Annotated in this window: 352 protein-coding genes, 1 tRNA gene, 6 pseudogenes, 1 riboswitch and 2 other annotated features; of the genes and pseudogenes, 231 read left to right on the forward strand and 128 right to left on the reverse strand. The window is 50.7% G+C overall.

Going from position 1 to position 384,343, the window contains the following annotated elements; translation table 11 throughout:
* Positions 1-656: 656 nt before the first annotated feature.
* The 5 genes from C812_RS06570 (at position 657) to C812_RS06590 (ending at position 6,639) form a co-directional block, all read left to right on the forward strand.
* On the forward strand, positions 657-2,123 hold the full coding sequence (locus tag C812_RS06570; RefSeq protein ID WP_016311879.1) for an N-acetylmuramoyl-L-alanine amidase family protein: 1,467 nt from the start codon (positions 657-659) through the stop codon (positions 2,121-2,123).
* A 25-nt stretch (positions 2,124-2,148) separates the two neighbouring features.
* Positions 2,149-2,745, forward strand: coding sequence for a GerMN domain-containing protein (locus tag C812_RS06575; protein ID WP_036624398.1), 597 nt, complete (start codon positions 2,149-2,151; stop codon positions 2,743-2,745).
* Between the two features lie 74 nt (positions 2,746-2,819).
* A complete protein-coding gene (locus tag C812_RS06580) occupies positions 2,820-5,540 on the forward strand; it encodes an S-layer homology domain-containing protein (protein ID WP_016311881.1) in 2,721 nt (906 codons plus the stop codon).
* Between the two features lie 112 nt (positions 5,541-5,652).
* Complete coding sequence (nth, locus tag C812_RS06585) at positions 5,653-6,330, forward strand: endonuclease III (RefSeq protein ID WP_016311882.1); 678 nt, start codon at positions 5,653-5,655, stop codon at positions 6,328-6,330.
* A gap of 30 nt (positions 6,331-6,360) precedes the next feature.
* A complete protein-coding gene (locus C812_RS06590) occupies positions 6,361-6,639 on the forward strand; it encodes a hypothetical protein (protein WP_028537669.1) in 279 nt (92 codons plus the stop codon).
* Positions 6,640-6,746: 107 nt separating this feature from the next.
* On the opposite strand, the gene modB is transcribed toward C812_RS06590, so the two are convergent.
* Positions 6,747-7,424 carry a molybdate ABC transporter permease subunit gene (gene modB / locus C812_RS06595; protein WP_016311884.1) on the reverse strand — a complete coding sequence of 226 codons (678 nt, stop codon included), beginning with the start codon at positions 7,422-7,424 and terminating at the stop codon, positions 6,747-6,749.
* Positions 7,425-7,430: 6 nt separating this feature from the next.
* Positions 7,431-8,246, reverse strand: a complete 816-nt coding sequence (modA, locus tag C812_RS06600) for a molybdate ABC transporter substrate-binding protein (RefSeq protein WP_016311885.1) — start codon at positions 8,244-8,246, stop codon at positions 7,431-7,433.
* Between the two features lie 157 nt (positions 8,247-8,403).
* Here modA and C812_RS06605 point away from each other — a divergent pair, with 157 nt between their 5' ends.
* The 10 genes from C812_RS06605 (at position 8,404) to C812_RS06650 (ending at position 23,061) form a co-directional block, all read left to right on the forward strand.
* On the forward strand, positions 8,404-9,396 hold the full coding sequence (locus C812_RS06605; protein ID WP_016311886.1) for a helix-turn-helix transcriptional regulator: 993 nt from the start codon (positions 8,404-8,406) through the stop codon (positions 9,394-9,396).
* A 157-nt stretch (positions 9,397-9,553) separates the two neighbouring features.
* Positions 9,554-13,267, forward strand: coding sequence for a dynamin family protein (locus C812_RS06610; RefSeq protein ID WP_016311887.1), 3,714 nt, complete (start codon positions 9,554-9,556; stop codon positions 13,265-13,267).
* A gap of 253 nt (positions 13,268-13,520) precedes the next feature.
* Positions 13,521-15,290, forward strand: a complete 1,770-nt coding sequence (locus C812_RS06615) for an ABC transporter ATP-binding protein (RefSeq protein ID WP_016311888.1) — start codon at positions 13,521-13,523, stop codon at positions 15,288-15,290.
* A gap of 59 nt (positions 15,291-15,349) precedes the next feature.
* Positions 15,350-17,143, forward strand: coding sequence for an ABC transporter ATP-binding protein (locus tag C812_RS06620; protein ID WP_051134930.1), 1,794 nt, complete (start codon positions 15,350-15,352; stop codon positions 17,141-17,143).
* A gap of 116 nt (positions 17,144-17,259) precedes the next feature.
* Positions 17,260-17,715 carry a GNAT family N-acetyltransferase gene (locus C812_RS06625; RefSeq protein WP_016311890.1) on the forward strand — a complete coding sequence of 152 codons (456 nt, stop codon included), beginning with the start codon at positions 17,260-17,262 and terminating at the stop codon, positions 17,713-17,715.
* Positions 17,716-18,010: 295 nt separating this feature from the next.
* The gene (locus C812_RS06630; protein WP_016311891.1) at positions 18,011-19,225 is read left to right on the forward strand and encodes a branched-chain amino acid ABC transporter substrate-binding protein; all 1,215 of its coding nucleotides are present in this window, start codon (positions 18,011-18,013) and stop codon (positions 19,223-19,225) included.
* Between the two features lie 39 nt (positions 19,226-19,264).
* Entirely contained in the window at positions 19,265-20,248 is a 984-nt protein-coding gene (locus C812_RS06635; RefSeq protein WP_016311892.1) for a branched-chain amino acid ABC transporter permease, read from the forward strand.
* A gap of 10 nt (positions 20,249-20,258) precedes the next feature.
* A complete protein-coding gene (locus tag C812_RS06640; RefSeq protein ID WP_016311893.1) occupies positions 20,259-21,554 on the forward strand; it encodes a branched-chain amino acid ABC transporter permease in 1,296 nt (431 codons plus the stop codon).
* Positions 21,551-22,360, forward strand: a complete 810-nt coding sequence (locus C812_RS06645) for an ABC transporter ATP-binding protein (RefSeq protein WP_016311894.1) — start codon at positions 21,551-21,553, stop codon at positions 22,358-22,360. Before C812_RS06640 ends, C812_RS06645 begins: the two co-directional genes overlap by 4 nt.
* Complete coding sequence (locus C812_RS06650; RefSeq protein ID WP_016311895.1) at positions 22,357-23,061, forward strand: ABC transporter ATP-binding protein; 705 nt, start codon at positions 22,357-22,359, stop codon at positions 23,059-23,061. The genes C812_RS06645 and C812_RS06650 overlap by 4 nt, the downstream gene beginning before the upstream one ends.
* Positions 23,062-23,214: 153 nt before the next feature.
* On the opposite strand, the gene C812_RS06655 is transcribed toward C812_RS06650, so the two are convergent.
* Positions 23,215-23,805, reverse strand: coding sequence for a C40 family peptidase (locus C812_RS06655; protein WP_016311896.1), 591 nt, complete (start codon positions 23,803-23,805; stop codon positions 23,215-23,217).
* Positions 23,806-24,014: 209 nt separating this feature from the next.
* Here C812_RS06655 and C812_RS06660 point away from each other — a divergent pair, with 209 nt between their 5' ends.
* From C812_RS06660 to C812_RS06700, 10 genes are all read left to right on the forward strand, one after another.
* Positions 24,015-25,676, forward strand: a complete 1,662-nt coding sequence (locus tag C812_RS06660; RefSeq protein WP_016311897.1) for a response regulator — start codon at positions 24,015-24,017, stop codon at positions 25,674-25,676.
* The gene (locus C812_RS06665) at positions 25,673-27,463 is read left to right on the forward strand and encodes a sensor histidine kinase (protein WP_016311898.1); all 1,791 of its coding nucleotides are present in this window, start codon (positions 25,673-25,675) and stop codon (positions 27,461-27,463) included. The genes C812_RS06660 and C812_RS06665 overlap by 4 nt, the downstream gene beginning before the upstream one ends.
* On the forward strand, positions 27,460-28,449 hold the full coding sequence (locus C812_RS06670) for a substrate-binding domain-containing protein (RefSeq protein ID WP_016311899.1): 990 nt from the start codon (positions 27,460-27,462) through the stop codon (positions 28,447-28,449). The genes C812_RS06665 and C812_RS06670 overlap by 4 nt, the downstream gene beginning before the upstream one ends.
* Positions 28,450-28,489: 40 nt before the next feature.
* Complete coding sequence (locus tag C812_RS22215) at positions 28,490-28,627, forward strand: hypothetical protein (RefSeq protein ID WP_157274700.1); 138 nt, start codon at positions 28,490-28,492, stop codon at positions 28,625-28,627.
* 95 nt (positions 28,628-28,722) lie between these two features.
* Positions 28,723-29,760, forward strand: coding sequence for a galactose ABC transporter substrate-binding protein (locus C812_RS06675; protein ID WP_016311900.1), 1,038 nt, complete (start codon positions 28,723-28,725; stop codon positions 29,758-29,760).
* Between the two features lie 168 nt (positions 29,761-29,928).
* Positions 29,929-31,434 (forward strand): sugar ABC transporter ATP-binding protein, encoded by a 1,506-nt coding sequence (locus C812_RS06680; protein WP_016311901.1) that lies wholly within the window; start codon positions 29,929-29,931, stop codon positions 31,432-31,434.
* Positions 31,435-31,456: 22 nt separating this feature from the next.
* The gene (gene mglC / locus C812_RS06685) at positions 31,457-32,467 is read left to right on the forward strand and encodes a galactose/methyl galactoside ABC transporter permease MglC (protein WP_016311902.1); all 1,011 of its coding nucleotides are present in this window, start codon (positions 31,457-31,459) and stop codon (positions 32,465-32,467) included.
* 146 nt (positions 32,468-32,613) lie between these two features.
* A complete protein-coding gene (locus C812_RS06690) occupies positions 32,614-33,159 on the forward strand; it encodes a CAP domain-containing protein (protein WP_016311903.1) in 546 nt (181 codons plus the stop codon).
* Between the two features lie 569 nt (positions 33,160-33,728).
* Entirely contained in the window at positions 33,729-34,400 is a 672-nt protein-coding gene (locus tag C812_RS06695; RefSeq protein ID WP_016311904.1) for a PspA/IM30 family protein, read from the forward strand.
* 33 nt (positions 34,401-34,433) lie between these two features.
* Positions 34,434-34,940 carry a DUF4178 domain-containing protein gene (locus C812_RS06700; protein ID WP_016311905.1) on the forward strand — a complete coding sequence of 169 codons (507 nt, stop codon included), beginning with the start codon at positions 34,434-34,436 and terminating at the stop codon, positions 34,938-34,940.
* Positions 34,941-35,098: 158 nt separating this feature from the next.
* Here the strand turns inward: C812_RS06700 and C812_RS06705 are convergent.
* Positions 35,099-35,171 (reverse strand) — tRNA-Lys (locus C812_RS06705).
* Positions 35,172-35,346: 175 nt separating this feature from the next.
* Between C812_RS06705 and C812_RS06710 the strand changes: the two genes are divergently transcribed.
* The 6 genes and pseudogenes from C812_RS06710 to C812_RS06735 form a co-directional block, all read left to right on the forward strand.
* A complete protein-coding gene (locus tag C812_RS06710) occupies positions 35,347-36,150 on the forward strand; it encodes a GDSL-type esterase/lipase family protein (RefSeq protein ID WP_016311906.1) in 804 nt (267 codons plus the stop codon).
* A 42-nt stretch (positions 36,151-36,192) separates the two neighbouring features.
* A complete protein-coding gene (locus C812_RS06715) occupies positions 36,193-37,179 on the forward strand; it encodes an ABC transporter ATP-binding protein (RefSeq protein WP_016311907.1) in 987 nt (328 codons plus the stop codon).
* Complete coding sequence (locus tag C812_RS06720) at positions 37,172-38,161, forward strand: ABC transporter permease (RefSeq protein ID WP_036624752.1); 990 nt, start codon at positions 37,172-37,174, stop codon at positions 38,159-38,161. Before C812_RS06715 ends, C812_RS06720 begins: the two co-directional genes overlap by 8 nt.
* A 76-nt stretch (positions 38,162-38,237) precedes the next feature.
* The gene (parE, locus tag C812_RS06725; RefSeq protein ID WP_016311909.1) at positions 38,238-40,223 is read left to right on the forward strand and encodes a DNA topoisomerase IV subunit B; all 1,986 of its coding nucleotides are present in this window, start codon (positions 38,238-38,240) and stop codon (positions 40,221-40,223) included.
* 13 nt (positions 40,224-40,236) lie between these two features.
* Entirely contained in the window at positions 40,237-42,675 is a 2,439-nt protein-coding gene (gene parC, locus C812_RS06730) for a DNA topoisomerase IV subunit A (protein WP_016311910.1), read from the forward strand.
* Between the two features lie 89 nt (positions 42,676-42,764).
* Positions 42,765-42,947: pseudogene (locus tag C812_RS06735) on the forward strand (helix-hairpin-helix domain-containing protein); the annotation flags it as partial.
* Here the strand turns inward: C812_RS06735 and C812_RS06740 are convergent.
* Positions 42,930-43,850 carry a LysR family transcriptional regulator gene (locus C812_RS06740; RefSeq protein WP_016311912.1) on the reverse strand — a complete coding sequence of 307 codons (921 nt, stop codon included), beginning with the start codon at positions 43,848-43,850 and terminating at the stop codon, positions 42,930-42,932. The pseudogene C812_RS06735 and the gene C812_RS06740 overlap by 18 nt on opposite strands.
* A 152-nt stretch (positions 43,851-44,002) precedes the next feature.
* On the opposite strand from C812_RS06740, the gene C812_RS06745 reads away from it, so the two are divergent.
* Positions 44,003-45,070, forward strand: coding sequence for a branched-chain amino acid aminotransferase (locus C812_RS06745; RefSeq protein WP_016311913.1), 1,068 nt, complete (start codon positions 44,003-44,005; stop codon positions 45,068-45,070).
* Between the two features lie 119 nt (positions 45,071-45,189).
* Complete coding sequence (locus tag C812_RS06750; protein WP_016311914.1) at positions 45,190-45,600, forward strand: MarR family winged helix-turn-helix transcriptional regulator; 411 nt, start codon at positions 45,190-45,192, stop codon at positions 45,598-45,600.
* 81 nt (positions 45,601-45,681) lie between these two features.
* Here C812_RS06750 and C812_RS06755 read toward each other — a convergent pair whose 3' ends face one another.
* Together C812_RS06755 and C812_RS06760 are read right to left on the reverse strand one after the other, a co-directional pair.
* Positions 45,682-46,452, reverse strand: a complete 771-nt coding sequence (locus C812_RS06755) for an RluA family pseudouridine synthase (RefSeq protein WP_016311915.1) — start codon at positions 46,450-46,452, stop codon at positions 45,682-45,684.
* A gap of 3 nt (positions 46,453-46,455) precedes the next feature.
* Positions 46,456-47,319 (reverse strand): class I SAM-dependent methyltransferase, encoded by an 864-nt coding sequence (locus C812_RS06760; protein ID WP_016311916.1) that lies wholly within the window; start codon positions 47,317-47,319, stop codon positions 46,456-46,458.
* Between the two features lie 203 nt (positions 47,320-47,522).
* On the opposite strand from C812_RS06760, the gene C812_RS06765 reads away from it, so the two are divergent.
* A complete protein-coding gene (locus tag C812_RS06765) occupies positions 47,523-49,247 on the forward strand; it encodes an ABC transporter ATP-binding protein (protein WP_016311917.1) in 1,725 nt (574 codons plus the stop codon).
* A 57-nt stretch (positions 49,248-49,304) separates the two neighbouring features.
* Here C812_RS06765 and C812_RS06770 read toward each other — a convergent pair whose 3' ends face one another.
* A complete protein-coding gene (locus C812_RS06770; protein ID WP_016311918.1) occupies positions 49,305-50,144 on the reverse strand; it encodes a GNAT family N-acetyltransferase in 840 nt (279 codons plus the stop codon).
* Between the two features lie 146 nt (positions 50,145-50,290).
* Here C812_RS06770 and C812_RS06775 point away from each other — a divergent pair, with 146 nt between their 5' ends.
* Positions 50,291-51,067 (forward strand): ABC transporter ATP-binding protein, encoded by a 777-nt coding sequence (locus C812_RS06775; RefSeq protein WP_016311919.1) that lies wholly within the window; start codon positions 50,291-50,293, stop codon positions 51,065-51,067.
* A gap of 3 nt (positions 51,068-51,070) precedes the next feature.
* On the opposite strand, the gene C812_RS06780 is transcribed toward C812_RS06775, so the two are convergent.
* The 4 genes from C812_RS06780 to C812_RS06795 are packed head-to-tail and all read right to left on the reverse strand — an operon-like array spanning position 51,071 to position 55,243.
* Positions 51,071-52,198: a GerAB/ArcD/ProY family transporter gene (locus tag C812_RS06780; protein WP_016311920.1), complete on the reverse strand. Its 1,128-nt coding sequence runs from the start codon at positions 52,196-52,198 to the stop codon at positions 51,071-51,073.
* A gap of 28 nt (positions 52,199-52,226) precedes the next feature.
* On the reverse strand, positions 52,227-52,442 hold the full coding sequence (locus C812_RS06785; protein ID WP_009225966.1) for a hypothetical protein: 216 nt from the start codon (positions 52,440-52,442) through the stop codon (positions 52,227-52,229).
* A gap of 12 nt (positions 52,443-52,454) precedes the next feature.
* Entirely contained in the window at positions 52,455-53,648 is a 1,194-nt protein-coding gene (locus tag C812_RS06790) for a Ger(x)C family spore germination protein (RefSeq protein ID WP_016311921.1), read from the reverse strand.
* Positions 53,645-55,243, reverse strand: coding sequence for a spore germination protein (locus C812_RS06795; protein ID WP_016311922.1), 1,599 nt, complete (start codon positions 55,241-55,243; stop codon positions 53,645-53,647). Before C812_RS06795 ends, C812_RS06790 begins: the two co-directional genes overlap by 4 nt.
* Positions 55,244-55,431: 188 nt before the next feature.
* On the opposite strand from C812_RS06795, the gene C812_RS06800 reads away from it, so the two are divergent.
* From C812_RS06800 to C812_RS06840, 10 genes are all read left to right on the forward strand, one after another.
* Positions 55,432-57,012 carry a spore germination protein gene (locus C812_RS06800; protein ID WP_016311923.1) on the forward strand — a complete coding sequence of 527 codons (1,581 nt, stop codon included), beginning with the start codon at positions 55,432-55,434 and terminating at the stop codon, positions 57,010-57,012.
* On the forward strand, positions 57,009-58,115 hold the full coding sequence (locus C812_RS06805; protein WP_016311924.1) for a GerAB/ArcD/ProY family transporter: 1,107 nt from the start codon (positions 57,009-57,011) through the stop codon (positions 58,113-58,115). Before C812_RS06800 ends, C812_RS06805 begins: the two co-directional genes overlap by 4 nt.
* A complete protein-coding gene (locus C812_RS06810) occupies positions 58,108-59,280 on the forward strand; it encodes a Ger(x)C family spore germination protein (RefSeq protein ID WP_016311925.1) in 1,173 nt (390 codons plus the stop codon). Before C812_RS06805 ends, C812_RS06810 begins: the two co-directional genes overlap by 8 nt.
* Before the next feature lie 19 nt (positions 59,281-59,299).
* Positions 59,300-59,440, forward strand: coding sequence for a hypothetical protein (locus C812_RS22510; protein ID WP_016311926.1), 141 nt, complete (start codon positions 59,300-59,302; stop codon positions 59,438-59,440).
* 165 nt (positions 59,441-59,605) lie between these two features.
* Entirely contained in the window at positions 59,606-60,652 is a 1,047-nt protein-coding gene (locus C812_RS06815) for an HD-GYP domain-containing protein (protein WP_016311927.1), read from the forward strand.
* Positions 60,653-60,800: 148 nt separating this feature from the next.
* The gene (locus C812_RS06820; RefSeq protein WP_016311928.1) at positions 60,801-61,499 is read left to right on the forward strand and encodes a response regulator transcription factor; all 699 of its coding nucleotides are present in this window, start codon (positions 60,801-60,803) and stop codon (positions 61,497-61,499) included.
* A gap of 3 nt (positions 61,500-61,502) precedes the next feature.
* Entirely contained in the window at positions 61,503-62,972 is a 1,470-nt protein-coding gene (locus C812_RS06825) for a sensor histidine kinase (protein WP_016311929.1), read from the forward strand.
* Positions 62,969-64,123 carry a hypothetical protein gene (locus C812_RS06830; protein ID WP_016311930.1) on the forward strand — a complete coding sequence of 385 codons (1,155 nt, stop codon included), beginning with the start codon at positions 62,969-62,971 and terminating at the stop codon, positions 64,121-64,123. Before C812_RS06825 ends, C812_RS06830 begins: the two co-directional genes overlap by 4 nt.
* 177 nt (positions 64,124-64,300) lie before the next feature.
* Positions 64,301-65,677, forward strand: a complete 1,377-nt coding sequence (locus C812_RS06835; protein WP_016311931.1) for an ABC transporter substrate-binding protein — start codon at positions 64,301-64,303, stop codon at positions 65,675-65,677.
* A gap of 88 nt (positions 65,678-65,765) precedes the next feature.
* The gene (locus tag C812_RS06840) at positions 65,766-66,488 is read left to right on the forward strand and encodes an N-acetylmuramoyl-L-alanine amidase family protein (protein WP_016311932.1); all 723 of its coding nucleotides are present in this window, start codon (positions 65,766-65,768) and stop codon (positions 66,486-66,488) included.
* A gap of 20 nt (positions 66,489-66,508) precedes the next feature.
* On the opposite strand, the gene C812_RS06845 is transcribed toward C812_RS06840, so the two are convergent.
* Positions 66,509-66,940, reverse strand: a complete 432-nt coding sequence (locus C812_RS06845; protein ID WP_016311933.1) for a VOC family protein — start codon at positions 66,938-66,940, stop codon at positions 66,509-66,511.
* A gap of 375 nt (positions 66,941-67,315) precedes the next feature.
* On the opposite strand from C812_RS06845, the gene C812_RS06850 reads away from it, so the two are divergent.
* The 8 genes from C812_RS06850 to C812_RS06885 all read left to right on the forward strand — a co-directional run bounded on the left by C812_RS06850 (position 67,316) and on the right by C812_RS06885 (position 76,037).
* A complete protein-coding gene (locus C812_RS06850) occupies positions 67,316-68,179 on the forward strand; it encodes a MurR/RpiR family transcriptional regulator (protein ID WP_016311934.1) in 864 nt (287 codons plus the stop codon).
* Positions 68,180-68,381: 202 nt separating this feature from the next.
* Positions 68,382-69,296: an N-acetylmuramic acid 6-phosphate etherase gene (murQ, locus tag C812_RS06855; RefSeq protein WP_016311935.1), complete on the forward strand. Its 915-nt coding sequence runs from the start codon at positions 68,382-68,384 to the stop codon at positions 69,294-69,296.
* A gap of 30 nt (positions 69,297-69,326) precedes the next feature.
* Positions 69,327-70,781: an ABC transporter substrate-binding protein gene (locus tag C812_RS06860; protein WP_016311936.1), complete on the forward strand. Its 1,455-nt coding sequence runs from the start codon at positions 69,327-69,329 to the stop codon at positions 70,779-70,781.
* Between the two features lie 84 nt (positions 70,782-70,865).
* Positions 70,866-71,789 (forward strand): carbohydrate ABC transporter permease, encoded by a 924-nt coding sequence (locus C812_RS06865; RefSeq protein ID WP_016311937.1) that lies wholly within the window; start codon positions 70,866-70,868, stop codon positions 71,787-71,789.
* Positions 71,790-71,810: 21 nt separating this feature from the next.
* Positions 71,811-72,671 carry a carbohydrate ABC transporter permease gene (locus tag C812_RS06870; RefSeq protein ID WP_016311938.1) on the forward strand — a complete coding sequence of 287 codons (861 nt, stop codon included), beginning with the start codon at positions 71,811-71,813 and terminating at the stop codon, positions 72,669-72,671.
* Between the two features lie 16 nt (positions 72,672-72,687).
* A complete protein-coding gene (locus C812_RS06875; RefSeq protein WP_016311939.1) occupies positions 72,688-73,905 on the forward strand; it encodes an anhydro-N-acetylmuramic acid kinase in 1,218 nt (405 codons plus the stop codon).
* 48 nt (positions 73,906-73,953) lie between these two features.
* Positions 73,954-75,096, forward strand: coding sequence for an exo-beta-N-acetylmuramidase NamZ family protein (locus C812_RS06880; protein WP_016311940.1), 1,143 nt, complete (start codon positions 73,954-73,956; stop codon positions 75,094-75,096).
* Between the two features lie 17 nt (positions 75,097-75,113).
* Positions 75,114-76,037 carry a BadF/BadG/BcrA/BcrD ATPase family protein gene (locus C812_RS06885; RefSeq protein WP_016311941.1) on the forward strand — a complete coding sequence of 308 codons (924 nt, stop codon included), beginning with the start codon at positions 75,114-75,116 and terminating at the stop codon, positions 76,035-76,037.
* Positions 76,038-76,125: 88 nt separating this feature from the next.
* Here C812_RS06885 and C812_RS06890 read toward each other — a convergent pair whose 3' ends face one another.
* Positions 76,126-77,490 (reverse strand): (Fe-S)-binding protein, encoded by a 1,365-nt coding sequence (locus C812_RS06890; RefSeq protein ID WP_016311942.1) that lies wholly within the window; start codon positions 77,488-77,490, stop codon positions 76,126-76,128.
* Entirely contained in the window at positions 77,487-78,899 is a 1,413-nt protein-coding gene (locus C812_RS06895; protein ID WP_016311943.1) for an FAD-binding oxidoreductase, read from the reverse strand. The genes C812_RS06890 and C812_RS06895 overlap by 4 nt, the downstream gene beginning before the upstream one ends.
* Positions 78,900-79,067: 168 nt before the next feature.
* Between C812_RS06895 and C812_RS06900 the strand changes: the two genes are divergently transcribed.
* Positions 79,068-79,778, forward strand: coding sequence for a FadR/GntR family transcriptional regulator (locus C812_RS06900; protein ID WP_016311944.1), 711 nt, complete (start codon positions 79,068-79,070; stop codon positions 79,776-79,778).
* 103 nt (positions 79,779-79,881) lie between these two features.
* On the opposite strand, the gene C812_RS06905 is transcribed toward C812_RS06900, so the two are convergent.
* Complete coding sequence (locus C812_RS06905; RefSeq protein ID WP_016311945.1) at positions 79,882-80,994, reverse strand: DNA alkylation repair protein; 1,113 nt, start codon at positions 80,992-80,994, stop codon at positions 79,882-79,884.
* A gap of 150 nt (positions 80,995-81,144) precedes the next feature.
* On the opposite strand from C812_RS06905, the gene C812_RS06910 reads away from it, so the two are divergent.
* Together C812_RS06910 and ybaK are read left to right on the forward strand one after the other, a co-directional pair.
* Positions 81,145-82,425: an MFS transporter gene (locus C812_RS06910; protein WP_016311946.1), complete on the forward strand. Its 1,281-nt coding sequence runs from the start codon at positions 81,145-81,147 to the stop codon at positions 82,423-82,425.
* A 123-nt stretch (positions 82,426-82,548) separates the two neighbouring features.
* A complete protein-coding gene (ybaK, locus tag C812_RS06915; RefSeq protein WP_016311947.1) occupies positions 82,549-83,025 on the forward strand; it encodes a Cys-tRNA(Pro) deacylase in 477 nt (158 codons plus the stop codon).
* 5 nt (positions 83,026-83,030) lie between these two features.
* Here ybaK and C812_RS06920 read toward each other — a convergent pair whose 3' ends face one another.
* Entirely contained in the window at positions 83,031-83,909 is an 879-nt protein-coding gene (locus tag C812_RS06920) for a helix-turn-helix transcriptional regulator (RefSeq protein WP_016311948.1), read from the reverse strand.
* Between the two features lie 167 nt (positions 83,910-84,076).
* On the opposite strand from C812_RS06920, the gene C812_RS06925 reads away from it, so the two are divergent.
* The 4 genes from C812_RS06925 to C812_RS06940 are packed head-to-tail and all read left to right on the forward strand — an operon-like array spanning position 84,077 to position 88,215.
* Entirely contained in the window at positions 84,077-85,216 is a 1,140-nt protein-coding gene (locus tag C812_RS06925) for an LLM class flavin-dependent oxidoreductase (RefSeq protein WP_016311949.1), read from the forward strand.
* Positions 85,217-85,227: 11 nt separating this feature from the next.
* The gene (locus C812_RS06930) at positions 85,228-86,514 is read left to right on the forward strand and encodes an ABC transporter substrate-binding protein (protein ID WP_016311950.1); all 1,287 of its coding nucleotides are present in this window, start codon (positions 85,228-85,230) and stop codon (positions 86,512-86,514) included.
* A gap of 1 nt (position 86,515) precedes the next feature.
* Positions 86,516-87,388, forward strand: coding sequence for a carbohydrate ABC transporter permease (locus C812_RS06935; RefSeq protein WP_016311951.1), 873 nt, complete (start codon positions 86,516-86,518; stop codon positions 87,386-87,388).
* A gap of 11 nt (positions 87,389-87,399) precedes the next feature.
* Complete coding sequence (locus C812_RS06940; RefSeq protein ID WP_016311952.1) at positions 87,400-88,215, forward strand: carbohydrate ABC transporter permease; 816 nt, start codon at positions 87,400-87,402, stop codon at positions 88,213-88,215.
* A gap of 85 nt (positions 88,216-88,300) precedes the next feature.
* On the opposite strand, the gene C812_RS22220 is transcribed toward C812_RS06940, so the two are convergent.
* From C812_RS22220 to C812_RS06950, 3 genes are read right to left on the reverse strand one after another with little or no spacing between them, the layout of a single operon-like run.
* Positions 88,301-88,459, reverse strand: a complete 159-nt coding sequence (locus C812_RS22220) for a LysR substrate-binding domain-containing protein (RefSeq protein WP_127575501.1) — start codon at positions 88,457-88,459, stop codon at positions 88,301-88,303.
* Positions 88,460-88,486: 27 nt separating this feature from the next.
* Positions 88,487-89,413: a serine hydrolase domain-containing protein gene (locus tag C812_RS06945; protein ID WP_016311953.1), complete on the reverse strand. Its 927-nt coding sequence runs from the start codon at positions 89,411-89,413 to the stop codon at positions 88,487-88,489.
* Positions 89,414-89,426: 13 nt separating this feature from the next.
* Positions 89,427-89,753, reverse strand: coding sequence for a YnfA family protein (locus C812_RS06950; RefSeq protein WP_016311954.1), 327 nt, complete (start codon positions 89,751-89,753; stop codon positions 89,427-89,429).
* 169 nt (positions 89,754-89,922) lie between these two features.
* On the opposite strand from C812_RS06950, the gene C812_RS06955 reads away from it, so the two are divergent.
* The 3 genes from C812_RS06955 to C812_RS06965 all read left to right on the forward strand — a co-directional run bounded on the left by C812_RS06955 (position 89,923) and on the right by C812_RS06965 (position 91,891).
* On the forward strand, positions 89,923-90,240 hold the full coding sequence (locus C812_RS06955; protein WP_016311955.1) for a thioredoxin family protein: 318 nt from the start codon (positions 89,923-89,925) through the stop codon (positions 90,238-90,240).
* A 57-nt stretch (positions 90,241-90,297) separates the two neighbouring features.
* Positions 90,298-90,987 carry a VOC family protein gene (locus tag C812_RS06960; protein WP_016311956.1) on the forward strand — a complete coding sequence of 230 codons (690 nt, stop codon included), beginning with the start codon at positions 90,298-90,300 and terminating at the stop codon, positions 90,985-90,987.
* A gap of 100 nt (positions 90,988-91,087) precedes the next feature.
* Entirely contained in the window at positions 91,088-91,891 is an 804-nt protein-coding gene (locus tag C812_RS06965; RefSeq protein WP_016311957.1) for a TetR/AcrR family transcriptional regulator, read from the forward strand.
* A gap of 58 nt (positions 91,892-91,949) precedes the next feature.
* Here the strand turns inward: C812_RS06965 and C812_RS06970 are convergent, their stop codons facing one another.
* Together C812_RS06970 and C812_RS06975 are read right to left on the reverse strand one after the other, a co-directional pair.
* A complete protein-coding gene (locus C812_RS06970; RefSeq protein ID WP_016311958.1) occupies positions 91,950-92,738 on the reverse strand; it encodes an ABC transporter permease in 789 nt (262 codons plus the stop codon).
* Complete coding sequence (locus C812_RS06975) at positions 92,735-93,613, reverse strand: ATP-binding cassette domain-containing protein (RefSeq protein WP_016311959.1); 879 nt, start codon at positions 93,611-93,613, stop codon at positions 92,735-92,737. The genes C812_RS06970 and C812_RS06975 overlap by 4 nt, the downstream gene beginning before the upstream one ends.
* A gap of 369 nt (positions 93,614-93,982) precedes the next feature.
* Here C812_RS06975 and C812_RS06980 point away from each other — a divergent pair, with 369 nt between their 5' ends.
* The 3 genes from C812_RS06980 to C812_RS06990 all read left to right on the forward strand — a co-directional run bounded on the left by C812_RS06980 (position 93,983) and on the right by C812_RS06990 (position 100,698).
* Complete coding sequence (locus tag C812_RS06980; protein ID WP_016311960.1) at positions 93,983-99,085, forward strand: discoidin domain-containing protein; 5,103 nt, start codon at positions 93,983-93,985, stop codon at positions 99,083-99,085.
* Positions 99,086-99,264: 179 nt separating this feature from the next.
* Entirely contained in the window at positions 99,265-99,942 is a 678-nt protein-coding gene (locus C812_RS06985; protein ID WP_016311961.1) for an SDR family NAD(P)-dependent oxidoreductase, read from the forward strand.
* Between the two features lie 222 nt (positions 99,943-100,164).
* Positions 100,165-100,698 carry a polymer-forming cytoskeletal protein gene (locus C812_RS06990; protein ID WP_016311962.1) on the forward strand — a complete coding sequence of 178 codons (534 nt, stop codon included), beginning with the start codon at positions 100,165-100,167 and terminating at the stop codon, positions 100,696-100,698.
* Positions 100,699-100,741: 43 nt separating this feature from the next.
* On the opposite strand, the gene C812_RS23130 is transcribed toward C812_RS06990, so the two are convergent.
* Complete coding sequence (locus C812_RS23130) at positions 100,742-100,861, reverse strand: DUF6199 family natural product biosynthesis protein (RefSeq protein WP_016311963.1); 120 nt, start codon at positions 100,859-100,861, stop codon at positions 100,742-100,744.
* Between the two features lie 142 nt (positions 100,862-101,003).
* Between C812_RS23130 and C812_RS06995 the strand changes: the two genes are divergently transcribed.
* The 3 genes from C812_RS06995 to C812_RS07005 all read left to right on the forward strand — a co-directional run bounded on the left by C812_RS06995 (position 101,004) and on the right by C812_RS07005 (position 103,788).
* Complete coding sequence (locus C812_RS06995) at positions 101,004-101,834, forward strand: AraC family transcriptional regulator (RefSeq protein ID WP_016311964.1); 831 nt, start codon at positions 101,004-101,006, stop codon at positions 101,832-101,834.
* A 115-nt stretch (positions 101,835-101,949) separates the two neighbouring features.
* Positions 101,950-103,158, forward strand: a complete 1,209-nt coding sequence (locus tag C812_RS07000) for a multidrug efflux MFS transporter (RefSeq protein ID WP_016311965.1) — start codon at positions 101,950-101,952, stop codon at positions 103,156-103,158.
* 33 nt (positions 103,159-103,191) lie between these two features.
* Complete coding sequence (locus C812_RS07005) at positions 103,192-103,788, forward strand: hydrolase (protein ID WP_036624775.1); 597 nt, start codon at positions 103,192-103,194, stop codon at positions 103,786-103,788.
* Positions 103,789-103,850: 62 nt separating this feature from the next.
* Here C812_RS07005 and C812_RS07010 read toward each other — a convergent pair whose 3' ends face one another.
* Positions 103,851-105,809, reverse strand: a complete 1,959-nt coding sequence (locus tag C812_RS07010; protein ID WP_016311967.1) for an alpha-amylase family protein — start codon at positions 105,807-105,809, stop codon at positions 103,851-103,853.
* Between the two features lie 135 nt (positions 105,810-105,944).
* On the opposite strand from C812_RS07010, the gene C812_RS07015 reads away from it, so the two are divergent.
* From C812_RS07015 to C812_RS07025, 3 genes are all read left to right on the forward strand, one after another.
* Positions 105,945-106,829: a helix-turn-helix domain-containing protein gene (locus C812_RS07015; protein WP_244268291.1), complete on the forward strand. Its 885-nt coding sequence runs from the start codon at positions 105,945-105,947 to the stop codon at positions 106,827-106,829.
* 72 nt (positions 106,830-106,901) lie between these two features.
* Positions 106,902-107,167: a binding site (T-box leader), on the forward strand.
* A gap of 78 nt (positions 107,168-107,245) precedes the next feature.
* The gene (gene asd, locus C812_RS07020) at positions 107,246-108,331 is read left to right on the forward strand and encodes an aspartate-semialdehyde dehydrogenase (protein WP_084770661.1); all 1,086 of its coding nucleotides are present in this window, start codon (positions 107,246-107,248) and stop codon (positions 108,329-108,331) included.
* A 33-nt stretch (positions 108,332-108,364) separates the two neighbouring features.
* Positions 108,365-108,820: a GNAT family N-acetyltransferase gene (locus C812_RS07025; protein ID WP_036624779.1), complete on the forward strand. Its 456-nt coding sequence runs from the start codon at positions 108,365-108,367 to the stop codon at positions 108,818-108,820.
* Positions 108,821-108,898: 78 nt separating this feature from the next.
* Here C812_RS07025 and C812_RS07030 read toward each other — a convergent pair whose 3' ends face one another.
* The gene (locus C812_RS07030; protein WP_016311971.1) at positions 108,899-109,210 is read right to left on the reverse strand and encodes a YbjQ family protein; all 312 of its coding nucleotides are present in this window, start codon (positions 109,208-109,210) and stop codon (positions 108,899-108,901) included.
* 98 nt (positions 109,211-109,308) lie between these two features.
* Between C812_RS07030 and C812_RS07035 the strand changes: the two genes are divergently transcribed.
* Both C812_RS07035 and sstT read left to right on the forward strand, forming a co-directional pair.
* Entirely contained in the window at positions 109,309-110,448 is a 1,140-nt protein-coding gene (locus C812_RS07035) for an NAD(P)/FAD-dependent oxidoreductase (RefSeq protein ID WP_016311972.1), read from the forward strand.
* 103 nt (positions 110,449-110,551) lie between these two features.
* A complete protein-coding gene (gene sstT, locus C812_RS07040) occupies positions 110,552-111,793 on the forward strand; it encodes a serine/threonine transporter SstT (RefSeq protein WP_016311973.1) in 1,242 nt (413 codons plus the stop codon).
* A 60-nt stretch (positions 111,794-111,853) separates the two neighbouring features.
* Here sstT and C812_RS07045 read toward each other — a convergent pair whose 3' ends face one another.
* On the reverse strand, positions 111,854-112,414 hold the full coding sequence (locus C812_RS07045) for an NADPH-dependent FMN reductase (RefSeq protein WP_016311974.1): 561 nt from the start codon (positions 112,412-112,414) through the stop codon (positions 111,854-111,856).
* A gap of 2 nt (positions 112,415-112,416) precedes the next feature.
* Positions 112,417-113,487 (reverse strand): LLM class flavin-dependent oxidoreductase, encoded by a 1,071-nt coding sequence (locus C812_RS07050; protein ID WP_016311975.1) that lies wholly within the window; start codon positions 113,485-113,487, stop codon positions 112,417-112,419.
* Between the two features lie 145 nt (positions 113,488-113,632).
* On the opposite strand from C812_RS07050, the gene C812_RS07055 reads away from it, so the two are divergent.
* On the forward strand, positions 113,633-113,977 hold the full coding sequence (locus C812_RS07055; protein WP_016311976.1) for a winged helix-turn-helix transcriptional regulator: 345 nt from the start codon (positions 113,633-113,635) through the stop codon (positions 113,975-113,977).
* Between the two features lie 116 nt (positions 113,978-114,093).
* On the opposite strand, the gene C812_RS07060 is transcribed toward C812_RS07055, so the two are convergent.
* Positions 114,094-116,253: an alpha-amylase family glycosyl hydrolase gene (locus C812_RS07060; RefSeq protein ID WP_016311977.1), complete on the reverse strand. Its 2,160-nt coding sequence runs from the start codon at positions 116,251-116,253 to the stop codon at positions 114,094-114,096.
* Positions 116,254-116,727: 474 nt separating this feature from the next.
* On the opposite strand from C812_RS07060, the gene C812_RS07065 reads away from it, so the two are divergent.
* The gene (locus C812_RS07065) at positions 116,728-118,293 is read left to right on the forward strand and encodes a carbohydrate-binding protein (protein ID WP_016311978.1); all 1,566 of its coding nucleotides are present in this window, start codon (positions 116,728-116,730) and stop codon (positions 118,291-118,293) included.
* A 28-nt stretch (positions 118,294-118,321) separates the two neighbouring features.
* Here the strand turns inward: C812_RS07065 and C812_RS07070 are convergent, their stop codons facing one another.
* Both C812_RS07070 and C812_RS21790 read right to left on the reverse strand, forming a co-directional pair.
* Positions 118,322-118,825: a GNAT family N-acetyltransferase gene (locus C812_RS07070; protein ID WP_016311979.1), complete on the reverse strand. Its 504-nt coding sequence runs from the start codon at positions 118,823-118,825 to the stop codon at positions 118,322-118,324.
* A gap of 90 nt (positions 118,826-118,915) precedes the next feature.
* Positions 118,916-119,134 (reverse strand): helix-turn-helix domain-containing protein, encoded by a 219-nt coding sequence (locus tag C812_RS21790; RefSeq protein WP_084770606.1) that lies wholly within the window; start codon positions 119,132-119,134, stop codon positions 118,916-118,918.
* A gap of 142 nt (positions 119,135-119,276) precedes the next feature.
* Here C812_RS21790 and C812_RS07075 point away from each other — a divergent pair, with 142 nt between their 5' ends.
* The 12 genes from C812_RS07075 (at position 119,277) to C812_RS07125 (ending at position 129,444) form a co-directional block, all read left to right on the forward strand.
* On the forward strand, positions 119,277-119,552 hold the full coding sequence (locus C812_RS07075) for a DUF6809 family protein (protein ID WP_016311980.1): 276 nt from the start codon (positions 119,277-119,279) through the stop codon (positions 119,550-119,552).
* 236 nt (positions 119,553-119,788) lie between these two features.
* The gene (locus C812_RS07080) at positions 119,789-120,586 is read left to right on the forward strand and encodes a DUF6414 family protein (RefSeq protein WP_016311981.1); all 798 of its coding nucleotides are present in this window, start codon (positions 119,789-119,791) and stop codon (positions 120,584-120,586) included.
* On the forward strand, positions 120,579-121,727 hold the full coding sequence (locus C812_RS07085) for an AAA family ATPase (protein ID WP_016311982.1): 1,149 nt from the start codon (positions 120,579-120,581) through the stop codon (positions 121,725-121,727). Before C812_RS07080 ends, C812_RS07085 begins: the two co-directional genes overlap by 8 nt.
* Positions 121,728-122,016: 289 nt before the next feature.
* Complete coding sequence (locus C812_RS23065) at positions 122,017-122,202, forward strand: TetR/AcrR family transcriptional regulator (protein WP_425270075.1); 186 nt, start codon at positions 122,017-122,019, stop codon at positions 122,200-122,202.
* The gene (locus C812_RS07090; protein WP_051134901.1) at positions 122,175-122,516 is read left to right on the forward strand and encodes a TetR family transcriptional regulator C-terminal domain-containing protein; all 342 of its coding nucleotides are present in this window, start codon (positions 122,175-122,177) and stop codon (positions 122,514-122,516) included. The genes C812_RS23065 and C812_RS07090 overlap by 28 nt, the downstream gene beginning before the upstream one ends.
* A gap of 255 nt (positions 122,517-122,771) precedes the next feature.
* Positions 122,772-123,476, forward strand: a complete 705-nt coding sequence (locus C812_RS07095) for an SDR family oxidoreductase (RefSeq protein ID WP_016311984.1) — start codon at positions 122,772-122,774, stop codon at positions 123,474-123,476.
* Between the two features lie 162 nt (positions 123,477-123,638).
* Positions 123,639-124,391 carry a sugar phosphate isomerase/epimerase family protein gene (locus C812_RS07100; RefSeq protein ID WP_016311985.1) on the forward strand — a complete coding sequence of 251 codons (753 nt, stop codon included), beginning with the start codon at positions 123,639-123,641 and terminating at the stop codon, positions 124,389-124,391.
* Positions 124,392-124,568: 177 nt separating this feature from the next.
* A complete protein-coding gene (locus C812_RS07105) occupies positions 124,569-125,435 on the forward strand; it encodes a helix-turn-helix transcriptional regulator (RefSeq protein WP_016311986.1) in 867 nt (288 codons plus the stop codon).
* Positions 125,436-125,597: 162 nt separating this feature from the next.
* Positions 125,598-126,671 carry a Gfo/Idh/MocA family protein gene (locus C812_RS07110; protein WP_016311987.1) on the forward strand — a complete coding sequence of 358 codons (1,074 nt, stop codon included), beginning with the start codon at positions 125,598-125,600 and terminating at the stop codon, positions 126,669-126,671.
* An 18-nt stretch (positions 126,672-126,689) separates the two neighbouring features.
* Entirely contained in the window at positions 126,690-127,400 is a 711-nt protein-coding gene (locus C812_RS07115; protein ID WP_016311988.1) for a ThuA domain-containing protein, read from the forward strand.
* Between the two features lie 24 nt (positions 127,401-127,424).
* Positions 127,425-128,393, forward strand: coding sequence for a sugar phosphate isomerase/epimerase family protein (locus C812_RS07120; protein WP_016311989.1), 969 nt, complete (start codon positions 127,425-127,427; stop codon positions 128,391-128,393).
* Positions 128,394-128,406: 13 nt separating this feature from the next.
* Positions 128,407-129,444, forward strand: coding sequence for a Gfo/Idh/MocA family protein (locus C812_RS07125; RefSeq protein ID WP_016311990.1), 1,038 nt, complete (start codon positions 128,407-128,409; stop codon positions 129,442-129,444).
* 31 nt (positions 129,445-129,475) lie between these two features.
* On the opposite strand, the gene C812_RS07130 is transcribed toward C812_RS07125, so the two are convergent.
* Positions 129,476-130,642, reverse strand: coding sequence for an epoxide hydrolase family protein (locus C812_RS07130; protein ID WP_016311991.1), 1,167 nt, complete (start codon positions 130,640-130,642; stop codon positions 129,476-129,478).
* Positions 130,643-130,749: 107 nt separating this feature from the next.
* Between C812_RS07130 and C812_RS07135 the strand changes: the two genes are divergently transcribed.
* Together C812_RS07135 and C812_RS07140 are read left to right on the forward strand one after the other, a co-directional pair.
* Positions 130,750-131,604 (forward strand): helix-turn-helix domain-containing protein, encoded by an 855-nt coding sequence (locus tag C812_RS07135; protein WP_016311992.1) that lies wholly within the window; start codon positions 130,750-130,752, stop codon positions 131,602-131,604.
* A gap of 32 nt (positions 131,605-131,636) precedes the next feature.
* Positions 131,637-132,053 (forward strand): hypothetical protein, encoded by a 417-nt coding sequence (locus C812_RS07140; protein ID WP_016311993.1) that lies wholly within the window; start codon positions 131,637-131,639, stop codon positions 132,051-132,053.
* Positions 132,054-132,073: 20 nt separating this feature from the next.
* Here C812_RS07140 and C812_RS07145 read toward each other — a convergent pair.
* A pseudogene (locus tag C812_RS07145) lies at positions 132,074-132,331 on the reverse strand (YdeI/OmpD-associated family protein); the annotation flags it as partial.
* A gap of 119 nt (positions 132,332-132,450) precedes the next feature.
* Here C812_RS07145 and C812_RS07150 point away from each other — a divergent pair.
* From C812_RS07150 to C812_RS07235, 17 genes and pseudogenes are all read left to right on the forward strand, one after another.
* Entirely contained in the window at positions 132,451-132,660 is a 210-nt protein-coding gene (locus C812_RS07150) for a hypothetical protein (protein ID WP_016311995.1), read from the forward strand.
* A gap of 146 nt (positions 132,661-132,806) precedes the next feature.
* Complete coding sequence (locus tag C812_RS07155) at positions 132,807-134,462, forward strand: extracellular solute-binding protein (RefSeq protein ID WP_016311996.1); 1,656 nt, start codon at positions 132,807-132,809, stop codon at positions 134,460-134,462.
* Positions 134,463-134,523: 61 nt separating this feature from the next.
* Positions 134,524-135,447 carry an ABC transporter permease gene (locus C812_RS07160; RefSeq protein ID WP_016311997.1) on the forward strand — a complete coding sequence of 308 codons (924 nt, stop codon included), beginning with the start codon at positions 134,524-134,526 and terminating at the stop codon, positions 135,445-135,447.
* Positions 135,428-136,339: a carbohydrate ABC transporter permease gene (locus C812_RS07165; protein ID WP_425270067.1), complete on the forward strand. Its 912-nt coding sequence runs from the start codon at positions 135,428-135,430 to the stop codon at positions 136,337-136,339. The genes C812_RS07160 and C812_RS07165 overlap by 20 nt, the downstream gene beginning before the upstream one ends.
* 44 nt (positions 136,340-136,383) lie before the next feature.
* Positions 136,384-137,514: a glycoside hydrolase family 88 protein gene (locus C812_RS07170; RefSeq protein WP_016311999.1), complete on the forward strand. Its 1,131-nt coding sequence runs from the start codon at positions 136,384-136,386 to the stop codon at positions 137,512-137,514.
* A 259-nt stretch (positions 137,515-137,773) separates the two neighbouring features.
* Positions 137,774-140,146: a helix-turn-helix domain-containing protein gene (locus tag C812_RS07175; protein WP_016312000.1), complete on the forward strand. Its 2,373-nt coding sequence runs from the start codon at positions 137,774-137,776 to the stop codon at positions 140,144-140,146.
* Positions 140,143-141,813: an extracellular solute-binding protein gene (locus C812_RS07180; protein ID WP_016312001.1), complete on the forward strand. Its 1,671-nt coding sequence runs from the start codon at positions 140,143-140,145 to the stop codon at positions 141,811-141,813. The genes C812_RS07175 and C812_RS07180 overlap by 4 nt, the downstream gene beginning before the upstream one ends.
* 114 nt (positions 141,814-141,927) lie before the next feature.
* Positions 141,928-144,585 (forward strand): glycosyl hydrolase family 28-related protein, encoded by a 2,658-nt coding sequence (locus C812_RS07185; protein ID WP_016312002.1) that lies wholly within the window; start codon positions 141,928-141,930, stop codon positions 144,583-144,585.
* A 168-nt stretch (positions 144,586-144,753) separates the two neighbouring features.
* Positions 144,754-145,674: a TraB/GumN family protein gene (locus tag C812_RS07190; RefSeq protein WP_016312003.1), complete on the forward strand. Its 921-nt coding sequence runs from the start codon at positions 144,754-144,756 to the stop codon at positions 145,672-145,674.
* Between the two features lie 248 nt (positions 145,675-145,922).
* Positions 145,923-146,390, forward strand: a complete 468-nt coding sequence (locus C812_RS07200; RefSeq protein ID WP_016312005.1) for a hypothetical protein — start codon at positions 145,923-145,925, stop codon at positions 146,388-146,390.
* Complete coding sequence (locus C812_RS07205; protein ID WP_016312006.1) at positions 146,390-147,412, forward strand: CehA/McbA family metallohydrolase; 1,023 nt, start codon at positions 146,390-146,392, stop codon at positions 147,410-147,412. The genes C812_RS07200 and C812_RS07205 overlap by 1 nt, the downstream gene beginning before the upstream one ends.
* 16 nt (positions 147,413-147,428) lie before the next feature.
* A complete protein-coding gene (locus C812_RS07210) occupies positions 147,429-148,172 on the forward strand; it encodes a glycerophosphodiester phosphodiesterase (RefSeq protein ID WP_016312007.1) in 744 nt (247 codons plus the stop codon).
* Positions 148,169-148,465 carry a LacI family DNA-binding transcriptional regulator gene (locus C812_RS07215; protein WP_016312008.1) on the forward strand — a complete coding sequence of 99 codons (297 nt, stop codon included), beginning with the start codon at positions 148,169-148,171 and terminating at the stop codon, positions 148,463-148,465. Before C812_RS07210 ends, C812_RS07215 begins: the two co-directional genes overlap by 4 nt.
* A gap of 123 nt (positions 148,466-148,588) precedes the next feature.
* Entirely contained in the window at positions 148,589-149,851 is a 1,263-nt protein-coding gene (locus C812_RS07220; RefSeq protein ID WP_036624785.1) for an MFS transporter, read from the forward strand.
* A gap of 270 nt (positions 149,852-150,121) precedes the next feature.
* A pseudogene (locus tag C812_RS07225) lies at positions 150,122-150,751 on the forward strand (ATP-binding cassette domain-containing protein); the annotation flags it as partial.
* Positions 150,752-150,888: 137 nt separating this feature from the next.
* Complete coding sequence (locus C812_RS07230) at positions 150,889-151,917, forward strand: ATP-binding cassette domain-containing protein (protein WP_016312011.1); 1,029 nt, start codon at positions 150,889-150,891, stop codon at positions 151,915-151,917.
* Positions 151,914-152,729, forward strand: a complete 816-nt coding sequence (locus tag C812_RS07235; RefSeq protein ID WP_016312012.1) for an ABC transporter permease — start codon at positions 151,914-151,916, stop codon at positions 152,727-152,729. The genes C812_RS07230 and C812_RS07235 overlap by 4 nt, the downstream gene beginning before the upstream one ends.
* Positions 152,730-152,796: 67 nt before the next feature.
* On the opposite strand, the gene C812_RS07240 is transcribed toward C812_RS07235, so the two are convergent.
* Genes C812_RS07240 through C812_RS07250 form a run of 3 tightly spaced genes read right to left on the reverse strand, consistent with a single transcriptional unit; the run spans position 152,797 to position 154,968 of the window.
* Complete coding sequence (locus tag C812_RS07240) at positions 152,797-153,999, reverse strand: MalY/PatB family protein (RefSeq protein WP_244268275.1); 1,203 nt, start codon at positions 153,997-153,999, stop codon at positions 152,797-152,799.
* 31 nt (positions 154,000-154,030) lie between these two features.
* Positions 154,031-154,603 carry a beta-class carbonic anhydrase gene (locus C812_RS07245; RefSeq protein WP_016312014.1) on the reverse strand — a complete coding sequence of 191 codons (573 nt, stop codon included), beginning with the start codon at positions 154,601-154,603 and terminating at the stop codon, positions 154,031-154,033.
* 41 nt (positions 154,604-154,644) lie between these two features.
* Positions 154,645-154,968: an iron-sulfur cluster biosynthesis family protein gene (locus tag C812_RS07250; RefSeq protein ID WP_016312015.1), complete on the reverse strand. Its 324-nt coding sequence runs from the start codon at positions 154,966-154,968 to the stop codon at positions 154,645-154,647.
* A gap of 139 nt (positions 154,969-155,107) precedes the next feature.
* Between C812_RS07250 and C812_RS07255 the strand changes: the two genes are divergently transcribed.
* From C812_RS07255 to C812_RS22515, 22 genes are all read left to right on the forward strand, one after another.
* Entirely contained in the window at positions 155,108-156,625 is a 1,518-nt protein-coding gene (locus C812_RS07255) for a carboxypeptidase M32 (RefSeq protein ID WP_016312016.1), read from the forward strand.
* Between the two features lie 195 nt (positions 156,626-156,820).
* Positions 156,821-157,822, forward strand: a complete 1,002-nt coding sequence (locus C812_RS07260) for an ABC transporter substrate-binding protein (protein ID WP_016312017.1) — start codon at positions 156,821-156,823, stop codon at positions 157,820-157,822.
* A 34-nt stretch (positions 157,823-157,856) separates the two neighbouring features.
* Positions 157,857-158,636, forward strand: coding sequence for an ABC transporter ATP-binding protein (locus C812_RS07265; protein ID WP_016312018.1), 780 nt, complete (start codon positions 157,857-157,859; stop codon positions 158,634-158,636).
* An 87-nt stretch (positions 158,637-158,723) separates the two neighbouring features.
* Positions 158,724-159,470: an ABC transporter permease gene (locus tag C812_RS07270; protein ID WP_244268292.1), complete on the forward strand. Its 747-nt coding sequence runs from the start codon at positions 158,724-158,726 to the stop codon at positions 159,468-159,470.
* A gap of 272 nt (positions 159,471-159,742) precedes the next feature.
* Positions 159,743-160,234: a hypothetical protein gene (locus tag C812_RS07275; RefSeq protein WP_016312020.1), complete on the forward strand. Its 492-nt coding sequence runs from the start codon at positions 159,743-159,745 to the stop codon at positions 160,232-160,234.
* 305 nt (positions 160,235-160,539) lie between these two features.
* On the forward strand, positions 160,540-161,535 hold the full coding sequence (locus C812_RS07280; RefSeq protein WP_016312021.1) for an aromatic acid exporter family protein: 996 nt from the start codon (positions 160,540-160,542) through the stop codon (positions 161,533-161,535).
* A 64-nt stretch (positions 161,536-161,599) separates the two neighbouring features.
* The gene (gene cotE, locus C812_RS07285) at positions 161,600-162,145 is read left to right on the forward strand and encodes an outer spore coat protein CotE (protein ID WP_016312022.1); all 546 of its coding nucleotides are present in this window, start codon (positions 161,600-161,602) and stop codon (positions 162,143-162,145) included.
* Positions 162,146-162,291: 146 nt separating this feature from the next.
* Positions 162,292-163,812 (forward strand): putative amidoligase domain-containing protein, encoded by a 1,521-nt coding sequence (locus C812_RS07290; RefSeq protein WP_244268276.1) that lies wholly within the window; start codon positions 162,292-162,294, stop codon positions 163,810-163,812.
* Between the two features lie 74 nt (positions 163,813-163,886).
* Positions 163,887-166,745, forward strand: a complete 2,859-nt coding sequence (mutS, locus tag C812_RS07295; protein WP_016312024.1) for a DNA mismatch repair protein MutS — start codon at positions 163,887-163,889, stop codon at positions 166,743-166,745.
* Between the two features lie 857 nt (positions 166,746-167,602).
* Positions 167,603-169,687, forward strand: a complete 2,085-nt coding sequence (gene mutL / locus C812_RS07300) for a DNA mismatch repair endonuclease MutL (protein ID WP_016312025.1) — start codon at positions 167,603-167,605, stop codon at positions 169,685-169,687.
* A 24-nt stretch (positions 169,688-169,711) separates the two neighbouring features.
* Positions 169,712-170,497, forward strand: a complete 786-nt coding sequence (locus C812_RS07305) for a class I SAM-dependent methyltransferase (RefSeq protein ID WP_016312026.1) — start codon at positions 169,712-169,714, stop codon at positions 170,495-170,497.
* Complete coding sequence (gene miaA, locus C812_RS07310; RefSeq protein ID WP_016312027.1) at positions 170,481-171,455, forward strand: tRNA (adenosine(37)-N6)-dimethylallyltransferase MiaA; 975 nt, start codon at positions 170,481-170,483, stop codon at positions 171,453-171,455. Before C812_RS07305 ends, miaA begins: the two co-directional genes overlap by 17 nt.
* 24 nt (positions 171,456-171,479) lie before the next feature.
* Positions 171,480-171,719, forward strand: a complete 240-nt coding sequence (hfq, locus tag C812_RS07315) for an RNA chaperone Hfq (protein ID WP_016312028.1) — start codon at positions 171,480-171,482, stop codon at positions 171,717-171,719.
* A 362-nt stretch (positions 171,720-172,081) separates the two neighbouring features.
* On the forward strand, positions 172,082-174,700 hold the full coding sequence (locus tag C812_RS07320) for a transglycosylase domain-containing protein (protein ID WP_016312029.1): 2,619 nt from the start codon (positions 172,082-172,084) through the stop codon (positions 174,698-174,700).
* 226 nt (positions 174,701-174,926) lie between these two features.
* Complete coding sequence (locus tag C812_RS07325; RefSeq protein WP_016312030.1) at positions 174,927-175,487, forward strand: ribonuclease FAU-1 family protein; 561 nt, start codon at positions 174,927-174,929, stop codon at positions 175,485-175,487.
* A gap of 3 nt (positions 175,488-175,490) precedes the next feature.
* Positions 175,491-176,177 carry a YdcF family protein gene (locus C812_RS07330; protein WP_016312031.1) on the forward strand — a complete coding sequence of 229 codons (687 nt, stop codon included), beginning with the start codon at positions 175,491-175,493 and terminating at the stop codon, positions 176,175-176,177.
* A 108-nt stretch (positions 176,178-176,285) separates the two neighbouring features.
* Positions 176,286-177,269, forward strand: a complete 984-nt coding sequence (spoVK, locus tag C812_RS07335) for a stage V sporulation protein K (protein ID WP_016312032.1) — start codon at positions 176,286-176,288, stop codon at positions 177,267-177,269.
* 49 nt (positions 177,270-177,318) lie between these two features.
* Positions 177,319-178,644 (forward strand): GTPase HflX, encoded by a 1,326-nt coding sequence (hflX, locus tag C812_RS07340; RefSeq protein WP_416285458.1) that lies wholly within the window; start codon positions 177,319-177,321, stop codon positions 178,642-178,644.
* A gap of 18 nt (positions 178,645-178,662) precedes the next feature.
* Positions 178,663-179,916, forward strand: a complete 1,254-nt coding sequence (locus C812_RS07345; protein ID WP_016312034.1) for a methionine gamma-lyase family protein — start codon at positions 178,663-178,665, stop codon at positions 179,914-179,916.
* Positions 179,917-179,998: 82 nt separating this feature from the next.
* Positions 179,999-180,409: a MerR family transcriptional regulator gene (locus C812_RS07350; protein ID WP_009226599.1), complete on the forward strand. Its 411-nt coding sequence runs from the start codon at positions 179,999-180,001 to the stop codon at positions 180,407-180,409.
* Between the two features lie 23 nt (positions 180,410-180,432).
* Positions 180,433-181,770, forward strand: a complete 1,338-nt coding sequence (gene glnA, locus C812_RS07355) for a type I glutamate--ammonia ligase (protein ID WP_016312035.1) — start codon at positions 180,433-180,435, stop codon at positions 181,768-181,770.
* Between the two features lie 154 nt (positions 181,771-181,924).
* The gene (locus C812_RS22515) at positions 181,925-182,080 is read left to right on the forward strand and encodes a hypothetical protein (RefSeq protein ID WP_016312036.1); all 156 of its coding nucleotides are present in this window, start codon (positions 181,925-181,927) and stop codon (positions 182,078-182,080) included.
* A 116-nt stretch (positions 182,081-182,196) separates the two neighbouring features.
* Here C812_RS22515 and lexA read toward each other — a convergent pair whose 3' ends face one another.
* Positions 182,197-182,823: a transcriptional repressor LexA gene (gene lexA / locus C812_RS07360; RefSeq protein ID WP_016312037.1), complete on the reverse strand. Its 627-nt coding sequence runs from the start codon at positions 182,821-182,823 to the stop codon at positions 182,197-182,199.
* Positions 182,824-183,179: 356 nt separating this feature from the next.
* On the opposite strand from lexA, the gene C812_RS22775 reads away from it, so the two are divergent.
* From C812_RS22775 to C812_RS07470, 23 genes are all read left to right on the forward strand, one after another.
* Positions 183,180-183,398: a LysM peptidoglycan-binding domain-containing protein gene (locus tag C812_RS22775; RefSeq protein WP_244268277.1), complete on the forward strand. Its 219-nt coding sequence runs from the start codon at positions 183,180-183,182 to the stop codon at positions 183,396-183,398.
* 177 nt (positions 183,399-183,575) lie between these two features.
* The gene (locus C812_RS21800; RefSeq protein WP_016312039.1) at positions 183,576-183,749 is read left to right on the forward strand and encodes a DUF896 domain-containing protein; all 174 of its coding nucleotides are present in this window, start codon (positions 183,576-183,578) and stop codon (positions 183,747-183,749) included.
* Between the two features lie 12 nt (positions 183,750-183,761).
* Entirely contained in the window at positions 183,762-184,292 is a 531-nt protein-coding gene (locus tag C812_RS07370; protein WP_016312040.1) for a hypothetical protein, read from the forward strand.
* Positions 184,293-184,337: 45 nt separating this feature from the next.
* The gene (locus C812_RS07375) at positions 184,338-185,135 is read left to right on the forward strand and encodes an HAD family hydrolase (protein ID WP_016312041.1); all 798 of its coding nucleotides are present in this window, start codon (positions 184,338-184,340) and stop codon (positions 185,133-185,135) included.
* A gap of 64 nt (positions 185,136-185,199) precedes the next feature.
* Complete coding sequence (locus C812_RS07380) at positions 185,200-185,616, forward strand: FixH family protein (protein WP_016312042.1); 417 nt, start codon at positions 185,200-185,202, stop codon at positions 185,614-185,616.
* A 273-nt stretch (positions 185,617-185,889) separates the two neighbouring features.
* Positions 185,890-189,333, forward strand: a complete 3,444-nt coding sequence (gene metH / locus C812_RS07385; protein WP_016312043.1) for a methionine synthase — start codon at positions 185,890-185,892, stop codon at positions 189,331-189,333.
* A gap of 99 nt (positions 189,334-189,432) precedes the next feature.
* Positions 189,433-190,371, forward strand: coding sequence for a ribonuclease Z (gene rnz / locus C812_RS07390; RefSeq protein ID WP_016312044.1), 939 nt, complete (start codon positions 189,433-189,435; stop codon positions 190,369-190,371).
* Between the two features lie 208 nt (positions 190,372-190,579).
* Positions 190,580-191,389, forward strand: a complete 810-nt coding sequence (locus tag C812_RS07395; protein WP_036624416.1) for a TIGR01457 family HAD-type hydrolase — start codon at positions 190,580-190,582, stop codon at positions 191,387-191,389.
* A gap of 72 nt (positions 191,390-191,461) precedes the next feature.
* Complete coding sequence (locus C812_RS07400) at positions 191,462-192,280, forward strand: Fpg/Nei family DNA glycosylase (protein ID WP_016312046.1); 819 nt, start codon at positions 191,462-191,464, stop codon at positions 192,278-192,280.
* On the forward strand, positions 192,270-193,124 hold the full coding sequence (locus C812_RS07405) for a deoxyribonuclease IV (RefSeq protein WP_016312047.1): 855 nt from the start codon (positions 192,270-192,272) through the stop codon (positions 193,122-193,124). The genes C812_RS07400 and C812_RS07405 overlap by 11 nt, the downstream gene beginning before the upstream one ends.
* A 54-nt stretch (positions 193,125-193,178) precedes the next feature.
* On the forward strand, positions 193,179-194,558 hold the full coding sequence (locus C812_RS07410; RefSeq protein WP_016312048.1) for a cyclic-phosphate processing receiver domain-containing protein: 1,380 nt from the start codon (positions 193,179-193,181) through the stop codon (positions 194,556-194,558).
* 181 nt (positions 194,559-194,739) lie between these two features.
* A complete protein-coding gene (locus C812_RS07415; protein WP_016312049.1) occupies positions 194,740-196,263 on the forward strand; it encodes a serine/threonine protein kinase in 1,524 nt (507 codons plus the stop codon).
* 20 nt (positions 196,264-196,283) lie between these two features.
* Positions 196,284-197,237 (forward strand): SAF domain-containing protein, encoded by a 954-nt coding sequence (locus tag C812_RS07420; RefSeq protein ID WP_016312050.1) that lies wholly within the window; start codon positions 196,284-196,286, stop codon positions 197,235-197,237.
* A 19-nt stretch (positions 197,238-197,256) separates the two neighbouring features.
* On the forward strand, positions 197,257-197,970 hold the full coding sequence (locus tag C812_RS07425; RefSeq protein WP_016312051.1) for a P-loop NTPase family protein: 714 nt from the start codon (positions 197,257-197,259) through the stop codon (positions 197,968-197,970).
* A complete protein-coding gene (locus C812_RS07430; protein ID WP_016312052.1) occupies positions 197,967-198,809 on the forward strand; it encodes a hypothetical protein in 843 nt (280 codons plus the stop codon). The genes C812_RS07425 and C812_RS07430 overlap by 4 nt, the downstream gene beginning before the upstream one ends.
* Positions 198,810-198,824: 15 nt before the next feature.
* Entirely contained in the window at positions 198,825-200,696 is a 1,872-nt protein-coding gene (locus C812_RS07435; RefSeq protein WP_036624797.1) for a P-loop NTPase family protein, read from the forward strand.
* Positions 200,686-202,776 carry a hypothetical protein gene (locus tag C812_RS07440; RefSeq protein WP_036624419.1) on the forward strand — a complete coding sequence of 697 codons (2,091 nt, stop codon included), beginning with the start codon at positions 200,686-200,688 and terminating at the stop codon, positions 202,774-202,776. Before C812_RS07435 ends, C812_RS07440 begins: the two co-directional genes overlap by 11 nt.
* Positions 202,777-202,799: 23 nt before the next feature.
* The gene (locus C812_RS07445; protein WP_016312055.1) at positions 202,800-203,291 is read left to right on the forward strand and encodes a hypothetical protein; all 492 of its coding nucleotides are present in this window, start codon (positions 202,800-202,802) and stop codon (positions 203,289-203,291) included.
* A gap of 39 nt (positions 203,292-203,330) precedes the next feature.
* Positions 203,331-203,783 (forward strand): hypothetical protein, encoded by a 453-nt coding sequence (locus C812_RS07450; RefSeq protein ID WP_016312056.1) that lies wholly within the window; start codon positions 203,331-203,333, stop codon positions 203,781-203,783.
* Between the two features lie 13 nt (positions 203,784-203,796).
* Positions 203,797-204,336 (forward strand): hypothetical protein, encoded by a 540-nt coding sequence (locus C812_RS07455; protein ID WP_244268293.1) that lies wholly within the window; start codon positions 203,797-203,799, stop codon positions 204,334-204,336.
* On the forward strand, positions 204,323-205,315 hold the full coding sequence (locus tag C812_RS07460) for a hypothetical protein (RefSeq protein ID WP_016312058.1): 993 nt from the start codon (positions 204,323-204,325) through the stop codon (positions 205,313-205,315). The genes C812_RS07455 and C812_RS07460 overlap by 14 nt, the downstream gene beginning before the upstream one ends.
* 166 nt (positions 205,316-205,481) lie before the next feature.
* Positions 205,482-206,504: a thiazole biosynthesis adenylyltransferase ThiF gene (locus C812_RS07465; RefSeq protein ID WP_051134935.1), complete on the forward strand. Its 1,023-nt coding sequence runs from the start codon at positions 205,482-205,484 to the stop codon at positions 206,502-206,504.
* A 96-nt stretch (positions 206,505-206,600) separates the two neighbouring features.
* A complete protein-coding gene (locus C812_RS07470) occupies positions 206,601-207,278 on the forward strand; it encodes a winged helix-turn-helix domain-containing protein (protein ID WP_016312061.1) in 678 nt (225 codons plus the stop codon).
* Positions 207,279-207,380: 102 nt separating this feature from the next.
* On the opposite strand, the gene C812_RS07475 is transcribed toward C812_RS07470, so the two are convergent.
* A complete protein-coding gene (locus tag C812_RS07475) occupies positions 207,381-207,890 on the reverse strand; it encodes a C40 family peptidase (RefSeq protein ID WP_009226190.1) in 510 nt (169 codons plus the stop codon).
* Positions 207,891-208,193: 303 nt separating this feature from the next.
* Positions 208,194-208,835: a thiamine diphosphokinase gene (locus C812_RS07480; RefSeq protein ID WP_016312062.1), complete on the reverse strand. Its 642-nt coding sequence runs from the start codon at positions 208,833-208,835 to the stop codon at positions 208,194-208,196.
* Between the two features lie 146 nt (positions 208,836-208,981).
* Here C812_RS07480 and C812_RS07485 point away from each other — a divergent pair, with 146 nt between their 5' ends.
* Positions 208,982-209,668 carry a trimeric intracellular cation channel family protein gene (locus tag C812_RS07485; RefSeq protein WP_016312063.1) on the forward strand — a complete coding sequence of 229 codons (687 nt, stop codon included), beginning with the start codon at positions 208,982-208,984 and terminating at the stop codon, positions 209,666-209,668.
* A 101-nt stretch (positions 209,669-209,769) separates the two neighbouring features.
* On the opposite strand, the gene C812_RS07490 is transcribed toward C812_RS07485, so the two are convergent.
* Complete coding sequence (locus C812_RS07490) at positions 209,770-210,498, reverse strand: alpha/beta hydrolase (RefSeq protein WP_009226187.1); 729 nt, start codon at positions 210,496-210,498, stop codon at positions 209,770-209,772.
* Between the two features lie 254 nt (positions 210,499-210,752).
* Here C812_RS07490 and pdhA point away from each other — a divergent pair, with 254 nt between their 5' ends.
* Genes pdhA through lpdA form a run of 4 tightly spaced genes read left to right on the forward strand, consistent with a single transcriptional unit; the run spans position 210,753 to position 215,915 of the window.
* Complete coding sequence (gene pdhA, locus C812_RS07495) at positions 210,753-211,820, forward strand: pyruvate dehydrogenase (acetyl-transferring) E1 component subunit alpha (protein WP_016312064.1); 1,068 nt, start codon at positions 210,753-210,755, stop codon at positions 211,818-211,820.
* A gap of 50 nt (positions 211,821-211,870) precedes the next feature.
* Positions 211,871-212,851, forward strand: coding sequence for an alpha-ketoacid dehydrogenase subunit beta (locus tag C812_RS07500; RefSeq protein ID WP_016312065.1), 981 nt, complete (start codon positions 211,871-211,873; stop codon positions 212,849-212,851).
* A 28-nt stretch (positions 212,852-212,879) separates the two neighbouring features.
* Entirely contained in the window at positions 212,880-214,493 is a 1,614-nt protein-coding gene (locus C812_RS07505) for a 2-oxo acid dehydrogenase subunit E2 (protein WP_016312066.1), read from the forward strand.
* Positions 214,494-214,499: 6 nt separating this feature from the next.
* Complete coding sequence (lpdA, locus tag C812_RS07510) at positions 214,500-215,915, forward strand: dihydrolipoyl dehydrogenase (RefSeq protein WP_016312067.1); 1,416 nt, start codon at positions 214,500-214,502, stop codon at positions 215,913-215,915.
* Positions 215,916-216,012: 97 nt separating this feature from the next.
* On the opposite strand, the gene C812_RS07515 is transcribed toward lpdA, so the two are convergent.
* The 4 genes from C812_RS07515 to C812_RS07530 all read right to left on the reverse strand — a co-directional run bounded on the left by C812_RS07515 (position 216,013) and on the right by C812_RS07530 (position 220,903).
* Positions 216,013-216,831 carry a methyltransferase domain-containing protein gene (locus C812_RS07515; protein ID WP_016312068.1) on the reverse strand — a complete coding sequence of 273 codons (819 nt, stop codon included), beginning with the start codon at positions 216,829-216,831 and terminating at the stop codon, positions 216,013-216,015.
* Positions 216,832-216,927: 96 nt separating this feature from the next.
* Positions 216,928-219,450, reverse strand: coding sequence for an FAD-dependent oxidoreductase (locus C812_RS07520; RefSeq protein ID WP_016312069.1), 2,523 nt, complete (start codon positions 219,448-219,450; stop codon positions 216,928-216,930).
* 4 nt (positions 219,451-219,454) lie between these two features.
* Entirely contained in the window at positions 219,455-219,742 is a 288-nt protein-coding gene (locus tag C812_RS07525; protein WP_016312070.1) for an ArsR/SmtB family transcription factor, read from the reverse strand.
* A gap of 387 nt (positions 219,743-220,129) precedes the next feature.
* Positions 220,130-220,903, reverse strand: coding sequence for a hypothetical protein (locus tag C812_RS07530; RefSeq protein ID WP_016312071.1), 774 nt, complete (start codon positions 220,901-220,903; stop codon positions 220,130-220,132).
* Positions 220,904-221,347: 444 nt separating this feature from the next.
* On the opposite strand from C812_RS07530, the gene C812_RS07535 reads away from it, so the two are divergent.
* The 5 genes from C812_RS07535 to C812_RS07555 all read left to right on the forward strand — a co-directional run bounded on the left by C812_RS07535 (position 221,348) and on the right by C812_RS07555 (position 228,237).
* Entirely contained in the window at positions 221,348-222,802 is a 1,455-nt protein-coding gene (locus tag C812_RS07535; protein ID WP_244268278.1) for an alkaline phosphatase family protein, read from the forward strand.
* A 52-nt stretch (positions 222,803-222,854) separates the two neighbouring features.
* Positions 222,855-223,649, forward strand: a complete 795-nt coding sequence (thyA, locus tag C812_RS07540; protein ID WP_016312073.1) for a thymidylate synthase — start codon at positions 222,855-222,857, stop codon at positions 223,647-223,649.
* A 30-nt stretch (positions 223,650-223,679) separates the two neighbouring features.
* Positions 223,680-224,165 carry a dihydrofolate reductase gene (locus C812_RS07545; RefSeq protein ID WP_016312074.1) on the forward strand — a complete coding sequence of 162 codons (486 nt, stop codon included), beginning with the start codon at positions 223,680-223,682 and terminating at the stop codon, positions 224,163-224,165.
* Positions 224,166-224,335: 170 nt separating this feature from the next.
* On the forward strand, positions 224,336-225,823 hold the full coding sequence (locus C812_RS07550; protein WP_016312075.1) for a glutamate synthase subunit beta: 1,488 nt from the start codon (positions 224,336-224,338) through the stop codon (positions 225,821-225,823).
* 137 nt (positions 225,824-225,960) lie between these two features.
* Positions 225,961-228,237, forward strand: a complete 2,277-nt coding sequence (locus C812_RS07555) for a type IA DNA topoisomerase (RefSeq protein ID WP_016312076.1) — start codon at positions 225,961-225,963, stop codon at positions 228,235-228,237.
* Between the two features lie 75 nt (positions 228,238-228,312).
* Here the strand turns inward: C812_RS07555 and C812_RS07560 are convergent.
* The 3 genes from C812_RS07560 to C812_RS07575 form a co-directional block, all read right to left on the reverse strand.
* A protein-coding gene (locus C812_RS07560; RefSeq protein WP_157274712.1) for an IS3 family transposase occupies positions 228,313-229,457 on the reverse strand; the annotation gives its coding sequence in 2 pieces (ribosomal slippage) (positions 228,313-229,184 and positions 229,184-229,457; 1,146 coding nt in all).
* A gap of 81 nt (positions 229,458-229,538) precedes the next feature.
* Complete coding sequence (locus C812_RS07570) at positions 229,539-230,318, reverse strand: HAD family hydrolase (RefSeq protein ID WP_016312079.1); 780 nt, start codon at positions 230,316-230,318, stop codon at positions 229,539-229,541.
* Positions 230,319-230,426: 108 nt separating this feature from the next.
* Complete coding sequence (locus C812_RS07575; protein WP_016312080.1) at positions 230,427-231,344, reverse strand: helix-turn-helix domain-containing protein; 918 nt, start codon at positions 231,342-231,344, stop codon at positions 230,427-230,429.
* Between the two features lie 163 nt (positions 231,345-231,507).
* Between C812_RS07575 and C812_RS07580 the strand changes: the two genes are divergently transcribed.
* The 6 genes from C812_RS07580 to C812_RS07605 all read left to right on the forward strand — a co-directional run bounded on the left by C812_RS07580 (position 231,508) and on the right by C812_RS07605 (position 237,596).
* Positions 231,508-232,707: an MFS transporter gene (locus C812_RS07580; protein WP_016312081.1), complete on the forward strand. Its 1,200-nt coding sequence runs from the start codon at positions 231,508-231,510 to the stop codon at positions 232,705-232,707.
* A gap of 122 nt (positions 232,708-232,829) precedes the next feature.
* Positions 232,830-233,564 (forward strand): phosphonate ABC transporter ATP-binding protein, encoded by a 735-nt coding sequence (locus tag C812_RS07585; RefSeq protein ID WP_016312082.1) that lies wholly within the window; start codon positions 232,830-232,832, stop codon positions 233,562-233,564.
* Positions 233,561-234,835 carry a hypothetical protein gene (locus tag C812_RS07590; protein WP_016312083.1) on the forward strand — a complete coding sequence of 425 codons (1,275 nt, stop codon included), beginning with the start codon at positions 233,561-233,563 and terminating at the stop codon, positions 234,833-234,835. Before C812_RS07585 ends, C812_RS07590 begins: the two co-directional genes overlap by 4 nt.
* 29 nt (positions 234,836-234,864) lie before the next feature.
* Positions 234,865-235,563 carry a response regulator transcription factor gene (locus tag C812_RS07595; RefSeq protein ID WP_016312084.1) on the forward strand — a complete coding sequence of 233 codons (699 nt, stop codon included), beginning with the start codon at positions 234,865-234,867 and terminating at the stop codon, positions 235,561-235,563.
* A complete protein-coding gene (locus C812_RS07600) occupies positions 235,560-237,005 on the forward strand; it encodes a sensor histidine kinase (protein ID WP_016312085.1) in 1,446 nt (481 codons plus the stop codon). The genes C812_RS07595 and C812_RS07600 overlap by 4 nt, the downstream gene beginning before the upstream one ends.
* A 48-nt stretch (positions 237,006-237,053) precedes the next feature.
* Complete coding sequence (locus C812_RS07605; RefSeq protein ID WP_016312086.1) at positions 237,054-237,596, forward strand: GNAT family N-acetyltransferase; 543 nt, start codon at positions 237,054-237,056, stop codon at positions 237,594-237,596.
* Between the two features lie 83 nt (positions 237,597-237,679).
* Here the strand turns inward: C812_RS07605 and C812_RS07610 are convergent, their stop codons facing one another.
* The gene (locus C812_RS07610) at positions 237,680-238,900 is read right to left on the reverse strand and encodes a glucose-1-phosphate adenylyltransferase (RefSeq protein WP_016312087.1); all 1,221 of its coding nucleotides are present in this window, start codon (positions 238,898-238,900) and stop codon (positions 237,680-237,682) included.
* Between the two features lie 180 nt (positions 238,901-239,080).
* Between C812_RS07610 and glgB the strand changes: the two genes are divergently transcribed.
* Positions 239,081-241,012, forward strand: coding sequence for a 1,4-alpha-glucan branching protein GlgB (gene glgB / locus C812_RS07615; RefSeq protein WP_016312088.1), 1,932 nt, complete (start codon positions 239,081-239,083; stop codon positions 241,010-241,012).
* A complete protein-coding gene (gene glgA, locus C812_RS07620) occupies positions 241,009-242,439 on the forward strand; it encodes a glycogen synthase GlgA (RefSeq protein WP_016312089.1) in 1,431 nt (476 codons plus the stop codon). Before glgB ends, glgA begins: the two co-directional genes overlap by 4 nt.
* Before the next feature lie 29 nt (positions 242,440-242,468).
* Here glgA and C812_RS07625 read toward each other — a convergent pair whose 3' ends face one another.
* Positions 242,469-244,217 (reverse strand): alpha-glycosidase, encoded by a 1,749-nt coding sequence (locus C812_RS07625; protein WP_016312090.1) that lies wholly within the window; start codon positions 244,215-244,217, stop codon positions 242,469-242,471.
* Between the two features lie 271 nt (positions 244,218-244,488).
* Here C812_RS07625 and C812_RS07630 point away from each other — a divergent pair, with 271 nt between their 5' ends.
* The 4 genes from C812_RS07630 to C812_RS07645 all read left to right on the forward strand — a co-directional run bounded on the left by C812_RS07630 (position 244,489) and on the right by C812_RS07645 (position 247,855).
* A complete protein-coding gene (locus tag C812_RS07630; RefSeq protein WP_016312091.1) occupies positions 244,489-245,340 on the forward strand; it encodes a transporter substrate-binding domain-containing protein in 852 nt (283 codons plus the stop codon).
* 102 nt (positions 245,341-245,442) lie between these two features.
* Positions 245,443-246,105: an amino acid ABC transporter permease gene (locus C812_RS07635; protein ID WP_016312092.1), complete on the forward strand. Its 663-nt coding sequence runs from the start codon at positions 245,443-245,445 to the stop codon at positions 246,103-246,105.
* Positions 246,092-246,814 carry an amino acid ABC transporter ATP-binding protein gene (locus C812_RS07640; RefSeq protein WP_016312093.1) on the forward strand — a complete coding sequence of 241 codons (723 nt, stop codon included), beginning with the start codon at positions 246,092-246,094 and terminating at the stop codon, positions 246,812-246,814. The genes C812_RS07635 and C812_RS07640 overlap by 14 nt, the downstream gene beginning before the upstream one ends.
* 171 nt (positions 246,815-246,985) lie before the next feature.
* A riboswitch (cyclic di-AMP (ydaO/yuaA leader) is annotated at positions 246,986-247,154 on the forward strand.
* Between the two features lie 8 nt (positions 247,155-247,162).
* Complete coding sequence (locus C812_RS07645; protein WP_016312094.1) at positions 247,163-247,855, forward strand: 3D domain-containing protein; 693 nt, start codon at positions 247,163-247,165, stop codon at positions 247,853-247,855.
* Between the two features lie 84 nt (positions 247,856-247,939).
* Here the strand turns inward: C812_RS07645 and C812_RS07650 are convergent, their stop codons facing one another.
* Complete coding sequence (locus tag C812_RS07650; protein WP_036624805.1) at positions 247,940-248,770, reverse strand: polysaccharide deacetylase family protein; 831 nt, start codon at positions 248,768-248,770, stop codon at positions 247,940-247,942.
* Positions 248,771-248,965: 195 nt separating this feature from the next.
* Here C812_RS07650 and C812_RS07655 point away from each other — a divergent pair, with 195 nt between their 5' ends.
* From C812_RS07655 to mobB, 5 genes are read left to right on the forward strand one after another with little or no spacing between them, the layout of a single operon-like run.
* Entirely contained in the window at positions 248,966-249,661 is a 696-nt protein-coding gene (locus C812_RS07655; protein ID WP_016312096.1) for a dihydroorotate dehydrogenase electron transfer subunit, read from the forward strand.
* On the forward strand, positions 249,658-250,590 hold the full coding sequence (locus C812_RS07660) for a dihydroorotate dehydrogenase (protein WP_016312097.1): 933 nt from the start codon (positions 249,658-249,660) through the stop codon (positions 250,588-250,590). The genes C812_RS07655 and C812_RS07660 overlap by 4 nt, the downstream gene beginning before the upstream one ends.
* A 38-nt stretch (positions 250,591-250,628) precedes the next feature.
* The gene (lpdD, locus tag C812_RS07665; RefSeq protein ID WP_016312098.1) at positions 250,629-250,973 is read left to right on the forward strand and encodes a prenylated flavin chaperone LpdD; all 345 of its coding nucleotides are present in this window, start codon (positions 250,629-250,631) and stop codon (positions 250,971-250,973) included.
* Positions 250,970-252,238 carry a molybdopterin molybdotransferase MoeA gene (locus C812_RS07670; RefSeq protein WP_016312099.1) on the forward strand — a complete coding sequence of 423 codons (1,269 nt, stop codon included), beginning with the start codon at positions 250,970-250,972 and terminating at the stop codon, positions 252,236-252,238. The genes lpdD and C812_RS07670 overlap by 4 nt, the downstream gene beginning before the upstream one ends.
* Positions 252,239-252,277: 39 nt before the next feature.
* Complete coding sequence (mobB, locus tag C812_RS07675; protein ID WP_016312100.1) at positions 252,278-252,766, forward strand: molybdopterin-guanine dinucleotide biosynthesis protein B; 489 nt, start codon at positions 252,278-252,280, stop codon at positions 252,764-252,766.
* A gap of 62 nt (positions 252,767-252,828) precedes the next feature.
* On the opposite strand, the gene xerS (C812_RS07680) is transcribed toward mobB, so the two are convergent.
* Genes xerS (C812_RS07680) through C812_RS07690 form a run of 3 tightly spaced genes read right to left on the reverse strand, consistent with a single transcriptional unit; the run spans position 252,829 to position 255,097 of the window.
* Positions 252,829-253,911 carry a tyrosine recombinase XerS gene (xerS, locus tag C812_RS07680; protein WP_016312101.1) on the reverse strand — a complete coding sequence of 361 codons (1,083 nt, stop codon included), beginning with the start codon at positions 253,909-253,911 and terminating at the stop codon, positions 252,829-252,831.
* Between the two features lie 24 nt (positions 253,912-253,935).
* On the reverse strand, positions 253,936-254,604 hold the full coding sequence (locus C812_RS07685; RefSeq protein WP_016312102.1) for a spermine/spermidine synthase domain-containing protein: 669 nt from the start codon (positions 254,602-254,604) through the stop codon (positions 253,936-253,938).
* Between the two features lie 55 nt (positions 254,605-254,659).
* Positions 254,660-255,097 (reverse strand): MarR family winged helix-turn-helix transcriptional regulator, encoded by a 438-nt coding sequence (locus C812_RS07690; RefSeq protein WP_016312103.1) that lies wholly within the window; start codon positions 255,095-255,097, stop codon positions 254,660-254,662.
* Between the two features lie 164 nt (positions 255,098-255,261).
* Here C812_RS07690 and C812_RS07695 point away from each other — a divergent pair, with 164 nt between their 5' ends.
* Both C812_RS07695 and C812_RS07700 read left to right on the forward strand, forming a co-directional pair.
* Positions 255,262-255,717, forward strand: a complete 456-nt coding sequence (locus C812_RS07695) for a CBS domain-containing protein (protein WP_016312104.1) — start codon at positions 255,262-255,264, stop codon at positions 255,715-255,717.
* A gap of 18 nt (positions 255,718-255,735) precedes the next feature.
* Complete coding sequence (locus C812_RS07700; RefSeq protein WP_016312105.1) at positions 255,736-256,977, forward strand: MFS transporter; 1,242 nt, start codon at positions 255,736-255,738, stop codon at positions 256,975-256,977.
* A gap of 162 nt (positions 256,978-257,139) precedes the next feature.
* Here C812_RS07700 and C812_RS07705 read toward each other — a convergent pair whose 3' ends face one another.
* Positions 257,140-258,066 carry an L-lactate dehydrogenase gene (locus C812_RS07705; RefSeq protein ID WP_016312106.1) on the reverse strand — a complete coding sequence of 309 codons (927 nt, stop codon included), beginning with the start codon at positions 258,064-258,066 and terminating at the stop codon, positions 257,140-257,142.
* 768 nt (positions 258,067-258,834) lie between these two features.
* Here C812_RS07705 and C812_RS07710 point away from each other — a divergent pair.
* From C812_RS07710 to C812_RS07725, 4 genes are all read left to right on the forward strand, one after another.
* On the forward strand, positions 258,835-259,863 hold the full coding sequence (locus C812_RS07710; RefSeq protein ID WP_244268279.1) for a polysaccharide deacetylase family protein: 1,029 nt from the start codon (positions 258,835-258,837) through the stop codon (positions 259,861-259,863).
* Positions 259,864-259,927: 64 nt separating this feature from the next.
* The gene (locus C812_RS07715; RefSeq protein WP_016312108.1) at positions 259,928-261,223 is read left to right on the forward strand and encodes a WD40/YVTN/BNR-like repeat-containing protein; all 1,296 of its coding nucleotides are present in this window, start codon (positions 259,928-259,930) and stop codon (positions 261,221-261,223) included.
* 204 nt (positions 261,224-261,427) lie between these two features.
* On the forward strand, positions 261,428-261,622 hold the full coding sequence (locus C812_RS07720) for a hypothetical protein (RefSeq protein WP_016312109.1): 195 nt from the start codon (positions 261,428-261,430) through the stop codon (positions 261,620-261,622).
* Positions 261,623-261,824: 202 nt separating this feature from the next.
* Positions 261,825-262,244 (forward strand): DUF2500 domain-containing protein, encoded by a 420-nt coding sequence (locus C812_RS07725; protein WP_016312110.1) that lies wholly within the window; start codon positions 261,825-261,827, stop codon positions 262,242-262,244.
* A gap of 141 nt (positions 262,245-262,385) precedes the next feature.
* Here the strand turns inward: C812_RS07725 and C812_RS07730 are convergent, their stop codons facing one another.
* Positions 262,386-263,708, reverse strand: a complete 1,323-nt coding sequence (locus C812_RS07730) for a phytoene desaturase family protein (RefSeq protein WP_016312111.1) — start codon at positions 263,706-263,708, stop codon at positions 262,386-262,388.
* A gap of 265 nt (positions 263,709-263,973) precedes the next feature.
* Here C812_RS07730 and C812_RS07735 point away from each other — a divergent pair, with 265 nt between their 5' ends.
* The 3 genes from C812_RS07735 to C812_RS07745 all read left to right on the forward strand — a co-directional run bounded on the left by C812_RS07735 (position 263,974) and on the right by C812_RS07745 (position 266,486).
* Entirely contained in the window at positions 263,974-264,396 is a 423-nt protein-coding gene (locus C812_RS07735; protein WP_016312112.1) for a cell wall hydrolase, read from the forward strand.
* A 43-nt stretch (positions 264,397-264,439) separates the two neighbouring features.
* Positions 264,440-264,883, forward strand: a complete 444-nt coding sequence (gene gerQ, locus C812_RS07740; RefSeq protein ID WP_016312113.1) for a spore coat protein GerQ — start codon at positions 264,440-264,442, stop codon at positions 264,881-264,883.
* 322 nt (positions 264,884-265,205) lie between these two features.
* A complete protein-coding gene (locus C812_RS07745; protein WP_174844448.1) occupies positions 265,206-266,486 on the forward strand; it encodes a hemolysin family protein in 1,281 nt (426 codons plus the stop codon).
* Between the two features lie 59 nt (positions 266,487-266,545).
* Here the strand turns inward: C812_RS07745 and C812_RS07750 are convergent, their stop codons facing one another.
* Positions 266,546-267,778: an aminopeptidase gene (locus C812_RS07750; RefSeq protein ID WP_016312115.1), complete on the reverse strand. Its 1,233-nt coding sequence runs from the start codon at positions 267,776-267,778 to the stop codon at positions 266,546-266,548.
* Between the two features lie 169 nt (positions 267,779-267,947).
* Between C812_RS07750 and C812_RS07755 the strand changes: the two genes are divergently transcribed.
* The 3 genes from C812_RS07755 (at position 267,948) to C812_RS07765 (ending at position 270,013) form a co-directional block, all read left to right on the forward strand.
* A complete protein-coding gene (locus C812_RS07755) occupies positions 267,948-268,223 on the forward strand; it encodes a hypothetical protein (RefSeq protein WP_016312116.1) in 276 nt (91 codons plus the stop codon).
* A 50-nt stretch (positions 268,224-268,273) separates the two neighbouring features.
* Positions 268,274-269,368: an AI-2E family transporter gene (locus C812_RS07760; RefSeq protein WP_016312117.1), complete on the forward strand. Its 1,095-nt coding sequence runs from the start codon at positions 268,274-268,276 to the stop codon at positions 269,366-269,368.
* A 177-nt stretch (positions 269,369-269,545) separates the two neighbouring features.
* A complete protein-coding gene (locus C812_RS07765) occupies positions 269,546-270,013 on the forward strand; it encodes a hypothetical protein (protein WP_016312118.1) in 468 nt (155 codons plus the stop codon).
* A gap of 66 nt (positions 270,014-270,079) precedes the next feature.
* Here C812_RS07765 and C812_RS07770 read toward each other — a convergent pair whose 3' ends face one another.
* Positions 270,080-270,358 (reverse strand): thioredoxin family protein, encoded by a 279-nt coding sequence (locus tag C812_RS07770; protein ID WP_016312119.1) that lies wholly within the window; start codon positions 270,356-270,358, stop codon positions 270,080-270,082.
* 84 nt (positions 270,359-270,442) lie between these two features.
* On the opposite strand from C812_RS07770, the gene C812_RS07775 reads away from it, so the two are divergent.
* From C812_RS07775 to C812_RS22800, 7 genes and pseudogenes are all read left to right on the forward strand, one after another.
* Positions 270,443-270,931: a cysteine hydrolase family protein gene (locus C812_RS07775; protein WP_016312120.1), complete on the forward strand. Its 489-nt coding sequence runs from the start codon at positions 270,443-270,445 to the stop codon at positions 270,929-270,931.
* Between the two features lie 77 nt (positions 270,932-271,008).
* Complete coding sequence (locus C812_RS07780; RefSeq protein ID WP_016312121.1) at positions 271,009-271,794, forward strand: TIGR00266 family protein; 786 nt, start codon at positions 271,009-271,011, stop codon at positions 271,792-271,794.
* A 109-nt stretch (positions 271,795-271,903) separates the two neighbouring features.
* Complete coding sequence (locus C812_RS07785) at positions 271,904-272,341, forward strand: Rrf2 family transcriptional regulator (RefSeq protein WP_009226129.1); 438 nt, start codon at positions 271,904-271,906, stop codon at positions 272,339-272,341.
* A 195-nt stretch (positions 272,342-272,536) separates the two neighbouring features.
* The gene (locus C812_RS07790) at positions 272,537-273,406 is read left to right on the forward strand and encodes a VOC family protein (RefSeq protein ID WP_036624432.1); all 870 of its coding nucleotides are present in this window, start codon (positions 272,537-272,539) and stop codon (positions 273,404-273,406) included.
* Between the two features lie 109 nt (positions 273,407-273,515).
* Positions 273,516-274,085 carry a GNAT family N-acetyltransferase gene (locus C812_RS07795; RefSeq protein ID WP_016312123.1) on the forward strand — a complete coding sequence of 190 codons (570 nt, stop codon included), beginning with the start codon at positions 273,516-273,518 and terminating at the stop codon, positions 274,083-274,085.
* 96 nt (positions 274,086-274,181) lie between these two features.
* Positions 274,182-274,376 (forward strand): annotated as a pseudogene (locus C812_RS22795) (BCCT family transporter); the annotation flags it as partial.
* A gap of 39 nt (positions 274,377-274,415) precedes the next feature.
* Positions 274,416-274,658 (forward strand): annotated as a pseudogene (locus C812_RS22800) (BCCT family transporter); the annotation flags it as partial.
* Between the two features lie 30 nt (positions 274,659-274,688).
* On the opposite strand, the gene C812_RS07805 reads toward C812_RS22800, so the two are convergent.
* Complete coding sequence (locus tag C812_RS07805) at positions 274,689-275,543, reverse strand: SDR family NAD(P)-dependent oxidoreductase (RefSeq protein WP_016312125.1); 855 nt, start codon at positions 275,541-275,543, stop codon at positions 274,689-274,691.
* 171 nt (positions 275,544-275,714) lie between these two features.
* Here C812_RS07805 and C812_RS07810 point away from each other — a divergent pair, with 171 nt between their 5' ends.
* From C812_RS07810 to C812_RS07835, 6 genes are all read left to right on the forward strand, one after another.
* The gene (locus C812_RS07810; protein ID WP_016312126.1) at positions 275,715-276,224 is read left to right on the forward strand and encodes a MerR family transcriptional regulator; all 510 of its coding nucleotides are present in this window, start codon (positions 275,715-275,717) and stop codon (positions 276,222-276,224) included.
* Between the two features lie 85 nt (positions 276,225-276,309).
* Positions 276,310-276,579 (forward strand): ACT domain-containing protein, encoded by a 270-nt coding sequence (locus tag C812_RS07815; protein ID WP_009226124.1) that lies wholly within the window; start codon positions 276,310-276,312, stop codon positions 276,577-276,579.
* Positions 276,580-276,596: 17 nt separating this feature from the next.
* Positions 276,597-277,955, forward strand: coding sequence for a PFL family protein (locus C812_RS07820; protein WP_009226123.1), 1,359 nt, complete (start codon positions 276,597-276,599; stop codon positions 277,953-277,955).
* Between the two features lie 22 nt (positions 277,956-277,977).
* Positions 277,978-279,936: an elongation factor G gene (locus C812_RS07825; protein WP_016312127.1), complete on the forward strand. Its 1,959-nt coding sequence runs from the start codon at positions 277,978-277,980 to the stop codon at positions 279,934-279,936.
* A 108-nt stretch (positions 279,937-280,044) separates the two neighbouring features.
* The gene (locus C812_RS07830; protein ID WP_167669300.1) at positions 280,045-280,515 is read left to right on the forward strand and encodes a hypothetical protein; all 471 of its coding nucleotides are present in this window, start codon (positions 280,045-280,047) and stop codon (positions 280,513-280,515) included.
* A gap of 67 nt (positions 280,516-280,582) precedes the next feature.
* Positions 280,583-280,814 (forward strand) — a binding site (T-box leader).
* 94 nt (positions 280,815-280,908) lie between these two features.
* Positions 280,909-282,474, forward strand: coding sequence for a 2-isopropylmalate synthase (locus C812_RS07835; protein ID WP_016312129.1), 1,566 nt, complete (start codon positions 280,909-280,911; stop codon positions 282,472-282,474).
* Positions 282,475-282,545: 71 nt separating this feature from the next.
* Here the strand turns inward: C812_RS07835 and C812_RS07840 are convergent, their stop codons facing one another.
* Complete coding sequence (locus tag C812_RS07840; RefSeq protein WP_016312130.1) at positions 282,546-282,725, reverse strand: small acid-soluble spore protein H; 180 nt, start codon at positions 282,723-282,725, stop codon at positions 282,546-282,548.
* Positions 282,726-282,933: 208 nt separating this feature from the next.
* Between C812_RS07840 and C812_RS07845 the strand changes: the two genes are divergently transcribed.
* Positions 282,934-285,102, forward strand: coding sequence for a 5'-nucleotidase C-terminal domain-containing protein (locus tag C812_RS07845; RefSeq protein WP_016312131.1), 2,169 nt, complete (start codon positions 282,934-282,936; stop codon positions 285,100-285,102).
* Between the two features lie 76 nt (positions 285,103-285,178).
* Here C812_RS07845 and C812_RS22805 read toward each other — a convergent pair whose 3' ends face one another.
* A complete protein-coding gene (locus tag C812_RS22805) occupies positions 285,179-285,310 on the reverse strand; it encodes a DUF6254 family protein (RefSeq protein WP_244268280.1) in 132 nt (43 codons plus the stop codon).
* Positions 285,311-285,493: 183 nt separating this feature from the next.
* On the opposite strand from C812_RS22805, the gene C812_RS07850 reads away from it, so the two are divergent.
* Positions 285,494-286,276 (forward strand): class I SAM-dependent methyltransferase, encoded by a 783-nt coding sequence (locus C812_RS07850; protein ID WP_016312132.1) that lies wholly within the window; start codon positions 285,494-285,496, stop codon positions 286,274-286,276.
* Between the two features lie 140 nt (positions 286,277-286,416).
* On the opposite strand, the gene C812_RS07855 is transcribed toward C812_RS07850, so the two are convergent.
* Entirely contained in the window at positions 286,417-287,067 is a 651-nt protein-coding gene (locus tag C812_RS07855) for an FMN-dependent NADH-azoreductase (RefSeq protein WP_016312133.1), read from the reverse strand.
* 241 nt (positions 287,068-287,308) lie between these two features.
* Positions 287,309-287,725 carry a winged helix-turn-helix transcriptional regulator gene (locus tag C812_RS07860; RefSeq protein WP_016312134.1) on the reverse strand — a complete coding sequence of 139 codons (417 nt, stop codon included), beginning with the start codon at positions 287,723-287,725 and terminating at the stop codon, positions 287,309-287,311.
* Positions 287,726-288,034: 309 nt separating this feature from the next.
* Between C812_RS07860 and C812_RS07865 the strand changes: the two genes are divergently transcribed.
* The 3 genes from C812_RS07865 to C812_RS07875 all read left to right on the forward strand — a co-directional run bounded on the left by C812_RS07865 (position 288,035) and on the right by C812_RS07875 (position 290,428).
* Positions 288,035-288,919 carry an NmrA family NAD(P)-binding protein gene (locus tag C812_RS07865; protein ID WP_016312135.1) on the forward strand — a complete coding sequence of 295 codons (885 nt, stop codon included), beginning with the start codon at positions 288,035-288,037 and terminating at the stop codon, positions 288,917-288,919.
* Positions 288,920-288,959: 40 nt separating this feature from the next.
* Positions 288,960-289,715, forward strand: coding sequence for an MBL fold metallo-hydrolase (locus C812_RS21810; RefSeq protein ID WP_016312136.1), 756 nt, complete (start codon positions 288,960-288,962; stop codon positions 289,713-289,715).
* Between the two features lie 365 nt (positions 289,716-290,080).
* Complete coding sequence (locus tag C812_RS07875; protein WP_016312137.1) at positions 290,081-290,428, forward strand: winged helix-turn-helix transcriptional regulator; 348 nt, start codon at positions 290,081-290,083, stop codon at positions 290,426-290,428.
* An 82-nt stretch (positions 290,429-290,510) separates the two neighbouring features.
* Here C812_RS07875 and C812_RS07880 read toward each other — a convergent pair whose 3' ends face one another.
* Positions 290,511-290,852 (reverse strand): putative quinol monooxygenase, encoded by a 342-nt coding sequence (locus tag C812_RS07880; RefSeq protein ID WP_028537631.1) that lies wholly within the window; start codon positions 290,850-290,852, stop codon positions 290,511-290,513.
* 404 nt (positions 290,853-291,256) lie between these two features.
* Between C812_RS07880 and C812_RS21815 the strand changes: the two genes are divergently transcribed.
* From C812_RS21815 to C812_RS07890, 3 genes are all read left to right on the forward strand, one after another.
* On the forward strand, positions 291,257-291,988 hold the full coding sequence (locus C812_RS21815) for a hypothetical protein (protein WP_016312139.1): 732 nt from the start codon (positions 291,257-291,259) through the stop codon (positions 291,986-291,988).
* A gap of 147 nt (positions 291,989-292,135) precedes the next feature.
* Positions 292,136-292,549 (forward strand): C40 family peptidase, encoded by a 414-nt coding sequence (locus tag C812_RS07885; protein WP_016312140.1) that lies wholly within the window; start codon positions 292,136-292,138, stop codon positions 292,547-292,549.
* Positions 292,550-292,858: 309 nt separating this feature from the next.
* Entirely contained in the window at positions 292,859-293,803 is a 945-nt protein-coding gene (locus tag C812_RS07890) for a tyrosine-type recombinase/integrase (RefSeq protein WP_016312141.1), read from the forward strand.
* A 25-nt stretch (positions 293,804-293,828) separates the two neighbouring features.
* Here the strand turns inward: C812_RS07890 and C812_RS22945 are convergent, their stop codons facing one another.
* From C812_RS22945 to C812_RS07900, 3 genes are all read right to left on the reverse strand, one after another.
* Positions 293,829-293,957, reverse strand: a complete 129-nt coding sequence (locus C812_RS22945; protein ID WP_279626213.1) for a hypothetical protein — start codon at positions 293,955-293,957, stop codon at positions 293,829-293,831.
* Between the two features lie 37 nt (positions 293,958-293,994).
* Positions 293,995-294,135, reverse strand: a complete 141-nt coding sequence (locus C812_RS22950; RefSeq protein WP_279626216.1) for a hypothetical protein — start codon at positions 294,133-294,135, stop codon at positions 293,995-293,997.
* 83 nt (positions 294,136-294,218) lie between these two features.
* Positions 294,219-294,716, reverse strand: a complete 498-nt coding sequence (locus tag C812_RS07900) for an isochorismatase family protein (RefSeq protein ID WP_341860318.1) — start codon at positions 294,714-294,716, stop codon at positions 294,219-294,221.
* 149 nt (positions 294,717-294,865) lie between these two features.
* Between C812_RS07900 and C812_RS07905 the strand changes: the two genes are divergently transcribed.
* Both C812_RS07905 and xerS (C812_RS07910) read left to right on the forward strand, forming a co-directional pair.
* Positions 294,866-296,260 (forward strand): carotenoid oxygenase family protein, encoded by a 1,395-nt coding sequence (locus C812_RS07905; protein WP_016312143.1) that lies wholly within the window; start codon positions 294,866-294,868, stop codon positions 296,258-296,260.
* 468 nt (positions 296,261-296,728) lie between these two features.
* Entirely contained in the window at positions 296,729-297,799 is a 1,071-nt protein-coding gene (gene xerS / locus C812_RS07910) for a tyrosine recombinase XerS (RefSeq protein WP_016312144.1), read from the forward strand.
* Positions 297,800-297,978: 179 nt separating this feature from the next.
* On the opposite strand, the gene C812_RS07915 is transcribed toward xerS (C812_RS07910), so the two are convergent.
* The 3 genes from C812_RS07915 to C812_RS07925 all read right to left on the reverse strand — a co-directional run bounded on the left by C812_RS07915 (position 297,979) and on the right by C812_RS07925 (position 301,663).
* A complete protein-coding gene (locus C812_RS07915; protein ID WP_016312145.1) occupies positions 297,979-298,506 on the reverse strand; it encodes a GrpB family protein in 528 nt (175 codons plus the stop codon).
* A 477-nt stretch (positions 298,507-298,983) separates the two neighbouring features.
* Complete coding sequence (locus tag C812_RS07920) at positions 298,984-299,418, reverse strand: hypothetical protein (RefSeq protein WP_157274702.1); 435 nt, start codon at positions 299,416-299,418, stop codon at positions 298,984-298,986.
* The gene (locus tag C812_RS07925) at positions 299,393-301,663 is read right to left on the reverse strand and encodes a glycoside hydrolase family 3 N-terminal domain-containing protein (RefSeq protein WP_016312147.1); all 2,271 of its coding nucleotides are present in this window, start codon (positions 301,661-301,663) and stop codon (positions 299,393-299,395) included. The genes C812_RS07920 and C812_RS07925 overlap by 26 nt, the downstream gene beginning before the upstream one ends.
* A gap of 174 nt (positions 301,664-301,837) precedes the next feature.
* On the opposite strand from C812_RS07925, the gene C812_RS07930 reads away from it, so the two are divergent.
* The 3 genes from C812_RS07930 (at position 301,838) to C812_RS07940 (ending at position 303,246) form a co-directional block, all read left to right on the forward strand.
* Entirely contained in the window at positions 301,838-302,032 is a 195-nt protein-coding gene (locus C812_RS07930; RefSeq protein WP_016312148.1) for a hypothetical protein, read from the forward strand.
* A complete protein-coding gene (gene ymzB / locus C812_RS07935) occupies positions 302,025-302,366 on the forward strand; it encodes a protein YmzB (protein WP_051134907.1) in 342 nt (113 codons plus the stop codon). The genes C812_RS07930 and ymzB overlap by 8 nt, the downstream gene beginning before the upstream one ends.
* Before the next feature lie 142 nt (positions 302,367-302,508).
* A complete protein-coding gene (locus C812_RS07940; protein WP_016312150.1) occupies positions 302,509-303,246 on the forward strand; it encodes an EcsC family protein in 738 nt (245 codons plus the stop codon).
* Between the two features lie 3 nt (positions 303,247-303,249).
* Here the strand turns inward: C812_RS07940 and C812_RS07945 are convergent, their stop codons facing one another.
* From C812_RS07945 to C812_RS07955, 3 genes are all read right to left on the reverse strand, one after another.
* On the reverse strand, positions 303,250-304,230 hold the full coding sequence (locus tag C812_RS07945; protein ID WP_016312151.1) for an aldo/keto reductase: 981 nt from the start codon (positions 304,228-304,230) through the stop codon (positions 303,250-303,252).
* 102 nt (positions 304,231-304,332) lie between these two features.
* Positions 304,333-306,027, reverse strand: a complete 1,695-nt coding sequence (locus C812_RS07950) for a M3 family oligoendopeptidase (protein WP_016312152.1) — start codon at positions 306,025-306,027, stop codon at positions 304,333-304,335.
* Between the two features lie 259 nt (positions 306,028-306,286).
* Complete coding sequence (locus tag C812_RS07955) at positions 306,287-307,012, reverse strand: gamma-glutamyl-gamma-aminobutyrate hydrolase family protein (protein ID WP_016312153.1); 726 nt, start codon at positions 307,010-307,012, stop codon at positions 306,287-306,289.
* Between the two features lie 201 nt (positions 307,013-307,213).
* On the opposite strand from C812_RS07955, the gene C812_RS07960 reads away from it, so the two are divergent.
* Positions 307,214-307,726 carry a DUF2798 domain-containing protein gene (locus C812_RS07960; RefSeq protein WP_016312154.1) on the forward strand — a complete coding sequence of 171 codons (513 nt, stop codon included), beginning with the start codon at positions 307,214-307,216 and terminating at the stop codon, positions 307,724-307,726.
* Between the two features lie 66 nt (positions 307,727-307,792).
* Here the strand turns inward: C812_RS07960 and C812_RS07965 are convergent, their stop codons facing one another.
* The 5 genes from C812_RS07965 to C812_RS07985 form a co-directional block, all read right to left on the reverse strand.
* Positions 307,793-308,887 (reverse strand): ABC transporter substrate-binding protein, encoded by a 1,095-nt coding sequence (locus tag C812_RS07965; protein WP_016312155.1) that lies wholly within the window; start codon positions 308,885-308,887, stop codon positions 307,793-307,795.
* Between the two features lie 15 nt (positions 308,888-308,902).
* Positions 308,903-309,664: an ABC transporter ATP-binding protein gene (locus C812_RS07970; RefSeq protein WP_016312156.1), complete on the reverse strand. Its 762-nt coding sequence runs from the start codon at positions 309,662-309,664 to the stop codon at positions 308,903-308,905.
* A gap of 3 nt (positions 309,665-309,667) precedes the next feature.
* Complete coding sequence (locus C812_RS07975; RefSeq protein WP_016312157.1) at positions 309,668-310,759, reverse strand: FecCD family ABC transporter permease; 1,092 nt, start codon at positions 310,757-310,759, stop codon at positions 309,668-309,670.
* A 132-nt stretch (positions 310,760-310,891) separates the two neighbouring features.
* Entirely contained in the window at positions 310,892-312,370 is a 1,479-nt protein-coding gene (locus C812_RS07980; protein ID WP_016312158.1) for an Lsa family ABC-F type ribosomal protection protein, read from the reverse strand.
* A 311-nt stretch (positions 312,371-312,681) separates the two neighbouring features.
* Positions 312,682-315,087 (reverse strand): polyprenyl synthetase family protein, encoded by a 2,406-nt coding sequence (locus C812_RS07985; RefSeq protein ID WP_016312159.1) that lies wholly within the window; start codon positions 315,085-315,087, stop codon positions 312,682-312,684.
* A gap of 328 nt (positions 315,088-315,415) precedes the next feature.
* Between C812_RS07985 and sleB the strand changes: the two genes are divergently transcribed.
* From sleB to C812_RS22990, 3 genes are all read left to right on the forward strand, one after another.
* On the forward strand, positions 315,416-316,072 hold the full coding sequence (gene sleB / locus C812_RS07990; protein WP_016312160.1) for a spore cortex-lytic enzyme: 657 nt from the start codon (positions 315,416-315,418) through the stop codon (positions 316,070-316,072).
* A 126-nt stretch (positions 316,073-316,198) separates the two neighbouring features.
* Positions 316,199-317,656, forward strand: a complete 1,458-nt coding sequence (locus C812_RS07995) for a 4-hydroxyphenylacetate 3-hydroxylase family protein (protein WP_016312161.1) — start codon at positions 316,199-316,201, stop codon at positions 317,654-317,656.
* 289 nt (positions 317,657-317,945) lie between these two features.
* Positions 317,946-318,155 carry a hypothetical protein gene (locus tag C812_RS22990; RefSeq protein ID WP_009223305.1) on the forward strand — a complete coding sequence of 70 codons (210 nt, stop codon included), beginning with the start codon at positions 317,946-317,948 and terminating at the stop codon, positions 318,153-318,155.
* A 134-nt stretch (positions 318,156-318,289) separates the two neighbouring features.
* Here the strand turns inward: C812_RS22990 and C812_RS08005 are convergent, their stop codons facing one another.
* Positions 318,290-319,591, reverse strand: coding sequence for an Nramp family divalent metal transporter (locus C812_RS08005; RefSeq protein ID WP_016312163.1), 1,302 nt, complete (start codon positions 319,589-319,591; stop codon positions 318,290-318,292).
* A gap of 241 nt (positions 319,592-319,832) precedes the next feature.
* On the opposite strand from C812_RS08005, the gene C812_RS08010 reads away from it, so the two are divergent.
* Positions 319,833-320,426 (forward strand): YjgB family protein, encoded by a 594-nt coding sequence (locus C812_RS08010; RefSeq protein ID WP_016312164.1) that lies wholly within the window; start codon positions 319,833-319,835, stop codon positions 320,424-320,426.
* Between the two features lie 70 nt (positions 320,427-320,496).
* Here the strand turns inward: C812_RS08010 and C812_RS08015 are convergent, their stop codons facing one another.
* From C812_RS08015 to C812_RS22230, 6 genes are all read right to left on the reverse strand, one after another.
* A complete protein-coding gene (locus tag C812_RS08015) occupies positions 320,497-322,101 on the reverse strand; it encodes a DUF3502 domain-containing protein (protein ID WP_016312165.1) in 1,605 nt (534 codons plus the stop codon).
* 38 nt (positions 322,102-322,139) lie between these two features.
* Entirely contained in the window at positions 322,140-323,051 is a 912-nt protein-coding gene (locus tag C812_RS08020; protein WP_016312166.1) for a carbohydrate ABC transporter permease, read from the reverse strand.
* 12 nt (positions 323,052-323,063) lie between these two features.
* Entirely contained in the window at positions 323,064-323,987 is a 924-nt protein-coding gene (locus C812_RS08025) for an ABC transporter permease (protein ID WP_036624835.1), read from the reverse strand.
* 66 nt (positions 323,988-324,053) lie between these two features.
* Complete coding sequence (locus C812_RS08030; protein ID WP_016312168.1) at positions 324,054-326,858, reverse strand: beta-galactosidase; 2,805 nt, start codon at positions 326,856-326,858, stop codon at positions 324,054-324,056.
* A 327-nt stretch (positions 326,859-327,185) separates the two neighbouring features.
* The gene (locus tag C812_RS08035; protein ID WP_016312169.1) at positions 327,186-328,232 is read right to left on the reverse strand and encodes a LacI family DNA-binding transcriptional regulator; all 1,047 of its coding nucleotides are present in this window, start codon (positions 328,230-328,232) and stop codon (positions 327,186-327,188) included.
* Positions 328,233-328,383: 151 nt separating this feature from the next.
* Positions 328,384-328,548 carry a hypothetical protein gene (locus tag C812_RS22230; RefSeq protein ID WP_016312171.1) on the reverse strand — a complete coding sequence of 55 codons (165 nt, stop codon included), beginning with the start codon at positions 328,546-328,548 and terminating at the stop codon, positions 328,384-328,386.
* 387 nt (positions 328,549-328,935) lie between these two features.
* On the opposite strand from C812_RS22230, the gene C812_RS08040 reads away from it, so the two are divergent.
* A complete protein-coding gene (locus C812_RS08040) occupies positions 328,936-330,987 on the forward strand; it encodes a GxGYxYP domain-containing protein (RefSeq protein WP_016312172.1) in 2,052 nt (683 codons plus the stop codon).
* A gap of 70 nt (positions 330,988-331,057) precedes the next feature.
* Here the strand turns inward: C812_RS08040 and C812_RS08045 are convergent, their stop codons facing one another.
* The 5 genes from C812_RS08045 to bioB form a co-directional block, all read right to left on the reverse strand.
* Positions 331,058-332,995, reverse strand: coding sequence for an ABC transporter permease (locus C812_RS08045; RefSeq protein ID WP_016312173.1), 1,938 nt, complete (start codon positions 332,993-332,995; stop codon positions 331,058-331,060).
* Entirely contained in the window at positions 332,992-333,747 is a 756-nt protein-coding gene (locus C812_RS08050; RefSeq protein ID WP_016312174.1) for an ABC transporter ATP-binding protein, read from the reverse strand. Before C812_RS08050 ends, C812_RS08045 begins: the two co-directional genes overlap by 4 nt.
* A 99-nt stretch (positions 333,748-333,846) precedes the next feature.
* Positions 333,847-334,854, reverse strand: a complete 1,008-nt coding sequence (locus C812_RS08055; protein WP_016312175.1) for a sensor histidine kinase — start codon at positions 334,852-334,854, stop codon at positions 333,847-333,849.
* Entirely contained in the window at positions 334,851-335,543 is a 693-nt protein-coding gene (locus C812_RS08060) for a response regulator transcription factor (RefSeq protein WP_036624840.1), read from the reverse strand. The genes C812_RS08055 and C812_RS08060 overlap by 4 nt, the downstream gene beginning before the upstream one ends.
* 76 nt (positions 335,544-335,619) lie before the next feature.
* Complete coding sequence (gene bioB, locus C812_RS08065) at positions 335,620-336,624, reverse strand: biotin synthase BioB (protein ID WP_016312177.1); 1,005 nt, start codon at positions 336,622-336,624, stop codon at positions 335,620-335,622.
* A 193-nt stretch (positions 336,625-336,817) separates the two neighbouring features.
* Here bioB and C812_RS08070 point away from each other — a divergent pair, with 193 nt between their 5' ends.
* Positions 336,818-338,008, forward strand: a complete 1,191-nt coding sequence (locus tag C812_RS08070; RefSeq protein WP_016312178.1) for a M14 family metallopeptidase — start codon at positions 336,818-336,820, stop codon at positions 338,006-338,008.
* 129 nt (positions 338,009-338,137) lie between these two features.
* Entirely contained in the window at positions 338,138-339,313 is a 1,176-nt protein-coding gene (locus C812_RS08075; protein WP_009223290.1) for a hypothetical protein, read from the forward strand.
* Between the two features lie 231 nt (positions 339,314-339,544).
* On the opposite strand, the gene C812_RS08080 is transcribed toward C812_RS08075, so the two are convergent.
* Complete coding sequence (locus C812_RS08080; protein WP_016312179.1) at positions 339,545-340,789, reverse strand: IS110 family RNA-guided transposase; 1,245 nt, start codon at positions 340,787-340,789, stop codon at positions 339,545-339,547.
* A 405-nt stretch (positions 340,790-341,194) separates the two neighbouring features.
* On the opposite strand from C812_RS08080, the gene C812_RS08085 reads away from it, so the two are divergent.
* Positions 341,195-342,097, forward strand: a complete 903-nt coding sequence (locus C812_RS08085) for an aldo/keto reductase (protein ID WP_016312180.1) — start codon at positions 341,195-341,197, stop codon at positions 342,095-342,097.
* 216 nt (positions 342,098-342,313) lie between these two features.
* Positions 342,314-342,820 (forward strand): DUF3231 family protein, encoded by a 507-nt coding sequence (locus tag C812_RS08090; RefSeq protein WP_009223288.1) that lies wholly within the window; start codon positions 342,314-342,316, stop codon positions 342,818-342,820.
* Between the two features lie 69 nt (positions 342,821-342,889).
* Here C812_RS08090 and C812_RS08095 read toward each other — a convergent pair whose 3' ends face one another.
* The 14 genes from C812_RS08095 to C812_RS08160 all read right to left on the reverse strand — a co-directional run bounded on the left by C812_RS08095 (position 342,890) and on the right by C812_RS08160 (position 356,670).
* The gene (locus C812_RS08095) at positions 342,890-343,303 is read right to left on the reverse strand and encodes a hemerythrin domain-containing protein (RefSeq protein ID WP_016312181.1); all 414 of its coding nucleotides are present in this window, start codon (positions 343,301-343,303) and stop codon (positions 342,890-342,892) included.
* 38 nt (positions 343,304-343,341) lie between these two features.
* Complete coding sequence (locus C812_RS08100) at positions 343,342-344,844, reverse strand: nitrate/nitrite transporter (protein WP_036624843.1); 1,503 nt, start codon at positions 344,842-344,844, stop codon at positions 343,342-343,344.
* 340 nt (positions 344,845-345,184) lie between these two features.
* A complete protein-coding gene (locus C812_RS08105; protein ID WP_016312184.1) occupies positions 345,185-345,832 on the reverse strand; it encodes a response regulator in 648 nt (215 codons plus the stop codon).
* 47 nt (positions 345,833-345,879) lie between these two features.
* On the reverse strand, positions 345,880-346,941 hold the full coding sequence (locus tag C812_RS08110; protein ID WP_016312185.1) for a sensor histidine kinase: 1,062 nt from the start codon (positions 346,939-346,941) through the stop codon (positions 345,880-345,882).
* The gene (locus C812_RS08115; RefSeq protein ID WP_016312186.1) at positions 346,938-347,396 is read right to left on the reverse strand and encodes a GAF domain-containing protein; all 459 of its coding nucleotides are present in this window, start codon (positions 347,394-347,396) and stop codon (positions 346,938-346,940) included. Before C812_RS08115 ends, C812_RS08110 begins: the two co-directional genes overlap by 4 nt.
* Before the next feature lie 26 nt (positions 347,397-347,422).
* A complete protein-coding gene (gene narI / locus C812_RS08120) occupies positions 347,423-348,121 on the reverse strand; it encodes a respiratory nitrate reductase subunit gamma (RefSeq protein WP_016312187.1) in 699 nt (232 codons plus the stop codon).
* A complete protein-coding gene (narJ, locus tag C812_RS08125) occupies positions 348,108-348,683 on the reverse strand; it encodes a nitrate reductase molybdenum cofactor assembly chaperone (protein ID WP_009223280.1) in 576 nt (191 codons plus the stop codon). Before narJ ends, narI begins: the two co-directional genes overlap by 14 nt.
* The gene (narH, locus tag C812_RS08130) at positions 348,676-350,223 is read right to left on the reverse strand and encodes a nitrate reductase subunit beta (RefSeq protein ID WP_016312188.1); all 1,548 of its coding nucleotides are present in this window, start codon (positions 350,221-350,223) and stop codon (positions 348,676-348,678) included. Before narH ends, narJ begins: the two co-directional genes overlap by 8 nt.
* Complete coding sequence (locus tag C812_RS08135; RefSeq protein WP_016312189.1) at positions 350,213-353,890, reverse strand: nitrate reductase subunit alpha; 3,678 nt, start codon at positions 353,888-353,890, stop codon at positions 350,213-350,215. The genes narH and C812_RS08135 overlap by 11 nt, the downstream gene beginning before the upstream one ends.
* Positions 353,891-354,086: 196 nt before the next feature.
* Positions 354,087-354,563 (reverse strand): GNAT family N-acetyltransferase, encoded by a 477-nt coding sequence (locus C812_RS08140; RefSeq protein WP_016312190.1) that lies wholly within the window; start codon positions 354,561-354,563, stop codon positions 354,087-354,089.
* A gap of 17 nt (positions 354,564-354,580) precedes the next feature.
* Positions 354,581-354,979 carry an NUDIX hydrolase gene (locus C812_RS08145; RefSeq protein ID WP_016312191.1) on the reverse strand — a complete coding sequence of 133 codons (399 nt, stop codon included), beginning with the start codon at positions 354,977-354,979 and terminating at the stop codon, positions 354,581-354,583.
* A gap of 23 nt (positions 354,980-355,002) precedes the next feature.
* The gene (locus C812_RS08150) at positions 355,003-355,491 is read right to left on the reverse strand and encodes a DMT family transporter (protein ID WP_016312192.1); all 489 of its coding nucleotides are present in this window, start codon (positions 355,489-355,491) and stop codon (positions 355,003-355,005) included.
* Positions 355,492-355,505: 14 nt separating this feature from the next.
* Positions 355,506-356,204 carry a Crp/Fnr family transcriptional regulator gene (locus C812_RS08155; RefSeq protein ID WP_016312193.1) on the reverse strand — a complete coding sequence of 233 codons (699 nt, stop codon included), beginning with the start codon at positions 356,202-356,204 and terminating at the stop codon, positions 355,506-355,508.
* A gap of 34 nt (positions 356,205-356,238) precedes the next feature.
* Entirely contained in the window at positions 356,239-356,670 is a 432-nt protein-coding gene (locus tag C812_RS08160; protein WP_016312194.1) for a DMT family transporter, read from the reverse strand.
* A 150-nt stretch (positions 356,671-356,820) separates the two neighbouring features.
* On the opposite strand from C812_RS08160, the gene C812_RS08165 reads away from it, so the two are divergent.
* The gene (locus tag C812_RS08165; protein WP_016312195.1) at positions 356,821-357,381 is read left to right on the forward strand and encodes a GNAT family N-acetyltransferase; all 561 of its coding nucleotides are present in this window, start codon (positions 356,821-356,823) and stop codon (positions 357,379-357,381) included.
* A gap of 269 nt (positions 357,382-357,650) precedes the next feature.
* Here the strand turns inward: C812_RS08165 and C812_RS08170 are convergent, their stop codons facing one another.
* On the reverse strand, positions 357,651-358,166 hold the full coding sequence (locus C812_RS08170) for a GNAT family N-acetyltransferase (RefSeq protein ID WP_016312196.1): 516 nt from the start codon (positions 358,164-358,166) through the stop codon (positions 357,651-357,653).
* A 4-nt stretch (positions 358,167-358,170) separates the two neighbouring features.
* A complete protein-coding gene (locus C812_RS08175; protein WP_016312197.1) occupies positions 358,171-358,620 on the reverse strand; it encodes a MarR family winged helix-turn-helix transcriptional regulator in 450 nt (149 codons plus the stop codon).
* Between the two features lie 146 nt (positions 358,621-358,766).
* Between C812_RS08175 and C812_RS08180 the strand changes: the two genes are divergently transcribed.
* Positions 358,767-360,257, forward strand: coding sequence for an MFS transporter (locus C812_RS08180; protein WP_016312198.1), 1,491 nt, complete (start codon positions 358,767-358,769; stop codon positions 360,255-360,257).
* Between the two features lie 79 nt (positions 360,258-360,336).
* Here C812_RS08180 and C812_RS08185 read toward each other — a convergent pair whose 3' ends face one another.
* The 17 genes and pseudogenes from C812_RS08185 to pxpB all read right to left on the reverse strand — a co-directional run bounded on the left by C812_RS08185 (position 360,337) and on the right by pxpB (position 376,300).
* Complete coding sequence (locus C812_RS08185) at positions 360,337-360,627, reverse strand: hypothetical protein (protein WP_016312199.1); 291 nt, start codon at positions 360,625-360,627, stop codon at positions 360,337-360,339.
* A 60-nt stretch (positions 360,628-360,687) separates the two neighbouring features.
* Entirely contained in the window at positions 360,688-361,314 is a 627-nt protein-coding gene (locus C812_RS21485; protein WP_016312200.1) for a nucleotidyltransferase family protein, read from the reverse strand.
* Positions 361,307-362,041 carry an XdhC family protein gene (locus C812_RS22810; protein WP_244268282.1) on the reverse strand — a complete coding sequence of 245 codons (735 nt, stop codon included), beginning with the start codon at positions 362,039-362,041 and terminating at the stop codon, positions 361,307-361,309. Before C812_RS22810 ends, C812_RS21485 begins: the two co-directional genes overlap by 8 nt.
* A gap of 216 nt (positions 362,042-362,257) precedes the next feature.
* Positions 362,258-362,566, reverse strand: a pseudogene (locus tag C812_RS23070) (XdhC family protein); the annotation flags it as partial.
* A complete protein-coding gene (locus C812_RS08200; protein WP_016312202.1) occupies positions 362,478-364,799 on the reverse strand; it encodes a xanthine dehydrogenase family protein molybdopterin-binding subunit in 2,322 nt (773 codons plus the stop codon). The gene C812_RS08200 and the pseudogene C812_RS23070, both read right to left, overlap by 89 nt.
* Positions 364,796-365,293: a (2Fe-2S)-binding protein gene (locus tag C812_RS08205; protein ID WP_016312203.1), complete on the reverse strand. Its 498-nt coding sequence runs from the start codon at positions 365,291-365,293 to the stop codon at positions 364,796-364,798. Before C812_RS08205 ends, C812_RS08200 begins: the two co-directional genes overlap by 4 nt.
* A gap of 30 nt (positions 365,294-365,323) precedes the next feature.
* Positions 365,324-366,283, reverse strand: a complete 960-nt coding sequence (locus C812_RS08210) for a type 2 periplasmic-binding domain-containing protein (protein ID WP_016312204.1) — start codon at positions 366,281-366,283, stop codon at positions 365,324-365,326.
* Between the two features lie 21 nt (positions 366,284-366,304).
* Entirely contained in the window at positions 366,305-367,153 is an 849-nt protein-coding gene (locus tag C812_RS08215) for an FAD binding domain-containing protein (RefSeq protein ID WP_016312205.1), read from the reverse strand.
* Positions 367,154-367,186: 33 nt separating this feature from the next.
* On the reverse strand, positions 367,187-367,498 hold the full coding sequence (locus tag C812_RS08220; protein WP_016312206.1) for a 2Fe-2S iron-sulfur cluster-binding protein: 312 nt from the start codon (positions 367,496-367,498) through the stop codon (positions 367,187-367,189).
* A 63-nt stretch (positions 367,499-367,561) separates the two neighbouring features.
* Entirely contained in the window at positions 367,562-369,262 is a 1,701-nt protein-coding gene (locus C812_RS08225) for an FAD-binding protein (RefSeq protein ID WP_016312207.1), read from the reverse strand.
* 23 nt (positions 369,263-369,285) lie between these two features.
* Entirely contained in the window at positions 369,286-370,068 is a 783-nt protein-coding gene (locus tag C812_RS08230; RefSeq protein WP_016312208.1) for a LamB/YcsF family protein, read from the reverse strand.
* Positions 370,069-370,199: 131 nt separating this feature from the next.
* Positions 370,200-371,627: a UbiD family decarboxylase gene (locus C812_RS08235; protein ID WP_016312209.1), complete on the reverse strand. Its 1,428-nt coding sequence runs from the start codon at positions 371,625-371,627 to the stop codon at positions 370,200-370,202.
* A gap of 99 nt (positions 371,628-371,726) precedes the next feature.
* Positions 371,727-372,767: an ABC transporter substrate-binding protein gene (locus tag C812_RS08240; protein WP_016312210.1), complete on the reverse strand. Its 1,041-nt coding sequence runs from the start codon at positions 372,765-372,767 to the stop codon at positions 371,727-371,729.
* Positions 372,768-372,858: 91 nt separating this feature from the next.
* Positions 372,859-373,665 (reverse strand): ABC transporter permease, encoded by an 807-nt coding sequence (locus tag C812_RS08245; RefSeq protein WP_016312211.1) that lies wholly within the window; start codon positions 373,663-373,665, stop codon positions 372,859-372,861.
* Positions 373,666-373,683: 18 nt separating this feature from the next.
* A complete protein-coding gene (locus C812_RS08250) occupies positions 373,684-374,460 on the reverse strand; it encodes an ABC transporter ATP-binding protein (protein ID WP_016312212.1) in 777 nt (258 codons plus the stop codon).
* Positions 374,461-374,528: 68 nt separating this feature from the next.
* Positions 374,529-375,548, reverse strand: a complete 1,020-nt coding sequence (locus C812_RS08255) for a 5-oxoprolinase subunit C family protein (RefSeq protein ID WP_016312213.1) — start codon at positions 375,546-375,548, stop codon at positions 374,529-374,531.
* Positions 375,545-376,300 carry a 5-oxoprolinase subunit PxpB gene (pxpB, locus tag C812_RS08260; RefSeq protein WP_016312214.1) on the reverse strand — a complete coding sequence of 252 codons (756 nt, stop codon included), beginning with the start codon at positions 376,298-376,300 and terminating at the stop codon, positions 375,545-375,547. The genes C812_RS08255 and pxpB overlap by 4 nt, the downstream gene beginning before the upstream one ends.
* A gap of 300 nt (positions 376,301-376,600) precedes the next feature.
* Here pxpB and C812_RS08265 point away from each other — a divergent pair, with 300 nt between their 5' ends.
* Positions 376,601-377,392 carry an IclR family transcriptional regulator gene (locus C812_RS08265; RefSeq protein WP_016312215.1) on the forward strand — a complete coding sequence of 264 codons (792 nt, stop codon included), beginning with the start codon at positions 376,601-376,603 and terminating at the stop codon, positions 377,390-377,392.
* Positions 377,393-377,459: 67 nt separating this feature from the next.
* On the opposite strand, the gene C812_RS08270 is transcribed toward C812_RS08265, so the two are convergent.
* The 6 genes from C812_RS08270 to C812_RS08295 form a co-directional block, all read right to left on the reverse strand.
* Positions 377,460-378,512, reverse strand: coding sequence for a UDP-N-acetylmuramate dehydrogenase (locus C812_RS08270; protein WP_016312216.1), 1,053 nt, complete (start codon positions 378,510-378,512; stop codon positions 377,460-377,462).
* A gap of 161 nt (positions 378,513-378,673) precedes the next feature.
* On the reverse strand, positions 378,674-379,396 hold the full coding sequence (locus C812_RS08275; protein ID WP_009223249.1) for a YebC/PmpR family DNA-binding transcriptional regulator: 723 nt from the start codon (positions 379,394-379,396) through the stop codon (positions 378,674-378,676).
* Between the two features lie 154 nt (positions 379,397-379,550).
* Complete coding sequence (locus C812_RS08280; protein ID WP_016312217.1) at positions 379,551-379,967, reverse strand: VOC family protein; 417 nt, start codon at positions 379,965-379,967, stop codon at positions 379,551-379,553.
* 71 nt (positions 379,968-380,038) lie between these two features.
* The gene (locus tag C812_RS08285) at positions 380,039-381,595 is read right to left on the reverse strand and encodes an ABC-F family ATP-binding cassette domain-containing protein (protein WP_016312218.1); all 1,557 of its coding nucleotides are present in this window, start codon (positions 381,593-381,595) and stop codon (positions 380,039-380,041) included.
* A 175-nt stretch (positions 381,596-381,770) separates the two neighbouring features.
* Positions 381,771-382,760 carry an L-glyceraldehyde 3-phosphate reductase gene (mgrA, locus tag C812_RS08290; RefSeq protein ID WP_016312219.1) on the reverse strand — a complete coding sequence of 330 codons (990 nt, stop codon included), beginning with the start codon at positions 382,758-382,760 and terminating at the stop codon, positions 381,771-381,773.
* 81 nt (positions 382,761-382,841) lie between these two features.
* The gene (locus tag C812_RS08295; protein ID WP_016312220.1) at positions 382,842-383,693 is read right to left on the reverse strand and encodes an AraC family transcriptional regulator; all 852 of its coding nucleotides are present in this window, start codon (positions 383,691-383,693) and stop codon (positions 382,842-382,844) included.
* 468 nt (positions 383,694-384,161) lie between these two features.
* Here C812_RS08295 and C812_RS21830 point away from each other — a divergent pair.
* Positions 384,162-384,343 (forward strand): helix-turn-helix domain-containing protein (locus tag C812_RS21830; protein WP_016312222.1); only part of this gene is annotated, 182 nt, incomplete at its 3' end.

Raw genomic sequence — 384,343 nt, forward strand, 5'->3', positions numbered from 1 at the left:
CTCATAAGCGTTAGAATCGCAACGCCCTCGATTTGGGCCAAATAGCGTTGTTGGCAAGCGTTAGAGCGCAGGTTGATCATTGCACCTAACTGCGCTTACCTGCTACTAATCGGACGGTGACGTGTGCATCTCCGGCTAACGCTTGCCACAGCGCTTATTCGGGGCAAATGAAGGAGATTTCAATTCTAACGCTTGCCAGCGAGCTTATTTGCGTCAAATGGCCCCATTTGGAGGGGGAAACGGGCAAATAAGCTTTCTCATAAGCGTTAGAATCGCAACGATCTCGATTTGGGCCAAATAGCGTTGCTGGCAAGCGTTAGAGCGCAGGTTGGCCTCAACGTTGTCCGCCGGAGACCATCTATGCACACGTGTTCCCCCACAGCGTCCGCGACCCTCTCGCCGAGAGTTTGACACTCACATGGCAACGGCTCGCTCAGTGTTGCCACAGTGAAGCTGTCCAGCTTCGTTCGTCTCTCTGCCGCATTCAGGAAACACAGGATTTTCATAGGAAACACTGGCAAATGTTAAGCAGAAAAATGCCAGATTTTCGCAACTTTCCAAGCCGATTGGCGTCTAATATGTCGTCTGGTGATGTCGAAATGGAAATGAACGCCTACGGCAACACAAGGCAAAAATTCTAAAGGTAGGGGTGACGGATGAAGAAAAAAAGTTTGGTCACGCTCATGTTCGGCTGGTTGCTGCTCTTCGTAATGGCGCAAACCGGTCATGCAGCGTCCGGTAGTACGAGTATTTATCTGGATGGGCAAGCACTCGCTTTGCCCCAAAATGGACAAGTCCAAAATGTGAATGGAAATGTGATGATTCCAATTCGTGTCGTCGCGGAGGAGCTAGGTTTTGACGTCAACTATGAGAAGAAGACGCGCACGGTAACCATAAAGCAACCCGGTACAACGCTTATTCTTGTCGTGAATCAAACCACCGCTTCCGTCAATGGAAGCGAGATCAAACTGCCCGTCGCGCCGAAGCTTGCCCAAGATACTACGCTCGTACCTATGCGGTTTATCAGTGAGCAAATGGGGCTGCAAGTTGCATGGGATAACACAGCGAAGGCTGCCTATTTGACGACGCCAAGCTCTGGCAGCGGAAGCGGGAATACCGGCAATGCCGGGTCTGGCAACGACTCCGGGAACGGCAACGGAACTGATGTAGAGCAGCCGGGAACGGTTGTGCCTCCAGTAGATACTAGCCATTTGGCGAATGTGACCGGGATCGCGTTTGACAACAACAGCTTAATGATTGCGGTCGATAGGGATGTAACACCTAATGTCTTCACGATGAGTGGTCCCGAGCGGCTTGTGATCGATTTGCCGCAAGCTCAATTTGCCGAAACGTTGGCTAATGGCACTCCGCTGGACGCAAGTAAGAGCGGAAGCCTTGAAATCACGGATTACCCGGATGTTTCCAAGGTTAGATACGCGTTGTTCAGCAACAATCCATCGACGGTTCGAATTGTATTGGATTTGAACCATAAGGTGAATTACCAGCTGGTCAATGAGAATGACGGCTTGATTTTCGTTAATTTGAACACGGATCCAAGTCAGGGCGGAGGAACCTCCGGCGGCAGCGGGAAGAAGACGGTCGTACTGGATGCCGGTCACGGTGGAAGCGATCCGGGCGCCATTAGTGTTACGAAGAAGAAGGAAAAAGATTTTAACCTGGCGGTTGTGCTGAAGGTGAAGGAACTGCTGCAAAACGATCCGAACATCAATCTGGTGCTAACGCGCGAGAGCGATACGTATCCAACGTTGTCTGACCGGGTGAAGATTGCTGAGAACGTTAAAGCGGACATTTTTATCTCCGTACATGCGAACTCCGGCTCTGCTTCGGCCAGCGGAGTGGAGACCTATTATACGCGGGCAGCCAGCCTGGATCTGGCGAAGGTCATGCATAAGCATCTGGTTCAAGCCTCCGGCTTGGCCGATCGCAAAGTCCGTACGCAAAGCTTGCACGTGACCAGGGAAACGACGATGCCGGCCGTGCTGCTGGAATGCGGGTACTTAAGCAACAAGAACGATGATGCGCTGTTGGCAACCGATGCATACCGGAGTAAAGTTGCCCAGGGTATCGTTGACGGTATTAAAGAATATCTCGGCCTTCAGTGATCGCCGGGCGAAGGAGGAAGTCACCGTGAACAGAAGAAGAAGCATCATCCTCGGAATCCTGGTACTTCTGCTCGCCTTGAGCAGCGGCTGCGGGCAGAAGCCGCAGGCTGCTCCGGATGCTGGAGCAGGGAATGCCGAGGCGAACCAAGGAAGTGTACAAGCACCAAACGAGGCAACCCCGCAAAATTCCGATGCAACGCAAGGAGCGGGCGGAGTCGATCAACCGCAGCTGAAGACGGAGAGCATTGAGGTTTATTTTACCGATGACCAGATGCTAGAGCTCAGCAAAGAGAGCCGTGAGATCTCTTATCCGGCGGAGCAAGACAAATATTTAGCCGCCCTCAAAGCGCTGCAAACCCCTAATTCCGCAAGCCAATTCTCTCTATGGGGCAAAGCGGAGTTTCATTCGGCTGATTTCAAGGACGGAACGGTTACCGTTGATTTAACGCTTCCGGATGAAGCGCGCCTTGGAGCAGGCGGGGAGGCGTTAGCGATAGATGCGCTGAAGAACACGTTGTTCCAATTCGACGAAGTCGAGGCGATCGATGTGCTGGTTGACGGCGCTGCCGTGGATACTTTGATGGGGCATGTCGAACTGACGCATCCATTGGTAAGAAATTAAGAGATCGGGGAGGAACTCTCCCGTTCGCCGTCGAATGGTTTAAGGAGATCTTTTTTGTAGAAAGGAAGAATTTGATGGCATCCTATAAACGCACGTTTCAACGCAGTACCCGGAAAGCAGTCTCCGCGATGCTAGTCACGGCCATGTGCTTGGGCGGGACAACGGCGGCATTCGCCGAGGAAACGCCGGCCGTAACCACGCAAAACGTCGCAGCCGTATCCTTGTTCAGCGACGTACAGAGCGGATTCTGGGCGGAGAAACACATATACAAATTAGCAGCTGAAGGCATTCTGCTAGGCGATGCCGGCAAGTTCCGTCCAGGCGATAACGTTACGCAACAAGAAGCTATTACGATCGCCATCCGGTTCATGAACCTGGATTCTCAACTCGGCAATGGTGCCGGAGCTCCAGAAGATCTGAAAGTGGGCAATTATTTTAAACCTTATTTGGAGCTGGCCCTGTCGAAAAATTTGATTAATAAAAACGAAGAGATCGCCGCCACGAAGGATGGCGAAGCTTGGGGCGAGAAGAAGGCTTCCCGGGAATGGGTAGCCAAGCTGCTCGTTCGCGCGTTGGGGAAAGACGCGGAAGCGAAAGCTTCTGCAACGCTGCCCACCGGCTTTGCCGACCAAACCAGCATCTCCGCTAATACGCGTGGATACGTGAATGTTGCGGTTCAATTGAACTTAACCAACGGGGTTGAAGGGAACCGGTTCGATCCGCTGGGCAAAGTGACGCGGGCTCAAATCGCGACCTTCTTTAGCCGCGGCAGTGAATACGTCAACCCGGGCTATGCCAACGTCTACGAGGGGATAGTAACAGAGCTTACAGACAACAAGATGACGTTGTATACGAACGGTCAGCTGAAGAGCTTCACATTGGATAACCGTTCGGTCTATTTCACGAAGGATTCTGAAACAAGAACCACCCGAAGCGCCTTGAAGCTGTATACGAAAGTGCTGGCTGTGGACAAGGTAGGTTCTGCCGCTTATGTGGAGGTTACCGATCCGAACCAACAGCTGGAGCGCTCGGAAGGTACGCTCCTGCGTGTTCTCGGGAACAACCAATTGCTCTTATTGGTAAATAACAATCCGTTGACTTTGACCTATGACAGCAATACAACTTTTGTTGATCAGTACGGGAACTCCATCAAAGTCAGCGATTTAACCCCGGAGAGTACGGTCGTTGTTCAACGTGAGACGTTTACGCCTGACAAGAAGCCAGTGATTATTCAGCTGCAATCTGTGGCGAATATTTCCGGCAACGGTACGGTTTCGAAGATTGATCTTACCGGGAAGAACGTTACGATCAAGCTTGCCAACGGCAATGAAGAAACGTTCAAATACAACGATAAGACGATTTTGCTCTACCAAAACCAAGTTCTAAGTCAGATGGGCGAAGTGAAAGAAGGGGCATCGGTTACGTTTGAAGTGAAGGACGGCGTGCTGGCCTCCTTAGTTGTGACCCAAGCGACAGAACGAACCGTGACCGGGACCTTGCTGGATCTCGTTGGCGATACGTTGCTGAGCTACACCAATGCCGGCGGACGTGATGAAATCAAGCGGCTGGCGAAGAACGTGACCGTGGAAATCAACGGGATCGCAGACGCGAGCCTGGACGATCTGATCACGGATGAAAAGGGCGGGGACAAGGTTGAATTGACCCTGAATCCCGACGACGAAGTGACGAAGATCGTAGTTACGGGGCGTCAATCCGAGAAATTGGAGAGCGCAACGGTGATCAACTATGACGCGAAAACTAAGGCGCTTACCGTCCTGGATGCGGCGGAGAAACCGTATGTGTTCGTCATCGATGAGAAGACGAAATACAGCTACAACACAACGAACCCAACGTTATCCGGTCTGGAGTCGTTGCTGTCCAAAGGCCGCAAAGTGGATCTGACCGTTGTAGGTTCACGCGCAGTTAATGTGGATGTGACCTACAAGTACGAAGGCACTTATGTATCGGCCAATACCTCCGCGAAGAAAATTACGATTTTGCAGAACAATGGCAAAACCGTAGAAGTTCCTTATCAAGGTTCGACGCCAACGATCAGCATTTATGGGAAAGCGAATGCCTCGCTGGCTGATCTCAAAGCCGGGGATCCAGTTACCGCGATGCTGACAGCGAACCAAGACGCGCTGCAAACGCTGGCGGTGAAGAGCACCATTCAGTTTGAGGTCGTTTCGGTGAATACCTCGAACAGCCGCATTCGGGCAACAGCGAACGGCGTAACCTCTGAATTCTATGTAGATCAAGCTGTACTGCTTGGCGAAAATGGCGGAGCCATTAAAGTCAGCGACCTGAAAGCGGGACAAACGATCAATGTTACGTTTAACGGACAATCAGCGATCTCGCTGCAAGTCGTGAAGCTGACGTTAGGAAAGATCCAAAGTGTGGATGGTTCGAGCTTGCTGGTGAAATCTTTTGCTGGCAATGTGGAAACTTATTCTTTAGTTAACGGCGTGAAGGTTCAACGTGGGACAGAAGTCAGCACAAGCGTGACATCGCTAACGACCAATGATCATGTTGAAGTTCGCAAAGATACAAACGGTGCAGTTGTCGTGAAGGTGCTGACGGCGCAAGAACGCAAATTCTCCCGGTACGACGGGGTAAGCAAGGAAATTATTGTCTTGCGGTCCTCCACGTCTGACAACAATTATCGCTTTGCGGTAACAGCGGATACGTATTTTCACCAAGGTGACACGACAATATCCGTGCAATCCCTCCAGATTAATGATAAAATTGTTTTGTATTTCAACGGAGACAAGCTGGTTGAAGTCGAAAAGCAATAATCATTTTTCGTGAGATCAACCGTCTTGATGCGGGATGTTTCCCGAGTCAAGACGGTTTTTTCGCGGGATTAACAAGAGCGGCCAGCAGGGCCTCCAGGAAAGGAGTGGAGACATGAAAGCGGCTGATGTCCGCCATATTTTAGACACCATCGGTGCCATGTTTCCGGATGCGCGCTGTGAGTTGAACCACGAGAATGCCTTTGAGCTTACGATTGCCGTCCTCCTGTCCGCGCAGTGCACCGACGCTACGGTAAATAAAGTTACGGCTGATTTATTTAAGAAGTATAAAACGCCGGAGGATTACGTCTCGGTTCCGTTGGAGGAGCTGGAACAAGATATCCGTAAAATTGGCTTGTACCGCAGCAAAGCCAAGCATATTCAAAGTTTGTGTCGAATTTTGCTGGAACGGTACGGCGGCGAGGTGCCCAGGGAACATGAGAAGTTGGTTGAACTGCCCGGGGTGGGGCGTAAGACGGCCAACGTTGTCGTATCCAACGCCTTTGGGGTTCCGGCAATTGCCGTTGACACGCATGTGGAGCGCGTCAGCAAACGGTTAGGATTAGCCGGATGGAACGATTCCGTTCTCGAAGTGGAAAAGAAGCTGATGAAACGGGTACCTAAAGAGGAGTGGACGTTAACGCATCATCGCTTAATCTTTTTCGGAAGGTATCACTGCAAGGCGCAAGCCCCTAAATGTGATGTTTGCCCGCTGCTTGACGTTTGCCGGGAGGGCAAAAAACGTATGAAAACGCCGCAAAACAGGAAACCTAAGAAAAATGCGGCAAAATAAGATAACCCATAGGTGAGGATGAGAGACCACATGAGATGCATTTCTGTGTATACCGACAACTTTGAACAGTTCTCGGACGTATTTGAACAAGTTCTTGATTTGAATTTAGGTGAAAATGACGAACGTGAAGTGGACGGGCTAATGGTCAGCGATTCCGGTGAAGTGCCTGAGCATTACTTGGAGCGGATGTCAGCCAAACCGGAGGTTGTCGTGATGAAGGATAAAACACGAGGCATTACCATTTTACAGCACGGCAAGGTGTTTGAAGTCCTGCTTCCAACTGAAACCGCAGAAGTTGCGGTGAAGTAGAGCTTATATCCCTCTTTTTTTCAAAAAAGAGAAAATGAAATCCCCTCGAATGCGCTTGTGAAACTCACGCACATTCGAGGGGATTTTTGTTGTTAGAGCTTGTTCGTTCATCTATCGTTTCTTAGGCGCGAAGAGATCAGCAGCAGTCCGAAGGAGAATAGAATCGTGCATCCGGTTAACGCCCAGGCCAGCTGTTGGTTACCGGCATCAACGGCAAAATAAATAGCCGTCGGTATCGTTTGGGTTCGGCCAGGAATGTTGCCGGCGATCATCATCGTCGCCCCGAATTCCCCCAGCGCACGGGCGAATCCGAGAATAAAGGCCGCTTGGAGCGAACGCGCGGCGAGCGGAAGCACGATATAGATCAGCACCTGCCATTCCCCGGCGCCCTGCGAACGAGCGGCGTCTTTCAGATGCTTATCCACTTCAAGGAAGCCGGACTTCAACGTTTGATAGATCAGCGGGAAGCTGACAACAGCCGCCGCGACCACGGCACCAAGCGGCTGAAACACAAAACTGATGTGGAACAGGCGTTCCGCGGCCTGGCCGATCCAACTGTTTTTCCCCAACACCACCAATAAAATAAAACCGACCACGCTTGGTGGAAGGACCAGTGGAAGGAGAAAGACGGTTTCTACCAACGTCTTCCCATAAAAAGTGGCGGCGGACATGCGCCACGCCACCAACAATCCTGCCGCAAAGGCAATGATCGTAGCGGCAATGGACACTTGCAGAGATAAGGTGACTGGCTCCCAGAAGGAGTCCGAGAATTCAAATGTATGCATATATAATTACACCATCGGGGTGAACCCGTATTTGATGAATACTTGCCGGGCTTGGTCGCTTAATATAAATTCGTAGAAAGCTTTCGCTTCGTCGGGATGGGCGCTGCCCTTAAGCACGCCGATCGGATATTCAATCGGGTCATGGCTTTCAGGTTCTGCGGTCAAGGCCACCTTCACTTTGTCGGAAAAGGCTGCATCGGTTTTGTACACGAACCCGGCGTCAACATTGCCGGTTTCCACATAAGACAGCACCTGTTTGACGTCCTTCGTCAGCACCAAATGGGATTGCAACGTGTCCCAAAGCTGATGGTAGGCTAGAGCTTGCTGTGCGTATTTTCCGGCTGGAACCGATTCAGGGGTGCCCATCGCGATATCGCCGAGTTTGCTCAAATCGTCCATGCGTTGGACCACCACAGCATCTCCCTTAGGGACGATCAGGACCAAGTTATTCGTCAGCAGGTTAGTGGTGAGACTCTCGTTGATGAGTCCTTTGTCAAGCAAGGCGTTCATTTGTTTCGTTCCGGCGGACAGGAACAGGTCAACCGGTGCGCCTTGTTCAATCTGCTGCTGAAGCGTGCCGGAAGCCGCATAGTTAAAAGTCAGCTTCACTTGGGGATGTTCGGCTTCATACAAGCTCTGTAGTTCATTTAGGCTCTCAGTTAAGCTGGCAGCGGCGGAGATGAGCAACTGGACTTCTTCCGTAGAATCAGACGGGTCCTTGACCGGTGCAGACGAGGCAGCTGGATGGCCGCAACCGGAAGATAGAATGATCAGAATAGCTGAGAGTGCAGCTAGGATAGGCTCTTTCATAAATTTTTGCATAGGTAAACCACCTTAGTTATATCTAATTATAACTAGATTATACAAAGCATAACGAATTGTATAGACCCTTAGGGAATCTTCATTGAAAAAAAGAGGAATCCCCGGTAAGATGAGTCTAGTTGCATGAACTGATGTGGAACGGATGAAGGAGTGCGCTATGACCGAACCGATCTCATATACCGCCGAGGAAATCGCCAAACTGTTGAAGGTGTCTAAGCTAACGGTCTATGATCTAATCAAAAAAGGAGAACTTCCCGCTTACCGGGTGGGCAAACAGATGCGAGTGGATTCCACTGATCTGGAAGCTTATAAGCAGAGAGCCAAAGGCGGGACAGCGCCTCATGCTGCCGCCGGTATACCGGATTTCCAAGCGGCGCCCTATACTATGCCGCCTCGGTCGGATGTAGATAGGGGAGAAATGCCGAGCGGTGCGAAGACGCTGGTGATTACCGGGCAGGACACGGGATTGGATCTGCTGGCGAAAGCGCTGGAATCCAGACTTCGGGGGTGCCGGCCGCTGCGTTCTTTTGCCAGCAGTATGGACAGCTTGGTGGCCATGTATAACGCTGCGGCAGATATCGTGAGTACCCATCTGTATGACGGAGATACGGGTGAGTATAATTTGCCGTATATTCGCAAGTTGTTTATTTCCCTTCCTTATCTGGTGTTGAACTTTGCGACGCGGAGGGCTGGATTTTACGTCAAGCAGGGCAATCCGCTGGGGATTCGCTCCTGGGAGGATCTGGCGCGGCCGGGAATTCGGTTGATCAACCGGGAAAAAGGCTCCGGCGCACGCGTGCTGCTGGATGAACAACTGCGCAAGCAGGGGATATCCCCCGACTCCATCATCGGATATCACCAGGAGGAAACTTCACATATGGGGCTTGGCGGACGAATTGCTCTCGGTCAGGCGGACGTTGGAGTCGGCAGTGAAAGACCGGCGAAGATTGCCGGACTTGAGTTTATTCCGCTCACTCAGGAGCGGGTGGATCTCGTCGTCATGAACAAGCCGGAAAATCGCGAGTGGATTGCCAAGCTGCGCGAAACGTTGGAATCCGACGCGTTGCGCGGGGTGCTCTCCTCGCTAGGCGACTACGATCTGTCTCTCACCGGAAAGGTGTTGGCGGATCGAGAGGCCGGGTTATATTAATACATCTTGAACCGTCTCCGTTTGGGGGCGGTTTTGTTGTACAGAAAGCCCGTAGGGAGCTGCAATAGGGAGCGTTTCCAACCGCCCGGGGAAATGTTAAAATATGAATAATTAAAATGAAACTTGATTTCGCAGCGTGGAAAACGGAGGGGCATGGATGGATCAGACGATGACGAAAACGGACTACGAATTGCAGGAGCGGCTGCATCAGCTGCAACACTTGCTGGAGCAGGAAGGAGATGCTACTTCGGCGGCGGAGCTTCGAGAAGTGGGCGATAAGCTGGAACGGCGGGAGCTGGTCGCGGCGTTTTGCGGCCATTTCTCTGCAGGGAAGTCGAGTCTGATTAATACGTTAAGCGGAAAGACGGTGATGCCGGCCAGCCCGCTGCCTACCAGCGCCAATGTGGTCCTGATCCGGGAAGGGGAGCCACGCGCGCTGCTGACGCCAGCCGATCCGGGGAAACCGAAGGTCGAGGTGCCGGTGGACGAGGTGGCTGCGTATTGCCGCAATGGGGAGGAATATACCCGCGTTGAACTGTGGGATCGGGTGGAGCTGCCGCCGCGCGGCGGCGTTCTGCTGGATACGCCAGGGGTCGACTCCAATGACGCCGGCCACGCGATGGCCACGCATTCGGCGTTGCACCTGGCGGACGTCGTTTTTTACGTGATGGACTATAACCATGTATCTTCGGAGACGAACTTAAGCTTTGCCAAATCGTTAAGTGATTACGGCAAACCTGTTTATATGATCGTAAACCAAATTGATAAGCATCGGGAAGAGGAACTGTCCTTTACCGCGTATCAGGCTTCCGTCAGCCAGGCGTTCCGGAACTGGAATATTCAGGCGCAGGGGATCTTTTATATCTCGCTGAAACAAGAGAACGCCCCTGGCAATATGCTTCCGCAGCTGCGGGAAGTGATCGGCCATTTGTTTGCACGGGGAGAAGGTTTGCTGGAGTACAGTGCTTATGCTTCAGCTGCCCAGTCGGTTGAAGGATATCTGGCTCGTGCGGCTGCGGCGGAGCAGTCCCAGCGTGAGCAACTGGAGGCAGAAGCCGGCGGAGAGACGGACGTTTCCGCGATGGAGGAGGAGCTGCGGCAACTGGAACTGGCGGGTCCGTCAGGCGAGCAGCTATGGGAGACGAGAAAGCAGGAATGGCTGCACCGCATTAGCAGCCTGCTGGAGACAGCCCAACTGATGACGCCGCCGCTCCGGGAGCAGGCCGGACGTTATTTAGAGAGCCAGGCGCCGGGCTTTAAAGTGAAAGGCTGGTTCGCTGCCGGGAAGACGGAAGCGGAGAAGCAGAAGCGGCAAAGCGAATTTTTACAGGCGCTGGCCGAACAAGTTGAAGCGCAGCTGGATTGGCATGTGCGCCAGGAGTTGCGAGCGATCGGCCAGGAACTGGAGCTCTGGGGCGAGACTTGGGAGCAGCAACTCGACGAACGGATGCCGAAGCCGGCGGAGGCGTGGATCACGGAGCCGCTTCCCGGCGGGGCAATGCTGTCCGGCGAATCGACGCTGCATTACGCGGCAGCGGTAGGCGCTGGCATCGCCGCGCGTTATCGCCGCGCGGCTGTGGACGTGATCGACGCGCTGCTCGCCGCGCCGTCGCCGCGCCGCGCCGCCTTCGCTGCGGCGGCGCTCGCCCGGCGCGCCGAGCTGGCGGCGCGCCTGCCCGCGGCCCGCGCCCTGGCGCAGCTGGACGCGGCCGCCGAGGCGCGCGCAGCGCGCTGTGCCGCGCTGCTGGGCGCGCCCGTGCCCCTCACCCCCGGCCTGCTGCCGGAGGTGAGGGCAATGGCTGCCGCGCCACTCGCAGCAAGCGGCGCGGGAGCGCCTGCGGCGACGGGGACAGCGGGCAGCACCGCTGCCGCTGCTGGATCGCCGCCGCAGGCGAGGGCCGCCGGGGGCGATCCAGCAGCGGCAACGGCGCCCGCGCCCGCATCGGCGGCGCAAGAGCCGCCGGCTGCGCCTGCGCGCGGGCGCGCGCTGGCCGCCGCCGCACGCCTGGCGGGTGCGGCGGAGCGGCTGACTCCCCACCCGGCCTTTGGCACCGGGGTGCGGGAGCTGACCCGTCGCGCTGCCGAGCTGCGCGACGGCGTGTTCACCGTGGCGCTGTTTGGGGCGTTCAGCGCGGGCAAATCGTCCTTCGCCAGCGCCTTGCTTGGCGAAGCGGTGTTGCCCGTCTCGCCGCATCCGACCACCGCGGCGATCATCCGCGTGATGGCGCCGGTAGACGATCAGCGCCATAACACAGCCGCCGTCAAATTCAAGAGCCCCGAGGCGATCCGCGAAGACTTGGCCTACTCCTTCCAAGCCCTAGGCTTAGGGGAATGGAAGGAGACGGCTTGGATGGAGGCGGTCCGGCGCTTGAAGCCCGAAGATATTCCGGCGGCCGGCCGGGCGCATTACAGCTTCCTGCAGGCCGCCGCTGCCGGTTGGGCAGAATCCGCCGATCGGCTCGGACAGGTGGAGGTTGTGGAAGCCGAGCAATTCCGCAGCTATGCGGCAGACGAGACGAAAGCCTGCTTCGTGGCGGAAATCGATTTTTATTACCGTTGTCCGTTAACGGAACAAGGTATCGTGCTGGTGGATACCCCGGGGGCCGATTCAATCCACGCTCGCCATACAGGGGTTACGTTCCAATATATGAAGGATTCCGATGCGATCATCTTCGTGACGTATTACAACCACGCGTTCTCGCGCTCCGATAAGCAGCTCTTGAGCCAGTTGGGACGAATGAAGGGCAGCTTCGCTCTCGACAAAATGTTCTTTGTCGTCAATGCCGCCGATCTGGCGTCTTCGGAGGAAGAGTTGACGGCTGTTGTGGAGCATGTAAGGGACGGCCTTCGCAGCGCCGGAATCCAGCAGCCCAACGTATATGCGGTCTCCAGTATGCGAGCGATGGCAGCAAGACGGGAGAATACGGCGGAGGACCCAGGCTTCTCCCTGTTCCGGCAACGCTTCTCGACGTTCCTGGAGCAGGATCTTGGGAATCTGGCGGTGTCGTCCGCGGTGGAAATGATGAAGCAGATGCAAGAACGGTTGTCCAAATGGACGGAAGCTGCTGGGCAAAGCGCGGAAAATGCGGAGCAACAGCTTGCCGCCTTGCGTGGTCGCCGGGATCTGTTTGAGCAGGCGGTTGCCGAGTTTCTTCAGGTCGATATCGGTCGGGAATGGAGCCAGGAGAACGCCGAGCTGCTGTTCCATGTCGTGCAGCGGGTACGCCTGCAGGCGCTGGAGTTGTTTGCGGAATTTTTCCACCCCTCCTTGTTACAGGAGCATAACGGTTCGTTGAAACAGAACTTTACCGTTGCACTGCGCGGGTGGCTGGATCAGGTTTCAGGGGAATTGGAGCGGGAGCTGCTTGCGACCTCGCTTCGCTTGGAGCGCAAAGCGGAGGCGCTGCTTCGCCGGGAAGCTGAAGGCTGGTGCCGTCGGTATGAGGCGGCCCTGGATATGCCGCTCAGCTATTCCAGCGCAGAAACGAGCTGGAATACGCCAGCGATTCCGGAAGGCTTGCTGGACAGCGGATCGTTGGCGCCGGAAGTCTATTGGCCGTATTTCAAAAATCCCAAAGCGTTCTTTGAAGGCGGCGGTCGTTTGCAGCTGCGGGCGAAGCTGGAGGAGCCCCTGCTCGCCAAGCTGAAGGCGATCGTTAACGAGATGGAAACCTTCTTCCAGGAGCATTATGAGCGTGAAATCGCGTTGCGGAAGGAGCATACCGCTGAAATGTTCCGCGGTTTATGGACGGAATGGGAGCAGAGTATTCAAGGTTCCAAAGTCTCTCCGGAGGAGCTGACGCATTGGAAAAGCATCCTTGATCAAATCGGGCGGGATGTGGAGGAAATGAAAGCTTTTTATGATAAATAGGCGGGTTTCACCCGTGATAGAAGCCTAATATTCGAATTTACCGGATATTAGGCTTTTCTACGCTTTGCCGCGGAAAAATCATGATGTTAAACTGCAAGGGACTAAAGCCATGAAAGCGCATGCTTTCAGGCTGTGACAGGTTTCGCGGCGTTCAGACGACTCTCCCTGATCCTGCTGCTAAGACGTCCGGAACCGTTTGGTTGTGAAGAGGTATCTGAAGTACAGTTCCACAAACGGGTGTAGGAGGAGAGACATGGAGGTTCTTAGGCAACTTCGGGTGTATTACCAGGCTAAGTTGAATTACTTGGTGTTGTCGATTTTATGCTTGGCAGCTGCGACTGGGCTGGGGTTAGTTTACCCGATGCTGTTGCGCAAGCTGATCGATGATGTCATTTGGCCGGGGAATTATGGAGAGGTCGTATGGCTTGCCGCGACGGCAGTTTCGGTTGTGGCCGTGAAGGCGTTTCTGCAGTTCTTGCACGGTTTTTTTGGCGGAAGACTGGGGAATTACTTGGCGTATCGGTTGCGTAACGCATGTTACGAGAAACTGCAATTTTTATCGTTCCGCTACTATGACACGGCGAAGACCGGGGATCTAATGTCGCGGTTGACGGGGGATTTGGAAGCCATCCGCAACTTTGTGGGGTTTGGCTTTGCCCAGCTGCTGAATCTGATCTTGATGGTCACATTTGGATCAGCGGTCATGCTGTCCATTCATTGGCAGCTTACGTTAATCACGATGATTACCATCCCTTTCCTGGCTGGCGTAGCCCTCAAATTTGAGTCTAAAATTCATCCAGCCTTTCAGGAAATGCGTCTGGCGCTCAGTTCCTTAACAACCGCGGTTCAAGAGAACGTGACAGGCGTACGTACCGTCAAATCGTTCGCCCGGGAGCCGCATGAAGTGGAGAAATTCTCGCTTCGCAATGAGCGCTATAAAGATAATCAGATCTTCGCAGCCACGTTGTGGAGCCGATTCTTTCCAGTCATGGAGCTGCTGGCTTCCATCAGCGTTGCGGTGCTGCTCTCGGTCGGCGGGACCTTGGTGATTAAGGGCTCAATGTCGCTCGGCGATCTGGTCGCGTTCTTTAGTTTAATCTGGTTTATTATTGGTCCGATGTGGGGCTTAGGCTTTCATATCAACAACTATACGCAATCTAAAGCGTCCGGGGAACGGGTGCTGGAAATTCTTAATCAACCGATCGATGTGAAGGACAAAGAGCAAGCGGTAGAGCTGGACCCGGATCAGGTTCGCGGCGATGTCCGGTTCGACCGAGTGACGTTTGCTTACGGGAACAAAATGCCGGCGGTCGTAGATATCGACTTCCATGCCCCGCCCGGCTCCGTCATTGGCTTCCTTGGCGGCACCGGCTCCGGCAAATCGACGATCATTCAGTTGCTGATGCGTGCTTACGACGTGAATAAAGGCTGCATTTTACTGGATGGCCAAGACATTCGGGAGCTGAGCGTACGCAGTCTGCGCAGCCAAATTGCGACGGTGTTTCAGGAGACATTCCTGTTCTCGTCATCGATTAAGAACAATATTGCTTACGGCATGACCGACGTCACGATGGAAGAAATCATTCGTGCTGCTCAACTGGCGAAAGCACATGATTTTATTATGGAGCTGCCGGACGGTTACGATACCGTTGTAGGGGAACGGGGACTGGGATTGTCCGGGGGTCAGAAGCAGCGGATCGCCATCGCCCGCGCCTTGCTCAAGAATCCTAAAATCCTGATTTTGGACGATGCCACCAGTGCGGTGGACATGGAGACTGAGCAGGAGATCCAATCCGGGTTCAAAGAAGTGATGCGGGGACGGACCACGTTTATTATCGCCCATCGGATCTCTTCGTTGCGACATGCCGATGAAATCCTGGTCTTAAACGAAGGACGGGTAATCCAACGCGGGAAACATGAGGAACTAATTAAAATCCCAGGTCCATACCAGGATGTATACCGTATCCAATATGCAGACCATTTGGCTGGAGCCCTCGGGCATGAAGGGGAGGGAGAGGCGTGAATACCTATACCGCGACCAGGTCGAAATCGAAGTCCGGCAAGGATGCCGGCCTAGGTAAAATCGAAGAACGGTTTGTGTATCAGGACGATGAGCTGATTGATAAAGCGTTTGACTGGCAGCAATTCCGTCGGCTCTTTGCTTATATGAAGCCATATGCCAAGCAAATGTTGCCTTTGATCATCGCGATGACAGTGCTTGGTACCGTGACAAAGTTGGCTGTACCTTATTTGACCAGTTTGGCCATCGACCGCGCGATCGCCCCGGCGAACGGACAGACCAGCCTATCGTTGCTGTACGGCATCACCGCCTCTGTCCTTGTTCTGTACCTCATTCAATGGGCTTCCGGTGTCTACCGGATTAAGTATACGAATATCATTGGGCAGAGAGTCATCTATGATTTGCGCGCCGACTTGTTTAAACATATTCAGAAGCTCTCATTTAACTTCTTTGACAAACGCCCGGCCGGCTCGGTGCTGGTGCGGGTCACCAATGACGTCAATTCCCTGCAGGATCTGTTTACCAACGGGGTCGTTAACCTGATGATCGATTGTGTGCAGCTGGCCGGGATCGTCGTGATTTTGCTGCTGATCAACTGGAAGCTTGGGCTGGCGGTGATGGTTACCGTCCCGATCATGTTCCTCATTTCCACCAAACTGCGGCAAAGAATCCGGATGGCCTGGCAGGAAGTCCGGATGAAGAACTCGCGGATCAACTCCCATTTGAACGAGTCGATTCAGGGGATTCGCGTCACTCAGGCTTATACGCAAGAACGGGAGAATATGCGCTATTTCGATTCGATGAACCTGAGCAACAAGAAGTCATGGGATAAAGCGTCAGCGATGAACCAGGCGTTTGGCCCCTTGATCGAAATAACCGGGGGCATCGGCACATTTGTCTTGTTTGTACTGGGCGTCTACCTGATTCAGTCGGGAGAACTGACGATTGGTCTGTTGGTGGCGTTCAGCAACTATGTGGGTAACTTCTGGGACCCGATCAACCGCTTGGGGCAAATGTACAACCAGCTGCTGGTGGCGATGGCCTCCTCGGAACGGATCTTCGAGTTTATCGATGAGGAGCCAAATATCGCGGATAAGCCAGGAGCCAAACCGATGCCTGCGATCACGGGCGAGATCCGCTTTAACCACGTCGTCTTTGAATATGAAAAAGGGCGTCCTGCCCTAAAAGGCATCGATCTGGAGGTGAAACCCGGCCAGTCGATTGCCCTTGTTGGCCACACCGGCTCGGGAAAAAGCACGATCATCAACCTGCTCAGCCGGTTCTATGATCCTAGCGGCGGGTCAGTTGTCATCGATGGTGATGACATCCGCGACGTGACGGTTCAAAGCCTCCGCAGTCAAATCGGCGTGGTGCTTCAGGATACGTTTATTTTCTCTGGAACGATTCGGGAGAATATCCGTTTTGGTCGATTGGAGGCTTCGGATGAGGAAGTAGAAGCCGCAGCGAAGGCGGTAAATGCCCACGATTTTATTGTGAAACTGCCAAACGGATACGATACGGAAGTAGAGGAACGGGGGAACGTGCTGTCCATGGGGCAACGCCAGCTGCTGTCGTTTGCCCGGGCGTTGCTGGCCAATCCGCGGATCCTGATCCTCGACGAGGCAACGGCCAGCATCGATACGGAAACGGAGCTGAAGATCCAAGAGGCTTTGAAGGTGCTGCTCAAAGGCAGAACGTCGTTTATCGTAGCTCACCGGCTCTCCACCATCCGAAGTGCTGATAACATCATCGTGCTGGATCATGGTGAGATCAAAGAAATGGGTACCCACAGGGAATTGATGGAACGAAAGGGAATCTATTACGGCTTAGTCCAAGCACAGTTCCGTTATTTGTAACTTTTTATCGAAAAATATTTAGATTTTTAATTAGAACTATTGCAATCTTGCCCGTAAAGCCGGAAAATAGAGTAGGATACTAAAACGGCAAATTTATTAAAGGTGGTTTGGTCCAATTGAGTAGTGAGGCGTTAGCTCCGGCTTTGGTCATTCGCAAGGCTTGTTGCGACGATGTTCCACACATGCTTCCTTTAATGCGTCAACTGCGTTATCCAATGACGGCCAGTGTATTGAAGGAACGTTTAGAGATGTTGGAAGGCCAGCTGTTGCTAGGCAACCTGGTTGCGGAACTTGACGGCGTGGTCGTTGGGACAGCTTTTCTCAAGCAGCTTCAGACACACGACATGAGTAGACCGGTAACCCGGATTACAGCATTGGTTGTTGATGAGAAACACCGCGGCACAGGGATCGGAAGACGGTTGATCGAAGCGGCGGAGATGTGGGCCCGTGAACGGGGCAGCACAGATCTGGTATTATCTACAGCCCGCGAGAACCATCTTGCCGCCAAAGCGTTCTATGAACATTGCGGCTTCAGATGCACCGGCTACCGAATGAATAAGCCGTTGAACTAAGCTTAGAAAATTAAATTAAACAGCGTTGTAAGCGATAGCGCTCCGCCTTTGAAGAAGGGCGGGGCTTTTTTGTGTTCTACGGAGAAGACATCTGTGTAAAATTATTTTACTTTATTGACTGATAATCAAGTTGGAAATTGTAGTTTTACGTAGTCAAGGGAGTAAGGTGATTTCAGATGTCATGATTACTAACATAAATCGCGAACTAGCAAGTGATTTATGTTAGATAATATGACTGATACATAACACGAACGGGGCGAAGCCCTAGAACAAGATTGATCTGAGGAGGATGTGTATGAAGGGGAAAAAAAGAATTGCCTGGCTGGTTAGTGCATGTTTCATCATCGGGTTGCTCTCGGGGTGTAATTCGACCGGCAACGCGGCAAAACCGGCGGCTGGAAATACCAGCGCTTCTGGAGGGGGAGGTACGGTCATCAAGATCGCCTCGCAATCTCCGCTGTCCGGGGGCTCGGCCATTCAAGGGGAATCGATTAAGCTGGGCGGACAGATGGCGCTGGAGGAGCGTCAGGCTGAATTTAAGGACCTGGGATTTGATCTGCAATTCGTTCCTTACGATGACCAAGGCGATTCGAAGAAAGGTGTCGCCAACGCTGAATTGATCGGCGCGGATCAAGCGGTATTGGCGGTGCTTGGACATTTGAACTCCGGAGTATCGATTCCGAGCTCGGTTGTTTATGAGAAATACAATATTCCGATGGTTTCGCCGGCTAGTACGGCAACGGACTTTACAGACCGGAAGCTGAAGATTGCGAACCGGATTGTCGCTCGCGACGACTTCCAGGGACCGGCGGGTGCCGAATATGCCGTGAAGACGGTCGGGGCGAAAAATATTTTCGTTATCCAAGATAAAACTGCTTACGGCCAAGGGTTGGCCGATGCTTTCCGCAGCTCCGCTGAAGAGCTGGGAGCGACGATCGCCGGGTACGAAGGGATCACGGTAGGTGAAAAAGACTTTAACGGTGTTCTGAACCAAGTGCTGAGCAAGAAACCGGACTTTATCTTCTTCGGGGGGATGTATGCCGAGGCTGGATTGATTGTTAAACAGGCTCGTGAGAAGGGCATCACGGTGCCGATCATGGGTGGGGATGCGCTGGATTCCTCGGGGATGGTGGACATCGCTGGCGATAAGTTGACGGAAGTCGCTTACAGCTCGGTATCTACGGACGTTACGAAATCCAACAAGGACTGGGCGGAGAAATACGAAGCGAAGTTTGGCAAATCCGTGGAGAACTACTCCGCTTATGCCTATGATTCGATGAACATTATTTTGAACGCGGTAAAAAAAGCGATTGAGGACAATGGCGGCAAGCTGCCGACCCGTGAGCAAGTCCGCGATGCGGTCCGGGCGACCACTGATTTCGACGGGATTGCCACGAAGGTCAGCTTTGACGATAAAGGCGATAACGAATATGCCAAGGTCTTCATTTATAAATTCGATTCACCCACTTATCCTGGCACGATGGTATCCGAAATCGAACAGCCGAAGTAATTGGACGAACGGCAATAACGCAGAAGGGGTAAGGGCAAAATGGATATGATCCTGCAAACACTCCCCCAGGTTTTGGTGGACGGATTAACGTTAGGTGCGGTCTACGCGGTAGTGGCCATCGGCTATACGATGGTATACGGCATTCTCGAATTTATTAATTTCGCGCATGGGGAAATCTTTATGACCGGTGCATTTGTCGGCACCGCCGCCTTGTTGACGATGAACTCGGCCGGTTGGCTCGGCGGGTTGCCCGCAGCCTTTACTTATTTTTTGATCCTAGCGATGGCGATGTTGTCAACCGGGTTGCTGGGGATCGGGATCGAGCGGGTGGCTTATCGCCCGCTCCGCCGGGCTCCCAAGCTCATCTCATTGATTTCAGCGATCGGCGTGTCCTTTCTATTACAGGATATCGTCCGCTTTATCGCGGATCTCCGTACCGGGAATTTTATCGTAACCGGCATTTCTCTTTACGGAGAAAACTTGAAGCTGGGCGCATCCTCCTTATGGAGCGGGTTTGACGACGCTTTTCTGAAGACCAATACGATCATCGTTGTGGCGGTGGCTGTCCTCTTGATGGCAGGGCTAGATTTCTTCGTGAATCGCACCAAATGGGGAACCGCGATGCGTGCGGTAGCCCAGGACCGAGAGACGGCGTCCTTGATGTCCATTAACGTCAACAAGGTCATTGCGCTGACTTTCTTTATCGGATCGGCACTCGGCGGCGGAACCGGCGTTCTGTTCGCCCAACAGTACGGCACCATCGATCCGTATATCGGGTTTATCCTGGGGATGAAGGCCTTTACGGCAGCGGTGCTTGGCGGCATCGGCAATATCCGCGGCGCGATGTTTGGCGGATTGTTCATTGGTGTGTTGGAAATGTTCTCGTCCGCGAACCTGTCTGTCATCACAGGCGGTGCGCTGGGCGGGGAGTATAAAGACGTCGTCGCGTTTCTGATCCTGATCGCGGTGCTCATTTTCAAGCCGGAAGGGTTGTTCGGCAAAGCCGTGAAAGAGAAAGTGTAGGTGACCTGCCATGAATCAACTGAAGCTCTGGCTGGGCCAAAATCAACTTGCCCAAGCCTTGTTATTGACACTGTTTGTCTTTGTTACAGCGGCAAGCGTATATTTTTCGAATAAATCGGTCATCGCCTTCCTGCTCCTGCTCGGCTCCTTGCTGCTGCTATACTTAACGACCTTCCGAACATCGATTAAATGGACAGTTGGAGCGATTCTGCTGCTGGTGGTCATTCCGTTTGCTACCTCCGGCGGCCCGGCTCATCAGTCGTACATGGAGGTGGCCACGCAGTGCGGCATTTACATTGCGATGGCGTTAGGGCTGAACATCGTGGTCGGATTCGCCGGCCTGCTTGACCTTGGATTTGTTGCATTCTTCGCGGTAGGTGCTTATACGTACGCCATTTTTGCCACGCCGCAGGCCAACGAATTCATCTCCGGCCAGTTGTTTCCGCTGCCTGGAGGCGCGTTTTGGATTTTTATCGTGCTTGGCGGCTTTATGGCAGCCTTGTTTGGACTGCTGCTTGGTTTGCCGGTACTTCGGGTCAAGGGCGACTACCTGGCGATCGTTACGCTGGGGTTCGGGGAAATTATCCGGATTATCTTTAACAACCTGGATAAACCGGTGAATATTACGAACGGAGCGATGGGGTTGTCCTCGATTCAGCCGCCAAGCTTGTTTGGGTTATCCTTTACGTTTCCGAACCAGTTTTACTTTATCGTGCTGTTTATCTTGGCGATCGTGATTTTTGGCGTGAAACGGCTGGAGCATTCCCGGCTGGGGCGGGCTTGGAAGGCGATTCGCGAGAACGAGATCGCCGCACAATCGATGGGCATTCCGCTCATTCGCACCAAATTGACCGCTTTTGCGATTGGCGCTTCTTTTTCAGGCATGATGGGCGTGGTGTTTGCGGCAAAGCAAACGTTTATCGATCCGACAAGCTTTACGCTGCTTGAATCGATCACGATTCTGGTCATGGTGCTGCTGGGCGGCATGGGCAGCGTGCCCGGCGTTATTCTCGGCGCGGCGCTGGTTACGATTCTGAATTTGCAGGTGCTGACGGAGCTCACCAACTGGCTAAACCAGTTGACGCTGCAGGGAGTAATCCAGCTTCCCAGCTCGATCTCGCCTTCCAAGATGCAACGCCTGATCTTTGGTGTGATCCTGTTGCTCGTTGCCATCTTCAGGCCGAACGGCTTGATCGCCGCCAAGAACAAGAAAGTAGATGCCGCGAAGCTTAAGGCTCATCGTTCCGGCAATTCGTTAGCCACATTACCGCCCGCCAATCAACAAAGCGGAGGTGTAAGCCAATGACGACGATTCTGAAGGTAAGCAAGCTGGTGAAGCGCTTTGGTGGACTGACGGCGGTTGGAGGCGTTGACTTCGCGTTTCCTCGCGGCAAAATATCCGCTGTTATCGGTCCAAACGGCGCCGGGAAAACGACTTTTTTTAACATGATCACAGGCATTTATACCCCGGACGAGGGCACGATCGAGTTGGACGGTGCATCGATCGTTGGCGTTAAGCCCCATCAAATCGTCAGTTTAGGTATCGCCCGGACGTTTCAAAATATCCGGTTGTTTGGCAGTATGACCGTGCTGGAAAACGTGATGGTGGGGATGCATACCCATCTGAAGACAGGCATTTTCGGGACACTGCTCTCACTGCCTCGAGCCAGACACGAGGAGGAACAGGTGCATCAAGAGGCGTACCGCTTGCTGGAGTTCGTCGGGCTGCAAGAGCTTTTGAACGAACAGGCGGCGAGTCTGCCATACGGTGCACAGCGGCGGCTTGAAATTGCCCGGGCGTTAGCGGCGAGGCCGAAGGTGCTGCTCCTGGACGAACCGGCTGCCGGGATGAATCCGCGCGAGACAACAGAGCTGATCAGCTTGATCCGACGCATCCAGGAGGAAACGGGGATGACGATTATTCTGATCGAGCATGACATGAAGCTGGTGATGGAGTTGTCCGAGCATATCCTGGTGCTTGATTACGGAACGAAAATTGCGGAAGGTGGGCCGGATCATATTCGCTCCCACCCTAAAGTGATTGAAGCCTATTTGGGCAAAAGTGCGGTTCAAGGCAGCGGCAATGCCGTACAGGTCGAGGTGATATCATGAGCTTGCTGGAGTTGAAAGATGTCCACGCCTATTATGGAGCAATTGAAGCGTTAAAAGGTATATCCATAACCGTAGAAGAAGGGGAAATCGTTTCGTTGATCGGCTCCAACGGAGCCGGTAAGTCCACAACGCTAAAGGCGATTTGCGGTCAGGTCAACACAACCGGCACCATTTGCTTTAGCGGCACGGAGATGTCCAACTTGCCTCCGCATCAAGCGGCGTTGGCGGGAATCGCACATGTGCCGGAAGGACGGCGGATCTTCCCGCGTTTGACGGTGAAGGAGAACCTGGAGATGGGCGCTTTTTCCGTGCGGGACAAGAAGGTGATCAAGCAGCGGATGGAGCGAGTGTTCGACCACTTCCCGCGTCTCAGAGAACGGATGACGCAAACGGGCGGGACGATGAGCGGCGGCGAGCAGCAAATGCTGGCCATCGGCCGGGCCATGATGATGCAACCGAAAATATTGCTGTTGGACGAACCATCGATGGGGCTGGCTCCGATTATCGTCGAGCAAATTTTTGAGATGATCCAGCAGTTGAACCGCGAGGGGATGACGGTGCTGCTTGTTGAGCAAAACGCTTTTCAAGCGCTGCAAATTGCGCACCGCGGTTATGTGATGCAAACCGGAGAAATCATGATGGAGGACGAAGCGGGGGTGTTACTCGCCAACGAGCAGGTGAAGGAAGCTTATTTGGCTTAAGCCTGCGGCAGGCTGATCCTATCGTTGTCCGGACACTTTTGCACGATTATCCCATTGAATCCTATTAACAAACGAGAAATGAACTTCCGTATTCAAATTAACCACGTAGCAGAGACTACGTGGTTTTTGTTTGCTTATAAAATTAGTGCAGAATTAATTTGCCGCATAATACCGGCTTTGCTCGTATGCGGCTGCCGTGCGGCGGGAATAACAGTATTGCTCTCGGTAGGATTCGAGGCGTCCGCGGAACTCGAGTTGGAGATGCGGACAGCGGCATAGATCGGATGGGGTTGTTAATCCCGCAGATTTCTCCAGAAGGTTAACGCCGGCTTCTTGGAAGACCCGGCTGACGAACTGAGAACAGAAGTAAGAGTTTTCTCCGCCAAGCTCCATATTTAAAATGATCCCTAAGAGTCCAAGAAAGTTATAGGTGTAAAGCTCGTCGTTATCCTCGAAGGTTTTCACGAAGTTGCGCATGCGCATGTAATTCTCCGCGCTAACCTTGCAGCTGTATACAGCGCAGGTTGCTTTCTCGAATACCCCGGAATGAATGTCCTCTCTGACGAAACCGCCAAAGATCGGAATGAGGGGGTGTTTCCGCCCGAAGCTATAGACCTCGCGCAGTTCGGGATCAAATGCGATCGAGGCATGATTGTAGGGTGCTCTCGTATAGAGGCCGATCATTTTGGCCACCAGGGTTGTTGGATTGCTTAGCAGAACATAGATTTTCTTCTCATTGTTCATCATTTCGACCACCATTTACTGTTGATGATAGTTCCATTGGATATTAACATGGTACTAGGATTATGGGAATCCCAAAACGGACCGAAGGCGGAAAACAAACTAGACTAAGGTCTTGGTTCCTTCTCGCCGATCCGCATGATAATTTACTTTTGCGGACCGATACGTTAAAATCGGGGGGAAATCAGGGCATGGAAGAGGATGGTCCATCGATGTATAAATTGATCTTAGCCGATGACGAAGAAGATGTGCGCGAAGGCCTATTGGGCCTAATCGATTGGGAAGGTCTCGGTTATGTCGTCCTAGAGACGGCGGAGAACGGCAAAGAAGCAGTTGAGCTCGTGGAGAAGCATGCGCCGGACGTTGTGGTGACGGATATTCAAATGCCGTTTATGAACGGCTTGCAGCTTTCCGAGTGGATCCGTGAACGGTATCCGGCAACGAAGATCATCATTTTAACCGGGTACGAGGAATTTGAATATGCACAGAAGGCCATCCGACTGGGAATCGATGAATATATTTTGAAACCGTTTTCAGCTAGAGAATTGGCCGAAATTTTACGTAAGGTGAAGCTGCAGCTCGACGAGGAAATGGCTGCGAAGGAAAATGTGCAGCTGCTGACCGAGCACTACCGCAAAAATCTGCCGATCCTGCAAAGTCTATTTTTGTCTTCGCTCGTATCCCGGCGGCTGCAAGAAGCGGAAATTCATGAAAAATGTGAGCATTACGATCTGGACCTCAGCGGGGATCGATATATGGTGTCTGCTATTCGCATCGATTCCGTGCCAGCTCGGCGGGGATTAGACGAAAGTGAAGCATCGGGTAAAAGTACGACGTTGTCTCTGAAAGATACGAATGACACCCAGCTGCAACTTTTTGCTGTCTTTAACATTGCGGAGGAAATTGCTAGTCTCCATCCGAAATGCAGAGCATTCATCCATCATGACGAGGTCGTGGTGCTCAGCGTAGGGGAACCTGGATCGGACAAGCCGCTTGCGGACCAAACGCTGCGACTGTTAGATGAAATCCGGTTTAGCGTGGAACGCTTCCTCAAGTTGTCGGTGACGATTGGCGCCGGTTCTGAGGTAGGACAATTAAGCGAGCTTGCCGGGTCCTATGAAGAGGCGGTAAAAGCGCTCGATTACCGCGTTATCCTCGGGGGAAACAAAGTGATTTGGATTGAGGACGTGGAATCGCGGCAAACGGACCCGTTGTCATTAGATGAAATGAAGGAGAAAGAACTGGTGCGTTGCTTGAAGGTTGGCAGTGATCAGGAGTTGGTTCACCTTCTGGAGGAACTGTTTAAGGCATTAACGGACACCAAAGCATCGTATCAAGACTTCCAAGTATATTTGCTGGAGCTGCTGACCGCAGTCATCAAGGTTGCCAAAGACATCCGCGTTGACTTCGAAAAATTGTTTGGAGATGGGGCAGGGTTTCTTGGACAGTTCATTAAATTTTCGCATGCCGACGAAGCCAAAGCCTGGTTCCTGGATATTTGCATGAAGCTGAAGCAATCCATCGCCACAGATCGGCAATCCAGTTATAACAAGCTGGTGGATGAGGCGAAGGAATATATCAAGGCGCATTATGGTGACCACGATATCTCCATCGCTAAGGTATGTCAGCATCTTCATATCAGTACCGGGTATTTCAGTAACATTTTCAAAAAAGAAACGAAGACGACCTTTGTTAATTACTTGATGAGCGTTCGGATGGATGCCGCGCAAGATCTGCTGGCCACAACGGATTTGAAAGCTTTTGAGATCGCCGAGCGCGTAGGGTTTGCCGATCCGAACTATTTCAGCTTCTGCTTCCGCAAGAAATTTGGCATTTCCCCGAAAGAATATCGTATCGGAGCGAGAAGCTCATGAAGTTGTGGCGTTGGTTCAAACGTCTGTTTCAAGGATTTCATGTTCGTAATATTCAGGTGCTCATTTCTCTATCTTCGATTACGGTTACCGTATTGGCGGTTGTATTAGTCACAATGTTGCTGTACAACCGCTTCTCTAAGGCTGCGGAAGAGAACGCTTACTTAAGCCTGGAGCAAATTATTGAACAGGTTCATTCCAATCTGGAGCTATATGTCAGCGGGATGCAGGATATTTTTGACCTTGTGGAGCTGAAAATCTCCGTTGCTCCCAACTTGCCCACCAACGATCAGCTAGGGGAGCAGCTTCAGACCGTGCTCAGTACTCGGGAGGATCTGGTCTCCATGGCGTTGTTTACCGAGGATGGGAAGCTGGTGCGCAATGTGCCAAGGTTGCCCATGCGGCAAAACACAAGACTCCAGGAGCAATTATGGTTCGAATCGGCGGTTCAGAATCCCGGGAAGCTGCAATTTACTCCGCCGCACATTCAGAACCTGTTCAAATGGCAGTACCGCTGGGTCGTATCCATGAGCAAAACCGTGAACTACCGGGATCAAGGCGAATTGAAGCAAGGCGTATTGGTGATTGATATCAACTTCCGTACCATCGACGAGCTGAGCGGTCGGATCAGCTTGGGCAAGAAAGGGTACGTGTACATCATCGACGCCGTGGGAAATATCGTCTACCATCCGCAGCAACAGCTCATTTATGCCGGGTTGAAATATGAAAATCTGGAGCCGGTGCTGAATTATTCGTATGGCCGTTTTTCCGATGAGTTGGAGGGGGAGCCGCGGATTATCACGATTCAGACGGTAAAGCCGGCTGGCTGGAAAATCGTTGGGGTGGCTTATGCAGATGAATTTTTGACGACGAAACGGGAGGTTGGCGACTTTCTGTCCTGGTTTTTGCCTCTGGCTATCGCCATCATTCTGTTCGTTAGCATTTATGTTTCGGCCCGGATTTCGCAGCCGATTCGCAAGCTCGAACGTTCGGTTCAAATGGTGGAACGCGGAGATTTCGGGACGAATGTCTATGTTAGCGGCGCTTATGAGGTCGAGCAGTTGTCTAAACGGTTTAACTTGATGCTGCGCCGAATCCGTGAGCTGATGGATCAGATTATTCAGGAGCAGGAAGCCAAACGCAAGAGTGAGCTGGATGTATTGCAATCGCAAATCAATCCGCATTTTCTCTATAATACGTTAAATTCGGTCACCCGGCTGGCCGAGCTGGGACGGAACGAGGAGGTCGTAACGACGATTACGTCCTTGTCGCGGTTTTTCCGGATCAGCTTGAGTAAGGGGAAACATATCATCAGCGTGCAGGACGAATTGGAACACGTCCGACATTATTTAATCATTCAAACGATCCGGTTCAAGAACAGGTTCCGTTATGAGATTCGGGCGGATGAAGCTGTGTTGAAATGCTCAACCCTAAAGCTGATCTTGCAGCCGCTTGTCGAAAATGCCATTCATCACGGGATCGAAAAATCGGCCGAGGAAGGATTTATTGATATCGAGGCTCGTTTGGATGGGGATAACCTGATCTTCCAGATCCGAGACAACGGTATTGGAATGACCTCGGATACGGTGGAAAAGCTCCTCAGCGGAAACATCCGCAGTGAAAGGGGCTCAGGGGTGGGGGTGCGGAACGTGCAGGAACGCATCACGCTCTATTACGGCCCTGGCTATGGGCTTCATTTCGAAAGTGAACCGGAGGAAGGGACGACGGTCACGATTACGATCCCGGCTGTACAGCCGGATAGTCTGGAACAAGGCGGGATGCAGCCATGAAGCGTAAGCCGAAGTGTATCTATCGGGCAGGGGTCCTGTTAATGGCAGGGGCACTGGTTACGATGTTGACCTCCTGCGGTGGTCCCGGGAGCGGCGCGGATCATCAGCAATTTTATGACGTGGATATGATCGTCAAGATGGATCGCGGTGATTATTGGAAGACGACCAAGCTGGGAGCGGAGGTTGCGGCCAAGGAGTTTAATGTCCGGTTGAATTTTGTCGCCCCGGAGAACGAAAACGATGTCGACGGTCAAATTCGACTGATGGAAGAGGCGATTGAGCGGCGTCCGGACGCCATTATCCTGGCGGCCTCTGACTATGAAGCGTTGGGTCAGGTGACCGACCGAACCTCCTATTACGACATTCCGGTTATTTCAATGGATTCGGAGGTCGCTTCCACCAAGGTCAAAACTTTCGTAGGGGCCAACAACTATGAGGCTGGCCAGAAGGCAGCCGAACGGTTGGTTGAGCTCACCGGGCCCGTGAGTGAAATCGGGATTATTAATTTTGCGAAAGGCGCTCGTAACGCAAACCAGCGCGAGGAAGGATTCCTGGATTACGTCGCCCGCTTTCCCGATGTCCACGTCGTCGATATTCAATACTGTGGCTCGGACGAGTACCTCGCCTATAAGTTGACGGCGGATATGCTGAAGCGATTCCCGGATCTGGACGGCATCGTTTCGTTAAGCGCCGAATCTTCGATTGGAGCCGGCCGGGCGGTTAACGAGCTTGGATACGGAGGCAAGGTGAAGATGATCGCCTTCGACAATCCGCCGGAGATGCTTGAACTCTTGCAGGAGGAGAAGGTACAGGCGATGGTCGTGCAGAACCCGTTTAACAATGGATACATGGCGGTTGTTGCCGCTGTCCAGTCGGCCCGCGGCGAGAAGCTGGAGGATCGCATTCCAACGGATACGAAGTTGATTGATCTGAATAATATGCTGTGGCCTGAAAACCAGAAGCTACTGTTTCCGTTTGTGAAATGATAGCGAAGTTTAGACGGCAATCATGGTCAAGTGTTCTGGAATGAAAGATAGAACGAGCAAACAGCAAGTGATCACCGGGAGTCCGGGGCGCTTGCTGTTTGATGTTTTTTGCGGCGATCGCTATAAAGATTTAGATATTCAATTCGACATCATCAGAATTTTGATAGAAAAACCTTAGAATTTTGGATTCGCAATACTCCCGAAACCATGCATAATGAAAACGTATCCAAGAGGATATCACTTAAGAAATACACATTCAGGAGGTCAAAAAATATGAAGAAGCTTACAACGGTCATGCTGGCTGCAGCCATGCTGGGAGCGACGATGGTCGGCTGCTCCAACGGCGGCGATAAAGAGAGCAGCGGAGCCAACGGGGGTTCTACTCCTAACGTGGGCGTGGCGATTTACAAATTTGACGATACGTTCATGACAGGTGTTCGTAACTCGATCGAGAAAAATGCCGACGGGATCGCGAAAGTGGACATCGTTGACAGCCAAAACTCCCAACCTACGCAAAACGATAAAATCGACTTGTTCTTAACGAAGAAGACGAATGCCTTGATCGTGAACCCGGTTGACCGGACGGCGGCAGGGGTCATTATCGACAAAGCGAAAGCGAAAGACACGCCGGTAGTATTCTTGAACCGCGAACCGTTGCCGGAAGATATGAAGAAATGGGATAAAGTTTATTACGTTGGTGCAAAAGCGGAAGAGTCCGGTACACTGTCCGGACAAATTATCGTGGACTATTGGAAAGCTCATCCGGAAGCAGATAAGAACGGCGACGGCGTACTGCAATACGTTATGCTGAAAGGCGAACCGGGCCACCAAGACGCGGAGCTGCGTACGCAATATTCAGTCCAAGCCATTGAAGATGCCGGTATCAAGGTAGAGAAAGTTGCTGAAGACACCGCGATGTGGGATCGCGTAAAAGGCCAAGAGAAAATGGCTGCGTTTCTGGCAGCAAATGGCGACAAAATCGAAGCCGTACTTGCGAACAACGATGACATGGCTCTCGGTGCTATCGAAGCATTGAAAGCAGCGGGTTACTTCACAGGCGATAAATACATGCCGGTTGTTGGCGTTGACGCAACGGCACCAGCCCTGCAAGCGCTTGAACAAGGTACCTTGCTGGGAACGGTTCTGAACGATGCAGAGAACCAAGGGAAAGCAGCGGTGACTCTGGCTTCCTTGCTGGCCAATGGCGAAACGATCAGCAAAGACAACGTTGGCTTTGATATCACCGACAATCAATATGTGTGGATTCCTTACCAAAAAGTAACGAAGGAAAACGCTGCTGACTTCAAATAAGAGTACGGCGAGCAGGTTAATCAGCAGGACTTCTCATATTCGCTAGAACAACATGGGAGGTTCGATGCCGAAAGGTACGGACCTCCTGTTTTTTCACAGGGGATAGGAACACAGGAGGAAACGATGCTGTGCCTCTAATGCGGAAGAAATGATCAGGGGGCGAAAACGATGTCTGAATATATGCTCGAAATGAAGGGCATTACCAAGGAATTTCCCGGCGTTAAAGCGCTGGATGGCGTAACACTGCAGGTTCGACCGGGGACCGTTCATGCGTTGATGGGCGAGAATGGGGCCGGTAAATCCACGTTGATGAAATGTCTGTTCGGGATTTATAAGCCGGACAGCGGCGAAATTTATTTGAATGGTCAAAAGGCGGAAATCAACAATTCCAGCGATGCGCTGAAGCTTGGGGTTTCGATGATTCACCAAGAGCTGCATCCGGTACCTTTCCGCAATGTGATGGAAAATATCTGGCTCGGACGTTTCCCGATGAAAGGATGGGGACCCTTCCAATTCGTCGACCATAAGAAGATGTATCAGGATACGGAAGAGCTGTTTAAACAATTAGATATCGATTTGGAACCGGATACGATTGTCGGCAAGCTGTCCGTTTCCAAAATCCAGTCGATTGAGATCGCGAAGGCGGTTTCGTTCAACTCGCGAATCATCGTGATGGACGAACCTACTTCTTCCTTGACGAGCGTCGAGGTGGAGCACCTGTTCCGGATCATCAACGACTTGAAGAAGCGCGGGGTGTCGATCATCTACATCTCGCACAAAATGGAGGAGATTTTGCGGATCTCCGACGATGTAACGATCATGCGTGACGGTAAGAAAATCGGGACGTGGCCGGCATCGGAGATGACGACAGACCTCATTATCTCCAAGATGGTCGGGCGCGATCTCACGCAGCGGTTCCCGGATCGCCACAACAAGCCTAACGGCGTCATTATGAAAGTGGAGCATTTGACGTCTATTGATCCGAAATCGTTTAAGGATGTATCGTTTGAACTGCGCAAAGGGGAGATCCTTGGCGTGGGCGGTCTGGTTGGGGCGCAGCGCACCGAGTTAATCGAAGCGTTGTTTGGCCTTCGTGAAATTCAATCCGGCACGATTTCGATTCACGGCAAAGAGGTGAAGATCCGCAGCGCCAGCGAAGCGAAGAAGTACGGCTTGGCGCTGTTGACGGAAGAGCGCCGGACGACTGGTATTTTCCCGGTATTGTCTGTTCATGAGAATGCGGCTATTGCCAACATCGATCGTTATGTAACGCCTTTTGGCCTGCTGAATGAACGGAAGAAGAAGGCGGAAGCCAACCAAATGGTAGAGAAGCTGCGGACGAAAACGCCGTCGCCGAAAACGCTGATCATGAACCTTTCCGGTGGGAATCAGCAGAAGGTGCTGCTGGCACGCTGGCTGCTTACCGACCCGGAAATTTTACTGCTGGACGAACCGACGCGCGGGATCGACGTCGGGGCAAAATACGAAATTTATTCCATTATTACGGATTTGGCACAGCAAGGCAAAAGCATCATCATGATTTCATCCGAGATGCCTGAACTGCTTGGGATGTCCGACCGTGTCATGGTAATGTCCGAAGGCCGTCTGACGGGAATATTGGATGGAGATAAGGCTACGGAAGAAGAAATTATGCGTCTGGCAGCCCAGCACTAAGGATTTGAAGGAGGAGAAAATCATGAATACAAAGAAACTTCAGAGCTTTGTAACCGAAAATGCCATTTATATTGTCTTAGCCGTGTTGCTTATTGGCATCGCCGCTTATGATCCAAGCTTTATCGGACTCAATACATTACGTGATATTTTGATTCAATCGTCCACACGGGTAATCATCGCCCTTGGGGTAGCATTTATCCTTATTACCGGCGGTACGGACTTGTCCGCGGGCCGGATGGTTGGCTTGACGGCGGTCGTCTCTGCCTCTATGCTGCAAGAGGTTGATTATGCCCGGCGCTTTTTCCCGAACTTGCCGGAACTTCCTTTGTTTGTGCCGATTTTGATCGCGATTGTTGTCGGCCTGATCTTTGGTCTGATCAACGGGGTCATCGTATCCAAGTTTAAAGTTCCACCGTTTATCGCGACGCTCGGTACCATGGTTGCCATCTACGGGATCAACTCCCTGTATTTCGATACGGAGCCGAACCAATCCCAGCCGATTGGCGGTTTGCGCAACGACTTTACTACGTTGGGTTCTGGTTCCTTGTTCAGTAACTGGAGCTTCTCGATTCCTTATATCGTCATTATCGCGATTGTGGTTTGTGCGATTGTTTGGGTGATGTTCAATAAAACCCGGCTTGGCAAAAATATGTACGCCATCGGCGGTAACCAACAAGCTGCAAAAGTATCAGGGATTAACGTCTCCAAAAACTTGATTATGATTTACTCGATTGCCGGGGCGCTTTATGGCTTGGCTGGTGTGCTGGAAGCAGCCAGAACCGGCGGTGCTACGAACAACTATGGGAACATGTACGAGCTAGATGCGATCGCAGCCTGCGTCGTTGGCGGCGTATCCACCACCGGCGGGATTGGTACGGTTCCAGGCATTATGGCAGGCGTGCTGATCTTTACGGTCATCAACTATGGCTTGACTTTCGTAGGTGTAGGACCTTACTGGCAACAAATCATTAAAGGTGCCATTATCGTGGCTGCGGTAGCGTTCGATATGCGGAAATACGCAAGTAAGAAATAAGGTCTTTTTAGGATATGGATAGGGCGGCTCTGGAGCCGTCCTTTTTCCATTTTTTTAGCAAGCGGATGGCGTCGAAATATGTTAAAATTTGAGAAGAAACGAAAACTAGAATCGGCGATAGGAAATTCGGCTGGGAGGAGCACGCCATGATGAAGAAGTGGAGCAAAATCGGTTTGTCCGGGCTGTTGGTGGCAACTTTGGTTTTGGTGATGACGACGGGGCAAGGAGGAACCGGTTTCGGAACGGAAACGGCGCATGCTGCAGCAGCCGCCAGCAACTCCTCGCAGTCGAAGTTACTTGCAGCGGTCTACTTGAAGATCCAGACGGAGAACGCGTCCAAGGTAGTTGAGCTCGTCAACAAGGAGCGGAAGAAAGCCGGTCTGAAGCCGCTGATTGTACATACCAATCTGAGCAAAATGGCCAAAATCAAAGCCATCGACATGTTCAAAACCGATTATTTCAGCCATACGTCGCCGAAATACGGCTCACCCTTCGACATGATGGATGCGTTCAACATTACCTACATCTACGCAGGAGAGAACATCGGCAAAGGGCAACGTTCCGCCGAGGAAGTGGTTAAGGATTGGATGGAAAGTCCTGGCCATAAAGCGAATATCCTGAACCCGAAATACAAGCTGATTGGCGTTGGATATTATAATGGATATTGGGTACAGGAGTTTATTGGGAAGTAGAGGGATTCCTTCGCCCTATTGCTGACCGTGAAAAAGAATAACGACCACGGGCCGCTCTTGTCCGCCACTTGTCCATTGATGCGAATGGAAGGAAGACAAGCGGCTCCCAAATGCGGACGTAGACTCCCTTAGGTTCGTTATTCTTTTTCATCAAGCAATAGGACGTAGGAAATGTGGGCAGATGCAGGATAGAGCCCGGCTTGGGAGCTGGGCTCTTTGTTGTATTTTAGCGGAGTCTGGGGAGAGGGAAGTGTGTTTGTGAGTAGTCGGGTGTTGGTCTATTTTGACGGAGGGATTCAACGGGATAATGGGGTGCTAACGGAACGGAGAGACGCTATTTGGCGGTTCAGGCGGGATCGGGAACTCTAACGGAACGAGGTGACCTTATTTGGGGGATTGGGGCTGGAGAAGGGCCATCTTGAAGTGAATAACGTCTTCTGGTTCCGTTAGAGCGGGAAATAGTCGGGAAATGGGTAAATAAGGTCTCTACGATATTTTATTGAAACCTCCCGAACTTTGCAGCGTAAACATAAGCATAATCTGATATTTCAATCGGGAGGAAAGAGCAAATGTCCATTTTCAAAAGATTACGCGATTTGACCATGTCTAATATCAACGCTTTGATTGACAAAGCGGAGGATCCGATCAAATTGACCGACCAATATATCCGCGATATGCAAGAAGATCTCGAAGATGCGGAGAAGGCCGTTGCTGCCCAAATCGCGATCGAGAAGAAGTTTAAAGGCTTGTATGAAGAACAGCAAGCGTTGGTTGAGCGGCGCACTCAGCAGGCGCATCAGGCAGCTCAAGCGCAAAACGTTGATCTGGCTCGCCGTGCGCTCGAAGAGAAGAAAGCCGCTGAGGCGAAGATGGCAGAATACAAGGCAAGCTACGAGCAAAACAAGGCCGCAGCTGACAATCTCCGTTCGAAGCTTGAGGAAATGCGCAAACAGCTGACGGAAATGAAGAACAAACGCGAAACGCTGGTTGCCCGTTACAATGCAGCTAAAGCACAAAATGAAATCAACAAGACGATGTCCGGGTTTAACTCCGATTCGGCAGCAAGCGGCCTGAAGCGGATGGAAGAGAAGATGCTGCAAATGGAAGCTCAAGCCGAAGCAAGCAATGAGCTGAACGCGAAGGCGAAATCCTTGGATGAGGAGTTCGAAAGCCTGAACAAGGATGCAGCCGTGGAAGCAGAATTGGCCGAGTTGATGAAGCTCTATGAGGATAAAAAATAAGCGACTTGATTCTAAAGTGAGGCTAGACCAAACATGAGCGTATGGAAAAGACTCGGCAATCTGTTTGCCAAACCGGCGCCGCCCGTCGTGGAGAAGAGCATGCTCACGCTGGCCCCGGGCGACATCTGTGAGGTATCGCTCGTTTCCTACGAAGTGACCGGCCGGGTAGGTAATCGCGGGCGTAACGCGGTGATGCTGACGCTGCAGGACGGCAGTCAGATCCGCTATCTGCTGGTCGAGGATCGTGAGTCGCTGCAGTATCACCTCTATGAGCCGATTGACGGGCGGCTCAACGATCCGACCGAGGTACCGGGCCAGATGGACCTTGACGGAACCCTGTACTATTTGGAAGAAGAATACGGAGGTTATGTGTCGGTGGTTGGCAAGACGCCGTTCCTGCAAGGCGGGGAGCAGCATGTCTGGCAGTACCAGTCAGACGACGGCAAGCTGCTGCGGATCGAGTGGCAGAACGGGCGGTTTATGTTATACGAAGGCGCTAAAGTGATTCCGGCCGACATTAAAGTCATTCGAGCCAATTGAGGCCATAAGTCGTTGAAGCAACTAGGGTTCAAAGCGCGATGAAGCCTGATGAAGCGCGAGAACGAGGTGATCCCCTCGATTCCCGCGCTTTTTTTCGCCAAAAATACACAAAAAAATAACATCCCCCAGGCTGCCCATGCAGTGGAGGATGCTATAAATGGGTTATGCAGGGATCGAACCTGCGACCTGCCGATTAAGAGTCGGCTGCTCTACCAGCTAAGCTAATAACCCTCAAAGTAAGGTTTCTTAAGGACAAGAATTATTATAACTCTGTCGTTTTAAAAATGCTAGCCCTTTTTCGAGAAAATTTGCATCTCTTTGCAAGAAGTTTTATGTTATTTACATAAGTTGGAGAGTGACTCATCGTGAGCGAAATGTAGGACTGCGTGGAAACAGGAGGGATTAGATGAGCAGAACGTCCCGGATTTGGCTATGGGCGGGATTGGCGTCACTGATATCGACTTTAATTCTGCTCGCTGGATTCGTATATGCGGTGTCGGATATTGCCGATCCGTCGGCAGCTGCGGGTCATTCGCCGGCTCCACCGTCCCCAATGGAACCCGCTGTGAAAGCAGGAGCCTGGGATGTGACGGCCCTTGGGGATTCCTTGGCCAAAGGGACTGGAGACGATACAGGCAGCGGATTTGCCCGCCGGGCGGTAGAACTTTTTAATAAAGAAGGCACCACGTCTAAACTGATCAACAACTTGGGAATTAACGGTCTAACCACGAAAGAACTGCTGCCAATGCTGGACGATCCCGGCGTGAAATATGCCCTGCAGCAGTCGGGGATTATCCTGTTGTCGATTGGGGGAAATGATCTGTTTGACGGCACGGAGGCATTAACCTCAGGGCAGCAAGTCCCATCTCAGGCGGAAATCGAAGCGGCGATTGAGAAGAGCTCGGAGGATTTTGAAAAAATTGTAGCACAAATTAAGAAAATCAACGTGCAAGCGCTCCTCGTCTACGTTGGGTTATATAACCCGTTCAGCGATCTTGAGGGGATGCGCGAAATCGGAAACGATACGGTCGCGCGCTGGAACGCAATGGCGATGAAGACGCTCGGGGAATATGAAGGGACGTTGGTCATACCGACGTATGACTTGTTTACGAATAACGCGGCCCGGTATTTGTCGAGCGACCATTTTCATCCGAACGGGGATGGCTACCAGGCGATTGCCGAACGGATGGTCCAAAGCATCGCGCGCTAATGACGGTATAATGCTGGAGTTTACAATGAAGGAGTGAACGGCATGGGAGCACGGCAGCCGATCATTGCTGAGCAGCCTCAACCTGTCCTCAGGGTGCAGGGGCTTAAGAAGAAAATCGGACGGAAGTGGATCGTCCACGATGTGAACTTTGAGGTGTATGCCGGGGAGATTTTTGGGTTCCTTGGCCCGAATGGAGCTGGCAAAACAACCACGATCCGCATGCTCGTCGATTTAATTCGGCCAACCGAAGGCCAAGTACATATTTGCGGATATCATGTACAGCGGGAACCGGAGCTGGCGCTGCGCTGCGTCGGCTCCATCGTGGAAAATCCCGAGGTTTACAACTATTTAACTGGACGGGAGAATCTCGAGCATTTCGCCCGCATGATGCCGGGCATCGATGGAAAGCGGATTGAGGAAGTTGTGCAAATGGTTGGGTTGACTGGCCGGATCGATGATAAAGTGAAAACCTATTCGCTTGGTATGCGTCAGCGACTGGGCATTGCCCAAGCGTTGTTAGGCCGGCCAAAGCTTCTGATTCTGGACGAACCGACAAACGGTCTGGATCCGAAGGGGATCAAAGAAATGCGCAGATTCATCCGCCGACTCGCGGAAGAAGGAATGGCTGTATTTGTCTCGAGCCACTTGCTTAGCGAAATACAATTGCTGTGCGACCGGGTGGCCATTATCGGGCGCGGGCGCGTCCTCGCCGTCGGCAAAGTGGATGAGCTGATCCAGGCGAATCGAAGTTATGTCGTCTGGGAGCTGGAGCCTCGGGAACCCGGCGAGGTGCTGCTGCGGTCGACGAGCGGGGTCAACGTGGTCACCGAAGTCGGAAATGTACTGGACGATACGATCATCGCAGGGATTCAAGGCCGGGCGATCGTCACTCAAATGCAGCCGGAATTGATCCCAGGCCTCGTCCAGCGTTTGGTGCAGGAAGGGATCCGAGTGGAGGCGGTGCAGAGAGTGAATCCAACGCTCGAGCAGTTGTTCCTGGAGATGACGGAAGGTGAAAGCATTGAATAACATTCTTCCTTTAGTAAAAAATGAAACGATCAAGATGATCAAAAAGAAACGCTTTTACGTCATCTTGCTCGTGTTGATCGTGCTGGTTCCGATGTTTGCTTATGCCCAGCTGCGACAAGCGGAGGATAAACGGGAGAAGTTCGGGGCGGACTGGCGCAGGGAAGTACAGCAAGCGATCACGGACAACCAGAATTCGCTGGGCAGTGACCGGGTGCCGGAGGAATGGAAGAAATACCGTAAAATTTATATTCAGCAGTTGAAGTATTATTTGGAGCATGATGTGAATCCGCGAGAACCGGGCGGCGTCTCCTTTACCCGGGAGTTCTTGGATAACGCAGCCACACTGTTCATTCCGTTGTTAATTATGGGCGTGGGATCGGATATCGTCTCTTCGGAACGGACGAGCGGAACGGTCAAAATGCTGCTCACCCGGCCGGTAAGGCGATGGAAGGTTCTCTTGAGCAAGCTGATCACGCTGATGATGTTTGTGTCCTTGATCATTGTATCAACCTGTGTGATTTGCTATTTCATCTCAGGGTTATTTTTTGGTTACCGCGGATGGACGATGCCGGTATTTACAGGATTCCAACTGCGGGGGGCCGAAGTAGACATCTCGGGTGTACATGCCGTGCCGCAATGGTTGTATATATTCATGCAGGCCGGCCTGATCTGGTTTGTCAGCGTGGTGGTGGCTGCCCTGGCGTTTATGGTGTCAGTGCTTGTGCGCAGCACATCGGCAAGTATTGTCATTATGATGGCGACGCTGATCGCTGGAAATATTTTGACGAACATGGCTTCTTCCTGGACCAGCGCCAAATATTTATTTATGGTGAATCTTGGTTTAACGAATTATCTGGCGGGGACACCGGCTCCGATCGAGGGAATGACGCTGGGATTTTCGCTGGCTGTGCTGGCGATTTGGGGCCTTTGCGCCCTCGTCGTTTCATTCCTTGTCTTTACGAAACAAGATATTTTGAATTAAAATGGACAAAGGCACCAAAACATCTGTTCGACTACTACATACAAAGGTAGACTAAAGAATTAAAGGGGGAGCATGAATGGCCGAACAAATCGATTTGTTCGAGGACGTACCCGGCACGAATGCCGATGGCCCGTCTTCGGGATACGACGCGGACGACATTCAAGTGCTCGAAGGGCTTGTCGCGGTACGCAAACGGCCAGGGATGTATATTGGCAGTACGAGCTCGTCGGGACTACATCATCTGGTATGGGAGATCGTTGACAACGCGGTCGACGAGCATCTGGCGAAGTACTGCACGAAAATTGACATTACGCTGAACAAGGACGGATCGGTCACTGTACTCGATAACGGCCGGGGGATTCCAACCGGCATGCATAAAACCGGGATACCGACGCCGCAAGTCGTCTATACGATCCTGCATGCAGGCGGCAAGTTTGGCGGATCGGGTTACAAGAAATCCGGCGGGTTGCACGGCGTTGGGGCCTCGGTAACGAACGCGTTGTCCGAGTGGCTCGAAGTGGAAATTTATCGGGACGGAAAAATCCACCGGATGCGCTTCGAGTATTGGGTTGATGATAAAGGCATTGAACACGTGGGTGAGCCGGTTACTGGACTTGAAGTGATCGGCAACACGAACAAGACCGGCACGAAGGTAACGTTTAAACCGGATATTCGCGTCTTCACCGGCGGGATCGGATTAAACTACGATACGCTCGCGGAACGATTGCAGGAGATCGCGTTTCTGAATTCGGGCCTGAAGGTGACCTTGAAGGATGAGCGGGTCGGCCGTTCCGACGAGTTTTTTTACGAGGGCGGAGCCAGTCAGTTCGTGGAGTTCCTTAATGACGGGAAGGACGTGCTGCATGATGTCATCCATTTCTATGCGGAGCGGGAGGATATCGAAGTCGAAGTGGCGCTGCAATACAATGCAGGGTACACCGAAACGCTGGTATCGTTCGTCAACTCCATCCCAACTCGGGGCGGGGGAACGCATGAAACCGGATTCAAGACAGCTTACACCCGCGTGATGAACGAATATGCTCGGAAGAACGGCTTGCTCAAGGAAAAGGATAAAAACCTCGAAGGTAACGATTTGCGCGAAGGCATGATGGCCGTTATCAGCGTCAAGATGTCCGAGGTGGAGTTTGTCGGTCAAACGAAAGACCAGCTCGGAAGTGCATCGGCTCGAAGTGCGGTGGAATCGGTCGTGAGCGAGAAAATGGCGGTGTTCCTGGAAGAGAACCCGCAGGTTGCTCAGACGCTGATCAAGAAGGCGGTCCAAGCCTCCAAAGCACGGGAGGCCGCTCGCAAAGCCCGCGACGAAATGCGTTCGGGCAAGAAGCGGAGCGAAAGCTCCAACCTTGGCGGCAAGCTGACGCCGGCGCAGTCGAAGGATTATACGCGCACAGAGCTGTTTATTGTGGAAGGGGATTCCGCTGGCGGTTCGGCCAAGCAGGGGCGTGATTCGAAGCTACAGGCTATTTTGCCGTTGAAAGGGAAGCCGATGAATCCGGAGAAGGCCAAGCTGGCGGATATTCTCAAGAACGACGAGTACCGGGCGATTATTTCGGCGATTGGCGCAGGCATTGGGCCGGATTTCACCCTGGAGGACAGTAACTTCTCCAAGATCATCATCATGACCGACGCCGATACAGACGGTGCGCACATTCAAGTGTTGCTCTTGACGTTCTTTTACCGTTATATGAAGCCGCTGATCGATGCGGGACGGGTCTATATCGCGCAACCGCCGTTGTACAAGATTACTCGTCGTTCCGGCAAGCTGGAGACGGTGAGATATGCGTGGACCGACGAGCAGCTGCAGAACTACCTGAAAGAATTCGGCAAAAATTTCGAGCTGCAACGCTACAAAGGTTTGGGAGAAATGAATCCCGAACAGCTGTGGGAAACGACGATGAATCCGGAAACGCGGACCATGCTGCAGGTGCAGATCGAAGACGCCGCCAAAGCGGAGCGCCGCGTGTCTACGCTGATGGGGGACAAGGTCGATCCGCGCAAGCGATGGATCGTGGAAAACGTGGATTTCACGGAGTTTGAGGAATAGAAGGTGAATTGATGTGAGCATGCTGGAAAACTTTTTGCCGGCGTTCTTGGAAGAGGTTGTAGGCGACCGCTTTGGCCGGTATTCCAAATATATTATTCAGGATCGGGCGATCCCTGACATTCGCGACGGGTTGAAGCCGGTCCAACGCCGGATATTGTATGCGATGTACGATTCCGGTAATACCCCGGACAAACCGTACCGGAAATCGGCGAAGACGGTTGGGGACGTTATGGGGAACTACCATCCGCACGGGGACTCTTCGATCTACGAAGGGATGGTACGGATGGCGCAGCCGTGGAAGATGGGCCATGCGCTTATCGACGGTCACGGCAACTGGGGTTCGCAGGACGATGACCCGGCTGCAGCGATGCGGTATACCGAAGCGCGCTTGTCGGCGATCGCGATGGAGCTCTTGCGAGATATTGAGAAACGGACCGTGCCGTTTAAGGACAACTTCGACAATACGGCGAAGGAACCCGTCGTCCTGCCGGCCCGTTTTCCGAACCTGCTGGTCAACGGGGCCAGCGGGATCTCCGCAGGGTTTGCGACGGAAATTCCGCCGCATAACCTGCGCGAGGTGATTGATGCCTGCATCGCCTTGATGGAGAAGCCGGAAATGACGCTAGAGGAAATTCGGCTGTTCGTGAAAGGACCGGATTTTCCGACGGGCGGCATTATTATGGGCGAGGAAGGCATTCGGGAAGCTTATGAGACCGGGAAAGGCCGGATTTATTTGCGCTCCAAGACAGAAATCGAGACGCTACGCGGCGGCAAGCAGCAGATTGTTATCACCGAGATTCCTTATCAGGTGGTGAAGTCGCGCTTGGTAACGGCAATGGAAAACATCCGTCTGGAGAAAAAGGTGGACGGCATTGCCGAAGTGCGGGATGAAAGCGGCCGGAACGGACTGCGTATCGTTGTCGAGTTGAAGAAGGATGCGGATGCTCAGGGGATTTTGGCCTATTTGCTGAAAAAAACCGACCTGCAAGTCACCTACAACTTTAACATGGTGGCGATCGTTAACAAGGCGCCGCGTCAGCTGGGGCTCAAAGCGATGCTCGAAGCTTACATTGCTCACCAGCGCGAGGTTGTGACCTACCGGACGCAATATGAGCTGGAGAAGCTGGAGGACCGTGCTCACGTTTTGGAGGGCTTGGTCAAGGCGCTTAACATTTTGGATGAGGTCATCGCAGCGATCAAAGCCTCCAAGAACCGTCAAGATGCGCAAAACAACCTGCAATGGATGTTCGGCTTCACCGAACGGCAGGCCGATGCGATCTTGACTCTGCAGCTGTATCGTTTAACCAATCTGGAGATTACGACGCTGCAGAAAGAGCTGGAGGACATCCAGAAGAAAATCACCGTGTTGCGCGGCATCTTGGAAAGCGATAAGAAGCTGATCGCACTGATCAAGAAAGAGCTGCTCGAGATCCGCGACAAATACGGAATTGATCGCCGTTCGCACATTCAGGACGAGGTTGAGGAGCTGAAGGTCAACCTTGAAGTGCTGGTGGCCCAAGAGGATGTACTGGTTACGATTTCCCATGAGGGGTACATCAAACGTACCAGCATGTTGTCGTTTACGCGATCCGGCGGGGAGCGCGATGGCTCCGGGGTCAAAGAAGGCGACTACATGAAGTATCTGCTGGAGGTAGATACTTTGCAGAACCTGCTGATCTTTACGCAGCGGGGTCAATACTTCCTCTTGCCGGTGCACCAGATACCAGAGTTCAAATGGAAGGATAACGGAACGGCGATCGTCAACGTTATCCCGCTGGCCAAGGAAGATCGCATTGTCAGCGTGATTCCGGTGAAGAGCTTCGACGAGAATCCAGAGCTCAGTCTGGTCTTCGTGACGAAGAACGGTCAAGTGAAGCGAACCGAGCTGAAAGAATACGAAACGAAGCGTTCCGGTGCGGTGGCCGCCTGCAAGGTTGGCGACGGCGATGAAGTGCTGAGCGTCACGGTCAGCCGGAACAACCAGGAAATTCTGCTATTAACGAAGCAGGGAATGGCGATCCGGTTCGCCGAAGATGAAGTGAACCCGATGGGACGGGTATCCGCAGGGGTACGCGGGATCAACCTGAAGGATGACGATGAGGTTGTTGCCGCGCTCTGGGTCGAAGGCGAGGAAGGCGAAGTCCTTGTCGTATCCGACTTGGCTTACGCGAAGCGCAGCCTGCTGCTGGACTATCCGGTACAAAGCCGGGGCGGCAAAGGTGTCCAGACGTTTGAATTTAAGGAAGGAAAACGCGTCAAACCAAACGGCAGCCGCTTAGTTGGCGGTATTCATTGCAAGGAGCCGGTGTTGTTACAGGCCGTCACGAAGGAAGGGCAAATGCACACCTTCAGCTCGGAAGATGCTCCAATCGCGGACCGGAAGTCCATAGGGAAAGCGATGATGTCCGTAGACAAAAACGACGAGATCGTGGATCTCTTCGTCAAAGAATAAGCGATCAACTCCGGGGAAGGGCTTGAAACTTTCCCGGAGTTTTTTTAAGCAATCCGTAGTGAAGGGGGGGATGGAGAATGGCGGAAGCGCATTTCCTGTCGCGGTTATCCGCGCCGGCTAGACGAGCCTTGGAAGCAAATGGCGTAACGACTTTGGAGAAGTTGGCCGAGCTGAGTGAGCAAGAGGTGCTGCGATTTCATGGCATGGGCCCCGCTTCCTTGCCTAAGCTGAGAGAGGCTTTGCGTGCGCAAGGATTAACGTTTCGGAGCTAAAATCGAGCCTTGAACTGCTCCCTCGTGATCCTCGGTAAGATGATCGATGAATGCTTGGAGCGTAGGATCCATAAACGTACTTCTGCGATAGACTAACCCGACGTTTTTGTGCGGAACGGGCTGTGCCAACGGGACAACGGTGATTCCGCCGCGGCGGTTCGTGCTAGTTAACGTCCGGGCATAAGAGCCGGGGAGAACCGTACCTCCGACGTGGTGGATGACCATCTGGACCTGGGATTCCATCGTCGACAGCTCCATGACTGGCCGGATCTCAATGCCCTGATCAGCGCATGCCGTATCCAGCAGTTGCCGCACGTAAAACTTCGGCGGAAAGAGCACCAGCGGCAGCTGTGCAACCTGCTCCAGCGTCACTTCCGGCAGCTCCGCATAAGCATGCTGGCTGGAGACAACCAGCACCAGCGCCTCGTCGAACAGCGGTCGGCTGACGATTTGCTCATCCTGGAGCGGCAGAAACACGACGCCGAGATCCAGCTGGTTGGCGAGCAGTCCGGCTCTGGTCTCTTCGGTGGCGAGCTCAAGCACCGTCAGCTCAATTCCGGGGTACTGACGGTGGAAAGAGATCAGCTTGTCTTCCAGCAGGTGGTTGCCGGAGCATCCGATGCGGAGCTGCCCGCGCTGTACGCCGGTAATCTGGCCGATTTCCAATTTTGCCTGCTCTACCTCATAAACCACCCGGCGGGCGTGCTCCAACAGGATTGCTCCTGCTTGGGTCAGGTAGTTTTTTTTACCAATCCGTTGAATGAGGGCCGTCCCCAGCTCTTGCTCCAGCAAGCGAATTTGGTGGCTGAGCGTGGGCTGCGTAATCCCCAGTCTTTCCGCAGCTTTGGTGAAGTGCAAATCCTCCCCGACCGCGATGAAATATTCCAATAAACGATGCTCCATAGCGGATCATTCTCCTTAATACATAGATGTTGTCAATGATTATAATTGAAACGATGTTATTGATCAATGAAGAAAGAATCGGTATAGTGAAAGACAGAGTAATTATTGCTTCGTTAGTTCGTGAATCCGATAAAGGGAAAGAGGAAATGAATATGGGAAATTGGTCCATCACATTAACGACGGCTAAAAAAGCGAAGCCGGCTGCCGATCAGCTGGGCTTTGGCAAATATTTTACCGATCATATGCTGCTTATGGATTATACGGCAGATCAAGGCTGGCACGATCCGCGAATCGTGCCGTATGGACCGATTTCGCTGGATCCATCGGCGATGGTGTTCCACTACGGGCAAGAAGTGTTTGAGGGTATGAAGGCTTACCGGACACCGCAGGGAGAGCTCGTATTGTTCCGACCAGATATGAACTTACGCCGGTTGAATCATTCATGCGAACGTCTTGGGATTCCTCAGGTGGATCCGGAGGAAGTGCTGGAAGGTATTTGCCGCCTGCTCGCTTTAGAGGAAGAGTGGATGCCGGAAGGCGAAGGCAATTCTTTATATATCCGACCGTTTATTATTGCCACTGAAGCAGGTCTTGGGGTGCGGGCCGCAGAGGAGTATCGGTTGATCGTCATTTTATCGCCGGTTGGGGCTTATTATCGCGAAGGCATCCATCCGGTGCGCATTTATGTGGAGGATCGGTACGTTCGGGCGGTTCGCGGCGGTACCGGTGAAGCGAAAACCTCGGGGAACTATGCCGCAGGCATCAAAGCCCAGGAAGATGTCAAATCGCTGGGCTTCTCCCAGGTGTTATGGCTTGACGGAATCGAGAAGAAGTATATCGAAGAAGTGGGCAGCATGAACGTGTTCTTCAAGATTGCCGGGGAAGTGGTCACTCCCGAACTGAACGGCAGTATTCTGGCTGGTGTCACGCGGGACTCGGTCATTCATCTTCTTCGGGAGTGGGGAGTTCCCGTTAAGGAACGCCGGATCTCGATTGAAGAGCTGTTCGAGGCCCATAAGGAAGGGAAACTTGAAGAAGCGTTTGGCACCGGAACGGCGGCGGTCATCTCTCCGATCGGCAGCATGACGTGGGAAGGTCATGACATGGAGATTGCTGGAGGCCAAACCGGAGCATTGTCGGCAAAACTGTACGAGACATTGACCGGAATCCAACGCGGAGAGCGGGAGGATTCCTTCGGATGGCGGTATTCCGTCCGTTAAAAACAACGGGATGGTGCCCCTTTGCCGTAAACCCTTGGATAATTGCTTCAAGGCAGCAGGAATTTGCGAAGGAAGCAGCGAATTATCCAAATGGTGATGTAAGGCAAGGAGGGATAAGATTGCATACCGCTGAATTTGCCAGATTGCTTGATCTCATCGTGAAGGATTATCAGACCCACATGGAGGAGGAGCTGGCTCCCACACTAACGACGTCGCAGTTGACCGTTCTGGAGCTGCTGGAGCAGCAGGGCAATCTGAAGCCGTCCGATTTGATTCCGTTTCTTTCCACGACGCCGGCTGCAGTAACGATGCTTCTGGACCGTATGGAGCGGGGCGAACTGATTCGCCGCGACCGGGATGAGAACGATCGCCGCAACGTGTGGGTATCAATTACGGATAAAGGACAATCCGAAGTTCGCCGGGGGATCGAAGTTCGCAACGCCTACTTAAGCGGCGTGTTGAATCGCATCTCAAGCCATAATCAACAACTGCTCGTATTTCTGTTGGGCAAAATTTCGGGAACGAAATAAGGAACTTGCCTACGAGGGAGTCTAATGAATAGGCGGGACGTCAAGGAGCTGATTTGTCAGCTTTAGACGTCCCGCCTTTTTTCACATCTCGATTCCGTTCCCCCCAGCCTGCAGCAACGCTGCAAGGCGGGTATACGTTTCTTCCTTCCACAGGTCCCACGGATACGCACGCGGCGGGAGGGAGATCAGATCGATCGGCTCCTTCGTCACCGGGTGCGGAAACCCAACGTACAACGACCAAAGGGCGATTTGTTGGCCTGGTTTATTCCGCCCTGCGCCATATTTCTGATCGCCATACAGAGGGCAACCGATGTGGCTCAGTTGCACTCGGATCTGGTGCGGCCGGCCGGTATGCAGCTCCACCTGCACAAGGCTCAGCTGCTCCGATGCAGAAGTGCCAAGCACCCGGTAATCGAGCCGCGCCTCTTTGCCGCCGGGCGTCCCCGCTGGAACGACAGACACTGTATTGGTGCGTTCGTCTTTAAGCAGCGTATCCGCCAAACGCCCTTGCCGCTGCGGCGGCGTTCCGTGTACGACAGCGACATATGTTTTGCTGAATCGGCGGCTTCGCACCATCTCCGCTAACCGTGAAGCGGCTTTGGAAGTCTTGGCGAAGATCATGGCACCTCCGACCGGACGATCCAGCCGATGCACAAGTCCGAGATACACGTTACCGGGCTTGCTATACCGCTCCTTGATGTCCGCCTTCAGCAAATTCAGCAGATCGGGGTCTCCGCTGGCATCCTCCTGGGTAGGGATGTTCACCGGCTTCTCAATGCCGAGCAGATGGTTGTCTTCATATAGGATCGCCATCGCCGGCTGTCCCGAGGTCCGCTTGACTTCAGAAGTCATCGCTTATTCCTCCCAGCGTCCGAGAATGCCGCAAGGAAGATGAAGCCCTGAGCGGGTGATCGGCAGGCCCAGTTCACCGGCCGAGATCCGTCCCCCGTAACGCTTCTTGACGGTCATCGTCAGAATGTTGTTCAGAACGGTAGGCGAAATGCCGGTCGTATACGAGTTAATAAGGAAGAAGAGCGGCTTGTCCGACAGGATCGACAAGCAAGACTCTACAAACGGGTAGAGGCTCGTCTCCAGCTTCCACATCTCACCGCCCGGACCACGCCCGTAGGACGGGGGGTCCATGATAATCGCGTCATAACGGTTGCCGCGCCGTTGCTCCCGCTGTACGAACTTGAACACGTCATCTGTAATGAAGCGTACATGGCGGTCAGCCAAACCCGACAGCGCCAGGTTCTCCTTGGCCCATTGGACCATCCCTTTCGCTGCGTCGACGTGAACAACCGAAGCGCCAGCCGAAGCTGCGGCCACGGTGGCCCCGCCAGTATAAGCAAACAGGTTCAGCACCTGAATCGGCCGACCCGCGCCGGCGATCTTGTCCATCATCCACCTCCAGTTGGCGGCTTGCTCCGGAAACAATCCGGTATGTTTGAAATTGGTGGGGCGGATATAAAATTTCAACCGGTCATAGGAAATCGTCCAACGGTCGGGGATCTGCTTCTTCATCTCCCATTGTCCGCCGCCGGAGGAGCTGCGATGGTAATGCCCGTGCACATCGCGCCAACTGCGATCTTCATTGGCGATCGGCCAGATGATCTGCGGATCGGGGCGCCGCAAAATGACGTCCCCCCAGCGCTCCAGCTTTTCTCCGTTTCCGGTGTCCATGACTTCATAATCCTGCCAATCATTTGCTACATACATGTGTTGATCCTTCCTTCCGCCGCCTTATGCGGCTCGCCCGTTCGGGCATGTCCTTAAGTTCTGTAGATTCGGTAGTTATTGTACCTTATTTTTCTATCGACATGCTACCTTCCTGGTGAAAACGATCTTCAATTCATTCCGCGGATGTGGTAGTCTTTTAATAAAATGCTAAGTTTTAGAGGATCAAGGAGAGAGCATTGGAAATGTTACGTCGTTTTTTTTCATATTACCGGCCTTATAAACATTTGTTTATTCTGGATTTCACTTGTGCGGTGGTGGCGGGTCTGCTGGAGATCGGGTTCCCGGTCGCCGTTAACCAGTTCGTGGACAAGCTGCTGCCGGGTCGCGACTGGGCGCTGATCATTTGGGCTTCGGCTGCGCTGCTGGGCGTATATCTCTTGAATACGGCGTTGAACTACATCGTCACGTACTGGGGCCATATGCTGGGGGTTAACATCGAAACGACCATGCGCAGAAAGATGTTTGATCATCTGCAAAAGCTGTCCTTCCGCTTCTATGATAACCATCAGACCGGACAACTGATGTCGCGGATCTCCAACGATCTTGACGATATCGGAGAGCTGGCGCACCACGGACCGGAGGACGTCTTTATCGCCGGTATGACCCTGATCGGCTCGTTCCTGCTGATGCTGTCGATTAACTGGAAGCTGGCGGTACTGACCTTCCTTGTTGTGCCGGTGCTGGTTTGGGCGGCGCTATATTTCAATGGCAAAATGTCTAATACCTATCGTGGCTTGTTTACCGCACTCGCGGATTTCAATTCCCGTGTAGAGGAGAATATCGGCGGGATTCGCGTCGTTCAGGCGTTTGCTAACGAAAAGCACGAACAAAAGCTGTTTGAGGAAAATAACAAGGCCTATCGCGCTATGAAGCTGTTGGCTTACAAAATCATGGCCGGCAGCTTGTCCATCAACTACATGCTAATGCGGCTTGTTTCGTTGTTCGTCATGGTTTGCGGGACTTGGTTTGTCATTCAAGGGGAGTTGACTTACGGGGAGTTCGTTGGTTTCTTGTTACTGGCGAACGTGTTTATACGGCCGATTGAGAAAATCAATGCGATCATCGAAATCTATCCGAAGGGGATTGCCGGATTCAAGCGTTATCTGGAAATTATGGATACCGAGCCGGACATAGCCGATGCCCCGGATGCGATCGAGGTTGGAACGCTGAAGGGAGACATTCATTTCGATCGGGTTTCTTTCGGTTATGAAGGGGCGTCTCCCGTGTTGGAGGACGTCAGCTTGAAGATTCGAGCCGGGGAAACCGTCGCCTTCGTAGGGCCGTCAGGTGCCGGCAAAACTACGCTATGCAGCTTGCTGCCGCGCTTCTATGATGTGGATGGCGGACGGATCACCATCGACGGGATGGATATTCGCGATCTAACTCTGTCCTCATTGCGGCGCAATATAGGGATTGTACAGCAGGACGTTTATCTCTTCTCGGGGACGATTCGTGAGAACATCGCTTACGGCAAGTTGGAGGCAACGGAAGAGGAGATTTGGGAGGCAGCGCGGCGGGCGCAGCTCGAGGATTTCATTCGCTCGCAACCGGAAGGATTGGAGACGGTGATTGGTGAACGCGGTGTCAAGCTGTCCGGCGGGCAAAAGCAACGGCTGGCGATCGCAAGAATGTTCCTGAAAAATCCGCCGATCCTGATTTTGGACGAAGCGACATCCGCCCTGGATACCGAAACGGAGCAGGCGATCCAGCAATCGCTGGCCGAGCTGTCCGTGGGAAGAACCACACTCGTGATCGCTCACCGGCTGGCCACGATCAAGAACGCTGACCGTATCGTTGTAGTAACGGAAGAGGGGATTACCGAGCAGGGACGCCATCAGGAGCTGATGGCCGCCGGAGGCCATTACAGCCGGCTGCATCAGGCCCAGTTTGGACATTTGAATGCTTAAATGAACGAAGACCGCAGGAGCTCTTCCGTAGAGCCTGCGGTCTGATTCGTTTTAGAATCAACGCAAATAAGCATAGTAGTCCTGGGATCGACAAACCCGAAACCCCGTCTGTTCATAAAGTTTCTTGGCTTGGGGGTTGTTGAGTGCGACTTCCAGCCAGATTTCAAAGCCTTTGGCACGTTCGCGTTCAACTACCTGACGCAAAGCAGTACTACCGATGCCTTGCCCCCTCCGGGATGAAGTAACAACAAAGCCGTAGATCCAAGCCTCCTGATCACGACGGGACACCCGAATTTTCCCAACGGCTTCGCCTTCATGCACGATGAGCTCGTTCTGACGAACTTCTTCCTCCGTTAACTTCTCGTAGTACAACCGGGTTTCCTCCGGATGGAGATCAAATCCCTCCTGATCGAGGCGAGCGAGCAGCGGCCGTTCCGCGTCCTCCGCGGATCGAAGCGTGATCTGAGTCGTTCTGGACGGAGCATTCGCGCAAGCCACTTTAGGGGAGTGTTTCATTTGAAATTCGCTGAATTCATAGCGGCAAGGATAGGTGGCAAGGAAATGCTTGGCCGAGTCGGAGTTCCCAGGTGCATTCAAAAGGATCTTCGGATACGAACCCACTGTAGCTAGGTTTAAACCACGCCGCAGCAGGGAGGTGAAAATACCCTGTCTGCGGTAATTCGGGTGAACCATGCCGCAGACCTCCAGCGTGCTTCCGAACGGATACAAGCCTAAAAAAGCGACCAGTTGCCCGTCGCGGAACTCGATCAAATCTGCGGCACTCTCTTCCTTGCGGGAGTGTAAGGTGTCCCAATTTAACTTCAAAGCAATTCCATCATGCTGCTCTACGTGTTGTTGGAGGGCTTCCACGTCAGCCCATGTCCATGTTAGATTCATGCCAGCTCACTTCCCTTCATTCGTATTCTAGCGGATCGGAAGGAAATTGGCACGTGAAATCGTGGGCATCCGCGCTTGACATATCTCAAGTACGGGGGTAGCTTGAAAGTACTGCAAATCTACTTATTTTTTCGGAGGTACTAGGAATGAATATCATCGAAATGGAACAAGTGACTTGGTTCCGGGATGGGAAAGCCGTATTAAACGGCATCGATTGGACGGTCCGCGAGGGAGAACATTGGGCGATGCTAGGCTTAAACGGTTCAGGCAAAACGACGTTGCTCAACATGATCAGCGGCTATCTCTGGCCGACATCTGGCCATATCAGCGTACTGGGGAACCGGTTTGGCGAAGTAGATTTGCGGGAGCTGCGCAAAACGATTGGTTGGGTTAGTTCTTCGATGCAGGCCAGACTGCACGGGGGGCAAAAAGCCGAAGATCTCGTGGTAAGCGGCAAGTTTGCCTCCATCGGACTTTACGAGAAGCCAACGTCAGAGGATTACGACCGGGCTGCAGCCTTAATGAACCGGCTCCACTGCAGCCATTTACATGGACGGACTTACCAGACCTGTTCCCAAGGTGAACAGCAAAAGCTGTTGATTGCTCGGGCGTTGATGGCTTCTCCCCAGCTGCTCATCCTGGACGAGGCAACGAACGGTCTGGATTTCATTTCCCGGGAAGGATTGCTGGACAGCATCGCACAGCTGGCCGCCGAACCGAACACGCCGCATATGCTGTATGTAACGCACCATACCGAGGAAATTTTGCCGATTTTCACGCATACGTTGCTGCTCCGGCGGGGAGAAGTCTACGCGCAAGGGAAAACGTCGGATGTCCTGAACGAAACCGGGTTATCCGATTTCTTTGAAACGCCGGTGGCTTTGCGATGGAATCAGGAACGAGCTTGGCTGTCGACGAAATAAGCCTTAACCCGTCGGGGTACTCCCGGCGGGTTTTGCTGTTTTGGAGCCGGAGGCTTTTTTGCGTATTGCAGCCACTAACCAATAGAAGCTGGGGATGAGAAATTCGGCGAAAAAGAACATCGGCGCCCCTTCCCAGGACAGGAAAGAAATAATTTCCGGGGGGGTTCTGGCAATCGACATGGCGTAAATGGATACAAAGGCGACAACCGGCAGCGTGAACGGTTTATGATCTTTCACGCCGGTCAATTGGGCAATGCATAAGACCGCGGTGAATACCACAAACGCAATTTTGACAAAGATGCTGGTCAGCCACAAAATAATTAAGATCGGATCCATCGTTTCGATAAATGAGCCAACGCGAATGAAACGAACCAGTTCCATGTCAGGGTAAACCAGATTGGCTCCCAGGTTCGGTCCAAACGTCAGCAGGATCGGAATGAGATGCAACACGATCAGCAGCAGCGAAGTGATTGTAGCCCAGAAGAGGGTACGAAACACCTTTTTTGGCTTCTCTAGATAAGGGAAAAGTAAAAACAAGAATGCCATCTCACCAAATATTGCCATAGTATCCAGGATTGAGGAAGCCATATCCTTTATCGAGAGATGGTTTACCAAGGCAGAGAACATATCTAATTCCATCTCCTGAAATCCGATAAACGGAATGAGGAAGAAGGCGACCGAAAAAATGAGAAAAAAACCTTCGGCCGTTCGGAAGATGCCCAGAACCCCGCAGCGAACAGCATAGGTAACACATACTCCATAGATAGCGATCACCGCCCACCCTGGCGTACCAATCAAATATTCCGATAACAAGAAATCAGCAAGCTCCCTTAAATTGAGAGCAGCTAGAAAAAGATGGAGTATCACGATGTAAATTACGAAAATGATATGGAGGGGGCGGCCCACCACTTTGCCCCCGAACTCTACAAAAAACTCGTTGGGGCGAGAGGAAGCGAGCTTATAGGCTGGGTAGCAAAACAGCAGCCCCAGCAAAGCGCCCACCACAACGGCAATCGGCGTAGAATACTTGCTGCCTCCTAGTAACATTCCTGCATAAAAAGCAACGACGGTGGTGAAGGTTTGTAAGCTGAAAAGCATAAAGATTTGATTGGTTGTTATGTTCTTGAGCATTCATTCCGCCTCCTAAAGTCCGATCGTGTCAAAACGATCCGCCCAGCATCGACTTGCGTAAATATTCCATCATCATGATGAAATTCCATTGATCCTTCAGTTTAAATGTGACTTCTGAGATGACAAAAAAACAGATGGAGACGAGTAGAACCGTCATCCGTTTTTTTAGCTGAACGCCCTCTTTTTTCTGTATCATCCAGTCTGCCAGCATGATGAGCACATACAGGATGCCGATATAGACCACATTGATCCCTCGCTATCTATTGGTTTCTTGGACTACAGAACGAAACACACCGCCCGTACGGTTTAATTTAATCTTTACGTCAACCTCAATCGGGAGTTCCTTGGCGTAGTAATTCTTCCATTGATCTCGCATGGTGTGCCAAATTTTTGGATGACTCCAATCCAGATACTGGCTCATGAGGAAGGCATCAGAACGGGCTTTTCGAGTCTTGTTCAGCACGTGGATAAACTGCTCTTCCACGTCCTTACTCAGGAGTTTCTCCAATTCACGGAGAACTTGCGGGTCCTTCAAATCGATGCGAGACAGTGAGGCTTCGATATAAGCTTTTGCACTGCTATCGACTTTGAACGAGACCTGATCTCCCTGTACTCTCGGCTTAATGCTCGTCTTAATTCTCTCGATGTGAAAGCTAATCTCCTTCCCATCGGCGGGAGATGGGAGGGTGAGCGTAGTATTTTTCAGCTGGGAGCTGATCCACAGTGCGGTTCGCTGCTCGAGAGGGGTGAGTTCGATCTTTGCCATTTTACCGCCGCTGAAGATCGCTGCTCCTCCGGAGCCCATCCAACGGTTCGTTTTTGGATTCTCCTTTGCAATTTCTGGAAGCTCTCCGAAGGACAGCAGCGGAATCAGAATATCCCCTCCTTGGTATAGCGCCAGCTTGTAATCCTTGACAGTAGTGTCCAACACATAGTGATTGTTGACGTATTTCCGCAGGATGTCGCTGAGAATCCGTTCGAATACCATCGGTGCCTTCGTGATTTCTTTAACGTCACCCGGGGTTACGAACAAGCTGGCACTCAGCCGGAAGGAGGGCTGACGGAAGACAAATTCAACAACTTCGTCCAAGCCATGCTCCGCCTCTCTTCGGCCTACCACAACGATGCGGGTTTGACCAAAAGTGATGTTCCGAGGCACGTCAATTTGAAGTAGATTTAAAGCCTGACTTAGGTTTTCTGCTCGTCTAGTTATAAAGCTAAACGGATCCCCTTGGTGTTGCCCCGTCCCGCCGGCTTCCCCGGGAATCATCCGGTTCGGGAGCGGAATGCCTACGGTCAATTCCACCTGCCCGTCCTCCGTCCGATCGATGAGTACCGTGTTCACAAACGCACGGTTGTTAAGCTCCTGAGCGGACCAGCATCCGCCAACGCCAATGAAGAGCAAGATAATCAATGTTGCTGTTGCGATAGCGCGGTGGATTCTCGTCACTCGAAATCACCTTTCTTCTCTTTTACCCAACTGCGAGGATTTGAGTTTTGTCGGTTTTCGTTGTTCGAGAGTTGCATCGGTCGTTTGTGCATCTTCCACCAAGGAACCCGAATGAACGTATCTCCCAAATCCTTGCCCATGAGCGGAGCAATCGGGGATAAATAGGGAAGTCCAAAAGATTCCAAATTGACCAAATGGATGTAAATCAGGATTAACCCGCAGGTGACGCCGTACAACCCAAACATGGAGGCTAGGATCATAATCGGAAAACGGAGCAATCGAAACGCCAAGCCTAAATCGAAATGGGGGATGATAAACGAAGCGATCCCCGTTATGGAGACGATGATCACCATGGCCGCTGAGACGATCCCAGCTTGAACTGCAGCTGTGCCGATGATCAAGGCGCCGATAATGGATACGGCTTGCCCGACCGATTTTGGAATTCGAATGGAAGCTTCACGAAGCGCTTCAAACGCAAGTTCCATCGCAAAGGCTTCCCATAGTGCCGGAAAGGGGACGATCTCCCGTGAAGCAGCGATCGTAATCAGCAGCTGGGAAGGGATCATTTCCGGATGAAACGTGGTGACTGCGATATAAATGGACGGCAGAGTTAAAGAAGCAACTACGAAAAAATAACGAATCCAGCGAATCCAGTTCGCTGCGACATAACGCTGATAGTAATCCTCCGCCGATTGCAGCAGCATCGGCAAGGTCACCGGAGCGAGCAATGCGATCGGTGAACCATCTACAATGATGGCGATTCTTCCTTCCAAAATCGCTGCGACGACGACGTCAGGTCGTTCTGTGTACTGAAGTTGCGGAAAAGGCGTGTAAGGGTTGTCCTCGATGATTTCTTCCACGTAGGCGGAACCCAGAATTCCGTCCATATCGATATTGGACATGCGACGCTGCACTTCTTTCAGCAATTCCGGCTTACATATGTTCTCCATATAAGCCAGCACAATACTGGTTCGAGTTTCCCGACCTTTATTGACCGTCGGGGTTTTCAGATGTGGACTTTTAATCCGGCGGCGAATCATGGTCAAATTCTTCTCCAAGTCCTCGATGAAGGCTTCTCTAGACCCGCGGATGACAGATTCGTTGGGAGCTTCATCAATACTGCGCGTCGGGTAAGCGGAAATGGAGAACGTCAACATCCGCTTATCCCCGTCGATCATCAGCAAAGCTTCGGCGTTCAGGATGGCTTGAATCGCTTGATTTAAGTCATCGATCACGGTAGCTTGAGATACACTTAACGCTTTATCCTCGAATAGGAACTGATAAATATCTTTCTCCTGCAGTAACGAGGCTTCTCGTTGTAAGCTGCGTACGATAAATTGCTGGACCGTTTCCTGTGCAATCATCCCGCGAACATAGACGAGAGCACAGGGTTGGCCCGAACTGATCGTAAATTCACGATAGATGATATCTGAACTATCCTTAAGCTCTTGCTTCATCCAATCTAACCGAACTTGTAAGCTTTGACCGTCAGCGAGGGATGAAGCATCCGTACGGCTTGGGGGGAGTGTCGGTGTTTTGCCTGACTTTCCCCCGAGGGAGTGTTTTCGACGCTGCAGCTTTCTTATGATGGGCATGGAGCTACCTCCTTCCTTAGCCGACTATTCCCAGTTAAGATGCGCCGTTGACAGGAGAAATATACTAATTTTTTGGCAAATCCGGAGTGAAGACCAACATCAATCGAAACGAGATTATTTTTGAAGCAAGTTGGTAATAAAGGGTAACGATATCATCAACAAGAATAGTCCAGTGGGGAAGGGTTCTCATGCCAAGAATAATGTTCCGAAATACGCACAAAAAGCGCAGTCCAATCCGAAACAGCGGGGAATCGCAAAGTAACACTTCGGCTGACGACTGCATCACACGGAGCGTTCATGCGTCGGTTGCGAGCATCGTTCGTCTCTTGAATGCTCCTGATGATTTAGTGACCCGGTTTATCTGCGGTGCTGAAGGGACTCCTCCATGCGCCATCGTGTGTATTGCCGGTCTAGCGGATTTGAAAATGATTAACGATCATATCGTTACATCCATACAGCAGGCGTATTCCGCCATTAACTGTTCTGAGCCCATCACCGGACAAGAATTGTACCGGCGGTTGGACAAGCAATTTCTATCGGTTCAAAAATATAAAACAACGCGATCCCTTGACGAGATTCTCGTATCTTTGTTGTCTGGGGATACCGCGTTACTTATTGATGATCTGGATCAGGTTCTCCTGATTGGCAGTAAGAAATGGACAGGACGGAGCGTGGAGGAGCCCGAAACGGAAGCTCTAGTCCGCGGGCCGCGTGAAGGTTTTAACGAGAGCATTGAGACGAATGTTATCCTGCTTCGGCGGACGATCCGGGATCCGAAACTTCGATTCGATCCCTACCGCATTGGGGAACGTGGGAAGAAAGAGCTCATTATCGCTTATATCGATAGCATTGTGCATCCTGCGCTTGTCCAAGAGGTAAAACGAAGAGTCGAGTCGATCGATATTGACGATGCGCCGGAAAGCGGGATGATCGAGCAGCTCATCCAAGACAGCTTCTTGACACCGTTCCCTCTGATCCTGCATACGGAACGTCCGGATAAGGCTGCTTCAGCGATTCTACAAGGTAAAGTTGTGATATTACTGGAAGGTACGCCATTTGCGTTAATTATGCCAACGACATTCGAAACTCTAATGCAGTCACCGGAAGATTATTATGAGCGCTGGCTGATTGGATCTTTAATTCGGATCTTGAGATATACGGCGGTATTTGTATCGTTGACATTTCCATCGTTATACATCGCTCTAGTGTCCTTTCACCAAGGGTTGATTCCCTCCAAGCTGGCCTTTTCGATTGCGGCAGCTAGGGAAGGCGTGCCATTCCCAGCCGTCATCGAAGCTTTTCTCATGGAATTGACGTTGGAGCTGCTCCGGGAAGCCGGGATCCGCCTGCCCAAGCCGGTCGGGCAAACGATCGGGATCGTAGGCGGCTTAGTGATCGGCGAGGCGGCGGTGCAGGCGGGGATTGTAAGTCCAATCATGGTCATTGTCGTATCGGTGACGGCCATCTCCTCCTTTGCGATCCCTGCCTACAGCGCAGGAATTGCTTTCCGGATCTTGCGGTTTATTATCATGATAGCTGCATCCATGTTTGGACTTTACGGGATTATCCTAATTCACATCATGATCTGCATTCACCTATCGAGACTGAACAGCTTTGGGATTCCTTATTTAACACCATTAGCTCCCAGCTACTATCGCGACTGGCGGGATATGTTCATTCGAGCCCCATTAATGATGCTGTCGAAGCGACCTCAATATATGGCAACCAAAGACGATTCCAAGATGGGAAGTAGGGAGGGCGGTACATGAAGTCCTTCAAGTACGGGGATCAAGAAATAGACAGTTATGAAGTGTTCGCCTCCGTTGCGAATATGGTGCTTGGTTTCGGCGTGCTTAGCTTGCCACGCTCCATCATACAGAAGACAAATTCGGTCGACGGTTGGATATCGATCCTCATTGGCGGTGTAGGCGCCATTTTCTTTACGTGGATTGTCGCCAAGCTCATCTCTCAATTTCCAAAGCGGAATTTGTATGATATCGGCAGATCCGTCATTGGTAGGCCGCTGGCCTTCCTGATCACGCTCATGTTTGCCGTATATATGTTAGCCGTTGTTGCTTTTGAAACCCGGGGGGTAGCAAGCATTTCCCGCTTATACTTGTTCGATCGGACTCCGATCGAGATCGTCTGCCTGGTCTTTCTCCTAGTGCTTATCTATGGCGTATCCGGCCCCAGTGTGGCCTTGTTCCGGTTAAATACGTTGTTATTACCGATCGTGATCATGCTGATCTTCGTCCTATTATTGATGAATATCAGCCATTTTGATATCCATAACCTGATGCCGTTTTTTGTGACCGACTGGCGGGAGTTGCTGATAACTTCCAAGGAGTCAGCCTTCTCATTTCTTGGGTTTGAGATTTTATTGTTCTACAATATGATTCTCACAAAGCCGAAGCAAGCCGTTAAAGCTTCAACGCTGGGAGTGCTGGTTTCGCTTGTGCTCTATTTGCTTGTGTTTTTTTTCAGCGTGGGCGTCTTTGGTCCCGAGGTGACCGCCAGCACGCTGTATCCCACGGAGGAGTTGGCCAAGCAGGTTGAGGCTCCCGGTGGTTTTTTTGAACGGTTTGAGTCGATCTTTTTCTCGGTTTGGGTGCTTACCCTGTATAATTCGGCGGTGATGGCCTTGGATGTGTCTCTGTCTGCGATTGAAGCTGTTTTTTCAAAAGTCAAGCGCACGGCGTTGGCGATAGGGGTAGGACCCATTCTTTATCTCGCGATGATGCAGCCGCAAAATATCAATGAAATTCAGCTGTTTGGCGATTGGATTAGTTACGCCGGCATCGGGATGGGAATGATTGTTCCGACCCTTCTGTTATTGTTGTCGATGCTGCGGGGGGTGAAGGGGCGTGCGTAGGGTCCGCTGGATTTGGTTTATCGCGCTGATCCTAGCCATAGGGATGACCGGGTGCTGGGATCGGGTCGAAATTGAAGATCGCGGGTTTGTCGTAGGGGCTGGAATCGACCTTGCTGACGAGGAAGAAGCAGAGGAGGGTCAATATATTCTAACCTACCAATTTGTAATTCCAGGAGGGTTGCAGGCAAGAGAAGGCGATAGTAACAATGGGAGTTCATCCAAAAAAGCATACTTTAACCTATCCTCTGCAGCGAATACGATGTTTGGGGCAACCCGGAAGCTGTCCTATCAAACGAGCCGCAGTCCCTATTTGCAACATTTACGCATGATCCTGATTTCCCGGAAGCTGTCCGAAAGCGGCGAGCTTGCCTCTGTATTGGATGTATTCCTTCGAGACCATGAAATGCGTCGAGCGACTAAAATTATGGTGACGGAGGGAGAAGCGCGTGAAGTGCTGGAGACAAATCCGAAAAACGAGAAGCTGCCGGTGATGTTTTTTGAATCCACGTCGCTAAATCCAACGAAGAGCTCCAGTATATTTCCGCCAACGAACATCGGAGATGTCCAAGCTTATATCTTGTCAAAAAGCAGCTTTGCCCTGCCGATCATTCGTAAACATGGGAATGAGGTCTCTGTTTCCGGGGCAGCTCTCTTCGATAATGCACAGAGGTTGAAGGGGTTTCTAAATGAAGAGGAGACTTCAGGATTAAACATCCTGCGCGGAACCGCTAAGGACGGGGTTATAGAGGTGCGTGTGAATGATGAGTACATCGCTTATGAGATCAAAGGCTTACGGCAGACTATCCAAGCGGATGTGTCCGATCCCGAGCATATCCGGTTTACCATCCATCTGGAGTTGGAGGGAAACGTTGGTGAGACCCAGGAGCGATTGGATCTGCTTTCCCCTCATCAGCTTGCGGAACTCGAGGAGAAAACCGAGCAAGAAGTAATCCGCATCACCAATGGAACATTAACGAAGCTGCAGCAGGAATTTAGAGTGGATGTTCTTGATTTAGGAGACGAGCTGAATCGCAGGCATCATGCGCTTTGGCAGAGCATCAAGGACGATTGGGAGCAGGGCGAACGTTATTTTTCCCGATGCGATATCGAAGTAAAAGTCCGCGCCAAGATTCGCATCGTAGGTTCAACGTTGGAAACCAAATAAGGAAGGAGGAGAATAGCTCATGTGGAATATCGTGCGAGATCGGCTTCCTACCACGATGACCTGGGTCTGTGCAGTATTGTCGGCGGTGATTCCTTGGATTGTCTATTCCATCAATCAGGCGCTGCATCATTACGGGGATCCACCATGGAAGAGGAAGTGAATATCCGGGGCTTTTGACCTGCATCCCAATGAATAAAGCAGCAATAACCACCCTTCCAAAACACGCCTTTAGGACTATTTAGGGCGGAGTAGGTTTACGCGATATTTATATGTAAAGGTAGATTTTAGGCGGTGTACGCGCAGAGTAAGAAGGGGGGGGGGTTATATGAGAACTCATGTCATGGAGCTTCAGGAAGGGGATCGTCTGAGAACCGATGTGTTTAACCGAGCCGGGTTGCACATTCTTCCGAAGGGGACAAGCATTCATGCGGAGGAAATCGCCCTGCTGATTCGGCAGAGTATCGATTATGTCGATATCGAATTACGCGAAGGGGAAGTTACCCTGAACTCTAGCAAGAATTCAAGCTTTATCCAGCATTTGCGCGATAACTTTTATTTTACAGTGAAGGGGTATCAAACGTTATTTTTAGAGGCGCTGACGACCGGGAAGTTTAATCAATCCATGGTTGAGCAGCATTTGGTGCCTATGCTTGAGGTCCTGGATCGAAATAAGGATGTTGTGTCACTCCTGATCGCCTTCACGGAAGAGGATGTTAATATTTATAACCACTCATTGCAGGTGGGTCTGTTATCCTATTATATTGCCACTTGGTTGGGACACCCGCCAAATGAATGTTATGAAATTAGCAAGGCGGGGTATCTGCACGATATCGGGAAGAGTCAGGTGCGGCAATCCCTTCGCAACCGCGAGCATGAATTAACGGGGGAAGAACGGGAGGAAATGAATCGTCATACCTCCTACGGTTATGACATTATCCGCCGATCGACAGGGGAAGAAGTGACGGCTCTCGTCGCACTTCAGCATCATGAACGGGAAGACGGCTCCGGTTATCCGGCTGGCTTGCGCAAAGAGAAAATTCATCCTTATGCCGAAATCGTTGCGGTAGCGAATGAATACATAGCGATGACGTCTCCAGACGCATCAGGTTCGCGGCAGGATATCTTGACGGTGCTGCGAAACATTTATAATCTCGGCTTCGGCAAGCTGAATGAGAAGGCGGTTCAAGCGTTGACGGCCAATCTTCTGCCGAATTTCATCGGGAAGAAAGTGAAACTAAGCAACGGTGAAACGGCGACGATTGTTTGGAACAACCCTACTGATATTTTCAAACCGTTGGTGCAAATCGACGAGTGGCAGTTCCGGGATTTGTCGAGAGAACGAAATATCGATTTAGTGCATGTGTTTATGTAAAATTACATAAATCCAGTGGAAGCAACCCGCACTCCATCGAAGGAGCAAGGGTTGTTTTTTATTTAGTTGAGACCCCTTGTACGCCAAACTTTTCTGAGCGTCGTCAGACGGGTACAATAGGTGTCGAGGAAGTAAAATGGAGGCGCTTATGGAGAAGACGAGAATCCTAATCATCGACGACGAAGCGGCTATTGCCGATTTGTTGGCTTACGGGTTGTCTAAGGAAGGGTTTGACACCCGCACCGCCGGAAGCGGAGCCGAAGGGCTGGAGCTGATGAAGACGTTCCAGCCGGATCTTTTGTTGCTGGACTGGATGCTGCCGGACCAAAGTGGTCTGGACATTTGCAAGAAAGTAACGGCTGTTTACAACCTTCCAATTCTGATGATTACGGCAAAATCCGATATTACTGATAAAATTCTGGGTCTGGAATTTGGGGCGGACGACTACATTACGAAGCCGTTTGATTTGCGAGAGGTGGTCGCCCGAATCCGTACGATCCTTCGGCGGGTTCAGCCTGCCGCCGGCGGGCTTGAAACTTCTCCGCAGGAAGAGCGGATTCGCTTCAAGAACATTGAGGTCATCGAAAGCGAAAGGCTCGTACGCAAGGACGGAGAGCCTGTAGATTTAACCCCAAAGGAATTTGATCTGCTGCTGCGTCTGTATCATCACCGGGGCAAAATCTATACGCGTTCGGAGCTGCTGGATCTCGTGTGGGGGTATGACTTTCCTGGCGATACGCGCACCGTTGACACGCATATCCAGCGATTGCGCAAAAAGCTCGACGCGAGCGACCTGATCACAACCGTGTTTGGTGTCGGGTATAAATTCGAGAAACAGGTGGACTAGGCGATGGTTCGCACGATTCGAGGGAAGTTTCTTGTCGGCTTTTTTCTCATCTTTGCCCTGTCCTTTCTATTGCTGAATCAAACGGTAGACCACCTCATTCAGAGGAACAACCAGAGCATCATCACGGACGACTTGATTGGTCTGAAGAAAAACAGCAACATCTATGTTCGGCAGGCGTTCTTAATCAATCACTTCACGAACGACGATCTCTATTTCGGGCAAATGGCTGAAGAGATCGTCAGTGACCTGAAACGGGCGACCTCCAGCGAGGTCAGCGCCTATACGGTGGACGGGGTGCTGCTTCATGCCTCATCCAATGAGGCGTTTGCCGGTGCAACTGATGAGGATTTAAAGCAAGCGCTCGAGGGCAAAACCGCCTACACGATCACCTATAAACAAGGGACGGCCGCCGTGCATTACTCCTACCCGGTGATCATTGATGGAAGTCATGTGGGAATCTTGCGGTTTGCCAAGGACTTCTCTTTGCTGTACGAGCAGAGCGATACCATTCTGAAGACCATCACGTATTTGGCTTTTGGCATATTGGCTGTAGCTTTCTTATTTTCTTATTTGTTGTCCCGTAATCTGACGATTCCCCTGGTCAAGCTCAGCAATGCCTCGAGCGAAGTGATGAAGGGGAATCTGGACGTGCGCATTGACGTCAAACCGACGCGGCGGGATGAAATTGGTCGACTGGCCGCGAACTTTAACGAGATGATCGGACAGATCAAGCAGCAAATTGCTCGCATCGAACGAGACCGCGACCGCCTGGAGCGTTTAAATCGGCAGCGGAAAACCTTCTTCGACAATGTGACCCATGAGCTGAAGACGCCGCTGACTTCCATTCTTGGATATGCAGAAATCATCCGCCAGCAAGGGGAGTCGGATCGGGCTTTTTTTGAGAAAGGCATGAACCATGTCGTTCAAGAAAGTGAGCGATTGCATGGGATGGTACTGAGATTGTTGGAATTATCGCGGGAAACGGCAGGCAGCGAAGAGTTCAAACAGGTGGACACGGGACAACTGTTGCGCGATACGTGCGAGGCATTGGCCTTTAAAGCCAAGCGCTACCATAAATCGATACACAGCGAGATCGAGGAAGGGCTTCACGTCTACGGACAGGAAGACCGCATCCGGCAGATCTTCATCAATTTGCTGGACAACGCGATTAAATACAGCAAACCGTATTCGGAGATTGAAGTTCAAGCCAAGCGGGCAGGGGAGCAGGTTCGTTATCGATTTGCCAACCTGGGGGAGACAATTCCACCGGAACAATTAAACGAAATCTTCGAGCCGTATTATGTCCCTGAGCGGCATGGTGCGAAGGAGACGGGGAGCGTTGGTTTGGGACTGGGCATCGTGAAATCGATCGTGGATGATCATGGAGGGACTGTTCGGATGACGAGCGAAAACGAATTGACCACGGTTGTGGTGGAGCTGCCATTCATGAAGTCGGAAGGAGAGTTGGCATGAAACTGCGAATATGGATGATCGCTGTATCGTTGTTGATCGCGGTCACTCTACTGCCCGGCTGTGCTGGCAGCCCCCAGACCCAGATGATCATTATCCCGGATGCGGAGGAAAGTCAACATGCAGACGAGCCTACGGGGCCCTTCAAGGTAGAGAAAATCTATCGAATTCCTCTCGCTGCCAAAGGCGGACTATTGGGGTGGTTTGGTACCGATTCTTTGCTGGGGGTTTATAACGGAACCAACGGATCGCAAATTCTCGAGGAAATCAAGCCCCCATATGCGGATTTGCAGAAGGTTCGCGCATTGGGGGCCAAGCAGTACGTTTTCGATCTATCTCCGGACGGCAAGCGAATTACCGCCATTGAGGAGAAGGGAAGCCATTATGAGCTTCAGCTGCTGTCTTTGACCGGAGAAGCAGATCTCAAGCTAAAAACCATAGACACTTCTGAGCTCACGACGAAACAGTTTACTTGGTCGGACAACAGTCGGTATCTCGCCTTCACTAATTATGTATCGGAACCTGAAGTGACAGGTCAATCTGAGATCGTGGTCTATGACATGCAAAATAGGACTTCGGAAATTTACAAGATTCCGTTTCTGAAGGAAGGGCAGACGGAACTGTACAACTCAGTCCATGTCTCCGATGACGGGAACAACGCATTTCTTCTTGTCCAACGGATCGATGAAACGAGGCTGGTAGCCGGAAAGTTGAAGGACGGGGAATTCGTCGCTCAATATGAACATGCGTTAAGCCGGTATGGCCAAGCCGCATGGCTCAATGACAATCAAGTAGCCTTCCTGAGTCAGGACGGGACGTTGTATGCATACGATTTGCGGAATGAGGCAGTGGCTGTGCTACTGGATTATGCCCTTACCTTCGAGCTGTCCAGAGACCGTCATACCATCGCCTATAGTAAGGAAGATGGTACCTTGCTTGCTGGTAGAGTACAGGGCAACAATATAATCAATGCGAGTCCAATATATCAGGGGGTGCTGCCCTACCAGATGTCCTGGAGCGAGGATAATCGAAGATTGTTGATCTTTGGCGGGAGAAGTCTGATTCGCAGTTCACAGGGGCCTGCCGTCGTGCCAAGCGCGGAATACTCCGTTCAGGAATCTGACTGGCTGCCCTTCATTATCGAATTGAAATAACGTCTTAGCTTAAACAGGAGCGTGAGTTTGAAACGCTCCTGTTTTTTTGTGTTTACAGTTTGGAGACATTTTGTTGACAACTCGGTCAAACGATGGTGACATCTCCCCTTTACGATGAAGGTGGCCTAAAAAACAGGAATTGCCTTATCGTCATGCGGCCGAAAGGAGTATAGGACGTTGAAAACTTCAATCAAAACAAGAGCAATAACGACGGCAGCGGTGAGTTTCATCCTATTGTTTTCACTAGCTGCCTGTCATGGTGGGGGAGGAGCGTCTCCAAATCCCCAAATCGGTGAATCGGGCAACCTCGTGGGCGAACCGCCAAGCCAGGATCCCGATGACGTTGGAAAAACAACGTTGGTTCTGTCGAGCTTTTTTCCAGATGCTCGTCTGGAGAAGCTGGTCAACCAATATGAAAAGATCCACCCGGAGGTGGACATCCAACTTCAGTTCGTGCAATCCGATGATGCTCATATGGAGGCGGAGATGGAGAAGTATCTGACCCAAACGAATACGGCCATGCTGGCAGGAAAGGGGCCGGATTTGCTCATCCTGGATGATTTGCCGGCCGCCAATTATGTAAAGAACGGACTGCTTGTTAACTTCGATGAGTTGATCGCACAAGATCCTACTTTTAAGAAAACGGACTATTTCTCAAATATATTGGACAATGCCAAGCTTGGCGGCGGCTTGTACGCGATGCCGACTTCATTCTTCCTGCTCGGACTGGCCGGCGACGAAGAAGCGCTCGCGAAGGCTGGAGTGGAGATCGACGACCAATCTTGGTCTTGGAACGATTTCGCCGTTCTTTCCGAGCAATTGGTGAACAAAACGTATCCGCATGTCATCCAAACAGAACCTCAATACATGCTGAATTGGATGGTGTCCGACAATTTATCGCTATTTGTGGACGAGCCCAAGGGAATGGCCAAATTCAACACGAGCAGCTTTACCGGCTTAATGAAGCAGGTGCAGAACATGGCCGAAGACGGAGTGATTGGCATGGAGGGAGCCCCTTATTTCTTCCCTGTGCAGATCAATTCGCCTGCCGATTACTTCGAATCACTAAAAAGCTATCGGAGTCCAAACATGAAGCTTTACGTCAAGCCGCATGCCCAAGACGTGGGGGCCGGCGGGTACTTTCAACCGTATCAAAGCATCGGATTGAATCGCAGCTCCAAAGCCAAGGAACAAGCCTGGGACTTCGTGAAATTTATGATCTCGAATCAAGTGCCGGTCGATCCGAACCATGCCGGCTTCCCGCTCAATAAGCAGCTTTACAAACAGGAAGTCGAACAGTTGAAAAAAGAAGGGGCCGTACAAACCGCCAAGGAGGGCCCATTGAAGGGGGTACCCGTCCAAGTCGAGCTGGACAAGCTGGTTGCGTTTGAGCAGTTTCTGACCGGTGCGACCCATATGGTATCTAAATTTCAGCCGGATCAACTGTCGGAAATCATTACTGAAGAGTCCAAAGCTTTCTTCAGCGGGCAAAAATCCGCTGAGGACGTCGCAGGCCTGATCCAAAACAAGGTCACGACGTATCTCAATGAATAGCAGCAGTGATCATGAACAGCACGGATCCGATTCTGGGAGAGGGTCGGTTCCGATTTGAGGGAGATAGAGAACACTCGGAGGAGAAGTTATGGGGAAAAGTGGGAAGATCGCGTATTTCGTGGCTGTCTTGGGGATCATTATGGTTTTGCTGTCCTTAGGGGGTGTGATTACCCTTGGTGGTGAGAAGCACGGAGGTTCCGTTCATCGGTTCTTGTCGTCCGGACCGGCGGTTGGTGAGGAAAGGGCCGTTCCCGGCGGAACCGCCGGGAAGTACCGGATCGTCATTGATCCCGGACATGGCGGGAAGGATCCGGGAGCGACCAGCATGAGCGGCAGAGAAGAGAAGGATTTTACGTTGGCCCTAGCGGAGAAGGTCTATGAACGACTTGAGCAGGATCCGATGTTCGAACCCGTATTAACTCGTACAAGTGATGAGTTTATCGAGCTGGAGGATCGGTCCAAGGTCGCCAACGAGCTGCATGCAAATGCATTCATCTCTTTGCATGGCAACACGTATGAAGGGTCGGAGCCAGTGTCCGGCACGGAGACGTATTACTACAACAGAGGAGACGGCAGTTATGAACTGGCGGAGATGATCCACCAGCATTTAATCGAAGCCTTGGGTTTTCGGGACAGGGGCGTTCGTCAAGAAGGCTGGAAAGTGCTGCGAACGAGCGAAGTTCCAGCGGTTCTGGCCGAAATCGGGTTTCTGACCAACGCGGAGAATGAGTCGGTCTTATTTAGTGAAGCGGGGCAGGACAAAGCGGCGCAAGCAATAGTGGATGCGCTTAAACAATATTTCGGAAAATAAACCCGGGAGAAACCGCAGGATTACCTGCTGTTTCTCCCGTCGTCATAACTGAGCTGCCATTCAATGCCGTACTTGTCCGTTACATTGCCGTAACAAGGGCTCCAGAATGTTTCCTGCAGCTCCATCTTCACCGTTCCGCCCTCCTTGAGACGCTCAAACGCGGCGGTGATTTCCTCTCGATTGGTGCTGACCAGCGCCAAACTGATATTCGTTCCAACGGTATAAGGGGAGCCTGGGAACACGTCGGAGAACATCAGATGACTGCCGCTTACCTGCAGATTGGCGTGCATGACCCGATCCTTTGCTGCTTCGGGAAGCGCATAATCCGGTTCAGCCGCATGCGCTTCGCCGTAGGTCATGATTTGCGGCCGCTCCACACCAAACGCTTGGGCGTAAAACTCCACCGCTTCACGGCAGTTGCCGTCGAAATACAAATATGCGTCAATCGGCATATCCTTCTCCTCCTCTTAAATAACTCTCGTTGTGCATAGACTCCCTTAAAGCTTACCCAGAATCCACCAACTTGAATCAGACACAATCTATAAATGGGATATATTAACTCAAGATTTATTTCACTATTTCCAAAAGACATTCGATGGGAGATAGGAGGAAAATACAGTAAACTAGAGATTTTTTGTTTACATTACGATAATATAATTCGTAAATTAATATCATAAAGATGTTTTAACTTTAAAATATAATTTCAAACGAATGAAATGAATTTCCAAAAAAAATTCACATGGTTTGCTTGTTTTTTGTCAGCTTTGCGCTTAAGATATGATTGCAAGTCTAGTAAATATATCCAAATAGTGAAGTAGGTAATGAAGATGGCTATTCATGATAATATACTGATCAAGATTCGCGATATGAAGGAAAATCTGACGCCGGTCGAGCGCATGGTCGCGGAATATATTCTCGCCAATACAGAAGACATTCCCCATCTTTCGATCAAAAGCTTGGCCAAGCTGAGCAAAACAAGCGATGCTTCGGTGCTTCGGTTCTGCAAAACGATGGGATACAGCGGTTACCGCAGCTTTATCGTCAGTATTTCCGCAGCGCTTGGCTCGATGGACGACGAGCGGAAGGATCAGTACACCGATATCCAACCGGGCGATGACCTGGATACGATCATTGCCAACATTTCGCGCAACAATATGAAGTCGATTGAGGATACGTTAAGTGTGCTGGATCGCGGCGAGGTTGCTCGTGCCGTTAAAGCGCTTCGAGCCTCTAACCGCATCGTGTTCTTTGGGATCGGCGCCTCCGGATTGGTGTGCCAGGACGGGGAACAGAAATTTTCACGAATTAATAAAATGTGCCATGCGTACACCGATGGTCATAGTCAGTTGACTGCGGCGACATTGCTTGGCAAAGGTGACGTTGCCATCTTCGTCTCAAACTCCGGTAGTACCCTTGAAATTATAGAGACACTGGAGATTGCCAAGAAGAACAACGCGACAACGGTCGCCATTACCAAATACAACAAAAGCGAGCTTGCCGATAAGGCGGATATCCTGCTCGGCATCTCCACACCGGAGATCACCATGCGCAGCGGGGCGATGGGCTCTCGGATTGCGATGCTGACGATCATAGACATGCTGTTTGCCGGAGTGGCCAGTGCAGAATATCAACATGTGAAGAAGTATTTGACCAAGACGCATAGTATTTTAGCCGCGAAGCACAAAAGATAAAGGAAACAAGCTTACATCAGACATTGGATCCTGACGATCCGATGTCTTTTTTTGTTGAAAAAAGGAGTAAAAAATCAAAAATATATTACACAGTAAAATTTTATTTCAAAATCTATTGACGTGGTAAAGTTTACCACCGTAAACTAAGACTCAAGTAAAGGGTGGATCAAACCAGATCATCAGTGAGGAGAATGAAGACGCCATGGAAGAATACTATGCTGGGCTGACGACGGAGGCTATCAACCAAAATACGCTAAGGATTGATGAATGCTCAACCGAAGAAATGCTGCGTCTTATGAATCGGGAGGATGCCACGGTACCCGCCTCTGTGGCTGCGGAAATTCCGCAGATTACCAAGGCGGTGGATACGCTGCACCAACTGCTGAAGCAGGGGGGGAGAATGTTTTATATCGGGGCAGGGACTTCGGGCAGATTGGGGGTGCTGGATGCTTCGGAATGTCCACCAACCTTCGGCGTTGATCCTGAGCTGGTGCAAGGGCATATCGCCGGTGGAGACATCGCTTTAAGAGCAGCGGTCGAAGGTTATGAGGATAACGAGGAGGAGGGGATGGCATTAATTGAACGGCTTGGGGTGACGAACAAGGATGCAGTGATCGGTATTTCGGCCAGCGGCAGCGCCGGCTTCGTCATTGCGAGCTTGAAGAAAGCTGCTGAGCTGGGGGCAACGACCATTGGCATCGTCAACAACAAGGTATCCAAGCTGGAGGCAGTCTGCGATATTTGTATCTCACCTGTGGTAGGACCGGAAGCAATTATGGGCTCTACCCGTCTGAAGGCAGGAACGGCACAGAAGCTGGTGCTGAACATGCTCACGACCTGCACGATGGTGAAGCTGGGGAAGACGTACAATAACCTGATGGTGGACTTGAAGGCGAGCAACAAGAAGCTGTATGACCGTTCTATCCGCATCCTCAAAATCGCCACCGGTGTCGACAGTGCCACCGCAGCGAAAGTGCTGGAGGAGGCATCACTGAACTGCAAGCTTGCGATCCTGATGATCAAGACGGGGATGGAGGCCAAGGAGGCTGAGCGTCGATTAACCGAGTGTGACGGAAATCTCAAGCTGGCGATTCGCAAACAAAACAAAGTGGTTTAACACGATTATCCAGGGGGAGGATTTTTGGCGATGAGAAAAATGCATGTATGGGCATCTGTATTGGCATTAACCATGTCGATCAGCTTATTGACGGCATGCGGGTCGGGGAACAAAGCCGCAAACGGCGGCGATTCTGCGACTCCCAACAACACCAATAGCTCCGCTGAAGCGCCTGCCGAGGCCAAAGACACGATCACTGCGTTACTTCCGCCGGTTTCAGGCAACTTCCAAAGTCGTTTTGAGGAAATCGAGAAAGATTTTAACGCCCTGTATCCCAATTTGACTTTAAAAATTGAACCGGCAAGCTGGGAGGACATGACGCAAAAGCTGGATACGCAGGTGAATGCCGGCAGTCCCCCGGATATTGCCTTTATTGGCTCGGACGGAATTTCCAAATACGTGCAGCAGGGGATGTTAATGGACATCACCGATACCGTAACCCCGGAAATGGTCGCGGATTTTGACCCGACACCGCTTGAGTACATGAAGAAAGCGGATGGACTGTACGGGTTCCCGGCCTATATGGAAGTTCACGCCCTTGGCGGCAACAAGCAATTCCTTGAAGAAGCAGGGATTGATTGGAAAAGCGTACAGCAAAACGGTTGGACATACGAAGAGTTCCGTGAAGCGATCAAAAAAGGCGTCGTGAAGGAAGGCGATACGATCAAACGGTACGGCTTCGTGTTCGCAACTGCCGGGGTGACGGCTAAGGATTATCTGAACATCCTCATCAAAAATGCCGGGATGCCTGCTGCATTCACCAAAGACTTAAAATTTGCTTACACCAGCAAAAATTATTTGGAAGTGTTGAAGGCGGTACGGCAAATGATTGATGACGGCTCGATGCCGAAGGAACTGAGTTCCGTCGATGCCGGCAAACGCTGGAACATGTTCCTGACCGGACAAACGATGATTACCGGGAAAGGGCTGGCCACCTTCGAGAACTCGGCAAATCAAAACAATGAGAAGCTGAAGGCTAATGACGGCAGTGCGGTCGCTGGCAGCATTCCGGTTGAGTACATTGTCCTTCCTGTCCCCACGTTCCTGGGCCAAGAGCCGGTCTCCAGCACAGTCGTGGACGGTTATGTCACCTTCCGCGGCAAGAAGGAGCCCACCGCCGAGCATAAAGCTAATGTCGTGAAGGCGGCCTACTATCTGGCCAGCGGCAAAGTAGCGGCATTGACGAACAATGACCTGTTTGCGGCGCACATTACCAAGAGCGGAAGAGAAGCGGCGAAGGACCTGACGGTGAACCGGAATCCGGATAACGTTGCCGCAGTCGAAACTTTGTTATCCCACGCCAATCCGGCACGTCCGGATATCCCGGTGGAGCTTGGCGCCCAGGCGATCAAGCTGGAGGATGAAGTGATCATTCCGAAGCTGCAAGCTTTGTTGGCTGATGAGATTACGCCGGAGGAAATGTACGAAGCAGTCAAAAAAGAAGCGATCAAGATGTTTGGGGAAGACGGCGTAGTGATCGACTAACCAATGGAGGATAGGATAGCCGTGGGGAAGGTCTGCGGCTATCCGAACCGTTTTTTTACACTAGCGAAAAGGAGTTTGGACACGATGGCCCAGTTGGCAAAAATGCGGACGACAGGCCCAACCAAGAAGAAAATGCTGCGGATCAAAGGTGACACGAGCTGGGCATACGCTTTTATCGCCGTGGCGCTGGTCGTCTACGCCGTATTTACCGCCTATCCTGTTGTCAGCGCTTTGATTATCAGTTTTCAGGAATACAAACCGCTGGGTTCCCAGTTTGTCGGATGGGAGAATTATGCAAATACCTTCACTGACAGCTTATTTTGGAAATCGATCAAGAACACGATTGTTTATACTGTTTTAACTGTTCCGGTCTCTTTGTTCCTGTCTTTTGTGATCGCCATCATGATCCATCCGCTGCGTAAAGGAATGCAAACGACCTTTAAAGCGATCTATTATTTGCCGGCGGTGGCATCCGGTGTAGCCCTGTCGGTTGTCTGGCTCTGGATCTTTGATCCAATGACGAGCGGGATCTTAAACCAGCTGCTGGGCTTGTTTGGCATCACGAACCAGAACTGGCTGGGCTCCAGCTCAACGGCGATGTTCTCGCTGGTGTTGATGGCCTGGCTGTCCAGTCACGGCACGAGCATTATCATCTATTTGGCGGCGCTGCTTGGCATTGATCACAGTTACTATGAAGCGGCGGAGCTGGATGGGGCATCGTTCCTCCAGAAGATCTGGTACATTGTAATTCCCTGCCTTAAGCCAACAACGTTGTTCCTGCTGGTGACCGGCGTAATCGGTTCTTTCCAGGTGTTCCAGAACGCCTATCTGATGACTGGAGGCGGTCCGGATAACGCGACCACGATGGTGGGGTTGCTGATTTTTAACAATGCCTTCAAGTATTTTGAATTCGGAGAGGCGGCGGCACAATCCTTGATTCTAACGGTGATTATTGCAAGCATTTCCCTGCTCCAGTTCAAATTTATGGGCAACGACATCGAATATTAGCGTGGGAGGGAGGATGAACCCATGGCACTATACAGTAATCATACCGGCCATCCATACGTGAGGCGAATCCGCAACGCAGGGCTCATGATCGTTCTTCTGCTTTTTGCGCTGGCGACGCTGTTTCCGATCTACTTCATGATCATTTCCTCCTTCGGTGATCCTGTGGAAGCGGGGGCCTTAAGCTATTCGTTGTGGCCGGGCAAAATATCGCTGGATTCCTACAAGTTTTTCTTCGACTATAGCGAGTATTCCTATCGCTGGTTGTTGAATTCGCTAATTGTGGCGACCAGCGTGATGGTGTCGAATGTCCTCTTTGCGACCTTGGCGGGTTACGCCTTCTCCAAAATCCGTTTTCGCGGCAGATCGCTGTTGTTTTCGATCATGCTCTGCGCGATGATGATTCCGTATCAAGTGACTCAGGTGCCGCTTTACATTTTGATCGTGAACGTATTTCAGATTGAAAATACGTACGGTGCGTTGATTATGCCTGGTCTTGTCACCGTATTTAACATCTTTCTTGCCAAGCAGTTCATGACTTCCATTCCGTCCGAAATTTTAGAATGCGCGAAGGTGGAAGGCTGCAACCAGCTTCAGATGTTCACGAAGATCGTTCTCCCTCTCTCCAAAACCGTGATGGCGGTCATGGCCATTCTCACCTTTATGGATAGCTGGAACACGTTCTTCTGGCCGTTTCTGGTTACGAACACGATGGACATGCAAACGATTCAGGTAGGGCTCAAAAACTTCCGTTTCGCGAACACCACGTATTTCGCTCCGATGATGGCGGGGGCGACGATCTCGGCCTTGCCGATGTTCATCTTGTTCTTCAGCTTGCAAAAATATTTCCTGGAAGGCGTCACGGTTGGCGCGGTGAAGGGATGAACCTGGAGGTGAGGGGATGGGACGTCCTCGCGGAACTTCTGCGGCTTACCGCTATGCGGTAGGTTTGATGTCAGGAACCTCGGTCGATGGCATCGATGCTGCTGTGATCGCCATTCGCGGTGACCTAGATGGAAGTGAAAAACCGGAAGTCCGATTGGTAGCGTACGAAAACACGCCATATTCAGATCAGGTTCGGGCAGAGATCTTTGCCATGTTTGATCCCCGGCAAGCGACGATCGACCGGGTAGGTCGTCTGAACGTGTGGCTGGGTGAGTTGTTCGCCCAAGCGGCGCTGGCGGTGATTCGGAAAGCCGGGTTAACTCCCGGTGAAATCGCCTGGATTGGCTCCCATGGCCAAACCATTTATCATGCGCCGAACGCGAGCCTCGTGGAGGGCCTCGATTTACGGTATACCGTTCAAATCGGGGAAGGGGCGGTGATTGCAGCCCGGACAGGAATCCCTTGCGTCTCTGATTTTCGCGTCGCAGATATGGCCGTGGGAGGCCAAGGAGCTCCGCTGGTACCGTATACGGAATATTTGCTGTATCGGGAGGAGAAGCGGACGCTGCTGTTGCAAAATATCGGAGGGATCGGAAATATGACCGTTCTTCCCCAGAACTGTCGATCAGATGAGGTGTATGCATTTGATACGGGGCCCGGGAACGTATTGATCGATGGTGTGGTGACGCGTCTGACTGGAGGCGCAGCCACGATGGATGTTGGCGGAAGTCTGGCCCTGCGCGGCCAAGTGCATGCCAGGCTGCTTGAAGAATTAATGCAGGAGCCTTACTACGAGCAGCCGATTCCGAAGTCAACCGGACGAGAGCTGTTTAATGCGGCCTACATTGACCGTCTGTTAGAGTACCAGGCACGGTATGGTCTTTCAGCAGAGGATCTGGTGGCTACGGTCACCCGGCTTACGGCTTGGACGATTGGTGAAGGATATCGCCGGTTTGTTCGGGCCCAGCATGCAGCCGATGTGTTGATTGTTGGGGGAGGCGGGAGCTATAACCCAGTGTTGATGAGCATGCTGGCGGACGAGATGAACGCGATGGGGGTTGCTGTGATGACGCAGGAAGAGCTGGGCTTTCACAGCGACGCCAAAGAGGCGGTAGCGTTTGCGTTATTAGCGGGCTGCACGCTGGATGGGGTGCCGAACAATCTCCCGCGGGTCACCGGCGCCGCTCATCCCGTGGTGATGGGGAAGATCAGCTATTCAGTTCCCAAGCGGTAATTCGACGGTCGGTCAACGTGCAATTTGTAGAGAGGGGATGTTAATAGGATGGTGGAAAACGGGATTGATCGGCTTTCGGAATATGCCAATCTGCTGCAAGGCCATCGGCTGGGGTTAATTACAGCGCCGACCGGCCTTACCTCGGATTTTAGGTCTACAATTCAGGTGCTGCATGACCAGTTTCATCTGACGGCCTTATTCTCGCCCGAGCACGGGGTTCGCGGAGATCAGGCCGCTGGTGCGCTGGTCGACAGCTACATCGATCCGATCACGGGGGTGCCGGTACATAGCCTTTACCGACAAGATTCCAAGCGGCTGACACCGGAGATGCTCGATGAGGTTGATGCCGTCGTCTATGATATTCAGGATGTAGGTATTCGATACTATACTTACATCTATACCATGCTTTACGCGCTGGAGGATTGTGCGGCAGCGGGCAAGCCTTTTGTCGTGCTGGATCGAGTGAATCCGCTGGATGGTGTTACGGTGGAAGGCAATGTGCTTAAGCCGGGATTTGAGTCGTTTGTCGGCAACTATCCACTTTGTGTACGGTACGGTTTAACTGCCGGGGAAGTGGCCCGCATGGTCAACGAGCAAATGGGCTGGAATGCCGAATTGCATGTGATCCCGTGCCGAGGCTGGGACCGGAGCATGCTCTATCCGGAAACCGGGCGGATCTGGGTACATCCGTCGCTCAATATGCCTAGGTTTGAGACCGCCTTGCTATATGGGGGAACCTGCTTGTTTGAAGGGACAAATCTATCGGAGGGGCGCGGCACGACGTTCCCGTTTGAAATGATCGGTGCGCCTTATATTCAGCCGGAGCAGCTGGCCGCGGAAATGAATGCGAAGCGATTGCCGGGCGTGCTGTTCCGGCCGGTGTATTTTAAGCCGACGACCTCCAAACACGAGAGGGAGCTCTGCGGGGGCGTCCAGTTGTATGTGACCGATCCTCGGGCGCTGCATGCGGTGGAGACCGGATATATCCTGCTGGATACCATTCGTCGAAACTACGAGGAATTTGCTTTCCTGCCGCCGATGCAGGAGAACCGCTTGTCCTTCATCGATATGCTGAGCGGCGACAAGCTGCTTCGCGAAGGGGCTTTGCCGCTTCCGGAGCTATTGGAGCAGTTCCGGGAAGAGAGCCGGGCGTTCGCTGCGATGAAGCAGCAATATCACCTCTATGCCTGAGGGGAGGCTGGATTCAAATGAGATATGTCGTTGGCATCGACGGCGGCGGTACGAAAACGAAAGCAACGGTTGCCGATGAGACAGGGAACATCGTTCGCTCCTTCGCCGTCGGTCCGCTGAATCTCAACGGTCAGGATGCCGGATCGGTGGAACAAACGCTAGGTCATCTCCTGCAGATTACGACCGAGGTGTGCGGCGGGCTTGATCATTGTGTGCAGATGTGTCTCGGCGCGGCGGGGATTAGCAACCCGGTTGTTGCGGAGCGACTGACAACGCTGATCCGCTCCGGCGGTTACCACGGCGGGCTCGACTTGGTAGGCGATCACGAAACCGCGTTGTGCGGGGCGTTAGATCGCTCGATCGGCATGATCCTGATCGCCGGGACCGGGTCCATCTGCTTCGGGCGGAACGCGCGCGGGGAAACCCATCGAACAGGGGGCTTCGGTCACCTGATCGATGACGAAGGCAGCGGCTATTTCATTGGCCGCGAGCTGCTGAGCGCGGTCGTCCGGGCGGCGGACGGACGGAGCGGTCCCACTGCGATCACGGAGCTGGTCTATGCGCAGCTGGAGATCGATTCGGTGCGGCAGCTGATCGGGTTCGTGTACAGCAAGGACACGAACAAGAAGGACATTGCCGCACTAGCCCCGCTGCTGTCGCAAGCCTGCGAGCTTGGCGACAGCACGGCGCTGGCAATCGCGCGGCGCAGCGCGATCGCTCTGGCGGAGCTGGCCGCTCCCGTGGCCAGCCGGCTCGCCCTGGAGGAGGGCGAGCTGGCGCTGGCCGGGAGCGTGCTGCTCCGCAGCGCGCACGTGCAGGCGGGCGTCAGGGAAGCGCTCAGCGAGCGCTTCCCCAGGCTCACCTGCACGCTGCCCAAGCATGACGCGGCCTACGGCGCGGTCATGCTGGCGCTGCGCGCGCTGGCGCCCGGGCGGGGCTAAGCCGCCCGGCGCACAAAAGGCGTTTCCCTTCAGGTTGCATCCATGAAGGGAAACGCCTTTCCTTGTGCTCTGATCAGCCAAGCAGAGCTTACAGAGCCCGGTCTAACAGATCCATAATATGCACGGCTTCCATTTGCTTATCCAAGCCGGCTCGCAAAATGCCTTGTTTCATCTGTAGCAGACAGCCCGGGTTCGAGGTAACGATGAGATGAGCTTTCGTCTCACGGACCTCTTCCATCTTGTCGTCCAAAATTTGCATCGACATCTCAAATTGGGTCAGGTTGTACGTCCCGGCTGAGCCGCAGCAGCTGTCAGGATGGCGCATTTCTACAAGCTCCAATCCCGGGATGCGGCGCAGCAGCTCACGGGGTTGGTTACGCACACCTTGACCGTGGGCCAGATGGCAGGAATCTTGATACGTGACTTTGTAATTCAGCGGCTTGCTGAATTGGAGAGGGGGGAGCTCGGCTAGCAGCTCATTCGCGTCGCGGTTGCGGGCAGCAAACCGCTTGGCTCGTTCCTCCCACACCGGATCACCTTTGAACCAGTGCCCGTATTCCTTTAACGCCGCCCCGCAGCCTCCGGCATTGTTCACGATGAAGTCAACTCCGGCTCGTTCAAACGCTTCGATATTCCGCTTGGCTAGTTCTTTGGCGCCAGCCATTTCGCCGGAATGGGCATGCATCGCTCCGCAGCAGTTCTGTGCTTCGACAAACACGACGTCGCAGCCGGCTTTGGTTAACAGCCGCGCCGTCGCCTGATTCGTCTCGAAGAACATCACATCCATGACGCATCCGGTGAACAAGCCGACCGTGAGTTTGGTTTCGCCTTCGGCTTTCATGTGTTGCTCCCGCTTGCGGCGTTCGCGCGGGGAAGCAACTGTTTCGACCGCCTTCTGCATTTCGCGCATCGACTTCGGCAACACCCGGATCAGACCGGTTTGATTGGCGAAGGCTTGCAGACCCAGCGCTTGAGCTCCCCACAGAACATTGCCCAGACGACGGACACGTTTCGGATACGGGAAAATTCGTTCGAAAATCAAGTTGCGCAGTACCGAGGGCTTCGCCGTCTCTTGCTTCGTTTCCTGCACAACATGACGTGCGGTTTCCAGCAAGCTCCCGTAAGGCACACCCGCAGGACAAGCCGTTTCACAAGCCCGACAACCCAGGCAAGCGTTCATATGTTGCTCGAATTCCTCATTTACCGGGAGCTGCCCGGTTGCCACGCCCTTCATTAAAGCAATCCGTCCGCGGGGACTGTACGTTTCCAGCCCGGTTTGCTGATAGGTTGGACAGGTAGGCAGACAAAACCCGCAGTGCATACAGTTCATGATTTCATCCAGATCAAAGGGTTGCAGGCGGTTGCTGTCTGTATGGGTCATAGGGAGGACCGTTGTTCCGCCGCAGGCAGGGGAGGCGAACTCCTTAGATAATGAATGTTTTTCTCCGCTCATCGTTGCACCACCAATCTCCGCCGATTTGTAAAGTTAACGATTTTACCGGGATTGAGAATACCGTTTGGATCAAAAGCGGCTTTGAGGCGCTGCATCAGTTCCAGGCCGGCTTCACCCGTTTTCAGGTGCAGGAAGTCCTTCTTGGCCAACCCAACCCCGTGTTCCCCGGTAATCGTGCCTCCTAATCGAATCGCCGCGTGAAAAATCTCCTCAAACGCTTTCTCCACGCGTTCGATTTCCTCCGGGTTCCGTTCATCAGTCATACAGGTCGGATGAAGGTTGCCGTCACCGGCATGACCAAACGTACAGATCTGTACCCCATATTTCTCGGCAACCCGTTCCACTTCTTCGACCATTTCCGCCAGACGGGACCGTGGCACGGTGGCGTCCTCCAAAATCGTGGTCGGCTTCAGTCGGGAGAGGGCCGATAACGCCGCACGCCGCGCAGCCAGCAGCTTCGCGCCTTCCTCGGGTGTGCTGGCCACCTCAACTCCGGCAGCGCGGTGTTCTTGGGCGATGGTCGCGATCTGCTCGATATCGCGGTTAACGACTTCGGCCGGCCCGTCTTGTTCAATCAGGAGCATCGACTTCATTTCCAAAGGGAGACCGAGCTTCGCGAAGTCGTCCACGACCTTCATCGTTCCTTGATCCATGAACTCTACGGTGGCCGGGATGATTTTCGAGGCGATGATGGCTTCGACCGTTTTAGCGGCATCCACCAAATTCCGGTAATAAGCGACCAGGGTTCGCTTCGTTTCCGGCAATGGGAGCAGCTTGAGCGTAACCTCCGTGATGACGGCAAGCGTTCCTTCGGAACCAACGAGCAGCCGCGTCATATCATATCCGGCCACGTCCTTGACGTTCTTCCCGCCGCAGCGCAGAATCTCGCCCGACGGCAGCACATATTCTAGGCCCATCACGTAATCCTTCGTTACGCCGTACTTGAGTCCGCGCATCCCGCCGGCCCCTTGGGCGATATTTCCGCCAATCGTGGAAATCCGCATACTCCCTGGGTCTGGCGGATAGAACAGGCCTAACGCTTCGACGGCATGATGCAAGTTGGCGGTGACAACTCCAGGACCAACGGTCGCTGTCAGATTTGCCGTATCGATTTCGTGGATTTGATTCATTCGGTTCATGTTAAGGACGATCCCGCTCTGAATCGGAATGGTGCTGCCAGCGAGGTTGGTACCGGACCCCCGAGTGATAATCGGAATCTGGTGGGTATTCGCTAGCTGCAAAATGCCGGAAACCTCTTGAGCCGAGGCAGGGAATACGACCGCGTCAGGCATAGCTTGGTACATCGGCGTAGCGTCATAGGAATAGGCGTATAGATCGGCCGGGCGGTCCAACACCCATTTGTCCCCGACGAGGGCTTGAAGCTGCGCTTTCAATTCGGGACTGATCAATTCACATTCCTCCCGTTTTCTGGTATAAACGAATTATTAGATTAATCAGGTCATCAGATGAATTTTAAATTTGAAATAAATCTACCATATCGCTGGTAAATTGTATAGACTGTAATTTAAGAATGATGATTGTTTTTAGGAAGGCCGCGGCCGGAAGAGGGAGAAGTCATGGATTTAGGCAAAAAAAATTACGAAATCATCACCGAGGAACTGGAGCGGATCATTGCAACCGGGAAGGTGAAGCCGGGAGAGAAGCTGGAGACAATCGAAAATATGGCCAAACGCTATCGCGTTGGCCGTTCCACCGTCCGCGAAGCGATCAGCCATTTGAAAGCCCGGGGCCTGCTGGAGACGCGGCAGGGAGGCGGAACCTACGTCCGGGCGCAGGCACTAGAATCAATGGCAGCCCAGCAAATCAAGAACCGCGAGGACCTGCAGCAACTGCTGGAGGTGCGCAGCATTCTGGAGGTTGGAAGCATTGAGCTGGCAGCCCTCCACCGGAGTGAAGCCGATGTGGCTGAACTTTCGGAGATCGTTGCTCTAATGGAGGAAGCGATCGGGAACGAGGAAATCAGCCAGGTGCATGACGTCAATTTTCACTTGGCCATCGCCAAGGCAACGCAAAATCCGTTGCTCCGTCAAATGATGGAAAGCATCTCCACCATGATGATGCGAACGATCCGCGACAGCCGGAGTCTGTGGCTGTTCAGCGAGCAGGAATCGGCCCACCGTCTGTTCCAGGAGCACCGCCAAATGCTGGAGGCAATCCGCAAGCAGAACCCGCAGGCAGCGGCAGACCTGATGCGGACCCATCTAACCAAAGTTGGACAAGCGCTGATGGGAGCTTCGGAGCAACCCAGTCCTTCGGAAATCAACTGAATGGATACGAACATCGAAAAGACCTGACTCCTTACGATCAGGTCTTTCTTTAGCATTCAAGACGTATAAGTATTACATGCTGCCCCGGTTGTCTGCTAGCTTCTTATGCTTCGCCCGCTTGCAGCGTGAGTTGGGCTGCCGCCGTTTCCACGCCGTTGACCAGCAGCACGATGCGGTGCTCACCAGGGTAATGACGGCGGGTGGACAAGTCAGCCCAGCTATGCCGCCGGGTGCCGCTGAGACGTGAACCGCCGGGTACCGTTTTGTCCGACAATAAAAATAGCTTCCGCGACGTGCGGCCTCCGGCTTTGACGAAATCGATGCCGTATTCAATGCGCACCTTGGCCGGGGCGCCTGAGCGGATGGTCAGCTCGTAACGGAGCTCGCTGGCCTCACCGATCCGCAGTACGTTTGGTTCAATTACGAGCGAGGCAGCTGTTGTCAGAGGCTCACTGTCCTCGCCGGTGGCGTAGCCGAACAGCTCCAGAACCTCAGGGCTGCCGCGTCGGATCAGCGTCCGGCAGCCGTGTCGAATGATCCAATCGGTGTGCGGATGGTAGCCTTTCCAGCGCCGGGCGATCTCCAGCACTAGGTCTGGATGGTCCTTAGCGATGTCGTTCAGGTTGTTGGCCACACTTTTGCGAACATACAAGCTCGGATCGGCCTTCAGTTGCTCCAGGATCGGCAAAATTGGCGCGGGATCACGCTTGAACATCGGCAGTGCTTGTCCCCATGGCAGGCGCGGCCTGCAGCCTTCACTGGCCAAGCGGCGTACATGCTCGTTGTTATGCTGCGCCCAGGCCAACATTTGCCGCATCATCCGCTCGGGGTCCCGTTCAATAAATGAACGGACGGCAAACTCCGCGGACGATTTAGACGTGAAGCGCTCCAGCGCTTGCATCGCCTGCTCCCAGTCCGCTTCGGCGTGACCAAACACCTCTACGAAATCGGGAAAGAAGAGGTAGGGGAACCCCACGCAGGTATCATCAATGGCATATAAGATGTCCAGCGCTTCCCCAAAGCTGGCAGGCAACAAAGCGCCCAGCTTTAACGAGATCTGCCGCATCCGCGCCTTGAGCTCCAACTTGTCCCAAGTTTCGTCCATCACGTCAGTCACGAATCGTTCCGTATCAAAGGGAGCGTAAGCTTCCTTCACTTTGCTGCCGAAATCCCGCAGAAATTCCTCACTATAAATTGATTTTAATGTATCTGCCATGTCTATTCTCCGTTCTATCCAAACTGAGGTTGAAAGTTTCAGGGGTCTATTTTACGATAACGATTTAATTGAGCGCAAACCATGATGATACACGCTGTTAACGTATTTGATTATAATCTAACCATTTGGTAGTGAAAGGGGAAGCCCCAAATGAAAAAATCGGCAATCCGTGCTTGGATTCTGTATGATTGGGCCAATTCCGCGTATTCGACAACGGTGTTGGCTGCCGTGCTGCCCATCTTTTATGCCGGGGTGGCTGCGCAAGGGTTAAGTGAAACGACTGCAGCTTCCTATTTGGCCTATACGCATTCCATCGGCATGGCGTTGGTGGCGGTGATCTCTCCATTGCTGGGATATATTGCGGATATATCTGGCCGCAAAACAACGTTTCTGACTTGGTTTGCGCTGCTTGGTATCGTAGGTACGTTGGGGTTCGCGCTCGTTGGCCCAGGGGACTGGCTGCTCGCTTCGGCTTTGCTTGTCGTGACGACCGTTGGATTCTCGGGGAGCCTCACCTTTTATGATGCGTTACTGCCGGACTTGGTACCATCGCCAAAACGCGATGATGTCTCAGCCAAAGGATATGCAGCCGGGTACATCGGCGGCGGGATCCTGCTGGCGGTCAACCTGCTGATGATCCAACAGCCGCACTGGTTTGGGATGAGGGATGAGCTTGCGGGCACCCAGCTTTCTTTCTTGACCGTGGGGCTTTGGTGGCTCGTCTTCTCACTGCCGTTAATGCGGAACGTCTCTAACCTTCCGAAGCAAGCAACCGGTCTTACGGCTGGAGGATACGTACGAGCTGCCTCCAAGCGGCTTCGCGGTACATTCAAGGACATTCGACGTTATCCGCAGCTGTTTCGGATGATCGCGGCCTTCTGGTTTTACAATGATGGGATTAATACGATCATTCTGATGGCCACGATCTACGGCACGATCTTGGGGATCGGTACCAGCGATTTGATTTTGGCTCTATTAATTACGCAGTTCGTTGGATTCCCTAGTACGATCCTGCTCGGCAAAGCGGCAACACGTCTCGGCTCCAAACGTGTGTTGATCGGCACGCTGTGGACCTATGTGGTGATTGTTCTCTTGGGCTTTGGCATGAGCAGCGCGCTGCATTTTTACATACTCGCTGTTATGGTGGGGCTTGTGCAAGGGGGAAGCCAATCGATTTCCCGCACGATTCTTAGCGAGCTGATGCCGCCGAACCGGACGGGCGAATTTTTTGGCTTCGTTAACATTACGAGCAAGTTTTCCTCGATCTTTGGGCCGTTTGCTTTTGGGCTCATTAATCACTGGCAATTCGCGCCTGGGGATCTTGTCGTTGCTGCTGTTTTTTGGCTTAGGGATCGCTGTCGTGATGAGATTGAACCTAAACCGAGGAAAGGCGGATGCCTTGCGGGATATAAACGATCCTTTTTCTTCTGAACCGAAGCCGCCCGTAACGGCATAGGAAAAAACAACTTCATCCGTTTCCGGCCTGTCCTGCTTCCTGCAAAAATGCTACGATAATTGAATACAGGACCCAGGAAGATTAGAGGAGTGGAAACCATGGCCGAAGTCAAAACCAATGCCATGCGTATGCTGGACAAATCGAAAACCCCATATCACATCTTTGCATACGATGCCGAGGACGGACAAATTCATGGAACCGCGGTGGCGGAGAAGATCGGCAAGCCCGTCGAACAAGCTTACAAAACGTTGGTGGCCCGCCAAGGCTCATCGTTATTTGTATTTATTGTTCCGGTTGCGGAGGAGCTGGACCTGAAGAAGGCAGCCAAGGCCGCCGGGGTCAAAAAGATCGAGATGCTGCCGCTAAAGGATTTGCAGCAATACACGGGCTATGTCCGCGGCGGCTGCTCTCCGATCGGTATGAAGAAGCAGTTCCCCACCTTTATCGACAGAACGGCCGAACAACTGGAAACGATGCTTGTATCGGCAGGTCGGATTGGTTTGCAGATGGAGCTGACGCCTTATCAGCTGGCGGCCCAGGTCAAGGGGAAGTTCGCGCCGCTGATTCGTGAGTAAGAGAATTAGCTCGTTTGCTCCTTTTTCCCATTCATACGATATTCGATTGGAGATATCCCTAATCGCTTCTTAAACGCTTTTGAGAAGGAAGAAATGTCTTGGTAACCTACAGCTCTAGCGATTTCGGCAATAGTGTAATTGGTATGCTGCAAGAGCAGCTGAGCCTCCTGCATTCTGAGTTGGAGCAGGTAATTAACGGGAGAAGTGCCATAGGTCTTGCGAAACATTTTGGAAAAATGCGTTCGCTCGATGCCAACCGAAGTGGCGATCTCCTCAATGGTAATTAGTTCCGAAAAATGGTGCTCGATGAGCTGCTTTCCTTTATCAAGCCAGTCCAGAGTTAGATCTTGCTGCAGAACCAGCGGGGTTGGTAGTTCCAACGATTGAAAGATGGCATACATCCCGTGCAGGCGCGCGAGCGCCTGCTGGTGTTGATGAATTAAGTTGAGAAAAGCCGAAATGGTTCGATCCACCACGCGATTGGGCATATGCGGATGCTCCGGTGTCAGCCCTAGCCGCGCCAATGTCGCCAGCGCTTGTTTACCGTCAAAGGCCAAGATCAGCTTCTTGATGGGTTGCTGAGGATCGCAATAATATTCATGTATCACTTGAGGAAACAGGCAGAAGATATCATTAGGCTGAAGGTGATACTGCTTCTTCTGTTGGATAAAAGTGCCCGTTCCTTCCAATACGCACAACAAATAATAATTATGGGTAACACGTGGTCCGATGTGATAGTGAGGCTTGGCGAGATTCGCCCCGATGCGAAGTGGCCAAATCCCATGCTGCTTCTCGAAATCGGTGGGCTGAAGCGGATAAATCGCCAGCCACTCATGCTCATGTTCGTTCCAATGTTCAAGTTGAATCCCCTTTACCAATTCCACTGCACTCACTCCCCTTAAGCCTGGTACTCCCCCACAAAGAGACAAATCAATCTGCAACAAAAGGACATAGACACTTGTGACAACTTTGTGTACTCTAACTTATATCATATTAAACCTAGTAAAAACATAGGAAAATAATTATTTATTTTTCACATGGAGGCGAAGTCATGTCAGAACAGCAGCATGTGGAATTCGGATGGTTCCTGCCTACCACCGGAGATGGCGAATATGTAGGGATTCCTCCGCAACGGCCGGCTTCTCCGGAGTATCTGACAGAGATTGCCAAGGCAGCGGAACATGCGGGCTATGAGTTTGTCCTGATCCCAACCGGGGGCGATTGCTGGGATGGTTTTGTCGTTGGGAGCTGGATCGCTGCTCATACTTCGAAGCTTAAGAGTTTAGTTGCCTTGCGTCCAGGCCTAATCACACCAGTTCTTGCAGCCCGCAATGCAGCCACATTGGACCAAATGACCGGCGGTAGAACGATGTTCAACGTTGTGACCGGTCATTATCCACAGGACTTGAAGGCTTGCGGCGATCCGTTGTATGACCAGCATGATGCACGGTACGAACGGACACTGGAATTTGTGAAGGTAGTCAAGGGGGTATGGGAAGCAGGGGATGCGAAGGATGGAGGGTTTAACTTTGAGGGCAAGCATTATCTTATTGAAGGCGGCTCCTGTCAGCCCCCTGTCTTGCAGCAGCCTCATCCTCCCATCTATTTTGGAGGAAGCTCGGTTGCCGGCAAGAAGACGGCAGCTTTGACCGCGGATGTCTATTTAATGTGGGCTGAGCCCCTTCAATGGATTCGATCGCAAATCGAAGAAATGAAAGACTATCTGCAAGAACTTGAGAGAGAGCAGGGGATCAAACGCACATTAAGGTATGGCATGCGTGCTCAAGTAGTTGTCCGAGAAACAGAGGAAGAAGCCTGGGCTGCGGCCTGGAAGCTATTAAGCAAAGCCGATCCAGAGCTCATTCAGTCCAGAGAAAAGCTGCATGCGAAAACCGATGCCGTAGGTCAAAACCGGCAAATGGATCTGTATCATCAATCGATTCAGGACGATTATGTGATTGCGCCAAATATGTGGGCGGGATTGTCAGCGATCCGCGGAGGCGGTGCCGTCGCTTTTGTTGGTACAGCGGAGCAGATTGCAGACCGGATATTTGAGTTCGTGGATCTTGGTGTGACTTCGTTTATTTTGTCCGGTTATCCTCATTTGGAGGAAGCGGAGATTTCAGGGCGCTTACTGATGCCGGTATTAAAGCAAAAAATGGCTGAGCGCGGCTTGGTTAAGCAGGATTAGGAGGATCGGATATGAGAAAATGGAGCGGATACATCATCATTCTTACGCTGGTGCTGCTCGTATCGGCATGCGGCAGCGACAGTAGCCAGAGCAGTCAAAACACGACTCAGTCAAGTCATGCCAACAGCGGCGGAGATCAACAAGAGAAGGTGAAACTGAGCTTTATTCATTGGCGCGGCGAAGATGTGGAAGTGCTGGACCGCATCATAGACAAGTTTAAACAAGAAAATCCGAACATCCAGGTTGAGACTCAGGTGTTCCCGTCGGATCAATATCAATCGACCGCTCAAGCTAAAATCGCCGACGGCTCCGTCGGGGATGTATTCACCGTATTTCCAGGAGCGCAGTTTCAAGCGATCGCCAAGGCAGGGCTCTTTACGGATCTGTCTACTGAAAGCTGGCTGGACCATTTCGAGCCGAACTTAATCGCTGCTGGACAATTGGATGGGAAACAATATGCGTTACCGTATCAGTTGGTCTATAATATTCCGGTTTACAATATTTCGCTGTTTGAGAAGTATCACGTGGATATTCCCCGGGATTGGAACAGCTTCTTGGAAGCTATGGAGGTGTTTAAGCAGGCTGGCCTAACGCCGATTGCTTTTCCAGGAGCGGACATTGGGCCTGGGCAACTCATGAACTCCATGGTGATGAATAATGCGCCGGATGAGGAGATTTTTGTGAAGTTGGAGGCCGGGGAAGCGAAGCTCACTGATGGATGGTGGGTGACCACTTTGTCGCAATTTAAGGAACTGAATGATCGAGGGTATTTTCAGAAGGACGCCGTCGGCGCGAAACAGGATTCTTCCATCGCTTTGTTCGTGCAGGAGCAGGCCGCGATTCTGGCAACCGGCTCTTACCATCTTGCCTCGAATAAAGCGAGCAACCCTAATCTAAAGCAAGGTCTGTTAGCCCCGATTACCGTATCTGCGGATCAGGCGGTTTATGAAGGGATTCATACCACCACATTTATGCTGGCGGTCAATAGTAAATCGAAGCACCCTGAAGAAGCGAAGCTGTTTATTGAATTTTTGAGTCGTCCAGATATCGCCGGGGAATATGCGAATGGTACAGGTCAGAACGTCACCGTCAAAGATGTGGAATACACTTCGGAAGAACTCCAAATCGTGAGCGAATGGACGAAGAAGCGGACCCGCTTCCAGCCGCGGTTTACGATCTCCAACGCCGAAGTTCAAAAGGCAGTTACCAATTCCATCCAGGCGGTACTAAGCGGGGAATCAGCGGAAAAAGCCGCGGCGGATGCGCAAGCGATCGTGGAACAGCAGATCGGGGAGTAGCATGAGAAAACATCTGCGATTGCTTCCGTTTGTTTTACCTGGGTTGTCTTTATATGCGGTGTTGTTTTTATACCCGACGATCTCCGCACTCTACTATTCTTTAACGAATTGGGACGGCTTATCACCGTCCTATCAGTTTGTCGGCTTGCAAAACTACCAGAAGGTCGGTGAAGATATCATCTTTCGCAAAGCTATGGGCAATAATGTGAAGTTTATGTTGACCGTGGTTCTTGTGCAAACCGTTGTCTCCTTGCTCTTAGCGTTGCAGATTTACAAAACAACTAAGTGGAATGTTTTCTTGCGCGCGTTATTTTTCTTGCCGACGATATTGTCATCGGTATCCGTAGGGTTTATTTGGACATTTATTTATGATTCCAATTTGGGTGCTGTCAATTTAATGTTGCAAAATATCGGGTTAGGAGGCGTGGCTCAAAACTGGCTTGGCGATCCGAAAATCGCGATCTTTTCGATCGCTGCGGTGCAAGCGTGGGCTCATATTGGGCAGATGGCGGTATTATTTATCGCCGGGCTTTTATCGATCCCTAAGGAATTGAAGGAAGCTGCCATTTTGGATGGAGCGTCTCAGATTCGATTGTTTTTTCGCATCATTTGGCCGTTGCTTGCCCCGGCGGCAGCTTTGGTGGTGTCCTATACGACAATCCAATCCTTTAAGGCGTTTGATCTCGTGTTTACGATGACCGGTGGAGGGCCTAACTACTCCACGGAGATTTTATCTACGTATATTTATAGCTCTGCCTTTCTTAACTACACGTTTGGTAAAGCGGCTACGGCTTCGGTCTACTTTATGATCCTGGTCGCAGTGATTACTTTTGTCCAATTTAAGCTGCTGCGCACAGATCGCGTTAGTTATTAAGGGGGGATAGAATGCTCCGTATCGTTGGAAAAGTGATGCTTGTTGGTTTTGCTGGAGTCATTCTGGCTCCTCTATTGATCGTGGTGATCACGACCTTAAAAACGAATCCCGAGTTTTATGCCAACCCGCTTTCGTGGCCGGACCAATTCTCCTTGGATAATGTGCGCAGCTTGTTTGCCAAGCAAATGATGTGGCGTTATTTTTGGAATAGCACGTTGATTACTTTCGTTACGGTAGCGGCAGAATTGCTGCTGGCAAGCAGTATGGCGTATGCGATCATGAGGTATGGAAAGAGCAAAGTCGGGAAGCTATTATTTGCGCTGTTCGCCATCGGTTTGATGATTCCGTCGCAGGTGAATATGATCCCGATCTATGCGTTGCTTCGGGAGTGGTCGCTGACGAATAGCCACTTCGGGCTGATTATGGTCAGCTTGACGATCTTGCTGCCGCTAAGCGTCTTTATCCTGTCGGGTTTTGTGAATACATTGCCCAAAGAATTAATGGAAGCGGGGGAGATTGACGGTGCAAGTGAACTCAGGCTGTTTACGCAAATCGTTGTGCCGTTATGTGCTCCTTACTTAGCAACCACTGCAGCCTTTTTATTTGTGATCGTTTGGAATGATCTGTTATTCCCGATGCTGCTGCTTGTGGAAAAAGATAAGCTGACCTTGCCGTTAGCTTTGCTTCAATTTAAAGGCGAGTATGTCACCCATTATCCGTTGTTAATGACTGGAGTTGTTGTTGCGGCGCTTCCGATGATCGTGATTTTTGTGTTCTTGCAGCGATACTTTATTGCTGGTGCATTGGCAGGATCGTTGAAAGGATAATAAGTTAGCGTGCAGATGGCATCTTGACCCGCGTCTAATCGAAAAACAAGCCCATTCCAATGGTGGAATGGGCTTGTTCATGTCACTAGTTTTGCTTCTCCTCGCTCAGACTTTTGACGTATTCGATAAACCGTCTAGCCGCCGGTGAGACGTAACGGTCTTTTCGCCATTTCAGGCCGAGCTCCCATTGCCAGCCTTCTTCTTGAATCGGAATCCATGCAAGCCCATCGAGTTCCAAGCCCATCGTCTTCGTGCAATACCGGTTCTTTTTTTACACTAAATAAGGTGCAATACATAAGCGGAACATTTCTGTTGGCGGCCGTTTCTGCTTCCGTTGATCTTGGGTCAGCACAACCACCGTCTCCAAGCTGGGAATGACATATATGAACTGCCCACCGTATCCACGAGCATAGAAAAAATCAAATTTCGGATGCCCGTCCTCTCCATAAACGTCCACCCACCAATGCCAAGCATAACAGCCGCGCCAAGGGGATTCGACATCGATCGCAGGCTTTACGGATTCCGCTACTCGTTCTGCCTGGATCACCTGCCGGCCTTCCCATCTGCCGCCCTGCAAGTAAAGTAAACCGAATTTCAACATGTCCGTCGGACGGAGCCACATCCCAAATCCACCGGTATGAATGCCCTGCGGGTCTTGCTGCCAACGATACGTCTCAATGCCCAGCGGGCCAAACAGATGCTCCTCGGCAAATTGCGCCACCGGGATGCCGGTGACTTGGACAAGGATCGCCGATAACAGCTGAGACGCTCCGGAGTTGTATTCCATCCGGTCCCCGGGGCGGTCCGCCATCGGCTGCTCCAGCGCAAACTGAACCCAATTGGGCGACCGGGTCATGCGTGGGAACGAGTTATGTCCGCCAAACTCCGTCCAATTCCACCCAGCCGTCATCGTGAGCAGATGACGCAATGTAATCTCACGTTTTCGCTCATCCGGATCTTCCTCCAACTGCGGAAAGAAGCGGAGAATCGGTGTGTCGGGAGATGGCAGGAGACCCTGATCCCAGGCAATGCAGAGCAGGGCGGAGAGAAAGCTTTTCGTGCAAGAATTAATTTTGGCGAGCTCGTCCGCAATTTGATCGTTGCGATAATATTCAAGCACCATCTGGCCTTGCGTGTGAATTAAGCAGCTTCTTAAATCAAGCGGCGCGATGGCTGCCGAAATGGAAGATACGTTCATAACGATGTCCTTTCTAATGTCGTGGTGCCCAGAGGATAATGGAGACGCCGATCAGGCAAACTGCAGCGCCAAGCCAATCGTAGAGGTCGGGGGTTTTCTTGTCCACCCACCAGCCCCATAACACTGCGAGCGCAATAAATACGCCGCCATAGGCTGCATACACACGGCCAAAGTTCGGAAATTTCTGCAGTGTCGGAATCAGGCCGTATACGATCAAAATTAGGCTGCCGACGATTCCGTACCATAGCGGTTTGGATTCGCGCAACCACAGCCAAACTAAATAACCTCCGCCGATTTCAGCGAGTCCGGCGACAATGAACAAGAGGATGGCGAGGAGCATGATGCAGCTTAAGTCCTTTCGCGTTATTTTTACCAAAGATTGTACCATGAATCCGCGAAGATGAAACCTTGATGAAGATACTGGCTTCTTTATATGGATGCGCTATAATCAATGTAAACAAATCTTCAAAATTAAACTATCAAAACTACAATTAAAGGAGTGGATCCGGATGGAACGTGTCCAATCGGAATCGCAATTCGAGCAACTAATTCAAAGAGACCAATATACGGTGATCAAATTTGATACGACCTGGTGCCCGGATTGCAAGAACCTTGATCGGTTTATCGGGGATATCATTCAGGAGCATCCGGACAAAGAGTTCTACGCGATGGATGCAGAGGAATTCCAGCCGCTGGCTGAGGCTAACGAGGTGCGGGGGATTCCAAGCTTGCTCGTGTATAAAAATGGGGAGAAGATCGCCCATCTGCACAGCAAATTTGCCAAGACGCCGGGACAAGTCCGCGAATACCTGGAGAACTTGGCTTAATGCGGTAAGCGGCAGAAGCGATGTTCATCGCCCAACCGAAATAAGGGGATGAGGGACATGAAATTTACGCACATGACGTTATGGTCTGGGCAGCTTCAGGAGACGGAAGTCTTCTATACCGAAACGCTGGGGTTCGCCTTAGTTGAGCACGGTCTGGAGCATTTCACGATTCAGGCGGGCGCGACGCTGGTTACGTTCCGTTCCGCTGAGGTGAATGAATCTCCATATTATCATTTTGCACTGAATATACCGGAAAATAAGTTCGCGGAAGCGAAGCAGTGGTTGGCTGCGCGGGTCCCGCTGATCGAAGAACAGGGGAAGGACGAAGTGTTTTTCACTGCTTGGAATGCCCATGCGGTGTACTTTAAAGATCCGTCCGGCAATATCTTGGAATTAATCGCCCGGCACAATTTGCCCAGTGAGCTTAGCCATGACTTCTCGATTGAAGATATTATGGGCGTCAGTGAAATCGGCATCGTGACCTCCGAGGTCCTCCCGCTCGTTCATCGGCTGAATGCGGCGGGGCTTACGAACTTTCAGGAGGACGATCCTGCGTTTACTCCGATTGGCGACGAACACGGGCTGTTGATCGTGGTGAGGGAGCAGCGGGAGTGGTTTTTCTCCAATGGTATCCCGGCACGTTTCTACCCCGTTGAACTTACTGTGGCTGGCGTCGGACAATTAAGTTTCCAAACGCAGGATGAGTTCTCGTTAACCGCGCCCGGACGAATGGAAGCCGAGGTTTAACGTACGTGTTCATGGCTGATGCTCTGGAGTTTATGGTATATTGCTTATAGGATAAGCGGTTTAGGCCATGAACTTCTCGCAGATATAGGAGACGTTAGACATGAACAGAAAAGAAAATAAAGCGGACGAGCGAACCTATACCAAAGGTCTTCCACACGGGGTAGCCTTAACGTGGGGATTAATTCCGGAACCCACACGCGGGCCGAAACGGGAGCTTAGCATTCCGGAGATTGTTAATACAGCGGTGGCGCTTGCGGATAAAGACGGACTCGCTGCCGTGTCCATGAGTCGGGTTGCCGGGGCATTAGGGTATACGGCTATGTCGTTGTATCGGTATATCCCAAGCAAAGACGATTTGCTGTTGTTAATGCAGGAGGCGGTTTGTGACATTTCTCTTCCAGAGTCCCCGGATCCGGACGACTGGCGGGGGATGATGCGCACATTCGTTTGGAGTACGGTACAGGTCTATAAGGACCATCCTTGGTTTGCTGACCTTCCGATTTACGGTGCTCCGATTACCCCTAACAGCTTGCGGATTGTGGATTGGGCTTTGCAAGGAATGCAGAAGTTTCCGATCAGCGGTTACGCGAAAATGTCGATCATCTTGCTGCTAAGCAGCTATGCGCGGGCATGTGGAATTTTGCAACGGGACATGGACCGGGCCTTAAGTTCAGGCACCAGTCTGGACGAGTTCAGCGGATTCAGCTACAGTGCGGCGTTGAAGGAACTCGTGACCCCGGAGCGTTTTCCGTATCTGCATCCGCTTGTGATGTCGGGGGAATACACCAGCGAAAATGAAGCCGAGAGCGACATTGGCAACGACATCGAATTTGGGCTGGAACGGATTCTAGATGGAGTGGAGCATTATTTGAACCTCGCTCCAAAACCAAAGGGACAGGTGTAACACGCAAAAACAGGGTAATCGAAGCGATTCGATTCCCTGTTTTTTTATGACTTAGTTGTTAGCGTTGTACTGAACGGTGATGAAACACGACTCGACACCAGATGAAGGCTCCGGCGATGAGAAACAGGCACCATGTAACTGCCCACAGAGCATGGTTTTCGATTGGCCCGCCGGTCAGCAATGCGCGGATTGTTTCATTGGCCGGCGTGATGGGTTGATGGGTGGCGAAGCCTTGAAGCCACTTCGGCATGGATTGAGTTGGGACGAAGGCGCTGGACAAGTAAGGCAGGAACAGCAAAATGAATCCATACCCGCTGGCAGCAGAAGCGCTGCCGGCAACCAGCCCAATCGCAGCAAACAACCAGGTGATCGCCAGAATAAATAAAATAATCACGCCGGCCGCTCCGAGCCACGCTCCAAAGCTAGCGGATGGGCGGAAGCCGACCAGTAAGGCTACACCGATGACGATTGCCGTGGCGACGAGGTTCCGAATGAGGCTGGCGGCGACATGGCCGGTAATTACGCCCAGGCTTTGAATCGGCATCGTCCGGAAGCGGTCGATCACCCCGTTGGTAACGTCCTCTGCAACTTTCACTGCGGTCCCTGAGGCACCAAACCCGGCGCAAAGGAGGATAATTCCGGGGACCACATAATCGACATAATTGCCGGTAGGGTCCAGGGCCCCGCCAAAAACATAGGTGAACAGCAGCATCAACATTACTGGCAGCAGGATCGCCATGACCATGGTGTCCACATCTCTTAGACTGTGGCGAATACCGCGGCCGACAAATACCGCATTGGTGGTCCATACCGAGGGCTGCCGTGCGGAAAGTTGGGCTTTGATCATGCCGATACCTCCTTCTCACCGGAAGTCAGGGCAATATACACATCATCCATCGTTGGGCGTTGAATCGTAACTCTCGCATTCGACGGCACCTGTGCGTGCAATGTGCTTAATATTCTAAGCAGATCCTCAACAGTCCCATCGGTCGGCACCCGGGAGACCAGTTGGTCTTCGGCATCTCTAATTTCAACCCGATCACTGTGAACTTGCCCCTTCAGCTCTTCCGCGGTGCCGGTCGCCACAATGTGTCCGTCCTTGAGAACGGCCACCGTATCAGCTAACTGATCGGCTTCTTCTAAATATTGCGTTGTCAAAAATATGGTATGGCCTTGCTGGGCCAATTCCGTGATACCATCCCATAACACGCGGCGGCTTTGCGTATCCAGTCCTGTCGTAGGTTCGTCGAGGAACAGGACCGGGCGGCTTACGATGAGGCTGATGGCCAGATCCAGGCGGCGACGTATACCGCCGGAGTAGGTTTTTACCCGTTTACGGGCCGCAGCCGTCAAGTCGAACTGTTCCAAGAGCTCCATCGCCCGCAAACGGGCTGCTCTCGCGGAAAGCCCGGAGAGACGGCCCATCATCACCAAATTTTCCTCTCCGGTCAGCACCTCATCGACGGCAGTGAATTGTCCGGTGAGACTGATCGAGCGCTTGACCTCGTTTTTCTCGGCGACCACATCGTATCCAGCGACCCGTACGGTTCCTGCATCCGGCGCAGTCAGTGTGGAGAGGATGCGAATGAGGGTTGTTTTACCTGCGCCATTGGGGCCAAGCAACGCAAATACCGTGCCTGCAGGGACAACCAAATCTACGCCATTGAGTATCGTCTGATTGCCAAAGCTTTTGTACAAACGGTCCACTTCGATTGCATTCATCAAGTTGGCTCCTTTCCCATCTTAATTATTGTATATTATATAAACAGTATATGACGTATACAATAATTAAGTCAATCCAAATGTGAATAGGACAATTGTTATGTGATTCTGAGACTTACGGAATACGATCTCGAATATATGGTACTATATTCCTGTTTTTTAGAATTCAGGATGTCTGCTCTACAAATTGGTGAATCATCGGACGATAATCCAATGTGGAGTGGTACTTTTTTCCACGATAGGACCATTTCCGAGAACATTTTTGCAGAGTGAGGGGACGTGCCGATGGAGAGGTAGTAAACGTGAAGAAATAGGGTAGGAGTCGGTGGTAGAGCGCTTTATAGTTAATCAAAACAAAGGAGAGAAATCATGAAAAGAGCGTTCGTGAGCAAGCGCCATGCCCGGACTGTCTGGGCGAATTTATTGACCGCGATCATTTTATTGATCAGCAGTGTGCAAGTCTTGCCGGCACCGGCAGCTCATGCCGCTGAGGGCGATTATTTATTATCACTATATAGACCGGTCTACAGTTCCTCTTCGCTGGGCGGTAACACGCCGGACATGGCGGTTGACGGGAATGAGAACACCCGGTGGGAAAGTGTGTGGAAGAAAGATCCGCAATGGATCTACGTCGATTTGGGCGCCAGCGCGACCATTTCGAAGATTTCCGTCAAATGGGAGAACGCTTATGCCAGCGCTTTTCAGTTTGAGGTATCTGATGATGAAGTTCATTGGGAGCCCGTGTATTCCACTACGGAAGGCAAAGGCGGATGGACCGAGGTGGACGTTGCTGCCCAAGGCCGCTATGTCCGCGTGTACAGCACCAAGCGGGCTCAAGAAGCTTACGGGGTGTCCATTTATGAATTTAACGTTTATGGCACCGGCGGCGTAAGTCTTCCTCCGAAGCCAGCTGCCGTCAACCTGGCGCTGGGCAAGCCGGTAACGGCGTCTTCGCTGGAGATTAATGAGCCAAGCAAATCGGCTGAGGATAAAGCCAAAATGGAAGAGAAGAACTATTTGGCGAGCAACGTCACCGACGGCAGCAACGATACTCGCTGGTCTTCCATTTATCAGGATAACGAATGGATTTACGTAGACCTTGGTGAAGTCAGCGAAATCGGCAGCGTATCCTTCAATTGGGAAGCGGCTTACGGACGTGCCTACGATATCCAAGTGTCCGATGATGCGCAGAACTGGACCACCGTTTACCGTGAACTCAACGGATCGGGAGGACGGGAGAACATTCCGGTGTACGCGAAAGCACGTTACGTGAAAATGGCGGGTCTAGGCCGCGGCACAACGAACGGGTATTCGCTGTACGAGTTTGGAGTTTATGCCTACCGGGAAGGGGATCCGAAATCCACTTATGACATTCCGGAAGTACCAACCACTTCCGCCGTTCAGCTTGGTGCGGGCAGTTATGAAATCAACGATGTAACGATGCTGGAGCCTAAAAATCCGAAGTACCGCACATCCAATATTCAAAGCCCCATCCCGTCCAATGACTGGTGGCAAAACATTCTGATTTCAAATCTGGGCGACGGGAACAGCTTGATCACGCTTCCCCTGAAAAATTGGTATACCAAGCAGGGGCTGAACATTTTGAATCCGGGAGCCGGTTACGTATCGGGCGGTGGAGGTTCGATTGATGCCGACGGCGAATCGGATCTGATTCTGTCGACGAATACGATCAACCCTGCTAACGTTGTCACGAAGATTTCCGGATATGGCGATTATTCAGCCACGGTTGTCATGAGCGACGATGATACAGCGAAAATGAGCACGACGTTCGTCAAAGGCTCGCCGTTCCTTTATAACACATTTGAAAACCCGGATGCGGCGATTCTCCAGTCACAGTTCATCACCCGGCTGTATGATGATAACAACCAGCCGATTCTGCTGAATGACGGCGACACTCTGACCACGGACCACATCGGCATCGAAGTGACGAATCAGGACAAAGCGCCGCAGCCGCAGACGTTCGTTCGCCATTACGGGGTGTATGCTCCAGAAGGCACGGTGTTTATGAAGCTCGGTAATACGATTAAGATCAAATTCGGCCAAGGCGGAAATTACTTGTCTGTGGCTACACTGCCGTCGGCAAGAGACCTTAGCAAATATTATCAGCACGCTTATGCCTTCGTCACGGATACGAGAGTGGACTACCGTTACGATCAAGCGACTTCGCTCGTGACAACGGATTTTGAATCGATCACAGAGCTGAAGCGACCTGGCTTCTCTTCGGAGACGCTCATGGCACTGCTTCCGCATCAATGGAAGATTTCGAGCACACCGTTAACGGATTTAAGCTACCCTTCGATCCGTGGTTTGTTGAAGATTCGGGAAGGGAACTCTTTTACGACACAAGACCGTTTCTATGGAATCATTCCTCAGTTCGTAGAACCTAACGATCCAACCTACTCCCGCGCACAGTTAATCGCATACTTGGATCAATTAGATGCGGATGTGTCGGGGGACATCATGAGTGATGACCCTTATTGGCAAGGCAAGAAGCTTCATCCTTTGGCCTTAGGTGTCTTAATTAGTGATCAAATTGGTGATACGGAACGGAGAGATTTCTATCTCTCGAAGCTGAAGGAAATTTTGACAGACTGGTATACCTATTCGCCGGAAGAACGATTGCACTCCTACTATTTCCATTACTCGGATGAGTGGGGCGCGATCTTCCCGTATGGCAGCGGCTTTGGCGTGAATACCGGCTTAACGGATCATCACTTCACGTACGGCTATTACATCTTTGCTTCCGCAGTTCTTGCGACGTATGACCAGCAGTTCCTTCAAGATTATCGCGATATGATCGAATTGCTGATTCGCGACTATGCGAACCCGTCGAGAACAGACAGCCAGTTCCCATGGCTCCGCAACTTTGACCCGTACGAAGGCCATTCCTGGGCAGGCGGCTATGCGGACAACCGCAGCGGCAATAACCAGGAAGCTGCCGGCGAAGCTCTGTTCAGCTGGGTCGGCGAATATATGTGGGGGCTTGTGACGGGCAATGACGAATACCGGGATACCGGGATTTGGGGCTTCACCACTGAGGAAAAAGCTGCTGAGCAATATTGGTTCAACTACGATCATGACAACTGGGTGGAAGGCTTCAATCATGCAGCCGTAGGCCAAGTTTACGGCAGCGCCTATTCGTTTGGTACGTATTTCTCCGGAGATCCGGAGCAGATTTACGGCATTCACTGGCTTCCGCCGGCAGAATGGATGACTTACTATGGTCGGGACCCGCAAAAAACGAACGAGCTGTACGCCGGTTTGATTAAGGATCTCGGCGGTCAGCAAGAACGTTCCTGGCAGCACATTATTTGGCCGTTCCAATCGATCGGTGATCCGGAAGGGGCGCTGGCGAAATGGGATACCAGCCAAATGCAGCAAAACGAAGTGTTTAACGCCTACTGGTTTATTCATAGCATGGTATCGACAGGTACCCGAACTATGGATATTTGGGCAGATGATCCAGCAGTGACCGTCTATGAAAAAGATGGTGTCTACACGGCGCAAATCTGGAACCCGTCGGACAGCGCCAAAACGGTGCATTTCTATAATGCCAATGGGCCGCTTGGATCGGCAACGGTCTATGCTAAAGCCCAAGCGAAAGTGAATCCGTTTGAAGAGACGGTGCTGGAAGGCCCGGATCCGTCGCAAGGCGTAAAATACGTCGATCGAGACGGATGGACGATCACGGCTTCTTCCAGCTCTGAGGATGTTGGGCGCCTTGTGGACGGCGATTTGTCTACCCGTTGGTCTTCGGGACAACTGCAAGCTCCTGGCGACTGGCTGCAAATCGACCTGGGCACGGAGCAAGCGTTTGATACGTTGTTTATGAACTCCGGCACCAACTGGGGAGACTATGCGCATGGTTATGAAGTTTACGTATCGGCGGATGGCGAGAACTGGAATGAACCGGTAGCAACAGGTACTGGGGTTTCGCCAAGTTTGGTTGTATCCTTCGATAAGCAACTGGCTCGTTATATCAAGATTGTGCTGACAGAGCCTGCTGACAGTTGGTGGTCGATTACGGAGCTGAAGCTGGCTGAATTCAGCAATATGGAACCTGTAACGCCGCCAGTGACAGAACCGCAGCCAGATCCGGAACCACAACCGGAGCCCGAACCACAACCTGAGCCCGAACCACAGCCAGATCCGCAACCGGAAGAACCTGAACCGCAGCCAGATCCGGAGCCGCAGCATCCATTGCCATCGGACGGTTCTCTAGCAGACCATTCTGGATGGGTTGTGACTGCCTCCTCCTCGCAAGGCCGGGATGTACCGGCTAACATGCTGGATGGCAATCGCGACACGCTTTGGACGAATGGACGCGATCAGGCGAAGGGACAATGGGTGAAAGTGGATTTAGGCGAAGTGTATCAATTTGATTCTCTCGTGCTTGATCCTGGTCATGCCAGTGATGATTATCCGCGTTCCTATCTTCTCTATGTCTCCTACGACGGGGAGAACTGGGGCAAGCCGGTGATCGGCGGTCAAGGGCAATCGGGCCGCATGTCGATTACATTCCCGACACAAACGGCTCGTTATCTCAAGCTGGTTCAAACTGGCGAAGCGAACCGTTGGTGGTCGATTGCCGAGCTTAACGTCTATGATTACGGTATCGGCAAGCAACAGGAACTGATTCCTGACGGCTGGTCCGTTACAGCTTCTTCTGGTGAAGAAGCAGAAGCGATGCTGGATGGCAACGAAGCAACTCGCTGGACGAGCGGCCGCGAGCAAAGCGGCGGCGAATGGTTCGAACTGGATTTGGGTACGGCCCTGCCAGTTGACCAAATCGTCATGGACAGTGCGCATAGCCACGAGGATTATGCGCGCGGATATGAGGTGTACGTCTCGCTGGACGGTCAATCCTGGGGCGAACCTGTCGCTACGGGGCAAGGAGATGGCCCAGTCGTAACGGCAGCCTTCCCGCTGCAGACGGCCCGTTACCTTAAAGTCGTACAAACGGGGACCGATTCGCACTGGTGGTCGATTCATGATGTGAAGGTATTTACCGCTGATTCGACGCCATGGATTGCAGAACCGTTAGCCGGAGAGGACGATTTCCTTAATGTGCTGGACCGTTCTGGGTGGACGGTTACCGCTTCTACCGCTGCGGATATCTTGGAGATGTTGGATGACAATTTGCGCAGCCGCTGGACGTCCGGTGAGGCGCAGACACCAGGCCAATGGATTCAGATTGATCTGGGCGGCCTGCGGACGATCAGTAAGCTGAGCATGGACTCGGGCGAGAGCGACAACGACTATGCTCACAGCTATCAAGTCCTTGCCTCAGAGAATGGGGTGGACTGGACGTTGGTTGCTGAGGATGTCGGAACGAGCAAACAGATCGTAACGACCTTCCCTCGGCAAACGGCGCGTTATGTGAAAATCATTCAAACCTCCACGACGCCATCGTGGTGGTGGTCGATCGCCGAGTTAAATCTCTATCGGTAAAAGTTAAATAGAAGTAAGTAGGAATGACGCAGCTCCCGGACGGATATTTCCGTTACCGGGAGCTGTTTTTTTGAGTTTATAATTTGAGAACGATAAATCTAAAATAATACTTTACCGAACGTTCTCATTATGATAAACTCAGGATGAAAGGAGAAACCGCCCATTAGCAGCCTTCGTCAATGAACACAGGCCGGGATCAGGAGAAATTGAATAAAGCTGTTGCAGCGTTGGGTATTGCCAACACGATTGGCGTAGTGTCAGACGCCTCGGATCCAGAGGGGGCAGAGAAAGCCGTCACGGCAGCGGTTGACGGCTTTGGCCGGTTAGACATCGTGTTCGCGAACGCCGGTATCAGCGGCAACACGCCGCTTGGCAGTGCAGATCCATCTTTGTTCAAGAAGATCCTTGATGTGAACATCGCCGGAGTGTTCTTTACAATTCAAGCAGCTTCCGCATATTTGAAAGAAGGCGGATCGGTGATTTTAAACGGCTCCGTGTTGGCAAAGGCCGGCAGTCCAGGATATGCAGCTTATGCTGCAAGTAAAGGAGCGGTTACCAGCATGGCACGGGTATTGGTGGCAGAATTCGCGCCGCGGGGAATCCGCGTTAACACCGTTGTTCCTGGCGCAACGAAGACACCGATTTGGGGGGATACATCGGTTCCGGAATTTAGCCCGCTCGAAGAATATTTGAAACAAAGCATCCCGCTCAACCGGATGGGGAAACCGGAAGAATTGGCGAATGCGGTGTTATTCCTAGCTTCGGATGATTCATCTTACGTCACTGGTGCAGAAATCAGCGTAGACGGGGGCGCAGGCTCTTCGCCAATGGGGACGCCAGCACATCAGCTCGACTGAACGAAGCATGAAAAACACTCCCGTGAGGGAGTTCATATAGATACAAGCCGGCCAGGGAGTTGGTCGGCTTCCATTACGAAAATATAGAGGAGGGAATGTCAAAGATGAACAAGATGTGACTAGCAATGTGAAATTTTGCACATATAAGTGAAAAAAATCACATTAACAAAAACCACTTTTTTTTATAATTCAAACTGAAGAGAAAAACAGGAGGGAAACAATATGAAAATGGTTAAAGGATTGGTGGTTGCCGGGCTTGCTGCGGCTCTGCTGGCAGGATGCGGTTCAAACGACGGGAACTCGGCGGCTAACGCTAATAAACCAGCGGATGCTACGACATCGGCTTCAATCGTCAATCAATCGGATGCATTCGTGAATGCAGTGAGTGAGAAAGGGACTTGGATTATCGCGATTCTCAACGACTTGACGGTGGACCAAGATGTTGTTGTTGCTGGCGAATTCCACGATAAAAACGATGCTTCGAAAGACATCTACCGGAAGATCGCATTGTATGCGCAAGATGAAGACCACAACGTGACCGCTTCTTACACCTTAACCGTTCCGAAATTGACGGTTCAAAGTGAAAACCTGAGAATTCAAGGCGGCACTGTGAAAGGTGATGTCTACGTAGAAGCTAACGGCTTCAACCTGTACGAAAACGCTACGATCGACGGCAACCTTTACTTCGCCAATGCCGACGTGCAAGCCAGCGCGAAAATCGACGGTAAAGTAACAGGGGCAACGGAAGTGAAATAACAGCAAACCCAAAGGCCAACCTCATGAGGTTGGCCTTATTTTTTTAGATGAAGAACGATTGAATGAACACATAGATCCCCATACCAATAATCGCGATACCGCTGATTTTGCACGAGAGATAATAGAAATCACTTGGCTCCGCCTCACGCACCCATAACCCCACATGATTTCCTCCCCTAATCAGATACTATATCTACGTCTTCGCACGGGGGAGGTTGCGGTTTACCCATACGTATGGTCTAATCGCAGTAGCTGTAAACTGCATAGAAACTTCACAGGAAGTCTCATTGAGGGGGCGAGCGGTGATGAACCTGAACCATCTACATTTTCATATCCATTATTGCAACAGTAAACAGCCGAATGACGGTAAACAGCTAAGAAGCAGCATCCGTAGAACACTTACGCATCACGAATTGCTGCTCGTCACCGGGGGGAAGGGCAGCATTACGTTGGACCGCAAGGAACTTCTCGTTCAAGAAGGCATGTTAATCTACATCCACGCGGGTCTCCCTCATCACATACAGATGGACGAAACCGATCCGATCTGTTTCTATTCCGTCCATTTTAGTTATGCGGGCATCCGCTTTGATGACGGGACTTGGACCATTGGGCAGAAAACTGAGCATTTGCCGCTTCCGTCCATGCAGGTGCTGCAAAACGGATATTTGGTCGAGGATGCCTTTCGCCGATTGACGGCTGCCTGGTTCGCTAAATTGCCAGGATATGAGCTGCTGACGAGAGCGGGGCTGGAGCAACTGCTGTATGAAGTCTTGGCCCATGTGCAAAGACAAACTCAGAACCACGCGGTTGCCCTCAAAGTGGAGAAAGTGATTCAGTACATGCGTGAGCATCTGGGCGAGCGGCTTACGTTGGCAGAGTTATCGGAACAGGTGCATTTGTCCACATATTACCTGTCACGAGCTTTTAAACAGACGACCGGATTCACCGTCATTGAGTACTTTAACAAACTAAAAATTGATAAAGCCAAAGAGCTGATCATGGAAACTGATAAAAAAATCAAAGATATCGCGTTGGAGCTCGGTTTCACCGATGAGTTCTATTTCAGCCGCATTTTTAAACGGACCGAAGGGATGAGCCCATCGGAATTTTACAGCAAAATCGTCCATGGAGTTTAAGATAATACATGGAGTAAAGCTACTCTTCGCGTTAATATTGTCCTGCAAGAATGTTCATCATATGTTCATCTGCGCGCGCAGAGGACAGGGGTCACAGAAGGAAGGCTTAAAGATAATGCCAATTTGGAAAAGAAATTTGATCGTATGCTGGTTCGGCATGTTTGTGACCGGCGTAGGCATGAGCCAGCTTGCACCGATCTTGCCGCTTTACATCAAAGAGCTGGTGGTGGATCAGGCTGATGCGGTGTCCCGGTATTCCGGACTAGCCTTCGGCATCACTTTTATCGTCTCGGCGATTTTCTCGCCGATTTGGGGCCTTGCGGCGGATAAATTTGGCCGGAAACCAATGCTGTTGCGGGCCAGCCTCGGGATGGCGATTATCATTGGATGTATGGGGTTTGTCACCAATGTCCACATGCTGATCTTCCTTCGGTTCCTGCAAGGCATTATCACTGGCTATAGCACCGCTTGTACGACGTTGATTGCTACTCAGACGGACAAGGCCCATGCCGGTTGGGCACTAGGGCTCTTGTCTACGTCCAATACCGCCGGCTCGCTGCTAGGTCCAACGATCGGCGGATTTATCGCTGAACATGCCGGGATTCAAGAGACCTTTTTCTTGACTGGCGGACTGATGCTGATCGCCTTCATAACGACGCTATTTTTCGTTATAGAGACGTTTGTACGGTCGGAAGTGAAGGTGGCGGGCATGAAGGAAGTATGGAGTGCGTTGCCGGAAAAAGGCTTAACGGTGACGCTGTTTGCTACGTTTTTTATGCTGAGTGTTGCAATGTATTCGGTGGAGCCGGTCCTTACCGTGTATGTGAATGAAATCTCCCGTAACAGCAGCCATGTGGCGTTGCTGGCCGGTATCATTTTCTCGGCATCCGGGTTGGCCAATATCTTGGCAGCACCTAAGCTAGGCAAGCTGTCCGACCGAATTGGCGCCCACAAAGTGATGTTGGCGGCGCTATTGGTCTCGGGGATCTTGTTTATCCCGCAGGCGATCGCCCGCAATCCATGGGAGTTGATGGGGCTGCGGTTCCTGCTGGGGGCGGCATCAGGAGGACTTAATCCCTCCGTGAATACCTTGATTAAGAAAATCACCCCAGAGCATCTAACCGGCCGGGTATTCGGATTTAGTATGGCCGCTGGCTACTTGGGAGTATTCGCCGGTTCGGTGCTGGGCGGGCAAGTTGCGGCTTGGTTTGGCATCCCCTATGTTTTCCTGCTTACTAGTCTGCTGCTCCTGATTAACGCGGCTTGGGTATATGCAAAAGTGTATAAAAAACTGCGGGAGCCCAGCCATTCGACCGTTCAGTAAAGTATACAAGAGAAGGGAAGTTAAGCAGATATGATGGAAATGATCCAACCTGAAACGAGCACGATGATCATTGCGGAAAAAACCGCACTTGTGCTGATCGATTTACAGCAAGGGATTGCCCATCCCTCTCGGGAAAGCGCGCCGTATGGCAGTGCGGAAGTCGTGAGCAATGCTAGTCGGTTGGCTCAAGCGTTTGCTGCAGAAGGCGGATTTGTGGTGCTTGTCCGCGTATCTACGCTGGATGGCAAGGATATGCTCAAACCGGATACGGACGCTCATTTCAGTCCAGGCGCTTACCCTGAAGGTTGGGATGAACTTGTGCCCGAAATAGCCAACATTCAAGGAGCCCATGTCGTGACGAAACGGCAATGGGGCGCTTTTTACGGGACAGATCTGGATTTGCAGTTGCGGCGGAGGGGCATCGATACGATCGTGCTCTGCGGCATCTCCACTTCGATCGGGGTGGACACCACCGCCCGTGAAGCGTTCCAGCACGGGTATCATCAAATCTTCGTTGAGGACGCGATGACGGCCTCAACAAAAGAGGAGCATGACTACGTCTGCCGCTATATCTTCCCTCGCATCGGCAAGATTCGGTCGACGGAAGAGGTATTGGCGGCGCTGCGGTAAGCTTATGGAAAAAAGATAGCCTTGAACCAAGGGGTTCAAGGCTTTTGTGCGTTGGTTGCTTGCTAAAACTGCAGCACAACCATTTGGTGGCAGGACCACGGCGGCAGGGTGTAATGGACGCGGCCATTTTCCTGACGGAAGGGGAGTTTCAGGCCCTGTGGTGCAAGATAGACTTCCCGAACTGGTGCGGGCACGGAGATCGTGGCCTCGATGTCGCTCAGAACCGGCAGGTCTTCGATGACCTCGATGTTGAGTCCTCGGCGCACTGGAGAGGCATAAAGCAGGTGGTGCACCCAGCGATTTTCGGACGGTTGAGCCTGCAATGTCGTCACGCCTTGTGCTGGAAGATTGGTGTTTACTGTTTTACGTATCAATAAACGGTCAAGGGCATAATGCAGAATCTCCTTGACGGGTAAGCTGCCCTTTAGTGCGTAATCCTCAAACAGGTTCCAAGCCGCATAGATGCCGGCAGGGCCTTCAACCATGCCGGGACCGGCGTCCTGCAGGTTGGATGGCGTGTGCTGGTGCGAGCAGAAGGTGAACAGGTCACGGTTGAAATAGGAATTTTCCCGGCTGCCCAGCTTCATTCCATAGGGCTGAAGTTCGATGTCCTGACCGTCGGTATACATCACGAAGGAAGCATTACGTAATGAAGACAGCTCGAAGTCCGGGCGAAAATAAGACGGCTTAAACGCCGAATCCCCAAGAGGTTTGGCGCCGAAATCCAACTCGAAATGGGAACCGTCCGGCGCAAGACCGGAGCGTCCCGTTGCCAAAATTTTGCCGCCATTTGCGATAAAAGTTGTAAGTTTCGTCTTCAACGCTTCGTCGACCGTGATCACGTCCGGCAGGATGACGACGGAGTAGGAGCTGAGATCATTTTCCGTATCCACGACATCAAAAAGGTAATGACCCTCCAGCAAAATCCGGACAGCTCCTGCATCGGCGTGCTGTGCTGTGTTTCCGGGCTCCCCTGCGGCCTCGGCGGACAACAAGGCCACGTCAGCGACCGAGTTCACGTCCCGGCACCATTTCTCCTTAGCCTCCACTTCCCGATATGCTTCCCCAATTAACGCATACGTTGCCGGATCCATCCATCCGGTCGGATGCAGCTGATCGCCAATCGAGATGCGGGCCCCATTTGCTAAGCTAAGTGCTGTCTCGTATTTCAGTGCGTTCGGATGCTTATAGCCGCCAAATTCGCCCCATGAAGTGTGGAATTTTCCCGTCATCCCCAGAAACTCCATTCCCAAGCTTTGCGCATAGCGAGCTGAGAGCGGGAAATGGTCATAACCCCAGCCGCCCGTCGGCAGCGATTCCAACTCCAGATGGGTGTTCAGCTTCGCAAGATCTCGCCGCCCGCGCTTGACATGACCGCTGTTGTGAAACACCGGAAGTCCGGGCTTGATGCGATGTACTGCTTCGTCCATCGTTTGGGCGTACCGAAGAAACGTTTCTTCCCAAAGGAGTTTCATCGCATCCAGGTCACGGGAATCTTCGCCTCGTCTGCGGATCTCTGCGACGCAGGATTGGCAATAGCACTCGCGTACCCCAACGATATCAAGGAAAATTCCATCGACGTCATAATTGGAGACCACTTCACGAACTTGGTTAGCCAGAATGTCCAGGTAAGGGGTGTTCATGCAAAATTGATGATATCCCGGCGTCATAAAATCGGGCGCCCAGTTCAGCTTCTCCTGCGGATCACGAATCAGCCATTCTGGATGGCGGCGGGTCAGTTTCTCATCGAGTCCGGCGGAGAGATACACCGGTGTTTTGACGCCGATTTCGTGGGCGGCTTCGATTTGGGCGCCCAGTAAGTCGAAGGACAGATGCGGATGCATTTCGTTGGCTGTTGAAGGGTGATAGGCCCAGCCGTGATGGCATTTGGCGAAGACGGTAATCGAATCCACATGGCCTAACTGGAGCATTTCTTGGAACTGCTGCTTGGAGAAGCGGCTGCCAATCCCTTCAATGGCTTCGGAGGTATGGAAATCAAGATGAACCTGACGGAATCTCATGGACGTTCCTCCCGATCTAGAAATGAGTATCGTACGTTACCTACCATTCTAGGCGGAATCATCGCTTGCTACAGCTGATAAATACGACGAAAAGTAGTACAATTTCTACATCGCATAGGGGGTGAGGATTTGCTTGTGCTGGAGTTCACGGCACCGCCGTATCCACTGATTGCCGCAGTGGGCTGTGCGGTATGGCGGCCGGGGGTGATCCATGCCGAACGGGTCTTTGAGGCGTATGACTTGATTGTTTGCGCACAAGGCGCTCTATATATGGAGGAGGAAGGGCGCTCCTACGAGATGGATGCCGGCAAAATGTTGGTGCTGGAAGCGGGGAAAAGACACCGCGGAACCCGTCCGACCGAGGAGGAAACCGAGGTCTATTGGATTCATTTTTGCCACTCACCGCATCTTCCGCCGAAGCTGGTGGACAAGCAGAGCTGGCAGCAACCGCTGCTTGCCCGAACGGATCAGGACACTGAACCGCGTCCGGCGATCATTGACATTCCCAAGTTCGCTGACATTGATCTCCGAACGATTCGCCCGATGCTGGACGAGATGGTTGCACTGCATCGCACGCTAACGCCATATCGTTCCTTCGAGCTGCAGCTTCGCTTCGGACAGTTGCTCCTCCAGTTACAACAGGGAATGCGGCAGGGCAGTCCGCAATCCCGATCTGCGGATCTCAGCGAGCAGGTGGCAGCTTACTTGGAAGAACGATTGCACCTCCCGTTTGACGCAGAGGAACTGGAGCGAGACCTGCATTATCATTTTGATTATTTAGCAAGATGTTTGAAGCAGCATACGGGAATGAGTCCGCTGCAATACCGTCATCATCAGCAGATTGAACGGGCTAAGCGATTGCTTGCCCATACCGACGAGCCGCTCAAACGGATTGGCGAGCAATGCGGGATCTCGGACCCCAATTATTTCTCCCGATTGTTCAAACGTGAGACATCCTTGACCCCGGGAGCCTACCGAAACCGATTCCGCGTCATTCAAATGGATGAAAAGGACAAGTAGGTAAAGCTGAAAATTTCTTGAAACCAGTTTACGTTCCGCCAGGAATCTGGTAATATTATCGCAACATGTAATGTAAATGCGATGACGAGAAGAGTAAGTAAAGCGAACCTTTCCAGAGAGCTCCGGTACGCTGAGAAGGAGCAAAGCGTGACTTTACTGAAGAAAGCCTCTGAGCAGCACATCGGAACGTGTAAATCGGCGGGATGGTGTGACAGGAGCTCCTGTTATAGAGCTAGAGTATACGCTTGGCAGCGCCAGGCTGTACTTGAAGAGGTTAATATGGCGACATATTAGCGAACCTGGGGTGGTACCGCGAGCATACCAATCTCGCCCCCAAGACGAAAGTCTCGTCTTGGAGGCGGGATTTTTTTATGACATAATTCCAATACTCACAGGGAAAGGACTGGATGTTAGAAATGGGTCAAAAGTTGAAAGTAGGCATCGTTGGTGGAACAGGAATGGTAGGGCAACGTTTCGTGCAGCTGCTGGATCAGCATCCTTGGTTTGAGGTGACTGCGATTGCAGCCAGCGCCAATTCTGCAGGTAAAACCTATGAAGAATCCGTCCAAGGACGTTGGAAAATGGCGACACCGATGCCAGAGGCCGTGAAATCCATTGTTGTACAGGATGCGTCTAAGGTTGAGGAAGTGACGTCGGACGTGGACTTCGTCTTCTGCGCCGTAGATATGAAGAAGGCAGAAATCCAAGCGCTGGAGGAAGCCTATGCGAAAACCGGCACTCCGGTGATTTCCAACAATTCAGCACACCGCTGGACGCCGGACGTACCGATGGTCATTCCAGAAGTAAACCCGCAACATATTGAAGTGATTGAAGCCCAACGCAAGCGTCTTGGTACGAGCACCGGGTTTATTGCCGTGAAACCGAACTGCTCGATTCAAAGCTACGTACCGGCGTTAAACGCTTTGCTTGATTTTGAACCAACGACGGTTGTGGCATCGACGTACCAAGCAATTTCCGGGGCTGGCAAGAACTTTGCGGATTGGCCGGAAATGCTGGATAACGTCATTCCTTATATCGGCGGCGAAGAAGAGAAGAGCGAGCAGGAGCCGCTGCGCATTTGGGGTCATGTGGAGGGCGGACAGATCGTCAAAGCAAGTTCTCCAATTATCACAACCCAATGTATCCGCGTTCCGGTGACGGACGGTCACTTGGCTACCGTGTTCGTATCGTTTAAGAAGAAACCGTCGAAGGAAGAAATTCTGCAGCGCTGGGCTGAGTTCAAAGGCCGGCCGCAAGAGCTGGGACTGCCAAGCGCTCCGAAGCAATTCATCACCTATTTTGAGGAAGACAATCGTCCGCAAACCAAGCTTGATCGCGATATTGAACAAGGGATGGGCGTTTCCGTCGGCCGTCTGCGCGAAGATTCGTTGTACGATTATAAGTTCGTTGGCCTGTCGCACAATACGCTGCGCGGAGCTGCAGGCGGTGCGGTATTGATTGCTGAGCTGCTGAAAGCAGAAGGATATATTCAAGCGAAATAATCTAGGTTTGTCCGGGGGAGGGGGAGCCTGTTGATCACCATCACAGTGGATGATTTAAGCGGACCTGAAATTATAGCATTTATTGGCGAGCATTTGGCGAACATGACGGAATCCTCTCCACCTGAAAGCATCCACGCCTTAAATGTAGACGGCTTGAAGCAGCCGGATGTTACGTTTTGGAGTGCCTGGATCGATGGCGAGCTCGCGGGATGCGGTGCGCTTAAGGAGCTGAATCGCGAACACGGTGAGGTTAAATCGATGCGAACTGCGATCCCGCACCGTGGGAAAGGCGTTGCCAAGCAAATGCTGGCGCATATCCTTGAAGAGGCAGTACGACGCGGTTATCAGCGGATCAGCCTTGAGACGGGGTCGATGGAGGCTTTTGCTCCGGCCCGTAAATTGTACGAGAGCTTTGGGTTTACGTATTGCGGTCCCTTTGAAGATTATGTCGAGGATCCGAACAGCGTATTTATGACGAAGTTATTATAACCAAGTAAAGATGGACGATTCTAATCAGGAACACACAAAAACCCGCAAATTTGCGGGTTTTTGATTTTTTTCCAGAGACTATACAACGACGGCGGTTCCGCTGACAGATACCATCAGCATGCCTTCTCGAATGACTTCATAATCGATATCGACACCGATAATCGCATTTGCGCCAAGGCGCGATGCTTGGTCAGACATTTCTGCAAAGGCGGTGTCCCGAGCTTCCTGAAGCTTGTTCTCATAAGCACCGGAACGTCCTCCGACGATATCGGTGATCGAAGCAAGAAAATCGCGGACCACGTTCGCGCCCATGATCACTTCTCCGGTCACGATCCCAAGATAACGTTTGACCGGAGATCCTTCAATGGTTGGGGTGGTAGTCATAATCATAGGGAGTCCTCCTTTTTATAGAGCCATATTGGTTGTTACGAAGGTATGCCGCGATGGTTTCAATTTAAACTATAATGGAGGCAAGGGAGGCTTTTAACGTGAAAAAGATGATAGTTATCGGCTCCGGGATTCTCGGGGCTTCAACCGCATATCAGTTGGCTAAGCTGGGAGCCGAGGTTACGGTCGTCGACCGTGGGGGGCCTGGACAAGCCACTGACGCTGCCGCCGGGATAATATGCCCCTGGATCTCACAACGGCGTAATAAAGCTTGGTATAGCTTGGCCAAATCGGGCGCGTATTATTACGAGTCCTTAATCAATGAACTCGAGGCGGAAGGAGAGTACGATACAGGATATGCTCGTGTTGGGGCACTGCGTCTTCATCGGGAACGCGAAAAGCTGGTTGCCTTGGAGAAGCTGGCCGTCGACCGTAGACAAGAAGCCCCGGAGATGAGAGAGATTCGATTGCTTGAACCGGACGAAGTAAAGCGGTTGTTTCCTCCATTGGATGAGGGGTTCTACGCCCTGTATGTGAGCGGTGCCGCCCGCGTTGACGGGCGTGCGCTCCGCGAATCGCTTCTGAGGGCAGCGGTACGGAATGGGGCGACGATCATCCGCGGCGAAGCTTCGCTTCTGTATGACGGCAACACCGTCACCGGGGTGCGCGTCGGCACGGAAGAGATCAACGCTGATGCGGTTGCTGTTTGTGCCGGGGCATGGGCGCGTCAACTGCTCACTCCGCTGGGTTTGGACTTCCAGGTCACTTACCAGAAAGCCCAAATTGTTCATTTATCACTGCCGGACGTTGCAACCGAGCATTGGCCTGTCGTAATGCCGCCGGGAGATCAGTACATTCTGGCGTTCGATGACAGCCGGATTGTGATTGGCGCAACCCATGAAAACGATCCGCAGGGTTATGATACCCGTGTGACAGCGGGCGGCTTGCAAGAAGTGATCAACAAGGCGCTGACGGTGGCACCGGGGTTGGCGGACGGCTGTTTTTTGGAAGCGAGAGTGGGGTTTCGTCCGTTCACACCAGGATTTCTTCCGGTCGTCGGGGCGGTACCTGAATGGAAGGGGATCTATGCGGCCAACGGCCTAGGAGCTTCAGGATTAACGATGGGGCCGTATATCGGCGCACAGCTTGCCCAACTCATGTTAGGGCGGAAGACGGAGATCCAATTGGAGAATTATCGTCTTGATCTGGCTTTTTCGTCTGAATTTTCTGACAATCTGTGAAAAGTATTGCACAAATGTTTCCGCCCGGAGGACAAATGTCCATAATGCGTGGTATACTATCGCTATGCATTGATGTGACATCATAAACATACGGGGGAGAAACATGAAGGCAATCTTACAGAAATGGAATGAAATCAGTCTTGTGAAGCGAATTCTTGTTGGCTTGGTGGTGGGGATCCTCTTGGCGTTAATCGTACCTCAAGCCAGCGGCATAGCGCTCCTAGGGACGCTATTCGTGTCTGCTCTAAAGGCCGTAGCGCCGGTACTGGTGCTGCTATTGGTTATGGCTGCGATCGCGAACCATCAAAAAGGGCGGCAAACCAACATGAAGTCGATTCTCGTGTTGTACTTAGTCAGTACGTTTTTGGCTGGGGCCAGCGCCGTGACAGCCTGTTTCCTGTTCCCGGTCAGCTTATCCTTGGCAGGGACGACCGAAGGTTTAACCCCGCCTGGAGGCATCATCGAAGTTCTAAAGGGATTACTGCTGAATGTAGTGGATAATCCGGTGAGTGCGTTAATGAATGCCAACTATATCGGTATATTGGCTTGGGCGATCCTGCTTGGTTTAGCGCTGAAAGGCGCAGGCGATCAGACCAAAAGCTTGCTTACACACGCCTCCGACGCTGTTTCGCAAATCGTTAAGTGGGTTATTCAATTCGCACCGTTTGGAATTTTGGGACTTGTGTATGAATCCATTACGGTAAGTGGATTGGAATCGTTGCTGGATTACGGGAAGCTGTTAATGGTTTTGGTGGGTTGCATGCTGTTCATCGCGTTGATCGTCAACCCGCTGATCGTTTACATCAACATTCGTCGGAACCCGTATCCCCTCGTATTCACCTGTTTGAAAGAAAGTGGGATCACGGCGTTCTTCACCCGCAGCTCGGCGGCAAATATCCCTGTGAATATGCGTCTCAGTGAAAAATTGGGACTGAATAAGGATACGTATTCGGTATCTATCCCATTGGGAGCGACGATCAATATGGCGGGCGCAGCGGTCACGATTTCGGTCTTGACGCTGGCAGCTGTCCATACGTTAGGCATTGAGGTGGACTTCGGTACAGCAGTGATCCTAAGCGTCTTGTCGGCGATTTCCGCAGCTGGCGCTTCCGGCGTGGCCGGCGGTTCGCTGTTGCTGATCCCTCTGGCTTGCAGCTTGTTTGGGATCTCGAACGACATCGCGATGCAGGTTGTAGGGGTAGGTTTTATTATCGGGGTCGTGCAGGACTCGTGTGAGACGGCGCTGAATTCTTCCTCCGACGTGCTGTTTACGGCTACGGCGGAGTATGCGAAGCAACGCAAGGAAGGGGCACTTCCGCTTGCAAATACGGCAAGCTTGGATTAAATGTCAAAAGGCTGGCGATGACTCGTCAGCCTTTTTTCATGCGCAGTCTTTGGTTTGCTATCATAACTCGTTATAGGCAGCCTCTCGGATATTGGCATAGGTTTCAGCCAACATCATGGTATCCTCGGCTAGACGCTCAATCCGGAATTTGACATCGTCGTTCACAATCTCTTTACGGTAGAAGTCTTGTTCTTCAATAAACACATAGTTCTGTACTAATTGTGCTTTCAAGTAAGTCAGGATTGGCTTCAATTGCTGTTCAGGTACGAGGAAGTGGCGGGATGAGCCTGCGGTAGCCACGATACTAACCACCTTGTCCTTAAGAGCATATTGTGGAAGCAGATCGAAAATGTTCTTGAGCGTTCCTGGAATTGATGCCTGGAAGATCGGCGTACCGATGATCAGAACGTCAGCGTCCATGATCGCTCGGGTAATCATTCCCGTATCGCCTTCATAATCCAAATAGTTACGCCCGTCACTAAATTGAACTTGATATTCAGCCAGATCAATCAGCGTCGTTTCCGTGCCGGGGTACTTTTCCGCTATCGTTTTTAGAGTGTAATCCACGGCAGTTTTGGTTTTCGAACCTACGATGGTGCCGGACAATCCAACGACTTTCATCATTATTTACCTCCTTCAGATTTTTTCGTGTATTTCTTGATGGCTGGCAAGATTTCTGTGCCGATCAGTTCGATATTCCGTTTCACCTGATCAAACGGCATACCGCCAAGATCGATTTGGGCGATATATCGCTGATGACCAAACAATTCATGTTGATACAGGATCTTCTCGATAATTTGTTGAGGGCTGCCGGCATTAATGATGTGATGCGGGTCGCTGCCTTGCATGAACAGTTGTCGATGGAAGCCTTGGCCATTCGATTTCATCATGCTTTCGTTGACGTAAGGATAGAACTCCTGCAGGGCCTGTTGTGACGTTTCGGCTGCGTAGAAGAAGCCTGCAGTTGCGACAGGCAGTTCGTCCGGGTTGTGGCCAGCCTTTCTGGCGGCTTCCCGATAGACGTCAACCGTCCGTTTGAAGACGGAAGCGGGACCGCCTAAATGTGCCATTACCATTGGAACGCCGGCGAAACCAGCTTTAACCGCACTGGCTGGACTTCCTCCAACCGCCCGCCAAATCGGCAAGGAGCCGTTCAGCGGACGTGGGATGATCTTGGCATTTCGCAACGGTGCCCGGAACTCTCCACTCCAGTTGACAACCTCTTGTTCATTAATCAACCGCAGAAGATCGAATTTCTCTTCGAATAATTCCTCGTAATCGTGAACATTGTAACCTAACAAGTCAAACAGTCCAACTCTTGAGGCGCGCCCGGCCACGATCTCTGCCCGGCCGTTCGAGATGAGGTCAATCGTGGAAAAATCCTCATACACGCGAACAGGATCCGAAGTACTGATGATCGTGGCGGTACTGCCGATCTTGATTTTGCTCGTGGCTTGAGCTATAGCGGCAAGCACCACCGTGTGTGCTTGGGTCGCGAAATAATTTTGGTGGCTTTCACCGACACTGAAGAAGTCCAAACCTGCTTGTTCAGCAAGCTTAGCGTACTCGATAATTTGTTGAATTCGTTCTTGTGGGGAAGTGCTTTTTCCCGTTTTGGGATCAGGCACATGATCGCCCAAAGTATATATGCCAAACTCCAGTCCTTTGCTGGGATCAATACGATATTGGTTCATGAGAAATTCACCCCTTGTTTATTTTTTGGTGATGTGATGTTGCTTATGCGCTTATTATAATCAGCTTACGAAAATATAGTAAGTACGCACTTTTTAGTGGTATAGTTACTTATAAGAAACTAATAAGAAACTAGGAGGTTGTGCTATGGAGAAGATACCTGAGCTTTGTCACGTCGGTGACGCATTGGAGATTATTGTGGGAAAGTGGAAACCGATGATTCTGTTGGTGTTGTTGCAAGAAGGCACGAAAAGATTCAGTGACCTTAAGCGCAAGCTGCCGGACATTTCCCAAAAAATGCTGACCCAGAACCTGCGTGAATTAGAGGAAGAGGGGATTATCGAACGGATCGTCTATCCCGAGGTTCCGCCTCGTGTAGAATATTCGATATCGGAGTATGGCAGAAGTTTGGAGCCGCTGCTGGATGCGATGCACAGTTGGGGTGTCAGTCATGTACTACGGAAGGAAGAGAAGTTACTGCATGTGAAATAAAAGATAAAACCCGTGCAATTGGCACGGGGGTTGGGATCTCCTACGTGAGGATAAGAAACGAGCAGCTAAGGAAATTTGATCCATAGCTGCTCATTTGGATGTTATATGAACCCTGCTTAGGGTTGCCAGTTGACCTCAACTGTGCCTACACCGTTGGTTGGCGTTGTAAAGCTGTGGTTGGAGCCGCCTTCCCAGGTCACGGATGTCCCGTTCTTCTTGATAAACTTGAATTCCAGGTTTGTTCCCGCCGGCACGCTGACATCAAAGTACCAAGTTGGATAGGTTCTAATGATCTGGTTAAAGAATGGACCAATTGCTTTGTCCGGGTCCCAGTTGCCAAGCTCGGCGATGTTGCCTGTCAGATAGACATTTTCACCTAACGTGGTGTTGGCATTGTTAATGATAAACCGAACCGAGACTTGATCTCCTGTAAGCAGGTTAAAGCTGCTATAGCTGTTGCTGTCCACGGAGGATGCGTTGCGGACTTTGATGTCATACTGACCTGGTGTGATTGCCGGTACTTTCACTTGGATTTGTGAATCCTCCCACTGCACGATCTGGTTACCGGTTACTGCCGTTGTACCGAAGAAGACCGTTCCTTTTGTATTCCCAAAGCCTCGGCCATCGATCGTCAGCGTTGTGCCCGCTTTACCCATGTCCGTTCCGATATTACCGATGATCGGTGCGGATTCACTAGCTGCAAATTGCCATACTGCAACAGCCCCTGCCGGCAGGTTAAAGGCGGGGACTGATCCCGTAGAACTTACCGTAATACTGCCGCCATCCAGCAGTCCGTTTAACTCGTCGGTATAAGTACCGGCTGGTAGTGAGGTCTGCAAGCCAGTGATCGAGGCGGCGGTGGTCGTATTGCGGTTAATGGCGACCAGCGCTACGCTATTGCCGAATTTTCGCTCATAGATAAATACATCATGATTGATCCAGCGTTCCTGCGTGCTTCCATAGGCGAGTGCCGGGTTCGATTTGCGAAGCGGCGCCAGCTTGCCGATGACTTGATATGCGGTGGTAGAAGTCGAGAATCCACTCATAAAACCTCGGTTCGCCGGATCACCATTGCCCGTCATATATTGCTCTGTCCCGTAATAGATTGCCGGAACGCCGCGTGATGTTAATGTGAAGGCCAGCGCTTGCTCCAATCGCCGGTCGTTGTTGCCCAGCTTAAAACGATCCATGTCATGGTTATCAATAAACGTGACTTGGTCATGGATATGTTTGTAGTTGGCTGCTGTTGTAGTCAGCATGTTATTTAAGCCGTACATCGTATCTGTATTGTCGCGGAAGACCTGCCGGACTTTTTGACCAAATTGGAAGTCAAGCAGACTCATCCCGGATTCATTGGCGAAGCGGATATTGTTCGGATCATTTTCGCCAACGCCAAGGAACCATTCCCCGAAGGTAAACACCGGTTGATATCCTGCAATCGAAGCAACCCAGTTCTTCTGCCAGCCCTCCGGCATATGCTTCACCGCGTCCACCCGAATGCCATCGATCCCCATATCCAACCAGAGCTTGATTGCATCTTTGAAATACGTATCCGTTACGTTGTTGTGGTGATTGATGTCGGCCAGATCATACAGATTCCGATAGATGCCATCCTCCAGCGAGGAGAAATTCGTGCCTTGATTATGATGGAAAATTCCGTTGGTGTCCCCCGTGTAGCCGGCAATCAGGTTGCCATTATCGTACAACCGACCGTTCTCGGCAAAGGAAGGTTGTGTCTCCGAAGCAGGGGAGGTGTGGTTCGGTGCGAAATCAATGATGATCTTGATGTTGTTGGCATGTGCTGTGTTAATGAGCTCTTGAAAATCGCTCATGCTGCCAAACGCCGGATTCGTTCGTTTAAAGTCGCGGGCCCAATACCCGTGATAGGACGTGCTATTGACACCGGAGTAGTCAATGACGCTGTAAATATTTTCGACCGGCTGAGATATCCATAAAGCGCTTACACCCATTCCGGCAAAGTACCCCTCGTTAATCTTGTTAATGATACCCCGCCAGTCTCCTCCACAATAAAGCTTCAGATTTGTACAACCGGGTGAATAGGCCGCGCCCGATGGATTGTTGCTAGGATCCCCATCCGCGAAGCGGTCGGTCACAATTTGATAGATGACATCGGTAGAGAAGCTTTGCTTGTTAAGAACCGACGTATCGGGAGCGGCGCTCGCCGTCGGTACGGCGATGGAAGGGATGAGCCATGCTGTAAAGAGACAGGTGGAAGCAAGGAGTGTGATAATGGATTTTTTTAAAAACGGTTTCATAGATCAAACCACCTTTCCAGCTTTTTCTACTGTTCTGAACATAGACTTCATTTGAAATTTAAGCCAACCGCTGTAGGATCGTTCGGTTCCTCCTTTCCCGCCGCTACAAAACAAAAAACCCCGCAATCTTCAACGGAAGATTACGGGGTTGTTCCTGATAGGGAGGATCAGGAAAGCAGCGCCCTCAAATTGTGGGATCAACTTTCATCCTTAAGTCAGTAAGATATGGCAAATTAAGGATGTGACTTCATTTTATATCAGGGGTGCCAAGCTGTCAAACGCTAGATTATCTCTCTTGAATTCCTCGATTTCGCAGCAATCCTCAAAACTTCAAGTCTCTAATTTCTCATAATCTATAAAAATTATCTAAAATCTAGCAGGTAAAATGGATGATTATGTAAAATAAGATATCTATTGCAATCTCACACTTCATGGGACTTGAGAGATTGACGATTCAAGCGAAGGAGGAAAATTATGGTTCAGGTCAGTTTATTAAGGAGGACAAAGATTTGGTTGCTCGCCTTGATACTTGTGGTGCCGCTGTTTTCAACCTTAGCGTATGCTGCAGCCAAGCCAGTTGGAGCAGCAGGAGAACGAATACTTGTTGGATATTGGCATAACTTCGATAACGGATCTGTGAATATCCGGCTGCGGGATGTTTCACCGGATTTTGATGTCATTCAGGTTGCGTTCGCAGAGCCCGTCGGGGGACCTGCTAGCGGGAATATGGCATTTACGCCGTATAACGCTTCCATCAACGACTTCAAGGCGGATATCCGTGAGTTGCAAGGCAAAGGCAAGAAGGTTCTCATTTCCGTGGGCGGCGCTAATGGGACCGTGGATCTGTCCAGTGAGCAAGCCCGGCAGACTTTTGTTCAGACGATGAAGAGCATTATCGATACTTACGGTTTTGACGGGTTGGACATTGATCTCGAAGGCAGCTCTTTGTCCTTAAACGGGGGAGATACGGATTTTCGAAATCCGACGACTCCGAGAATCGTAAATTTGATTTCCGGCGTACGTGAAATTTTGAACAGCTACGGTTCGGACTTCATGTTGACGATGGCGCCGGAAACGGCTTACGTTCAAGGCGGTTATGTAGCCTACGGCGGGCCATGGGGTGCATATCTGCCGGTGATTTACGCTTTTCGGGATCAACTGGATTATCTCCACGTGCAGCATTATAACTCCGGTCCGATGACCGCGTTAGACGGCCGATCCTACGTTCAAGGTACCGCTGACTTCCAAGTGGCGATGGCTGAAATGCTATTGCAAGGGTTTAATGTCGGCGGTAATGCGAACTACAAGTTCCCAGCCCTACGTCCGGAGCAACTGCTCATCGGCCTTCCGGCGACGCAAGCGGCAGCGGGAGGAGGATACACGACACCAGCCAACGTACACAAAGCATTGGATTATCTGATTAAAGGTCAATCGTTTGGCGGAAGCTATACATTACGTCAGCCGCAAGGTTATCCCAGCTTCAAAGGCCTGATGACCTGGTCCATCAACTGGGACAAGGCGGCGAATTTTGAATTTTCTCGGTCTCATCGTGCATATTTAGACAATTTAGGGACGAACCCAGGTCCTGGCCCAGATCCGAATCCAACTCCTGACACAACGCCGCCAACTGCCCCGAGTCAGCTTCGGGTAACTGCAGTTACGTCAAACAGTATCACGCTGGAATGGTCCGCTTCCAATGATAATGTGGGGGTTGTTGGTTATACCATCTCCTACGGCTCTGGAAGTGTAAATGCGACGAATACCACGGCAACCATTAGCGGTTTGTCACCGAACACGACGTATACATTTACCGTCACAGCCAAAGATGCTGCCGGCAATGTCTCCTCAGGAGCTACAGTTCAAGGGACAACGGCGTCGTCAGGTTCTCCAGGTGATGCCCAACCTTGGCAACCTTATGTATCCTTCAATATTAACGACGAGGTATCTTACAACGGAAACATCTATATTTGCCTACAAGCCCATACCTCTCTTCCGGGCTGGGAGCCTGAGAATGTACCTGCCTTGTGGAAGTTGAAATAAGGGAGCAAACGAAAACCCACGTCTTGGATTAAGGCGTGGGTTTCGTTTTTGGAGCAAGATCCAGTTTCATTGTCCAGGAGGTTCCGGAGATCCCGAAGTAGGTAAAACCTAATTTCTGATAGAGTTCCACGGCTGGAGTATTGGTGGGATCTACACTTAGGGACAGTGAATGGTATCCATCAAGCGCTGCTTGCTTGATGATTTCATTCATTAAAAGCCGCCCGATTCCCATTCCCCGAAAATCCGGATGTATAGCAATTCCCAGCTCCGGCGTTTCGTTATCGACGTAACCAAACCCTGGATTCGTTTCCTCGAACAGTCTATACCATACCGCCCCGGCATGTTGATCGTCCTTCACGGCGACAAAAGCCCGGTCTCCTGATCGTCCCCAACCTTCGTGATATTTCTTCAGATGCGGCGCATTTAATAGCTCAGCCTTTGGCGGTTTCCCTTGTGGGATATGAATTGATTCATAATGCATATCCGTGAAGAAATCAAACTCATGGGGTTGCAGCGGTCTAATTGTGATCATGGGCTCACCTCGAGGACATTTGTTAATAACCTATAAATTTACTATGCCAGTAAGTAAGTGAACTTTGTTTTAGTGCTAATTAGTACTAAGTTACTTGTCATAAGAACGCTTAGTAATGTTGGTTTGACCCAAAATGTAATCGACACTAACGTTGTAGAAGTTGGCTAATTTAATCAAAACGGAGCTTGGAACATCCAAGTTTCCGTTTTCGTAACGAGAATAGGTTGCCTGTGAAATGTTTAAAAGTTGAGCTATTTGTTGTTGTGTTAAATCTCTATCTATTCTTAAATCCCTGATTCGCTTATACATTCATATATCACCCATGCTAAGTTTACTCTATGCGAAAAATGCATATTGAGATTTATGCATTTTTCGCATAAAATCAATTCATATCCCAAATATTTCAAGGGATTTTGAATATAGTAACGGAGCACTTGAAAGGGAGAGAGGTATGAAGAGTATTGTAGAAGATATATTCTACGGCAACCTGAGACCTGAAGAACGATTGGTTCCTACAGATCCCGACTATCGTCCACTTAATAAAAAGATTTCAAATTTAATGCAGGAAGCTAAAGAAAGTTTTTCGGATAGAGACTTTGCCAAATTAGAGCAAATCTTAGATTTAAGTGGTGAATCTAATTCAATGGTAATAAGGGAGGCTTTTGTCCAGGGCTTTAGGATGGGGGCGTTGGTTATGGTAGAGGTGTTTTGTGGGGGGAAGGAGTAAATAAGTGAAAATTTAGAGAGAAGGTTAGGTTAGAATTAGTACAGAGCATGTTGTATGCATGTTTATTCAGTTAGGTCACTTGACTTCCACAGTATTGTCAACAGAGAGATTTACTTTATTTTCGAGCAATATATATTTTATTCTACATAATATTCCATTTTATAGTAGTATATGAATATAGGTAAATTATACTATTTAATTTGTAAGAGGACTCATGGGTATGGAGGTTAGAGTTAATGATAAAAAATAAAGGTATTAACAAGATAATATATTTTGACAAAGAAACGATAAGAAATATTCTTCAAGAGCAATATAAAGGTTCAAAAACAACTAAGCTAGATTCTGTATCCTCAACGGGAATCGAAACTAGTGCTGAGGTAGAGGCGAAAGTTAAATTGAGTGTACCTTTTTGGGATAGATTATCTTTTTTATTTTCAGGAAGAATTAACGCATCATTTATGTTTAAAAGAGATTCTTCTACAACAATTACATCGACTGAGATTTCTGAATTTGAACAACTAAAATTGCACTTTACAGAAATTAAGGACACGCTAATTTTCGACATTGAAAACTCATCAACTTTTTTTAGGGTTGCTGGAGGATATTTACGAATTATTAAAGGAGGTGTGGAAGGTGTAGATATAAATGAGTTTAAGTCTGTAATGGACGATTATGATGGGTATGATACATATAAAGTTGATGATCAGCGGTATGTTCGATTTAATAATTCTGCCTTCGTTAGTAACTATAAACGGAATGATTTGTTGGCCACAAGAATGACATTATATTGTATTGATGTTGGAAAATTTGATAAAGAGAAATTTGACTTCTTAAAACAAATAAGTAAAATGGAAAATTTTATTACTGGGGTCAGTCATCATAAATCTCTTGCTGATGCATACCCACCAACTATATCAACCGACGATGATATTAAAAATGGTGATTCTATAAGTAAAGGGAACAGTGCCAATAAAGTTCAATTATTCGATGTAGTATATGCATGTATTACAACGGGAGGTATCCAAGGTGGATAAAAGAACATACAAAATAATAATCGGTTCACAGTCTTTTTTCGATGATCAAATTAAAGAGTTCAAAGAAGGGGCGGAATACTTTCTGGAATTAGTTAGGATTTTTGATGAAATAAAGAAAAGAGATTATCAACTAGACCAATTTAAAGCTTCATCCATGATATTAAAAAATAATAATTATCATGGAATTGTGGAATCTGCCCACGATAGATTAGGCTCATTAATTGAAGAACTGACAACAGATGATGCAACTATATATATTCATAATCCTCCAAGAGTGTTAGAAACATATCTTGAAGATTTATGCAACCGTGAAATAGTTGATTTGACCCGGATTAGTGAGAAATATGCTATAACCAGACAACCAGAGCATTTTTCAGAAAATATGGGTTCTATCGCGCAGAGCATTATTGGACAGAATAATGCAATTTACGAAATAAGTAAAAGTATGTGGTATTTAACAACTGTAAATAGAAAAAAGCCTTATGTAATCATGTTATATGGTAAAAGTAGTTTAGGGAAGACGGAACTAGTTAGGGAAATATCAAAAAAATTCTTTGATGGAAAATATATGGAAAAGCACTTGTCGATGTTTAAAAATGAGGCTTATTCTTATTATTTTTTTGGTGACCGACCGAATCGAAGAAGTTTAGGATTCGACCTTATGGAAAGAGAATCAAATCTTATATTTCTTGACGAACTTGATAAATGCCCAGAGTACTTCTATTCAGCCTTTTACACTTTGTTTGATAATACTGTTTTTAGTGACGCGACGTATGATGTTGATATTTCAGGCTTATTGATAATACTGACATCTAATTTTTCTAGTATAAATGAGATCAAAGAGAGTTTAGGTCTACCGATTTTTTATAGAATTGATAAATTTATCGAATTTAGTGACTTTTCTGAAGAAACAATATACGAGTTAACGATGAAGGAGATAGATTCAATTGCTAACGAGTGTGAAGGGCTTATCGATAAACTCGAAGTATATAGTAGGGTTAGTAAAATCATCCAAACAACTGGTGAAAATGCTCGAACTATCAAGAGTAAAGTATTAAGCGTTATCGAGGAACTACTTTTTCAGGAAATTACAGATATAAGATTACCGGTACAAGAAAATACAAAGACGCTAGTTAAGTAAAACAAATATTGAAATACAATTAATATCCAGGGACAAGTCTCTTAGATGCAGAGCTGGATTGTATGGATGTGGTGTTGCAATAACTTCCTCAGGAGGTATGTGAACACGAAAGTGATGCTGAATTACTGTGTATCTAAAAAAATGTTTTTTAGGTCAGTGTTTTATACCTTCGCCACAAAAGAAGTGAATATTGAAACAGTTCTATCATCATTGCTATGGGTTATGAATACTAGGTATAGAAAGATTTGGTTTTAGGCAATGCCATAAGCATAATTCTTTACTAACCTCCATTCAGGATTTGGTCGATCGGACAGGGGTCCACAGAGGAAGCTTGTACGATACATTTGGCGATAAAAATCAATTGTTCCTCAACTGTTTGGATCGATTCCAGGCAGTGACCAAAAATCGAGCCTTTGGATCCTTGAAGAGGATGGAAAAGCTAAGGAATTGTTACAACGTTATCTCGATAGTTTGATAGATACGGCTTTAAACAATGAAACAGGACGTCGTGGATGTTTTATTGCTAACACCGCCATGGAACTAGGGGCTGTGGATTTGGAGATTTCCCGACGGTTCGAAGTTTTTACGTCAGACATGGAAATAGCTTTTTATAGATTTTTGATGCGAGCTCAAGAGTTAGGCAAATTAAAGGCTGGACGGGATATCCGTGAGACCGCAAGGTTCCTGGTGGCTACGCGGCACGGGTTGTATGTGCTTGCTAAAACCGCTACGAATCGTAAAATTTTGGAGGACACCGCGAAAGTTGCAGTATCCGCTGTTTTTGATTGATACATTCAGGGAGTTTGGCTGCTGAAGAAGGGGAGCAAAAAAATTCTTGACTGATCGTTCTCAAATCATGTATGATGACTTTGCAGGCGGAACTTCCTACACATTAACGAGAACGATCGTTCTAGATATAAGAGTTGACTTTGCAGGGGGGAGGGCAACTTTGAAAGAAGTTATTTTTTTGATAATAAAAGAATGTTCGTTCTAAATAAGATTCCAGAAAAAACACATTCAAAACTATAAAAGGAGCTGCTAACAATGGAAATTTCAAAACAAGTTGCGTTGGTTACTGGTGCGAATCGCGGGCTGGGTTACCACCTTGCAAGCGAACTTCTCGCAAGAGGGGCTAAGGTTTATGCCGGAGCGAGAGATCCCAAAGCGATTCAATTGCCGGGGGCCATTCCCGTACAAGTGGATATTACAGATCCTCAATCGGTTGCGAAGGCGGCAGAATCCATTCCCGATCTGACTTTGTTGGTAAACAATGCGGGAACACTTACAGGAGCTTCTTTGCTGGACGGCGATATGGAACAGATTCGCTTGGATATGGAAACTCACTACTTCGGGACGCTGTCGATGATCCGTGCGTTTGCCCCGATTCTTGAGAAAAATGGAGGCGGGACGATTCTGAATATCCTCTCTGTCCTATCCTGGGTAACTGTAGGCAACACGGGATATCCTGCAGCGAAATCGGCGGAATGGAATATGACCAATACGCTTCGCACGGTCTTGGCACCTAAGAATATTCGGCTTTCCGGACTTCATGTGGCGTTTATGGACACAGATATGACCGCCAATGTAAAAGCTCCTAAAGCAAGTCCCGCGGATATTGCGAAGATTGCCATCGATGGGATTGAGGCAGACAAATACGAAATTGTCGCCGATGACTTTAGCCGTAAAGTGCAACAGGACTTTGCTGGCGGCATTCAAGCATTGTATCCTCAGTTGTTCCAAACAAATTAATAGAAAGAAGTTCATGATCTACCGGCTGCAACAAGATATTCTTGTTGTGGCTTTTTATTATATCGCTAATGAAAGCGCATTATTCAGGAGCTTTTCGGAAGAAAGCGGGAAGAATGTGGGAGGTGATTTCGCTATAATGGACTCGTGAAAGGAGGAGGTTCGATGAAACCCCAAATTGCCTTGCAATTATGGAGTATTCAGGATGCATGCAAAGACGACTTTTATGAGGCGCTCAAAAAAGTAAAAGAAAGTGGTTATGACGGCGTTGAATTTGCCGGTTATCATGGGAAAAGTGCCGCTGAAGTCAAAGGGTACTTAGAGGAACTGGGATTAAAGGTCGCGGCTTCGCATCTTTCTTTTGAGGCTTTGGAACGGGATTTCGAGGGGACGTTGGCCTTCGAGAAGGAGATTGGCAATTCTCGGCTTGTGATTCCTTATGCCAGCTTCCAGACCTTGGAAGATTGGCACGCTTTCATTGGCAAGATGGAGGAGGTTGCAACAAAGGCTGCGGCTGAAGGCTTCGAGTTCTATTACCATAATCATGCCAATGAACTCACGGAGATCCCCGGCGTAGACATTCTGGCTGAAATGGTGCAACGTACGAAGCACATTGATCTGGAAGTAGATCTATACTGGCTGGCAGATGCTGGTGTGGACGCATTTTCTTGGCTAGAGACGCATAAGGATCGGATTGGTCTTTTTCATATGAAAGATATGCAGGATTCTCCTCGGGAAAGCACGGAAATTGGCTCCGGCGTCCTGCCGATGAAGGAATACGTCCAGATCGCCAAGCAGATCAATATTCCATGGTTAATTGTGGAGCAAGAGGAGTTTCAGAACTATCCGCCATTAGAGGCTATAGCGATTGATTGCCAGCGTCTTCGGGCGATGGTGGATGAGGTTCATTCAGCATAGAAGGAATTATAGCAACCCACCCAAAGCTTATTGCAGAGGGTGGTTTTTTCATGGACTTTTCTAATCATAAGTGTAAAAACTAAAGGTAAATCCCCTCTCGGGTTGTCCGGACAAGTGATGCCCCTTATAATCAAACTGAACACGACAAAATCCAACGTACAGGGAGTCATCAGGTTTATGAGCGAGTACTTGGAAATCCCGGAGTTTCAGGATTCCCTCTTGTTTCGAACGTTCCAAAATGACGGAATGACGATTGTCTATCCGCATTGGCATAAAGAAATTGAAATCATCTATTCCCGAAAAGGCAAGGTGAACATCGGCGTTCGGGAAGAGATCGTTCAACTGGAGGAAGGGGAAATCTTCATTTTTCCTAGCGGGGAGGCCCATTATTTCTTGGCTTCACCTGAGAGTGAACGGTATGTCTATCAGTTTAATTTGAAGCTGTTTGATGAGCGAATCCTGCGGATATCGGAGGACTCCTTATTAAATCTCTTCGAGACTGGCGAGCCGCATAGCCGCAACTGGCCGCAGGAGCTAACCCAGCGAGCGACGGAATTATTGATTCATTTATATGAAGTCGACCAGACGAAACCGATGGGCATGAATTATTTGACCTTAGGGTATCTGTATCAATTAATCGGCGAGTTCTATTTGCACTTGCCAAGACGCCAAACCTCAAACTTGCCCAGCAAGCGATCCACTATTCAACATAAAGAAACGTTGGATTTGCTGAATCAAGTCTTTGAGTATGTAGAAAATCGCTATCGGGAAGTGATTACCTTAGAAGATGTGGCGAAATTCGTAGGCTTTAGCCCGTACTATTTCACTAGATTTTTTAAGGCGAATACAGGGCAGACGTTTATGCAGTTCCTGACGGAGTATCGGATCAATCAAGCGAAGTTTATTTTGGCCAATGAAAATATCCCAATGGCGGAAGTCGCCGACAAAGCCGGCTTTGCCAGTGTCAAAACGTTCCATCATGTGTTTAAAGATGAGGTGGGACAATCGCCGCTGCAATATCGCAAAAATCTAATAGAGTCTTAAAAGATCAAAGGCTTTTACGAGTTTATTCTCGCTAGAAGCCTTTGTTGTTTTTTGAAATGAAGAGCAATATTCGGGAGTATCATGCGAGGAAATTGGGAAGAAAGCGATTATCAAATTGGCTATAATGAATTCGACAATAGAAACGCTTTCAGGAGGGATAAGATGAAACTTAAAGTTGGTATTATCGGATGCGGCGGGATTGCAAACGGCAAGCATATGCCAGCACTTTCCGAGGTCAAAGAAGTAGAAATGGTAGCCTTCTGCGATATTGTCGTAGAACGTGCGGAGGAAGCGAAGAAGAAATTTGGTACTGCGGATGCGCAGGTTTTTGATAACTATGAAACGATGTTAGCGAACACGGATTTGGATGTCGTTCACGTATGTACGCCGAACTCCTCGCATGCGGTAATTTCGATTGCAGCGATGGAAGCCGGTTGCCATGTAATGTGTGAGAAACCGATGGCGAAGACAGCGGAAGAAGCTAGAAGCATGATCGAAGCGTCGAAACGTACCGGCAAAAAATTAACGATCGGTTATCAGAACCGGTTCCGGACGGATTCAAGATATCTGCATCAAGTATGTGAAGAGGGCGGATTGGGTGAAATTTACTTTGCCAAAGCTCATGCGATTCGTCGTCGCGCGGTACCTACTTGGGGCGTATTCCTGGATGAGGAAGCGCAAGGCGGAGGTCCGTTGATCGACATCGGCACCCATGCGCTGGACTTAACTCTCTGGATGATGAACAACTACAAACCGAAGTACGTGGTGGGGAAAACGTATCATAAATTGTCCCAAACGAAAAATGCTGCGAATGCATGGGGACCTTGGGATCCGGAAAAATTCACTGTAGAAGACTCTGCATTTGGTTTTGTTGTGATGGAGAACGGCGCGACGATCTTCCTGGAATCCAGCTGGGCGCTGAATAGCCTGGACGTAAAGGAAGCCAAAACGACGCTGTGCGGAACGAAAGCGGGCGCCGATATGAACAACGGCCTGACCATCAACGGGGAAGACCACAGCTTGTTGTATGAGAAGAAGATCGAGCTGCAAACCGGCGGCGTAGCCTTCTACGACGGAGCAGGGGAAAGACCGGAAGTGCTTGAAGCCCAATCCTGGATTCAGGCAATCCTTAATGATACCGAGCCAGTCGTGAAACCGGAAGAAGCTTTGGTCGTTACGGAAATCCTTGAGGCGATCTACAAATCCTCGAAGACCGGCGAGCCGGTTTACCTCTAAAATCAAGGAGCGATATCCATGATTCAAGTCACCGTATGGAACGAGTTTCGGCATGAGAAGACTAATCAAGTCGTTCAAGAAGTATATCCGGAAGGGATTCACGGGCAAATTGCCAAGTTTCTCCGTGAGGATCAATTTAAAGTGAAGACGGCAACGTTGGACGAACCAGAGCACGGCCTGACGGAAGAAGTGCTAGAAGATACGGACGTCCTGATCTGGTGGGGGCATATGGCCCATGATGAAGTCCAGGATGAAATCGTGGAACGCGTGCATAAACGGGTGCTGGAAGGCATGGGGCTGGTTGTACTGCATTCGGGGCATTTTTCAAAAATCTTCAAAAGACTGATGGGAACCTCTTGTGACCTGAAATGGCGTGAAGACGGGAAACATAGCCGCATTTGGAACGTGAACCCGAGCCACCCGATTGCTGAAGGCATCGGCGATTTTATCGAATTGGAGAAGGAAGAGATGTACGGGGAGCATTTTGATATTCCGGCACCGGATGAGTTGATTTTTGTCAGCTGGTTCCCGGGAGGCGAAGTGTTCCGCAGCGGCTGTACGTTCCGGCGGGGGAACGGGAAGATCTTCTATTTCCAACCGGGCCATGAAACGTATCCAAGCTACTATAACGAAAAAGTGCAGAAGGTCATTAAGAACGGGATCCGCTGGTGCGCCCCAACCCAGAACCTGTACCCTGTCTACGGACACTATGAAGCACGCGAAAAATAAGGTAAACCAGTAGGAGTGAGAGCAATGAAACTCGGTGTATTTACACCTTTGTTTAATCATTTAAGCTTTGAAGAAATGATTGAAGAAGTAGCCAAAAAAGGATTGCAGACGGTTGAAATCGGAACCGGCGGCTATCCTGGCAACGCTCATTTAGATATCGACAAATTGCTGGCAAGCAGCGATGAGCGTAAAGAATATCTTGCCAAATTAGCGGACAAAGGCCTCGAAATCTCTGCGCTCAGCTGTCACAACAATCCGATCTCCCCGATCCCGGAAGTGGCTGCCGAAGCAGACACTTTGCTGCGCAAAACGATTAAGCTGGCCAGCCTATTGAACGTTCCGGTCGTCAACGGCTTCTCCGGCGTATCGGGCGGTAAACCTGGGGATACCCAAGTGAACTGGCCGGTCTTGCCTTGGCCAACCGAATACGACGATAACTACAATTACCAATGGGAACAGAAGCTGATTCCTTATTGGAAGGAGATCAACGCAGAAGCGGAAGCGGCTGGCGTGAAAATCGGGATCGAGCTCCATGGCGGCTTCCTGGCTCATACGCCATACACCATGCTGAAATTGCGTGAAGCGACCGGTAAAGCGATCGGTTGTAATCTGGATCCAAGCCATTTGTGGTGGCAAGGGATTGATCCCGTTGCTGCGGTGAAGATCCTTGGCGAAGCTGGCGCCATCCACCACTTCCATGCGAAGGATACGTATCTGGATCAAGATAACATCAACATGTACGGGTTAACGGACATGCAGCCTTATGGCAATGTGAAGACACGGGCTTGGACGTTCCGTTCGGTGGGCTGCGGTCATGACTTGAAGGTATGGTCGGATATCATCTCCGCTTTGCGCGTATATGGTTACGATTATGTGCTCAGCATCGAGCATGAAGACCCAATTATGTCAGTGGATGAAGGCCTCACACGTGCCATTACCAACTTGAAATCCATCATGATCCATGAGCAGCCTTCTGCCATGTGGTGGGCGTAAAGGAGCAAGCAAGATGTCGAAGATCAATTTTGCCGTCATCGGCTATGGCGGGATGGGCTCTTATCATGCCCACAGCCTCATTCCGGCAGAAAGCTCTCGCTTTCATGTCGTGGGAACCTACGATATTTCCGGAGAAAGACAGCAAATCTCCAAGGGCAAAGGCCTGCATATTTATGGCAGCCTGGAGGAAGTATTAACTGATAACAACATCGAAGCGGTCTTAATCGCGACTCCCAATGATTCGCACAAGGAAATCGCGATCCGCTCGATGCGGGCTGGCAAGCATGTCGTTTGCGAAAAGCCGGTAGCAATGAATACCGAAGAGCTGGATGAGATTTTGGCGGTGGCGGAAGAGACGGGCCAGGTCTTTATGGTTCACCAAAATCGGCGGTGGGACCCGGACTTCCTCATCATTCGCCAGTTGTATCAGAACCGAACGATTGGGGAGATTTTTCAAATCGAATCCCGCGTTCAAGGGGCGAACGGCATTCCAGGCGACTGGCGTCATTTGAAGAAGCATGGCGGCGGGATGCTCCTGGACTGGGGCGTTCATCTGTTGGACCAACTGCTGTGGCTGGTCGACAGCCCGGTTCAAAGCGTATTTTCGGATTTAAGCTACATCTTAGGGGATGAAGTTGATGACGGATTCATCTGCTACATTACCTTTGAGAATGGTGTCAAGGCGTTGGTTGAAGTCGGCACCACCAACTATACCAAGCTTCCGCGTTGGTATGTGAAGGGCCTTGAAGGGACAGCGAAGATTAACGATTGGGATCTGTCCGGCGAGATCATCGCAGCTACCGGCCGTGAGGATGTGGCAGCTCCAACCCCAATCCAAGCGGGCGTAGGACTCACGAAGACGATGGCGCCTCCTTCGGAGGAAGCTACGGAGAAATTGGATTTCCCTGAGCCTAAAGCGGATTTCGTGCCGTTCTATCAGAACTTCTATGAAGTTGTACGCGAAGGCGCTGAGCCCATCGTGAAGAACGCTGAGGTTCGCAAGGTGATGAAGCTGATGGATGATATTTTACAATCCAATCATAAAAAATAATGCTACAGCAAAAGGCTAACCGCAGAGGCGGTTAGCCTTTTGCTGTTTGATGGGACGCTCGAAATGATCGGAAGAACTCCCAAAGGTCTTTGGCCATCAGCTCCGGCTCCTCCATGGCGGTAAAATGACCGCCGCGGGGGAGGGTTGTCCAACGCGTGATATTTAGGTTTTGTTTAGCCCATGCCTTAGGCGGAGGCAAAATGTCCTTTTTAAACAACGCGAGAGCAGTTGGAACCTCGATGTATCCGAGAGGCGGAAGGGTATGCGCATTTTCATAATACATATGGGCTGAGGAGCCGGCCGTGTTCGTTACCCAATAAATCATAATATGGGTGAGCAACTCGTCTTTGGTGTATTTTTGATCAAGATCCCCGTTGCAATCACTCCAGGCGCGCAGCTTCTCCAAAATCCAACTGGCCAATCCAACAGGTGAATCGGAAAGCCCATAAGCTAAGGTTTGGGGGCGAGTAGATTGAATGGACATATAGCCCCCTTCTTGAGCGACCCAAGCCAAAGCAGCTTGTTGATATTCCCGTTCTTCAGCTGAGAGGTCCTCTCCTGAGGCGTTCATGAGCGCCCGAATGATCCCGATGTCCGTGAGATGGATACCGTATAACAGCTCTGGATGATTTGCGGCCAGATACCGCGTTACCCCAGAGCCGATGTCCCCACCGGCGGCAGCGAATTTCTTATAACCCAGCTCTTCCGTCATCAGCTTGGCCCAAAGTTCTGCAACCTGGGCGTTGTTCATGCCCGGATGCGAAGGACGGCTAGAGAACCCAAACCCGGGAATGGATGGGACAATCACATCAAAAGCATCCTCCGCACGGCCCCCGTAACTTGCCGGATCGGTTAGGAGCGGGATGATTTTTTCATAACGAAGGAAGCTGTCGGGCCATCCATGAGTCAGAATCAATGGCAGGGGATTAGGGCCTTTCCCGCGTTCATACACAAAGTGGATATCGATCCCGTCGATACGGCTGCGGAAATGATAGAAGCGGTTTAATCTAGCTTCTTGGGCTCGCCAATCAAATTGATCTCTCCAATAAGTAGCTAGCGATTGCAAATACTTTAGTTCGGTTCCTCGTTCCCAATCGGTATGTTCGGGCTGATCGGGCCAGCGGATATGCTGAAGTCTATGGTTCAGATCGTCCAAAACTTCTTCGGGAACATGAATACGATACGGCATAGGTGCCATTTCGTTTCCCTCCTTCTCTTGCTATATCGCTCATTATATCCCTCGGGTAGATATGATACACTGACATAAATGAAGGATCTGACTATACGATTTGATAGGTGAAGCCCATGCCGCTGCTAGACCGCTATAAGAACCGCATTGTCAACATTGAGTTTGTTCCGATGGAGGAGGTCACTCGGCTGCCTTATCCTGAGCGCCGTTCCCTGGTCTTGATTACCTCTGGAAGCCTTCAAGCCACCCTGAACGATCACCCGATTGCCATCACGGCTCCAGCAATTCTCTGTTTGGTTGAAAGCGATGATTGGAAGATTACCAAGATGCAAGGGATAGCTGCCCAATCGTTTCATTTTCACCCTGAATTTTTGAAGAGCGTTAGGGTGGCTGAAACGGAGGACCTATTTCCGTCAGCACCAAGTATCCAAACCGGGCGATCGTTTTTTCAACGCGTGGAACCGTATCCGATCATTCCCCGAATGACGAGTCAAGCTTATCCGCATATCTTTGAATGGTTTTTTGTCCTGGGGATGGAAGTGATGGCACAGAGCGATGAACGCTGGGCTTGTCGGATTAAGAAGTATCTGATTCAAATTCTGGGCTTGTTAGAGGAGTTGAATCAAATTCGGGAGCCTTCCCCGGTGGATCAAGTGCTAGAGTTCATTCATGCCAACTATTCCCGCAAAATCACCTTAGGGGATCTCACTCAAGCTGCGCACTTGAACCGGGTCAGCTTAAACAAGTTGTTCCAAGCAAGATGTGGTTCAACCGCGATGGGTTACTTGCTCTCGTATCGTTTGAAAGTCGCCTGCGAACTTCTAACCCATACCGATATGAATCTGAACGACATTGCACGTGCGACGGGGTTTGAATACGATACCTATTTCATTAGACAGTTTACGTCCAAGAAGGGGATATCCCCGACAACGTACCGGAACACTTCTCGTCATTTTTCGAATGCGCAATAATAGTATAAGTCGTTTTAGTAGGGGAGGTTAAGATGAGGAAATTACATCTTGTTGGCTTCTTTTTATTCATGTCCTTGATATTATCGGCATGCAGCTATTCCGCTGAACCCCAAGAACCTCAAGCCCAGGATAAACGAGCTCAAATTGTTGAAGTTACCGTGGATTTGCCGCATAACGAAGGCTGGTGGGTTGTTCGCGACGGTATGAAGTCGATGACCCTTCAGGTGAAAGCCTTAAATACCGAAACCGTATTGTTTTGGGTTGTTCCTACAGGGACGGAAACGTGGGGAGAACGGCAACTCCTCGGTTATGACCTCGATGGAAGCGATGGATGGTCATTCACGTGGAACTTTGGCAGCCGTAGCATGCACGACCGTATCGTAGTTCAAGCCTTAGGCAGTGATCACACATCCCAAGCTCAAGAGATGGTTCTGGTTACCACAGAGTGATTACTGCGCGATTGAAGTATCTAAACCTCCAGCAATCGTCCGCCATCATGCCATTGGCCGTACATTTGATTTGCTTTCGTGCAGGCGATAAATTTATCCAGCCTGCGCTGAAAAAGTTCCGGCTGTTGGAGGACGCTCTGGATCGTATCGATCCGAACTCGTTGATAGAGCGCCGGGAAGTTCTTGAAATTCTCGTAGACTTGCGGATCTTCTCGCAGCCGTTGTTCGATCTGTTTATCAATTTGAAAAGCCTCGGGAGCCATATTGGGAAGAACCTGCTGATAATCCGCCATTCCCATAAGTTTCGGGTAGTACCTATCAAAATAGTGCGTACGACTGCATATTTTGTGCACAGTTTATCCTATCCTTACTTTGATGTAAAGGAGAGAAAACAAAGGTGGAGATTAATTTGACTCGACCGCTGGAGGATATTGAAACGGTGATTGGATTGTTGAAAGCGGATGTGGGGGAAACCCTGCTAGGTGTTACTTACTTGGTATCTCCCGAACAGCTGATCGAAATCAGCGCTGTCGCTCATCTGAATTCAAACGGAGCAAGCAAGCGAATGAGCTCACTGAACTACTGTTCGGCGGGCTTTTTTACATAGATCATCAACCTCATTGCATAAATCATCAATCCGCCTCAAATGAAATCAACATGCCATTGGAGGTTTTGCCCATAGGCTGCTCTTCGAATCGTTCGTATGCTGAGGATGGGTTCACTCCCATCACAAATCATGGAGGGGAAAGGTATATGAAGACAAAATCCTTAGCCCGCTGGGTCTCCACTGGCCTAGCTATCGGCTTGCTTGGCACCATGCTGCTGGCATGCTCAAACGGGGGGCAGACGAACAGCGCGAAATCGAATGAAGGGGGAGCAGATAACGGCGGCAACAATTCAGTCACCGAAACTGCGACAACGTATCCGATCCAAACCGATAAGAAGCTAACGTATTGGGGGGATTTGACCGGGAACCTGATCGGGATCGTGAATTCCCATAACGATGTCCCGTTCTTCCAGAAGTGGCAAGAGAAAACGGGGGTTTCGCTCGAATTTACCGCACCGCCGGCAGGTCAAGCCCGCGAGGCGTTGAACGTCATGCTGGCCTCGGGCGATTTGCCGGATATGATCGAATACAACTTTATGAGTTTTCCAGGTGGACCGGAGAAAGCAATCAGTGACGGGTATATTTTGCGCCTGAATGATCTGATCGACAAGTACGCGCCTAATCTGAAGAAGTATTTAGCGGAGCATCCCGAGATCGATAAGATGGTGAAAACCGACAGCGGCAGCTACTACGTCTTCCCGTTTATTCGGGGCGATGAGTACCTGCAGGTCTTCCAAGGCCCGATGATCCGCAAGGATTGGCTGGATGAACTGGGCCTGCCGGTGCCGGAAACGATCGACGAATGGACGACCACGCTTCGTGCGTTTAAAGAGAAGAAGGGGGCTGCCGCTCCGCTCTCGCTGGTCAGCAAGCCGCGCTTCTTTAATGAATCCTACAACGGGGCGTTTCTAGGTGCCTACGGGGTAACGCAAGGCTTTTACCAGGAGGACGGCAAAGTCAAATTTGGCCCTGCAGAGCCCGGATTTAAAGAGTATTTAAGATTGTTCCAGTCTTGGTATAAAGAAGGATTACTCGATAAAAATATCGCGACGGTGGATGGGAAAGCGCTCGACAGCAACCTGGCCTCCGGCGCCACGGGGGCAACGATTGGCAACGCCGGCGGCGGGATGGGGAAATGGCAGCCGCTGATTGAAGCCAACGATCCGAAAGCTGTGCTTGTGGCAGCCCCATATCCGGTGCTGAACAAAGGCGAGAAGCCTAAATTCGGACAGCGCAACCAACCGTACTCCTCTGAAGGCACCGTCGCCATCACGACAACGGCCAAGGATCCGGAGTTGGCGGTGCGGATGCTGGATTACGGCTACAGCGAGGAAGGCCATATGTTCTTTAACTTTGGCGAAGAAGGCGTCAGCTATGAAATGGTGGATGGATATCCGAAATACACCGACTTGCTCATGAATAATCCAGAGAAGCTCGCACCTGCGCAAGCGATCTCGTTACATGCCCGCGGCAGCTACAACGGACCGTTTGTCCAAGACAAACGGTATGCGGAGCAATTCTTCGCCTTGCAAACCCAGCGGGATGCGATTGAAATCTGGAAGAACACCGATGTCGCGAAATACCAATTGCCGCCGATTACGCCAACGCCGGAGGAAAGCTCGGAATACGCTACGATTATGAACGACATCAACACGCTGGTGGATGAGATGACGATCAAGATCATTTTAGGGGAAGAATCCGTAGACCAATTTGAAAGTTATGTAGAAAAAATGAAGTCGCTTCGCCTGGACCGTGCAATCGAGATCCAAACTGCAGCGCTGGAGCGTTACAACAACCGATAAGAAGCATGCGGGAGGGCGGATCTGCCCTCCCGACTTGAAATGAGGTGAACCCCTAAAGCCCATGAATAAACCCGTGTCCTTCAAACGCCGGTTCATCCGGGATTTTCGGTTAAACAAATACTTGTATCTCATGATGATTCCCGTCATCGCCTACTACGTGATTTTTCATTATGGTCCGATGTATGGCGCGATTATCGCCTTTAAGGATTTTACCCCGGTGAAGGGGATCTTGGGGAGCGACTGGGTAGGTCTAAAGCATTTTGAAGAGTTCTTCGGAAGCTACTATTTCTTGCGAGTGCTTAAAAATACCATTCTCATCAGTTTATATACGTTAATCTTCGAGTTTCCCGCACCGATTATCCTAGCCTTATTGATCAATGAAGTGCGCCGCCGCTACTTCAAACGGGTCGTGCAGACCATTACGTACATGCCGTATTTTATCTCTTTAGTTGTCATCTGCGGGATAATTACGGACTTTACGAATGCGGACGGACTGATCAACCGGCTGTTCATGCTGTTTGGGTACGATGGTCATGCGATGCTGCAGAAGCCAGAGCTGTTCCGGCCGATCTACGTACTGTCGGAAATCTGGCAACGGATCGGTTGGGAATCGATTATCTATATTGCCGCGTTGATGAGCATCGATCTTGAGCAGTACGAAGCCGCGCGAATTGACGGGGCGAGCCGGCTGAAGCAAATGTTCTACATCACCTTGCCCGGTTTGGTGCCTGTCATCACTATCATGTTTATTTTGCGGATTGGGAACTTGTTGAATGTAGGTTTTGAAAAAATCATTTTGCTCTACAATCCGATTACCTACGAAACGGCGGATGTTATTTCCACATTTGTGTACCGCAAAGGGCTATTGGAATTTGGCTGGAGCTACAGCTCGGCCGTGGGATTATTTAACTCGGTGATCAATCTCGCGCTGCTCATCTCCGCGAACTACATCAGCCGCAAAGTGAATGAAAACAGCTTATGGTGAGGTGGAAGCGATGAAGACGGAAAGCGGTTGGATGGATCGATTATTTAATGTAGTGAATTATACGCTGCTCATTTTGCTCGTAATCGCGACTTTGTATCCGTTGGTCTATGTTCTGTTAGCTTCCCTGAGTGATCCAGCACGCCTGTTGGCCTATAAAGGGTTCCTCTGGAAACCGATCGGTTTTAGTCTGGAAGCTTATCGGGCTGTGCTCGCCAACCCAGGTATCGGGATCGGGTTTCGCAATACGTTGTTTATCGTCGTGTTTGGGGTGACCGTGAATATTTTTATGACCGCCCTGGGCGCTTACGTCTTGTCCCGCAAAAACGTGATGTGGAACAAAGTCTTTATGTTCATCATCGTGTTCACTATGTTCTTCGGCGGCGGCTTAATTCCGATGTACCTGATCGTCAAGGGCGTAGGTCTGTTAGACTCGTTATGGTCCACGATCATCCCGTTTGCTGTCAGCACGTTTAATTTGATTATTATGCGGACGTCATTTATGGGCATCCCGGACAGTTTAGAGGAGTCGGCCAAGATCGATGGAGCGAACCATTTTACGATTTTGTTCCGAATCATCATCCCCCTCTCAATGCCCGTGATTGCTGTAATGATCTTGTATTATGCTGTAGATAAATGGAACGGTTGGTTCTACGCCTCGGTATTCATTCGAAGCCGGGAGCTGTTCCCTTTGCAGCTCGTACTCCGTGAAATCCTGATCTCGAACTCGACGGACAGTATGTCGATTGGTGCCTCCGCTGGAGATCGGTTCCAGATCGGGGAGACGATTAAATATGCCACGATCATTGTGGCTACGTTTCCGATCATGTGCGTGTATCCTTTTTTACAACGATATTTCGTGAAAGGTGTTATGGTCGGATCCTTGAAGGGGTAATGGATGAAGGGGATATCCACGAGTACAGGTAGAGGAGGAGAAGCATGACAACGACCTTAAATACGATCGGTCAGGAGATCTGGCCGCGGTTGGAGTCCAAGGTGTCGCAGATGAGGGATTCCTTGGGGACCAAGGCTCCGCATGTTGCAGGACAAAACGGGATTTATGATGATACGAAGCTGGACTGGTGGACCTCCGGATTCTGGCCGGGAATGCTTTGGCTGATGTACGACATGACAGGAGATGAAGGTTGGCGGGAGGCAGCCTGGTCTTGGGATGAGCGGTTGTTTGCGCTGTTCCAGCAGGAGAATGCTTTTGATCATGATGTTGGGTTTCATTTTTTGCCGACGGCGGTTTTTAAGTATAAACTGACCGGCGACAAAGACGCCTTGCGGCGAGGCTTGTTCGCGGCAAACTTCCTGGCTGGCCGTTTCAACCCAAAGGGCGGCTATCTTAGGGCCTGGAACGGCATCGAAAAGACCGGCTGGTCAATCATCGATACGATGATGAACATCTCACTGCTCTTCTGGGCTTCTGAGGAAAGCGGTGACCCGCGGTTTGCGCATATCGCCAAAGCTCATGCAGATATGGTTGTGAAGCAATTCGTACGGGCGGACGGGTCGACCCATCACATCGTGGTGTTTGATCCTGAAACAGGTCAACGTGTGGGGGCATTAGGCGGGCAAGGTGCGGCTCCTGACTCGGCTTGGAGCCGGGGGAACGCCTGGGCGCTTTACGGCTTGACGAATACGTACCGTCATACGAATGATGCCGTGTACTTAAGTGCAGCCCAGCGGGTGGCGAATTTCTTTATCGCCAGCTTGCCTGAGGACAATGTTCCTCCGTGGGACTTCCGGGCCGTGCGGGAAGACGGAGAGGAAGAAATTCCTCGGGACACCTCGGCCGGAGCGATCGCTGCCTCCGGATTGCTGGAGCTTGCCGACCAGCTGGATGAACCCACTGGCCGACCGTACCGCTCTGCGGCTGAGCGGATCTTAAGCTCCCTCGCGGCGAATTATGCTACTTGGGACGAGCCGAAGCATGAGGCGATCTTGCTTCAAGGCACAGGTCATAAGCCAGCGAATCAGAACGTGAACGTGTCGCTGATCTATGGGGATTATTACTTCGTTGAAGCTTTGGCGAAGCTCCAAGGTTGGAAACGGCGAATTTTCTAAGAACTTGAACTCGATTATAATCAGCCCGAAGGACGACTAAGTCCCTCGGGCTATTGGCATTGGATAGGTTGCAGGACGGCCTGTAAGCAGAATTATCAATCGAATTGAACTTTTTATCTATAGGCTTGGGCCGGGGAAACACGTTATAATTAGGTCTTGATCTGACATACTGACAAACGTATAAAGCCAACGTACCAACGAACCGATTAACCCAGTTACCTGCTTATTTACAAACCAGAAGGATACGGGGGAGGAACGGATGTTGAACATTCAATCTTTGTGGCGGAAACGGGAAAGCGTGATCGTAACCTGGCTCGTTTCGTACAGTGCAGTGTTGTTTGTGCCGATTCTGTTCAGCCTCATCATTTACGCTCAGGCCAATACGGCGTTAAAGAGCGAAATTCATCGGGCGAACGATTCATTGCTGAAGCAAATGCGCTACACGATCGATACGCAAATCGATTTGATGAAGCGGCTCAACATGGAGATGACCTGGAGTCCGAACTTGCAAACTTTGATGTACTCAAGCCAATCTGACGCCGAAGCGCCTTACACCGCATATCAGCTTGTCAAGGAGCTCCGCCTGTTCAAGACGTCGTACGCCACGATCGATGAATTTTACGTAGTCTGGAAAAAAGGGGAGGCGGTTCTCCGGGCGGGGAATATTCGGGATATCCCAACCGCCTTTTATACGATTCACGAAACCGGAAACCTTAGTTTGGAGACATGGAAACGCTCAGTTTTGGAAGCGGATACAAAACACTTTATGCTGCTCCCTCACCTCAATGCGGGGCCTGCGGAATCCTCGATCGCTTATGTCACGCAGCTGCCTGCTGATCTAAATGGGCAAGAGACCGGGACCGTTGTGGTGATGACGGATACGAGCCGATTCCAACAGGCACTAGAGGGGATCTCCGGCTTCAGTGATGGTCTGCTAATGATCCTCAATCAGAATGACGAGGTGCTGATGACCAATCGGGACCCTGCCGAGGAGTTGCTTCCCTTTATGGAGGGCAACCGCGTAAGGCTGGATCAGGCCAAGGTCGGAGAATCGGAGCTCTTCTATATGGATTCGGCGGTATCGGATCTTAAATATGCGTTGATCATCCCAAGCGGGTTGTATTGGGAAAAAGCCGTGAACGTCCGTAATTTCACATATATCAGCATCCTGGTCAGCTTGGTCGGTGCCAGCGTGTTGACGTGGTTTTTTATGCGCCGTAATTATTCTCCTATCCAACAGCTGGTGGAATCGTTGAAGGACAAAACGTCGCAGTCTGTACCTGGAGAACCCAATGAGCTCCGCTTTATCCAGAACATGATCCAGCGGGCCCGGAGCGAGAAGAATGAGATTGCCCAGCAACTCCAGAAGCATCAGCAGGTGCTTCGTTCGAATTTGATCTATCGATTGCTGAAGGGGAAGACTGACCCGCTTGTTCCTTATGAGGAATCGTTCCGCTCCTTTCAGATGCCGCTGTATTCGCGGGATTTTGCCGTTATTTTATTTGTGATCGAAAATGAAGATCGGCTCTATGACAAGTTGCCCGGCGTGGGATTAAGCGAACGGAGCAAACTGATTCAGCTGATCATCTCCAATGTGGTCGAGGAATTGGTTGCCACGCGAGGACATGTGGGCTATGTTGCGGAGGTCGACGAGATGATCGTATGCCTGGTAAATTTGCAGGCGGATTCCGTGACATGGAGCGAGGATTTGAGAGCGATTGCGGCGGAAGCTCAGCGATTCTTGGAGCGTTACGAGATGGAGCTGACGATTTCGTTCAGCGGTCGCCATCCATCCTGGATTGGCATTCATGAGGCGTATCAAGAAGCAGTGGATGCGATGGAATACAAGATGGTTTTGGGGAAGAAAGGGATCATTGCTTACGGGGAAATCCAGCAAGAGACGGCAGGTGGCATGTATGGGTATGACTATCCGCTGCAGACCGAGCAGCAGCTGATTAACTTCATCAAAGCCGGGGATGCCGAACAGGCCGGTCATTACATGAATGAGATCATGAAGCGGAATTTGGAGAAGCCGGTGATGTCGCTGAACGTGGCTAAATGCCTCATGTTTAATTTGGTAAGTACGATGATCAAGGTCATCCATGAACTTGGCGGACATGAGGATGATTGCCGTCTGGCCGATTATCCGCTATGGATCGATGAGGTGCTGGCTTGTGATACCGTACAGGAAATGCAAAGCGCTCTGCAAAGCTTGCTGCATGAGGTCTGCACCTTTGCCGCCGACAAACGTGCAAGCCATCTGTTAAGAGAACGGGAGGACTCGCTCCGCAGCCTGATCGAGAAAGTGACGGCGTATATCGCGGAACGATATAACGACGCCAACTTAAATGTCAATGCGATTGGCGATCATTTTGGGATGAAAGGCAGTTACCTCTCCAAGCTTTACAAGAATCAGACGGGAGAAGGCCTGCTGGACAGCATCCACCGCTGCCGGATTGAGAAGGCGAAGGAGCTCATGCGAGCGCAATCGGAATCGATCAGCGAGCTGTCCAAAGTAGTGGGGTATAACGATGCCGCTACGTTTATTCGGGTGTTTAAGAAGTATGAAGGCATCACGCCAGGCAGATATAAAGAGATCAGCGGCATGAATGGGAAGGAGGTTACGGTATGAGCCGGAATCGAGATCAGGTTCAGCCTTATGCAAACCGAGGACTCGCGATAGTGGTGATCCTGGCGTTGTTTGTCTTGTTGAGCTCTTGTGATTCCAGGGTGAGACCTTTCCACGGGGCATCCGCTGCTTCGGTGGAGAGTCCACAGGAGATACAACAATCGGTCGGGAAAGAAGCGAAGGAACAGGTGACGCTGACCTATTGGGCTGAGCTCAACGGAAATGCAGCCAGTATCAAATCTAAGTTCAGCGAAGTTCCCTTCTTTCAAGAATGGCAACGGAGAACCGGAGTCCAGCTTAATTTCATTCAGCCTCCAGCCAATCAAGGGAAGGAGGCAATCAGCGTCCTGCTTGCTTCCGGAGAACTGCCGGATTTGATCGAATATGAATGGATCAATTATCCGGGCGGCCCGGAGAAGGCAATGAACGATGGTTATATTCTGAGGCTTAACGATATCCTGGACCAATATGCCCCGAATTTGAAAAAGTATCTCCAAGCCCATCCCGAAATTGATCTCCAAGTTCGTACTGCAAACGGCAGTTACTACGCTTTCCCGTTTATTCAGGGTGAACCGCGGCTTCGCACTTACCAAGGCCCGATCATCCGCAAGGATTGGCTGGATGACCTTGGGCTTGAGATTCCGGAGACAATCGAGGAATGGCATGATGTGCTGAAGGCGTTCAAAGAACGGAAGGGAGCAGAGGCTCCGCTCACCTTCCTTGGCGTACCCAATCCGTTGTTTGGTATCGAAGGCGGGGGATTCGTTGGCGCTTTTGGGATTAAGAAAAACTTCTACCAGGAGCAGGGGAAGGTCAAATTTGGCGCCATCGAGCCGGAGTACAAGGCGTTTCTTGCACTGTTCCGCGACTGGTATCAGGAAGGGCTTATCGATCCCAACCTTGCTGCAGTGGACTCGGAAACCCAGGATACAAGCATGATTCTCGGGCGCAGCGGCGCCAGCATCTGGAACGCCGGGGCGGGAATCGGGACTTGGTTGCCGGTGATGCGAGCCCGGGACCCGAAGGTCGAACTGGCGCCGACGCCTTATCCGGTACTGAAAAAGGGGGATCGTCCGAAATTTGGTCAACTTGCTCCGGTCGTGGGAGTCAGCGGCAGTGTTGCGATCTCAACAAGCAATCAGCATGTGGAGGAATCGGCCCGGATGCTGGATTATGGTTACAGCCCTGAGGGGCATATGCTGTTCAACTTTGGGATCGAAGGGGTTAGCTATGAAATGAAGGACGGTTATCCAGCTTATACCGACCTCATTTTAAACAACCCGAACCAGTGGGCTCCATCACAAGCGCTGGCGATGTATACACGGGCTAGTTATTTTGGTCCGTTCGTGCAGGATGTACGGTATATGGAGCAGTATTATGCGTTGCCAGAGCAGCAGGAGGCTACCCGGCTGTGGTCCGACACGGACGCTGCGCTGCACATCTTGCCGGTACTGCCGAAGACCGAGGAGGAGAGTACGGAGTTTTCGGTCATTATGCAGGACGTGAACCGCCTCGTGGATGAGATGTCGCTTAAGATCATCTATGGGATGGAGCCGCTGGATGCGTTTGAAGGTTACGTGGAGCAAATCCACGCCATGGGGATCGACCGGGCGATTCAAATCCAACAACAGTCCCTTGATCGGTATAACGCGGCATTATCTGCGAGATGATGGTTGGATTTGGATAAAATGGCAACGCGAGTGGCGTTATTGAGCATCGATAAACAAGCTTTCTCGCTCTACAATCGGGGGTGAATCCCATATACAAAGGAGGAAGATGATGTGATGCGCAAAAGATGGCCCGCTCTGCTGCTCGCCCTCGCCGTTGTCGCCGGATTCGCTGTTCCGGGAGGAGGTGCTGTCTCGGTGTCAGCTGAAGAAGCGAATCCTACAGCTAATCAAGGTCCGTCCCTTGGTCGTGATGGGAGAAGCCTGCTTTATCCCAAGGGGTGGTATCCGGGATACCGGACGGAAGAGGGGGAATTCTTGCATGACTTCTCCTATGCAGGCTATCGGAGAGGTGAGATGCCGATTCCTTCCGTTAACAAGCACCGGGGCATTAATGTAACGAAATCTCCGTACCGCGCGGACCCTACGGGGCGTACAGACTCCACACGCGCCATCCAACAAGCAATTGATGATGCGGCGGCGCGCGGAGGAGGCGTGGTCTACCTTCCCAAAGGGACGTACCTTGTGACACCGCAGGAAGGGAAGGATTATGCTCTGAATATCCACTCCAGCGGGGTGGTGCTTAAGGGGGACGGGCAGCAACAGACGCATATTTACAATGCGCAGGAGTTTATGAAACAAAAGGACATCATCCGGGTTGGCAATGGAGATTGGAAACGGACCAGCACGGTGACCAAGCTGCGCAAAACGGTGTCCGAACCTACGGTGCTGTTGCCCGTAGAAAGTACGGATGGCTTTCAAGTAGATGACTTTGTCGTGATCACCTTTGAGACGACGGAAGGCTTCCTGAAGGAGCATGGGATGCAGAATAAATGGGCTTCCCGTCTAGGTAAGGTGGAGCCGATATTTTATCGGCAGATCGTGGCGGTTGATCCCAAGGCCAGAACCCTGACCCTGGATATCCCTACCCGATACCCTCTGAAGCTTCGCGATGACATTACGATTACCAAAACGGAAGCCCCCATTACGGAAGTTGGTCTGGAGGACTTCTCGATCGCGAACATTGAGAACTCGAAGCCGGGGCTTGGGGAAGATGATTTCAAAGTGGAAGGAACCGCCGGGTACGAATCTGATAATGCCAAAGCGATCAACATGATTGCAGTGACTAACAGTTGGATCCGCAATGTTAGCACGTACAAGCCGCCGGGGAATGCCACCTACCATATTTTATCGAAGGGCATTATTTTAGACCGGACAAAAAATATTACCGTCGACAACGTCACGATGCAGTATCCACAATACCGGGGAGCCAACGGGAACGGCTACCTGTACCAATTCATCGGAAACGATAACCTGATTAAGAACAGCCGTGCCGTTGGGGCGAGACACAGCTTCACCTATGCCAATTTCTCTGCAAATGGCAATGTGTTGCTCGATTCGTATTCTGAGAACTCTTTTTACCTCACGGACTTCCACATGTATTTGAGCATGGCCAATTTGATTGATAATTTCACGGTGAACGGGGACGCGATATCCGCGATTACAAGGGATTACGGCTCGTCCGCGACGAACCGGCACGGCGTAGTGACAACCGAAAGCGTATTTTGGAATACGAAAGGCATCGCTGCCCATTCAAGTAAACCTGGGGTCATTATCGAATCGGAGCAGTTTGGCAACGGGTATATCATCGGTACCCGAGGGAAAGTGAACGGGGTGAAGGTCGATATCGTTGGCTCGATCCCGGATGCCGATACCTCGCCGTTTGATTGGGTTGAAGGCGTTGGGCAAGGGGAGCGGCTATTCCCGCAAAGCTTGTACAAGGATCAAACGAAGCAACGGTTGGATCTCCAGGCATTAGGTCTCCAGTCGATCCTCGTCAACGGGGAAGCCGTAGCGGGCGTGCAATTTTTGCGAACGCAATATGATTACGTACTGCCCTTTGGCACGACAGAAACCCCAATCCTATCTGCACAGGCGGCTTCTAAGGATGCCCGTCTCAAGATCGATCAACCCAAAGGGACCGACGGAACTGGCGTAATTACGATTACACGGCGTGGAAAGACACAAACGGTTCGGGTGAAGTTCAGCGTGGCGAAGACGCCGGTGCTGCCGGAGAATATTACGATTGCTCCGGACAAAAGCGTACCGGGCTGGCGTTCCGCCGGTTATGCGATCAGTGCAGGCAAGAGCGGACGTCTGCAATCTTTCCTGACGCTCGATAATGGAGAAGTCGTGAACACTTCCGAGTTGAATATCCCGGTAACGTACCGGGTTAGTGAAGAACAGGTGGGCTATATCGAAGGGAATACATTTTACGCCGAACGGCCCGGAGTCGTTGATATCATTGCCAGCTGCCAGCTCCAAGGCGTGATTGTTGAAGCTCGCCAGACCTTTGAGGTGCTGGAACCTATCCCTGAGCCGGAGGGACCATTAGCCGCAATTGCCAAAGTATCGGCCAGCGCAGATGACGGCAATGTGCCGAGCAACACGCTGGATCGTGATCCGGACACCCGTTGGTCGGCGGATGGGAAAGGCCAATATTTACAGATAGAGCTGGATGAGGTCACGACGGTAGATGGGGTGAGCCTGTGGTTTTATAACGGTCACACCCGTTCGAACTATTTTGATCTTGAGGTCTCCGTGGATGGCGTGCATTTCGAACCTGTTCTAACGGGGATGGCCAGCAAGAAACAAACGGAGCTGGAGACGTTTGAGTTTACGCCGACGCCGGCAAAATTTATCCGATATGTGGGGCAAGGTAACGAGATCAATACGTGGAACAGCTTGCTTGAAGTTTGGGTTCACGCTGAATAATGTCGAATAATCAGGGCTGAACTCCCTCTACAATAGGCTAAACAGATCATTTGCGCTCCTCCGTTTTATGTTAATCTCATTCTGAATCAAATCGCCCTGGAAGAAGTACGGACATTTGAGGATCGCATCACAGGGAAATCAGAGAAGGAATGGAGTGTAGAGGAACGAGTGAAGAACAAGGCAATCTTGCTGTTGTTGGCAATCTGTTTGGCGGGAAATATGGTAGTCACCACTCCGGCCCAAGCAGAGGCAAGATCAACGAAAGCCATTTGGGCATGGGATTTCTATGATGCGGCTTCCAACTCACAAAAAATTACGTCTTTGCTGGAGTTTTTGAAGGACCAGAACATCAACCTGTTGTTTATTGGAACAAGCAGAACGCTGCCGGATCAACCGGCAACCTACACGGAGCTGATCAATCGTGCACATGCGGAGGGGATACGCGTCTTTGCGCTGGTCGGAAGAGCCGAGTGGGCCTTGGAAGGCAGGCATCGCGATGCGCTCGCAGAACTTCGGCAGGTGCTGTCGTTTAATGCTTCCCACCCGGACAGCACCTTTGACGGCATTCAATTTGATATTGAGCCGCACATCTTGCCGGAATACCAGACGAAGCGAGGTTCGGTGAATTATCAATACCTGCAGGTGTTGAAGAAAATCGCGGCAGAAATTCTCACCAGCGGCGATCCGCTCGAGTTTAACGCGGCGATACCTTGCTGGTATGCGACAGGGGAAAATCCGGTGATGGTGGAGACAGACGGACAACGGAAGCCGTTAAGTTACTTCGTATTGGATATCGTGGATACCGTATCCCTGATGGCCTACCGCGACACGGCTGATCGGCAGATTCGCGCTTCGTTGGCGGAAGCTGATTATGCCGCAAGCTTGGGGAAGAAGGTTTATATCGGTGCAGAGACCAGTCCGCCTAATGGCTCTACGATTCCCAGTGAGATTACGTACTATAATAAAGGCTTAGTTTACATGAACCAACAGATTCAGGCCATCAACGCTTATTTTGCGCAGCATGCCGGGTTTGGCGGCATCGCCATCCATCAATACCCTGCTTACCGAATTATGCTGCAAGACCGGTAAAGGAGTCGGTCGGGTGAAGGTTCATCTGCAGACAACGGAATATGGACAACTGAACATGAATAAGGATGAAAAGAGAAGGATGCGAACCTGTTCGCTTCCTTCTTTTGCTTTTACACAAGATTATCACGGGGATGATACCGCCTTGATGTTCGAGCAGTACCATGAGGACATGTGGGACCGTTCCCACTTCAAGATAGGACATTAGGCTTTGTGATGATTCGATAAAACAAGAAAGGCGATGAGCCGTATTGCTGGTACTCGATGTGATAGGGCGTGTGACGCCGGTCGATAACAAGACGCATATCCGGATTCCGTTTCAGTTGGATGAGGATTGCAGCCGGCTGCGACTGAAATTTGAATATTCCCCAAAGGTGCTGGAAGACCGCGGACGATCTTTGGAACTGCTAAATCAAAGCTTCGATGCTTATCTGTTGCCGGAACAGAAGGCACTGGCATTAGCCCAGGCAGACAACTATATCCCCCTAAAAAACCTGATCACGCTCTCGCTTGACGATCCGCTGGGTTATCGGGGCGCCTGTCATCGTCATGACCCGGTACAGGAGCTGGCGCTTGCGGCAAGAGAAGCTTCCCCTGGGTTACTTCCAGGCCCTCTACCTGCCGGAGATTGGGAAGTCACGCTAAGCGTTCACTCGATCGTCACGGATACCTGTAATTATTTGCTCCAAGTTTGGGCCGAAAAGGAGAATGAGGCGTAATGAAGTGGTTGGCTTGTGAGCTGCATACTCATACGCTGCATAGCGACGGCGCCCAGACGCTGGAAGAATTAGCAGAGGGCGCGGCAAAACTTGGGTTCGATGCAATTGCGCTTACCGATCACAATACGATGACCGGGCTCGCAGGGAAGGAGGCTATCTCCAAAAAGTTTGGACTGCTCATCGTTCCTGGGATGGAGTGGACGACATTCTATGGCCATATGGTGACGATCGGATTAAGCGAATATGCGGATTGGCGGAAAGCCGACCGCAGCAAAATCGATGAGGGGATTCAAGCGGTGCATCGACTCGGCGGGATTGCCGGTTTGGCTCATCCGTTCCGGATCGGCAGTCCGGCTTGCACCGGATGCTTCTGGGAGTATGAGATTCAGGACTGGTCCGTTGTTGACTATATTGAGGTTTGGTCTGAGACGTTTGCTTCCATTCGCACCAACAACCGACGAGCGTATGCCCTCTGGACCGACAAGCTGAGTGAAGGCTTGCGGATCTCAGCGACGTCTGGCCGGGATTGGCATGTGCAGAAGGAGACGGATGAGCCGCTGTCGGTGACCTATCTCGGCATCCCGGAAGACGAATTGCCGAAGGAGGAACATCTGGTCAACGCACTTCGAGAAGGGAAAGCTTCGGTGACGATCGGCCCGTTGCTGCTGCTCTCGGTGAGCTGCGGCGGCGAAAGCTACGCTCTGGGTTCCGTCATTCCGTCACCTCTGCAACTGGAAGAGGACAGGGATATGCAAGCGGAGATCACGATTGATTTCTCCGTTCGGCCGGGGTTATGGTCGTTGCCCGATCAAAATTACAAGCTGATCCTCTGCTCGGACCGGGGCCAGGAGCTGGATACCGAGGTGATGTGGAACGGCGGCAAACCGGGCGACGATGTCATCCGTCTATCCGGTTTGCCGCTCTCGTCTGAGCCGAGAAAATGGCTGCGAGCCGAGCTTTGGGGGATGGTGCGCGAAATTTATACGTTAATTGCTTTTACCAATCCGGTTTATTTCGATTAAGGAGGTAGTTCATGACATGAAGCAATTCCCTTTGATCACAGCTCATACCGGGTGCATGGGGCACCCCGATCATTCCTTAGCCTCATTTAATGCTGCATTGGCCCTTGGAGTGGACGTTTATGAAGACGACATTCGGATTACGCGAGACGCAAAGTTGGTGTTGGCTCATGACGACGAGGTGGTGCTTGCAGATGGACGGCAGACCCGATTATCAGACATTACACTGGAGGAGCTGGAGGAATTTTCGAAGGAGGAGCGTCTCCCTCTGGAATCCGTTCTGCGTTGGATCAAAGAAACTGGAAAAACGATGAACCTTGATATCAAATCAGCGGCCTGCCTGGAACCAGCGGCTGCGACGCTGCTCCAAATGGGAATGACGAATCAAGCCTTCTTCAGCGGATGTGGATACGCGGTTGCCATGGAAGCTGAACGTCTCACCCCGTCCATTCGTAAGCTGCTGAACGTCAATATCGACAGCTTTCGATTGAGCTCATATGCAGAGGCTGTTGCCCAGGCCTGTGATGAAGCCCGTTCGGCGCGATGCTTCGGGTTAAACGTTCCGTACCAGTTGGTTCGACCGGAGCTCATAACTGCGGCGAGACAAGTAGGGCTGGCGGTATATGTATGGACTGTCGCAGAGCCAGACGTTATGCGGCGAATGGCTGGCTTAGGCGTGGATTCGATCACTTCCCGGAATGTTGCCGAGCTGATCGCTGTGAAAAACGAAATGATCGCAAGTGAAGGAGAGACTCTACGTTGACAAGGAAGCCGAACCATGGCTTGCGGGAGATTGCCCGGGTGGCGGGAGTATCCAAGTCCACCGCCTCCCGGGTGATCTCCGGCAACGGATATGCCGGTGCGGAGGTGAAGGAACGGGTGCTGCAAGCGGCGGAAGCTCTCCATTACAAGCCGAATGCTGTCGCCCGGGCGATGGTGACCAAACGCACCTACAATCTTGGGGTCATCGTATTTCGTGAGAAGCCGCCGATCGTCTCTCATCCGCTGTACGGCAAAATCATTGACGAAATTCTGTTCGCTTCCGAAATTTCATGAAGCTCGATGTGCCCTCGGGATATGGGGGTCTTTTTTTATAACCATTTTTACCATTGATTTGGTGATTTGGATTCGATTACAGTATAATTATGCTGAAATTTTCCAACTGGAGAGGGGATGTCCGTGAATAACGTAGACAGGTCAAACCAAGCGACATCTAAAGAACAATGGAAAAGGAACATCAGCCTGTTCCTCAGCAGTCAAACGATTTCGCTGTTTGGCTCTTCACTGGTGCAGTATGCGATCATGTGGTACATCACGCTCAATACGAAATCAGGGATCATGATGACGTTATACATCATCTGCGGGTTTATCCCGACGTTCCTGTTATCCCCGGTGGCGGGCGTGTGGGCGGACCGTTACAACCGAAAATGGCTGATTATGCTGTCAGACGGCATGATTGCCTTCGCTACGCTGATCCTCGCGCTTCTGTTCCTGATGGGCTACGAGGAAGCTTGGCTGCTCTTTGTTATGGCCGCGATCCGGGCGCTTGGTTCAGGAGTGCAGACGCCGGCAGTTGGAGCAATCCTGCCGCAGATCGTACCCACCGATCAATTAACGAAGGTGAATGGGATTAACGGAAGCATTCAAGCCGTCATTATGTTCGTATCCCCCATCGTCAGCGCTGCGCTGCTCACCGTGGCGACGATCGAAACGATCTTCTTCATCGATGTGGTCACGGCGGCGATCGCGATTTTGACGCTGCTGCTATATTTTCGGATCCCAACCCATCAACGAGACTCAAGCCAGAAGGCAACCGGTTATTTTAGCGATTTGAAAGAAGGGCTGGCCTATATTGGTCGTCAAGCATATCTCAAATCCTTCTTCGCCTTCATGGCGGTTTTCTTTGTTCTGATGGCTCCGGCCGCATTCTTAACGCCGCTGCAGGTTACGCGAACTTACGGTGAGGAGGTCTGGCGGCTGACGGCGATCGAAATCGCCTTTTCCGTCGGCATGATGGCGGGCGGGGGATTGATTGCTGCATGGGGCGGGTTTAAGAATAAAGTCCATACGATGACGCTGGCTACCGTTCTGATGGGGGCTTGCACATTTTTGCTCGGCATCGTTCCCGTCTTTTGGATCTATCTGGCGTTTATGACCTTGTTTGGGGTAGCTATGCCAGCTTTTAATACGCCAACGATGACGATGATTCAGGAAAAAGTCGATGAGAGCTATTTGGGAAGGATTTTCGGGGTATTCAGCATGATTTCCACGTCGATGATGCCGATTGGGATGTTGATCTTCGGGCCGATTGCCGATGCGATCGCAATCGAATGGCTGCTGATTGCGACCGGCCTTCTCATCCTAATCCTCTCGATCTTTCTTAGACGGAATCAAGCATTGCTGGAAGCTGGCAAGCCGACAATTCAGGAAAATGCAACTTAACTTATATAGGCAGGTGCAATCCATGCTGTATCTTCAAAATGGCAAGCTGACAAGGGAACTTCGCTCCGTACAAATGTTCAGGATGAAGCATTGTGCGGAGCTTAATCGGAAGCGGTGCTTCCTGCATTCATCCGGTGAATAGCGCAGCATAGAAAAGCATAGGACCCCCAGGCTTATTTAAGTGCGCTTGAAACCGGAGTATGAATGGATGGGCCAAGGACAATGTTTTGTCCTTGGTCCTTTGTGTTTTTTGGGTTTCCCGAGGCAGAGGAGGCAAGGGATTTTTACAGCATCGACAGCCGGAACGATCAGACGGCTGCAGGTCTTGGTATTCAGGAGACGGGCATGGAACGGCCAATGTCCGAGTTAAGCGGCGGGCAACGCGCTCGGGTCATTCTGGCGAAGCTGCTGCTCGAGGAGCCCGACGTGCTGCTGCTCGATGAACCCACCAATTTCCTTGACCGGGAGCATGTCGAGTGGTTGTCCAGTACACTAGCGGCTTTTCGCGGCGCATTTATTATGGTATCCCATGATGCGGCGTTTCTTCAGAAGGTTACAACTTGCATTTGCGATATAGAATTTGGTTCGATCCGGAAATATCCGGGCAGTTATTACGATTTCCTGCGGCAGAAGGAGCATTTAAGGAAGGAATATGAACGGCGCTACGAAGCGCAGCAGAAGAAGATTGAAGCGGCGGAGAACTATATTCGCAAAAACATTGCCGGCGTGAACAGCAAAATCGCGCAAGGACGCCGCAAACAGCTGGAGCGGATGGAACGGTTAGAGCCGCCGGTTCAGACGTATCCGCCGACGTTCCGGTTTCAGGAGCTGGCGCTGCCTGCACGGGTTGTATTGGAGACGCGACGGCTCGCAGTTGGGTATGGTCGGCCGCTGCTGCCGCCGTGCGGATTGGAAAGTGATAAGACGAGATGAACACACCCAAACGGGTGTGTTTTTTTCGTTTAAATTCAGTTTAACTACATACGTTAATCTCCTAACTGTAAGTTAGTTTGGATGAAGGTTAGGAGGATATTAACATGACTACGAAAACTTCCGCGTTGATAAGCGGTACAAGTAAACCGGCGATTGAGGCTGAGGGACTCGTGAAAATATTTGGAACGAACCGTGCGGTTGATGGAGTGAATTTGCAGGTGGGGAGCGGGATGATATATGGCGTTCTGGGACCCAATGGGGCAGGGAAAACAACGACGATCCGCATGCTGGCGACATTGCTGCGTCCTGACGCGGGTTCCGCCCGCATTTTTGGACACGATGTCGTCAAGGAGCAGCATATCGTCCGCCAATTGATCGGTGTCACCGGACAATACGCCTCGGTAGATGAAACGTTAAGTGCGACGGAAAATCTCGTAATCTTCTCCAGGCTGTTAGGCTTGGGGCACAGCGAGGCTCGCCGGAAAGCGGCAGAGCTGCTGGAGGAGTTCGGCTTGTCGGAAGCGGCCAAGCGTCCGCTGAAGCACTTCTCTGGCGGGATGCGCCGGCGGCTGGACTTGGCCGCGAGCCTGATTGCCCAGCCGCCGCTGATCTTCCTCGATGAACCAACGACGGGGCTGGATCCGCGGACGCGGTCGCAGATGTGGGATACGATTCGCCGTCTCGTTGCAACCGGTTCGACGGTGCTCTTAACCACCCAGTACCTGGATGAAGCCGATCAGCTGGCTGACCGGATCGCCGTGATCGATCGCGGGCATGTCATCGCAGAAGGCACGGTTGACGAGCTAAAGACCTCAGTTGGCGCTTCGTCGCTGCACCTAAGAATCAACAATCCGCTGCATTTGACGGAAACCCGACGCCTTGTGGAGCAGGTGCTGAAAGTGCCTTCCACCCTCACCGCAGAGGCAGGAAAAATCACAGCCCCGATGGCGGAGGCAGATCTGGTGACGGATTTGCTGATCGCATTGCGCGAAGCAGGCATAGACTTGGCGGAAATAAGCGTGCAGAAGCCAACGCTGGACGAGGTTTTCCTGACGCTGACCGGGCGGGGAGTCGAAGAGAACACCGAAGATCCACAAGCGTATGTTCTTGAACAGAAGGGGGTAATCGCATGAGCAACGTGGTAGCTAATGCTAAGGCCGCACGGCCTCTAAAGAATCAAACGAGCTTCCGTCAATCGCTTCGTAACTCGTTGACCATGGCGTATCGAGGTTTGCTAAAGATCAAGCGGACACCGGAGCAATTATTTGACGTGACGTTTCAGCCGATTATTTTTACGCTGATGTTTACGTATATTTTTGGCGGAGCGATCTCGGGGGATGTGATGAGCTACTTACCGGTCATTATTCCTGGGATTCTGGTGCAAACCGTCATTTCTACCTCTGTCGTTACCGGCGTGCAGCTTCGCGAGGATATGGAGAAGGGGGTCTTTGACCGCTTTAAGTCGCTGCCGATTGCGCGGATAGCGCCATTAGCCGGAGCTCTGCTGGCTGACACGGTCCGTTATACGATTGCGACTGTTCTGACCTTTGCCATGGGGTACATCATGGGATTTCGTCCAGATGGGGGATTGGGCTATGTCGCGCTTGCGGCGGTGCTGGTGATCGTCTGTTCCTGGGCAGTGAGCTGGATCTTTGCGTTCTTTGGCGTGATTGCACGTACCGCATCCAGCGTACAAGGCATATCAATGATCGTGTTGTTTCCATTAACCTTCCTGTCCAATGCGTTTGTTCCTGTTGAAACGATGCCGAAATGGCTCCAATGGTTTGCGAATATCAATCCGATTTCGCATTTGGTGACAGCGGTTCGAGAGCTGGTGAACCATGGAACCATCGGTGGGGATATGCTGAGCTCGCTCATTGGAGCGACCGTGATCGTAGCCGTTTTTGCACCGATTACGGTCCGCGCTTATATGCGGCGCACCTAAAAAATAGGCCGGAAGACACATCGTCTTCCGGCTTGATTGTTTTTCGCGGGCTTGACTTACCGAGCAATTAGGCTTGATGAGCGGCAACGGCTGTGCAAAAACGCTCCAACGCTTCCTCCAGCAACGAGCGTGGACAAGCTAGATTAATCCGCAGGAACCCTTCGCCGTTCTGGCCGTAGATGGAACCTTCGGTAAAGGCGATTTTCGCTTCCTTATACATTACTTGCTTCATCTCGGCTTTCTTCCATCCGAGTGCACGGCAATCCACCCATAATAAGTAGGTTCCTTCGGATAGAACAGGGTCCACCGCTGGCAGATGTTCGGCGAGATAAGCGACGGCGAAGTCACGGTTGGCACGAATATAGATCAGGACAGCATCAAGCCATTCTTCGCTTTGCGTATACGCTGCGATCGTCGCGGTAGGACCAAAAAAATTCAGCGAACCAATGGCTTGGGCTTTGATCCGTTCGCTAAATTGCTTACGGATAGCCACGTTGGGAATAATCGTATAAGCTGTTGCGAGGCCAGGGATATTAAACGTCTTGGAAGGAGCCGCGCAGGTAATGGTGATTCCGGCGTGGGCTTCGGACAACGAAGCAAATGGCAGGTGACGGTATTCGGCGAAAACCAAATCGCAGTGAATTTCATCCGAGACAACCTTCACACCGTATTTCAGGCACAGCTCGCCAACCCGTTCCAATTCCTCCCGAGTCCAAACTCGTCCGCCGGGATTATGGGGGCTGCACAACAGCATCAGCTTCGCCCCGTCCTGCATCAATGACTCCAGATGCTCGTAGTCCATCCGGTAACGTCCATCCTCGAGAATCAAGGGGTTTTCGGCCACTTCGCGCCCATTGTTCCGGATGACATCATAGAACGGATTATAGACAGGGGATTGCAAGATGACCGGATCTCCCGGTTCGGTTAACACCTGGACAGCAGTGCTGAGCGCAGGTACGACGCCTGGAGTGTCGGTCAACCAGGAAGAATGAACGTTCCAGTTATGCCGGCGCTCCAGCCAACCGGTGATCGCCTCCAGATATTCTTTAGGCCGGGAAGTATAGCCGTAAATCCCCAGCTTGGCCCGTTCCGTGACGGCTTGGACAATGGCTGGTGCACAACGGAAATCCATGTCCGCTACCCACAAAGGCAATACGTCCGGATCCCCAAACAGCTCCTGTCCAGTATCCCATTTCTCGGAGCAGGTTCCTCTCCGCTGCAAACGTTCATCGAAATTATACGTCATCTCTTCGTTCCTTTCCTTTCCCATAGATGCAAGTGATCTCTCGTCGAGTTGGGTTTTATTTCGGAAGAGGTTGGTACCCGTCGATGACAAGCTCCAACTCGCCTGTCGTGGAATCAATCAGCAACCCGTGAACCGGAACATCTGTGGGAAGGAGCGGGTGCTTCTTAACGATGTTGACGGTCCGAATAATCCCTTCCTTCTCGTTATCGAATCCGCGCAGCCATTTGTTTAGCTTGATGCCGGAATTCTCAATCGTGTTGAGGGTATCCTCGCTGATGCCCCGCTCCCGCATGGAGCCAATCATTCGGTCCGAATTAAGAGCAGCCATCCCGCAGCCGGTATGACCGACGATGAATACTTCCTGGGCATGTAATTCGTAGATCGCAACGAGAAGACTACGCATAACACTCCCAAAAGGCTGGGAAATGATTGCGCCGGCGTTCTTGATCAGCTTCACATCGCCGTTGCGCAGGTTCATTGCTTTTGGGAGCAATTCAACGAGCCGCGTATCCATACAGGTCACGATCGCCATTTTCTTCTCTGGAAATTTGTCCGTTACATATTTCTCATATTCCTTCTCCTCAACAAATTTACGGTTGAACTCCAGTATCGATTGCAATTGATTCATGTTACTACCTCCTTGTGTGCGGTTGGCACGAATACCGTGATTTACCGGCGGTCAACCAATGGAATATTGGATTTGTAAAACTGAGACAGCCCATCCAATCGGAATGTTCCGGTTGGTTCTTCCCCTTTTAAGGACAACTCCTCTTCAAAAAAAACAGCCTGCATTTTGTCAATCCAAAATGGGTAGGCTTCATTGTCCATGGGAATATCGTATGGACCCGGCTCGGATACGATGTTCAGTACGGGAACGCCGCTCATGCCGCAGCCGCAGTTTTCCGTATCATAGACGAGGCGGAGCAAGCCTGCCTGGCTAGCCAACTTGTGGTCAATCAGTTTCTTGGCCGTTGCATCAAGCGTGATTTTCATAGGAAGGGGCAACTCCTTTACATCAAAATAAATTTTTAAAAAATGAACGTTTTCGTCTACTTAAAATTTGATTATACGTTTAGTTAAAAGTATCATCAAGAGTAGCAACGATATTTCACCAGTAAAGGCGGGAGTTGTCATGAAACAGGAAACGGTTGAGAAATGGGAGCTCTTTCGGGAGCTTCTGCAGAAAATTCATGCTTACGGGGAAGCGGTATCTCTGATGAACTGGGATTTACGCACCGGTGCACCCCGCAAAGGGGCGGAGACTCGGGCAGCGACCATTGGTTTGTTGTCCACGGAAGCCTTTAAGCTGCAAACGTCAGCCGAGATGGGCGAGTATTTAGCTTATTTAAACCAGCCTGCCGTCTTGGAGGAATTGGATGACGTGAAGCGCCGGATGGTGCTCGATGTGCAGGAGGAATACGACCGAAGCGTCAAGATTCCGCCGCAGAAATTCCGCGAATATACAGAGCTGACGGCCCATGCTGAAACAGTGTGGGAAGACTTTAAGGAGAACAGCGATTTTGCCGGATTCGAGCCTTATTTAACGAAAATCGTGGCAAAGATTCAGGAGTTTATCGACTACTGGGGTCCGAAAGCTACGCGTTATGATACGTTACTACATATGTATGAACCGGACCTGACTACGGAGAAACTCGATCAGGTTTTCGGCCAGCTGCGCGATCGACTCGTTCCCTTGGTTGAGGCGGTAGCTGGGGCGAAGCATAAGCCGGAGGCTCCATTCCTGAACCAGCTGTATGATAACCAGCAGCAAGCGAAGTTTAGCCGGTTCCTGCTCGAACAAATCGGCTACGATTTTGAAGCCGGACGGATTGACGAAACGGTTCACCCGTTCCAGACCACGATCAACCATGGCGACGTGCGGATCACTACGAACTACAAGCAGGATGATGTCGCCAGTGCCATCTTCAGTTCCTTGCATGAAGGCGGGCATGCGCTTTACGAGCAGAACGTATCGAAAGAGCTGGCTGGAACGCCGTTGGGCCAAGGAACGTCGATGGGGATCCATGAGTCCCAGTCCCGTTTCTGGGAGAACTTCGTTGGGCGTAGTCTGCAATTCTGGCAACGGTATTTCGGCGAGTTGCAGCAGCATTTTCCAGAACAGCTTCAAGGGGTTACGCCGGAGCAATTCTTCCGCGGCATCAATCGTGTAGAGAACTCCTTAATCCGGATTGAAGCGGATGAGCTGACTTATAACTTGCATATTATTATCCGATATGAGATTGAGAAGATGCTCTTTAATGAAGGGTTGCCGGTCAGCGAGCTGCCGAAAGTCTGGAATGAGAAATACCGCGACTATCTCGGCTTGACTCCGCCTAACGACGGGCTTGGCGTTCTGCAGGACGTACACTGGTCGGCCGGTCTGTTTGGGTACTTCCCATCCTATGCGCTTGGCAACATGTATGCTGCCCAAATCGCCAATACGCTGCGGAAAGAGCTGCCACAATTTGAAGAGCTCGTCGCCGAAGGCAACTTCCAGCCAATCAAGGAATGGCTGACTGACAAAATCTACAAATACGGCAAGAGCCGCAAACCGTCCGAGCTGATCCTTGCGGTCACCGGCGAGGAGCTAAACCCGGACTATCTTGCAGATTATTTGGAGCAAAAATTCAAAAGCATTTACGGCATCTAAAGCGATATCGATCGACAGCTGTCCCTAAGGCGGATTCATCCGTGCTTAGGGGCGGCTTTTTTTGTGCATCAAACTTGGAGTGCCCCGGCACGGCTTAACCTTTTGTTAGGCTATCGCATAGTATTTAGTATCTTCTGGCCAACCGATAGACAACGATTGGCTATGAAACCCCATTTAGAAGGAGAGGTGAATGGCATGAACAACGTGAGAAAGGGGTTATGGATTACGCTCATCGTCCTCCTAACCGCAGCGCTTAGCGCTTGCGGAGGAAGCGGCAAAGCACAAAAGGTCAGAATCGGGGAAGTTACCCGTTCTGTATTTTATGCCCCTCAGTACGTCGCATTGGAAAAAGGCTTCTTTAAGGAAGAAGGATTGGACGTGGAGCTGCAAACAACAGCAGGTGGTGACAAAACGATGACGGCGCTGCTGTCGGGAGCCATCGACGTGGCGCTGGTCGGAGCAGAAACGTCGATTTACGTGTACCAGCAAGGGGCCACCGATCCGGTGATCAATTTCGCCCAATTGACGCAAACCGACGGAACGTTCCTGGTTGCTCGGGAATCCGCCGAATTTGATTGGGAGATGTTGAAGGGGAGCGTCTTTCTGGGTCAAAGAAAAGGAGGTATGCCGCAAATGGCGGGCGAGTTCACCCTGCGCAAGCATGGAATCGATCCGCATCAGGATTTGGAGTTAATCCAGAATGTGGACTTCGCCAACATCACGGCTGCATTCATATCGGGAACGGGACAATTCGTTCAACTGTTTGAACCTCAAGCCTCCATTGTGGAGAAGGAAGGGAAAGGATATGTCGTCGCTTCCTTTGGTACGGAGAGCGGAAGGCTGCCTTATACGGTATTTATGACCAAGCAGAGCTATATCAACGAACACTCGGAAATCGTTCAGAAATTTACGAATGCGATTCATAAAGCCCAGCGCTGGGTTCAATCGCATACGCCGGAAGAAATCGCTGAGACGGTTGCGCCATATTTCAAAGATACGGATATGGAGATCTTGGTCAGCTCGATCAAGCGGTACCAGGAGCAGGGAAGCTATGCAGAAACGCCAGCTTTGGCAGAGGATGCCTGGAACAACCTGCTTGATGTGATGGAAAGCGCCGGAGAACTCAATGAACGGGTAGAAGCGAATAAGCTGGTGGATAACAGCTTTGCCGAGAAAGCCGTCAACTCCGTCAAATAACATGAACGTGAACGGAAAAGGAGCGTGAGCGCTTTTGCCATCTGTCGTGGAACTAAAAAACCTAGATCTGGTCTACGTGACGGACCGGGAGGCCGTCCTCGCCTTGCAAGGGATGAACTTAGCGGTAGAGCCTGGCGAATTCATCAGTTTGGTTGGTCCCAGCGGTTGCGGAAAGACCACGCTTCTTTCCGTCATGGCTGGTCTGTTGGCCCCATCTCGAGGAGAGGTGCTCCTGCACGGCAAACCGGTAACGGGCCCCACTCCGCAAGTGGGTTATATGTTGCAGCAGGACTATTTGTTCCCGTGGCGGACGATTCTGAGCAATACCGTGCTGGGGTTGGAGCTGACCGGAAGGTTAACGCCGGAAGGAGTGGAGCACGCGCGGGCATTGCTGGCCGAAATGGGGCTTGGCGATACCGCGGACTTGTATCCCCATCAGCTGTCGGGAGGAATGCGCCAACGGGTGGCCCTTGTGCGAACGCTGGCGACCGATCCGGAGCTGTTGCTGCTGGATGAGCCCTTCTCGGCGCTGGACTACCAGACGAAGCTGCAGCTTGAGGATTTGGTGTGGGGGACGCTAAAGCAGCGGAAGAAAACGGGGGTACTGGTGACCCACGATCTATCGGAGGCGATTGCGGTCAGCGATCGGGTGATCGTGCTGGCGCCCCGACCAGGCCGAATTCGCAGCATGTACGAGATTCCGGAAAATATCCGGAAAGCTCAGCCGTTTTATGCCCGGGAGGCCGAAGGCTTCAATGAACTATTCCATGAAATCTGGCGCGATCTGGAGACGTCGGAAAGGGAGGAGGGATAGCCATTGGCACCGCCTGTGACAAAACCGACCGCTTCAGAAGCCTGGCTGCAGGAGAAATGGCAGCAATACCGCAAACGCAAACGTCAGATGAGCCGTTACGTGCTGAGTGTACAGATCTTAATCCTCGTGTTGTTTGTGGGATTATGGGAGCTTGCAGGCCAATTGAAATGGATTGATGTACTGATCTTCAGCTACCCGTCCAAGGTAGGACGGCAGATCGTGAAGGATGCGCTAAGCGGAGAATTGTGGCCGCATCTGGCGATGACGGTTGGTGAAACGGCAGTAGGTTTCCTGCTGGGGACCCTGATCGGCACATTGCTTGCCGTGCTGATTTGGTGGTCACCGTTTCTATCGCGTGTGCTGGATCCTTACATGGTCGTGTTTAACAGTATGCCGAAGGTGGCGCTGGGCCCGATCTTTATCGTCCTGTTTGGCGCCGGCTTCACGGCAATTGTGGTCACGACGTTATCGATTACGGTGATTGTAACCACCCTCGTCGTCTTTAACAGCTTCAACGAAGTTGACGCGAACTTTGTCAAGGTGATTCGCACGTTTGGGGGGAGCCGGCGCGACGTGTTTTTGAAGGTAATCCTGCCGGCTTCGTTTCCAACCATCGTGTCTACGTTGAAGGTGAATGTGGGGATGGCTTGGGTCGGGGTCATCGTTGGAGAATTCCTTGTTGCCCGAATCGGCCTCGGTTACCTCATCGTTTACGGATTTCAGGTGTTTAACTTTACGCTGGTGCTGTCAAGTCTCGTAATCATTGCCATCGTGGCGACAGCGATGTACCAGCTGGTCGTTTATATCGAACGGAAGCTGGTAAGGGAGCGGTAACGCTCCCTACAAGATTTCCCCATTATCAGGAAACAAAAGTCAAAATAAGCGCACCGGGGGCTGGCATATGTTGAATTATCGCGTTAGGAACAAGTTCACTGGTCAATAAACAACTCAAAACTAAGAAAAAAGAGGGAAATATAGAAAAATATAAACTTCGGTTTCTTAAAAATGAAAAAAATGTAACCATCATAATTGGCTAATATTGTATGTTATGTACACAAACTGTTTATTTACATAAATTTAAATTTTTTTTGGAGGTTTACAAGTCTATGAAGAAAACAAAGGCATCAGCTGTTTTGATCGCATCGGCTATGTTATCTCTTGCCCCGGTTGCATCTGCGTCTGAAAATGTTGCTTCGGTATCCGCTCAATCTGTGGTGTCATTGTCAGCTACGGAAGAAGTATCAAACATTAAAGCTACAATTATTGATGACAACATGTTCTATCCAATGGATGCGCATCTCATTAATAATGTCACTCATACAGGTTCTTCGGCATATACTGGTGAATTTACTACGGCGCCCGAAAATGGTATCTATTTGAACGTTTGGGTTAAAAATAATGCTTCTTCATCTGTCTTTATTGATATCAGCCGTAATGGTCTGAAAATTACAGATGGTTATGAATTAAAGGGAGGAAGTCAAAAAACAATAAGCTTTGAAGATATGTTAGGTAAAGGATTATCCGGAGATTGGGAAGTTTATATCTATAATAAGACTGGGGATAAATACAATCTTAATATCAATGCAAGACAGTTCTGATCTGATTATTTAAGAAGACAGGAAGATCGCCCTATCCGGCCAGCTTGGTCAGGTAGTTGGCGATCTTCTTCTTTGCTGTCCTGTGCCAGGCATGTAGGGTCAGGCCCTTTTGCTTGTTCAGGTGCACTCCTCAAGCAAGGAACAGTCTTTGCAGCTCTTGGAGTCCGACTTGTATTGACGTTACCCTGCCGGTCCGTGGTCGGTGATCTACAGTAAAGGATGAGGGTGAAAGTGGGATTGTTTGGATTCCGAAAATCAAGTAGGATATTTTCATAGATCGGTTTCGACAAAAAGGATGGGATTCCATGGGGTTTCGGGTCATCAAAACGGCAATCGCCACGCTAATGGCCATTTTTATCGCGGATTTTGCCGGAGTGGCGGGCGCCAATTCCGCGGGGCTGCTCGCGATTCTCGGGGTGGACGTCACCCGCAAACGCACCTTGGCTTCGATCTCGGCGCGGTTTTTCGCTTCCGTACTGGGGTTATTGCTGGCTTTCGGCGTTTTTTACCTATTGGGATTTCATATTTGGGTGCTGGCCATTTACATCCTCGTCGCTTTCCCATTGATCGCTCGCGCGGGCTTCAAGGAAGGGATCGTGACCAGTTCTGTTGTCGTGTTCCGCGTATTTAGCGGCGGAGAAATTTCCTTACACGTGCTGGTAACCCAGATCGAACTGCTGATCATAGGGCTTGGTTCGGCCATGGTTGTCAATTTTCTGTACATGCCCAAAACGGAAGACAAGCTGCTGGAAACTCGGCGTGAGGTGGATGCTTTGTTTTCCGGCATATTTCAGGAGATTGCCGCTTCGTTGCGTGATCCCTACCGCTTATGGGATGGCAAGGAAATCACCGATGCGGCCCGAAAGATCAACGAGGGTTATGCGCTCGCGAAGCGGGCAGCCGAGAACCAGATGATCTCGCCCAACGAGGCCTGGACGGCGTATTTTATCATGCGCAAAGAACAGTTAAGCCGGATCGAAGGGATGCTGGAGCTGATTTCGCAGGTGTACCATCGTATCCCGCAAGGCGAATTTGTGGCTGTATTGTTTGATCGGCTTAGCGTAGATGTGAATCAAGAGGAATATACGGGGATTACCGAGCAGATGCTCGCGGAGCTGGAGGAGGAGTTCAAGAAGATGGAAATGCCTTCAACCCGTGAGGAATTTGAAATGCGTTCAGCCATTTTGCAGCTATGCCGAGAACTTTCCCTATATCTAGCTGTCTCCAAAAAAAATAAGGCTCCCATTCCACGAATCGCGGAAAAACGGGGAGCAAAACGAAAACAGGCGTCAATAAAATAGTTGTCACCCTAGACGAATGTCCTGCATACACTTGTATTGAATGATGTATGGAGGAGGTTCTAACATGTCATTGAAATATCAAAGTAGAGAGATCATTACGAAAGCGATCTGCGGCAAAGGTCGTAAGTTCTCTACCGTAACACATACCGTGACTCCCCCTCATAAACCGTCGAGCATCCTGGGGGCCTGGATCATCAACCACCAGTACGAAGCGGTCGCAGCGGGAGACGGAATTGAAGTTATTGGTACTTACGATATTAACATCTGGTATTCGTACGACAAGAACTCGCAGACTGAGGTCGCTAAAGAAACGGTATCGTATGTTGAGAATGTACCGCTGAACTACTTGGATTCCAGACACCGTTCGTCGACGGTGGAAGTGTCCGCAGAAGCCACGCAGGAACCGAGCACCGTCGAAGCCACCGTATCGGGAGACGGCCGTGTATCCATTCGGGTGGAACGCGAATTCGCGGTGGAACTGGTTGCCGAAACGAAGTTGAACGTGCTGGTCGTGCCGAACAGCGGCATTGATGACAAGGACTACGATTTCGGCTCCGAGCTCGGCGATTATGAAGATTTGGATCCGGATCTCCTCGACGACGAACTGTAATTCGAGTAGGAAGCAAGTAGGCAAAGGGGTAAGTACCAACTGTTTCAGTGTACACTGTAGCATATGCGGCAGGGGCGTCGTCGAAGAGGGCGGCTGCCCTCTTTTTGTTTTTATTTTTTGAAGAATACCTCTATCGAAGACGGGGGATGAACTCAGTGGTGAAGGATGAGCACCTCGTACTAAAAATGCGTCTAGGCTCCAGCACATTTAAAGCTCGGCTGCTGCAGGCGTTGGAACGTTTAGGCGGACCCTACCGGGTGTTGAAAGGACCGGAATCATCCAGCAGAGCGTTATCGCGTACATCTTCGAGTTTCGGCAGGAAGTCAGCGGGGTCAGGTGCCGCTTCGGGAAGGCGGCTCGTACGAACCGCTGCAGACGATTCCCAATGGATTTACTATGGCCGCGAGGAGGCGTATTGGGGCGGCCGGGTACAAGAGATCGTGCTGGGCCGGCCGATGCACTCGCTGGAAGACTGGCGCCGCCGGCTCGAAGCGGCTGGGCTGAAGCCAACATCGCAGGTACGAAACGCTCATGCGGCCAGGGGCACTACTGCGTCTTATATCCGCCGCTTTGCCGTTACGGTATTCCATTTGCGGGCCTGGGACATTCGGCCGCTTGGCAAAGCCGGGCAAGCGCTCCCGCTCCTGGGGGAAGCAATGTCTCCAGATTCGCCACTCTATAAACGCCTGGCAAATACGGCCGTTCGGGCGTTATACGCCGTTGGACTCGACTTTGGCGAAGTGGTGATCTCGGCCGGGGAAGAAGGGCGGTTTACGGTGGATTCGATCACCCCTGTCTCGGAGATCGGGAGCGCGGCAACCAAGGCCATCGCCCAGGCGATGCGAGATACCCTGGAGGAACAGGAGAAGCTGCAGGACTCACCGACAGAGCGGTTGATTGGGATGGACCCCGAGTTTTTGCTGTTTGATCGTGCCCATGGGAAAGTGATTCCGGCTTCCCGTTACTTGCACTTTCATGGGGAAGCGGGCTGCGATGTGTTGCGATATCGCGGGCAGCGGTTATTTCCGCTGGCAGAGTTAAGGCCGCGCCCCGGCAAGGAACCGCGCGATGTTGTCGTTCATTTGCTGCACGCATTTCATGAAGCCCGAGCTTCCATCCAAGATCAAGGGCTGATCTGGCAGGCGGGGGCGATGCCGCAACGCGGTTTTCCGTTGGGCGGACACCTGCATTTCAGCGGAGTGTCGTTAACTCCGGAGTTGCTGCGGACGCTCGACAATTACCTGGCGCTGCCGCTGGCTCTACTGGAGGATCCCCGAAGTGCGCCACGTAGACCGAAGTACGGGTTTCTCGGCGATTTTCGGATCAAGGAGTACGGCGGCTTCGAATATCGCACCTTACCTAGCTTCCTAATCTCTCCGCTCGTCACCAAAGGGGTCGTGGCATTGGCGCGCTTCATTATCGAGCATGCGGATCGCTTAAAGGCACGACCGTTGGAGAAGGAGGCGGTTTGGACGGCGTTTTACACCGGCAGAAAGCAACCGCTTCGCGAAGCGTTACCCCGCCTGATTGCCGATATCCATGAAGTTCCCGACTATACGCGATATCAGGGATATATCGAACCTTTACTGAATGCCATTCAGTCCGGCTATGTCTGGGACGAATCTGCGGATATTCGCCCCGCCTGGAAATTGCAAAATCCTTCATAACCGGGTTGCCCTTTTCTGGTATAATAGGATTCTATGAAAGACCTGAATGCGCTTAGGTTAATTGGAGGGGAATCATGGCTACCTACACGCCGATGATTGAGCAGTATTTACGGATTAAGGCGGAAGCGCAGGACGCGTTTCTGTTTTTCCGGCTGGGCGATTTTTATGAAATGTTTTTTGAGGATGCAATCCTGGCTGCGAAGGAGCTTGAAATTACACTGACCGGGCGGGACGGGGGCGCCGAAGAGAAAATTCCGATGTGCGGTGTTCCCTACCATTCGGCAGACAATTATATTCATCGATTGATTGAAAAAGGGTACAAAGTCGCGATCTGTGAACAAATGGAGGACCCGTCGCAAACCAAAGGCATGGTGCGGCGCGAAATCGTCCGGGTCATCACTCCGGGGACGATTATGGAAGGGAAAACGGTCGGCGAGCGGACGAACAACTACATCGTATCGGTCACCGAACGGCAGGGGATGATGGCTCTGGCTGCCTGTGACCTGTCCACGGGGGAGCTGTACGCGACGTCGGCGCCGGCGAACAAAGAGTGGCTGCGCGACGAGATTGGCTTGTACGACCCGGCGGAAATCATCGGGGACAAGGAACTGCTGGATTGGATTGCGGGACAAGCTGCTCCGCTGAGCAAGCCCGTCGTGTATACGCCTTGGGCGAAAGCGAAGGAAGACACGGCTCGCTCGTTGTTCGGCGAGGCGGAATGGATTCGCCTTGAGCCGGAGCGGCGGGACAATATCGCCGTCCTGGTCGGTTACTTAAGCGAGACGCAGAAGCGCTCGCTGGGACAACTTACAAAAATATCGGCTTATGAGCCGGAGCATTTTATGATCTTGGACCCGTTTACGCGACGGAATCTGGAATTGGTTGAAACAGTTCGCGAGCGTTCGAAAAAAGGATCGCTGCTGTGGCTGCTTGACCGCACGGAAACGTCAATGGGCTCCAGGCTGTTGCGGCGCTGGATCGACAAGCCGCTGCTGCAGAAGACGCGGATCGAGGAACGTCTGGAGGCAGTGGAGCATCTGCACAGCGCGTTTATTTTGCGCGAGGATTTGCGCGGCGCTTTGCAGGACATCTACGATCTAGAGCGGCTGGTGGGACGCGTCGCCTTCGGCAATGCGAACGGTCGGGATTTGGTTGCTCTCAAAACATCGCTGCTTCAGGTGCCGGCAATCAAGACGTTGTGCGCAGACTCGGCCTCAACCACGTTGAAGCGGATCGCTTCGACGATGGATGAGTGTGCGGATCTGGCCGACATGATTGATGCAGCGATCGCTGACGATCCGCCGGTGTCGGTGCGGGATGGAGGCCTTATTAAGGCTGGGTATCATGCAAGATTGGACGAGCTTCGCGAAGCCAGCGTTAACGGTAAACGCTGGATCGCCGAGCTGGAAGCGGCTGAACGGCAAGCAACGGGGATCAAATCGCTGAAGATCGGATACAACAAAGTTTTTGGCTATTATATCGAAGTGACGCGCGCCAATCTGTCTGCATTGCCGGAAGGGCGGTATGAACGGAAGCAAACGCTGGCGAATGCTGAACGTTTTGTTACCCCGGAGTTGAAGGCGAAGGAAGCGCTGATTCTCGAAGCTGAGGAGAAGATGGTCGATCTGGAATACACGCTGTTTAACGAGCTGCGTGAACGGATCGCTGCGGATATCCCTCGCTTGCAGAAGCTGGCTGAGCAAATCGCCGAAATCGACGTGTTGCGCTCGCTGGCGCAGGTAGCCTCGGACAACAGCTTTGTGAAGCCGAAGCTGACTGATGGCTACGACTTCGTCGTAGAGCAAGGCCGGCATCCGGTGGTTGAAGCGGTAATGAAGGATACGGCATTTATCGCCAATAGCACGGAGCTCCGCAAGGACGAGGCGAGCATCCTGCTGATCACGGGACCTAACATGGCCGGGAAAAGTACGTATATGCGTCAGGTCGCGCTGATTTCGATCCTTGCGCAGATCGGCAGCTTTGTCCCTGCAGCTAAAGCGGAAATCCCGCTGGTGGATCGCATCTTCACGCGGATTGGGGCCGCAGACGATCTGATTGGCGGGCAGAGTACCTTTATGGTGGAGATGGCCGATATTCAGATCATGACGGAGAAGGCTACCCCGCGCAGCTTGATCATCATCGACGAGTTGGGCCGGGGCACATCGACCAGCGAAGGGATGGCGATTGCGCAGGCCGTGATCGAATACGTTCACGACCGGATTGGCTGTAAGGCGCTGGTGTCGACGCATTTCCATGAGCTGGCTTACTTGGAGCACAGCCTGCGCGGGTTGAATAACTACAGTATGGCGGTGCAGGAAAGCGGCGACAAGGTGCATTTCCTGCGCAAGCTGATCCCCGGCGCGGCTGACACGAGTTATGGCATCTATTGCGCGCGGCTGGCCGGCCTGCCGGATGAGATCATTGGCCGGGCGTACGGGCTGCTGAAAGAGCTGGAGGAGAAAAGTCCGTTGGCGGACGGAGGCAGCGTTGCAGTTGCAGGTGCGCCTGCGAAAGCAACCGCATCAGCAGACGCGGCGGCAATAGCAGGGTCTTCGTCGCAGGCGGTTTCGCCGCTTGTGAAGGAGCAGACTGCTCCGATAGTGCGGGAAACGGCAGCCACCGATGGAGCTGTTATGGGGTCTTCAGGCGCTGCTTTGGTGGAAGCCGCAGCTACTGCGGCTGCAGGGGCAACGGAAGCTGCGGCATCGGCTGAGCATAAGTCGCATGCCGGCGAAGTTGGGCCGGTCGTACAGCTTTCAATGTTTGGCGACGATGAGCCGCCAGTTCAAGCGAAGCCGGCAGCTCCGGCGCCGGAAGACCCGGCTACCCGTACGATCATTAACCTGATTAAAAATGCAGATTTAATGAACATGACCCCGCTGCAAGCCATGCAACTGGTTAATGATCTGAAGATGAAGGCGAAGGATTTGTAAACGTACGATAGGGATTGTGACGTAGAGCGGAACGATCAGTTGTATTTGTGGCGGCAGATGGTGCAGTGCTGTAGATGCTAACTGTGGGAGCGAGTGGAGCCTCGACCGACTAAAGCTGTTGAACTGCGGGTGTGAGGGGAGTTCGGCAGAAGCAGTTGCAACTGCGTGGCTGCAATAAAGCCTGTGGTTGTAACGGAAGTGCGGCTGATTCGGCTGAGGTTGAGTTGGCAACATAGATCGATGACTTTCCTAACGCGCGCTGCTCCCAGCGCGCGTTTCTGGCGGCACGACGGGCGGTCTGGCCACATGCTGATACCGAGTGACCCAACGGTGCATTGGTTTTTATGATTGCCAAGCATACACACTACGTAGGATAGAGGATAGAGCTCGAAATGACAACTCTATGAACAACGGTGTCCAACGGTATCACGTACAACAGTAACGAAGAACAACGACACTACCTACAACGGTACCACGACGTGCATTGCAGTGTTGGCCGATCGGTTCCGATTCTGTCTTGTCCTTATTGTGTATGAAATTTCGCGTATAATTGGCCTTGGTTTGGGTTTTTAGCCCTAATGTATATGAAAAATCGAGTACATTGGAGCAAAAACCCGGGTATGCAGCGGATTATGTATGAAATTTCAAGTATAATGAAGCTCAGTTTGGTGGTTTTGGCGGGATGTGTATGAAAAATCGAGTACATTGGAGCGAAACCCCGGGCTTGCGCCGGATTATGGATGAAATTTCGAGTATAAGCGGTAATTTGGTCATTTCTTTTCGGAAGTCTATGTGAAATTACATGTAGATATGTCCAGATGTCGTAAGAGCGGTCAAACAAGGAGGGAGGGATAGCTATGGCAAAAATCGCAATTTTGGACGAGCATATCGCCAACCAGATTGCCGCGGGGGAAGTGGTCGAGCGCCCGGCATCGGTAGTTAAGGAGTTGGTGGAGAACGCGATTGACGCAGGGGCTACGAAGATCGAGGTCGCTGTCGAAGAGGGCGGGCTGCAGCTGATCCGCGTAACCGACAACGGCTCCGGGATTGAACCGGAGGATTGTGAAACAGCGTTTTATCGCCATGCGACAAGTAAAATCACTTCCGGACGCGACCTGTTCCAGATTCGCAGTCTCGGATTCCGCGGTGAAGCCTTGCCCAGTATCGCGGCGGTCGCCAAGGTTCGGCTTGTCTCTTCGAGCGACGATTCCGGGCTTGGGCGGGTGATCGAAATCGAGGGCGGCTCGTTAAAGCTTAACGAGGACATCGCTGCCCCGCAAGGAACGGATATTGTGGTGAAGGAATTATTTTACAACACACCGGCAAGGCTGAAGTATATGAAGACGATCCAGACCGAACTGGGTCATATCTCTGATACGATGTATCGTCAGGCTTTGGCTCATCCTGAGATTGCTTTTACGTTGCGGCATAACGGTAATACGTTGTTGCAAAGCCCGGGAGGCGGCGATCTGCTGCAGGTCATTGCAGCCATCTATGGCGTGAATGCCTCCAAAGGTATGGTGCCGATTGAAGCGGAGGATCTGGATTACCGGGTGACCGGATATATTGGGCGACCGGATTTGGCGCGGTCCAGCCGCTCGGGCATGTCCACGATTGTGAACGGTCGGTATATCCGGAATCAAGGGTTGCATCAGGCAATTTTGCGTGCATATCATACGCTGTTGCCGATTAATCGTTATCCACTGGTGGTGCTCATGCTGGAGATGCACCCGTCCTTGGTGGATGTGAACGTACATCCGTCCAAGCTGGAGGTGCGTTTCAGCAAGGAGCCGGAGCTGAACAGCTTCGTGGAGAACAGCGTGCGTGCGGTGCTGTCCGGTCAGGTGTTGATCCCGCAAGTCGTGCGTCAGACGATCGGGAAAGGCCCGAACCGCTCCGTGATCCAGGAGCAGTTCCACTTCCCCGCGCCGCCTCTAGGCGCGGAGGAGGGCGCCTCCGCCGCCGGCCATGCGGCTGCGGCGGCGGAAAGCCCGCTCCGGCCGCCGGTTACCGGCGGCGGCGCGGAGCGGGCCACGGGCGCGCGGTCCGCCGGCGCGGACCGCGGCTGGGCCGGGGCGCCTGCAAGCGGCGCCCCGATGAGCGGCGCACCCAGCGCAGCTGGTGCGCCTGTTGACGGCGGCGCGCTGCCGCGCAGCGCCGCCTATCCCCCCGCAGCGGCCGATGGCCTGACGCTGCGGGAGCGGGGCGCCGGCGCCGGCACGTACGGCGCCGCGCCAAGCTCGGCCAAGCCGCAAGGCAGGCTTGGCCAACCTAACGCCGCCACCTATGGGGGTGGCGAGCGGCTGCAAGAGATGCCGGAAGCGTTGTATGGCTCGCCTGCGGCGGCGCCGGAGCTTCCGGCGTTTCCTGAGCTGTCCTTGATCGGACAGCATCACGGGACCTACCTGATAGCCCAGAACGATCAGGGACTTTACATCATCGACCAGCATGCCGCCCATGAACGCGTAAATTACGAGTACTATTACGAGAAGTTTGGCCGGCCGGCCGATGCTTCACAAGAGCTGCTCCTTCCGATTACGTTGGAATTTACCCCATCGGACAGCGCGAAGCTGCAGGAACGGCTGCACTGGTTCGAACAGGTAGGGGTTGTGCTCGAGCATTTCGGCGGCGGTACCTTCCGCGTGGTGGCGCATCCGTACTGGTTCCCGCAAGGAGAAGAAGCAAGCATTATTGAAGAAATGGCCGAATGGGTGCTGAACGAAAGGGCCATTGATCTGGCCAAGCTGCGCGAAGCTTCGTCCACGATGGTCTCGTGTAAAGCGTCGATTAAGGCGAACCAGAAGCTGACGCCGGAAGAGGCGAACACGCTGCTTCGCCGACTGGCTGCTTGCAAACAGCCATATACCTGCCCGCACGGGCGGCCGATCGTCGTTTCCTTCTCCACGTACGATTTGGAGAAGCTGTTCAAACGGGTCATGTAACGAACGCAAACGGAGGAATTCATCATGTTAATTACCACGGGAGACCATGAATCCCCTGCTGCCGTACGCCGCGCACAGGAACTGGCCCAGCTGGCCCGCGTTCCGTATATCCCGCGCAGCGGGACCTCACTCGCTCGGTTGGCCGAACGCCATGGCGACAGCGATATTCTGGTGGTCCTGGAGCAAGGCGCCCGTCTGCATCGAACCGGCCGGGAGACGATGACGTTCCACCCCAGCATGGCGTTTGTCCGGGCCAAGCGGCTGTTTAAAGGAGAAAACGATGCGATGCTGGACGCGGCCGGCGTGGTTCCCGGCGATGTCATCATCGATGGTACGGCAGGACTTGGGGCGGATGCGATGATCTTTTCGATCGCCGCAGGGGCTGACGGTAAAGTGCTGGCCTTGGAGGATTCCTTGCCGCTTTGGGCCTTGCTGTACGAGGGGCTGAAGCACTACACGTCCGGTCTGCCGGCATTTGACGAAGCGTTGCGGCGGATCGAACCGGTACATACGAACCACTTGGACGCGCTTCGGGCGATGCCCGACAAGAGCGCAGATATCGTCTACTTCGACCCGATGTTTCGCGATCCGATCACGGAATCGTCGTCCATTTCACCGCTGCGAGCGTTTGCGAATCCGAATCAACTTGATCCGGAGGCGGTGAAGGAGGCTTGCCGGGTTGCTCGGAAAGCGGTAGTCCTGAAAGAGAAGCGAGGGAGTAGTGAATTTGATCGACTGGGGTTTCAGGCGATCAACCGCTCCCACACCAAAATTGCCTATGGAGTGATTTCGCTTGACCCGAAACGATAAACCGAAACTGCTTGTGCTGCTCGGCCCAACGGCGGTCGGCAAAACGAAGCTTAGCATCGAGCTGGCGCGGGACCTGTCTTGCGAAATTATTTCCGGCGATTCCATGCAGGTCTACCGGGGAATGGACATCGGCACCGCTAAAATCACCAAGGAAGAAATGGGCGGCATTCCGCATCATCTCATCGATGTGCTGGATCCCGACGAACCGTTCTCCGTCGCATTATTTCAGGAGTGGTGCCGCAAGCTGATCCCGGAGATTACCGAACGCGGGCATTTGCCCTTTATCGTTGGCGGAACGGGGCTCTACATTGAATCGGTCTGTTATGAGTTTCAGTTCACGGAAGCGGGAGCAGATGAAGAATTCCGCTCCCAGCAGCAAGCGTTCGCTGAAACTCACGGGGTCGAAGCGTTGCACGCCAAATTGGCGGAGGTCGATCCCAAATCTGCGGAGCGTCTGCATCCGAACGATTTGCGTCGGGTGATCCGGGCATTGGAGATTTTTCATATCACGGGGGAGACCTTATCGTCCCAGCTGGAGAAACAGCAGAAGCAATCCCCTTACGAGCTTTGCCTCATCGGTTTGACAATGGACCGCCAAATGCTTTATAACCGTATTGAACGGCGAATTGACGAGATGCTGCGGCTTGGCCTTGTGGATGAGGTTCGCGGACTCCTGCAGAAAGGATACAGCCGCGATTCCGTTTCGATGCAAGGTCTGGGGTATAAAGAAATCGTTGAACATCTGGTGGACGGCATTCCGTTGGATGCTGCGGTCGAGAAGTTGAAACGGGATACGCGCCGCTTTGCCAAGAGACAGCTTTCCTGGTTCCGCCATATGAAGGAGATCCAATGGATTGACGTCGGCGACGGCGAAAATTTTTCCGAGATTTTGGCGTCAGCGCATGCTATAATAGCAGGAAAGTTTCCCGCTGATCTTGAATATAATTCTAAACACTAATTGATTCCTATTGGGGGTACGGCTATGAATAAGACCATTAACATCCAGGATACATTTTTGAACCAATTACGGAAAGAGAGCATCCCGGTCACCGTATTTTTGACGAACGGCTTCCAGATCAGAGGGACGATTAAAGCATTTGACAACTTCACGATCGTCATTGACAGCGATGGCCGCCAGCAAATGGTGTACAAGCACGCGATCTCGACGTTCCAGCCGCAGCGGAATGTATCGCTCATGCAGGAATCGCAAAACGAGGATTAACTCAGGCTGAAACTTTTTGAACTTCAATACGTTAAGAGTATAGGATGAAGATGGAGCAACCTGAACCAAGGTTGTTCTTTTCTTTCCAGGCACTTTTAAGCCAGAAGCTTAGAGTCTGCCGAAATTGTTGTTCGGTCAGGTGATGTTCAAAAATCACTCGGATATCATCGATTCCGTCATCGAACGAACGCTTGTGCGGTGATATGATAGGTTCAAAGTGGAAGGGACTGCACCTTACGCCACTGAACACTGCTCGTGGTTGGGAATTTCCATTCACGCACAGGATAGAGAGAACAAACCGCAACGGCCGATCTTTGAACATCGACTTAAGTGAAATGGCAGGAAGGGAGTCAGAACAAACCATGTCTAGCCAAAGGCCATCAAGACTGCAACGAAGCGGTAAGCCGGACAAAAAGAACAAAGCGCCGAAAGCTCATAAAAAGAAAAGGCTGACGGCCAAACGCGTGTTGTGGACTTCATTTTTTACGATTGCTTTTGCGGTCTTCTGCGCAATTGCAGGCTATATGTACATTACGGTCAGCGGTGAGAAGATCCTGATGGAAAATGGGGACAAGCTGACGGTTTACGAAACAACGAAGGTGTATGACCGCAAAGGGGTACTGATGGGCGAATTGTCCATCGATAAGAGTGAACCCGTGGAATCGGACGAGATTCCGGAGCTGTTGAAGCAAGCGTTCGTGGCAACGGAAGACCGCCGCTTCTTCGATCATAAGGGTGTGGATTTATGGTCGATCGGCCGTGCGGCTGTGAAAGATATCGTCGCCCGCTCGTTGGTTGAAGGCGGCAGTACGATCACCCAGCAGCTGGCGAAGAACATTTTCTTGAGCGCAGACAAAACGTTCTTCCGGAAAGCGACAGAAATGTCGATCGCTTTAGCCTTGGAACGCCGCAAAACCAAGGATGAAATCCTGACCTTATATTTGAACCGAATCAACTTCGGGGGGACGGTCTATGGAATCAAGGCCGCCTCAATCCGGTATTTCGGCAAAAGCGATTTGAATAAACTTGACTTGTGGGAAATGGCTACACTAGCGGCGATGCCAAAGGGGCCGTCTCGATACAATCCGCTAAAAAACCCTGAGCTTTCTAAAGAACGCCGTGCCGTGGTACTCGAGCTGATGTATCAGGAAGGTTATATTACAGCGGAGCAACGGGATGAAGCGAAGGCGGTGGATTACAACTACGAGCCGCCGGCTACCAATCAAAGCTATATCGCCTTTAAAGATTATGTCGTGGAAGAAGCCGAGGAGAAATTTGGGCTAACCGAGGACGAGTTGAACCGCGGCGGATATAAGATCTACACGACGATGGATGCACAAGCGCAGAAAGCGTTGGAGAAAGCTTTCGCGAACGACGATTTTTTTGAGAAGAGCAAAGATGACCAACCAGTTCAGGCATCGATGGTGATCATGAACCATCAAAATGGGAGTCTCGTCGCCTTGCTGGGCGGCCGGGATTATCAGCGCAAAGGGTTCAGCCGACTGGACAGCCGCCGTCAACCGGGTTCGGCGTTCAAGCCGATCGTATCGTACGCACCGGCTCTGGAATCCGGCAAATTTACGCCAAACTCGCAGATCAGCAATGAGAAGCAGTGTTTTGGCGACTATTGCCCAACGAACCTGCATGGGTATTCGAAGACGATCAACATGACTGATGCTTTGACGAAGTCCGAGAATATCCCAGCCGTCTGGTTGCTGAATGAAATTGGCGTAAGCACCGGGGTCAAATATGCCGAGGCGATGGGCATAAAAATGGACAAAAATGACCGCAACTTGGCCATCGCATTGGGCGGTTTAACCTACGGCACGAACACGTTGGAAATGGCCGGCGCTTACAGCGTTTTCGCCAACGGCGGCTTGTATAATCCGCCTTATTCGATCAAATCAATCGTTGACCATAACGGCGTGGAGAAATATAAATACAATGCGCCTAAGCCAAAACGGGTCATCAGTGAGCAAACGGCTTATTACATGACGACCATGTTGCAAAACGTCGTTAATGACGGTACCGGGAAACGCGCGAAGTTAGACCGTCCGGTGGCCGGTAAGACTGGGACTACGCAGCACGGGATTCCTGGGCTGAAGAGCAGTAAAAACCGCGATGTCTGGTTTGTGGGCTATACCCCAGAATGGACCGGAGCGGTATGGATGGGATACGATAAGCCGGACAAAAATCATTTGCTGAACGGAAGCAGCGGCCAGACCGCAGCCTTGTTCGCCGCCGTTATGAAGGAGGCATTGAAGGGCGAGCCGGTGAAGCAGTTCCCGGTTCCGCAGAACTTGCAGCCGGAAAAGCCTGATGAGCCGGAAATCGCCGCTCCAACTGGTTTAAATGCCGTCTATCATCCTGATACCGGTGCGGTATCCCTCAGCTGGACTGGCGTTGAAACTCCGGACACGGTATATCATATATACCGCCGGGAGGCATCTGAAACGACCTTCACTCATATTTTGGATTCCGTGGCGACGGAGGTTGAAGATATCAGCGTCACACCGGGTACCGGCTATGTGTATTACGTCACGGCGTATGATCCGGTGAATGCGGTAGAGAGCGAACCTTCGAACACTGCGCAAGTGCTGATCGACAGCGTGGAACCGCCAACCGGCGACGAAACGCCTGTGGGTCCAGATCCGAATAATCCACTAGATCCCAATCTGCCTGATGGCGGAGGTGGAGATCAAGGGTTCCCGCCAGGCAACGGTCCAGGGAATGGTCCAGGGAATGGAAATGGCCATCACAATGGCGGAAATGGCAATGGGAACGGAAATGGTGGTCCGAATGGGAACAACGGTAGCGGCCAAGGCAACGGGGGAGACAACACCGGAAACCCAATGGATGATTTGCCTATGGATGACGATGACGGAGGTGTGATCGTTCCACCGGCCGATGGCGGGGACGGAACCGGCAACACGGATATTCCAGCAGGAACTACGGATGGAACCGTAGGGGCTGGTGGATAACGGCTAGTCATCCGATGTTTATGTTCAAGCCAAACAACCCTCAGCTCTCGCATAGGCGTGACTGGGGGTTGTCTTTTTTGTTGTTTCAAGAATCACTTCTGCAAAACACGGTTAGTCTACCTTGGATATACGTTGATAGGCGTCCTTTTCATGGGAAAATGGCTTTTGTGACTCTCTTTCAAATATGGTAAGCTGTTATTACATTGTGTTGAAAGGGATCTTATTTATGAAGCGAAAATTCGGAGACCGTGCGAATTGGCGCCGTGTCACTCATCGTCAATTCAAATCCAAGTATGTGGAGAGCGATGAGTTTACGGGATATGTCACGCTGTACAGTATTTTCGCCTTGCGTGATCCGTTATGGAAAACCTACGGGGGACATACTTTTCGGATCGCTGACAAGGGCTATACTTGGCTGCAGTACTATCCCAAAGGTGCCCATTTCGTTGTGACGGCGATGTTTGATGATCAAGGTGAGATCGTGGAGTGGTACATCGATATTTGTAAGACCCAAGGTGTTACCGATCAGGGGGTGCCCTGGTTTGATGATTTGTATCTGGATATCGTCGTACTCAAAAATCGTGAAGTGTTCCTCCTGGATGAGGACGAACTGGACGAAGCATTAACGAAAGGCCTTATATCGGTAAAAGACTATGATCTGGCAACGGAAACGGCCCAGCGATTACTTCATGACATTAAGGAGCGGCGTTTTCCCTATTTCCGCCTGTCTCTAGATCATTATCAGAGCGGATTTATGACTTCGGAACCGAATCAATCGGGGGGATAAACCATGCGTAATGCCAAACCTAACGAAATGATGCGGATGTCGCTGCGGCCCAACCAGCGCAAAGGGCGTGTGAGGAAACGGATCTTCCGCTGGGGGCTGGTCGTGATTTCGCTGGGGATCGGATGGATGTTGTACGTACTAGCTCAGATCGGCAGCATCGAGCGGAATCCGGCGGCGAATTCTGATTTATCCGAACCGGCAGAGGTGGGCATTGTCTTGGGAGCCGCGCTTTGGGGGGACGAGCCGAGTCCAGGTCTCCGGGAGCGGCTGGATCAAAGCCTGAGGGATTACAAGGCGGGCAAATTTCAATGGTTTCTGCTGACCGGTGGGTTGGATACGGCAACCTCCAACTATACCGAAGCAGAAGGGATGGCAAATTACTTGGAGCAGCAGGGAGTTCCGCGGGAGAAGATGCTGCTTGAGAACAAGGCGACCAGTACCTATGAGAATCTGAAATTTAGCCAGGAGATCCTAGAAGAACGGGGGTTTACATCCGTTCTGATCGTGACCCACACGTTTCATGGAAACCGTGCTTATGAAATCGCGCAAGCGCTAAATTACGAGCAACCTCGCCTGTCGCTGATTTCTTCTAAGGTGCTGAAGCCGCTTCCCAACACGTTCCGGGAGATCTTGGCGTATACGAAATGGAAGCTCGATCAAATAGGATTAGCCATCGGTCTGATCTCATGACAAAACTTCTAATAACGGACAGGGAGAGAGAATACATTTAGATGTGTGTTCCGTAGATTGGGATTTATTCTTCCTCTCAGCCCTACCCTTATAAAGAGGTGATTACCTATGTCCGGGCGTGTCATGGCCAGAAACGGCTCTTCCGATGAGAGACCGTCGCGTCAGATCAACGTGATTCTCCGCAATACCGAGCCACCTGTCGTCTCGCAGGCCATTGCCGATAGCGAACCTCAGGTGTCAGCCAAAGGTTTGTCGCAACAAGGGATATTTGCCGAAATCCAGAAGGAACTGGATCACCTGGTCGGTTTAGATCATATTAAAGAGCTCATGTACGAGATCTATGCGCTTCTGCAAATCGCTTCGATGCGATCGGAAGCGGGGTTGTTGTCGAGTTCTCAAGTATACCATATGGTGTTTAAAGGGAATCCGGGTACCGGAAAAACGACAGTAGCACGTATTGTCGCTAAAATGTTTCAACGGATGGGCGTGCTGAGTAAAGGGCATCTGATTGAAGTTGAGCGTGCCGATCTGGTTGGCGAATATATCGGCCATACAGCTCAGAAAACGCGCGACTTAGTCAAAAAAGCGTTGGGCGGCATTCTGTTCATCGATGAGGCGTACAGTTTGGCTCGTGGTGGAGAGAAGGACTTTGGCAAAGAAGCCATCGATACGTTGGTCAAAGCGATGGAGGATCATAAAAACCAATTTATCTTAATTCTTGCCGGATATTCCGATGAAATGGACTTTTTCCTGTCCACCAATCCGGGACTGCCGTCTCGATTCCCGATTCAGATGGATTTTCCGGATTATACAATCGACCAGCTGATTCAAATTGCCGAGGGGATGGCGAAAGAGCGGGATTATATCTTGATGCCGCAGGCGATACTCAAATTAAAGCAACATTTATTGCGTGAAAAATGTGAAAGTGATCAGGTGTTCAGCAATGCTCGTTATGTCCGCAACATCATTGAACGGTCTATACGGCAGCAGGCGGTGCGGTTGCTGAATCAATATGGCGGTGGTTCACCAGGCAAGCTGGAGCTGATGACTATTCGAACCGAAGACTTGAAGCTGGATGTGAAGAAAACTTAATGGAAGTAACGCTTGGGATCCCTTTGAAGGAGCAGTGATCATGTCGAAGATGCATTTGCATGAAACGACGACCCACCAACCAGATGTAGCTATCTTAGTTAGCTTGGTTACATCGGAGACGAAGCAAAATGGAATAAATTCGGACTACTCCCTAGCCGAACTGGTACAGCTGGCCGAAACAGCCGGGGTTGAGGTCGCAGGAACGGTCGTCCAACATCGGGAGAAGCCCGATCCCCGCTGGTTGATTGGGAAAGGGAAAGTGTTTGAGCTTCGTGAGCTTATCACGCAGTATGGGGCGAATACGGCGATATTTGACCAAGAGCTGTCCGGAGCGCAGGTGCGCAATCTGGAAGGGATGCTGGACGTGAAGATTATCGACCGTACTCAGCTGATTTTGGATATTTTTGCGCAACGGGCAAAAACGCGGGAGGGGATCATTCAGGTCGAGTTAGCGCAGCTCACCTACCTGCTCCCGCGTTTGTCTGGGCATGGCAAGAATCTGTCCCGTCTCGGCGGCGGGATTGGTACGCGGGGCCCCGGGGAAAGCCAGCTGGAAACGGATCGCCGCCATATCCGCCGGCGGATCGGTGAATTAAAACGTCAGCTGGAGGAAGTCACAAGACATCGGCAACTGCATCGAGCGCGCCGGAAGGAGAGCGGAGTAGTGCAAATTGCCCTGGTAGGTTACACCAACGCGGGAAAGTCTACACTGCTTAAGGCGTTAACCTCAGCGGATGTCTTCGTGGAAAACCGGCTGTTCGCAACGCTGGACCCGACCACCCGGTTGTTCCCGTTGCCGGGTCGCAAAGAAGTGGTGCTGACCGATACGGTCGGATTTATTCAAAATCTGCCGCACGACCTAGTTGCTGCCTTTCGTGCCACTCTGGAAGAGGTGAACGAAGCGGACCTGATTCTCCACGTCGTGGATGCCTCATCCCCGATGCGTGAGGAGCAAATCGAGGTCGTGGATCGGATTTTAAATGATTTGGGAGCTGGGGGAAAGCCGCAAATCATGTTGTTTAATAAGAAAGACCTTTGTCCACCGGAACAGCTGGAGATGCTGCCGGCGGGCGAGGGTTATTTAAAGATATCCGCGTTTGACGAACGCGACTTGGCTGCAGTTCGCGAAGCCGTACAGCGCAAGCTGTCCGGCGGCACCAAGTCGTATCGGATTCCCGCAGAACGCGGGGATCTCGCTTCTGTGTTATACCGAATTGGCGAAGTAGTGGACAAGCAGATCGACGACGAAGACCTCATTTACGAAATTGATGTGAATCAAGCCGATTTCGAGAAGTACGGTTATCGTTTAGCTCCTTTTCTCATTCCACAGCAAGAAGCCCCTGAGGATAACACGACAAACGATGGAATAGATTAAGGGAGAGATTACGTAACAATGGCAGTATTTTCGGAAGAAATCGTACATTGGCTGGAAGCCGCTGAACGTCAGGTGGAAGGCCGGTTCCGGGAGGTCGACCGGATCGTCGATCACAACCAATGGAAGGTTATCGAAGCTTTTCAACGTCATCAAGTCAGCGATTTTCACTTTGCCGGTTCCACCGGTTATGCTTATAATGATCGGGGTCGTGAAGTTTTGGACCTGGTTTATGCGGACGTTTTTGGAGCGGAGGCCGCACTGGTAAGGCCGCATTTCGCTTCCGGCACGCATACAATCGCTACAGCGTTGTTCGGGGTCTTGCGTCCCGGGGACGAACTGCTCTATATTACGGGGCGTCCATATGATACACTACATAAAGTGATTGGAACGCCGGGTGACGGCAGCGGCTCGTTGCAGGACTATGGTATCCGGTATCACGAAGCTGCATTGCTGGCTGACGGCACAGTCGACTGGGACACCGTGAAGACCAAAATTTCCAATAAGACCAAAGTCATTGGGATTCAGCGCTCGCGCGGCTACGATTGGAGGGATTCCTTTTCCGTTGAGCAGATCGGTGAGATGGTTGCCCAAGTGAAAGCAATCAAGCCGGATCTGATCGTCTTTGTAGACAACTGTTATGGTGAATTTACCGAGGAACAGGAACCAACACAGGTTGGTGTCGATTTGATGGCTGGTTCGCTGATTAAAAATCCGGGAGGCGGCTTGGCAGAAACCGGTGGATACATTTGCGGAAGGCAGGATCTGGTCACTCTCGCATCTTACCGGTTAACTGCACCGGGCATTGGCAGCGAGGTGGGAGCGATGCTGGGAACGACGCGAGGCATTTATCAAGGTTTGTTTCTGGCTCCAACGATCGTCGGACAAGCCGTTAAAGGCTCTATCCTGGCTGCAGCATTGTTTGAGCGGGCAGGATTCCGAAGCCGGCCGGCTTGGCAGGATCGGCGTACCGATCTCATCCAGGCGATTGCCTTTGACGCCCCAGAGCAATTAATAGCATTTGTTCAGGGGATTCAACGGGCAGCTGCTGTGGACGGCCACGTAGTGCCCGAACCTTGGGATATGCCGGGCTATGACCACCCGGTGATCATGGCGGCCGGGACATTTATCCAGGGCGGGAGCCTGGAATTGTCTGCCGATGCTCCAATCCGTGCGCCATATATCGCGTATATGCAAGGTGGTTTAACGTATTCCCATGTTAAATTTGGCCTGCTCACCGCACTTCAGACGATGAAAGACCGCAACTTGTTGTAAGTTATCCTAACATATCTATTGACATGTTAGGATAACTAACATATGATAAGGTCATGATAATCTAACTGGAAGGTTGATAGCGATGAGTGAGGAAATTCGCAGAAATATGGCCTTGTTTCCTATTGGTATCGTCATGAAACTTACGGATTTAACGGCAAGACAAATAAGATATTACGAGCAACATGAATTAATTGTACCCGCACGTACCTCGGGAAATCAGCGGATGTTTTCTCTGAATGACGTCGAGCGGTTACTGGAAATCAAGAGTCTCATCGACAAGGGTGTCAATATCGCGGGAATCAAGCAGGTTATGAATCCGATGTCTCGGGAGTCCCAGGATGCGACAGTCATCACGAAGGACACGGAAGAGAAGCGAAAGGAAATGACAGATTCCCAGATCTACCGGATGTTGAAGCAGCAACTGGTGTCAGGGAGCAAACCGGGACAAGTTTCTTTGCTCCAAGGTGAGTTGTCTCGGTTTTTCAAAAAATAATCTAAACGTTGGGAGAGGTTAGGGTGAGTAACAAGCAATACACCAAAGAAGATATTTTGCGGATTGCTAAGGAAGAAAATGTACGCTTTATCCGTTTGCAATTCACGGATTTGCTGGGAACGATAAAGAATGTAGAAATCCCAGTCAGCCAGTTGGAGAAAGCATTGGATAACAAAATGATGTTTGACGGTTCTTCCATTGAAGGGTATGTCCGCATCGAGGAATCCGATATGTATCTCTACCCGGATCTGGACACTTGGGTGATCTTCCCTTGGGTGACCGAGGATCGCGTTGCACGTTTGATTTGTGATGTATACATGCCTGACGGCACTCCGTTTGCCGGCGATCCACGCGCGATTCTGAAACGTGCGCTCAAGGAAGCTGAGGAAATGGGGTACACTTCAATGAACGTTGGTCCAGAACCGGAATTCTTCCTGTTCAAAACCGATGATAAAGGCAACCCTACAACCGAATTGAACGACCAAGGCGGATACTTCGACTTGGCTCCTACGGATTTGGGCGAGAACTGCCGCCGCGAAATCGTATTGACCCTGGAGGAAATGGGCTTTGAAATCGAAGCTTCTCACCACGAAGTGGCACCAGGTCAGCATGAAATCGACTTTAAATATGCTGATGCAATCAAAGCAGCTGACCAAATCCAAACGTTCAAGCTGGTCGTTAAGACGATTGCTCGTCAACATGGGCTCCATGCAACGTTTATGCCGAAGCCGCTGTTTGGCGTAAATGGCTCCGGGATGCACTGTCACCAATCGCTGTTCAAAGGCAATGTCAATGCTTTCTATGACGAAAGTGATGAATTGGGCTTGAGCAAAGAAGCACGTCATTATATGGCCGGTATTCTGAAGCATGCCCGCGCATTTGCAGCGATCACGAATCCAACCGTAAACTCCTACAAACGTCTCGTACCTGGGTATGAAGCTCCTTGCTATGTGGCTTGGTCTTCGAGCAACCGCAGCCCAATGATTCGGATTCCGGCTTCCCGCGGTCTCAGCACACGAATCGAAGTGCGTAACCCGGACCCGGCTGCTAACCCATACTTGGCTCTGGCTGTGATGTTGAAAGCCGGACTGGATGGAATTAAGAAAGAGCTTCCGTTGGTTGATCCGGTTGATCGCAACATCTATGTGATGTCTGAAGAAGAGCGGGTAGAGGAAGGCATCCCAAGTCTTCCATCCGACTTGAAGGAAGCGCTCGGCGAATTGCTCCGCAGCGAAATCATCAGCGAAGCGCTGGGAGATCACGCATTAACTCACTTCTACGAATTGAAAGAGATCGAATGGGATATTTTCCGGACCCAAGTTCACCAATGGGAACGCGATCAATATATGACGCTGTATTAATCAGGGTTCACAGCCAAGCCAGCTCCCGGCATTTCAAGCAGGGGCTGGCTTTTTTTATGGTGAAGACGAATGAATTACAGCTTTTGGATTTCGAAACAATGCCATGATTTCACTCGAATTGGGACAACTTATAGGTATAAGGAGGTTCATGCAGATGACAGTAACCGAACTAAAAAGATACCAACGTCGTCGCTATCGGTTAAAGCAGTGGTGGATCACAGAGCGTTCGGGGCTAGGGTGGGGTACGCGCGGGCGCCGGGAGAAGAACGGCTATAATCCCATGAGCTTCTTAGACCTCGAATGGGAGTAAGAGGGGAAGTCATCAAGTTCCCCATAAAGTAAACAGGACGAAGCGGAAGTCACTGCATCGCTTCGTCCTGTTCGGTTTCCTTATCTTATGTGGCCTACGAAAGGGAAGATTTCAAATTAGTGCAGGTCGCGGAACAAGCCGATGACCTTGCCCAAAATGGTTACATGCTTCAAACGAAGCGGTTCCATCGTTGAATTCTCCGGCTGTAGGCGAATATGGTCACTTTCTTTATAGAACGTCTTAACCGTTGCTTCGTCATCCTCCGTCATGGCCACAACGATATCTCCGTTGTTCGCCGTCTGCTGCTGGCGGACGATCACATAATCCCCGTTATGTATTCCAGCTTCGATCATGCTGTCGCCAACCACGGAAAGCATAAAGACATCCCCTTCCGCTGCGTAGTGCTCTGGCAACGGAAAATAATCTTCAATATTCTCTGTCGCTGTGATCGGCACGCCCGCGGTAACCTTCCCAACAATCGGAACGCGGGTCACGCTGTGTGCAAATAAATTGTAATTCTCCGATTCCTCTTGACCCAATAATTCAATGGCGCGCGGTTTCGTTGGGTCGCGGCGGATAAATCCTTTCTTCTCCAGACGGTCTAAATGGCCGTGAACAGTAGAACTGGAAGCCAATCCGACGGCTTCACCGATCTCCCGGACCGAAGGAGGATATCCCTTAGCGCGTACTTCGTTGCGAATAAACTCAAGAATAGCCTGTTGCCGGCTCGATACCTTTGACATTTACGGATCAACCCCATTTAGTAACGTTTGGAAAAATTATAACATAGAACTTCCGTTCGTACAAACATTAGTTCTAAATAGTTTAGGAGAAGAGAACTACTTTAAAAAAACAAGAACAACTGTTCGAAAAACCTATTGAATCAAACAAATGTTCGTGTTATATTGAATACATGTAAAACAGAACACTTGTTTGGAGTGATGGTGAAATGTTGAAATATAGTTCTTATCAAAGCATCTATGAACAACCTTCTTTTCGTCGTCCGGTGAAGAGAAGTCTACATATGAATGTCTTCCTTAAGAGTAGATTGTCCAAAATCGTCCTGCTTTTAATCATCCTCAGCATCACATGTACTGGAATGGTACAAGCCTTTGCTGCTTCCACAGACAACGCTGACGGAACGTATCGGCCGGAATATGTCGTGGTTATGCCAGGAGATACGTTGTGGGAAATTGCTGTAGCACATAAGCCACAAGGACTGGACACAAGGGTCTATGTTCAGAAGCTGATCCGGACTAACGGGTTGAGCAGCAGTGCGATTCAAGCTGGCGATACGTTGATGTTGCCCAGTAGATAATTCATACGTTAAAAAATAATTCACAGGTTTATCAATGTATTCGAACAGAGCTTGTCTTAAGGTATTACGGCAGGGGTTGCCGCGCCTTGACAAGCTCTTTTTCTCATGTCAAAGTAAGAATTAATGCCCTATGAGACATCATGGGTAGCATAGTATATCAAAGAAGCAGGTGGATTTATGGATATTGATGCTTTGGTTAAGCGGATTAACGAGCTGGCTCGAAAAGCGAAACAAGAAGGGTTAACGCAAGACGAACTCTTGGAAAGAGCCCAGCTTCGGGAAACGTATCTGCAAAACGTTCGCAGAAATTTTCGGCAACAGCTCGAGTCGATCGAGATTGTAGATAAATAGGGAGGAACAGGTATGGGGTCGTTTGACCGAAAAGTAGAACGCAATCAACGAAGAATGTACAAGAAAGGCAAAGGTTCCAGTGTCGGACAAGGGACGCGCAACCCTCGTACTTCACTTGGAGCAAATGGGGAAGGCGACGTATTTAAAGGGCGGAACTTCATTTTGCCTACCGCCTTGGTTCTGTTAGCGCTGCTGTATGCCGTGGTCGGGTTGATCGGGAATACCGAGGAAGTGAATTCGGTATTGTTCTGGGCAACGATCTTTTTGTATTTCGTGCTGGCTCTGGTGATTTTCCTGCGCAAGCCTTATTTGCGCGTGAATAAGAGCTCGTTGTACACTTCGAAGTTCAACCGCGATCGGATGTTGGATGCGGGTAACATCAGCAAGATCAAAGTGAGCCGGAACAAAATCGTCATTGAACCGAAGACGCGGGAACCGAAGTGGGTGTTCTACCGCGCCCGTAACCGTTTTGACACGGAAGCAATGGCTGCACGCCTGCAGTTGTATGCTGATACCCATCATGTGAAGCTGGTGAAGGAATAAACCTTATACAATACACTTGCGATAGGAATGGAGAGGTTGGGACGAATGACAATCAAGGCGGTATGTTTTGACCTGGATGACACGCTGCTCTGGGATGAGCGAAGCGTAAAGGAAGCTTTTGCTGCAACGTGTGAACGCGCTGCGGCGAAAATTGATGGATTAAACCCCGATCAATTGGAAGAAGCCGTACGCCGGGAAGCTCGGGGGTTGTATGAATCCTATGAAACGTATCCTTTCACAACGATGATTGGAATCAATCCGTTTGAAGGGTTATGGGCGACATTCTCTGCTGGAGAACAACCGGAATTCCGCCAGTTGGAGCAGTTAGCTCCAACCTATCGTAAGGAATCCTGGCGGCGCGGTCTGCTTGCGCTTGGCGTTGATGACGAGGAACTGTCCGGTGAACTGGCGGAACAGTTTGGCCGCGAACGGCGTGCCCGTCCTCATGTATACGAGGAGACTTTTCAAGTGTTGAAGGAATTGCAAGGCAAGGTGAAGCTGCTGTTACTTACGAACGGCTGTCCAGCCTTACAGCAGGAGAAGCTGGATGGTGTGCCTGAGCTGGCGCCTTTTTTCGATGAGATTGTGATCTCCGGAAACTTCGGTAAGGGCAAACCCGATCCATCCATTTTCCGCCACGCCTTAGAACGGTTAGGGATCGAACCGAATGAAGGAATCATGGTTGGTGATAAGCTGACGACGGATATCAAAGGTGCGCTAAGTGTTGGTATGACCGCCGTTTGGATTAATCGAGACGGCAAAACACTTACCGGTGAGATCGTACCGGATTATGAGATCAAGCATTTGTCCGAACTTCATGACCTCTTAGCGAAGTTGGCATAACTCAAGTTGGCTTGTAGTGAATCAGAAGTAAGGTATTCTTAGGCGGTGGAAGGGGGAAATCTGAATGCGAATCAAGGGAAAAACGGGGCTGCTTGTTGCCATCGTTCTTGCGCTCATTGTTGTCGCTGGATGCAGCCGTAGTGAATCATCGTCTGCTTCAGCGGAAGAAGCGGCACTGCAGCCGATTCAAGTTGAGCTGGACGTAACACCAGCTGCAGCTAAGGCCGGTGAACCGGTGACGTTTACAGCCAAAGTAACCCACAACGGCGAGAACGTGGATGATGCGAAGGAAGTTATGTTCGAATTTTGGAATACAGATGACGATAACGCAAAGCACAATCAAGTCCAAGTGAAGAGTGCCGGCAACGGCACCTATGTGCTGGAGCATACTTTTAAGGAACCTGGAACCTATGAAGTGATTTCCCATGTTACGGCTCGCGATCAGCACTCCATGCCTTCGAAGCAATTCACGGTGGAATAAGCTGACAACTGAATCGGTGCTTTTGTTAAAGGAGCTGCTGTTCTCCATTTGGAGAAGGCGGCTTTTCTATTAAATTGATCCTCCTGATAAGGCGAATTTCCGAACTTTAAAAGAAAAGATTTGTAGCGTTGTTCGGATTTTAATTCAGGGATGACCGATAGGATAACAAGATCTTGAATGAAGTGTTTCACTTGGAGATTTCACGGAACTCTCTTTTCTTCAACGCTTTATTCTGTTAAACTATATTTTAACGTTTTACGGGAGGGACATGACATGAGTAAACCAAGCCTGCTCGACAGAATGAAAGAACGAATATTGATCCTCGATGGCGCCATGGGCACCATGATTCAGCAGGAAAACCTGACTCCAGCCGACTTCGGCGGTGAAGAGCTGGACGGCTGTAACGAAATGCTCGTGCTCACCCGTCCGGATGTGATCCGTGGCATCCACGAGAAGTATCTCGCGGCAGGTGCTGATTTGATAGAAACGAATACGTTCGGTGCGACATCTGTCGTGCTGGCTGAATATGATATTCCGCATAAGGCACGTGAAATCAACTTGGCTGCGGCCAAGCTGGCGATTGAAGCAGCGGAAAAATATAGTACTCCGGATCATCCACGCTACGTGGTAGGCATCCTGGGACCCACAACCAAGACCTTATCCGTTACTGGCGGCGTGACGTTCGATGAGTTGACGGCCAGCTATGCGGAACAAGCTACGGCGTTAATCGAAGCTGGTGTTGATGCGCTGATGCTGGAAACTTCACAGGATACACTGAACGTAAAAGCCGGGAGTATCGGAATTAAACGGGCTTTTACCGAGACTGGAACCACGTTGCCTCTGATGATCTCCGGCACCATCGAGCCGATGGGGACAACGCTGGCGGGTCAAAATATCGAAGCCTTCTATATCTCGCTTGAACATCTGAATCCGATCTCCATTGGACTTAACTGCGCAACGGGACCAGAGTTCATGCGTGACCATATCCGCACTTTGTCTGGACTAGCGAAAGCAGCGGTAAGCTGTCACCCTAATGCCGGTTTGCCGGACGAAAACGGCACTTACCATGAGTCCCCGGATTCGCTTGCCCAGAAGATGTCTGCTTTTGCCGAGCAAGGTTGGCTGAATATTGCCGGCGGTTGCTGCGGTACGACGCCTGCTCATATCGCTGCATTAGCGAACACGCTGAAGGATTACCGGCCGCGTGAGCTGAACGGCAGCCATTTGCCGGCACTTTCCGGTATTGAGCCGGTTTATATCGAATCAGCAAACCGACCTTACTTGGTCGGAGAGCGAACAAACGTTTTGGGATCACGCAAGTTTAAACGGCTGATCGTGGAGGGCAAATACGAAGAAGCATCGGAAATCGCCCGGGCGCAAGTGAAGAACGGAGCACAGGTTGTCGACGTGTGCGTCCAGGATCCGGACCGGGATGAAGCGGAGGATATCAAGAAGTTCCTGGAATTGGTGGTCAAGAAAGTCAAAGTCCCGCTGATGATTGACACGACCGATCCGAAGGTGCTGGATATTGCTCTACAATATTGTCAGGGCAAATCGATTATTAACTCGATTAACTTAGAGGACGGCGAAGAGAAGTTCGAGCGCGTCACGCCGTTGATTCATAAATACGGTGCGGCTGTGGTCGTAGGTACGATTGATGAACGCGGGCAAGCGATCACGCGGGAGGATAAGCTTGAGGTTGCTAAGCGTTCCTATGATCTGCTCGTAAACAAATATGGTCTGCAACCGGAAGATATCATCTTCGATCCGCTCGTATTCCCTGTAGGGACAGGGGATGAGCAGTACATTGGTTCGGCCAAGGAGACGATCGAAGGGATCCGCCTGATCAAAGAGGCATTACCAAAAGTTCATACGGTGTTGGGCATCAGTAACGTCTCGTTTGGTTTGCCTGAAGCCGGCCGCGAGGTTTTGAACTCTGTTTTCCTGTATGAATGCACCAAAGCAGGACTGGATTATGCGATCGTGAATACGGAGAAGCTGGAGCGCTATGCAAAAATTCCGGAAGAGGAGCGTCGTCTGGCGGAAGAACTGATCTATAATACGAATGATGAAACGCTGGCCGCCTTCGTAGCAGCTTTCCGGAACAAGAAGGTAGAGAAGGCCGTAACTACCACTCAGCTCACGCTGGAGGAACGGTTGGCTTCCTATGTTGTAGAAGGAACCAAGGAAGGGTTAATTCCTGATCTTGATGAGGCGCTTAAAAAGTATACCGCCCTGGAAATTATTAATGGCCCGCTGATGGCAGGGATGGAAGAGGTGGGCCGGTTATTTAATAACAATGAATTGATCGTTGCCGAGGTATTGCAAAGTGCCGAAGTAATGAAGGCATCGGTAGCATACCTGGAACCGTTTATGGAGAAGAATGAAACCAGCGTAAAAGGGAAAATTCTGTTGGCAACGGTGAAGGGCGATGTTCATGATATCGGCAAAAACCTGGTTGAGATCATTCTGTCCAATAACGGTTACCAAATTGTGAATTTGGGCATAAAAGTACCACCGGAACGCATTATCGAAGCGTATCGGGAGGAGAAAGCGGATGCGATCGGACTCTCCGGTCTGCTGGTGAAATCGGCTCAGCAAATGGTCACAACGGCACAGGATTTGCGGAATGCCGGCATCGACGTCCCGATCCTTGTAGGCGGAGCGGCGCTCACCCGCAAATTTACCAAAACGCGGATTCGGCCAGAGTACGACGGCTTGGTCTTGTATGCCAAAGACGCAATGGATGGTCTCGATTTGGCCAACAAGCTGATGGATCCGGTCGCTCGGGAGCAAATTCGCCTGGAAGTAGAAGCGGAGAAAGAAGCGGATAGCGCTGTAGCCGTTGCTGAGCCGCTGCCGGAGCTTACGCGAGTGGAGCGTTCCAAGATTTCTACCGATGCGCCGGTATTTACTCCACCGGATCTGGAGCGTCACGTCCTGCGCGATTATCCGATAGGTCACATTACGCCTTATATCAACATGCAGATGCTGTTAGGTCATCACCTAGGACTCCGCGGTTCGGTAGAGCAGCAGCTGGCGGCAGGTGAGACAAAGGCAGTTCAACTGAAGGAGACGGTGGATCAAATCCTGCTCGAAGCGGTCACAGACGGCATCATCCGCACGCAGGCAATGTATCGGTTCTTCCCGGCACAATCATCCGGTAACGATATTCTGATCTATGATCCGGCTGAACCTGGCAAGGTGCTCAAGCGATTCAGCTTCCCTCGCCAGAAGGTCGAGCCTTACCTGTGTTTGGCGGATTTCCTGAAGTCCGTGGACAGCGGGCAAATGGATTACGTTGGTTTCCTGGTTGTAACGGCAGGGCAAGGCGTTCGAGAATTGTCCGAGAAATGGAAGAATGAAGGCGAGTATCTGCGCTCCCATGTGCTGCAGGCGGTAGCGCTGGAGCTGGCTGAAGCGCTGGCGGAGCGGGTTCACCATATTATGCGGGATACTTGGGGCTTCCCGGATCCGGCGAATATGACGATGAAACAGCGGCATGGAGCGCGTTATCAAGGGATTCGCGTCTCGTTTGGTTATCCGGCCTGCCCGGACCTCGAAGATCAGCAGCTGCTGTTTGACTTGATGCATCCGGAAGACATTGGTGTCACGTTGACGGAGGGCTTCATGATGGAGCCGGAGGCATCCGTCTCAGCGATGGTCTTTGCACACCCTGAAGCGCAATATTTCAATGTGGACAAAGCCGGGAACTAAGCCCGTCATGCAACCTTTGCAAAACCCTCCGAGATTCGGAGGGTTTTGGCAATCTGTACGTGTATCGATGTATCATTCTAGCGTAAAGGACGAAATGGCATGGAACTTTACTTTTTAGGGACGAATGCAGGGGTACCGTCCTTGGAACGGAACGTGACTTCAGTGGCGTTGCGTCTGCTGGAGGAACGCCGTTCGCTCTGGCTGTTCGATTGCGGTGAAGGCACTCAGCATCAGATCCTGCGTTCACCGCTGAAATTAAGCAAGTTGGAATATATTTTCATCACCCATTTGCATGGTGATCATTTGTTTGGCTTGCCTGGGCTCATTTCGAGCCGTGCCTATCAGGGCGGGGATACACCTCTCGTCATATACGGTCCCAAAGGCCTGAAAAAATTCGTTGAAACGACGCTGTCGCTTAGCGAATCGCGGATTAACTATAAGCTCGAGCTGGTGGAGCACCAGGGCGGTGTCCTGTTCGAGGACGATTCGTTCCGGGTTGAAGCGGCGCTGCTAGAGCACCGGATTGACAGTTACGGGTATCGAGTAATCGAAAAAGATTTGCCTGGTAAGCTGGACTCCGCTGTGCTGGAGCGTTGCGGCATTCGTCCAGGCCCGCTGTACGGCAAGCTCAAACGCGGGGAAAGTGTGGTTGCGCCAAATGGCGAGACGGTTCATGCCAAGGATGTGCTGGGGATGCCGAAGGCTGGCCGGATTGTCACTATCCTAGGCGATACGCGGCCGTGTGATTCTGTGTTAACTTTGGCTCAAAACGCGGATATGTTGGTTCATGAGGCAACTTTCTTGCATGAACTAGCGAAGACGGCCCACGACTATCACCACAGTACGGCGAAGCAAGCGGCGACTGCTGCGAAGGAAGCCGGGGTGCAGCAGCTGCTGCTGACTCATTTTAGCTCGCGTTATAAATCAGACGATCAGTTGCAGCGATTAGAAGAAGAGGCGCGTTCCGTCTTTCCAAACTCGCACCTAGCCCGGGAACATGTCCTCTATCCAGTGGCACGCCGCTGCGGGCGGAAATAATTATTTTCCGGGAAAGCGCAGGAACTGACAGGGCATTTCAAAGTTTGTCAAGAGGAACAAGACTGATTTATGTCACTGTTCGCGATCGTTCGACGCCAAACGGCGGACTCAAACTTTGAAATGACATTTCCCCTAAATTGAACGGAAAAATTTGCCTGACCCCTAGGTTCCTAGGTACAATAAATAGAGACACGGTCGTATCGAAAGGATGAGGATTTTGCCAAAGGGTTGGAAGGCCTATCTCATTGATTTAGACGGCACGTTATATCATGGGCCTCAAATGATTCCCGGTGCGGACGAGCTGATCTCCGCCTTACGCGCGCAGCGAATCCCTTTTCTGTTCGTGACGAACAATTCTTCGCGGACACCGGAGGAGGTCGCTGCACATCTGAAAGCGATGGGCATATCGGCTCAGGCCGAAGAAGTCTGTACCTCGGCCGTAGCTGCAGCCAAGTATATTGCCGAAGAACAGCCTGGCTGTAAAGTCGCAGCCATTGGTGAGACTGGTCTGATAAAGGCGTTGGAGGATGCCGGATTACAAATAGTCTTGGGACATCCGGACGTAGTAGTGCAAGGCATCGACCGCCATTTTACATACGAAACATTAACCCGGGCTGCCCGTTGGATCCGAAGTGGGGCGCGTTATATCCTAACCAATCCAGACTTGCTGCTGCCCTCCCAAGACGGCTTAATGCCCGGAGCGGGAACGATTTCCGCCGCGATTCAAGCTGCATCGGGCGTTAAGCCGACGGTGATTGGCAAGCCGGCTGCGCCGCTGATGGATTTTGCCATCGCTCAGCTGGGGCTGGAAGCTTCGGAAGTGGCGGTAATCGGCGATAATCTCAATACCGACATCGCTGCAGGGAAGCATGCCGGCTGCGGGACCATTCTAACCCTAACCGGCGTCACCACAGCGGATAACCTGCCGGATTATGTGAAATCTTCCGGTGTAGAGGCGGATGTAGTGTGCCGCGATCTTGCGGAAGTCCGTGAACGAATTTGCGGAAATCGTGGATGATCCTGTTTTATTTTATGAGATGAACTAATGATCGAACTTACGAACTTATACGGATGAAGGGAAAGATGTACCATGCCGGAATTGCCGGAGATGGAAAATTATCGAATCCAGCTGTCTCAGCATATTTTGGATCTCCCCATTACGGGAGTGAACATCGGCCGGGAGAAATCCGTGAATTTGCCGGTCGCAGACTTTACACGGGAACTGATGGGTAGACAGGTGATCTTCATTGAACGTCGAGGCAAGAACCTGTTGTTCCATCTGGATAATGGGCGAAGATTGATGCTCCACCTGATGCTGGGGGGGTTACTGTACCTCGGCTCCAAGGAGGATCGTCCCGACCGGAACACGCAGGTGGAAATCACCTTTGGTGAGAAGCTAGTCCTGTACTTCATCGGGTTGCGTCTCGGTCATTTGCACTTGCACAGTGCCAAGGAGGCTGAGGAGCTGCTTTCGCACTTAGGCCCGGAGCTGCTGGATCGGCGGATGAACGAAGAACGGTTTACCGCTCTGCTGCGCAAGCGGCGGGGAAGTCTGAAGACGACCCTCGTCAACCAGGACGTCATAGCCGGCATTGGCAACTGTTACGCGGATGAAATTGCGTTTGCGGCCCAGTTGCTGCCGATGGCGAAGCTGCAAAATTTCAGCGATGAAGATTTTTCACGATTGTATCAAGCGGTTCGGGATGTGCTCATCGAGGCAACCGAGGCTGGTGGTTATATGGAGATGCCGTTAACCCGGGACGATCAGTTGACCGGTGGGGCCAACGAGATCTGCAGGGTGTACGACCGGGAGGGAGAGACCTGTCCCCGCTGCGGAGATACCATCGTCAAAACGGAAATGAACGGGCGTAAAGTATTTTACAGCCCGGGCTGTCAGCATGACCGATAAGGTGAAGGTTGGGGGACACCTTAGCATTCGAAGCGGTTATCTTGGGGCTGCCAAAGCTGCGCTGCAGATGGGGGCCGGCGCTTTTCAGTATTTTCCCAAAAATCCACGGAGCCTTGCAGTCAAAAGCTTTGATCCGCGGGATGCGGAACAATGCCGAACATTTTGCGAACAACACGGCTTGGTCTCCATTGCGCATACCCCTTATCCCAGCAACCTCGCGATCAGCAAGGAGACTGACGGCGAAGCATATGGCCGAGTTGTACAGTCGTTGCGAAATGATTTGGAAATCGCTGAAGCGTGCGGATCGATTGGGATTGTGGTACATTTTGGCACATTTAAGGCAGGAAACCCCTTACAAGGATACCAAAATATTATACAATGTATTAATGATGTGCTATCTGACTGGCAAGGTTCCGCGAAGCTGTTAATTGAGAACCAGGCCGGTGATCACGGCGACATGGGGATGACGATCGAGGAGTTGGTCCAAATCCGCAAATTGTGCCGGGATTCGGAGCACATCGGCTTTTGCCTCGACACCTGCCATGCTTTTGGGGCGGGGATGTGGCGGGGTGAAGGGGACGAGAGCTTTGCGGCCAAAGCCAAGGAGCTGAAGTTCTGGGACGGTCTCTGTGCCGTTCATCTTAACGATTCAAAATACCCGGTATTATCGCGAAAGGACCGTCATGCCCGTGTGGGGCAGGGCCATATCGGCGAAGCCGGCTTTCGCTGGCTTCTGCAGATCGACGCGATTCGGAGAACCCCGCTTATCTTTGAGAGCGAAACCGGGGAAGACGGGACGTACAGAGAGGATATGGAGCGAGTGAGACGGTGGGCGGAGACCTAGAGAGAGAACCGGGCTCCGCTTGGAGTGAAATACCGCGGGAAAGGAAGAACACTATTGATTCATGTATATATGGACGATTTTCGCCGATGTCCGCAGGGATTTACGTTAGCGCGCACCGTCGAGGAGTGTCTAGAATTGCTTCGCTTGACGGAGGTAGACATTTTGTCGCTGGATTACGATATGGGGCCGGATGAACCTAACGGTACGGAATTGGCAGCTGCCATGGTGCGGGAACGGCTTTTCCCTCGTGAAATTTATCTTCACACCTCCAGCATGTCCGGGAAAAAGAGTATGTACGAAATTTTCTATCAAGGCTTGCCGGAGCATGTGAAGCTGCATAACGGGCCGATTCCGTTCGAACGGTTGGAGGAAATCGCCCGAAATTGCAAGGTGCCGCCGCAATCGAAATGGATATGCACGGCGAATCATGGTTTTGCTCCTTATGCCCAGGAGGAGCTGCGCCGCATGTTTGGCAGCGTCAAGAGTACGATGCTGGTTCCCGGCGAGGTTTTTGCCGCTTCGTTGCAGGCGGTGCCGGAGGATGTGCAGCACCGGCTGCGACAGGATCCGCCGATTTTTCTGCGGCATGTATTTCTGGTTGATTGGGAATGGTGTCCGGTTGAAACGGAAGAGGTCAATCCAGAGCAATGGTTGGAACCGCTGCGCAAGTATCTGATGGCGGATTTCCGGCTTCCAGGCGCCAAGATTGCCGTGCAAGCGCGCAAATCAGACGACGGACTATGGCCGGGAACCGCGCCGGAGTTGAAGGATCGTCTGCAGGAATTACTGCAGGACGTGTGTGTAGGGGAATTCGTGGTAAGGAATGCCGACTGGATCATTTCAGTGTTTGCCGGGCAAGATCGGATATTTGCCGGTGTCGCGCATCCGCAGGATAACCTTTCCGACTGGAACGGCGGGGCAATCCGCTTCCGCAAGGAGGAGGGGCAAATCTCGCGGGCGAAGTTCAAGTTGTTGGAGGCGGAAGCTACGTTTGGAATTCCGTTTGAATCGTTCCGCGAAGCGCTGGATATTGGCGCGGCACCCGGGGGGTGGACCTCGTTCCTGCTGGAACGCGGATTAAACGTAACGGCAGTGGATACGGCGAAGCTGCATCCAGCATTGTTATCTTCGCCGAAACTGACGTTTTTGCAGCGTAATGCGAACAGGGTGAAATTTAAAGAAAATCAATTTGATCTGTTGGTTTGCGACATGAGCTGGAGTCCCAAATTGACGGCTAAGCTCGTGACTGAACTGCTCTACGCCTTGGTTCCGGGAGGGACTGCCATCGTGACAGTGAAGCTGCTGACGAAGAAACCGATGGCGTTAATTCAAGAGGTGATCACTCAATTTGAGGAAGCCCGCCTGCAAGTACAAAGAGCAAAGCAGCTATTTCATAACCGGGATGAAATCACGCTGTACATGATTAAATATTAATGGCGTGAATGAAGTGGCTTTAAAAAAAGCTTTACATTTTCCGCCATCCGTTCTATACTAATTCCAAAATTATACATTGAACTCGATTAGGGAAAGCATCCCCAGTCATTGATATCGGCCGTAGGGTCGGGAAATGACGGGAGGTGGCTTTCCCTTTTTTGCGTTCAAGAAAGGAGGAGGTATGACTAGGTTCGTGTCCAAGCTCGTTCCTGGTGACTTGCTGGCTGGGCGTTACCGGATCAAATATTTGATTGGTCAGGGAGGAATGAGCTGGGTGTATTTAGCCGAGGACATCAAGCTGCCGGGAAAGAACTGGGCTGTGAAAGAATGCTTGAACGTACCCGAAGCGCCGGTATCTGTCGCGAAAGAGGTCAAGCTGCTGATTACATTAAATCATCACCGTCTGCCACGGATCGTTGATTTTATTGACCCCGACCGGGACGGATATTCCTATATTGTGATGGATTATATCCAGGGTGTGCCATTGGATCAATTTATTCGGGCAAGAGAAGGGCGGTTACCGCTGGAGTTGATCCTTCGATTTGGTCTGCAAATCGCGGAAGGGCTGCATTATTTACATCGACATGAGCCTCCAGTGATCCACCGGGATGTGAAGCCTGCCAATCTGCTGGTTGATGATAAAGGCGAGCTGAGGTTCGTCGATTTTGGAATCGCCAGAATCTTTTCGGTGGGGAAATCGGAAGATACGGTGCAGCTTGGCACGGTTGGATTTGCGGCACCAGAGCAATATGACAATCGCCAAAGCGACGCGCGTACGGATCTGTATTCTTTAGGCGCAGTCCTGCTCTATATGGGAACGGGGGGCAGATATACGGTGTGGACATCCGAAGCGGCGGTGGCCTTACGGGAACATGGTTGTGAACAGCTTCGTCCAATCGTGTCCAAACTGCTGCAGGTTCGCCCGGAGGAGCGGTTTGTTTCGGCTGAGGCGGTAAGTGAGGCCTTGACCTTATTGTTGAGGGGGTTATCAGATGCCAGTTTGGCGGCCTCAGGTTCGAATGCCCGAATAGCTGACATGGTTGCGTACAACGGTCGCCCGGCATTGGTCAGTGTTATGGCTGCCTCAGCCGGGGCGGGTGCAACCCATACTGCCATTGCGCTGGCCCACACAATGGCACGGAGCATGAAGAAGGTTGCGGTCGTGGAGATGAACCCCAAATCAACGGCTTTTGTTAGGTTAGTTCAGCTGTTGGAGGGTGATGAATATGCAGCTGAACTGAACAATAGAGGGCGTTTTCGGGTAGGTCAAGTGGTTTATGCCAAGCTGACGTCCCGAGCAGATTTTCTCGCGATGTTGTCGGAAGGTTTCGGATGCGTCATCTGTGACTTGGGGACGTGCCGCAGCAAGGAGCTGATGGAGGAATTCCACCGTGCCGACTTATCTATCGTCGTTGGTGCAGGAGCAGAATGGAGGGCCGGAGAGCTCGATCGCTTCGTCGAAACCTTCGGCGTCAAAGGTCAGATCCCTGTATCTTGGAGGATCTGTATCCCGTTTGCTTCGCCTGCCCGTTTACGGCGAATTCGCAGGGAGCTTCATTTTAAGGGCGTATATGCTCTTCCTCCCGATTCGAATCCGTTTGATCCCGGACCGTCAACTGCGGCTGCATTGCAGGAGGTTTGTGAGCATCTGCTCTTGAAGAGCAAACGACCAGGACTCAGGTTACGGATGAAAGTCAAACCATAGAAAGGAAGTGCTACTGACGAATGCCTAGATTAAGGCAAAAAACGAAGCAAATGCTGTTATCCGGATTGGTTGGTGTTGTTACAGCAAGCGTGGTGTTTGCGGGGTATACCTTCGTGCGGGAAAGACAGGTTCATGCTGAGAGGAAAACCCTGGTTCAGGATTATGAAGCTAAGTTGGCCAGCTTGCGTGAGCAGGCTCAACAGCGGATGGTTCAGGGATGGGTACCTACACGAGATATTCCTGCTGGCAACCGTATTGCGGCAAGTGACTTAAAACGGGTTGAGCTTCCTGCCAATAGTGTGCCAGCGGACCTCTTTACATCGCAGGAAGCCATTGCCGGGAAATATGCCAAAGTTGCGCTGCGTTCCATGACGCCCCTGACGGAGACGCTCGTCTATGAAGAGGCTCCGGTACCGGACGATTTACGTTGGCGGGAAATGGCGTTTGTACAGCTTCCACAAGTATTGAAGGCGAACGATGTTATTGATATTCGCATTCAATTTCCAACGGGCCACGATTATATTTTGCTGTCCAAGAAGAAAGTCGCGAATCTGAGCTCTGATACGATCACGGTGACGCTGGATGAAGCCGAAATTCTCTCGTTATCCAGCGCGATCGTAGACGCTTATTTACATAAGGCTTCGATATATGCGCTCGCCTATGTCGAGCCCAATTTGCAGAGCAAGCCGGTCCCGACATATCCAGTAAACGAAGGCGTGATGGAGCTGATTCGCAAAGATCCGAATATCGTGGAGAAAGCGGAACATGCGCTTAAACTCAGCAATATGGCCCGAAGCGGCTTGGAACGGGATCTCTCCGCTATGTCGCCGCAGCGTGCCAGCGAATTTGCTCGTCAGACCACTGTTTCGCGTTCACAAACAGAGGTTCGGGGCTCGGATCAACCTGCTGGTAACATCGTTTCGGATGGAAGATCAGGTGACCGAGACCAATTTGAGCTCGATCCAGCAAGTTGAGAGGAGGAAAGGATTTGGCATGAAAAGATGGATGTTCGTAGGCAAGAGCGACAAAAGAGACTTGTTACTTTATTTTAGCAGCGTTTTGGCGGCATCCGGCTCCAAAGTATTGCTCACAGATGGCACAGAAAACAGTAAATACCGTTATTCGATTGGGGATGGAGATTCCTATCTTCCTTTAACGGAGTTTTGTGGTTTTGATGTTGCTACCGGGACGTCGGGCTTCATGAGCGCTGTATCTATGGAATTAAGCAATGAAGACCCGTCCACCAATTACGACTACATATTAGAAGATATCGACACGCCTAATGGTCTCACTCCTGAACGGTTATTGTCCGCAGATGAAATTGTTTGGGTCACCACGTTCGATCGTTACGAGGTTGAGGTAAGTGCCGGGTGGTTCCGCAGCTTGTGTCAACATTGGCCGGAGCTGCGGGGGCTGGTTGTTCGGCCGGTCTTTATCCGTACGGTCGACAGCGGGGTGAACAGTCGATATATTCTGGGTCTGTTAGAAGACCTTCCGCTGGAATGGCACTCCGAAGCGATTTGTATCCCTTGGGATGAATCAAATTGGGCTGTTCACTTGGAAAATGAACATTTGCAGCAGCTACGCCTTCGGAGCTTCTCCCGTTCCTATAAAAGGGCGGTGCGCCAACTGCTTCGTGAGCTGGCAGGCTGGGATTATTCGATCGCTAAACGTGCTGTGCGTCAAGCGGAAAGGAGACAAGCATGAGCCGCTTTGTGTTTTGGGATGGCGGACTAGGCCGCGCCGCCGAAGCTGCTGTGTCTACCGCTGTTACGTTAGGGCTGCGACATCCACAACGTCTGCTCCTGCTTAATGATGGGCCCGCTGGACGCGGCTTAGAGGAAGGCATCGGACAAATCGTCCGTTTGCATAGCGATACCTTCGGGGAGGGAGGGGTTCCAGAGCATGGCCTGGATGCACTGCTGCGCTTGCAGTCCAGCGGGCGGTTAACGGCGAGCAATTTTAGCGATTATACCGTCCCGTTGTTGCGTGGACGGCTTGACCTGGTGTGCGGAACGCGTATAAGCAACTCGACGAGGATGGAGCCGGATAACGAGGTTATCCCTGAAATACTGGCGATTGCAGAACAATCGTACGATCGCCTAATCCTTCTCGAGCAAAAGCTACGGTTAAGCGAGGCGCTGCAGAAGCTACGCGAAAGAGATGTTCTCGTCGCGGTATTGCCGCATCGACTAGGAACCTTGGATGGTTGGTTGGCGGATGCGGCTCCTTATCTAGGTGAATCGAACAGAAAATTGCTTTTTGTCATTTCACCCTATGATCCGCGGTCCCGCTGGGGGCTAAATAATCTGAAGCGGCGTTATTCCGGTGTGCAACGCTTGATCGGGATACCATATCATACCGGGTTCGCGGATGCTTGGAATGCCCGGAACATCCTAGCATATTTTCGCCAATCTCCGATTTGGTCGAAACGTAAGGGGGAGCGTGAGCTTCTTATGAAAGGATACGCCGAGCTCGGAGACATGCTGATGGAAATGGCCGCCGAAACGGGTGTATCCATTTCACCGAAGGAAAGGGGGGCATAGAGTGTGAGCGGGCTGATGAACGGGATAATTATTTCGCTTCTTATCCTGGCGGTTCTGATCTTATTGTGGCGCAAGGTTAAAATGACGAGACCCGGTAGAGTGGAACGTCCTACTGGACAGGATCGCTTTGAATGGTCAGTGATTGTAACCTACGTCAAAGAACGATTGCATGACCTTAGCCGTACGAGCGGAGCGGATTGGGGCCTAAACGAGGAAGCGTGGAACCGTAAAGCGAAGGCGCGTGCAGAACTGCGCCAAGCGCTTCGGGGCTGTGCGTATGGGGATCCAAAGGACAAGCAATACATTAAGTCATTTATTCGGGACTTGCTCACGGGCGATTACGGGATTAACGAGCACAATATTGATCGGATTCTGCCTTTTCATCGCCAAGAGCTGTTAACCGCCCAGGACCGCTTCGATCTCGTGTTATACCTCTATAAACAGCGGTATGGCGCCGACGGTTTAGCGCAGATGATCGAAGACTATGCGCTGGATGAAGCGAAACTGCCAAAAACGTCGGATGGTTCCCCGGTATACGAAATTACGGGTGAGGACATCGACCGTATCTTTTTCTTAGAGTTTCGGCCTCTGGCGTTCCAAGAGAAGTTGGATCTTGTCGTGCAGCGTGTTTTCCAAATGTATAAGGGCTTCTCGGTCGTGGACGAGCTGAGGGAGATGCGGATCGACGGGTTGAGCGGCGGGGTAAGCGGGATTCCAAGTGGATATGGAGCCATTGAGCCTGCCTCTGGCATTGGTCATAGATATGAGGGGAGCGAGTTATTTCCTGTAGATGAGGATGGGCAGCAACTGACCCGTTCATGGGAGAGCGTCTGGATTTTCTATCGAGGGAAGAGTATCCGCTTGTCATTTCTATCCTTTGGCAGCGAAGCGGAGTTAAAGCGTGTTTGTCAGAACATCTATAAATTCAATCTGCCAGGCCAACTATCTGAGGTTAACGGATATAAGGTGAACGAGATGCAGGATGGTTCGCGGATTGTTGTTGTTCGGCCGCCATTTGCAGAGTCATGGGCTTTTTTCGTGCGGAAATTCGATATGATGGGTACCTCGTTGGAGCACTTGATCCAGGGAGAGAACGCCGAGCTGCCGATCGGACTGCTGAAATATTTCATGAAGGGCAGCCGGATTACTTCGATTACGGGTTCGCAGGGATCGGGTAAAACAACCTTATTGATGGCCATGGTCAAGTATATCTATGCCGCATATACGTTGCGTGTCCAGGAAATGTCCTTTGAACTGCATTTACGCCGCTTGTACAGTGGCCGTAACATTTTAAGCTTTCGGGAGACGGACTACGTGAGTGGGCAAGCCGCTTTGGATCTTCAGAAAAAGACGGACGGCACCGTCCACATATTAGGGGAGATCGCTACGGACGAGGTTGCTGCATGGATGGTACAGATGGCACAGGTAGCCAGCTTGTTCACAATTTTTACGCACCATGCCAAGACGTTTCGCGATCTTATAGAGTCGTTACGCAATTCGCTGCTCAAAACCGGCGTATTCCGTGACGAACGAGTCGCTGAACTGCAGGTGGCAACCGTGATTGACTTTGACGTTCACCTGCGCCGCGATATGACGGGGCGGCGTTATATCGAGCGGATCACAGAATGCTGCCGCCGGGAGCCAAGGTATGGGCCTGAACAGGAAGATCAGGATTCCTACCCAGCGGCTGGAGGTCCATCAACTTCAGTACATCATGCCCACTATCAAGAACGGGTGATCATGGAATACCGAAATGGCCGTTATGTTGCCGTGCAACCGATTTCTCGTCAGACCCAAGAAGCTATGATGCGGGAAATGTTGCCGGAGGACGTCGCCGAATTTGAACGTTTTGTTAGCTCGTATTGGGGGGAGAAGGTTGGAGCTTAAGTCGATCCTTCTGATCGTGTTAGGAGCATCAGCCCTAGGTGGCATCGGCTTGTATGCTGCAGGGCAATGGCTCGGAAGAAAGACAAACCCTCTATGGGTAGACGCCGGGAGTACGGCCGGAGCTTCTTCTAAGCAAACACTGAGCAGGATACGGCAATGGGGGTCTGCGTTCCTGCTGAAGTCGTATGCCGCTTGGATGAAGGTGCCTGCGCTAAGGTTTTATGTGGGGAAAATCCGCATGCGGCTCGCACTAAGTTATCCCCAGGATGAGTTGAAGCTAAGATGTCAAACGATGAAGCTTGTTTATGGAATCACAGGGGCATTTGGTAGTTCGATTGCGATCTTAACTGCGTTGCATCCCGACGTGTTGTTTGTTTTGTCACTGCTGATCACGGCTGTCGTCTTGCAAGACTTGCTCCTTGATGGTTATGTCAATCGATTACAAGTCAAGTTGCTGGAACAGCTGCTTGATTTCTTCGCTGCCGTTCGACATGCCTTTCATCGACATGGCATGGTATCTGATGCAATTGAGGAAGCTGGCGAAGCGGCGGGACGTGAAATTGGGGTTCATGCCCACTGGATTAGCGAGGCCTTAGTCGATGCTGACCCGGACATCGCCTTGGAGAAATATTACGAGAAAGCTCCCAGTCGCTATTTAAAAGCTTTTGCCGGTATTTCCCGGCTGGTATCGGAGTACGGCGATCGAAAACGCACCGAAGGTTCGATGTACCTGCGCGGCATCAGCCGCCTGACCGGAGAAGTTCAGTTGGAACTCATCCGCAGGAGACGGTTGGATTATTTACTGAAAGGGCTGCATGTCATCGCTTTAGTACCGGTCTTTTTTACGAAGCCGGTAGAGATGTGGGCTAGAGGGCACTTCCCGTTAATGGATGCGTTTTATTTAAGCAAAGCAGGGATGGTGATTAAAGCGGGGCTATTTGTGACCATCCTGCTCAGTTATGTGTTGCTGCAGAAGCTGAAGAATGAAGAAGAAACCGCTTATCGAGCCAAACCAGCGAAACTATCGTGGGAAGCCAAGGTCTATACGCACCGATTTCTTGGCCGCTTTTGCCGTCAGTTCGTTCCGACGCCTGAATCCATAGCCTATCATCGTATTTCACAGCTGCTCAAGGAGACGAATCATCCGCTTCGAATCGAAGCGTTTCAGGTTAGACGAATCAGCATTTTGTTGCTAAGCTTCATCCTTGCACTCGGGGGATTTCTTATGCTTCATCAGTTAACGAAGCAAAGGATTTTAACGGAGCCTCCAGCCGTATCTACCTTTTTTGGCGCTTTGCCAAAGGACACGGTTGATGCCGGACGACAGGAGGCTGCAAGAGATGCTGTGGTGATGCGTCACTTAGGTATGTCAGCCAAAGCTAGTTATGATGAAGTCTTCCGATCAGTTTCTAAAGTGCTGGAGGATGCAGGGGAAGGGAAAGCCCATGAAGCGATAGCAGAAGCAACTCACAGAATCCTAGACAAATTACAGCGCTGGAATGAGGAATATCTCAAATGGTGGGAGTTTGGATTGGCTTTGCTAGCCGGGTGTGCCGGATACTACCTGCCGCTTTGGATGCTTTACTTCCAGCGTTGGATGCGATTGATGGACATGCGGCATGAGGTATATCAGTTTCTGACGATGATCACAATCCTGCGGGAACTGGAGCGGATTTCCGTGGAAGAAATTTTGGAATGGCTGACCTCTTATGCGGTGATCTTCCGGGAGCCTTTGCAAAAATGTCTTCTAAACTACAGCCTCAGCCCTGAGGAAGCGCTGTTGGAGCTGAAGAAGGAGGTCGTTCTGGAGGAATTCCAACGGTTGGCGGACAAGCTCTCGCTCGCATCGGAGAAGCTGTTAGTTGCCGATGCCTTTGACGATCTTGATAGCGATATGTCCTATCAATTTGAGCGGAGACGGTTGGATTACGAGAAATCGCTGGATATCAAAGCGAATTGGGGTCGCATCATCGGTTTTACACCGATGTATGGGCTGGTCTTCGCCTATTTAGTCATTCCGCTCATTTGGATGAGCTTTGAACAAATGAACTTCTATTTTGAACAACTCCAAAAACTATAAAGGATTTAAGGAGGCATTTATCCATGAACAACGCATCATCCGCACTGAAGGTTGCGGCCGGAATCTTTTTGACCATCGCTTTGATTACGATCGTAGTTATTCTTTTTGTTTCTGCCCAGGAAGCGACCAAAACGGCGCAAAACAGCTTTTCCGACATCCAGACCGAATTGTCCCAAGCCGCTTTTACCGTATATGACGATACGACGGTTAGCGGTTCGCAGGTCACTAATGCCTTACGGAAGTTTAAAGATCGCGATCAATTTGGCATTCTGGTGAAAACCGGGAAGAACAGAGGCGGAGAATGGTATGGAGATATCCTGAATGTCAATGACCCTGAGTCCTCAGAATTTTACGGTGCGGTGATCAATCACAGCAATGTGCCAATTAGCAATGCCTGGGACGAACGGCTTAATGAATATGTCAATCCGAGCGGCAAGTTCAAGGCGAAGGTAGTTAAGGACAGCTCGAATGTGGTTCGGGGATTGATATTTACGCAAACCACACTCCTTCCGTAGAGGCGTAGGCTGGGGGCATCATTTAAGGTGATTAATCATGTGAAAAGTCTGGTATGGTTGCTTTTCTCCGTCAGCTCTTTTCTTGCAGCTACGATTTATATGCTGGACATCGGAACGAAGCAAAACGCGTCCTACGACGCGCTCGCGGTTCAGTTGCACGGCGTTAGACGCAGCGTCTACGCGCATGAAGGAAAAGTGCTCACAAGCGAAGAGGAGGAGAGACCCCTCTATGAAGATCCTCAGGGAGAAACAATCGGCGGATATACCGGGAATGATCTGCTTCATCGGATTCCGGATTGGATCGAGCTCGGAGTAGAGATTGAGGTTGATGGGGAAGTGCTGAACAACGTCTCGTTTGGTCCCATGGAGGACATGTTGGAGGTAAGTCGCAAACGCGCTTTGCAAATATTGGATTTACGAGCGAAATACAGCGTGGAGAATAGGTATGATTCTTCAGGGAAAGTGACCCGGGCGATCATTCAAAGAAAGTAGGTTGCAGTAAATGGTGAATGCCTTGTCCAAAATAACGGCCGCACTCCTTGCCGTACTGCTCCTGTTTCTGTTTCCAGCGTTACAGACTGCTCAACGTCAGGAAGATCTTCAATATTTGTCGGCGTACCATACGTTGGTTCAGTTTGCGGATGCCGTGCGAAACAAAGGGTTCGTCACGCCGGACATGTATGAGGATTTTGTCCATGAATTGGAGCGTTCGGGAGGAGGTTATGAGGTTGAGCTGGAGCATCGCCATAAGATCTATCATCCGGAATATGGCGATCCGGCTGACCCAGGAACGTTTTTAGGTGATTTCAGCGTTGTATACGATGCGTACTATACTTCCGATATTTTGAAGGCCCTTTTTCCATCTGAGACAGGGCAGGAAGGTGTTCCATACAAGCTCGAGGTAGGGGATTTCTTCACTGTGACAGCCTATGATCGCTCTCGGAGCCTGCTGGATATTCTATCGGAGTTCCTATATAACGATACAGGGAAGCAGGGAACGTCTTTGCTCACCTACGGAGGTATGGTGCTCAATGAAGATTACTGACTGGGCCGTGATCTTTGTCATTATTATTGCTCCTGTTGTTTGGCTGGGCGGGCTGCGAGCGGAAAATTTACGGGAGGTCAATCGGCTTGAAACCCGCTATACTTCCGCCTTACGCACGGCGGTTCAGGATGCAGCGGCTTCGCTAAATCGGAACGAGCTGCAGCAATTCGAGAGCGGATACGGATCCTCCAAATGGATGCGGGCGGATAAAGAACAAGCCCTTGCCGCACTGCTTCGGAGCTTGTCTTTGAATTTCGGCGTTGCCGACGATCTGACGGGTCAGCAAATCCTCTTAGGTTATATCCCCGCGATCGTTGTCATGGATTATGACGGATATTTTCTGTATACAGCGGACTTGGATTTGAGCAGTGATACGTGGACTTATCGATGGCAGGATAAAAAGCCCTATACCTATTTAGACGCTAGCGGGAACAGCATTGCATTTACGCTAGACAGGCAGGTGACGGCTTACGATGCCGCGACAAACCGGTGGGTCAGCGGATTGCAAAACGAGATCAAATCCGAGGTTTCCATCCCGCTGCTGCAAAATGAGGCTCTTTTTGATGCTGTTCGGCGTGCAACGATCGTTCGGCGGATAGAAGAGGATCTCGCTCAGGCGATTCGCCTTCATAATCAGATTGCGGCAAAGCTGGGGGTAGATTATACGTTTACGCTACCGGTGATCCCCCAGGAGGAGTGGAACAATACGTTAGATGATGTCGGCATGCTGGTGTTTCTACAAGGCATTCCCGTAGGTGATCACTACTATAACAACTACGCCTTCGGCGGGGGAAGATTAGATTTGGCCCCGGCGGTCATTGGAGCCGTTGATCCTAACACGGGAATAAAATATTACTTTCGGGAGAGCTGTGATCGCGCTAATGCGTATAGTTATCGCGAAGAGGAGATCTTCCCGAATGAACGTGCGGCGGCCGAAAAGGGGTATTTTCCGCTGGATTGTAGAGAATCCGCACCTTAAGCGTGAGGGAAACTCCTTTGAATTCTTGCCCTATCTGTACTATGCTTGAATCAATCCATCGAAGCGGTTGTTTTACCGGAATTCGATAAGAAGACAAGCTTTGGCGAGGGGAGTACGGAAATTGGAGAGAACACATGCGCAACAGCAACAGCAGCATGAACATCAGATGCCGGATCGTTATTCTCGGCAACGATTGTTTGCACCGATCGGGCATGCAGGTCAAGACAAGCTAGGACAAGCAAAGGTACTTGTCGTTGGTGCTGGGGCGCTTGGCACAGGGATCGCTGAAACACTCGTTCGCGCAGGTGTCGGTCATCTAGTCATCGCGGATCGGGATTATGTGGAGTGGAGCAATCTGCAGCGACAGCAGCTCTTTTCTGAAGCGGATGCAGCGGGACGAGTACCAAAAGCGATCGCGGCCAAGCAACGGTTAAATGCTATCAATAGTCAGGTGCAAATTGATGCCCATGTCATGGATGTTGATCCAGAAGAATTGGAACACCTCATTCAGGGCGTTGACCTCATCATGGATGCTACAGATAATTTCGATACGAGATTAATGATTAACGACATCTCGCAAAAATATCGCATCCCCTGGATCTACGGCGGATGCGTGGGCAGTTACGGGATCACATATACGATATTGCCCGGCAAGACGCCTTGCTTAAACTGCTTGCTAGGAACTGTGCCGTTGGGCGGGGATACTTGTGACACGGTAGGGGTGATCCCGCCTGCCGTTCAACTAGTCGTAGCCCACCAAACAACGGAAGCGTTAAAGCTGCTCACCGGGAATATCGAGGCATTGCGAGGCACACTGCTGACCTTTGATCTGTGGCGAAACGAGCAAACCTCCATCAAAGTGGGGACGGCCAAACGGGAGGATTGCCTTTCTTGCGGAAGCAAAGCCTCTTACCCATATCTGTCTGCGGCCGGCAATCGGAAAACAGAGGTGCTTTGCGGCAGGGATACCGTGCAGATTCGCCCGGCAACCAAGCGGAAGCTTGAACTCCGTGAGATGGCAGTGAGACTGCAACGGTTGCAGGAGGGGAAGGTGGAGGTCAATCCGTTTTTGCTCTCTTTTGCAATCGACGACAAGCGGTTGGTTCTGTTTGCGGACGGGAGAGCGTTAGTCCACGGCACGCAAGATCCCTCAGAAGCCAAAACGATCTATGATCGCTATATAGGTTAAGGCTCAACATGGATCCTTTCGGGGGAACCGAATGGTTTCCCGGCGGAATGACCATCTTAATAATGGATTGGCAGATGCAGGTAAGGTGGTCGCGCGATGAAAGGTTACATTTTGCTTGTTTTAGAGGATCCGACTCATGGAGAACACATCCATGCTGGATTAGTGGAAGCCGGCTATCGAGTTAATTGGAAGCAAAGCGGCTCCGGCGTGCTTCGGATCATCGAAGAAGAGATTCCGGATCTGCTGATGCTTGGGGCGGATTTGCCTGATGACGCTTCCGAAGTGCTTCTAGAGGAAATTGGGCGGTTCGCTCCGTTTCCGCTGATCCTTCTGCTGAAGGAGTGGGACACAGAGGACGTTGTCGCCGGCTTTGCTCGGGGAGCCAACGATGTCGTTTCAATCACAATCCCGATGGCTGAGCTGTATGCACGGGTGGGTCATTTGATCGCACTGTTCAAACGGTTAGGGGATGGTTCCTTAACTGAACTATCTTTTGAGGATTTACGAGTTGAGCTGCGCAGCCGCAAAGCGTGGAGGAACGGGGAATCCATTCGTTTAACACCGAAGGAATTCGATCTGCTGCTCTTTTTAATGAAGCGAGCGGGGAAGGTGTGCGGACGGGATTTGATCCTGCAGCAGGTTTGGGGGTATGATTTTTCAACCGGGACCAACGTGGTGGATGTCTATATCCGGCATTTACGCAAAAAAATCGATAAAGGCCATTCACGAAAGCTGATCCACACCATTCGCGGCACCGGGTACATGTTTGGTTAAACGTAAAACGGACGGGTTGTTGATCTTATGGCAATGGGAAAAGTCGTTGCGATCAATAGATCTATGCAACGACTTCTTCATTTACAAGTTAGGCTTGTCCGACTAGAGGACGCGACGAGCCTTCAGATATGTTTTTTTCCAGTTGCCAGAGTTCAAATTCGAAATTGTTACCCCTGGCTTCCCGTAGGTATGAATAATTTTTCCGTTGCCCATATAGATCGCTACATGAGTTACGTTCTTCCCGTTTGCCCGGCTGCCGCTGGAGAAGAAGACCAGATCGCCCGCTTTCAGATTGGATTTCGATACTGCTGAGCCAACTTTAGCTTGAGCAGCGGAAGTACGCGGCAGAGTAACGCCATATTTCTTCATAACATACTTCGTAAAGGAAGAGCAGTCGAATACCTTAGTCGTCGAAGTCGATGCTCCGAATTTATAAGGAGTGCCTATAAACTTTTTCGCGTAGTTTACAACCTGCGTGCCTTTGGATACAGCAGTGCTTGTTGCCGATTGGGCTTGTACTGGTTCAGCCCCGCCTGCAAGCAGCGTACCGAAACCAAGGGCGGACACCAGTCCGACCGTCAATACTTTTTGGAATAGATTGCGTTTCATCATGTTGTAATACCTCCAAGTTCTGATTTGACCGGTTCGTTAGTTGGAGTATAACAGATTTGTAATCTCCTATATTTTGGTATAATTCCCTAAAAACCTTGGGCCGCAACGGTTTGGAGGCGATTATTAAAATAACATTAAAGTTTACATTTTTTTAAGATATAGCGTTTTTTTATCCACCTTTATCAATGAAAATCCATGAAAAAAAACCTTGAAAAATCAAGTGTTCTGCTTTTCTTTCATCTTTTCATTCCGGGGTCACATAAAGGTTACAAAAATGATACATATTAAAATCAAATCAAATACCTAGTCACGGCTTTGAATAATAAGCAACCAGCCTTCGTTCACATACACCGTTCCGACGGGAGCCGCTAACTGATTGCTCACCGCCAGAGATTGACCTATGCGGAGCGTTGCATCATCTAATGGGTACATGAATCCTTTTAATGTAATGCCGGTTACGACAGGGGTCAGCGGAAGAAGAGAAACATATGTATATCCGCGATCCTCAACTTGGCAGACCGATCCGCACAATGTAATGTAATTATGTTCATCCCATATAGAGCAGGTAATGCCTTGCTCCGCTGCGCGCAGTAACATATGTATATTGGCCAACGAATGATCCAAGCGAGTTCCGATTACTCCGGTTAATACGATTTCTGCCGGGTTACGCTGAACGGCCAGGTCAAAGGCCAGCTCCGTATCCGTTAAATCTTTATCAATCGGATCGCAAATGACCAGCTCTTTACTGTGTCTGCGAATCCGATCCAGTTCTTCCTCGTTCACGGAATCGAAATCGCCCACCGCCAGATGAGGGGTTATCCCGTGCTCTACCAGAAATAAAGCCCCGCGGTCAGCGCCGATCACCCAATCATCCGAACGCACCTCACGAAGCATTCCCGGATTTAATCGTCCGCCTGCAAAAATGAGCACCCGGTTCACAGTCATTTCGATTTTCTTCCTTTCCCGAACAATATCTTATACTTTCGTTAGTATAATTCAGATTTTAGGGTTGCACAATTTCCACTTGTGGGCCTACAATGAGGATTGATAAATAAAAAGCTGACAACGAAAGGCAGAGAAGGACGGAAGAGATGCACATCTTTGAGATTTTTAGCATCATCGGGACAGTCGCGTTTGCGATGTCCGGCGCGTTCGTAGCGATGGAAGAGGAGTACGATATCCTCGGTGTGCTGGTGTTGGGCCTAGTGACGGCGTTTGGCGGCGGGATCGTCCGCAATGTCTTGATCGGTGTTCCGGTAACGACGTTATGGGGACAAGGGGATTTGATTATGTTGGCCGTAATGTCCGTATTGGTCGCCTTCGTGCTGCCGATGCCATGGGTTCGTCGTTGGAAACGGACAGAGGTTCTGTTCGACGCGATTGGTTTGTCGGCTTTTGCAATTCAAGGGGCGTTGTATGCCACGGACATGAAGCATCCGATGAGTGCGGTGCTTGTGGCGGCGGTGCTGACTGGCATCGGGGGCGGAATTATTCGCGATCTGCTGGCCGGGCGTAAACCGCTGGTACTGCGCGACGAGATCTATGCGGTTTGGGCAATGCTGGCTGGACTGGCAGTAGGTATGGGGTGGTTCGTTTCAACATGGGAATTGATTTTGTTGTTTGCGGCAGTTGTCTTTTTCCGGATGTTATCCGTCCATTATAAATGGAAGCTGCCTAGACGGTCACTGACAACAGGGGATATCTATATTGGAACGGAAGCGAAGCCGAAGCCGAAATCCAGTTCAGAGCGGGCTATCGTGCAGGATCAGACTCCTTAACGCGCGTAGGAGACTATGGTGGAAAGACATCAAGAGAGGCTGTCCGAAGTAGATGAGGGTTCTACCTTGGACAGCCTCCCATTTTACTGGATATGAAAGCGTTATTTTAAGAAGTGGACTAGCGCATCGGGAAGCTCTTGCTGCCAAAATCCCCACAAATGTTTCCCGTCCTTCTCCAAATAGGTGACTCTGGCTCCGCGCTCTTCGAGCAAGGCTTTGGCTTTGCGATTTAACTCAACAAAATTATAGGTGCCTGTATCCGTTGTATAATGATCTTCCTGCAATCCCACGATCATAAAGAGCGACAAATAGGAGAGATCGGTCTCTTGAGCGAGGAGGTTAAGGGACGGTTCATAGTAGGCGCCGGACAAGCTGATGATTTTGGAAAACAGTTTCGGATTTTTCATAGCCAGGTGGAGGGAGACCGTTGCTCCTAAAGAGTCACCAGCCAGCACCCTTTCCTCGGGTTCACGGCGAACCGGATAATTGCGCTCGATGAAGGGAATAATTTCTTCCGTGAAACAGCGGGTATAGGCCTCAAACCGGTTTCCGAATGGGGCATATTCCTCTGTACGCACGGCGGTATTCACCTCAACGCCAACGATGATAAACGGTTCAATCCCTTCATCTAAAATCAGGCGATTGGCATGTGTCGCAATCCGTCCGAAATTGAAGAACTCCTCGCCGTCCTGACAGTAAACGACAGGATAACTGAGGATTTCGTTATACCCAGGAGGCAGATACACACGCAGATAACGTTTCTCACCTAAGAATTGACTTTGGATTTCCTCTTTGACGACGGTTCGTTTTAAATATTTCGAATCTGTCATAGTTCTACACACTCCGTTGTATAGATTTTTGCTTTTGTAAGTTGAATCAAGTAACATTTACCATGAAGCAGGACAACGATAGGTTACCACAAAATGGATCTGTGTTATACTATTTTCTCTAAACTGTTACATACACAAAGATAAAAATATAACACAACAATCCTTAATTCCTTTGACTTCTAGAATGAAACAGGAGTATAATAATTCTATAACAGAGGAACAAGTTAATCAAATTTTCAGTCGAGGTGAAAAAAATGAGCAAGATTCCTTATGAAGTATACACGGAAGAAGTAGAAGCTTTGTCCGTGCTCTCGCCAGACGGTGAAATCGTTAACAAAGATAAAGTACCGGCTCTGTCCGACGACGAATTGAAAGAATTGATGTATCGCATGGTATTTACCCGTACTTGGGACGAACGTGCGATCAACTTGGGCCGCCAAGGCCGCCTCGGATTTTATGCTCCAGTTTCCGGGCAAGAAGCGACAATGGTAGGTAGTGAATTTGCGCTGGATAAACAGGACTTCATTTGCCCGGGTTACCGCGATATGCCGCAGCTCGTATGGCATGGACTTCCGCTTTATCAAGCTTTCTTGTATTCCCGCGGCCATCAACATGGCGGACAAATTCCAGAAGGCGTTAACGTACTTATGCCGCAAATCATCATCGGCGCACAAGTATTGCATGCGATGGGGATCGCCATGGGCTACAAGCTCAAAAAACAAAAACAAGTCGTTATCACTTACACCGGTGACGGCGGTTCTTCTGAAGGTGACTTCTACGAAGCACTGAACTATGCTGGCGTATTTAAACTGCCGGTTATTTTCTTCGTACAAAACAATGGTTATGCCATCACGACACCGTTCTCCAAGCAAACTGCGGCTTTGTCGATCGCGCACAAAGCAGTGGCTGCCGGGATCCGCGGCGTGAAAATCGACGGGATGGACGTGTTTGCTGTTATCAGCGCGGTGCGTGAAGCTGCTGAACGTGCTCGCAACGGCGAAGGTGCGACTTTGATTGAAGCCGTAACTTATCGTTTCCGTCCGCACTCTCTGTCTGACGACACTTCGAAATACCGGACGAAGGAAGAAGAAGGTCAATGGAGTGAGAAAGACCCGATCGCTCGTCTGGCCAAATACTTGGAGAAGAAAGGTCTTTGGACTGAAGAAGATACTGCTCGTGTGAAAGAAGAAGCGAAAGCAAAAGTAAACGAGCATATTAAGAAAGCAGAACAAACGGAAAAAATGACAATTCCAGGCCTGATCGACAGCATGTTTGAAGTAACGCCTAAACACCTGGAAGAGCAAAAGGCCGATTTTCAATAAACGTACGTGTGTATTTTAGTCTGATCGTTCTATAGAGGAGGATACAAGCAATGGCACAAATGAATATGAAAGAAGCGATTCGCGACGCCTTGCGCGTCGAACTGCAACGCGATCCAAATGTTCTGATTTTCGGCGAAGACGTAGGTAATGTCGGCGGGGTGTTCCGTGTAACGGAAGGTCTGCAAAAAGAATTTGGGGAAGAGCGCGTCATGGATACGCCGCTCGCGGAATCCGCTATCGGCGGTTTGGCGGTAGGTTTGGGGATCCAAGGCTTCCGTCCAATCGCGGAAATTCAGTTTGTTGGCTTTATTTTTGAAGCATTGGACCAAATTCTCGTACAAGCGGCTCGGATGCGTTACCGTTCCGGCGGACGTTATCATTCTCCGATCGTGTTCCGTACTCCGTTTGGCGGCGGCGTTAAAGCAGCTGAGCTGCATACTGATGCTTTGGAAGGCCTGATTGCCCAAACTCCGGGGATCAAGCTGGTTGTTCCTTCGAACCCTTATGACGCAAAAGGTCTGTTGATCTCTGCGATCCGCGATAACGACCCTGTATTCTTCATGGAACACTTGAACTTGTATCATGCGTTCCGCGAAGAAGTACCGGAAGGTGAATATACCGTTGAACTGGGCAAAGCGAAAGTCGTTCGTGAAGGCTCCGATGTAACGATTCTTGCTTATGGTCTCATGGTTCATACCGCTATGAAAGCAGCAGAAGAACTGGAAAAAACCAAAGGCATTAAAGCTGAAGTTATCGACCTGCGCACCTTGGTGCCGCTGGACATCGACACGATTATTGCCTCTGTGAAGAAAACGAATCGCGCTATCATCGTTCAAGAAGCGCAAAAATCGGCTGGTATCGCTGCGGAAGTCATCGCGCAAATTAACGAAAAGGCGATTCTGCACCTTGAAGCTCCGGTACTGCGTGTCGCTCCTCCGGATACAGTTTATCCGTTTGCGCAAATCGAAGATCAATGGCTGCCGTCCCCGGCTCGCGTGATCGATGGCGTTAACAAAGTGCTGGAATTCTAAAACGAAGAACAAATAGGAGGTCTTTCCTGTGGCGAAGTTTGAATATCGGTTCCCTGAACTGGGCGAAGGCTTGCATGAAGGTGAAATCATCAAAATGCACATCAAGCCAGGGGACAAAGTAACGGATGAAGATATCATCATGGAGGTACAAAACGATAAAGCGATCGTTGAAGTACCTTGTCCTGTGAATGGTGTAGTACAAGAAGTGTTTGGTAAAGACGGTGCTGTATTCCGTGTAGGTGAAGTGGTTGCCGTTATCGAAGCTGAAGGGGACATTCCTGAACAAGAAGGGGCTCCAGCTCCAGCGGCTGAAGCAAGCGCACCGGCTGCCGCAGCAGCTCCGGCTCCGCAAGCAGCTGCTTCGTCTAACAAATTCGAATACCGCTTCCCTGAGCTTGGCGAAGGTTTGCATGAAGGCGAAATTATCAAAATGCATATTAAACCGGGCGACAAGGTAACGGATGAAGATATCATTATGGAGGTTCAAAACGACAAAGCGGTCGTTGAAGTTCCATGTCCGGTTAACGGTACGGTTCTGGAAGTGTTCGGTAAAGACGGTGCGGTGTTCCGCGTAGGCGAAGTTGTGGCTGTCATCGATGCTGAAGGCGATCTGCCTGAACAAGCTGCAGCTCCTGCACAAGGGCATGACTCTCCTGCTGCTGCAGCAAGTGCACCAGCCGCAGCCGCTGCTCCTGCAGCTCCAAACCGTGAAATCCTTGCTACACCTGGCGTTCGCAAATATGCTCGTGAGCAAGGCGTTGACTTGTCGCTGGTACCAGGGACTGGCAAAGCTGGTAAAATCACGAAAGAAGATGTTGACAACTTCAAGAAAGGCGGAGCTGCCGTTGCTGCTCCGGCTCAAGCTGCTGCACCTGCACAAGCCGCTGCTCCAGCCCAAGCTGCAAAAGCACCTGCTGCACCAACAGCGATCGCAACAGAGGGCGAAGAAGAACGCGTTCCGTTCAAGGGTATCCGCAAAGCAATTTCCAACGCGATGGTGAAATCGGCTTACACAGCTCCGCATGTCACTATTATGGATGAAGTGGATGTAACGGAACTGGTTGCTTTCCGTACTCGCATGAAACCAATCGCTGAGAAGAAAGGCATTAAAGTTACGTATCTGCCGTTCATCGTTAAAGCGCTGGTGGCCGCTTCTCGTCAATTCCCGGCTCTGAACGCTTCGATCGATGAAGCGAACAACGAGATCGTTTATAAGAAATACTACAACATCGGTATCGCAACTGACACCGATAACGGCTTGATTGTTCCGGTGATCAAGGATGCGGATCGGAAGAGCATCTGGATGATCGCTGAAGCGATCAAAGACTTGGCATCCCGTGGTCGTGAAGGTAAACTGGCACCTCACGAAATGAAGGGCAGCACGATTTCGATTACAAACATCGGTTCTGCTGGCGGTATGTTCTTTACACCGATTATTAACTACCCTGAAGTAGCGATCTTGGGTACGGGTCGTATCAGCGAAAAACCGGTAGTTAAGAACGGTGAAGTCGTTGCAGCACCAGTTATGGCCTTGTCGCTTAGCTTCGACCACCGTCTGATCGACGGTGCGACAGCACAGAACTTTATGAACTATATCAAACAGCTGCTCGCTAACCCAGAGCTGCTCGTTATGGAGGTGTAATCGTCAATGGTAGTAGGAGACGCTTCTATTGATATTGATACATTAGTTGTTGGGGCAGGTCCCGGCGGATATGTGGCGGCCATTCGTGCCGCCCAACTCGGGCAAAAAGTGCTCATCGTCGACAAAGCAGAGCTTGGCGGCGTTTGCTTGAACCGCGGTTGTATCCCATCCAAAGCACTGATTGCAGCAGCTCATCAATTTGAATCTGCTCAGCATGCTGAAGTATTTGGGGTTAAAGCGGAGAAAGTCACCGTTGACTTCAAGAAAACTCAAGAATTCAAAAGCGGTGTCGTGAAGAAAATGACCCAAGGCGTTACCGGTCTGCTGAAAGGCAACAAGATTGAAGTTTTCAACGGTGAAGTGATGTTCATCAATGAAAGCGAAGCTCGTTGCTTCAACGATCATGAATCGCCGCGTTATCGCTTCAAACATTGCATTTTGGCAACCGGCTCCCGTCCAATTGAGCTGAAACCTTTCCCGTTCGGTGGACGCATTCTGTCCTCGACGGAAGCCTTGGAGCTGCAAGAAGTACCAAGCAGCCTCATCGTGATCGGCGGCGGCTATATCGGTGCCGAACTCGGTCAAATGTACTCTAAATTCGGCACGAAAGTGACGATTATCGAAGGTATGGATACCGTACTGCCTGGCTTTGATAAAGACATGACTCGCCTGGTTGCCAAGAACATGGCGAAAACCGGCATCGAAATCGTGACGAATGCGAAAGCTGAAAGTGCAGAACAAACGGATAAGAACGTAACGGTGAAATATTCTGTAAACGGTGAAACCAAAGAAGTAACTGCTGATTACCTGTTGGTAACAGTAGGTCGTCGTCCGAACACTGACGGCGATTTGGGTCTGGATCTGGCTGGCGTTGAGTTGACTGACCGCGGTTTGGTGAAAGTTGACCATCAAGGCCGCACCAGCAACCCGAAAATTTTCGCGATTGGCGATATCGTAGCGGGCCCAGCGCTTGCGCACAAAGCTTCCTATGAAGGGAAAGTTGCTGCCGAAGCAATCGCAGGACTTCCTTCCGTGGTGGACTACAAAGCGATCCCAGCGGTCGTATTTACCGATCCAGAATGTGCCAGCGTAGGGCTGACGGAGTCGGAAGCGAAAGAGAAGGGCTACAAAGTCAAAGCCGGCAAGTTCCCGTTTGCGGGCAACGGTCGCGCAACTTCTCTGAATCAGCCTGACGGCTTCATCAAGATCGTCGCTAACGCGGATAACCATGTTGTACTCGGCGCGCAAGTCGTAGGGATCGAAGCATCCAACCTGATCGCTGAGCTGGGTCTCGCGGTTGAAATGGGTGCAACGCTCGAAGATATCTCGCTGACCATCCACGCTCACCCAACCTTGGGCGAAATCGTAATGGAAACTGCAGAGCTGGTCGAAGGTCATCCAATCCACGTCATCTCTCGCTAAGTTTAGCGTACGTCTCTCCCACTTCTTCTAGAAGTGGTTCATCTCCTAATATTTTGGGCAAGACCGAGGTTACGGTCTTGCCCCTTTTTTTATTGCTTTATTTCACTCCAAGCCGCATCCGATAGCCAAACAGAATCCGTCGACGTTCTCCGCCAAATCCTTGTTTCACTTGCTTGCGAAAATGCTCGGCAGCGGTTAGAATCTCGTCTGAGCCTAATTTCAAGGCAGTTTGTACTCCACCTTGACTAAGGGCCAAGTTCGCATACCGATCTGCATCACAGTCCTCCCAATGGTGGAAGACGATCTCACGGGAATATCGGAACAGGCCGCTCTTGCGGATTTGCTGCAAATGCTGGTCCTTTGGCCATTTATAAGCTTCTTTCCCGGTCTCACTTAGTTCGCTGGCTCGTTGGTCAGCTAGCTTGGTGAGCTCTTCGTAAGCTTGCTCTAGCTCGGGCGAAACAACCGGTGGCCAATCGCAATCGTATGCAGCAAAAATGCCTCCAGGACACAATACCCGAGCGAACTCCTGCAGTGTGGGTTGCGGGTCCATCCAGTGAAAGGATTGTGAGCACGTAACCAGATCAACGGAGGAGGCTTCCAATGGCAGTTCATAGGACAAGCCTTTCACAAATTGAAGCTGCTGTGGCTTGCCGACTTCCTGCCAACGGTTGATCGCTACGGCACGCATATCATCGTTGGGTTCAATCCCTACGATTTGCTTCGCACGCTCCAACCAAATAAAAGAGGAGAGACCGGTACCGCAGCCAACATCTGCAACGACCTCGGGGCGGCGTCCTAAATACATCGTGAGGATGTCAATCAAATCAACTGGAGCTTTGGGGCGGTTTTGGTCATACAAATCACTGAACCCAGTGAAACGTTCAATGTTGTTTTGGCGGATTTGTTCGCTCATCGGGCAACTCTCCTTTTATTCGCAAGACGAAAGTTATTCCCAAATTATACCGCACAAAAGGTTCTTGGTCGCGTAGACCAAGAACCCTTGTTACGTTTAAATCAATAAATTAATGCCCGATTGATCAGCCTTCCCTAAATAATAGCCAACGCCGCCGATTTTGACCCCGTCGATCAACTCTTCCTGGCGGATGCCCATCAAGTCCATGGACATCTGGCAGGCTACGATTTCAACCCCTTGCTCCATGGCAGTGGTCATCAATTCCTCCAGGGACGAGACGTTATTCTGTTTCATCACGCCACGAATCATCTTCGCCCCGAATCCAAGCATATTCATCCGGGAAAGCGACAATTTGCGGCTGCCGCGCGGCATCATCAAGCCAAACATGCGGCCGATGAAGGTTTTGGCGACGGGAACCTTTTCCGATTTGCGCAGAATGTTCAGACCCCAGAAGGTAAAGAACAACGTAACCTTCTTGCCGCTGGCCGCTGCGCCATTGGCGATAATAAACGAAGCGATCGCCTTATCTAAATCGCCACTGAACACAATCATCGTTGTGCCTTCCGGTGAGGACGCCAGTTGCGTGGTTACTGTAGTGTCAGACTGAGCTGGGCTTTCCTTCCGCAAGTAGGCTTCGATGATCCCATCTGCACGCTTGGTGACCTGGAGCACCTGATGTTTGGACATGGTCGCCCAGGCCTGCACATCCTCATAGAAACCAGGATCCGATGCGGTGACGTGCAGAGTTTGTCCGGATTCCAAACGGTCCATTGCTTGTTTCACTTGAATCAACGGGCCTGGACAGCATAATCCACAAGCGTCTAGCTCTGCATCAGCCTGCAGCGGGGCTGGGGCTTCGTTTGGTGCAGCCGAATGACGTTCAGTCTGCGGCACAGCCGGATCTGCCTTTGCTGCGGCAACCTCCATTTTTGCCGCAGGATCTGTGGGAAGTTTCTGTGAACTTGCCCGGCCAGGCTGGTAATTCGCCATTTGATACAGCTTGTAACCGCCGGTGAGGTTGCGAACCCTGAAACCTTTTTGCTGCAGAATCCGAGAGGCGGTGTACCCGCGCAGCCCCACTTGGCAGTAGACCCAAATCTCCTTGTTGGCATCCAGCTCATTTAAGCGATCGCGTAATTCATCGACCGGGATTAGCAAGGAGCCGGGGATATGACCGTTGGCATGCTCCATTGCCGAACGAACGTCCACCAACATGGTGGTCTGTTCATCCCGAGTCGCCAAATCCTGAGGAACATACACGCGCACTCTTCCGCTCAAGATATTCTCCGCGGTATACGCTGCCATGTTGACCGGATCCTTCGCTGACGAGTAGGGAGGGGCATAGGCCAGCTCCAGCTCGGCCAGATCCGCTACCGTCCCGCGGAAACGAATCGCCGTGGCGATATCATCAATCCGTTTATCTACCCCGTGATAACCAACAGCTTGCGCACCAAGCAGCATTCCATCAGGCTGAAACAGCAGCTTGATCGAGAGCGGGGTAGCGCCGGGATAATAAGAAGCATGGGAGCTGGGATGAACGACAGTGACATGGTAAGGGATGCCCATCCGTTGCAGTGTTTTCTCATTGTTCCCGGTCGCTGCTCCGGTGAGGCCAAATACTTTAATGATGGACGTACCTTGCGAGCCTTTGTAGGTGGTCCCTAGACCGCAGACGTTGTCCGCAGCGATCCGTCCTTGCTTGTTCGCAGGTCCAGCGAGAGGGATCGCTGTTTTCGAGCCATTGACGAAATCAACGACTTCAGCTGCATCCCCAACGGCATAAATGTCAGGAATGCTCGTCTCCAGTTTATCGTTTACGAGAATATGTCCTCGTGGGCCAAACTTGATACCGGTATCCTTCAGAAAAGCCGTATCCGGCTGTACGCCAATCGCCAATAACACGAAATCAGCAGAAACTTCGCGGCCGTCCGAAGTCTGAACCGTAATGCGGTTTCCTTGTTCAATAAACGAGGTGACGGTCTGCGACATCAGCAGCTTTACGCCGTGATCCTCCAGTTCTTTGGCCAGGACACCCGCCATTTCGGGATCAAACGGCGCAAGAATTTGCGGGCCGCCTTCAATTAACGTAACATCAAGCCCGATTTCTCTTAAGTTCTCGGCCATTTCCACACCGATAAACCCGCCGCCGATGACGATGGCCGAAGCCGCGTTCTCCTCAGCAACCCTTTGTTTGAGGCGGTCGGTGTCCGGAATATTCCGCAGCGTATGAATTCGATTGCTCTCGATGCCGGGAAGATTCGGGCGGATGGGTTTCGCGCCGGGTGATAATATCAAGGCATCGTAGCTTTCTCGGTACTCACCGCGTTCTTTGTTGCGGACCAGCACTGTTTTGGTCGTTGGATCGATTCCGATCACTTCGCTTTCCGTACGAACATCGATGTTGAAACGGCGATGCATCGCTTCCGGTGTTTGCACCAACAGCTTCGAGCGTTCCTTGATGGAATCACCGATGTAGTAGGGGAGCCCGCAGTTCGCGAACGAAATATAAGGATCCCGTTCAAACATAATGATATGCGCTTCTTCATCCAGACGGCGAAGTCTTGCAGCCGCAGAGGCGCCGCCGGCAACGCCTCCCACAATGATTACCTTTTTGCTCATCTTTTTATTGTTCCTCCTCGAATAAATGGCGAACCAATTTGATGACTCTCTCATTCGCCAGATGATAGTTAACTTCCAATCCGCTGCGTTCGGCTTCAACGATGCCTAAGCTGCGCAGTTTTTGCAGGTGTTGGGATACGGTCGATTGCGGCAGATCCAAACACTCTTGCATATACGTCACATTGCAATGCTGCTTCTCCAGCAAGCCGCGGACGATACATAACCGAACCGGATGCGCCAAGGCTTTCAGCATTTCTGCTGTTTCCTGATAGGCTTTGAAATTGTTATCCATGCAGGTGCACCTCACTAAAATCGTATCAATCACTATATCTTAATATTACGATATAACAATATAATTTGCAACTAAGAAGTACCATGTGCGATAGATACAGTTATTAGTAAGGTCCATTTAGTGAGGTCCATGACGAGACAAGATCAGAATGGGGAGGTCAGGGCCAAGGTGAGGTCGTACTGGACTATCCTGTAGCTGCCGAGGATACAAACAGGGCCTGGAGGGTAGATACCAGGAGGAGGTGATCCCAGAGATATTATCCTTTCTGATTGCGGCTCAAACGACCGGTAAGGGGAGAGGAATCGGGGTGAACCTGTCGGCACCCTATTGGCGAATGAAGATTGTCCAGAGCACCGACAGGAGAAATGAAGGAAAATTGAATTCCTTCTATTTTGGCAGTTTTGCAGATGCGTTCGTGATGATCCGGGAGATTTGCTTCTCCCAATCGTAGACTTTCGCTAAAGAAGTGTGAATGGCTTTCGTTTGATCATATACGGTCTTCAACTCCAATGCAGCGACAATGGCGTCACCGCGCTTGACACTGGCTTTATACCGCTTGTCAGCCGCCGAAAGGTGTTTTCGCGCGGCGGCGACGGATTTGTTTTCGGCGGTGATCTGCTTTTTTAACGTTTGCACGGGAGTGAGCGCATCTTTCACGACTTTGACTTTGGCGGTTTTCGCTTTCTTAGCAGCGGCTAACGCATCCTTTTTCGCTTTAATTTCTGCCGAAGCAGCAGTTGCCGCAGGCTTCAACTTGTTGCGCTTCAATTCCAATAAATCAGCAGTTTTCTTATCCTTGCGTTTCTTGGCTGCTGTCACTTGCTTGCCCAATGATTTGTATTCCTCCAACAGGGAGGCATGCTTCCGCTGCAATGACTCGGATTCCTGTGTCAGGCGAGTGATGGTAGCTTGATCAATGACTTTGAGCTTCGCATTGATGGCAGCCAAAGCGTCGTTATTCTTCTTGCGCAGTGCTGAAATTTCGAGGCTCTCCTGTTTAACCAACGTTTGTACCGCGGTTAACCCATCATACATCGCGTCTATTCCACTCAAGGCAGCATCCCAAGAGCTTGCAGCATACGTAGGTCGATATCCGCCTAACATTAGTGAAATCGTGATGACCGTCAGCAACAGCAGTTTGATCGAACTTCTCCACTTCATAACCGTCAACTCCATCCTATATGAATTTGCCATTCTCATAGAAACGCAAAAAAAGCACCTGCAAGAAAGGCGATATCGCCAGACTTGCGAGGTGCTTCACTCGCTTGATTCTATATGATTTTGGCATATTTAACTATAAACTACCAGCTCCCAAAAGTCAATCCTCTTTACGAACTTACGTTCTGTAGAGTAGGGTCTGAGGTATTGGCACAAGCGGAATTGGCATACTATGGTTAAACTTTAAAGAGGGTGAACAACATGCGATTCAAGTTCTTGTGGAGCGGGCGAATCTGTTTCTGGCTTCTGATCTTTGTCATATGTCTATTGCTGGGTGGTTGCCGTTCAACCTCGAATCCCAAAGAAGCGGATCTACTGCATATCCAATCAACAAACAACACTTTCAACGGAAAAAAGAAGGTTATTTTTGTCCTGGTTGACTCCCTTATGGACCAATTGATTCAACGCGGAATTGAGCATAATGAGCTCCCCGCCTTTCAATATCTCATTCAGCATGGCCAATATTATCCTGATATGATCAGCTCTTTTCCGACCATGTCCATCTCGATTGACAGCACGCTGCTTACCGGGCGTTACCCGGATGCTCATCATGTGCCGGGCTTAACCTGGTATCCGCATCAGGGACAGAAAGTGATAGGTTATGGCTCAGCTCCCGTTGAAATTTTGCGCCGCGGGACGAAGTCCGTTTTGACACATGCGTTAAAAGATTTAAACGATCAGCACTTAAACCCCGATGTGCCAACTATATATGAGGATTTGAAGCAGTTGGGCTTCACCTCCGGATCGGTGAACGGATTGGTTTACCGAGGGATGACCTCACACCAAATCGACTTGCCGCAACCGTTACGCGAGCTTGTTCCGCTGAACTTGCCTCTTCAAGTGAAAGGGCCGGATTTTATGGCTTTCGGGGCATTGTCGAACCCGCTTGACGGGGTGACGAATTTGCCTGACGGGCCTGCGGACCGGATGGGCTTTAATGATCGATATGCGATTGGAGTGGCAAAATACTTGATCCAAACCGGTCAATTGCCCGATTTTTTGCTGATTTATTTGCCGGACCTGGATGGAAAGTTGCACAAACGCGGCCTTACCGATCGTGAAGGCATCAAGGAGACGGATCGTCGACTAAAAGAGCTGCTGGATGCTTATGAATCTCGAGCACATGCGTTACACGATACGATTCTGATCGTTGCGGGAGATAGTGGAATGAGCCAAGTATTGCCCAAAGAACAACAGCCTGTAATTGATTTACCCAAGCTGTTACAGCGGTATCACGTATTACCGACTGGTCAAACCATGAACTCATCCACCGAAATTGCCCTCGCTGTTAACGACACGATGGCCTACGTCTACAGTTTGAAACCGGAGAATTCGCTGAAAGAGATCGCCGATGTATTGAGGAACGACCCACGAATCGACCTCATTACCTGGCAAGAAGATGGCTGGATTCATTGTGTAAAAGCGGGGGATCCGGCAGCGATGAGATTCAAAGCAGGCGGGGATTGGATCGATCCTTATAATCAATCCTGGTCCGTTCAAGGGACGGAGCAGATACTTGATTTGAAGCGAGAGAGCATAAGCGAACGCAACAAAACACGCCATATTACGTATGGAAAATATCCTGATCCGCTGCGTCGCCTTCAAGGCGCTTTACAATCCCACGAAGGGCGATTTCTTATCGTCACCGCCAAACCGGGGTATGAGCTCGCGGAAGCTGGAGCCCCCACACATTCCGGTGGCGGAGCGCATGGGGGGCTGGATGCGTCTGCATCGCTGGTGCCTCTGATCATCTACGGGACGGAGAAGCGGCCGGATTTTTTACGAATCGTCGATTTGAAGGCTTACTTACTCGATTTGTTAAAGTCGGAAAGTCGCAAATAAATCTGCTATAATAGGATGGATTAGTAGACCAATGTGACGGGGTGTTTAACTCATGAGAAAATATTTAGATTTGCTGGAGGATGTTCTGAAGAACGGAACGCCCAAGGAGGATCGAACGGGTGTCGGTACGCGCTCGGTCTTCGGACGGCAACTGCGTTTTGATTTAAGCGAAGGCTTCCCGCTCGTAACAACCAAACGGATTCATTTGAAATCGGTGATTCATGAGTTACTGTGGTTTTTGCGCGGCGATACGAATATCGCTTATCTCAAGGAACATGGCGTTCGGATTTGGGACGAGTGGGCGGATGAGAATGGCGATCTCGGCCCGGTATACGGGTCGCAATGGCGTTCTTGGGAAGCCCCGGACGGCCGAAAAATCGATCAAATCGCAAACGTGGTGGAAGCAATTAAGAAAAATCCGGATTCTCGCCGCCATTTGGTAAGCGCTTGGAACGTAGCTGAAGTCGATCAAATGAAGCTGCCGCCATGCCATTTTGTTTTTCAATTTTATGTGGCCGACGGCAAGCTGTCCTGTATGTTGACGATGCGTTCGGTGGACACTTTCCTTGGCCTGCCGTTTAATATCGCAAGCTACGCGCTGCTGACCCACATGATTGCCCAACAATGCGACCTGGAGGTTGGCGAATTCATCTGGTCCGGAGGAGACGTGCATATTTACAACAACCATATCGAGCAGGTAAAAACCCAATTGGAACGCGAGCCTTACCCATTGCCGAAGCTGGTGATCAAACGGAAACCGGAATCAATCTTCGACTATAAGTATGAGGATTTCGAATTCATCGATTATAAGTATCATCCGACGATCAAAGCAACGGTCGCTGTATAACATTGACGGAGGACGGAGGGATCGATCGGAATGATCACGCTGATTTGGGCGATGTCCAGAAATGGGGTTATTGGCCGGGATAATCAGCTGCCCTGGAGGCTGCCGGCGGACTTAAAGTTTTTTAAAGCGAATACAACTGGGAAAACGATCGTGATGGGCCGCAAGACTTGGGAATCCATGGGCAGTAAGCCGCTCCCGAACCGGCATAGTGTCGTGTTGACCGGGGATCCTTCTTTCACAGCGGAAGGGGCGGATATCGTCCACTCCGTGGAGGAAGCGTTAACCTACACGGATCGAGGAGAACTGATGGTTATCGGTGGGGCTGGGGTATTCCAGCATTTCCTGCCCCTCGCGGACCGGCTGATCGTGACCCTAATTGATGAGGATATCGAAGGAGACGTGTTTTTCCCTGACTTTTCATGGGAAGATTTTGAATTAGTCCATGAGGAACAGGGAGTACGGGACGAGAAGAATCCCTATGATTACCGTTTTCTTACTTACGAACGCCGCAAATGATGTGATAATAAGTACAAATTATCGTATCATTAATCCATTAATAACATTTCCCCCGAATGCTAACATCAAGATACATTGATGACGGCGTATGAAAAGTTTTCGATCGCCCGGACCGGGTGACTCGCGACTTTTCATATCATGTGACATGATAACGGATGGGGGAACTTGTGATGTCTACACCAACAGGATTTATGGAGTTCAAACGCGAACTTCCCGGGGACCGGAGCCCGTCCGAACGGGTGAAGGACTGGGAAGAATTTCATAAGCATATGTCCGAGGAGGATTTACGCATTCAAGGCGCACGCTGCATGGATTGCGGCACGCCGTATTGCCACACGGGCATTGATATGGCCGGCGGGACAGCAGGCTGCCCAGTACACAACTTGATTCCGGAGTGGAATAATCTGGTATACCGTAACCTCTGGAAGGAAGCGCTGGACCGTTTGCACAAAACCAACAACTTCCCGGAATTTACGGGGCGAGTATGTCCGGCCCCTTGTGAAGGCTCTTGTACCGTAGGTCTGATCGGAGAGCCGGTCACGATCAAGACGATTGAACAGGCAATTATCGATAAAGGTTTCGAAGAAGGCTGGGTTGTTCCTGAACCTCCGGAGAAACGGACAGGCCGCAGAGTGGCCATTGTTGGCTCCGGACCTGCAGGCCTTGCTTGCGCCGCCCAATTAAACAAAGCGGGCCATGAAGTGACGGTCTATGAGCGTGCAGACCGAATCGGCGGTCTTCTGGTTTATGGGATTCCGACGATGAAGCTGGACAAAGCGGTCGTACAGCGTCGCGTCGACTTGTTGGCTGCTGAAGGCGTGAAGTTCGTGACAAATACGGAAATCGGCAAAGATATTAAAGCCCAACAGCTTGTGGATGAGTATGACGCGGTGGTACTATGCGGCGGGGCAACCAAACCACGTGAATTTAATATCGAAGGCAGCGATTTGAACGGGGTGCATTATGCGATGCCGTTCTTGAACGGTACGATTAAGAGCTACTTGGACTCCGGGTTAACTGATGGGAACTTTTTGTCCGCAGAAGGAAAGGATGTTATCGTCATCGGAGGCGGGGACACTGGCTCGGACTGCGTAGCGACGGCGCTGCGCCACGGTTGCCGCAGTGTGACGCAATTTGGTACCCATGCGAAAGCTCCGCTGGAACGGGACCCGATCAACAACCCTTGGCCGCAATTCCCGAACGTGTACACACTCGATTACGCCCAACAAGAAGCTAAAGCGTTGTTCGGTAAAGATCCACGGGAATTCTCGATCATGACAACGAAATTTGTAGGCGACGAAAACGGCAACCTGAAAGAGCTGCACACGGTGCAAATTCAGCGGATCGTCGATGAGACTGGACGGAAAATCTATCAGCCGATCCCAGGCACTGAGCGCGTCTTCCCAGCGCAACTGGCGCTGATTGCTATCGGGTTTGACGGTCCAGAATCGACGCTGGCGGATGAGCTGGGTCTTGAACGAGACCGTCGGACGAACGTGAAGGCGAAATACGGTCAATTCAAAACGAATGTCGATAAAGTGTTTGCTGCAGGCGATATGCGCCGGGGCCAAAGCTTGGTCGTATGGGCGATCAACGAAGGCAGAGCTGCGGCACGCGAAGTTGATAAATATCTGATGGGTTCGACGGTGCTGGTATAATCCCGCCAAACGAGCCGCAACATTTTGACAGGACGATCCCTGGATCAATATGCTATAATAGGTACTAGCTTACTAGAGCTGCGCGTAGCGCGGCTCTTTTTTAGATTTGAGAGACAGAGGAAGAGGGGCCCGAAAGCATGAAAACGCTCGTAATCGCCGAAAAACCGGATATGGGACGGACGATCGCCGCTGTAATTGAACCGAAGGCGAAGAACAACCGATCCTACCTCGAGGGAGAGCGCTACATCATTACTTGGGCGATAGGTCATTTATTAGGATTGGCCGAACCGGACGCCTATGACGAAAAGTACAAACGCTGGAATTTCAACGACCTGCCGATTCTGCCGGATCGCTTCAAGATTGTGCCGAATCCGCGCACAAAAGATCAGCTGAAGACGATCGGCGAGCTCGCAAAACGTTGCGATACGATTGTAAATGCATGCGATGCTGCCCGCGAAGGACAGTACATCTTTGCGTTAATCCAACAGCAGCTCAAATTAACCCAGCCTGTTAAGCGCTTGTGGATTTCCGACTTGACCAACGAAAGTATCGCCAAAGGGTTTGACGAGCTGCATGAAGCGTCCGAGTTCGAAAATTTAACGCAGGCCGCGCGGGCGCGCAGCGAAGCGGATTGGCTGATCGGAATGAACGCGACGCGTGCGTTTACGACCAAACATCGGGAGCTGCTGTCCGTCGGCCGGGTCCAAACTCCGGTGCTAGCGCTAATCTATGACCGGCAGAAGGAAATCGAGAATTTTGATTCGCTGACTTACTATGAAATCAAAGCGGAATTTAAGCAGGATACCCGTAAGTATACCGGAAGCTGGCAAGGGGACCGGTTGACGGATAAGGAGAAGGCGGAGGCCATTGCCACGAAGGTTCGCGGCAAGGAAGGGCGCATCACCGAATACGAAGTGAAAGACACGAAAGAATATCCGTACAAGCTGTACGATTTGACGTTGCTGCAGCGGGAGGCAAATGCGAAGTTCGGATATTCTGCCAAGAAGACGTTGGACATTGCCCAGGCGCTCTATGAGCGCCATAAGGTGATCTCCTATCCACGGACAAGCTCCAACTATGTGACCGAGCAAAATATCGATGGGATGCATAAGGTGCTGCATATGCTGAAATCGTCGAGCTATAAGGAGCTGGCGGAAGGCGGACGTCCGAACCTGGTGCATGTCGGCAACAAGGCGGTGTGCAATCCGTCCCGGGTAGAGGATCACCATGCGATCCTTCCGACGCTTCGGCGTCCGGGCACGTTAAGCAAAGAAGAGCAGAACATCTACGATCTTGTGATCCGGCGCTTTTTGTCCCATTTCTATCCGGCGGCGGAATATAAGCAACACACTGTACTCACTGAGGTGGATGGTGAAACGTTTAAAACCAACGTGAAAGAGCTGTTGTCGCTGGGGTGGAAGGTATGTCTTCCTGGCGATGACGGAGCGAAAGCCGGTAAAGGACGCGGCAAGAAGAAAGACGAGGAAGAAGAAACCGAAGAGCTGATCAGCGAACCGTTCGAGATCGACCGTAACCGTCCAGTGCAATGTACAGACGCCGAGGCGAAGGAGAAAGCAACTCAGCCGCCAAAGCATTATACCGAAGGCACGTTGCTTAAAGCGATGGAAAGCGCCGGGAAAAATTTGGAGAACGAGGAGCTGCGCGAAGCGATGAAGGATGCGGGTCTCGGTACTCCGGCCACTCGGGCAGCAACGATTGAGCGGTTAAAGAACGTGGGATATATCACGATGCAGGGGAAAAAGATCACAGTGACGCAAAAAGGCCGGACCGCCGTTGAGCTAATTCGGCGCGCTGGTGTCGAGCTGCTGACCTCGCCGGAGATGACGGGGCAATGGGAGCGTCGATTATACCAGATTTCCAAGGGAGAAGCGGTGCGGGAGCAGTTTATGGAGAACGTGCGCCGATTCACCATCTCGATTATCGAGAAGGTGCGAACGCAGCAGAAAGCGGACGCCTCCATGTTCGCGTCGGCAGAAGCGGAGAAGGGTGGTCGGCGCGGAAGCCGAAGCAGCAGCGGCGGTAAAACGGGACGATCCGCCTCTTCTACAAGGGCAGGCGAGCGTCGTACAGCGCAAGCGACCACGAAGCAACTGCCGGCAGGCAGCCTTCAACCGTTGGCACCTTGCCCGCGCGAAGGCTGCGGCGGTCAGATCATCGAAGGTCGCAGGGGCTTTGGCTGCACGCACTACAAGCAGGGCTGCGGCTTCGTTATCTGGAAGGAGTTCGGCGGCAAGAAAATCTCGCCGGCGATGCTAAACGCGCTGTTGACGAAAGGCCAAACTCAGCTGTTATCTTTCAAACGCGAGGAAGGCGAAATCAAAGCCCGCATCGCTTTAGCCGATCGCACGTCGGGCAAGCTGGAGCTCATAGAGGCGGAGCCTTCCCGAACTTAAGCGAAGACAAAAAACGGACCTTATAAGGGGAACTGACCCCCGTTTGTGAGACAGGGATCAAAAACACCTTGCAAGTTAAGCAGCCAGTTGTCGATAATCAATCGGTGACTGGTTGTTTAGTTTTGTTTGAATGCGAATTGAGTTATAGTAAGTAATGTAGTCTCGAACGACCTGTTCAACGATTGCTGTCGTTGTACTCGTTAAACCTTCGAGATAGAACGTTTCAGACTTTAGCGTGGAATGAAACGATTCGATGGGGGCATTATCAGCGGGCGTTCCCTTGCGGGACATGCTCATGGTAATGCCCTTTTCCTTTACAGCTTCCTGATACGCCTGGGAAGTGTAGACACTCCCCTGATCGCTGTGAAGTATCGTACCTGGTAGATTGGGCAGCTGACGGAGTGTGTCCAGTACGAACGCAGTGTCCTGCTTGTCAGCTATACTGTATGCCACAACTTCTCCGTTAAACAAGTCTAGGATACTTGATAGATACAACATTCTTCCTCCAAACGGTAAATACGTAATATCCGTAACGAGTTTTTGCATAGGTTGATCGGCCTCAAATTGGCGTTTTAGCAAGTGTTCTGCTATATAGGCTGGCTGCCCTGTAGGTTTGCGTTTCTTGACTTTGACACGGCATTGCAGCTCTTCACGCTGCATAATCCGTTGCACTCGTTTATGGTTAATCGCTTGTTCTTTCCGAAGTAGAGCGGTGATTTTACGGTATCCATAACGAAATTTATGCTGCAAACAGAGTTCGCGGATTTTCTCTACCACAGGATCGGCATCCCTGCTTCCATACTTATCCTTCCAGCGATAGTAGGTAGCACGAGAGAGTCCCGCCCAGGCACAGGCTTGTGCCACGCTAACTTCTCCTTGGATCGATTTGATCCATTCCACTACAATCTTTGAGGATACCCCCTTTCCATCTCGTTGTACTTTTTTAGGAGATCTAGCTGCTGTTTCAAAAACCTATTCTCTGCCTTTACTTTCTCTAATTCTGACGTATATTCCGGTCCTTTGCCGTAGCTATATTGTTTACCTACAGGCTGCTCAAACCGATGTATTTCTCCGTTACGATACCATCGCATCCATGTTCTCACTTGAGAATCATGTCGTATGTTCAATTGCTCCATAACTTCTTTCACTGGGATACCAGCCATTCTCATTTCAATAGCCTTCATCTTAATCTCTTTTGGGTAGCTTACTCGGGTTGCCAACGAAAAAACACCTCCAAGGTTGTCTCCCATATCATACGACATGGTTGCATTCTCTTGAAGGTGTTTTTAATTTGTCTCACACTATGGGGTCAGTTCCAAGGTCCGTTTTTGTTTTTGAGTTTGATGTGTATGGTTAAAAATCACGAGCGGAACTTCGACCAAGGACGTAACGGTATGCATTTCCGAATCCCTGTCATGCTGAAGCTCCACAATATTGTACAACCACTCGTTGGGGATTTTAATGTAAATCGCCTTAATTCCGACGGAAAGGGCTGGCATGACATCCGTCCGCAGGCTGTTGCCGATCATCCAGGTTCGGGAACGGTCAAACCGCCGCGACTGAAGAATTTCTTCTAAGGCTTCCGCATTTTTGTGTTGGCGAATGTAAATCCGATCCTCAAAATACTCGGCCAATCGCATCTGCTCGATTTTACGCTGTTGGATCTCGGTATCTCCGCCGGTATACAAGTGCAGTTCATGACCTTGACTGCGCAGTAGATTTAAGGTTTCGACCATGCCGGGATACGGTTCGATAGGTTGCTCATAAACGCTAAGCCCCAGCTTCATCAGCCGTTCTTCTTCCTCCGGAAGAGTCTGTCGTCCCGTAACTCTAGCGAAATAGCGGTAGGTGTCAACCAACGATTCGGGAAAATGCGAGCTGGCAAAACCGATTTGATGGACTCCGGCTACATCAATTTCCGTTTGCTTCTCTCGGATCTCATTTGACGTAATGCCGAATGTCTTAAACCAATCGGTCATTAGGTCAGCGAATTGGTCTAGAATTAGATCAAAATATTTATTGCAATAAACTAAGGTATCATCCAGATCAAAAATAATTTGTTGCGTCAAGGGCGTTTTCATATCTCACGGGTCACTCCTTATCCAAGAAACGCTTGTCTCTACGTATAGCTCTATCCTAACACAAGCGGAAGCGTCCCGCCAAAGCCAACTGCTTTGCTTAGTTCACAACTACAGCCGGATATAGGATTCCAGGAACATCTGGAGCTCCGCCGCTCCGTCTGGACGGATACTGAACTTCTCCGTATCTTGGGCGAGCAGATGGATGCGCAGCAGTCCGGCGACCCGGAGTCGCATCAAGTCGTGCATCAGCTGATCCTTAGGTTCGCCTAGATCCTTCAGCATATCTTGCATCGATTTGGGTTCGTCGGCAACATAGCGGAGTAGGCGCAACCGCTGCGGTTCGGCCAAGGCACGGGTCAACCGTTTTAACACCATCGGCGGTTCATCCTCATCAAGCTCCGGAATATCGAGCGGGTACTGGATGAACAGCACGTTTTCGTAGAAAACGTATGTATTTATCGGTCGAAAATGGATCGAAGGGGTTAACACGACCAACGAGATCGGCTTCAAAGGTTCCAGCACCAACCCGCCGGAGGCGTATTCGATCAGCGCGTCGGTGTCCATCTTTTGCAGCAGCGTATGCTTCTCGGCTGCATCTTCCTCCAGGAGCGGAAGAAATTGATGCTCGATAGGGCTCATATACAGCCGATGCCAGCATTTGAGCAACGGGATATAGTTGCTTTGAATTCGCGCGATTGTCTCACTATTCACAGTGGGAATGTAGGTTTTAGTGCGATCATATAGGGACTCGACAGAGCTTTCTGCAATGTCGTTCAGAAATTGTGGGATATCGATCGCGCCTTTTCGCTCCAAGGCCCAAACGTACAAAACGTCGTAGTCTGTGAACGGGTACTTGGCCGCTTCGACAAATTGATGTCGCTCCTCCGGCGTGAGGCGAGTGTCTACCTCAGCTATCCATTCCAAGCCTACATCGAGATTGTTCACCCATTTGTGTGTAGTATATATCATAAAGCTGCTGATCAGTTCGTAGACCAAGGAATGATCCACTTTCACGTCATAGGCCATGATTGAACTAACCTCCCAAAGAACTTTGCATTCAGATTCATTATGGCTTGTTCGGTAGTGGATTGTCTACTATAATGTTAAAGGATTATTCGGAAAATATTATTTGGGGAAAAGTCGTCAACATATTGACGATTTTCTTTGTTTTTTAAGGAGTGTTTTTCATTTGGAAAGTTCGATCAGAAGGCATCACCGCATATTTACCCCCACCTTTATTCTGATCTCTGTCATTATTATCGCGGGGCTCAGTCAAGGACTGCTGCTGCCGGTGTTGTCCATATTTATGGAAGAAAGGGGGATCCCCTCCTCCGTAAATGGGTTGCATGCTGCAGCTCTTTATGTCGGATCGTTTGCCATGTCGCTGGTGGCGGAGAAGCTGCTGCGACGAACCGGGTTTAAACTCTTACTGCTGAGCGGCGTCGTTCTCGTTATGCTGGCTTTGCCGGTGTTTTCGCTGGTCTCCGATTTAAGGTTGTGGTTTATTCTAAGATTGCTTGTGGGGATCGGGGATAGTGCGATTCATTTTACCTCGCAGCTCTGGATCATTCTTGTTTCACCGCCGGACAAAAGAGGCCGGAACATCTCCTTGTATGGGATGTCCTACGGGCTAGGTTTCAGCATTGGACCGCTGGGCATCCGGCTGCTGGATTACGGGCAAGCCGTTCCGTTCGTCTTGCTGGCGATCCTGTTCCTCATGATCGTGATCCTCGCCGCTATCTATTTGCCAGATCGAGCACCGGAACCCGTTCGTCAGGAGGAAGCCGGTGCTCCGCGCAAGGTTCCGCAGATCTACCGGATGGCTTGGTTCGCCTTGCTGCCTGCCTTGCTATATGGTTATATGGAAGCTTCGATGAACAGCAACTTTCCGATATACGGCTTACGTTCAGGGCTTAGTGCGGCGGATATCGCGGCATTGCTGCCGTTCTTTGGCATCGGCGGCTTGATTCTTCAGCTCCCTCTGGGCATCCTAAGCGACCGGTTCGGCCGCAAAAAAGTGCTGATGACCGCAGGACTCACCGGCGGACTTCTGTTTCTCGCGGTTCCATTGGCGGGGAATCACTTTATGGCGTTGCTGCTACTGTTCATGGGTGCAGGCGGCTTGGTGGGTTCGTTCTTCTCGTTAGGCCTGGCGTATGCAGCGGATTTGCTCCCGCGTCATTTACTTCCGGTGGCCAATGTGATTGCATCCTTTCATTTTAACTTTGGCAGCATCATTGGCCCGAACCTCGGTGGAGCGGCCATGCAGTTAGGAGCGGCTCCGATGTTGTTTATGCTTCTGGGGTCGGCATATCTGTTGTTTTCCGCATCCGGGCTGGTGTTTCGGCCGGAACGTTACAAAAAAAGCGTAAATATGAACAGGCTGTAATGGATTTTCGTTGATTTTTCCAATACACTAAAGGGTAAGAAAAGGTAATGCAAATTTCATGTTAGTTCAAAAAAGTGAACAACAACTTGAGTACCTCTTAATCGTAAAAGGAGAAATCGGACATGATCAGAGTCAACCACTTGCAGAAATCGGTGGATGGAAATAAGAAGAAGGTGCTTCGCGATATTACCGTCCAGTTTGGTGCAGGGGAAATGATTGGCGTTGTAGGGGCCAGCGGCAGCGGCAAAAGCATGCTCCTTCGTTGCTTGGCGCTGCGAGAGAGTTGGAACCGGGGCGATTATACCTGGAACGGGGATAAAGTGATTGAAGGCGGCGGACGCGGTTCACAGAAATACCGCTCCCAATGCGCCTATCTCGAACAGAACCCTTCCTTGTATCCGGAGAAAACCGCGCTCAAAAATGTCCTGATCGGACAAGCGGGTCAAACTCCGCTTCTGCGCCGACTGACCGGGATGGTACGATCGGACGATTACATGGGCGCCATGGACGAGTTGGAGAAGTACGGCCTGCTGGACAAAGCCCATGTTAAAGCTGGGAAGTTGAGCGGCGGCGAGCGCCAACGTGTGGCTATTTGCCGGGCATTGGTTCATGGGGCTAGCTTCCTGGCGGCGGACGAGCCGGTGATCGGGCTGGATCCTAAGTCGGCAGAACGCGTATTGGAGACGTTAAAGGAGCTGTGCACCCAGCAAAATAAGATCGTTATTACGGCATTGCCGCTGGAATTGGCAGAGCGTTACTGCACCCGGATCTGGGGACTGTCTGAAGGAGAGATCAAGCTTGACGTGTCCGGACGGCGGCTCTCGATGGAAGAGAAACGCCTGATTGATCTGGTATGAAACGAGTGGTGAGTATGTTGACGAAGAGGAGATTATTAGCTTGGGCGGGAGCTTGCCTGCTTCTGATCCTAAGCGGCTGCAGCGTGATCAGCGATCCGAAGTCTTTGATGCAAACGCCGCAGCTCTCCACCGACCGTGCCTCGTTAATCAGCGTCATTAAGGCCGAGCTGAAAGGCGGAGAGATCGTCTCGCCGCGGGACGTCCGCAATATCAGCTCCATTCGCACACCTGACCTGAACAACGACGGGATCAAGGAGGCGGTGGTCTTCTATGAGACGCCTGATGAAGCGGTGCGGATCCACGGCATGATTTTAGAGCATCAGGGCAATTCCTGGGCACTGAAGGTTCGCTTTGACGGCGAAGGCCAGGTCCTTGAAACGTTTGATATTCTGGACTTAAACGGCGACGGCAATTTGGAGATTATCGCTGGTTTCTCCAGCGGCTCCGATGAACTGCAGAAAGGATTAACCGTATATACTTACAATGGCAGTGAAGTCGAGAAGGCAATTGCGTTGCCGTACAACTACTTTATGGTGGACGATTTAAATCAGGATAACATTCCTGATATCACGGTCGTGAACTTAAAACGCGAGCAGTATACGACGGTGACGACGTATCAGTATGATGGATCGTTTAAAGAAATAAGCCATCTGGAACTCGACGATCCGATCAGCGAGTATTATAATGCGGTCAGCGGCAACATTACGCCTAACCTGAAGGGGATTATTCTTGATGCAACGGTGGGAACCCATTCCGCCTTCTCGACGGTGATTGTGATGAAGGACGGGGAGCTTGTTAACCTGTTGCCTTCACAGGATATGACGCTCAAAGGGTATCCGATTCTCAGCGGTGACGTTAACAATGATGGACTGCTGGAAATCGGCATGTTGGAGAAGCCCAAAGGCTGGGAGTATATTTCATTTGATGAAATTCCGTGGCTGTTCTCCTATTACCAGTGGGATGAGAACGAAGGCCTCAAATTCGTCATGCAGCAATACATGGATATGGCTGGACGCTTCTACTTCAACTTCCCGAAAGAATGGCAAGGCAATGTTACGATCGATACGAAGTCCGACAAAAATGAGCACCTCATTTTCGTCAAGATCGATACAAATGAGCCTGTCGCGGAAATCCGCTTCTTTACGCTGTCGGAATGGGAGCGCAATAAAGGAGATTGGGAGCTGCTCGCACGGGATGCCGATAAGGTGATCGGGTTCCTGAGTCATACGGATTTAAAAGTCAACAAAGGCGAGACGGAAATTAAACGTTAAGCCGTTTTTTGAAAGAGGGGGCAACCAAATTGAGCAAAGTGCTGATTTTGGAGGACGAAGAGTCTATCCGTAGTTTTATCGTCATTAACTTGAAGCGGAACGGCTTCGATGTACTCGAAGCGGCGGACGGCAACGAAGCGTTAAGCAAGCTGCAAAGCGTTCCGGACATTGACATCGCGCTCCTCGACGTGATGGTGCCAGGGATTGACGGTTTTGAAGTGTGCCGGCGGATCCGCGAAACGAATGAACGGATCGGGATTATTTTCCTCACCGCTAAAGTGCAAGAGCAGGATAAGGTCTACGCGTTGTCCGTGGGCGCGGACGATCATGTCAGCAAGCCGTTTAGCCCAACAGAGCTGATCGCCCGCATTCAATCCCTGCTGCGCCGGGTGAATGTTTACCGTGAGAGCAGTGCGAAGGTGACGTTTACGTCCGGACCGTTTACACTGGATTTGATCTCCAAGCAATTTAAGAAAAACGGGCAGCTGATTGAACTGACCCCGACGGAGTTTTCGTTGATTCAGTTTTTCCTGGAGAAGGAGAATACCCCGCTTAGCCGTGACGTCCTGTTGGATCACGTCTGGGGCAAGGAATATATGGGCGATCCGAAGATCGTGGATGTGAATATTCGTCGTCTGCGGCAGAAGATTGAAGCGAATCCGTCCGAACCGGCTTTCCTGCAAACCGTGTGGGGGCACGGTTATAAGTGGAAAGGCGAGGGACAATGATCAAGAAAGGGATTGGACGGCAAATCGTCTTACACTATTTCATCGTTGTATTCGTAACCTTGTTTATGGTCGAGGTGATTTTCACATTGGCCATTCGCATGTATTATTACGATACGATCTATAATCACATGTCCAATCACTCGATGTGGGCTTCGGACTACTTCCAGAAGTTCGTCCGATTGAATGCGGAGGGGGATCCGGATTATTTTACGGAAATGCTCCGCACTTTTGAGCTGGATAATACCGAACTGATGATTCTGGATCGCAACGGCGAGGTGAAGGCAAGCACCAATCCGTTCCAAGCTGATAAGGCGATTCAAACCAGCGATGTTCCGCAAGCGTTAGCCGGGAACGTTGGCAAGTGGATCGGGCGGCAACCGACGACCGGCGAGCTGGTGATGGCCGTTTCAAGGCCGCTGCAGATCCAAGGGCATACGCAATACATCGTACGTTACGTCACCTCGATGGAGTCGGTCAATTCCAAGCTGCTGAACTTGACCTTCATGTCGATTGCGGTTTCGGCGGCTGTACTGGCTATCGTTACGTTGTTTAGCATCGGATTGGCGAACTCGATTGTTAAGCCCATTAATAATATTCGTGCCGTATCGGCGCAAATGGCGCGAGGGAAGTTCGATGCGCGAATCAAGGGCAATTACCGTTATGAGCTTGGTGAACTGGCAGCTACCTTGAATTATATGGCCGAGGAGATCGTCCGCAGCAATCAGATCAAGGACGATTTTATCTCATCAATTTCACATGAGCTGCGCACGCCATTGACGGGGATTAAAGGCTGGAGCGAGACGTTAACCTCCGGCGGCTTCGATCCAGAGGAGACGAAGATCGGGATGGGGATTATCGCGAAAGAGACCGATCGTTTGATTGGCCTCGTGGAGGAGATCCTTGATTTCTCGAAGCTGCAATCCAACGAGATGAAGCTGGTAATCGGCGAGGTGAACCTCAAAGAACTGCTTCAAGAGACGATGCTCAACGTTTGGGCCAAAGCGGAACAGAAGCATATTCAGCTGAAGCTTGAGGATAAAGCCGACGGCACCGCCATGGTCAGAGGCGATGGCAATCGTCTGAAGCAAGTGTTCCTCAACGTAGTGGACAATGCGATCAAGTTCTCCCATGAACAAAGCTGGATTCATCTGGTGATTGATCGTATCGATGATGAACGCGTGAAAGTGGATGTCATCGATTCGGGGATTGGCATCAGTGAGGAATATTTAAACAAAGTGAAGGATCGATTCTTCCAGGTGAATCACCAAGGCGGCGGTACCGGGCTGGGGCTGGCGATCAGTCAGCAGTTGGTTGAGCTGCATCATGGGGAAATGGAAATTCAGAGTGAGCTTGGCGTTGGGACAACCGTTTCAGTCATCTTACCGCTGTTAAGCGATACCCGAACGGAAGAAGCTGTAACCGAATCGGAGACAAAACCTTAATAGTGATATAAAAAGAGAGAAAGAAACTTGTGGAGAGAGGGACTTACTATGACACAGCTTATCGATCAACTAGAAACCGCTCAGGGAACGCTTGACATCTCACTGGCAGGCGAAGAGGATTTGGAGACAGTGCAGGAGATATTAGTTGAAGCCGCGACTTGGATGCAAGAAAATGGTGTGAATCAATGGAACCCGCTGCAGTTTACGCCGGAACTGATTCGGTCGTACTTGGCAGACCGTGAAATATACCTGCTGCATGAGTCAGGCGAACCGGTGGCTTTGTTTACGCTGCAGGATTCAGATCCCGATTATTGGGGTGAGCTGAACGTTCCCGGTTACAGTTACCTGCACCGGCTTACGATCCGGTTGTCTTACCGCGGACGCGGGCTGAGCAGTGAAATTTTACGCTATGCAGCGAAACGTTCCAAGGCGCTGGGTCGTCCTGGCATTCGGTTAGACTGCTGGAACCAGAACCCGAAGCTTGTTCAGTTATACGAGGGCTTAGGGTATCAGCTCCAAGGAACGGGCAGCAACAACGGAAGAGAATTTAACTTGTATCAGTTGGACGCTGATATATATGCCCAACTCTAACTTTTGACAATAGCACAGCTAGAAACCAAAGGGACCGCCTCGAAAGATCATCCATGGATTCTTTCGAAGCGGTCCCTTTTGGGTTAGGAGAGCAACCCTTCGGCCCGAAGCCGAGGGGCGTTGTCGTACACTTCTTGAAGCAGACGGGAGGGTTGAGGTCGGCTTGCCGGTTTAGCAAACACGGTTTCGTACGGGGCCACAACGCTGATGTCTCCAGGCTCCGATTTAATGACGGCACCGTCTTTGATGATCGCGCCTTCGCCGATAATCGCCCGCTCAATCTGGACGTTGCGGCCGATTTTCGCGCCCGGCATGATGACGCTGTCCTTGATGCGGGAATACCGGCCAATTTCTGTTCCAGCAAAAATAACTGAACGTTCTACATAGCCTTCGAGTGAACAGTGATCATGAATGAGGGAGGAAGGGGCGGGAGTGTGACGTTTTTTAACCCATCCTTGCATGAGCGGCCGTTCTCGAGTAAACATGGGCCAATCCTCACGATGAAGCTTCCATTCGGAGGATTCAACCAGCAAATCCATATGCGCTTCCCATAGGCTTTGAACCGTTCCGACATCCCGCCAATACCCCTTGAATTCATACGCGTGCAGCGGCTCGCTGCCTGCCAACATTTTAGGGATTAAGTCCTTGCCGAAATCATGACTGGAGTTCGGGTCCGCGGCATCTTCCTCCAACTGGCGCTTTAAGAACTCCCACTCAAACAAGTAAATACCCATGGAGGCGAGGTTACTCGCAGGTTGCGCCGGTTTCTCCGCGAACTCCGTAATCCGGTTGTGTTCATCCTTCGTCATGACACCAAAGCGATGGGCTTCTTCCCAGGGTACTGGCATAACTGAAATCGTTGCTTTGGCCTGGTGACTGAGATGGAAATCCAACATGTGACGGTAGTCCATATGGTAAATATGGTCTCCCGAAAGGATCAGGACGTATTTGGGCGAATGACCGTCGACAAAAGCCATATTCTTGTAGATGGCGTCCGCCGTACCTGTATATTCCTCAACGCCTTCCCGATACGCTGGCAGTAAAGTGATCCCGCCATGCTCGGAGTGCTTCAGCTTCCATGGTTCTCCTTCACCGATGTGCTCATGGAGCGAAGCCGCTTCGTATTGCGTCAAAACCCCGATCGTATCAATTCCGGAGTTGACGCAGTTGCTGAGAGGAAAATCGATGATCCGGTAATGTCCGCCAAAATGCACGGCCGGTTTCGCCTGCTTGGTGGTCAGCGGAGATAATCGTCGCCCCTCTCCGCCGGCAAGAAGCATTGCAATACAGTCCTTTTTCCTCATTTCATTTCCCTCCCGCATGTTTTGGTCTGTGTGGCACATACATTAGGATATAATGTAGATGAAATAAAATATGGAAAATATCCGAAAGTAATACATCTTTTTGATGTAAATACTGAAATTTTTTTTGAATTTCTAAAAATAATTGACGTTCTTTCATTTGGTGTAAAGGTGGTGACAGATTTGTTTGATGCCAGGACCGAATCAGCATGGGCTTCCGCCGTATCTCCCACGGATATTTATTTGTTCCGCGAGGGGACATTGTATCAAAGCTACCGCACGTTTGGCGCCCATCCCGTAACCGAAGGGGGAAGACGTGGAGTTCGCTTTACTGTTTGGGCCCCGAATGCATGCCAAGTCGCCGTTGTCGCCGACTGGAACGGTTGGAAAGGGACGCGTGATGTACTATATAAGATACCCGATTCGGGAATTTGGACTCGCTTTTTTCCGGATGTTCCGGTTGGAAGTTTTTACAAGTATGCTTTAACCGGACCGGATGGTAAGACCCGCTTAAAGGCAGATCCCTATGCTTTTTATGCGGAAGTGCGGCCGAAAACAGCTTCCATCATCACGGAATTGGACAACTACATCTGGGGAGATGAGAAGTGGATTCAGAACCGCAGCGCACCTTACGCACGGCCGCTCAACATTTATGAGCTTCACTTCGGGACCTGGCGGCAAAAGACTGACGGCTCGTTTTATACATACCGAGAGATGGTGGATTTGCTAATCCCCTACGTCAAAGAGATGGGGTACACGCATATCGAAATCATGCCGCTCTGTGAGCATCCGTATGATTTATCATGGGGATATCAAGCGACCGGTTATTTCGCCCCAACCAGCCGGTATGGGGAACCGCAGGATTTAATGTATTTCGTGGATTGCTGTCATCAGGCTGGGATTGGCGTGTTGCTCGATTGGGTGCCGGGCCATTTTACGAAAGATGATCACGGATTACGTCTATTTGACGGAACGCCCTTGTTCGAGTATGCCGATCCGGCCAAAGCGGAGAAACCCGGATGGGGGACCCTTAGTTTTGATTTCAGTAAACCCGAGGTGCGTTCTTTTTTGATCTCCAGCGCGATATATTGGCTTGAAAAGTATCATTTCGACGGGCTGAGAGTCGACGCCGTGACCAGCATGATTCGTTACGATTTCGAGAAGCCGTCCTGGGCGGCGGCACGTAACGAAAAGGGCGGTACCGAAAATCTGGAGGCGATCGAATTCTTACGGCAGCTCAACACGGCAGTCTTCCGTTATTTTCCGCATGCTTTGATGATGGCGGAAGAATCTAGCGCGTGGCCGTTAGTGACCGCCCCTGCGCATCAAGGGGGGCTTGGCTTTAATTACAAGTGGAATATGGGGTGGATGAACGATACGTTGGATTATTTTGAGACGCCGTTCCGCGAGAGACCTCACCGTCATCACTTGCTAACGTTCCCGATTTGGTACGCCTATTCGGAGAATTTTACGCTGCCGCTCTCCCATGACGAGGTGGTACACGGCAAAAAATCACTGCTGGACAAAATGCCGGGCACCTACGAGCAAAAATTCGCCGGCCTTCGCCTGTTACTCGGGTATCAGCTGACCACTCCAGGGAAAAAACTGTTATTTATGGGTGGAGAATTTGGCCAATTTATCGAATGGCGTGATCAAGGGGAGCTGGATTGGTTCCTGTTGGATTACGAGTCACATCGGCAGATCCATGGGTATTGCCAGGCGTTGAATCACTTTTATTTGCAAGAGCCGTCGCTGTGGGAGCAGGATCATGAACCTGAGGGATTTCAGTGGATCATTCCGGATGATGATCTGCAAAGTGTCATTGGGTATGTGCGAAAAGGAACGCGGCCGCAGGAGCTGTTGCTAGTGCTGCTGAACTTTCTGCCGGAGGAGCGGAGGGAGTATCGTGTTGGCGTCCCTTTGCCTGGACGGTACGAGCTTGTCTTTAACAGCGATGATGTTCGATTCGGCGGGTTCGGCTGCCCACAGCCCAAGCTGCAATTAAGCGAAAAAACGGCTTGGAACGGCAGGCCCCAAAGCCTGACCGTTACGCTTCCTCCGCTGAGCATGACCGTGTGGAAGCGTCAAGCGCCAAGAAGGAGGGTGAAACGATGAAGATTTTGTTTGCTGCGGCCGAAGTCGCACCGTTTATCAAAACCGGAGGCTTGGCTGACGTGATTGGGGCACTGCCAAAGGCACTGATTGAAGCGGGCCATGATGTGCGGGTCATCATGCCAAGATATCGCGAGCTGCCGCAAGTTTACCGTGAGCGTCTGCATCATCTTGGCACCGGTACGGTTCCGGTGGGATGGCGGAAGAAGTATGGCGGCATTTCCCGGCTGGACTGGGAAGGGGTTCCCGTGTACATGATAGATAACGAAGACTATTTTGGCAGAACAGGGATTTATGGTCATTGGGATGACGGCGAGCGGTTCGCGTACTTGGATCGGGCGGTGCTGGAGCTGCTTCCCCTTACCGGGTTTATGCCGGATATTATTCATTGCCATGACTGGCATACGGCGATGATCCCGCTCTTGTTAAAGGAGCATTACCGCGATCGGCACGAATACCGGAATATTCGAACCGTTTATACCATACATAACTTGTTATACCAGGGGATTTTTCCGAAAGAGATTCTGGGAGATCTGTTGGGACTCCCTTGGGACTATTTCACACCGGACGGCGTCGAGTATTATGATCAAGTCAGCTTTATGAAAGCCGGCTTAGTCTACGCCAATCATGTGACGACGGTCAGTCCCACTTATGCGGAAGAGATCAAGACCGAGCACTACGGTTATGGGCTGGACGGCCTGCTTCGCTCGATCAGCGGTCGGTTGTCAGGCATCGTAAACGGGATCGATACCCGACTATATGATCCGGAGACCGATCTGGAGCTATTCGCCCGTTACAGTCGCAATTTGGGACAGAAACGCGCCAATAAACCGGTGCTTCAGCGGGAGCTGGGCCTGCCGGAAGCACCGGATACGCCGCTGATCTCGATGGTTACTCGTCTGGTCGAGCCGAAGGGGCTGGATCTGGTCATTCGGGTGTTAGATGAATGGCTTAGCACAGACGATGTGCAATTTGTGTTGCTTGGCACCGGGGATCCCGCCTATGAAGATTGGTTTCGGGAAGCGGCATGGCGTCATCCCGGGAAGCTTTCGGTCCAAATCAAGTTCAGCGATGCGTTATCTCGGCGCATCTATGCCGGCAGCGACATCTTCCTAATGCCATCGCGGTTTGAGCCTTGCGGCATCAGCCAGCTGTTGGCGCTGCGATACGGCACAATCCCCGTTGTAAGAGAAACCGGCGGCCTCAACGATACCGTGCGTTCCTATAATGAATTTACAAGCGAAGGCAACGGCTTCACCTTCCATAACTATAACGCGCATGATATGTTGTACACGCTTCGCCGGGCGGTGTCGTTCTACCGCCAGCCTGAGCATTGGCATCGGATAACAGCAAATGCATTCGCCGGTGATTACGGCTGGGATGCATCGGCAAGACAATATATTCACATTTATGAGAGCCTAAAGAAATAGCGGACGAGTCGCTCGTCCGCTTTTTGTCATTATTTTTGAATGTGCCGATACAAAATGCGGAAGCCGTAAGGATCCAGGGAAATGCTCATGACCCCGTTCGTTGGTGTCACGGCTTCTTCGGTAAGGGCGTCCCGCCAATCGCTCGTTTGCATCGGATGGGTGAGGGTGACAGGCTTGGGGGTATTGTTCATCCACACGGTAAAATGCATCTTCTCATCCATTCGTTCGTATACGATACACGGATCCCCTGGTTCCGCGTGCAGAAACCGAAAATGACCGTGACGAAGCGCCGGATGCTGCTTTCGCAGCCTAATCATCAGCTTGTAGAAATCATACAGCTCACGATCCTGCTTGTTGTGATCCCACTCCATGCACTTCCGGCAATCCGGATCCCCGTCGCCAGTTAGACCGATCTCATCGCCGTAGAACATGCAAGGCGTTCCAATATACGTAAACAGAAACACCACGCAGAGCTTGAGCTTGCGCTTGTCGCCGCCGACACGGGTCAGCAGGCGAGGGGTATCATGGCTGCCCAGCATGTTGAAGATCACTTCATTCGTTTGATGCGGATATCGCATGATCAGCGCACCCATCTCATCGGAAAAGGCCGCCCCGTCTACACCGCCGTTAAAAAACTCCAGCACTTTATCCGCAAAGGGGTAATTCATCACGGAATCAAATTGATCCCCCAGCAGCCAGTTCAAGGAATCGCTCCATACCTCACCAATCAGATAAGCTTCCGGGTTCGCTTGTTTGACGACCTGACGGAATTCCCGCCAGAACGAATGATCTATTTCATTGGCGACGTCAAGCCGCCAACCGTCCAACTTGATCTCCTTAATCCAATATTCGGCGACTTCAAGTAAATACTTTTTTAGTTCCGGGTTGGCGGTATTAAATTTCGGCATGTTGGGGAAGAACCCAAACGTATCATACGTCGGGATCCCGTTCTCTACCCTCGCCGGGAACTGGTTGACATGAAACCAACCGGCATACGGGGAGGCTTCACCATGTTTGAGGACGTCCTGGAATGGAGGAAAATGCTCCCCGCAATGATTAAAGACCGCGTCCAACACGACCCGGATCCCACGCTGATGACATTGCTCCACCAACTCCCGCAGCAAGTCGTTGTTTCCAAAATGAGGATCAACCTGTTTATAATCCACGGTGTCGTATTTATGGTTGGATGGAGCCAAAAAAATCGGAGTAAGATATATCGCTGTGATACCTAGGTCGGTCAAATCGTCCAAGTGGTCAATGATCCCCTGCAAATCGCCGCCAAAGTAATTTTCACGGGTCGGCTTGCCTCCCCAGGCTTCAACTGGCTTGGGATCATTGGAGGGATCTCCGTTGGCGAACCGCTCCGGCATAATCTGATAGAAGACCGCTTGCTTTGCCCATTCCGGCACTCGGACTACTTCGTTCTCATGAATATACGGAAATTCAAAGCATTCCCCCGGCGGTTGAGGAGCCTCCGATTGAATGCCTGTGTCCAGCAGGTACACCGTTTCAGTTCCCGCCGTAAGCTTAAAGGCATAAGAAAGACGTTTGAACTTGGGACGCACCGCGACCTCCCAATAGTCGAACATGCGATCATGGGCCGTTTTTTCCATCGGCAGCTCCTGGTAGGTTCCCGTCCAATCGTATTTGTCCCCGGTCATGGCCATCACCTGCTCCACATCATCCCGTTTCGTCCGGATGCGAAGATGGATCGTCGATGAGTCATAGGCATACGCCCATTTGTCCCGGGGCACGTGGTAGAGCGCTTCAAGCAGCACAGATTGGCGCCTCCTCTCGTAAATCGCTAGGGTTGTGATGATGTTCATTATTCCCCAAGGCAGCAAGGAGCATGAACCAAATGGGTAACATAATTCAGATTTGAATTGACCAAAGTATGATAAATAAGATTTACGAGGTTTTAAAGGGCAGTTCTGTGAAAACTTTTGAATATCATGAAAATTGTTTTGCATATATATGCATTCTGATTTATAATTAGCCCAGTAATCATCGTCGTGTGATAAAAAGAAAAGCAGAATAGGAGAGAAAAGCATGAAAAAATGGGGCATGTTATTCATAGCGGTCTTGATGGTGACTATGGTGCTGGCCGCTTGTGGTCAGGAAAAAAATAACAGCGGCAACGCGGCAAACAACGCCGGTCAAGCTGCGAACCAAAATGAGACTCAAGCAGGTGGGGATCAAACCGAACCGGCTAAGAAACTGATCGTAGGCATGAGTGCGGACTTCCCGCCATATGAGTTCCACATCAAGAACGACCAGGGTGAAGACGAAATTGTTGGTTTTGACGTAGAAATCGCTAAGGAAATCGCCAAGGATCTGGGCGCGGAGCTGGAGATCAAGGATATGCTGTTCGACTCCTTGCTCAACGAACTTTCTAGCGGGCGTGTAGATCTAGTTATCTCCGGATTAAGTCCAAAACCAGAACGCGCTGAGCAAATCGATATGTCGAAAATTTACTACACTGCAGAACAAGCCATTGTGACGCGTGAAGCTGACAAAGATAAATACTCCACTATGGAATCGCTGGAAGGTGCAAAAATCGGGGTACAAAAGAGCTCGATCCAGGAAGATATGGCGAAGGAAATTCCAAACGCCAAGCTGACCTCGCTGGCTAAAATCAATGACATCATTATGCAACTGACTTCGAACCGTGTAGATGCTGCGATATTGGAAGGACCGGTAGCCAAAGCATTTGTGAAGAACGTCAAAGGCATCGTTATTACGGATGCTAAACCTGAGACGGAAGATGAAGGTTATGTTGTTGGTGTCAAAAAAGGCAATAAAGAATTGTTGGATCAAGTGAATGCGACGCTGGATCGCCTGATGAGTGACGGAAGCATCGACAAGTTCGTCACAGAAGCTACTGAACTCGCAGAGAAATAATACGACACTGATCCATCTTTGCAGAAAATAGCGAGTCCTATCGCTATTTTCTGTTTTTTTGCTTGAAGAGTCCTACTTTAGGCTGGGAGGAATGAACATTTTATGGATTTGATTTCAATGTTTATTGAGTACCGGACTTATTTTCTTACCGGCATTCAGTACACACTTCTGTTAGCAGCCATTGGTGTGTTGTGCGGATTCATTCTAGGGTTAATCGTGGCCCTCGTCCGGATGTCTCCCTGGGGGATCCTCCGGTTTATTGGGCATGCGTGGGTTGAATTTCTGCGGGGGACCCCGATGTTAGTTCAGCTCTTCATTATTCATTATGGTTTTTCTACGATGTTTGGCATTAATTTTTCGCCGATTGAATCCGGTTCAATTACGCTTTCGATCAACAGTTCAGCTTATCTGGCAGAAATTTTCCGCGCCGGGATTCAAGGTGTGGACCGTGGACAAGGAGAGGCGGCTCGTTCCTTGGGGATGACTAAAGGGATGACGATGCGCCACATCATCATTCCTCAGGCAATCAAATCGGTACTCCCTGCCATTGGCAACGAGTTTGTGACCATTATCAAGGAATCATCGATCGTTTCTATTATCGGGATTACGGAATTGATGTTCCAATCCGGCGCGATTGTGGGCATCACCTATGACGGAATGACGCCATACTTGATTGTTGCTATTCTGTACTTTATTCTGACATTCACGCTGTCTCGGATTTTGGGCGTGTTCGAAAGGAAGTTGAAGACCAGTGATCACCGTTAAAGGTTTGCATAAAAAATTTGGCCAACTCCATATTTTGCGCGGGATCGATCTGGAAATCTCCAAAGGCGAAGTTGTCGTCGTTATCGGTCCGAGTGGATCGGGGAAGAGTACGTTTCTTCGTTGCTTGAACCTGTTAGAGGTTCCGACCGAAGGGGAGATCACCTTTGAAGGAGCTTCCATCACTGCCAAAGGCCATGACATCAATAAAACCCGCGAGAAAATGGGCATGGTGTTCCAGCACTTTAATCTGTTCCCGCACAAGACCGTAATCGACAACATTACGCTGGCCCCTATTCGCGTTAAGAAGCTCGATAAAAGCAAAGCGGAAGCAATCGCCATGGATCTGCTTCGCACGGTTGGACTGGAGGATAAGAGAAACGCCTATCCGGCGCAGCTCTCCGGCGGTCAGAAGCAGCGGATTGCGATTGCCCGCGCATTGGCCATGGAGCCGCATGTGATGCTGTTTGATGAGCCAACGTCGGCTTTGGACCCGGAGATGGTCGGAGAGGTGCTTGACGTCATGAAGAACCTGGCTGAGCGGGGCATGACGATGGTTATCGTTACGCATGAGATGGGATTTGCCCGTGAGGTAGGTGACCGCATCCTGTTTATGGATCAAGGCGTCATTTTGGAGCAAGGTACGCCGCAAGAGGTGTTTGGGGCGCCAAAGCATCAGCGGACGCAGGACTTTTTAAGCAAAGTATTATAAATTTGAGGGACCGTCCGAGGACTTCGGGCGGTTTTTTTGTCCTTTGGAGTTCGAACGTACGCTCTAAGTTTACACGCTTTTTACTATTAAACACAAAAATGTAACCAGTCCAGTCAAGGGATTCCGCCGTTTGGTGGGATTTACCTGGCCTATTGGTTACAAAATTGTGATATATTGAGTAGGCCGAAACCTGAACTTGAGGTGCGGGGGACGAAAGATGAAAGCAGAAGCGGTCACGCTGACTGTTTTCTTGGGGTGAAGCGTATCGAGGCGATGCGCCGGGAATGATCCTTTTTCCCGAATCCGACAACTAACTCCGCAGGCGCAGTAAAAAGGAGGGCAATTCACTTGAATACTCGTATTTGGTCTAAACTTGCAGCAACGGCGCTGATTGCCGTAAGCCTTACGATTCCGATGCAGACGATATCCGTCCATGCAGACGCGGTACATAAAGCCGTGGAAGGAGATACATTTTATCTTCTTGCCAAAAAATATGGCGTAGACATGAATAAACTCATGGCTGCCAACCCATCCATCAATCCAAGTAATATATACGCTGGATTGAAAATCACCATTCCGGGCGTCCAGACGCAATCGACAGGAGTAGCTTCTGCTGCTCCGGCGAAGAAGGAAAATGCGGCGACGACAACCGCATCCGCTTCCAAGCTGAAAGTGATGTCCACTGGGAACGTGGTTGAAGCGTGGGGGAAAACCTTTACTTACTCGAAAACGATTAATGTGAAAGCTTCGGCGTATTCGGCATCCGCTAGCGAGAATGGAAAATGGGGAGCGGTTGACTACTTCGGCAACCCGCTGAAGCTGGGCACCATCGCGGTTGATCCCAAGGTCATTCCGATGGGCACGAAGGTGTTGGTAACCGGGCATAACCATGATGGGCTGCCGGATCAAGCTTTTGTAGCTACGGCTACTGACCAGGGGGGAGCTATCAAAGGCAATCGGATCGATATCTTTATTCCAGGCAGTGCGGCAAATGCGAAAGCGTTTGGGTTCCAAGATGTGACGCTTTACGTATTAAATTAAACATGAGGTGTAGATCAAAAAGCCGGTCAGGATATGTCCTGGCCGACTTTTTGGTTTTGCTGGCAAATGGCCGATTCATACGGGTCAGCGGTATTTGGTCGTATGCAGCAGCTCAGAAAGATCAACGAATTGATACCCTTGTGCCTGCAGGGCGTCGATGATCTTCGGCAAAGCTTGAATGGTGCCGGTTAAGTCGGAGCCGACGCCGCCGCCTGAATGTTGAAGGATGATCGAGCCGGGGCCCGCCGTACTCATCACATTGGAGAACACCTTCTTTTCGTCGATCCCTTTCCAATCCTGGGAATCCACATTCCAATTTACGAGGGTGTAACCGTTCTTCTTCGCCCATTGGACCTGTTCTTCCTTAATTTCTCCATAAGGCGGCCGAATCAATTGGGGACGATATCCAACGACGTTCTGAATAATTTTCTCCGTGCGTAAAATCTCGCTCTGGAACTGCTTAATGGAGCGGTTACGGAAGTTCGGATGACTATAGGAATGGTTGCCGATGAGGTGGCCTTCGTGACTCATCCGCCGCAACAAGCCGGGAAACTTCTTTGCTCGCGCCCCAACCACAAAGAAGGTGGCTTTGACCCCTTTGCGGTGAAGTACGTCTAAAATTTGCGGTGTAAACCGCGGATCCGGCCCATCATCGAAGGTCAGCGCAATCTGCTTCACCTCCGGTCCCCGGAAGATGAAGGTTTCTGAATATTTGCGGCGCAGTTCACCAAGATCGGCTGACGTGGTACCTGCAGGTATGAATGTATCCTTATTGTCCGCCTGATTCCCCTGAGATGTTGGGCCCCTAAGTTCGAGATCGCGTGCTGTGTCGGCTTTAACAGGATACAGTTGAGTCCCGCCTGCCATGACCAGAGAAGCGGTCATACAGCAGACCAGAACTTTCTTCAGCTGTATAAGCAATGTGAAGTCCCCCTTCAATCCGAAAACTGTACATGTTCCCTAGTATCCCCTAACTTTGCAAAGATCATAATGGACGGTGCAAAATCGCGCAGATTACTGCCTATGACCAGTTGTGAGAGATGTCACAGACGAACCCGTTAAAAACATGCATCCTTTGATGAAGTGTAATCAAATGGATGGGGGGAGCTTATGGCAATCGTAGTGGCGAACAAAGAAATATCACCAGGGGTGTTCAAACTGTCGGTACAAGGGCGATTTACGGGAAAAATCGGGCAGTTCTACATGTTGCGCGCCGGGGAACGCTACCCGTTACTGTCCCGACCGATCAGCATCTTTGATCTTGAAGAGGATCGGCTGGATTTCTTGATCCAGGTTGCGGGAGAAGGGACGACTCGGTTGTCTGAACTGAAGCCGGGCGACCGCTTGACCTTGGATGGGCCGTTTGGGAACGGGTTTCCGTCGCTTGTGGGAAGGATTGCCTTTGTAGGTGGCGGTATCGGAATTGCTCCGTTCTATTACGCGCTGAGGGAAGCACCGCAGGCGGACGTATATCTCGGCTTCAGCCGTGAGCCGTATATGGTAGAGGAATTCCGTACTTTAGCCCGCGGTAACGTGACGGTGGATGTCGGCGGCTCGATTCTAGAGAAAGTGGATTTTCGCGCGTACGATACGGTGATCGCTTGCGGACCTCATCCGATGCTGCATGCCGTGCAGCGCAAACAGGAGGAAATCGGAGGTCAGGCGAAGGTATACGTCTCCTTAGAGAATCGGATGGCGTGTGGAATCGGCGCATGCCTTGTCTGCAGTTTGAAATGCAGAGATGGCCGGAAGAAGGCTTGCGCGGATGGGCCGGTATTTTTGGCGGATGAGGTGGTGTTCGCATGACGGATTTATTGTGCCAAATCGCCGGCGTTTCCTTTAAAAATCCGATTGTGATGGCCTCTGGAACGTTTGGCTTCGGGAAGGAATATGGTGCAATTTACGATATCAATCAACTCGGCGGGTTGTCAGGCAAAGGACTGACGCTGCATCCGAAGGCAGGGAACGAAGGCGTTCGCGTAGCTGAGACGGCATCGGGGATGTTAAACAGCGTGGGATTGGAGAATCCGGGCATCCACGCTTTCCTGCGTGAAGAATGTCCGAGATGGGAGCAGCTGAACTTGGTTCGGATCGTAAACCTGGGCGGAAATACAATCGAAGAGTATGTGGAAGGCGCGAGGCTTATCGATGAGGATGAAGCTTGGCGGAGACGAGAAGGCAGAACTGCAGTGGATATGATCGAGCTGAACATTTCCTGTCCAAATGTCAAAGCCGGGGGCATGGCGTACGGGATCAAAACGGAGATCGCCCGTCAGGTCGTTCGAGAGGTTCGAGCAGCAACGACGCTGCCGCTGATCGTGAAGCTGTCGCCGAATGCCGAGGATATCGTAGGTATGGCGGTGATGTGCCAGGAGGAACAGGCGGATGGCGTCTCGCTGATCAATACGTTTTCGGCGATGAAAATCGATATCTCCAAGCGGCGGAGCGTGTTCGATAATCTGTATGCGGGTCTGTCCGGCCCGGCAATTAAGCCAATCGCATTGCGGATGGTGCATCAAGTCTGTCAAGCCGTCACCCTGCCGGTGATGGGGATGGGCGGCATCAGCAGCGCAGAGGACGTCATTGAGTTTATTATGGCCGGCGCAGCCGTTGTTCAGGTGGGGACACATAACTTCGTGCATCTTCGAGCGGGAGAGCAGCTAATCACTGACCTTACGGCCTGGATGCAGGCGGAAGGGGTTCAGACCTTGGACGAAATCCGCGGAATCCTTTAAAATAAAGGGCATACTGCAAGTGGAAGGAGCTGCGGAAATTGGCTTTTGAAGATATTAGGCTGGAAGCGATTCCGGTTGGCCGCGATTTACTGCTGCTAATGACTGGAGGCGTTTCCCATATCGGAGCGGCGTCCACCGCTTATCAAGCAGGGGGAGACATCGAAGTATTGACCTCTGCCGTACCGGGGCATAAAGAACACACCTTAACCGAGGGCTATGCCCGCCGCGCATCCAAGGCGCTTGGTCGAACTGTTACCGTGGTCATGGGAATTCATTACGACAATTTAAGCAAAGAAGAAATTAGGGAGATTGCCAAGAAAACCTCCGAAATGCTGGATCAATATTTACAGGAGCAGCAAGGGAATGGAGTGGATCCCCAATGAAGACAACGGACCAGGCGAAATTTCGCCGCAAAGCGTTGCCCGTGCCTGAAGCCCAGGCGATCGTTCTGCCGTACGCCAAGGAGATCGAATCGGAGATAGTTCCCTTGCCGGAGGCGTTAGGACGAATATTGGCGGAGCCGGTAACTGCGCCTCATGCCTATCCACATTTTCGGCGTTCAGGGATGGATGGGTTCGCCATTCTGAGCGAAGATACGATGGGTTGTCATACCGATCATCCGGTCTATTTGGAAGTTGTCGACGAGATTCCTGCTGGCTCTGTTCCCAACGTCAAATTAAAACCAGGACAAGCCGCCCGAATCATGACCGGGGCGAAAGTACCCGATGAAGCGGACGCCGTGGTAATGTTTGAGATGACTGAGGCCGTGACTCGGGAAGGTAAGCCTTATATCCAATTGATTCGTGAAATTGAATCCGGGAAGAACATCACGCCGGTGGGTCTTGAGCTGTCGGAGGACGATGTGATTCTTGAGCCTGGCCGCAGGTTGTCCGCTGGTGAACTGTCGGTGCTGGCGACGTTTGGCATTCACCGCGTTCCGGTGAAGAAACGGCCGCAGGTTGCTGTCTTCTCCACCGGCTCGGAGCTGCTGCGCATCGATGAACCGCTTCAGGACGGTCGTATCCGTAACAGCAATACCTATATGTTGTATAGTCAAATTATCGAAGCGGGCGGCGAACCGATACTATTTGAAGCAATCGAGGACGATTTGGCCCAGGCAAAGGCGCAGGTGGAAGCAGCGATCGCCAAGTATGATCTGGTCGTAACCACCGGCGGTGTGTCTGTAGGTGATTATGATATCATGGCCGACCTGTTGTCGAGCGACAGCGTGGAGATGTTGTTCAACAAAGTTACGATGCGGCCAGGCAGCGTCACGTCTGCCGCAGTGAAGGATGGCAAGCTATTGTTCGCTTTGTCTGGCAATCCCGGGGCTTGCTTTGTGGGCTTCGAGCTGTTTGTGCGTCCGGCAATTGGTCGGATGATGGGGGTCGCGAAGCCGTTTTTACCTGAGTTCACCGCTGAACTCGCCCGTTCTTACACAAAGATCAACAACTTTACCCGGTTCGTCCGCGGCCGGTTGGAGGTGCGGGAAGGCAGGCTCTTCGCAATTCCAGCGGAGCTGGATGAATCGGGCGTAATGATCACGATCAAGGACAGCGACGTACTAATCGTGATTCCTCCTTCTAACACGGAGATGCAGGCAGGCGAGCGGGTGACCGTACTGAAGCTGCCAGGCAGCGATTTCTAATGGAATGTGTTCATAGGAAGGACGAGGGAGGAAACGGGCGTGGCACCGGTAGTACAAATCGTCGGTTATAAAAACAGCGGAAAAACAACGCTTATCACCCGGTTGGTGAAGATATTTAATGATATGAATCTTCGCGTAGCTGTCATCAAACATGACCTGCACGGTTTCGAGGCCGATCGAGAGGGAACGGATTCGTTTCGTTTCCGAGCGGCAGGAGCAGCGGCGGCGGCGATTACTTCGCCATGGCGAACGGCCGTGTTCGAGGAGCAGGAAACACCGCTTGTTCAGCTGATTGAGCATTTTGCTCAATATGATTTGATTCTGGTTGAAGGCTTTAAGTGGGAAAGGTATCCGAAAATGGTCTTGTTGCGATCCACAGAGGATGAGCCGTTGATCGAGGAACTGCAGCAAGTCATCGCTGTTGTTCAGAAGGAGGCGGACTTCTCCGCCAACTCGTCGGGGCCCCGGCGGTTTCAGCGGGATGAGATCGAGCAAATGGCAGGGTACATCCGACATAACTGGATGTAGGCGGAGCGACAAAAGGACTTCCCTTCGTTGAGAAGGGAAGTTCTTTTGTTATATACCTAATGCTATCCGCTGACCCGGCGCTCAATCGCCTCGGACATCGTCTTATCCGTCAGATGGGCATACACCTCGGTCGTTTCAGTCGAGGCGTGACCGAGTTGCTCTTTGGTCTTGTAGATATCATTTTGCAAATAATAGTCGGTGGCGAAGGAATGCCGCAGCTTATGCACCGTCAGGTACGGCTTGCCGAAACGTTTTGCGTACTTGATGATCATCGCTTGGATCGCGCGTTTCGTCATCCGTTTGCCTTCTTTCTGTCCATTGGGGATGGCTACGAACAGGGCTTTCTCCCGCTTGGGTGTACGGTATCGTGATGTACGAAGCGTCAGATAGGCGGCTATATCGTCTCTGCATTGCTCTCGGAAGTACACCGGCGTTTTGAACGACTCGTCATTGTTACCTTTCCGGTATACATAAACCAGCTTATTCGCCAGATCCAAATCATCGATGTTCAGGTTAACGACCTCAGAGACGCGTAATCCGGAGTTCAGAATCAAGCTGGCGATGCAGGCGTCGCGTTCTTTGTTCTGCTCATACGCATAAAGCGCCTGTTTATTATCTGCTACATCCCGCCCATATCCTTCGGCGATGTAGGCAATAAATTCGGTTAACTCGTCTTCTTCCAAAATTTTGCCTTTAAGTTTAGCCGCGGTATCCTTCGGTTTATGGATCCGTTTAATCTCTACCTTCGCCATAATGTTTCGTTTTAACAACGGGTAGAAGTTCTCGTCTTCGGCAATTTGGCTGAGATAGTGGAATAACGAGCGTAAGGAAGACATTTTTCGCGATACCGTAATTTTGGAGTTCGTGCTTTCGGTTCGTGTGGTTAAGTAAAGACGATAACCCACAATGCTCTCCATATGCAGAATCTCCAGGTCGTGAAGGGTCACCTGGTCGTTCGTCTGCGCGGCAGTTAAGCCTTCGGCTCGAAGCCAGCTGAAGAACTGTTCGTAATCCCGTACATACTCTAAAAGTGTAGAAGGGGAGAGGTCCGGCAGCTTGTAATCAATGAACTGCTGCACGAACCAGGGCATGGATACGACCTTCTCATCCAATTTCTTGCGGTCGATCGCTTTTTGAATTTGCATAGAGGCACCTCCTGATTGGCTGACTTAGCAGTGAGATCCACGGACATAGAAAATATAATCGGGCTCCCCGTGCGTTTGCGGTACCTCACGGATCTCTACGTCTCCGAACGCCTCCTTGAGCCGAAGGGCGAAATCCGGGGAAGGGGTAGCACTCCAGAAGGAGAGGCAGCCGCCGGGACGCAGCCGGCTTTGCAGCGCCGCCAGACCGGCTTCATCGTATAATGAAGCGTTGTCGTCAAACACTTTCCAATCCGGACCGTTGTCAATGTCCAGACAGATCAGATCAAAGGTCTCCATCGTTTCTCGAATCCAGGCGACCAGATCTGCATGAATCAACCGTGTTCTCGGATGCGTTAAGGCACGATCGTTCACATGCGCCAACACGGCCTGGTTCCATTCTATTACCTTGTCTTCAATCTCCACTACGGTTGCTTCCTTTACGCGCGGATCGAGAAGGGCTTCCTGCAGCGAGAATCCAACCCCTAAGCCGCCGATCAGCACCTTCTCGGGGGAGGGCACGAGTTCTAACGCGCGGCGGACCAGCAAGCGCTCAGACTCACCGTTATACGTCGCCATCAGAAAGGTGCCGTTGCTGATAATCTCGAACTCCTCGCCGCGACGTTGGAGTTGAATTTCCCCACGGGGGGATTGGGCACGTTCGATGATTTCAACAGGCAAATCGATATGATTCATCAGAGCAACCTCCTGTAAGTTGACGCAAGAAATATTATGTTAACTATATGCCGCGCTATTCCGATTTTAATTTCATCAGTTCGTGATTAAATTTTTGCAACAAAGCAGCAAACGACACGGTGTCTTCCGAAGGCCAGTCTTCAAGCAGTTCTTGAATCCGCGCTAACCGGTTGGCCTTGTAAGTTGTAAACTCCTTCAGGCCGAGCTCCGTGATCTCCATGAAGAAGGCGCGACGATCCGCTGGATCCGGGATTCGTCGGACATAGCCTTTATGTTCCAAAGCCGCTGCTTGGCGGCTGACGGTTGAGATGTCTAATTGAAATTCTTCGGCCAAAGCTTTGACACCTACCGCACCTTGATCATGGATCCGATGTAGTAACAGATATGCGGCACGGTCTAAATTCCCGTTTTTGCGGGAAGCCGTTACAGTGGTCATCCGTCGATAAAGGATGGCGAGTTCCAGTTCGATTGCTTCTAGTGATTTGTCATCCATAATTTTAAATACCTCACAGCCAGATAGGATATTTTTATCGTATCATAGAATGGAGAGGAAATTAAATGAATGCGGGCTGCCTGAACAGAAAGCGCTTTTATGCATTCAAGCAATTGACAACAATTTATATAGTTGTATAATACAATTACATGAGGGGGATAACCATGCAAGCGCATGAGATCATGATCAAACACGTTTACAAAGTCAAAGAGACCGATACGGTACGTTCTGTGATTGAACGATTCATGGAATACCGGATCAGTGGACTTCCGATCGTTAATGAACGCAATGAGATCGTGTCCTACATTAGTGATGGCGATATTATGCGTTACATCGGTAAACATCGCGACGTTGTGGTAGATTCAATTTATTACGTTGCTGTGTTTAAAGGAGACCATGAAGATTTTGAACAGCGTGTACGGCGCCTGCTTGATCTCAACGTCATGGAAATCGGGAAGAAGAAAGTTTACACCGTGCCGTGGGATGAGGAAATTGAGAACATTGCGGCGATCTTAGGGAAGAAACAGATTAAGAAGCTCCCGGTCGAACGCAACGGAGTGCTTGTTGGAATTATCAGTCGGGGAGATGTGATCAGGCATTCCTTTAAATCATTTTTATAACCCGGGAAAGGAGTCTTTATGTCATCATCAAACACCATTCAGTACGCAGAAACGAAGGAGCGTTTAGAACTCGAGCAGGCGAGTCTTATCAAACAACCCAAGGCCGTTTGGGCTGTTTTTTTTGCCGCGATCATCGCTTTTATGGGCATCGGATTGGTTGATCCGATCCTGCCGGCGATCGCGAACAGTTTGAACGCAACCCCCAGCGAGGTGACGTTACTGTTCACCAGCTATAATGCTGTCATGGCAGTCGCAATGTTAATTACAGGCACACTTTCTTCACGCATTGGCATGAAATGGACCTTGCTTTCTGGCATCATTTTGATCGCGGTCTTCTCCGCGCTTGGCGGATTAGCTGGTAATGTCTGGACAATCATCGGATTGCGCGGCGGCTGGGGACTTGGAAACGCCTTGTTTGTCGCTACCGCCTTGTCGGCCATCGTCACATTATCCGGCAGCGGGACGGCCAGAGCGGTCATTTTGTACGAAGCTGCAGTAGGTCTCGGCATCTCGGTTGGCCCGCTCGTTGGCGGTTGGCTCGGTGCGGTGTCGTGGCGCGGACCGTTTCTTGGGGTCGCCTCGCTGATGGTGATCGCCTTCATTGGACTTATCACTCTCATGCCTAATTCGTCCGCAAGTACCGGCTCAAAGGCATCTCGTACTTCATTGGCGGCTCCGTTTCTGGCCATGCGTCATCGTTCGCTAGTGGTGTTCGGATTAACTGCTTGCTTCTATAACATCGGTTTCTTTACGCTGATGGCTTATGCTCCCTTCGTGATGGGGCTGGATGAACATGGACTAGGTTATGTGTTCTTGGCGTGGGGGATTTTGTTGGCGATCACCTCCGTATTTACTGCACCAAAGCTGCAGGAGAAGTTTGGTACGGTAAAATCGATGGCAGTGATGCTGTTCCTCTACACACTGATGATGCTTGTAATGGGCATTTGGACAAACCACCAATGGGTGATTATCATAGCTGTCATTGCCGCCGGGGCAGTGCTGGGGAATAACAATACACTGATCACAACAGCCGTTATGAACGCGGCACCTGTTGAGCGTTCCACAGCATCGGCTGCCTACAGCTTCCTGCGTTTTCTGGGCGGAGCGGTCGCACCGTTTATGGCAGGCAAACTGGCCGAGTGGTTTAATCCACATGTCCCGTTCCTCGTTGGCGCAGGTTTCGTCCTGTTGTCGGTAATTTTTATTGCCCTAAACCATAAGCATGTGAAACATGTTGATGAGCTGAAGGCGGGGCATTGATCCAGCGACAGAATATGCGAAGCAGACCGGTGCAGAGATCAGCCAGCTTATAAATTAACCTAATGAATTATAATGATTAACGAGATGAAATAAATGCAAAAAAGAACGTCTGGGACCGCAAATAAGCAGTCCGGACGTTCTTTGCATTTTATGCGGGGAGGATCACAGATCCAGCTTGGCGATTTCGGCCTTCAACTTATTTGCCGAAGCATGGAACCGAGTTAACTCTTCATTGTCCAGATTCAAATCCAGTACTTCGCGGACGCCGGAGCGGTCAACGATGCTCGGTACCCCAAGGTATACATCGGAGACACCGTTATAATCCGTCAGCAATGTCGAGACGTTCAGAACGGAGCCTTCGTTCTGCAATATCGAGACGATGATGCGGTCTAACGCCAGCGCAATCGCGTAGTATGTAGCCCCTTTGGCGTTGATGATCTCGTATGCAGCGTTTTTCGTATTATTGAAGATTTCTTCACGATCTTCATCAGAGAATTCCAAGCCGATGCCGGCGACATTCGCCAAGCTCCAGAGCGGAACCTCGGAATCCCCGTGTTCGCCGATGATATGAGCATGAATGCTGCGTGGGTTAATTTTCTTGTTCTGTCCAATGAGGTAACGGAAACGTGCGCTGTCCAGCAGGGTACCGGAGCCGATGACACGGTTGGACGGGAATCCGCTTTTCTTCAATGTAACGTAGGACAGAATGTCGACGGGGTTCGTTGCTACGAGAATGATGCCGTGATTATTGTATTTCACAATATTCTGAATGATGCTGTCGAAAATAACGGCATTTCGTTTGAGCAAATCGATCCGCGTCTCGCCTGGACGTTGAGAAGCGCCTGCGGCGATAACAATGACATCAGCCTCCGCACAATCGCTGTAATCTCCAGCCCATAGCTTTACACCACCAGTGAAGGGAAGACCATGGTTCATGTCCAGGGCTTCACCCAGCGCCTTCTCCTTATTGGCGTCGATCAAGACCAGCTCGGACACCCGTTCTCTTAAGAGCAACGTATAAGCGGTTGTCGCACCAACCGCTCCGGTGCCGATAATTACAACCCGGCTGGAACTCATTTGGTTTTTCATGTTTTTCATCTCCTCGTCGTGTTCTCCATACTTTAGCTTGCACCGTTGGTGGGTTTCTTAACCTTCAGGATGCAAGCACTTCAGGGAGCTTCGTTTCGTCATAGATAGAAAGCGCGTTATGTATTTGGGTTACAACCATTGTACCCGAAGAAAGTTCTAAATTTAAAGTAAAATCTGAGATGTTCACATTTTAAATAATATAATAAGCACAGTCATTTTCTAAATTAAGGTGGGATTTCAAGTGCATTACATGTTGATTGTGTTATTGGAATTTCACCCTTCTTGGCTGGCATTACCACGAGAGCAACGCAGGAAGTATGCGGGGGGGATTACAAGAGATTATCGATAAATATCATCCGCATGTGAAGGTGCGCTTTTTCGATGCAGAAGCATTACCTGGGAAGGATATATGAAAATAAAATATGTGATCATGGGCTTGGAAAATACTTTTCAGTCCTTTGAGTCAGAAGTGTTGAAGATGGATGAATAGAAAAAATCGGATTCTACATCTCAATGAACCGCTTTCTAATGGAAGGGGCTTTCTTATGTTCTTTCAAATATAAACATAAATATTATTATGTTAACTAAGTGTCGTTTTTTGAAAGTTGTTATCACATTGTAACCAGCGATTAACGATTCTGTAAGGACGAAACTCTCACTTTATATTATTCTATTAAATAGAAAAAGAGAGAGAGGAATCCGGTGAATGAGATGTCGCCTTACGGGAAACGAAGTAACAAGCATGGAGAGCGTAACGCACATTCCAAAATGATTCGACGTACGAGACTGATTATCACAGCTGCTCTCGTGCTGACTGCATCATCCCTTGCTTTGACTGCGGTAGCAGTCACCCCGATGATCAACGGATCCCTTCCGCATAAATCACCAACCCAGGTGGTCATCCCGGCAAAATTGGCATCTGCAGGGGAAACGGAGAAGGGACAGAGCGTTAATCTTGCGTCCTCACAGCAAACGACGGAGCCAACGGTTACACCGGCAGATTCAAACAGCACTCCGTCAGAACCAGATAACACCCAAGCGGAGCCGAAGGGGACTCCAAGCCAGGAGGAAGGTGCTTCCCAGAAGGCGGAATCCGAACGGGCACCTGCTCCGCCAGCTGTACTACCTGAGGTCGAAGCAAAATCTCCAGCACAGCAGAGTAATCAGTCAAAAACGACTGTAAAGCCCAAAGTCATCTATCTGACTTTTGATGACGGACCTAGCAAGTATACGGAGCAGCTGCTCGATATTTTAGAGCATTATCAGATTCATGGGACCTTCTTTATGATTGGGAATCAGGTAAGCAAAAATGAGAAAATCGTAAACCAGGTGTTGCAGGAAGGACATTACATAGGTTTGCACAGCATGACGCACAACAAGAAGATTTTATATAATGGCAAAGGGTCGACGAACTTCATCGCAGAATTTACGAAGGAACAGAAGCTGATGGAGAAGCTTACCGGCACTTCACCAACCTTAATTCGTGCGCCTTACGGCAGCAAACCGGAGATCGGTGAGAAATTCCGCGGCGATATCGCGGAAGCGGGATTTAAGATGTGGGATTGGACAGTCGATTCCATGGACTGGAAATACCCGAACAGCCCAAGCACGATCCTGAAAGAAGTGAAGCGGCAAACGCGCCGGGATACTGAGGTTATTCTGATGCATGAGAAGGCGCAGACGGTAAAGGTTTTGCCCCAAGTTATCGAATATTTACAGAGCAAAGGGTACGCTTTCGCCGTCTATAAACCCAATCAGCATTTCTCAGTTAACTTTGGAAACGACCCCCGATTGTAACGGTGAGAAAAACATGTATGTTATAATGAAGCATATCTAACTGCAGAAAGCGAGGTGGTTCAGGTTGAGCCTGTGGCTTAAGATTGCCGGAACCGCCCTGGGTATGGTGCTGCTTCTGACGGCTTGCAATCCAGAGCCGCCTCCGGCTGCCACTCCGGTACTAGACGAGCCTTCTGAGGATGATGGACAAACGATTACTGTAATCAATCCTGCAGCTTCCGAGAACCAGGGGAATCCTGCCGCCGCTCCGGCGGAGAACACGAATAACCGCTACCAGATTCAAACCCGTCTCACCGATTTTCAATTGCTCAGTGAAACGACGGGATTAGCGTGGGGGATTACGCGTAACGAGCTGAGGCTTTATATTACAGCAGATAACGGCAAAACATGGACGAATATCTCACCTGCCGCCTCTGTACCGTTTGCTACGACGCCGGAGTATGGCAAGGATATCTTTTTTCTAGATCCGAATCATGGCTTTATCGTACGAAATTCTGCCGGTTCCGGAGACACGATTGTCCTCCGTACAACCGACGGCGGAACCACTTGGAAGGTGACCTCGTTCCCTGGAGCAGGGGAAGTGAAGGCGATGGTATTTGCCGATCCGGATCATGGATGGTTGCTCTCTGAGGGCAATGTACGAGACAATGGAACACGATCTTTATATGAGACGAATGACGGGGCCCAGACCTTTGAAGTTCTGCTTGGAGGGACGGATCCGATGCAACTGCTGCTTGAGAACAAGGACAGCCCTTCATTAATCCCTGGCACGCAAACATCGATGGCCTTTACGAGCCCGCTGCATGGTTTTGTAACCGAAATCAATCAAGGACTTCCAACGTTGTATACGACTCAGAACGGTGGATTAATTTGGACTCAAAACGATCATTTCTTTAATCCGGACAAGTATAAAACCTGCGACAGCTTTACAGTTGGACCTGTATCCTTCTTCTCGGGCAGCGTGCGAGAGGGTTGGATACCAGTTGGCTGCAGCCGGGGGGATTCCACCAAATTCAATGGTTACTTTACGGAAGATGCCGGCAATACCTGGACGTTAACGCCGTTTCAGTTGTCCTGGCAAACCGGCCTAAACGAGAAGATGGCCCCGACTTTCTTGACGCGTAACGAAGGTTGGACGATATTGGATTCAACTGTCTATCACACGCTCAACCAAGGTGCGAGCTGGGAGCCGCTGCCGGAAAGCAAGAAATTGGTTGAAACGATGATAGACTACCCTGAAATCGTGAAGCTTCAGTTCTTTAATTCCCGAGTGGGGTGGCTGCTCGTTGCCCAAGAGAATCAGAAGCGTTCGCTCCTGATGCAAACGAAGGATGGGGGACGAACCTGGCAGGTGTTATAAACGAAACGAAAGTTGAAAGCAAGCATGGCGTAAAAGCCATGCTTTTTTGTATACAAAATAAGTAGGATGATCATGTTCATTATAATGTGAAATAAATCACGTACTATTTTCAGACTTTGTGATATATTTAACTTGTAAGGAAGATCAATCACAGGCAAGTCAAAATCGGAGCGAACGCTCCCATAATGATAGGAGTGGAGCCTTATGAAAACTGTTCAAGAAGAGGTTGTAACCCGTAATTACCTGCAGTTCTGCTACACCTGTGAAGATGCTCATCTATGCACGACAGAAGAAGCTTGCAAAGCTTGTTGGGCAGAGAAAGGACTTGACGAAGCATTCGAAATGGAAGCCGATGGCGCTGAAGAGACCCGTCAACTGATGTTTGAGTACTATGCTTAAGATAGATCGTTCTGGTTTCACACCATAATAACCTCCATTCGTAACTACGAATCGGAGGTTTTTCTTTTCTCTCAGATATCTTGGACAAGAGTGGCATATTTTCCGGACAGGATGAATAACAAGTTTTTTTCGGGACCGCATATACTTAGGGGGAAAGGAGAGAGCAGCGGTACGGAGCAACCTCTCGAAGGAGGGATAAGCGATGCAGTCGTGGACGGAAATGTTTGGGGTAGTGGAAACGGCGCTGCCCATCTTGTTTGTTGTCATCGTTGGAATCTTGGCTGCGACAGCAGCAGGAGGGCTTCTTCGCGCGATTGAAAACCACCGGCAGCCTGTACTTAGCGTCCATTCCGTTATCGTCGGAAAACGGACCGAGGTCAGCCACCGCCATGACACCGATACCTCGGTGAACCGTTCTGACACGAAGTATTATATGACCTTTGAGGTCGAAAGCGGTGATCGTTTGGAGTTTGCTGTATCGGGCGTGGAATACGGACAATGTGCGGAAGGAGACGAAGGCAAGCTGACCTTCCAAGGCCGTCGTTACTATGGGTTCGAGCGGTCTGTTCGCACCTATCGGACTGAGCTGCAGGAATACCGAAAATTTCATAGCTCCGGGTAAGTGAGAAGAAGGAAAGATACAAGATAATTACAGGAAAGGCAGGCAGAGTAAGGTTGGAAAAGGCTGTACAGCAAAAAAACAGAAGCGTCTCAATACGTCGGACGATCCCGACTCTTGTGTACGCTTCTGTTTTTGTTTGGATTAAATGGATAAGGCCTTGGTATTCGCTTGTTCCAGGATCATCTGAGCTACAGCCCGGCCGCTGGAGAAGGCGCGTTCCGCTAACTCACCTTTCCCTTGGCAGCCGTCGCCGCAGAAGAAGAACGGCACACCTGCCAGACGGTTAGGCAGCAGCTGATTGGTGTAAATATTTTTGACGCTTGCTACCATCGCTTTCTTCGACACGCGTTTGACTTCAACAAACTCGCGCCAATTTGGATAGTACGTATCAAAGAGAGCTTCCATTTGCTGGGTTTTCTGTTCAAGGTATTGCTTCTTCTGCTCCTCATCAGGGAAGTCATCGTTCAAGTAAGCGATACCTTGCAATAACTGGCCATGAACAGGGGCCACCGTGAAATCTGTGGCAGAGACGTCACTGATAAAGATTTTATGATCGATGTCGCTGATATAGTGGAACGGACGGGCAACGACTTTCGAGAAGCCAACATCGTAAACAAGCACTTCGGTTGAGGTGTTGTTCTTGTACGGATCCAGTGCACTTGCCCAAGGCGTTTCCTCCAGCAGTTTAGTTACCTGCTGCACTGGCATGGCGAAGATCACTTGATCGTACACAAGCTGCTGTCTGGTCTTCGTGTTTAACACGAATTTCCCGTCTTCCATCGTAATTGATTCGACCGGCTCCTTCACTGCGATCTCCCAAGACTCATTGTCTTTGATTTTATTGATCAGTTGGTCGGTAATTGTGGCCCAACTGCCAAGAATGTAGCTGACCGGTCGGCTGGAGAGGAAGAGGTTATGATAGTACTCGGAGATGACAGAACCCGGCACTTTGCGAGCTTCCTCCGGTGTAATAAAGAAGTTGGAGCACACGAGATGCTCCCACAACTCCTTCACGTCTGCCGAGGCGTGGGAATGCTCCAAATATTCGCCAAGCGTCCGATACTGCTTCAAATGATGGATGTTACCGATCACGGCCGCGATTTCAGCGACAAACCGGACTTTCTCCATAGGAGTCAACACATTCGTCTTCATAATGTTTACGAAATCCAGCGGAGCAGGGGTTAACCGTCCGTGCTTAGCGTACATCACTTTACGTTTATCGACCTGCTTGCTCTGGAATTTCAAATGCAGCTCTTCTTCCATCGCATGGAGCGTATGTCTGTCGATGCCGTACACTGCGTGTGCTCCATAGTTCAAAGTAAATCCCGATTTCTCATAGGTGAAAGCCCGTCCGCCGAGCTGGGGGCTCCGTTCAAACACGGTACCAGACGTATTGCCGTTGTCCGACAAGTATGCAGCAGCCGTAAGCCCGGCCAGGCCGCCGCCAATAATCGCGATTCTCATGAGGTAACCTCCTAAAAGGTATAATGAAGCAACCGTTTTATAAACAAACCAGCAAAACCGTATAAAAAAACATTATTTAACTACAGTATATGCTATTCATGTAAGCGCGTCCATAGAAATAGACACGAAATGTTCAAGATTGTAACCGTATTCACATAAAACCTTGACTCCTCGCCTTGACACCGAATTTTTACCAGCTTCTAGCACCAAAATAGGCAGATGCACATAAGATATACCGTTCAGCAGAGAGGGAGGAGGACCCAACTTGGCCGTCATTAAAGCGAACTCCGAAGATGTGAAGCTGCTGGCGCGCCTGATGCGCGCAGAAGCGGAAGGAGAAGGCGAACAAGGGATGTTGATGGTCGGCAATGTCGGCGTGAACCGAATCTTGGCAGATTGCTTGGACTTTCGGGATGTTCGCGACATGAATCGGATGGTGTTTCAACGTCCAGGCGGATTCGAAGCAACGATCAAGGGGTATTTCTATCAACGCGCACGCGACCGGGATATCAAATTGGCCCAACGTGTCATTAACGGGGAACGAATTTGGCCCGCGTCGAATGCGTTATGGTTCTTCAGGCCAACGGGTGATTGTCCTGGCACTTGGTATAACCAACAAAATACCGGCCGATATAAGGCACATTGCTTCTTTGCTCCATCCGGGCAAGACTGTCCATCCGTCTATTAACTCTATCGTATCGCTTGATTAATTTTGAGGAGGAATGGAATTCATGTTTACTCAACAATTCCGGCCAGCTGCGTATCCTGCGGGCCAAAGTACTTATCCGATGATGCCGATGGGAGGCGGATATCCGCAGACAACCGGAACTGGCATGCCGCCGCAAGTATCCAGCGGAAGCCCGATGACGCCCACCGGAATGGTGATGCCAATGCCGACGCAGGTGTATGAGCAATCTTACATTGAAAATATTTTCCGTCTGAATTTGGGCAAAGTTGGCACGTTTTACATGACCTACGAGAACAACAGCGAATGGAACGCTAAAGTCTTTAAAGGTGTGCTGGAAGCGGCTGGTCGCGATCATATCATTATTAGCGATCCGGTTACCGGCGTGCGGACCGTCTTGCTGATGGTCAATTTCGACTACGCGACGTTTGACGAGCCGTTGATTTATCAATATCCTGGTGTGATTGGATCCCCGCCGCCAACTCGATAAGCGCACTCTGGTTCCCTTGGGATTTCAAGGGGGCCTATTTTTATTTTTTCCAGCCTGCCACGCCTGTTCGTTAGGAATACCGCAGCGTTTGACTGTGTAGTGTATAATAATATAATTAAGAAGAATTCATATATCGAATGTAACGGTTTGGAAATAAAGGAGATGAATCCCTTGGGAAATTAAAGCTGTCTTTCTCATATCGAATGCAATTGAATATTGATGATTTTAATCCACGAAGGAGGTGCACCTATTCGCCGCCGGATCGGCGGGAATAGGAAACGTATTGAGTGACCCTTTACCGAGTCTTTATTCCGTAGGATTCATGGTGTTATTGGTGTTGCTTAACGGACTTTTTGTGTCGGCTGAATTTGCCATTGTGAAGGTGAGGAGCTCCCGCATCGAGGCGTTAGCTGAGGAGGGGCGAAGGAGCGCGAAAATCGCGAAAGAGCTGTTAAGCAAGCTGGACGGTTACTTGTCAGCCTGTCAGGTCGGGATCACCCTCAGTTCGCTTGGGCTTGGATGGCTTGGCGAGCCTGTCGTTGCCCGAATTTTAGGGCCGATGTTCGAGATGATGGGCTTGGGTGAAAGGCCGGGTTTTATCATTTCGTTAGCCGTTTCGTTTCTCTTGATCGCCATTTTGCATATCGTGCTGGGAGAGTTGGCCCCCAAGACGATCGCTGTCCGTAAAGCCGAGACCATTACGTTATGGCTCGCTTGGCCGATGAGCATCTTTTACCGGTTGATGTACCCGTTCATCTGGCTGTTAAACGGGCTCTCCGCCGGTCTCTTGCGACTGTTTCGCATTGCGCCTGTAACGGAGCAGGACTCGCTGCACACGGAAGAAGAAATCCGTGTGATGATGAAGGAAAGCAGCGAGAGCGGTTTGATCGATAGTACGGAAATGTCGCTGGTCGACAATATTTTTGAGTTTGCTGATACAACCGCCCGGGAGATTATGATCCCCCGAACAGAAATGATCTGTTTGTATACGCAGCATTCGCTGGAAGAGAACCTGGAAATCGCCTTGGAAGGTACAAGAACACGTTATCCTGTCTGCAATCATGATAAAGATCATATTATCGGATTTATTCATATTAAAGATCTGATCCGCTCCCAAAACCGGAATTTCCGCGACCTAATACGTCCGATTATGGCCGTCCCGGAATCGATTCCGATCAGTGATTTGATGAAGCGCATGCAGCGGGGACGGACGCAAATCGCGATCCTGATCGATGAATACGGCGGGACCTCTGGGATGGTGACGTTGGAGGACATTGTCGAGGAGATTGTGGGCGAGATTCAGGATGAGTTCGATGAAGAACGTCCTGGCATCGAGCAGCTGGACACGAATGTGTATTCGATCGACGGGCTTATGCTGATCGAGTCCATCAATGACCGATTTGGCCTGGAGCTGGATTCCGACGACTATGACACCATTGGCGGTTGGTTATATTCAAGGATCGATATCCTGCCTCCGCAGGTCGGGCAAACCGTAGAATATGGCGGAATCACGTACGTGGTGGAGGAGACCGACAACAAACGAATCTCTCGCGTCAAGCTTATTCGCGAGCAGCTCTTGCCGTTGGAAGAAGCGGGCGCTTAATAAAATAAAGCCGGATGACTCTCTTGGATCGAGAGCATCCGGTTTTATTGTTTTTTCAATTAGAATGCCCAGTTGCCTTTAATGAAGATCGGCTCTTCTTTGCCGTCTGCCGTGATGCCGAAAATATCCATCTCTGCGGATCCAACCATAAAGTCTTCATGCGCCAAGCTGGAGTTCAACCCGCGTTGTGCCAGTTCTTCCTGGGACATTGATTTGCCGCCTTCCAGGTTAAACGCGTAGGCATTTCCGATGGCCAAGTGGTTGGAGGCATTCTCGTCAAACAGTGTATTGTAGAACAGAATACCGGATTGCGAGATCGGAGAGTTATGCGGTACTAATGCCACCTCTCCCAAGTAATGCGAGCCTTCGTCCAGCTCCACGAGCTGTTTAAGGACATCGGCACCTACTTCGGCTTTGTAATCCACGATTCGGCCGTTCTCAAACGTCAACGAGAACCGGTCGATGATCGTGCCGCGGTAGCTCAGCGGTTTTGTCGCGGAGACCGTGCCGTTTACCCCTGTTTTAAGCGGAGCCGTGAACACTTCCTCAGTTGGCAGGTTAGCCAGGAACGTGTTACCTTGGGCGTTGATGCTCTCAGCAGCGACCCACAGATGGCCTTCCGGCAGCTCGATGGTCAGGTCGGTACCTGGTGCTTTATAATGCAGCTTCTTGTAGCGTTTCGCATTTAAGTAATTGGATTTTTGCGTGAGGTTCTCGATATGTTGCTGCCATGCCGCGATCGGGTCAGGCTGATCCAGGCGAACCGTACGGAAGATCGCTTCCCACAACGCGGGTACACGTTCTTCTTCAGGAAGGTTAGGGAAGACTTTGTCTGCCCATGCCTTGGAAGGTACAGCTACGATCGACCAGCTGAATTTATCGGACATCTGCATTTCACGGTACTTGCTCATCGCTTTGCCGTATGCTTTCTGATGATTGGTGAGCCGTTGCGTCGACACGCCTTTCAACAGGTCAGGGTCGGAGGAGATGACATGCAACACCGCGGCACCGTTCTCTACGTATTCCAACATCTCGCCGGCATACCATTTCGGTTCATCTAGGAAGGATTCTTCGGCAGCCATATCATAGCGAAGACGGGTGACCACATCATCGCTCCAGTTAACTTTAACGAAGCGAGCGCCAGCTTCATAGGCTTGTTTCACAATAAGACGGACGAGCTCCGCGCTATCGATGGTCGTGTTGATAATCAGATTTTGTCCGGGTTGAACGTTAACGCCAATTTTGACAGCGAGTTCTGCATATTTTTCCAGTTTCTTTTGAAAATCGGACATCTACGGGTTCCTCCAAACTTTAGGAATTAATTACATGCTTAATCATACACCATTTTCCAGCAAAATTGGAATGCCGCGCGATGGCGATCCTTCGATTCTACATTTGATATTCCCCCAAAACATGGTACGATATTGCAAAGAGACTGTCCCATAAAAAGGAGTTACGTACATGATGAACGAATTGACCATTGTTCATGCAGAAATGCGCCGGGAGGAGGATGGTTCCTACATCGGCAAGACTATTTTCGAAGTAAGCTCGCATAAGGCTGCTTATGAAATTACCTTCTACAGTGAGAAGGGGACGGATTGGGATTACAGCCTTCATTATGCCAACGAACCGGGCATTGAGGAGCAATTCCTTGCCGTTGACGAACGGATCGAAGAGGACGACGAGTTGTTTGATACCTTGTTGGATGCTGCGTGGGATACGCTGCCGGAGGCTTAAACCGTTGACTTCCGTTGGATAGCGGAAGAGTGGGGGAGGAGGAATAAACCTTGTGGCAACATCCGTTCTATCGCACATCACTTGGGATTATTATGGTGCTGACCATCATCTATTTGTTATCCAAGGTCAGTTTTATCTTTAATCCGCTGGTGACGCTGGTATCCATATTAATTGTTCCACTTACGATCTCCGGATTTCTGTATTATCTGCTGCGACCGATCGTCCAGTTCCTGGAACGGAAGAAACTGAACCGGGTACTGTCGATTTTGCTCATTTACTTATTATTCGCCGGAGTTATTACGATCTTCTTAATCGTGGTCTGGCCGCCGTTGCGGAAGCAGATCATTGAATTTATGAACAATGTGCCGAAGATGATCAATGGACTGCAGACCCAATTCAACGACATCCGCGACAATCGATACCTCTCTATGGTGACGAATGAAACCAGTCCGGAACTGATGAGCAAAGTCACGGAATATTTGAACTCGGCCATGGAAGCCATTTCCGGTTACTTGTCTCATGTGGTGACCTTCCTGAACGACTTCGTCATTGTCGTAGGTACTGTTCCGATTCTGCTCTATTACATGCTGAAGGAGGATGAACGGGTCACGCCAATGCTGGTGCGGATGCTGCCTAGTCGTTACCGCCGGGATGGAGCCAACGTCATCCATGAAATCGACAACATGCTCAAAGGGTTTATCGCCGGTCGTATGATTAGTGCGATGTTGCTGGCGTTTATGAGCTTTATCGGTTTTTGGATGATCGGGTTGCCGTATCCGCTGCTTCTTGCGGTAGTAGGGGCGTTGTTTAATTTCATCCCATATTTCGGGGCACTGCTGGGGGCAATTCCTTGTGTGATCGTGGCATTCACCGTGTCTCCGACTATGGTGCTCTGGGTTATCGTGGTTGTGGTGGTTGCGCAGCAAATCGAAGGCAACCTAATCTCTCCCTACATCTACGGCAAAACGATCAATATTCATCCATTAACTACGATCGTTTTGTTGCTGGTGGCCGGCGATTTTGGCGGCATTCTGGGGATGATCTTGGCGATTCCGGTGTACATGATGTTGAAGATTATCGTACTTAAGGCACATAAACTTTATTTTGCTGAAAAAATGGAGGATCTCACCGAATCAAATCCATAAACTTATCAGCGACCTGCAAGGTGATGAATATCATATCTCCCATCCCCGCGATTGGGCGATGATTATTCTATTAGGTAGACATTCAAAGAGGCGGATCCATCTCGCGAAATAGCTATGGACGGCTTTTTGAATATCCTGTTCGATAGAAATCATCAATTTGCTCGGGGGATGATGTACATGGCAGTGCAAGCCAAAGGCGGGAAGTACTTTTATGCATGGAGCAAGATTCTTCCCGACGGATCGTTTTACCTTCCGGATCAAGCCCTGCAAGAGTACCAAATTCGACCGGATTCCAACATTATTCTGATGACCGGCCGGAATACGGCCAAAGGCTTTAGCGTTCTGTGCAAAGAACTGATCGCCAACTCGCCGCTGGCCCCGATCTTCGCCAGCATTCCTCAGCTTCAGCAATTCGCCATCCCGGAAGGGGAACCGGTTATCGTGAAAGAACGGACGTTTTGCTGGGTGTACTTGAATAGCAAAGGGTATTTTACGCTGCCGCTGACCACCTGGCAGCAATTTGGCCTCCGGCCGGGAGACCGGCTGCTCAGCTTGCGTGCCACCCATTTAGCGTTTAACAATTTGGCGGAGGGGCCCTATATTGAGCAAGCGAAGCAACTCCGTGATATTCTCGTCTATGAATGAAAAGAGGCTTACAAAGAAACCAGCCAGTCGTCTGATCTTTCAGCGGCTGGCTGGTTTTCTTCTCCTTTAGGCGGATTCGGTTGACGACGGATAATTCGCGATCAAATTTCTGTAGGCATCCTTCGGCCGCAGCCCGATCAGCTTCTCCACTGGTTGGCCTTGATGGAAGAAGATCACGGTCGGCATCGACATCACACCAAATTGTGACACCAAATCCGGAAGTTCATCACAGTCAACCTTCAGCAGGTGAACGGCCGAATCACCTGCTTTCTTGGGTTCATTATAAACCCTGACATTAATGTGAGGGTCAACCGTTTTTATCTCGAATCGCAAAAAAATCTTCATCGTCAACTACGATGCATGAGTTCATGGATCGTGTATAATGTAGGAAATTGGGCGTCTGCCATACAGGCGGCAAAGGAGGAGAGCATGAAACCTGCCTTATTAATCATCGATATGCAGCAGGCTTTTTTGAACCACCCACGCATCCAAAGTGAAATCCCAGAGGTTTGCGAGTACATTAATGCGGTCGCAGACTTGTTCAGAGAAGCAGGTCGACCGGTTGTGGTGGTCCAGGATCAGGATGGAGGTGTGGGAACTCCAGGTTACGACGTTATCCCAGAGGTCAAACTGGTTGAATCCGACCTGCGGGTCTCCAAGGTATGGAATAACTCGTTCTGGAAGACGAACCTGGAGGAGCTTCTGCGTGAGCAGGACACCGACTTCGTCGTGGTCTGCGGATTTGCCGCCGAACACTGCGTTACGTTTACGTTTAATGGCGCGGTAGAGCGCGGGTTTGGAGCAGCAATTTTGCAGAAAGGCATCCTCGGCGAACACCCCGATGCGGTGACCGCTGTCTATCGGGACCGCAGCTTGATCAGCTACGCCGTGATCCGCGCGCTTTTGAAACAAGATTAATTTATGGCATTACATATCTAAAGCAATGTGAAGTTGCGAGCTAGTTCATTTTTCATATCAGGGAGGTGGCATGTTCCATGAATGCACATGAAATCGATTATCGGATTATTGGAAGTGAAATGCAGTGTGTGGAAGTCCATCTGGATCAGGGAGAGAGCGTCGTAGCGGAAGCCGGCAGCTTCATGATGATGGATCCCGATATCCGGATGGAGACGATTTTTGGTGATGGCAGCAATCAAGGCGGCGGTCTCATGGGCAAGCTCATGGGGGCAGGTAAGCGGTTGTTGACCGGTGAGGGCTTGTTTATGACGTTCTTCACCAACGCGGGGTATCAACGGCAGGCCGTTACTTTTGCTTCACCCTATCCTGGAAAAATCGTCCCGTTGGACCTGCAAATGCTTGGCGGGAAGGTGATTTGTCAGAAAGACGCGTTCCTGTGCGCAGCCAAAGGCGTGTCCGTCGGCATTGAATTCCAGCGGAAGCTGGGTACCGGCTTTTTTGGCGGGGAAGGCTTCATCATGCAGAAGATTGAAGGCGATGGGCTTGCTTTTGTGCATTCCGGCGGTTTGGTCATCGAGAGAGACCTTGCCCCTGGTGAAGTGCTTCGCCTCGACACCGGTTGTTTGGTGGCCATGACGGCTTCGGTCGATTACAACATCGAGTTCGTCAAAGGAGTTAAAACTGCCTTGTTCGGCGGGGAAGGTCTGTTCTTCGCTACGCTGCGCGGCCCCGGCAAAGTTTGGGTACAATCACTGCCGTTCAGCCGTTTGGCAGACCGGGTATTGTCCGCATCCCGCTATTCAGGCCGCAAGGATGAAGGCAGCCTGCTCGGCGGCTTGGGGAACCTGCTCGACGGAAAATAATAGAGGTACGGAAGTTCAGCGAGTTTGCATGGTGAGAAAGGCGGTTGACATTCCGCTCCTCAAGTAACTAATATGGTTACATGATGATGGAAAGGGGGAGCGGCTTATCATGACGATTAGCTCCAGATTTTCTGTGGCGATTCACATCTTGTCCCTGCTTGAAATCAGTAAGGACGAGATTTGCACATCGGAATATATTGCCGGCAGCGTGAACACGAACCCGGTTGTCATCCGCCGCATTATGGGCATGCTAAGCAAAGCGGGCTTGGTAGAAGTCCGTACGGGGGTGGCCGGAGCCAAGCTGTCACGGCAGCTGGATCAGATTACTCTGCTGGATGTATACCGTGCCGTGCATGTTGTGGAGGAAGACGGATTGTTTGCCGTCCATGATCAGACCAACCCCGATTGCTTGGTCGGTAAGAATATTCAAGCGGCCATTGAACCGATTTTCTCCAAGGCGCAGAAGGCAATGGAAAATACGCTTGCGGCGGTAACGCTGCAGGATGTGGTGAACGAAATTTCGGTCGTCAACAATCCATCCGTGTAACGCGAAATTCACCTTTAGCGGTCAACGGAGTGAAGCCCCCTAACGATAGGGGGCTTTTTTTGAGCGAAAAATTGACAATGCAGGCTCCTGTAACTATACTGATTACAACGATGCAATTGTAACATCCTCTGTTACACCTGCTTAACGGTCATTTATTTGTTTTTACATTGTTTTCAATTATGAAGGAGGACATCGATCTTGGCTCATCCCTTACCGATTTATCCCGCCACAAAACTGGGCGTTGTTCAACTGAAAGTTCGCGATCTGGAGCGCTCGCTCACCTTCTATCAAGAGGTGATCGGCCTTCGGCTGTTGCGCAAAAGCGGTCATGTGGCCGAGTTAACCGTAGACGGCCAACATCCTTTATTGATTCTGGAGGCAGATCCCCGTTATCGCGTGCTGCCGGAGCAGTCTGTATCTGGGCTGTACCATTTTGCCATCTTAGTTCCGGGGCAGGTGACCTTGGGGCTTGTTCTGCGCAATTTGATCCGGCATCAAATCCCCGTGGGCCAGGGGGATCACTTGGTCAGCGAGGCGCTGTACCTAAGTGATCCGGATCAGAACGGCATTGAGATCTATGCCGATCGCCCCCGCGCTACCTGGCAGAAAACGGCATCCGGCGAAATTCACATGACAACCGATCCGGTGGATATCCAAAACCTGTTACAACTCTCCGAACATGCGCAGTGGAACGGTTTGCCGGAAGGTACGCGCATGGGCCACGTGCATTTTCACGTAGGGGATTTACAGGTGGCGGAACAGTTCTATTGCGGCGTATTAGGTTTTGAGGTCACACTACACTTCGGCGCATCGGCGTTATTTATCTCGGCTGGCGGTTACCATCACCATATCGGCTTAAACCTGTGGGCGGGCAAAGGTGCACCGCCAGCGCCGGAGGATGCGGTGGGCATTCGTTACTTTACGGTAGAGCTGCCGGACGTTCCGGCATTGGACGCCGTTGTAAGCCGGTTAGATGAAGCCAGGGTGGTTTATACGCGGGAGGGGAATGAGCTGCGGCTTAGTGATCCTTTCGGCATTGGCATTAAACTTACGGTTGCTGATTGAAGATTGCGCTTGCAGCGGAAGATCCTTTAGATTTTAAGTCTTCCTTTTGGCGCGGTCCTTCACCTATAATAGATTTACGTATTATTTTAGGAGGAAAGGACCGGTCGTTATGAAAATGTTCCCTCAATTAGAAACGGAACGTTTTGTACTCAGAAGGCTGACGACGAAGGACGCCGCCGATTTGTTCCATTATTTCTCCAACGACGAAGTGACCAAATATTACGATTTGGATCGTTTCGTGGAACTCCGAGAAGCCGAGGAACTCATCCAGAAGTGGAACAGCCGCTATTTGGAGAAGCGGGGCTTTCGCTGGGCGATTACGGTTAAGGCCGAAAGCGACCGGGTGATCGGCACTTGTGGTTTTCATAACTGGTCGAAGGAGCATTACAAAGCAGAGGTCGGGTACGAGCTCAACCCAGACTATTGGCGTCAAGGTGTGATGACAGAAGTGCTGCAGGAGATACTGCGCTTTGGCTTCGAGGATCTAGGGCTGAACCGGATTGAGGCTTATATCGACCCCGACAATATTCGATCCAGGTACTTGTTGGAGAAGACGGGCTTTCATGAGGAAGGATATTTAAAGGAAACGTTCTTCGAGAAAAATCAATTTGTGGATGCGGTTGTCTTCGCTTTGCTGAAGAAGCAATATGAAGCGAAACGGAATCGGCAGTTCCGGTAGAGCTATTTCCAACCTTCCACGGCATGCATAATTCCCCAGTCTCGGCAAACAATTGTAACAGGATGTTACTTTGACTGAGGCTGGGGGTTAAGGCAAATGGTATTTATCGTTTCTTTTCTGATAACTCTGTTGTTCGTCCTCTGGGGAGCTATTGCTCCAGACCATTTGGCAGCGACAGCGGATCAGGTATTAGGTTTTTCCATCGGAAGTTTCGGCTGGTTTTATTTAATGACCACGCTGGGACTTCTTGTTTTTTCGCTATACTTGGCGTTTAGCAAGCATGGTCAGATTAAGCTGGGCGCTGTTTTATTGGTCATGGTGGATTGCTTGGGGATTTTGCAGTCCTTGATCGCCTTGGTCCTGCTGATCAGCGGAGGGCTTAACGGGTTGCAAACCGCTTCGATCGTAGCAGCACTGCCTTTTGCCGTCATTATGCTCGGAATGTGCGTTTCCTTGTTGAAGGCGTTAAAAGGTGAAGAGAAAGAACGTAAACGTAAGGAACGGCAAACCCGACAGTTTATCGAACGGTTGAAAGCGAAGGAGCAAATCGATTCTTCTCCATCCAAGGGATAGAGAGTGTGGGGCTAGGGAGACACCGCATATTTAGCGGCGCTCCCGAAGATACTCCGTTTGATAGAGGGTATGGACTCGGCGAAGCACCGTCTGAGCCTGTTCACTAAACTTCATATCCACGATTTGATCTTTGATCAGAAACACACCGGTGTGCCCGCGATGCTGACCTTGTGCTGCGGCATACAGCAAGCCGGCTCCATGGGTCGGCGGGGAGAAGAAGAGCTTCATCACCGGTTTCAGCCAGATGGGAAGCCCCGAACGTTTCCCTTTACGTAAGGTGTTGTTGCTTCCCGGATCCACGCTCCGAATCTCGATCCCCTCTGTGGCGAGTTGTGTAGCAACCGCTTTGGTCCATAAAGTAAGCGCCAGTTTAGAGGTGGCATACGGACCTAACAGCTTGCGGAATTTCACCGGACGCTCGAGCTGGTTAGGGTCAAACGCTTTAACCCGATTGATGACTGCGGACGAGGTATTGATAATCGTTTTGAAATGACCACGCTTCAGCAAATCCTTGAGTTCCATGGTGACGATATACGGCACAACGCTCATCAGCTCATAGTGAAGCTCCCGTCCTTGCTTCGAATACTCCAACTCCGGGAAGCTGCGGCCGGCATTGTTAAACAGCACATCAATCGACGCTTCATTCGTTTTAATCTGCTCCAGCGTATGCCGCAGACTAGCAAAATCCGATAAGTCCGATGTCTTGTAAGTTCTGAGCTGTCCCGCTTGAGCAGCACTTAGCAGCTTCGGATCATCCGCCGGCCAGTCCGATCGGTTTAAACCGATCACTTGCCACCCCTCTTGGATCAGCATCCGCGTTAACTCCAGCCCGATTCCGGAGCTGGCCCCCGTAATTAAAGCAATAGGTTGATTTCCATGATTCATGTTCACAGAGCCTCCTTTACTGTTATGAAGCCCTTCACTGACTTCAGGCCGATTGTAGATCTTGGAGTCGACTCCAAGTCAAGTCTTGATTTTCAAGTATTCCGAATATTGACTTGGAGCTGACTCCAAGTTGTATAATGCAGAAAAGATGGTTAACGGAGGGATCAAGCGATGGCGGCGCAATCCATTAGTCAAGACAGCTTCACGATCAAGCAAGTTGCTGAGCATACCGGGATATCCGAGGATACAATTCGGTATTACGAGAAAATTGCACTTCTCCCTCGAGCCGAGCGGAAGGAGAATGGACATCGCATTTATCACAAGGAGGACCTGGATACGATTCGACTGATTTCTTGTTTGAAAAAGACCGGGATGACCCTGGACGAGATGCGCCCCTTCCTGAAGGTGTCTGCTGATGCGAATGCCGAGGACTACCCGGAGCTCGTGGAGAAGATGATCCGGCACCGGGCCAGCATCGTTGAACAAATCGCCTCCTTGCAGCAGGTGGTTGATTTTATTGATTTGAAGTTGAAGCAGGGGAAGTACCAGCCTGAGGAATGTGAGACGGAAGGGATGACCGGCACCCCTGCTGACCATGCAAAGGATGCAACGCCGGGCAAGCCCATATCGACGGCAGAGCTGCGTTATTTTTCCGCGTCACCGAGTGAAAGCCCTTATTGAAGAATCGCTGTTCTTTTGCCATAATTAATCGAAGCAGATGACTCGTCCGCGCTGGCGGGAGTCTTACATAAAGGAGGAGCTTGGGTTGAAGGGGATTATTACCGTACTGGGTAAAGACAAAGTAGGCATTATTGCCAAGGTATGCACGTATTTGGCCGATCACAATGTGAACATTCTTGATATTTCACAGACGATTATTCAAGGGTATTTCAATATGATGATGATCGTGGATATATCTTCACCGACCAAGAGCTTTGAGACGCTGGTTGAAGAATTGCAGGAGCTGGGCCGTTCCATCGGTGTGGAAATTAAGCTGCAGCACGAAGATATTTTTAATACGATGCACCGGATCTGAGGAAGGGAAGGGACACTATGATCTCACGCGTTGAAGTACAAGAAACCAATTCGATGATCCGCGAGATGAACCTCGACGTACGCACAATCACCATGGGAATCAGCCTGATGGATTGCGCTCACGAGGATATGAACGTCTTTAACCGGAACATCTACGATAAAATTACCCGGACTGCCGAAAACCTGGTCAAAACCGGGGAGGACCTGGAGAAGCAATTTGGCGTGCCCATCGTGAATAAACGGATCTCGGTAACGCCGATTTCGATCGCTGCCGGCGGGCTGAAAACGGATACGTTCGTGCCGGTGGCTGAAGCGCTGGACCGGGCGGCGAAGGAAGTAGGCGTCAACTTTATCGGCGGCTTCTCGGCCCTTGTGCAGAAGGGTTTTACGAACGGCGACCGGGTGCTGATCGACAGCATCCCTGAAGCGCTGGCCGTTACCGAACGGGTTTGCTCCTCAGTGAACGTGGGCTCCTCGCGCAACGGGATTAATATGGACGCGGTGAAAAAGATGGGCGACATCATCCTCCGTACCGCGGAACGGACAGCGGATCGGGGTTCGATCGGCTGCGCCAAGCTGGTGGTGTTCTGCAATGCGGTAGAAGATAACCCGTTTATGGCGGGCGCATTTCACGGTGTTGGTGAACAGGAGTGCGTCATCAACGTGGGCGTCAGCGGCCCTGGGGTCGTGAAGCGTGCGCTGGAGGAAGTGAAAGGTAAGGACTTTGAGACGTTGTGCGAAACGATTAAGCGGACAGCGTTTAAAGTCACACGGGTAGGTCAGTTGGTTGCACAGGAAGCGTCGAAGCGCCTTGGCGTTCCGTTTGGCATTATCGACTTGTCGCTGGCTCCGACACCGGAGATTGGCGACTCCATCGCAGAGATTTTCCAAGTGATGGGCTTGGAGGAAGCAGGAGCGCCGGGAACGACGGCCGCGCTGGCGATCTTGAACGATAACGTGAAAAAAGGCGGCGTCATGGCCTCCTCCTACGTTGGCGGCTTAAGCGGTGCGTTCATCCCGGTCAGCGAAGACCACGGGATGATCGAAGCGGTGCAGCGCGGTGCACTGACGCTGGAGAAGCTGGAGGCGATGACGTGCGTGTGCTCCGTTGGCCTTGACATGATCGCGATTCCGGGGAACACGAGCGCCGCGACGATCTCGGGCATTATCGCGGACGAATCGGCTATCGGCATGGTCAACAACAAGACGACCGCCGTTCGGATTATTCCGGTGATCGGCAAGGATGTTGGCGAGGTCGTGGAGTTTGGCGGTTTGCTGGGCTACGCGCCGATTATGCCGGTTAACGCCTTTAACTGTGCGCCATTCATTGAGCGGGGCGGCCGGATACCGGCGCCGATCCACAGCTTTAAGAACTAACTAAGCGGCGGGGGACGCAGCTATGTTCAAGACGATTGGACTTCTGGCGCATGTTGACGCTGGGAAAACCACCTTTGCCGAAGCGTTGCTCTACCACACGCAAACGATTCGCAGCCGCGGCCGAGTTGATCATCGCGACGCCTTCCTGGACAGTCACGAGATCGAGAAGGCAAGGGGCATCACCGTATTTGCCGACCAGGCGGAAATGAGATACGGGGATAATACCTACTTTTTGCTGGATACGCCGGGCCACGTCGATTTTTCCGCAGAAATGGAACGGGCTTTGCAAGTGCTCGACTATGCGGTGATCATCGTGAGCGCAGTGGAAGGGGTGGAAGGCCACACGGAGACGGTCTGGCAGCTGCTGCGGGCATATGGGATTCCTACGTTTTTCTTTATCAATAAGACGGATCGTACCGGAGCGGACCCGGACCGGGTTCTGGAAGATATCCGCCGCGAGCTGAGCGGAGATGTGCTGGATCTGTCGGCATGGGCAACGACCGGCCAACTGGACGAGACGGATAAGGCACGGCATGCGGAACGAGATGAGTCGTTGCTGGAACCGTTCTTGGAAGGGACCTTATCCGATGAGGAATGGAACGAACATCTCATTCGTATGGTTCAACACGGCCATGTGTTTCCTTGCCTGCGCGGATCTGCGCTGCTGGATATCGGCATTGACGTGTTTATGAAGGCGCTGGATCGTCTCACAGTGACCCGGTATGATCCGATGCTTCCGTTTGCGGGGCGGGTGTACAAAATTCGCCATGATGAGCAAGCGACGCGCATCACCTTCATCAAGGCGTTACAAGGCTCGTTAAAAGTGAGAGATGAACTCACCTACGGCCCGGAAGGCGAACAACGCACGGAGAAAATAACCGCCATTCGCAAATACAACGGACAGCGGTTTGTGCAGGCCGATTCCGTTCAAGCCGGGGAACTGTTCGCGGTAACCGGCTTGACGGCGCTATCTTCCGGTGAAGGCATCGGGGCGTTGGTTGACCCGATTCGCCGTGAGCTCGCCCCCACGTTGCAGTCGAAGGTGCAATTTGAACCGCCGCTTCATCTGAAGGAAGTCCTGCGGGTCTTTCAGCTGCTGGACGCCGAGGACCCGACATTAGGAACCCGCTGGGATGAAACGCTGCAGGAGCTGCATATCCATGTCATGGGCAAAATTCAGTTGGAGATCTTGCAGCAGGTCGTCCAGGAACGATTTGGGATGAAGATTACGTTTGGCCCGCCGGAGATTTTGTATAAAGAGACGATATCTACATCGGTGAAGGGCTGCGGTCACTTCGAACCATTAGGTCATTATGCCGAAGTCCATTTGCGGCTGGAGCCTGCGGAACGGGGCAGCGGGGTGACGTTTGTAAATGCTTGTCACGCGGATGATCTATCCGTAGGCTATCAAAATTTGATTGGCCAACATGTGCTGGAACGAGAGCACCACGGCTTGTTGACCGGCTCGCCGCTGACGGATGTGCGCGTTACGTTACTTACCGGACGCTCGCACAATAAACATACCAGCGGAGGCGATTTCCGCGAGGCGACGTACCGCGCGATTCGGCAGGCGTTGGAGCAAGCGGAGAATATGCTGCTGGAGCCGGTGTACCATTTTAAAATCAAAGTGCCCTTAGATCAGCTCGGTAAAGCGTTAACCGATATCCAGCAAGCGCATGGCCGATTTGATCCGCCGGAGACGGCAGAAGAGACGGCCGTGATTTCAGGTGTCGTTCCGGTAGCGACATTTATGGATTATCCAACAGAGCTGGCAACGATGACGCACGGGAAAGGTTCAATTATGCTGAAATTCGGCGGTTATGAGCCTTGCCATCAAGCTGAGACGATCATCGCCCAGAAGGACTATAATAAAAATGCCGATCCGGCATATACCTCGTCCTCGATCTTTTGTTCTAAGGGGCAAGCGTATTCTGTGCCGTGGGACGAGGCGCCTAAACATATGCACGCTTCGGTATCATGAGGTGATTTAATGTATCCCAAAATTTTGATCGCCTTCGTTCTATCGATCATTCTCACCTCGTGTACAAGTCAGCCTATGAAAGATGATCCGAATTCCGAGGCGTACACCTTGTACCACAATATTTTTTATCATCAATATTCGACTCAACTCGCTCTTTTGGCAGACATTTTGGAACGGATCTCCCAAGTGGAGCTCGATCAAGAAGAATCGGCCTACATTCAAGGAAAAATTGACGGGTACTCCGAAAATAGTTGGTTTGTTTTCTACTCGATGAATCGCACGGATAGTCCGTCTCTGGATCAGGCAGTGCCCGCAGAACTTCGTTCTGCCATGTATGAGGTCATTGACGAGACCAATCAGTTATTAAGTTCCTTGAACGAAAAATTGGATGCGCATAATAAACTTACCGTTGCACAAGATAATCAGGAGCTTATTCAAGAACTGATTCAGCAGTGTGATGAGCTGAACGTCACCTCAAGTTATATCAAAGACGAGAAAAATTGGAGCTCCTACAAAGAACAGCTACAGTTGGCTCTGCTGAAGTTTCAAGAGTTTCGAGGCAAAATCCAGTCGGAATAATGGATTTCTTCTCGTTATGTTGACAATCCGTTATTAGGTGCATATAATATCCAATAATTCCATATTGCCAAATGTGTTGATTAGAAATAGTAAACGTGATTTGACCTTTCAGAGAGCCGTTGGGTGGTGCGAAACGGCAGTGTCCGTCATGTTGAACTCGTCTATGAACAGCTGCCTGATATGTAGGGTAAGCCGGGATTCCGCCGTTACAAGGATAGATGGTGTCAGCCATCGAAAGAGATCATTTCATCATGTGAAATGAATTAGAGTGGTACCGCGGGTTCAACCTCGTCTCTATAGCAGAGACGGGGTTTTTTTGTTGATTAAAGTCCGGGTTTAATCAACCCCGCTTCACATAGATTCAATCCAAATTCAAAATCAAGGAGCTTTCAGATGGAACGTTACCGCAACATTATCGTACTGGATACAACGTTACGCGATGGGGAGCAAGTCCCTGGTGCCAAATTAAACGTACGGCAAAAGCTAGAGTTTGCTCAGCAGCTGAAGCGCCTCCGTGTAGATATTATTGAGGCCGGCTTCCCTGCGTCCTCACAAGGTGATTTTCAGGCGGTGCAGCAAATTGCCCGAACCGTAGGAGACAGTGTAGGCATTACCGCGTTGGCACGGGCGGTAAAATCCGACATCGATGCCGTGTACGAAAGCATCCGTGAGGCCGAACAGCCGTTAATCCATATCGTGCTTGGCGCCTCTAACGTCCATGTGGAGAAGAAATTTAACCGCTCCAAAGATGCCGTTCTGCAAATGGGTGTCGATGCGGTGAAATATGCGAAAACACTACTGCCGCAGGTTCAATATTCAACCGAGGACGCTTCGCGGGCGGATTTTGAGTATTTGTGGAAGACGATCGAGGCGGTCGTCAAAGCCGGAGCCACGATGATTAACATCCCCGACACCGTGGGCTACGCGGAGCCGGAGGAATTTGGACACCTGATCCGACGCATTCACGAGCGGCTGAAAAATCTCGACGATTCTGTAATCCTCAGCGTCCATTGTCATAACGATCTTGGTTTAGCCACCGCCAATACCTTAAGCGCCATCAAGAACGGGGCCGAGAAAATCGAGTGCACGATTAACGGTCTTGGTGAACGGGCCGGAAACGCCTCGTTGGAGGAAGCGGTGATGGCCTTGAAGGTACGCGAGGCGCTGTACGGATGTCGCACGAACATCGATACGAAGGAGCTGATTCGCACGTCACGGCTGCTGACCCATTTGACGGGACTCGATGTGCAGGTGAACAAAGCGATCACCGGAGACAATGCGTTTGCCCATTCCTCCGGAATTCACCAAGACGGTCTGTTGAAGGATAAGCAGGTGTATGAAATTATGTCCCCTGAAGAGGTGGGGGCTGAAAGTATGGAGCTGATTTTGACGGCCCGTTCCGGTCGGCATGCGGTGAAGCATGCGGTGGAGAAGTTGGGGTTCGATACGTCGGATGCCGTGGGGTTTGAACGGTTATTCCAACGGTTTTTGACATTGGCCGATGCGAAAAAAGAAGTGTACGACCATGACCTTTACTACCTGCTAAGTGAACATCAAGAGCCAAGCGATGCTGCTCATCCGCTGTTCGAGCTCACGTCGTTCCAAGTCGTGACGAATGACATATGCCCAACGGCCACCGTCACCTTGAAGATCAACGGACAAGAGCGGAAGGGCAGCGCGATTGGAGATGGTCCGATCGACGCGTTGTATAGTGCGATTAAGTCGTTAACTGGCATCGATGCCAAACTGACCTCCTATAAGATCAACAGCATTTCCCATGGGAAGGAAGCGATCGGACGGGTGAACATTCAACTTGAGGTCGGAGGAAAAACCTACACAGGACGTGCCATGGACACCGATATTATCAAAGCGAGCGGTCAGGCCTTCGTGAATGGCATCAATGCGATGGTATTAGCTGGTGCGATCGAAAATGATAGTGACATAACAAATGTTATGTAAACTAAGTTAAATGATTCGCTAAATAAAGAGGCAGAAGGAGTTCGCATAACGAGAGCCTTCTGCCTTGGCTTTTATTGTTCATTCAGTTGGGATAATGCAACTTCTTTTTCGTTCTCCGGTTGACCAAGCGGATAAATCCGTGCGGTTTCTTTCTTGTCGTCAACATGTTGAATGTAAACCGGTTCGCCATCGCAAGTGACGTTGATCATAGTAGGGGAAGCGACAATCTCTTTCGCGCGTTGACTGTCCATTAGGTAACCTCCTGTTGTCTTATAGTTCAGTCTCTTCTGCCGATCATAAAATACCCGATTCCCCCAGATTTTATTCTTTCATGTCATGAAACATGAAAATTTGTAAAGTTTAATCATCAATTTGATTTAAAAGATTTACTTTAAAAACTCTTCTACTTATATTTAATAGAGTAGCATATCAAAAAATGGTAGAGGAGGAATTAGATTAATGGTTTGGAGAAACAAAGCCGTCGGCAAGTTTCTGGCGATCAGTACCCTCGTTGCAGGACTTGCTTCTGGAGCGGTGGGGTTGTCCGTAAATGCGGCGGATTCCGGTAGCACGCCGGCCAAGGACTTTGAGCTGCGCGTCCTACATACGAATGACACGCATGCCCACCTGGACAACATCGCTCGCAGGGTGACGGCCATCAACACAGCAAGAAACGATCACACGTTGTTGCTGGATGCAGGGGATGTTTTCTCGGGAACGTTATATTTCAATCAATTTAACGGTTTGGCCGATCTGTACTTTATGAACGAGTTGAAATATGATGCCATGACGTTTGGGAATCACGAATTCGACAAAGGACCAAGTACATTAGCTGAGTTCATTAAGCAGGCCAAGTTCCCATTTGTTAGTGCCAATCTGGACTTTAGTGCGGATGTGGACCTGAAAGGGTTAAGCCATTCCGAGCTGGGCAAACCAGGAGAGTCAGGTCAAATTTACCCGGCCGTAATTAAGGAAGTTGCCGGGGAGAAGGTGGGGATCATTGGCTTAACTACGCCTGAAACCTCCGTGTTATCCTCGCCTGGTCCTGACATCAAGTTCGCGGATGAAGTTGAAAGCACACAGAAGCAAGTTGATGCTTTGGAAGCCGAAGGGATCAACAAAATCGTTGTGTTGTCTCATTTGGGGTATACCGTTGACCAACAACTAGCTGAAGCCGTCAATGGGATTGATATCATCGTAGGCGGCCACTCCCATACCGTTCTGAATGCTCCGGAGGTCCATCATGCCGATGAAGAACCTACGTTGATCGTGCAGACCGGCGAATATAATCAAAATTTAGGTCAACTGGATGTCACTTTTGACTCCGAAGGGAAACTAACCGCCTGGAAAGGCGAGTTAATCGCGCTGGATGCCAAAGACGATGCCGGCAACTATGTGATTAAGAGCGATGCCGCAGCGGAAGCCAAGCTGAAGGAATATGCTGCTCCGCTGGAAGAGCTGAAGAAGACGGTAATCGGGAAGACCGAAACGGATTTGGACGGCGAACGCGGCAGCGTACGTAAGCAAGAGACGAATCTCGGCGACTTGATCGCGGATGGCATGCGCTCGAAGGTGATGAGCATCGTAAAAGAGTCCAACGTTAAAGGGTATGTTACGATCCAAAACGGCGGCGGGATTCGCGCTTCGATTAAAGCAGGAGATATTACCCTGGGCGACCTGCTCACCACAATGCCGTTCGGGAACAACTTAACGGCACTGAAAATGACAGGAGAAGAAATTGTCGCTGCACTGGAGAACGGTGTGAGTGGTGTTGAAAATGGGGAAGGGCGCTTCCCGCAAGTTTCGGGCCTGCGTTTCTACTACGATTCGACGAAACCAGGTGAAGTGATCGACGATGTGACGGGTGAGAAGACACAATCCGGACAACGCATCGTGAAAGTCCAAATTCAAAACGATGATGGCACTTATTCCGATATCGATCCTAAAGCATACTACATTGTGGCCACGAACTCGTTTATGGCGAGCGGCGGGGATTTCTACGCATCGATGAAGCAAGCGAAGGACGCCGGTCGATTCTATGAGCTGAACCTCGTGGATTATGAAGTGTTCCATGAGTATCTCGACAAAGTGGGTACGATAAAAGCCGCCACGCAAGGGCGGATCACAGATCTGAAAGGGGCCGCATTACCAGCGGAAGCGGGCGGCAGTTCGCCAACTGCCCCAGGCACGACGCCTGAAACACCTGCATTTACGGATATTTCTGAAGATCCCCATGCTGCGCTGATCAATGAAGCTGCAGCTGCGGGTATTGTCGAAGGGTATGGGGATGGCACCTTCCGTCCTCAAGCGGAGGTAACCCGTGCTGAATTTGCGGTTATGATCAGCCGTGCGTTCCAAGTGCCGGAATCCACTGAAGCTGCGGGATATTCCGATATCTCGGAAGTGCCAAGCTGGGCTTTACCTGCAGTAAGTTCGCTTAAGCAAGCAGGAGCGCTTGAAGTGTTCGGGAAAGAGACGTTCCAACCAAAAAGCACGCTTACTGCAAAAGAAGCTGCCGGAGCGATTGCTGTCCTCTCCGGCAAAGAAGCCAATCTGGCTGGACTTGTCGCAGAGGCCAAGGTGACACGCAGCAGCTTGGTGTTGCTGATTCAATCTGCGTTGAAATAATTCTACACAAATGTTTACCACCGCCTAGCCTAGTTCCTTTGGTTAGGCGGTGTTTTTTTTTAAATGGGGTAACTGTTTAAGATTTGCGCGGTGGATTTTGATCGTATTCATCCGCCAGTTCTTCCAGCGATTTAATAGGACCATGTGGGTTTTGTGCTTGCTTCCGACTTTTCATGGCATTCATTTTAGTGCGTTTCGATTTGGTCATCATCGACATCCCCTTTCATTTGTACGGTGAAGAACCAGGAACGTTCCTCCGCGATAGTTTGAGACGCGCCCAGACGAAATATTCATTCGGTGAGCGGGGGCATCCTTGCGATATTTGCGGTGGCGTTTGCGGAGAAGAGGGATTATAATCTTTTTCAATATTCACAGGTTTGGGGGGCTGGAAATGGAAGAAATCGAGCGATGGTATGATACGCAATATGACGAATGGGAGCGGTTGGAACGACATCGAATCGAGTACGACATCACAAGACGTTATCTCGACGAATACATTACCGGCGAGCAATTGCGCGTATTGGATATCGGGGGAGGGCCTGGCAGATATTCGATTGATTTGGCTGAGCAGGGACATGAGGTCACGCTGTTAGATTTGTCTATGCGACATCTGGAAGTAGCACGGACCAAAGCTAAGGAACGAGGAGTTGCTCTGAAGGATTATATTCATGGGAATGCCTTAGATTTAAGCGGAGTTCATGGGGAATTTGATGTTATTTTGCTGATGGGGCCGTTGTATCATTTGGTGGAGGAGAAGGATCGGAAGAAAGCGGTGGAGGAAGCACTTAATCGGTTAAAACGGGGCGGCCTTCTTGTTGCCTCGTTTATCTCGAATTACGCTCCGCTTCAGGATTATCTGGCCCAACTGCGACCGTTTGATTCCGTTGATCAACTGCTCGATTATTTAAATCATGGTGTAAATCAAGTAGCCCAGGGGTTTACTACGGCCTATTTTTCAGGGTATCCGGAAGCTAGAAATTTGATGGCAAGCTTTGGCTTAACAGAACTGATCTTTGCCGGAGTTGAGAACATCTTAGGCAGCAAGGAAGCTGAAATCAACGAGCTCGAGGAGCCGGAGTATCAAAAATGGCTTGAAATCGGCTACCGCCTGAGTCAAGATGAATTTCTGATCGGGACCAGCCAGCATTTTCTCTATATTGGACGCAAATCTTAACATTTCCGATCCGCAAGGGATCAAGAAAGCAGCCGCATCGGTTGGTTGGAATCTTACCGTTCCGGCAGGGAAGAAGCTTTAATCAAAAAAGAAGTCGCAGGATATGCGACTTCTTTGTGCTGTTTAGAGGGTTATATGCCTTAAAACGTTCCGGCCATTTGGATGGCTTGTTGAAGGGCTTGCTCTTTAATTGCTTCGGCTTGATCTGGTTTTTCACTGGTTCCTTCAACATAAATGACCTGAACATCGTCAATGCCTAAGAATTTCAAGGTTGCTTTGATGTAGCTGTGGCTAAATTCAACGTCTTGGAACTCCCCGTGAGAGAGTACGGTGCCGGATGCCTGAATGTGTATCACTTTTTTTCCTTGCTGCGTGCCGGTTAATCCCCCTAATCCTCGGCGACCATTATTGGCTCTGGTGAAGGTTCTTCCAGGAACCGTGATCGCGTCAAAGTAAGTTTTTAAAACCGGAGGGAAGGCATAGTTCCAGACTGGATTTACAATCACCACTTTATCGGCGGTCATAAATTGTTCTACGATTTCATTCATTCGGATTGCTTTGGCCTTCGATTCTTCACTGAGTTCCTCGAAGGAAGGACCTGCTGGAGGTTGCCCCCAACGACGTAACAGGTCTGCATCGAATTGCGGGATGTCCATGCGATACAGATCCAAATGAATTACTTCATCGTTAGGGTGGGTTTCCTTGTATGTTTCGATGAATTGCTCACCAACAGATAAGCTGTACGTATCGCTTGTAAAAGGATGAGCTGTTATATAAAGTACGGTTGTCATGATTGAGTACACGCTCCATTTCTTATTTTTGATTGTTCACCAGAACAGCATATCGAAGAAGTTCCCCTTATTAGAATGAACATTCCCATTCAGGTGTGTTGCCTTTATGAAATTGAAACTTAACTTTCGTTGAGTATCATAAACGATTTGAGAACGATTAGTCAAGAATTAAATTTCGAAATATATCGAATCAAGGAGCAAGATCCCAGCGATTTTGCTCCTTGATATTTTGGGCTCCACATTAAGAATCGAGCTGTGAAAGCTCTTCTGTATTTGCTTGATGAATTGGATGAGAATTCATTGTACGAACTCTATGCATTAGCCCCCAATGGTTTAACACATTAAACAATGGCTCCAATGTATTTCCGTATTCGGATAGAGAATATTCGACTTTAGGGGGTTTGTCGGGAATGACACGTCTTTCGATCAATCCCGCTTCTTCCAGCTCTCTAAGTTGTTGCGTGAGCATTTTTTGAGAGATGCCGGTGAGCTCTCTTCGAAGTTCATTAAACCGTTTGCTTTTATCATGAATAGTCCATAATAAGTTGAGTTTCCACTTTCCACCGATGATTTTTAGAGTTTCATTGACATTGATATCACATTCGCTCTTCATCTCATTCAAAACCTGCTGGTCAATTTCAGATGTTTCCATGTTCATGTTAGTCATTCCCTCCAGAATACTCCTACAGATAAATTCCATCTAAGTATTCCCACAAATTATTAATGATGCTTAGTATACCTTAAAGTCCTTTTAGGTTAAAGAATCATCTGAAGTGATCTATGCGATTTGAGGTTGGAGTTGATGTAGTTACAAAAAAGTGACTATCAGAAGAAAAAGTGCCTCCTTGTCCAAATAAGTTGATTGCTTCTATACTTAGTCACGAGCCAATCAATTGACTTTAACTTGAAGTGAATGGCGTAAAAAATTTGAAGTACGCCAGAATACAAATATTAGGAGGAAGTCCTCATGATCGTCGTTACAGGGGCAACAAGTAATACTGGACGAGCTGTTGCATTGAATTTATTGGAAGCAGGAGCCCAAATTAGAGTTGTGGGACGCAGTCTTGATCGGTTGCAGCCTTTTGTTTCAAGAGGAGCTGAGGCTTTTGTAGCTGAACCAACGGATAAGGAAGCAATGCTGCGCGCATTTCAGGGAGCAGAAGCAGCCTATGTTATGCTTCAACCGGGCTTTATAGCTGACAGTGAAGACTTCCCAGCTTATCAGCAAGCAGTCATCGATGCCATTGTGCCTGCACTAGTTCAAAACGGCGTACGTAATATCGTTGCTTTAAGTGGTTGGGGGGCAAATTATGAACATGCATCCGGACCCCTTGCTGGACTTCGCTTACTGGAAAATCGATTACAAGCAGAAAGTTCGCTGCGTGTACTTGTTTTGCGTCCAGGTTGGTTTATGGAGAATGCAATCCCATTAATCTCTGCGATTAATAACACGGGGAACGCAAGCAGTCAGTTACGAGGAAACTTGCGATTGCCAATGATAGCGACAAGCGACATTGGAGCGGTTGCTGCGAGTTCCTTATTGAAACCCATGAAAGAAGGTTTCGAAGCTCGCGAGGTTCAAGGCCCTGATGAACTTACTTTAACTGAAGCAGCCGATATTATTGGTCAAGTAACTGGTGTCCAGGGGGCATCCTATGTACAAGCTTCCCCGATTGATGTGAAAGCAGAGATGTTAGGCGCTGGTTTCTCTGACCATATGGCAGAAGCCTTTGTGATTATGTCAGATGATCTTAACGCAGAACGGATCATCATGTTGCAACCTTTGGAAGAGCGTATTATTACTCGTACTGGGTTTGAGACCTTTGTTCGTCATACTTTAGAAATTCAATAATTTAATTATTAAATTGTCTTTTAGAAAGCGAGGGTTTTCTTTGATCAATAAGGATGAAGACTTGGGGGCTTACCTAAATTGGAAGATTGGGAATAAGACACTTACTACATTAAGCGATGGATATAATCCAATCGATTATGACACCATTCACTCGATCCCGAGAGAAGTAGGGATTTATCTTCAGCGCGAAGCGCACCGAACTGATAATCCGATTTTTACTCATAACATGTTCCTTATTCGGGGCGATGATCATCCTCCAATTTTAATCGATGCCGGTATGGGAGGATCTGCTGGTCCTACATTAGGTTGGCTTACAAGTTCTTTAGCAAAAGCAGGCGTGAAAAAGGAAGAAATCGGGTTAATCTTAATGACACATTTGCACCCTGATCATTGTGGAGGACTCGTGGATGAGAACGGAGAAGCCGTTTTTCCGAATGCTACACTTGTAGTTCACGAAGATGAAATAGATTTTTGGCTCACTTTAGAAGGTGAGCAACGTTCACCGGAAAGTCTTAAACCGTTTTTTGAAATGGTTCGAGCATCCGTAAAACCTTACCTTGAGCGTTTGGTAAAAATCACCTCCGGAGAAGTTGCCCCTGGCATTAACAGCTGTGCCACTAGTGGGACATACTCCTGGACATACCGGTTATGTGGTAGAAAGCGAGGGAGTGGAGGTTTTCATTTGGGCAGATATTGTACACCTGCCAGCAATACAACCTGCGTGGCCGTCCGCTGGAGTAATCCACGACGTCGATCCAGAACTCGCCGCAGCCACGAGAAAGAAAGTATTTGTTGAAGTAGCTGATCGGAAACAGTTAGTAGCAGGAAACCATTTAGAGTTTCCAGGTTTAGCTTATTTAGAGCGCAAAGGTGAAGCCTTTAAGCTAGTCCCACAACTCTGGATTTCTAAGCTATAAATATATGATATTAGTCGGGAGATAAAAGGAAATATACACTTAAAGTCGCGTAAATGCGGCTTTTTTTATTTCCATAAAACATGCTAATATTTGAAATATGATAAATGCTACAGCACCTGTGGCCATTTATTCTATAACGTGGAAACTTACCCTTTTACCTCGTGCTTCCCAAAAGCGTTGTAACGAAGTTAATCTGACCAACTTGAAATAACTCAACTTGAACCATGTGGGGAGGCGGTGTGAAATGAAAACTTATAACTGTGGACTGGAAATTTCTCTAGATCTCATCGGAGGAAAGTGGAAGGGGCTTGTGCTGTATTATTTGTTAAAAGGGCCTAAACGCACAGGGGAGCTAAAGCGTCTCATAAATCAGATATCGCAAAAGATGCTGATTCAAACACTGCGGGAACTAGAAGCAGACGGATTAATCAGTAAAAAAATGTACAACCAAGTACCGCCTAAGGTGGAATATTCAATGACAGCATTAGGTCGATCCCTCGAACCCATTTTGAAATTACTGTGTGATTGGGGAGAGGATTACGCGGAGCAATCCTACGCTCCAGGCGAGATTACGATTTTGAATCTAGAGTGATCAGGAACGTTCTAAAATCAACAGGCACGGGACAAATCAACATGTATTGTCCATTGTCCCGTGTTTTAATTCAATAGGATCTTTATCGAGTTACACTAGTCAGTTGGCTACCCCATTCTCCGATCGGGTCAAGCCAACTGACTGTTCGATCATCAATGAGGTCTGCAAGAGCCTCTTCATACTCACTACGGTAAGGCTTCGGAAGTTCATTCTGAATCCAGGTTTCCCTGGTCCCTTGCCAGATCTCGTAAATGACGAGATCATTCGGCTGGTCGATATCATCAGATACAATGGCATTGATAAAAGCAGGCTCATTTCTGAAGTCATTTATCAATGAGAACAAACGGTCTCGGAAGTTTTCTTTCATTCCTGGTTTTATTTTGAACCGAATATTGAGAATAACTTGATTTGTAATTGTGGACATCATCGCACACTCCTCATCATTTCATAAAATTGTGGCCACAAGAGTCATTATGGACTATGAGTAATCTTGGGAAAAGTACACACTTTTGGGTTACATAGTCACTAAAGAGTAACAATTGAGGGAGAGGAGGGGCCTGCTTTGATAAGTATTTTTTTCATTGGTGGAAGGTTGATTTAGATCATTCAGAAGTGTCGGGTGACAAGAACATATATCATTAACCGTGATTGATAGGCATTATCATTTATGAGTTCAAGCTTCTAAAAACGTTCCCGAGTTTTGTACACACCGCCCGTCACACCATGAGAGTACACAACCCCCGATGTCGGTGATATAACTGCACCATAAAGGATTTTTTCAGTAAAAGGGCATATAATTGTGTGATTAAGTCTATAAGGAGGTCTAGAATGATTAGACCAGTTCGTACGAGGAAGATACGTAAACCTGTAGTTCCACTGACAAACCTTCGTTCAAAAAAGGTCGAGGCAACGGCGGCAAGATACAGGAAAATTACAATAAATGTCCCTGATGCGCCTGTGAGTGTAGCGATCCCTGAGACCATAAGTTTTTATATAGATACACGGTTTACAACGTCGCAAGTGAATAGACTAAGAACGATGATTGTAGGCTTGCTTGGCTTTTGGAATGGCCACTTTACGGAGCTTAATGATGGCGCACAACGTTCCAGATACCAAAATTGTGTTAATCAATATGCACGCTTTAATCTTTCACCAGTTTGGTTTGATGAAAAAATTGCAAACGGGGCAGCAGCTGCGGCTGTTCAGATGGATGGACTAACAACAATGATTGCTGCAAATGGATTTGGTCGTGCTCCCAAGGCATACATCAAGTACCAGAAAAGCGGTAATTTCACGATTAAAGGCGTAAATGCATCTAATCCCGAACTAAATTCGTTAAGCATTACCGTCAATGCTAGTGCCCTTAGCTTAACATCCGTATCCACAGTTTTTTTAACAGGATCTCTTCATCATGCTTGGCTGCATCGCGAAGGATATAGGCATCCAGCAGGTAAGTTTACGTCATACTTTGCTGGAGAGTCCAGCATGTGTCTCATGCGCGGTAATTCAAATAAAACTCCTGGAACATCTGTAAGCGCCTATACAGACTGGCTTGACTAATCCTATTGGAAAAAAAACGACTCATCTGATCCTCCTATACGCTGAAATCAGCTAATAGGCATGGATTATAGCGGATTTTTATTAAATAAATCAACTCCCGTATCCCTTCTTACGTAATTTAGATGAATAAGGGGGGGATTACACTTCTTGCGAATTAAAACATGCCGTTCAGTTGCGCCTAGCCGTGTAAAGCAAATGCTCATTTACGCCAATCGCTTTGTTGGCATGCAGTATAGAAAACATCCGCCTCGCCTTGAAATTGACTGTTCCCAGTTCACGAGAATGGTGTTTGCGAAGATTGGTGTTAAGCTTCCGCGCACTTCAGGTGAACAAGCGGAACTGGGAACTATGGTCAGCTTAGAGGAGCTACGTCCTGGAGATTTGATCTTTTACCATATACCTGATCGCAACCCAATTGAGGGCTCTGTTGGACACGTAGCTATCTATGCTGGCAAAGGGAGGATGGTACATTGTTTGCCAACTTCGAATGTGTTCTTAACAAACTTAAATAAACCTTATTGGAAAGCAAAGTACTTGTTTGCTAAACGATTATTGGATTAAATTAGATGACAAATTGAATCAGCTACAGCCAAGGACGTGAAATCTTTAGTCCTAACTGGTAGCTGCGACTTGAACTTGTTCAGTCTAGAACAATCCAGACTGAACAAGTTTTTTTGACGTGAACGAGAAAGACGAATATGAGTTCGTTCCTGAGGTTTGCGCTTTATTTTATGCTTCATTTTGCTATAATTTAATTACATTAAATCTAGGTTTAATGCAATTTTAATTGTAAGCGTTTTTTATAGATTAATATGGAGAGATCTTCACGCAAAACATCATCGATAAATTACATAAATAGGTGGGATTGTCTTGAATGATGCAGAAGTGCTTGAACGGTATGAGCGGGAACTAAGTTATTTTGACATATACATGAAAGACCGCGGTTATTCAAAAGAAACACAAAACGGTTATCAACATGATCTAAAGAAGTTTCTCAGGGATTTACATGGCAAGCCGGTTGCCGAGGTGACTGACCTGGATGTGATGCGCCATCTCACGAATATTCGTGAAGCGGGGAGCGGCGCACGTTATCGCAACAGATGTCAATCAGCGATTCGTCTGTTTTATAAGGTCATGATTAAATTTAAGCTCGCCGCTAATAATCCCGTGATGGAGATCGAAAGAGCCAAGGTGGAAAAAAATAAAAAGCCCGTTTTTCTTCAGCAACAGTATCTTGAAACCTGCCTGAGCCAAATCGAGGGAAGGTATATGGCTAGAGATGTGGCCATTATCGCTTTGATGGCTTATGCTGGTTTACGCGTTTCGGAAATTGTCCGCTTGGACCTTACGGATTTTGACCCGATTGAATCCAAAATTGGCGTACACGGGAAAGGGGATAAATGGAGGTACATCCCGCTTCCGATCGAGTTAAGCCGGCTGCTAGAAGAAGCCTTAGCCCATCGGCAAACGCCTAAAAATAAAAAGGATGAGCAAGCCTTTTTCATTTCGCAATTTGGCCGCCGAATTAGCAAACGTATGGTTCAGGTGATCGCTGATCGAACGCTGGATGGCTTGGTGGAAACTTACCCGCAGCTCAAAGGACAACCCTTATCTGCACATAAATTTCGCCATTCCTTCGCGTCTAATCTACTCAGAAATGATGTTGATATTCGGACAGTACAGGAATTGTTGGGACACGAGGACATCTCGACAACGCAGATCTATACGCATGTATTAGATGAAGCTAAGGAACTGGCAATGAGCAAGGTTCGGCCTAATTTAGCATTTATGAATCAAAATAGGAGATCGCAGTAAATGCGACCTCCTTAATCCCTTTACATTAAAAACCTTTGGCCATTTGGATGGCTTGCTCAATTGCCTTTTCTTTGATCTCCGCAGCTTGATCCGGTTTTTCACTTGTTCCTTCAACATAAATAACCTGTACATCGTCTATGCCAATGAACTTCATAGCTGCTTTGATATAACTGTGGCTGAACTCAACGTCTTTAAACTCTCCGTGAGCCGGAGGCTTGAATATGCATCACTTTTTTGCCTTGCTGCGTCCCTGTTAATCCTCCTAATCCCCGGCGACCGTTATTAGCTCTGGTAAAGGTTAATCCGGGAACCATTAGCGCATCGATGTACATTTTTAATACCGGAGGGAAGGAGTAGTTCCAGACCGGGTTCACAAAAACAATTTTTGTTGTTAATCATAGTTTTTCTCGTTGCACTATTCGTTTGAAGGTTCAGCAAGTGCAGAAATGATTTCTTGTGTCGTCCGGATACGTCCTATGCGTGGGAATATGAAGTTCTTCACGTAATCATGCCCGGTTTGGGTAAAACCCGTCATGGCATCGATCGCCAAAATTAACTGATACCCGTGCATGAACGCTTCCCGCGCTGTCGTATCCACACCCAACTCAGTAGCGATACCGCATAATACGATGGTGTTGATTCCTCGGCGACGCAACTGCAGGTCGAGTTCTGTTCCGTAAAAAGCTCCCCATTGTTTCTTAGTGATAATATGGTCTGTTTCGGTAACTTGCATTTCTGGGAGGATTTGATCCCATCCCTCTGGCAGATTGAGAGGTGGAGCAGGCGAATCCAACTTTGGATTTGGAATATCTTTCAAGTCCTTGCTAGATACCCGAACTAATGCCACCATCGAGCCTTGCTCACGGAAAACGATCTCCGCACATATTCCAGAAGTCGTGTATAGAGCTAGGATTAATTCATTATGATTCGTTTATTCAAAAAATAAACAGCATTTTAACAGCAATTGAAAAGATGGAATAATTACCTCAATTTTGAGAAAATACATCCATTATTCTGGTTATCAATTCGTGCCATTTCAAAAGGGGAGCGAACACAACATGAGTGAACAATTATTTAAACTCGGTTTTTCGAACTTGGATCCTTGAACAAAACGCCGTACCGCTGAAAACGCAAGGGCGCATTCCTTACTGGTTAAACGGTACTTTGTTCCGAAATGGCCCGGCCAAATTCTCCGCGGATGAAAACGCGGGTTGGCATACGCATTGGTTCGATGGACTTGCCATGCTGCATAAATTTTCGTTTTGCGAAGGCAATGTGATTTACTCGAACCGTTATTTGAGATCGAACGCTTACTACTCGACGCTGGAAAAGGGACAATTTAATATCGGTTTTGGCTCGAAAGGCGGCACCAGTATCAAGTATGCCAACAATACGAATATTAACGTGGCTATTCTTGACGACCGATTTGTGGCGCTAACCGAAAATCCTGGCATTATGGAATTCAATCCGGTTAATCTCGAAACCGTAGACGTATTCAATTTCGACGACAGTCTGGGCGGCCAGCTGACGACGGCGCATCCGCATTATGATCTGCAGACCGGACGTTACATCAACTTCACAACTGAATTCGGACGTGCACATGCGTATAATGTGTATTCTGTAGCTCCGCATAGCCGCAAGCGAGATTTGATTGCCTCGGTTCCGACGGATCGGCCAGCCTACATGCACAGCTTTGCAAACACGGAAAATTATGTCGTCATCACGGAATTTCCGCTCGTGATCGATCCTCGCGATTTGGCAAATGAACACAAAACGCTGATCGAAAACTTTACATGGAAGCCGGATCATGGAACGCTGTTCCGCGTTGTGCGCAAGTCAGATGGGGTCATTCTGAAAACTTTCGAAGCCGAGGCTTTCTTCTCTTTCCATCACGTGAATGCTTTCGAGATCGACGGCGGTTTGGTTTTGGACATTTGCGCCCTAAAGGATGACAACATGGTAAATCATTTGCATGTCAGCAATTTGAAGGGGAATACGGGCGAGCCTATTTTCGTTCAATTGCGCAGATATACGGTGAAGTTTGATTCGCGAAATGTTTCTTACGAAGCGATCTCTCCAGAATCCATCGAACTTCCGACGATCAATTACGCCCGCTCTAGCGGCAAATCTTACCGCTACGCGTATGGAATTAGTACCAACAAGGAGCGTTACGAGAATTACCCGAATCAATTGGCCAAAGCGGATGTGCAGAACGGTACGACAACAATTTGGCGTCAAGACGGTTGCTATCCAGGTGAACCGATATTCGTTCAACGACCGAATGCGAATGACGAAGATGACGGTGTCGTATTATCGGTCATTCTGGACGGTCGCAATTCACATTCCTTCTTGCTCGTCCTAGAAGCGCAAACGTTCGAAGAATTGGGAAGAGCGGACGTAATTCACCATATTCCTTTTGGTTTTCACGGGATGTTCACTGGCGAGCAATATATGTAAAGAGCTGTCCGGTGAAGAGCATGCAGTGGCTCCCGGGCGAGTCTAATGCAAGCTCAGATACCGAGCTCCTGTTGCTTTACAGTGGGCAATTCAAGAAGAAAAAATAATTAGCTGGAACGTGAGAGGGAATGGCACGTGATAGGGAGCTTAACGAACGGTAAAATTAATATTCGAGTCACAAGAACATTGTCCTATTCAAGTTCGCGTAAATCGCGGACTTTTTTAGGTGTGCCCAGCATAGGCGCTATCTCGAAGGTGCAAGTCCCGATTAGTGAAGGCAGTAGTAGCCGTTAGCTTAAGACAAGGGTGTCGACCGCGAGGTCGAATCTGAAGGATTAGTGCCTGCAGAAAACCAGAGTGAGGTAGGTGGGCGGAGATTTATTCATCACTCTTTATAATTACGTAAAATAATAATTTGACGAATAATTATATATGGATTATTCTAGAAATAGGAGGTGTGCGTTCAACATGGATAAAACGACCAAAGCTCATTATATGAGCCGCATTGATGAGAAATTAACGGATTTGCCTTGGTACGTGACTGAATATATCGATACGCGGAAACGGAAACTGTCGCATACCACATTACTGAATTATTGTCATGATTACATCATTTTCTTTGATTGGCTCGTGGCTGAACGATTCGCAGCTCCCAGTCGGAAAGAAGTTGAACTGTCTGTACTCGAAAAATTAACGGTTCGAGAAATCGAAAGCTTTCTGACGTTCCTGGAATATCAGTTAGGCAACTCTAAGTTAACGATTAACCGCAAGTTATCAGCGCTCAAATCGCTGTTCGATTATTTACAGAATAAAGCGGAAACCGCGGATTTGAAGCCTTATCTTGAGCGTAATGTGATGGCCAAGATCGAATTTAATGCACTGAAGGAAAGCCAAGAAACGATCGCCAATCGGATTGAAGGCAAAATTTTGCGGGCTGATGATTTTGAATTGTTCCGGCAGTTTGTGGCTTATGATTTTGGTGAGCAAAACCGGGAGAATAAACGATTATATCAATTCCACGAGTTTAACCGCGAACGAGATACAGCAATCGTATCCTTGATCCTGGGATCCGGATTACGATTATCTGAAGTTGCCGGCATCAATCTGGAAGATCTCGATATGAACAAAGGCTTGGTGCGAGTCATTCGCAAAGGAAACAAGGAACAATACGTATACTTTAGTGAACAAGCAAAATTAGATATGGAAATTTATCTCAAAATTCGTGAAGCGCGGTATAAGCCGGAAAAATCAGAAACATACTTATTTATGGGCGCGCCGATCGGACGTAAAGGCAAAAACCGAAGATTAACGCCAAGATCAATCGAAAAGCTGATTGAGAAGTATGCGAAGGCTTTTGGGAAGCCGGCATTAACCGTACACGCATTGCGTCACTCCTTCGCAACACGTTATCATCAGGAGAATAACGACGTGCCGCGATTGAAAAATCAATTAGGGCACGCATCGATCCAAACCACGATGATTTATACGCACTTAACCGATGAAGAAATGCGTAAAGCTGTCATTAATATGGATAAGTAAAATCATAGCAAACAAGACCGCAAGGAAGCAGCTAATACGGCCCAGGCGGTCTTTTACTTATGACTTTTTCACAAAACCCGTATTTTGTACATATGTATATCGATATCATAATGAACCCTGTCAAAGCTCATGATTAGCTCTTGATTGTCTTTAGTTTGTAATATTTACAATCCAATCACTTAGATTCCATTTCGATTGAATTCTTCTTTCGCCAATGCAATTACGTTCTGAATAAACGGTGCTTTACGCAACGTATACGTTTGTCGATCAGAACAAATCTCGGCTAATTCACGCTTTAAGTTCAAATATTGAGCCGCAACATCCGGATACTTAATTAAATAGTCTCGAAACAAAATCATGTTCTTCCAATCGTCGCTTTGATATTCGTACACATGGAGATGATGTGTACCTTTTCCCCATTCGCCCCTTCGAAAGAACATTCGATTGGGGAATTCCTCTTTCGGTACGTATTCATAGCCGATTTGGCTAAGTAGCGAGATGGCACTATCATCGATAATAGTCAGTCGCTCTACGGCCAATGCAATATCAATAATCGGCTTCGCCGCCATGCCAGGAATTGAAGTGCTGCCTACATGTTCAATTCGCTTCACCTTTTCACCGAGTAAAGCCAGAATGCAAAGACGATCTTTCTCAAATTCCTGCGGCCAAAGATTACTATAGTTACTGAGTGTGACTTTGTTTGTCATAAATATCACCCTCGCATTTTATATCCCCTCTCCCCTTCCCTCAACCACTATTCCAACATGGATTCGCTCGTTCAATATCATCTATAACCGAGTCGTGTCAAAGAGACGAGCATTCAATTGAAGAAAAAACATGACCGTCGAAAAGGTCAGGAGCATGAACTGTGTGCCCCTCCCCTCTGAGTTGATCGGCAAAATCAAGAATCCCCTTTGTCAGCCCCAATGACTGGTGTAATATTAGAATCTCTGCCATTTGCCTCCTTCTTCAATGACAAGGATCATGGAAATTTACTACAGATATTCATTTCGCTTTCTTCTTGTCGTTCTCCTGCCTGCGGCTCATTCTAAATTAAGTTAACATAATATATGTTCTGTAAATAAATATTCCATAGCTTGAAACCAATCAATAGCAAAGTAGCTTCCCTGCAAAAAAGAAATAACCCGCGCGTACAAGCACGGGTTACATCACATCACTTTATCTCAAAGTAAGGTCACCTTCTGAAAAGTATTATCCTTCATCGTTCGTACGACGCGAATATATTTGATGCTCGTAGGATGCCCAAGTACGGTTTTGAACACCCAGTACGGAGCTAATTCTCCGATTTCAACTTCTTCCCCTAGCTCTGTTTTGATGAGATGGATAAAGTCTCCCATGTTGGGAGCTTGTCCAACTTCTTTAAAGAAAGAGATTTGTTGAAATGTACGCTCCCCAGATAAGGAGGTGATTTCTAGGGTTGTGGTATATTTTTCCTTGGATATGATTTCATTCTCTAGATCCTTGTGCTCTGCCATTGATGATTTCCCTCTCCGCAAAATTTTTTCTCTAGAATTTATATCGACCGAGGGAAGAAAATAAATTATCTCTGTCTTTTCATTTCTTAAATTTTTTTCATTTTTGTCTCGATTGTGTGGCAACTGGCAACACTCCCTCTGCCTTCAACTGCCCAAGCAGCACCTGGATCGCCGCTTGAGTGTTGGGTTCCTGTTTTCCGTAAACGGCAAGCGCTGAGCGCACATTCTGCACATACATCGTTTCGTACGGATTGCCCAGGGATAACAGCACGTACCGCTTATTCGCCTTGTTTAGCGTATCAACCAGCGTTTGAATATCGGACCATCCGAACTCACTAGCTACGTTACGGAACTGATAGGAAGCCATGATCACGTAATCTGCCTGTTCCATCTTCTGAAGCGCTCCCGATGTATTGCCTTGACCCATCACGGCAATCTCCGTTTTTAGCGATAGGTTGCCGGCAGCTTGGGTCAGCTGTCTTTGGAGCTGCGCCGCTTGCTCCTTATCGGTTGCCGCTATAACAACTCGGTCGCTTGGTTGAATGGAATCAGGATTTGCACCATCACGGCTGGCGAAGACGGTGACGGCTCGCTCTGCAATTTCCCGCTCTACCGCCCGATGTTCCTCAGAACCAATCGTTTGGAGCGCGCTGAACTTCTGAGTAAGGGTATCCTCTTCATCAAATAATCCGTATTTTGCTTTCAACTCCAAGATACGCTTCACTGACTTGTGGATGGTTTCCACCGGAATCCGCCCTTTCTTCACCGCTTGAACCAGCGTTTCATGGGCAGCTTCCGGATTCTGCGGCATCAGAATAATATCAACGCCCGCATTAACAGCTCGTTCAACCGCTTGCTTTTCTCCAAAGTGCTCTGCGATCCCGTTCATGGTGAAAGCATCAGAAATGATGATCCCTTGATACCCCATCTCCTCGCGAAGTAAACCGGTCAATATCTTCTTCGACAAAGTCGCCGGAATCGGCACTTGGCTGCCATCCTTCAGTGAAGTCACATGCTCATGATCAATCGTGGGAAAGGCTATATGTCCGGTCATAATCATATCCACTCCGCCTTCAATCGCGGTCCGAAACGGCTTCAGCTCCACCGCATCAAGCCGTTCTCGGTTATGCGTTAAGACAGGCAAGCCTAAATGGGAGTCCACGGTCGTATCCCCATGCCCCGGAAAATGCTTAACAGCCGCGATCACCCCAGCTTGACGCAGCCCCTGAATTGTGGCGAGACCAAGTCGTGATACCATATCCGCGTCCGAACCAAAGGAACGCATCCCGATGATGGGATTATCCGGATTACTGTTCACATCAAGTACCGGAGCAAAATTGACCTGCAACCCCAGCGCCCGCAACTCCTCCCCTGTGAGCTTACCCGCCGCTTTGGCCAGCGTCACGTTTCCGGTTGCGCCTAGCGCCATCTGACCTGGCAGATTCGTTCCCCCAGGGATGCGCTTAATCACGCCGCCTTCCTGGTCAATGCCAAGAAAGAGCGGAAGTTCTCCGGCTTCTTTTTGCAGATCATGGGTGAGCTGTACGACCTGACGGGCATTCACGATGTTTTTATCAAAAAGAATCATCCCGCCTAAATCCAAGTCCTGCACGCTGCGTTTCAATCCTTCATTTACGGTAGTGGTCGGTTGGCCATTCCATTGCCTCATGTCAGGCATCAGCATTTGGCCCACTTGTTCGCCCACTGTCATATAGGAGATTAACTTGTCCCAATCCTGCGCCACGATGGCGGTTTGGCGTTCAAAGCGAATCACCCGGGCCAGAAACACCGAAAACTCTGCCCGCGTAACAGAACGATCTGGCCGATACGTGCCATCGGTATACCCGCCGATCAGTCCATTGGAGCTCATGAGTTGAAAGGGCTCAGCCGCCCAATGGTGCTGAACATCTGTTAAATTAACCGACTTCCCGCCAGTCGTAAGTGCAAAAGCGCGAGTTAGAAATGCAGCCGTTTCCGCACGACTCATCGCTGTATCTGGATGGAAGGTGCCATCAGGAAACCCGATGGCCAGCCCCTGTTGCTCCGCAATGCCAATTTCACGATAAAAAGGATGGGTTGTTGGGACATCCGTATAGCTTGGGCTTCCCGCCCCGGTCTGCAGTTGCTCCGGATACAGTTCTCTTACGAGAAAAGTTACGGCCTGCGCCCGAGTCACTTGATTCTCTGGAGCAAACTTCCCATTCCCAACTCCGGCAACGGTTCCCCTGTCAGCCATATAGGTGATGCTGTCTTCCGCCCATTTCACATGCTGGAGATCCGAGAACCGCTCTGCGGCAGCAGCACTTCCTGCCAAAATAAACATGGAGCCGAGAACAGCACCTAACATCGTCATCATTTTAATTTTCATCTGTCTACCTCTCTAGTTGTCTTGTAAAAGGTTAGACGCTTCCGTTGTTCTTCTAGTTGCGTTAAGCTCGGGTTGAAACTGCTGGAAATGGACAAAGGATAAGCTCGCCAGCCAAAGGTCATACTACGTACATTCCGTATTATCCTTTATAGATGTGGAAGGAGTGCAAATAAGATGAGCAAAGCCGGCAAACGCGGGCATGTGGAGTTTCGGCCGCCTATGATCCAACTGGCGGCGGATCTGCCGGGGGATGAAGACATGCGCGAACACTTGAATGATCTGAAAATGAATGATGGTTTTCAGGGATCCTGCGGCCCCCTCATGTCAAACGCAAACAGCAAACGAAAGGAAGCCGATGCAGATGAATGAGCAGCTTCAACCTGTGATGGATTGGCTTGAGGCGCATATCGGCGGCAATTTGCATATCCGCAAGCTAGAACAAGGCGATCTCGACGAGATCAAACTGAAATTAGAACAGAAAGGGATCCATGACGATCACAGCCATATGTTTGATGATTATACCGGCGGGCCTGTCTTGTATTTGCGGGGTGAAGGTTGGATCATCCAACCTGGCGGCACGGAGGTTCCTCTTCCCCAGGATACGTATCTCATTCCGGTAAAAGAGTTGAAGCAAGCCCATATCGACGGTCACACCATATCAGTAGAGACGGGGCGTGCCCGTTATGACATTACGGATGCCTAGGCTTATTATCATTACCCCCTAAAAAATCACCTTGATATCCTGGACTAAAGTCAAGGAACCCAAACCGCCTTCGGTCCATACAATTTCAAGATGATCTTCGATACACTAAACATAACTGAGATCTTTTGAAGGGGGCGATTGGGTGAGTTACGAACAGCAGGTGCGGAAGGAAATCGCCGTATGGGAGCACAACATGTTTAAGCCGGCGGGATGGTTAGAGAAAACGTCAAAGTCCATCAGTCAGCGAGTGAATCAACTGATCCCTCCGAAAATGCACCAGATCATTACGACCACCATACGCACCATCGTGCGCACGGCGCTATTTGGGGCGGAATATACGCCAAAGCGTCCGGTCCAGCGCGGAATTAAACTGGAAACCGCGGATCAAGAAGCGAACCAACTGTTTCGCTTATATCAAAAAATTGCGGTAGCCGAAGGCGCAGGAACCGGAGCTGGCGGTCTAGTGCTGAATGCGGTAGATTTTCCGGCATTCATTGCCATAAAAATGAAATTTCTTTTCGAACTGGCTCATGTCTATGGATATGACACGAACGTATTTTCCGAACGTGTGTTTATTCTCAAAGTATTTCAAATGACGTTCGCCAGCCCGCATAACCGCGCTAAGATCCTACACTCCATCAAGCAGTGGCATATCGAACAAGAGCAATGGGCAAGCGATACCCCATATGCCAACACATTGGACTGGGAGACCTTTCAGATTGAATATCGCGATGCAATCGACTTCCGGAAAATGCTCCAGATGGTACCTGGAATCGGAGCACTTGCGGGCGCATGGGCGAACTACACCATCCTGGAAGAGCTTCGTGAATTCGCGATGAACGCGTATCGCTTGCGTAAACTAAACGATCCGGAGAGATAACTTTTACTCTGCCCCTACCACCGGATGCGGTACGTACGGTTCTTCGAGATAGGCCATTTCCTCTTCGCTGAGTTTGACCGATAACGCCCCCACTGCATCTTCCAAATGCGATACTTTCGTTGCGCCTACGATAGGTGCAGCGACCCGTTCCTTCTGCAGCAGCCAGGCCAGCGCAATATGTACTCGAGGAACACCGCGTTTTTCCGCCAGCTCTGCTACACGCTCGATAATAAAGCGATCCGCCGCTGCGGTGGGATCATACTTGGATTTTTGAATCGCATCGGTTTCCGAGCGTTGGGTGGTGACCGAGGCATCGCGAATCAAACGTCCGGAAGCAAGCGGGCTGTAAGGCGTTAGGGCGATATTTTGATCTTGGCAGAGCGGCACCATCTCCCTCTCCTCTTCCCGATAAATCAAGTTGTAGTGGTTTTGCATAGAAACAAACCGGGTCCAACCGTTCTTCTCCGCAATATACTGGGCCTTCTGGAACTGCCAGGCATACATGGCAGAAGCACCGATATACCGGGCTTTCCCCGCCTTCACCACATCGTGCAGGGCTTCCATCGTTTCTTCGATTGGCGTGTTGTAATCCCAGCGATGGATAATATAAAGATCCACATAATCGGTACCCAACCGTTTCAAGCTTTTGTCGATTTCACTTAAAATAGCTTTCCGCGATAACCCGGCCCCGTTTGGCCCCGGATGCATGCGTCCCCATACTTTGGTTGCGAGGACAATCTCGTCCCGGTTCGCAAACTCCTTAAGAATGCGCCCTGTGATCGCTTCGCTGGTTCCCGCTGCGTACACGTTGGCTGTATCAAAGAAATTGATGCCCAGCTCAAGCGCTCTTCGGATGATCGGGCGCGCCTTCTCTTCATCCAGCACCCAGGAATGCCATCCCGGCACCACTTCACCAAAGCTCATACAGCCCAGGCAAATTCGGGAGACGTCTAATCCTGTATTCCCTAGTTTCACATAATCCATCGTTCATTCCTCCAGGCGATGAAGTCTTATCTGCTTTATTATCTCTCAAAGAAAAAGACGTCTGCAAATCAAATCGTTTGCAAACGTCGAATAGGTAATTTATTAGAGTGCGCTATCGTCCACCCCGTCCAGCCACGCTTCAATGCTGCCGATCACCGAGGTGACGCAACCGTCTTCAAACGGAGAAATCAAGCCGGCCGTTTGAACCAGCTCCGTAAAGGATTGACTGCCGCCTTGCTGGCATAAGCGCAAATAGTCAGCCCACGCTGTTTCGCGGTCTTCATACATCTTCTTCCAGAACTGAAACGCGCAAATCTGCGCCAGGGTATAATCGATATAATAAAACGGCGAATTGAAGATATGTCCTTGTTTATGCCAAAATCCGCCCCGTTCCAAATAGGCGTTATCCGCATAGTTTCGGTAAGGAACGTACTTGCGCTCAATTTCCCGCCAAGCTTGCTTGCGTTCCGCCGGCGTTGCCTCCGGATGCTCATACACGTAATGCTGGAATTCATCGACCGCCACGCCGTAAGGAATGAAGATGACGGCACTTGCCAAGTGATCGAACCGGTACTTATCGACTTGTTCTTCAAAGAATAAATCCATCCAAGGCCAGGTGAAAAATTCCATGCTCATCGAATGAATTTCGCAGGCTTCCAGCGTTGGGAATTGATACTCCGGCACCTCAAAGCCGCGGCTCTCGTACATTTGAAATGCATGCCCCGCTTCATGTGTCAACACATCGATATCGCCGGATGTGCCGTTGAAGTTGGAGAAAATAAACGGTGCCTTATAATCGCTAATAAAAGTACAGTACCCGCCGGCCCGTTTCCCTTGCTTGGCGACCAGATCCATCAACCCATTTTCTGTCATGAAGGTGAAGAATTCATCGGTCTCCGGAGACAACTCACGATACATCTTCGCCCCGTTCTTCACAATCCAGTCCGGACCGCCCTTCGGTACTGCATTCCCGGATTTAAAAGCAAAGCTCTCATCATAGTACAGCAGCTGGTCCACGCCGATCCGCTGCTTTTGCCGTTCCTTCAGCTTGGTGGCAACCGGCACAATATGCTTGAGCACCTGGCTTCGGAAGTTCGCCACCTTCTCGGCATCATAATCCGTCCGTGACAACCGGGCATAACCCAGCTCCACGAAGTTGCGGAATCCAAGCTTCTTGGCGATCTTCGTCCGCACTTGCACCAACTCGTCATAGATCCGGTCAAGCTCATCCTCATGCTCGGCCAAGAAACCGTACGCTGCTTCTGCAGCACGTTTGCGAACCTCCCGATCCGTCGATTGCTGGAACGGAATCAGCTGGGACAAGTTACGCTCTTCGCCTTCAAACGGAATTTTTGCGGAGGCGATCAGTTTGGCGTATTCGGTGGTCAGTTTGTTCTCCCGCTGCAGATCCTCGATCACCTCAGGGCTAAACGTCTTTAACGACACCTCGGCAAGCTGGAACAGCTGACGCCCCCATTTTTGCTCCAGCTGGGTGCGAAAGGTCGAGTTTACTAGAGCTCTGTAGTAGTCTGTAATCGATTCCTGTACAATCGGACCGACTTCATCATAGAAGTCTTGTTCCGCTTTATAAAACTCATCGTTTGTATTAATCGTATGCCGCACGCTGGCGATTTCCTGCATCGTATCGAAGCCGCTTCGGAGTTGATTGATCTCCCCCATGATCCGGTCTTGCTCTTCGTAAGAATTCGCACTTGTAAATGCTTGAAGGAGCTCCTTAAATCGTTGTTGGAAAGCTTGGACATCGGGCCGTTCGTATCGGTATTCACTAAACTTCATGGCATGCACCTGCCTTTACGAGGATTAGATAATTTTGGAATTTACAAGAATACGAACATTATACTAAATCCTCTTTCCTGATCGCAATCACGACACGATTTGTTAGCTGTGTACGCCACGGTACATTGATCCGTTTTTCTTGCTTCGGAGGGTTCCGTCGACATGGGCTTTCTTCAACGATAAAAAAATGTACATGTTTCATCAGCCCATCTTGCGTCCAATGCCTGAATAAAGCCGGTTTAAGTCTGACGTAACGAACTTATCCTTCTCCCTGACAAGCTTTCACAAACGCTGTAAATAGTTTGAAACTAGGTTCATCTTCCTGATACATAAATTCAGGGTGCCACTGTACCGCCATCATAAAGCGTTGATTTGGCATCACCACCGCCTCAATTAAACCGTCTTCCGCTGTTGCTGCGGCAACCAGCGGCTTCGCCAGCTCTTTAATCCCTTGGTGATGGTAGCTGTTGACTCGCAGCGAATCCGTCTGGAGAATTTGGTGAAGCCGCGTGCCTTCCGCCAATTTCACCTGATGGACGGGCTGAGAATACGGCGGCTTCTGCTTATGTATAATCGAGGAACGGGTCTCGGGCTGAAACTGCAACGGAAGATCTTGGTATAACGCGCCTCCCAGCAGGACATTAAACAACTGCAATCCGCGGCATATCCCAAATGCCGGCTTGTCCATTTGAAGAACATGTTGAAATAGAACGGATTCCATGGTATCTCGGTCTTTGCAGAGGGTTCCGCAAACCTCCATGGTTTCTTCGTGATAAAGCTCGGGATTTACGTCATGACCTCCAGTGAAAAGAAAGCCGTCCATCGTTTGAGCCAAGTTCCAGAGGATCTCGGAGTCTGTCGTTAGGGGCAACATGACGGGGATTCCGCCGCTCACTTCGATACCTTTCATATAACCGGGGAGCATCCAATAACTCACTTTGTGTTCATCATATAAGGGCAATACACCAATCATCGGTTTTTTCATTTTGATGGCCTCCACGCTGCGATTATCGAGTTTTAGAACTACGATACAAAATTGAACATTGATCATCCATTCACAAAATGCTAAAATATTTGTATCAGTGTGCAGCAAAAACGCAGGGCCATCTGAGGTGGCTGTGCGTTTTTTTTGTGCAAAATCTGCTCGTCTGCCATCTGAAATACTTGAGATTTGGGAGATGAAACCATGCCTAATGAAATAAGAGTACCTTGGAACGCAAAGGAAGGCCTAATTTACATGTTGATCGTATCGATTATCTCGGTCAACACCATCGCTCCGCTGATTATGGGGTTTGAAATGGGGTTCTCGAAGACAAATTACCTGAAGACGCTGCAAATCCTCCCGTTGATGTGGATAATCGTGCTGTGTTTGGTCAACTTTGTAGCAAAACCTCTTGTAGGCAAACTGATGGCTAAATTTACGAAACCGACGGACTGCTTTAATGCGAAAACGTTGTTTAATATTTTCTTCAGTGTCGCCGTATTGTCGATCTGCTTGACGGTCATTGGATCGTGGGTTGGACAACGTCATATCAGTCTCGATCCGATCCAAGGGTTCTTTCATCATTGGCCTAAAAACTTCTGCATCGCTTTCTGGATTGAGATGTTGATTGCTCAACCGATCGCCCGTTTCGTGATGAAGAAAATCCACGTCAAACAAGTTGCCAAAGCAGCCAAAATGGAAAAGGTTGAAGCGTAATATACCAAGTAATAAAGAAGGCAAACCGCAAATGCGGATTGCCTTCTTTTTGCATCTCCCTATTTTTTATTTAAACAAATCCGGATACATTTCTTTCGCCAACTGCTCCATGCCATCAATCGTGTTGTAACCATAACCAAACATATAGTTGTAATCAACCGCATAGATCTGTTTGTTCTTGATCGCTTTCATGCTGGACAGTTTCGGATTGTTATAAAGCGCTTCTTTGAGGGTGTTGGGATCCGATCCGTCATAGGTTCGCCAATCCGGGACGATCAAGACATCCGGGTCGGCACCGATCAGCGATTCCACACTAACCTCGTCGCTGGTATTAGTTTCGAAGACATTCTCCAGCTTCACCATATGGAATGCGTCGTTAAAGAAGCTTTCCGCATGGGCGGCGTAGACGCTGACTTCACTTGGATCGCTCATAAACAATAAAGCGAAGGTTTTCTCTTCGGTGATGCCTGCCAGTTTGGTGCTGATCACTTCTTGTCTTGCTTTTAATTCTTGTATAAATGCATTGGCTTTATCCTGCACATTGAAGATTTTCCCTAAGTTCTCGATATCCTTATAGACCGATTCATAGGTTCCCCCGGTAATCGAAGACTCCAGCACGTAAGTATGGATGCCCATATCGTTTAACACGTCGACGGTGCCAACGCCCCAATCGGCGTTCTCAAACAAACCGCCGCGACCATAGACCAAATCCGGATCCGTTCCCAGGGTCACTTCTTTCCCAACGTATCCATCGCTCAGAATATTCAGTTTGTTGTATTCCTCTTCCACTGCAGGGTCCGGTGCACCGAAGTTTGCGCCAACCCCGACAATTTTATCGCCTAACCCTAAATGCAACAGAAATTCAGCGGCGGGTCTTGTGTTTGCCATGATCCGTTCAGGAGCTTTGTCGAAGACTTGCTCTTTCTCTTCCCACTCCGTACCGCCTTCCGCTTTTGTGTAGTTCACGATCGTTAAGGGATATTGCGTGGCAGCTGCTTCTTGATTCTGAGCTTGGTTTTGAGCTTGATTTTCCGTTTGATTTTGTGCGGACGCCGAGCCGCTGCTTGTACTCGTGCTGCCGGTGCTCGTGTTTCCCCCTCCACAAGCCGTTAATGCCAGCAATAATGTTAAACTTAAGGCAAACCATACTCTCTTCTTCATCCTTTGATCTCCCCTCTAAATTCCATATGCGAAGCTTAATCCGTTCGTAATCGGATTGATATAGGTCTGGCATTTGATGTGATAAAGTGATTCAATCACTTCCGGTGTCAGAACTTCAGCCGGCTTGCCGTGCGCATAAACCTCGCCGTCCTTGATCGCGTACAGGTAATCGCAATAATGCGCGGCCATTTCCAAGTCGTGCAGCGCTGCCAACACACCGATTTCAAGCGATTTTACACAAGATAAAATTTCTAGCTGATAACGAATATCCAAATGGTTCGTCGGTTCATCCAAAATCATGAATTTGGGCTGTTGCGCAATGGTTCTAGCTAGAATAACCCGTTGCTTCTCGCCCCCAGAGAGCGATAAATAACTGCGGTTTTTGTAATCGAGCAGATTCGTTCTCCTTAAAGCATCGTCTACGATTTTGTAATCCGTTTGCTTATCCGACTCCAGTAATTTTTTGTGAGGTGTTCGGCCCAACATCACCATTTGCTGCACCGTTAGATCGAAATGCATCTCATTAAATTGACCGACCACGCCTAAATGTTGTGATACCTTTTTCTCTGAAGTCTTTAATACATCCATATCGTTCAGAAAAACCGTGCCTTTTTGTGGGACCAAGCTCTTGTAGATACTTTTTAACAACGTCGACTTTCCGCATCCATTGGGACCGATAAGTCCAACAAACTGTTTGTTTTTGACGTGAATCGAAACATTTTTGACGATTTCTCTTTTGCCGATCTTGATCTCCAAGTGTTTCGCGGTCAACTCCATGCTTTAACCTCCGAAATTGTAGCCTTTTTTCACGATCATATAGATAAATAAGGGGGAACCGATCACCGACGTTATGATCCCGATTGGCAGTTCGACGTTATGGATAAGCGTTCTGGACAAAATGTCTGACCAGATCAGGAACAGTCCGCCTAGAAGTAGTGTTCCAGGCATCAATCGCTTGTGGTCCGCACCAAACAGGCCACGGGCGATATGCGGGATGATTAACCCGACGAATCCGATCATGCCAGCGTAAGCCACCATCGTACCTGTAATTAACGCGGTCAAAACCATGTATAATTTGCGAAATATACTTAAGTTAATTCCCAGGGTAATTGCGGATTCATCGCCTAACAGCATCGTGTTCAGCACGCGGTGTTGAAACAGGAACAGCCCGCAGCCTAGAATCACGATCACTGCCAAGATCGGTGTTTTGTCCCAACTGGAGGAAGCCAAGCTGCCCATCGCCCAGAAGGTCACGGACTTGATCCCTTCGGCATCGTTGGCGATGTAAATGATCAAGCTGGAGAAGGAACTGCACAATGCGCCGAGCACGACCCCGGATAACACGAGCTTCACCGATGTCGCTTTGCCTCCAATGCTGGAGAGAATCAGCACGGCGATCGACGCGATCATCGCACCAACAAAGGCACCAAAAGCAACGCCGAACTGAGACAACAGCGCGCCGCTGCCAAAGCCGATTAGAATGGCGAATGTGGCCCCCAGCGAAGCGCCGGACGAGATGCCCAGTATGTATGGATCCGCGAGCGGGTTTTGCACCACGGCCTGCATCACGGCTCCGCACAAGGCGAGTCCCATGCCGATGAGAAGAGCAAAGATGACACGAGGCATCCTAACTTGCAAAATAATGTTCAGGTAGGATTGGTTATCGATATGCTCCAGCGACCCCCATTGACCGTGTGACAAGAAGTTCAGCATAATGGTCATCGCTTGCTGAAATGGAATATGGACTTGACCAATGGATACGGAAAAAACCGCAGACACCCCGATTAAGACGAGTAATAGGAGGATAAAGGGGTAATAGAGACTCCCCATCTTTTGATTCGCAGCGGTAGTATTCAGAATTTCACCTCCCATTCAGCGATAATTCTGATAATGAGAATCATTATCATAGATATGATAATAAGATATTGTTCTTAAAATTACAATCCAGAATTTGAAAATTTTTTTAAAAAAAACCGCGATGAACGCGGTTGTGAAAGTCTTTCTTTAGAGTTGTACGTGTTTGGTCGCAATTCGCTCGCAAAACTCGCGGTCATGCTCTACAAACAAGATCGTCGGCTCATAGCTCATCAGCAAGTCTTCGATCTGCATGCGCGAGATCACGTCAATGAAATTCAGCGGTTCGTCCCAGACCAGCAAATGCGCTTTTTCGCAGAGGCTTTTGGCGATGAGCACCTTCTTCTTCTGTCCCCCGCTGTAATCCGCCATATCCTTCTCAAACTGCAGTCTGGAGAAGTCTAATTTCCGCAAAATAGCCTTAAACAAGCTTTTATCAATTTCATGCTCTCTGGCAAAATCGGTTAAATTCCCCTGCAGCCACGAGGTTTGTTGGGACACATAGGAGATCTTCAATTGGCTTCCTTGGCGTACCGTACCGAAATAAGAGATGTCCTCCCCACAAAGCAGCTTCAGAATGCTTGATTTCCCGGAGCCGTTGCGGCCCGTCAGCACAATTCGGTCGCCTCGTTCGATCGTAAAGCTGATCTCTTGGCACACCTGCTTCTCACCGTGGTAGATCGAAACACGGTCGAATTCGGCAAGCTGTGTTTTATGGTAAGGCAACTGGGCGATTTTTAAGCTTTCCGAGGTTTCGATATTTTTGAGCAGCTTCGACTTTTCCTCAATCGCATTCTGTTGTCGTTGCTCAATCGATTTGGAGCGTTGCATCATCTTAGCCGCTTTATGACCGATGTACCCCTTATCTACCTTGGAGCCGGAATTTCGGGTGCCATTTTTCGAGCTTTCTACCTTATGCGAGCAGTTGCTCGTCCGTTTGGCCGCTTCCGACAGGCGTTTGATGTCTTTCTGCAGCCTTTCATTTTCGGCAAGCTCATAGTTGTCCTGGCGCCTTTTATTTTCCCACCAATCGGAGAAATTGCCCTTCTGAATTTCTATGTTCGTCTTGTTGATGGACAGGATGTGGTCCACACAACGATCCAGAAAAGCCCTGTCATGAGAAACCAGGATAAACCCATTCTTGCGGTTTAAATAATCCCCCACAAGCTCTCGCGCTTCCATGTCCAAATGATTCGTTGGTTCATCGATCAGCAGGAAGTGATTCTCCTTCAAAAATAAGGCGGCAAGCATCACCTTGGTCTGCTCCCCATTGGACAAGGTTTCGAAAGGACGGTACAGCACATCATCCGACACCTGCAGCAAAGAAAGCTCACGCATGAGCTCCCACAGCTCATAGTACGGAACGATTTCCTCTACGACATCCAGCGTATGCTTCTCCGGATGCTTGACCTCAAACGGGAAGTAATCGAAGCTGACATCCGCGGAAATTTGTCCGCTGTATTCGTATTTTCCGAGCAGCAAATGTAGAAAGGTCGTCTTCCCTCGCCCGTTCCTCCCGGTAAACCCCATCTTCCAATCGGTATCGATACGAAAGCTGACATCCTCAAAAATGTTATCGTAACTGCCTTCATAGGCAAACGTTAGATGGTTCACATGAATTAATGACATGAACAACATCCCTCCTGCATAAAAAATGGACTGCAAGAAAGATACCTTTCCTGCAGCCCAAAAATATACAACAAAATCCACCCCTGCCATCGGGGGATGGATTCAGAATATACGATTAGAGTGAAAGGATGAGATATCTTTCTTGCATAAGAAAAAAACCATGCGAATGACGCTCGCATAACGGTTCCATCTTCTTAGCAAGAAATATCCATCCGTTTCAGCTCCCTCATTAAAGATAGTCGTATTCTAACATAATGAGGATAGGAGTTCAAGGCTTGACAGCAATTCAAATGGCTGTAATGATAACTGGCTTATGCTTTCCGGTTCATGTTGTAATGCAGTAAGTGCTTAAGAAAAGACGGAGGTTCGGGAAGCTCCTGGAGCGCTTCCATCGCCAAACAATAATGCTCCCACATCGCTTTGTTGGCCGCAGCCGTCCCCAACACAGTCACATAAGTCGAGTTGCCGTTTTCGATGTCCTTCCCGGTCGGTTTGCCGAGTAAACGCGAATCCCCTTCCCCATCCAGCAGATCATCTTTGATTTGAAAAGCGATGCCAGTGTGATAAGCAAATTTCTTGAGAACGGCGATTTCCGTTTCGTTCGCCCGTGCCAATATGGCCGGCGCCACCAGACAGGCTTCAAACGCAATCCCCGTCTTGTAGAAGCAAATGCGGTCAAGCTCCTCTACGGTTAATACTTTGCCTTTGGCGTTTAAATCCATCGCTTGCCCCATGCAAATCTCTCCGGCTTTCCGGGATAGGTATTGCAGCAATACCAGCACAGATTCATTGTCAAAGCCTTTCAAGGATGCCTGCTCTTCCACCGCCTTCTGAATTAAGAAGATGCCTGTTAGCTCCGCAATGGCACTGTTATGCACTTCATGCAGCGTTGGTTTGCCGCGGCGGGACGGAGAATTGTCTTGAGACGGCAAGTCATCAAAGATGAGAGAAGCGGTATGCATGTATTCGAGCGCCCGGAACAACGGGGATAATGCAGCCGGATCTAGTCCGTAGACCTGCACGCCCATCACCCAAGCGATGATCGGTCGGAGCCGTTTCCCGCTTCCTTCCAGACTGTAATTGGCCGTCTCCACCAGAAGGGGATCTTCTCTATTTGAAGAAGATGCGGCACTAGGGATTGGCAATATCGCATTTACGTGCTTGCGAGCCATTTGAACAAGCTCAGCAAACGCTTCTTGCTCTTGCCGGCTCGTTCGCATCGTAATCAGCAGTTGGTCTCGCAGCCATTTGTCGTAGAAATCGACATCCACCGCACGATGAACCAGAAGCTGAATCAGCCCCTCCAGCTCCGGATGTCCAAGCGTAAATATCGCCATCACTTCATGAAATCGGTCCGCTCCAACCCGTCTTTGGTATCGTTTAAGTCCATTAATGGCGCGTGCCAAAATGATCTCGCGAGTTTGGGGTTCCGAACGGTAGACATGGTGGATCAAATGCGAAATGACCACCCAATACAACTCAAACGGATTGATCAAATCCGGTCGTTCATGCCGGTAGGTCAAATAATACGTATAAGGCGTGACCGCACCCGCTTCAAGATCAGCGGCCATGTCTGCAAAATCGTCAGCCAACTGATTGTAAAGGCCATAATAGAAGACACGCTGGTCAAACCCCTCATCTTGCGGAGCGGAAATCACAGAACGAACGATCAATCGTGACGAGGCGGATTTTAATATGATAGGCAGGTATAGTTCCTCGTTAGAATAATGTGCATCATCCAATGTCTTGCAGCGATCGGCGTCTTGAGATTCAAAGAAGATATTGGATTGCTCGAAAAATACGTTCTGCGTGTCCGGATTCTGATAACCACGGATAAACTCATACGCTTCTCGAAGCTCCGTATGAATATATCGAACGAGCTCATGATGGCGACCGCTCCACTCCCCAAGCTCAGGGACAATCCCCGTTCGGATCGTCTTGCGGATCATCCGCGAATATTGGTCCTGCTCATCAGCATTTAAGGCTCCGGAATCAAGCAGATCATCAATAAACGGGTAGGTCAGCCCGTAATAATATCCCAGCTTGATTGCCTCTCCGAGCCGGCGTGAACGTTCTGCACAACCTGTCTCAGTCTGATCATCCATTTCGTCCATCACGTGTACGACGACGCCCAAGATGATTTTGATGAGCTTACGCTCGGCTTCCTCGGCGTTCATTTCCGGTGGGAGATAGGTTCGCACCCCCTTCAACCGCTCCATTACCCAAATGACCGCTTCCTCGACGCCCTCTCGCTGCGCCCAGCGATAGACGGAAGCGAGGCTCATCATCTCTTGCGAGAATCCGGTTCCGCCTGTTGCTTCTTCCGGTGAGACAAGCGTCTTCTTCAACCTTCCTACCATGCGTTGGATCTTGGTACGGGTTCGGGGATCGGATAAATCCTGACCGAGATCCCGCAAATACATATAGGAAACGCTACGCTCCAAATAATCATCCAGCTTCCCTGCACGGGCCAGCCATGCGAAAAACCGGGAACCTTCCGATGATTCGGGCGATTTGACACCGCGTCGCCAGATCGGGAGCCATTTCTGACGCGGAAGGTGCCTTTTTTTCCACCCTATGAAATCATCAAGCAGTCTGGGCACGTAACTCTTCGAACGGATGTGTTCCTGCAATACGTCAAAGTAACGTGCGGCTTGACTCTCGGCCTGTTGATACCACCTGTCCACTTGTTCCGTGTTTGCCTTCATTATCGTCATCCATGCATCCCTCGGCTTATTTGGGTCTTCTTTCAAGACCATTATCTTTTATAATAGTATAAACGACAGAACGACCAAAACCTGCATTAGTCTGTATCCAACCTAGACTTAAGTCTAGGTTGCGGGGAAAAGAAAGGGGCGTGGGCTCCGGCTATTACAAATCGAGAAGACACAGCTCCAGCTAGTTGGAACCGGTTCTCCCCTTCAAGGTTTGAAGGGGGTTTTTATTCTCACTCCTTCCCTGACTTCCCGCTGAATGCCAAAAGTTGTAGGTTGTCCCGCCCTGCGCTCTTCCCTACAATGTTGTAGGGAAAGGAGGTCACCCGAAATGAATAAATTCCGAGGATTCCTTTTACTCTTGGTGATCATGCTCTCGGCAGGCTTGTTGGGCGGAGCAACACCAACACCAGCGGCCGCAGCCTCCGGTACGGTGAAGCTGGGCTCCACGAGCGGCGATGTTTGGGATCTTCAATATCGACTGAAGGCGTTGGGCATTTTCAATGAGCAGCTTACTGGATATTACGGGACAAAAACGCAACAAGCCGTGCGTACGTTCCAGTCGCGTTATGGGCTCCAGGTAGATGGTGTGGCGGGGCCCCAAACGTGGAAGGCGCTGAGAAAATATTCTCTGAATCAAACCGAAATGGATCTGTTGGCTCGCGTGATTTATAGTGAAGCTCGAGGTGAGCCATATACTGGACAAGTGGCGGTAGGTGCCGTCGTTATGAATCGGATTCAATCGTCATTATTCCCTGATACGATCAACGGGGTTGTGTTTCAACCGGGCGCCTTTACGGCGGTCGACGACGGGCAAATCTGGCTAACGCCGGATCGCACAGCCTATCTGGCTGCACTGGATGCGGTTAGAGGTTGGGATCCGTCCTACGGTTCGCTATATTATTTCAATCCAAAAACAGCGACAAGCAAATGGATATGGTCGCGTCCGCAGAAGCTTCAAATCGGAAACCACATCTTCACCAGTTAACGGAAAATGAAACAGGGTCTTGCGAATCGCGCAAGATCCTGTGTTTTTTAGGAGGCACATTCCTAAACTTCCCTGCACTATATATACAAACCACACTCATTACGTGTAAAGGGGACAAGGAAGACGATGCCCATCAAAAACGGAAAACAGTACATCGAACGGATCAACCGCAAGCGCATCCGGCTATGGTACAACGGCGAACGTGTCAACGTTCCGTTATCCGAGCACCCTGCCTTTCGGGGGTTGATCCGGACGCAGGCTGCGATGTACGACAAACAATGCGAGGAGGACCTGCGAGACATCATGACTTATGTGTCACCAACCAGCGAGGAGCGAGTGGGTCTTTCATTTTTGCCGCCGACCACACCCGATGACTTAGTTCGCAGAAGGAGGATGTCCGAGATATGGGCCGGTTTGCATCATGGATTCCTCGGTCGTTCCCCCGACTATATGAACACGGCATTGATGTCGTTTTATACGGCTTGCTCCTTGTTGGAGGCCGCCATGCCAGAGTATGGACGGAATCTGCGCACGTATTACGAATATTGTCGGGAGCATGATATCACGTTATCCCATGCCTTCGTGCAGCCGATGATCAGCAAAATGTCCGGACCGGTGGATCATGAAGAATCCCTGGCCGCCAAGGTGGTAGAGATCCAACCTGAAGGTCTTGTCGTTAGCGGAGCTTTTCTGATGGCGACCCAGGGACCTACCTGCGAGGAAATCCTCGTCCTCCCCACGCCAACGTTCATGTTGGGAGACGGGCAGGTCAATCCCAGCGCGTTCGCTTTTGCCGTGCCTAATGATGTGGAGGGAATTACCTTTATATGTCGAGAGAGCCATGCGTTTGATTCAAGTTATGATCATCCCCTCTCCAGTCGATTTGAGGAAATGGATACGATGGTGATTTTTGATCGAGTTCTCGTACCGCGGGATCGGGTATTTTTCTTTGGGAAAGAGGAGCTGTGCGATCGGTTGTTTCGTGAAGGGCACTTCCATGCGTACGTTGGTCACCAGATCCTCACACGGTACATTGCGAAAACGGAGTTTTTCCTAGGGCTGTTGCAAGTGTTAGCCGAGGAGCAGAATGCGGATAGCGAGCCTACGTTCCTCCATTCCATCACCAAACTCATGGCGATGCTGGAGAATCTAAAAGCATTACGGGTGGCGGCTGAGACTGACGGGACATTCACCTCATCCGGCTACTATGTTCCAGCACTGGCCCCCCTGACCGCCGCAGGCATCCAATTTCCCGATCTGCATGAAGAAGCGCTGCGGTTGATCCGTACGATTAGCGCCAGCCAGCTGATCATGAACCCGTTTGGGGCAGACTTCTTTTCGGAGAACGAAGCGTACCTCAATGCCTATTTACAGGGGATTTCCAGCCCGGCCAAGGATCGCATCGCCCTTTTCAGACTGGCCTGGGAGCTGGGCGGCGGAGCGTTTGGAGGCAGACAAAACCAGTTCGAACGCTTCTTCTTCGGAAATGGAAAGACGATTGCCAACCGGATGTATGGCTGCTGCGAGAGCATGGAGCAATACAAATCGCGAATTTACCAGTTTCTAGAGTTAAAAGGAGAATAAAGAAAATTAATTCCTTTCCTCGGCATTCGCCCAGCCGCCTTCTCCGCATTTGCATATGATGATTATGCCTATACATTGAAGGGAGCGATCACATATGGGATTTTTTCCAGTGCCGGGACCTGGCGGAGGGATTCCAGGAATACCGGGGGGACCTAGCGGGCCGGGGGTTCCAGGGGGATTTCCAGGAGGAGGTCCGGGAGGATTCCCCGGTACTCCGGGAGGGGCGCCGGGAGGAGCACCTGGAGGTATTCAACCGCCAACCTCTCCACCACCACAATTTGTCCCACAAATGCAAGTCGGCACGTTTGCTATCGATCCCGGCGGGATCAGACGCTGCTTGTTCCGTAATACCTATGTCTGGCTGAACAATGGGGAGCAATTCTGGTTCTTCCCGGTATTCGTCGGACGGAATTCGATTGCCGGATTCCGGTGGTTTGGGTTCTTCTGGGGATACTTCGGCATCGATTTAAATCGGATTCGCTCGTTCACGTGCTTCTAACGCAGACAGCGAAAGAGACCACACACGCAGTCGGTACTCTTTCGCTTTTGTTTTTTTCTAGCTTGTCCCTGTAAAACAAGAAAAGGACCTCTATCCCCGCCAACGCGGAAATCGAAGTCCTTGCGGCTCCCCCTTTACAACAGCATCTGAGCAACCAGGAACAGGTTCAGACTCACGACCAAAGCGGAGATCATCCACCCCAGCGTGGTGGTCACCCGATGATTCACCAGGGAGCCCATAATTTTGCGGTTAGAGGTGAACAAGATCAACGGAATGAGTGCAAATGCAATCCCAAACGACAATACCACCTGACTCATCACCAGAGCATTCGTTGGGTTCACGCCAGATATAATAATTGCCAGCGGAGGAATGGTTGTAATCGCCCGCCGTACATACAGGTTAATGCGTTTGTTAATGAACCCTTGCATCACCACATCCCCAGCCATCGTCCCCACCGAAGAACTGGACAGGCCTGCGATCAGCAGCCCCAGCCCGAAGGAAATGGCAGTAACCGGTCCGGCGATTGTGCCAAATTGATGGAAAGCGACATCCAAATCTTCAACGATGAGACCGTTTTTGAAGAGCAGCCCTGCAGAAACCACAACCATCGCCATATTCACGGCCCCGGCAATCAACATCGCCAAGACGATATCAATGAATTCCAGCTTGAAAATCTTCTTCTTCTCTGCCTCATTACGTCCCACAATCCGATTTTGGGTTAACGAGGAGTGCAAATAAATCGCATGAGGCATCACGGTTGCCCCTAAGATCCCTGCAGCCAGCAGAACGCTGTCCACCCCATCAAAGCGCGGAGTTACCATGCCTGCTCCAACGGCTGCATAATCCGGATTCGCCGCAATCACTTGAAAGGCAAAGGCCAAAACAACGATCAACACCATGGCAGCGATACCCGCTTCCAGTGCACGATATCCCCGACGCTGCAGCTCGAGGATGGCGAAAGAGCCAATCGCGGTGATCACGGCCGCCGGCAGCATCGGAATACCAAACAAGAGATAAAGCCCTAACGCCGCCCCAATAAATTCAGCCAGATCCGTAGCGATAATGACCAATTCACTTTGAATCCATAGAAAGATCGACACTCCCTTCGGAAATCGATCGTGGGCAACTTCAGGCAAATTCTTGCCCGTGGCAATCCCTAGTTTTGCCGATAACGACTGAATTAGCACCGCCATCAAATTCGAAGCGAAAATTACCCATAACAACAGATAGCCGTACTTCGATCCTGCGGTGATGTTCGTAGCAAAGTTACCGGGATCGATATAAGCAACCGCAGCGATAAACGCAGGTCCAAGAAACGGAAGAAGCCGTTTCATCCCTTTCGTTCTGCCGTCTAGTGCGGCATGTGCGGACGTTTGATGATCCAATCCTTTCGAGGTGACTGGAGTCGTTTGTTGCGCAATACTTTGTTCCATCATGTGAATCCCTCCCTTGCGCTTGCGTCTACTAAAGTTGTCTATATCCATTAAAGTTTCCTGTGTGCAACTTTATAGTTTTAGTATATGCCTCATTTTGAAAAATGTAAATCCATTTTCTTGCGAAATTGCAATCTCTATTTAACGATATCGACACTTGTTCACTCGCAGTTTGTCCTATGATATGGAATGTGGATGAACGATATACCTCGTCATACTTCATTGGACCGGAAGGAGTTCTATGATGTACCATAAAATCATCCAACCTAAAGTCGTCCTCGCGCTTCTTGCCTTAGGAATCTTGGGTGCTGCCACTTGGGCGACCTCCAGCAGTGTTGTCGATGCACAGCCAACGCTACTCAAGGCAGCTCAGATTCAACAGGAAGAATCCGCTCATGCCTTGGAAACCTTAAACAGCTTCTATAAACCCGTATTAACAGGTCAGTTCCCCGGGGCTGTTGCCGGCTTGACAGTGGGCAAAAGTAGCAAGAAGGACGTCATCAGACTGTTCGGTGAGCCTTCCATCGAGGGCAAAGGAAACTTGGCTTTTGACTTGTACAGCGCAAACATGGGCAATCCGGGATACGCTTTTTCCTATTCACATGGGACGCTTCAGGAAATGCGCTATTTCGGTACCAACGTGGAACGTCAAACGAATATCGGTGGCATCACCGTAAAAATGTTAAAACAAAACTGGTTCGCCCCCGACGCGAGCAGTACGATTCACAACGGGAATCTGGAACAAACCAAGCTGACTTATATCCGCGGTGATTACAAGCTGGAATTTATATTTAACAGCAGCACAGACCTCGATCATATTAATCTGCTCAAAAAATGAAGTTGTTACTTGCAGCACAAAAAACAGACCCGCAAAATCGCGGGTCTGTTCAGTTTTTATCTACTGTCAATTATTCACCGATCTGAGCTTTGTAGGCGTCCAACTGCTTTTGCAGCTCGGCCAGCACTTTATCGTATCCGGCCTGCTTCAGCTTGTTGCGGAACTCTTCAACCGCCTTCGCGGGGTCTCCTGCTTTCCCCATCACGATGGCCGGCCCAAGCTCCCCGGTTACCTGCGAGATTGCGGTTAGTTCGGCTTCTACTGGTGTTTTATCAAATACGAAGCGACCGTACACATATGGCTTCTTGATCTTATCGTATTCCGCATACAACGTCTCTTCGATTTGATCCCACGTCGTTTCGCTTGGAATTTCAAACTTGTCGACGCGGCCGCCCCAGAAATCGGAATAAAATCCGTCTCTTGCGTCATCATAACCTTCAGGACGCGCCCGTTTGCCATCCTTGATGACGTATTGCACGCCTTCAATTCCATAGTTGATCAGATGATAAATCTCTTCATTATTGCGAATCAGATCATAGGCCATCAGCGCGCGTTCCGGGTTTTTGCTGTGCGCGCCTACGGAGGTGCCGCCATGGGTAATCGACAGCTCCATCAGGTTTGTGCCGCGTGTCCGGGAGAAGGGGAACATCTGCAACTCTGAACCCGGCTGTGCTTTATCCATTTCGACGCGAAGTCCAGAGAACGTCTGTGTATGGTGTTGATCCAGCCCAGACAAGCCGGCTTTCAACGCATCGCGGTTGTTATTTTTGTTATTTAGGGCGTCTTCACGCCAGAAGCCTTGATCCGCCCATCGTTTCATCATCGTGGCGTAATCCAAGAATACGTCCTCAAAGATGGGACTTACAGCAGTAAATCGCTCTTCATAGGATTTGGTTGTAAATACCGGCATGAAGCCCGTCGAAATTGGAAGCTCCAGTTCATCTGTATACGATTGGATAAATCCCCCCCAGGTTTGCGTGCCTGACGCTGCGTCCCACGGAATCACATCCGGTTTGTTGTCTTTAATGTACTGCAAGTACTTCTCAATGCCTTCCCAATCCTTAATCGGCTCGGTAATCCCAGCCTCCTTCGCCCAATCGCCGCGGTAGAAGAAACCGTGGTTAACCCACTGCGTGTAATCGTTTTCAGGAATCAGAACGATTTTGCCGTTGTATTTACTTTCTTCCCAATCCTCTGCCGGGATGGAATTCCACGTTTCCGGCGCGTATTTCGGCAGGAGTTCATCCAGGTTCATGAAGGCGCCGCGCTGCGCATTGCCCCAGGTGTCCAACCAGTCCGTACCGATCGTAATCAGATCAATCGGTTCCCCGGAGGCTAACGCGAGATTGTACTTGGTCTGCCAATCCGCCCATTCGATCCATTTCCATTCCAGCTCGGCGTTGATTTTTTCCTTCATGATTTTGTTGACTTCGGCAAGCACCTTTTCGAACTGCCCGTTCTTAGGTTTATCCCCCAAAACGAGGTAACTGATCTTCACGAACTTGGACGTGTCGATTCCCGTATCCGTCTCTTGACCAGTATTCGCCGCATTGCCCCCATTGTTTGGCGCATCGCTGCCCGCTCCTTTGTTGTTGTTAGAGCCGCCGCAGGACGCCAACAGCAATACCAGCAGGCTTACCATGACCCAAATTGACGCTTTCTTCCATCGAACCATTCACACAACCTCCCTCATCTATTTGAAATTGTGAAGCCTTAGCCTTTGACAGCGCCAACGGTGATGCCTTTGATAAAATAGCGCTGCACAAACGGGTAGAATAATATCACCGGCCCCGTCGCCACGATCGCCGTCGCCATCTTCATCGATTCAAGCGGCACATCACGGAGTTCCACGTTCGACGCAGCGGCTGAATTTCGGATGAAGTCCGCACTGGTGATCACGTTATATAGGAACAACTGCAACGGGCGGTACTTCATGTCCGGGGATAAGAACAACATGGAGTTATACCATTCATTCCAATACCCCAAGGCGATAAACAAGCCGATTGTGGCCAAAGCAGGCGTTGTCATCGGTAAGATCAGGCGGATAAAGATGGTGAAATCCCCCGCCCCATCGATTTTGGCTGATTCCGTGATCGCATGAGGTATGGAACGAACAAAGCTTTTCATCATGATGATTAAGAATGGACTAAGCAGACCTGGCAGCAAGACAGCTAAGTAGTTATCCTTCAGGCCCAAATACTGTGTCACTAGTAAGTAAAACGGAACCAGTCCGCCGCTGAACAGGGTCGTAAAGTAGATAAAGAAAGAGATGCGGTTCCGGTAAGCAAAATCGGGCCGTTGCAGTGCGTACCCCGTCATCGCCACCAAGAATAACCCCAACGCGGTACCGCAGATTGTGATACCGATGGTGACAAGATATGAGCCGATGATGAGATCCGGATTTTCGAAGACGATTTTGTATGCGAAGGTGCTGAATTCCCGGGGCCAGAAATTGAAACCAAACCGTTTGATCGCCGCTTCCGACGTAAAGGATGTGCCAAGGACCAGCAGGAAGGGCAGCAAACAACATAAGGCGAAGAAGCCGATAAACAAGTAGCCGACGATTTTGACGATGATACCGCCGAGATCGGTGCGGATACTTCGCGTTTCATGGACGTCATCCATGCCTTGCACCTCCTAGAAGAGTGAGTTATCGGGCGAAACCTTCTTGACCAGCCAGTTGGCGGTAATCACCACCACAAATCCAAACACGGATTGATAGAGGCTGACGGCGCTCCCGATCGAGAAGTTGAAGTTGGTCATAAGGGCGCGGAACACATACGTTTCGATGATATCGGTCGTTGCGTACAGCGCAGTGTTGTTGGCTCCCACCAGGTTGAAGAATAAGCCGAAGTTCCCGCGCAGGATGCCGCCCAGCGAAAACAGGAGCAGAATGATAAAGGTGGGCTTCAGCCAAGGAAGCACAATATATCGGATGCGCTGGAAGGCACCGGCCCCATCGATTTCCGCTGCTTCGACAATTTCGTTATCCAGCCCCATAATGGCGGCAAAATAGACGATCGATCCATACCCTGTCGATTGCCATAAGTAGGTCAGCACGATAATAAACGGCCAGATCGTTGCGTTCGAATACGTCTTTACCGGATCAAATCCCAGCGATGTCAAAATGCTGTTGAGCAGACCATAGTCGTAGCTCAGCACGTTATAAGCGATCAGACCAATCAGAACCGCCGAAATAAAGTGCGGCAGGAACATCAAGGTTTGAGTTAGCTTTTTAAACCATTTGAGACGAAGTTCGTTCAGGAACACCGCAACGGTAATCTGCAAGACGTTCCCCAGCAGGATGAAGGCCAAGTTATAAACCACCGTGTTAAACGTCAGCCGCCACAAATCCCCCGTCATTACAAGAAATCTGAAGTTATCGAACCCCACGAACGGACTCTTAAATATCCCATCTGTATAGTTGTACTTGATAAAAGCCAAATACAAGCCGGGCATCGGCAAATACGCGAAAATGATAAAGAAGATGATCGCCGGCAGACACATCAGCAGCAGCGTTTTATTGCTCCATAACCGTTTGAACCATCCTTGCTGACGCATCCGATAAAGCTGCGGCCGCTGGCGTACCTCTGTTGGTGTCGGGATTTCCATAGGCCTCCCCCCTTTCTATACGGAAATAAACTCCAGCTTCTTTAAGCTGCCTGCATCCTGTTCATCCACGGCTTCGAGAAAAATTGACAGCTGCGCTTGGCCTGCCTGAAACCATGGACCCGGCAAATAAAAGGAGTCCGCGCTGCCGCCGGTCATCATCGGCCTTCCTTCGCCTCCTGGCAGCCACAGCCTGCCGACGATCCGCTCCTCCATAAACACCGTAAGCTTTAATCCCGAGCCTGCGGCACGGACCCTCCAACCTTTGCCTTGTGCAGAGTTCGGAATGGAAGCGAATAACCATCCGGCTTCACCGGAGGTCAGTGTCAACGGTAATTCAAGCGGAGTTGCGTTAGCAATTTCTTGATCGGCTGCAGCCTTCAGCTCAGCTTCCTCCGCTGCCATGATCGTATACGCCGAAGCTTCAATCCCTTCATAGACCAACACTTGACCGGTGTGATGTCCCATCGTTCGTTCCAAATAGACCTCTAGAAGCAGTTCCTGTCCCGGGGTAACAAACGGCTTCAAATCGATAAATGGATCCAGCGGATGGATGAGGCCGACATCAATACCGTTCACCCAAAGCCGCGCATATCCTTGAAAGTTCTGAAAATGCAGCGTCCACGAATCTCCGCCAGCCCCGGGAATATACGTTCTGCGGAAGATCATTTGGGACGGATAGTCCGCAGACAACCAGCTTCCAAAACTAACGACGGGCCATAGCGCTTCGTCCGGCTGTGTGAGCGTGCCTTGCCACGAACGGTCGACCTTCGGATGCACGCGCCAATTCGAGGTAATGTTGTGGACAGCGGTGATGGTCGCAATCCCCTTGAACCCTTTCAGGGAAGGCAAGCGCAGTGCCGGGAGCCGGAGGTCATCGAAGTTGCTGTGGCCCCAAATCTCCACTCGCGCTTGCAGCTTCTTCGCTTCTCGTCCGCTTGCTGGGACAAACATGCTGGCTCCACCGGGAGTGAATGTACCGAGGTACGTCCCATCCGCATACAGCGAAACGACATCACTTGCCTGACGCACCAGAAATCCATGCATCTGGTGCTTATCGGCATCCCAATTGGTCTCGGCCTCATACCAGGCGTATCCGCGGTAAACGCCAAGCCGTTCCAAGAATTCGGCCTTCACCCCTTTCGTCTGTGCCGTCGCAGCTTGGATTGGCGCCTTCCAGCCCTTCCTCGCCACAAACCGCCAATCGAGTGCTGCTGGCGCAGGGTCAGGTCCATTCGAGACCGATGGATCCTCGGTTAAGGTGACGCTCCCATCCAGATGAATCGCTTCGGTCCGAAGCGCATTGAGACGGCTTGTGACAATGACCGTACAACGCTGCCCCTCCTTCAGTTCAAACCGACAAAACGCCGTCTCGGCTCCAGACAGTTGCAAGATCAGCTGACCCTCGCGATGGATGACTTGCATCCCCTCAGTCATTGGATTATTGGCAACATCAACGGATAGGATGATCTCCGCGTTATCCCCCTCCTTGTGAAACGCGAGAACCACCCCGTCCTTCTGCTGTTCTGCCATATAAAGCTCTGCTGTGGAGGATACGAGATGTCCTGGAACTCCCCAGTTCGATAGCGGCACCATTGCTGGCAGCGCCAAGGATCTCGAAGTAGCCAAGGTCAATGTCCCCGTAGATGAAGCCTGGCTCGCATCCTCATGGTGCAAGCTGATTTGCTTGGATCGCTCTTCACCATTGGTCACAAAAATCAGCTCTCCGCCGCCTTTCAGACGCAGCACATACGGACCAAATACCCCCTCCTTCTCGCCAGCAACAGACCATTTGCTCTCGGAATCCGGCTCAGATTCCGCAATCGCACGGCCATAGGCACGAATTAACCTGGAGAGAAGCTTCGCCTCCTTCACTTCTTCACGGAGATGGCCTTCCGGCGAAATCATGCCTCCGAAATCGTAATCCGAGGTCAAGAAAGCCAGCGGCTTCCCCCAGTTATTCGTCGCATTGGTGAAGCCGAAATTGGTGCCCGACGCCTGCAGATAAGGACCTAACAGCTTGGCTCCAGCGGACAGCAGTCTGCGCAGCAAGTAATGGCTCCGGTTCGTTTCGGTAACGAGCAGTGGAAGACCCAGTCTGTGAAGCACCTCCCGATAATGCAACACCTTGTGCTCGAAATCAGGATCCCGATCATTCGGATAGAAGTTACAGGTCGGCACAATGCCTTCCGTTAACCCGAATGCCTGCACTAAGCCGCCTTGACCGGCACAAGCAATCAGCGGAACGGTTAAACCATGTGTTGCAGCCATGTCTCGCAGTGCCGCCATATAACCTGCCGGGTCGGAGCAATCATAGAAGTCGAGTTCATTTTCAAGCTGAACGAAAATAACGCTGCCTCCGTTCGTCACTTCATGACGATGAAGGATCGGTAATATCTGCGCATACCACCTAGCCACATGCTGCAAGAACGCAGGATCATTATCCCTAATCTTCAGAGCTGGCTCTTTGGCGTACAAATACGCAGGCAGGCTGCCGCCATCCCATTCAGAGCAAATATACGGTCCAGGGCGAGCGATCACCCATAATCCCACCTCACTGGCTAGTTGCAAAAACCGATCTGCATCCCGCATCCCGGTGAACTCCCAGGTCCCCTCCTGAAGCTCATGGAAATTCCAAGGAAAATAGACGTCGATGCAGTTATAGCCGGCTTCTCTCACCTGCTGGAGCCGTTCTTGCCATAACTCGGGGGGAATCCGGAAATAAAAGAGTGAAGCACAAAGCAGGATCACACTCTCCCCACGGATGTTAACCGCTTGGCCAGATAGACTTACAACGGATTCGGATTCGATACGCGTACTCATAGCGACCACTCCTAGCGTCTGTATTATTAAATTTTAATGAATCCCATTTCATGAAACCCGTTACATTTTAAGCGATTAAATTAGAGTGAAACGGGTTTCACATTGAATCAAACGCAAAGATTCGGTTGTTACGCCAAGAATTGTTCGGATTGATGCTTCTCTTCGGAGTTGATAAAAGAAGTAAAGTTTCGTTGCATTTAGTGGAGGGTGAAAAAAGGAAGAATTACCTGCGAATGAAATGTAAGGGCTTTCTTGCAGTTATTCTAGCCCAGCCTAATTTAAGTTGTCAATTCCTTTTTTTCGGAGGCGGGTGCAAAGCTCCTAACCCTAGTTAAGAGCCGCAGTAGACTCGCGAATAACCAGTTCCGGCTTCAGCAAGGTCGTTTTGTTCACCTTGGACTTCGTAATCATCTGGTGCAGGACTTCCCCCGCCGTTCGACCGAGCTCATGAGCATGCAGTGAAATGGTCGTCAGTTCTGGAGTGCTGTAGGAGGCAAACGGTGTATCATCATATCCGATAATCGAGAGGTCTTCAGGGACACGCAACCCTGCTTTAACCGCCGCCTTTAACACGCCGATCGCAACTAAGTCGTTCAGACAGAAGATCGCCGTCGGCCGCTTAGGCATCTGAAGCAATTGATTCATAAACATCATGCCGCTGTCGACGGAAAAACCACCATGCATCACCCACTCTTTGCGCACCTCGAGCCCCGACTGCACCATTTTCTTCAAGAAAGCGCTCGTCCGCTGCTGGGTGTTGGACATCTGACGGTAGCCGCCTACAATCGCGATGTCGCGATGCCCGAGTTCAATCAAATGCTCAGCCGCCAATTCCGCGCCATGCCGTTCATCCACGGCCACACGATTCAGGCCAGATTTAGGAAGTCGGCCGTTGACCAACAGAACCGGCAGCCTTTTGCCGATCTCAGCTACCTCCTCAACCAGTTGCGTGTCAGGTTTGGCCAAATCTACCCGTCCCCCCATCATGACGATCCCGTCCACCTGTTTCTCTGCGAGCGCATTTAAATATTGCGATTCGCGGACATATTGCTCTTCGCTGTCTACGCTGGCTGAGACCGTGTCGCACAGAAAGTAAGTATACCCTTGCTTACGCGCTTCCAGATCAAACCCGGACAACACTTCGGGAAAAAACGGATTTGTAATATCCGGAAGAATAATGCCGATCATCCCCGTTTCCTTCTTCGACAAACTTCGTGCTAGCGCATTAGGTTGAAACTGGTATTTGTTAATGAGTTCGTTGATGCGTTCCCGGGTTTCCTTTTTCACAGGTGCGGTATTGTTCAGGACGCGTGACACGGTAGCAACGGATACATTCGCTTCTTTGGCAATATCGTAGACTGTAATCGGTTTCATAATTTCACCTGCCCATAAATTAGTAGCCCAGATTACCCCCAGTATATCAATATTTCCAGCATTTGAGAATAGAACAAGCGAATACCGTTCCCTCCCGCCCAGATCTCATAACAAAACAGGCCCTCTCCTTTTGGAGAAAGGCCTGTTTCCATTAAGACTGCATTTGATCTTGCTCCGAATTGCTGTTTTCGGGCTCGGCGGAGGTCACATCCGACTGCCCCGGCAGAAAGCCAGTTCGGATGTGCGGGCTCGTATCTTCGTAGATCGTGCGCGGATCCCCATCCGTTTCGATGTTTTGATGCTCCTGATTTGGCATATTTATATCCCCCTTTTCGCTAAAATAGCGTCTCCTGTATCTCCATTTTTCATGCAATTTCGATCAAACCAAGCGATTTCAATCCAGGTGAGATTCATCCATAGGATATATTTGCTATATTTAATGATTGGTGTTTTGAATGACGAAGATTTGACTCTAGGATGACGGATAACGCATTAGAATGAAGTCAACTCATCGCTGAATATGCAAAGTTTTATCGATCCTTATGAAGTTTTGTCAAAGCTATTGAAATATACAATAACATATATTAAATATAGCTTGTAAGCCCTTCCAATCCCATCCAAATCGATCAGGAGGTGGTATATCGAAGGATTGATTGGGACAAGTCACTTCGCATTTTATCCTAAGAAGAGAGGTGTCGAAATAATGTTGCGCAAATGGATCACGCTTGGTTTAGCACTCGTATGTACCTTAACCATGCCTTTAGGTGCCTCCGCGGACAGCTCAGTTTCAGCGGATCAAAACAAGAAGAGCGGTATCGTATGGCCGAAGAATCAGGAGCTCCCTACCTTCGCCAAAGTTAAGCGCTTGGATGTAGCTCAAGTGTACGACAAGCCCGGGGACATCGAGCTTCTGCTGACAACGCTTCAAGGGATCGTTAATCGCAAGGAACCCCGAATTTACGTGCAGCAGAATGAGAAAGATCCTTGGTTAAACGATATCAAGGTGCCTTATCACATTCATGAAAACCCGCTGGACATCGTCAAGACGTATGCCAAGGAGGTTAAGGGCGTCATCGTCTATGACCCGGCCGTGCCCGATTCGATTAACGTAGCGACGACGCTCGCCGGTTTGAAGGACGCTGTTGTAGCGAGCCCAGAATTGGCCCAAGAACTGGCTGCAGCCCCCTATCGTTTGCGCGTCGTTGAGGACCTGCAGGGGAAATTCGAGGATCGGATGGATGCCTATACTTGGCAGTACGAGCATTTATGGAGTCAAACGACAAAGCGGATGCTGGTAGGTCTCAGTCCAAATACGTCCATCCCGCTCCCTCCGGATAACTGGGATTCATTCCGCACGGTGCTCACCGAACCGGAGCAAATCCGGGATGCCAGCAATCGGAGAACGTATGAACTGGATTTGACCGAGTTCTTAGGCGGAGAGGCTGTCTACCTGAGGTTCCAAGATGCGTACACCCAGGACGGTTGGGGCCCTGCCGTGCATGAGATCAGTGTATTGGCAGACGGTCAGGAGATTGTTCATTTTGAGACCGGTACGCCGGAAGAAGAACCGTACTTGTATGACCGTCACGGCTCCAAGTTTTTGCCGGGAGCAGACCACCGGTTTGCCGACAACGGTAACTACTTTGTCTACGAATTTGTTCCACCGGCAGGGACTCAACACTTAACGGTTAACGTCGAAATGTGGAATCAATTTAAAGTTTCTGCCAGCCAAGTGAAGCCGCTGTCCTCGGAAACGAAGGAGCCGTTCGGTTACCTCCGCGATTACGCAGTAGCCAACAAAGCGATGGTGTTCTGGCTCTCCAGCGGAGTACCTGAGCAAAGAGCGTTGTTTGAACGGATCTTAGCGGATGTGGAACCCGGAACACCGTATTTGGGATGGTTTGATAATGACGTTGAAGGCGAAATCGCCGGGGTTGACCTGACCTCTAGTTATGGCGTTTATGTCCTGCCTTCCGACTGGTTCCATAATATGACGGTCATGGCGGGGACGAAAGCGAAGCCGGTCAAGCCAAACAAGCCGGTAACACCGAAGCTGAACAACAAAATCTACGTGACTTTCACGTTTGGTGAAGGCGATAACCTGCAGTACGATCAAAATCATATGCGCAATCTCTGGGAGGATCCTGCCCGCGGTCAAGTGCCGATGAACTGGTCAGCCAGCCCACTGCTCGTTGATGCAGCCCCTGCAGTCCTAGACTATTACCAGTCCACTGCTACGGAGAACGACCTGCTGGTAGCCGGACCTTCCGGAGCCGGTTATTTCAGTCCGCAGGTTTGGCCGGAAGAGAGTTTTGCCCAGTTCATGAAGGATTCTTACCCGTATTTGAAGAAATCCGGCATGTCGTATCCTTTTGTCATCAACCGGCAAGACTCGCGAGACGTTCCACTCTCTGGCTCCAAAGCGGAAGCTTATGTGAAACAATTGAAAGTACCAGGTCTGTTCCTTGGCGGCGGCAGCGACAATTACGTTGAGATCGTCAACGGCAATTTACCCGTTTCATATTTCAAAGGCACGGCCACCGTCAGAGATGGAATTCACATTTTGAATGATGCGAAGGCTGCCTGGGACGGGAACTCGCCCATGTTCGTTTCTGTAGGGGTCAATGCTTGGAGCATGAGACCGTCGGACGTAGCAGCGATCACGGAAGCGTTGGGACCGGAATTTGAAGTTGTGTTAGCCGATACCTATTTTGCATTGATTCGGGAAGCTTACGGTCTTCCAAAGAAACCTTAACCCCATGAAATAAGGCGGGCAATGTCCGATGAGGACGTTCCCGCCTTGCTTTGCTTGTATGCTCTTTGTCCTATAACGATTCCTTGATCACTCTTTTATAGTAAAGAACCGACAACAGTCCGAAAATTGAGTACAGCATGGTATAAATTAGCATGACCAAGATCATCGGGGTCCATAGCTCCGTCCCGAATAAGAACCAGCCGGAACGGACGGCAAAATAACTATGCGACAAACCTACAACGAGCGGGATGCCAAAATTAAACAACTGCTTATATTGAATGCCTCGGAGCAGGTTGCCTGGCGTAAATCCCAGCTTGCGTAAGATCGTGTAGCTTGGCTTCTCTTCTTCCCCTTCGCCCATTTGCTTGAAGTATAGGATACAGCCTGAAGTGATCAGGAACGTTAACCCGAGGAAACCCACAATAAACATGATCAATCCCATGTTGCTTCGTTGTTCCGTAATGATCTCGGTTTGAGACATCGCGCCTGGTTTCTTGTCGAAGTCTAACTCCTGATAGATCTGGTAAGCTTGTTCCATCAAGTCGGGACTCGCAACATCGATCCCATAATAGACTTGGTAGGAGCTTTGAAGTTCCCGATTCATATCTTGCATGAGTTGCTCGAAGTCGGCATGATCGAGGATGACTGACGGCAATGCAGAAGAAAAATGAAGGGATACAATCGCATCCTTCATCGTATCGATCACAGTCACGGGAATCGATTGGGAGTTCCCTTGTATCGTCATTTCCCCTTTTGACCGCAATCCCATGAACTGCTCCAGCAAATTGCTTGAACCAGCCAACAGCGCTTCTTTAGACTCCAGATTCACCCCAGCAACTTCTTGTTCATCTACGACGGCCAACGTTGTCAGTTGGCTATTCTGCCCGCTTAGTGCAGATCCAATCAGGTTGGAGAGGTCGGCTTCGGCGATAACCACCTGGCGCCGGGTCTCCTGCGTCTCGATGCCAGCCGCCTTCAGAGCCTGCTCGAAAGCACCCACGTCTTTAGGATCTAACAGCGCGAAATGATTAGGTACGGATTGTTGAGCGTTTTTTTCCGTTGAGTAATAAGAAATGTAGCTGAGCGACAACAAACCAATGGCCAGTGCTGACACCGTCGTGATAATGGTCAGCAGCAACGCGTTAAATTTCATACGGAACATAATTGAGGATAGGGACAGCACCTCATTTAACGAGAGATATCCCCCTTTCGCCTTCCGAACCAAATTGAAAAAAAAACTAACCGAACCTTTATAAAACAGATACGTACCTATGATCACCGAACCTAGAATCTGAATCATGATGAGGAAGAGCTCTCGCATTTCCGTGTACTCACCGCTGAACAAATCCGCCGAAATCCGGTACCCATAGAGAATTAGCCCGATACCCAAAATGCCGATAACCACTTCGGATAAAGGCATTTTGCGATACACATTTTCCGTAGTGGAGGTCACTCGGAACAGCGACAAGATGCTTTGCCGTTTGATGAACATGTAGTTCATCAGCATGATCAGCAGGTAGATAGCCGCAAAAACTTCAACGGTCTGCACCAGCGCTTGCACAGAGAATCGCAGGCTTGCCTCGGCATCCACTCCGATGATTTGGAACAAGATCAATAGCAGCAACCGAGAGCAGGAAAAACCAACGAAGATGCCGATGAACATCGAACCGAAATAAAGAATGAGGTTTTCACTACTAAGGATGCCAAAGATCTTCCCTTTCGTTAACCCGATTAATTGAAAGAGACCAATCTCCTTACTCCGCCGCTTAATAAAGATGGTGTTCGCATACAGCAGAAAGATGGACACAATTGCGATGAGCAACACCGATGCGGCTTTTAATCCGGCGGCCCCTTTTACCGACCCCTTGATCTCATCCAGAGCCGGGTCATATTGCAAGGTGACAAATGCGAAATAAAGCGCCACGCTGAACATTAATGCGAACACATACAAGTAGTAGTTTTTAAGATTTTTCTTGAGATTTCGATAGATCAGATGGGTCAGATTCATTCCTGCACCCCGCCTAATACGCCCTGCGCTTTGATGATGTCGCTGAAGAACGACTGCCGCGACTCGTCGCCTTTATTCAGTTGGGAATAAATTTGTCCATCCTTGATAAATACGACGCGGTTGGTGTAGCTTGCGGCCACCGGATCATGGGTGACCATAATTATCGTCGCCGCGATTTTTCGATTGAGTTCACTTAGCTTATTCAGCAGATCGGAAGCGGATTTCGAATCCAGCGCGCCCGTTGGCTCATCGGCAAAAATAATGCTCGGATCGTGGATAAACGCCCTTGCGGCGGAAGTCCGCTGCTTTTGTCCCCCCGATATTTCGTTGGGATACTTGTCTTTAATTTCGTAAATGCCGAGCTCGGTAGCGATCTCCTGAAACTTCAGGTCCGCCTCCTTGCGGGAGACTTTTTTGATCGAAAGCGGCAACAGCACGTTTTCCTTGACGGTTAACGTATCCAGCAGATTATATTCCTGAAAAATAAAGCCGAGATGGGATTTGCGGAATTCGGCCAACTCCTTCTCCTTCAGTCCCGTGAACTCTTTGCCTTCAATTTTAATGCTGCCGAGACTGACCTTATCGATCGAAGAAAGCACATTTAGTAAGGTCGTCTTGCCCGAGCCGGACGCTCCCATAATGCTGACGAATTCGCCCTTCTCTATGTTCAGGTCAATCCCCTTTAATACTTCTTGACGATTAAATTTGTTGCCATAGCTTTTATGGATTTTGCTGGCTTCGAGTATCACCATGATCAATCACTCCTTTGGTCATGCCCTTATCTTACCTTACCCGGGAGAGACAATTCCTGCGTTTTCCCGAACAAAACAAATGGGCATGTGACAATGTTGTCACATGCCCAGCATATGGACGTATGCATTACTTCTTGGGAAGACCAACGTCATCGCTGTGCCTTCGCCGGGCTTCGAGTCCACCTGGAGTCGGATCGACAGGGAATCCGCCGCTTTTTTCACCAAGTACAGTCCCATACCGGTGGCCGCGTGATCCTCATGATTCCGCGTGGAGGTAAATCCTTTCTCGAAGATACGCGGCAGGTCTTTGGCATCGATCCCCCGCCCTTTGTCGCGGATGCATAGCCAGATCTGTCCTTCCGGTGAAACCCCTGATTCTACGGAGATATCGGAGGCATCGCTGTATTTCACCGCATTGGTTAGCAGCTGCCGAAGGATAAACGCCAGCCATTTTGCATCCGTCAGTACTTCTTGAACAGGCAGATGGACGTCAAAGCCGATGCCTTTTTGCAAGCACCATGCTCGTAGTTCCCGGATCTCTTGAACCAGCAGCGGCTCCAGCTTCACCTGTTCGATGTAGAGATCGTTCTCGATAAACGGAATCCGCTTCTGGTGCAGCTGGCGGTCCAGCAGCAGGTGGATGCGCAGCCACTCCAGGTGAAGCTGCTCTTTGAGCGGCTCGTTCCCCATTCGATCGATCATCAGGCGCATGGCGGTGAGCGGTGTTTTCACCTCATGAATCCAGGCCATCAGCTCATCCTTCTCCTCTTCCAGCTGGGCGACAAGCTGCGATGTCTCCTTGCGGAACTTGTCCGTTTGCCCGCTGATCCGGTCCATAACGATTCCCTCCAGCGGGGTTTCCGGCTCAGAGATGACGCTCAAATCATAGGTGTCGTCCCAGTTCGACAGGCTTTGATAAAACCGAGTTTCCTTCGGATACCGAATCAGTAGAAATGCCCCAAATCCCAAGACCGATAAGAAAACGATATACAGCATCGGCAGAAACGGAATCGTCCGGTCGATGGCGGCGACGAAGAGGAGCAGCAGCTGCAGGCCGAGGACGAGCAGGATCCAGCTGAGGCGCTCGCGCAAATATTGGCCGATCATAACACGTGAACCCCTTCGGTGGCCATATATCCTTGACCTACCTTGGTCTCGATATAAGCGTCCAGCCCGAGGTCCTCCAGCTTCTTGCGCAGCCGATTTACGTTGACGGTTAAGGTATTGTCGCTGACGAAATGCTCATTGTCCCATAAACTGCGGATCAGCTCCTCGCGGCTGACGATGCGATTCTTCTGCTCCACCAGCAGCTTGAGGATGAGCATCTCGTTCTTCGTTAACTCAACTGTCCCCTGCTCTGCCGTGACGGTGTTGCGCCCATATTCGATTGTCGCTCCGCGCCACGTTCGCAGCTCAACGCGTTCGGTATTATAATTGTAAACCCGTCGAAGCGTCGCCTGGATTTTGGCAATCAGCACTTCGAAATGGAACGGCTTCTGAACAAAGTCATCCGCTCCCAGCTGCATGGACATCACCATATCGGCGGGATGGTCGCGGGAAGATAAGAAAATGATCGGCACGTTGGAACGGGCACGGATTTGTCGGCACCAATGAAACCCATCAAATTTGGGCAGCTGGATATCAATCAGAACCAGGTCCGGACGAACCGCCGTAAGCTCCTCCAGCACATTGCCGAAATCCCGAACGCCATGCACTCCATAAGACCATTGCTGCAGTCGTTCGCGGATTTCCTGAAATAAGGATGGATCGTCTTCGATTAACATGATTTGAAACAAGCGAATCACCACGTTATTAGGATTCTTTCCTTCATCCAGTTTACCGGATAACGTGACGTGGCGCTATCTTTCTATTTTATGAAACCGCAGTTTCTTCAATCTCAAAGCCTAGATCCTCAATCATTTGGTGATCCAAGGTGACATCCTGCCCCTTCGTCGTCATGTAGTCGCCTACAAAGATCGAATTGGCCGCATACAAGGATAGCGGTTGCAGCGTACGGAGACTGATCTCACGGCCGCCCGCCACTCGGATTTCCTTCGTTGGACAAATGAAACGGAACAACGCTAATACCTTCAGTGCTTTAAGCGCCGGCACCCGCTCAGAACCTTCAAGCGGTGTCCCCGGGATCGCATTCAGGAAGTTGATCGGAATCGAATCGGCATCCAATTCGCGCAATGCCAAAGCCATCTCCACGATTTCCTCATCCGATTCACCCATGCCGATAATCACGCCGGAACATGGAGACAAGCCATGCGCTCGTGCCGTTTCCACTGTTGCCACGCGTTGATCGTAGGTATGAGTCGTAGTGATCGACTTATAGTTCGCCCGGCTCGTATTCAAATTGTGGTTGTAGCGGTGAACTCCGGCTTCACGGAGCTTCTCCGCCTGCTCCTCCCTGAGAATGCCAAGGCAAGCGCAAATTTTCAGCGGCATCGTTGCGCGGATTTCAGCAACTGCTTCCGCGACCTGATTAAGCTCTTTATCAGTAGGCCCTCTGCCCGATGCCACGATGCAATAGGTCCCCGCCTTGCGCTGCAACGCTTCACGCGCTCCAGCGACCAACGTCTCCTTGTTAAGCAGCGGATATTTTGAAATGGGAGCCGTCGAGATCAAGGATTGCGAGCAGTACCCGCAATCTTCGGGGCAAAGCCCGCTTTTGGCATTGATGATCATGTTGAGCTTCACTTTATTGCCATAGTAATACCGTCTCACTCGATAAGCCGCATCCATCAACGGCAGCAATTGATCTTGACTGGCATGTAGTACAGACAACCCCTCTTCCAATGTTAGTACTTCACCACATAGAGCTTTTTTGGCGAAGGTGTCCCAGCTCTGTCCTTCCGTCTTGCCTTGGTTCATTCCTAATCCCAGCTTTCTATGTTTAAATTTTTTATTGTTATCCTTAAATTTGTTTTTTGGTTAACAATATGACTTTATAAAGTCTACAGGAAAGCTTACTGATTGTGAAGCAGGAATCCTTTATTTTTTGCATGGAGCGTGCTTTCTCCTACATAGGGTGTTATAGGGCAAAAATGTGCAGGAGGGATAGGTTATGCGGGTACAAGTGCGTTCAGGGGATACGTTATGGTATTACAGTCAAATTTTCCAACTGCCGCTGCAGTTGATTGTGGATTCCAATCCAGGGATACAAGCGGAGAGCTTAAATGTGGGTCAGACCATCCATATCCCTGGTTTTGTCACCAGTGAATATAAGGTGAAAGCCGGGGATTCCATCTGGAAGCTGTCCAGAGACCGCGGGGTTCCTCTGGATGTGATTCTGCTGCTGAATCAATCGGTGAATCCAAACCATCTCACGATTGGCCAGCGGTTGCAGCTTCCGCTGCGGGTTACCTGGTTCGTAGTCGACATCCGTAAACCCTATGATTACGCCGCCTTACGAGAAGATTTAAACCGATTAATGGACATTTACCCTTTTATCGCATATCGGAACATCGGCCATTCGGTGATGAACAAACCGATCCCCGAACTGCGCATCGGCAAAGGCAACAAACGAGTGCATGTAAACGGTGCTTTTCATGCAAATGAATGGATCACGACGCCGGTGCTGATCAAATTTATGAATCAATACCTGCTTGCGCTAACGAATAACAGCACTATTCGCGGTCTGCAAATGTGGCCTTATTATGAAGGTGCCACCCTCTCCGTAGTACCAATGGTAAATCCAGACGGCGTGGATCTCGCGATCCACGGATTGCCTTCTGAGGAACCCTACCGCAGCAATGTGCTGTCTTACAACGATGGAAGCACCGATTTTCAGGGATGGAAGGCTAATATCAATGGCGTGGATCTAAACGATCAGTTCCCGGCGTTATGGGAACGCGAGGTTGCCAGAAATCCCGTCGAACGCGGACCGCGTGATTATCCGGGCACTGCCCCGTTGACTGAACCGGAAGCCATCGCGATGGCTAACCTGGTTAGGGAGAGTGATTTTGATTATGTCTTGGCTTTCCACACTCAAGGGGAAGAGATCTACTGGGGCTTTGAGAACCGCGAACCAGCATATGCGGAGACGATTGTGAACGAGTTCGCCCGGGTCAGCGGCTACAAGCCGGTCCGGAATGTGGAAAGCTATGCCGGATTTAAGGATTGGTTCATCTATGATTTCCAACGTCCTGGATTTACGATCGAACTTGGAACCGGCGTCAATCCCCTGCCGTTATCTCAATTCGACGAAATTTATGAGGAGAGCTTGGGGATCCTGCTGGCGAGCTTGTATATGTAAACGAAGATTATAATGTGTGCGTGCGGGACTTTCCTAATAAAGGAGCGTCCCGTGTTTTTTATCGCTAATGACCTATCTTTTAGATTCCGATATACGTTAAAGAAGATATTTCCAGAAAGGTAGGTTGTTATGAAAAAGATCTGTTCAATTCCTGTTTTTTTAGTTATTTTAGCATTCCTTAGTCAAGGAACCGTACACAGTCAATCTCCCGCAACCTTCGACTTGGAGGTCGACTCTTCTCCATTTCAAACTACTCCTTCCGACTTGCGCAAGCACCCTGCGGAGCTATTATTTCGTTGGGGAGCAAATCAGCATATTATTGATGGCTTTCCAGATGGAACTGTTAAGCCGGATCAGCTTGCAAGTGAAGCTGAATTTTTGAAAATGATGTTTCGGGGGTTTGGCCTTGCGATGCCGAGTGCTTCCTATAACGACGATTGGATGGACGGAGTATATCAGATGGCAAAAGTGTATCGATATCCGGCTGCAGGCGTCATTGATCCGAGTGCAAGAAAATCGCCAATTACACAAGGACAAGCCATTCAAATCATTGTTGCTGCACAAGGGCTTAATTTCCAGGAGTCGGACGCCTTCGCCTATGCTCTTTCTCGCAGTTGGCTTCCAGGACAGCCGACATCATTGTCTCAGTTCGATAAGGATCGCAAGCTGACAAGAACGGAAGCGCTTGAATTGTTACGTCATTTAACCGTCAACGGAATGATGAAGCTCGAAATGAGACCAGTTGAATTTTCTTCAAGAGAGGCACTCTCCGCAGAAGATTCTAGTGAAGTGAAATCGTTCCCTTCTTTTAGCTTGGTTAATCTACCGGCGGATGGGCTTACGGTTAAGATTGGTGATGACGTATTACGGCTAGGAGATACACGAACAAAGCTTGAGAAAACATTAGGGCAAACTAGCGAATCCGGGATCATGAATAAACAGATCTATCCCTTACTAACAGTTCATTTTAATGAAGAGAACAAAATGGATTATTGGTCCGTAGATCAATGGAACGTAGAAAGCACGGATGAATCCATCACCACAAGCTTGGGGATCAAGTTAGGCGTCAGCAATCTCTTCGACGTACTCGAAGCCTACGGTACAACGGGATATGCAGGACAAGGGATAGCCGACTATTTTTATATGCTCCAGGATGATGGTACATTTCAGGCTGTCCAAGCAAATTATATCTATGACCACAGGAATGAATGGAATAAGTTCTATCATCTAGCTTTCTTGATTGATCGCGATACATTAATGGTTACCCAGATGCTTGCAGGATGGCTTCCCTATTCCATGTATTGATAAATCAAATTTGTGAAGAAACGGGCATTTTTCATATAATAGAATAACCACGATAGTTGATAAGTCCAGCGGTATGATGTCAAGCTGTTGATTTAATCGAATTGGAAATTTCCCGTGCCTGTTGAGCGCGGAGTCACGAAAAAAGGGCGCATCAAACCAAACCCAGCCAAAAACCATGTCAGATACCAGATTTTTACTGGGAATTCGTGAAGGACTAAGGCAAAGGAGGCGTTAATCCTTGGCGCTATTCACCTTCCTTCGAGGCGTGTAGAGTTGGCCGCTGCGTAGCAGCACATCGACCAGACGCACGAGTTTTCTTGCCGTTAAGACGAGGGCGCGTTTGTGTTGATTCTTGGGCACTTCGTGATACTTCTTCCGGTAATATTCACCGAATTCTTCATCGCGCATCCTAACCGAGTTGGCAGCTTCAACGAGGTAGTAGCGCAGGAATCGGTTGCCGGATTTGATGCGGGCGGTGTCCTCCGCCTCGAAGACGCCGGACTGGTGCCTGCGCCACGTCAGACCTGCGTACTTGGCGACGGCGGCTTGATCCTTGAACCGTTCAATATCGCCGAGTTCGCCGAGCAGACCGGCTGCATAGACTTTGCCGATGCCGGGCACTGACAGCAAGCACTGAGCGCCTTGAATGCCGTCGAGGACCCGCTCGATCGCTTTGTCGAGATCCTTGAGCTGCTTCTGGATGCTGCGGATGGATTCGATGGAGGTGCCGAGCACCAGGTCAATCGAATCCTCCACGACCTTGGACAGCCGATAGGAGGCGCGGGCAGCTTGCTGAATGCAGCGGGCGACCCGCTCGGGATCGGGGAAACGATTGCGTCCCTTGTCCCGCAGATAGTCGGCCAGATCGGCCACGTCCATCTCGGCGATGTCATCGAGGCTGAACTTCTCGGAGAGCATCTCCATGAGCGCATGGCCAAACACGGAGCTGTCGACCTCGGTTGTAAACGCATTGCACTTGTAGAACAGGTTCTGCAAGAAGTACTGCTTCTCGCGAGCCAAGTTATGGACCAAGTGGAAACGCATGCGCGTGAGGCGTTGAAGGGCGACATACTGCTCCTGCATGACGATGGTGGTCGTCAGGCGGCCGAAGCGCAGGCGATCCGCAATGACCCAGGCGTCGAGCCGGTCGGTCTTGTCCATATCCGCATAGGCTTCTCTGAACTTGCTGATGAGCTTGGGGTTCAAGGTGAACACCTTGGCCTTGCGCTCTCGAAGCGCTGGATCCTGATGCAGGTACATGGCAGGGTGCCAGCTGTAGACGGAAGTGGCTTCCAAGCCGATGTGAATCTCGGTGACGGCCAACTTGTTCGCTGCAGCGACGATTTGGTCACGCAAGTGCGAGGCGCCATTCAAATTGTTTTTGACGGTGAGTGTCTCAAGCTTGTCACCGTCAGCGTTCATGAAACACGCTTCGAGCTCTTGCGAGCTCACGTCAATACCGACAAAAAGCTTCAAGTGAAATTCCTCCTTTCGCTAGGGATTCAGGGAATGGACGCTCCGGGATGCCTCCGGCGCACGCGCAGATCTATCACCCTCGCGTATGAGGACACACTTCGGGCCATGAGCTGCCCCGGATCTGCTAAAACCGGGCATGGGATGCCGAAGGGAACAGCCAGCGGGTAAGAAGCTCAGACGCGTACCGGAGAAACAGACTTAAGGAGTAGACGATGCTACTGGAGGCAGAAGGATTTCCCCGAATGGACCCTACGTTCCATTGTCCAGAGGCATACCGGAAAGTCCAGTCCCTGATAGAATTTTCAAAGAACAAGCTGAAAATTTGGAGGCTGTTTTCCATCCCCCGGGGGGATGGAAATGAACCTAAAAGAGCTTTTTAAAGATACTATACGAGGAGTCTAGAAAATGAAAATGAACCGTTTAGGCAACTCCGAGCTGATTGTCAGTGAAATCGGGCTGGGATGCATGTCGCTAGGGACGGAGGAATCCAAAGCGATTGGCCTGATTCACGAGGCGTTGGACCGGGGCGTCAACTTTCTCGACACCGCTGATTTGTACGACGCCGGAACCAATGAAGAGATCGTCGGCAAGGCAATTAAGGGGCGTCGGGATCGTGTTATTCTGGCAACCAAAGTCGGAAATCGGCGGATTCCTGGACAAGACGGCTGGGTCTGGGATGCGTCCAAAGCGTATATCCTCTCAGCAGTGAAAGATAGTCTGCGCCGGCTCGGCACCAATTATATCGATTTGTATCAACTGCACGGCGGGACGATCGAGGATCCCATCGATGACACGATCGAAGCGTTTGAACAACTGAAGCAGGAAGGCGTCATCCGCGAGTACGGGATATCTTCCATCCGCCCGAATGTCATCCGGGAATATGTCTCTCGCTCGTCCATCGTCAGCGTCATGAACCAGTACAGTATCGTAGACCGGCGCGGCGAAGAAGAAGTGTTCCCCCTGCTGCAAGAGCATCAGATCAGCGTAATAGCTCGAGGGCCATTAGCCAGCGGTGCGCTGGCAGCGAACCGCGAACCCGCCAAAGGTGTGCTGGATTACGAGCTGGATGAACTCCGTGAACTGCGCCGCAAACTGCAGGACCTGGAGACGCCGGAGCGCAACCTTACTCAGTTGGCTATCCGCTATTCCCTCGCCCATCCTGCGGTTGCCGTGGTCATTCCGGGAGCCAGCTCACGCGAACAGCTGCTGCAAAATCTTGCTGCTGCAGAAGCTCCCGAATTAAGTGCGGAGGAAGTTGAGCTGATTCGCTGCTTAAGTAAAGCCAATCAATATTCGTTGCACCGTTAATCTCAAAATAAGAGCAGGCCCTATAAGTGAACAGCATCCTCGCTAACTCGAGTTTAGTGACGGGAAGCCCTTCACCAAAGGGTCTGTTTTTTATGCGGCTACTAATCATTTGTCACGGTTCCTTACTAGCCCCATAGTTTCGGCTTCATACAACACGACTTAAAGAGACATACTACGTGCGGTAAGCAAAAATGACGAAGCAAAGGAGATTTCTTCATGGGTGTGTTAGACGGGAATCCGAAGCATGAGCCAATGCACTACGGTGAAATTTTCACGATATGGGAAAGTTCGATGGCAGCAAAAATGATGTTATCCTGCTACCAGCTGTTCACGTACCATGCGGGTGACAAAGATCTGAAAGAGATTCTAAAGGACCTGATGGATCAGGCTAAATTGGAGATTAAAGAACTGGACAAGCTGTTGACGGACAATGGGATCACCCCCTCCCCCATGTTGCCGGAACGACCGGAAACGAAGCTTGAGGATATTCCACCAGGAGCCAGATTTGCCGATGCGGAGATCGCCGCGAAAATCGCCATGGATACTGCAGCTTCTTTGGCCGGTTGCAGCGGAGCCATGGGGTTATCGATCCGAGAGGATATCGGCGCGTTGTTTGCAAAATACCATGCCACCAAAACCGCATTGGGGCTTAGAATCTTACGGATGAGCAAGGAAAAGGGCTGGCTGGTTCCTCCGCCTCTGCAACTCAAAAAACCAGAGTAATTCGTGTTTACAAGTCATGAAAAAAAGCGATTAAACAGACCCGCTGCTTAATCGCTTTTTCCTATTTCACTAAAACAATAACCTTTCTTCTTCCCTGCTGTGGATTTCATTGATCTCCAGCAAAGCATAAAGCTTGTGTAAAATAGCCGCGCTCCAACCAGAGGTCTCTCGCAATTCGTGAATGCTGCGAACGACGATTCGCATCAGTTCATGATCGCGTTTTAATTGCACGACCGCCTCCTGGAGGTCTGGATTCTTCTCAGTTACTTCTTGATAGAAGCCGTCTTCTTCTGCATCCGCATGACTCAGAATCCGCGACTCCCAGTATCCCAACAATTCATTCGTTGCCTGCTCTGCCAACTCCAGATCTCCGCTGGCGTAGAAACGCTCAACTTCCTCCGTTTTTGACTTCGCCCCTGCCAAGCCGCCGTCATGAATGGCCTGATGGGCATGGAGTTGCCGCAGCGATGGACCAACCGGCATTGGATTCTCCCCCTATTCTCTGATGTAATCTGGATTCGTTACTTCTCCGCCTTTCCCTTTGGAAGCTCAGAGAATGTTCCGACATAGCGGATATCCTCACCGGTTTCGTCTTTAACCGTGCTGATATTCAGCCACTGTAAGTAGATCTCACCGTTTTTGCGCTTATTCCAAATCTCCCCCTGCCAGATGCCGGTTTCTTTAATGCTCTTCCACATGCGGTCATAGAAATCCGGGGCTTGTCGATTCGCTCGCAGAATATTCGGCTTCTTCCCTAACGCTTCCTCTTGACTAAACCCGGTTACTGCAGTAAACGCCGGATTCACAGCCACAATGGTGCCTTTCGGGTCGGTGACCAGAATCCCTTGCGCTGTATTGTTGAAGACTTCCGAAGACAAACTCAGCTTATCGGAATAAATCATCCAGAGTACGAGAATCAAGCTGGCCAAAGCGACCTGCGACAGCAGCATGAAACCGATGGAGTACTGACCGGTTACGGAATGGATATAGGACAATAGCAGCGGCGGGAAGAATCCGCCCAGGCCGCCCATCATGGACACGATCCCGTTGACGATCCCAGCCTGCTTATTGAAATATTGTGGAACCAACTTAAAGATGACACCATTTCCTGCGCCGGCAACAATTGCGATTACCAGACAACCGATGGTGTACAAAGTGAATGTCGGTGAGAACGCCAGCACGATAGCCGCAAGCGTAAACCCGGAAAAGATGACGATCAACAGCATCAAAGCATTAAACCGGTCCGCCAGCCAACCGCCAACCGGACGCATAAAGGTCGCCAAAGCGATAAATCCGGCGGTACGCATCCCTGCATCCACCTTGGTAAGTTCAAAGTTCGTCACCAGGAAATTGGGCAAATAGACGGTAAACGCAACGAACGAACCAAACGTAATAAAGTACAACAGCGAGAACAACCAAAGCTTTTCATTCTTATAAACGCCTTTGATTTGTTCCATCATGGCCGTTTTCACCTTCGGCTCTTTACGGTCACCAAAGAAAAGATTTAACGCTGCAAAAGCCAGCAGAAGAATCAAGTACAGCTTGACCGTCGCCGACCAACCGATTTGCGTCGCGATGACCGGTGCGGAGAACGAGGTCACGGCCGTCCCCAGATTTCCGAGACCGTACACGCCGTTGACCAGACCATGACGCTCCTTCGGATAATATTTCGGCAGCGAAGTGACGCCTACGGAGAAGACGGCGCCGCCGATGCCGAGGAACAACCCGCCGATGATCAAATCGACGTAAGAGTTCGCCTCACTGATGTAGAACACCGGAAACAACAGCAAAATGAAACTAATTAGAAAAACCAACCTTGCCCCGAAAATATTCGCGTAATACCCCAGCGGGATACGCAAAACGGAACCCAATACGACAGGAATAGCCGTTATGATCGCGACCTTATCGGCTGGGATTTGAATGTCCTCGCCCATGAAAGATACGAGGGACGAGATAATGACCCATACGGCAAAACCGACGATCAAATTGAGTGTTTGTAGCGGTAACTGAACTTTTTTTATCAAATCGATCACCTTTTCCAAAATGACTTCTGAATGACCATTGATTTCCCCACTCGTATTGTAGCTGATCCGCTTTGGGAGCCTGTATAGGGTTTTCCCCCGTTTGCCCAGGGAAACTCCCTATCCGCCCGGTTTGGTCACAAAAATGCCCATAACCATTGGATAATGATTATGGGCTGTACATTTTATTGGAAAACTATTCAACAATTAACGTGTAAAGCTCCTGATTCAACTGCTCTTGTTCCGCCGATCAAACTAGCCAAATAACGGTGCTCGTTCTCTAGAATACGCATGGCGGGCGTTTCGCTTAACAGTGTTCCTCGTTCCATGTCATAAGCCTCCATTAGAAATCCAGCAGCTTCTTCTTAATTGCGTATTCCACCAGTTCAGGTCTTGATTTCAAATTCAGCTTCTCCATAATTTTGGCTTTATGGGCCTCTACCGTTTTGACGGAGATGTGCAGCATTTCAGCGATTTCTTTATTTCCGTAGCCTTTGGCGACCAGCGGCAGAATCTCAACCTCACGGGTAGACAACAACTGGTAAGGGTTGTTCTCATCGGCTTGCTGATCTTGGCTAACGAATTCTCGGACAAGGGAGGAGGCGAGCTTCGGATGGATATAAACCCCTCCTTGATGCACCATGCGAATGGCTGAGACGAGTTGCTCATCCGGCGAATTTTTTAAGACATACCCTCTGGCGCCTTTCTTAAGCACATGAAATAAATACTCCTCGTCATCGTGCATCGTGAGGATAATAATACTCGTTTCGGGAAAATCCTCATGGATTTTGGCCGTCGCGATCAAGCCGCTTTCGCCTGGAGGCATGCTGAGATCCATCAACAGGATGTCAGGGCGATGTTTGGCTACCATTTTGTATGCTTCAATCCCGTCTGCGGCCGTCGCCACGACCTCCATATCCTCTTGAAAATTTATAATCATCGCAAAACCGCTTCGGACGACCGCATGATCATCCGCGATTACTACTTTCACGATCCATACCTCCCTATCCAAGCAAAATCCTTACGTTTGCAGCACCATTACGGGGTAACGGCAGCCAACGGAATCCGCAAATGAACGGTCGTTCCTCTTCCCCGCTGCGAAGTCACGGTGATTTCTCCGCCAACCAGCTCTGCCCGTTCTTTCATTCCATAAATGCCAAGTCCGGTTCCCTTCGGATCGTTTGCATTCACGTCAAATCCGCATCCCTGATCGGAAACGACAAGCTCCAGCGTATGCTCGGAAGCAAATAGACGGACGTCAATCTCGTCTACGTTGGCATATTTCAGCGCGTTCAGCACGGATTCCTGACATACCCGGTAGACGACCGTCTCAACCTCACTGTTAAAACGCTGACCGCCTAGCTCTGCCACAAAACGCACGACGACCCCGTAGTTCTTCTCAATCCATTTGAAATGTGAACGAAAAGCCGCATCCAGACCAAGATCGTCCAAGGAGGCTGGACGCAGCTCCACCGATAGATTGCGAATTTGCTCCAACAATCGGGTGAGCGAAGCCTCCGTTTGTTGGATTTTCTGCAAGGCTTCCTCTTGCACATTCAAATATTTCAACACCCGAAGATCCACCAGCGAGCTGATCAACTCTTGAGCGACACTATCGTGCAACTCGCGGGAGATCCGCTTGCGTTCATCCTCCTGGGCTTTAATAATGCTCTTCATCATAGTATTGCGGTTCAGCATTTGCTGCGTCATGATGGGATTCGTCAGATCGCGCAAGATCAGCACCCGAACCCCCGACGCTTGGTCCACCGTCTGAAAACTGGCCGAAAACGGGACGACGCCTTTCGTCTTGGTCTCCAAATAAAGCTGAAAGGAGCTGAAATCCTTCTCCGCATTTGAAAGATAGCAGTTGATGCAGGACACGGGCTCCTCTTCACTGGTATAGCCGCGGCAGGAGAAGCAGAAAGCGTTGCGATCGCTCTCCGCCGATTCCTCCAGCACCCGGCGATCCAGCAGCTTCTCGGCCTGAGGATTCATCGCCATGATCCGATGCTGTGCATCAAAGAAAATGATGGCATCGGAGCTTTGCTCATACTGCTTCTGCAGAAGCTCGATGGGTACGTTCAAGGATAACGGATTCATGGGATCAGCTCCTTGATCTCAAAATCACCAAACTGGCCTTGCAGCCATTCATACAGCTGGAGCAAATCTTCCTGGGACATCCGCTGCTCTCCCCGGTAGCCCGCCAAGAGCACGCCTTCCACCCGATCCGCCAAATATAACGGGAGTGCAGCCAAGCTGGTTAATCGCTCCGAGAGCAAGATCGGAAAATTGTACATCTCTTGCGGCTGAAGCACTTCGTCTACACGGGGAACCAGCATGGGGCTGCCGGTTTTGAACACGATGCCGGCAACCCCCTTACCCGACTGGAGTACGATCCGTTTGTAACGGTTATTCAAATTGCCTGAAGCGTATTTCCAAGTAAGCACAAAATCTTTGATCGCCGATTCCGCAAAGGCCAGCGACACAAAGTCATACCCCATCTGCTCTCTTAATTGATCGATCATCACCTGGTAGCAACCGGAGGTTGGTTTCATGAACTCGTCTCCCTAATCTCAAATCCTTAACGTCCCGCAGAATGCGAGCGATTCTTCCTATAAAGGATATAGCTTCTCCGGGCATAATTCAAGGGGACGCTCCACACATGAACGAGCCGGGTAAACGGCCACAGAGCAAAGATGATAAACCCTGCTAAAATGTGGATTTGGAACGTGATCGGCACCTCTGACATATAGCTGGCTTCCGGACGCAAGATCAACAAATTGCGGAACCAAATGGATATCGTCTCCCGATAGTCAAAGTCCGGCTGCACGTTATTTGTCACCAGCGTAGAGTACATCCCCATAAAAACGATAAACAGCAGCAATCCGTTAACGATCATATCCGATGCGGAGCTGAGCCGGCGCACGTTTTTCATCGTCAATCGACGGGCTGTCAGAATCAGCATTCCGGCAAACGTCACCACGCCAAAAAATCCACCGCCATACATCGCCCCGATATGATACAAATGCTCGTTGACGCCAATCGCATTCATCCATGCCTTCGGAATCCCCAGCCCGGCTACGTGCCCCATAATAACCGGGATAATGCCGATATGAAACAGGAGGCTGCCGAGCATCAGCCGTTTTTTCTCGATGAACTCACTAGATTTGGCCGTCCAGTTAAACTGGTCGTAGCGGTAACGGAAGATATGCCCCACCACGAACGTGACCACACAGAGATAAGGAAAAATCACCCATAGAAATTGCTCAAACAGGCTCATGGACTTTCACCTCCTGCGACAAACACAGCTTAAACGTTTCCCGAAGGGCTTTGATTAACGGATAATAAGGGTTCCCCTTCGACTCCAGCGACTTCATTAATTGGTAAGTTCCGTCCTCCAAAATCGAGATTACCGTCTGCATCGCCATTAAGCCATGCGGATGATGGAGCCAATCGGCCGCATACAAAAACTCCAGCATCAGCGGCAGAAAATCCGGCAGCTCCCGGTCCACCATCTCCATGCCAAACATCTCGTAAACCAATTTAAGCGAGGTCAGCAGTTGTCCGCGATCTTTAGAATCTTCATATTTGAAATACGTCATATACAGCGTTGACGACTTCTCAAAATCAAATGTATCGACGTAAAGCTCCTCGATCTCTTCCATGCTGCGTGCAAGCATCTGTTCCCGGTATTTCGACACCGGCTCCATGACGGAAGCAGGGAATGCCTCTTCCCCACCCTCCTGAATGGAAGCGAACGTCTCCTTGTCGGGGTAAACGAGCTGCCCGGCAAAAAAGCCGAACAACTCGCGATGTGCATCCAGTTTCACCAGATCAATCACGCCAGATCCCCCCGTAGAAGTTTTGTTCATACAGATCCCGTCCACTCTTGCCGGCGCTCGCCGGAATCGGAGTGGCAGGACCGCAGCCGTCACAATCTATGCCAAATCCGGCGGTGCCTTGGGCCCGGTACGGGTCCATGTACCCCTCCTTATGCGAGGTTGGAATGACGAACCGATCCTCATATTTCGCGATCGCCAGCAAACGGTACATTTCTTCAACCTGTTGTGCGGTCAGCCCCACGCGATCCAATCGTTTCTCGTCAAACGGCTGCTTGGAGAATTGTGCGCGTTGGTATTGGCGCATCATTGCCATCCGTTGCAGAGCGATTTTTACCGTTTCCGTGTCCCCAGCCGTCAGCAGATTCGCCAGGTATTGAATCGGCGTTCTCATTTCCTCAATTGCCGGGAAGATGAGATCCGGGTTCTGAATCGAATCCTTGCCTTCAAAATGGCTCATGATCGGGCTGAGCGGCGGTACGTACCACACCATTGGCAGCGTCCGGTATTCTGGATGCAGCGGGAAGGCCAGTTTATATTCGATGGCCAGCTTATAGACCGGCGAATTTTGCGCCGCTTCAATCCATTCTTCAGAAAGTCCATCTTTGCGGGCTTGCTCGATGATCTTCGGATCATTTGGATCAAGGAACAGGCTTAGCTGAGCTTCGTACAAATCCTTCTCATCCAGGGTAGATGCCGCTTCTTGCACGCGATCCGCATCATACAACAGCACGCCTAGATAACGGATACGTCCGGTGCAGGTTTCGGAGCACACGGTTGGAAGTCCCGCTTCGATTCTTGGGAAGCAGAATGTGCATTTTTCCGCTTTGTTGGTTTTCCAGTTAAAGTAAACCTTCTTGTATGGGCAACCTGTCATGCAATAACGCCAGCCGCGGCAAGCTTCCTGGTCGACGAGGACGATGCCGTCCTCATCACGTTTATAAATTGCGCCGGATGGACAGGAAGCAACGCAGCTTGGATTTAAGCAATGCTCGCATAGACGAGGCAAGTACATCATAAACGACTGTTCGAAGTTGAACTTGATGTCCTCTTCGATCTTCTCGATGTTTGGGTCCTTTGGTCCGGTGATATGGCCGCCGGCCAGATCGTCTTCCCAGTTCGGCCCCCAATCCAGGTCCATCGTGTCGCCGGTAACGGCGGATTTCGGACGGGCCACAGGCTGGTGCTTCTTCTCGCCCGAATTCGTCAGCTTCTCGTAATCATAAGTCCAAGGCTCGTAGTAGTCTTTCATTTCCGGCATATCCGGGTTATAGAAAATTTTACCGAGCGCGATCTTGGACAGCTTGCTGCCGGATTTCAGCTCCAGCTTCCCGTTACGCAGCGTCCAGCCGCCTTTGTAATGCTCTTGGTCTTCCCAACGTTTCGGATAACCGATCCCCGGCTTCGTTTCAACGTTGTTAAACCACATATAATCGGCGCCTTCCCGGTTCGTCCAGGTGCTCTTACAGGTCACACTGCAGGTATGACAGCCGATGCATTTGTCCAGGTTCATCACCATGGCGATTTGCGCTTTAATCTTCAAGCCAGTCAACCTCCTTCAGTTTGCGCACGGCAACGTACACATCGCGCTGGTTGCCGATAGGTCCGTAATAGTTGAAACCATAGCTAAGCTGGGCATAGCCCCCAACGAGCTGCGTTGGCTTCAAATGGATTCGCGTCGGCGCATTATGGCTGCCGCCTCGCTCACCCGTAATTTCCGAACCAGGAACGTTAATGTGTTTGTCTTGGGCGTGATACATAAACATCGTGCCCTTGGGCATCCGGTGGCTGACTACGGCTCTAGCCGTAACAACGCCATTACGGTTATAGACCTCCAGCCAATCGTTATCATTAATTTGATGCGCTTCGGCATCCTCATTGTTGATCCATACGGTAGGCCCGCCGCGGAACAGGGTCAGCATGTGCAGGTTATCCTGATAGGTGCTATGGATGTTCCATTTCCCGTGCGGTGTTAAGTAGCGCAGGACAAGTGCATCCTTGCCGCCCTCAACCTGTTTGTCCCGTGGACCAAACACCATCGGCGGCAGTGTTGGTTTGTAAACAGGCAGCGCCTCGCCGAATTGCAGGAAGATCTGATGATCCAGATAAAAATGCTGGCGTCCCGTTAACGTCCGGAACGGCACCAACCGTTCAATATTCGTTGTAAACGGCGAATACCGGCGTCCTGATTTGTTCGAACCGCTGAATACCGGAGTTGGGATGACCTCGCGAGGCTGTGCGGTAATGTTCGCAAAGGTGATGCGTTCCGCCGCAAGATCTGCAGAGATATCCTTCAACTCCACGCCGGTATCCTGTTCAGCCGATTCCCAAGCTCTCTGCGAAACTTTGCCGTTTGTTGCCGAGGACAGGTGCAGCACTGCATTGGCCGCTTGTCTTGCGGTACGCAGCTTCGGACGACCGTTTTTGATCGTATCATCGGTGTAAGCGCCGTTGATCTTTTTCAGTTCCTCGTATTCTTCCTTCACGGAGAAGCTGACCCCGTGCGCGCCCACCTTGCCAGATTCCAGGTTGGGTCCCAGCGTGATGTACTTGTCGTAGATCTTCGTATAATCGCGCTCAACCACGGTAAAGCTAGGCATCGTTTTGCCAAGTATTGGCTTGACTTCACCGCGCTTCCAATCCTTCATTTCCCCATATGGCTGGGAAATTTCAGCCATCGAGTCGTGACCCAGCGGAGAGGAAACTACGTCTTTGTATACGCCCGGCATATGTTCCTTCGCCATCTCAGACAAGACGCTGGCCAGCGACCGGTAAATGTCCCAGTCTGTCCGCGATTCCCACAGCGGATCGATCGCCGGGTTAAACGGATGCACGAACGGGTGCATGTCGGTTGAGGACAGGTCGACCTTCTCATACCAAGTTGCGGCAGGCAGGACGATATCGGCATACATCGGGGTCGCTGTCATCCGGAAATCCAGTGCCACTAGCAGATCCAGCTTGCCTTCCACTTCATCACGCCAAACGATTTCCTCCGGCTTCTCCTCTTCGTTCGGACTGGATAACAACCCATTATGCGTGCCGAGCAGATGTTTCATGAAGAACTCTTGCCCTTTCGCCGAACTGGAGATCAGGTTCGACCGCCAGACAAACAGCGTACGCGGGAAGTTCTCCGGCGCATCCGGGTCTTCCACCGCAAACTTCGTTTCGCCTGACACCACTTGCTCATAAGCATGCTTGATGATGTCCGTATTATCGGTTTTGCCTTGAGCCGCCGCTTCTTCGGCGAACGATAGACTGTTCTTATTAAACTGCGGGTACGATGGCAGCCAGCCCAGTCGGGCAGCCAGCACATTGTAGTCCGCTGGATGACGGTACGGAATCTCCCCGCCGGTTGGCGATTTCAGCGATTCCGCGCTCATCTCCTCGTATTTCCATTGGTCTGTAGCAAAATAGAAGAACGATGTCGCGTTTTGCAGCCGCGGCGGTGCCTGCCAATCGCGGGCAAACGCGATTGTCGACCACCCTTCAATCGGCCGGCATTTCTCCTGCCCGACATAGTGGGCCCAGCCGCCGCCGTTCACGCCCTGGGATGCTGTCAACACAACCAGGTTCAGAATGGAGCGATAGATCGTATCGCTGTTGAACCAGTGGTTAATCCCGGCGCCCATAATGATCATCGAACGGCCGCCAGTATCCAGCGCGTTCTGCGCGAACTCGCGTGCGATTTGCACCACCAGCGATGCCTTCACACCGGTAATGCGCTCTTGCCATGCAGGCGTATAGTGCGATTCCGCATCATCGTACCCTTTGGCGGTATGGGTGCTGCCAGGGCGGTTCACGCCATATTGACTAAGCATCAAATCATAGACAGTCGCAGCCAATCGGGTGCTGCCGTCTGCTAAAGTGATCGTTTTGGCCGGAATCGACCGAGTAAACGTGCCGTTGCCTGCCGCATCGAAGTAAGGGAAGACAATTTCTGTCCATTCTCCGCCGTGCGGTTCGAACGACAGCGCCGGTTCGATCCGGGTGCCGTCTTCCCGCTCCAGAATCAGATTCCACTTCACGTCCTTCTCCCAACGTTGGCCCATCGTTCCGTTCGGAACGATCAGCTCTCCAGCCGCCTCGTCGTAAATGACCGGCTTCCATTCGGCATGCTCCGTCGCCTGCCCCAGATCGCTGGCCCGCAGGAAACGTCCAGCCTTATATCCACCTTCATGCGGATCCAACAATATGAGGAACGGCATGTCCGTGTATTGTTTGGCATAATTCAAGAACATCGGTTCTTGACGCTTCACATAGAACTCGTCAAGGATGACGTGGGTCATCGCTTGGGCAACCGCAGCGTCTGTACCCGGATGCGGCGCGAGCCAGTTATCGGCAAATTTGACGTTCTCCGCATGGTCCGGCGCTACGGACACCACCTTGGTTCCTTTGTAGCGAACTTCAGTCATAAAGTGGGCATCCGGGGTCCGCGTAAGCGGCACATTGGAGCCCCACATGATCAAATATCCGGCGTTATACCAGTCGGATGATTCCGGTACATCGGTTTGCTCGCCCCAGATTTGCGGCGAAGCCGGCGGCAGATCAGCGTACCAGTCGTAGAAGCTAAGCATTTCGCCGCCCAGCAATGAGATGAACCGCGCGCCCGAAGCGTAGCTGATCATTGACATCGCTGGAATCGGTGTAAATCCAGCAATTCGGTCAGGCCCATATTTTTTAATGGTATAAAGGATTTGGGCTGAAATCAGCTGGGACGCTTCTTCCCAGGTCACGCGCACATGTCCGCCTTTCCCGCGAGCTTGCTTATAGGATCTTGCAGCTTCTGGATTATCCACGATGCTCGCCCAAGCTTGCACGGGATTCCCTTGAGACTTGGTCATTGCCTCGCGCCACAAGCGCAGCAGCTTCCCGCGCATATAAGGGTATTTTACCCGCAGCGGGCTGTACTCGTACCACGAGAACGAGGCGCCCCGTGGGCAGCCGCGCGGTTCAAACTCGGGCATATCCGGTCCGCAGGACGGGTAATCAATCTGTTGATTTTCCCAGGTGATGATGCCGTTCTTCACGAACACCTTCCAGCTGCAAGAGCCGGTGCAGTTCACCCCGTGCGTCGTGCGCACAACTTTATCATGCGACCAGCGGCCGCGGTACATATTTTCCCATTCCCGGCTTTTCTCTTCGATCTTGGTCCATTTCCCCGAGATCGTTTCCGGCTTCTTAAAAAAGCTAAGTCCTGATCTTCGTTTCACGGAAGTGTTCACTCCTTCATCGCCCAAATGAATGCCTTTTGATGGGGAATCAATGGTATTCGAGCTTCTGACTCCATTATGAAACGAATTTCACTTGCTTTCCCATCAGGGAAATCCCTCGGCTTGTCGGTGAACGCCCTATAACGACAAAAAAACGCCCAAATGGCGTTTTTTGAAGAACAAATCTCAGTATTCGTTAGGAATGAAGATCCATGATGTACCAGGCGTCACAGGCAAAATGCTCGGAGCCGGCTAGCGGAACTTCCAGCTTCCGGAAGCCATGCTTGCGGTAAAAACGGTTCGCCGCCTCCATCGTCTGCAGCGTTTCCAGATAACATTGCTTATAATGACGCTTGGCAAAGTCTAAGCAGGTCGCCAGCAACTGGGCTGCGATCCCGGTCCCGCGGATTTCTTGCCGCAAATACATTTTCTGCAGCTCGCACACCTCGCTGGAATCAGCAAACGGGGCAATCCCAGCTCCTCCGATCACCCGGCCATCTTTCTCCACGACCCAGTAAGCTCTTCCCTCTGGCTCATAATAGCGGGAAAGCGCGCGAAGGCTGTCGTCCTGCCAAGCCAGCCCTTCTCGGTTCCCGCCGAACTCAATCAGACAATCGCGGATTACCGCTTCAATCTCTGCATTGTCCTCCGATTGGATAGGTCTAATGATCATCGTCGTCCATCCTTCCGTTATAGAAGATTCATCTCATGGAGCTTGTCGAAGATCATCCGACTGACCAGTGATGTCCGATCGCGCTCCTCATAGCTGAGCCAAGCCATTTCCTCGATCTCGGAAGCGGGTTGAAGCTCGCCTTCGACCTCCGCAAAGTAACAGTTCATCCGTACAAGTACCCCTTCGAGCTTGCCGTCAGCTTGCGCTTCAAACGTTGCAAAATAGTTGATCGTATTCGGCTTTACGGTCACGGATAACTCCTCTTGAATCTCTCGTTGCAAAGTTTCGGGATCGGACTCGCCTGGTTCTCTTTTGCCGCCTGGCACATAAAACAGCTCTTTCCCCTTCGAACGGACATTTAACATGCGACCATCCCGCAGGTGAATCCAGGCGATTTTATCGATGTTTCCCTCCATACTAGACGCCCCTAACTCCATGCTTAATTCAAAGCTTCTCTCTTCCGAACAGAGCTTTCCTTCTCGCTTTCGCTTCCCCCGCCCAGTTTAAACACGAAGATGCCGCCGACAATCACTAACACGCCGATCAATTGATTCAGCGTAAACGGAACCTTCTGCAAGCCGAGCCAGCCTAGCGAATCAAACAACAAGGCAAATCCTAACTCCGAAGTCATCACGATGGCTACAGCATATGTTGGCCCCAACAGTTTGACACCCTGTACCATGCAAGTAACAACGCCCACCCCAATCAAGCCGCTGAACCAGAACCAAACCGGCATCCCGGGGAATGACGTAAACATTTCTTTTCCTTCAACGATCAGTCCAATGACAAAGGAGGCGGCAAACCCCAGACCTAACACCAGCGTCGTCGTCGTCCAATTGCCGGTCTGCTCATTCACCTTCGTATTAAACACGTTTTGCATCCCCACCAACGCTCCGGCAGTTAATGCGAACAATATTCCTAACAGCACGTCTCTCCGTCCCCCTATTCGTAAATATTTCGGCTCGCCAGATTGCGAAGCCCTTCCCGATCCTTCACCGTGATGCCCTCGCGGCTTCGCTCGATCAAACCAAGCGCCGCAAATTTCTGCAGCACCCGGTTCAAATGGCGATAGCTGGTGCCGATCAAATTAGCCGCATCGGCCAAATCGGCGGTGCCGAGCTTCCCCTGAAACCGCGCATCCGCTTCGTCGAAAGAAACAGACAAGAGATAACTCGCCAGGCGGATCTCCACCGGATACAGCAGATTAAAGCTCATCGAACTGGATTTCATATAGAACTTCTTGGTGATAATGTCCAGCAAAAAATTTAGCAGCGGAGAATGATCCGCACCGTATTTCCGCAGCCAACGGTACTCTACCCCGATCATGTGAACCGGGGACACAGCCTCAACGGTATTGATGATATCCCCGTCCCGAATGTATTCGACATCCCCGATGATCTCCAGCGGATTCTTAAAAGAAATGACCAGCGTACGGCCTTCCGGAGAGGTGTTATAAATTTTGATCTTCCCCCGAACCAGCACGTACATGGTATGCGATGGCTCGCCTTGCGTGCAAATTAGCTCTCCTTGGTCAAACCCGTGAAGTGTCAGATAAGGCAGCAACGCTTTGGGAAATACCTTCTGAAGTCCATACGATTCGATATAGTCATTTAGCAGGTCCGGGTCTGCCACTTCTTTCATATCCGTTCTCCTCCTTGAGGCTTGGGCCATTCACTCATCCGTTAAATTTAAGAATAATTACTCCTGCAATCATCAAGCCGATCCCGATAAACTGCGGTAGCCGCATTTTTTGCTTCGGTACACCAAACCAACCTAGGCTATCAATCAGAAAGGTGATGCACAACTGGGCAATCAAAACCGCTGAGATCGTCAAAGTGACTCCAACCTGCTGGATCGCCGTGACGTTGCTAAAAATAATAATCGCTGCCCAGGCCCCGCCGCTGATATACAGCGGCTTCACCTTGCGCAAGTCGTTCAGCCCCCCGTCACGAACCATCAGCCAAATCAGCAAAGCCGCGACAAAACCGGTAAATTGAGTCAACGCTGCCGCCGGCCATGTGCCGATCTCGCCGCTGATTCTTGTATTGGCCACCCCTTGCAAGGTGATGAACGCCCCGGCCAAAAACGCAAATAACAAACCCCTCATCGTCTCTCTCCTCGTTCTCGAATCTTCGCGATCCTTTATATCAATACCTAATTAAAGGATATCTTCTGCCGTTTGGAAAGGACATATGTCCTGAATGCCGGTGGAAGGATAAAATAGAAGAATCCGTACATCCAAAATGGAGGGCCCAAAATGCAATGGACATTCACAACCTTAAACCAATGGGATGACGTTTGGTGGGACAAGCTCGAACCCATCTATCGCGAAGCATTCCCGCACGGTGCCAAGCCTGTAAAGGTGCTTCAGAGCATGCTGGATCGCGGGATCGCCAGCTTGCACGCAGGACTGTTAGACGGCGAAGCGGTAGCGATGGGCGTCACCGGCCTGAGCGGCAAGCAGGGGCACAAGCGATTGATCCTCGATTATATGGCCGTGCGTCAAGATGTAAGAGGACAAGGCTTTGGCACTCAGTTCTTCGCAGATATTCGTAACTTAGCCATGTTTGAACATCACGCTGAGGCGATTATTATTGAAGCGGAAGCCGATGACACGGTTACGAACCGGGAGCGCCTCCGCTTCTGGATCCATTGCGGATTTATTGCCACACCTTACGTCCATCAATATATCTGGGTTCCCGAGCCGTATCGGGCGCTGTATCTCCCGCTTAATCATCAGTTCACCGTGACCGATGACGGTCAATCGCTGTTTCAGGATATCACTTCGTTTCATCAGCGTTCATTTCGCGGGCAGTAACTTCTGGGTAAATAGGACGCAAACAGGGCGCGATTAGAGCGAGAAACAGGACGCGAATAGTACAATAACAGTAAAATATACCGTTAATTTCCTGCCAACTGGCGTTATTGTTTGAACTAACTGCAAAAAGTGCTGCTAAATTCGATCAAACCCCGTGTTTTCGAGAAAATTGGCAAAATTAAAGGCAGGATTTACAGTTAATTGCCCTGATTGGCGTAAATTATGAGAATTAACTGTACGATTTACCGTTGTTCTACACCATCAGGGATTCACAACGTCTCCAGGACCTTTTCAAACACGGGAAAAACATCAATTCGCCCTGGAAAACGCACCTCGCCCCGCTGCTCATAACTATGGCCGCGATATAGCTTTAAGGCGGCGGTGTTCCGGGCATAGGTGTCGAGCCGCAAACTGCGGTAACCTTGCTCACGGGCATAAGCTTCAGCGAACTCAACCATCCGGCGGGCGATGCCCTGCCCTTGCATCCGGGGGTCCACAGCCAACCGGTGCATGATTAAATGAGGGCCTTGGGTATCTTTCCATTCAATCGTCTCATACAAATCGTCTTGTTCTTCATCTAAAACGACGATCGCAGCGATTTTCCCCTGTGCTTCTGCAGCAAACAACACCCCGCGCTGTAAATCATCGGCTAACACTTCCCGGTTCGGGTAATTTTCATTCCATTGATCGCTGCCGCCTTCCTGCATCACTTGAATGCAACGCCGCAGCATTTCCATGATCTCGTCGAATTCTTCGGGATGTCCTGTCCGAATCTGCAAATCCATGGGTTCACCTGCTTTTTGAAGGATTCTCGTCGTTTTTCAGCTTGCTCTCGTAAATCTTCGTAAGTAAATCCTCGAGTTGCTTTGTTTCCTCCTCGGTTAACACAGCCGTCAGTCGGAAGTTAAAGTCGGCTAAAATCTGCCGAAGCGTAGGCTCGAAAGCCTTTCCCTTTTCCGTCGGATACCACAAAATCGACCGTCGGTCATGCTCATTCACACGCCGTTCGATGTAACCGGCCTCCTCCAGCTGCTTTACGGAGCGGGTTGTGGTCGCCTTATCAAACTTCACCAAGTGCGTTAACTGGTCTTGATTTAACCCGGGTGTCGCTAATATTGCAAGCAGATAACTGTGGTTTCCGCCTCCGCCGATCCCGTACGGCTTCAACAAGGCGGTAACTTCCTTCTGGTTGATCCGTTGCAGATAGGAGATCAGTTTCCCAACGGAAGGGTAGTTCATGACCTGCACCTCTTTTACAAATCTCATTTATGAAAATTTTAACTGAAATCAGTTGCGCTCGCAACTAAATTGGAGTACACTGGGATTGCTTAAAATAGTTGCAGACGCAACAAATTGGGATGGAGAAGAGAGAGGTGTGAAATGATATGGATATGACGACTCCACGTTCTGACCTACGCACAACTTCTTATCAGGATGATCCGGACATTCAACGGAAACGTTGGTTGATTCTGATCGTGTTGAATTTATTTACGTTTATGTCGACGCTGGATGGCAGCATCGTCAATATTGCTCTGCCTGTGATCTCCAAACAATTGCATCTTTCCGTGGCTCAAGCGGAATGGATCGTTTCTGCGTACTTGATGATGAGCTGTGCGGCCATTCTGTTCTTCGGAAAGCTTGGAGATATTGTCGGTAAAATCAAGGTGTTCAAATGGGGCATGGTGATTTTTACTGTGGGCTCTCTGCTGTGCGGTTTTAGCCATAACCTGCCGCTGCTTGTTGGATCCCGGCTGCTGCAAGCGCTTGGGGCCTCGCTAACCATGGCCAACAGCCAGGGAATTGTCACCGACATCTTCCCGGCCACAGAACGAGGCAAAGCGCTTGGTTTCACCGGAACCTTCGTGTCGCTCGGCAGTATCACGGGCCCAAGTCTTGGCGGTGTGATCGTATCGGCCTTTGGCTGGGAATATATTTTCTGGGTGAACGTTCCTGTTGGCCTGATCGCGATTGTCATCGGCTGGAAGCTGCTTCCGGCGGACCGAACCAAGCTGAAGGTGAAAATCGATAAAGCGGGCAGCACGCTGTTCCCCGTCTTTATTCTGGCACTGTTCAGCGGTTTGCTGCTTGGCCAGCAGATCGGGTATCAGGACATCCGAATTGTGGGTGCGCTCGTGCTGGCGGCTGTCGTGTTCTTCGTGTTTCTGTGGATCGAGACACGCAGTGAAGCACCGATGCTTCAACTGACGTTATTCCGCAATCCGTTGTTCAGCTTAAGTATTCTCGCCGGCTTCCTGGTGTTTGTCGCCAACTTCTGCTTTAATATCATCGCGCCCTTTTATACGCAAAGCATCTTAAACCTCTCGCCTTCTCATGCTGGGTTCCTTATGATGCTGTTCCCGATCGTTATGGTTATCGTCGCCCCGCTGAGCGGTGCATTGTCCGATAAAATCGGCTCCGAGCTGCTGACCTTCGTCGGACTCATCGTCATGGTAATCGCGCAAATCGGGCTGGCCCGTTTACACGACACCAGTTCGATGGCCCTGGTGGGCGTGTGGATCGCGATGCTTGGCCTGGGCAACGGTTTATTCCAGTCACCCAATAACTCGCTCATCATGTCGAAGGTCCCGAAAACCCAGCTGGGTATCGCCGGCAGCATCAACTCGCTAGTACGCAATATGGGGATGGTTGTCGGCATTACCGTCGCGACCACAACTTTATTTAGCGTCATGAGCAGTCGCGCGGGCCATCGCGTCACCGGATTGGTACCGGATCGTCCCGACTTGTTCCTGTCCGGCATGCGTGTGGTGTTTATGACATCCGCCACCATCTGTCTCGTCGTCGCGCTTCTGACCGGCTGGCGGTTTTGGGCCGCAAAACGAGCACAATGGAGGGAACGGGTGCATTCGACGCACTAAGCTGCAAGCAAAAAATCCGTAAAGGTATGAATGACACCCTTACGGATTTTTTGCTTCTATATATAGGACTGGCATCAGCTTAGTCCACCCACTCAAGCTTGTTCACAATGCGGTATTTCATTAAGGCAAGCAGGAAATCATCATAAAAATCTTTACGAACGATGATCCGGTATTGGCGCTCCTGATCCTGATTCAAGTAGAACAAGACATCCGTGTATACGTCATTATCCTCGAACTTTTTCTGCACTTCCCGCATGTTCGAGAACAGCGACTCGTTCTGCAGGAAAGTCAACTCGAATTCTACGTCCTCTTCATTTACCGTTTCACGAATTCGGACTTGCTCCGGATCAAAGTGATAGATCAGCGGCATGTCCTGTCCCCCTCACGCAATAGAATGATGATCTAAGCGTATCGTGTCGCAGCAGCGAAGTCAAATTTTAGAAAAAGCTGACTCTCGGTATCTCGCATATTCCTCCGGCGTGTCGATATCACGGGGGGCATTTCCGAAAATCTTCACTTCAACGATTTGCTCTCTGTATTGCTGCAGCAGCTCTTTGGCCCCAACGTCACCGTCCAGCTTAGTCAACTCAGGGAACAACGGTGCTGCAAACAATACGGGATGCGCCGGTCGATCATCATAACGCGCTTGCACGATCTTGGCTCCGGTTTGGATGAACACTTCCGTCACTTGCCGTATCGCATCCGGCGAGATCTCCGGCTGATCGCCCAAGATGATTTGAATCGCTGCAGGTGCATAACGCGCCTCTAGCTGCCGGACTCCAGCCGCCAGCGAGGCGCCAAGCCCCCGCTTGGCCTGCGAAGTTGTCAGCCATTCCGCCGGCACATTCTCCGTATCTTCTTGGCGAAGCGGTCCGCCTTCCGCAGTAATTACCGCCATCTGAACATTTCCTGCCGCCAACACCTGGTGCATCGTTTGTTGCAGCAGATTTCCGCGCGGTGCTGGCAGCAGCAGCTTCGGCTCGCCCATACGCCTGGAAGCGCCGCCTGCGAGGATTAACGCCCATACATCTCCTGACTCAGCTCTGCGCTTAGACACGGCAGGACTCCGGAAAGGCAGGTTCGTCAAGAAATGATGGATTCGAAGTCGAAGCGTTCAATGAAGCGTCAGTTCCTTCCCCGCGGATGGCCCCTTTCCGATTACGCAGGAACCCGCCGAAGCGTCCATTTTTGATTGCGGTAATTTCTGCCAAGATGCTCATCGCAATCTCTTCAGGGGTTTCCGCGCCGATGTCCAGCCCTACTGGCGAATAGAGCTTATCCCGCAACGCAGGGTCGATCTTGCGTTCCGGCTCGCCAGGCTGACGTATCGGCTCCAAAATCTTCTTCAGCCGGTAGCTGGAGCCAACCAGGCCGACATACTTGACCTCCGGGGTGAGCATCCGGTGGACCGCCTCCCGATCCAGGTCCAGGTTATGTGACATGACGACGACGTATTTGCCGCGGACGTCGACCTGCTCAAACGCGAAGCGCGGGATAATCTGCAGCTCGTCCGCTGCAGGAAACCGCTCCCGCGTCGCTTTCCCCGTCGCATGGTACGCGACGGTCACCCGCCACTGCAGCCGGCGCGCCAGGCTGCAGAGCAAGCGCGCATCGTCGCCAACGCCGACGATGACCAGCTCCGGGCGAGGTGCGACCCGCTCCAGCAGCAGCTCCAGCTGCGTACTGCCCTCGGTGCGTCGCACCAGCCCGGCCCGCCGGCCCGCGCCCAGCAGGCCGGCGGCTTCGGCCGCGCCGGCAAGCGTACGGCGCGTGCCGGGCGGCACGGCGGCGGGATCGGAGGAACCGATCACCGTCGCCGCCACATACGGCTCGCGCGTCTCTACGCGCTGCCGCAGATCGCCGATGATCCGGGCCGCCGCGTCCGGCGCGCGGACCGGATCAAACGGCTCGAGCCATACCGTGATCGCCCCGTTGCACCCGAGGCCGGTGCCCCATACCTCGTCTTCTCCGATGCGGAAGTCGTAGAGCAGCTTGCGCGGCTCCAGGATGCGAAGCACCTCTTGGGCATGCTCGCGCAAGTCTTCCTCAATGCAGCCGCCGCTTAGAATGCCCGTCACCTCGCCATCCGCATGGATGAGGCAACGGGCGCCTTCCCGGCGGTAGGCGGAGCCGTCCACATCCACAATTGTGGCAACAACGCACGCCCGACGTTCGGACAGGCAGACGTCTAACGCAAGCATGAGCTCCTCCATGTTCATGTCATCTCCCGTCTTGCAACGATTTCCACACGCGTTCTGCCGACAATGGCAGCACATAACCGCGCCGACCGGTGGCATGGGCGATTGCATTGGCAATCGCGCCCGGAACCGGATCCAGCGCCACTTCGCCTAGGGACTTCGCCCCAAACGGACCATGCGGATCGGCTTCCTGCACGAAATGCACTTGAACATCCGGCATATCCTTAGCCCCCGGCATGCGGTAGTCCATCATCGAAGGGTTCATGACTCTGCCTTCCTGGACGATCAAGTCCTCCATCGTCACCCAGCCGATGCCCTGGGCTACGGCGCCCAGCACTTGACCCTTCGCCATCGTTTCATGAATGATCATGCCGGAATCATGTACAGCCCAGTACCCGACGACCTTTGTCCGGCCGGTGTCCGGATCCACTTCGACCTCGGCAACATGCGCCGCAAACGGATAGTTTGGCGATGGATGCCCGAAATAGGTGGCGTCCGGCAGCTCGGTATCCGGCACATAACTTTCCTTCACCGTAAGCTCCTCGCCAGCATGACGGGCTCGGAACCAATCGGCGACATCGCCAAGGGAATACGTCTTACCGCTATATTGAACGACGCCGTCTTTAAATACCGCGCCTTCGCCCAGCGCTTCAACTGCCAGCTTCTCGATTTCGCCAACCAGCGCTTCCGCCGCCTTTTGCACCGCATTACCGCCCATAACCGTACTGCGGGAAGCCAGTGTACCGATGCCAAACGGATACCGCCCGGTATCCCCGGATTTCACTAATATCCCGTCTTCCGGAATCCCCAGTACGCGGCTCGCGATGCGAGCGTAAGTCATCGACATCCCTTGACCCAACTCGATTTCGCCGGTTTCCACTTCCACGAATCCGCCCGGTTTCACACGGATCACGGCCGTTGAGCCGTCAAACCGCGGATCGATCGCACGGAAGCCCGAGACGTGATTGGCCACCGCCAGGCCAAGGCCCCGATAAGGCGGCAATTCGTTTCTCCGCTCCCAACCGGACAGCTCCTTCACCTTCTCGATGCACGCCTCCAAATTACACGTATCGAGACGATACCCGTGCAGCGTGGTGTCGCCGGCGTGGACAATATTTTTGAGACGCAGCTCAGCCGGGTCCATCCCCAGCTCCAGCGCAATCTCATCAATCACGCTTTCCACGGCAAACAGCATCTCCGCATTGCCAAACCCGCGCATACATGTCGTTGGACTATTGTTGGTGTACACCAGGTACCCCGTCGACTTCACATTATGGAAATGATAAATGTTGTCGGGCCGGGTGCAGGCGGTGGCAATGACGTTGGGGCTCCAATAGACACGCGCGCCCGCATCGGCATATACCGTCAGATCTTTATACACGAAATTCCCTTCCGCATCTGCCCCGATCTCAATGTCAAAAGTCAATGGAACCCGTGGATGGGCCGTGATCATATCTTCATACCGATCCAAAATGATTTTCACATGCCGCCCTGTCGCCATCGCCAAGGCGGCTGCGATCACATGAACCTTCAGAACGTATTTGGCGCCAAAAGAACCCCCAATCGGCGGCACGATAATCCGCACCTTGTCCTCCGGCAAGCCAAACCCGGCCGCATACGCTTCCCGCGCCCGATACGGAATGTGGGAAGGCGCCCAAATGGTGATGCCCTCTTCCTCCGACCAGTGCGCGATCGCCCCAACCGGCTCCAAATGCCCCTGATAAATGCGGTTCGAGATGTAACGCCCGCCTTTGACGACGGCCGCCTTCTGCTTCCCAGCTTCCACATCACCGCGCGAAACATCTACCTTCATCGGTCGGTTCAGCTCTACGTCCTCATGAATCTGAGGAGCACCAGGAGCCATCGCTGCTTCGGGGTCAAATACGCCTTCCAGAGGCTCTAGCTCCACCTCAATCAAGGCCAAGGCTTGCTCGGCTGCTTCTTTCGTCTCAGCCGCAACAGCAGCGATTTCGTCACCGATGAAGAGCACGCGATTGCGGGCGAGAATGTTCCAGTCTTTGAATTTGGTCGGCCCATATTTATGGTTAGGCACGTCGTCTGCCGTGATGACAGCAAGTACGCCTTCCACCTGGCGAGCTTTGTCCACGTTAATCCGTTTGATCCGCGCATGGGCCAATGGGCTGCGGTAAATCGCGCCAACTAGCTGCCCCGGAAAATTCAGATCGTGCAAGTAACGGGTCTGCCCTTCCAGCTTGGACTTTAAATCCAGCGGCTTCTGCTTTAACGTCGGATTCCCTTGCCGAGCCGAAGGATTCGGGTCAGCCGGGTTCATGACCTTGGCGTCTTGCGATTTGCTAGCTTGCTGTTGGCTGTTTGTCGTCATCGCACGGCTCCTTTCGAGGCCAGGACGTGCTCCGCTGCTTCCATGATGCCGCGATAACCGGTACAGCGGCACAGGTTGTTCTTCAGCGCCGCGCCGATGTCGCCGCCGAACAAATCGGGATTTTGCAGCCAGGCCCAAGTGGACATCATAATCCCCGGGGTGCAAAAACCGCACTGTACGCCGCCATACTCCTGCATCGCTTGCTCCAGCTCCCGGAATTCCGGATGTCGGGCTAAGCCTTCGATCGTTTCCACCGATTGCCCTTGGGCGGAAGCGACCGGCACCAGGCAAGAGACGACCGGTTGACCGTCCAGCAGCACGGTACAAGCCCCGCATTCGCCGGTGCGGCAGCCGATTTTTGTCCCTGTCAGGCCTTGTCCTTCACGGATGACGTCCGCCAGCGAAGCGGTTGGCTCTCCGTTCCAGGTCACGTCCTCGCCGTTAATCGTTAACGTCAAACTAGAGTTAGGGTTATGGTTATGTCCGCCGTTCATGAGGCAGCACCTTCTTCCTTTTACAAATGCTTATGTGTTTTGGACGGAGGCATGGAACACTTCCTGCGGTGTGAAGCTGCGGTCCAGCAGGCCGTCCTCCTGAAGATAAGAAATAAACGTCTCGATCTGCGGCCAGTTCGCCGCAACTCCGTAAGGCCACATATCCCCGTTCATCAGCTTGGCCGAGGCTTCAGCCGATTCCCAGACAAACGGATTGGAGGTGGCGTTGCGAATCGTCTCCAGCAACTCCGCGATCCCTTCATCCTTGATCGCCCGCATCAGCTCATACAGCTGCTTGGGCAGTTCCGGGAACTGCTCTACGGTGGTTGCCTTCAGTGAAACCAAGTGCATAATTGGGAAAATCCCCGTACGCCCGTAATACTCCCGCTCGACGTTCCATACGTCCGGGATTAACCGGCGCAGCACGCCGCCTTCGCCCGAAGCAGGGAACAGCTTGGCCGGCGGGCGCCGGGCCGTCATGATCGCATCCACTTTCCCTTCCGCCAGCGCTTCAAAAATATCGCCCTCCACCAGCGTTGCCGGTGTCTTCACCGGCACCCGCTCTGGACGGAACGTAAACCATTCCATCTCGTCAGTGGCGATCCCCCATTCATGCCGGAACATGCCCCGGACCCAGACAGCCGCGGTCATTTGATATTCGGGAAAACCGAACCGCTTGCCTTTAAGCTCGGAAGGATGCGTATATGGACTGTCCGAACGGACATAAATCGCATTATGTCGGAATGACCGGGACAGAAATACCGGTATGGCCGTTAACCGCGTATCTCCTCCGCCTTTGGCAATCAGGTAGGAGGCCAGCGACAGTTCGGATACGTCATACGACGCCTGGGAAATTTGGTTCACAAAAATATCTTCAATCGACTCCCGCTGCACGTCGAGCTTAAAGCCCGGCAGCGGTTTGGCGCCGCTGAGCAATTTTAAGGTACGATCGCTCTCTGACATGGCGATCTTTAAGGTTGTCCCTGCCATGTGATGCTCCTCTCCCCTTCGTTACAGGCCGTTCGGTAGCAAAGCGTTCGCGGCCCGCTTGATATAAGTCCCTACTAAGGCGCGGCGATACTCCGCGCTGGCGCGCACATCCGTAATTGGCGAGCTGTGCTGCACGTACAACGCGCTGAGCTCGTCCAGCTTAGCGGCGGTAAGTTCGCCGCTCCACCGCTTTTCTTCCTCCGCGCTCAGCGTAAACGGCTTCGGCGCGGCTGCGCCCACGGCGGCCGTCCCCCACTCGATCTCATGGCCTTTGCCTTGCAGCAGCAAGGCGACGGAGACGATCGAGATATCGGTGGCCGCACGCTGATCGTGCCGCAGAAACACCTGCGGCACCTCGAGCACCCGGGCCGGGATGAACAGCGACGTGATCAGCTCACGTTCGCGGAGCTGGGTCGCCTTCGGCCCGGTGATGAAGTCCGCGATCGGCACGCTGCGAGTGCCGTCCGCCCCGGCCAGCCGGACTTCCGCTCGGTAAGCCACGAGCGGAACGACCATATCGGCGGCCGGGGAGGCGTTCGCCACATTGCCGCCAAGCGATGCGCGGTTTTGGATCTGCCAGCCGCCAACGATGCGGGCGGCCTGTTGCAGCGCGGGCACGACGCGAAACGTGTCGCTGCCCCAAATCTCGGCGGCCGTCACCGCGGCGCCGATTTCAAGACCCGCCTCGGTGCGGCGGGTCGCTTGCAGCTCCGGCACGCGCCGGATATCGAGCCAGTCGGTGTGCTCCGACTCGTAGGATTTGCGCTGCGCGTTCACGAACAAATCGGTTCCCCCGCACACGATGCGGGGATTCCGCTCCCGAAGCAGCTCAAGCGCTTCGTCTAAACTGCGGGGCTGTAGCCAGGCCATAATTGCCCCTCCTTCATGTAAATATGATGATGTCTACTCCAAGGCGGTCGCCAAATCCTTGATCCACGGACGGCCGGTCAGCGGCTCAATCTTAACCTCACTGCCCGGAACAGCGCGAATGCTGCACAAGTAGCCAGGTTTGCCATTCACAAACGCCGAGCATTCTTTGCAGGCGTTGGCGGAACGGCAGGAATACCGTACCGAAAAGGACGGGTCGACATGCTCCCGAATCCAAAAGATCGCATCCAGCAGGCTCATCCCGTCACGAAATGGAACCTCGTATTTCTCAAAGGAAGCGCCGCTATCTGCATCGCCGCGAACTACGTTTAAAGTCACTGTTGCCATTGTTCCTTATTCTCCCTTCATTCGGAACCGTCTTGCCGGCTCGTTTGATCTCGTCCGTCTCTGTTAACTGCCCGCCGGCAGCGGAACCTCGGTGACAATCCATTCCCCTGCCTCATTTAAGACATAGCTGTAGCTGGACGGTTGGCTCAGCGTGTCGTCGTAATCCAACCGTACATGGGCACCGCGCGTCTCTTTACGTTCCAGTGCGCCAAGCACAATCGCTTCGCTGACTTTCAGCATGTTCGCGGCTTCCAGCTTCTCGAACAGGGACAGCGCAAATTTGCCCGGCTTCGCCAACGAGATGCGGTCCAGCTCGCTGCCCAACGCCTTAAGCTCCGTCAACGCTTCCTTCAAGCCGCTTTCCGTACGAAGCGGACCGGCACCCTTCCACATCACCTTCTGCAGCTTGCGTTTAAACGCTTGGAGCGAGGCGGAATCCCGTTCAACCGGAGTAGGATGCCAAAATTGCGTTAACCGCTCCATCTCCCGCTCAAAGGCTTGGCGTACAGCAGCTTCATCCAGCGCATCAGCCTTCTCGCGTGCGGCGGTTTCACCAGCGATGCGGCCGGTGACCAGCGCCTCGGTGATGGCATTACCGGATAAGCGATTAGCACCATGCATACCATAAATCAACTCTCCCGATGCGAGCAGACCCGGTACCCTTGTGCGCATTGCTTCGTCCACGCGTACGCCGCCGAGCATAAAGTGCGCCATTGGGGCTACTTCCACCATATCCTTGGTCAAATCCACGCCTTGATTCCGCAAAATATCGATGACCGGGCCAAACGCTTCCTTCAGCTTGTCCTCCGGCACCATCGTGAAGTCGAGATACGCCCCGCCGTGCGGCGTGCCGCGGCCAGCCTCCACCTCCCGGAAAATCGCCAGCGTCGTTTGGTCACGCGCCGCCGTGTATTTTCCGGCAACTTCGCCGTTGTATTTATCCATAAATTCTTCTTTAAACCCGTTCAGCAAACGACCGCCCAGCTTATAGCGGAACGGATCCCACATGATTGGATCGATGCCAACGAGCGGCGGGAATAGGTGCGCGATCGGGAAGAACTGCACCATCTCCATATCGCGCACTTCGGCACCTGCCTCGGCTGCCAGTACGAATCCATCGCCGGTCATGTTCGCCGATGCACTGTTGCGCTCAAAGACCTCCGTTAATCCACCTGTAGCCAAAATGACTGATGAAGCCGCGATACTAATCGGGCGGTACTCCTCCATCTCGAAGCCGATGGCACCAACGGCCCGTCCATTTTCAACAACAACTTTCGTGATCATCACGTTCTTCAGGCGTTGGATCTTCTCATCCTTCCATATCGCCTTCTTTAAACCGGCCGCTGTAGCACCGCCCGTATTCAAAATATCCACGTAGACGCAGCGGGCTTTGGAATGCCCTGGAGCAAACGCCTGAGAACGCTTGCCATCCGGCGTACGAGCCCACTTGACGCCGTAACCTTCCGCTTCGAGAATCACCTCGGGTCCCCGTTCGACGACAGCGCGAACGATTTTGGGATCAGCCAAGCCCCGGCTTCCCTTCATCGTGTCCTCAAAATGAATTTCCGTGCTGTCCTCTTCTGCTTCGCCCAATGCCACCGCCACGGTCATCTGCGCCAAAATCGTCGCTCCGCCCCGGCTGATTAAGCTCTTGTCGGTCAATATCACGCGCGCGCCTTCATCGGCCGCCGCTCGGGCTGCCATCAACCCGGCGGCTCCGGATCCGACAACCAACACATCCGTCTGTAAATGTAATGGTTCCATCCTGTTGTCTCCTCCTTCTGCGCTTACGCTTGTTGCGCCAGCGTGATCCCTACCGGTTGCACCGTAATCCCCGCAGCCGTTAATGAAGTGCGGATTTTTTCAGCAAACTCCACGGCATGGATGCCGTCACCATGAATACAAATCGTATCCGCTTCGATATCCACATCGACGTTCTGCTGTGACATGACTTTGCCTTCGGCAACCATCCGAATGACTTGTTTCACCGATTGCTCCTCATCCGTAATCAGAGCATCCGGCAAACGGCGCGAGGTGAGTGAACCGTCGGATTGGTACGTCCGGTCGGAGAAGACTTCACTCGCGGTACGCAACCCGATTTTTTTCCCGGCCTTAATCAGCTCGCTGCCGGCAAGTCCAAACAGGATCAACTCGGGATCGATCTTATATACCGCTTCTGCAATCGCTTCTGCCAAACCGGCGTTCCGCGCAGCCATGTTGTAGAAGGAACCATGGGCTTTGACATGCTGCAGCTTCGCCCCTTCCGCGCGAACGAATCCCCAAAGTGCACCAATCTGATACACCGCGATGTCATAAGCCTCTTGCGGAGACAGATCCATATCGCGACGGCCAAATCCAATCAAATCCTGCAAGCCTGGATGTGCCCCTAAAGCCACGCCATGGTCCAATGCCAGCTTCACGGTCTTGCGCATCGTCGCCGGGTCGCCGGCATGGAAACCGCAAGCGATATTTGCTGAAGTCACAAATTTCAACACTTCGCTGTCTCTGCCCAGCTTATAAGCGCCAAAGCTCTCGCCCATATCACAGTTCAAATCCACTACATTACTCATGCTGATGCTCCTCTCACAATTCATTAATGGGATTAATTCATGGCATTAACTATGAAACAAACCAGCCTCAAACGGCAAAATGAACAACGGAAGCGATTTTCTCCGTCTTTTGCCGGTTGAGGCTACAAGCTTTAGATTTGCCAGTTGGTTTTCTCTTCTGCCGACAGTTCGCGCAGCGAAGCCAAATCGGCCAACTCGACGTGTTCCTTTGGAACAACGGCGCGTTTCGGAAAGATTACTGGCGGAGCCGGTTTGGTGGCGTCTACGATTACAGCGCTGGACATGCGCGGTGTGTTCTTGCCTTCGGCGTTGTACTCCCAGTTCGTCGGAAGTAAACCACCAGGACCGTTCCAACGCGGGATGACCAGCAAATCGCGCTCCGCATCAAACCGTGTGCCAATCGCCCAAGCCACCTCTTCCCCATTAAACACGTCGATGTCCTCGTCCACCACGACGATATGACGTAAATTCTCCGGCTCGGTGTTCAGCGCTGCAAAAGCCGCTTTTTTCACGTCCGCATCTTTTTCCTTCTGAATCGACAAATAACAGTTCATGCGGGCATAGAAAGGAACGTTTACCGTTTTGAGACCTGGCACGATTTTTTTCACCGTGTGATAAATACTTCCTGAACGCGGCACTCCGCCCACAACCAAATGCTCTCGACCCGATGCAACAATATCTTGGAAGATCGCATGATTCCGGTATGTAATCCGTTTGATGCGGATCGTAGGTACCGAGCCTCCGCCGAGATAATGGCCCGGCCATTCGCCGAACGGCCCTTCGCTATGATCGTTATCCGGCAAAATCTCACCTTCCAGAATGATCTCCGCATGCGCTGGGACGAGCAGATCAGACGTATCCGCCTTCACCAGTTCCAGAGGTTCGCCCATTAATGCGCCAGCCGCTTCGTATTCCCCGCCGATCCCTTGAACCCGGGAAACCGCTCCCATGATGAATCCGGGATGATGGCCTAATGCAATTGCGATTGGAGCCGGCTTGCCTTGTTTTTTATACTTTTTGTAAATCAATCCTCCGTGGTGTGCTCCAAGGAACCACACCCCCATGTCGCGTTCGTTGAAAATTTGGTGACGATAGATCCCCGCATTAATCAGCCCGGATTCGGGATCGCGGATAATCATCACACCCGCCGATAAATATGGACCGCCATCCATCTCGTTGTGTACGGGAATTGGCAGTTTGGACAGGTCGACGTCTGCTTCTTCAATCACGTTTTCCTTCACTGTAGCAGCAGCGCGGTCTACGACCACGGGTTCAATCGGTTGCTGCAATTTCTCGCCATATACCCGTGGAATGTCTTGGACCTCACATCCTAAATAGAGGGCGACGCGCTCGTACGAGGTCAGCAGATTGGAAATACACGCCATTTGTGCGCCCTTCACCTTATTGAAGAGCAAGGCCGGGTAATCGCCTTTCTCCGCCAATGCCGCAGCATACGCGGTAATGCCAAAACGTGGATCAACCTCCGTGTCGACAAGCTTGACGCTATTTGCATCAAACTGCGTTAATTGTCCAAGATAGGTTCTTAAATCTTTGGCCATGAGCGGATCGCCTTCTTTCTCTAATATCGTCAGTTGTGAAATAAATCGGGCGAAAACGCACGGTATAAGCGCGCGTTGTTCACCCGATTCTAATATGTCTTAAGGAAGCAACGAAAGGTCCACCGTATCTTCAAACGGAATTTCTTTCTCAAGAACGCCTGCTTCGATTTGCGTCTTCGTGACGTTTTTTGCGCCTTCCTCAGTTACTTTAAGTCCTGCCGGCACTTTCGCCAGCTGATTTTTAACGGCCGTTTCCATCACGTCGGCTGGAATTTGATCGAACTCTTGCAGCATTGCTTCTACTGCGGAGGCCGGATCCTTCTGCACGCGTTCATTCACTTCATTGCTGACTTGAAGGAATCGCTTCATCGCATCCTGATTTTTCTCAACCCATTCCGTTTTGGCCATAACCGTGATACCGGCAAAATCATACGGCGGGTCATACAGCACCCGGTAGTTCCCGGTAGCTAACATTTGCGAAATCGTTGGCTCGGACACCATACCACCAGCAGCTTTGCCGCTTTCAATGGCAGCCAGCATCGTAGCGCCGCTGCCGCCATTGATGATTTGTACGTCTTTGTCCGGGTCGATATTGGCTGCTTTCAAACCTTCACGCAACCCTGTGTCGGACAAACTGCCAACCTTGGTTACAGCCAGCGTCGTTCCCTTCAAATCTTCCAGCTTCTGATACGGAGCATCGTTCTTCACAACCAGCGAATAACCTACGCCATTGTAAATTTCGCCGTAAGCTTTCACGCCCAGACCGTTCTTTTGCTGTCTTAAGACGTGTTCATAAGAACCCAATACGATGTCCAAGCTGCCGCCAACCAAGGCTTGTACCATATCCGCGCCGGACGTGAAGCTTTGCTTCTCGATCGTAATTCCGGCTTTCTCGTAAGAGCCATCATTAATCCCGATTTGCGCAATAATTGGCGTCATGCCGCCGCCCACCAGACCTACGCGAATTTTGACGTTTTCTGGTTGAGTAGCATTGCCAGCATCTTCATTGCTTCCTGTTGCCGCATTGTTCGCGCCAGCGTTATTCCCTCCAGAAGCCGCATTGTTGTTGCTTCCGCACGCGCTGACCAAAGCCATCGTCAGAACCAGCAGCGTTGCCAGGAGCATTTTTGTTTTTTTCATGTGATTCCCCTCCTTGAATAATCGCTTTCTTTCTAAATGTATGGTTGCTCCATTTTTATTTCATCGGGTGAAATAATTTGGAGTTCAGCCCTTAACGATATTTCAGTAGCCGCCGCTCAACCTGAACGATAATTTGTTCCAAGACAACGGCGATAATCATGATGAGGACAAGGCCTGTAAAAATACCTGTCGTATCCAGCATGTTGGACGAATAGGTGATGTAATATCCAAGCCCCCGATTGGAGCCAACCAATTCAGCGATAACTGACCCGATCAGAGCCATGCCGATATTCAGCCGCAAGCTGGTTAGAATCCAAACCGTAATCGATGGAAGTACAACCCAGCGAAGCTTATGCGTCCATTTCGCCTTAAACGTGCTCATCATATCCATTAAGTCTTTGTCGATGTTCCGCACACCTTCATAAGCATTGTAAAAAGCGACGAAGATAACCATTGCCACAACCATCAAAATCTTCGAGGTCATTCCGATCCCAAACCAAACGATAAAGAGCGGTGCCAGCGATACCCGGGGCAAGCTGTACAAAGCCATGATGTACGGATACACCCATTTTTGAAATATCCCGCTGAACGCAAGCAGAATCCCCAGTAAAGTACCTCCAAGCATCCCGATGATAAGACCTACGATGGATTCCTGCAGCGTAATGCTCATGTGGAACCAAAGATCCCCGTTTGCGGTCATGTCGATAATTCGCTTCACAATCAGGGACGGCTTACTTAGCCAAAAAGAATTAAATGCCGTACCCGACAACAGCTCCCATAATCCGATAATGACGATAAATACGACCAATCTGCCGATCCATACGGTGGCGCTGCGATTCCCGCGTCCTGCCTTAGGGGAAGGAGAGCTTTCCGATGGGGTTGATGTTTTTGCTGCCATATTGATGATTCCTCCTCTCTATTCCCCGTCAGACATTTGGGCCCAGATTTCTTTCTGCAGCTCTTTGAACTCGGGATCAAATCGGATCTCGTAAAATGGACGCGGTCGTTGCAAATTCACTTTAAACTCTGCTTTGATTCGCCCGGGCCTGGAGGTCATCACGATCACCCGATCAGACAGTGCAATCGCCTCTTCGATATCATGAGTGATAAAGAGCACGCTTTTTCCGACGTTCTCCCACAGCTGTAGGAATTCTTCCCCAATTTTCACCCGGGTCTGCGCATCGAGTGGTCCAAACGGCTCGTCCATCAAATAGATTTCGGGGTCGTAAGCGAAGGTCCGTGCCAGAGCTACCCGTTTACGCATTCCGCCCGATAGCTCCTTCGGATGGTAACTGCCGAAGCCATCAAGTCCAACCATTTTGAGAAGTCGGTTAGCTTCTTCCACTTGCTTGTCTTTCGCAATCCCTTTGATTTCTAACGGTAAGCGAACGTTGTCGATGACGCTTTTCCACGGGAGCAACGCATCGTTTTGGAACACCATTCCAACCTGGCTAGGCACACCCTGGATTTCTTGACCGTCCAAAAAGGCATGGCCGCCAGCCGGCTTCAGCAACCCAGACACTACTTTCAGCAAGGTTGATTTTCCACAGCCGCTCGGACCTACAACCGATACGAATTCGCCGTCTTCCACCTTAAGCTGAACGTTCTCCAAAGCAACGGTGCGTTGGCCCTTGGAGTCGTACTCTACACGCAAATCCCGAATTTCGAGTTTTGGATGGCTATTGTTCTCCATAATAAATTCCTCCATACTGAATTTTCCATTCATGCTGTCTGATTATGCATGCCGGTCCAAGTCCCTGATCAGAATTTGCGCCCCGATATCTCCAGCTGATGCAGCCCCTCTCGCAGCGTTTGAATCGAGAGTTCCCGCTCGATCATTTGCTGCTGGGCCTCTTCCAAGGTGATCTTGCGGAATCGCACCCGAGCCCCTAAGCTGGCCTGTGCAAGCAACGGCAAATCTACACTCGCGACTTGCGCAATTTTCGGATATCCTCCGGTTGTTTGGCGATCCGCCATCAAAATAATCGGGTTCCCGTCAGGTGGTACCTGTACAGTTCCCATTGTCACGGCCGAGGAGATCATCTCTTTCGACTGCTCCAGCTTTAACTCCCGGCCTTTGAAACGGTAACCCATCCGGTCGGACTGCGGCAAAACCGCAAATTCCTCTTGCCATAAATCGTGACGGCTGGATTCTTGGAACAATTCGTATTCTTCCCCTGGAATCAGCTGCACAGTTGGATTAGCGGCATATTTCGGCAGCATTTGCGGAAAGACCGCCCATCGGCTGACCGCGCCGCTATCCTTGCTTGCCTCTCTGGCGAGTAAACCAAGAAAATGAGAGCCAAGGGGACTGATCTCCCCGAGCGTTAATCGGTCGCCGGCTGCAAGCGCCCGACCTTCATAACCGCCGATGCCTGCTCGTAAATAAGTCGAACGGCTGTTCATCTGAATCGGAACATCGATGCCGCCCCCTACTGCCAAATATGCGCGACAGCCTAATTTCGCCGGACCGAAGGTCAGCGTGCTTCCCTTAGGCGCCAGGACGGTCCTCCATAACGGAACGGGTACTCCATTCAGCTTAGGGGATAAATCACCTCCACAAAGTGAGATCAGCGTCGTCTGCTCAAAGTGGATGACGGGACCTAGCAGCGTAATTTCCAGCCCGGCCTCCCCTTCCGCATTCCCAACCAGTAAGTTCGCAATGCGTAAAGCGAAGGGATCCATCGCACCGCCAACGATCACGCCATACTTCTGAACACCAAACCTTCCCAAATCCTGAACCGTAGTTAGCAACCCGGGTTTTTCGATCAAGAGACTCATCGTTCCAACTCCTCCCATGCTTCAAATTGTTCACGGGTGATCGAGTAGAAGCGGACGATATCTCCCGCCTGCAGCAAAGTTGGCGGCATTTGCTGAGGTTTAAACAATTCGATCGGAGTCTTACCGATTAATTGCCAGCCGCCAGGTGTGTCAATCGGATAAACTCCCGTCTGATCTCCGGCAATGCCCACGGTACCGGCCGGTATGGACAAACGAGGTGTTTCCCGACGCGGGGTGGCAATGAGTTTAGACATTCCTCCTAAATAGGCGAAGCCAGGAGCGAAACCAAGCATATAAACCAGATAATCTGCAGATGTATGAATGTTGATCACTTCTTGAGGGGTTAGACCGTTGCGCGAGGCTACCGTTTCTAAATCCGGCCCCCACTCCCCTCCGTAGCAAACAGGAATTTCAACGATTCTTGCTGGTGATGCTTTAACGTCATGCAGTGTGTGAATCAACTTGGTCACGAGCTCGGCAGCGAACTGGTATGGGGTCAGTCTGCGAACTCGATCCTCATGCTTCTCGGCTTCCTCCAAGAGCTTCATGAGGTCATAATATATGGTCACCGACGTAAAAGCCGGAACGGTCTCGATCATCCAAGGAAAAGGGTGATGCTCCAAATGTTCCGCCAACTGCCTTACCTTTAAATGTGTGCTTGTTTGAATTGAATCACCTAATGTCACAATTAACGCCGAATCTCCGAGTGGAGTGATAATGGGAAACTCAGCAGGTGACGGAGAAAAATTCATGTCCATCCTCCCATCCGAATTTCGGACTTATAATACCGAATTACGAATTTTCTGTTTAAAATCATTGTTAGTTATAATTCCATAAAAATCAAGATTTTTTCCGCTAAGGCGTTAACTGAATTTTGTTCCGTAATTCGGATCAGATCTTCCGAAAATCGAATGTCCAATATATACGATCATTATAGTCGGAATTGGTTAAAAATCAAGCATTATTTTCCGTAAGCGTTTTTGGTTTTCAACAATCTTCCATTCGTTGTATACTAATACAGAACGAATTAGAGGCCATGCAGGAGGCATACCGTGCAAAAGAACACCAAACACAAGAACAAAACCGTGGTCAGGTCCATGGATCTGCTTCAGTTATTCCTGACCCACGCCAAGCTGAATATCAGTGAGATGGCCAAGTTATCGGGGATTCCTAAAACTTCGGTCCTGCGCATGATCGGATCATTGGAGGAAATGGGATTCTTGAAAAAAGATACAGAAGGTTTTTATTCGCTAGGTCTACTCTTTCTTCAATACGGCAACCTGGTTGCCGAACGATTAGATATCCGCCATATTGCCCTGCCGGTCATGCAGCAGTTACGTGACGAAATTCAGGAAGCCATTCATCTCGTGCTGCGTGATGGAGACGAAAGCATTTATATTGAGAAATTGGATACAGATCACCCCGTAAGGCTATTCACCAAAATTGGTCGCAAAGCCCCGTTGTATGCCGGCGCTTCGTCTCGCATCATCTTAGCTTTTATGCCGGAGGAAGAGCGTGAGGAGTACCTCGAAGCCACAGAACTGCTACGGATCGCCTCCGGTACAATCACTGACAAAGCGTTGCTGCGTCAGATTCTGGAGCGTTCCCGTCAGGAAGGATACAGCTTTAGCCGTTCTGAATTGGAGAACTACACGGCTGAGTTAAGCGCTCCGATCTTTGATCATACGGGGCAAATTATTGCTGCACTCAGCGCTGCTGGATTGGAGGTCCAGTTTGAGGAAGAGCGTATCCCAGAACTGGTTAAGGAAGTCCAGCAAGCGGCTAACGAAATTTCTCGTAAATTAGGTTATACCCAGTCCATACCGATTGCGGTATGGCAATAACCTATCTTTCCAACAAGAACAAGCCCGTCCCGGCGACTGCCGAGACGGGCTTTAAGGTAATGAAACGTTATTCTTGTTGAAGTAGGGTGGCCTGACCTTCGACGATCACGACTTCAGGTTCGGGAACAAAACCGTAATTCCGATCAAAGGCATCCTGTACGTGACGAATGAGTTCGATCACATCGGCCGCGGTCGCCCCGCCCACATTTTGAATGACATTGCCGTGAACAGGTGAAATCCGTGCATTGCCACGCTGAACCCCTTTTAAGTTAAGACGATCCGCCAGTTTCCCAATCGGCTCGCCAACGGAATAGTTGTTTTTGAACACCGATCCACAGGAAGGATACGAGAAATGCATCTTCCCTACTCGGTCCTCAATGATCTTTCGCATCGGGGCCAACGCAGCATCTTGCCCCCCTAACCCTTCCTTCGTCTTCAGCCATGTGATGAAATGCGATGCAAACTCCGGTAATTGGTGAGACGGAAGCTTTCCTTCCTGAAGTGCAACCAGCTCCGGGATCGCTGTCAAATCGGCAGCTTGAGCGATAGAACTGAGCTTAAACTCAGCGCCAACGATGAACCAGCGCGTTCGATTATGCTGGAACACCGACTGTTTATACCCAAATTCGCATTCCTCGCGGCTGATGGTTTGAACGGTACCCGGCTGTTGCAAATCGATATAATGCACCTTGACCAACGTATCGCTGATATGACGGTCAAAATATTTAGCATTCATATAAATTCCACCGCCCACCGTTCCCGGCAGCAAAAAGGTAAAATCAAAATCAGCAATCCCCAGGCCATATCCGATCACAGCCAACATCGACATCGGCACCCCTGCCGAGACGTATAGCCGATCTCCTTCAAGCTTCACCTCAACCATTTCTCGAGTGGTCAGAAACAGTGCATCGGGATCCGGCTGATCGGGAAACAGCAGATTGGATCCTCCGCCAAAAAAAACCGGTGATATGCCGCGACGATAAGCCAATTCCAGCAACTCTTGCAATTGTTCTACTGAATGAGGCGTTCCCACAAAACGGGCCTCTCCCCCGATTTCGTAAGTCGAATAACGGGACAACGCCTGATGTGTTCGCAGTCCAGCCAAATTCCAGCTTGTCATATAAAGCCCCTTCCTACCTGCTTCCTAAACAGTAATGTATATTATGTCGTTGGGCGATTTCAGTGTCAATGAATCGTTTAAAGTATTACGCAAACAATCAAAAACGGGCTGAAAGAAGAGTCCTTCTTATCAGCCCGTTGTTTATCGCCTCGTCTGAGGGCTTAATCCGAAAATTCCACGTTGTGATAAACCTGCTGTACGTCCTCCAGATCCTCCAACGCATCGATCAACTTCTCGAACTGCGCTTCCACTTCTTTACTCGGTAGAGTAACGTAGTTTTGAGGCAGCATCGTCAGTTCCGCTACCGTAAACTCCGTAACCCCGGAGTTCTTGAGCGCTTCTTGAACGGCATGGAATTGATCGGGTTCGGCATATACGATCACCGACTCGTCCTCTTCGATGATATCCCGCACCTCAAGATCGGCTTCCATCAGGATTTCAAACACTTCATCAATCGATTTGCCTTCCATCCCGATGACGGCTGTTTCGTCAAACATATAAGATACCGATCCGCTTACGCCCATGTTTCCGCCATTCTTATTAAATGCGGAGCGTACTTCCGGTGCGGTACGGTTTACGTTATTCGTTAATGTATCTACAATGACCATCGCGCCGTTAGGGCCGAAGCCTTCATAACGCAACTCTTGATATACTTCATCCGTAGCGCCTTTCGCTTTATCGAGAGCCCGGTCAATGATCGCCTTCGGCACATTGTACGTTTTCGCCCGTTCAAGAACGACCTTCAAGGCACGGTTCGATTCCGGATCCGGCTCGCCCTTCTTGGCAGCTACATAAATCTCAACGCCGAACTTCGCGTAGATTCGACTAGTGTTCGCGTCTTTCGAAGCCTTTTTCTCTTTAATATTATTCCATTTGCGGCCCATACTCTTCCCACTTTCTTAATAATCTACCCAACTATTATAACCAACAACTTAGTTGGCGGCAATGAATGCTGTAGGTTTAGTTGACCATGATATTAGCACTTAAGATTGCAAAAATGCCCTATGTAATTCACATAGGGCATGGAATAATCCTTCTTTATTCCGATGGCACAGCGCTCGGATCCATAAATACGATTTCCCATAGATGGCTGTCCGGATCCTGGAAGCTCCAAGTATACATAAATCCGTGGTCAACTGGATCGCTGTAGGGCTTCCCGCCCGAGGCGAGCGCCTTGTTCACGATTTCGTCCACTTGATTACGGCTCTCGGCCGACAAGGCAACGATGACCTCCGAATGACCCGAGGTATCCGGGATTTCTTTCTTCGTAAACGACTTGAAGTACTCCTCCGTCAGCAGCATGGCGAAAATATTCGGACCAATCACCAAACAAGCCGCCTTCTCATCGGTAAATTGCGGATTAAACTCAAAGCCGATCGATTGAAAGAATTTCATCGATCTCTGCAAGTCTTTTACAGGAAGGTTTACGAAAATATTACTCAAGCTAACTGCCATCGGATCACCTCGTTTTCAAATTTAAACCAATTATACCTGAGGCAACCCTTAAATGCTAGATTACGACTTGATTAGATCATCTTGGTGGTCCAAGATTCACAATTCCACGTCTCCGTAACGACATCACGATAAAATTCCGGTTCGTGGGAGATTAACAGAATGCTGCCTTTGTAAGCTTTCAACGCACGCTTCAGCTCATCTTTCGCATCCACGTCCAAATGGTTCGTTGGTTCGTCCAATACGAGCAGGTTCGTTTCCCGGTTAATCAGCTTGCACAGGCGCACCTTAGCCTTCTCGCCTCCGCTTAGAACTGCAATTTTGCTTTCGATATGTTTCGTTGTCAGTCCGCATTTCGCCAGAGCCGCACGCACCTCAAACTGCGTGAACGACGGGAACTCGTTCCAGATTTCTTCAATGCACGTATTGTAATTGGCATCCTTCATCTCTTGCTCAAAGTAGCCGATTTCCAGCAAGTCCCCGAGATGCACCGAACCAGAGATCGCCGGGATTTGTCCCAGGATGCTGCGAAGCAGCGTGGTTTTCCCGATCCCGTTGGCGCCGACGAGGGCGATTTTTTGCCCGCGTTCCATTCTTAAATTCAGCGGCTTCGATAAAGGCGAGTCGTAACCAATGACCAGATCCTTCGTTTCAAAAATTAACTTGCCTGATGTCCGAGCATCCTTGAAGTTAAACTGCGGTTTCGGTTTTTCCTTCGCCAGCTCGATAATTTCCATCTTGTCCAGCTTCTTCTGACGAGACATCGCCATGTTTCGCGTCGCTACGCTGGCTTTGTTGCGGGCTACGAAATCTTTGAGATCGGCAATTTCCTGTTGCTGACGTTTGTAGGCGGACTCTAACTGTTGTTTTTTCGCTTCATACACCTGCAAGAAGTTATCATAATCACCGACGTAACGGTTTAGCTCTTGATTTTCCATATGATAAATCAGATTAATCACGCTGTTCAGGAACGGAATATCGTGCGAAATGAGGATAAACGCGTTCTCGTACTCTTGCAAATACCGTTTCAACCATTCAATATGTTGCTCGTCCAAATAGTTGGTAGGTTCGTCCAATAGCAGAATGTCTGGTTTCTCCAGCAGGAGCTTAGCGAGCAAAACCTTCGTCCGCTGACCTCCGCTGAGGTCGTGAACATCTCTTTCGAGCCCGATATCTGTCAAGCCCAAGCCCCGAGCCGTTTCCTCAATCTTGGCATCGATAAGATAGAAATCTTGATTCGTGAGCGTGTCTTGGATCGTACCTACGTCCTCCAGCAGCTGCTCCAGCTCTTCCGGCGATACCTCCCCCATTCTGGCGTACATGTCGTTCATTTCCTGTTCCAGATCGAACAGATATTGAAACGCTCCGCGCAGCACGTCACGGATCGTCATCCCTTTCTCCAATACGGCATGCTGATCGAGGTAGCCTACGCGCGTGCGTCTGGCCCACTCAATTTTGCCTTCGTCCGGCTGCAGCTTGCCCGTAATGATGTTCATGAACGTCGATTTTCCTTCACCGTTGGCCCCGACTAAGCCGACATGCTCGCCTTTCAGCAAGCGGAAGGATACATCGTTAAAAATCGCCCGGTCCCCAAATCCGTGGCTCAGTCGTTCAACATTTAAAATACTCATGGAAATTTAACACCTTTTCTATATGAATTATTAGTTATAAACCTTCGTAAGATCCACAAAGGGTACACTCGACCTATTATACTGGTTAAACGGGGCAAAGCTCAATACGGCGGGGAAATTTAGTAGAAAAAAGCGCCGTCCCGAATATTCCTCGGGCGACGCCTTGTGTCATAATTTAAAAACCTAAGATTTCGTCGATCTTACGGAGCTCCTCTTGCGTAAATGTCCGATTCGCCAATGCGCCTACGGCATCCTCGATTTGGCTGACTTTGCTAGCGCCGATCAGAGCGGATGTCACTCTGCCGTCACGCAGCACCCAGGCCAAAGCCATTTGCGATAGCTTCTGCCCTCTAGCGGCAGCCAGTTCGTTCAGCCGCTTGATTTTGGCAATCCGCTCTTCGTTTACGTCCTCTGGACGAAGGAACACGCTAGGGCCGGCGGCCCGGGAATCCGGTGCGATTCCGTTTAGGTATCGGTCGGTCAGGATACCTTTCTCAAGCGGGGAAAACACGATTGAGCCTATGCCCTCTTCCTCCAAGACATCCAGTAACCCCTCTTCGATCCAGCGATTCATCATGGAGTAGTTTGGCTGGTGAATTACCGCCGGGGTACCAAGTTGTTTTAAGATTCGGGACGCTTCGCGCGTCTCTTCCGGACGATAGTTGGACAACCCCACATACAGTGCTTTCCCTTGTCGTACAATCAGATCAAGCGCAGACATCGTTTCTTCCAACGGCGTGTCGGGATCTGGACGATGGTGATAGAAAATATCCACATACTCCAGCCCCATCCGCTTTAAGCTTTGATCGAGGCTGGAGACCAGATATTTTTTGGATCCCCATTCCCCATATGGCCCTGGCCACATGTAATATCCCGCTTTAGTCGAGATGATCAGCTCATCGCGATATGGACGCAGATCCTCACGCAGTACCCGTCCGAACGTCTCCTCGGCCGAGCCTGGCGGCGGTCCATAGTTGTTCGCTAAATCGAAATGGGTGATTCCAAGATCAAAAGCTCTGCACAACATGGCGCGTCCATTTTCCAGTACATCGATCCCCCCAAAATTGTGCCATAGGCCCAGGGAAATGGCTGGAAGCTTCAATCCGCTCCGTCCCGAACGGTGATATGTCATTGTTTCATATCGGTTATCCGCTGCTTGATACATAAATGCTTGTCCCTCCTTCAGTCTATATGTGTTCAATATAATCCACGAGGAGCAACTTACCTATATCAGCATGGATGATCTCTATGGCATAATGTCTGATTTTCGCCCAAGTTCACGGTAATCGGAGGGCGAGGTGCCTACTGTTTTTTTGAACATTTTGGAGAATAACAAGGCGTCTTGGTAACCCACAGAACGCGCTACTTCCGCGATCGAATAATGGCCGTTGCGCAGCAGGACGCAGGCTTTCTCCATTCGGTACTTGAGCAAGTACTGCTGCGGCGGCATTCCTATCGACCGCTTAAACAAAGACGTTAAGTATTTCCGATCCAGCCCCACGAAGGCAGCCAGTTGGCCGATGCTTAGTTCCTCACTATAATGGCTGTGCAGAAAATCAAGGCAACGGTGAATATACGCATCCTTCGCTTTCGTTCTTGGGGAACTTACATCCCCTGATGCAGGGACAAGCTCCACCAGCAAGGTCATGAACTCATATAGCAACGTTTGCAAGCGCAAATCGCGCGTCGTCGATTCCTCTGCTTCATTAAGTCGATCATAGAGTTGCGGCATCAATTGCGTATCCATGGGAAACACGGGGGAAGCCGGCGTCAACCGGGTACGGCTCAAAATCTCCGACACCTGTTCCCCGCTGAAGCCGATCCAAGAGTACGTCCAAGGGTCAACCTCGTCTGCTTGATAGAAGATAATCCGCTCGGGATAAGCGAGAAAAGCTTGTCCGCCGGTCAACTCGAAGGTCTCTCCCTCCACTTTCACTATCCCTCGTCCTGAATGGATAAAGTGAATTTTGTAGATATCCCGCACACCCGGGCCAAACGAATGAAGCGGAACACATCGTTCTTTTCCCCAATAACACAAATACAAGTCCGGCGCCTCGCGAAACGGCCGATCTGGATTATAATGAAAAATGGCTCGCATCATTGCATCCCCTATCTGGACCCTTCAATTTCGGATAAACTCCTTTAGTTAAATTGATTATATCATCGTTGATCCTAGTAGATGGTGGGTTTGAGCAGATAGCGTGTGGGAGAGAATTTGTCTTATGGTTAACATAACATTTATTACGTTGCTTTTTGTAGTCGCTCACTCGCTTATGACTGAGTTCACGACCATTTCATGCTGCCACGTGCAAAAGTACCACTCAATCAACTGTGATCCTCCATATCTCACCTGCACCCATACGCGATTCCTGCAAAAATACAGTTATTTTGAGCTGGAATCGCTGTTTTTCCTGAAATAACTGCAAAAGTGCAGGCTTTTTTCGCTGAAATGCCCGATTTGCCCCATTATTGCGAAAAATAACTGCACTTTCCCTAAGGCCCCCTAAATAAACTGGAGTCCTCCCCTACAAGGATTTACAATGGAAATAAGGGAGAGGATTCAGTTATGGGAAAAGCCAAAGATGAATTTCGTTTAAAGGTAGTAAGAGAAGCTCTGTCCGGGATTAAGGTGGGGGTGCTTGCCCGGTCGTATGACCTGCACCCAGAAACCATTCGAACCTGGATTCGAGCATACCGAGATCAGATTACAGATGTGGATACATCACTGCCAGACCAACACCTTCAAGA

Origin of the sequence: Paenibacillus barengoltzii G22, from assembly GCF_000403375.2 — a bacterium.
In the GTDB taxonomy this organism is placed as follows: domain Bacteria; phylum Bacillota; class Bacilli; order Paenibacillales; family Paenibacillaceae; genus Fontibacillus; species Fontibacillus barengoltzii.

Excerpts from the sequence above, each read along its gene's own strand:
- C812_RS06570 (WP_016311879.1), top strand. The coding sequence starts at position 657 with ATGAAGAAAAAAAGTTTGGTCACGCTCATGTTCGGCTGGTTGCTGCTC.
- C812_RS06580 (WP_016311881.1), top strand. The coding sequence starts at position 2,820 with ATGGCATCCTATAAACGCACGTTTCAACGCAGTACCCGGAAAGCAGTC.
- nth (WP_016311882.1), top strand. The coding sequence starts at position 5,653 with ATGAAAGCGGCTGATGTCCGCCATATTTTAGACACCATCGGTGCCATG.
- C812_RS06590 (WP_028537669.1), top strand. The coding sequence starts at position 6,361 with ATGAGATGCATTTCTGTGTATACCGACAACTTTGAACAGTTCTCGGAC.
- modB (WP_016311884.1), bottom strand. The coding sequence starts at position 7,424 with ATGCATACATTTGAATTCTCGGACTCCTTCTGGGAGCCAGTCACCTTA.
- modA (WP_016311885.1), bottom strand. The coding sequence starts at position 8,246 with ATGCAAAAATTTATGAAAGAGCCTATCCTAGCTGCACTCTCAGCTATT.
- C812_RS06605 (WP_016311886.1), top strand. The coding sequence starts at position 8,404 with ATGACCGAACCGATCTCATATACCGCCGAGGAAATCGCCAAACTGTTG.
- C812_RS06610 (WP_016311887.1), top strand. The coding sequence starts at position 9,554 with ATGGATCAGACGATGACGAAAACGGACTACGAATTGCAGGAGCGGCTG.
- C812_RS06615 (WP_016311888.1), top strand. The coding sequence starts at position 13,521 with ATGGAGGTTCTTAGGCAACTTCGGGTGTATTACCAGGCTAAGTTGAAT.
- C812_RS06630 (WP_016311891.1), top strand. The coding sequence starts at position 18,011 with ATGAAGGGGAAAAAAAGAATTGCCTGGCTGGTTAGTGCATGTTTCATC.
- C812_RS06635 (WP_016311892.1), top strand. The coding sequence starts at position 19,265 with ATGGATATGATCCTGCAAACACTCCCCCAGGTTTTGGTGGACGGATTA.
- C812_RS06640 (WP_016311893.1), top strand. The coding sequence starts at position 20,259 with ATGAATCAACTGAAGCTCTGGCTGGGCCAAAATCAACTTGCCCAAGCC.
- C812_RS06645 (WP_016311894.1), top strand. The coding sequence starts at position 21,551 with ATGACGACGATTCTGAAGGTAAGCAAGCTGGTGAAGCGCTTTGGTGGA.
- C812_RS06650 (WP_016311895.1), top strand. The coding sequence starts at position 22,357 with ATGAGCTTGCTGGAGTTGAAAGATGTCCACGCCTATTATGGAGCAATT.
- C812_RS06655 (WP_016311896.1), bottom strand. The coding sequence starts at position 23,805 with ATGAACAATGAGAAGAAAATCTATGTTCTGCTAAGCAATCCAACAACC.
- C812_RS06660 (WP_016311897.1), top strand. The coding sequence starts at position 24,015 with ATGTATAAATTGATCTTAGCCGATGACGAAGAAGATGTGCGCGAAGGC.
- C812_RS06665 (WP_016311898.1), top strand. The coding sequence starts at position 25,673 with ATGAAGTTGTGGCGTTGGTTCAAACGTCTGTTTCAAGGATTTCATGTT.
- C812_RS06670 (WP_016311899.1), top strand. The coding sequence starts at position 27,460 with ATGAAGCGTAAGCCGAAGTGTATCTATCGGGCAGGGGTCCTGTTAATG.
- C812_RS22215 (WP_157274700.1), top strand. The coding sequence starts at position 28,490 with ATGAAAGATAGAACGAGCAAACAGCAAGTGATCACCGGGAGTCCGGGG.
- C812_RS06675 (WP_016311900.1), top strand. The coding sequence starts at position 28,723 with ATGAAGAAGCTTACAACGGTCATGCTGGCTGCAGCCATGCTGGGAGCG.
- C812_RS06680 (WP_016311901.1), top strand. The coding sequence starts at position 29,929 with ATGTCTGAATATATGCTCGAAATGAAGGGCATTACCAAGGAATTTCCC.
- mglC (WP_016311902.1), top strand. The coding sequence starts at position 31,457 with ATGAATACAAAGAAACTTCAGAGCTTTGTAACCGAAAATGCCATTTAT.
- C812_RS06690 (WP_016311903.1), top strand. The coding sequence starts at position 32,614 with ATGATGAAGAAGTGGAGCAAAATCGGTTTGTCCGGGCTGTTGGTGGCA.
- C812_RS06695 (WP_016311904.1), top strand. The coding sequence starts at position 33,729 with ATGTCCATTTTCAAAAGATTACGCGATTTGACCATGTCTAATATCAAC.
- C812_RS06700 (WP_016311905.1), top strand. The coding sequence starts at position 34,434 with ATGAGCGTATGGAAAAGACTCGGCAATCTGTTTGCCAAACCGGCGCCG.
- C812_RS06710 (WP_016311906.1), top strand. The coding sequence starts at position 35,347 with ATGAGCAGAACGTCCCGGATTTGGCTATGGGCGGGATTGGCGTCACTG.
- C812_RS06715 (WP_016311907.1), top strand. The coding sequence starts at position 36,193 with ATGGGAGCACGGCAGCCGATCATTGCTGAGCAGCCTCAACCTGTCCTC.
- parE (WP_016311909.1), top strand. The coding sequence starts at position 38,238 with ATGGCCGAACAAATCGATTTGTTCGAGGACGTACCCGGCACGAATGCC.
- C812_RS06740 (WP_016311912.1), bottom strand. The coding sequence starts at position 43,850 with ATGGAGCATCGTTTATTGGAATATTTCATCGCGGTCGGGGAGGATTTG.
- C812_RS06745 (WP_016311913.1), top strand. The coding sequence starts at position 44,003 with ATGGGAAATTGGTCCATCACATTAACGACGGCTAAAAAAGCGAAGCCG.
- C812_RS06755 (WP_016311915.1), bottom strand. The coding sequence starts at position 46,452 with ATGACTTCTGAAGTCAAGCGGACCTCGGGACAGCCGGCGATGGCGATC.
- C812_RS06760 (WP_016311916.1), bottom strand. The coding sequence starts at position 47,319 with ATGTATGTAGCAAATGATTGGCAGGATTATGAAGTCATGGACACCGGA.
- C812_RS06765 (WP_016311917.1), top strand. The coding sequence starts at position 47,523 with ATGTTACGTCGTTTTTTTTCATATTACCGGCCTTATAAACATTTGTTT.
- C812_RS06770 (WP_016311918.1), bottom strand. The coding sequence starts at position 50,144 with ATGAATCTAACATGGACATGGGCTGACGTGGAAGCCCTCCAACAACAC.
- C812_RS06775 (WP_016311919.1), top strand. The coding sequence starts at position 50,291 with ATGAATATCATCGAAATGGAACAAGTGACTTGGTTCCGGGATGGGAAA.
- C812_RS06780 (WP_016311920.1), bottom strand. The coding sequence starts at position 52,198 with ATGCTCAAGAACATAACAACCAATCAAATCTTTATGCTTTTCAGCTTA.
- C812_RS06795 (WP_016311922.1), bottom strand. The coding sequence starts at position 55,243 with ATGCCCATCATAAGAAAGCTGCAGCGTCGAAAACACTCCCTCGGGGGA.
- C812_RS06800 (WP_016311923.1), top strand. The coding sequence starts at position 55,432 with ATGCCAAGAATAATGTTCCGAAATACGCACAAAAAGCGCAGTCCAATC.
- C812_RS06805 (WP_016311924.1), top strand. The coding sequence starts at position 57,009 with ATGAAGTCCTTCAAGTACGGGGATCAAGAAATAGACAGTTATGAAGTG.
- C812_RS22510 (WP_016311926.1), top strand. The coding sequence starts at position 59,300 with ATGTGGAATATCGTGCGAGATCGGCTTCCTACCACGATGACCTGGGTC.
- C812_RS06815 (WP_016311927.1), top strand. The coding sequence starts at position 59,606 with ATGAGAACTCATGTCATGGAGCTTCAGGAAGGGGATCGTCTGAGAACC.
- C812_RS06820 (WP_016311928.1), top strand. The coding sequence starts at position 60,801 with ATGGAGAAGACGAGAATCCTAATCATCGACGACGAAGCGGCTATTGCC.
- C812_RS06825 (WP_016311929.1), top strand. The coding sequence starts at position 61,503 with ATGGTTCGCACGATTCGAGGGAAGTTTCTTGTCGGCTTTTTTCTCATC.
- C812_RS06830 (WP_016311930.1), top strand. The coding sequence starts at position 62,969 with ATGAAACTGCGAATATGGATGATCGCTGTATCGTTGTTGATCGCGGTC.
- C812_RS06840 (WP_016311932.1), top strand. The coding sequence starts at position 65,766 with ATGGGGAAAAGTGGGAAGATCGCGTATTTCGTGGCTGTCTTGGGGATC.
- C812_RS06845 (WP_016311933.1), bottom strand. The coding sequence starts at position 66,940 with ATGCCGATTGACGCATATTTGTATTTCGACGGCAACTGCCGTGAAGCG.
- C812_RS06850 (WP_016311934.1), top strand. The coding sequence starts at position 67,316 with ATGGCTATTCATGATAATATACTGATCAAGATTCGCGATATGAAGGAA.
- murQ (WP_016311935.1), top strand. The coding sequence starts at position 68,382 with ATGGAAGAATACTATGCTGGGCTGACGACGGAGGCTATCAACCAAAAT.
- C812_RS06860 (WP_016311936.1), top strand. The coding sequence starts at position 69,327 with ATGAGAAAAATGCATGTATGGGCATCTGTATTGGCATTAACCATGTCG.
- C812_RS06865 (WP_016311937.1), top strand. The coding sequence starts at position 70,866 with ATGGCCCAGTTGGCAAAAATGCGGACGACAGGCCCAACCAAGAAGAAA.
- C812_RS06870 (WP_016311938.1), top strand. The coding sequence starts at position 71,811 with ATGGCACTATACAGTAATCATACCGGCCATCCATACGTGAGGCGAATC.
- C812_RS06875 (WP_016311939.1), top strand. The coding sequence starts at position 72,688 with ATGGGACGTCCTCGCGGAACTTCTGCGGCTTACCGCTATGCGGTAGGT.
- C812_RS06880 (WP_016311940.1), top strand. The coding sequence starts at position 73,954 with ATGGTGGAAAACGGGATTGATCGGCTTTCGGAATATGCCAATCTGCTG.
- C812_RS06885 (WP_016311941.1), top strand. The coding sequence starts at position 75,114 with ATGAGATATGTCGTTGGCATCGACGGCGGCGGTACGAAAACGAAAGCA.
- C812_RS06890 (WP_016311942.1), bottom strand. The coding sequence starts at position 77,490 with ATGAGCGGAGAAAAACATTCATTATCTAAGGAGTTCGCCTCCCCTGCC.
- C812_RS06900 (WP_016311944.1), top strand. The coding sequence starts at position 79,068 with ATGGATTTAGGCAAAAAAAATTACGAAATCATCACCGAGGAACTGGAG.
- C812_RS06905 (WP_016311945.1), bottom strand. The coding sequence starts at position 80,994 with ATGGCAGATACATTAAAATCAATTTATAGTGAGGAATTTCTGCGGGAT.
- C812_RS06910 (WP_016311946.1), top strand. The coding sequence starts at position 81,145 with ATGAAAAAATCGGCAATCCGTGCTTGGATTCTGTATGATTGGGCCAAT.
- ybaK (WP_016311947.1), top strand. The coding sequence starts at position 82,549 with ATGGCCGAAGTCAAAACCAATGCCATGCGTATGCTGGACAAATCGAAA.
- C812_RS06925 (WP_016311949.1), top strand. The coding sequence starts at position 84,077 with ATGTCAGAACAGCAGCATGTGGAATTCGGATGGTTCCTGCCTACCACC.
- C812_RS06930 (WP_016311950.1), top strand. The coding sequence starts at position 85,228 with ATGAGAAAATGGAGCGGATACATCATCATTCTTACGCTGGTGCTGCTC.
- C812_RS06935 (WP_016311951.1), top strand. The coding sequence starts at position 86,516 with ATGAGAAAACATCTGCGATTGCTTCCGTTTGTTTTACCTGGGTTGTCT.
- C812_RS06940 (WP_016311952.1), top strand. The coding sequence starts at position 87,400 with ATGCTCCGTATCGTTGGAAAAGTGATGCTTGTTGGTTTTGCTGGAGTC.
- C812_RS22220 (WP_127575501.1), bottom strand. The coding sequence starts at position 88,459 with ATGGGCTTGGAACTCGATGGGCTTGCATGGATTCCGATTCAAGAAGAA.
- C812_RS06945 (WP_016311953.1), bottom strand. The coding sequence starts at position 89,413 with ATGAACGTATCTTCCATTTCGGCAGCCATCGCGCCGCTTGATTTAAGA.
- C812_RS06950 (WP_016311954.1), bottom strand. The coding sequence starts at position 89,753 with ATGCTCCTCGCCATCCTCTTGTTCATTGTCGCCGGACTCGCTGAAATC.
- C812_RS06955 (WP_016311955.1), top strand. The coding sequence starts at position 89,923 with ATGGAACGTGTCCAATCGGAATCGCAATTCGAGCAACTAATTCAAAGA.
- C812_RS06960 (WP_016311956.1), top strand. The coding sequence starts at position 90,298 with ATGAAATTTACGCACATGACGTTATGGTCTGGGCAGCTTCAGGAGACG.
- C812_RS06965 (WP_016311957.1), top strand. The coding sequence starts at position 91,088 with ATGAACAGAAAAGAAAATAAAGCGGACGAGCGAACCTATACCAAAGGT.
- C812_RS06970 (WP_016311958.1), bottom strand. The coding sequence starts at position 92,738 with ATGATCAAAGCCCAACTTTCCGCACGGCAGCCCTCGGTATGGACCACC.
- C812_RS06975 (WP_016311959.1), bottom strand. The coding sequence starts at position 93,613 with ATGAATGCAATCGAAGTGGACCGTTTGTACAAAAGCTTTGGCAATCAG.
- C812_RS06980 (WP_016311960.1), top strand. The coding sequence starts at position 93,983 with ATGAAAAGAGCGTTCGTGAGCAAGCGCCATGCCCGGACTGTCTGGGCG.
- C812_RS06985 (WP_016311961.1), top strand. The coding sequence starts at position 99,265 with ATGAACACAGGCCGGGATCAGGAGAAATTGAATAAAGCTGTTGCAGCG.
- C812_RS06990 (WP_016311962.1), top strand. The coding sequence starts at position 100,165 with ATGAAAATGGTTAAAGGATTGGTGGTTGCCGGGCTTGCTGCGGCTCTG.
- C812_RS06995 (WP_016311964.1), top strand. The coding sequence starts at position 101,004 with ATGAACCTGAACCATCTACATTTTCATATCCATTATTGCAACAGTAAA.
- C812_RS07000 (WP_016311965.1), top strand. The coding sequence starts at position 101,950 with ATGCCAATTTGGAAAAGAAATTTGATCGTATGCTGGTTCGGCATGTTT.
- C812_RS07005 (WP_036624775.1), top strand. The coding sequence starts at position 103,192 with ATGGAAATGATCCAACCTGAAACGAGCACGATGATCATTGCGGAAAAA.
- C812_RS07010 (WP_016311967.1), bottom strand. The coding sequence starts at position 105,809 with ATGAGATTCCGTCAGGTTCATCTTGATTTCCATACCTCCGAAGCCATT.
- asd (WP_084770661.1), top strand. The coding sequence starts at position 107,246 with ATGGGTCAAAAGTTGAAAGTAGGCATCGTTGGTGGAACAGGAATGGTA.
- C812_RS07030 (WP_016311971.1), bottom strand. The coding sequence starts at position 109,210 with ATGATTATGACTACCACCCCAACCATTGAAGGATCTCCGGTCAAACGT.
- sstT (WP_016311973.1), top strand. The coding sequence starts at position 110,552 with ATGAAGGCAATCTTACAGAAATGGAATGAAATCAGTCTTGTGAAGCGA.
- C812_RS07045 (WP_016311974.1), bottom strand. The coding sequence starts at position 112,414 with ATGAAAGTCGTTGGATTGTCCGGCACCATCGTAGGTTCGAAAACCAAA.
- C812_RS07050 (WP_016311975.1), bottom strand. The coding sequence starts at position 113,487 with ATGAACCAATATCGTATTGATCCCAGCAAAGGACTGGAGTTTGGCATA.
- C812_RS07055 (WP_016311976.1), top strand. The coding sequence starts at position 113,633 with ATGGAGAAGATACCTGAGCTTTGTCACGTCGGTGACGCATTGGAGATT.
- C812_RS07060 (WP_016311977.1), bottom strand. The coding sequence starts at position 116,253 with ATGAAACCGTTTTTAAAAAAATCCATTATCACACTCCTTGCTTCCACC.
- C812_RS07065 (WP_016311978.1), top strand. The coding sequence starts at position 116,728 with ATGGTTCAGGTCAGTTTATTAAGGAGGACAAAGATTTGGTTGCTCGCC.
- C812_RS07070 (WP_016311979.1), bottom strand. The coding sequence starts at position 118,825 with ATGATCACAATTAGACCGCTGCAACCCCATGAGTTTGATTTCTTCACG.
- C812_RS21790 (WP_084770606.1), bottom strand. The coding sequence starts at position 119,134 with ATGTATAAGCGAATCAGGGATTTAAGAATAGATAGAGATTTAACACAA.
- C812_RS07075 (WP_016311980.1), top strand. The coding sequence starts at position 119,277 with ATGAAGAGTATTGTAGAAGATATATTCTACGGCAACCTGAGACCTGAA.
- C812_RS07080 (WP_016311981.1), top strand. The coding sequence starts at position 119,789 with ATGATAAAAAATAAAGGTATTAACAAGATAATATATTTTGACAAAGAA.
- C812_RS07095 (WP_016311984.1), top strand. The coding sequence starts at position 122,772 with ATGGAAATTTCAAAACAAGTTGCGTTGGTTACTGGTGCGAATCGCGGG.
- C812_RS07100 (WP_016311985.1), top strand. The coding sequence starts at position 123,639 with ATGAAACCCCAAATTGCCTTGCAATTATGGAGTATTCAGGATGCATGC.
- C812_RS07105 (WP_016311986.1), top strand. The coding sequence starts at position 124,569 with ATGAGCGAGTACTTGGAAATCCCGGAGTTTCAGGATTCCCTCTTGTTT.
- C812_RS07110 (WP_016311987.1), top strand. The coding sequence starts at position 125,598 with ATGAAACTTAAAGTTGGTATTATCGGATGCGGCGGGATTGCAAACGGC.
- C812_RS07115 (WP_016311988.1), top strand. The coding sequence starts at position 126,690 with ATGATTCAAGTCACCGTATGGAACGAGTTTCGGCATGAGAAGACTAAT.
- C812_RS07120 (WP_016311989.1), top strand. The coding sequence starts at position 127,425 with ATGAAACTCGGTGTATTTACACCTTTGTTTAATCATTTAAGCTTTGAA.
- C812_RS07125 (WP_016311990.1), top strand. The coding sequence starts at position 128,407 with ATGTCGAAGATCAATTTTGCCGTCATCGGCTATGGCGGGATGGGCTCT.
- C812_RS07130 (WP_016311991.1), bottom strand. The coding sequence starts at position 130,642 with ATGGCACCTATGCCGTATCGTATTCATGTTCCCGAAGAAGTTTTGGAC.
- C812_RS07135 (WP_016311992.1), top strand. The coding sequence starts at position 130,750 with ATGCCGCTGCTAGACCGCTATAAGAACCGCATTGTCAACATTGAGTTT.
- C812_RS07140 (WP_016311993.1), top strand. The coding sequence starts at position 131,637 with ATGAGGAAATTACATCTTGTTGGCTTCTTTTTATTCATGTCCTTGATA.
- C812_RS07155 (WP_016311996.1), top strand. The coding sequence starts at position 132,807 with ATGAAGACAAAATCCTTAGCCCGCTGGGTCTCCACTGGCCTAGCTATC.
- C812_RS07160 (WP_016311997.1), top strand. The coding sequence starts at position 134,524 with ATGAATAAACCCGTGTCCTTCAAACGCCGGTTCATCCGGGATTTTCGG.
- C812_RS07165 (WP_425270067.1), top strand. The coding sequence starts at position 135,428 with ATGAAAACAGCTTATGGTGAGGTGGAAGCGATGAAGACGGAAAGCGGT.
- C812_RS07170 (WP_016311999.1), top strand. The coding sequence starts at position 136,384 with ATGACAACGACCTTAAATACGATCGGTCAGGAGATCTGGCCGCGGTTG.
- C812_RS07175 (WP_016312000.1), top strand. The coding sequence starts at position 137,774 with ATGTTGAACATTCAATCTTTGTGGCGGAAACGGGAAAGCGTGATCGTA.
- C812_RS07180 (WP_016312001.1), top strand. The coding sequence starts at position 140,143 with ATGAGCCGGAATCGAGATCAGGTTCAGCCTTATGCAAACCGAGGACTC.
- C812_RS07185 (WP_016312002.1), top strand. The coding sequence starts at position 141,928 with ATGCGCAAAAGATGGCCCGCTCTGCTGCTCGCCCTCGCCGTTGTCGCC.
- C812_RS07205 (WP_016312006.1), top strand. The coding sequence starts at position 146,390 with ATGAAGTGGTTGGCTTGTGAGCTGCATACTCATACGCTGCATAGCGAC.
- C812_RS07210 (WP_016312007.1), top strand. The coding sequence starts at position 147,429 with ATGAAGCAATTCCCTTTGATCACAGCTCATACCGGGTGCATGGGGCAC.
- C812_RS07230 (WP_016312011.1), top strand. The coding sequence starts at position 150,889 with ATGACTACGAAAACTTCCGCGTTGATAAGCGGTACAAGTAAACCGGCG.
- C812_RS07235 (WP_016312012.1), top strand. The coding sequence starts at position 151,914 with ATGAGCAACGTGGTAGCTAATGCTAAGGCCGCACGGCCTCTAAAGAAT.
- C812_RS07240 (WP_244268275.1), bottom strand. The coding sequence starts at position 153,999 with ATGGGAAAGGAAAGGAACGAAGAGATGACGTATAATTTCGATGAACGT.
- C812_RS07245 (WP_016312014.1), bottom strand. The coding sequence starts at position 154,603 with ATGAATCAATTGCAATCGATACTGGAGTTCAACCGTAAATTTGTTGAG.
- C812_RS07250 (WP_016312015.1), bottom strand. The coding sequence starts at position 154,968 with ATGAAAATCACGCTTGATGCAACGGCCAAGAAACTGATTGACCACAAG.
- C812_RS07255 (WP_016312016.1), top strand. The coding sequence starts at position 155,108 with ATGAAACAGGAAACGGTTGAGAAATGGGAGCTCTTTCGGGAGCTTCTG.
- C812_RS07260 (WP_016312017.1), top strand. The coding sequence starts at position 156,821 with ATGAACAACGTGAGAAAGGGGTTATGGATTACGCTCATCGTCCTCCTA.
- C812_RS07270 (WP_244268292.1), top strand. The coding sequence starts at position 158,724 with ATGAGCCGTTACGTGCTGAGTGTACAGATCTTAATCCTCGTGTTGTTT.
- C812_RS07275 (WP_016312020.1), top strand. The coding sequence starts at position 159,743 with ATGAAGAAAACAAAGGCATCAGCTGTTTTGATCGCATCGGCTATGTTA.
- C812_RS07280 (WP_016312021.1), top strand. The coding sequence starts at position 160,540 with ATGGGGTTTCGGGTCATCAAAACGGCAATCGCCACGCTAATGGCCATT.
- cotE (WP_016312022.1), top strand. The coding sequence starts at position 161,600 with ATGTCATTGAAATATCAAAGTAGAGAGATCATTACGAAAGCGATCTGC.
- C812_RS07290 (WP_244268276.1), top strand. The coding sequence starts at position 162,292 with ATGAACTCAGTGGTGAAGGATGAGCACCTCGTACTAAAAATGCGTCTA.
- mutS (WP_016312024.1), top strand. The coding sequence starts at position 163,887 with ATGGCTACCTACACGCCGATGATTGAGCAGTATTTACGGATTAAGGCG.
- mutL (WP_016312025.1), top strand. The coding sequence starts at position 167,603 with ATGGCAAAAATCGCAATTTTGGACGAGCATATCGCCAACCAGATTGCC.
- C812_RS07305 (WP_016312026.1), top strand. The coding sequence starts at position 169,712 with ATGTTAATTACCACGGGAGACCATGAATCCCCTGCTGCCGTACGCCGC.
- hfq (WP_016312028.1), top strand. The coding sequence starts at position 171,480 with ATGAATAAGACCATTAACATCCAGGATACATTTTTGAACCAATTACGG.
- C812_RS07320 (WP_016312029.1), top strand. The coding sequence starts at position 172,082 with ATGTCTAGCCAAAGGCCATCAAGACTGCAACGAAGCGGTAAGCCGGAC.
- C812_RS07325 (WP_016312030.1), top strand. The coding sequence starts at position 174,927 with ATGAAGCGAAAATTCGGAGACCGTGCGAATTGGCGCCGTGTCACTCAT.
- C812_RS07330 (WP_016312031.1), top strand. The coding sequence starts at position 175,491 with ATGCGTAATGCCAAACCTAACGAAATGATGCGGATGTCGCTGCGGCCC.
- spoVK (WP_016312032.1), top strand. The coding sequence starts at position 176,286 with ATGTCCGGGCGTGTCATGGCCAGAAACGGCTCTTCCGATGAGAGACCG.
- hflX (WP_416285458.1), top strand. The coding sequence starts at position 177,319 with ATGCATTTGCATGAAACGACGACCCACCAACCAGATGTAGCTATCTTA.
- C812_RS07345 (WP_016312034.1), top strand. The coding sequence starts at position 178,663 with ATGGCAGTATTTTCGGAAGAAATCGTACATTGGCTGGAAGCCGCTGAA.
- C812_RS07350 (WP_009226599.1), top strand. The coding sequence starts at position 179,999 with ATGAGTGAGGAAATTCGCAGAAATATGGCCTTGTTTCCTATTGGTATC.
- C812_RS22515 (WP_016312036.1), top strand. The coding sequence starts at position 181,925 with ATGACAGTAACCGAACTAAAAAGATACCAACGTCGTCGCTATCGGTTA.
- lexA (WP_016312037.1), bottom strand. The coding sequence starts at position 182,823 with ATGTCAAAGGTATCGAGCCGGCAACAGGCTATTCTTGAGTTTATTCGC.
- C812_RS22775 (WP_244268277.1), top strand. The coding sequence starts at position 183,180 with ATGGTACAAGCCTTTGCTGCTTCCACAGACAACGCTGACGGAACGTAT.
- C812_RS21800 (WP_016312039.1), top strand. The coding sequence starts at position 183,576 with ATGGATATTGATGCTTTGGTTAAGCGGATTAACGAGCTGGCTCGAAAA.
- C812_RS07370 (WP_016312040.1), top strand. The coding sequence starts at position 183,762 with ATGGGGTCGTTTGACCGAAAAGTAGAACGCAATCAACGAAGAATGTAC.
- C812_RS07375 (WP_016312041.1), top strand. The coding sequence starts at position 184,338 with ATGACAATCAAGGCGGTATGTTTTGACCTGGATGACACGCTGCTCTGG.
- C812_RS07380 (WP_016312042.1), top strand. The coding sequence starts at position 185,200 with ATGCGAATCAAGGGAAAAACGGGGCTGCTTGTTGCCATCGTTCTTGCG.
- metH (WP_016312043.1), top strand. The coding sequence starts at position 185,890 with ATGAGTAAACCAAGCCTGCTCGACAGAATGAAAGAACGAATATTGATC.
- rnz (WP_016312044.1), top strand. The coding sequence starts at position 189,433 with ATGGAACTTTACTTTTTAGGGACGAATGCAGGGGTACCGTCCTTGGAA.
- C812_RS07395 (WP_036624416.1), top strand. The coding sequence starts at position 190,580 with ATGAGGATTTTGCCAAAGGGTTGGAAGGCCTATCTCATTGATTTAGAC.
- C812_RS07400 (WP_016312046.1), top strand. The coding sequence starts at position 191,462 with ATGCCGGAATTGCCGGAGATGGAAAATTATCGAATCCAGCTGTCTCAG.
- C812_RS07405 (WP_016312047.1), top strand. The coding sequence starts at position 192,270 with ATGACCGATAAGGTGAAGGTTGGGGGACACCTTAGCATTCGAAGCGGT.
- C812_RS07415 (WP_016312049.1), top strand. The coding sequence starts at position 194,740 with ATGACTAGGTTCGTGTCCAAGCTCGTTCCTGGTGACTTGCTGGCTGGG.
- C812_RS07420 (WP_016312050.1), top strand. The coding sequence starts at position 196,284 with ATGCCTAGATTAAGGCAAAAAACGAAGCAAATGCTGTTATCCGGATTG.
- C812_RS07425 (WP_016312051.1), top strand. The coding sequence starts at position 197,257 with ATGAAAAGATGGATGTTCGTAGGCAAGAGCGACAAAAGAGACTTGTTA.
- C812_RS07430 (WP_016312052.1), top strand. The coding sequence starts at position 197,967 with ATGAGCCGCTTTGTGTTTTGGGATGGCGGACTAGGCCGCGCCGCCGAA.
- C812_RS07435 (WP_036624797.1), top strand. The coding sequence starts at position 198,825 with ATGAACGGGATAATTATTTCGCTTCTTATCCTGGCGGTTCTGATCTTA.
- C812_RS07445 (WP_016312055.1), top strand. The coding sequence starts at position 202,800 with ATGAACAACGCATCATCCGCACTGAAGGTTGCGGCCGGAATCTTTTTG.
- C812_RS07460 (WP_016312058.1), top strand. The coding sequence starts at position 204,323 with ATGAAGATTACTGACTGGGCCGTGATCTTTGTCATTATTATTGCTCCT.
- C812_RS07465 (WP_051134935.1), top strand. The coding sequence starts at position 205,482 with ATGCCGGATCGTTATTCTCGGCAACGATTGTTTGCACCGATCGGGCAT.
- C812_RS07470 (WP_016312061.1), top strand. The coding sequence starts at position 206,601 with ATGAAAGGTTACATTTTGCTTGTTTTAGAGGATCCGACTCATGGAGAA.
- C812_RS07475 (WP_009226190.1), bottom strand. The coding sequence starts at position 207,890 with ATGATGAAACGCAATCTATTCCAAAAAGTATTGACGGTCGGACTGGTG.
- C812_RS07480 (WP_016312062.1), bottom strand. The coding sequence starts at position 208,835 with ATGACTGTGAACCGGGTGCTCATTTTTGCAGGCGGACGATTAAATCCG.
- C812_RS07485 (WP_016312063.1), top strand. The coding sequence starts at position 208,982 with ATGCACATCTTTGAGATTTTTAGCATCATCGGGACAGTCGCGTTTGCG.
- C812_RS07490 (WP_009226187.1), bottom strand. The coding sequence starts at position 210,498 with ATGACAGATTCGAAATATTTAAAACGAACCGTCGTCAAAGAGGAAATC.
- pdhA (WP_016312064.1), top strand. The coding sequence starts at position 210,753 with ATGAGCAAGATTCCTTATGAAGTATACACGGAAGAAGTAGAAGCTTTG.
- C812_RS07500 (WP_016312065.1), top strand. The coding sequence starts at position 211,871 with ATGGCACAAATGAATATGAAAGAAGCGATTCGCGACGCCTTGCGCGTC.
- lpdA (WP_016312067.1), top strand. The coding sequence starts at position 214,500 with ATGGTAGTAGGAGACGCTTCTATTGATATTGATACATTAGTTGTTGGG.
- C812_RS07515 (WP_016312068.1), bottom strand. The coding sequence starts at position 216,831 with ATGAGCGAACAAATCCGCCAAAACAACATTGAACGTTTCACTGGGTTC.
- C812_RS07520 (WP_016312069.1), bottom strand. The coding sequence starts at position 219,450 with ATGAGCAAAAAGGTAATCATTGTGGGAGGCGTTGCCGGCGGCGCCTCT.
- C812_RS07525 (WP_016312070.1), bottom strand. The coding sequence starts at position 219,742 with ATGGATAACAATTTCAAAGCCTATCAGGAAACAGCAGAAATGCTGAAA.
- C812_RS07530 (WP_016312071.1), bottom strand. The coding sequence starts at position 220,903 with ATGAAGTGGAGAAGTTCGATCAAACTGCTGTTGCTGACGGTCATCACG.
- C812_RS07535 (WP_244268278.1), top strand. The coding sequence starts at position 221,348 with ATGGACCAATTGATTCAACGCGGAATTGAGCATAATGAGCTCCCCGCC.
- thyA (WP_016312073.1), top strand. The coding sequence starts at position 222,855 with ATGAGAAAATATTTAGATTTGCTGGAGGATGTTCTGAAGAACGGAACG.
- C812_RS07545 (WP_016312074.1), top strand. The coding sequence starts at position 223,680 with ATGATCACGCTGATTTGGGCGATGTCCAGAAATGGGGTTATTGGCCGG.
- C812_RS07550 (WP_016312075.1), top strand. The coding sequence starts at position 224,336 with ATGTCTACACCAACAGGATTTATGGAGTTCAAACGCGAACTTCCCGGG.
- C812_RS07555 (WP_016312076.1), top strand. The coding sequence starts at position 225,961 with ATGAAAACGCTCGTAATCGCCGAAAAACCGGATATGGGACGGACGATC.
- C812_RS07570 (WP_016312079.1), bottom strand. The coding sequence starts at position 230,318 with ATGAAAACGCCCTTGACGCAACAAATTATTTTTGATCTGGATGATACC.
- C812_RS07575 (WP_016312080.1), bottom strand. The coding sequence starts at position 231,344 with ATGGCCTATGACGTGAAAGTGGATCATTCCTTGGTCTACGAACTGATC.
- C812_RS07585 (WP_016312082.1), top strand. The coding sequence starts at position 232,830 with ATGATCAGAGTCAACCACTTGCAGAAATCGGTGGATGGAAATAAGAAG.
- C812_RS07590 (WP_016312083.1), top strand. The coding sequence starts at position 233,561 with ATGAAACGAGTGGTGAGTATGTTGACGAAGAGGAGATTATTAGCTTGG.
- C812_RS07600 (WP_016312085.1), top strand. The coding sequence starts at position 235,560 with ATGATCAAGAAAGGGATTGGACGGCAAATCGTCTTACACTATTTCATC.
- C812_RS07605 (WP_016312086.1), top strand. The coding sequence starts at position 237,054 with ATGACACAGCTTATCGATCAACTAGAAACCGCTCAGGGAACGCTTGAC.
- C812_RS07610 (WP_016312087.1), bottom strand. The coding sequence starts at position 238,900 with ATGAGGAAAAAGGACTGTATTGCAATGCTTCTTGCCGGCGGAGAGGGG.
- glgA (WP_016312089.1), top strand. The coding sequence starts at position 241,009 with ATGAAGATTTTGTTTGCTGCGGCCGAAGTCGCACCGTTTATCAAAACC.
- C812_RS07630 (WP_016312091.1), top strand. The coding sequence starts at position 244,489 with ATGAAAAAATGGGGCATGTTATTCATAGCGGTCTTGATGGTGACTATG.
- C812_RS07635 (WP_016312092.1), top strand. The coding sequence starts at position 245,443 with ATGGATTTGATTTCAATGTTTATTGAGTACCGGACTTATTTTCTTACC.
- C812_RS07655 (WP_016312096.1), top strand. The coding sequence starts at position 248,966 with ATGGCAATCGTAGTGGCGAACAAAGAAATATCACCAGGGGTGTTCAAA.
- C812_RS07660 (WP_016312097.1), top strand. The coding sequence starts at position 249,658 with ATGACGGATTTATTGTGCCAAATCGCCGGCGTTTCCTTTAAAAATCCG.
- C812_RS07670 (WP_016312099.1), top strand. The coding sequence starts at position 250,970 with ATGAAGACAACGGACCAGGCGAAATTTCGCCGCAAAGCGTTGCCCGTG.
- xerS (WP_016312101.1), bottom strand. The coding sequence starts at position 253,911 with ATGCAAATTCAAAAAGCGATCGACCGCAAGAAATTGGATGAGAAGGTC.
- C812_RS07685 (WP_016312102.1), bottom strand. The coding sequence starts at position 254,604 with ATGAATCATATCGATTTGCCTGTTGAAATCATCGAACGTGCCCAATCC.
- C812_RS07690 (WP_016312103.1), bottom strand. The coding sequence starts at position 255,097 with ATGGATGACAAATCACTAGAAGCAATCGAACTGGAACTCGCCATCCTT.
- C812_RS07695 (WP_016312104.1), top strand. The coding sequence starts at position 255,262 with ATGCAAGCGCATGAGATCATGATCAAACACGTTTACAAAGTCAAAGAG.
- C812_RS07700 (WP_016312105.1), top strand. The coding sequence starts at position 255,736 with ATGTCATCATCAAACACCATTCAGTACGCAGAAACGAAGGAGCGTTTA.
- C812_RS07705 (WP_016312106.1), bottom strand. The coding sequence starts at position 258,066 with ATGAAAAACCAAATGAGTTCCAGCCGGGTTGTAATTATCGGCACCGGA.
- C812_RS07710 (WP_244268279.1), top strand. The coding sequence starts at position 258,835 with ATGATTCGACGTACGAGACTGATTATCACAGCTGCTCTCGTGCTGACT.
- C812_RS07720 (WP_016312109.1), top strand. The coding sequence starts at position 261,428 with ATGAAAACTGTTCAAGAAGAGGTTGTAACCCGTAATTACCTGCAGTTC.
- C812_RS07725 (WP_016312110.1), top strand. The coding sequence starts at position 261,825 with ATGCAGTCGTGGACGGAAATGTTTGGGGTAGTGGAAACGGCGCTGCCC.
- C812_RS07730 (WP_016312111.1), bottom strand. The coding sequence starts at position 263,708 with ATGAGAATCGCGATTATTGGCGGCGGCCTGGCCGGGCTTACGGCTGCT.
- gerQ (WP_016312113.1), top strand. The coding sequence starts at position 264,440 with ATGTTTACTCAACAATTCCGGCCAGCTGCGTATCCTGCGGGCCAAAGT.
- C812_RS07745 (WP_174844448.1), top strand. The coding sequence starts at position 265,206 with ATGGTGTTATTGGTGTTGCTTAACGGACTTTTTGTGTCGGCTGAATTT.
- C812_RS07750 (WP_016312115.1), bottom strand. The coding sequence starts at position 267,778 with ATGTCCGATTTTCAAAAGAAACTGGAAAAATATGCAGAACTCGCTGTC.
- C812_RS07755 (WP_016312116.1), top strand. The coding sequence starts at position 267,948 with ATGATGAACGAATTGACCATTGTTCATGCAGAAATGCGCCGGGAGGAG.
- C812_RS07765 (WP_016312118.1), top strand. The coding sequence starts at position 269,546 with ATGGCAGTGCAAGCCAAAGGCGGGAAGTACTTTTATGCATGGAGCAAG.
- C812_RS07770 (WP_016312119.1), bottom strand. The coding sequence starts at position 270,358 with ATGAAGATTTTTTTGCGATTCGAGATAAAAACGGTTGACCCTCACATT.
- C812_RS07775 (WP_016312120.1), top strand. The coding sequence starts at position 270,443 with ATGAAACCTGCCTTATTAATCATCGATATGCAGCAGGCTTTTTTGAAC.
- C812_RS07780 (WP_016312121.1), top strand. The coding sequence starts at position 271,009 with ATGAATGCACATGAAATCGATTATCGGATTATTGGAAGTGAAATGCAG.
- C812_RS07785 (WP_009226129.1), top strand. The coding sequence starts at position 271,904 with ATGACGATTAGCTCCAGATTTTCTGTGGCGATTCACATCTTGTCCCTG.
- C812_RS07795 (WP_016312123.1), top strand. The coding sequence starts at position 273,516 with ATGAAAATGTTCCCTCAATTAGAAACGGAACGTTTTGTACTCAGAAGG.
- C812_RS07805 (WP_016312125.1), bottom strand. The coding sequence starts at position 275,543 with ATGAATCATGGAAATCAACCTATTGCTTTAATTACGGGGGCCAGCTCC.
- C812_RS07810 (WP_016312126.1), top strand. The coding sequence starts at position 275,715 with ATGGCGGCGCAATCCATTAGTCAAGACAGCTTCACGATCAAGCAAGTT.
- C812_RS07820 (WP_009226123.1), top strand. The coding sequence starts at position 276,597 with ATGATCTCACGCGTTGAAGTACAAGAAACCAATTCGATGATCCGCGAG.
- C812_RS07825 (WP_016312127.1), top strand. The coding sequence starts at position 277,978 with ATGTTCAAGACGATTGGACTTCTGGCGCATGTTGACGCTGGGAAAACC.
- C812_RS07835 (WP_016312129.1), top strand. The coding sequence starts at position 280,909 with ATGGAACGTTACCGCAACATTATCGTACTGGATACAACGTTACGCGAT.
- C812_RS07840 (WP_016312130.1), bottom strand. The coding sequence starts at position 282,725 with ATGGACAGTCAACGCGCGAAAGAGATTGTCGCTTCCCCTACTATGATC.
- C812_RS07845 (WP_016312131.1), top strand. The coding sequence starts at position 282,934 with ATGGTTTGGAGAAACAAAGCCGTCGGCAAGTTTCTGGCGATCAGTACC.
- C812_RS22805 (WP_244268280.1), bottom strand. The coding sequence starts at position 285,310 with ATGACCAAATCGAAACGCACTAAAATGAATGCCATGAAAAGTCGGAAG.
- C812_RS07850 (WP_016312132.1), top strand. The coding sequence starts at position 285,494 with ATGGAAGAAATCGAGCGATGGTATGATACGCAATATGACGAATGGGAG.
- C812_RS07855 (WP_016312133.1), bottom strand. The coding sequence starts at position 287,067 with ATGACAACCGTACTTTATATAACAGCTCATCCTTTTACAAGCGATACG.
- C812_RS07860 (WP_016312134.1), bottom strand. The coding sequence starts at position 287,725 with ATGAACATGGAAACATCTGAAATTGACCAGCAGGTTTTGAATGAGATG.
- C812_RS07865 (WP_016312135.1), top strand. The coding sequence starts at position 288,035 with ATGATCGTCGTTACAGGGGCAACAAGTAATACTGGACGAGCTGTTGCA.
- C812_RS07875 (WP_016312137.1), top strand. The coding sequence starts at position 290,081 with ATGAAAACTTATAACTGTGGACTGGAAATTTCTCTAGATCTCATCGGA.
- C812_RS07880 (WP_028537631.1), bottom strand. The coding sequence starts at position 290,852 with ATGTCCACAATTACAAATCAAGTTATTCTCAATATTCGGTTCAAAATA.
- C812_RS21815 (WP_016312139.1), top strand. The coding sequence starts at position 291,257 with ATGATTAGACCAGTTCGTACGAGGAAGATACGTAAACCTGTAGTTCCA.
- C812_RS22945 (WP_279626213.1), bottom strand. The coding sequence starts at position 293,957 with ATGAAGTTCATTGGCATAGACGATGTACAGGTTATTTATGTTGAAGGA.
- C812_RS22950 (WP_279626216.1), bottom strand. The coding sequence starts at position 294,135 with ATGTACATCGATGCGCTAATGGTTCCCGGATTAACCTTTACCAGAGCT.
- xerS (WP_016312144.1), top strand. The coding sequence starts at position 296,729 with ATGGATAAAACGACCAAAGCTCATTATATGAGCCGCATTGATGAGAAA.
- C812_RS07915 (WP_016312145.1), bottom strand. The coding sequence starts at position 298,506 with ATGACAAACAAAGTCACACTCAGTAACTATAGTAATCTTTGGCCGCAG.
- C812_RS07925 (WP_016312147.1), bottom strand. The coding sequence starts at position 301,663 with ATGAAAATTAAAATGATGACGATGTTAGGTGCTGTTCTCGGCTCCATG.
- C812_RS07930 (WP_016312148.1), top strand. The coding sequence starts at position 301,838 with ATGAGCAAAGCCGGCAAACGCGGGCATGTGGAGTTTCGGCCGCCTATG.
- ymzB (WP_051134907.1), top strand. The coding sequence starts at position 302,025 with ATGAATGAGCAGCTTCAACCTGTGATGGATTGGCTTGAGGCGCATATC.
- C812_RS07945 (WP_016312151.1), bottom strand. The coding sequence starts at position 304,230 with ATGGATTATGTGAAACTAGGGAATACAGGATTAGACGTCTCCCGAATT.
- C812_RS07950 (WP_016312152.1), bottom strand. The coding sequence starts at position 306,027 with ATGAAGTTTAGTGAATACCGATACGAACGGCCCGATGTCCAAGCTTTC.
- C812_RS07955 (WP_016312153.1), bottom strand. The coding sequence starts at position 307,012 with ATGAAAAAACCGATGATTGGTGTATTGCCCTTATATGATGAACACAAA.
- C812_RS07960 (WP_016312154.1), top strand. The coding sequence starts at position 307,214 with ATGCCTAATGAAATAAGAGTACCTTGGAACGCAAAGGAAGGCCTAATT.
- C812_RS07965 (WP_016312155.1), bottom strand. The coding sequence starts at position 308,887 with ATGAAGAAGAGAGTATGGTTTGCCTTAAGTTTAACATTATTGCTGGCA.
- C812_RS07970 (WP_016312156.1), bottom strand. The coding sequence starts at position 309,664 with ATGGAGTTGACCGCGAAACACTTGGAGATCAAGATCGGCAAAAGAGAA.
- C812_RS07975 (WP_016312157.1), bottom strand. The coding sequence starts at position 310,759 with ATGGGAGGTGAAATTCTGAATACTACCGCTGCGAATCAAAAGATGGGG.
- C812_RS07980 (WP_016312158.1), bottom strand. The coding sequence starts at position 312,370 with ATGTCATTAATTCATGTGAACCATCTAACGTTTGCCTATGAAGGCAGT.
- C812_RS07985 (WP_016312159.1), bottom strand. The coding sequence starts at position 315,087 with ATGACGATAATGAAGGCAAACACGGAACAAGTGGACAGGTGGTATCAA.
- sleB (WP_016312160.1), top strand. The coding sequence starts at position 315,416 with ATGAATAAATTCCGAGGATTCCTTTTACTCTTGGTGATCATGCTCTCG.
- C812_RS07995 (WP_016312161.1), top strand. The coding sequence starts at position 316,199 with ATGCCCATCAAAAACGGAAAACAGTACATCGAACGGATCAACCGCAAG.
- C812_RS22990 (WP_009223305.1), top strand. The coding sequence starts at position 317,946 with ATGCAAGTCGGCACGTTTGCTATCGATCCCGGCGGGATCAGACGCTGC.
- C812_RS08005 (WP_016312163.1), bottom strand. The coding sequence starts at position 319,591 with ATGATGGAACAAAGTATTGCGCAACAAACGACTCCAGTCACCTCGAAA.
- C812_RS08010 (WP_016312164.1), top strand. The coding sequence starts at position 319,833 with ATGTACCATAAAATCATCCAACCTAAAGTCGTCCTCGCGCTTCTTGCC.
- C812_RS08015 (WP_016312165.1), bottom strand. The coding sequence starts at position 322,101 with ATGGTTCGATGGAAGAAAGCGTCAATTTGGGTCATGGTAAGCCTGCTG.
- C812_RS08020 (WP_016312166.1), bottom strand. The coding sequence starts at position 323,051 with ATGGATGACGTCCATGAAACGCGAAGTATCCGCACCGATCTCGGCGGT.
- C812_RS08025 (WP_036624835.1), bottom strand. The coding sequence starts at position 323,987 with ATGCGTCAGCAAGGATGGTTCAAACGGTTATGGAGCAATAAAACGCTG.
- C812_RS08030 (WP_016312168.1), bottom strand. The coding sequence starts at position 326,858 with ATGAGTACGCGTATCGAATCCGAATCCGTTGTAAGTCTATCTGGCCAA.
- C812_RS08035 (WP_016312169.1), bottom strand. The coding sequence starts at position 328,232 with ATGAAACCGATTACAGTCTACGATATTGCCAAAGAAGCGAATGTATCC.
- C812_RS22230 (WP_016312171.1), bottom strand. The coding sequence starts at position 328,548 with ATGCCAAATCAGGAGCATCAAAACATCGAAACGGATGGGGATCCGCGC.
- C812_RS08040 (WP_016312172.1), top strand. The coding sequence starts at position 328,936 with ATGTTGCGCAAATGGATCACGCTTGGTTTAGCACTCGTATGTACCTTA.
- C812_RS08045 (WP_016312173.1), bottom strand. The coding sequence starts at position 332,995 with ATGAATCTGACCCATCTGATCTATCGAAATCTCAAGAAAAATCTTAAA.
- C812_RS08050 (WP_016312174.1), bottom strand. The coding sequence starts at position 333,747 with ATGGTGATACTCGAAGCCAGCAAAATCCATAAAAGCTATGGCAACAAA.
- C812_RS08055 (WP_016312175.1), bottom strand. The coding sequence starts at position 334,854 with ATGATCGGCCAATATTTGCGCGAGCGCCTCAGCTGGATCCTGCTCGTC.
- bioB (WP_016312177.1), bottom strand. The coding sequence starts at position 336,624 with ATGAACCAAGGCAAGACGGAAGGACAGAGCTGGGACACCTTCGCCAAA.
- C812_RS08070 (WP_016312178.1), top strand. The coding sequence starts at position 336,818 with ATGCGGGTACAAGTGCGTTCAGGGGATACGTTATGGTATTACAGTCAA.
- C812_RS08075 (WP_009223290.1), top strand. The coding sequence starts at position 338,138 with ATGAAAAAGATCTGTTCAATTCCTGTTTTTTTAGTTATTTTAGCATTC.
- C812_RS08085 (WP_016312180.1), top strand. The coding sequence starts at position 341,195 with ATGAAAATGAACCGTTTAGGCAACTCCGAGCTGATTGTCAGTGAAATC.
- C812_RS08090 (WP_009223288.1), top strand. The coding sequence starts at position 342,314 with ATGGGTGTGTTAGACGGGAATCCGAAGCATGAGCCAATGCACTACGGT.
- C812_RS08095 (WP_016312181.1), bottom strand. The coding sequence starts at position 343,303 with ATGCCGGTTGGTCCATCGCTGCGGCAACTCCATGCCCATCAGGCCATT.
- C812_RS08110 (WP_016312185.1), bottom strand. The coding sequence starts at position 346,941 with ATGAATCCGTTATCCTTGAACGTACCCATCGAGCTTCTGCAGAAGCAG.
- C812_RS08115 (WP_016312186.1), bottom strand. The coding sequence starts at position 347,396 with ATGAAACCAACCTCCGGTTGCTACCAGGTGATGATCGATCAATTAAGA.
- narI (WP_016312187.1), bottom strand. The coding sequence starts at position 348,121 with ATGAGCCTGTTTGAGCAATTTCTATGGGTGATTTTTCCTTATCTCTGT.
- C812_RS08140 (WP_016312190.1), bottom strand. The coding sequence starts at position 354,563 with ATGATCATTAGACCTATCCAATCGGAGGACAATGCAGAGATTGAAGCG.
- C812_RS08145 (WP_016312191.1), bottom strand. The coding sequence starts at position 354,979 with ATGGAGGGAAACATCGATAAAATCGCCTGGATTCACCTGCGGGATGGT.
- C812_RS08155 (WP_016312193.1), bottom strand. The coding sequence starts at position 356,204 with ATGAAAGAAGTGGCAGACCCGGACCTGCTAAATGACTATATCGAATCG.
- C812_RS08160 (WP_016312194.1), bottom strand. The coding sequence starts at position 356,670 with ATGAGGGGTTTGTTATTTGCGTTTTTGGCCGGGGCGTTCATCACCTTG.
- C812_RS08165 (WP_016312195.1), top strand. The coding sequence starts at position 356,821 with ATGCAATGGACATTCACAACCTTAAACCAATGGGATGACGTTTGGTGG.
- C812_RS08170 (WP_016312196.1), bottom strand. The coding sequence starts at position 358,166 with ATGGATTTGCAGATTCGGACAGGACATCCCGAAGAATTCGACGAGATC.
- C812_RS08175 (WP_016312197.1), bottom strand. The coding sequence starts at position 358,620 with ATGAACTACCCTTCCGTTGGGAAACTGATCTCCTATCTGCAACGGATC.
- C812_RS08180 (WP_016312198.1), top strand. The coding sequence starts at position 358,767 with ATGGATATGACGACTCCACGTTCTGACCTACGCACAACTTCTTATCAG.
- C812_RS08185 (WP_016312199.1), bottom strand. The coding sequence starts at position 360,627 with ATGCCGCTGATCTATCACTTTGATCCGGAGCAAGTCCGAATTCGTGAA.
- C812_RS08200 (WP_016312202.1), bottom strand. The coding sequence starts at position 364,799 with ATGACGACAAACAGCCAACAGCAAGCTAGCAAATCGCAAGACGCCAAG.
- C812_RS08205 (WP_016312203.1), bottom strand. The coding sequence starts at position 365,293 with ATGAACGGCGGACATAACCATAACCCTAACTCTAGTTTGACGTTAACG.
- C812_RS08210 (WP_016312204.1), bottom strand. The coding sequence starts at position 366,283 with ATGGCAGGGACAACCTTAAAGATCGCCATGTCAGAGAGCGATCGTACC.
- C812_RS08215 (WP_016312205.1), bottom strand. The coding sequence starts at position 367,153 with ATGGCCTGGCTACAGCCCCGCAGTTTAGACGAAGCGCTTGAGCTGCTT.
- C812_RS08220 (WP_016312206.1), bottom strand. The coding sequence starts at position 367,498 with ATGGCAACAGTGACTTTAAACGTAGTTCGCGGCGATGCAGATAGCGGC.
- C812_RS08225 (WP_016312207.1), bottom strand. The coding sequence starts at position 369,262 with ATGGAACCATTACATTTACAGACGGATGTGTTGGTTGTCGGATCCGGA.
- C812_RS08230 (WP_016312208.1), bottom strand. The coding sequence starts at position 370,068 with ATGAGTAATGTAGTGGATTTGAACTGTGATATGGGCGAGAGCTTTGGC.
- C812_RS08235 (WP_016312209.1), bottom strand. The coding sequence starts at position 371,627 with ATGGCCAAAGATTTAAGAACCTATCTTGGACAATTAACGCAGTTTGAT.
- C812_RS08240 (WP_016312210.1), bottom strand. The coding sequence starts at position 372,767 with ATGAAAAAAACAAAAATGCTCCTGGCAACGCTGCTGGTTCTGACGATG.
- C812_RS08245 (WP_016312211.1), bottom strand. The coding sequence starts at position 373,665 with ATGGCAGCAAAAACATCAACCCCATCGGAAAGCTCTCCTTCCCCTAAG.
- C812_RS08250 (WP_016312212.1), bottom strand. The coding sequence starts at position 374,460 with ATGGAGAACAATAGCCATCCAAAACTCGAAATTCGGGATTTGCGTGTA.
- C812_RS08255 (WP_016312213.1), bottom strand. The coding sequence starts at position 375,548 with ATGAGTCTCTTGATCGAAAAACCCGGGTTGCTAACTACGGTTCAGGAT.
- pxpB (WP_016312214.1), bottom strand. The coding sequence starts at position 376,300 with ATGAATTTTTCTCCGTCACCTGCTGAGTTTCCCATTATCACTCCACTC.
- C812_RS08270 (WP_016312216.1), bottom strand. The coding sequence starts at position 378,512 with ATGACAAGCTGGAATTTGGCTGGACTGCGAACACATCAGGCGTTGTCC.
- C812_RS08275 (WP_009223249.1), bottom strand. The coding sequence starts at position 379,396 with ATGGGCCGCAAATGGAATAATATTAAAGAGAAAAAGGCTTCGAAAGAC.
- C812_RS08280 (WP_016312217.1), bottom strand. The coding sequence starts at position 379,967 with ATGGCAGTTAGCTTGAGTAATATTTTCGTAAACCTTCCTGTAAAAGAC.
- C812_RS08285 (WP_016312218.1), bottom strand. The coding sequence starts at position 381,595 with ATGAGTATTTTAAATGTTGAACGACTGAGCCACGGATTTGGGGACCGG.
- mgrA (WP_016312219.1), bottom strand. The coding sequence starts at position 382,760 with ATGTATCAAGCAGCGGATAACCGATATGAAACAATGACATATCACCGT.
- C812_RS08295 (WP_016312220.1), bottom strand. The coding sequence starts at position 383,693 with ATGCGAGCCATTTTTCATTATAATCCAGATCGGCCGTTTCGCGAGGCG.